Origin of the sequence: Shewanella sp. SM73 (assembly GCF_025653795.1) — a bacterium.
Lineage (GTDB): Bacteria > Pseudomonadota > Gammaproteobacteria > Enterobacterales > Shewanellaceae > Shewanella > Shewanella oncorhynchi.
The window spans coordinates 115,344-576,716 of record NZ_JAKKRY010000001.1 but is presented as its reverse complement, the minus strand read 5'-3'; the positions used below and the strand labels follow the sequence as shown (position 1 = coordinate 576,716).

General features: G+C 45.0%; 388 protein-coding genes, 10 tRNA genes, 4 pseudogenes and 2 riboswitches (2 of these 404 running past the window's edge). Of the genes and pseudogenes, 160 read left to right on the top strand and 242 right to left on the bottom strand.

What is annotated here, in order from left to right; all coding sequences use genetic code 11:
- From L5M51_RS02525 to L5M51_RS02510, 4 genes are all read left to right on the top strand, one after another.
- Positions 1-1,477, top strand: the 3' portion of a protein-coding gene (locus L5M51_RS02525; protein ID WP_263171478.1) for a hypothetical protein. The gene continues 170 nt to the left of window position 1, outside the view; the window shows 1,477 of its 1,647 coding nt (coding positions 171-1,647); its start codon lies off the left edge, out of view; the stop codon is at positions 1,475-1,477.
- Complete coding sequence (locus L5M51_RS02520) at positions 1,474-3,798, top strand: hypothetical protein (protein WP_263171477.1); 2,325 nt, start codon at positions 1,474-1,476, stop codon at positions 3,796-3,798. Before L5M51_RS02525 ends, L5M51_RS02520 begins: the two co-directional genes overlap by 4 nt.
- A gap of 9 nt (positions 3,799-3,807) precedes the next feature.
- Positions 3,808-4,230: a hypothetical protein gene (locus L5M51_RS02515; RefSeq protein ID WP_263171476.1), complete on the top strand. Its 423-nt coding sequence runs from the start codon at positions 3,808-3,810 to the stop codon at positions 4,228-4,230.
- 62 nt (positions 4,231-4,292) lie between these two features.
- Positions 4,293-4,571: a hypothetical protein gene (locus L5M51_RS02510; RefSeq protein ID WP_263171474.1), complete on the top strand. Its 279-nt coding sequence runs from the start codon at positions 4,293-4,295 to the stop codon at positions 4,569-4,571.
- 226 nt (positions 4,572-4,797) lie between these two features.
- Here L5M51_RS02510 and L5M51_RS02505 read toward each other — a convergent pair whose 3' ends face one another.
- Entirely contained in the window at positions 4,798-5,004 is a 207-nt protein-coding gene (locus tag L5M51_RS02505; RefSeq protein WP_263171472.1) for a helix-turn-helix domain-containing protein, read from the bottom strand.
- 131 nt (positions 5,005-5,135) lie between these two features.
- Between L5M51_RS02505 and L5M51_RS02500 the strand changes: the two genes are divergently transcribed.
- Together L5M51_RS02500 and L5M51_RS02495 are read left to right on the top strand one after the other, a co-directional pair.
- A complete protein-coding gene (locus L5M51_RS02500) occupies positions 5,136-5,675 on the top strand; it encodes a response regulator (RefSeq protein ID WP_263171470.1) in 540 nt (179 codons plus the stop codon).
- A 4-nt stretch (positions 5,676-5,679) separates the two neighbouring features.
- The gene (locus L5M51_RS02495) at positions 5,680-7,095 is read left to right on the top strand and encodes a DEAD/DEAH box helicase (RefSeq protein WP_263171467.1); all 1,416 of its coding nucleotides are present in this window, start codon (positions 5,680-5,682) and stop codon (positions 7,093-7,095) included.
- 192 nt (positions 7,096-7,287) lie between these two features.
- Here the strand turns inward: L5M51_RS02495 and L5M51_RS02490 are convergent, their stop codons facing one another.
- Positions 7,288-9,057, bottom strand: a complete 1,770-nt coding sequence (locus L5M51_RS02490; protein ID WP_263171462.1) for a hypothetical protein — start codon at positions 9,055-9,057, stop codon at positions 7,288-7,290.
- 139 nt (positions 9,058-9,196) lie between these two features.
- Between L5M51_RS02490 and L5M51_RS02485 the strand changes: the two genes are divergently transcribed.
- The gene (locus L5M51_RS02485; protein WP_219233620.1) at positions 9,197-10,894 is read left to right on the top strand and encodes a hypothetical protein; all 1,698 of its coding nucleotides are present in this window, start codon (positions 9,197-9,199) and stop codon (positions 10,892-10,894) included.
- Positions 10,895-10,973: 79 nt separating this feature from the next.
- Here the strand turns inward: L5M51_RS02485 and L5M51_RS02480 are convergent, their stop codons facing one another.
- The 11 genes from L5M51_RS02480 to L5M51_RS02430 form a co-directional block, all read right to left on the bottom strand.
- Positions 10,974-11,249: a transcriptional regulator gene (locus L5M51_RS02480; RefSeq protein ID WP_263171461.1), complete on the bottom strand. Its 276-nt coding sequence runs from the start codon at positions 11,247-11,249 to the stop codon at positions 10,974-10,976.
- 125 nt (positions 11,250-11,374) lie between these two features.
- Positions 11,375-12,631, bottom strand: a complete 1,257-nt coding sequence (locus L5M51_RS02475; RefSeq protein WP_263171458.1) for a Y-family DNA polymerase — start codon at positions 12,629-12,631, stop codon at positions 11,375-11,377.
- Positions 12,619-13,047 carry a LexA family protein gene (locus tag L5M51_RS02470; protein WP_219233763.1) on the bottom strand — a complete coding sequence of 143 codons (429 nt, stop codon included), beginning with the start codon at positions 13,045-13,047 and terminating at the stop codon, positions 12,619-12,621. Before L5M51_RS02470 ends, L5M51_RS02475 begins: the two co-directional genes overlap by 13 nt.
- A gap of 118 nt (positions 13,048-13,165) precedes the next feature.
- Positions 13,166-13,546, bottom strand: coding sequence for a hypothetical protein (locus L5M51_RS02465; protein WP_219233623.1), 381 nt, complete (start codon positions 13,544-13,546; stop codon positions 13,166-13,168).
- Positions 13,547-13,648: 102 nt separating this feature from the next.
- Positions 13,649-14,218 carry an SOS response-associated peptidase gene (locus L5M51_RS02460; RefSeq protein WP_263171456.1) on the bottom strand — a complete coding sequence of 190 codons (570 nt, stop codon included), beginning with the start codon at positions 14,216-14,218 and terminating at the stop codon, positions 13,649-13,651.
- Between the two features lie 384 nt (positions 14,219-14,602).
- Positions 14,603-14,833: a hypothetical protein gene (locus L5M51_RS02455; RefSeq protein ID WP_219233624.1), complete on the bottom strand. Its 231-nt coding sequence runs from the start codon at positions 14,831-14,833 to the stop codon at positions 14,603-14,605.
- A gap of 493 nt (positions 14,834-15,326) precedes the next feature.
- Complete coding sequence (locus L5M51_RS02450) at positions 15,327-16,799, bottom strand: caspase domain-containing protein (protein WP_263171453.1); 1,473 nt, start codon at positions 16,797-16,799, stop codon at positions 15,327-15,329.
- Between the two features lie 249 nt (positions 16,800-17,048).
- Positions 17,049-17,549: a hypothetical protein gene (locus L5M51_RS02445; RefSeq protein WP_219233626.1), complete on the bottom strand. Its 501-nt coding sequence runs from the start codon at positions 17,547-17,549 to the stop codon at positions 17,049-17,051.
- 2 nt (positions 17,550-17,551) lie between these two features.
- A complete protein-coding gene (locus L5M51_RS02440; protein WP_263171430.1) occupies positions 17,552-18,607 on the bottom strand; it encodes a hypothetical protein in 1,056 nt (351 codons plus the stop codon).
- 5 nt (positions 18,608-18,612) lie between these two features.
- Entirely contained in the window at positions 18,613-19,566 is a 954-nt protein-coding gene (locus L5M51_RS02435) for a hypothetical protein (protein ID WP_263171428.1), read from the bottom strand.
- A 648-nt stretch (positions 19,567-20,214) separates the two neighbouring features.
- Positions 20,215-22,560 (bottom strand): hypothetical protein, encoded by a 2,346-nt coding sequence (locus L5M51_RS02430; RefSeq protein ID WP_263171427.1) that lies wholly within the window; start codon positions 22,558-22,560, stop codon positions 20,215-20,217.
- A gap of 1,099 nt (positions 22,561-23,659) precedes the next feature.
- On the opposite strand from L5M51_RS02430, the gene gloA reads away from it, so the two are divergent.
- Entirely contained in the window at positions 23,660-24,070 is a 411-nt protein-coding gene (gene gloA / locus L5M51_RS02425; protein ID WP_006087315.1) for a lactoylglutathione lyase, read from the top strand.
- Positions 24,071-24,242: 172 nt separating this feature from the next.
- Here gloA and msrQ read toward each other — a convergent pair whose 3' ends face one another.
- Complete coding sequence (gene msrQ / locus L5M51_RS02420) at positions 24,243-24,905, bottom strand: protein-methionine-sulfoxide reductase heme-binding subunit MsrQ (RefSeq protein ID WP_113939639.1); 663 nt, start codon at positions 24,903-24,905, stop codon at positions 24,243-24,245.
- Positions 24,906-24,951: 46 nt separating this feature from the next.
- Complete coding sequence (gene msrP / locus L5M51_RS02415) at positions 24,952-25,986, bottom strand: protein-methionine-sulfoxide reductase catalytic subunit MsrP (RefSeq protein WP_168825138.1); 1,035 nt, start codon at positions 25,984-25,986, stop codon at positions 24,952-24,954.
- A gap of 253 nt (positions 25,987-26,239) precedes the next feature.
- Here msrP and rmuC point away from each other — a divergent pair, with 253 nt between their 5' ends.
- From rmuC to L5M51_RS02365, 10 genes are all read left to right on the top strand, one after another.
- Entirely contained in the window at positions 26,240-27,814 is a 1,575-nt protein-coding gene (gene rmuC / locus L5M51_RS02410) for a DNA recombination protein RmuC (RefSeq protein ID WP_263171426.1), read from the top strand.
- A gap of 81 nt (positions 27,815-27,895) precedes the next feature.
- Positions 27,896-29,821, top strand: coding sequence for a transglycosylase SLT domain-containing protein (locus tag L5M51_RS02405; protein ID WP_263171425.1), 1,926 nt, complete (start codon positions 27,896-27,898; stop codon positions 29,819-29,821).
- Between the two features lie 239 nt (positions 29,822-30,060).
- Positions 30,061-30,765, top strand: coding sequence for an EAL domain-containing protein (locus L5M51_RS02400; protein ID WP_219250463.1), 705 nt, complete (start codon positions 30,061-30,063; stop codon positions 30,763-30,765).
- A gap of 185 nt (positions 30,766-30,950) precedes the next feature.
- Positions 30,951-31,862, top strand: a complete 912-nt coding sequence (locus L5M51_RS02395; protein WP_263171423.1) for an AAA family ATPase — start codon at positions 30,951-30,953, stop codon at positions 31,860-31,862.
- Between the two features lie 71 nt (positions 31,863-31,933).
- Entirely contained in the window at positions 31,934-33,040 is a 1,107-nt protein-coding gene (locus L5M51_RS02390; protein WP_263171420.1) for a DUF58 domain-containing protein, read from the top strand.
- Positions 33,037-35,196 carry a DUF3488 and DUF4129 domain-containing transglutaminase family protein gene (locus tag L5M51_RS02385; protein WP_263171417.1) on the top strand — a complete coding sequence of 720 codons (2,160 nt, stop codon included), beginning with the start codon at positions 33,037-33,039 and terminating at the stop codon, positions 35,194-35,196. Before L5M51_RS02390 ends, L5M51_RS02385 begins: the two co-directional genes overlap by 4 nt.
- Positions 35,197-35,351: 155 nt before the next feature.
- Positions 35,352-39,146: an exodeoxyribonuclease V subunit gamma gene (gene recC / locus L5M51_RS02380; RefSeq protein ID WP_263171415.1), complete on the top strand. Its 3,795-nt coding sequence runs from the start codon at positions 35,352-35,354 to the stop codon at positions 39,144-39,146.
- Positions 39,143-42,928, top strand: coding sequence for an exodeoxyribonuclease V subunit beta (recB, locus tag L5M51_RS02375; RefSeq protein WP_263161071.1), 3,786 nt, complete (start codon positions 39,143-39,145; stop codon positions 42,926-42,928). The genes recC and recB overlap by 4 nt, the downstream gene beginning before the upstream one ends.
- Entirely contained in the window at positions 42,925-45,138 is a 2,214-nt protein-coding gene (gene recD / locus L5M51_RS02370; protein WP_263141878.1) for an exodeoxyribonuclease V subunit alpha, read from the top strand. Before recB ends, recD begins: the two co-directional genes overlap by 4 nt.
- A 95-nt stretch (positions 45,139-45,233) precedes the next feature.
- Entirely contained in the window at positions 45,234-45,629 is a 396-nt protein-coding gene (locus L5M51_RS02365) for a hypothetical protein (RefSeq protein ID WP_217363085.1), read from the top strand.
- A 168-nt stretch (positions 45,630-45,797) separates the two neighbouring features.
- On the opposite strand, the pseudogene L5M51_RS02360 reads toward L5M51_RS02365, so the two are convergent.
- Positions 45,798-46,268, bottom strand: a pseudogene (locus L5M51_RS02360) (GNAT family N-acetyltransferase).
- Positions 46,269-46,589: 321 nt separating this feature from the next.
- On the opposite strand from L5M51_RS02360, the gene L5M51_RS02355 reads away from it, so the two are divergent.
- Together L5M51_RS02355 and tnpA are read left to right on the top strand one after the other, a co-directional pair.
- Entirely contained in the window at positions 46,590-47,603 is a 1,014-nt protein-coding gene (locus L5M51_RS02355; RefSeq protein WP_263141874.1) for a D-alanine--D-alanine ligase, read from the top strand.
- A 209-nt stretch (positions 47,604-47,812) separates the two neighbouring features.
- Positions 47,813-48,250 carry an IS200/IS605 family transposase gene (tnpA, locus tag L5M51_RS02350; protein WP_263141871.1) on the top strand — a complete coding sequence of 146 codons (438 nt, stop codon included), beginning with the start codon at positions 47,813-47,815 and terminating at the stop codon, positions 48,248-48,250.
- A 191-nt stretch (positions 48,251-48,441) separates the two neighbouring features.
- Here tnpA and L5M51_RS02345 read toward each other — a convergent pair whose 3' ends face one another.
- The 4 genes from L5M51_RS02345 to L5M51_RS02330 form a co-directional block, all read right to left on the bottom strand.
- Positions 48,442-50,706, bottom strand: coding sequence for an EAL domain-containing protein (locus L5M51_RS02345; protein ID WP_263141869.1), 2,265 nt, complete (start codon positions 50,704-50,706; stop codon positions 48,442-48,444).
- A 148-nt stretch (positions 50,707-50,854) separates the two neighbouring features.
- On the bottom strand, positions 50,855-52,069 hold the full coding sequence (locus L5M51_RS02340; protein ID WP_263161069.1) for an RsmB/NOP family class I SAM-dependent RNA methyltransferase: 1,215 nt from the start codon (positions 52,067-52,069) through the stop codon (positions 50,855-50,857).
- A gap of 143 nt (positions 52,070-52,212) precedes the next feature.
- Complete coding sequence (locus L5M51_RS02335; RefSeq protein ID WP_263161068.1) at positions 52,213-53,484, bottom strand: sugar MFS transporter; 1,272 nt, start codon at positions 53,482-53,484, stop codon at positions 52,213-52,215.
- 141 nt (positions 53,485-53,625) lie between these two features.
- Positions 53,626-55,248: an alpha-glucosidase family protein gene (locus tag L5M51_RS02330; RefSeq protein WP_263171413.1), complete on the bottom strand. Its 1,623-nt coding sequence runs from the start codon at positions 55,246-55,248 to the stop codon at positions 53,626-53,628.
- 494 nt (positions 55,249-55,742) lie between these two features.
- Here L5M51_RS02330 and L5M51_RS02325 point away from each other — a divergent pair, with 494 nt between their 5' ends.
- The 5 genes from L5M51_RS02325 to L5M51_RS02305 all read left to right on the top strand — a co-directional run bounded on the left by L5M51_RS02325 (position 55,743) and on the right by L5M51_RS02305 (position 64,016).
- Complete coding sequence (locus tag L5M51_RS02325; protein ID WP_263171412.1) at positions 55,743-58,565, top strand: TonB-dependent receptor; 2,823 nt, start codon at positions 55,743-55,745, stop codon at positions 58,563-58,565.
- A gap of 120 nt (positions 58,566-58,685) precedes the next feature.
- Complete coding sequence (locus L5M51_RS02320; protein ID WP_263171409.1) at positions 58,686-60,926, top strand: glycoside hydrolase family 13 protein; 2,241 nt, start codon at positions 58,686-58,688, stop codon at positions 60,924-60,926.
- Positions 60,923-63,094, top strand: coding sequence for an alpha-amylase family protein (locus L5M51_RS02315; protein WP_263145785.1), 2,172 nt, complete (start codon positions 60,923-60,925; stop codon positions 63,092-63,094). The genes L5M51_RS02320 and L5M51_RS02315 overlap by 4 nt, the downstream gene beginning before the upstream one ends.
- Positions 63,095-63,237: 143 nt before the next feature.
- Positions 63,238-63,621 carry a VOC family protein gene (locus tag L5M51_RS02310; protein ID WP_263145788.1) on the top strand — a complete coding sequence of 128 codons (384 nt, stop codon included), beginning with the start codon at positions 63,238-63,240 and terminating at the stop codon, positions 63,619-63,621.
- A gap of 185 nt (positions 63,622-63,806) precedes the next feature.
- Entirely contained in the window at positions 63,807-64,016 is a 210-nt protein-coding gene (locus L5M51_RS02305; protein WP_113939622.1) for a hypothetical protein, read from the top strand.
- A 91-nt stretch (positions 64,017-64,107) separates the two neighbouring features.
- Here the strand turns inward: L5M51_RS02305 and L5M51_RS02300 are convergent, their stop codons facing one another.
- From L5M51_RS02300 to def, 3 genes are all read right to left on the bottom strand, one after another.
- Positions 64,108-64,734, bottom strand: a complete 627-nt coding sequence (locus tag L5M51_RS02300; protein WP_131525774.1) for a LysE family translocator — start codon at positions 64,732-64,734, stop codon at positions 64,108-64,110.
- Between the two features lie 227 nt (positions 64,735-64,961).
- Positions 64,962-65,807 (bottom strand): rhombotarget lipoprotein, encoded by an 846-nt coding sequence (rhlP, locus tag L5M51_RS02295; protein WP_263145790.1) that lies wholly within the window; start codon positions 65,805-65,807, stop codon positions 64,962-64,964.
- A gap of 230 nt (positions 65,808-66,037) precedes the next feature.
- Positions 66,038-66,529, bottom strand: a complete 492-nt coding sequence (gene def / locus L5M51_RS02290) for a peptide deformylase (protein WP_011789520.1) — start codon at positions 66,527-66,529, stop codon at positions 66,038-66,040.
- Between the two features lie 545 nt (positions 66,530-67,074).
- Here def and L5M51_RS02285 point away from each other — a divergent pair.
- Positions 67,075-67,503 (top strand): MGMT family protein, encoded by a 429-nt coding sequence (locus L5M51_RS02285; protein WP_263171406.1) that lies wholly within the window; start codon positions 67,075-67,077, stop codon positions 67,501-67,503.
- A gap of 215 nt (positions 67,504-67,718) precedes the next feature.
- Positions 67,719-68,510 carry a DUF3108 domain-containing protein gene (locus L5M51_RS02280; protein ID WP_105252420.1) on the top strand — a complete coding sequence of 264 codons (792 nt, stop codon included), beginning with the start codon at positions 67,719-67,721 and terminating at the stop codon, positions 68,508-68,510.
- Between the two features lie 336 nt (positions 68,511-68,846).
- Here L5M51_RS02280 and L5M51_RS02275 read toward each other — a convergent pair whose 3' ends face one another.
- Positions 68,847-69,626: a class II glutamine amidotransferase gene (locus L5M51_RS02275; RefSeq protein WP_212600585.1), complete on the bottom strand. Its 780-nt coding sequence runs from the start codon at positions 69,624-69,626 to the stop codon at positions 68,847-68,849.
- Between the two features lie 243 nt (positions 69,627-69,869).
- On the opposite strand from L5M51_RS02275, the gene fadE reads away from it, so the two are divergent.
- Positions 69,870-72,317 carry an acyl-CoA dehydrogenase FadE gene (fadE, locus tag L5M51_RS02270; RefSeq protein ID WP_028760048.1) on the top strand — a complete coding sequence of 816 codons (2,448 nt, stop codon included), beginning with the start codon at positions 69,870-69,872 and terminating at the stop codon, positions 72,315-72,317.
- A gap of 278 nt (positions 72,318-72,595) precedes the next feature.
- Here the strand turns inward: fadE and L5M51_RS02265 are convergent, their stop codons facing one another.
- Positions 72,596-73,753, bottom strand: coding sequence for a cupin domain-containing protein (locus L5M51_RS02265; RefSeq protein WP_263171405.1), 1,158 nt, complete (start codon positions 73,751-73,753; stop codon positions 72,596-72,598).
- 219 nt (positions 73,754-73,972) lie between these two features.
- Here L5M51_RS02265 and L5M51_RS02260 point away from each other — a divergent pair, with 219 nt between their 5' ends.
- Positions 73,973-74,599, top strand: coding sequence for a PolC-type DNA polymerase III (locus L5M51_RS02260; RefSeq protein WP_263171403.1), 627 nt, complete (start codon positions 73,973-73,975; stop codon positions 74,597-74,599).
- A gap of 117 nt (positions 74,600-74,716) precedes the next feature.
- Here L5M51_RS02260 and L5M51_RS02255 read toward each other — a convergent pair whose 3' ends face one another.
- The gene (locus L5M51_RS02255; protein WP_113939612.1) at positions 74,717-75,763 is read right to left on the bottom strand and encodes a LacI family DNA-binding transcriptional regulator; all 1,047 of its coding nucleotides are present in this window, start codon (positions 75,761-75,763) and stop codon (positions 74,717-74,719) included.
- 104 nt (positions 75,764-75,867) lie between these two features.
- Positions 75,868-76,596: a DUF3334 family protein gene (locus tag L5M51_RS02250; RefSeq protein ID WP_028760052.1), complete on the bottom strand. Its 729-nt coding sequence runs from the start codon at positions 76,594-76,596 to the stop codon at positions 75,868-75,870.
- 357 nt (positions 76,597-76,953) lie between these two features.
- On the opposite strand from L5M51_RS02250, the gene L5M51_RS02245 reads away from it, so the two are divergent.
- From L5M51_RS02245 to L5M51_RS02160, 18 genes are all read left to right on the top strand, one after another.
- Positions 76,954-78,591, top strand: a complete 1,638-nt coding sequence (locus tag L5M51_RS02245; RefSeq protein WP_028760053.1) for a methyl-accepting chemotaxis protein — start codon at positions 76,954-76,956, stop codon at positions 78,589-78,591.
- Positions 78,592-78,799: 208 nt separating this feature from the next.
- Entirely contained in the window at positions 78,800-79,195 is a 396-nt protein-coding gene (locus L5M51_RS02240) for an ACT domain-containing protein (protein WP_198573284.1), read from the top strand.
- 28 nt (positions 79,196-79,223) lie between these two features.
- Positions 79,224-79,481 (top strand): HPr family phosphocarrier protein, encoded by a 258-nt coding sequence (locus L5M51_RS02235; protein WP_028760055.1) that lies wholly within the window; start codon positions 79,224-79,226, stop codon positions 79,479-79,481.
- A 178-nt stretch (positions 79,482-79,659) separates the two neighbouring features.
- Positions 79,660-81,363, top strand: a complete 1,704-nt coding sequence (ptsP, locus tag L5M51_RS02230) for a phosphoenolpyruvate--protein phosphotransferase (RefSeq protein ID WP_168827529.1) — start codon at positions 79,660-79,662, stop codon at positions 81,361-81,363.
- 71 nt (positions 81,364-81,434) lie between these two features.
- Positions 81,435-81,944, top strand: coding sequence for a PTS glucose transporter subunit IIA (gene crr, locus L5M51_RS02225; protein ID WP_006081821.1), 510 nt, complete (start codon positions 81,435-81,437; stop codon positions 81,942-81,944).
- A 446-nt stretch (positions 81,945-82,390) separates the two neighbouring features.
- Complete coding sequence (locus L5M51_RS02220; protein WP_263171400.1) at positions 82,391-84,259, top strand: methyl-accepting chemotaxis protein; 1,869 nt, start codon at positions 82,391-82,393, stop codon at positions 84,257-84,259.
- Between the two features lie 62 nt (positions 84,260-84,321).
- On the top strand, positions 84,322-85,410 hold the full coding sequence (locus L5M51_RS02215; RefSeq protein ID WP_263138727.1) for a porin: 1,089 nt from the start codon (positions 84,322-84,324) through the stop codon (positions 85,408-85,410).
- 279 nt (positions 85,411-85,689) lie between these two features.
- The gene (locus tag L5M51_RS02210) at positions 85,690-86,034 is read left to right on the top strand and encodes an ArsC family reductase (RefSeq protein WP_263138725.1); all 345 of its coding nucleotides are present in this window, start codon (positions 85,690-85,692) and stop codon (positions 86,032-86,034) included.
- Positions 86,034-87,173, top strand: coding sequence for a succinyl-diaminopimelate desuccinylase (gene dapE, locus L5M51_RS02205; RefSeq protein WP_173248640.1), 1,140 nt, complete (start codon positions 86,034-86,036; stop codon positions 87,171-87,173). Before L5M51_RS02210 ends, dapE begins: the two co-directional genes overlap by 1 nt.
- Entirely contained in the window at positions 87,167-87,880 is a 714-nt protein-coding gene (locus tag L5M51_RS02200; protein ID WP_263171398.1) for a M15 family metallopeptidase, read from the top strand. The genes dapE and L5M51_RS02200 overlap by 7 nt, the downstream gene beginning before the upstream one ends.
- A 112-nt stretch (positions 87,881-87,992) precedes the next feature.
- Positions 87,993-88,823 carry an alpha/beta fold hydrolase gene (locus L5M51_RS02195; protein ID WP_263171396.1) on the top strand — a complete coding sequence of 277 codons (831 nt, stop codon included), beginning with the start codon at positions 87,993-87,995 and terminating at the stop codon, positions 88,821-88,823.
- 325 nt (positions 88,824-89,148) lie between these two features.
- Entirely contained in the window at positions 89,149-90,327 is a 1,179-nt protein-coding gene (locus L5M51_RS02190) for a porin (RefSeq protein WP_263171394.1), read from the top strand.
- A 10-nt stretch (positions 90,328-90,337) separates the two neighbouring features.
- Positions 90,338-90,775 carry a phosphate ABC transporter substrate-binding protein gene (locus tag L5M51_RS02185; protein ID WP_263171391.1) on the top strand — a complete coding sequence of 146 codons (438 nt, stop codon included), beginning with the start codon at positions 90,338-90,340 and terminating at the stop codon, positions 90,773-90,775.
- Positions 90,776-91,073: 298 nt separating this feature from the next.
- The gene (gene can / locus L5M51_RS02180) at positions 91,074-91,691 is read left to right on the top strand and encodes a carbonate dehydratase (protein WP_028760064.1); all 618 of its coding nucleotides are present in this window, start codon (positions 91,074-91,076) and stop codon (positions 91,689-91,691) included.
- A 193-nt stretch (positions 91,692-91,884) separates the two neighbouring features.
- Positions 91,885-93,072 (top strand): 8-amino-3,8-dideoxy-alpha-D-manno-octulosonate transaminase KdnA, encoded by a 1,188-nt coding sequence (kdnA, locus tag L5M51_RS02175; RefSeq protein ID WP_028760065.1) that lies wholly within the window; start codon positions 91,885-91,887, stop codon positions 93,070-93,072.
- Between the two features lie 20 nt (positions 93,073-93,092).
- Complete coding sequence (gene kdnB / locus L5M51_RS02170) at positions 93,093-94,163, top strand: 3-deoxy-alpha-D-manno-octulosonate 8-oxidase KdnB (RefSeq protein WP_263171390.1); 1,071 nt, start codon at positions 93,093-93,095, stop codon at positions 94,161-94,163.
- 97 nt (positions 94,164-94,260) lie between these two features.
- A complete protein-coding gene (gene kdsB, locus L5M51_RS02165; RefSeq protein WP_012197229.1) occupies positions 94,261-94,998 on the top strand; it encodes an 8-amino-3,8-dideoxy-manno-octulosonate cytidylyltransferase KdsB in 738 nt (245 codons plus the stop codon).
- A 45-nt stretch (positions 94,999-95,043) separates the two neighbouring features.
- A complete protein-coding gene (locus L5M51_RS02160) occupies positions 95,044-95,277 on the top strand; it encodes a DUF2897 family protein (RefSeq protein ID WP_263171388.1) in 234 nt (77 codons plus the stop codon).
- A 188-nt stretch (positions 95,278-95,465) separates the two neighbouring features.
- Here L5M51_RS02160 and L5M51_RS02155 read toward each other — a convergent pair whose 3' ends face one another.
- Both L5M51_RS02155 and L5M51_RS02150 read right to left on the bottom strand, forming a co-directional pair.
- Positions 95,466-95,933: a hypothetical protein gene (locus tag L5M51_RS02155; RefSeq protein ID WP_263171385.1), complete on the bottom strand. Its 468-nt coding sequence runs from the start codon at positions 95,931-95,933 to the stop codon at positions 95,466-95,468.
- Positions 95,934-96,243: 310 nt separating this feature from the next.
- Positions 96,244-97,248, bottom strand: a complete 1,005-nt coding sequence (locus tag L5M51_RS02150; protein ID WP_263171382.1) for a rhodanese-related sulfurtransferase — start codon at positions 97,246-97,248, stop codon at positions 96,244-96,246.
- 361 nt (positions 97,249-97,609) lie between these two features.
- Between L5M51_RS02150 and L5M51_RS02145 the strand changes: the two genes are divergently transcribed.
- Both L5M51_RS02145 and L5M51_RS02140 read left to right on the top strand, forming a co-directional pair.
- Complete coding sequence (locus L5M51_RS02145; RefSeq protein WP_263171379.1) at positions 97,610-98,266, top strand: glutathione S-transferase; 657 nt, start codon at positions 97,610-97,612, stop codon at positions 98,264-98,266.
- Positions 98,267-98,453: 187 nt separating this feature from the next.
- Positions 98,454-98,651, top strand: a complete 198-nt coding sequence (locus L5M51_RS02140; protein ID WP_028760072.1) for a hypothetical protein — start codon at positions 98,454-98,456, stop codon at positions 98,649-98,651.
- Between the two features lie 134 nt (positions 98,652-98,785).
- On the opposite strand, the gene L5M51_RS02135 is transcribed toward L5M51_RS02140, so the two are convergent.
- Complete coding sequence (locus L5M51_RS02135) at positions 98,786-100,543, bottom strand: SulP family inorganic anion transporter (protein WP_263171377.1); 1,758 nt, start codon at positions 100,541-100,543, stop codon at positions 98,786-98,788.
- Between the two features lie 184 nt (positions 100,544-100,727).
- Entirely contained in the window at positions 100,728-101,354 is a 627-nt protein-coding gene (locus L5M51_RS02130) for a LysE family translocator (RefSeq protein WP_219233654.1), read from the bottom strand.
- 92 nt (positions 101,355-101,446) lie between these two features.
- Here L5M51_RS02130 and L5M51_RS02125 point away from each other — a divergent pair, with 92 nt between their 5' ends.
- A complete protein-coding gene (locus L5M51_RS02125; RefSeq protein WP_263171374.1) occupies positions 101,447-102,805 on the top strand; it encodes a PLP-dependent aminotransferase family protein in 1,359 nt (452 codons plus the stop codon).
- 208 nt (positions 102,806-103,013) lie between these two features.
- On the opposite strand, the gene L5M51_RS02120 is transcribed toward L5M51_RS02125, so the two are convergent.
- The gene (locus tag L5M51_RS02120; RefSeq protein WP_173496653.1) at positions 103,014-104,921 is read right to left on the bottom strand and encodes a cation:proton antiporter; all 1,908 of its coding nucleotides are present in this window, start codon (positions 104,919-104,921) and stop codon (positions 103,014-103,016) included.
- Positions 104,922-105,421: 500 nt separating this feature from the next.
- The gene (locus L5M51_RS02115) at positions 105,422-105,841 is read right to left on the bottom strand and encodes a PRC-barrel domain-containing protein (protein WP_028760076.1); all 420 of its coding nucleotides are present in this window, start codon (positions 105,839-105,841) and stop codon (positions 105,422-105,424) included.
- 284 nt (positions 105,842-106,125) lie between these two features.
- On the opposite strand from L5M51_RS02115, the gene L5M51_RS02110 reads away from it, so the two are divergent.
- From L5M51_RS02110 to L5M51_RS02080, 7 genes are all read left to right on the top strand, one after another.
- Complete coding sequence (locus L5M51_RS02110) at positions 106,126-106,287, top strand: DUF3309 domain-containing protein (RefSeq protein ID WP_263171372.1); 162 nt, start codon at positions 106,126-106,128, stop codon at positions 106,285-106,287.
- A gap of 38 nt (positions 106,288-106,325) precedes the next feature.
- Entirely contained in the window at positions 106,326-106,667 is a 342-nt protein-coding gene (locus L5M51_RS02105) for a BON domain-containing protein (RefSeq protein ID WP_028760077.1), read from the top strand.
- Positions 106,668-106,771: 104 nt separating this feature from the next.
- A complete protein-coding gene (locus tag L5M51_RS02100) occupies positions 106,772-107,470 on the top strand; it encodes a Crp/Fnr family transcriptional regulator (protein WP_263145835.1) in 699 nt (232 codons plus the stop codon).
- A 122-nt stretch (positions 107,471-107,592) separates the two neighbouring features.
- Positions 107,593-108,360 (top strand): Crp/Fnr family transcriptional regulator, encoded by a 768-nt coding sequence (locus L5M51_RS02095; protein WP_263171369.1) that lies wholly within the window; start codon positions 107,593-107,595, stop codon positions 108,358-108,360.
- A gap of 376 nt (positions 108,361-108,736) precedes the next feature.
- The gene (locus L5M51_RS02090; protein WP_258547609.1) at positions 108,737-108,913 is read left to right on the top strand and encodes a hypothetical protein; all 177 of its coding nucleotides are present in this window, start codon (positions 108,737-108,739) and stop codon (positions 108,911-108,913) included.
- Positions 108,914-109,258: 345 nt separating this feature from the next.
- A complete protein-coding gene (locus tag L5M51_RS02085; RefSeq protein ID WP_219254834.1) occupies positions 109,259-109,681 on the top strand; it encodes a DUF4398 domain-containing protein in 423 nt (140 codons plus the stop codon).
- On the top strand, positions 109,681-110,547 hold the full coding sequence (locus tag L5M51_RS02080) for an OmpA family protein (protein ID WP_113939593.1): 867 nt from the start codon (positions 109,681-109,683) through the stop codon (positions 110,545-110,547). Before L5M51_RS02085 ends, L5M51_RS02080 begins: the two co-directional genes overlap by 1 nt.
- Before the next feature lie 134 nt (positions 110,548-110,681).
- Here L5M51_RS02080 and L5M51_RS02075 read toward each other — a convergent pair.
- The 3 genes from L5M51_RS02075 to dnaQ form a co-directional block, all read right to left on the bottom strand.
- Positions 110,682-110,758: transfer RNA gene (locus L5M51_RS02075), tRNA-Asp, on the bottom strand.
- Positions 110,759-111,149: 391 nt separating this feature from the next.
- On the bottom strand, positions 111,150-112,523 hold the full coding sequence (locus L5M51_RS02070) for a TIGR03503 family protein (RefSeq protein WP_263171367.1): 1,374 nt from the start codon (positions 112,521-112,523) through the stop codon (positions 111,150-111,152).
- Between the two features lie 10 nt (positions 112,524-112,533).
- A complete protein-coding gene (gene dnaQ, locus L5M51_RS02065) occupies positions 112,534-113,262 on the bottom strand; it encodes a DNA polymerase III subunit epsilon (protein WP_263171366.1) in 729 nt (242 codons plus the stop codon).
- A 70-nt stretch (positions 113,263-113,332) separates the two neighbouring features.
- Between dnaQ and rnhA the strand changes: the two genes are divergently transcribed.
- Complete coding sequence (rnhA, locus tag L5M51_RS02060; protein WP_006081489.1) at positions 113,333-113,803, top strand: ribonuclease HI; 471 nt, start codon at positions 113,333-113,335, stop codon at positions 113,801-113,803.
- Between the two features lie 166 nt (positions 113,804-113,969).
- Here the strand turns inward: rnhA and L5M51_RS02055 are convergent, their stop codons facing one another.
- Together L5M51_RS02055 and L5M51_RS02050 are read right to left on the bottom strand one after the other, a co-directional pair.
- Positions 113,970-114,878 (bottom strand): LysR substrate-binding domain-containing protein, encoded by a 909-nt coding sequence (locus tag L5M51_RS02055; RefSeq protein WP_105252337.1) that lies wholly within the window; start codon positions 114,876-114,878, stop codon positions 113,970-113,972.
- Between the two features lie 33 nt (positions 114,879-114,911).
- Positions 114,912-115,649, bottom strand: coding sequence for a class I SAM-dependent methyltransferase (locus tag L5M51_RS02050; protein WP_105252336.1), 738 nt, complete (start codon positions 115,647-115,649; stop codon positions 114,912-114,914).
- 154 nt (positions 115,650-115,803) lie between these two features.
- On the opposite strand from L5M51_RS02050, the gene gloB reads away from it, so the two are divergent.
- Positions 115,804-116,595: a hydroxyacylglutathione hydrolase gene (gene gloB / locus L5M51_RS02045; protein WP_263171363.1), complete on the top strand. Its 792-nt coding sequence runs from the start codon at positions 115,804-115,806 to the stop codon at positions 116,593-116,595.
- Between the two features lie 232 nt (positions 116,596-116,827).
- Positions 116,828-118,375, top strand: coding sequence for a LysM peptidoglycan-binding domain-containing protein (locus tag L5M51_RS02040; RefSeq protein WP_028760089.1), 1,548 nt, complete (start codon positions 116,828-116,830; stop codon positions 118,373-118,375).
- Positions 118,376-118,515: 140 nt separating this feature from the next.
- On the opposite strand, the gene L5M51_RS02035 is transcribed toward L5M51_RS02040, so the two are convergent.
- From L5M51_RS02035 to L5M51_RS02025, 3 genes are read right to left on the bottom strand one after another with little or no spacing between them, the layout of a single operon-like run.
- Positions 118,516-119,136, bottom strand: a complete 621-nt coding sequence (locus L5M51_RS02035) for a BsuPI-related putative proteinase inhibitor (protein ID WP_263171361.1) — start codon at positions 119,134-119,136, stop codon at positions 118,516-118,518.
- Positions 119,136-120,962: an AsmA family protein gene (locus tag L5M51_RS02030; RefSeq protein WP_263171359.1), complete on the bottom strand. Its 1,827-nt coding sequence runs from the start codon at positions 120,960-120,962 to the stop codon at positions 119,136-119,138. The genes L5M51_RS02035 and L5M51_RS02030 overlap by 1 nt, the downstream gene beginning before the upstream one ends.
- A 57-nt stretch (positions 120,963-121,019) precedes the next feature.
- Positions 121,020-121,514, bottom strand: a complete 495-nt coding sequence (locus tag L5M51_RS02025; protein ID WP_028760092.1) for a putative 4-hydroxy-4-methyl-2-oxoglutarate aldolase — start codon at positions 121,512-121,514, stop codon at positions 121,020-121,022.
- Positions 121,515-121,734: 220 nt separating this feature from the next.
- Between L5M51_RS02025 and L5M51_RS02020 the strand changes: the two genes are divergently transcribed.
- Positions 121,735-122,055, top strand: a complete 321-nt coding sequence (locus L5M51_RS02020; protein WP_028760093.1) for a hypothetical protein — start codon at positions 121,735-121,737, stop codon at positions 122,053-122,055.
- 251 nt (positions 122,056-122,306) lie between these two features.
- Here the strand turns inward: L5M51_RS02020 and L5M51_RS02015 are convergent, their stop codons facing one another.
- Positions 122,307-124,079, bottom strand: a complete 1,773-nt coding sequence (locus tag L5M51_RS02015) for a DUF885 domain-containing protein (protein ID WP_263171356.1) — start codon at positions 124,077-124,079, stop codon at positions 122,307-122,309.
- Between the two features lie 310 nt (positions 124,080-124,389).
- Here L5M51_RS02015 and L5M51_RS02010 point away from each other — a divergent pair, with 310 nt between their 5' ends.
- From L5M51_RS02010 to L5M51_RS02000, 3 genes are all read left to right on the top strand, one after another.
- Positions 124,390-125,793 (top strand): DEAD/DEAH box helicase, encoded by a 1,404-nt coding sequence (locus L5M51_RS02010; protein ID WP_263171352.1) that lies wholly within the window; start codon positions 124,390-124,392, stop codon positions 125,791-125,793.
- 61 nt (positions 125,794-125,854) lie between these two features.
- Entirely contained in the window at positions 125,855-126,355 is a 501-nt protein-coding gene (locus L5M51_RS02005) for a peptidylprolyl isomerase (RefSeq protein ID WP_105252328.1), read from the top strand.
- A 671-nt stretch (positions 126,356-127,026) separates the two neighbouring features.
- Positions 127,027-127,917, top strand: coding sequence for a DMT family transporter (locus tag L5M51_RS02000; protein WP_242068414.1), 891 nt, complete (start codon positions 127,027-127,029; stop codon positions 127,915-127,917).
- A 632-nt stretch (positions 127,918-128,549) separates the two neighbouring features.
- Here L5M51_RS02000 and L5M51_RS01995 read toward each other — a convergent pair.
- The 24 genes and pseudogenes from L5M51_RS01995 to L5M51_RS01880 form a co-directional block, all read right to left on the bottom strand.
- Complete coding sequence (locus L5M51_RS01995; protein WP_263171349.1) at positions 128,550-129,194, bottom strand: HEPN domain-containing protein; 645 nt, start codon at positions 129,192-129,194, stop codon at positions 128,550-128,552.
- Between the two features lie 110 nt (positions 129,195-129,304).
- Positions 129,305-132,226, bottom strand: a complete 2,922-nt coding sequence (locus L5M51_RS01990) for a hypothetical protein (protein WP_263171345.1) — start codon at positions 132,224-132,226, stop codon at positions 129,305-129,307.
- A 123-nt stretch (positions 132,227-132,349) separates the two neighbouring features.
- The gene (locus tag L5M51_RS01985) at positions 132,350-133,306 is read right to left on the bottom strand and encodes a hypothetical protein (RefSeq protein ID WP_263171343.1); all 957 of its coding nucleotides are present in this window, start codon (positions 133,304-133,306) and stop codon (positions 132,350-132,352) included.
- On the bottom strand, positions 133,299-134,144 hold the full coding sequence (locus L5M51_RS01980; RefSeq protein ID WP_263171340.1) for a hypothetical protein: 846 nt from the start codon (positions 134,142-134,144) through the stop codon (positions 133,299-133,301). The genes L5M51_RS01985 and L5M51_RS01980 overlap by 8 nt, the downstream gene beginning before the upstream one ends.
- Positions 134,145-134,148: 4 nt before the next feature.
- Positions 134,149-134,337, bottom strand: a complete 189-nt coding sequence (locus L5M51_RS01975) for a hypothetical protein (RefSeq protein WP_263171337.1) — start codon at positions 134,335-134,337, stop codon at positions 134,149-134,151.
- A gap of 3 nt (positions 134,338-134,340) precedes the next feature.
- Positions 134,341-135,033: a hypothetical protein gene (locus L5M51_RS01970; RefSeq protein WP_263171335.1), complete on the bottom strand. Its 693-nt coding sequence runs from the start codon at positions 135,031-135,033 to the stop codon at positions 134,341-134,343.
- Positions 135,034-135,050: 17 nt separating this feature from the next.
- Positions 135,051-138,248, bottom strand: coding sequence for an ATP-binding protein (locus tag L5M51_RS01965; RefSeq protein ID WP_263171332.1), 3,198 nt, complete (start codon positions 138,246-138,248; stop codon positions 135,051-135,053).
- Positions 138,249-138,700: 452 nt separating this feature from the next.
- On the bottom strand, positions 138,701-138,859 hold the full coding sequence (locus L5M51_RS01960) for a hypothetical protein (RefSeq protein WP_199908802.1): 159 nt from the start codon (positions 138,857-138,859) through the stop codon (positions 138,701-138,703).
- A 251-nt stretch (positions 138,860-139,110) separates the two neighbouring features.
- Positions 139,111-140,364, bottom strand: a complete 1,254-nt coding sequence (locus tag L5M51_RS01955) for a Y-family DNA polymerase (protein ID WP_263171329.1) — start codon at positions 140,362-140,364, stop codon at positions 139,111-139,113.
- Positions 140,352-140,771, bottom strand: a complete 420-nt coding sequence (locus L5M51_RS01950; RefSeq protein WP_107947314.1) for a LexA family protein — start codon at positions 140,769-140,771, stop codon at positions 140,352-140,354. The genes L5M51_RS01955 and L5M51_RS01950 overlap by 13 nt, the downstream gene beginning before the upstream one ends.
- Before the next feature lie 191 nt (positions 140,772-140,962).
- Positions 140,963-141,361 (bottom strand): hypothetical protein, encoded by a 399-nt coding sequence (locus L5M51_RS01945; protein ID WP_107947312.1) that lies wholly within the window; start codon positions 141,359-141,361, stop codon positions 140,963-140,965.
- 214 nt (positions 141,362-141,575) lie between these two features.
- Positions 141,576-143,654, bottom strand: a complete 2,079-nt coding sequence (gene brxL, locus L5M51_RS01940) for a protease Lon-related BREX system protein BrxL (RefSeq protein ID WP_411569241.1) — start codon at positions 143,652-143,654, stop codon at positions 141,576-141,578.
- A gap of 255 nt (positions 143,655-143,909) precedes the next feature.
- Positions 143,910-146,594, bottom strand: a complete 2,685-nt coding sequence (pglZ, locus tag L5M51_RS01935) for a BREX-1 system phosphatase PglZ type A (protein ID WP_263171318.1) — start codon at positions 146,592-146,594, stop codon at positions 143,910-143,912.
- Between the two features lie 89 nt (positions 146,595-146,683).
- Positions 146,684-148,489 carry a BREX-1 system adenine-specific DNA-methyltransferase PglX gene (gene pglX, locus L5M51_RS01930; RefSeq protein WP_263171316.1) on the bottom strand — a complete coding sequence of 602 codons (1,806 nt, stop codon included), beginning with the start codon at positions 148,487-148,489 and terminating at the stop codon, positions 146,684-146,686.
- Positions 148,486-150,612 carry an ATP-binding protein gene (locus L5M51_RS01925; RefSeq protein ID WP_263171314.1) on the bottom strand — a complete coding sequence of 709 codons (2,127 nt, stop codon included), beginning with the start codon at positions 150,610-150,612 and terminating at the stop codon, positions 148,486-148,488. Before L5M51_RS01925 ends, pglX (L5M51_RS01930) begins: the two co-directional genes overlap by 4 nt.
- The gene (locus tag L5M51_RS01920; RefSeq protein ID WP_263171312.1) at positions 150,609-151,976 is read right to left on the bottom strand and encodes an SIR2 family protein; all 1,368 of its coding nucleotides are present in this window, start codon (positions 151,974-151,976) and stop codon (positions 150,609-150,611) included. Before L5M51_RS01920 ends, L5M51_RS01925 begins: the two co-directional genes overlap by 4 nt.
- On the bottom strand, positions 151,973-153,904 hold the full coding sequence (gene pglX / locus L5M51_RS01915) for a BREX-1 system adenine-specific DNA-methyltransferase PglX (protein ID WP_263171311.1): 1,932 nt from the start codon (positions 153,902-153,904) through the stop codon (positions 151,973-151,975). The genes L5M51_RS01920 and pglX (L5M51_RS01915) overlap by 4 nt, the downstream gene beginning before the upstream one ends.
- Positions 153,905-153,975: 71 nt before the next feature.
- A complete protein-coding gene (locus L5M51_RS01910; protein WP_263171309.1) occupies positions 153,976-154,935 on the bottom strand; it encodes a hypothetical protein in 960 nt (319 codons plus the stop codon).
- Complete coding sequence (locus L5M51_RS01905) at positions 154,935-156,500, bottom strand: hypothetical protein (protein ID WP_263171307.1); 1,566 nt, start codon at positions 156,498-156,500, stop codon at positions 154,935-154,937. The genes L5M51_RS01910 and L5M51_RS01905 overlap by 1 nt, the downstream gene beginning before the upstream one ends.
- A 24-nt stretch (positions 156,501-156,524) precedes the next feature.
- Positions 156,525-160,232, bottom strand: a complete 3,708-nt coding sequence (gene brxC / locus L5M51_RS01900; RefSeq protein WP_263171306.1) for a BREX system P-loop protein BrxC — start codon at positions 160,230-160,232, stop codon at positions 156,525-156,527.
- 89 nt (positions 160,233-160,321) lie between these two features.
- A complete protein-coding gene (locus tag L5M51_RS01895; RefSeq protein ID WP_263171304.1) occupies positions 160,322-160,936 on the bottom strand; it encodes a DUF1788 domain-containing protein in 615 nt (204 codons plus the stop codon).
- Positions 160,933-161,532 carry a DUF1819 family protein gene (locus L5M51_RS01890; RefSeq protein ID WP_263171302.1) on the bottom strand — a complete coding sequence of 200 codons (600 nt, stop codon included), beginning with the start codon at positions 161,530-161,532 and terminating at the stop codon, positions 160,933-160,935. The genes L5M51_RS01895 and L5M51_RS01890 overlap by 4 nt, the downstream gene beginning before the upstream one ends.
- On the bottom strand, positions 161,529-162,443 hold the full coding sequence (locus tag L5M51_RS01885; RefSeq protein WP_263171301.1) for a WYL domain-containing protein: 915 nt from the start codon (positions 162,441-162,443) through the stop codon (positions 161,529-161,531). The genes L5M51_RS01890 and L5M51_RS01885 overlap by 4 nt, the downstream gene beginning before the upstream one ends.
- Positions 162,444-162,641: 198 nt before the next feature.
- A pseudogene (locus L5M51_RS01880) lies at positions 162,642-162,826 on the bottom strand (helix-turn-helix transcriptional regulator).
- A gap of 85 nt (positions 162,827-162,911) precedes the next feature.
- Here L5M51_RS01880 and radC point away from each other — a divergent pair.
- The 9 genes from radC to L5M51_RS01835 all read left to right on the top strand — a co-directional run bounded on the left by radC (position 162,912) and on the right by L5M51_RS01835 (position 167,925).
- Complete coding sequence (gene radC, locus L5M51_RS01875) at positions 162,912-163,418, top strand: RadC family protein (protein ID WP_159075002.1); 507 nt, start codon at positions 162,912-162,914, stop codon at positions 163,416-163,418.
- A 40-nt stretch (positions 163,419-163,458) separates the two neighbouring features.
- A complete protein-coding gene (locus L5M51_RS01870) occupies positions 163,459-163,821 on the top strand; it encodes a hypothetical protein (protein ID WP_076500087.1) in 363 nt (120 codons plus the stop codon).
- 139 nt (positions 163,822-163,960) lie between these two features.
- Positions 163,961-164,317, top strand: a complete 357-nt coding sequence (locus tag L5M51_RS01865; protein WP_263171295.1) for a type IV toxin-antitoxin system YeeU family antitoxin — start codon at positions 163,961-163,963, stop codon at positions 164,315-164,317.
- Between the two features lie 268 nt (positions 164,318-164,585).
- Positions 164,586-164,999 carry a DUF2787 domain-containing protein gene (locus tag L5M51_RS01860; protein ID WP_249553729.1) on the top strand — a complete coding sequence of 138 codons (414 nt, stop codon included), beginning with the start codon at positions 164,586-164,588 and terminating at the stop codon, positions 164,997-164,999.
- Between the two features lie 188 nt (positions 165,000-165,187).
- The gene (locus L5M51_RS01855) at positions 165,188-165,595 is read left to right on the top strand and encodes a DUF2787 domain-containing protein (RefSeq protein ID WP_263171290.1); all 408 of its coding nucleotides are present in this window, start codon (positions 165,188-165,190) and stop codon (positions 165,593-165,595) included.
- 108 nt (positions 165,596-165,703) lie between these two features.
- Entirely contained in the window at positions 165,704-166,270 is a 567-nt protein-coding gene (locus L5M51_RS01850; protein ID WP_263171562.1) for a site-specific integrase, read from the top strand.
- 78 nt (positions 166,271-166,348) lie between these two features.
- Entirely contained in the window at positions 166,349-167,071 is a 723-nt protein-coding gene (locus tag L5M51_RS01845) for a lecithin retinol acyltransferase family protein (RefSeq protein WP_263171287.1), read from the top strand.
- A gap of 288 nt (positions 167,072-167,359) precedes the next feature.
- A complete protein-coding gene (locus tag L5M51_RS01840; RefSeq protein ID WP_011920070.1) occupies positions 167,360-167,644 on the top strand; it encodes a CopG family ribbon-helix-helix protein in 285 nt (94 codons plus the stop codon).
- Positions 167,632-167,925: a type II toxin-antitoxin system RelE/ParE family toxin gene (locus L5M51_RS01835; protein ID WP_076500099.1), complete on the top strand. Its 294-nt coding sequence runs from the start codon at positions 167,632-167,634 to the stop codon at positions 167,923-167,925. The genes L5M51_RS01840 and L5M51_RS01835 overlap by 13 nt, the downstream gene beginning before the upstream one ends.
- 145 nt (positions 167,926-168,070) lie before the next feature.
- On the opposite strand, the gene L5M51_RS01830 is transcribed toward L5M51_RS01835, so the two are convergent.
- The 10 genes and pseudogenes from L5M51_RS01830 to L5M51_RS01785 form a co-directional block, all read right to left on the bottom strand.
- Positions 168,071-168,748, bottom strand: coding sequence for an inovirus Gp2 family protein (locus tag L5M51_RS01830; RefSeq protein WP_173496618.1), 678 nt, complete (start codon positions 168,746-168,748; stop codon positions 168,071-168,073).
- Positions 168,749-168,950: 202 nt separating this feature from the next.
- Positions 168,951-170,051: pseudogene (locus L5M51_RS01825) on the bottom strand (DUF3987 domain-containing protein).
- The gene (locus tag L5M51_RS01820; protein ID WP_115014957.1) at positions 170,038-170,496 is read right to left on the bottom strand and encodes a DUF3987 domain-containing protein; all 459 of its coding nucleotides are present in this window, start codon (positions 170,494-170,496) and stop codon (positions 170,038-170,040) included. The pseudogene L5M51_RS01825 and the gene L5M51_RS01820 overlap by 14 nt, the downstream one beginning before the upstream one ends.
- 57 nt (positions 170,497-170,553) lie before the next feature.
- Positions 170,554-170,766: a helix-turn-helix transcriptional regulator gene (locus L5M51_RS01815; protein ID WP_069454518.1), complete on the bottom strand. Its 213-nt coding sequence runs from the start codon at positions 170,764-170,766 to the stop codon at positions 170,554-170,556.
- Between the two features lie 139 nt (positions 170,767-170,905).
- A complete protein-coding gene (locus L5M51_RS01810) occupies positions 170,906-172,051 on the bottom strand; it encodes a hypothetical protein (RefSeq protein ID WP_263171275.1) in 1,146 nt (381 codons plus the stop codon).
- 393 nt (positions 172,052-172,444) lie between these two features.
- Positions 172,445-173,275 carry a type VII toxin-antitoxin system HepT family RNase toxin gene (gene hepT / locus L5M51_RS01805; RefSeq protein ID WP_263171273.1) on the bottom strand — a complete coding sequence of 277 codons (831 nt, stop codon included), beginning with the start codon at positions 173,273-173,275 and terminating at the stop codon, positions 172,445-172,447.
- A 127-nt stretch (positions 173,276-173,402) separates the two neighbouring features.
- Entirely contained in the window at positions 173,403-174,638 is a 1,236-nt protein-coding gene (locus tag L5M51_RS01800; RefSeq protein WP_263171271.1) for a tyrosine-type recombinase/integrase, read from the bottom strand.
- 357 nt (positions 174,639-174,995) lie between these two features.
- Positions 174,996-175,083 (bottom strand) — tRNA-Ser (locus L5M51_RS01795).
- Positions 175,084-175,296: 213 nt separating this feature from the next.
- The gene (locus tag L5M51_RS01790; protein WP_263171270.1) at positions 175,297-177,291 is read right to left on the bottom strand and encodes a methyl-accepting chemotaxis protein; all 1,995 of its coding nucleotides are present in this window, start codon (positions 177,289-177,291) and stop codon (positions 175,297-175,299) included.
- A gap of 279 nt (positions 177,292-177,570) precedes the next feature.
- Positions 177,571-178,203 (bottom strand): YchE family NAAT transporter, encoded by a 633-nt coding sequence (locus L5M51_RS01785; RefSeq protein WP_006081420.1) that lies wholly within the window; start codon positions 178,201-178,203, stop codon positions 177,571-177,573.
- Between the two features lie 318 nt (positions 178,204-178,521).
- Here L5M51_RS01785 and adhE point away from each other — a divergent pair, with 318 nt between their 5' ends.
- Entirely contained in the window at positions 178,522-181,125 is a 2,604-nt protein-coding gene (adhE, locus tag L5M51_RS01780) for a bifunctional acetaldehyde-CoA/alcohol dehydrogenase (protein ID WP_263144808.1), read from the top strand.
- 199 nt (positions 181,126-181,324) lie between these two features.
- Here the strand turns inward: adhE and L5M51_RS01775 are convergent, their stop codons facing one another.
- The 4 genes from L5M51_RS01775 to L5M51_RS01760 all read right to left on the bottom strand — a co-directional run bounded on the left by L5M51_RS01775 (position 181,325) and on the right by L5M51_RS01760 (position 187,263).
- Complete coding sequence (locus L5M51_RS01775; protein WP_263144806.1) at positions 181,325-182,260, bottom strand: M14 family metallocarboxypeptidase; 936 nt, start codon at positions 182,258-182,260, stop codon at positions 181,325-181,327.
- Positions 182,261-182,406: 146 nt separating this feature from the next.
- A complete protein-coding gene (locus L5M51_RS01770) occupies positions 182,407-182,865 on the bottom strand; it encodes a GNAT family N-acetyltransferase (protein WP_198573319.1) in 459 nt (152 codons plus the stop codon).
- Between the two features lie 487 nt (positions 182,866-183,352).
- A complete protein-coding gene (locus L5M51_RS01765) occupies positions 183,353-185,401 on the bottom strand; it encodes an alpha/beta hydrolase family protein (protein WP_263171267.1) in 2,049 nt (682 codons plus the stop codon).
- A gap of 317 nt (positions 185,402-185,718) precedes the next feature.
- On the bottom strand, positions 185,719-187,263 hold the full coding sequence (locus tag L5M51_RS01760; protein ID WP_131525178.1) for a fumarate hydratase: 1,545 nt from the start codon (positions 187,261-187,263) through the stop codon (positions 185,719-185,721).
- Positions 187,264-187,382: 119 nt separating this feature from the next.
- On the opposite strand from L5M51_RS01760, the gene pabB reads away from it, so the two are divergent.
- Positions 187,383-188,795: an aminodeoxychorismate synthase component I gene (pabB, locus tag L5M51_RS01755; RefSeq protein WP_263171265.1), complete on the top strand. Its 1,413-nt coding sequence runs from the start codon at positions 187,383-187,385 to the stop codon at positions 188,793-188,795.
- Between the two features lie 31 nt (positions 188,796-188,826).
- Entirely contained in the window at positions 188,827-189,414 is a 588-nt protein-coding gene (locus L5M51_RS01750; RefSeq protein WP_263144800.1) for a CoA pyrophosphatase, read from the top strand.
- Positions 189,415-189,478: 64 nt separating this feature from the next.
- On the opposite strand, the gene L5M51_RS01745 is transcribed toward L5M51_RS01750, so the two are convergent.
- Positions 189,479-189,814 (bottom strand): hypothetical protein, encoded by a 336-nt coding sequence (locus L5M51_RS01745; RefSeq protein WP_113939548.1) that lies wholly within the window; start codon positions 189,812-189,814, stop codon positions 189,479-189,481.
- A gap of 150 nt (positions 189,815-189,964) precedes the next feature.
- Here L5M51_RS01745 and asnS point away from each other — a divergent pair, with 150 nt between their 5' ends.
- Positions 189,965-191,365 (top strand): asparagine--tRNA ligase, encoded by a 1,401-nt coding sequence (asnS, locus tag L5M51_RS01740; protein WP_105252305.1) that lies wholly within the window; start codon positions 189,965-189,967, stop codon positions 191,363-191,365.
- A gap of 125 nt (positions 191,366-191,490) precedes the next feature.
- Here the strand turns inward: asnS and L5M51_RS01735 are convergent, their stop codons facing one another.
- The 21 genes from L5M51_RS01735 to L5M51_RS01645 form a co-directional block, all read right to left on the bottom strand.
- Entirely contained in the window at positions 191,491-191,862 is a 372-nt protein-coding gene (locus L5M51_RS01735) for a DUF1801 domain-containing protein (RefSeq protein ID WP_251073338.1), read from the bottom strand.
- A 201-nt stretch (positions 191,863-192,063) separates the two neighbouring features.
- Complete coding sequence (locus L5M51_RS01730) at positions 192,064-192,651, bottom strand: cytochrome c3 family protein (RefSeq protein WP_028760143.1); 588 nt, start codon at positions 192,649-192,651, stop codon at positions 192,064-192,066.
- Between the two features lie 8 nt (positions 192,652-192,659).
- On the bottom strand, positions 192,660-193,145 hold the full coding sequence (locus L5M51_RS01725; RefSeq protein ID WP_028760144.1) for a nitrate reductase cytochrome c-type subunit: 486 nt from the start codon (positions 193,143-193,145) through the stop codon (positions 192,660-192,662).
- A 10-nt stretch (positions 193,146-193,155) separates the two neighbouring features.
- Entirely contained in the window at positions 193,156-195,645 is a 2,490-nt protein-coding gene (gene napA, locus L5M51_RS01720) for a nitrate reductase catalytic subunit NapA (protein WP_028760145.1), read from the bottom strand.
- Positions 195,646-195,647: 2 nt separating this feature from the next.
- Positions 195,648-195,905: a chaperone NapD gene (locus L5M51_RS01715; protein WP_028760146.1), complete on the bottom strand. Its 258-nt coding sequence runs from the start codon at positions 195,903-195,905 to the stop codon at positions 195,648-195,650.
- Between the two features lie 43 nt (positions 195,906-195,948).
- On the bottom strand, positions 195,949-196,107 hold the full coding sequence (locus L5M51_RS01710) for a nitrate reductase (RefSeq protein ID WP_028760147.1): 159 nt from the start codon (positions 196,105-196,107) through the stop codon (positions 195,949-195,951).
- A gap of 605 nt (positions 196,108-196,712) precedes the next feature.
- The gene (gene hrpA, locus L5M51_RS01705) at positions 196,713-200,588 is read right to left on the bottom strand and encodes an ATP-dependent RNA helicase HrpA (RefSeq protein WP_411568927.1); all 3,876 of its coding nucleotides are present in this window, start codon (positions 200,586-200,588) and stop codon (positions 196,713-196,715) included.
- Positions 200,589-200,710: 122 nt separating this feature from the next.
- Positions 200,711-201,127, bottom strand: a complete 417-nt coding sequence (locus tag L5M51_RS01700; protein ID WP_028760149.1) for a CBS domain-containing protein — start codon at positions 201,125-201,127, stop codon at positions 200,711-200,713.
- Positions 201,128-201,422: 295 nt separating this feature from the next.
- The gene (locus L5M51_RS01695) at positions 201,423-202,106 is read right to left on the bottom strand and encodes a response regulator (RefSeq protein WP_028760150.1); all 684 of its coding nucleotides are present in this window, start codon (positions 202,104-202,106) and stop codon (positions 201,423-201,425) included.
- A gap of 49 nt (positions 202,107-202,155) precedes the next feature.
- Positions 202,156-204,816, bottom strand: coding sequence for a sensor histidine kinase (locus L5M51_RS01690; protein WP_263171263.1), 2,661 nt, complete (start codon positions 204,814-204,816; stop codon positions 202,156-202,158).
- A 2-nt stretch (positions 204,817-204,818) separates the two neighbouring features.
- Entirely contained in the window at positions 204,819-205,571 is a 753-nt protein-coding gene (locus L5M51_RS01685) for a TorF family putative porin (protein ID WP_263171261.1), read from the bottom strand.
- 34 nt (positions 205,572-205,605) lie between these two features.
- Entirely contained in the window at positions 205,606-206,205 is a 600-nt protein-coding gene (kdpC, locus tag L5M51_RS01680) for a potassium-transporting ATPase subunit KdpC (RefSeq protein ID WP_263171259.1), read from the bottom strand.
- 9 nt (positions 206,206-206,214) lie between these two features.
- Positions 206,215-208,233, bottom strand: coding sequence for a potassium-transporting ATPase subunit KdpB (kdpB, locus tag L5M51_RS01675; protein ID WP_131525163.1), 2,019 nt, complete (start codon positions 208,231-208,233; stop codon positions 206,215-206,217).
- Between the two features lie 2 nt (positions 208,234-208,235).
- Positions 208,236-209,960, bottom strand: a complete 1,725-nt coding sequence (kdpA, locus tag L5M51_RS01670) for a potassium-transporting ATPase subunit KdpA (RefSeq protein WP_263171257.1) — start codon at positions 209,958-209,960, stop codon at positions 208,236-208,238.
- Positions 209,961-209,968: 8 nt separating this feature from the next.
- On the bottom strand, positions 209,969-210,049 hold the full coding sequence (locus L5M51_RS22815) for a potassium-transporting ATPase subunit F (protein ID WP_105252297.1): 81 nt from the start codon (positions 210,047-210,049) through the stop codon (positions 209,969-209,971).
- A gap of 225 nt (positions 210,050-210,274) precedes the next feature.
- On the bottom strand, positions 210,275-211,273 hold the full coding sequence (locus tag L5M51_RS01665; RefSeq protein WP_263171254.1) for an FAD:protein FMN transferase: 999 nt from the start codon (positions 211,271-211,273) through the stop codon (positions 210,275-210,277).
- Between the two features lie 52 nt (positions 211,274-211,325).
- Positions 211,326-212,807, bottom strand: coding sequence for a TrkH family potassium uptake protein (locus L5M51_RS01660; RefSeq protein WP_049821715.1), 1,482 nt, complete (start codon positions 212,805-212,807; stop codon positions 211,326-211,328).
- A gap of 12 nt (positions 212,808-212,819) precedes the next feature.
- Positions 212,820-213,179 (bottom strand): DUF4118 domain-containing protein, encoded by a 360-nt coding sequence (locus tag L5M51_RS22810; protein WP_411569240.1) that lies wholly within the window; start codon positions 213,177-213,179, stop codon positions 212,820-212,822.
- A 287-nt stretch (positions 213,180-213,466) separates the two neighbouring features.
- Positions 213,467-214,627, bottom strand: a complete 1,161-nt coding sequence (locus L5M51_RS01655) for a trans-sulfuration enzyme family protein (protein WP_263171252.1) — start codon at positions 214,625-214,627, stop codon at positions 213,467-213,469.
- A gap of 18 nt (positions 214,628-214,645) precedes the next feature.
- Positions 214,646-215,650, bottom strand: a complete 1,005-nt coding sequence (locus L5M51_RS01650) for an isopenicillin N synthase family dioxygenase (RefSeq protein WP_263171250.1) — start codon at positions 215,648-215,650, stop codon at positions 214,646-214,648.
- A gap of 422 nt (positions 215,651-216,072) precedes the next feature.
- Entirely contained in the window at positions 216,073-217,104 is a 1,032-nt protein-coding gene (locus L5M51_RS01645) for an isoaspartyl peptidase/L-asparaginase family protein (protein ID WP_263144772.1), read from the bottom strand.
- Positions 217,105-217,224: 120 nt separating this feature from the next.
- On the opposite strand from L5M51_RS01645, the gene L5M51_RS01640 reads away from it, so the two are divergent.
- Both L5M51_RS01640 and L5M51_RS01635 read left to right on the top strand, forming a co-directional pair.
- The gene (locus L5M51_RS01640; RefSeq protein ID WP_263171249.1) at positions 217,225-219,075 is read left to right on the top strand and encodes an autotransporter assembly complex protein TamA; all 1,851 of its coding nucleotides are present in this window, start codon (positions 217,225-217,227) and stop codon (positions 219,073-219,075) included.
- A complete protein-coding gene (locus tag L5M51_RS01635; protein ID WP_263171247.1) occupies positions 219,072-223,052 on the top strand; it encodes a translocation/assembly module TamB domain-containing protein in 3,981 nt (1,326 codons plus the stop codon). Before L5M51_RS01640 ends, L5M51_RS01635 begins: the two co-directional genes overlap by 4 nt.
- Before the next feature lie 191 nt (positions 223,053-223,243).
- Here the strand turns inward: L5M51_RS01635 and rplY are convergent, their stop codons facing one another.
- On the bottom strand, positions 223,244-223,531 hold the full coding sequence (gene rplY, locus L5M51_RS01630; protein ID WP_028760163.1) for a 50S ribosomal protein L25: 288 nt from the start codon (positions 223,529-223,531) through the stop codon (positions 223,244-223,246).
- A gap of 303 nt (positions 223,532-223,834) precedes the next feature.
- Here rplY and L5M51_RS01625 point away from each other — a divergent pair, with 303 nt between their 5' ends.
- Entirely contained in the window at positions 223,835-224,266 is a 432-nt protein-coding gene (locus L5M51_RS01625) for a hypothetical protein (RefSeq protein WP_106650352.1), read from the top strand.
- Here L5M51_RS01625 and L5M51_RS01620 read toward each other — a convergent pair.
- The 10 genes from L5M51_RS01620 to L5M51_RS01575 all read right to left on the bottom strand — a co-directional run bounded on the left by L5M51_RS01620 (position 224,217) and on the right by L5M51_RS01575 (position 236,423).
- Positions 224,217-224,765: a DUF882 domain-containing protein gene (locus L5M51_RS01620; RefSeq protein ID WP_028760165.1), complete on the bottom strand. Its 549-nt coding sequence runs from the start codon at positions 224,763-224,765 to the stop codon at positions 224,217-224,219. The two genes, L5M51_RS01625 and L5M51_RS01620, sit on opposite strands and share 50 nt — an antisense overlap.
- A gap of 154 nt (positions 224,766-224,919) precedes the next feature.
- Positions 224,920-226,398: a L,D-transpeptidase family protein gene (locus L5M51_RS01615; protein ID WP_411568928.1), complete on the bottom strand. Its 1,479-nt coding sequence runs from the start codon at positions 226,396-226,398 to the stop codon at positions 224,920-224,922.
- A 324-nt stretch (positions 226,399-226,722) separates the two neighbouring features.
- Positions 226,723-228,906, bottom strand: coding sequence for a glucans biosynthesis glucosyltransferase MdoH (gene mdoH / locus L5M51_RS01610; RefSeq protein ID WP_105252289.1), 2,184 nt, complete (start codon positions 228,904-228,906; stop codon positions 226,723-226,725).
- A gap of 23 nt (positions 228,907-228,929) precedes the next feature.
- Positions 228,930-230,558 carry a glucan biosynthesis protein G gene (locus L5M51_RS01605; protein WP_263144760.1) on the bottom strand — a complete coding sequence of 543 codons (1,629 nt, stop codon included), beginning with the start codon at positions 230,556-230,558 and terminating at the stop codon, positions 228,930-228,932.
- A gap of 490 nt (positions 230,559-231,048) precedes the next feature.
- The gene (locus tag L5M51_RS01600) at positions 231,049-232,446 is read right to left on the bottom strand and encodes an ATP-binding protein (protein WP_263144757.1); all 1,398 of its coding nucleotides are present in this window, start codon (positions 232,444-232,446) and stop codon (positions 231,049-231,051) included.
- 84 nt (positions 232,447-232,530) lie between these two features.
- Positions 232,531-233,190 carry a response regulator transcription factor gene (locus tag L5M51_RS01595; protein ID WP_028760171.1) on the bottom strand — a complete coding sequence of 220 codons (660 nt, stop codon included), beginning with the start codon at positions 233,188-233,190 and terminating at the stop codon, positions 232,531-232,533.
- 20 nt (positions 233,191-233,210) lie between these two features.
- On the bottom strand, positions 233,211-234,119 hold the full coding sequence (locus L5M51_RS01590; RefSeq protein WP_263171244.1) for an FAD:protein FMN transferase: 909 nt from the start codon (positions 234,117-234,119) through the stop codon (positions 233,211-233,213).
- Positions 234,120-234,249: 130 nt separating this feature from the next.
- Positions 234,250-235,569 carry a DUF3570 domain-containing protein gene (locus L5M51_RS01585; RefSeq protein ID WP_263171242.1) on the bottom strand — a complete coding sequence of 440 codons (1,320 nt, stop codon included), beginning with the start codon at positions 235,567-235,569 and terminating at the stop codon, positions 234,250-234,252.
- Positions 235,570-235,733: 164 nt separating this feature from the next.
- Positions 235,734-235,952 (bottom strand): DUF4266 domain-containing protein, encoded by a 219-nt coding sequence (locus tag L5M51_RS01580; protein WP_028760174.1) that lies wholly within the window; start codon positions 235,950-235,952, stop codon positions 235,734-235,736.
- Between the two features lie 3 nt (positions 235,953-235,955).
- Positions 235,956-236,423: a TlpA disulfide reductase family protein gene (locus L5M51_RS01575; protein WP_028760175.1), complete on the bottom strand. Its 468-nt coding sequence runs from the start codon at positions 236,421-236,423 to the stop codon at positions 235,956-235,958.
- 384 nt (positions 236,424-236,807) lie between these two features.
- Here L5M51_RS01575 and hyaA point away from each other — a divergent pair, with 384 nt between their 5' ends.
- From hyaA to hypA, 11 genes are all read left to right on the top strand, one after another.
- Positions 236,808-237,944, top strand: a complete 1,137-nt coding sequence (gene hyaA / locus L5M51_RS01570; protein ID WP_028760176.1) for a nickel-dependent hydrogenase small subunit — start codon at positions 236,808-236,810, stop codon at positions 237,942-237,944.
- 3 nt (positions 237,945-237,947) lie between these two features.
- Positions 237,948-239,651: a nickel-dependent hydrogenase large subunit gene (gene hyaB / locus L5M51_RS01565; protein ID WP_028760177.1), complete on the top strand. Its 1,704-nt coding sequence runs from the start codon at positions 237,948-237,950 to the stop codon at positions 239,649-239,651.
- Positions 239,652-239,670: 19 nt separating this feature from the next.
- The gene (gene cybH, locus L5M51_RS01560; RefSeq protein WP_263171240.1) at positions 239,671-240,345 is read left to right on the top strand and encodes a Ni/Fe-hydrogenase, b-type cytochrome subunit; all 675 of its coding nucleotides are present in this window, start codon (positions 239,671-239,673) and stop codon (positions 240,343-240,345) included.
- Positions 240,346-240,352: 7 nt separating this feature from the next.
- Complete coding sequence (locus L5M51_RS01555; protein ID WP_105252281.1) at positions 240,353-240,910, top strand: HyaD/HybD family hydrogenase maturation endopeptidase; 558 nt, start codon at positions 240,353-240,355, stop codon at positions 240,908-240,910.
- 3 nt (positions 240,911-240,913) lie between these two features.
- Positions 240,914-242,830: a NiFe hydrogenase gene (locus L5M51_RS01550; RefSeq protein ID WP_263171238.1), complete on the top strand. Its 1,917-nt coding sequence runs from the start codon at positions 240,914-240,916 to the stop codon at positions 242,828-242,830.
- A gap of 94 nt (positions 242,831-242,924) precedes the next feature.
- Positions 242,925-245,342, top strand: coding sequence for a carbamoyltransferase HypF (gene hypF / locus L5M51_RS01545; protein WP_028760181.1), 2,418 nt, complete (start codon positions 242,925-242,927; stop codon positions 245,340-245,342).
- A 187-nt stretch (positions 245,343-245,529) separates the two neighbouring features.
- Positions 245,530-246,327, top strand: a complete 798-nt coding sequence (gene hypB, locus L5M51_RS01540) for a hydrogenase nickel incorporation protein HypB (RefSeq protein ID WP_105252278.1) — start codon at positions 245,530-245,532, stop codon at positions 246,325-246,327.
- On the top strand, positions 246,327-246,572 hold the full coding sequence (locus L5M51_RS01535; RefSeq protein ID WP_028760183.1) for a HypC/HybG/HupF family hydrogenase formation chaperone: 246 nt from the start codon (positions 246,327-246,329) through the stop codon (positions 246,570-246,572). The genes hypB and L5M51_RS01535 overlap by 1 nt, the downstream gene beginning before the upstream one ends.
- 62 nt (positions 246,573-246,634) lie before the next feature.
- A complete protein-coding gene (gene hypD / locus L5M51_RS01530) occupies positions 246,635-247,774 on the top strand; it encodes a hydrogenase formation protein HypD (RefSeq protein WP_028760184.1) in 1,140 nt (379 codons plus the stop codon).
- On the top strand, positions 247,767-248,783 hold the full coding sequence (gene hypE, locus L5M51_RS01525; protein WP_263171235.1) for a hydrogenase expression/formation protein HypE: 1,017 nt from the start codon (positions 247,767-247,769) through the stop codon (positions 248,781-248,783). The genes hypD and hypE overlap by 8 nt, the downstream gene beginning before the upstream one ends.
- Entirely contained in the window at positions 248,783-249,136 is a 354-nt protein-coding gene (gene hypA, locus L5M51_RS01520; RefSeq protein ID WP_263171233.1) for a hydrogenase maturation nickel metallochaperone HypA, read from the top strand. The genes hypE and hypA overlap by 1 nt, the downstream gene beginning before the upstream one ends.
- Before the next feature lie 141 nt (positions 249,137-249,277).
- Here the strand turns inward: hypA and lpxM are convergent, their stop codons facing one another.
- The 4 genes from lpxM to pheS all read right to left on the bottom strand — a co-directional run bounded on the left by lpxM (position 249,278) and on the right by pheS (position 254,007).
- Positions 249,278-250,216: a lauroyl-Kdo(2)-lipid IV(A) myristoyltransferase gene (gene lpxM, locus L5M51_RS01515; protein WP_263171230.1), complete on the bottom strand. Its 939-nt coding sequence runs from the start codon at positions 250,214-250,216 to the stop codon at positions 249,278-249,280.
- A gap of 104 nt (positions 250,217-250,320) precedes the next feature.
- Positions 250,321-250,617, bottom strand: coding sequence for an integration host factor subunit alpha (ihfA, locus tag L5M51_RS01510; RefSeq protein ID WP_006081370.1), 297 nt, complete (start codon positions 250,615-250,617; stop codon positions 250,321-250,323).
- Positions 250,618-250,620: 3 nt separating this feature from the next.
- Positions 250,621-253,008 carry a phenylalanine--tRNA ligase subunit beta gene (pheT, locus tag L5M51_RS01505; RefSeq protein WP_263171227.1) on the bottom strand — a complete coding sequence of 796 codons (2,388 nt, stop codon included), beginning with the start codon at positions 253,006-253,008 and terminating at the stop codon, positions 250,621-250,623.
- 15 nt (positions 253,009-253,023) lie between these two features.
- A complete protein-coding gene (pheS, locus tag L5M51_RS01500) occupies positions 253,024-254,007 on the bottom strand; it encodes a phenylalanine--tRNA ligase subunit alpha (RefSeq protein WP_006081368.1) in 984 nt (327 codons plus the stop codon).
- A gap of 468 nt (positions 254,008-254,475) precedes the next feature.
- Here pheS and L5M51_RS01495 point away from each other — a divergent pair, with 468 nt between their 5' ends.
- Positions 254,476-255,996 carry a methyl-accepting chemotaxis protein gene (locus L5M51_RS01495; protein WP_105253108.1) on the top strand — a complete coding sequence of 507 codons (1,521 nt, stop codon included), beginning with the start codon at positions 254,476-254,478 and terminating at the stop codon, positions 255,994-255,996.
- Between the two features lie 172 nt (positions 255,997-256,168).
- On the opposite strand, the gene L5M51_RS01490 is transcribed toward L5M51_RS01495, so the two are convergent.
- Positions 256,169-256,609: a YcgN family cysteine cluster protein gene (locus L5M51_RS01490; RefSeq protein ID WP_028760190.1), complete on the bottom strand. Its 441-nt coding sequence runs from the start codon at positions 256,607-256,609 to the stop codon at positions 256,169-256,171.
- A 143-nt stretch (positions 256,610-256,752) separates the two neighbouring features.
- Entirely contained in the window at positions 256,753-257,031 is a 279-nt protein-coding gene (locus L5M51_RS01485) for a YcgL domain-containing protein (protein ID WP_028760191.1), read from the bottom strand.
- Positions 257,032-257,153: 122 nt separating this feature from the next.
- On the opposite strand from L5M51_RS01485, the gene minC reads away from it, so the two are divergent.
- The 3 genes from minC to minE are packed head-to-tail and all read left to right on the top strand — an operon-like array spanning position 257,154 to position 258,916.
- Positions 257,154-257,819 (top strand): septum site-determining protein MinC, encoded by a 666-nt coding sequence (gene minC / locus L5M51_RS01480; protein WP_263171225.1) that lies wholly within the window; start codon positions 257,154-257,156, stop codon positions 257,817-257,819.
- A gap of 27 nt (positions 257,820-257,846) precedes the next feature.
- Positions 257,847-258,656: a septum site-determining protein MinD gene (gene minD, locus L5M51_RS01475; protein WP_006086391.1), complete on the top strand. Its 810-nt coding sequence runs from the start codon at positions 257,847-257,849 to the stop codon at positions 258,654-258,656.
- 2 nt (positions 258,657-258,658) lie between these two features.
- Complete coding sequence (gene minE, locus L5M51_RS01470; protein WP_028760193.1) at positions 258,659-258,916, top strand: cell division topological specificity factor MinE; 258 nt, start codon at positions 258,659-258,661, stop codon at positions 258,914-258,916.
- A gap of 92 nt (positions 258,917-259,008) precedes the next feature.
- Here the strand turns inward: minE and rnd are convergent, their stop codons facing one another.
- The 7 genes from rnd to tsaB all read right to left on the bottom strand — a co-directional run bounded on the left by rnd (position 259,009) and on the right by tsaB (position 265,830).
- Positions 259,009-260,118, bottom strand: coding sequence for a ribonuclease D (gene rnd / locus L5M51_RS01465; RefSeq protein WP_263144724.1), 1,110 nt, complete (start codon positions 260,116-260,118; stop codon positions 259,009-259,011).
- Positions 260,119-260,188: 70 nt separating this feature from the next.
- Positions 260,189-261,862, bottom strand: a complete 1,674-nt coding sequence (gene fadD, locus L5M51_RS01460) for a long-chain-fatty-acid--CoA ligase FadD (RefSeq protein WP_028760195.1) — start codon at positions 261,860-261,862, stop codon at positions 260,189-260,191.
- 204 nt (positions 261,863-262,066) lie between these two features.
- Positions 262,067-262,930, bottom strand: a complete 864-nt coding sequence (locus L5M51_RS01455; protein WP_263138284.1) for an alpha/beta fold hydrolase — start codon at positions 262,928-262,930, stop codon at positions 262,067-262,069.
- 21 nt (positions 262,931-262,951) lie between these two features.
- The gene (locus L5M51_RS01450; RefSeq protein ID WP_028760197.1) at positions 262,952-263,764 is read right to left on the bottom strand and encodes a class I SAM-dependent methyltransferase; all 813 of its coding nucleotides are present in this window, start codon (positions 263,762-263,764) and stop codon (positions 262,952-262,954) included.
- A gap of 210 nt (positions 263,765-263,974) precedes the next feature.
- Positions 263,975-264,703: a M50 family metallopeptidase gene (locus L5M51_RS01445; RefSeq protein ID WP_028760198.1), complete on the bottom strand. Its 729-nt coding sequence runs from the start codon at positions 264,701-264,703 to the stop codon at positions 263,975-263,977.
- Positions 264,696-265,010, bottom strand: coding sequence for a hypothetical protein (locus L5M51_RS01440; protein ID WP_263171224.1), 315 nt, complete (start codon positions 265,008-265,010; stop codon positions 264,696-264,698). Before L5M51_RS01440 ends, L5M51_RS01445 begins: the two co-directional genes overlap by 8 nt.
- A 106-nt stretch (positions 265,011-265,116) precedes the next feature.
- Positions 265,117-265,830 (bottom strand): tRNA (adenosine(37)-N6)-threonylcarbamoyltransferase complex dimerization subunit type 1 TsaB, encoded by a 714-nt coding sequence (gene tsaB, locus L5M51_RS01435; RefSeq protein ID WP_263171223.1) that lies wholly within the window; start codon positions 265,828-265,830, stop codon positions 265,117-265,119.
- A 351-nt stretch (positions 265,831-266,181) separates the two neighbouring features.
- Between tsaB and hemB the strand changes: the two genes are divergently transcribed.
- Positions 266,182-267,165 carry a porphobilinogen synthase gene (gene hemB / locus L5M51_RS01430; RefSeq protein WP_263171222.1) on the top strand — a complete coding sequence of 328 codons (984 nt, stop codon included), beginning with the start codon at positions 266,182-266,184 and terminating at the stop codon, positions 267,163-267,165.
- A gap of 156 nt (positions 267,166-267,321) precedes the next feature.
- On the opposite strand, the gene L5M51_RS01425 is transcribed toward hemB, so the two are convergent.
- Positions 267,322-268,227 carry a bifunctional methionine sulfoxide reductase B/A protein gene (locus L5M51_RS01425; RefSeq protein ID WP_263171220.1) on the bottom strand — a complete coding sequence of 302 codons (906 nt, stop codon included), beginning with the start codon at positions 268,225-268,227 and terminating at the stop codon, positions 267,322-267,324.
- A gap of 372 nt (positions 268,228-268,599) precedes the next feature.
- Between L5M51_RS01425 and L5M51_RS01420 the strand changes: the two genes are divergently transcribed.
- The gene (locus L5M51_RS01420) at positions 268,600-269,439 is read left to right on the top strand and encodes an isopenicillin N synthase family dioxygenase (RefSeq protein WP_113939512.1); all 840 of its coding nucleotides are present in this window, start codon (positions 268,600-268,602) and stop codon (positions 269,437-269,439) included.
- Between the two features lie 150 nt (positions 269,440-269,589).
- On the top strand, positions 269,590-270,531 hold the full coding sequence (gene ylqF, locus L5M51_RS01415; RefSeq protein WP_011919190.1) for a ribosome biogenesis GTPase YlqF: 942 nt from the start codon (positions 269,590-269,592) through the stop codon (positions 270,529-270,531).
- A 292-nt stretch (positions 270,532-270,823) separates the two neighbouring features.
- Here ylqF and L5M51_RS01410 read toward each other — a convergent pair whose 3' ends face one another.
- From L5M51_RS01410 to L5M51_RS01375, 8 genes are all read right to left on the bottom strand, one after another.
- On the bottom strand, positions 270,824-271,201 hold the full coding sequence (locus L5M51_RS01410; protein WP_263144707.1) for an SH3 domain-containing protein: 378 nt from the start codon (positions 271,199-271,201) through the stop codon (positions 270,824-270,826).
- Between the two features lie 334 nt (positions 271,202-271,535).
- The gene (locus L5M51_RS01405; RefSeq protein WP_173245285.1) at positions 271,536-273,524 is read right to left on the bottom strand and encodes a GMC family oxidoreductase; all 1,989 of its coding nucleotides are present in this window, start codon (positions 273,522-273,524) and stop codon (positions 271,536-271,538) included.
- On the bottom strand, positions 273,521-274,051 hold the full coding sequence (locus L5M51_RS01400; RefSeq protein ID WP_063884317.1) for a hypothetical protein: 531 nt from the start codon (positions 274,049-274,051) through the stop codon (positions 273,521-273,523). The genes L5M51_RS01405 and L5M51_RS01400 overlap by 4 nt, the downstream gene beginning before the upstream one ends.
- A gap of 19 nt (positions 274,052-274,070) precedes the next feature.
- Positions 274,071-275,387, bottom strand: a complete 1,317-nt coding sequence (locus L5M51_RS01395) for a hypothetical protein (protein ID WP_263171214.1) — start codon at positions 275,385-275,387, stop codon at positions 274,071-274,073.
- Positions 275,388-275,534: 147 nt separating this feature from the next.
- Positions 275,535-275,660, bottom strand: coding sequence for a hypothetical protein (locus L5M51_RS01390; protein WP_263171210.1), 126 nt, complete (start codon positions 275,658-275,660; stop codon positions 275,535-275,537).
- Positions 275,661-276,380: 720 nt separating this feature from the next.
- A complete protein-coding gene (locus L5M51_RS01385) occupies positions 276,381-276,848 on the bottom strand; it encodes a GNAT family N-acetyltransferase (RefSeq protein WP_028760209.1) in 468 nt (155 codons plus the stop codon).
- A 298-nt stretch (positions 276,849-277,146) separates the two neighbouring features.
- Positions 277,147-277,443 (bottom strand): hypothetical protein, encoded by a 297-nt coding sequence (locus L5M51_RS01380; protein WP_263171208.1) that lies wholly within the window; start codon positions 277,441-277,443, stop codon positions 277,147-277,149.
- A 69-nt stretch (positions 277,444-277,512) separates the two neighbouring features.
- Positions 277,513-277,995, bottom strand: coding sequence for a low molecular weight protein-tyrosine-phosphatase (locus L5M51_RS01375; RefSeq protein ID WP_263171206.1), 483 nt, complete (start codon positions 277,993-277,995; stop codon positions 277,513-277,515).
- Positions 277,996-278,426: 431 nt separating this feature from the next.
- Here L5M51_RS01375 and L5M51_RS01370 point away from each other — a divergent pair, with 431 nt between their 5' ends.
- Entirely contained in the window at positions 278,427-279,497 is a 1,071-nt protein-coding gene (locus tag L5M51_RS01370; RefSeq protein ID WP_263171203.1) for a type I restriction endonuclease, read from the top strand.
- 70 nt (positions 279,498-279,567) lie between these two features.
- Here L5M51_RS01370 and L5M51_RS01365 read toward each other — a convergent pair whose 3' ends face one another.
- The gene (locus tag L5M51_RS01365; protein WP_219233725.1) at positions 279,568-280,479 is read right to left on the bottom strand and encodes a DNA ligase; all 912 of its coding nucleotides are present in this window, start codon (positions 280,477-280,479) and stop codon (positions 279,568-279,570) included.
- Positions 280,480-280,758: 279 nt separating this feature from the next.
- Between L5M51_RS01365 and L5M51_RS01360 the strand changes: the two genes are divergently transcribed.
- Entirely contained in the window at positions 280,759-281,130 is a 372-nt protein-coding gene (locus L5M51_RS01360; protein ID WP_028760259.1) for a diacylglycerol kinase, read from the top strand.
- Between the two features lie 10 nt (positions 281,131-281,140).
- Here L5M51_RS01360 and hdfR read toward each other — a convergent pair whose 3' ends face one another.
- The gene (hdfR, locus tag L5M51_RS01355; protein WP_212599819.1) at positions 281,141-282,010 is read right to left on the bottom strand and encodes an HTH-type transcriptional regulator HdfR; all 870 of its coding nucleotides are present in this window, start codon (positions 282,008-282,010) and stop codon (positions 281,141-281,143) included.
- Positions 282,011-282,118: 108 nt separating this feature from the next.
- On the opposite strand from hdfR, the gene L5M51_RS01350 reads away from it, so the two are divergent.
- From L5M51_RS01350 to L5M51_RS01340, 3 genes are all read left to right on the top strand, one after another.
- On the top strand, positions 282,119-282,568 hold the full coding sequence (locus tag L5M51_RS01350) for a DUF413 domain-containing protein (protein ID WP_263171200.1): 450 nt from the start codon (positions 282,119-282,121) through the stop codon (positions 282,566-282,568).
- 20 nt (positions 282,569-282,588) lie between these two features.
- Positions 282,589-283,590, top strand: a complete 1,002-nt coding sequence (locus tag L5M51_RS01345; RefSeq protein ID WP_113941500.1) for a RimK family alpha-L-glutamate ligase — start codon at positions 282,589-282,591, stop codon at positions 283,588-283,590.
- Between the two features lie 373 nt (positions 283,591-283,963).
- A complete protein-coding gene (locus tag L5M51_RS01340; RefSeq protein ID WP_263171199.1) occupies positions 283,964-284,827 on the top strand; it encodes a hypothetical protein in 864 nt (287 codons plus the stop codon).
- A gap of 130 nt (positions 284,828-284,957) precedes the next feature.
- On the opposite strand, the gene L5M51_RS01335 is transcribed toward L5M51_RS01340, so the two are convergent.
- Positions 284,958-286,580, bottom strand: coding sequence for a M28 family metallopeptidase (locus L5M51_RS01335; RefSeq protein ID WP_263171197.1), 1,623 nt, complete (start codon positions 286,578-286,580; stop codon positions 284,958-284,960).
- 210 nt (positions 286,581-286,790) lie between these two features.
- Between L5M51_RS01335 and L5M51_RS01330 the strand changes: the two genes are divergently transcribed.
- Complete coding sequence (locus L5M51_RS01330) at positions 286,791-287,816, top strand: GGDEF domain-containing protein (protein WP_028760265.1); 1,026 nt, start codon at positions 286,791-286,793, stop codon at positions 287,814-287,816.
- A gap of 105 nt (positions 287,817-287,921) precedes the next feature.
- Here L5M51_RS01330 and L5M51_RS01325 read toward each other — a convergent pair whose 3' ends face one another.
- The 3 genes from L5M51_RS01325 to pdsO form a co-directional block, all read right to left on the bottom strand.
- On the bottom strand, positions 287,922-288,629 hold the full coding sequence (locus tag L5M51_RS01325; protein ID WP_263163076.1) for a class GN sortase: 708 nt from the start codon (positions 288,627-288,629) through the stop codon (positions 287,922-287,924).
- Positions 288,630-288,639: 10 nt separating this feature from the next.
- The gene (locus L5M51_RS01320) at positions 288,640-290,958 is read right to left on the bottom strand and encodes a marine proteobacterial sortase target protein (protein WP_263171195.1); all 2,319 of its coding nucleotides are present in this window, start codon (positions 290,956-290,958) and stop codon (positions 288,640-288,642) included.
- A gap of 87 nt (positions 290,959-291,045) precedes the next feature.
- The gene (pdsO, locus tag L5M51_RS01315) at positions 291,046-291,876 is read right to left on the bottom strand and encodes a sortase-associated OmpA-like protein PdsO (RefSeq protein WP_263163079.1); all 831 of its coding nucleotides are present in this window, start codon (positions 291,874-291,876) and stop codon (positions 291,046-291,048) included.
- 258 nt (positions 291,877-292,134) lie between these two features.
- Between pdsO and pdsR the strand changes: the two genes are divergently transcribed.
- The 3 genes from pdsR (at position 292,135) to L5M51_RS01300 (ending at position 296,507) form a co-directional block, all read left to right on the top strand.
- Positions 292,135-292,827, top strand: coding sequence for a proteobacterial dedicated sortase system response regulator (pdsR, locus tag L5M51_RS01310; protein WP_263171194.1), 693 nt, complete (start codon positions 292,135-292,137; stop codon positions 292,825-292,827).
- Between the two features lie 91 nt (positions 292,828-292,918).
- A complete protein-coding gene (gene pdsS / locus L5M51_RS01305) occupies positions 292,919-295,078 on the top strand; it encodes a proteobacterial dedicated sortase system histidine kinase (RefSeq protein ID WP_263171191.1) in 2,160 nt (719 codons plus the stop codon).
- Positions 295,079-295,307: 229 nt separating this feature from the next.
- Complete coding sequence (locus L5M51_RS01300; RefSeq protein ID WP_263171189.1) at positions 295,308-296,507, top strand: cystathionine beta-lyase; 1,200 nt, start codon at positions 295,308-295,310, stop codon at positions 296,505-296,507.
- A gap of 156 nt (positions 296,508-296,663) precedes the next feature.
- Here the strand turns inward: L5M51_RS01300 and L5M51_RS01295 are convergent, their stop codons facing one another.
- On the bottom strand, positions 296,664-297,152 hold the full coding sequence (locus L5M51_RS01295) for a CreA family protein (RefSeq protein ID WP_131525552.1): 489 nt from the start codon (positions 297,150-297,152) through the stop codon (positions 296,664-296,666).
- A 45-nt stretch (positions 297,153-297,197) separates the two neighbouring features.
- Positions 297,198-298,664, bottom strand: coding sequence for a molecular chaperone (gene yegD, locus L5M51_RS01290; protein WP_263144667.1), 1,467 nt, complete (start codon positions 298,662-298,664; stop codon positions 297,198-297,200).
- Between the two features lie 376 nt (positions 298,665-299,040).
- On the opposite strand from yegD, the gene ppk1 reads away from it, so the two are divergent.
- The 6 genes from ppk1 to atcC all read left to right on the top strand — a co-directional run bounded on the left by ppk1 (position 299,041) and on the right by atcC (position 305,698).
- Positions 299,041-301,212 (top strand): polyphosphate kinase 1, encoded by a 2,172-nt coding sequence (ppk1, locus tag L5M51_RS01285; RefSeq protein ID WP_028760273.1) that lies wholly within the window; start codon positions 299,041-299,043, stop codon positions 301,210-301,212.
- A 42-nt stretch (positions 301,213-301,254) separates the two neighbouring features.
- Complete coding sequence (ppx, locus tag L5M51_RS01280; protein ID WP_173496575.1) at positions 301,255-302,799, top strand: exopolyphosphatase; 1,545 nt, start codon at positions 301,255-301,257, stop codon at positions 302,797-302,799.
- Between the two features lie 392 nt (positions 302,800-303,191).
- Positions 303,192-303,476 (top strand): J domain-containing protein, encoded by a 285-nt coding sequence (locus L5M51_RS01275; protein WP_006081330.1) that lies wholly within the window; start codon positions 303,192-303,194, stop codon positions 303,474-303,476.
- Between the two features lie 22 nt (positions 303,477-303,498).
- Positions 303,499-304,032: a cold adaptation protein AtcA gene (atcA, locus tag L5M51_RS01270; RefSeq protein WP_131525555.1), complete on the top strand. Its 534-nt coding sequence runs from the start codon at positions 303,499-303,501 to the stop codon at positions 304,030-304,032.
- Positions 304,032-304,790 carry a cold adaptation protein AtcB gene (atcB, locus tag L5M51_RS01265; RefSeq protein ID WP_006086363.1) on the top strand — a complete coding sequence of 253 codons (759 nt, stop codon included), beginning with the start codon at positions 304,032-304,034 and terminating at the stop codon, positions 304,788-304,790. Before atcA ends, atcB begins: the two co-directional genes overlap by 1 nt.
- 11 nt (positions 304,791-304,801) lie before the next feature.
- Positions 304,802-305,698 (top strand): cold adaptation protein AtcC, encoded by an 897-nt coding sequence (gene atcC, locus L5M51_RS01260; RefSeq protein WP_131525556.1) that lies wholly within the window; start codon positions 304,802-304,804, stop codon positions 305,696-305,698.
- A 196-nt stretch (positions 305,699-305,894) separates the two neighbouring features.
- On the opposite strand, the gene L5M51_RS01255 is transcribed toward atcC, so the two are convergent.
- The 7 genes from L5M51_RS01255 to L5M51_RS01225 all read right to left on the bottom strand — a co-directional run bounded on the left by L5M51_RS01255 (position 305,895) and on the right by L5M51_RS01225 (position 316,653).
- Positions 305,895-306,287 carry a DUF6678 family protein gene (locus tag L5M51_RS01255; protein WP_131525557.1) on the bottom strand — a complete coding sequence of 131 codons (393 nt, stop codon included), beginning with the start codon at positions 306,285-306,287 and terminating at the stop codon, positions 305,895-305,897.
- Between the two features lie 899 nt (positions 306,288-307,186).
- On the bottom strand, positions 307,187-308,947 hold the full coding sequence (locus tag L5M51_RS01250) for an ATP-dependent nuclease (protein WP_263166489.1): 1,761 nt from the start codon (positions 308,945-308,947) through the stop codon (positions 307,187-307,189).
- A 486-nt stretch (positions 308,948-309,433) separates the two neighbouring features.
- Positions 309,434-309,931, bottom strand: a complete 498-nt coding sequence (locus tag L5M51_RS01245; protein WP_263166492.1) for a hypothetical protein — start codon at positions 309,929-309,931, stop codon at positions 309,434-309,436.
- A gap of 832 nt (positions 309,932-310,763) precedes the next feature.
- Positions 310,764-313,598, bottom strand: coding sequence for an ExeM/NucH family extracellular endonuclease (locus tag L5M51_RS01240; protein ID WP_263171187.1), 2,835 nt, complete (start codon positions 313,596-313,598; stop codon positions 310,764-310,766).
- 292 nt (positions 313,599-313,890) lie between these two features.
- On the bottom strand, positions 313,891-314,406 hold the full coding sequence (locus L5M51_RS01235) for a GDYXXLXY domain-containing protein (RefSeq protein WP_105252757.1): 516 nt from the start codon (positions 314,404-314,406) through the stop codon (positions 313,891-313,893).
- Positions 314,406-315,569, bottom strand: coding sequence for a DUF4401 domain-containing protein (locus L5M51_RS01230; RefSeq protein ID WP_263144658.1), 1,164 nt, complete (start codon positions 315,567-315,569; stop codon positions 314,406-314,408). The genes L5M51_RS01235 and L5M51_RS01230 overlap by 1 nt, the downstream gene beginning before the upstream one ends.
- Positions 315,556-316,653, bottom strand: coding sequence for a DUF2157 domain-containing protein (locus tag L5M51_RS01225; RefSeq protein WP_263171186.1), 1,098 nt, complete (start codon positions 316,651-316,653; stop codon positions 315,556-315,558). Before L5M51_RS01225 ends, L5M51_RS01230 begins: the two co-directional genes overlap by 14 nt.
- A 137-nt stretch (positions 316,654-316,790) precedes the next feature.
- Between L5M51_RS01225 and L5M51_RS01220 the strand changes: the two genes are divergently transcribed.
- Positions 316,791-317,606 carry a substrate-binding periplasmic protein gene (locus L5M51_RS01220; RefSeq protein ID WP_028760285.1) on the top strand — a complete coding sequence of 272 codons (816 nt, stop codon included), beginning with the start codon at positions 316,791-316,793 and terminating at the stop codon, positions 317,604-317,606.
- 66 nt (positions 317,607-317,672) lie between these two features.
- Here the strand turns inward: L5M51_RS01220 and L5M51_RS01215 are convergent, their stop codons facing one another.
- From L5M51_RS01215 to L5M51_RS01155, 13 genes are all read right to left on the bottom strand, one after another.
- A complete protein-coding gene (locus L5M51_RS01215) occupies positions 317,673-318,068 on the bottom strand; it encodes a hypothetical protein (RefSeq protein ID WP_113938740.1) in 396 nt (131 codons plus the stop codon).
- Between the two features lie 326 nt (positions 318,069-318,394).
- Positions 318,395-318,799: a hypothetical protein gene (locus tag L5M51_RS01210; protein ID WP_105252762.1), complete on the bottom strand. Its 405-nt coding sequence runs from the start codon at positions 318,797-318,799 to the stop codon at positions 318,395-318,397.
- A 32-nt stretch (positions 318,800-318,831) separates the two neighbouring features.
- Entirely contained in the window at positions 318,832-319,296 is a 465-nt protein-coding gene (locus tag L5M51_RS01205; protein WP_131525841.1) for a GNAT family N-acetyltransferase, read from the bottom strand.
- A 19-nt stretch (positions 319,297-319,315) separates the two neighbouring features.
- Positions 319,316-319,921: a GNAT family N-acetyltransferase gene (locus L5M51_RS01200; RefSeq protein WP_131525840.1), complete on the bottom strand. Its 606-nt coding sequence runs from the start codon at positions 319,919-319,921 to the stop codon at positions 319,316-319,318.
- Positions 319,922-320,332: 411 nt separating this feature from the next.
- On the bottom strand, positions 320,333-320,956 hold the full coding sequence (locus tag L5M51_RS01195; protein ID WP_263171182.1) for a 2OG-Fe(II) oxygenase: 624 nt from the start codon (positions 320,954-320,956) through the stop codon (positions 320,333-320,335).
- 193 nt (positions 320,957-321,149) lie between these two features.
- Complete coding sequence (locus L5M51_RS01190; protein WP_212599804.1) at positions 321,150-321,647, bottom strand: GNAT family N-acetyltransferase; 498 nt, start codon at positions 321,645-321,647, stop codon at positions 321,150-321,152.
- A gap of 30 nt (positions 321,648-321,677) precedes the next feature.
- The gene (locus tag L5M51_RS01185) at positions 321,678-322,226 is read right to left on the bottom strand and encodes an NAD(P)H nitroreductase (RefSeq protein ID WP_263144645.1); all 549 of its coding nucleotides are present in this window, start codon (positions 322,224-322,226) and stop codon (positions 321,678-321,680) included.
- A 186-nt stretch (positions 322,227-322,412) separates the two neighbouring features.
- The gene (locus L5M51_RS01180) at positions 322,413-323,006 is read right to left on the bottom strand and encodes a DoxX family protein (RefSeq protein WP_263144641.1); all 594 of its coding nucleotides are present in this window, start codon (positions 323,004-323,006) and stop codon (positions 322,413-322,415) included.
- Positions 323,007-323,086: 80 nt separating this feature from the next.
- Positions 323,087-323,944 carry a DUF6279 family lipoprotein gene (locus L5M51_RS01175; protein ID WP_113938746.1) on the bottom strand — a complete coding sequence of 286 codons (858 nt, stop codon included), beginning with the start codon at positions 323,942-323,944 and terminating at the stop codon, positions 323,087-323,089.
- Positions 323,945-324,137: 193 nt separating this feature from the next.
- Positions 324,138-325,250: a phosphotransferase gene (locus tag L5M51_RS01170; protein WP_263144638.1), complete on the bottom strand. Its 1,113-nt coding sequence runs from the start codon at positions 325,248-325,250 to the stop codon at positions 324,138-324,140.
- On the bottom strand, positions 325,250-325,903 hold the full coding sequence (gene pnuC / locus L5M51_RS01165; RefSeq protein WP_263144633.1) for a nicotinamide riboside transporter PnuC: 654 nt from the start codon (positions 325,901-325,903) through the stop codon (positions 325,250-325,252). Before pnuC ends, L5M51_RS01170 begins: the two co-directional genes overlap by 1 nt.
- Before the next feature lie 46 nt (positions 325,904-325,949).
- Complete coding sequence (locus L5M51_RS01160; RefSeq protein ID WP_263171179.1) at positions 325,950-326,210, bottom strand: hypothetical protein; 261 nt, start codon at positions 326,208-326,210, stop codon at positions 325,950-325,952.
- 97 nt (positions 326,211-326,307) lie between these two features.
- Complete coding sequence (locus L5M51_RS01155) at positions 326,308-328,527, bottom strand: TonB-dependent receptor (protein ID WP_263144632.1); 2,220 nt, start codon at positions 328,525-328,527, stop codon at positions 326,308-326,310.
- A 54-nt stretch (positions 328,528-328,581) separates the two neighbouring features.
- Positions 328,582-328,720: riboswitch (TPP riboswitch) on the bottom strand.
- A 197-nt stretch (positions 328,721-328,917) separates the two neighbouring features.
- Here L5M51_RS01155 and L5M51_RS01150 point away from each other — a divergent pair.
- Positions 328,918-329,598: a Crp/Fnr family transcriptional regulator gene (locus L5M51_RS01150; protein WP_012196926.1), complete on the top strand. Its 681-nt coding sequence runs from the start codon at positions 328,918-328,920 to the stop codon at positions 329,596-329,598.
- A gap of 67 nt (positions 329,599-329,665) precedes the next feature.
- On the opposite strand, the gene tsgA is transcribed toward L5M51_RS01150, so the two are convergent.
- From tsgA to hinT, 6 genes are all read right to left on the bottom strand, one after another.
- Positions 329,666-330,841, bottom strand: coding sequence for an MFS transporter TsgA (gene tsgA, locus L5M51_RS01145; protein ID WP_263171178.1), 1,176 nt, complete (start codon positions 330,839-330,841; stop codon positions 329,666-329,668).
- 50 nt (positions 330,842-330,891) lie between these two features.
- Positions 330,892-331,596, bottom strand: coding sequence for a purine-nucleoside phosphorylase (gene deoD / locus L5M51_RS01140; protein ID WP_012196924.1), 705 nt, complete (start codon positions 331,594-331,596; stop codon positions 330,892-330,894).
- Positions 331,597-331,896: 300 nt separating this feature from the next.
- Positions 331,897-332,292: a YcfL family protein gene (locus tag L5M51_RS01135; RefSeq protein WP_028760301.1), complete on the bottom strand. Its 396-nt coding sequence runs from the start codon at positions 332,290-332,292 to the stop codon at positions 331,897-331,899.
- A gap of 169 nt (positions 332,293-332,461) precedes the next feature.
- Positions 332,462-332,959, bottom strand: coding sequence for a PaaI family thioesterase (locus tag L5M51_RS01130; protein WP_168823948.1), 498 nt, complete (start codon positions 332,957-332,959; stop codon positions 332,462-332,464).
- Positions 332,946-333,473 carry a PaaI family thioesterase gene (locus tag L5M51_RS01125; RefSeq protein ID WP_028760303.1) on the bottom strand — a complete coding sequence of 176 codons (528 nt, stop codon included), beginning with the start codon at positions 333,471-333,473 and terminating at the stop codon, positions 332,946-332,948. Before L5M51_RS01125 ends, L5M51_RS01130 begins: the two co-directional genes overlap by 14 nt.
- Positions 333,470-333,826 carry a purine nucleoside phosphoramidase gene (gene hinT, locus L5M51_RS01120; RefSeq protein WP_113938752.1) on the bottom strand — a complete coding sequence of 119 codons (357 nt, stop codon included), beginning with the start codon at positions 333,824-333,826 and terminating at the stop codon, positions 333,470-333,472. Before hinT ends, L5M51_RS01125 begins: the two co-directional genes overlap by 4 nt.
- 144 nt (positions 333,827-333,970) lie before the next feature.
- Here hinT and L5M51_RS01115 point away from each other — a divergent pair, with 144 nt between their 5' ends.
- Positions 333,971-335,737, top strand: coding sequence for a M61 family metallopeptidase (locus tag L5M51_RS01115; RefSeq protein ID WP_263171175.1), 1,767 nt, complete (start codon positions 333,971-333,973; stop codon positions 335,735-335,737).
- Positions 335,738-335,854: 117 nt separating this feature from the next.
- On the opposite strand, the gene L5M51_RS01110 is transcribed toward L5M51_RS01115, so the two are convergent.
- Positions 335,855-336,490 carry a LuxR C-terminal-related transcriptional regulator gene (locus L5M51_RS01110; RefSeq protein ID WP_028760305.1) on the bottom strand — a complete coding sequence of 212 codons (636 nt, stop codon included), beginning with the start codon at positions 336,488-336,490 and terminating at the stop codon, positions 335,855-335,857.
- A 297-nt stretch (positions 336,491-336,787) separates the two neighbouring features.
- Here L5M51_RS01110 and L5M51_RS01105 point away from each other — a divergent pair, with 297 nt between their 5' ends.
- Entirely contained in the window at positions 336,788-337,534 is a 747-nt protein-coding gene (locus tag L5M51_RS01105) for a cytochrome b/b6 domain-containing protein (RefSeq protein ID WP_263144624.1), read from the top strand.
- Positions 337,535-337,626: 92 nt separating this feature from the next.
- On the opposite strand, the gene cctA is transcribed toward L5M51_RS01105, so the two are convergent.
- The 3 genes from cctA to L5M51_RS01090 all read right to left on the bottom strand — a co-directional run bounded on the left by cctA (position 337,627) and on the right by L5M51_RS01090 (position 340,028).
- Positions 337,627-337,977: a tetraheme c-type cytochrome CctA gene (cctA, locus tag L5M51_RS01100; RefSeq protein ID WP_105252823.1), complete on the bottom strand. Its 351-nt coding sequence runs from the start codon at positions 337,975-337,977 to the stop codon at positions 337,627-337,629.
- A gap of 510 nt (positions 337,978-338,487) precedes the next feature.
- A complete protein-coding gene (locus L5M51_RS01095; protein ID WP_263144622.1) occupies positions 338,488-339,570 on the bottom strand; it encodes an AI-2E family transporter in 1,083 nt (360 codons plus the stop codon).
- Between the two features lie 224 nt (positions 339,571-339,794).
- Complete coding sequence (locus L5M51_RS01090; protein ID WP_028760309.1) at positions 339,795-340,028, bottom strand: sulfurtransferase TusA family protein; 234 nt, start codon at positions 340,026-340,028, stop codon at positions 339,795-339,797.
- Between the two features lie 111 nt (positions 340,029-340,139).
- On the opposite strand from L5M51_RS01090, the gene L5M51_RS01085 reads away from it, so the two are divergent.
- The 4 genes from L5M51_RS01085 to L5M51_RS01070 all read left to right on the top strand — a co-directional run bounded on the left by L5M51_RS01085 (position 340,140) and on the right by L5M51_RS01070 (position 344,773).
- Entirely contained in the window at positions 340,140-341,609 is a 1,470-nt protein-coding gene (locus tag L5M51_RS01085; RefSeq protein ID WP_263144618.1) for a M48 family metalloprotease, read from the top strand.
- A 128-nt stretch (positions 341,610-341,737) separates the two neighbouring features.
- Complete coding sequence (gene arsC / locus L5M51_RS01080) at positions 341,738-342,088, top strand: arsenate reductase (glutaredoxin) (RefSeq protein ID WP_168823940.1); 351 nt, start codon at positions 341,738-341,740, stop codon at positions 342,086-342,088.
- Positions 342,089-342,140: 52 nt separating this feature from the next.
- Positions 342,141-342,515 (top strand): DUF2069 domain-containing protein, encoded by a 375-nt coding sequence (locus tag L5M51_RS01075; RefSeq protein ID WP_028760312.1) that lies wholly within the window; start codon positions 342,141-342,143, stop codon positions 342,513-342,515.
- A gap of 302 nt (positions 342,516-342,817) precedes the next feature.
- Positions 342,818-344,773, top strand: coding sequence for a hypothetical protein (locus tag L5M51_RS01070; protein WP_263171174.1), 1,956 nt, complete (start codon positions 342,818-342,820; stop codon positions 344,771-344,773).
- Positions 344,774-344,891: 118 nt separating this feature from the next.
- Here the strand turns inward: L5M51_RS01070 and hda are convergent, their stop codons facing one another.
- Positions 344,892-345,602 (bottom strand): DnaA inactivator Hda, encoded by a 711-nt coding sequence (hda, locus tag L5M51_RS01065; protein ID WP_168823935.1) that lies wholly within the window; start codon positions 345,600-345,602, stop codon positions 344,892-344,894.
- Positions 345,603-345,664: 62 nt separating this feature from the next.
- Positions 345,665-346,756 (bottom strand): DUF2066 domain-containing protein, encoded by a 1,092-nt coding sequence (locus tag L5M51_RS01060; protein ID WP_028760315.1) that lies wholly within the window; start codon positions 346,754-346,756, stop codon positions 345,665-345,667.
- 215 nt (positions 346,757-346,971) lie between these two features.
- Here L5M51_RS01060 and L5M51_RS01055 point away from each other — a divergent pair, with 215 nt between their 5' ends.
- Positions 346,972-348,222, top strand: a complete 1,251-nt coding sequence (locus L5M51_RS01055) for a uracil-xanthine permease family protein (protein ID WP_028760316.1) — start codon at positions 346,972-346,974, stop codon at positions 348,220-348,222.
- A gap of 161 nt (positions 348,223-348,383) precedes the next feature.
- Here L5M51_RS01055 and grxD read toward each other — a convergent pair whose 3' ends face one another.
- Positions 348,384-348,716, bottom strand: coding sequence for a Grx4 family monothiol glutaredoxin (gene grxD / locus L5M51_RS01050; protein ID WP_011846572.1), 333 nt, complete (start codon positions 348,714-348,716; stop codon positions 348,384-348,386).
- Between the two features lie 225 nt (positions 348,717-348,941).
- Here grxD and sodB point away from each other — a divergent pair, with 225 nt between their 5' ends.
- The 4 genes from sodB to L5M51_RS01030 all read left to right on the top strand — a co-directional run bounded on the left by sodB (position 348,942) and on the right by L5M51_RS01030 (position 354,618).
- Positions 348,942-349,526 carry a superoxide dismutase [Fe] gene (sodB, locus tag L5M51_RS01045; protein WP_028760317.1) on the top strand — a complete coding sequence of 195 codons (585 nt, stop codon included), beginning with the start codon at positions 348,942-348,944 and terminating at the stop codon, positions 349,524-349,526.
- A 286-nt stretch (positions 349,527-349,812) separates the two neighbouring features.
- Positions 349,813-351,747 (top strand): PrkA family serine protein kinase, encoded by a 1,935-nt coding sequence (locus L5M51_RS01040; RefSeq protein WP_131523897.1) that lies wholly within the window; start codon positions 349,813-349,815, stop codon positions 351,745-351,747.
- Between the two features lie 66 nt (positions 351,748-351,813).
- Positions 351,814-353,082 carry a YeaH/YhbH family protein gene (locus L5M51_RS01035; RefSeq protein WP_263171173.1) on the top strand — a complete coding sequence of 423 codons (1,269 nt, stop codon included), beginning with the start codon at positions 351,814-351,816 and terminating at the stop codon, positions 353,080-353,082.
- Positions 353,083-353,091: 9 nt separating this feature from the next.
- On the top strand, positions 353,092-354,618 hold the full coding sequence (locus tag L5M51_RS01030; RefSeq protein WP_263171172.1) for a SpoVR family protein: 1,527 nt from the start codon (positions 353,092-353,094) through the stop codon (positions 354,616-354,618).
- A gap of 84 nt (positions 354,619-354,702) precedes the next feature.
- Here the strand turns inward: L5M51_RS01030 and fadR are convergent, their stop codons facing one another.
- Complete coding sequence (gene fadR / locus L5M51_RS01025; protein WP_028760321.1) at positions 354,703-355,419, bottom strand: fatty acid metabolism transcriptional regulator FadR; 717 nt, start codon at positions 355,417-355,419, stop codon at positions 354,703-354,705.
- 301 nt (positions 355,420-355,720) lie between these two features.
- On the opposite strand from fadR, the gene nhaB reads away from it, so the two are divergent.
- From nhaB to L5M51_RS01010, 3 genes are all read left to right on the top strand, one after another.
- The gene (gene nhaB, locus L5M51_RS01020; RefSeq protein ID WP_028760322.1) at positions 355,721-357,322 is read left to right on the top strand and encodes a sodium/proton antiporter NhaB; all 1,602 of its coding nucleotides are present in this window, start codon (positions 355,721-355,723) and stop codon (positions 357,320-357,322) included.
- 89 nt (positions 357,323-357,411) lie between these two features.
- Positions 357,412-357,939, top strand: a complete 528-nt coding sequence (dsbB, locus tag L5M51_RS01015) for a disulfide bond formation protein DsbB (protein ID WP_028760323.1) — start codon at positions 357,412-357,414, stop codon at positions 357,937-357,939.
- Between the two features lie 160 nt (positions 357,940-358,099).
- Positions 358,100-360,730: a PAS domain-containing protein gene (locus tag L5M51_RS01010; protein WP_263171171.1), complete on the top strand. Its 2,631-nt coding sequence runs from the start codon at positions 358,100-358,102 to the stop codon at positions 360,728-360,730.
- A gap of 11 nt (positions 360,731-360,741) precedes the next feature.
- On the opposite strand, the gene L5M51_RS01005 is transcribed toward L5M51_RS01010, so the two are convergent.
- From L5M51_RS01005 to L5M51_RS00970, 8 genes are all read right to left on the bottom strand, one after another.
- The gene (locus tag L5M51_RS01005; protein ID WP_028760325.1) at positions 360,742-361,104 is read right to left on the bottom strand and encodes an STAS/SEC14 domain-containing protein; all 363 of its coding nucleotides are present in this window, start codon (positions 361,102-361,104) and stop codon (positions 360,742-360,744) included.
- A 422-nt stretch (positions 361,105-361,526) separates the two neighbouring features.
- Positions 361,527-361,883 (bottom strand): DUF3802 family protein, encoded by a 357-nt coding sequence (locus L5M51_RS01000; protein ID WP_028760326.1) that lies wholly within the window; start codon positions 361,881-361,883, stop codon positions 361,527-361,529.
- A gap of 176 nt (positions 361,884-362,059) precedes the next feature.
- Complete coding sequence (locus tag L5M51_RS00995) at positions 362,060-362,635, bottom strand: YceI family protein (protein ID WP_028760327.1); 576 nt, start codon at positions 362,633-362,635, stop codon at positions 362,060-362,062.
- Between the two features lie 155 nt (positions 362,636-362,790).
- A complete protein-coding gene (locus L5M51_RS00990) occupies positions 362,791-363,243 on the bottom strand; it encodes a YaiI/YqxD family protein (RefSeq protein WP_006081277.1) in 453 nt (150 codons plus the stop codon).
- A 68-nt stretch (positions 363,244-363,311) separates the two neighbouring features.
- Positions 363,312-363,950 (bottom strand): pyridoxamine 5'-phosphate oxidase, encoded by a 639-nt coding sequence (pdxH, locus tag L5M51_RS00985; RefSeq protein WP_131523902.1) that lies wholly within the window; start codon positions 363,948-363,950, stop codon positions 363,312-363,314.
- 28 nt (positions 363,951-363,978) lie between these two features.
- Positions 363,979-364,920, bottom strand: a complete 942-nt coding sequence (locus tag L5M51_RS00980; protein ID WP_263171559.1) for an S-adenosylmethionine decarboxylase proenzyme — start codon at positions 364,918-364,920, stop codon at positions 363,979-363,981.
- A gap of 159 nt (positions 364,921-365,079) precedes the next feature.
- Positions 365,080-366,993 carry a biosynthetic arginine decarboxylase gene (gene speA, locus L5M51_RS00975; RefSeq protein ID WP_028760330.1) on the bottom strand — a complete coding sequence of 638 codons (1,914 nt, stop codon included), beginning with the start codon at positions 366,991-366,993 and terminating at the stop codon, positions 365,080-365,082.
- Positions 366,994-367,480: 487 nt separating this feature from the next.
- Positions 367,481-367,633 (bottom strand): hypothetical protein, encoded by a 153-nt coding sequence (locus L5M51_RS00970; RefSeq protein WP_011846564.1) that lies wholly within the window; start codon positions 367,631-367,633, stop codon positions 367,481-367,483.
- 598 nt (positions 367,634-368,231) lie between these two features.
- Between L5M51_RS00970 and L5M51_RS00965 the strand changes: the two genes are divergently transcribed.
- The 5 genes from L5M51_RS00965 to L5M51_RS00945 all read left to right on the top strand — a co-directional run bounded on the left by L5M51_RS00965 (position 368,232) and on the right by L5M51_RS00945 (position 372,418).
- The gene (locus L5M51_RS00965) at positions 368,232-369,074 is read left to right on the top strand and encodes a S1 RNA-binding domain-containing protein (protein WP_105252833.1); all 843 of its coding nucleotides are present in this window, start codon (positions 368,232-368,234) and stop codon (positions 369,072-369,074) included.
- A gap of 133 nt (positions 369,075-369,207) precedes the next feature.
- On the top strand, positions 369,208-369,879 hold the full coding sequence (locus L5M51_RS00960; RefSeq protein WP_263171164.1) for a YceH family protein: 672 nt from the start codon (positions 369,208-369,210) through the stop codon (positions 369,877-369,879).
- Positions 369,880-370,054: 175 nt separating this feature from the next.
- Complete coding sequence (locus tag L5M51_RS00955) at positions 370,055-370,885, top strand: ABC transporter permease subunit (protein ID WP_113938767.1); 831 nt, start codon at positions 370,055-370,057, stop codon at positions 370,883-370,885.
- Positions 370,882-371,796 (top strand): ABC transporter ATP-binding protein, encoded by a 915-nt coding sequence (locus L5M51_RS00950; protein WP_263171159.1) that lies wholly within the window; start codon positions 370,882-370,884, stop codon positions 371,794-371,796. Before L5M51_RS00955 ends, L5M51_RS00950 begins: the two co-directional genes overlap by 4 nt.
- A gap of 340 nt (positions 371,797-372,136) precedes the next feature.
- On the top strand, positions 372,137-372,418 hold the full coding sequence (locus L5M51_RS00945; protein ID WP_219252776.1) for an HU family DNA-binding protein: 282 nt from the start codon (positions 372,137-372,139) through the stop codon (positions 372,416-372,418).
- 142 nt (positions 372,419-372,560) lie between these two features.
- Here the strand turns inward: L5M51_RS00945 and bioD are convergent, their stop codons facing one another.
- The 4 genes from bioD to bioB all read right to left on the bottom strand — a co-directional run bounded on the left by bioD (position 372,561) and on the right by bioB (position 376,929).
- The gene (bioD, locus tag L5M51_RS00940; protein ID WP_263171156.1) at positions 372,561-373,301 is read right to left on the bottom strand and encodes a dethiobiotin synthase; all 741 of its coding nucleotides are present in this window, start codon (positions 373,299-373,301) and stop codon (positions 372,561-372,563) included.
- A 166-nt stretch (positions 373,302-373,467) separates the two neighbouring features.
- Positions 373,468-374,427 (bottom strand): methyltransferase domain-containing protein, encoded by a 960-nt coding sequence (locus L5M51_RS00935; protein WP_263171153.1) that lies wholly within the window; start codon positions 374,425-374,427, stop codon positions 373,468-373,470.
- Between the two features lie 64 nt (positions 374,428-374,491).
- Complete coding sequence (locus L5M51_RS00930) at positions 374,492-375,724, bottom strand: aminotransferase class I/II-fold pyridoxal phosphate-dependent enzyme (protein WP_263171150.1); 1,233 nt, start codon at positions 375,722-375,724, stop codon at positions 374,492-374,494.
- Positions 375,725-375,876: 152 nt separating this feature from the next.
- Positions 375,877-376,929, bottom strand: a complete 1,053-nt coding sequence (gene bioB, locus L5M51_RS00925; RefSeq protein WP_263171148.1) for a biotin synthase BioB — start codon at positions 376,927-376,929, stop codon at positions 375,877-375,879.
- A gap of 123 nt (positions 376,930-377,052) precedes the next feature.
- Here bioB and bioA point away from each other — a divergent pair, with 123 nt between their 5' ends.
- Complete coding sequence (gene bioA, locus L5M51_RS00920; protein WP_263171146.1) at positions 377,053-378,408, top strand: adenosylmethionine--8-amino-7-oxononanoate transaminase; 1,356 nt, start codon at positions 377,053-377,055, stop codon at positions 378,406-378,408.
- A 381-nt stretch (positions 378,409-378,789) separates the two neighbouring features.
- Positions 378,790-380,391 carry a methyl-accepting chemotaxis protein gene (locus L5M51_RS00915; RefSeq protein ID WP_173496542.1) on the top strand — a complete coding sequence of 534 codons (1,602 nt, stop codon included), beginning with the start codon at positions 378,790-378,792 and terminating at the stop codon, positions 380,389-380,391.
- A 141-nt stretch (positions 380,392-380,532) separates the two neighbouring features.
- Here the strand turns inward: L5M51_RS00915 and L5M51_RS00910 are convergent, their stop codons facing one another.
- Positions 380,533-383,973 (bottom strand): PAS domain-containing hybrid sensor histidine kinase/response regulator, encoded by a 3,441-nt coding sequence (locus tag L5M51_RS00910; protein WP_263144577.1) that lies wholly within the window; start codon positions 383,971-383,973, stop codon positions 380,533-380,535.
- A 174-nt stretch (positions 383,974-384,147) separates the two neighbouring features.
- Here L5M51_RS00910 and acs point away from each other — a divergent pair, with 174 nt between their 5' ends.
- From acs to L5M51_RS00895, 3 genes are all read left to right on the top strand, one after another.
- Positions 384,148-386,100, top strand: coding sequence for an acetate--CoA ligase (gene acs / locus L5M51_RS00905; protein ID WP_263144575.1), 1,953 nt, complete (start codon positions 384,148-384,150; stop codon positions 386,098-386,100).
- 222 nt (positions 386,101-386,322) lie between these two features.
- The gene (locus L5M51_RS00900) at positions 386,323-388,077 is read left to right on the top strand and encodes a DEAD/DEAH box helicase (protein ID WP_263144573.1); all 1,755 of its coding nucleotides are present in this window, start codon (positions 386,323-386,325) and stop codon (positions 388,075-388,077) included.
- Positions 388,078-388,137: 60 nt separating this feature from the next.
- Positions 388,138-388,398, top strand: coding sequence for a GrxA family glutaredoxin (locus tag L5M51_RS00895; RefSeq protein WP_028760344.1), 261 nt, complete (start codon positions 388,138-388,140; stop codon positions 388,396-388,398).
- 380 nt (positions 388,399-388,778) lie between these two features.
- Here L5M51_RS00895 and L5M51_RS00885 read toward each other — a convergent pair.
- The 17 genes from L5M51_RS00885 to motY all read right to left on the bottom strand — a co-directional run bounded on the left by L5M51_RS00885 (position 388,779) and on the right by motY (position 399,288).
- Positions 388,779-388,854: transfer RNA gene (locus L5M51_RS00885), tRNA-Lys, on the bottom strand.
- Positions 388,855-389,053: 199 nt separating this feature from the next.
- A tRNA-Lys gene (locus tag L5M51_RS00880) sits at positions 389,054-389,129 on the bottom strand.
- 37 nt (positions 389,130-389,166) lie between these two features.
- A tRNA-Lys gene (locus L5M51_RS00875) sits at positions 389,167-389,257 on the bottom strand.
- Between the two features lie 37 nt (positions 389,258-389,294).
- A tRNA-Lys gene (locus L5M51_RS00870) sits at positions 389,295-389,370 on the bottom strand.
- Between the two features lie 37 nt (positions 389,371-389,407).
- Positions 389,408-389,483 (bottom strand) — tRNA-Lys (locus tag L5M51_RS00865).
- Positions 389,484-389,542: 59 nt separating this feature from the next.
- Positions 389,543-389,618: transfer RNA gene (locus tag L5M51_RS00860), tRNA-Lys, on the bottom strand.
- Between the two features lie 37 nt (positions 389,619-389,655).
- Positions 389,656-389,745, bottom strand: a tRNA-Lys gene (locus L5M51_RS00855).
- 58 nt (positions 389,746-389,803) lie between these two features.
- A tRNA-Lys gene (locus tag L5M51_RS00850) sits at positions 389,804-389,879 on the bottom strand.
- 142 nt (positions 389,880-390,021) lie between these two features.
- On the bottom strand, positions 390,022-390,768 hold the full coding sequence (gene ybgF / locus L5M51_RS00845) for a tol-pal system protein YbgF (protein ID WP_028760345.1): 747 nt from the start codon (positions 390,766-390,768) through the stop codon (positions 390,022-390,024).
- 24 nt (positions 390,769-390,792) lie between these two features.
- Positions 390,793-391,326, bottom strand: a complete 534-nt coding sequence (gene pal / locus L5M51_RS00840; protein WP_028760346.1) for a peptidoglycan-associated lipoprotein Pal — start codon at positions 391,324-391,326, stop codon at positions 390,793-390,795.
- A gap of 46 nt (positions 391,327-391,372) precedes the next feature.
- Positions 391,373-392,701 (bottom strand): Tol-Pal system beta propeller repeat protein TolB, encoded by a 1,329-nt coding sequence (gene tolB / locus L5M51_RS00835; protein WP_219234548.1) that lies wholly within the window; start codon positions 392,699-392,701, stop codon positions 391,373-391,375.
- Positions 392,702-392,710: 9 nt separating this feature from the next.
- Positions 392,711-393,790: a cell envelope integrity protein TolA gene (tolA, locus tag L5M51_RS00830; protein ID WP_263171144.1), complete on the bottom strand. Its 1,080-nt coding sequence runs from the start codon at positions 393,788-393,790 to the stop codon at positions 392,711-392,713.
- Positions 393,791-394,225, bottom strand: a complete 435-nt coding sequence (tolR, locus tag L5M51_RS00825) for a protein TolR (RefSeq protein ID WP_263171142.1) — start codon at positions 394,223-394,225, stop codon at positions 393,791-393,793.
- Positions 394,225-394,911: a protein TolQ gene (tolQ, locus tag L5M51_RS00820; protein ID WP_028760350.1), complete on the bottom strand. Its 687-nt coding sequence runs from the start codon at positions 394,909-394,911 to the stop codon at positions 394,225-394,227. The genes tolR and tolQ overlap by 1 nt, the downstream gene beginning before the upstream one ends.
- Positions 394,901-395,302, bottom strand: a complete 402-nt coding sequence (gene ybgC / locus L5M51_RS00815) for a tol-pal system-associated acyl-CoA thioesterase (protein WP_006081251.1) — start codon at positions 395,300-395,302, stop codon at positions 394,901-394,903. The genes tolQ and ybgC overlap by 11 nt, the downstream gene beginning before the upstream one ends.
- Before the next feature lie 171 nt (positions 395,303-395,473).
- Positions 395,474-397,657, bottom strand: coding sequence for a prolyl oligopeptidase family serine peptidase (locus tag L5M51_RS00810; RefSeq protein ID WP_263171139.1), 2,184 nt, complete (start codon positions 397,655-397,657; stop codon positions 395,474-395,476).
- Between the two features lie 761 nt (positions 397,658-398,418).
- Positions 398,419-399,288, bottom strand: a complete 870-nt coding sequence (gene motY, locus L5M51_RS00805; RefSeq protein WP_113938782.1) for a flagellar protein MotY — start codon at positions 399,286-399,288, stop codon at positions 398,419-398,421.
- 141 nt (positions 399,289-399,429) lie between these two features.
- Between motY and rnt the strand changes: the two genes are divergently transcribed.
- Positions 399,430-400,110, top strand: a complete 681-nt coding sequence (gene rnt, locus L5M51_RS00800) for a ribonuclease T (RefSeq protein WP_263171137.1) — start codon at positions 399,430-399,432, stop codon at positions 400,108-400,110.
- Between the two features lie 101 nt (positions 400,111-400,211).
- On the opposite strand, the gene L5M51_RS00795 is transcribed toward rnt, so the two are convergent.
- Positions 400,212-400,817, bottom strand: coding sequence for a peroxiredoxin C (locus L5M51_RS00795; RefSeq protein ID WP_006081247.1), 606 nt, complete (start codon positions 400,815-400,817; stop codon positions 400,212-400,214).
- 385 nt (positions 400,818-401,202) lie between these two features.
- On the opposite strand from L5M51_RS00795, the gene L5M51_RS00790 reads away from it, so the two are divergent.
- A complete protein-coding gene (locus L5M51_RS00790; RefSeq protein ID WP_263171135.1) occupies positions 401,203-402,522 on the top strand; it encodes a Na+/H+ antiporter family protein in 1,320 nt (439 codons plus the stop codon).
- A gap of 176 nt (positions 402,523-402,698) precedes the next feature.
- Here the strand turns inward: L5M51_RS00790 and L5M51_RS00785 are convergent, their stop codons facing one another.
- Together L5M51_RS00785 and upp are read right to left on the bottom strand one after the other, a co-directional pair.
- A complete protein-coding gene (locus L5M51_RS00785) occupies positions 402,699-404,105 on the bottom strand; it encodes a GGDEF domain-containing protein (protein ID WP_173496536.1) in 1,407 nt (468 codons plus the stop codon).
- A gap of 253 nt (positions 404,106-404,358) precedes the next feature.
- The gene (gene upp / locus L5M51_RS00780; RefSeq protein ID WP_011789711.1) at positions 404,359-404,985 is read right to left on the bottom strand and encodes a uracil phosphoribosyltransferase; all 627 of its coding nucleotides are present in this window, start codon (positions 404,983-404,985) and stop codon (positions 404,359-404,361) included.
- A gap of 330 nt (positions 404,986-405,315) precedes the next feature.
- On the opposite strand from upp, the gene purM reads away from it, so the two are divergent.
- From purM to asnB, 5 genes are all read left to right on the top strand, one after another.
- Positions 405,316-406,353: a phosphoribosylformylglycinamidine cyclo-ligase gene (gene purM, locus L5M51_RS00775; RefSeq protein ID WP_113938786.1), complete on the top strand. Its 1,038-nt coding sequence runs from the start codon at positions 405,316-405,318 to the stop codon at positions 406,351-406,353.
- Positions 406,353-406,997: a phosphoribosylglycinamide formyltransferase gene (purN, locus tag L5M51_RS00770; RefSeq protein WP_028760357.1), complete on the top strand. Its 645-nt coding sequence runs from the start codon at positions 406,353-406,355 to the stop codon at positions 406,995-406,997. Before purM ends, purN begins: the two co-directional genes overlap by 1 nt.
- A gap of 159 nt (positions 406,998-407,156) precedes the next feature.
- Complete coding sequence (locus tag L5M51_RS00765; protein WP_028760358.1) at positions 407,157-407,903, top strand: HAD-IIA family hydrolase; 747 nt, start codon at positions 407,157-407,159, stop codon at positions 407,901-407,903.
- A 232-nt stretch (positions 407,904-408,135) separates the two neighbouring features.
- The gene (locus L5M51_RS00760) at positions 408,136-409,812 is read left to right on the top strand and encodes a M28 family metallopeptidase (RefSeq protein ID WP_263171133.1); all 1,677 of its coding nucleotides are present in this window, start codon (positions 408,136-408,138) and stop codon (positions 409,810-409,812) included.
- Positions 409,813-410,396: 584 nt separating this feature from the next.
- Positions 410,397-412,061 carry an asparagine synthase B gene (asnB, locus tag L5M51_RS00755; protein WP_263144563.1) on the top strand — a complete coding sequence of 555 codons (1,665 nt, stop codon included), beginning with the start codon at positions 410,397-410,399 and terminating at the stop codon, positions 412,059-412,061.
- A 170-nt stretch (positions 412,062-412,231) separates the two neighbouring features.
- Here asnB and L5M51_RS00750 read toward each other — a convergent pair whose 3' ends face one another.
- The 3 genes from L5M51_RS00750 to L5M51_RS00740 all read right to left on the bottom strand — a co-directional run bounded on the left by L5M51_RS00750 (position 412,232) and on the right by L5M51_RS00740 (position 418,046).
- Entirely contained in the window at positions 412,232-413,371 is a 1,140-nt protein-coding gene (locus L5M51_RS00750; RefSeq protein ID WP_198572251.1) for a patatin family protein, read from the bottom strand.
- A gap of 243 nt (positions 413,372-413,614) precedes the next feature.
- A complete protein-coding gene (locus L5M51_RS00745) occupies positions 413,615-415,861 on the bottom strand; it encodes a TonB-dependent siderophore receptor (RefSeq protein ID WP_263171557.1) in 2,247 nt (748 codons plus the stop codon).
- A 394-nt stretch (positions 415,862-416,255) separates the two neighbouring features.
- Positions 416,256-418,046 carry an acyl-CoA dehydrogenase C-terminal domain-containing protein gene (locus tag L5M51_RS00740; RefSeq protein ID WP_263171555.1) on the bottom strand — a complete coding sequence of 597 codons (1,791 nt, stop codon included), beginning with the start codon at positions 418,044-418,046 and terminating at the stop codon, positions 416,256-416,258.
- 246 nt (positions 418,047-418,292) lie between these two features.
- On the opposite strand from L5M51_RS00740, the gene L5M51_RS00735 reads away from it, so the two are divergent.
- A complete protein-coding gene (locus L5M51_RS00735; protein WP_263171130.1) occupies positions 418,293-419,141 on the top strand; it encodes a D-hexose-6-phosphate mutarotase in 849 nt (282 codons plus the stop codon).
- Positions 419,142-419,323: 182 nt separating this feature from the next.
- On the opposite strand, the gene L5M51_RS00730 is transcribed toward L5M51_RS00735, so the two are convergent.
- The 11 genes from L5M51_RS00730 to yceD all read right to left on the bottom strand — a co-directional run bounded on the left by L5M51_RS00730 (position 419,324) and on the right by yceD (position 427,908).
- Entirely contained in the window at positions 419,324-420,199 is an 876-nt protein-coding gene (locus L5M51_RS00730) for an NAD(P)-dependent oxidoreductase (RefSeq protein ID WP_263171128.1), read from the bottom strand.
- Positions 420,200-420,367: 168 nt separating this feature from the next.
- Positions 420,368-420,847: an acyl-CoA thioesterase gene (locus L5M51_RS00725; RefSeq protein WP_105252855.1), complete on the bottom strand. Its 480-nt coding sequence runs from the start codon at positions 420,845-420,847 to the stop codon at positions 420,368-420,370.
- Between the two features lie 117 nt (positions 420,848-420,964).
- Entirely contained in the window at positions 420,965-421,333 is a 369-nt protein-coding gene (locus L5M51_RS00720) for a hypothetical protein (RefSeq protein WP_168823881.1), read from the bottom strand.
- 232 nt (positions 421,334-421,565) lie between these two features.
- Positions 421,566-422,804 (bottom strand): beta-ketoacyl-ACP synthase II, encoded by a 1,239-nt coding sequence (fabF, locus tag L5M51_RS00715; RefSeq protein ID WP_107947104.1) that lies wholly within the window; start codon positions 422,802-422,804, stop codon positions 421,566-421,568.
- A 236-nt stretch (positions 422,805-423,040) separates the two neighbouring features.
- A complete protein-coding gene (acpP, locus tag L5M51_RS00710) occupies positions 423,041-423,274 on the bottom strand; it encodes an acyl carrier protein (protein ID WP_006081231.1) in 234 nt (77 codons plus the stop codon).
- Positions 423,275-423,438: 164 nt separating this feature from the next.
- Positions 423,439-424,185 carry a 3-oxoacyl-ACP reductase FabG gene (gene fabG, locus L5M51_RS00705; RefSeq protein ID WP_263138219.1) on the bottom strand — a complete coding sequence of 249 codons (747 nt, stop codon included), beginning with the start codon at positions 424,183-424,185 and terminating at the stop codon, positions 423,439-423,441.
- A gap of 9 nt (positions 424,186-424,194) precedes the next feature.
- Positions 424,195-425,121: an ACP S-malonyltransferase gene (fabD, locus tag L5M51_RS00700; RefSeq protein WP_028760368.1), complete on the bottom strand. Its 927-nt coding sequence runs from the start codon at positions 425,119-425,121 to the stop codon at positions 424,195-424,197.
- A 62-nt stretch (positions 425,122-425,183) separates the two neighbouring features.
- Complete coding sequence (locus L5M51_RS00695; protein WP_028760369.1) at positions 425,184-426,143, bottom strand: beta-ketoacyl-ACP synthase III; 960 nt, start codon at positions 426,141-426,143, stop codon at positions 425,184-425,186.
- A 9-nt stretch (positions 426,144-426,152) separates the two neighbouring features.
- On the bottom strand, positions 426,153-427,181 hold the full coding sequence (plsX, locus tag L5M51_RS00690) for a phosphate acyltransferase PlsX (RefSeq protein ID WP_028760370.1): 1,029 nt from the start codon (positions 427,179-427,181) through the stop codon (positions 426,153-426,155).
- Positions 427,182-427,196: 15 nt separating this feature from the next.
- Positions 427,197-427,367 (bottom strand): 50S ribosomal protein L32, encoded by a 171-nt coding sequence (rpmF, locus tag L5M51_RS00685; protein ID WP_006081226.1) that lies wholly within the window; start codon positions 427,365-427,367, stop codon positions 427,197-427,199.
- A 16-nt stretch (positions 427,368-427,383) separates the two neighbouring features.
- Complete coding sequence (gene yceD / locus L5M51_RS00680; RefSeq protein ID WP_028760371.1) at positions 427,384-427,908, bottom strand: 23S rRNA accumulation protein YceD; 525 nt, start codon at positions 427,906-427,908, stop codon at positions 427,384-427,386.
- 262 nt (positions 427,909-428,170) lie between these two features.
- On the opposite strand from yceD, the gene L5M51_RS00675 reads away from it, so the two are divergent.
- Positions 428,171-428,755 carry a Maf family protein gene (locus L5M51_RS00675; RefSeq protein WP_113938796.1) on the top strand — a complete coding sequence of 195 codons (585 nt, stop codon included), beginning with the start codon at positions 428,171-428,173 and terminating at the stop codon, positions 428,753-428,755.
- Positions 428,756-428,927: 172 nt separating this feature from the next.
- Here L5M51_RS00675 and L5M51_RS00670 read toward each other — a convergent pair whose 3' ends face one another.
- Together L5M51_RS00670 and rluC are read right to left on the bottom strand one after the other, a co-directional pair.
- Positions 428,928-429,647, bottom strand: coding sequence for an HAD family hydrolase (locus tag L5M51_RS00670; protein ID WP_263171123.1), 720 nt, complete (start codon positions 429,645-429,647; stop codon positions 428,928-428,930).
- 22 nt (positions 429,648-429,669) lie between these two features.
- On the bottom strand, positions 429,670-430,629 hold the full coding sequence (gene rluC, locus L5M51_RS00665; RefSeq protein ID WP_049821723.1) for a 23S rRNA pseudouridine(955/2504/2580) synthase RluC: 960 nt from the start codon (positions 430,627-430,629) through the stop codon (positions 429,670-429,672).
- Positions 430,630-431,171: 542 nt separating this feature from the next.
- On the opposite strand from rluC, the gene rne reads away from it, so the two are divergent.
- The gene (gene rne / locus L5M51_RS00660; protein ID WP_263171122.1) at positions 431,172-434,612 is read left to right on the top strand and encodes a ribonuclease E; all 3,441 of its coding nucleotides are present in this window, start codon (positions 431,172-431,174) and stop codon (positions 434,610-434,612) included.
- Between the two features lie 1,019 nt (positions 434,613-435,631).
- Here rne and L5M51_RS00655 read toward each other — a convergent pair.
- The 4 genes from L5M51_RS00655 to L5M51_RS00640 all read right to left on the bottom strand — a co-directional run bounded on the left by L5M51_RS00655 (position 435,632) and on the right by L5M51_RS00640 (position 438,549).
- Positions 435,632-435,841, bottom strand: coding sequence for a cold-shock protein (locus tag L5M51_RS00655; RefSeq protein ID WP_263171120.1), 210 nt, complete (start codon positions 435,839-435,841; stop codon positions 435,632-435,634).
- Positions 435,842-436,148: 307 nt separating this feature from the next.
- Positions 436,149-436,964, bottom strand: coding sequence for a 23S rRNA (guanine(745)-N(1))-methyltransferase (gene rlmA / locus L5M51_RS00650; RefSeq protein ID WP_131523929.1), 816 nt, complete (start codon positions 436,962-436,964; stop codon positions 436,149-436,151).
- A 40-nt stretch (positions 436,965-437,004) separates the two neighbouring features.
- Positions 437,005-437,853: a hypothetical protein gene (locus L5M51_RS00645; protein WP_263171118.1), complete on the bottom strand. Its 849-nt coding sequence runs from the start codon at positions 437,851-437,853 to the stop codon at positions 437,005-437,007.
- Positions 437,854-438,141: 288 nt separating this feature from the next.
- Entirely contained in the window at positions 438,142-438,549 is a 408-nt protein-coding gene (locus L5M51_RS00640) for a DUF1398 family protein (RefSeq protein WP_168823739.1), read from the bottom strand.
- A gap of 452 nt (positions 438,550-439,001) precedes the next feature.
- On the opposite strand from L5M51_RS00640, the gene L5M51_RS00635 reads away from it, so the two are divergent.
- A complete protein-coding gene (locus L5M51_RS00635) occupies positions 439,002-439,925 on the top strand; it encodes a hypothetical protein (RefSeq protein WP_263171117.1) in 924 nt (307 codons plus the stop codon).
- 174 nt (positions 439,926-440,099) lie between these two features.
- Here the strand turns inward: L5M51_RS00635 and L5M51_RS00630 are convergent, their stop codons facing one another.
- Positions 440,100-442,346, bottom strand: coding sequence for a TonB-dependent receptor (locus tag L5M51_RS00630; protein WP_263171115.1), 2,247 nt, complete (start codon positions 442,344-442,346; stop codon positions 440,100-440,102).
- A 232-nt stretch (positions 442,347-442,578) separates the two neighbouring features.
- On the opposite strand from L5M51_RS00630, the gene L5M51_RS00625 reads away from it, so the two are divergent.
- A complete protein-coding gene (locus L5M51_RS00625) occupies positions 442,579-443,040 on the top strand; it encodes a Fur family transcriptional regulator (RefSeq protein ID WP_049821724.1) in 462 nt (153 codons plus the stop codon).
- A 335-nt stretch (positions 443,041-443,375) separates the two neighbouring features.
- Here L5M51_RS00625 and L5M51_RS22805 read toward each other — a convergent pair whose 3' ends face one another.
- Entirely contained in the window at positions 443,376-443,594 is a 219-nt protein-coding gene (locus L5M51_RS22805) for an Arm DNA-binding domain-containing protein (protein WP_411568925.1), read from the bottom strand.
- A gap of 955 nt (positions 443,595-444,549) precedes the next feature.
- Positions 444,550-445,290: a carbonic anhydrase gene (locus L5M51_RS00620; protein WP_263144532.1), complete on the bottom strand. Its 741-nt coding sequence runs from the start codon at positions 445,288-445,290 to the stop codon at positions 444,550-444,552.
- A 548-nt stretch (positions 445,291-445,838) separates the two neighbouring features.
- A riboswitch (yybP-ykoY riboswitch) is annotated at positions 445,839-445,950 on the top strand.
- Positions 445,951-446,042: 92 nt separating this feature from the next.
- Here L5M51_RS00620 and L5M51_RS00615 point away from each other — a divergent pair.
- The 3 genes from L5M51_RS00615 (at position 446,043) to L5M51_RS00605 (ending at position 449,494) form a co-directional block, all read left to right on the top strand.
- Positions 446,043-447,044 (top strand): sodium:calcium antiporter, encoded by a 1,002-nt coding sequence (locus tag L5M51_RS00615; protein WP_263144529.1) that lies wholly within the window; start codon positions 446,043-446,045, stop codon positions 447,042-447,044.
- 92 nt (positions 447,045-447,136) lie between these two features.
- A complete protein-coding gene (locus L5M51_RS00610) occupies positions 447,137-447,529 on the top strand; it encodes a GGDEF domain-containing protein (protein WP_263144527.1) in 393 nt (130 codons plus the stop codon).
- Between the two features lie 243 nt (positions 447,530-447,772).
- Positions 447,773-449,494, top strand: coding sequence for a potassium/proton antiporter (locus L5M51_RS00605; RefSeq protein WP_263171113.1), 1,722 nt, complete (start codon positions 447,773-447,775; stop codon positions 449,492-449,494).
- A 230-nt stretch (positions 449,495-449,724) separates the two neighbouring features.
- Here the strand turns inward: L5M51_RS00605 and L5M51_RS00600 are convergent, their stop codons facing one another.
- The 3 genes and pseudogenes from L5M51_RS00600 to L5M51_RS00590 all read right to left on the bottom strand — a co-directional run.
- Positions 449,725-450,021, bottom strand: a complete 297-nt coding sequence (locus L5M51_RS00600; RefSeq protein ID WP_263144522.1) for a hypothetical protein — start codon at positions 450,019-450,021, stop codon at positions 449,725-449,727.
- A gap of 19 nt (positions 450,022-450,040) precedes the next feature.
- Positions 450,041-450,256 carry a helix-turn-helix transcriptional regulator gene (locus L5M51_RS00595; protein WP_168823718.1) on the bottom strand — a complete coding sequence of 72 codons (216 nt, stop codon included), beginning with the start codon at positions 450,254-450,256 and terminating at the stop codon, positions 450,041-450,043.
- A gap of 66 nt (positions 450,257-450,322) precedes the next feature.
- Positions 450,323-450,676, bottom strand: a pseudogene (locus tag L5M51_RS00590) (integrase); the annotation flags it as partial.
- Between the two features lie 191 nt (positions 450,677-450,867).
- Between L5M51_RS00590 and L5M51_RS00585 the strand changes: the two are divergent.
- Together L5M51_RS00585 and L5M51_RS00580 are read left to right on the top strand one after the other, a co-directional pair.
- Positions 450,868-450,993 carry a hypothetical protein gene (locus tag L5M51_RS00585; protein ID WP_263144520.1) on the top strand — a complete coding sequence of 42 codons (126 nt, stop codon included), beginning with the start codon at positions 450,868-450,870 and terminating at the stop codon, positions 450,991-450,993.
- A complete protein-coding gene (locus tag L5M51_RS00580) occupies positions 450,990-451,205 on the top strand; it encodes a helix-turn-helix transcriptional regulator (RefSeq protein WP_105252880.1) in 216 nt (71 codons plus the stop codon). The genes L5M51_RS00585 and L5M51_RS00580 overlap by 4 nt, the downstream gene beginning before the upstream one ends.
- Before the next feature lie 79 nt (positions 451,206-451,284).
- Here the strand turns inward: L5M51_RS00580 and L5M51_RS00575 are convergent, their stop codons facing one another.
- From L5M51_RS00575 to L5M51_RS00565, 3 genes are all read right to left on the bottom strand, one after another.
- Positions 451,285-451,515, bottom strand: a complete 231-nt coding sequence (locus L5M51_RS00575; protein ID WP_263171112.1) for a hypothetical protein — start codon at positions 451,513-451,515, stop codon at positions 451,285-451,287.
- Between the two features lie 197 nt (positions 451,516-451,712).
- The gene (locus L5M51_RS00570; protein WP_263144515.1) at positions 451,713-452,327 is read right to left on the bottom strand and encodes a hypothetical protein; all 615 of its coding nucleotides are present in this window, start codon (positions 452,325-452,327) and stop codon (positions 451,713-451,715) included.
- 240 nt (positions 452,328-452,567) lie between these two features.
- Positions 452,568-453,782 (bottom strand): tyrosine-type recombinase/integrase, encoded by a 1,215-nt coding sequence (locus L5M51_RS00565; protein WP_263144514.1) that lies wholly within the window; start codon positions 453,780-453,782, stop codon positions 452,568-452,570.
- Positions 453,783-453,958: 176 nt separating this feature from the next.
- Between L5M51_RS00565 and sbcB the strand changes: the two genes are divergently transcribed.
- Both sbcB and cdd read left to right on the top strand, forming a co-directional pair.
- A complete protein-coding gene (gene sbcB / locus L5M51_RS00560; RefSeq protein WP_263163192.1) occupies positions 453,959-455,377 on the top strand; it encodes an exodeoxyribonuclease I in 1,419 nt (472 codons plus the stop codon).
- Positions 455,378-455,588: 211 nt separating this feature from the next.
- Positions 455,589-456,479: a cytidine deaminase gene (gene cdd, locus L5M51_RS00555; protein WP_105252885.1), complete on the top strand. Its 891-nt coding sequence runs from the start codon at positions 455,589-455,591 to the stop codon at positions 456,477-456,479.
- Positions 456,480-456,604: 125 nt separating this feature from the next.
- Here the strand turns inward: cdd and L5M51_RS00550 are convergent, their stop codons facing one another.
- From L5M51_RS00550 to L5M51_RS00540, 3 genes are all read right to left on the bottom strand, one after another.
- On the bottom strand, positions 456,605-456,838 hold the full coding sequence (locus L5M51_RS00550; RefSeq protein ID WP_028760391.1) for a DUF1289 domain-containing protein: 234 nt from the start codon (positions 456,836-456,838) through the stop codon (positions 456,605-456,607).
- On the bottom strand, positions 456,813-457,163 hold the full coding sequence (locus L5M51_RS00545) for a VOC family protein (protein WP_263171111.1): 351 nt from the start codon (positions 457,161-457,163) through the stop codon (positions 456,813-456,815). Before L5M51_RS00545 ends, L5M51_RS00550 begins: the two co-directional genes overlap by 26 nt.
- 102 nt (positions 457,164-457,265) lie before the next feature.
- Positions 457,266-457,970, bottom strand: a complete 705-nt coding sequence (locus L5M51_RS00540) for a DUF445 domain-containing protein (RefSeq protein WP_105253144.1) — start codon at positions 457,968-457,970, stop codon at positions 457,266-457,268.
- A gap of 434 nt (positions 457,971-458,404) precedes the next feature.
- Here L5M51_RS00540 and L5M51_RS00535 point away from each other — a divergent pair, with 434 nt between their 5' ends.
- Both L5M51_RS00535 and L5M51_RS00530 read left to right on the top strand, forming a co-directional pair.
- Complete coding sequence (locus L5M51_RS00535) at positions 458,405-458,785, top strand: VOC family protein (RefSeq protein WP_131524339.1); 381 nt, start codon at positions 458,405-458,407, stop codon at positions 458,783-458,785.
- Between the two features lie 255 nt (positions 458,786-459,040).
- On the top strand, positions 459,041-461,373 hold the 5' portion of the coding sequence (locus L5M51_RS00530; protein WP_263171108.1) for a DUF748 domain-containing protein. The gene runs 1,063 nt beyond the window's last position; 2,333 of the gene's 3,396 nt are visible here — the first part of the coding sequence; the start codon lies at positions 459,041-459,043; its stop codon lies off the right edge, out of view.

The following is a 461,373-nucleotide window of genomic DNA, read 5'->3' as shown; positions in this document are numbered from 1 at the left end:
CGACTTGCGATTGGCTATCGCTCACGCAGCTAAACATTATGCTTATACAAGTCTAAATGGTTTTGTCAGCATCTTAAAAACGCTTTGCCAGTATATAGAGCCAGCGACCTTTGAAGCTTGGTGGCTAACACTGACGGACTATAAAAGGAATACAAGAGAAGCGCTATACGCATTTTGTCAGGGAAGCCATGAGTACCGTAGCCCTATCCTGACTCCGCTCTATAACCTCGTTAAGGAAGAAAACCTAGGGAGAACCCATTTTCATAAAGGTATCCTTGATGAAAAAATAGGTGCGTACAGTGAAATCGAGCGTGATAACCTTCTAGAAGCCCTTAGAATCGAAACGCTCCATGCGCTCGATAATGAGTTCATCACCACACACCCTTTTACCCGCCTGAGAAATATTCTGGCTTGTCAGTTGATTGTCGCCATAGTAAGAAGACCTACACAATTAGTTCAACTCAAATGGTGTGACCTCTTGCGAGTGGGTCAGGCGTTTACCTCACACAAGGAGCATAACCGTGATTGGCAGCCTCTGACACAGCATCACTTTTCTGATGTGGAGCAATTGCACTTGCGAAACTTTAAAGGAAAAGACGGAGGATTTAGATACAATGCCGAATCACGCTCACATCGACTCGCTCCAAACCTGTCTGAATTGCTACTCCGATATTACCAAGCGTATGAGAACTATCTATGTACCTGCTTAAGCCAGTGCAACATTACGCTTTCCGAGAGTGACACCAAAGCACTAATGCAACGACTGCCACTGCTTCCAGACCAAAGTTTATTTTCAGCAAAATTCGAGTCGAAAGAGAGCCTCTTTCGTTCAGTTAGCGATACATCCGAGGCGTTTCATCTATCTTCTGTGAATCTTAGAAGTAATATTGATTACCTCTTCGAGCAAAAGCTCGACATTAAAAGTGACCGCATCGCCCATCAGCCCCTTGTCTTTAAAAATAATCGCTGGCGTCACACCCAGTTAACCCTTGCTGCTTGGATGGGATTAAGCCCCGCACAGGTTGCCGCCATTACTGGCGTCACCGTGCAGTCCATCCAATCTTATCTTGATTTAAAAGCACCGGAACGGGTCAAAATTGACCAAGCCTTTGCGGGGAACAGTGTTGTACAGCGCTTTGATAGCATCTCTTCAAAAGAGTTACAGCAACACACTGATTTTGTAGTTAAAAGTCCTTTTGATGAGGAAATGGGGCACAAACTGAACCCCGCCAATTGTGCCAGTTGTCAGTCAAAAGGGGCCGCCCCGATGGGGTGCTATCCCTGTGATAACTTTCGACCTTTAGAAACCGCCAACCATCAGCCGTATTTGGATAAAGCCGAGCGTAAACTGGCGATTAACAATCAATCAGCGCATCCCGCCACGGTCAAACGGCTGCAAACCATCATCACTTATATCCGAGTGACGATTACGCTGTGTGAAGAGCGAAAAAACCTGAAAGTAGGTGCGCAGATATGAGCACGATAAATCGCTACATTGATAATCAACGTGCTTATGCAGCCAAAAAGAAAGCGCAGCCACTAATGGGCTTTACTAACGCTCAGAGGGAGCCTGCTTCATGGTATGACATGGCGGTGACATTCACCGACAGCGGCGGCAGAACCCTCAACATTTTCTTTTGCAATCTGAATAAAAACATACCGAAGAAAGGTACGCGCTTCACAGAAGATGATCGATTAGCGCCTGAAACACACGATTTATTGTTTGCCTATACGCTTGATGTATTAAAGGAAAACGTAGGCACATATAACAAGCAACAAAAAATCACAACTGCAAGACGCTTCCTTTGCCACTTAGGTGAGAATGTTGCTTCAGCCTCCCTTGAAAAGATCCAACACGCCATAGACTCGCTGACATACTCAGCCTACCTAACGGGATTCATCAACTGGCTACACCATCATAAAATGCTCCCCAAAAGCTGCCTGCCCTACATAAACAGCACCCAAGATACAATGAAAATGAAAAGTGGTGATGACGCACTGGCGGCGGAGAAAAGCAAACTGCCTTCGGAAAAAGCGCTGTTGGCGCTCGGCGCTATCTTTCATGATGTCATCCCCCCCTATCTGGATGATGACCAAAATGATATTCATGCTTGGCAACCGCTTATCGCTTCGACTCAATCGCAACGAGACAGCTTTATTTGCACCATGGCAGCGCTAGGCATGGCGTCACCCAATCGGATCGGCGCAGAGCAACCGCTTTTAACCGTGCAGAGAATAAAGCCCCATACAGAAGTTGTCGATGGACAAGAAAAAACGGTGCATTATCTCAACTGGCGGGGCTCAAAGGGGTACAAGGACAATCAAAATCACATCAATGCCGAAATGGTTGAGAGTCTAGACCGAGCCTTGCACTTCACCATCCTAGCGACGGAGCCTGCCAGAGCGCTAGCTCGGTTCTATCGACAGCCAAATCGCCCACTGAAAGAAGTGCTGCGTGACTTTAAGCCTAGCGATGAGAACATCGCCCTGCTTAAGCCATCCATGAACAAACCCACCCAACTGTTACATCTTGGCTTGCTGCTGGGCTTTTTTGACGGCAGTGACAAATGCGTGCGAGTTGCACCCGACACAAAAGGGGCAACCGACAAAACAGGTATACAAAATCCACATCAGCCGAAGTTTACCAAACCCATCGCCCAACTTGAGCCGTTCGACACACTGGTGTTTAAGTCTCAGTGCCCTTACGCTCGGGCGCTGACAGGATCTTGCTTCACAATACAATCTCAATACCAACATTATACCGCAGGTCAACAAACGCTTACCGTGGCAACCTTTCAAAATCACACCATCGAGAAAAATCAATCTCAACTCAACGGCTATAATTATCATCAAACGAAGTCTGTCGATGTTGAACACGCCTTGTTTATGTATACAGAAAAGCAAATGGGCGGCAGGTTAACACACCCTTTTCTTTTGGTGCCGATAGGTGCGCTCACTAAGTTCTTTGCTGATGAATTAATTAAACGCACAAAAAACAGACTGACTATTTTTGAGCGACACGGCTTTACCTCCGACTTCACGCTCAAGCCGCACCAACTGCGCCATTGGCAAAATGATTATCTTGCAAAAAAAGGGTTGCCTCATCACCTCATTACCCTGCTGTCAGGTCGACAGAGCGCAGAGCAGACCCTGACTTATATTCATACCACGGACGCCGAGAACGCCTCGGTGATTGGGGATATCTCATACTCTAATGAGCTAGAAAGCGACGTTAAAGAGAAGGTAAGCCTTCGTATTAGAACCATGAACCAATACAATGAGGCGATCGACAATGAAATGCCAACTTTTGCTCATGAAACAGGGTTTTGCACTCAGAACCTCGCCCTATCACCTTGTACTTACATGTCAGAGTTTGAAACACAATGTGCGCTGTGCTCATCGTCTTGCCATATCGCCCATGATAGTGAGGCAATTGCCCTACTTATGAAGGATTTAAAGGTACAGACGCATAACTTGGAAAAGGTTCAGGAAGCCATCAATTTTGTCACCAGTCAAAGCATGCAGATGTGGTACAAAACCCATTATCGCAACACGTGCATGCTAAAGCACCTCATTGAAGTGCTATCCGATAACACCATCGAAAAAGGCAGTATGGTGCGTTTACTCACTCGTTCAAACAGCATAAGAATCACAAACTTAGAGACAAAAACCGTGGGAGAACACAAGTTGGCGCTACCTGATACCGAGCAAGCCCTTCAAGCCGCGCTTGAGGCAAAAAACGCTAAAAGCCAAGATGAAGCCACGAATAATTTCTTAGGCTTTCTAGGTTCACTCTAGGGAGGTGATATGGCACTTAAATCACTCGAAACTGAACAGCAAATTTCCATACAGGCCCTCATTCGAAGCTGGGAAGGTAAATTAACCTGGGACTTTTTAGTCACAAAAATTGAATCCAGTTTAGGTATTGCCACCACGAGACAAACGCTCGACAAGTACGCTAATATCAAGCACGAATACAAGCAAAAAAAGCAAGTTTTAAGGGGTAAGCCTGTTTCGCCTGATAATAAGGAACTGATTTCTTATTTACAGAAAGACGTGGAATTAGCGCAGAAGGTGATCCAACTCGAAACACAGCTTGCGGTAGCAAGCTCAGAGATTGGCAAACTTCAAGCTTTCATTCAAAAGTTATCCAGCATTGGCAAAACCAACCCAAGTGTCATGGATGTGTTTCAAAAGACCTTACGAGACGTTGAAAGTAGCAATAAGTAAACATCAAACGTAGTATTTAAATGTTTGTACATTTTATTGAATTTTAGTTGGATGAGTTGTCTATGAGTCAATTTGAAATTGATAAAATTAGAAGTTGGACTAACGAAGAGATTAGCTCCCCTTACTTGTTAATTTCCCAGGAAGATTGCACCTTACACTTAGGTTACTATGCTGGTATGGGAACCGCTGATAGCACGCCAATAGAACAATTGCCTCCAATTTATAAGGAAATCATTGGTGCATGGTTAGAATCTGGAGTGTTAAGGCAAGCAGGTGAATCGTTTCCGCTTTACCCAGGAAGTCACTTGTTCAAAAGACTGATCCTAGATTGTTCGTATTGAGTCAATTTTTATCTAAGACCACTGCACACGCCAGATTAAAGGCCGAGGGTGACTAAAGAAAAAAAGAAAAAGCCCCCAAACCTGGGTAATCCTCCCTGAAGCCACACAAGTACAAAAAGCGACTGAAATAAGCAAACAGGACTCGCTCGAAAGTTTACTAGGACCACCAGAGTGCAAGCAGAGCTGAAGCGGCAATTCTCACTTGGCAGGAATCATTTAGATGTGTCTATGGCAAGAGTGCCCTTATGTCACAATCTAAGGCTTCTGCCAACTGATATGCCTTTTCAAGCGTGATGTTTACCTCTCCACGCTCGATTCGACCCATATAACTGCGGTCTATCTCAGTCAATAACGCAACTTTTTCTTGGGAAATACCACGTCGTTTACGCTCTTCCCGTAATTTAGCCCCAAATTGGATTGCTAAGTCTTTCATTTTTCATCTCGTTAAAGAGAAAGACTATCCAAAGTTGCGGCTTATAATGCCACGGATTATAATCCGCATCTTGAAAACAATGCTCTTCTAATGCCTAGTTGGAGCACTAAACAGCCTCTTGCGAGAACGTCATGTCTAAAGTCTCAATCAAAATATGCCCTACTTTGCATACCATTCTCCAGGACGAGAGCTTCAACAATTTTCAAATTAAGAGTTTACGCGATGCTTATCTTGCAGCTTCGACTAGCTGTATAACAGTCAGTAAAACTTACAATTTCATTTATCAACAGGTCCAAAAACTCGTGAAAAAGGGGCTCTTAGATAAAAATGTTGATCCACAGTCGAAGGAAACGACTTATCAAAAGACAACGAACTTTTTCCAAGCGAATTTCATCCTGCAAGGCCCGAAAAAATCTGAATTCGTAGTGGCAACACACGCAACTAAGCAAAAACATAATACTATTATACAATTAGAAGAACGGCTCAAGCAGTCCGAAATCGATTTACTAACAAGCATTGGTGAGTCGGAAGAGTATATGCGCTTATACCAATCCTTCCCTGAAATGAAGGCTCATCTCGAATCACAGTATTTATTGGCTCGCGAAACGAGTTCAAAACTACTTGGTCAAATAAAAGCCATTAAATCAGCTATTACCCATCAGCAAAAGTAACTCAATGCAACTTAGACAATGGCAATCTGAGTGCGTCAAACGCGCTCTAAGGCACTTTTATGGTGCTCACAAACATTTCCTTTGCTTAGCAACACCTGGTGCAGGCAAATCAATTATGGCCGCCGAAGTTGCTGCGAGACTATTTGAGGATGGTCTAATCGATTTTGTGTTGTGCTTCTCTCCATCAGTGAATATCTCTCAAGGGATGAAACAGACATTTTCCAATCGTCTGGAGTGCAGATTTGATGGCGTGATAGGTTCAGTTGGTTGCTCTTATACTTACCAAGGAATGTTGGCTTTTAAAGAGGATTTTTGGCAATTATTGAGAAAAAATCGAGTCCTCGTCATCTTTGATGAGATCCATCATTGTGCAGGGAGCTCTCTTGAAGATGCAAACGTATGGGGGGAAGAAATCCTACTCAACATACAGACCCAAGCGCAGTACACCCTAGCGTTAACGGGCACGCCTTGGCGCTCGGACCAAGCACCGATTGTTTTATCTCGATACACGGATCCAGATAACCTAATTCAATGTGACTATGTTTATGGCCTTAAGGAAGCAGTTGCCGATGGTGTATGCCGCAGCCCTCACATTGTACTAATTGATAACGACAAAATTTTAGTTACAGACGAAGAAAACGAAACAAAGACTTATGGCTCTTTGGATGAGTTATTGAAAAGCTCATCAATCCCTTATCAGTCGATCATCGAGAATCATGAGGCGATTCAACATATCTTAGCGTTAGCAACAAACAAGTTAAGAGCCATAAAACAGTCCAACCCTAATGCCGCCGGACTTATTGTCGCATCATCTGTATCTCACGCTGCGGATATCTTGAAGACACTCAAAACAGAGTTTAATGAAACAGCTCAGATAGTTACCTACAAAGAGGATGATCCATCTGCCAAGATTAATGAATTCAGAAACAGCACAACTAACTGGATCGTGAGTGTAGGCATGATAAGTGAGGGAACTGATATCCCTCGCCTGCAGGTTTGTTGCCACCTTAGTCGAGTAAAAACTGAGCTTTACTTTAGACAGGTTTTAGGTCGTATTTTACGCACTAATGATTCGCTTAATCAGCAAGCTTGGCTATACACCTTTGCTGAACCAAAACTTGTAGAATTTGCCAGTCGTATAGCTGAAGAAATACCGGATATCCCAGTGATATTTAGCGAGCCCATTGAGATTAAGATCAAACAAGAGTTGCCCCAACCATATGATATGACAGTGAAAACGATGCCACCTACTAACAGCAACATTCTCAATATTGGCAGGCTGTCAATCGATACACAGACACCATCGTATTCTATAGAGCTTTCATCGCGGCATATTTTAGGTACACCAACATCATTATCATTTGAACTTTTAGGTGGTTTTAGAGAAAAAGTTGTCTCAACTTTTAACTCACCTTTTTAAAGCCAATCCTCTGAATTGTGGTGCCACCACTTTCCTCAACACTTTGAGCTTTATGGTGGCACCATAAAGTTCAAAGTGATTCACAACTAGAAAGCTTTTGGGCATAAATGAGCTAGAGCTTTTGCTCTATCTCCAATCGATTAGATTAGGAAAAGTATAGTGGTTCAGTTCAGCTTTTAATCCGAGAAGCAATTAATGTCGCTTTAGCAGTTGCTCAATGTGAGTGGCAATACAGCTAATCGATTCACTGACAGCATCTATAACAAAGTCAAAAGCTCTTCCATAGCCGACGCTCAAGCTGGCGGTATCAAACCCAAGATCTTGCAGAGTATCGATACACTTCTTAACTGCATCATGGGCATCAGCGATCCTAAGGTCGTTATTCAAGAACAGCGCCTCTAGTGTGGCATTGCGTTTTTTCCAACCTTCGGGTTCGTTTTCTGATGTAAAGCAATCAATAGTTTCATGCTGTTCGTTCAAAAATTCGAGTATGTTTAAAAGACTTTGAATCAACTTTAAACTTCCTAGATTCTTCACGTCAGCGCTTGGACAACCGGCATGGCGAAGAAGTGACTTGAGAAAACCATTTGGGATTTTTTGGAGAATCTCATGAAGACTCTTACAACGAGCCAAGAATACCTGTTGTGTCATGTCTAGTGGCGCGACCTGAGCTAGTCGTACAAGAGACGGGTAATGCAACCATCCATTCGCATCAACTTCTTGTTGACTAAAACCTGTTAGGTCTTCAGGTGCATAAAGTTGCCCAGTAGCCTCTCCTAGCGCTGACAACCCTTCTCCTAAACGTATAAGGCCTTCTAGAAGTCTTTGTACCTTTATTGCAATATGCTCTTCGTCTAGATTTAATTGTTCAACAACTTCTGGCTTTACCTCATAATTATTCGCGTGAACAATTTCTCTATCAGGCTTGGCTTTATATAGTTCACGAATGGGTACTCGGATTAAGTTTCTCCCAACTCGTTGGCATTCTGTAAAACTCCACTGCCCTTTATATGAAGGTGAACTCCACCATTGTCCATAGATGTTTATGGGTGTGGTGTCATAGAAGTTACTTTGCTCATATTTTTCGAGGAAGCGATCATCCAAGTAGATATTGTAGTTAGCCATAAGTGCATTTGCCCTAGCATGTGTCATAGGCTCTTTGTCATCAGCCCAGAGCAAGGTTTCTGCATCTTGCTCCAAACACAGTTCAGGTAAAACGGCTTCAACCGAAGCCCAGAGCTGAAGGAGAATCCCGCCTTTGTGTTCTCGGAGATCTAACTCATACCATTCAGGGCCTTCATCTGGTTTTAATACAACATGAGAATTACCATTCAATGATTTTCGCAATTCTGGAGTATCTTCTAATTGAGCTTCATAGAAGAAAACCCGCACTCCTTTAGCACCACGAAGCCACAAATAACGGCGGAGATATTCATTGGACATTTTCCAGCATACATTGCGCTTCAAGTGACCTTGATATTCGCTTGATACTTCCCCCTCCGCGACGTCAAATTCTGGTAGGTTTAGGGCGTCATATATGAGTCGCTGTTCATCATTACCGATGCAGCGAGGTGTGAGACCAAGAGTCATCCAAACCTTTTCAGCGAGGCTAAAAGTGTAAAAGGAAGTGTCTCCCCAAGCCGCAACTATGTAATCATATCCAGAGATTGAAGGACTGAATTGAGCAGATACTGCCTTTTTTTCACCAAAGGGGACAGAGAAAGCTACAACGCCGTCACCTGCCTCTTTCAAGACTTCAATTGGGCCATCGTTACCCTCAGGAACAACAGCCATCTGAAGGTGCAAATGTTCTGCATGTTGTCCATAAAGATCAGTCTCCTGCATGCAAGCGACCTCAACACGTAAATCAGGAGATAGGCCTACAGGCTTCAGTAACTCTTTTAGTCTATGTGGCAAAATGGATTCCGACAGAGGGAACGATTCAAGATAATTAAAATTCATGGTTATCAATCCGATTTTGATTACTCATATGTGCACGGCTAGATCTGTAATCAGGACACTAATTGCAACAGCCTCTAAGTATGTGCATAGTGGAATGGTATCTTTTAGGCATCATAAGCCCTGTATGAGGATTGTTTCAATGGATGTTTGTTGTCTTGGTAGTCTTATCAATTTTTTTACAATGCCCTCTAGAACGGAAGACTTTCCAGAGTGGGTATCTCGGAAAGATGTCGTAGACTTTTTAGTTAATGATGCAAGTGACGATGACATCATTCTTCATGCATCAGCCAAGACCATGCTCCTGAATACTGTTCTTGTGCCTAAAAATGAACTGTTTGAAACAGATCCTCATGAGATGACTTCTTGGGATTACAACAATACGGGATGGTCAGTTTGTAGCGGTGGCGGTCGTGAAAAACCGTGGGTCGAACCACCACTAGAAGATTGTAAACCTAATGTTCTGAGCAAAGGTGAGCCTCTCATATTTAAGCGTTCTTTTCACGGTGTAAGAGGGCGCGAGAACTACATAGAGATCTCTGAAAAGTTCTTGCAAGTGATAGATTTGCACTACATGCATGAACTGAATTCTTGGTGCAAACTTGATAAAAATGGTGATATCGACGAAATCATCAAAATTCATGAGTTGGAGCAAGAAGGGGAAGAGTACGGCACTGTAGTTTCGATTAGATTCAGCGCATTAGCAGAGTACTGCTATCTAACCGAAACAGCAGTAGTAAGGTTATTTGATGTTGATAGAATTGACTACGCAAATTTTACTAGTTGGGGCTCGTCACCAGAAGAAGTCGTGGCTGAACAAGGTGTCTTTGGTAAACGCAAAGTCATCTCTAATGCTAGCTATTTCAGAGGCGTTCAAGCATTTGCGCCGAGACATGAAGATAAGGAGGATGACACGCCAGAAGAACAGCTGTATGCCACTTTCATTGCTCAAGATTGGAAGAACAAGCGTGTTGAAGAGATATCGTGTGCGCCATCCGCTATTGATAATTACTTTACAGACTCAGATAAAGCCTTTGAATTAAGTCCGGCATTCTTCAATGCTGAAGTTATTCTCAAATACAAGTCCGACACTGATAAATACACCTTAGAGGAAAGATCAATAACATCTAGAGCTGGTTGGTATTTAAAGAGCTACGACATTAATGAAGCTGGTCAAATCCATACTTATCTAGGCGATCTACAGAAACTGCCATACTCAGAACAATTGCACTGGAAGCAATATAATGAGAAGCCTAAAGCTCCTATTTCAGAGAGATCTTTAGAAACAGACTTTAAGGGAAATTGGTTTAAAGTTTGTAACCCAGTTGAAGATCTCAAACGAAAATTGGATGAGCTTGATTCCAAAGGTACAACTTGGTGGAGAATGAAAAACCGTGTTGTGAAGCAATCACTCCACTCTGTTTATTCAAAGTCTGTCGATGAGTGGAAAGAGGAGATTTTGAGGTTGGATCAGGTATTAGTCGAAGGCCTAGTCAAGAAACAATTGAAAACTAAAGCGAAGACGCTAGGTCAAAATCCACTGGATAAAGATAGAGAATTGAAACTAGTTGAATTGTGTCTCTTGGGGTGTGGTTTTGATGCAGAACATGCACGCAGCGTCCTTACTCCTTGGCATGATGCTCATAATCTGAGAAGCTTCCTCAAAGGACATATTTCAGGACAAACCGCTGAGCAAATCAGACTAGATGCTATCAAGGACTTTGGTTCACTTAGAAACCACTTCAATGACCTCTGCGAAAGATGCCATGAATCACTCTGTGTCATCTTCAATGCTTTAGAAGAGCATCAGCAAGACAAAACAGGTACTCAAAATATTTGAAGGTAGAGCTATTCACATGAGCCTAGCAAATCTAATCCCGAACTTGAGTGGCTGAAACTCATTTAGGGGCAACAGTGAGTTACATTGGGAAGTGTTCATTTTCATATGATTCAACTAATGAAATCCATTTTTCAAGCTCGGAACCTTCAGCGGTATTAGGTATTGCATCAAACAATCCTTCAATTTTCTTTAAAGCTGCACGATACTCATCATCAGAACTCAGAGGCGTCTCTTCGCAATAAGTAATAATCTCATTCCCGACAGAAGGAGAATCAATCCTTGCCGCTAAGTCATCAGATAGTGGTGCGGTAGCGTCACATTTTGAGAGCAATATATTGATTTTAGTATTCTTCATTATCAATTCCTCTATTCGAATAGTCATAGTTACAGTAGCCACTCTGTAGTATGACTAAAAATTGGGTCTAAGCTATACTGACACGCTTTGAGGCATAAACGTGTTACTCCATCTACTGCCGGATATCAGCACTTTATCTCTGGCAGACATTTCCACTTAGTCGTGTATTGCGGTGTGAGTAGATCACGGCGCATGGCCCATTTTTGCTCGATACCTTGGGCGGCAATGAATAAGGTATCTGTGCCATAACGTTGATTGATGCCATCAAGAGTCTTCATTAACGCTGGTTTAGCTTTTGAAACATTGAATAAATCTAACTGGCCATGCTGGGTGCTAACTAAATCAATCAGACCTACACCGACTTTATAATAACGTACGCCTGCACGGAAAAGTTGAGATGCTGCTTGTGTCATGCCTTGAGTAAGTTCAATGCTGCAATCGGTGGCACAAGCAAAGTGCACTAAGGTCTTAAAGCCTGTTGGGCGTTCATCGTAGGGAGAATTGCTGGCAAACAACAACATTGTTTTACAGCTTGAACCTTGCTTGCGCGCTTTCGCTGCGGCAATCGCCACATGTTTACTTAAGGCTTGCAGTAAATCTTCATACTCGGTAATACGCTCGCCCACACTACGAGTTGAGAATATTTGCTTCTTATCTGCCCTCGCCTCGTCCCACACTTTGCACGCTTGCCCATTGAGTTCACGTACAGTGCGTTCTATTTCAATACTAAATTGCTTCCGAGCTAAACCTGCAGGGATTTTTGCTAAGTCATAGGCGGTCTTGACGTTCATCAATTCAAGTTTTTTGCTTATCCTGCGCCCAATACCCCAGACATCATTCACATTCATTGATTGTAAAATTGAAATCCTGTCTTGTTCATTATCAATAACACACACACCATGATAGCCAGGTAACTTCTTTGCCGCGTGATTGGCCGCTTTAGCCAGTGTGAGTGTTGAGCCTATGCCGACACAAACCGGTAAACGTGTTTCTTTCCAAACTGCTTTTCGAATCAACTGGCCTTGGGTTTGTAAGCACTTAATGGCGGGGTAACAATTTTTAAAGGAGAGAAAGCTTTCATCAATCGAATAGACGTGCTGCTCTGGTGCAAATCGGCCAATGATATTCATCATCTTTGCGGATAAATCAGCATAGAGTTCATAGTTACTTGAACAAACAATGACGCCTAATTTCGTACACAGGTCTTTGACCTGAAAGTATGGTGCAAACTTAGGCACACCCCGTTCTTTCGCTTGCTTGTTTGCCGCTACGATGCAGCCGTCATTGTTGCTCAACACAATCATTGGCTTACCACGCCAATCAGGCCTAAATACCTGCTCTGCAGAGCAATAAAATGAGTTAGCATCAACTAAGGCATACATAGTTGTGACACCAATATAGAGCAATGGGTGTGCAGCCTCACAGACCGAGTTACAACCCCTTCTATACGGAAGTCATCGTAATCTTTAACCTCAACGGCTTGCTGTTGTTCATTAGACGATAAAAGCAATTTTCGGGTTTTGTCGTAGATTTTACATACAAACTCACCGTTCAGAGTTGCAACGATAACGTCACCTTGTTGCGCTGTAACATGCCTATCCACAATGAGTACGTCACCATCAAAGATGCCAACCCCTTGCATTGATTCCCCTTGCGCTAAACCTATATAAGTAGCGCTCGGATGTTGCACTAATAGCTCATCGAGACTTAAACCCAGTTGTGTGTATTCGGCTGCTGGGTTTTCAAAGCCGTGAACTCCAGCACGAGCAGGAACAGGTATAAAAGGGTAAACACGCATAGCGCCACCATTACTGTATATAAATACAGTCATTATAGCGCTAGCGAAGTTGTTAGCAAACTTTAGATGATTTACTTATCAGTTATCTGATTTGAACTGATAAAGATTGCAGTGAACCCTAGTCAACCTTTTGGCCTACTACAATCAAACTGTCTGTATATGAGTACCCATAAGCAAATGGGTATGCATTTTTACCTAACAAGGATGAGTAAACCTCGGAGTGGTACTTTCCTGAAGTGATTGGCACTATTTCTTTAAGCATGTATCCAGCATTTGTTAACTCAGTTAGAGCAAGCTCCAAATCACTAGATAAACGTTCACTATCGACTTCACAGTCAGAATATTGAGTGATCTTGGCGAGTTCCGCGACGACTACTTTCTTGTTTGTCCAAGGGTCGTTTATCTGAGCACTTTTATCTAAGTCTTTATAAACAGGATGGTCCCCTTCTGGCCCCATTTTTTTGAAAAATGCTTTTACGTGTAAAACCTTATGCTCCATAGGTACGCCCTTACAATACATCTATTATCGATAAATTTGACCCAGCAAACCTAGTTAACAGCATGCACATAGTCAATAACAATCAAAATTTATTCGCTGGCATTAAGAATGAATTGCTATAGGTAATTGTTCTGGATGGTGTAGCAATGGCTCAAGCTGAATGCTATCGAATTTGTACCAGAAGTCGATATCTGATGGTGCAATCAATAGCGGCATTCGGTTGTGATATTGGCTGCATTGTGCTGTTGACGCAGTGGTGAGGGTAACCAGTTGGGCACCATCATTGGACGGGAATAAGATCCCCGCCATATACAATGGCTGTTCCTCTGCATGACTAAACAAGTATTTTTGCTTTCGCTTACCACCTTCGTCACGCCACTCATACCATCCAGAACATGGAACAACACAGCGATGGTGCGCAAACGCATTAGCGAAGGTTTTCTTTTCTCTTACGGTTTCAACTTGAGCATTGATTAGCAGAGACTTAGACCAATTAGGTTTAATTCCCCAGGTGCAATGGATTGAAGCCAGTTGATCATTGACCAGCCCTACAACAGTGACTTGTTCTGTAGGCCTTAGGTCTAAATTCGTTTGAGGATTGTATGGAATTCCAAATTGTGCAGATACCCGATCAGCCAATACCAAACCATCAATAGTTAAGCGTCCGCACATCAAGTAAGCTCCAAACCCAAATGATTTATTTATTAAATATCAATTCAGGCGGCTTCTTCAAGTGATTCTCAAAACAAGACACCGAACTCATACCACAAGAAATGTCTATTTCAATAGGGACATTTCCGAGTTATGAGTATTGTGCAATACTGAACTTTTCAGATAACTTTTTCTATGCCAAGAGTGCTTTCAAGTGCTGAATCGCCACTATTTCGCTAGACAACTATGAGAATAGCATCATTAAAGATGCCAATATCTTGCATCGAGTCCCCTAGAACATAAGCTATAAACACTCTACACGAGCAGAAATAGGGATAACACATAGCAATAGACTACTGTTGACATATACAGTCATTGTAATCGAAGAATACTAGCTAGTAAGAGCTATTGAACAACCTCTACATAGCACCATTGGTTCTTCTCTTTATCGAAGGCAATATTGAAGTGCATTGGAGCAGTATTGCCCTGACCAGCACTGAGCAACACAAACTCGGAGATTTCAGATAAGTCATCAATACATTGTGGCTGCATTAGGTAGTATAAAAACATGACAGCATAACCAAAAATAGTTAACGCAACTGTCGTGACGAGGACAAATACAGGTCTGAATTTCATCGCTTAGCCTTCCCTAGCCTGCTGAGATAACAACACCATTATCAATATGACGATAGCAAAGTTCTACCTGAGTGCAAGTAAGACTAGTGTAAAAAGCCACTGTTAATTTCTAGAAGGATTACCCTTTATAGTCAACAGCGGCCAGACGGAACAATCTGGGATTTCCGACGAAAATTCCAACATAGTTTTGAATATGTCCTTTGGTGATTTGATTAATCTTAAAAGAAAAAAACGCCCCGAATATCCGGAAAAGTAGCTCTAAAGCTACTTTTAGAGGCTTTGTCGAATCACTCTGTCCTAGAATGATCCATTGGCTCATTTTGGGACAAAACCTTGTTAGATATTTTACTCTAAGCCGTTGGTTTCGGATTAATATTTCTATGGATTAACACCCGCCTAAAGGCTGCACGCATAATACTAAACTCAAACACAACAACCGCGGTTCAATGGGATAGGAAAAGCCAAGCGTTGACAGTCCCTATTGAGCCGTTTGTTAACTGCGTTTTACAGTGTGTCTATATGGAAACTCAATACGTGTGGAGCTATCAATGGCTATGTTTGATTGTATTGCAATGTATCGCTTTGGAATCATCATTTCGATAGATAATTTATTGAGCAACTCTTCATAAGTTAAAGAGTCATGCATCATCTGACCATTGATCAAGTAGCGCTCAAATCCAGTTTCTCCCCGCAGTATGTTCTCACCATCAAAATGCACACTGTTAACGACTACATTCGCAGATCCTGTTGCTAGAACAGCGCCCAATTCAACAGAGGCATCTGTTATAGGTTTTCCTGGTATGACATAAAAACTATTGTGAAATGGTAAAAGCAACTCAGATATAAAATCAAAAGCAGGTTTATAATCAGGGTATTGTTGAAGTTCAAATAGCTGATTGAACATCGCCACTTTAAACGAATCTCTGAAATCTCCTTTAGAATTAAAGAAAACCTCGAATAACATGCCCTCGATTATACAAATTTTCTTATCTAAAGATGCTCGCGAAAGATTGCTACGAAAATCTCGAATAAAACTCACAGCATTACTAGAATCTCCACATGCAGATTGATAAATATTTCGCCCCAAAACAAACAGGGAGCTATCATCTGCAGAATTAACTAACTGCACTGATATTTTAGAAATAGCAGGGTTTTGGCTATACCAGTTATGAACTCTCAACTCACTAATAATTCTGTGACATTGATTGGTCATATCAAGCGTAAAAAGTTCATCGCGTATTGCTAGGTTCGTATATTTGTCGATCCGGTTACCTAAACTTAAGTTAAAGTAAAAATCACCAGTTAAAGATGTGTGCTCCCAAGATGTTTGCTTACCGTCAGTCAGTACAGAAAGGGAGTTCCTCACTTTTTTGAAGACATCTTCAATAGTAATATCTGGCTTGCTGATATGTTTTAATAAAGCGTCAGTGTACGCACCATTATCACCTAATCCATCCGATGCTTTTTCACCTGGGGAGGTAGAATATGCTATTAGAGTACCTTTAGGTGCAAACATCGGTGCTAAATTACTAGCTAAGATTGAGCGACTCCAACTTCTTTCATATGGATTATTTCGACATGCATCCAATATTATGATGTTAGTTTTATTCGAGCACGAGTCCATAGTATCTATGAGTCTGTTTAGCGGATACGAGGTCCATTTCGCAGCCGGTTCATCATCAAATTGGGTATCAATACAAGTGATGTAGTTCTCACCATCAATCTGCATACCATGACCTGCAAAATAGAATAGTCCTACGTCATTCCCATTCAATCCGTCACGAAATGATGAAATTGCTCTGTCTAGCTCAAGGTTAGTGCAATCTGTTTTTTTTATAACTGTAAAACCCAGATCTAATAAAACTTGTGATATATCATTTGCATCATTCACTGCATTTTTTAACTTTGCACCATCATCAGGGTAATTTCCATTACCAACAACGAGTGAAACCATTCTTCTGTTCATATTTTCTCTTTACCCAGAAAAGGAAAAATCCGGCCATCCATTTTAGATCAACAACATAGTGCACTTTCGGTTTATCTAAAGCTTGTCCGAGTTAAAATGGCATAAATAAGAACCATAAACAGTCATAAGAGCTGCATCTGAGGCAATAGTGGCACATGAACCAGACTAGGCAAGTCTGATTCATTGAATCACTCTGGTGCAGAATGATTCACAAGCTCATTTTTGGACATACATTACTTACAAAGATATTTAATTGAGAAAAAGATTGTCAGGATCGCTACCTTCTATTGCTTCAGTCAGTTGAGACGTATCCAGTGCAGTCAGTTCCAGTCCAGCATCAACAGGTTCAATAGACTCAGTAAAAGTAGAAACGTCCATCAAATTCATGTCATCTGTATCGGAGTTTTCAAGTGTTCTTGTGATAATCGTTGCCTCTGTATATAAAGCTAGCTGATCGGTGTCTGATTGTTCTATTATTTTGCTTTCTAAAGTCGACATAAAAATACCTTTAACATTGAATTCTGATGTCACTACGTGTACCGAAGGTAATATGCCTCTATTTTCTGAACCATCTTTCAGAAATAAATCGTTATCCGCTGACTCATGAGTGTTTGTCTGCATTGTAACGTCCCGTAAAGACATCACATCAGTGTCAGTTGACTCAATGCTGAATGTCTTTAATGTTGATTCTGTTGGGATCAACGGTAAAATTTTGACTTGCTCACTGTATTGCATCACATAGGGTTTCATTGTTATTTCTCTTTAGTTATTGCTAATACTATTCTACTTTTAATATCGCAGTTAGACAGCTTCTGAGTTTCAATATGTTTTACATTGAATTCTACAAGTACTTTACTTAATGCTAAAGCATCGGACTCATTGCAAGCTATTAACCTATATTCTTGTCCCTGTTCGTATGCACCAACCAAGCTAGAAAGGTCTTTTGCATCGATAATACCTTGTCTATTCAATAGAATCATATTTTCTGCATAAATACTAGCATTTGATTTTTTCTTTAAGTCTTCTTTTGGTATTAAGGAGATTGCAATTAGTAATATAATGGTTAGTATAAGACTCTTCCAAAAATAATTCTGAATATTAAGAACTATAGTTGTTTGATGCCGACTGTACTCCGCTTTAGATTTTGAAGTTTGGAAAATAATACGGATAAATTTTTTATTTGTAGCACTATTCATAATGTCACTGAAACTGGGAGATATATAGCTCTTTACTGATAGGTAATGTCGAATCAGCATTCCTAGCCCAAATAAGTACATCATCAAAATCCCACTAAACAAGCATATAAATGCAGATAGGATTGTAATAGTGTTGATATCTAAAGTGGTGATTACAGATTTCAAACTAAAAATATAAAAACTAGCTATGATAGACAACACGGTCAGATAAGTGTTCACTTTACTGTTAGATGTATCTATTGAACGTTCACTTTCACTTATTCTGTTCTGAAGAAACTCTTTGTAGATCGAGTTTTTCTCCGAGTTATTTAATTTAAGCCGAAATTCGTCAAATTTATAACCGTCGACATCCCAATTTTTAGTATCGTAATGCTTAATAACGTCCGATAATCTTAATTTTTTGTAAAAAAATAATTTACCATCATAAAACGTAATAAAATACCAATTCTGATCCCCCAAAAGTAAACAAACCAATGAAAATCGCAGCTTCCCATTTTTGTTCATAGTTCCAAAATTGCTATCTACTGAAACATTGAAAATTGGCAATAAGTTAAGTAAGAAGCACAATCCATATACAAAACTATTCCTCTCACGCCAAGTACTTTGAGACATTGTCATTACCTACTTGAAATAATAGCTGTTTGGCTATGACCGGACAAATATTCGACTATCGAGAGTGATATGTCTAGTTGGAGTTCAAACTCCAACCATCCCCATTGGCCATTAGCATTCATTTCTAAAAAATAATACTGTTCATCCTTGACAATAAAATCGAAACATCCAAATTGCATGCCTACGATATTCATAAAATTACGACATTGTGCTGAGATATTTTCTGGTAGAGAGTAAGTTGAATATGTGTTAATTGTATCAGGTTTACGCCAGTCTATGTAATTGTCAGAATCAATTCTAACTGTGAATTCAGTATCACCAACGTACGTTACTCTTAACTCGTAATCTTTATCTTGATAATGTTGTAAATAGACGGGTGAGTATTTTAGGGACTCCGAAGATACGCTACTATCGATCATGTTTGTTTGTACAAATTCTTTGATTTTATTATTATGAATAACTTCGCCGACTGCAACTGGCTTAACTATGGACTTTGTTGTCGCTATGAAATTAGCTAATACGGCTACATCATTAGTTATAGACATCTGAGGCAAGTTAAAGCCTACTCGCTTCGCTAACATAGCCTGAAACGCTTTGTTATTAGCTCTACGCATGATTGACGGTTTAGTTAAGACTCTACCTTCAAATATTTCAGCGATTCCCTCCACAACTGAATAGGATTCTTTGTGGACAAAATCATGATAAGGAACATCAAGTACTGAGGTTAAATCTTCTAGTTGTGGCTTTCTAAAGTAGATGGAAAGGCATGTTTTGCTAGTGATTAAGCTTCCATTACGCTCAATACTGAAGCCATCATTGGTGACAGAAACAGAGTATGATGAAAATTCATCAACATTGAAGCGGAAAAAATGACATTGAGGGAATTTTTTAATGATGTAATCTACAGTTTTATCTATGACGCTAGTGATCACTAGAATTTGATTTTTTTTGATGTCCATAATGTAAAGAATACCTACTTAGCATGCAGTTTTAAAAGCGAAAATAAACAAAGAGATCCATAATTAAAGCAAGAGCTACTTCACCCCATCCTCGACTCTACCACCATAGACTGCGATGCGTAACAGTCTGATTTTATTGAAACAAGAATAACAGTGCCGCATATTTACTACAATCTACAATTGCTATAAATGGATCCCTCATAGGGTTATGGAACTTCGATTTAGCTCTCATTTAAACGAATAAACCATAGAATCAATCGCTAAAGGCTAACAGTACTCTAATTGATGCTTTATCAATAGATTTCTTGTGGCAAATTCCGATGTCACAAAAATAACTGGGCAATTGTACTAACGAGGAATGGGGCAGGAATGAGCCAGCGATGAACCCACCGACTCGAATCTGGACATAAACGAGTCAGTAATTTTGCTAAATTAGCAATTGATTAATTAGCGCGACTTAGGTATTTCAATATAGCTGTAATCGCATTGATGCTAACCTACAGCTGAAGAACCTCTATAAAATCGGGAGTTATTCCATTCGGCTGAAGCTTACTGAAAATCTTATTAGTAAGTGAAGCGAGAATGAGCGAGAGAGCCCATATATGTAATAGCGTCGTCGTTTGAGGGGGGATCACCCAAATTATCTTACTAATAATAAACGTGAGCTCTAGCCTGAATCTCTACTTTTCCATTTTCATCTCTAAAATCGAATTCAAAGGCATTTCTTAAGTGTTCGTGTAATGAGCCCTTACCTTTACTTGTCGGTGAGTATAGTGTGGCTAGGGGCAGGGATGCTTTGGTATCGTAAGTGAAGTAAGAACCCAACGCTGTCCCAGTAAAAACCAAGTATTTGTTTATTCTATTCAGGTCAGTTCTGGTTTTCTCTCTAGCCCACGCTTCCCAGTCCTTATTGGTGATGACCAGTATTTTGTTTTCGTCATAGTCGGATGGTTTTAATGTCTCTAGTGGGCTGCCATTTTTGGTTATTTGCTCGATTGCCATGTCGTTATGAATTCTTTCAATAACACTTCTTGCGTTAAATGAATAGTGAACATCATTATTGTCTAGAAAGACTGATCTTCTTTCAGTAGGCATTGTAAATACGATAGGATCTTGCTTGGATGATGTAAGGGATACGCAATCAAATAAAGGAATTCGTGTTAACGTATTCTCAGGACAAGCTGCAACCGAACCCATATATCTGTTTTTTATGTCATCGCTTAGAGGTTGAGTAGCTATGATATTTTTAAGCTGTATTGCAAGGTATTTTTCGATTTCATCAAAGATAAGTATCGTGGCTTTATGAAAATCTTTCACTTCATGGATAATGTTGAAGTGGCGACAAAGTGTATGAGAGTAATCAAACGATTTGGCAAAATACTGAACGTGGTGCATGGTTGACTGTATTTTTTTAATGTTTTTAATTGTGTGCTCACATAGGCTAAGAGAGGCAATCATTTTGTTCACGCCATCGCGTAACCTTTTCTCTGGATTTTGGATTCTCCAGCAATAAAGAGCATACATGACCAAGATGGGTACAGCTCTTTGGTAAGAGCAGTTAAGCTCTTCAGAATGAATAGAGCTAAATCCATGAGTTTTACCAAGCTGCTCGATGGTTGAGCTTAATGAGCATGGCAATATGTTAAAACCTAGACGACTAGCTTGTGAACTGGCTGGGCTGAAAGTTTCAAAGCATTTAATCATGTGTCCCCACAAACTCTCTTTGGCAAGAGCTCTTATGGCGTATTGAGCCGTGTTTCTAGAAGCGATTGCTCCCTTTGACTTCATTATTTCTGTAATCATCTCTTGTTTGTATTCTAATGCAGCTTTTGTGATTTTTTCATATTGAGCTATTGATGTTGAACTCTTAAGGGCATCATGACTGGATTTATTTACTAGCGAGATGAAATTACCTACATAAGCTTCGGGGTCACTAGTTATTTGTTCTTCATGTTCTTTGATTAAGCTCTTAATTTCTTCGTAGTTATCACCATTATAAGAGCCAAAAAGCGTTAAGAGATTGTGTAAGTCACTACAGAAGCAGCTCTCGAAACCAATAAAATTACGATATCGTTCAATAATTTCAGGAACTAACTCTGGTTTTTCTCTCACAGCAAAATCTATTAGATTGCGGATAATCCTATCAATGAAGTTAATTGTTTGTGGGTTTTGGATGTCCCACAAGTTCACGCTAATAAGAAAATCAGCTCTCATCAACCAATAGTGACCTGAGTCGAGCTCCTTGATGCTTTCTTCATAAAACTCCCCACTATACATTTCGAAGACATCATAATTCTTTATTTTCCTGTCGAAGAACAAAAATAGGTGCTTAGCGTAGTTTCGCTGTAGAGACACGTAAGCTCTTCTGTTAGCGCCTTTTCTTGCCGATGTGAGCGCAACAGCCAAGCCATCGAGTAAGTTTTTTATGGTTTCGTCATTGATGAGGCTTGTTTGGTTCTCGTATGCTTCCTCTATTATCGTAAAAAGTCGATTTTCAATGGACTCATCGGTAAACATTGTTGTGTTCTCGATGTTGTAACAAGTTATCTGGATTAATAATTCTACTTCTTGGGCATGGTTTGAGTTTTTAGAGTCTGATTCTGTTAATTTATTAATTAAATGATTAGTAACCAAGTTGTCTGAGCGAGTTGCTTGAAAGACTGTTTTTATGAACAGGAACTCTTTGACTAGCAATGTGCTGGTTATGAGAGCAAAGAGTAATTCGAAGAATAAAACCCACCCGTTTGATAAAGTCTGTTCGTTTACCGATGAAACAAAAATTGAGAACAGTATTAAAGCTATCAAGGTAGCAATGAGCTCTCTGAATAGATAGTGAACTTTAAAGCCCATTATGTGCTCAATTGAGTCCATGTAGTACGCGGAGCCATAGCGACTCTTCACACGGTTTAATACCTCAAGTGCGATAGGCATAGTAAAAGCAGAAAAAGCGGTGAGAATAGCTATTAGATGCGTCGTTATACTCAGTCTGTCCATTCATTGTCCCGCTAGGGTTATCGGTATTTAACTGTTTGTTATTTTGCTGCTTTTCTTTGATTTAGGGAAGTGTTCGATAAATGTTTTGAGCTCTTCAGCCGCTTCGTTCATTGAGTCGGTTCCTGAATTTAAGTCTGAAGTGTGTAAACAATGGGGGCAGGTCTTGACTCTTGCCTTATAAGTTAGCTTTTCTAATCCAAATCTTGATTATTAGAATATGTATAAATTCTTGCTCTAACACGAAAAGGGGCAGAAGCTTGTTGGAGTAAACCGCCAAGACACCCTAATCTAACTAAAAGGTATCTAGAAAATCAGTGGCTATAGACAGCCAAACCATGCCTTGCTAGTCTTTTAAATTAAAAAGTTAGATTGAGCATTGGGTTCATTTGTTATTGTTTTTTGTAAAGTATATCAGGCTATATTTTCTATGATTTCGAGTCAAAAAAAGACTACCTATACAAAAATTAAAATATTTGTAATGAATTATAAGCATCTGAACTACCTATAGAGCCTGTTATAGCTAGGTACATACTCACTCACCCACCAAAGAGAACGCATTTTTAGTAAATATAAAAGTACTTTAAAGAAAAAATATACCCTGAAGAATAAGCTTCGAATCAACTGAGTGGAGTAAATTGACGTTTCAGTGTTGTTTTCACATTGATTAGACTGGATTTCAAACAAACAAAAAGCCGCAATAGCGGCTTTTTGCTTAACTTGGAACTGGGTTAACTCAAACTTGTATTAGTCGTTAAAACATTGAAACAAAGAACGCACTGAAAAATAAAGCAATAACAACTGTGGTGCCTAAAGCCATTTTAAGTTCGGTGTTCATCATTCACTCTCCTAGTTGGTATGGCTACATTATTATCAACCCAGTGATAAAAACCCATGTTTGTCTCTGTGTTTTGTGAGCGATAGCCAATTTATCGGCAATTTTCTCTTCTAAATCCTGAAAATTCCTCTTACAGACAATCATTTCCCTATCCTAAGCTTTAATCTGGGTCAAGCGCTGTAAAAACAATGGCTGACATTTATCGAGGTCCATCTACGGATTTTTGGTATACTCCACCCCGTAATCTATTTAGAGAGAGGACCTATGTCGCAACTATTACATACTATGATCCGCGTCGGTAACTTAGAACGCAGTATTGCTTTTTATACTGAAGTGCTCGGCATGAAACTACTTCGCACCTCTGAAAATCCAGAGTACAAATATTCTTTAGCTTTCGTGGGTTATGGTGAAGAATCCACAGGCCAAGCCGTGGTTGAACTGACCTATAACTGGGGCACTGACAAATATGATTTAGGCACAGGCTTTGGCCACTTAGCGATTGGCGATGAAGATATCTACGCCCGTTGCGCTGCTATTGCCGCAGCCGGTGGCAAAGTGACTCGTGCTCCAGGTCCTGTCGCAGGTGGTACCACTGAGATTGCGTTTGTTGAAGATCCAGACGGTTATAAAATTGAGTTCATTCAAATGAAATCAGCGACCCAAGGTTTAGGTTAAGTCTTGCCACCTGAGCAAGAAGATTAACTGAGCTAGATTAACTGAGCAGAACAGTTCGCTAAATGAGAAATGCCGAATCTTGATTCGGCATTTTTGTTTTTATAATTTATATCTTGCGTTAGGCACAAAGAAACATAAATCAAGCCAGTGATTTACTGCTCGCGCCATACGTCTAAACCGACTTTATCGAAGCTTTATCTTGTGTCAGCTTTCGCTCGGTTTTGTTCGCCACTTTACGGCTGAAATGACGTTTAAACCAAGGCGTGCGCCACAGCAGCAACACACTAAAACCTACGATATACAGACTCGGCTCGATGATTTCCGATTTTACCGACCAGTAAAAATGGATTGGCGCCAATATCGCGACTAGATACACCCCATAGTGCAAGGTTTGCCAACGACGTCCCATCTTACGCATCAAGGCTTTAAACGAAGTTATCGCCAAAGCGGAAACGATAAGATAAGCCACAGCGCCGACTAAAATATACGGCCGTTTTACCACTTCACTAAACAGTAATTCCCAAGCAAACAACAGATCTAAACTAAAAAAGGCCAAGATATGTAAAGTGGCATAGGCAAACACATATAACCCCACTAAACGGCGGGTCTGCATCAACAGCCCTTGCTTGGTCAACTTGGCAATCGGTGAGATCAGTAAGGTCGCCGCTAGCGCATTTAATGCGCCTATGCCTGTGTAGTGAATAATGTGCTGCACGGGATCGCCACCCGCACGGCCAAGCACCACTGTGAGCACAAGGTAGACGATGGGCACTAAACCCAACAAATGAAATAACGCCTTTAGCCAAAACAAGTGCTTAGCGGTTAATCTCAACATAGTTTGTCCCCGCTTAATAGCGAATCCCCGAACAACAAACCAATCATCAATAGTATTTCCTCAGATCCATGCCGTCATACAGTGAAGCCACAAACTCGCCGTAACCGTTGAACGGCTGGGTATCGATGCGGGTTGCTGAAAACAATCCCCCCTCGCCGATACGACGCTCTGTGGCCTGCGACCAGCGCGGATGATCCACCGCCGGATTAACGTTGGCATAGAATCCATACTCGTGTGAGGCAAGCTGATTCCAGCTGGTCGGCGGTTGTTTATCCATGACGCGAATTCGCACGATTGATTTAATGCTCTTAAAGCCATATTTCCACGGCACCACTAAGCGAATGGGCGCGCCGTTCTGCGGTGGCAGGGTTTTGCCGTACAAACCCACCGACATTAAGGTTAAATCGTTCATTGCTTCGGCTATCGTGAGGCCTTCAACATAAGGATAATGAATACCACCGCCCATTAATCGGCTCTTCTGCCCCGGCATTTGCTCGGGATCAAAAGCGGTTTCGAAGGCGACATACTTGCCCTTACTGGTGACGCCAACCTTTTTTAATAACGCCGCCAGCGGGAACCCCACCCAAGGGATCACCATAGACCAAGCTTCAACGCAGCGCAGGCGATAGTTACGCTCCTCAAGCGGGAAAATTTTAGTCAGATCATTAAAATCTAAGGTCATGGGCCGTTCAACTTCACCTTCGATACGCAGTTGCCAAGGGTCGACTTTAAAGCCTTGGGCATTATTGAAGGGATCTTGCTTATCCGTACCAAATTCGTAGAAATTATTATGCTGCGTCACTTTATCAAACGGGGTTAACACATCGGCGTCACCGTACTGCTTATTGGATTGAAACGTCAGTGGCGTAGTGATAAATGAGGACTTAGGTTGATCGCCAAATAGATCGAATAATCCGGCCTGCACGTAACCTGGCACACTGGCGCCGATAGCACCGAGTCCCATGGCTTTTACAATTTGCCGACGCGAGCGAAATACCGCTTCGGGCGTCACTTGGTTGTCTTGCATGTGCCACTGCGCTTTTTTAAGAATACCTGGGGTAAAACGGGAATGTTTAGCCAATTGACACCTCTACCATCCAATGATTAAAGCTACCGAGTCGCGATAAAAACCTTCTCTGGCGCTCTTCTGTATCGCTCACTCTTATATAGACAGGTAAAAGCCAGAAAAACTTTCCACCCGTGAATAAATTCACCTTAAACGTATAAGACTTGCTCATTCAAGCATTAAGCGCAGATATAGTTGATTAAAGGGCTTGAAGCCTGTTGGGGGGCATGCGAACCTAAGCGCCAAAGCTAAAGGAGTGCTATTGATCATGCCATTTTCTCAATCTTTTTCTGTCGCCGAAATCATCGGCCTTCTCGCCATTGCCTTCTTAGGCCTGTTGATCGGTGCTCTGCTCAATCAAAAACTCACCCGCCAACGCTGGCAACTACACAAAGACCAACTTGAGCAAGAAATGCGTCAAGTAAATGAAGATGCAGAATTATCCTTAGCACAACAGCAAATTTTGGTCGATGACAAAGAAGCGCAATTACGTCAATACCAACAACGCCTTGAGCTCAAAATTGAACAACTGGGCAAAGCCGAAGCCTTAGCCGAACGCGTGCCCACCTTAGAGCAGCAATTAAATGATAGCCAGCGCCGTCAGTTAGAGATCCAATTAGCCCTGTCGAAATCCAATGCCATGCAGCAAACCATTCAAGCCAAGGCCGATGCCCAGCAAGAATCGCTGCAGGATAAAATTGCCAGCTTAGAATCGGCCGAAGTGCGTTTACAAACCCAATTTGAAAACCTCGCAAACCGTATTTTTGAAGAACGTAGCGAAAACTTTAAGCACCAAAATGCCAGCCAACTCGAAGGCGTGCTTGGGCCATTAAAACAACAGCTAGAAGGATTCAGACAGCAAATTCGTGAATCCTACACCCACGAACAATCCGAACGCAGCGCCCTCAAACATCAGCTTGAGCACTTAAGGGAGCTCAATCTGAAGATGAGCCAAGATGCCATCAACCTGACCAAAGCGCTCAAGGGCGATAACAAGCAACAAGGTAATTGGGGTGAAGTGATCCTCGATCGCGTACTGCAGGAAAGCGGCCTACGTGAAGGCCATGAGTACCATACTCAGCAAGATCTCAAGGATGATAGCGGTAAGCGCTTTAAGCCGGATGTGATTGTGCATCTGCCAGAAAATAAAGATGTGGTCATTGATGCTAAGATGTCGTTGGTCAGTTATGAGCGCTACTTCAACAGTGAAGATCCGGCACTGCGCCAACAGGCGATTAACGAGCATGTCATTTCAATTCGCAGTCACATTAAAGGCTTAAGTCAAAAGGATTATCAACATCTGCATGGCCTTAAGAGTCTCGATTATGTATTGATGTTTATTCCTATAGAACCGGCATTTTTACTGGCGTTAGAGCATGATCCTAGCCTAGTCAATTTTGCCCTTGAGCAGAATATCATGCTCGTTAGTCCAACGAATTTGTTGGTGGCCCTGCGCACAATTAACAATATTTGGCGCTACGAATATCAAAATCAACACGCACAAACCATTGCAAAACAAGCGGGTCGAATTTACGACAAGTTATGTGGTTATATTGAAGACATGGAAAAACTCGGCCGCGCCTTAGATAATGCAGAAAAAACCTATCACAGCGCAATGAACAAGCTGTCATCGGGCAAAGGCAACCTAGTGCGTCAAGCCCATTTAATGCAGCAGCTCGGGGTCGATACCAGCAAACAACTGGATAAAATGCTGCTAGAAAAAGCACTCAATGAAGCCCAAGACGATAACGACACTCAGGATGACGACGCTGAACTTAATCTGTCGCATACCCGCGATCCTAAGGACACAGAAATCGAGCCTGTCGAGTGCAATGATAGATAACAAGAATTGAACACCCATTAATTACCTCAAATCGATACGGACATGTCGATTGATACCTTGATGCCCGGAGGCAAACGCTCCATGTGCAAAGCAGTTATAAATGTGGTTATATCCAGTGCAATATTGCTCGCAGGCGCATTGAATGCCCCTGCTGCACTTGCGTTAACGTCAACGCAGAAAACCTTTCTTGAGGCCGAAAAAGCCCTGAAGAAGCAAGATTATGCAACCTATAAACCCCTACGGGCAAAACTAGGTAATTATCCGCTCGCGATTTATTTAGATCATGATATCGACATCGGTGCTCTTAATGCCTTACAGGGTTATGCAGCTAAAGCCTTGATTGAAAAATATGAAACCACACCCATGTACAATAGGTTGCGGTCTAAATATTTAAACAACGCTGGTAGCCAAAAACGCTGGAATGATTATCTTGCGATCACCCCAGAAGCGCCTACCGACATCCGCCTGCAGTGTTATTACTATGAGGCGAAACTCGCCAAGGGCGATCTAAAAACGGCTTATGCGGCCGCACAATCACTTTGGGTATTTGGGGGGGCGCGACCAAAGGAATGTGATCCTCTTTTCAACACATGGACCAAAGCGGGCAAACGCACACAAGATGTCGTATGGGCGCGAATGATGCTGAGTTTCGAGGCTGGCGAAACGAGTTTACTGAGTTATTTATCCCAAAAAATCACCACCCATAGTAACGAAGCTAAGCGTTTAGTCGCCGTCTATAAAGATCCTAATAGCCTGCGCCATACCGAAAAGTTTAAAGATAAAAATCCCATTGTCGGTGACATAGTTGCCGCAGGATTAAAACGTCTTGCCCGTAAGGATCTCGACCAAGCCATTAATTTGTATGAACGGTATCAAAAGGCCCATCGTTTTACCCCAGAACAAGCGCAGCAACTCGATAAATACCTTGTTCGCCGCATTTTAATTGAACAAGATGATAACTATAAAAACTATGTCGACAATGTGCTCACTGAGCTGAAAAATGACGACTTATTTGAACGCCGTTTAAGATGGGCTATCCGCGATCACGACATGCGCAGTATTGCCCGTTACTTGAACCTACTCCAACCAGAAACCTTAGCAAAGGAGCGTTGGCAATACTGGCTTTATCGCACCAATGCCAAAGAAGCGCCTGAAAGCGCCATAAAAGCGCTCGCGACAATCAGTAATGAACGTAATTTTTACGGTTTTGCTGCTGCGCAGTTCTTAAATAAACCGGTATCACTCAATCAAAGCCCTGAGCCTGTTGTCGACGCCAGCAGCCAAAAGTTAACAGATGATCTGGGTTTTGTGCGCGTGCAAGAGCTGATGGCGCTGGACCGTTATTTCGATGCTCGCTATGAATGGATGTCACTACTAAAACGCAGTGACAATACGATGCGAGCACGCTATGGACGCTATGCCCATGAACAGGGCTGGTACGATTTTGGGGTTGAAGCCAGTATTCAAGGTAAGTTGTGGGATGATATTCCTCTACGCTTCCCTATGGCACACCAAGCCGGTTTTGAGCACGCCAGCAAAAAGCATAGGGTTAACATCGATGAGATCCGTGCGATTAGCCGCCGCGAAAGTGCATTTTATCTTTATGCGACCTCGGGCGTAGGTGCCCGTGGCCTAATGCAAATTATGCCTGCCACGGCCAAAGCTACCGCCAAAAAACACGGGGCCAGATATAGCGATCCAAAGGATCTCTACAGCGCAGAGCTTAACCTCAATCTTGGTAGCGCTTACTATGCCCAGCTGTTGAAAGAGTTTAACCAAAACCGCATCCTCGCCACGGCGGCCTATAACGCGGGTCCCTCTCGCGTGCGTCGCTGGTTATCAAACTCAGATGGCAAACTCGATGCCATGGGCTTTATCGAGGCCATTCCCTTTACTGAAACCCGTGAATATGTTCAAGCCGTCCTCAGCTATCGATTGATTTATGAGGCGCAAAAGCAAAAAGCACAGCCATTATTCAGCGAAGCTGAGCTTAAGTTTGCTTACTAACTCGCGACATGAGAAGGAACTCGATACTCAGCTGCATCGAGTTCCTACTTTTCAGCATACCCTAGGGTAACGCTCATGCTTTAACCACCAAAAATTCTAAATGATATTCTCTAAATTCAAATAATTAACAAAGCGAATAATTATTCAGCAATCACGCCGTTTTATCGAAAACTTGTTTGCACTGAAGGGCGTTAAATGCGAATAATTAGTATTAAAGCATTAAGACTCCCATTAGGCCCATGATTAACCTTAGTTCGTTAACCCTTAGCTGCGAATACCAACCCTTTGTCAATCCTCATACTTTAGCCATCGACGGCTATGAAGCCTTAGCACGCTTTTACTTGCCTAATGGTGATGCGGTTGCACCTAATATTGTGTTCGAGCAATTGCATGAATCCACAGAATTACTCGCCGCAGTTGAATATCAAGCCAAGGCATTTCAACTCATCCATGCGCCGAGTCAGCAGCGAATTTTTATCAATGTTGATCCCCACGCCGTCGATGGACCACATACCGCCAAGCTCATTCGTTTACTATCCCACTATGAACGAGTCACGGTCGAGATCATCGAAAACACCTGCATTAACGATGCCCAGCTGGCCAGTCAATTATTCACTCAATTTAAACAAGCTAAGATACATGTGGCGCTGGATGATATTGGTGCGCCCCACTCCATGCTCAGTGTCGATCTGATGATGAACGTGGATTATCTTAAGTTTGACCGCCATTGGTTAACGCACATAACACACCCCGAGGGAGCCCAATTATTAATTGCATTGGTCAACTTTGCCAAAAAGACCCACAAACAGTGCATTTTAGAAGGCATAGAAACTGAAGCTCACTTAGCCTTTGCGCGGGATATCGGTGTCGACTTTGTCCAAGGCTTTTTGTTTAAATCCTGGTTTATTCGCCCCACCAGCAGCCAAGCACTGTGCCTTACGTAAGATCAGGCTAAAACGGTTTACATTCGCGCCACCAGCCCACTCAAGACCAAACCTAATGCTGTCGAGTAATTGATTTAGCACTAGAAATGCCACTGGATATACGGGCGATGATCCGCCATATTGATAACGCACATCAGCTTGCAAATGCACCTTAAGCACACTTCCAAATGTATTAGGAGTCGCCCGTGGCACAATCTGGGATCAGCGAATTACTACAACAACTCGAACAAGTATTGCTGGGCAAGCCTAGGCAAATTCGTCTCGCTCTAGCCTGTATTCTCGCCCGTGGGCACCTGTTGATTGAAGACTTACCCGGCATGGGTAAAACCAGTATTTCCCATGGTATAGCCCAAAGCTTAGGTTTGAGCTATCAGCGGATCCAATTCACCAGTGACATGCTGCCTGCCGACATTCTCGGCGTATCGATTTTTGATAAACATCAAGCACAATTTATCTTTCATCCTGGACCGATTTTCAAACAGATGATTTTGGCAGATGAAATTAATCGCGCCAGCCCTAAGACACAAAGTGCTTTACTCGAAGCGATGGCCGAACAACAAATTTCCGTCGATGGCATCACCCACAGATTGCCCAATCCTTTCTTTGTAATCGCGACTCAAAATCCCACCGATCAATCCGGTACATTTTCGCTACCAGAATCGCAGCTCGACAGGTTTATGATGCGTCTGTCTATTGGTTATCCAAGCCACGATGCTGAACTCGCTATGCTTAAGAGCAATCATAACCACTTAACCTTAGATCAATTGCCCCAATGCCTGACACCGATGGCCTTAATGCAACTGCAAGAGCAGTGCGACAAAGTCAGCGCTTCCGATGCCTTACTCAATTATATTCTGGCCTTAGTGAGTTTTTCCCGTAGCCAAAGTGATAGCGTGGGGTTATCACCGCGTGCCACCAAAGCGCTATTACAAGCGGCTAAGGCATGGGCCTTTTTAGAAGGTCGACATTATTTAGTCCCCGAAGATGTGCAAGCGGTATTTTGCTGCGTGGCTGAGCATAGACTCAGAACCAGTAGCCAATTACAGGGTGAAGCCTTATCCGAGCGAATTCTGACGAGCGTTAACCCTATTATGTAGCAAGATACTGTAATGAGAAGATATCGCTAAAGTATGCATTTAACGCATTAAACCAAGGAAATGACTGAGAAGTGAAACGACTGATACTCCCGACTTTCATTCCGACGTTAGTCCCGATTTGGCAACGTTGGTTAGCAAGACGCTTGCCACCGAGTCCCGAAATAACCTTAAGCCATCGCAGCATTTTTATTCTGCCGAGCGGTTTTGGGTTCGTTTGGCTCGGTCTGGTTTTACTTTTATATCTATTCGGCACTAACTATCAAAATAACTTAGTCATTGGCCTCAGCATCTTACTCCTAAGCCTTTTTAATACCTGCATTCTCTACAGTTACAAAAATCTGGCTGGCTTACATTTACGGGCCACGACGCCGCCCGAAGTCTATGCGGGCGAAACCTTAACCTTTCCCGTCCTCATCAGCACGCACCACAGTGGCCATAACATACAACTTAACTATCCGCATAATCGCACTTATACGATGCAGAATCTTGGCACAGATGAACAACAAGCACTCGTCCCCTTCGAATATCATCAGCGGGGTCAAGTGTCACCAGGTCGGCTCAAAATTGAATCCTTCTATCCCTTAGGGCTTTGCCGCGCATGGTCCCATGTGGATTTGGCCATTAGTCACTTAGTCTTTGCCCAGCCGATTGAAGCGCCGCTGCAGCTTGAGTCTGATCATACTCAGTCTGAGCAAGATCCCCTGCTACTGGCGGGTAAACATGTGTCAGGCATCGATGAGTTTAAAGGACTTAAACCCCATGTGCTCGGCGAGTCCCTCAAACAAGTGGCGTGGAAACAGTGGGCGCAGGGTCGCGGCATGCTGACTAAAGAATTCCAGCAGCCCCAAGGTGATCCCGTCTGGTTAAGGCTCAGACCCGATACCAAACGCCTCGAAACCCAATTGAGTCAGCTAAGCTGGCAAGTCAATAAACTCACGCAACTTGAGCAGTATTTTGGCTTACATCTGCAAAACCCAATGGGAGACGATGTGCTGATCGCGCCCGCGATAGGCAATCACCACAGGATCGCCTGTCAAAAAGCCATTGCCTTATATCCACAATTAGCGCCTTCAGTGGCGAAGCCCCTATATCAGTCATCAGTCGCTAATCAGCCACAAAAAACGAATCGAGCTCCCCGCAAGCAGCATCATATCCCTACTTCGAGGGAGCAAGTATGAAGTTAGCGGCCAATAGCACAACACCGCAAATCGGCGACAATATTAGCCGCCAGACACTTTTTTGGTTATTGATCACCAATATTGCGGTATTAAGCCCACTATTTGATAAAACCACGCCTTGGACTTTGGGCATTTGCGCTATCTGTTTGCTGTGGCGTGTGGGGATTTATGTCGGCAAAGTGGCAAAGCCACCGCGTTTTTTGGTCACCAGTCTTGCAATCGGCGCCGCAACCACACTGGCACTCGTCTCAAAGGAAATCGGCTTACTCAATGCGCTAGTGAATCTGCTGCTGTTAGGTTATGCCTTAAAATACATTGAAATGCGTAATCAAAGGGATGTACGCGTTGTCGTCCTCGCGGGCTATTTTATTATCGCGCTGACCTTTATTGATCATCAATCCTTACTCAATACCGCGCATTTACTCGTGGTGACGTTGATCAACACCTGCGTGCTCGTGACTTTGTATCAAGATAAGCAATCCTTAAAACACACGGCTTGGCAAGGTGGCAAATTTTTACTCCAGAGCCTTCCCCTCGCGCTGCTGTTATTTTTAGTGTTACCGCGTCTTGCACCGCTCTGGTTAGTGCCCAACATGAAAGAAGCGCAAACGGGCTTGTCCGATAGTCTGGCGATTGGTGATATAGGTAAGCTTACCCGTTCGACTGAACTTGCCTTTAGGGCGAGCTTTACCAATGCAACGCCCATTAATGCCGAGTTATATTGGCGCGCCCTCGTGATGGAGAACTATGATGGTGTCACTTGGCGCCAAGAAGCGGGGATTAAACAGTTGCAAAAAGATGCGCTGCTGTTTCCTCCTTCACGGCCCAGCCCAGCATTGATGGTCAATAATCCTGATCCCATGAGTAATAGTCCTGCTCCGATAAGCAGTGAAGATCAAGAGACCGCATTAAGTAAGCAAGATAAGCATAGTATTCGTTATCAAGTGATTGCTGAGCCGAGCCACCAGCCGTGGTTATTTGGTCTCGATGTGGCCTATAGCCAAGATGATAACGTGGTCAATATGCCCGACTATCGACTGTTAGCGCTGCGCAATGTCGATCAGCGAATGAGTTATCAAGTGGAGTCTTGGCCTAAGGCTAAGATGGATCTCAGGCTATCGGCGCGGCAAAGACAGATTAACCTCGAACTGCCGAGCCAAAGTAATCCACGCACTTTAACGTTAGCTGAGCAGTTTAAGACTCAGTATCCCGCGCCTAAGCCACGACTATGGGCCATGATGGGCCACTTTAATAGTGAGCCTTTCTTCTACACACTCACGCCTCCCCCCCTTGGGCCGCAGCAAGTGGATGATTTCTTATTTGAAAACAAAGCCGGTTTTTGCGTGCACTATGCCGCAGCCTTCATTTTTATGGCGCGGGCCACAGGCTTACCCGCGCGTATGGTCACAGGCTATCAGGGCGGTGAATTTAATCCGCAAGCGGGTTACTACAGTGTGTATCAATATATGGCCCACGCATGGGCAGAAGTCTGGCTTGAAGATGAAGGTTGGGTGCGTTTCGACCCCACCGCTATGGTGGCGCCCAATCGTATCGAGCAAGGATTCGACGCCCAGTTTGATCCCGAGCAGAGTTACCTGCAGGAAAGCCCTTTTAGTAGCTTACGATTCAAATCAATGCCTTGGCTCAATGAGTTAAGACAACGTTTTGCCAGCATAGATTATTACTGGAGCGTGTGGGTACTGGGTTTTAACCAAGAGAAGCAGAATCAAGTGCTCAGTGGCATTTTAGGCGATGTGACTCACACTAAAATCGCGGTCTTTATGGGGCTCTGTATCAGCCTTATCGTGCTCTATATTGCCTACAGTGCGGGCTTATTACATTTTAGAGTTCAAGGCGATCCTATTAGCACTCGTTATCAACAGCTCTGTAATCGTCTCGCACACCATGGCATTAAGCGCAAAGACAGTGATGGACCAAATCAATTTGCGCAGCAGATTATTGAGCAATACCAACACAGTGCACCAAAGCTTTGCACGCTGTTCCAAACCTTGACCCAAAGTTATGTAGCGCTGAAGTACCAAGATTTACCGGCTAAAGACTATCAAGCGCATTTAACCGCATTTAAAGCGGCGGCGAAGCAGCTCAACTGGTTATTGCTCAGAGCCAAAGTGAAAGATAAGTTCAATCTAGCCTAGCATTCGTCAACTGAGCTTTAACTGACGATACATCATCGGAGCAAGCACCAATAAACACCTAAAATTGCGGGTTAATTCCACAGAAGCAGCAATAGTGTTGAATCTTATAAATCAAACACATAGAATTGTTTTATTGTCACCATGCCGAGTTGCACATGCTAAAGTTAATCCAGTCCAATCAGATGGAAGTGCTCTGCGCCCATTTAGCTGCTTACCTGACCCAACCCCTTGCTTTCGCACGTCTACTGAGTAACGAGCATATTCTGGTACAGAGTCCCGGCATGTCGACTTGGCTACGCCTCGAAATCGCCAAACAGAATGGGATTGCCGCCGCATTGGAATTCCCGCTGCCATCGAGCTTTACCTGGCAGTTGTGCCATGACTTATTGCCCAATGTGCCTAAGGATAACGCCTTCACTAAGGCGGCAATGACGTGGAAGCTGATGCAACTCTTACCGCGCATGCTACAAAATGACGCCTTTGGGCCGTTGAGACACTATCTAAGTCATCAGCAATCCAGCACAAATGCCACCGACACGAGTGAACATCTCAACGCCAGTAACCTGACGGCTGACGATATTAAGCTGTACCAACTCTGTGGCCGGATTGCCGATATCTTCGACCAATACTTAGTGTATCGCCCCGATTGGATTTTAGCGTGGGAGCAAAACGAGCATCCCGAATCACTCACCAAGCCGCTGAATGAAGACCAACGCTGGCAACCCATTTTATGGCGCGCACTGATTGCCTTTAATCGTGATGAGCTTAATCAAAGCCATTACCACAGGGCCAACCTGCACAGTGACTTAATTGCCGCGCTGAATCATCCCGACACGTCACTCGCCAAATTGCCACAACGCTTATTTGTGTTTGGCATTTCCTCAATGGCGCCGCAAACCCTTGAAGTGCTTTACCATCTAGCAAGTCGTATCGATGTGATCGTGCTTGGCTTAAGCCCCTGTCAGCACTATTGGGGCGACATTGTTGATCCCCGTAATCGGGCTCGCATGGCGGTGCAATATGCGGGTAAACGCCAATTAGCCGAACTGTGGGAAGATAAACTCGAAGTGGGCAATCCGCTGCTTGCCAATAACGGCAAGATGGGCCGTGAATTACTCGATATGCTGCTTGAGCTCCCCGCCGAACACTGCGACTTTGGCGATGATGTGTATTGTGAACCCTGTGACGATCCCAACTCGCCACACAGTCACGCCAGCATGCTACACGGCGTGCAATACGATATTTTAGAGATGCAAACCTTAGACAGAGTGCTAGGGCCAGATGCCGAGCTGTACCAAAATGTCGAGAACAGACGCCGACTAAAGCGCGACGATGAATCCATTCGAGTCAAGAGTTGTCACAGCCCACTGCGGGAAGTCGAAACCCTGCACGATCACTTGCTTGAGTTACTCAGCAATGATATCGACCTGACGCCTAAAGACATAGTGGTGATGATGCCCGATGTCGCCGCCTACGCCCCCTATATCGATGCCGTCTTCTCGGCGAAGCAAGGCCTGCATTACATTCCCTACGCCATTGCCGATCGCGGCGCAGCGCAGGAATCACCGCTCATCAATAGCTTTTTAAATTTACTTGGAATTAATCAAAGTCGTTTTGGTCTGACCGACATTTTGAGCATACTCGAAGTGCCCGCCATTTTGCGCCGTTTCCAGCTCGATGACGATGAATTGCAACTGATCCGCCGCTGGTTAGATGAAGCGGGCGTGCGCTGGGGCCGCAATGAACAAAGCCGCCTTAAACAAGGTGTGCCAGCGTTTGAGCAAAACTCCTGGGCCTTTGGTATTAAAAGGCTGATTTTAGGTTACGCCTTGAGTGACGATGCACAGCTCTACCAAGACCATCTTGTCGTCACTGGCATTGAAGGCCAATCGGCGCAGGCGTTAGGTAAGCTACTCAATTTTATTGAAGTGCTCGATGAAACCGCGCAAATACTCGCCTTACCGCAAGTGGGCGCCCTGCGTTTAGCGGAATTAACTGAGCTACTAGATGCCTTCTACGACACAGATGAAGACGAGCGCGAACAATTACAGGAAATCCGCGATGCCATTGCCGCCCTAGAGCAAGAGTTACTATCGGCGGGCAGGCCCTTTGATACCTCACCGTTAGCTTTTTCTTTAGATATAAGCCCGTTAGCGCCGCTAGCCCAAGAGCGCATAAGCGGGCTTAGCCTCAGTATCGAAGTGCTGCAACAGTGGTTTAATCAACGCTTAACCGAATCTCGGGTCGGCCAGCGTTATCTTGCGGGAAGCGTGAACTTTTGTACCTTAATGCCGATGCGCTCGATTCCTTTTAAGGTCGTGTGTTTACTCGGTATGAATGATGGGGTTTATCCTAGGGTTCAACATCCCGTTGGCTTTGATTTAATGGCACACTTTGGTGCCCGTAAAGGCGATCGCTCCCGACGCCTCGATGACAGATATTTGTTTTTAGAAGCCTTATTGTCGGCGCGGGAACAACTGTATATCAGCTATATTGGCCGCAGCGAACGGGATAACTCTGAACGTATCGCCTCTATGCTCGTCTCTGAGCTGATCGAATATTGTCAGCTGTGCTATTTGCCTGAAGCCCTATTGATTCAATCGCAAAACGCTTCAAGCCCCATAGACCCAGAGGATGCCGAAAAAGCCCTCTATAACGCAATTGTCAGCCACCAGCCGCTGCAACCCTTTGATCCCAAGTTGTATCAAGCCACAGTAAAAAATGATGACAAAGATGGCTCAAACATAAGCCAACATAACTCAGGCATAGGCCAAAGTTACAGCCTGCAATGGTGTCCGCCCAATACGGATGCTGCGGGCACACATGCGGGCTGCTTTATCGGCGCGCAAACTCGCATTATGCTCGACGCGGATGAACAAGACTCAGTGCCAGAGCCAGATTCTGAGCACGAACAGCAGCAAAGTAAGCAAAGCAAGCAAGTGGATGTGTCAGCCCTGATCCGTTTCTTTCGAAATCCGGCGCAGTACTTCTTCAACCGTACGTTAAAAGTCGATCTCAGCCTTAATATTCAGGCTGATGATAATGACGAGCCCTTTAGTCTAAATGCCCTAGAGCGCTATATGTTGCAGGCCCAGTTACTCGACGATGCCATAGGCCAAGGTCTGACTGAGCCCGATATCGAGCTGATTAAACGCCTCAAAGCCAGTGGCACTTTGCCCATGCAGCCCTTCGATGATTTGCTACTGCGCCAATATCAGCATGATATTAAACCTTTGATTGGCAGAACCTTGTTCCTCAAGGGAGAACAAGCCAGCAGCCATGCGGATATTAAACTCGTGTTTGACTTGCCCATCACGGCAGGTAAATCCCAGCAAGTGTTACTGCAAGGTCGTATCGATGACATCAGCCCTAAGGGGTTAGTCAATTACCGCCCTGGTAGCGCACACGGTCGCGATGTGCTGAGGTTGTACCTTCGCCACCTGTGTTTAATGGCAATGGGCCACACACATGCAAGCTATCTACTCGACATGGGGCATTTCCACGCCTTAGCGCCAATCACTGCTGAGCGCGCCCATGTGTTACTGGCCGATTTGCTGGTGCTGTTTTATCAAGGTCAGCAATACCCACTGTGTTTTATGCCGCGCACCTCACTGGCCTACGTCAGCTGCGAGGGTGAGCACGATGAGCGTTTGCAGCAAGCGTTACCTGAATGGCTGGATGAGCAGAGTCAATTAGGCGAAGGGAACGAACCCCATTACCAGCGATTATTCAGTTTCCCGCGAGATTTCTCTGAGGATAGCTTTGGCGCATTAGCCGAGCGTATCTATCGCCCTATGGTGAGTTTATATCTCAAAGACACGCTGGCTCAGCTTGAGGAATTTGCGCTAAACGATGGCATGAGCCAAGGCCCTGCTAATGAACACGCGACTGACACACAAGCTCTCGCACCACATTTGAACCGCAATAGCGCACAGGGAGAGCAAGCATGAGTGAACAAATGCCGTTGAACACGCAAGCCTTACAGTCTGCACCACAAGCGCTTGATCCTCTCACTCTGCCCTTTGGCGGTAGTCGTCTTATTGAGGCCAGCGCTGGCACAGGTAAAACCTACACGATTTCAGGTCTTTACTTACGCTTATTGCTTGGTGATGGCATTCCTGCGCCGCTCACCTGCGAACAAATTCTCGTAGTCACCTTCACCAATGCGGCCACCGAAGAGTTAAGAGATCGTATTCGCCGGCGTATTCAAGTCGCCTTTAAGTGCTTCTTAGGGCTAACGATTGCCGATCCCTTTGTACAGGCGTTGTATGACAACACCCCAGAGAGTGAACGCGCCATTGCCTTGAGACGGTTCGATCTCGCCCTTAAATCCCTCGATGAAGCGGCGATTTTTACCATTCACGGTTTCTGTCAGCGAATTTTATCGGATCTCGCCTTTGAGTCTTCCTTACTGTTCGAATCGGACTTTACCTTGGACGACAGCGAATTTTTGCACCATGCCGTGCGGGATTTTTGGCGTGAGGCCTGTTATCCGCTGCCCGATTACTTAGCGCAAATCATTGCCAAGGAATTTGGCGAGCCCGATGGTTTAGTCAAACAGTTGCGACCGCTCCTTGGCGCCAGTCAAGCAAAGCCTCTGAAACCCGCGCTTAAGTTTGATGCCTTAGCCCTGTCACTACGCCAAAGTTTAGAGCGCTTTAAATTAGCTTGGCCAAGGGGACGCGATGGCTTATTGGCATTGCTACACAGTTTGCCACTCAACGGCACCCGCTTTGGCAAAGCAACGGATAAGTACCCCAAGCTCGCCGCCATGTTCGATGCATTAGATAACTGGCTCGCCTTCGGTCATGGGTTGCCGCCGCTGAAAGAGTTAGAAGCCTTATCGCTGTCTGAGTTAAAACTCAACAAGGGCGGCGTCATCCCAAGTGTGAGCGAAGCACCGCTGATGGATCATATGGAGCAACTCGCCACATTGATTGCCGCCATTAAACCAGCATTTTTATATAGCGCGAAACTCGGCATAAGCGAGCGATTTGCCCAGCAAAAACAACAAAAAAATGTGCTGACCCCAGATGACTTACTCACGACATTAGCGAGCGCGTTAAACGCCAATAATGAAACCTTGCCCAAAGCCGTGGCAACACGTTTCCCCGTCGCACTTATTGATGAATTCCAAGATACCGATCCGCTGCAATTTGCGATCTTCTCTGGCATCTACCAAGACCGTTACTCGTTTGAACAAAGCAAAAACGATACAGAAAATAAGCTTAGCCTGTTGATGATTGGCGATCCTAAGCAAGCCATTTATGCCTTTCGCGGTGCCGATATCCATACCTATATTGAGGCCCGTCATCATACGCAGGCCCACTATCATCTGGATACCAACTACCGCTCAAGCGCAAACATGGTCGCTGGGGTTAATCATCTGTTTAGCCAGCATCACGATCCGTTTATCAGTCAATCGATCCCCTTTGATAGCGTGAAAACGCCCAGCAGTGCTAAAGGGAAAATCCTCACTGAAAAAACCGCCAATCCTGCCGCCTTAAGATTAAGACTCTTAAGCGAAAGCGCAGAAAACGGCCTCAACAAAACCACGGCAAGACACTTGCTCGCAGAAGACGCGGCGGCACAAATTACCCATTTACTGACAGATGCGGCCAATGGCGAATGCCACAGCCCTAAAGGGCCGTTGATCGCTAAAGACATCGCTATCCTAGTGCGGGATCGCAACGAAGCGGCAGTGATGAAAACCGCATTAAGTAAACGCCACATAGGCGCAGTGTTTTTAAGTCGCGACAGTGTGTTCGATACCCTTGAAGCGCGGGAAATGGCGTTAATTTTGCGATCTCTAGCGAACCCAAAAGATGAACGGGCACTGCGCAGCGCCCTAGCCACGGCATTATTAGGTTATAGCGCCGAGCAAATCCATGCCTTTAACCAAGATGAAGAACACAGACAGCTGTTATTAGAGCAATTTTTTAACTTGCACCAAGTGTGGCAAAAACGCGGCATCATGCCCGCGCTACTCAGCCTTGCCAATAGCACTAAACTAATTGACCGTTTACTGCACACCGCCAGTGCAGAGGTAGATGCTCAAGAGCAAGATGCCACAAACGGTGAGCGCCGCCTGACGGATTTTCGCCACCTTGCCGAGCTATTACAACAAAAAGCCACCGAACTTGATGGTATGAGTGCCCTGCTCAATTGGTATGAACAGCAACTGATTGATAACACAGGCACAGATGAACAGCAGCTGCGTCTTGAAAGCGAGCAGAATCTGGTGCAAATTGTGACTATCCATAAGAGTAAGGGCCTTGAGTATCCCGTGTGTTTTGTGCCCTTTGTCAGCCTAGCCCGTGACAATCGCCGCCGCCCGACGCCTATGCTGTACCACAGAACTAACGATGCAGGTGAGCAAGAGCTAGTATGGGATATCGAAGGCACGGATGAGGGTTGGGAGCGCGCAAAACAAGAAACCTTGGCCGAAGACTTGCGCCTTTTGTATGTGGCGCTCACTCGCCCTGTGTATTTGTGTTACTTGTATATCGCCAACCACAGTCGTCAGCTTAAAAATGGTCTTAAAAGTCAGCTGCATGAAACCGCTATCGGCTATCTATTGGGCATAGGCGACTCAGAATGTGACTTTGCCCGTATCTGCAATGCTGCGCAGCAGCTCGCCCAAGATGTGGAAGCCATAAGTATTGATAAGGTGCCCGATGACATAGACGAGCGCCCATTGCCCTCAAGCCAAGACATAGCGCAAATACTGAGCGCGAAAACCTTAACCCGCCAATACCGCACGCCGTGGCGAGTCGGCAGTTATTCAGGTCTCGTTAAAAATACCAGCCATGGTAAAGCCGCGCCGGGCGCCGATGATGAAATATTAGGTACGCTTGAATATACGGCTGCGCAAACACTCTCTATTCCTAATGAGGCAAGCCATGAACTGCAGGATGGCATGCTCAATCGCTTTAACTTTGAGCGCGGCGCCAATGCCGGTAGCTTTATGCATTTAGTGTTAGAAGAGATTGATTTTACGCAGGCAGAAATCGACTTACCGCTGCAATTGCCTAAAGCCATGCTGCAATACGGTATCGCGCCCGAATGGCAAACAGTATTACATACTTGGTATTTGGATGTGCTGCATGCACCGCTCTGCGCGATACCGCACGCCTTAGAGTCGCAGGTCACGGGGCATGTAAGCGCCGTCAAACCTGCTCATCCAGATCTGTGCTTAGCCAAGTTATCGCCGCAGAATACCTTAGTCGAAATGGAGTTTTATTTACCCTTAAGCGAACTTAAAGATACTGAGCTCAATGCGCTACTGCAGCAATTTGGCTATGAGTCGACACTTAAGTTTGATGATCTCAAGGGCATGCTCAAAGGCTTTATCGATTTAACCTTTGAATACCAAGGTCAATATTATATCGCCGACTATAAGTCGAATCATTTAGGCGACAACATCAATGCCTATCATCAGAGCGCGCTGCAAAGCGCAATAACCGATCACAGGTACGATTTGCAGTACATTCTCTATTCATTGGCGCTACACAGGTATTTGAGTTTACGCCTGCCAAGTTATGACTACGACAGCCACGTCGGCGGTTGTTATTACTTGTTCTTACGGGGAATGTCGGCTCAATATCCCGGCTATGGTATTTATTACGACAAGCCGCCGAAGGCACTTATTCTCGCGCTAGATTCACTTTTTAATGACAATTTATTTCACAGCAGATTGGCTGGTGCAATCGATACAGGAGTCACGGCATGATGCGCTCAACCCAAGGGCTAAATGCACATTCACTCACAGCGGCGAAATGGATAGATCATGGCGCAATTCAGCTTGCAGCGCCGCTGCCAGAGCTGTTAAAACAGTGGGAGCAAGAACGACTGCTCACACCGCTCGATCGGCATTTCGCACTCGAAATGAGTCTCTTACATCCAAGCGACAGCCAACAGCCCTTGTTTATTTTACTGTGTGCGCTATTAAGCCAGCAATTATCTTCACAGCACAGCTGCCTAGTGCTCGCCCATATCGTGCCACTAAATCCCATGGCCGAGCAAAATAGCCATTGTAAAATCACCTTAAGCCTCGAAGCGCTCACAGAGACTTTGCAAACCTTTGATGCCGTTGGCCAAGCGGGCAGTAACAAACCGCTTGTTTTTGATAATGGCAGACTCTATTTACAACGTTATCATCAATTTGAAACCTCAGTCGCCACCTCATTAATCCGCTTGTCCGGAAGCATATCTAGGCAATTATCTGAAGAAGCAAACCACCAAGAGCAACCGCAAATCGCTAAGTTGAGGTCACTGCTAGATCAACTGTTCCCTGCCAATGTGCTCGCGCCCCATGCACTCACTACCAATGTACTAACTAACAGTGAAGACACAGCACCCATTGATTGGCAAAAGGTCGCCACGGCCACTGCGCTAGGTAAAAAACTGTCGGTGATCACTGGCGGCCCAGGTACGGGTAAAACCACCACTGTAACTAAACTTTTGTTATTGCTACAAATGGAATCACAGCAGGAAATCCGTTTAGTCGCGCCAACGGGAAAAGCGGCGGCTCGCTTAAGCGAATCAATCAAAGCCTCAAAAGCGCGTCTGGCGAAGGAACTCAGCGCCCATGCTAATGTTATTGATGAAGCTCGCAATAGAAATAGCCAAGACTTTTTAACGGCTCTGGGCCGCATTCCAGAGGAGGCATCAACCTTACACAGACTTCTTGGGGTGATCCCCAATTCGCCGCACTTTCGCCACCACCAAGGTAATCCGCTTAGGCTCGACCTATTGATTGTCGACGAAGCCTCTATGGTCGATTTGCCCATGATGTATAAACTGCTCAGCGCACTGCCTGAGCACGCCAGTTTGATTTTACTCGGCGATCAAGACCAACTCGCCTCGGTTGAGGCTGGCGCTGTGCTCGCCGATATTTGTGCGGGCCTTAAAATACCAATAGATCCCAATAACCTTGCTCAGAACAACATAGCGTCAAGCAGCCCTGCTCTGTGGCAAATGCGCTATTCCAAGGAACAAGCCGAGCGTCTGAGTGCTTTAACGGGTTTTGAGTTAACACCCTATATCAGCAATGCCCCTAAACTTGGCGATAGCTTATGTATGCTAATGCACAGCCACAGATTTAAAGGCGATGCAGGGATTGGACTGCTCGCCAGTGCCGTCAATCGTGCTGATCTTCAAGGTATTTTGCAGGTATGGCAACAGGGACCTGCAGAATTGAGCTGGTTAGAACACAGTATGATCGTAAGCCAAACCCAAGCCAAAGTAAGCGAGCCTGCTAATAATGTGGGACTCAATTTACTGCTGGAGCAAGCCTGCCAGCAATATGGCGCTTATCTCGGTGCCTTGAATAGCCATGCAAGTAACAATGATGCAAGTAATAGTGATGTAGGCACACGTCCAAGCACAGCTGACATCATTGAACGCTTTAACCAGTACCGTATTCTATGTGCTATGCGCTCGGGCGATTATGGGGTTGAAGGCATCAATCAGTATGTGACTCAAGCACTGGCCAATGCCAAGCTGATTAAACCACTACAGGAGTTTTATCTGGGTCGGCCGATTATCATCCAAAGCAATGACTATAACTTAGGCCTGTTTAACGGTGATATCGGATTGATTTTGCAGGATGAAGATAAACCCGAACGTTTAATGGCGCACTTTATCAAGGCCGATGGCAGCCTGTTAAAAGTCTTGCCAGCCCGTTTGCCCAGCCATGAAACCTGTTATGCCATGACAGTACACAAAAGCCAAGGCAGCGAATTTAGCCGTGTGGCCTTAGTATTGCCGCCGAGCCCCAGCCTAGCCCAATGGCAACTGCTGACCAAAGAATTGGTCTACACAGCCATCACCCGCGCTAAAGTCCACTTTACCTGCTTAGGCACCCAGCACGTATTCGAGCGGGCCAGTAGCCAAGCAACCCAACGCGCATCGGGTCTTGCCGACCGCCTTTGGGGGTGAATGAAGCTTTGTGGTCAATGGGAAACACTTTAGGAACTACATTTTAAGATATGACTTTTAGATTTACTCTAACCATGAAACTAAGGATTTAAACATTGATTAAAAAGGACATTATTACACTTAAGGATCTACAAGCCGTTATTGCCTTGTTTGACGCCATAGCACCAGATGCCGCTTTACCTAAGCGTTATTATGAAAAAACCCGCTATATCCAGTGGTCAGAATTTAAAGACATGCAGGTATATGCACTCGACTTTGAGCCCTATTTAACGATTAGCCAGCGTTGTAATATGACGTATTTTGGCATACATCAAAGTACGCGACGTTTATACCTAGCACACTGTAATGATGCTGGCCACGCACCGCGCTGGGAAGCGAGACCAGTGACCTTAGCGCAACTGATGGATGTCGAGTTAATGGTGAATTTACATAAAAACCATGCCTATAACTTAGGGCTAAACATCTGTTTTGATCTGAACTATTTACTCTGATCTTTTGTATTAATGTACAAATTCGGATGACTGAATATCGGTGGTGGGCCAAGCAATATCAATTGCTAAAATCAATCAATTTGAAATTATCAATGTCACCCGCAACGTTTTTCCGGTACCCGAAGGCACAAGGACAACGGATCTGATTATGCTCGCTCGAGCCAAGAATTAGCCGTTTGGTTCGCTCAACACTAAGCTGTAGCGAAAAGATGTTTTGGTAAACCCTATACTTTCATAGTATTGCTGTGTGGCAATGCGCTGCATCGATGTAGTGAGTTCGAGTAACTGGCAATTCTCTTGCTTTCCCCTTTCTTTCGCAAAGGCGATCAACTGAGAGCCAACGCCCTGACCCCGCATGTCGGCATCCACCACAATTGCGGTTATACGACAGATACGACTCAAGGCGGGGAAATAATCAAAGAACATTAAGGCCATCACAGCGACAACTTGTAGGTCACCCTACGCATTATGTTGCTCATACACTAGTAATTCATCACTGCGGCGCAAAGAGTCATGCTGATATTGGCTTAACGTCTGGGCTAAAGCGGCATGGGGCAAAGAATAACCGAGTTGCTCAAGTAATACCTGCACACTATCTGTATCCTGTAAGCGGGCTAACCGAATGTTTTTATTCACCATGAGATACCATGCTGTAATCTGCCTAAAGTCAATGTCACTCGTACTGGGTTGCACAGTTTAGATGACGGTGACGAAGCAATAGTCCAACGACATTGCCATCTCACGCCACAAAAATCAAAATAAACCCGACAAAGGCACAAGCCCATATTTGCAATGCGATGTAATGCGTTAAAATTCACCACTTAATAGCCATCAGTCAGCAAAACCTTGCACTCATAGGGGCAAGAAAACTAAGATGACAGCGGCTGTACTATAGGATGATATTCGTATTGCCACAGGCCGATGTCATCCGATTTTGCTCACTTTGAGGAATCACTCACAATGTCTAAGATCAACCTGCTTTTGCTGTGCGGCGGCGGAAGTGCCGAACACGATATTTCACTCATGTCGGCCAATTATTTTGAAACCTCACTGGCAAAATCCGAGCAGTTTTGTGTATTGCGTGTCGAACTGGATAAATTTGGTCAATACCGCACCGCTGCGGGTGATGATTGTGAACTGACCAATAGCCGCGAAATTCGCTTCCGCGATGAGAGCAAAGCCCCATGGCCGGTCGATTACGTCATTCCCTGCATTCATGGCTATCCCGGCGAAACAGGTGACATTCAATCCTATTTTAACCTGATCCAACTGCCCTATTTCGGCTGTGAATCCGAAGCGAGCAGTAACTGCTTTAATAAGATCACCGCTAAAATGTGGTTCTCGGCCTTAGGTATTCCGAATACCCCGTATATTTTCCTAAACCAATTCGATGATGCAGCAATAGAGCAAACCCAAGCCGCATTAACACTATGGGGATCCATCTTCGTCAAAGCGGCCTCACAGGGTTCCTCAGTTGGTTGTTATAAAGTCGATGACAGCGATAAAGTCGCTGGCGTGCTTAAAGATGCTTTCGGCTATGCGCCCTATGTTATCGTTGAAAAAACCATTAAAGCCCGTGAGCTAGAAGTCGCAGTATACGAGTACAACGGTGAAGTGGTGGCGACAGTACCAGGTGAAATCATCTGTGATACCAACACCTTCTACACCTTCGATGAGAAATACGCCAAAAATAGTAAAGCACGCACCGATGTGGTGGCACAGAATGTGTCAGCTGAGATCAGTGAACAAATCCGCGCCTATGCAATCAAGGCATTTAAAGGTATGAAATTGCGTCACCTGTCGCGCATCGACTTTTTCTTAACCGCGGACAATGAAATTTTACTAAATGAAATCAATACCTTCCCAGGTTCTACGCCGATTTCTATGTTCCCCAAAATGCTGCAAAATCACGGTCATGACTTTACTGAATACTTGAGTCTAGTGATTAACAGCCAGATAACCGCTAAATCTTAGCGCTCGCCACCTGACTCAATGTGAACGCAGAGACTCAGTGCAACACCTGTTTTCAGTAATAAAAAGAGCGCCTCGGCGCTCTTTTTATTTATTGTCATCCCAAAACCACCGCCTCTGGCGGTGGTGATTGTTCCTTGAGGCTATAGCCTGAATTACGCCCATGCTAAAAGAGACTTCTTATTCACCACAAGTAAGAGGAAACGAAAAGCATGGGCGATTATAGAAGTTCATCACATGTTTATTGGCGTTGCAAATATCATATTGTTTGGACTCCGAAGTACCGTTTTAAAATATTAAAAGGAAACCTTGGTAAGGAGTTATACAGGTCAATTTATATCCTTTGCAATATGAAGGGTTGTGAGGTTTTAGAATTAAACGTTCAGATAGACCACGTTCACTTGGTAGTCATAATCCCGCTGAAGCTGTCAGTATCAACGCTGATGGGAGTATTGAAAGGAAGAAGTGCGATAAGGCTATTCAATAAATTCCCTCATGTACGTAAAAAGCTATGGGGCAATAGCTTTTGGGCCAGAGGTTATTTTGTAGATACAGTAGGTGTTAATGAAGAAATCATTAGACGATATGTGCGCCATCAAGATAAACAAGATCAGGAAGATGAGGCTCAATTGTCGTTGCAGATGATGTAGGTTCTTGGAATAGCCCCTTCCAGGGGCAAGTCAAAGCCGCCTTCTAAGAAGGCGGATTCTTTACTATGTTTCAATGTGTTATATCTAAAACTTGAATTATTACCTTACATCTAAACCCAATATTAAAATCAGACTGTCACTGATTAAGCCGCCCTCACATCTAGGTCAAACATCAAGGTCAAACATCAAGGTCAAACGTCAAAACCCTTATGCAGCTCAGCTTGCTTTGCCAACAGGGCAAAGAATGCAGCTTTGGGCATAGGCTTATAAAATAAATAGCCTTGAATTTCTTGAATATGATTCGCCATTACAAATTTAAGCTGGGACTCAGTTTCTACCCCTTCTGCCGTCACAGTTAAATCTAACGCATGGCTTAAACGCACTATGGCCTCCACCAACGCTTCGTGACGTTTGCCTTCATCTAATCTGTCGATAAAGCTCTTATCGATTTTAATTTGATCGATAGGGAAATTAGCTAAATAAGATAGAGATGAGTAACCCGTCCCAAAATCATCTAAGGAAATTTTAATCCCTTTAACTCGCAAACTATTAAGTACATCAATAAGATACGTATGTTGCTTCATCAATAAAGATTCAGTGATCTCAAGGGTTAATCTGTCATAGGGGAAATCTGTCACCTCAAGTTGCTCAGTAATCGCAGCAAAGGACTCCACAAAGGCATCTTGTAGTTCATGGGACCAAAACTCAAAGGTCGAGACATTCACGGATAAATTAATGGGCCAATTTCGCTCCTGCATCTCTAAAATAGTCTGCATAGCACCAAGGCGAACATCTCGACCAATATCAACGATTAAACCACTGTTTTCAGCGATGGGAATAAATTCATCGGGTGGAATAAACGTTCCCTCATGCTGCCAGCGCAGCAGCACTTCAGCACGGACAATCAGGCCAGTGGTCGCATTGACTATAGGTTGGTAATAAAGCTCGAAGGTATGCTGATCTAATGCCTGCTTAAGCTGATTATGAAGGCTAGCAACACGCTCGGCATTTAGCTGCATTTGTTCAGTAAAAAAATGATATCGATTACGACCATTTGCCTTAGAAATATACATGGCCTGATCGGCACAATTTAACAACTGTTCAAGATCGAGGGCATCTTCAGGAAAACGTGCAATCCCTATACTTACCGAGCTATAAACACCTTTTCCATCGGCTAGCACATAATGTTTTGCCACATTTTTGTTAATTGTATCTGCAATTTGTGCCAATTCTTTCTGGTTAACAACCCCAGGTAATAGCAAGGCAAACTCATCCCCTCCTAAGCGTGCAAACACCATAGTGTCATCGACACACTCGCTGATCTGTTTAACCACTTGCACTAACAGTGCATCACCTTTGTCATGGCCATGGGTGTCGTTGACTTGCTTAAAGTTATCTAAATCCATCAACATAAAACTAAAGCCGGGTGTCAAACTATCGGAGGTAATTAACGCCTGGATCTGCTTGAATAACGCATTGCGGTTAGCAAGTCCCGTAAGAGAGTCATTATTGGCCTGATACTTAATCAGCTGCGCCGCTTTCTTACGTTCACTAATGTCTGAAAATAGCCATGCAAAACAGGGTTGCTGACCATTGGACTCTCGGAAGGTCGTGACGATAAGGTCAAGATAAAACTCCTCACCATTTCCCCTAAGACCCACCAACTCACCCTGCCACATTCTGTCCTGAGCTAAATGCTCAAATAACCCCACTAATTCATTAGATTGGGATGATGCTAAAAAAATCTTAGGATGAAAGTTAGCGATATCAGTATCTTGAGGGATAACTATATGTCTGAAAGCAGGATTAGCATAGAGAACTGCATCGTCAGAATTGGAAATAACCAGAGCAAGGGGTAACCGGTCAAAAATTTTCACAGCTAAATGCTGAAATTCCATTGCACGACTGCGTTCAATGGCTAAACTCGCCAGTCTTGCCGCCTCTGAAATGAGTCCTAAATCCTGCTCTGTTGGGGACTTTATCGTATCATAGTACATGGCAAATGTGCCTAGCACTTTACCGTGAGTATTTTTGATAGGTTCTGACCAGCAAGATTTAAGACCTGCACGTAATGGCAGTTCTTTATAATTAACCCAGTAAGGATGTTGGGCGATATCTTCAACGATGACACGCTGCGCATAATAGGCAGCCGTGCCACAAGAACCCACATTGGGGCCAATTTCGACACCATTAATGGCTTGATTGTAACTGTCGGGTAAATTGGGGGCGGCACCTAATAACAGACGTTTACCGTCAGCACTGAGCAGTAACACAGACCCTCTGGTTCCTACTTTTTGAGCTTCGATTTTTAAGACTAAGGCGTGCAAGATTTCATGTAGCGGTGCGCCATTGAGCAGCATAGAAAGAATACTGCTATAACAAGCTATGCTGACATTGTGGGCGAGTTTAACGTCTGCATGATCGAGCAGATCTGGAAGGTTAACGCCGTACGCCATAATTTCCTTAAGAGCAAAGTTGCAATATAAATACTGATTAACAATGTTAAATATTTATAACTTATAAGAAATTCTAGGCACTAATGTTAATTAAGTAAACCCTTTACCTGCGCGGTAAAAGGTTTACTTTAGTCTAAAAAGCAATGCTTTATTCTTGAATACGTTCAAGTTTGGCAAGGTAAAAGCCATCAAAGCCGCTATCGGCTGGGCTGATACTTTCATCCTCAATCAGGCGAAAGTTGGGGTTCTCGGCTAAAAACGCATCCACTTGACCGCGGTTCTCGCAAGGGAAGATAGAGCAAGTCGCATAGACGACTATGCCACCGACTTTGACCATGCGGCTGTAACTGCTCAAAATGTGTTTTTGCAGTTCCATTAACACGGGTAAACGCTCTACGGTATCACGCCATTTTGCATCGGGATTACGCTTTAATACACCCAAACCAGAGCAAGGCACATCAAGCAATACTCTATCGGCACTGAGCTTTAAGCGTTTAATGGTTTTACTGCTGCCGATAACACGGGTTTCGACATTGTGTGCCCCATTACGACGGGCGCGTTCCTTAAGTTTGTCGAGTTTCCATTGCTCCACATCCATGGCCAACAAGCGTCCTTTACCCTGCATTTGCGCAGCTATGTGTAAGGTTTTACCGCCCGCACCCGCGCAAGCATCGATCACTTTCATGCCAGGTTTAGCATCAAGCGCCGCCGCCACGCGCTGAGAGCCCGCATCTTGCTGCTCGAATAAGCCATCTTTAAAGCTTTGGGTACGGAACAAGGCAGAATCGGAGGTCACTTCAAGGGCGGAATCGACCCCATCAACACAGAGCGTGCTCACAAACTCGGCGGCAAGCTTAGCGGCCAGTTCATCACGAGTCACCTTAAGGCCGTTAGCGCGTAAAAAACGTTTCGGCGCTGTACTTAACGCGGCGCGCTCTTTTTCCCAAGACTCACCTAGTTGCTCACGGCCCATAACATCGAGCCACTCAGGGCAACCGTCCCACAACACCGGCTTAGTTTTCGCTTGCTCGGTGCGCTCAGCTAAACGCACCTCATCAACTTGCAGCGAATATTGCATTTTAGGCAATTCAAGCCCATGGAATAAATGCCAAGCATTAAGCAATTTAGAGCCAAAACGCTCCATCTCATCTGGGCTGATTTCCGCCAGATAACAATATAAATTTAAACGACGTAGGATATCACCCGTCGTTAATGCGATACGCGCCTGCTCTGCGGGTACTAATTGCAACCCAGAAAAATGCTGAGAATAGGCCCGATCTAAGGGTTTTCCTTGGCTCAGCACCATAGTTAAGATACTGATCACTAATTCGTTCGAGCTGGCAGAAAGCGGAGAATTCAACATTTAAAAGGTCACCATGAATGATAAAACCGGAGGATCATAGGAGGTCAGGCCCTAATACGCAAGCGCACTGGCGCCGAGTTAAGGTTAAAGCCATAAAAAAAGCGATCCTAAGATCGCTTTTTTGCCACAGTCAGTTTAATCCATTACATTTTTGAGCCTTTAGCCCCGTAGAACAGGATAAACCCATAACAAATCACGGGCAGAATAAAGGCGAGCTGAACGCCAAGATTATCCGCTAACATGCCCTGGAATAAAGGCAAAATCGCGCCGCCCACAATCGCCAAACACAGAATGCCACTGCCCTGTGAAGTGTGTGGACCTAAATCACGAAGTGCTAAGCTGAAGATCGTTGGGAACATAATCGAGTTAAATAACCCCACCCCAAGGATTGCCCACATAGCAATGCTGCCACTGGTTGTCATCGCTGCAACCACAAGTAGTGCCGCCATAAAAGCATTAAATGCAAGCACTGAGCCTGCTGGTACTTTTTGCATCACCACAGAGCCAATGAAACGTCCCACCATAGCGCCACCCCAATAATAGGCGATGTAATGGGCGGCTTCGGCTTCTGGCATACCCGCTATATGGCTTTCACCTAAGAAGCTGACTAAAAAGCTACCGATAGACACTTCTGCGCCGACATACACGAAAATACCTACAGCGCCGAGCACTAAGTGCTTGCTTTTTAAGGCACTGGTTTTACCTAGATGGGTCTGAACTTCACCTTGAACACTTTCATCATGCTCACGGATCACAGGTAAATCTAACTTCGCAAAAATCAGCGCTAAAATTGCCAAGGCGCCAGAAAGTAACAGGTATGGCAGTTTAACCACTTCTGCTTCAGCACTCGCTTGGGCTAAATCGCCTGATACTGAACTGGCAACAGAAAGAATTAACATAGCACCAAAAAACGGCGCGACCGTTGTGCCTAAGGCGTTGAACGCTTGCGTTAAATTCAAACGACTCGACGCAGTTTCGCTACTGCCTAAGGCATTGACATAAGGATTAGCTGCCACTTGCAGGATTGTGATGCCGGATGCCAAAACAAATAATGCACCGAGAAACAAGTTGTAAGTAGCGAGGGCCGCCGCAGGATAAAACAGCGCACAACCAATACTTGCAATCACGAGACCAGTAACAATTCCCTTTTGATAACCCAGCTTTTTCACTAAGTTACCCGCAGGGATTGAGACTAGAAAATAAGCACCGAAGAAACAAAACTGGATCAACATGGCTTGAGTATAATTTAGTGAAAACACCGCTTTAAGATGCGGGATCAGAATATCGTTCAAGCAGGTGATAAAACCCCACATAAAAAACAGTGAAGTCAATGAGATCAAGGCAAAACGATAACTGCCCGACCCATTTTCGCCAGTGCTGCTCGTGTAGCTACCGGTATTAATTGATGACGCCATAGTTATTCTCTCTGTATGTTTTTATTATCAGGAACTAATTAAGGTTACATTCCCCATGGTGCCCGTGGGCGGGTTTATATCAAACTGTGGGCTTGGGATCCCGTATCTATAACACTTCAACCGAATAAAAATGAATCATTTTCACTTTAACACTGCATAAAAGCTGGTAAATGCCGAAAACTTCAGCTGATTGTGTTCTATTTGTGCGGTTTTAAGGCCGTGTCCCGTCAGCGACTCACTGATTTCAAATGCAGAGAAATCAAACTCGACCTCGGTATCACCTAAATTGAATCCCACGAGCACTTTTATATCGCCTAAGGTGCGAACAAAGGCCAAAATGGGCTCCTTTGTATCAACAAATTTAATATCACCTTCAACTAACACTGGGTGTAACTTACGCCAAGCCAGAAAACGTCGATAACCATTGAGCATGGAATCAGCATCCGATTCTTGTACATCCACAGCTAACGCTTGGTGCGCAGGTGGAATTGGCAGCCAAGGAGAAATATCACTAAAGCCACTAAAGTCAGCGCCTTGCTGCCACGGCATTGGCGTACGGCAACCATCACGCCCCTTAAACATAGGCCAAAATGTTTTGCCAAAGGGATCTTGCAGCTCATGGTATTCAATTGGCGCCTCAGTTAGACCGAGTTCTTCACCTTGATAACTACATATACTGCCGCGCAGCGAACTTAGCATGGCATTGAGCATTTTGACCATGTCTGAATTCTGCTTACCTTGCCCCCAACGACTCGCTACGCGCTGCACATCATGATTGCCGATAGCCCAACATGGCCAGCCATCACCTATGCTCGCTTCCAAAGCCTCTACGGTTTGGCGAATATAACTTGCGCTGTAATCATCAGTCAGCAGCTCAAAACTGTAGGCCATATGCAGGCGATCTTCGCCCTTAGTGTAGGCAGCCATTACCGCCAAGGAGTCTTCGGCTGAGACTTCGCCTAAGGTCACCGCTCCTGGATAGCGATTGATGAGCTTTCGTAAATCTTCAATAAAAGCGATGGTTTGCGGACGGTCATTATTGTAGTAATGGTATTGATAGGCGTAAGGGTTATCTTCACTGAAACCACGGCCCTGACGTTTATCCTTAGGCTTTGCCGGATTATCCCTGAGCAGTTCATCGTGATAACAGAAGGTAATGGCATCTAAGCGGAAGCCATCTACCCCCTTTTTAAGCCAAAATTCAACGTTATCCAGCACAGCTTGGCGCACTTCGGGATGATGGAAATTAATATCGGGCTGACTACGTAGGAAGTTATGTAAATAGTATTGCTGTCTGCGCGGTTCCCACTCCCAAGCACAACCGCCAAAAATCGCGAGCCAGTTGTTAGGTGCTGTACCGTCTTCCTTAGGATCGGCCCACACATACCAATCCGCCTTGGGATTCGAACGGTTTTCGCGGCTCTCAATAAACCACGCATGTTGGTCCGAGGTATGACTTAATACTTGATCAATAATGACCTTAATACCTAAACCGTGGGCTTTTTCAATCAATTCATCGAAATCATGCATAGTGCCAAAAAGAGGGTCAACTTCGCGGTAATCACTGATGTCGTAGCCAAAATCTGCCATAGGAGATTTAAAGAAAGGTGAAATCCAGATGGCATCGACATTGAGACTCGCAATGTAATCCAGCTTTATAATAATGCCGCGTAAATCCCCGACGCCGTCACCATTGGTATCTAAAAGGCTACGCGGATAAATTTGGTAAATCACAGCACCACGCCACCACGTTAACTCACTCATTGTTGCCCCTTTATCATTATTCTACAGCGAACTTTCCCTAACACACTCAAGCAAACAGTTATCGTTTTGTTACTGCAGAGTAAAGTCATCGCGGCTTCTTTTGTGTTACCGAGCATACGTGAAGAGGGAAATAAGGTTCAATACACCTGCATACGTATGCAGAAAATGCAGCCAATAGTCACATGGCATCACAATGAAATTTACTTTTTATTAACAGTAACTTGATTACAAAATAAAATCATTTTATTCCCTGAGTTCACCCTCTATCACAGTCTATTCTTAACTCTGCTAGATATTGAATACGTATGCACTCTGTTGTTCAGCTAAGAAACTCGGGAGTAGTATCTTCACCGTTGCATAACAATTTGGTCATAAACGCAGCACTTATGCAGTCAATTAAGCGCCCATATACCAAAAAAGGCCGCAAAAATAACGCGGTGATAACGATAAAACGCTCTACAAAGCGATAAAGCGACTCCAAGGGGAAGAGAGATATGATGCGATTTAAACCCAGTTTGCTAACCTTAGCGCTCATCGCCGCAGGTGCCAGTATGCACTCCTATGCGGCAGATGAAGTGACCACAGATAAGGAAGCAAAAGCAAAAGAAGCTGCTATTGAGGTTATTGAAGTTAAAGGCTTTAGAACCAGTGTCATCAAATCACTAAATGATAAACGCTTTGGAGATACCGTCTCTGAATCGATTTCAGCAGATGATCTTGGCGCCCTCCCCGATCAGTCAATCGCAGATGCACTGACTCGCTTACCAGGCGTGACCGCAGTGCGCACTGGTGGACAAGCAAGCGGCCTCAATATTCGAGGTCTTGATGGTGATTTCGTCTTTGCAACGCTTAATGGACACGAACAAGTGACAACGGGCGGTAAACGCGCGATTGAGTTTGACCAATATCCATCCGAATTAATTAGTCAAGCCGCCGTCTATAAAACACCAAAAGCCTCGCTGATTGAAGGTGGCGTCGCCGGTACGGTAGAATTAAAAACCGCAGATCCCTTAAAAAGCGACAAAGACCAATCATTTAATATCAATGCTCGCGGCAGTTTTAATGACAGAGCGGATGAGATTTCCGATGCCGATCAATATGGCAACCGTCTTAGCTTTGCCTATCAAGGCAAATTCCTTGAAGATACACTCGGTGTGGCGCTAGGCTATGCCCATTTGTACCAACCTTATGTTGCCAGTCAATTCATTGGTTTACGTTTCAACGACGATAAAAAAGATGTCAATGGCGACGGTGCTGCCGAATCAATCAGTGAAGGTTTTGAGTTACAGCAAAAAGGCGGTGATGATACACGTGATGGTTATATGGCTGCTATCCATTGGCAACCAACAGACAATCTCAGTGTAAAAAGTGATTTATTCCATTCAAAATTCACTTCCGAAAACTTTGCCCGAGGCTTTCGCGTTAAGTCATTAAAAAACGGTACTATTAGTGATGCGGTTGTCGAAAATGGTTCTATGACAGGCGGAACGGTATCAACTGATGGTACTGATAACTTTGCCGTTTTTGTGATTAACGATAACGACTCAAAATATTCAGAACTGACATCAGGCTCAGTCAATATTGAGTGGAATAATGGCGGCGCATTAACTGTCGCAGGTGATGTGAGCTATTCAAAAGCCGATGGTGAGTTCGTCAACGGCGGCACTCGTGCCGTTTTATATGATGATATAGGTAATGAAGTACGCTCAGCCGAATCAATTAATTATCAACTACATGGTTTAAGCCCAGCCGATGTCAGCTTTTCAAACGACTATACCAATACCGCGACCTTGGGTTTAAAAGAAGTGGGTATGTGGCCATACGATCAACAAAATGATCTTGTCGCCTACAAGTTAGACTTTAACTATGCATTAGATTCTGGTTTCTTAACTTCAGTTGATTTTGGTCTGCGCTACTCAGAACGTGAGTTTAATGCGCAACGTTCACAAGCCGGTTATGGTTTTGAATTTGGTAAAAACCCAACTAACCAGCTGGTGCTTCAAATGAACACTGACATGACAAATGTCGTCAACTTTGGCGGTGAATTATCAGGCTACCCTAACTTCCTTTCCGTTGATTTCAACAAAGCCATTGAGCTGGTTAACGCGCAGTTAGCGGCAACAGGACAATCCCCTTTCACCCCGACAGCAAATTGGTCTAATAACTGGACCATGATCCAAAGCGGTTCGGTCAATGAAGATGTATTAGCTGGCTATGTCCAAGGTAATCTCGAGTTTGACTTAGGCGATATGAAAGTCACGGGTAACGTGGGCGTGCGTGTTGTTCAAACAGATCAAAGCAGTAAAGGTCTACAACAAGTTGGCTATGGTCTAGGTGAAGCGATTACTGATGAACTTGGCGTGATCAGTACCGATTATATCCGTAACGAGATAGGTAAAACCTATACCGATTATTTACCGTCACTCAACTTAACTTTCCACCTCACTGAAAATGATCAACTGCGCTTTGCTGCAGCCTCTGTGATGTCACGTCCTCCAATCGACAAGCTAAAGTCAGGCATGGGATCTTGGTATGACGATTCTGCTACTCCGGGATACAAAAAGTACAATGCTTGGGGTAACACCAGTCCTCTACTCGATCCGTTCTATGCCGATCAATACGACTTATCTTACGAGCACTATTTTGAAGATTCTGAAGGTGCGGTTGTCGTAGCCTTGTTCTACAAAGATATTAAATCCTTTATCAACAATTTTACAATCCAACCATTTGATTTTGAAGGTAATGGATTTATCGTCCCCGATACTATTATCGATAATGGTGTTGAATTCCCAGTAGTAAAAGATGAAGGTCAATATCAAACTGCAATCAACAACGACAATGGCGGCTACATTCGTGGTGTTGAGTTAGGTTATACCCAAGTCTTTGATTTCCTACCATCGCCACTCAGCGGTCTTGGCTTCACTGGCAGCTACTCGTATTCAGACAGTGAAGTGGAATTTACCACAGATTTAAGTGGTTCAAACTTAACCATTCCATTACCAGGTTTATCAGAAAGCGTACTCAACACCACCTTGTTCTATACTCTGGACGGTTTCGATACTCGCGTCAGCATGAGATATCGTAGCAGCTATGTTTCAGAACAAGTGGCAGTTGAATCACAACTTGCTTTCTTCGATGCCGAAACGATTGTGGATTATCAAGCTTCATACGCTCTGGAAAATGGACTTAAGTTCTTATTCCAAATTAATAACTTAACTGATGAACCGAACAAAACCTATTTTGGTGAAGAACATCAGACAGGAACAATCCAATACTTCGGTAGACAGTACTTCCTAGGGTTAAGTTACTCTTTATAAACTACCCCAAATAAAGCCTGCTTCAATTAAGAAGCAGGCTTTTGCTTATGTAGATTTCAGCATTTCTAACATTCATCATGCCAGCACGTTTTACTTATTTCTCTTTAAAAGGCTTACATTATGATCCGTCAAAACCTAATGATTGCGCTTTATTTATGCTTGGTTTGCTCTTCATTTAATACGGCCTATGCAAACACCTTTGAGCCAGATATATCGACGGACGTTAAGCTTGAACCCGCTTTTTGGTGGGGGGGAATGCAGAATCCTGAGTTACAGCTGATGCTGTATAGCCGCGAACTTCCAAGCTTACCGCAGCAGATTAAGGTTGATATACAAGGAAAAGGCATCACACTTAAAAGCCTTGAGCACACTGATAACCCTCACTATCTGTTTATCAATTTAGATCTGAGCCAAGCTGCGCCGCAAACCTTTGAGCTAATAATTTCCAACACTGACTCGGCTTCAAAAGCCGACACGCCTCTTTATCGCCTGCCCTATACGTTGCAAGGGCGTGCTAAGGGCAGCCGTGAGCGCCAAGGATTTAGCTATAAGGATGTGATTTACCTTATCACGCCGGACCGATTCGCCAATGGCGACACGAGTAATGACAATCAAGCCGACATGTTAGAGCAAGTCGCAGCTAACTCTCCCAGTAATCTCAACTATCCCGATGCTCGCCATGGCGGCGATATAGCAGGGATCAGCCAGCACTTAGCATATCTGGCAAAACTTGGCGTGACTCAGTTATGGATCAATCCGCTGCTTGAGAATAATCAAGCCCAGTATTCATACCACGGTTACTCAATTACCAATTTATACCGCGTCGATCCCCGCTTTGGCAGCAACGAAGATTATAAAGCCTTAGTCGCTAAGGCTAACAAGCTTGGCCTAGGGGTGATTAAAGATGTTGTGGTGAATCATATCGGCTCTAACCATTGGTGGCTCAACGATTTACCTAGCCAAGACTGGCTGAACGATGCCACAAAAACGCAGCTACATAATCGCAAATCCAAGCCTGACTTGATGCAGTCTGCCGATACTAAATCCAGTGCTATTAAATCCAGCGTTACCAGCCCCCGTTTCACCAGCCATAGGCGCACGACAGTGCAAGATCCCTACGCGGCAGCGCAAGATCATATTGATTTTGTCGATGGTTGGTTTACCGACACTATGCCAGATCTAAATCAAAGCAATCCAAAACTGGCAACCTATCTTATCCAAAACAGTATTTGGTGGGTCGAGTACGCAGGACTTTCGGGGATACGTGAAGATACTTATTCCTACGCCGACAAAGGGTTTCTCGCTAAATGGTCTAAGGCCGTAATGGCTGAGTACCCAAATTTTAATATTGTTGGCGAAGAATGGACCGCAAACCCCATCACAGTGTCCTATTGGCAAAAGGGCAAAATCAATGACGATGGTTATACCTCAGATTTACCCAGTTTGATGGACTTCCCGCTATACGAAAAATTGATTGCCAGCCTTAATGAGCCAGAAACCTGGGATACGGGTTTTATTAAGCTTTACGAGATGTTAGCCAACGATGTTGTGTATGCTGATCCCAGTAAGCTAGTGCTATTTGAAGGCAATCACGACACCAATCGTATCTTCAGTTTAGTGAAAGAAAATATAGACTTATACAAGATGGCCCTCACCTATGTGCTGACCGCCAAACGTATTCCGCAGCTGTTCTACGGCACTGAAGTCTTGATGACCAGCCCAACCGAAGGTCGTCACGATGGTGTTGTGCGCAGTGATTTCCCCGGCGGCTTTGCCAACAGTGCCATTAACGCCTTTACGGGCAAAGGACTGAGTGAACCTCAACAACAAGCGCAGCAATTTGTCAGTACGCTACTGAATTACCGTAAACAATCCCTTGCGCTGCAATCGGGTGATTTACTGCACTTTGTGCCGCAGGATGGCATCTATGTACAATTTCGTTGCTTATTGAATGACCCATTATCAGCTGAACAGAAAGCCGAAGCACTTAAGTCACTAACTCAACACAATTCTCAAACCCAACACAATGCCTGTACTCAGCCCTCGGCCGATAAAGTCATGGTGATTTACAATAAAAATGACAAAGCAGTCACGCTAGATGTAAACCGCTTTGCCAGTGTACTTGGCGATAACCGCGCCGCTACAGATATCATCAGTGGCAACACAGTTTCACTCAATCAAGCGCTAGCATTGCCCCATGCAGGGGTCACTATACTTGAGTTTAAAGCAAGACCGCAGCTAAATACTGGCTTACCTAGCCGTCAGACCTCTAATCACATGAGTTACTCAGCTAGCGATTTAACTCAGGCTCAAACAACTCACCCAATCAAAAACTCAACCCTAAAAGGAATTCAGTCTTGAGCTTTTTATCGCCTATCTATTCCCGAGTGACTCAGTGCCCCCAAGCGGCTAAATTTCCCATAGTGGCTTTACTTATAACCCAAGCAGCGAAAGCCCAGCAGCGCCGACAGTCATCACTCAGCTTATGTTTAAACGCTCTATTCAGTGCCTCTTTATTAACTGCCTCGCTTTTTAGCTTATCGGCTGATGTGAATGCATCGGCGCTGACGCTTGATAATGAGTTACTGCCAAAGTCTGAGAGTGAGGTTATGACGCTTAAACCTGTGGTGTATCAAATCTTTACTCGCCTTTATGGCAATAAAAATCCAACCAACAAACCTTGGGGCACGATTGCCGACAATGGCGTCGGCAAATTTAATGATATCGACGATGTTGCACTCAATAGCATCAAGGACCTAGGCGTTACCCATGTGTGGTACACGGGCGTTCCCCACCATGCATTGATTGGTGATTACAGCGCGATTGGCGTGAGTACTGATGATCCCGATGTGGTCAAAGGACGCGCGGGCTCACCCTACGCAGTCAAAGATTACTACAACGTCAACCCAGATCTGGCGGTCAATCCCGCCAACCGTTTAGCCGAGTTCGAAGCGCTCATTGCCCGTACCCATCACCACGGCTTAAAGGTGATTATCGATATAGTGCCAAACCATGTGGCGCGCCATTATCAATCCGTTAGTAAACCCCAAGGCGTGCGTGATTTTGGCGAAGATGATGATACCAGTCTGGAGTACGCCAAAAACAACAACTTCTATTACGTTGTTGATAAAGTTGATGTTAATAATGGCTCGGAGGGGGCAAAGGGAAAAGCGCATGCCTTTGAAGTGCCAAGCTTACCCGCAGGACTTAAACCGCTGGGCGGAGAAGCTCACCCCTTAAGTGACGGCAAATTCAACGAATTTCCCGCAAAATGGACTGGCAATGGCTCACGCTTAGCCAAGCCCGATGCCAATGATTGGTACGAGACCGTTAAAATCAATTACGGCGTACGCCCCGATGGCACCTATGACTTCCCTCGCCTGCCAGCCAATTTCGCCACTTTAACGCAGGCGCAGCATTACGCTTTCTGGCAACAACACTTAGCCGAGCTCCCAAGCTCTTGGATTAAATTCAATCAGATTGCCCAGTATTGGCTAGCGAAAGGGGTCGATGGCTTTCGCTATGATATGGCCGAAATGGTGCCAGTGGAGTTTTGGAGCTATCTCAACAGCCAGATAAAACACACAAATCCCGATGCCTTTATCTTGGCCGAGGTCTATAACCCCAAGCTGTATCGAGATTATATCCAACTTGGCAAAATGGATTATCTGTACGATAAGGTCGATCTTTACGACACCCTAAAAGCCGTAATGGCGGGTAAAACCAGCACAGCTAATATCGCGGCAGATCAGGCAAAAGTGCAGGATATTGAATCTCACATGCTGCACTTTTTAGAAAACCACGACGAGCAACGTATTGGTAATGCGGCATTTTTAGCATCGCTACACACAAATAAGCCCACGGCAACCCAAGCCGTTAATCCACACTATGCCCTACCCGCTATGGTAGTGTCGGCAACGATAGGTACTTCACCGACGTTAGTGTATTTTGGCCAAGAAGTGGGAGAAGCCGCCATCGACAACCCAGGATTTGGTCATGCATCACGCACCAGTATTTTTGACTATGTTGGCGTCCCCGCCCATCAGCGCTGGATGAACAATGGCAAGTTTGATGGTGGACAATCAACCGTAAAGGAAGCCACTTTGCGGGCTTATTATCAAAAATTACTGAACCTAAGCACAGGTAAAAATGTACCGGCGCTTTTAGGAGAATATTACTCGCTCGATGCCGCCAACCGCAGCGCACAAACCGCCACAATGGATACACATGGCAGCGCAACGGGTTATGATGACTGCACTTTTGCCTTTGTGCGCTTTGAGGAAAATACGGCCAATAAAACGGGCCAAAAACTGATTATTGTGAATAACTTTAATCAAACCCAAGCAAAGCCATTATCCCTTAAGCTGCCAAAGCCACTTATCGACCAATGGCAGTTAACGGATGGGACCTATCCACTTAAGGATTTGCTGGAAGACAACAAAGCGCAGTTGGTTGTCAAACAAGGTGAAGGACAAGTTCAGATGCAACTTGCACCGCTGTCTTCAGCCATATTCGAGCTGGAAGATTAAACGAGCAAAAAGCCTAGGTGAGCTAAAAAGTGAAATCGACCGATAGCGTCACGCTAAACTGTGACGCTATCTTTTTTTAACCGTTATACTCTCAAACCTTTCTATCTTATTTGATCACCCTTTAAAAATCACAAAGGAAAGCGATGTTACTCGGCATTCACCATGCAGCGATTATTTGCAGCGACTATCAAAAGTCCAAACACTTTTATGTAACCATTCTTGGCCTTACCGTGCTTGCAGAGCATTTCCGTGAGGCACATAAGTCCTATAAACTTGATTTACAACTGGCCGATAAGAGTCAAATTGAGTTATTTTCATTCGATAATCCACCCAAACGACCAAGCTATCCCGAAGCCTGTGGACTTAGGCATCTCGCCTTTCGCGTAGCATCGATTGAAACCGCCATCGAACATCTTCATAGCCATCACATTACCGTTGAACCCGTCCGCATTGACGAATACACAAGCAGAAAATTCACCTTCTTTAGCGATCCCGACGGCTTACCCTTAAAGTTATATGAGCTATAGCACGAGTGAAATAAGGCAACATCACAGCAATAAGATGAATAAAGCTTAATTACGCTAAGGGATGGTCAGCATTAGACTCAATAAAACGACGCAGCCGTTTAACCAATAGTTTAAGTAATCGATTGACCAATTTGGCGCTGTGATAAGGTCAAAGCCTACCTAGGCTAACCATTGAGGAACTCAAGATGTTTGATAATCCAGCATTATTACTATGGAGTTTAGTCTTTAGCCTCTTTGGTCTTGGCTTTTTCACCTATGGCAAACGCCAAGGTGCACCCATCCCCCTCGTCGTTGGGATAACCCTGATGCTCTACCCTTATTTTGTCAGCAACCTAATCTTACTCGTCTGCATCGGCATAGCACTCATCGCGCTACCGTATTTTGTGAAGTTGTAACAAGCGATCTTTGTCATAGCTAGATTGAAAAGCTCATATCTATCAGAGCAAAGAGGACTTATGTCTTACTCGACAAAATGACCTTATTCCACTATCTATCACTGGTCATGACTTTACTGGCCAAGCCAATAAGCAACACACCTGATATCCCCTCTAAGGCTCTCGAATAACGCAGGGAATTGGGGCGACTAAATACCCAGCTTCCTGCCGACGCATAAAGGACGTTACACAAGGTCGCTAACAAACTGAAAATAAGACCAAGGGTTAACAGCTGAATTGACGTTGAACCCGCTAACGGGTCAATAAACTGCGGCAAAAAAGAGAGGAAAAATAAAGCGACTTTAGGATTAAGTACACTAACGACAATGCCTTGGAAAACTACGTTGCCGTTTGGTTTGCTATTGTTATCAACCACAATTTTATTATTGCCACGCCACATTGATATTAACGCTTGAATGCCTAAATACACTAGATACGCGGCCCCTAACCACTTCACAATACTAAAAGCCAACGCTGAACTGAGAATGATGGCAGATAATCCCAAGCTAGCAGCAAGCGTGTGAACAAAATAACCCACACCTAAACCCATCGCAGCTTTAAGCCCACTGATCATTTTCCCTTTCATTGTGTTAGATACAATGTAGATGACATCAGGTCCAGGGATAAGATTGATAGCAAGGCAAGCAACTGCAAACAGTAATAGTGAATTTAAATCCATTTAATTTTTCTCCTTGTTAAACGCGTAATCTATCGCGCCGCTTAAGTGGTGTCCGACGCAATACCGCAGCCTCTGTAAACCACTTTAAAAAAAAATCAAAACGTTAACTACAAGTAAATTGGTAACCAGAACCTGTGCTCAACTTTATATACTTTTTGCTCACGTCTTGATTCAAAGCAAACTTCAATTTGCTCATCCTTAACGATCTTAATTTGCGCTTAATTTCTTTATTCACGGCAAATCGTTAAACGGCGCATCGCAAAAATGCCCAATAGTGAAAGTATTAATAAAGATAAGCTGCCACCGCCGCTGTAACCTTGTTTATGTTCTATGGTGGCGACGTGCTCTTCCTTAACCCGAGTTTTAAAACGGGCAAGCTCGTCATCTAAATTGACTATCATGTCGTTCACCGCAAGATCAAAGCCCTCGTAAGATTTCTCTCTTAGGGTTGTCGTCACGCCAACAGCGGTTGAACTCTCAGTTAACTGATTAATACCTGGCGCCCTAAATAACATCTTCTGGCTACGCATATCGAAAACGGCTGTATCAACAAAGGTTTGAATCGCATTTTCATTGCCGGGGATTAAATACATGCCCACGATAGTCCAATAAAGAATGGCGGATTTGTTCTCGTGGCTTTGCATCAATTGATCGTAAGAAACCAATGACATCACATCAACATCATGCAGGCGAGCAACCTGCTGCAAGGTTTCAAAACCTTTACCATTTTTAAGATAGGTACTTGGGATCACTTCGATACGATCGATATAGTCATATTTGACAAAGGATTTTTTCACCTTATCAAGTAATGCCATCTGAGTTCGGCTATCAATTGCATCGGCTTGCCAATGGGACGAAGGCAAGAAAGCGATGCCGACGGTAATCGGTAAACGCAGCACAGGTAAGGATGGCTGCTGGGCTTGGCGACTCTTCTCATCGGGGTATAGATATTCAACTAAGCTACTTGATACCGCATTTTTCTCCGTAGTATTACCGTTAAAAAATGCACTACAACCACCCAGTGAAAGCATTGCGAATGAGGCTATACTACAGGCTAATACCTTAAGTTTCATTTGTTTCCCTACCGTATCCATACACTTGCTGTTAATGATGAAAACTGAACCTACAACTAATGTAGATTTTGGGTTACCTTATCCATTCATCAGAGTAAAAACAAGCTGTTATGTTCACATATCACAGCATTAATCTTCCTTGATTAGATTTTAAATACAAAAAAGCCGCACTATAAATGCGGCTAATCAATAGGTACGACCATTCTCTAAAATACAACTTAAGTCAAAAGTTAAGCGTATTTACGCACTTTTTTAAGGGCGATTTGTTGTTTTAGCATGGATAAATGTTCGATAAATACTTTGCCATGCAAATGGTCGATTTCGTGCTGCAACACTATGGCTAAAAACTCATCGGTTTCGATTTCGATAGCTTTTCCAGTTCTGTCTAAGGCTGTCACTTTAACTTTTTCAAAACGTGACACTTTAGCGCGATAACCTGGGATAGACAGACAACCTTCTTCACCGACGAACTCACCTGACTTTTCAACAATCTCAGGATTAATCAGCACTAAAGGCTGGTCGCGACCGTCAGATAAATCGATCACGATAATGGCATCTGTACTGCCGACTTGAGTTGCTGCTAAACCGATACCATCGTCCGTGTGATACATGGTTTCGATTAAATCATCGATAAATCCCTGAACAGCTTCAATATCTTTTACAGGTTGCGCTTTACGTTTAAGGCGCTCATCGGGAATAGTTAGAATATCGAGTACAGCCATGCCAGTTATCTTCTCTCATCGAGTCAAAAAAATTGGCGCTATTATGGACTATTTGACCATTTACACAATATTTAAGCTAAAAACAGTTTAAATATTTTGTTAGTAATCGAGCTAGCCGATAAAAATATCGAGAAGTGCTTAATCCTTTAAACGTCAAATACCCTCTCATCTTCCGCTAAGCCATGCTTTACCGTTACACTAGCGTGAACTCATCAAGCAAAATTTTTTGAGCGTGATTCTTTGTGAGTCATACCAATCGTATTAAATATCTGTTCATTCAGCGGGAATTCAACGCGCTTTAGACAAGGCGAAGGCTTGAAGGCATAGTGGTGCTCTGTCGAAAGCCTTAAACGCAGTATAAAGCATTTTGAAACCCGCCCTTTGGGAGCCTCACAGGTATCCCACTCCGGTGTTGCATTGACTTAAAAGAGAATAACCATTTCTGCGTCAATGCGCCTGGGATTTAAATACCTGTGAGGCTTTGAACTGATTAGATATTTAATGTGATTGGTATCAATACCATTAAGCTGAGGGTTAACAATTCAATGGCATCGTTCCCTAAAGAAAAATCACCACTTTATCAATACCTTGAACAAGATAAACAGAGTGTAGCGAGAAAACAGCCCCAAACGGTGGACTTGTCTCCTATGGCGAAAATCTGGCATATCGTCGCCATGATCCCGCAGGGTAAAGTCAGCAGCTATGGCAAAATTGCCGATTATGCAGGATTACCGAGACGAGCGCGTTATGTGTCAAAAGCGCTGAAAGCAGCTCCCGAACATTTGTCACTCCCTTGGCATAGGGTACTCAATAGTCAAGGCAAAATATCCTTCGAGAAAAATTCAACCTTCTTTCAAGAACAGATGGAATTATTAAGAATTGAAGGGATAACAGTGAACTGCGGCAAAATTAGTTTGTCTGAATACGAGTGGCGCCCGGATCTGGTGACTTTAGTCATGGCAATGCCATTTTAGTTTAATATATTGATCCATAAACTATTTACATCTCTATTTACAGAAACGACGTCCTCGGCTATAACCTGCTTACAGTCGATCCGATAATTGATTTATGCTCAACTGATTGACCCAGAACTGTGTAAGTAAGCATGCTACTCGACACTTTTTTATCAACCACTACCGACAATTCTGTAGTGATACAAGGTGAAAACCTGCGACCCAAGGAGCATTCTTTGCGTACCATTCCCACATTATTAGTGAGTTTTACCGTCCTCACTCAAAGTATGTTTGCCATGGCAGCGCCAACGCCGCTAACACCGCAGACGGCCGAATACCAAGTCAACTATGGAGACATTGAATTAGGAAAAGCCAAATACACGCTACCCAATCCCGAAGATGGCGTGTTTAAGTATCGTTTTGATAGCGATCTCAGCCTGTTATTGTTAACCGATGTGCGTCACATCTTGAGTGAATTTACTCAAAATGATACGCAGCTCAGTCCTTTGCGTTACTTACAACAACGCCAAGGTGTCGGGCCTAATTACACGGAGCAAACCGCATTCGCCAAAGCTCAAGGCTTTATTCATACCCGTTACAAAGATGAAAAAGGCAAGTTTCCCTATGATGATAAAATCTTTGATCCTCTTATGGTGCAGTTGCAATTTAGGCTAGATATGATGGCGGGCAAAGAAGTGCTCGACTATAAGATGGTCAAGGACAACGAAGTCGATGAATACAAGTTTCATGTGATCGGTAAAGAACGAATGAACATCGACAGCGGCAGTTACGACACAGTCAAAATTGAAGTCGTGCGTGACAATAAAAAACGTCAAACCTTCTTCTGGATGGCGCCTGACTTAGCGTATTTGCCCGTGCGTCTAACTCACTTTGAAAAAGGCAGTAAGCAGCTCGATATTAAGTTACTTAAATATCACTTCGATGAAGTGCCGCACCAAGAAACCATACCTGCAGACATTGCAGAGAAACCGCTAGTGCCTAAACTGCTCGGCACGACTGAAGGTTAATCGGTAAGGCATTGAGTTAAGATGTATAAACTTAACCCAATGATACAAAGCCTTAGCTTCACAATACTGAACTAAAGCCAAACTCATATCGAATAAAGCCCAACCGAACTAATATCTAACCGAACTATATTTAACTGAACTATATCTAACTGAACTATATCTAACTGAACTTAGGGCCTACCTCTAAGTTCAGTTAATGTTCATCGCTAATGGTTCATCACTGATTGCTAGAAGGTATGTTAGATACTGACTCGAACTTTTTAATAAAGTGACCTGAACAAAACAAAATCAACCGTAAATCCGCTCGCCCTCATTATTTAGCTCAACGGCATAGCATCAGAGATCGATTAACAGCTCACCCAATCTAAACAGCTTCCAGTTACCCGGCTGCATAACGCGCCACTGTTCATTTTCGGTCAAAGGGCGAGTCGCAATCACAGTCACCACATCATGGGCGGTAGTTTCCTTATCAAAATCAATCACCACATCGGTATCAATAAGTTTCGCTTTACCAAACGGCGCGCGGCGAGTGATGTAACATAAGTTATTACTGCAATAGCTCATTAAATGCTCGCCATCGCTCAATATCATGTTGAACACACCTAAGGCACGGATTTGCTCGGCCAACGTCGCGACAAAATGGAACACAGCCAACATATCTTCAGGTTTAGTACCGCCAAACTTCTGGGCGACTTGTTCCAAAATCCAGCAGAAAGCAAGTTCGCTATCGGTATCGCCTACGGGTTGATAGCGCGAGACATGAAACTTGGGCAGATAGTCCGTCAATTGCCCATTATGGGCATAGGTCCAATAACGTCCCCATAATTCGCGGGTAAAAGGATGAGTATTCTCTAAAGACACACAGCCGCGATTAGCCTGCCGAATATGGCTTATCACCACTTCACTTTTAATCGGGTAGGATTTGATCAATTTTGCAATATGCGATTCGCTACTCGGGCAAGCATCTTTAAAAGTACGGCTACCTTTCCCCTCGTAAAAAGTAATACCCCAGCCGTCCACGTGGGGACCGGTTACACCACCACGTTGTGCTAATCCCGTAAAACTAAACACAATATCGGTCGGCACATTGGCGCTCATCGCCAGTAACTCGCACATATTTCTCGCCTATCATCAATCAAAAAACTACTTATTGGCATTGTAACTAGTTGATGACATTTGTGGAATGATCAAAGCTGACAAATAATTTAAACAATTGTTTGAAAAATACTTGTATTAAAATTCTCTTAGGTTTAACTTTTATGCGACACAGGTCTGACCACAAACTATAATTGTGATCGCAATCAATAAAACACTCTATGACCTGTGGTTGGCACTCGGTCATATTTAAGGAGAATTACAGTGACTACCCTACTTTGGATCATCGCCATGATCTTAGTGCTAGGAGCCCTAGCTTACCTTCGGGTATCTTTGCTCACTGCCACTATTACAGCCGCTGTTGTGATGACAGCTGGATGGACACTCGATGTTGTCGGCCCTATCTCTTGGATCGTTTTCCTCGTGATCGCGCTGCCGTTAAATATCAGTGCATTTAGACAAAATGTGATCAGTCGTCCACTGATGAAGGTATATCGCGGCATAATGCCCGAAATGTCTTCAACAGAGAAAGAAGCGATTGAAGCCGGCACCACTTGGTGGGAAGCGGATCTGTTTGCGGGTAACCCGAACTGGAAAAAACTCCATAACTACCCAGTTGCGCGTTTAAGTGCAGACGAACAGGCCTTCCTCGATGGCCCTGTTGAAGAAGTGTGCCGCATGGTGAATCAACATCAAGTGTCACATCAACTTGCCGATCTGCCTGCCGACGTATGGCAATATCTGAAAGATCATGGTTTCTTCGCCATGATCATTAAGAAAAAATACGGCGGTTTAGAATATTCAGCTTATGCCCAATCTCGCGTGTTACAAAAACTGGCTGGCTTAAGCAGTGAATTGGCTTCAACTGTTGGCGTACCTAACTCTTTAGGCCCTGGAGAGCTGCTGCAACATTACGGCACGCCAGAGCAACAAAACCATTATTTACCGCGTTTAGCCAAAGGGTTAGAAGTCCCTTGTTTCGCTCTGACCAGCCCAGAAGCCGGTAGCGATGCAGGCTCGATTCCTGACTTTGGTATTGTGTGTAAAGGCCAATGGGAAGGTGAAGAAGTTCTGGGGATGAAGCTGACTTGGAACAAGCGTTACATCACTTTAGCCCCTGTCGCGACAGTATTAGGCTTAGCCTTTAAACTGCGCGATCCAGAGCATCTCCTTGGCGATAAAGAAGAACTCGGCATTACTTGTGCTTTGATCCCTACCGATGTGGAAGGAGTAGAAACGGGTCGTCGTCACTTCCCGCTCAACTGCATGTTCCAAAACGGTCCGACTCGCGGCAACGAAGTATTCGTGCCATTAAGCTTCATCATTGGCGGCCCGAAAATGGCTGGTCAAGGCTGGCGCATGCTGGTGGAATGTTTGTCAGTGGGCCGTGGTATCACACTGCCATCAAACTCAGCTGGCGGCGTGAAAACCGCAGCGCTGGCAACAGGGGCTTATGCTCGCATTCGTCGTCAGTTCAAATTGCCTATCGGCAAGCTTGAAGGTATCGAAGAGCCAATGGCACGCATCGGCGGTAACGCTTATCTGATGGATGCGGTAACCACGTTGACCACTACAGGTATCGACTTAGGTGAAAAACCGTCGGTTATCTCTGCGATTGTGAAATATCACCTGACCGACAGAATGCAGAAATGCGTTATCGATGCCATGGATATTCACGGCGGTAAAGGCGTGTGTCTTGGCCCCAATAACTATTTAGGCCGTGGCTACCAAGCTGCGCCTATCGCAATTACTGTTGAAGGTGCAAACATCCTTACCCGTTCTATGATCATCTACGGCCAAGGCGCGATTCGTTGCCATCCGTATGTACTCGCAGAAATGGAGTCAGCGTTTGATACTGAATCGGGTCAAGGTTTAGCTAACTTCGATGCGGCAATCTTTGGTCACATTGGTTTCGCGACCAGTAACTTCATCCGTAGCTTCTGGTTAGGTCTGACATCAAGCCGTTTCTCTAACGCGCCTTATTCAGATAAAACTAAACGTTATTATCAACAGATGAACCGTTTCAGTGCCAACCTTGCCCTGCTTTCTGACTTAGCCATGGCAACTTTGGGCGGTAACCTAAAACGTAAAGAACGTATCTCTGCCCGTTTAGGTGACTTACTGAGCCAACTGTATCTGGCATCAGCCACGCTGAAACGCTATGAAGATGAAGGCCGTCAAACCGACGACTTGCCATTAGTACAATGGGCAGTTGAAGATGCGCTATACAAGCTACAAGCTTCTTTAGACGATTTACTGGATAACTTCCCTATGGGCCTTGGCGGCGCATTACGTGTGGTGATGTTCCCATTCGGTCGTCCACTGAAACGCCCAAGCGATGTGTTAGATCATAAAGTCGCGAAGATCATGCAAACACCGTGTGAAAGCCGTAACCGTTTAGGTAAAGGCCAGTTCTGGACTAACTCTGAGCACAATGCTGTGGGTATCCAAGAACAAACACTACTCGACATCATCGCGTCTGAACCGCTGCATGACAAAGTCTGTAAAGCGAGTGGTAAACGTCTACCATTTATGTGGTTAGATAAAGTTGCCGCAGAAGGTAAAGCCTTAGGTGTGTTAAGCGATGCCGAAGTGCAATTACTGGAAAGAGCGGAAATTGGTCGGATGAAGTCAATCAACGTTGATGACTTTGACCCAGCAGAACTTCGTCCAGAAGTGGTTTCAACCACTTCACAGGAACGTGCTGCGTAATCCACTCAGTAAGATTTAAACCACAAAAAGGAGGCTAATTAGCCTCCTTTTTTATTCCGATGGCAGGGCGTGCCACAACTAAGTGAATTTGGTTGAGTTACGACCTCGACTTTGACTTTGACCAATGCTTTCATTGCTCAGTATGACTGAACAGTACTATGCAAATGACATTACTATCAGTCCATTGATAAAAGAATACCATGTTAGTAAGCCGCTGACATGCCACTTTAAAAACTGTTCAGTTTTTAAACCTGTAGGGCTTTAGAGCTAATTCAGCCTTAACACTCTTCATCACTCAGGTCTTCAAAGTACCAGTAACCGAGGTTCACCCACTCAGTAAGCTGCTTAAGCAAATCGGCATCGGCTAACCAGGGGGCTAAGGCGGTTTTATCTAACTGATTGTTATCACATAGTAGTGGGATCACCTCGGCCAATTCGGCTGAAAGCAGATACTTATCACCATTAAGATACACAACGCCTTGTCCCACATTGATATCAAAATACAAACAACGCAGTCCGCCGAGGCGAATAAGCGGCTGCTCATCGAGCCATGCGAGCACTTCGTCTTGCGTGATGTCCAACGGCTCATCGGGTAAATCGAGGGCGCATTTAGATTGAGTTAAATAGCGGCCCGAAAACTCGCTCACCAGTTCATCGGTTAACATATTAGTCAGTTGCGTGCGTAACCGCGCTAAATCGCGATTATCGACACAACCACTGCGCGTTGTCAGCTCGCGGTCTGGATCTTCAATCTGCTGTGCGCCTAAATCTTGCTCAGACAGATGATCGGCCAAAGCACTTACCATATCTTTGGCGGAAGCTGTGCGATAACCTACTGAAAAACTTAAAGACTGTTCTAAGGTTATACCGTCATGGGGGAATCCTGGGGGAATATAAAGGATGTCGCCGGGCAATAACTCAGTATCGATAATCGGTTCAAAAGCTTCTGTGTGCAGCAAAGCGGGATGGGCGGCAAACTCTTTGTGCGGCCCCAGATCGCCTACGCGCCAGCGGCGACGTCCCGAACCTTGGCAAATAAACACATCATACAGATCGATATGCGGCCCCACGCCACCGCCAGGAGTGGCAAAACTCACCATCACATCATCTAAACGCCAGCGCGGAATAAAATCAAAACATTGGATCAGGGCTTCTGCATCGGGCACCCAGTTGTTCAAGGCTTGCACGATCAAAGTCCAATCCCGTTCACCGAGATGATCGTAGGAATCAAAAGGGCCAAATTCAGCCTGCCATTGCCCTGCCTGTTGGTACACTCGCCGAGATTCCACCAGCTCATCCATGGCTAAGCCGGCTAACTCTTCGGGCGAGATTAAATCTTGAAAATGTTTGAATCCTTGGCGGATAACCAAAGGTTTTTTCTGCCAATATTCTGCTAAAAATTGCGCGGGCGTTAAGCCATTAATATCGAGTTGCATGGGTCGCTCACAAACCAAACTGTTATTCATAGAGGTAAATGCTAACAGGAAGCGAAACCAAGAAAGCTCGACCGGATCAACAAAGCATTAAGTCTTTTATCAGCGTCAATGTGATAGTGAATTTACTAACGTATTGAATTACAATCGGCTTATCTAAAAGCGTTGCACTGTCAAAGACGGCAATGCTGACACATCATTTATAGAGTCCACATAAGATCTATGCCTACATCTGCAGCTAACACTTTGGTCGTGCTCGACTTTGAAACCACAGGGCTATCGCCCAATCAAGGGGACCGCGCGATTGAAATCGGAGCGGTGCTGATTGAAAACGGCGTGATCACCCAAAGATTTTCAGAGTTGATGAACCCAGGATTTAGAATAAGTCGTTTTATTGAGGACTACACAGGGATCAGCAATCAAATGCTCAGGGACGCAGCGCCCTGCAATGAAGTGATGGAGCGTTTTGCCGACTTTATCGCCAATCATAACTTAGTCGCCCACAATGCGGCATTTGATCAGCGCTTTTTAGACGCGGAATTTGCCCAAATTCGCCATCGCTATCGAGGACAATTTGGTTGCTCCTTGCTAGTGGCAAGACGTTTATATCAAGCGGCACCGAATCATCAATTAGGTACTTTAGTGCGCTATAAACAGTTACCAAGCGATGGCACCTTTCACCGCGCCTTAGCCGATGCCGAAATGACTGGCCATTTGTGGCTGGCAATGCTGGCAGACCTTCAGCAAGAGTTCGGTCTCAATGCTCCCACCTTCGAGTTACTACAAAAAATCGCCAAGAAAACCAAAGCAGATGTGCCGAAGTTTTTACGTCAATATGCGGTTAAGTGATCCCAAAAAGCAAAAAGCCGATAAATCCAAGGATTATCGGCGATGTTTCAATAAGCAAATTAAGTGCTCAACGACTTGCCAGCAAAAAACAGCAAGCTCCTAGCAATAACGGCCCATCTATAACGGCTTAAGCGGCGCACTATCAATGCCGCAGGAACTGCGAACCACTAAGGTCGTCGGAATAAGCTGCGCACTCACCTCTTGTCCGCGGATAAGTTTGAGTACACTGTCGACTAAGATTTCACCGGCTAATTGGGTATTCTGCTTAATGGTCGTTAATGGCGGATTGGCAAAACTCGCCACAGGAATATCATCATATCCCACCACTGCAACTTGTTCTGGGACTGAAATGCCCTTCTCTTTCAGCGCACGAATAGCACCAATGGCAATCAGATCGCTAGCAGCAAAAATAGCATCAAACTGTGCGCCTTTGGCCATCAATGCCATAGCCGCATCGTAGCCAGCACTTTCAGTGCTAATTGCCGACACTTGCTTAGTGCGATCGACAGCAATATTCGCCATTTGCAGCGCCTTCACATGGCCTAAATATCTGTCCCTAAACTCAGGGCTGTGGCTTGAGGCATCGCCTAAAAAGGCAAAAGCTTTACGACCAAGGGAAATCAAGTGCTCTGTGGCAATCAAGCCGCCTTGATGATTATCACAACCAATGGAAAGTACTGACTTATTGTTATGCTCAGCGCCCCAGATCACAAAGTGAGTATTCTGCGCGAGCAATCGCTCCAACTTTTGCTCGTAGTCCATGTAGTCACCGTAACCAAGCAGGATAATGCCGTCAGCTTTATTACTGTCTTCATAATCGGCGTGCCAGTCGCTGGACAATTGCTGAAAAGAAACCAATAAATCATAACCTTGCTGCGCCGTTGCTCGGGTAATGGAGCCAAGCATAGACAGGAAAAAAGGATTGATTAACGAGTCATCGTTGGTGGGGTCTTCACACAATAACAGCGCTAAGGTATGGCTATTTTGGGTGCGAAGATTGCTGGCATTTTTATCGACCTTATAATTCAGCTCTTTGGCAATGGTTTGAATACGTTGGCGAGTTTCTAAATTGACTAACGGGCTGTTTCTAAGGGCACGGGAAACCGTTGACTGGGATACGCCAGCACGATAAGCAATATCAATCGAGGTCGCTTTCGATGCCATAAAGAGGATTTAACCTTAGTTATTATTTTGCGTCGATACTAAAACAGTTCCACTCACTTGTATAGACGAATGCGTTAACATCCGTCTTACATTAGAGACTCTGCTTAAATGCCGAGCTGATCGAGCAAATCATCGGCTTCATTATCAATGGCACGAGTCGCAATGGCGGGTTTATCGGCCATCTTAACCCAAGGCGAAACATTCGAATTTGAGTCGTTATTTCCCCCAATCGAACTGTGCTGCTCTAACAGACTATCGGGATCGAATTCTTCATCGTAGACAAATTCATCTAAGCGAATGAATTCGGTTTTGTCCATGGCAAACTCGAGGTAAAAAATATGGTTATTTTCAGTCCTAAACGACACTCTACGGGCAACCGCATCGTCTAAGTTAGCGTCGATTGATATGGTTAGCTCTTTATTAATCGTCAACATTTTTGGCTGACTTTGGCTGATTGACGTTTGCAATTCTTTAGAAATTTTATTAATAAAATCCCCTAGAATTTGGTTCATCAGTTCGCCCATCACATTACTCACTTCATCTGAAGTATGTGAAAACGCGAGCTCAGACTCAGGCATGCCCATGTTCAGCATGTAGCGACGGTAGATTTCAATCGCCGCCGAAGCTGAAAAGTTGATCACCACTAGCCCTGAAAAACCACCGTCGAAAATCGAGAAACAACCGAGATCAGGTTTAAGACGAGTACGCGCAATACTTTGTACCATACCCGCATGGGTAACATTGCTGGCACTGGTGCTAGAAAGGACGTGGGCGACTGAGTGGCATAACTTCAGTAAAATATCATCCGACGTTACGATAGTATTTGTGGTCATAATCGATTCTCAAACTGAATAATGAATTAATCTTGCGCGTAAAAGCGTAAAAAATCAAAATTAAAACAATTGATTAGCCTAATTTAGCAAGATGGTAAAGTTAACATAATGCTAACTTATTGATATTTAATAGAACAGATAAAACCTGCAACATGAAACGACTTATAAAACGGCCTAACTTAATAAGAACATGCCCCATAATGCAACAGATTAAAGTTCCCTATCACTATTCCCTGCTTTAGATCAAAGAAACTCATATTTTTTAACGGCTTTAGCTGAATTTATGTCACAGACGATTCAATTGAGATTGATTCGCAGGTATATTGATGCACAATAATAAGTCCTTAAGGAATCCAAATGATCACGTTTTTGCGCCGGTTTACCATTTTGCAACGCTTAATGATGATGCTCCTTATGGCCGCGATAGGGACTGTGTGTTTTGCCAGTTTTTCAATTAAAGAGCAGTACAGCAATTTAATTGAGCAGAAATGGTTGCAGATAGATGGTCAGCTCGCCAGCATGTTAAGCGTGATAGATGTGCACCGTCAGGATGCGCTCAAAGGTAAGTTTAGCGAAGCAGAAGCTAAACAAATCGCCGCGGATTTAATCAATCAAACTCGCTATTCAGGTTCCGGCTACTTCATTGTTATTGATGATAATAATCAAATCCTCGCCCACGGGGATAGCGCAAATCTTATTGGCACCTCAGCATTAACCTTCAAGTTACCTAATGGCACAAATCCCTTAGCCACTATGCTGCCATTAGCGCGTGCTAAATCGAAAACGACCCTCGAATACCCTATCGCCGATCCTATGACCCGCGCGATAGAAGACAAGCTTGCTGAAGCCCGTTACTACCCACAATGGGGTTGGACAGTCATAACAGGCGCTTATCTTAGCGATGTCAAAGCGAGCTTAAAGTCAGTCATTATCGACTATCTGATTATCATGTTTTTGATTTCAGTGCCGATTTTTGCCTTCTTCCTTGTGCTTAACCATTCCATCACCTCACCATTAAATGATGCTATTGATGCCCTTGAAGATATTGCCCAAGGCGAAGGCGACTTAAGTCAGCGCATTAATGCTCAAGGTAAAGATGAGATTGCCCATCTCGCCCGCGCCTTCAACATGTTCGCCCAAAAAATTGGCGACATGGTCGGCCATTTACAACCTTTAGGCCAAGCATTAGATAAAGATGCAAAACAGCTTTTGATTGCAGTTGAAGAGTCCAATCAGAGTGCTGAACATATCCACAGAGAAACTGGCAGCGTCGCCACAGCCGTCAATCAAATGCTGTCGACCACCCACGAAATGGCGAGCAACACCCAGCAAGCGGCCGATGCGGCGAACAGTGTAAAAGAACAAGCGCAGCAAAGCCAAGTCGTGATCGACAACACCGTCAGCAACACAGAAAAACTGGTGGCAGAATTAAAAGCCTCTGAAGTCATCACCCAAAAGCTGGGCGTCGCCTCACAGCAAATCGGTAGCATTCTCGATGTGATCCGCAGCATTGCCGAGCAGACCAACTTGCTCGCCCTCAATGCCGCCATTGAAGCTGCTCGAGCTGGGACCCACGGCCGTGGTTTTGCCGTAGTTGCCGATGAAGTCCGCGCCCTTGCTACTCGCACCCAAGACTCGACCAATGAGATCCAAAAAATCATTAGCGAGATCCAATCCGGTGTTGGCTCAGTGATGAAGAGCAACAATCAAACTCAACTGCAATCCGATGAGCTGCAGGCCCAAGCCCACGAAGCGGGTAAAGCCATGGCGGCGATTCTGCAATTGATTGCCCATATCAGTGACATGAACACACAATTAGCCAGCGCCACCGAAGAGCAATCACTGGTGACCGAAGAAATTAATCGAAATATTTGTAATATTTCGGAATTAACCGAAGTTTCAGTAAAAGCTAACGAAAGTAATAGCCATGCAGCTCAGTCACTGCAAGACATTAGCCAAGACATGTCCCGCACCTTAGGCCAGTTTAAAATCTAACGAAAGTGTATGAGAACGGCATGACTTGTCGATTGGGGCGCCATAGGGCGCCCTTTTCTTTGGGTAAACCTTCTGGTAACGCTTATTAACCACTAGCTCACCAACAATGAATTTCAACGAAAAAATCCCATTAACCACAAATTCTCTGTCACGCTAACGTTTGATATGCGGTATGCTTTAGCCTTAAAAATCCAACCGAGACACTGCCATGCGAATGACCTTAGCCGTTCACCCTGAACAGTACACAATTCATAGCTTTAGCCCGAATGCCGTATTGCCCAGTGAGGTTTTTGCACAGGACATGTATTTCATTGGTAAGACCCAAGAAGGTTTATCTTTAGTCGTTTCCAGTGAAATGGAACTCGACAGCCTAGAGCAAGAACCGGGCTGGTGTTGCTTTGAAGTACTCGGGCCACTGGGATTTTCGATGACAGGCATTTTATCTAAAGTGTCTGGCACCTTAGCGGACGAACAAATTAGTATTTTTGCGATTTCGACCTTTGATACCGATTACATTTTAGTAAAAAATAATCGCCTCAAAAGTGCCATCGCCGCCTTGAAAAAACAGGGCTATCACATCATAGAATCGAAAGACGAAATGTAATACCCCTTTAAATATGAGTTCATCTACTATGTACGAAAAAACAGTCACCATTACCGCCAAACATGGCATTCACACCCGTCCAGCAGCCTTACTGGTTAAAGAAGCCAAAACCTTTGACTGTGATGTCATGGTCGAGTGTAATGGTAAGCAAGCCAGTGCTAAGAGTCTGTTTAAACTACAAACCTTAGGCTTATATTCTGGCGTCACGGTAAGAGTGTTTGCTGAAGGTGAACAGGCACAGGCCGCGGTTGAGAAAGTCTCTGAGCTGCTCATTACCCTAAGCTAAGCCTTTTCTTACGCTAAAGTGCATTTATCTGCAGGTTTAACCGACACGCAAAAAACTCGTCTCGACCGTCTTGACATGCTAATGCTTTACATACAAACGCTTTACAAGCTTAGCGTCACTCAACTAGACTCGCTATCGCTAACGGACACTCAGTTCAGTGGTTAATTTAGGAAGGGATATGTCAATAACGGGGATTATAGTGTCATCGGGAATTGCCTTTGGACAGGCACTTCACCTGCTCCACACCGAACATCACCTCGATTATCGCCCTATTCCCCTGTCTAAAATCCCTCAACAACAGGGTAAATTTGCCAAAGCCTTGCAAGAACTACAGGCACAACTGACCCACAGCCAAGCTGCACTCGATAGTGACTCCGAAAATTATCAGTTGATCGAAGCCGACTTATTGTTATTAGAAGACGATGAATTAATCGAGCAAGTGAACGATGCTATTCGCACCTTACAATTGTCGGCAAGTGTGGCGGTTGAACGTATTTTTGCCCATCAGGCCAATGAATTACAATCCTTAGATGATCCCTATTTAGCCAATAGAGCCCAAGATGTGCGCTGTTTAGGCCAAAGAGTCGTCGCGGCGATAAACGGCCATTTAGCTCAAGGACTCGAAAAACTCGATAGACCCACTATCTTATTAGCGCAGGATTTGACCCCCGCCGAATTTGCCTTACTGCCGCGGGAAAACCTTTGCGGTATTGTACTGAAAACGGGCGGTTTAACGAGCCATACGGCCATTTTAGCCAGAGCAGCTGGCATTCCAGCCATGTTAAGTTGTCAGTTCGACGCAGACTCTATTCCCAACGGCACGCCCTTAGTGCTCGATGCACTCGCGGGTGAACTTTGTGTCAATCCCAATCCAGACCAACAGGCAAGACTCACAGTCACCTTTCACCATGAACAAGCAAGGCGCGCAGCACTTCAAACTTACAAGGATGTCCCAGCGCAAACCCAAGACGGTCATACTGTGGGACTCATGGCAAACGTGGGTAATCTCAACGACATCACCCATGTCAGCGATGTCGGCGCCGATGGAATAGGTTTGTTTCGCACCGAATTTATGTTGATGAACGTCGCAACCCTGCCCGATGAAAAAGCCCAATACAGCTTATATTGCGATGCATTGCACGCCCTAGGCGGTAAAACCTTTACCATCCGTACCTTAGATATAGGTGCAGACAAAGAACTACCCTGTTTATGCCAAGAAATTGAAGATAATCCCGCCTTGGGTCTTCGCGGCATTCGCTACACCTTGGCGCACCCAGAATTATTTAAAACCCAATTGAGGGCCATTCTGCGTGCCGCTAACCATGGCCCGATCCGTTTGATGTTCCCTATGGTCAATCAAGTCGAAGAATTGGACGAGGTGTTTGCACTCATTGCCCAGTGCCAAGATGCCTTGGAAGAAGAAGAGAAAGGCTATGGCGAACTTAGCTACGGTATCGTTGTCGAAACACCTGCTGCGGTATTCAACCTCAACGCTATGCTGCCAAGACTCGATTTTGTCAGCATTGGCACCAACGATTTAACCCAATATGCAATGGCAGCCGATAGGACAAACCCGCAGCTTACCCGTGACTATCCGTCCCTTTCGCCTGCCATTTTAGCCTTAATTAACATGACAATAACCCAAGCTAAGGCCGCTAATGTTAAAGTTTCTCTGTGCGGTGAACTCGCCAGTTCACCGCAAATTGCGCCGCTGTTAATCGGCATGGGGTTGGACGAACTCAGTGTTAACTTAAGCTCACTCTTAGAAGTGAAAGCGGCCATTTGCCAAGGCAGCATCACACAATTTTCGGCATTAGCTCACACGGCATTACAACAAGATAGAATTGCAAGCTTACAGCAGTGTATAACAAGCTATAAATAGAGACATTTATTCGTTATGCTGCATTACAGAACAAAAACAATGACAAAAACAAGCAAAAGAGGCTCTAGATTATGGGATTTTTAAGCCGAATAAGGCGCTTGGTATCGGGCCAGACTCAATTAGCTGGCGGTATCATGGTATATGCCCCCGTTTCCGGCGATATCGTCGCCATTGAAAAAGTCCCCGACGTGGTTTTTGCTGAAAAGATTGTCGGTGATGGCATCGCTATCGCTCCCAAAGGCGAATTAATTCTGGCGCCTATCGACGGCACCATAGGTAAAATTTTTGAGACAAATCATGCATTCAGTATTGAGTCTCCCCAAGGTTTAGAGCTATTTGTTCACTTTGGTGTAGGTACAGTCGAGCTGAGAGGCAAAGGGTTTAAACGTTTGGCCCAGGAAGGTCAAGAAGTGAAAGTCGGCGATCCGATCCTGTCATTCGATATTGATTACCTTAAAGATCAAGTCGACAGCCTACTCACTCCTGTCGTGCTGGCGAACATGGAAGATGTCAAATACCTCGACAAAGCCCAAGGCAGTGTCACCGCAGGTAAAGACGTGATCTTTACGGTACAGCTCTAATCAAGCTTTACTTTAAGTGTTTGAATTAGCAGTTTGAAAATATCCTTGATTGATATAAAAAGGCTGGCTCCCCCAAAGGCGCCAGCCTTTTATTTATCTCCACTTTCCTCGCGAAGAGGCCTGTCTGATAGCTGAAATATTTTCATCGCAAAACCGACATAATGTTTCAAACTGATTTAAAACAGAATAAACCAAATATCAACCACCCAGATATAGGATTGAATGACAATCGAAAGCACGTTTGCAAGGTGGCGATTTGCAGGCCGAGTAGACTAAGACAACCAGGCCAACAAAACTCCCTATCCTGTATAGCGAGTGCTATTCGAGCATCAGAGTTTCGGCTTACATTGGTCACAAAAAGCAAAAAGATCAATGCACCCGCTGGCTCTCGAACGAAATCATGACTATACATCTAAAGGTGCTTTTAATATTACAGAGGAATAACAATGAAGTTCAGTCATAAGATTGTCGCCGCATCCTCTGCGTTACTGTTAGTGACAGTAACGCTTCTAACGACCAAACAATACTACTCGATTCAGAATGAAATGCAGGCACAGGTGGAAGCCAGTGTCACCGAAATCGTCGATGGGGTTAGAAATACGGTTTCATCGGAAATTGAAGCCCGTAAACAATTGGCAGCTTATACGACCAGCCTACTGGAACAAGATCTCACGCCCGCACACATCAGCGCAGTCATCACTCGCCCCATAGTTAAAAATGCATTTATTCTCGTCGGTTTAGGTTATGAAAAAGATGGCACGAATATCAATAATAATCCTAGCTGGGATCCGGGTGCGGGATGGAACCCAAGAGTAAGGCCTTGGTATCTCGATGCAAAACAAGCCGATAAATTAATCATCACGGCTCCCTATGCGGACTCAGCCTCCGGTGAAATTCTCGTCTCAATTGCGACGCCCGTGAAAGATCAAGGTACATTCATCGGTGCCATTTTCTACGATGTTAGCTTGGTCGGGTTAGCCAAACTCGTCAATGAGATCAAACTCTTCAACGCTGGCCATGTGTTTATTGTTTCTGGGGATGGAACGACCATAGCCCACCCAGAGGAAAAACGAAATGGCACTCTTATGGCCGATTATTTACCCAATGTCAAAGTGATGGAAACGCCACAAAAAGTAACCATAGAGGGAAAAAGCTTCACCTTGGATTTCTCACGCGTTGCGGGAGAGGACTGGTATGTTGGTGTTATCTTGGATGAGGAGATTGCCTATGCTGCAGTGACGGACTTACGCAATAGCTCTATTCTCTATTCCGTTATCGCCTTAATCATCAGTATCACAACCCTACTACTATTGATCACAACCTTAATGCGCCCATTACAAACATTAAACGATGCAATTCAAGATGTTGCTTCTGGCGAAGGTGATTTGACTCAACGCTTAAATACTAAAACAGACACTGAGTTTTCAGCGTTAGCCTTGGGATTCAATACCTTCACGGCAAATCTACAACAGTTGATCATTCAATCTAAATCCATTGGCCAGCTCATCCATAAAAGTTCAGAAATGACATCGCTAGAATTACAGCAATCTACTGATGCCATGAACTCGCAACTGCATGAACTAGAACAACTTGCAACTGCCATGCACGAAATGGCAACCACTTCAACTGACGTAGCCCGTAATGCCCAAGGCGCGGCTTCTGCTGCGAAAGAAGCAGATGAAGCGACAAGTGTAGGTTCTAAAATCGTCAGCGATACAACTGATGCCATTAATGCCCTGTCATCAAAAATCGATATGGCCGTCACTGAAGTCAAAACATTAGAATCTGCAACTGACAACATTGCCACAATATTGAAAGTGATCAATGACATTGCAGATCAAACAAATTTATTAGCCTTAAATGCCGCCATTGAGGCAGCAAGAGCCGGTGATTCTGGTCGTGGTTTTGCTGTGGTAGCAGATGAAGTCAGAACCCTCGCCCAAAGGACTCAACAATCTACAACTCAAATCCGTAACATGATAGAGCAACTTCAAGCAGGAGCAAGTGCTGTTGCAGAGGTAATGAGCCAAAGTAAAGATAATGCAGAAGATGCGGTTACACGCGCCCAAGGTGCTAATACCGCATTAAACAAAATTCGTGAAGCAATATTACAGATAAGTGATATGAACCTACAAATTGCCTCTGCAGCAGAAGAGCAGAGTTTAGTAGCTGAAGAAATTAACAATAATACTATCAGGATCAAAGATTTATCAGTCCAAGTTTCTGACACTGCAGTTCATGCAAATACAGCCATGCATACGCAAACTCAATACATCAAAGAACAAGATGCAATCCTTAATAAATTCATAGTCTAAGCCAGTGAGCCATGATTTTATCCATGGCTCACCATGACATCTACTAACAACAGGACCTCATCATGAGCAAAATAACGTTGTTCGTCATAGTTAGCATGCTTCAGATCCCACTACAGGCTAATGCCCAAACAACCACAGAAGAGTCGGAACGACTGCAACAACTCGAGCAAAGAGTTAAAGAGCTGGAGCAACAAGCCAAAGCGGAGCCTGCCAGTCCCTCATTGCAATCCTCCCTACAAGACAGTCGTTTTATCCTCTACGGTTCACTACGTCCGACCTTAGAATACCAAGACAAAGGTGAGGATGTGTGGGATATCGGCGATGCACTCTCCCGCTTAGGGGTTAAAGCTGAAACCGAGTTCGCCTCTGGTTGGCGTGCCATTGCCCAAGGTGAATGGAAAATCCGTCTCGATGACAATGGCCGATTCGGCGAGGCGAGACTCGCCTTTGCGGGGATAGATTCTCCCTATGGCAAGTTGACTTTTGGGCGCCAAAGGCCGGTGCAGTACACGTTAGTCGCTGAATATGTCGATATCTTTAACAATGCGAATAGCCCCTTTGGTTATAACCAAGAGAGTCCATTTTTTGTTGATAATGCCTTGATCTATGAGCTTAACATTAAGCCAATCACCTTAATGGCTTCAGCCATTTTTGATGGTAACTCAGGTGGCAGTGGTACCGATGTAATTAATGTCGGCGCAGGATTTAACCAGAGTGGATTTCACGTAGGTATCGCCTACTTACAACAAGATACCTATGTGAACGATATTATGACTGGAGAAGAACAACTGGCCGGGGGCGTCATTTCCTATGAATTTAGCAATGGCATATATGCCGCCGTTGGTTATCAGCATAAAGACTACGAATTTGAAACCGCAGTCAATAGAACCGGTAATACATTTGATAGCGCCATCGCGATTCCAGTTGCGAAAGCTTATAAGCTGAAACTAGGATACTTCAGGTTTGAAGATGGGATAGAAGATACCAGCAGCCAAAATTATGATGGATACAATCTCACCTTAGAGTGGCAAGCCGCAACAAATGTCCGCATGCATTTAGAATATTTACAACAAAATAATGATCAACGTGAAGACGACACTATCATAGCCTTAGGCATTCGCTATGATTTTGATTTAAATTGGCAACTTTAGTCAACGCCATCCCATTACCGTTAAGCCCGCAGCGCACTCAATGAAGCGTGCTATACGGCATCAGTAAGCAGCAAGATATGACTAAACGCTCTGAGGGCGTTTGGTTACATAAAGTGACAGACATCACCCGATAATCCCAATACGCTTCAAGCACACTGACATTTTATGCTCACGCTATCTCAGTAACACATCCCACTTGTGACATGCGGCGCACAATGCCACAATGCCAGCAAAATCAATGCTTGCAAGCCAAGCGTCCATCCACACTGGAGCATCATTTTGACCCTCTACGGTATTAAGAATTGCGATACAGTGCGTAAAGCACGTAAATGGATTGAAAATCATCAACTTCCAGTTCATTTCCATGATTTTAGAGATGACGGCCTACGTCAAGAAGACCTCGAATTCTGGTGTAACACCTCAGGCTGGGAAACCGTATTCAATAAGCGCAGCACGAGCTTTCGTGCGCTCAGTGACGCAGATAAAACCGATATCGATCAAGCCAAAGCCATTCAACTTATGCTGGCGCAACCGACACTGATCAAACGCCCCGTCTTAGTCGTCGGTGAACAAGTGCTGATTGGCTTTGATGAAGCCGCCTATAAAAGAGTATTCTCAGTATGATGCCAGCCGACAATTATCCCGTTACAGAACTGACAAAAGCGCTGATCGCCCGCCCTTCGGTGACGCCGCTTGATGAAGGCTGCCAAACCTTAATGGCAGAAAGACTCAGCGCCATCGGCTTTAATATCGAACCTATGGTATTTGAAGACACCACCAATATGTGGGCTCGCCGTGGTAATGAAGGCCCCGTTTTTTGTTTTGCGGGTCACACAGACGTTGTGCCGACAGGCGATGTGAGCCGCTGGCACACGCCGCCTTTTGTGCCCACCATCATTGATGGCTACTTATATGGCCGAGGCGCAGCGGACATGAAAGGCTCACTGGCGGCTATGATCATTGCCACCGAGCGGTTTGTGGCTAAACATCCCGATCATCATGGCTCTATCGCCTTTTTGATCACCAGCGATGAAGAAGGTCCATTCATCAACGGCACGACGCGAGTCATTGATACCTTAGAAGCGCGCAACGAGAAGATCACCTGGGCATTAGTCGGCGAGCCTTCATCGACCCTAAAGCTGGGCGATGTGGTCAAAAATGGTCGCCGCGGCAGCTTAACTGGCAACTTAACCGTGAAAGGCATTCAAGGCCACGTGGCCTATCCACACCTTGCCGATAATCCAATCCACAAAGCCGCGCCTTTCTTGGCCGAGCTAAGTCAAATGCACTGGGATAATGGCAATGAGTTCTTTCCGCCCACCAGCTTCCAAATTGCCAATATTAATGGCGGCACAGGTGCATCAAATGTGATCCCTGGTGCACTGGAAGTAATGTTTAACTTCCGTTACTCCACCGAAGTGACCGCCGAAATCTTGATTGAGCGAGTTGAAACTCTATTGAAAGCCTATGAGCTAGATTACGATATCAGCTGGATTTTCAATGGCCTTCCCTTTTTAACCGGTGATGGCCCGTTATTAGATGCAACTCGTATCGCGATCCGCCAAGTCACAGGTTATGAAACCGATCCGCAAACCACAGGCGGCACATCAGACGGTCGCTTTATCGCGCCAACGGGCGCCAAAGTGTTAGAGCTTGGCCCTGTCAACGCCACCATTCATAAAGTGAATGAATGCGTTAAAGTGGACGACCTTGAGCAGTTAGCCCTGTGTTATGAAGTCATTTTGGAACAATTACTGTGTTAGCACATCTGAAGATCCGTCCCGAAACCGCAAAGCTTTACGGCTTAAGATCCCCTGAATTGGTGGATTATTTAAGCCCGTATCACCTTAGTTATCATAGCTTTGGGTTAGAGGAGAACACAGCTATCGCCTTTAAGTCTATGGCGGCAAAAGCTGAAGATGCGGGCATAAAACTCGCGATTTGCTCGGCTCATCGTCCCTTTGAACGGCAACTGGCAATTTGGAATGCCAAGGCTAGTGGTAAACGCGCGGTATTGGATGCCAATGAGTTACCGGTCAATATTCAGGGCTTAAGTGACGATGCCATAGTTGACTTGATTTTGCTCTGGTCGGCGTTGCCTGGCGCTTCACGCCACCATTGGGGTACCGATCTCGATGTGTTCGATGCGGCTCAAATTGATGTTAAAACCCTGCGCCTTGTTGAAGCTGAATATGTTCAGGATGGTCCCTGCGCTAAATTGCATGCTTGGCTGGTAGAAAATGCCCATGATTTTGGCTTTTACTTCCCGTTTCAGCAGGGACAAAGTGCGGTAAGTCCTGAGCCTTGGCATATCAGCTATTTCCCTGTAGCGCAGTTATTGTTGCCACAATTCGATCGTGCCGAACTGGCAATCCTGTTAGAAAACAGTGATATGTTGCTAAAAGGTGCAGTGCTCGCCCGATTAGACAGTCTAATAGATGAATACGTGCTGCGTATCGCTCAGCCCTAATCACGAAATACTCGCAAAGATCAGTCAACACAGGTTAAGCATAGCGCTATATCGTCAAAATGGGCGCCAAAATGCGGTTTAACACAATGATATATTTGATAAAGTAGGTTTTATGGATTTTTCTTCACACCGTCAGCAGCTTGTTATTGCCGATCGAAAATTAAGTTACCTTGATGTCGGCTCAGGCCCTGTATTGTTGTTTGGGCACAGTTATTTATGGGATAGCGCTATGTGGGCGCCTCAAATTGCCACCTTAAGCGCCCAGTATCGCTGCATAGTGCCTGAACTTTGGGGCCATGGTCAGTCAGATTTACTGCCCAATAACTGCAAAACGCTACTCGATATTGCCGATCAAATGCTTGAGCTAATGGATGCTCTTGAGATAACTCACTTTAGTGTTGTCGGACAATCTGTCGGTGCTATGTGGGGCGCAGAATTGGTACTGAAAGCACCAACAAGAGTTAAAACCCTCGTTATGCTCAACAGTTTTATCGGTTTCGAACCCGAAGTCACCCGTGCGAAATATGATGGCATGCTGGATATGATTACCGCCGCTAAGGCGATCCCTGCGCCGCTGATCAGTGCAATTTCACCTTTATTCTTCGCCAATGATGCCGAGAATAACACGCCCGAACTGGTTACGGGCTTTGAACAGTCCCTTGCCAGTATCACAGCGGAGGAAATCCCCACGATAGTTAAACTTGGACGAATGATTTTTGGTCGTCGCGATACCATGGAATACGCCGAGCAATTGACGCTGCCCTGCCTCATCATGGCTGGCGTGGAAGATAAGGCCCGCAGCGTATTGGAAAGTTACCTGATGAGTGATGCCATTGATGGCAGCCAACTTGTGCATATTCCTGCGGCAGGACACATATCAACTCTCGAACAAGCGGAATTTATTAACCAACATTTAGCCGATTTTCTGGCTAAACATTATTAATCAATCGCTAAATCTACGCTTCAAGGTGCGAAAACTCGCATCTTGAAGATGAGTATTTCTACTTAGCACATGTTACCAAGATGTGCTTATATCAATATTGCTCACCCATACTTAATTCCTATTTTATGGATAAATACATTAGGCTTTACTTTATTAAAGTCTGTTATTGAGCACGCCTCGTTTCATTAAACTCACCTGTGAAACCTCTATTAAGAAGTAAAGACGTTGTTTTTGTTCCAAGCGGCTTAAAAAATGTTGCGCAAAGGTGAAATCTACTAATTATCAACTACCTTTATACTGTATTCCCTCAACAAGGTATTCTGCCATGAGAAAAAGTACAGTTGCCCTCTGCGTATTCAGCACACTTTATATGCCGTCTCTTTATGCCGATGTTCAAATAAATGGATTTGCCTCTATTGTCGCGGGCTCAAGTCTAAGTGACGATAAAAGCTATTATGGTTACGACAAAGAACTCGATTTTAATAATGATTCCAAAGTTGCCTTACAATTTACCGCCGATCTTGGTAGTGGCTTAAGAGCGACTGCACAAGTGCTATCCAGAGGCAGTAACGATTATAGCGCTGAATTCGAATGGGCTTATATATCCTATGACATCAGCGACAAACTTATGCTTATGGCGGGTCGCCAACGTTTTAATCTCTATAAATACTCCGATTATATTGATGTAGGCTATGCCTATCACTGGATCACTCCACCCCGCGGAGTTTATTCACTGCCATTTAATTCAGGTGAAGGTGTAGGCTTAGTTTATGCCGATTTATGGGGCGATACCGAAGTAGGTTTGACCTATAAATACATTACCACTTCAGTTTCTGACTACTCGCCTACAGGTTCATCAACACCTCCTGCGCCCTTCTCCGCCGAGGGCCACATAATGAACTTTAACTTTGTAACCTATGGGTTTGAGTACGGTTTAAATATTGGCATAGTTACCGATTTCTCCTACGAATTACCCGCACTGCTTGGCTTAGGTAATGCAATTTCTCAAACCGGACTCTTTACTCAGCAAGTAGTTGATGATCTTTTACCGATTAATGACAGCGCGTTACTCATTGGCGCTAACGTTAAATATGATGCTGAAAAATGGTTTATTTTGGCCGAATACACGCGAATTGATGTCGATCCCAGTAGCTTTAATATTCAAGATTCAGCCTTTGTTTCCGGCGGGATCCGCTATCACGATTTCACCTTCCACTTGACCTACGGTATTGATAAAGGTGAGCCCCAATACGATGCCTATGACGCTATGTTACCTGTTTACAATGGTCTGCCACCGGCAAACCAAGCTGCACTCGCACCGCTTGTTTTTGGAACACAAGCGGCGCTTGAAGCACAGCAGGAAGACAGCGCCTACTACATCATAGGCACCCGCTGGGATTTCCATCCTTCTGCCGCACTGAAACTAGAGTACACCAACTACAGTAACGACAAACCGTCCTCCGATGAACAGTTGCTGAGTATGGCAATAGACTTAGTTTTTTAAGGAGTTAAGCATGAAACTATTAATAAGTTCTCGGTTGATGATAAAAACCTTAGTCGCCAGTGCGCTTCTATTTGGCAGTGCCTGTGTTCAAGCCGAAATTGCCGTCGTGGTGCACCCTTCTAATACGTCAGAAATTAGCGCTGCGGATATTTCACGGATCTATTTAGGCAAACTCAAGTCTTTCCCCAGTGGTGGCACTGTCGTCGCACTCGATCAACTTGAAGGCACGCCCGTACGTGATGCTTTTGTTAAACAGATCCTTAATAAAACCGAGAGTCAGTTAAAAGCCTATTGGTCAAAACTGGTCTTTTCAGGCCAAGGTCAACCGCCCAAAGTCGTCGACTCCAGCGCTGAAATGCTCGCATTGATTGCCGCCAATCCCAATATGATCGGATTTGTTGACGTCAGCGAAGTAAACGATAGCGTGAAAGTGATCAGTAAGTTCTAACCCATACGGCATCATCCTTGTCCGCCTTAATCTGTGGCGGACAAGGTTTCCACTCAGCATTAGCGCGATATAAACAACAAACACACTATCAAATGGTGCTTGAACCCTCAGAGAGGGCTTATCCATTTGCAGTACTATTAAGAAAAAATAATCTCGATTTTTCAATATCCTGATTCAAACCTTAATTGGATAGACCAGCAGAGCCAAATTTGCTGGTATACTCTTGCTAAAAATGTGCTGCTTGCATGAATTAGAGCATGAGAAGACATTTTATATGTCAATAAAACAATAGGTTAAAATGAAACTACTCAAACCTTTATTCGACAATAACCGCCGCTGGGCCGGACGTATACGCCAAGAAAATCCTGATTTTTTTGAACAATTAGCGAAACAGCAACATCCTGAATACCTGTGGATTGGCTGCTCAGATAGTCGCGTACCCTCAAACCAAATCATTGATCTTATGCCCGGTGAAGTCTTTGTTCACCGTAATATCGCCAACATGGTGATCCATACCGATCTTAACTGCTTATCTGTACTGCAATACGCCGTTGATGTGCTCAAGGTGAAGCATATTATGGTGGTGGGTCACTACGGCTGTGGTGGTGTGCGCGCGGCCATGGGTCAGCAACGCTTAGGACTCATCGATAACTGGCTCGGGCATTTACGTGATATCTATCGTATTTATCAGGAAGAATTACAACAGATGGACGAAGCCAAACGTTTTGATCGCCTGTGCGAACTGAACGTGATTGAGCAGGTTGCTAATGTGACCAGTTCAACCATAGTGCAAGAAGCTTGGGATCGCGGCCAAGAAGTGGCGGTACACGGCTGGATTTACGGCATTGATAACGGTTTACTGACAGATTTAGATGTCACGGTTGACCGTGAACATGGCTTAGCCAATCCACGCTAACGGCCTGAATATAGGCTTTCAACACCCCGCAGAGCATCATCAATGCTCAGATAAAACCTGCCCCTGTGCAGGTTTTTCTTTTTCCATGACAATTTTCAGCAATAAAACATCGCAAGGGTCTATTACGCCAGTTATAATCCGCCAGTTAATTGCAGGCGACCTATGCGCCACAAATTCTAAGGAGATACCTTCCATGCCCGGTTTTGAATTATTTGGTCCTGAAGAGAAGCAGGAAGTCGCTGACGTTATGGAAAACGGTTTTACCTTCCGTTACAACTTCGACCATATGCGTAATGATCGCTGGAAGACGCGCGATATGGAGCAACTACTGTGCGAGAAGATGAACGTGAAGCATGCTCACCTTTTATCAAGCGGTACTGCTGCGCTGCAAACGGCCATGATGGCTGCAGGCATTGGTGCTGGCGATGAAGTTATCGTGCCACCTTTTACCTTTGTAGCCTCAGTTGAAGCGATTTTTATGGCAGGCGCTATTCCGATTTTTGCCGAAATCGATGAGACATTGTGTTTATCTCCAGAAGGTATCGAAGCCGCGATTACCCCACGCACTAAAGCGATTAACTTAGTGCACATGTGCGGTTCTATGGCGAAGATGGACGAGATCAAAGCTGTCTGTAAAAAACATAACTTACTGATTTTAGAAGATGCTTGCCAAGCCATTGGTGGCAGCTACAAGGGCCAAGCGTTAGGTACTATCGGTGATGTGGGTTGTTACTCATTCGATTCAGTCAAAACCATCACCTGTGGTGAAGGTGGCGCTGTGATCACTAACAACACAGAAATCTACAACAATGCGCACATGTTCTCAGATCACGGCCATGACCATATTGGTAAAGACCGCGGCGCAGAGTCACACCCTATCATTGGCTTGAACTTCCGTATTTCGGAAATGAATGCAGCCTTAGGGTTAGCGCAGTTACGTAAACTCGATACCATTATCGATATTCAACGTAAAAACAAAAAGACCATTAAAGATGCAATGGCCGCGATTCCAGAAGTCACCTTCCGCCAGATCCCAGATCCAGAAGGCGACTCGGCTGGCTTCTTAACCTTTATGTTGCCAACCGAAGCGCGCACGCAAGAAATCAGCAAAAAACTGGCTGAAAACGGCGTTGATGGCTGCTTCTACTGGTATGTAAACAACTGGCATTATTTGAAAAACTGGAAACACATTCAGGAGCTTAAGGCATCTGCTGCGTTGCCAATCACATTAATCGCCGACAGACCTGACTATACTCAAGTTTCTGTGCCTAAATCCGATGCCATTATGAGCCGCACGATTTCTATGCTCATCAAGTTGTCTTGGACCGATGCTCAGATCGCCGAGCGTATCGAAAACATCAAGAAAGCATTTGCCCAATAATTCTACGGGAGTTTGTTGCAATGAGTTTTAAGAATTTTAAAGTAGTTGAAAAAATGATCTTCGGCCGTGGCTCATTCGTCCAATTGGATGAAGTGTTAGCTGCTGAACGTAAAACCGCCGACGACTTCGTGGTGTTTTTAGTCGATGACGTGCATCAAGGCAAAGCCCTTGAGGGCCGCATTCCTGCTAAAGCACAAGACATGGTGATTTGGGTTAACGTTGATGAAGAGCCAAGCACAATTCAAATCGATGCCCTGACTGAACAAGTTCAAGCTTTCAATAGCAAACTGCCAGTGAGCGTCATCGGTTTAGGTGGCGGTTCAACCATGGACGTAGCTAAAGCGGTATCGCTGATGCTGACAAACCCAGGTGGCTCTGCTATGTATCAAGGTTGGGACTTAATCAAGAACCCAGCGGTACACCACATTGGTATCCCAACGATTTCTGGTACTGGTGCAGAGGCGTCACGCACCGCCGTATTATGTGGTCCAGTGCGTAAGCTAGGCCTGAACTCAGATTACACAGTATTCGATCAAATCATCATGGATTCTGAGTTAATCGAAGGCGTAGAAACAGACCAATGGTTCTACACAGGTATGGATTGCTATATCCACTGTGTTGAATCGTTACAAGGTACCTTCTTAAACGAGTTCTCTAAATCCTACGCTGAAAAAGCCATGGATTTATGTCGCCAAGTGTACTTAGACGACCACGTAGAAAAAGACGACAAGCTAATGATGGCGTCTTTCATGGGCGGAATGAGCATAGCTTATAGCCAAGTGGGTGCCTGTCATGCGGTTTCTTACGGTCTGTCCTATATCCTGGGTTACCACCACGGTATCGGCAACTGTATCGCCTTTGATGTGTTAGAAGAATTCTATCCAGAAGGCGTTGAAGAGTTCCGTCTGATGATGAAGAAACATAACATCACGCTGCCGAAGAACATCTGTAAAGATCTGCCAGACGAAACCATAGCGAAAATGGTTGCCGTGACTAAGAGCATGGGTCCACTATGGGCTAACGTTTACGGCGCGGGTTGGGAAGAGAAAGTCACAGATGAAATGTTGACTGCCCTGTTCCGTCGCATCTAAGCTCTAACACATGTTAAAAGGGCTCAATTGTGAGCCCTTTTGTCTATATGCATTGTATATCTACACTGTATATCTTTGATAAAAGTAGGATAATTTGATGAATGTGACTCTGTTAATCCCGGCTCGTTACGGTTCAAGCCGCTTCCCGGGCAAACCCTTAGCCCCGATTAACGGCAAGCCAATGATCCAACACGTGTATGAACGCGCGTCGTTAGCCAAAGGCCTCACCAATATTTACGTCGCTACCGATGATGATCGCATTAAAGCGGCCGTTGAAGGTTTTGGCGGCAAAGTAGTCATGACCAGCCCAGATGCAGCCTCGGGTACAGATCGTATCAATGATGCAATAAACCAACTGGGACTAAAAGATGACGACTTAGTGATCAACCTACAGGGCGATCAACCTCTTATTGACCCAACCTCTATCGAGCAAGTCATCAGCCTCTTCGAGCGTCACCCTGGTGAGTTTGAAATGGCAACCTTAGGCTTTGAAATCGTCAATAAAGCCGAGCTTGACGATCCTATGCATGTGAAGATGGTGTTCGATAACAACAACTACGCCTTGTATTTCTCTCGTTCGCGTATTCCTTTTGGCCGCGATACTCAAGATTACCCCGTTTATAAGCACTTAGGTGTGTATGCTTATACACGCAAATTCGTACAGGCCTTCGCCGCCCTACCATTAGGTCGTCTAGAAGATCTGGAAAAACTCGAGCAATTACGTGCATTAGAGTACGGCCATAAAATCAAAATCGCCATTAGCGCCTTTGATTCTATTGAAGTGGATACGCCAGAAGACATTCGTAAATGTGAGCAACGTTTAGCGGTTGATTAATCGCCCGTTAGGTGTGCGCGAGTCAATTCGAAACAGGAGCTGAGTATGTCGACCTTAGAAGTCTGGATCATTATTATTTTGATCGTCGGTGTCATCGCCAGCAATCTTGCTGCGTTGAAGTACAGTGCTAAGTTCAAACTGCCGCAGTTCGGTCAACATGGTAAAGATAAGCAGATAAAGTCAGATACTGCCAAGCCTTCGGCAGAAGACAATGATGCCGATGCGGCTTCAAACAAGCCAAGTTCAGCGGACTCAGAACCCAATAAAGCAGATAAGTAAAACTGAGCCACCTAGGGGCTAAACTCAATGGCGGCTTTTAAAGAGTGAGTCTAAAGATCGCTCTTGAACACGCCTTTTAAAGACTTTGCTATAAACACTGAGCAATGACGCTCGCAAACATAGAAAAGGCGCCACAGGCGCCTTTTTTGTCTCTCAAATAACAAGCTAGCCAATGCCACTCATCAGCCTTAGGCTTTTTTCGCTGATGTGCGACTCAATGGCAGCTCCTCAAGGTGCGCCACTAAAAAGACTAAAAAGCGAAACAGGGATTTAATCTTAAGATCATGATTTTTATTGGACTCAGCCGCGACTAACTTCTGCAGTGATTTAATTCTAGCGTAAGCATTCTCGACTAAAGCGTCGTTCTCTTTACCGACATATTTATTAAATTCGGCAAATTCACCAATAAATTTCAGTGTCACTTTACGGTTATTTAACGCAGTGAGTGCAGCGCCCTCTTTCAGTTTTGCCTCAAAAATACTGCATTCTAAACCGCTGGCGATCGCGCTTTGCGATAAACCGCTGCTTAAGGCATCGGCCAGAAAACCCAAATTGGCTTTTAACTCAAAGGCAATCGCCTGCTTACTGGCGCTTGATTGCTGCCAGCGACTGCGTTCCTTATCGAAAATATCGTATAGCTCTTTCCAAATGCTCATGCGCTTTGCCTACCTTGCACTGAATCGCTCCTTTCGCGTTATAGCACTCGACTTTTTTAAATGCTAGCGTTGTTAATACTAACATTTTTAACACTAGCGACTGAAAGTTATCATAAATTTAAGGTTTTCGGCATAGCGCTATGATAAATAATGAGTTAAATAATGGCCTAAAAGCACATTCACGCTAAAACTAAAATCGGCATAAAAAAATGGCCCGAACGAGTCGGGCCAGAGTGCGAGCTGCCTAAGTACGAAATGAGCTCAGTGCGAACTCATGACTAACTCACTACTCATCTAATGGCATATAAAGTTAAAGCGCTTGCGATTTTTTCGCGTTATTTTTCTCGGCGGCGAGTCGACGCAGCGCTTCTTTTTTCTCGCGGCGCGCTTCAATCACTTGATTTACATCGCTACCGATATGCGCTTCGTTACGGGCTTTTGCCAGATTCACTTGGCGCTCACGCTCAACGAAACGTTTACGCTGCTCGTCAGAAATTTTATCGATACAATGTGGGCAACTGACACCTTGCACATAGGCAGGGCTCTGTTTTTCAGCTTCAGTGATTGGCATACGGCAAGCATTACATTGATCGTATTGGCCTTTCTTCAAGTCATGATTTACCGCAACGCGGTTATCAAATACAAAGCACTCGCCTTCCCACAGGCTTTCTTCCGCTTTGACTTCTTCAAGGTATTTAAGAATACCGCCTTCGAGATGATAGACCTCGTCAAAGCCTTGCTCTTTTAAATAAGCAGTTGATTTCTCACAGCGAATACCGCCAGTACAGAACATGGCGACCTTCTTATGTTTAGCAGGATCAAGATTTTGCTTCACATACTCAGGGAATTCTCTGAAGGTTTCAGTCACAGGATTAATAGCATTTTTGAAAGTGCCGATTTGCACTTCATAGTCGTTACGGGTGTCGACTAAAATCACGTCCGGATCAGAAATCAGCGCATTCCAATCTTGAGGCTTCACATAGGTGCCAACCACTTTAAGTGGGTCAATACCTTCAACGCCCATAGTCACGATTTCGTTTTTCAGTTTGACTTTAGTGCGGTAGAACGGCATTTCATCGTCAAATGATAACTTGTGAACGATATTATCTAGGCCATTTTGGCTATTAAGCCACACTAATAACGCTTCAATCGCTTCTTGAGTGCCAGCAACTGTGCCATTGATCCCTTCACTTGCGAGGAGCAGAGTGCCTTTTATCTCAGCCTGTTCCATCATAGCGAGCAATGGCGCTCGGATAGATTCAAAATGCGGTAACGACACGAATTTATATAACGCACATACGACAACTTTAGCCATAACACCCTCTTTGCTGGCTGGAACTTAATTTCCAGTGCATAAACAAATCAATCATCAGCAGCCTTGCTGCAGATCCCAAAAATAGCGCGGAATTCTACCTGAGTCACAGCAAGATAAACACAGATAAAATACAGGGTCTTTAATTCTTTACGCACAGTGGTGAGAAAATCATTCTATGATGGCAATTTAAGCAGAAATCCCAGTATGAAAGCGTTACCATCTGCGCCCTTTAAACATTGCATGATTGGCACACAACATTTGCATTGGCATACTCGCGTCGTCAATAAGCATGACACGCTGACATCAGCTTTAGTCGCATCAACTTCCATCGCATTAGCGCCGTACAGTAGAGGAAATCCGAATGACTCTTGCCGTCTTATACACCTTCCGCCGTTGCCCCTATGCAATGCGAGCACGTTTAGGACTCTTGTTAGCCCAATGCAATGTTGAAGTCCGTGAAATCGCCCTTAAAGCCAAACCACCACAAATGCTAGCTACCTCACCTAAGGGGACTGTGCCGGTATTAGTGCTAGCAAACGGCGAGGTGATTGCCGAAAGTCTTGAGATCATGCGCTGGGCACTCACGCAAGCCGATCCCTTAGATCTGCTATGTCAGCAAAGCCCTGTAATTGAAGATAAAATGGCACAGCTTATCGCGAAAAATGATCAGCAATTTAAACCATGGCTTGACCGCTATAAATATGCCGACCGTTACCCTGAGCAAACGCAAGCTTATTATTATCAGCAGGCGAGTCATTTCCTCCTACAACTTGAAACATGCTTAGGGCAACACCCCTTTTTAGTCGCCGATACACCTCGCCTTGCCGACTACGCAATCGTACCTTTTGTACGCCAGTTTGCCGCAGTGGATCTTAAACGTGCACTTAGTGATGATTTTCCGCGAGTCGCCGCTTGGCTAAATCGACTTATTTCGAGTGACATATTTATTCGTGCAATGGAAAAATATGTGATCTGGGACGCTAGCCATTATCCAGTTTGCTTGTTAGGTGACGTGTAAGCCAATAAGATTTAAAGATTATTTTTATTTTATGTTATAGCCATCGGTAAAATATTCGAGTAAGGTATTTGCCACTAGGTAACTAATTTAGCTAATCGTAGCTAGACAATCTTCTCAAGAAAAGTAACCACGCCTAAAGACTCAAGGACGTGAATGATAGAATACAAGGATAAGACAGTTGGAAAATATGGATATTAATATCGTTATTATGCTTGGGGGCCTGGTGCTATTGCATTGTCTATTTGCCCTTCGGGCTTTCAAGAGTAAAGTGGATCTCAGCACCAACAAAAAGTGCTTATGGTGCCTACTGAGTCTGATACTCGGCCCTATGGGTTATTATGGTTTTCACGGTTTTATTCCCCTAGATAGAATTCTCAAAGACTAAACGGTAAAACTGAATACCTTCAAAAAGCTAGTCATCCAATTGATTTACTTATCAAATTAAGACAAAAAAATAGCGCAACCTTAAGCTGCGCTATTTATACGACCCAGTTTAATCAAACAAGGCATGACAGTTAACTACAAATGACTGTGCAACAATACCGAGTCATCAGGAACTTTTTGGATCACAGGCGCTTGCCCTTCAGCCAAGGCTTGTTTATAGCTTTGATTCATTTTAAGGGCGAGATACAAATCTGGCCGGATCAAAATACCACCTTCCCCTGTCTGCATGCCCGCTTGCTCAAACCAACTCAGCATCTGTCGTTTACGTCCCGCAAGCACTAAACGAACGCCACGTTTTTTAAGCAATTGATGTAAATCAGCCAACATGGCCATCACGCTTAAATCCAAATGGGTAAAACAAGGCACTGCATCAATAATGATGCAATCGACAGGCTCAGATTCCCGAATAAACTTTTCCAGTAAACGGCGCTTAAAATACGTCGCATTAAAGTAAGTTAACGGCGAATTAAAGCGATATATAAATACTCCTGGAACCGATTTAGCTTTACCCGATTCATCGACACTGCGGATAACGCCCTTATGATCTAAACCAAGCACTTGATCCGTAGGCCGCATCACAGTAGCGAGGAACTGGAATAAACCCAGTAATACAGCCAAGGTTATCCCAGGAATAACCCCAATAAACAACACAGAGAACAAGGTGATACAGGCAAGTAAAAAAGCAGACCTATCCCGCACTCGTAGATTCCACAGTGACTTTAAATCGATAAGCGAGATTGAGGCAATCACCAGCACCACACCTAAGGCGGCACTGGGGATGAACTTCAAAGGCGCAGTGAAAAATAGCGCCACAACACCAATCAATACCGCCGCAATGATAGACACTAACTGGCTCTTACCACCATTGGCATCATTAACCGCAGTGCGGGAATCCGCGCCGCTCACCGCAAAACCTTGAGATATGGCAGACGCTATATTGGCTATTCCTAATGCCCTGAACTCTTTATCGGCATCTATATCGTAACCGTTTTTTGCCGCAAAGCTTCGAGCCGTCAACATCATGCTCACAAAGCTCACCATGGCTAAGTTAAGCGCTGGTACCACAAGCTCACGGGCGATACCTAAATCAAATACAGGCGCTTGAAATGAAGGTAATCCTGAGGTCACTTCTCCGACGACGCTAATATCAAAGCTCGTCAGGTTAAACACCCAAACAAGGAAAGCTGCCATCGCCATTGCGCACATAGAAGCAGGCCATTGGGGACGAAACCGTTTCACTAAGGCATAAGTCACTAGCGTCACAATCCCCATCGTCAATGTCGGCCAATGGGTTTTGGATAAGTAGGAAGGCGCACCGCTGAGGCGTTCGATTAGATAACGCTCATCGAAGGTAAAACCGAAGATTTTTGAAAACTGTCCCACGATAATGGTAATTGCAACGCCATTAAGCAGCCCCATCAAAATCGGTTTTGATAGAAAATCGGCGAGCACCCCCAGCCTAAAACGACTCGCAATCAAGCACCAAAAGCCTGTCATGGCCGTCATGGTCATCACTAACTGCCAGTGCTTCATGCTATCCCCTGCAGCTAGGGGCGTGACAACCGCGGCGATAACAGCACAAGTCGCCGCATCTGGACCCACGATTAATTGTTTTGAGGTGCCAAATAGAGCATATACCAACATAGGCAATACGCAGGAATACAAACCCACGGCAGCATTCACACCTGTGAGCTGGGCATAAGCAATCGCTACGGGTAATGCCACAGCGGCAACGGATAAGCCTGCGCGCACATCATCCCTAAGCCATTGCTTTTCATATTGTAATAATTGCGCCAATCCCGGCATAAACGAAATCAAACTAGGGAACTTCACTCGGCAACCTCCATATACACACTATCAAGATAAGCAACAAGTATAACTGAGACTGAAAATGTTCAGCTAAAAGGTCATTACCTAAAAAGCCATCAATAGTATGTTGGTTATGGCATAAAGCCAATCATTACGCGAGTGTCTTCCTCAGAATATTTATAGGGTTAGGCACTTAATTCAAGCCAAGCTAGCGTAATATCATAGGTAATGACACTAAGAGCAAGCTGCCCATAAACCAATTAAAATGGCGCTTACGTCTATCGGTATTGAGTTTCCTACTGATCGCGGCACCGACAAATACCCAAGTAAATGATGCAGGAAATCCCACTATGTTGAACATTAATACGCCAAGAAACGCACTCAACCAAAAGCCATCGCCACTTAATGTAAAAGCGCTACACAGGGTAATCGTCGACATCCAAGATTTAGGGTTAATCCATTGAAATAATGCAGCTTCAATGAGCGTCATAGGTTTTCGTCCATCATCCAAATGCGTGCTCTGCACTGGCGACGTCACTAATTTGTACGCGAGATACAGCAAATACGCCAAAGCGAAATATTTCAATACTTGGTGCAATACCGGTAATGCTTCAAACAAGGTACCGAGGCCGAATAATACCGCAAGATGTAAAGAGGTCGAACCCAAGCGGATCCCTGCAATATGTGGCACGGTACGCAGCACACCAAAATGCGCTCCAGAGCTAGCTAAGAGAATATTGTTCGGTCCAGGAGTCATTGTCATCGTCGCGCAAAACAGCGCGGTCGAGGCCATTAAAGTCCATAATTGTGGATCATAAAGCAGTGCAGTATTCATATTCGCCTTAAATTGTATGCATACACTTGTTGACATAAAAAGATGCAATAAATAATATACGGAGAATATTAGAGATCAATGGATTTATTGTCATGGGTACAATCTGGACGCCAGACCTAACGACTTTTTCAGGCCCGAAATATCAGCGCTTAGTCAGTGCCATAGAACAAGGCATTTTGCAAAAGGTGTTAACCCAAGGCAGTAAACTGCCACCGCAGCGCCGTTTAGCTGATGCCTTAGGCATCACAATTGGCACTGTGACCCGCGCCTATGCATTGGCGGAACAAAGGGGTTACGTCGAAGCACGAGTGGGAGATGGCACCTATGTCAACGCCTCCCCTGTACCTGAAATGGGTAACGTACAATTGAATATGGCGACCTGTCAGCAGCCACTCACAGATCAAATCAGCACCCTAAGCGATTGCCTCAGCCAATTAGCGAAAGACCCCACTAAGTTGAGTCAGTTACTCGGTTATCGCGCCAGTCCATTAGATCAACACCAACAAGTGTTCCACCAATGGTTAAACCAACGCGGCATACAGCAAACGCCCGAGCAACTGGTCTTTACCCATGGCGGCCAGCAAGCCATTTTTGCCTGTTTGAGCGCATTTTTATCAACAGGCGATGTACTGTTACACGAGCAATACAGTTATCCAGGCGTGAGAATTTGTGCTAAACAGCTTGGCGTCACTAGCGTTGGTGTGCCCCTTACCCACGAAGGATTAGATCTGCCGTGCTTTGAAGCCCTATTACAGATCCACAACCCTAAATTAGTCTATCTCACACTGAATAATCAAAACCCCACTTGCATTCAGTACAGTGAATCACAGCGGCAGAAAATCCTTGAATTATCAGAGCAATATCAATTCTATATCATTGAAGATGACGTGAATTATTGTTTACCTGAAGAATGGCATTCACCCCTGTGGCAATTAGCAAAACAGCTGGCGATACCACGGGTGATTTATATTTCCAGCCTGTCAAAATTGTTTTCTGGCGGCTTAAGGCAAGGTTTTATTCTGGTTCCTGACCCCCTTATCGCCCAAGTGCGACTCGCTATTCATAGCCAATGCTGGATGGTGTCGCCGCTGAATATTGAAATTGCCTGTCAGTTGATAAAGAAAGGTCATATCGCTGCAGAACGAGATACGCTCGTACGTCAACGCCAACGTCACTGTATCGCCATGGGCGAACGGCTGAGATTAACCCAAACTTGGCGAGGGTTAAACGGTTGGATACAACTGCCAGAAGATATCAAAGCCCATCATCTCGTTACCGCACTGGCCGCAAAAGGCATATTAGTCCGTAATGGTGATGACTTTAATTGCCATGATAATTTTATCCGCTTGAGCCTTGGTGGCGCCGAAAACGAGACTCAATTCAATCTCGCGGTTGAATGCATAGAATCGACCATACGTTCCTTAGTGCAAAATGCTTATTCAGTAGTGTAATGACTGCTTGTATAAGAGCTAACTTTCTGCATAAACATGGCTTTCTAGCCAAGTTATTTTTAATACTCTTTTTTGGGCTGTAATCTATAGCTGCAGTAAGATTGGCCATAAAACTCACGCAGCTATGATGCCTTGAATGTGCTATTTGAGAAATATTCTTCAGCTAGTCAAAAAATATTTCGATAATAAATCTTTTGGTAACTTTAACTTATCCAACAGCATCATCACCTTCGCTTTCATGCTCTTCCGCTTTTACCTTTGCTAAAGCAGATTCTGCTGCTTTTTCTTGGGCTTCCCGCTCTGCAATTGCTTGCTGCACTTTGGCTTCTTCTAAGGCTTCAATTGGCAATAGACTGATAAGCTCAATGCCATTCGGAAATACGGTATCATTACCCGAAACAACGACGACCTTACCTTCTTTTGTCAGGTAAACCAGTGGTATTGCCGTCTCACCGTAACGTTTACGAAAATGTTCAAAGCTGAAGTTTTCGGTTAAATTCGTTACTTTAAGTTGAGCGCCTTTCGCCATTAGGCTGGCTATCTTGGCATAAGACACTGCATCACCAAACAAACATAAACGTTGCTTATAACTTTCAGAGAGCTGGTGGCGCGCACTGCCAACTTCGGTATTATTAAGACCAAAAACTTTTTTAGCACCAAAAAAGTCTTGGAAATGAAAGCTCACTAACGGGTTTAACTGTCGGTAAGGTGAAATAATCAACACGCGGCCAATTCCAGTTAAATCCATATAAGTTTCAGCATGTTCCGAAACAGGATTACCAAAATACACTGGAATATTATCCATACGCGCAAGGCGAATGTTATCCCAGTTATTATCAGCCAGTAGCACTTTGACATCTTTGGCTTTTAAAATTTTAGCTAACTCTCTGGAAAATTTAGAGGCACCAAAGATCAATAAACCTTGGGCAGAATCGGCTTTAACCCCAAGAAATCGTGCCCAACGTCCCGCCGTTAAACTTTGGACCACCACAGTGCCGATAATAATTAAGAACACTAAGGGCACAATTGCATCTGCGCCCTGCACATTGTTGGCTTCTAACTTGATTGCAAATAAAGAAGATACCGCCGCGGCCACAATACCTCGAGGGGCAATCCAGCATAAAAACCACTTATCCGCTTTCGACAGAGATGTGCCTATACCAGAAGCCCAAATACTCAGCGGTCGTGCCAATAACATGGTCACAGCTAAAACACCCAGTCCACCCCAGCCTAAGCCGAGCATGGCATTAGAATCTAATCGCGCCGCCAGTAAAATAAACAGTGCAGAAATTAACAGTACGGTTAATGTTTCTTTAAATTCAAGGATTTCAGCAATATCCACACCACGCATATTCGCAAGCCAAATGCCCATAACCGTCACAGTCAATAAACCCGATTCTTCTTGTAATAGGTTCGAGCCGACAAAGATACCCAGCATTAAGGTCAAAACAGCGGTATTACGCAGATAGTGTGGCAATAGGTTGTGTCTTAAGATTTGTCCCGTTAGATAACCCGCTACTGCGCCAAGTCCTAATCCGAGGGACAACATAGAGCCTAAGGCATAGAGCACATGCGTCGTTTGATCGCTGGCAACGGTTATGTATTCAAAGACTAACACTGCGAGCAGCGCGCCTATTGGATCAATCACTATGCCTTCCCAACGCAAAATACTCGCCAGCTGGGATTTAGGACGCACACTTCTGAGCATTGGCACGATAACGGTAGGCCCAGTCACCACCACTAGCGCCCCAAAGAGCAATGCAATTTCCCAACTAAAATCCAGTAAATAAAAGGTGGCCGTACTGATACAGGCCCAAGTGATCACAGTACCGATAGTCACAAGATGCGTCACCATCCGACCATGATCTTTGATTTCTTTGAAGTTAAGAGTCAAAGCACCTTCAAATAAAATCACGGCGACCCCGAGGGAAATAATCGGAAAAAGCAAATCACCAAAAATCGCATCAGGATTGAGGAATCCAAGCCCTGGGCCTAAAGTGAGCCCACATAGCAACAAGGGTAAAATCGCTGGTAACCGCAGTTTCCAGCCAAGCCATTGACAAAATAACGATAGCACTCCAATTAGCGCTAGCATGCCAGTAATGTGTTCAACCATATAAATCCTTTAGATAACTGAGCTAAATACTAATGAGCTTAGCTTTAATGACGCAGATGACAACAGCATGAACAGTAAGCTGAAATTATCTATTCGATATATCCACTGTTAAATATGACTCTTCCCTCATCACCTATGGAGAAAAAATCAAGAAAACGGAGCAATCTAGCGACATCAAGTAAAATAAGCTGTAGTACAAATCCGAAAACATCAGATTTACCTTAAATAGGGATTTAAACTTAAAATAGAAAAAAAGCCTTATCTTTCGACAAGGCTTTAATCATTTGATGAAGCGAAGACATTGATCAGCGATACACGCTAGTGACTTTCGATAATACGCTAGCTCAAACTTTTATCGTTATTAGGTGTCAACCATGGCGATGAGCAAATCCCTAATAACTAAAATGCGTGTGGTACTCACTTGATAGACACAACCACACTTATACATATTTACTGAATCCAAATAATAACGCAGGGGATAAATCCCCTGCTTAACACCATTAATCCCTACGGCTACCGTAGTAATCGTGCAGTTCGTTTTCCCATTCAACATCTTTCATATTGGGCCAATGGCCTTTATCAAACCCCGGCGCCGTTTTGAGTCGCTCTAATGATATGTCCATGACAAAACATTTTTGCTCATGATTAAGTGTCAGCATCTTCCAAGGTACTGCAAACAGCTTTTCTCCAAAACCAAAATAAGTACTGAACGACAGTACCGCATACCCGACGTGGCCCGTTTCCACTTCAAGCATAATTTCTTTGATATCCCCTAAGGTTTCACCAGAATTATTAACAACATTATTGCCGATCAGTGTTTCAGCGCCCATCAGATATGGGCCGGGTCCTTGTGCCAATGATGGAGAAGCGAACTGTGGATTGTTGTAAATGCCGTAAACATCGCGATCATGATAATTCATTTTGTTGACCTCTTTATTAGCGCAGCCCATGAAACTGGACAACGGAATAAGTGAAATACCAAACGTTGGTTTCGAATTGAACATGTCCGTCATTGGACATAAGTAGAGTATGCATCTCTACAATCACTCGCTCTGTTCGGCATACCGCTTATCAGGTAATGCGAATATAAACACATCGACTCGTCAGATCCCTGTAAGTGCGCCAGCGTACCGACATCCCATTTGCTACGGCACAGACTCATGTTACCCAGTGCAAAATTGCCCCGGTATCAGGAAGATTAGCCATGTCAATTGCGACTATTTTATTGATTATTTTAATTTTGTTATTTCTCGGCATGTTCCCCACTTGGCCCCATAGCCGAAACTGGGGTTATCGTCCTGGTGGACTTATAGGCATAGTGCTACTGGTGCTGATTATATTGCTGTTAACGGGACGCGTTAGCTAATGCCCCCATTTTTACTCTTTATCAAAAAGGATAATCTGATGAGAACAATTAAAATGTTAAGTATCTTTCTGCTGGCTCTAGGCTTAGTCGCCGTGGCCAGTTGCAGTTCTGCATACAACAAAGAAGGTACTGGCGAGTATTTAGACGACAGTGTGGTCACCACCAAAGTGAAAGCTGCCATTTTAGGTGATAAAAACTTAAGTGTGGCCGAGATTAATGTTGAAACCTTTAAAGGCGTGGTCCAGCTCAGCGGGTTTGTTAAATCGCGTGAAGATATCAATACTGCGGTAAAACTAACAAGCAAAGTCCCCGGCGTTATTTCAGTCAAAAACGATATGCAACTAAAATCTGGCGCACCTTCACCGCAACTAAAAAACTAGTCATTTAATCTCCATCATTCCGCAGCCCCGTTCTGATGCTGCGGCCCTTCTTTTTGCAGCAGATTTTCTGGTGCCAAGTCAATGCCACCACAGGTTGAACCGCTATGCCCACTCAACACCAAGACACATTAGCCCCACAAATTCAGAACCGATTAATCCGTCATCTGCCAGTGGTGGAACAAGCAGATTTATTATCGCAAGCTGAATTAGTCCAACTTAACTTTGCCGACTTACTGTGCAAGCCTGGCGAGTCATATCAATATGTCTATTTTCCCTTAACGGCTTTTATTTCTTTGATTGCTAAACTCCCCAAACATCCTGCATTGGAAATGGGTTTGATTGGTTACGAAGGTATGCTTGGGGCGACAACCTTGTTGGGCACTCGGCAAGTGCCTTCCGAGGCGATCATCCAAGGTTCAGGTCAAGCTTGGCGGCTCCCCATTGCAACCTTTGAAGGCTTACTCGCTCAAAATACCAATCTGAAGCAAATAGTAGAGACTTATCTATACACCTTGTTATGCCAATTATCACAAAATGCAGTCTGTGCCCATTTTCACTCCATTGAGTCTCGGCTAGCACGTTGGTTGCTAATGAGTCACGACCGAATTCAAACTGATGAGTTATATCTAACCCATCAATTCTTAGCCGACATGCTGGGTGTTAGGCGAAGCAGTATTACCGAAGCCGCAGGCAATTTACAGACCCGAGGTAGCATTTCATATAATCGTGGGCGGTTACATATTCTTGATCGGCAAGCTCTACTTGCCCGTTGCTGCAGTTGCTATCACTCAATGCGCACTTAAGTGCATATTTTCCACTCAACGATTCAAAAAATCTGCCATTATGTTCGCTACCGTACATAGCATAGGTGTTTCTCGCTGTAGCCTGAGTTAGCGACATCATCAAACAAGGACACGCTATCATAATGGACACACTAACACTGAAATCTGTATCAGAGCGCCCGCCACCGGAAACTCACTTACCGCCAGAATCCAATCGGTTGTTATGTGAATTGCCAGAAGAAGTCAAACAACGTATTTTCCCGCATCTGGAACTGGTTCCATTAGAACTCGGACAAGTAGTCTGTGAAGCAGGTTCAAAGCAGCGTTATGTGTATTTCCCGCTGGACTCGATTATTTCGCTGCTGTATGTGATGGAAAATGGGGCATCCGCTGAAATTGCCGTCGTTGGCAATGATGGTATGGTCGGCGTTGCCCTGTTTATGGGAGGAGAAAGCACCACGACTCGCGCTGTAGTGCAAAGTGCTGGCGTTGCCTATCGATTGTTTGGTCAGCGGCTTAAAGACGAATTTAACCGTCATGGCGCCCTGCTCCATCTGTTACTACGTTACAGTCAGGTGCTACTGACCCAAATGGCCAAGACCGCAGTTTGCAATCGCCACCATAGTATTGAACAGCAACTGTGTCGTTGGTTACTGCTTTCGATAGATAGGCTGCCCGATGATCGCGTGCTGATGACACAAGAATTGATTGCCAATATGCTCGGCGTGCGTCGTGAAGGTGTCACCGATGCGGCAGGCAAACTGCAGCGCATGGGAATTATCAATTACAGTCGTGGGAATATTGAAGTGGTCGATCGCGCGTTACTAGAACAAACCTGTTGTGAATGTTACGCAGTCGTTAAGCAGGAATCAGAACGGCTGATGCCACCTCAACAAGCGCAGCAAACATAAACGTACTGTGGATAAAAATACACATAACGGATGGCTAGACCACTCGTACAACAGCCATTCTATCGTTATCCCATATGCCACTTCAGTACTACAACCACACTGGTACTGCAGAGCATAAACAAAACAGGCAGTCATCAACCCTACACGCCAACATGGCGCAAACTGATACTGCCTAATATCCAACACATTATCTTTGTAATCAATGTATTATAATTAATCATATCGACCCACCCAGCAAACAAAAAACGTGCCAAGCGGCCAATATTGCCACCACTAATCCCATGCGCGCTAACGCACAGACGTTCAATATTTAGCAGGTCATGCTGAATGTACGGTTCATGCACTCTTGCACTACACTGGGTTACTTGAGGTTTATATGAAAAAATTCACAGAACAACATAAATCCATCGATAACGATGCACAGAATTCCAACACCAACAAAGCCAATCCTCCCGTCGTAGCCCGCAACCGTCAGATGATCAAAACCACAGTTGCGGATAAAGCTAAACAAGACGTGGATACCAGTAAAAGCACACAAAATAAGCGAGGTTGAAGAACTTAAATCAAACGACAAGGAAGGTAACTGGACTGAAAAAGAGCCAAATCATCACTCGTTAGACTAGGACGTGACGAACAAACAGGGAAAAGTTTCATTGATTAAGTGTAAAAACTAAACCTTGCAGTAACACACTGCGTTTAGCTCAAGCCGATGCAATCCTTACTGTGTCGGCCCTCTTTAACTCAGAGGAGTAGATCATGAATTTCCGTGGCGTCAAATTACTCACTCATACCAACTGACTCAAAAATGGGGCTATTCACCAGCATATTGACTGTGCATGGTGGAATAACAAACCTAAAGACCACACTCGGTGCACTGTTTCCGAGAAAGGAATTTCAAATGAACATCAATAAAAATCAACAACCACAGCAATATCCAATCAGTCTACAGCGAGCCAAGCACTTCTTATTGGCAGGTTGTATTGCAACAGCGCTCGTGGGCTGCAGTTCAACGCCATTGACTAAGACCGCAGAAATGGAACGGGCTGAACACACCATTGCCCGCGCAGAGCAAGCAAGAGTCGGCCAATATGCCTCAAATGAACTGGCACAGGCCAGACTTAAACTTCAATCTGCAAGCAGCGCATTACTCAATATGGACACTGTCAGCGCCGATCGTTACGCCATAGAGGCGAGCCTTGAGGCCGAATTGGCCCAAGCTCGCGCTGAGCTGGCACAAGCCAATAGCGTCAATAATGAAATGAAAAACAATATCAGCATACTGCAGCAAGAAATGTTGCGCCGTTCAGGAGGAATTCAGTAATGAAAAAACCTATCGTTTCATCGGGTCTGCCTTTACGTTTTAGCCGCCATCTACTGGCATATAGCCTAATCCTAAGCACAGTAGCAGCTTGTAGCAGTACGCCTAAAATAGCTGAAGGCATCGGTGATATCCGTACAGAACTTAATAAACTGCAAGCGAATAATGAACTGGCAATTTTAGCCCCTGCTGCCATTAAACAAGCTGAAGAAGCCGTTCGCGCTGCTGAACAACCGGTAAAAGATGAGCAACAATCACAGCACCTCGTGTTTGTTGCTGATAAGAAAGTCAATATTGCCTTAGCTCAAGCGCAGAGCCGCTTTGCCGAGGATCAACACAAAGTCCTCGCTAAAAAACGCGATGACGCCAGATTGGATGCTCGAACCACAGAGGCCAATCAAGCCCATCAAGATGCGCGCCTAGCCCGTGCTGATGCTGCAGATGCGCGTCAGGAAACGACCGAACTGCAAGCCCAGCTCACATTGCTGAATGCCCGTCAGTCAGAACGTGGTTGGGTCGTAACCTTAGGTGATGTTTTATTTGACACTGCCAAAGCGGATCTTAAGTCATCTACCAGTCAACATCTAACCAACCTAGCGAACTTTCTGAACAAGTATCCCGCGCGTGGTGCCATGATTGAAGGGTATACAGATAGCGTAGGCAGTGAGCAATACAATCTGGGTTTATCGCAGCAAAGAGCTGATAGTGTTAGCCATTTTTTACAGGGAAAAGGGATCCAATCCAATCGGCTCAGTAGCCTAGGTAAAGGTGAAAGCTCACCTGTTGCCAATAATGAGTCCGCCAGCGGCCGCCAGCAAAATCGTCGGGTTGAAGTCATCCTCACCGACACAGCACAGGCTCCACAGTAGCTATCACTTAATCATATTAAGATTTCAGCGTGATCCTTGAATCGAGTCTCATCGCTAATAAGATGAACGGCGCAGAAATTAAGGAGATCAGTAAAAAGCAAAAAGCCCCATTTTTCGATGGGGCTTTTGCAATTTGGCGGAGCGGACGGGACTCGAACCCGCGACCCCCGGCGTGACAGGCCGGTATTCTAACCAACTGAACTACCGCTCCAAATTCTTCCATATCCAAATATTTGACAGGTATCTAACCCACTAACCCCAGCGTGACAGGCCGCTGATGTTAAAACGATAGTCTAACCAACTGAACTACCGCTCCAAATTTTTCCATATCCAAGTATCTTACGGGCATCAAACCCGATAACTCCAGCGTGACAGGCAGCTGATATTAAAACAGGACGATAATTCAACATATTTATCAAGGCTCTGCTTAAGATGCGAAGAATAATACGGTTGAGCCCTGCAGGCGTCAACCGTTTTTTTACTTCGATTTATCATTTGATTAAAAAAAAGCCAAATCAATTGCAGACCTTGATTTATATCCCAAATATCGCTGCAACGTTCCAGTTCAAAGTCATAAATCAAACACATTAAGCAACGCTTGGCTAACGGTCTTTATCTGCTTCATCTGGCATAGTGAGATCGATTTCATCTAATGAAGGCGCTGCGGGTGGATTTGCAGATGCTTCATTCAATAAACGTAACTCCGCGGCAGCTAAGGCCTGCGCCAAACTTTGGCGCTTACGCCACACAATTAATCCCACCACGCCTAAGACTAACAAGATAGCGTTGACTGTAATGATCCAGAACATTGCATTTTTCTTCGCAAGCTCTTCTTCCTCTGCCGCTTTTTGTGCAGCAACAGCAGCCAACTCTTCGGCACTTGGTGGTGGTTCTGGTGGTTCAATTAAGTTAAAGAAAAGCTCAGGTAAATCCAGCACGATTTCACGACCAGTGACAGTCGTCGTCGCCACAAAACCTTTAATTCGATAACTACCAAACTCTGTCACTGTAGGTAAATCTAATTCAGAGTCAGGCTCAGTGAGACCATTAACAACCAAAGGCAGTTGCAAGCCAGCAGGGCCGACTAACTCAAAAGAAAAATGCGTCTCAGCCAGCTGCAACACTGTCTTATCCACGTGTAACATGACTTTCCATTGCCCTGTTAGCGGATCGTCAGGGGTAATAACTTCTAGATTAATTGGCCGAGGTGACAATTTAAACGGGAATGAAACCTGCCGTTCAAACACATTATTACGTGCCTGCACGACAAACTCATAATCACCCCAAGGCTGCTTTATATTGATATTGCTGGTAAATACACCATCGTCGGGTTTTTCATCGTAATCTTCACCATTGTCTTTATAGGAACCAACAATAATGTCACCCGCAGCAAAATTTTCATCGCCCGCCTTATGTTTACTCACAAAATGTGCCGTCCATTCGACTAAATAATCTAACCCAGGCATACGCACACGCTGCTCGTCACCCATTAACTGCGCGACAATTTTAACTTGTTCACCTTGGAAGATTGGCTGTGGTAATGGCTGGACTTCGATTTCGAGTTTAGAGAGCTTCTTAAGGGTTGAACCTGAGACAACCTTGCCCACCAACTGCCAAGGTCCGGGCTGTGGTGACTCAATGTAAATAATATCGCCCGTTATACCATCAACCCACTTAACGGTTGCAGGATGACGATTGGCATACCATTTACTGCCATCGGGTAACACTATGACCACGGGCGCAGAGCCATATTCACGCTCCACTAATAAGGTCATATTATCGACCATATGATCAATACGAAAACGGTTTTTAAGCTCGGAAGCCGTCTCCAATCCTACAATCGGCGTAGCCTTGGGCGGCTTGACGACTTTTTTAGCGGGATCTAGGTCAGCGGCCAATACACTCGCCACACTAAATAACAGCGTAGTGGCAAGCATGCAAAAAGCTAAAATGGGTTTATGGCGCGACATAGGCATAGTAATTCTTCTATCCTCTCCAGAGGCATTTACCTGATTTTGCGACTAAATCAAGGCGTTGTTCATGCATTGTCAGTTCATCGGCCGATGCGCCAATCACTTTAAGATTAAGTGATTGCGGATCAAAACGTTGAATCCCCCCCGCTTCCTGCCCCGCTTCTTCATTAGACAAATTAAACTTTGTCTGTCCGCCAGTCATGATCAGATAAACATCTGCGAGGATCTCGGCATCGAGTAATGCGCCGTGGTACTCGCGGCGAGAGGTATCGACGCCGTAACGCTTACAGAGCGCGTCGAGATTGTTTTTCTGGCCGGGATGTAAAAACTTAGCAATCTCTAAGGTATCGAGGATCTCACACATATCAGCGGTTTTCGGACCACGCGGCTGCAGCAGTGAAAACTCATGATCCATGAAGTTCACGTCGAAGTTCGCGTTATGTGCGACGATTTCAGCGCCGTCGATAAAGTTGATAAACTCTTGAGCAACTTGATGAAAACGCGGCTCTTTAGCCACGCGCTCATCGGTAATACCGTGAACAGCGATAGCTTCGGGATCAATTGCTTGACCTGGATTGATATATTGGTGGTAATAACGCCCCGTCAAACGACGGTTCACCACTTCCACACAACCTATCTCGATGATCCGATGGCCTAAATAGATGGCGCCGCTGCCCTGGTTCATACCTGTGGTTTCGGTATCTAAAATAACCTGACGGCTAGCATTAGAGATAATATTCATGTTTTTATGCGCTTCTTATGACAATTTTTAGTTATACTCGGCCGAAATTCCCGGCTATGGTAACAATTTGATGACTGAACTAAAACTGATCCACATCTTCACCGACGGCTCTTGCTTAGGCAATCCCGGTCCTGGCGGCTATGGCATTGTAATGAATTATAAAGGCCATACAAAGGAGATGTCCGACGGTTTTGCGCTCACGACCAATAATCGCATGGAATTGTTAGCCCCAATCATAGCGTTAGAAAGCTTGAAAGAGCCTTGCCAAGTCGTGCTCACCAGCGACAGCCAATATATGCGCCAAGGCATAATGACATGGATCCATGGCTGGAAGAAAAAAGGTTGGATGACATCAAACCGTACCCCAGTCAAAAACGTTGACCTATGGAAACGATTAGATAAAGCCTCACAGATGCACACTATCGACTGGCAATGGGTTAAAGGTCACGCAGGACACGCCGAAAACGAACGTTGCGATGTATTAGCTCGCACCGCGGCAGAATCTAAACCGACCCAACCCGATTTAGGTTATCAGCCTTAACCCAGTGCCACTCAGTGTAAACTCGCTAAGTGCGAAAAAGTAAGTTCGATCCCATCACGCCGAAGTTAAGCACTTGGGCGTGATGATTTATTTCACTATTCATCTCACTGTCAGCCCACCGTTAACATTTATGCACACTATTTATGAGCCATTGCTATCAAACGGTTTATTTCAGTTCCACACCTGCAATATTAAAAAAATTCTCACAAAACAGCACAAAAGCTTGACCTAGGGATGTCGCCTGACGGCTCTTATGGGTAATGCGATAAAACTGCCGCTCGAGTACAAGTCCCTCAATCGTGACTAACGCTAACTCTTTACGGCTGATTTCTTTTTCCAGCGCCAACTCAGATAACACCCCAAGCCCAGCACCTTGTTTCACGGCCAATTTAATCGCATCCGGCGTAGTAAAGCAGAATTTAGCCTCTGGCTGCATATCCAACTCATTGGCGGCATTTACAAAATATTCGCGAGTGCCCGAACCTTCCTCACGTAGCACCCAAGACAGGCCTTTAACCGCTGCAGGTTTAACCACTTTCCCCGCCAGAGGATGCGCCGGATGACAAAACACCAGCAGTCTATCCTTATGCCAAGCTTCGACACTCAAACGATTGTCAGTGCAATGGCCTTCAATAAAACCCATTTCAGAGCGGAACTGAGCAACCGCTTGGATCACATCTTGAGTATTAGTAATCGCCACATCCACATGGGTTTGAGTATGTTGCTGACAAAATGCCACGGCGGCTTTCGCCATTAGATAATTGCCGATTGTCGAACTGGCACTGATGCTTAAACGCCCAACCAGATCACCACCATGATAAGTAAATGCCTGCTCAATTTGTTCAACACGGTGTAATAGATCCGTTGCCAATGGCAGCAGTAAATTACCCTGGGAGTTAAGCTGTAATCGATTGCCAATACGTTCAAATAGGCGGGCATTTAGCTGCTTTTCTAATTCAGCCAAGGCCATAGATGTCGCCGGTGGTGATAAATTCACTTGTTCAGCCGCCTTCGCGACTTGGCCGCTACGTGCCACAGCCTCAAATACTGCCAGTTGTCTTAAGGTTATCCGCATATAAAAACCTGTACTTAAAATGGAAATGGCTTATCAGTTTTCCGAATGCTCTGATAAATGCCCCGAACGACCCGCTGTCGGCGCCGTGGTCCAATTTGTCTGCCGCACCTTACGTTTATCGCGAATAGGTGTGAGTGGCGACTCGAGTTTACGTGCCACAATCAAATACAAACTGCCCGCGCTAGGAAGCCATGACGCTAAACTCTGTTGAAAAAATCTACCTTGGGTAAACTCGCCCATTAATGGGTGATAGACCAAACGCTCATCCCCCACCACTTGATAACCTAATAAACCTAACCAATCTCGCACCCTCGAAGGCATAAAAAAACGGCCATTCCAAGGAAGACAATCCTGATATTTAGGCCATAACTTACCCAAAAATACCGGACTCAAGGGATTAAAACCGACGATAAAAAGATAGCCTCCGGCGATGAGGACCCTATCGGTTTCGCGAAGAATACGGTAAGGATCGGGTTCAAATTCGAGCAATAGACTCATTACCACCGCATCTATCGCCGCATTCTGCAGGGGTAAATGGCAAAAATCGCCTTCAATAGAGGCGCCTTTAGATGGCGAGAGTGAAAAATGATGGGCGACTGGCGATGCCATGCTCGACAATTCGGCACTCAAAGGCCCTAACTTTAATAAATGATAACCAAAGACTCTTGGCCACCAATCTTCAAGCTGTTTAGCGACGGCTTGCTGTAGTGCCTCACCATTGGGTAGGTCACTCCATTGTTCGGGCTTGAGCTCAGTACTAAAATGCGACACAGAGTTCCTCCGTTAGCTGGGTAGACAAGTATCCAATTGGGTCAAAGATGACCAACATTCTGCCACAGGGCAAAAGCGGCAAAGGTCGCCAAGGGCCGTTCACTCATGGATAATACCTTTATCTTCAAATTGAAATACAGACATAGGCAGTTCTATGCTCACTATAACAGCGATCAAAGCCTTTAATGACAATTATATCTGGGTGTTACAACAACAGCCCCATACTCAGGTTTATGTTGTCGATCCCGGCGATGCAAGTGTGGTCATTGACTACCTGCAAGCCAATCAACTCACGCTAGCGGGTATTTTACTGACCCACCACCACAATGACCATACGGGTGGCGTAGCAGCGCTTCAAGCCTATAGTCATAATAGACTCACGGTTTATGGCCCAGATAATGAGAAGATCGAAGGCATAACACATCCACTGCACGCAAAATCCAAGCCCAAATTCACACTGGAGTATCTCAGCGCTGATCTGCAAGTCTTAGATGTACCAGGCCACACAGCAGGACATATAGCCTACGTTGTTGAAGATGCCTTATTTTGCGGTGACACCCTGTTTAGCGGCGGCTGCGGACGCTTATTTGAAGGCACGCCAGCGCAAATGCTCAACTCACTACAGCAACTTGCCCAGCTTCCCGCCGACACTCGGGTTTATTGTGCCCATGAGTACACACTTTCAAACCTCAAATTTGCCCTCGCGGTCAATCCCAACAATCGCGAGCTCCAAGACTATAACGAACGCGCGATGCAGTTACGTCGCCAAGACAAAGCGACAGTTCCCTCCACCATCGCCTTAGAACGCGCCATCAATCCCTTTTTACGCCCAAGCGACACTGAAATTGTCGATAACATAAAACAGCATTTTAGCGATCTAAATCACGCAAATTTAGACGAACTCAGCGGTTTTACCTTACTCAGACAGTGGAAAGATAATTTTTGATCACAAAAGCAATATTATAGATTGAAATTCAAACAGTTTTTCTCATTTTTGATGATGTAAGTCAAAAATGGCCTTACATTATGTACGATAATTAAGGGACAAGATCGAAAAGATCCCATAGAATGGCTCGTTTTGCGTGAAAACTTTGCGCGCTGCGTCGTCTTTATCTTCATATAAAACATACTGTTACTATAAAGAAAAGCGATGCACTAACAGAGGACTACCGTTTTCAATGAGAGTATCACTTTATGTTGTTGTAGGGGGATTTGCCCTACTCACAGGCTGTCAAACATTAGACAACCATGGCGTTAACCAAACAGAAGTTGAAGCCGTCACAACCGAAAATACAGTCCCAGAATATTACCTCGCAACCGAGGCTCCATCGGCGCAAATTACCGATGTGTGGGAGCGAATTCGTCAGGGCATGCAGTTACCGGTTCCAGATCAAAAGTTGGTGAATCAATATCGTGATTGGTACATCAAAAATCCACAGCATCTGGCGATCATCTCGGAACGTGCTGCACCTTATATGTACATGATTGTAGAAGAACTTGAAAAGCGTCATCTTCCTATTGAGATAGCTTTGTTACCCATAATTGAAAGTGCCTTTGATCCTTCCGCATCATCGACTGGCGCGGCATCGGGTCTGTGGCAATTTACCACACCTATGGCCAGTCATTTCGGTTTAGAAATGAACTGGTGGTATGACGGTCGCCGTGATGTCCCCGCATCAACGACTGCGGCGCTCGATATGCTGGAATACCTCTACGATAAAACCAATAACAATTGGCTTTATGCTATTGCTGCCTATAACTCGGGTGAATCACGGGTGCTCAATGCAATCAAACGTAACGAGAAAAAAGGCTTAAAAACGGATTTTTGGTCATTGGATTTGCCCAGAGAGACAGAACGCTATGTGCCGCAACTGCTCGCACTGGCAGAAGTCATTAAACACGCTGATGAATATGGCATATCTTTAGCGCCAATCGACAACAATCCCACTATTGAAGTGGTTGATATTGATAGTCAAATTGATTTAGCCATGGCGGCAGGTTTTGCCAATATGACCACGCTTGAGTTACAAAAACTCAACCCAGGTTATAACCGCTGGGCTACATCGCCACTTGGTCCGCACACCTTAGTGCTACCAATTGATAAATCGGAAGAATTTAAAAAGGCGCTCGCTGAAACAGAAACCGAAGATAGGATCAGCTGGTTACGTTACACGATCAAATCTGGCGATAGCATTGGCAAAATTGCTACGCAGCACCATACTACCGTTGCCGCTATTCGCGCCGCCAACGGCATGAAAAGCAACACGATCGTCGCAGGCAAGCATTTGATTATTCCTGTCGATGCGCAAGACAAGCAGCTTTATGCCCTGTCAACTAAGCAGCAATTGCCGAAAAAATCACATGCTGCAGTTGAATCAACAAAAATTGCTTATCAGGTTAAGTCAGGAGACACACTCTCAGAAATAGCCCAAGCCCATAAAGTGACGGTGAAACAACTCAGCACTTGGAACAAATTGGCTAAGAATAGCAAGCTACAAAACGGTCAGAAGTTAGTGATCTTAGCACCAAAGGAGCTTGAGCAAACCGCGCAAATTCGTACTGTTAGTTACAAGGTAAAATCCGGTGATTCACTTGCCCGTATCGCCAATAAATTTAACGTAACTGTTGCCGAGCTACTCGAGTGGAATAGCCTAGCGCAATCACAGTATTTACAACCAGGCCAAGTGATCAAATTAGTGGTTGATGAAACTAAGTTGAGTGCGTAAGGACTAAACTAGCACATAGTTCGAACGGATTAGTGCTATAAATCCTAAGCAAAATTGAGCCATAGATAACAAAAAGGCAGCAACCTTATCGGATTGCTGCCTTTTTCTATTACGGGCTTTCTCTATTATGAGAGGCGACGTTATTCCATCGTCAGTAATAAGACAACGGGCGCCATAACAACGGCATCAGACTCTAACGCTTTAGCAGCAAAATGCGCTTCTAAGCGAGCACCATTTGCAGGTATTCCTGCAAATGCTTTGGGCGGAATACTAAATGAAGTCGTGATCACTTTCCCTGCCGCCAATTGGCTATCACGTAATGCTTGGGTAAACATCATATCATCCGACCAAGCCCACAGACGTTTGCCCTCTTGCGTTACCAACCACAAATCCGCCGTCATCCCAGAGTTATAACGTAGGCCGACAGCATAGGTTTGTGGATTTGTCACAGTCAATGTCGCCTTAACCGACTGCTTAAAATCGATAAAAGGTTCTAGAGTTAATTCGCCGCGAAGCAGGCCTTGTGTCTTTTCTGCCATCACAGGTTCAGCCTTTAATGTCGGAGTGCTTTTAAGCCCAGAAACATCGAGCGCCAGATCGGCAGCGCGAATAATCTCAGGCTGAACGGCCGCGGCTGTTGTAGTCTCACCCTTGGTTGACTGACTCGTGTCAGCGGCTTCGGGCGCCGAGCACCCAACAAGTTGCCCGCCGACAAAAGCACTCGCGCAAACAAGTAATGCGTAACGCGTTGAAGCAACCATTAAAAACCGCCTAGTTTTTTCAATAAGGAGTCTTTTAATTTTTCCTTAGCTTTGTCGGTTTCTTCCTTTAGCTGATTATTCAGTAAGGCTTTAGTATCCAAAGCATATTCAGGTTTTTGGAAAGTGCCTGTAATCGCCAACGGAATGTCAACTCCAGCCAGCGCATCTTTGTCGCTACCACCCTGACCCTTCAATGAATTCACTAGGCTAGCGGTTAGTCTGTAGTCCAAGGCTTCAGTCAATAAATTCGCAGTGCCTTTACCATCCAAACGCAGTAAAGGCGAAGACAAGGCAAGATCTGGATTCGTGGCAACGCCATTATCCAACGAGAAACTGCCCGTCAGACTCGAGAAGTCAGTTTTGCGCTCCGCCTTCGTTTCTGGCGATAAGTCGCCCTTTAACTTAGCTTGTGCGCTGCGGATCATCTGTGGAATATTTACCCCGTACAGAGCACCGTCATTAATATCAAAATGACCATTCGCTAACAGGTTTTTCTTTAACTGCTCAGGGATCAAACTCTTACCTTTCCCCTTCACATCAAAGTTGGCTGTACCGGCCAATAAATCCACATCCGCCGCATCTTTCAGCAAAGGACGAATTTGTACGCCCGTCACTTTTTTATCAAATTGATAACTCGCCACTGCTTGACGAGCATCAACCTGAGCGCTCACCAGCAACTGACCTTGATATAAATCCGCATTCAGCTTCGTCAGATCTAACACGCCATTTTTAATGCCCACATCCATTAACCAATTTTGAGTCGACAGATTCGCGACCTTAATAGACTTAACAGTCAACTTGAGTTTTACATCAAGCTGCTTAAGGGCAGAGAGATCAGGCTCAACTGCCTGAGAGTTTGCTGCTGGCGCTTGTTCAGCGGTGGCGGTGGCCTCTGTTTTAGGTAACAGTGTATCTAAATCAATATCGCCGACTTGAAAATCAGCATTAATTTGTGGAATTTTCGTACCATAATTCACACCCACTTTACCCGTAGCGGTAATGCTCGCCGCGGTAAGCTGCGCAATATCGACGGACAATTGCTGTTTATCAAGGGCGATTTGAGTTACTAAGCTGACAGATGTTTCGAGTTTCTTGTTCGGAATACTCTCACCTTCCACCACAGTATCAATTTTCAGCCCATTGATAACGAGTTGTTTAAAGTCTCTACTGAGTTTTAGTTCACCTTTAGCTTCGCTACTTACCGTCATATCCGGCATAGTTGCACTGAATTCAAAGGCGATAGGCGCAAATTTATCTAAGGAGAACTCACCTAAGGTGAAGCTACTTAAGGTAAAGACTTGAGTCTGCTTATTAGCTTCGTCAATCATATTAATTTGGGTATTGGTGATAGAAATGCCACCAATATTAATGTCGTTAAGTTTGGCATTCAATGAAGATTCGGCAGCAGCTGGAGACGCTGTTTTTGGGCTATTATCGCCGCTCAACCCATCGAAACTGTTAGTGCCATTTTTACGGGTGACTAAATTGATCGTTGCGCCATCAAGACTCAATTCTGCAATTTCAATTTTCTGACTAAACAACGGCATGAGCGCCACTTCAGCAACGGCTTTTTTGACTTCTAACATAGCCTTAGGCGTAAAACCTTCAGGGTTAGATAAAGACACCCCCCCTAAATTAATACCTATGACAGGGAAAAATGTCCAAGATAAATCGTCAGTAATGACTAATTCACGACCCGTTTGTTTTTTTACGGCATCGACTATTTCAGGTTTAAAATCATTAGGGTCGAAAAAGACAGTGAGATAAACGGTGACTAAAAGAATGAGCGTCACCATTAAGGCTAAGAGCCACTTAATGAATTTCATATAAATATCCTTATCAAAAACAACTTGAATTTATAGCAACTAATGCATTTAGAAATGTTAATTTAAAAATGCAAAGTTCAACATTTCATCACTTACTGCAATACCATTTTCATCGGCATAGAGCATCATACCGGGCTTAACCGTCACGCCCCCCATATCGACAGCCACATTAATTTGGCCTTGACCTAACTTTTCGGTTTTTATCGGCATAGCCCCTAAGGCAAAGACACCTAAGCTGAAAGTATTTAATCTCGCCACATCGCGAACACAACCATTAATCACTATCCCTTGCCAACCATTATCTAAGGCGCTCTGCGCTATGAGGTCACCTAATAGTGCGCGGCGCAGAGAACCGCCGCCATCGACAACGAGCACTTTTCCATGCCCATCCTGTGCAAGTATCTCTTTTACCTTTGAATTATCCTCGAAGCACTTTACTGTGACTATCTCGCCCCAGAAGAGCCGTTTACCACCAAAGGGTTTAAATGCAAGGGGAAGTAACTGTAATTTAGACGGATAGTGGTCGAATAAATCTGGTAGTAGATCAAGCATTTGAATCTCCATGATAGTCTATAACTTTAGACTACTCATAATTGTAGACCCCGACAAGGTCAAAGCAAAAATCAGCGGAATTTTTTATTTCATTTTAACGTGCAAAGGCTTGGTGTATATTGGCATAAGCATTATAATCTGCGATAGTTAACGTCCTATGACACTCTTTAAAGTTTCATAAATTTGTTCCCACACCTCTTTGTTATAAAGCGAAAACCAAATGACAACTGATCTTGATTTACAGAGCGCAATCGCAGCTCTTGATGAGTATGGATATGATAAGAAAGTCTCAACGGATCTTGAGCAAGCACGTAACAAGCAACAAATGGGTAAATATATTAAATCTCTCGACTATAGTTTACGTCGATTATTGATATTACAAGAAACCGTTAATGAGTTAGTGGAAGAAAAGAAACATCAATTAGCTCAGCAAGAGAATATTCAAACCTACAAAACAAAAATCATTAACTTGTCGAGAGAATTTAACATTTCTTACGATGAAGTATTAGCGCTGATGGCATCATCTAAATCTAAGAAGTAAGTTTATCGCCATTGTGCTCTATCACCACGCAGTTAAATTGTTTGATTAACATCTGCATATGCCATATAACGAAATATATACTTTTTCGGTTATATGGCAGAATTTTCGGCTTTTCATTATTCGCACAGTGTTAACGATTTCATTTCATAAGTAACAATGCCAACTTATTTTAAGCTCACACTATACCTGTCTAGCGATTTTGCATAAAAAAGCAGAGCCTGAGCTCTGCTGATTTATATCAATATGCGAACTTATTTGCTCTGCATTAATTGGCGAATATATTTCACTGGTGCACTACCATAACTCAAGAATGTTTCGTGGAAGGTTTTAAGGTCAAAATCTTTACCTTGCGATTTTTTGTATTCTTCACGGAAATCATAGATTTCTCGATAACCTGAATAGTAACTCGTCAGTTGCACTTGACTAAGTGTCGCACGGCGCCACTTACCTTCGGCTTCAGCTTGCTGTTGGAAGGCTTCATTCATCATCAGGGCAATAGCTTGGTCTTCAGTCATGCCTTTCACATGAATGCTGTAATCCAAAATAGTGTTACAGATAACACGTAAATTCCACTTGTAGTACATCAACCACATTTCAGGCTCAAAATTGCCATAGCCTTCTTCTAACATCATACGCTCGGTATAAACCGCCCAACCTTCGACCATCGCGCCATTACCAAATAAACTTTTCACTAAACTCGGAGATTGATTAGAGTAAACGAGTTGAGTGTAGTGCCCTGGGATAGCTTCATGAATATTGAGGATTTGCAGGATCCAGTGATTATATTCACGCAAGTAACTCTCGGCGGACTCATCACTCATGCCATCGAGCGGCGTCACGTTATAATAAGTATTGCCTGACTTCTCATAGGGTCCAGGAGCACTAATTGACGCACCGGCATAACCACGCATATATTCGGGCGTTTCACGGACAACGAGTGGCTTTTTTGGATCTAATGTGACTAGTTTTTTCTTATTTACAAATTCAATCAGCTCTGGAATTTGCTTACGCACTTCATTCACGAATTCATCGCGCTGAACATGCTGAGTCGATAATTTATCGATTAATTGGCGAATGGCGAGCTTACTATCAGCAGGCTTTGGCGTAGTAAAATATTTAGGCCATAACTTATCGGTAATTTTGGCCATTTCTCCTTGAACACGATCTTTATCGGCGACGGCTTTTTGATATAGCTGTTTCGCCGTCATCCCCGCTTGGATATCAAAGGCAAATTTTTGCTCGTATAACGCCTCGCCAATTCTAAAACTACGTGCCCCATCTTTTTTAAGTTGAACCACTAATTTGTCTAACCAAGCGATATGGCCATTAATCGCGGCAGTTGCTGCATCGAAACGCGTTTTAAATAACGCTTTTTCCGCATCAGTCAGACCAGAGTCGGCGACCTGTTTTAATAAGTCATCGGAAAAAACCGAAAATGCACCTTGATTCTGCAGCACTGCTAACTCAGTGTGCTCCAATGTTGGTTTGCTAATGTTCGCCTGCGCAGCAGCATAATAAGCTGGCACATTTTCTAAACGCGCTAATACCGAACGTAATCTGTCATCTAATGGAGCGAAATTTTCATTGATGATTTGGGCAAAACCACCCGATACGTTGTAGCTTGAAGGATCCCACTGCCAAGATTTAAAACTGTCAATTTCCCATGCCATGCTACCGAGTAAATTGTCGATCAGATGGTAATCAATCAGTTCATTCGGCGTCAGCGACTTTTGCTCGAACTGAGTCAATTGCGCTTGTTGAGCTTTCACAAACGCTAAGGTTTTTGCTCGACCTGCTGCATCGGGGATTTCAAGGTAACCATCGTTAACATGCTTGCCACTGTATAAAGCCCAAGTCGGTGACAATTCCCACAATGAATCAATAAAGGATGCTGAAAATTGTTCAAATGACGGGGCTTTAACTTCAGCCGCAACCACAGGCTTAGTTTGACTGGTATGGGATTGACAACCAGCAAGGCTGGCCAGCGATAGCACTATCGCAAGGGAAATAGCATTTTTTTTCATTATTATGGGTCCTTTGTTGAGATTTATCAGGCATACAAAAATTACCTCAGTTAATCATATTGTCCCAATAATTGCAGCTATGTTAGCCATGAATACATGTGTGGTTACAAAATTGTAAGTTCTCAATATTTTGCCGCCTATCATTCGCCTATTCGACGTATAAGCCCCTCTTTACCAAACACACACAAATAATGATAATCGCCTATTCTGTTTCACCTCCTGCTATAATATCGCCCTGCTCCACTGTTCATGCTTTAGCGTAACAGTTTGCTTATACATTATTGACCTGACCCTTTACCTGAGACATTCAATGCCATTTTCCAAACTTGGATTAAGCGATCCGATTTTAAGAGCCATTACTGAGCTCGGCTATTCACAACCTACTCCGATCCAAGAAAAAGCCATTCCGGTGATCTTGAAAGGCAAAAACCTGCTTGCTGGCGCGCAAACAGGTACAGGTAAAACCGCCAGTTTTGTGTTGCCAATACTGCAAATGTTCGCCGACATGCCGAAAATCCGTGCTAAACGCGTTCGTGCATTAATCTTAACGCCAACCCGCGAATTGGCCGTTCAGGTAGAAGATAATATTGCCAAGTACGCAAAATACCTGCCGCTGACGTCTATGGCCATGTATGGTGGCGTGGATGCCGCACCGCAGAAACAACGTCTTATTGAAGGCGTCGATATTCTAGTGGCAACACCCGGTAGATTACTCGATATGTACACCCAAAGAGCGATTCATTTCGATGAAATCTCAGTATTAGTCCTAGATGAAGCCGATAGAATGCTCGATATGGGATTTATCGAAGACATCAATAAGATCATCGAACGTCTGCCAACAGAACGCCAAAATCTGTTGTTTTCTGCAACCTTATCTAAGCAAGTGCGCTTTTTAGCGAAAACAGCGGTTGAAAACCCTGTCGAAATTGAAATTGCCCGCGACAGCGCAAATGCACCGCAAATCGACCAATGGTTGATCACTGTCGATAAAGATAAAAAGTCGGCCCTGTTAAGCAAACTCATCACTGAACAAGCGTGGAAACAGGCACTGATCTTTATCCAGACGAAACAAGGCGCCGCCAAACTGGTTAGCCAACTCGAAAAACGTGGCATTGCCGCCGAAGCCATTCACAGCGGTCGCAGCCAAGCGGTACGCGAGCAATTATTAGTGGATTTCAAATCTGGCAAACTACGCTTTTTAGTCGCGACTGGCGTTGCTTCCCGCGGTATCGATATCGACGCCCTCACCCGTGTGGTCAATTATGATTTGCCCGATGAAGCCGATGATTATATTCACCGTATTGGCCGAACCGGTCGTGCTGGCGCCTGCGGCGAAGCCATCTCCTTTGTTTCTAAAGATGATTTTAGGAATCTATGTGCTATCGAGCGCCGTCTAGGTCACCTCATAGTGCGTAAAGAAATTGAAGGCTTTGTGCCGAACAAAGAAGTGCCTGTGTCTATTCTCGATTTTGTGCCCAAAAATACTACGCCAAAAACCTTTAAAGCCCGGGCACCTGAGGCCAGATACTCGCGCCCCGCGAAAGAAGGCTCCTTTGAAACCGCCCATGCGAAAAAGCATCGCAGCGCGAAATCAAAGCCAGAGGTTAAAGCCAATGTAACACGGCCGCAATCTATTCAGACTGACAATGATAACGATACAACGGGTCGCAGCGCGCCCTTTAATCCGTGGAATAGCGGCCCTAAAACTAAGTAATGACTCAGTACAAGTCGTGACTTATTAGATATAAAAACTCATTAAGATAGAAGATATTAGCATGATTACATTTAGCACCAATCTAGGCGACATCACTATAGAACTCGATTTTGAACATGCGCCTGTCAGTTCAAAAAACTTTGTCCGCTATTGTGAAGAAGGCTTCTTTGAACACACGATTTTTCACCGAGTGATCAAAGGCTTTATGATCCAAGGCGGCGGGTTTACCGCAAAAATGAAGGAAAAACCGACCCACGAGCCTATCGTTAACGAAGCCAACAAAGGCCTAAGTAACACCATAGGCACAATCGCTATGGCTCGCACCGATGCGCCTCACTCGGCCACCGCGCAATTCTTCATCAACACAGCCAATAATGACTTTTTAGACCATACTGCCACCACCAATAACGGTTGGGGCTACGCGGTATTTGGTAAGGTTACGGCGGGAATGGACATTATCCAGCAGATTGAGAAAGTCAAAACCACCACGGTCGCTGGCCACGAAGACGTGCCCCGTGAACCTATCGTCATCGAGAAAGTAACGATTAATATCCAAAGTTAATTTTTAAAACAATAATACTTTTTCGTTAATATGATTAATCGCGCAGTTTTAATTGAGCGATTAATCATTTCCCCAAAGTTATTTAGTTAACTTTCCCGTACTATTCAACGCAAATTCATTTTATATAAACCTAAAAACACTAAATCCCCAATACAAAATCACTTAGTATAAAATCAACTGATGGATTATTTAAGCGTTGCCATTATTGACTTAAGACTACTACATATAAAATTAACCTCACAATATAGACCTCTTTCAAACAATGTTATTCATCATAAAAGCTGAAAAACAGCAGCACATACCTGACATCAATATCTTATACTAGCCGCACAAGTTGATAATATTAAAACAATACACCAACCATAATCCTTATGGTAAAAAGAGGCTTAACTTGCCATCTGATATAGATAAAAAAACCATATCTGTATCTATTATCATTTCTTGCTAATGCTTATTATCCCTATTTATTTTTAAGCCAGAATCATTACTACCTTAAGCAGCGAATCCTATTCAGATAAGCAGAGAAAGCTTGCTATAGTGATCAGAAAATGATGTTTCTATTGGATTCTAATAAGCTATATCGTAACTTCTGTGCCTTTGTTGATGAAACCAGAACTCTCATGACAAAACTTTTGACTAGAGATAGCGTCTAAGCATTTAGGGAATTTATTTTGAATAATAGAAAAGGTAGTCTGTTTATGGTTGCTGCGATGGCAGCATTTTCTATTGAAGACATGCTGATCAAATCCGCAGCAGAAACCACCTCTATCGGCCTCATTTTAGCGCTATTTGGCCTAGGTGGAATGTTGATTTTTATACTGTTAACCTGGCGAAAGGGTGAAACTGTGCTTCATCCTGCAGTCTTGTCTACCCCCATATTAGTACGTGCACTATGTGAAATCGTCGGCCGATTCTGTTTTGCTTTAGCCATCACGTTAACGCCACTCTCAAGTGCATCCGCTATTTTGCAAGCCACACCTTTAATCGCCATGCTTGGCGCGGCATTGTTGTTCGGTGAACAAGTGGGTCATAAGAGATGGCTTGCAGTATTGATTGGTTTTATGGGCGTGCTGATGATCATTCGTCCAGGACTTGATGGTTTTGAGGCCACATCTTTATTCGCCGTTATCGCTACCTTAGGTTTTGCAGGACGCGATTTAGCAACACGCGCAGCTTCTCCCGTGTTATCTAATATGCAGCTTGGAGTGTATGGTTTTTTTGTGTTGATTCCTACAGGCTTAGCGATACTGATTTACCAAAATGAAGCAATACAGTTTAGTGCTACCGCAGCAATACAGATAATTGGAGCAATCGTCTTTGGTGTAATGGCTTATAATGCGCTGACAATCGCTATGCGCACTGGAGATGTATCGGTAGTAAGCCCCTTTCGTTATACACGTTTACTCTTTGCCTTAGCTTTAGGAATATTTATATTTGGAGAATCCCCAGATTTGCTGACTATTCTGGGAAGCCTACTCATAGTATTAAGTGGCGGCTATACCTTAGTTCAAGCGCGTAAAAGAATGACGACGAATAACATACCTAATGCGGCAAAAACCTAAGGACTCACTAAGAATGGCTAATCGTATCTCTGAAATGATGGGTTTTAGTGAGGAGAATAACGGACTAGAACACCCTGAATTGGTCCTAAATAGGTCAAAAAGCAGCAAAGGGAACCAGTAATACACTGATTCCCTTTGCTTTAATTTGGCGAGAGAGGGAGTCGAACTGAATGCGTAAAACATTGAAAAGCATCACTAATAAAGACACACCCCAGGGTTGCATTACTTTTTGCATTACTTCCGATTTTTGATAATTTCTTCAATTAGACCAATGACTTACCCTGGAAATCCGACTCCTCAATTTCAGGTTAAAATAACGACATAAGCAATTGTATTTAATGGTTTTTATCTTTATTCCGAAAAGTCAACAGAAATTCACCACAAATAACGTTAGTCGTCATTTTTAAACAATATTCGCACATCTGTGACTTATTTTGATAGCTTCAATGCCTAGATAAGACATCGTTTCAGTAACGACTTTATCACTAACAGGCAAGCGTTAAGCTTAAGAAACAATCCCAAACGGAAAAATTAAGCAGCCTCTGGACGGCCTAAACCTGACACAGAATTATGAACAGCCTCTCTTTATTTGACCCAATACACTTAAGCCACTATACCTGTTCGCCTAGCTGTTATACCACAGGATAGCATGCATCTCCCCAAAGTGTTTCAGGATGAGTCATCATGATTTCTATAATCAATGGAACAAGCTTGCTGAGTAAACTAGCGGAATCTTTAAGTTGCTTGCGATTAACAGAGCTATTCCATGTTGCGCCACCATGGATTAATTGGTTGCGCATGGTATAAAGACGATTAAAAATCACACCGAGCAAGATAGGAGTATTACCACTCGACAAGGCGTGACTCGCCATCTTTTTACCTTGTTGAAGCCGCTCTTTCCATTTGTCTTCAGTTATTTTACCGCTATGAAAATCCCAAAAACTTTGTAGCACAAACGGGGTATCAAGTAAGATACGGATACTGCCTGAAAATTCCCGCCAAACTAACTGATCTATCTGTTTTTGTTTATCTAACTCGCACAGCTTCTCTAAAAAACCTTTAAAAGATTCTTGTTCTGACAACTTAAATCGTTCATCAATCTCAGTGGCATAAGCCGCGTTAAATGCTATCCAGAGAAAGATAAAATGGCCATCGTCATCATCCGCCATTTCAGCTCGTTGCAACCAGCTTAACGCTCGATGAACTCGCAAGTTGAGATTGGTCGGTGACTGTTCACGTAATATCCTTTGTTGATTTTTTAGCTGTGCGAAATCCATTGCTATTGATCCTTAACGATCTTTGCCTCATTGGTAGGCTTATTTATGATCCAATTTGGTCATAAATAAGCCGTAACATGTCGAATTAACGATTTTAACTAAACACACCTTTACGAGGTTATCAATCCCGTTTCAAGATCCAGTTTCTTACGACTAATAATGTCTGATTCAAGCTCAGCCTCTTCGTTTACAGCTGCTAACTCCACAATACAGGGATGAATTGCACGGACAAAAAGTTTCGTACCAGGCGGCGCAGCTGGGAAATCAACTCTGTGGATCAATAACTCAGGATCCCCTTCTTGCATACCCACTTTAGCTTTCGGACTCACGCTGTAACACAGCTTAAAAACCTGTTGAGGCATACTCCCCAGCAATTGCCACTGTTGATAATCGCTAGTGGGTGCTAATTGCGGCGTAAATTGTCCACGACGAATACCACCCAAATAATAGCGAAATGGCGCTTCATCATGGCTTTCTGTTCTAATCTTATTGATAAGTTTTACTTTCTCACCAGGGCAAAGTCGCAGCAAACCGAGTGCAACCCCTGTTTTAGCCGTTGGTGCATGCAAATTATCTTGGTTTACCGCCAAAGGAGGATGGATAACTAATGTTGGAGTTCTGTCTTGAAACACCTCTGTAAGCAATGCGTTCCATTCATCACTTTCATTCTCAACCAACGCGGTAATATGCCTTGATCGGCTACCATTCCCCGCCAACAGTAAATGTATAGGTCGTGAACCGAATTGTTCAACCACATGCTCCAATTCTACTAAAAAAGCGCGTAAGCCTTCTTTGATTCGATTAAATAACAAGGCATCTAGCTTTTGAGCATCAAAACTAATCTCACTCTTAACTTTCTGCCCATCCATATTAAGCAAATCTATGGAAGCTTGAGACTCAAGTTGGCTATCAGCATTCTCCATAAATGGACGTAATTTTGTTCCGAGTAATACAGAGTTAGTTTGCGCCGCTTGAGTTTGTTGAACAAAAACTTCATCACCGCTAAAGGATTTGCCATCAAGGGGCCGAGTAAAGGGGATCTTATGTTCACGACAAATGTCTAAATTGTCTTTAAAGGTCTCATATACAAGATGTTCAAGTAAGTTTTCGCCACCTAAAAAATTATCCCCAGATGAATGAAGCGATTCAAATACTTGCTCATAGCCTTCGTCTTCCTCGGCAACTGTTGCCCAGCGCCAGAGGCCAAAGTCAAAATCAGTGGTGCCACCGCCAAAATCAAATACCGCATAAGCAACCCCCTCATCGGTTAACTTAGGCTTGATGCTAGGGTTGTCGCGATAAACCTCGGCACTCGTATCTACTGCGTCATGAGAGGCTAAATGGTGTAACGCCGCAGCGGCATAAGCTGCCGGCTCTGATGCCAGTTCTTTAACCTCAAAGTCCCGAAAAACCTCAGTTTGGGCAACTAACGTACTTGGCAAGCTACGCTGTAAGCCTCGGCGGAAACTGGCAAGGATTTTATCTTTAGTGGCGCGCTCATATTTTGCTGGAAAAGTCAGGTGGTATTTAAGATACAAGCCACGCTCACGCCAGTTGATGGTCATCCCTAAATACCAAGCATATAGCTCGACCGGATCAAAGGGATCTGTTGTGCTGACCTCCATCGCCTGACCACGCACAGGGTTTCGTTCAGTTAATGACGCGAGGGTCAATTCATAGCCTTGGTAGTCAGTTAACCGCAGTTGCTGCTTATCTGAACGCATAGCCCACTGCTTAATCCGCGGTAAAATTCTGGCAAGTACGCCAGTATCGCCAGGGTTATTTCTAAAGCTTTCCTGTGCCTCGTGGGAGGTATGTAACCAGTTCCAATCAAGCTCTGGCCGGTAAGTTTGGCGTTGCCAGATTGCCCTGAAGCGCTCAAAATCCAATAGTTCTAATACTGTGGGGTTTTCATAGTGACTGGCTTCAGGTTGCTGATAAAAATCACGCACGCCAATGCGCAGTAACTGCCTGGCACCATGTTGGTCGCAATAGGCAACCACAGTGCTGCTAGTACCAAAATCGATGGCCACATTGTGCAATTTAACATCCTGCTTGGGATTACGAGCCACCAACTTAAGCTTAGCCAGTGCCTCGGGGTCACAGTCCCACAATTCCCATAAGCCTTTATTAAGGTCGGCTAACCTCGCCTTTTCTAATTGAGGTAAACGGCAAGGTCGCCAATCTAAGCCATTCAGTTTATTAATCGGGCTCGCTAAACATTGATTTTGATTAACGCCGCGTAAATCAACCCCCTGTTCATTGAGGGTGATAAGTAATTGTTCGGGGTTTAGCTCTTCCCAACTGTTGTCAACCGAAGACAGTACCGTCTTCTGTTTATCGGCAGATAGTAATTGGCATTGATGTTCAATGATAAACATGACTATTTGAACAAAACTAAGGGATTTCCAGGCGGAATTGCACGCATATAAATTCCGATTAGGGTTCTCCAGTACTGTATTATTCCAATTCTCAAGGTTAATTGCTCGCTCTTGAGTATGCCAGCAAAGTGAATTCAACAACTTAACTCCAGATAAGTTTGGGTTAGCCTTATTCTGAGCAAAAAATTTAAAGACATTTATTCCAGGTACATTCCAACCATCTATCCCAAGAATACTCAATTTTGTCGCTTCTATCTTAAGAAAAGTTAAGCTTCCATTTATACAATCATCAGAGGGTCCCGTTGACCACAATAGCCGTTGCTGGACATCAAAGGTCGCGTTATGACCTTGTCTGTCCTTTATCAGAACAAAAGCATTAGCAGCAAAAAACTGTTGATAAGCAACAATTGGCGGATGTTTTAGGCCCGTCTGGGTATCGAATAGTCCACAAGGTTCGTTACTGCCAAGGGGGCAAATATGCCAAAACCGCTCGGTTGCTAAAGATTCAGTGAAATCGGCCAGCTCATCGTTAAAATGTTGAATAAAATTTGTGGCTGTTTTAGGGCTCGATTTACCACACACACCACCGCTGGAATGATTCGAGTTAGTTTCTTGCTGCTGTGAATGCTGTTTAGGTTGGTGTTGAGTCATATTGCTATTATCCGTATTAGAATCTAGCAGTTAACGCTCTTAAGAGACTGTAGCATTGCATTAAATAAAGCGAATGTTTCGGCCAAATGCAGTTATGAGCGTCTGTCTGCTATATCAAAATCGCTAGGGTGTGGTGATAACTAAGGCTTTTTTAAGTAATCGCCCCGCATGATCTCTTATCCCAGGAAGTACCACCGCCTTTATTGTTTCTCCCATGGGTGGGCTGAATGCTGCGCGCTGCTGCTGGTTAAAATCAAAACTCTGTCCCGTTTTTGACTCAAAGAGCTGAAAGGGCTTTTGCTGCCAGTTGTAGTTATGCCAGCCAAGTGCAGTCGCAAGCAATTGGACCTCGCCTTGGCTGGCGGATCTATTTTGCTGTTCGCAGCGATCTTTCAGTAAGTCCCATAAGCGTTTTACACTATCGAGTTGGGACATTACCGCAACTGTGCGGATAAAATCTGTACTTGAAGGCTCGCCGCCGGTTGCATTAAGACCCAAATCGGCACTTAAGCTTAAATCTTGCCTGAGTATATTTTGCACCGGATGAATTAATGCTTGGGAGGCAGCCGTTAACGCTTGTTGGGCTTGTTGATATTGAGTTTCTAACTGCTTTAGTTTTGCTGTAGCCGACGTTAACGCATTTTCTAGTGTGAGATTTTTATTCTGCTGCTCGTTAAGCACCGACTGCAGTTGTTGCAACTGCTGCTCGAGTTGGCTATTTGCCCCGCACGCCTGAGATAACTGATGCTCAAGGGCATGCAGATCCATCAAGGCAGTTGACACACTGTGCACCACTGTTAAGGAGGTATCTGCGACTACAGTGCTATTAGCAGTAAAGCTGCTGCCAGCATCAATATTAGCGGATGTGTTGCTATGTGTCTGGTGGGCAAGCTGCTGAATAAGACTTTTTAGGGGCGCAAAATGCAACAGCAGCATTTTTAAATCAAACACGCTTAACTTCGTGCTGCCTGAGAATAAGCTTTTGTCCTCTTTAGCCCAGTTGTGACTGAGTTCATCTAATCGCTTTTGCTCATCGGAGGTTAAGTAAGTTGATGTGTTTTCTGCTTGGTGATTAGGCATGCTTTTTCGCCTCTAGTTGCTCTATCTGACTACGCATTTCAGGGCGCGGCGTTAATTGCTGCCGCTGCGGTAATTCTGAAACAAAACCGACAATTTGGCGCTGATTGTCTATTGGCAGTTTTTTAAATTGTCGCTGCAGCTGGTAGAGAGTTTCTGGACTCGGTTCAGGGTAAGGGTTTGCTATTGTAAAGGGCTCTATCCGTCCGGCTAATAAAGCAAGCTCTGTCCCGCCGATGACGGTAAATACCCGTGGAAATAATGCAGGCAGATAACTCATCAACTGCTCTGTATCTACACGACGTAGTATTGCATTTTGAGCCACTAACCGTTCATTCTCCCTTATGATTTGCTCTCTCTCCAGCTGAAGTTGCTGTGTTAGTAGTGCTTCATGCTCGCGATGAGTCGCCGCCTGTAGCCGTTGCCGCTCAGTGGTGTCAGCAGCAAGCAACATGGGCAGGAGCGACTCAGCGACCAAGCCTCTTTTTGGTAGCTCGGCATTAACAGTGAAAGCACAACGTTTGGCTAACTGCTCATAGGACAAAATCTGCCAACCACGCTTAGACAATTGAACTAGCAACTTAGGTAGTGCAGCCTCGAGGATCGACTGACTTTTTGCATCGTAAATCAGATGCAACGGATAATGTTTCCAAAGAAGTAAATCTATTTCGGCAAGCGCTTCGGATAGCTTCTCCCTTTTAGTGCAAGCTATCCATTGCTTTTCATCCTCGATTGGGAGTTCAACTGGAACTTGATTAGCGCTGAGCGCCCAAGCGGCAAGGTGGTCTTGTACCAAAACAATGACCACTGATGTTATCTGGCTGAATTGATTAGATGTCATAGGCTTATTTTTTTATTCTTGATTGTGGAGCTGGTGAGCTGGAGTTAACATTGCCTTTGTCATCAGAGGCTTCAAGGTCAAATTGCTGAAGCTTAGCAACGGTTTCATCAAAATCAGTAAAGAATTCTTCTGCTTGAGTTTCAGGTTTGTCAGATGTATGTAACTGACTAGTCGCTGAGCTAAAAAATCCCATGTTTTATTCCTTGTCGATATTGTCAACACTGTCATTTATGCTGTGCCAGTTATCTTTGGCCTGTTCGAGGGCTGTAAATAGCTCTTGCTTGCTCTCAATACCGCTCGTGCTGGCCAATGTTTCTGCCATGCTGTCAGCCATGCGATAAGCATCGCCCGCACTGAGTTTACGTTCAAGATAGCCAAAAATATCACCGCTTAACTTGCCTTGCTGAAGTAGCGAATCCATTCGACTTACCGTAAAAAATTCGGGGTTTGCCACCGGTAAAAGCCAGATAGCAGACAATGAGCCAGGTGCTGCCTCAAACTTTTGTTCTAATCCAAAGGAGCCTACGCCAAGCCCTACAACGAGCCTTTCGACATCATTGCGATTTTTGGCTTTATCAGGATCAATTTCAAAGTTACGCAGTGTTTCAACGTAATCGTCAAAATCATCAAACTTTTCAGGTGTGATCCCCTCCTGTGCGGCTTGCAGCGCGCGCTCCCCCAGCTGCTTAACGTCTTCGTCTGGCTTTAAAATCCCTACTGCTTGTAAAAAGTTGTTCGCAAACTGTCCGAGTGCCTCGCCAAGTTTGGGTAAATGAGTCGCGATAGTGCTTAGCACAGGACCTAAACCACTGGCAAACGAACTCAACGCACTGCCAATACTGCTGCAGACAGAACTAATGGCTGTGCTACAAAAGCTTAAAAATCCCATAATGACGCTCCTATTAATTAAAATTTTTGATATTGAGATAATTGGTCATAAACACTACCAATATGAGAACAGCTAAATCTTGCCTTGTTGAGTTGATTTACCACCTCGGTAGCTGTACTGCTCGTTAATGTTTTCAGCATGGTTGACAGGCCCACACTCCAGGATGCTAAGTCAGTCGCAGGCAAAGGCCACATCGCACTTGTTGTCGATTTGGTTCGCAGGGTGGGATGACAATCTTGCATCAATGCCAGTAGCTGCGCCGCTAAAGGCTCAGCGGGCAATGGGAAATGTGCCACTTCGCTCCAGCGCGCTTGATTGAAAGGATTTTGCACGGCAATGGGCTGCCATTTCACTAGCCAAAGTATCAAGGCCTCAGAAAGTTTCAGTTGCTTTAACTCGGTTATATTCGACGTCCTCAAATCTGATGGGATTATTTCTAATAATATATTCAATGCCTTGCGGCCAGTGCGCACGAAATCAGCAAAAGATAATTTATGTTCTTCTTGGGTAAGCCAGCCAAGGTGAGTAAGAGTAGGATAATATCTGGATCTCTCTTGCCAGAGCTGATTGACTGCCAGTTGGTCGATATCTTCCTCGGATAATGGATCACCATCGGTTTGCGCGAGATCTGCGCGAATAGCCCCATGGGCTGGTCCATGCCATCCGCCACAAAAAATAACCGCCTCACCTGTAGCTAAATTAGGTAAATAATCGCGCTGTGCTTCATCCATCATCATGGCTTCGCCCATAGCGCGCCTATCGTCCTCAGCAAATAAACGATGCACAATTTTGATATGGGTATTCTTAATCACATCCGCCACTAACTTGGCTGGAATTTGATCTGCAATGATCAATCCTTCACCGTATTTGCGCACCTCTGCAAGTAAGTCAGCAAAAGCGTCAACGGCCATTGCGCGAGCTTTATCGCCTGGCTCTGGTTTCGCCAACAAACGATGAGCTTCTTCTATCAATGTTAAATGGCGAAATGAACTGTCTTTTCCATGTCGATAGCGTATGGCTTCACTCACCGCGCCCAACAACAGCGCCATCATTAGCGCCTTACCTTCGCCATCTTTAATTTCTTCTAATTCAATAACTACCTTGTTATCGAGTAGCGCATCAACATCCAGCGATTGTGGAACATTGAGAATATCCCCGAGTACACCATGAGTAAGACTGGTCAAACGTGATACCAGAGAGCCGCGATATTTTTCTTCGAACTCTTTACCCATCCCTTGCTCAGGGATTAACTTATCAAGCTGACGGATCATATCTCCCATGGTTGGCCAAACCCGCGCCTCAGGGGCAAAAGGATCATCACAGCAAAAACACGTGTTATCCGTTAAGTCCCAGCCCTTTTCCTCGTAGGCACACACAATCGCTTGCTCAACCAAAAAGGGCATAGAGGCTTCCATCGGAAAAATCGCAGCAAAAACATTACGTAAAAATGATGCGTGACTGCGAATATGTTGCTTCGAATGCACCAATGCGAATGGATTGAGCCGTAAACTACGGTGTTGATCACCATTAGGACGATAATACGCCACCTGATTAGGCATATGTTGATGTAAGGCTCGGTACTCGGTTTTGGCGGGTTCAATCACTAAAAAGGGTAATGCCGATTCGATTAGCAAATTAAGGCAAGTGGTGGTTTTACCCGCTCCAGTGACCCCAGTGACAAAGGTATGTTTATTAAAATCAGCCTTGTTGAGGTTGATTAAATTAGTGTGTTGCTTACGGCCTCTATCTATTACCGTTCCCAAATTGAGTGCTGTTGCATCCGTAACTTTGGGTAAATCAACAATGAACTCTACTGTTTTACGTCGGCGCAATCCCGGTAATTCATGCCGTGGTAATCCTGCAACCATCGCTAATTCATCACAGGTCAATAATGTGGCGAACTGTGATTCATGACTGCTAGTGATACTGTGAAACAATGAGTTTCTATAGTTAAGTGATTGCTTTAATGTTGGTAACTGTAATAGTTGTGCGGCAGAGGTTTCATTCAGATCAACGACTTCGAGTGGGCTGACAGTGATTTCTCCCCCTTGATAGGTGGAACAAACTGTATTTTTTAAACGGCGATAACTGGATCGCGTATCCGCCGCAAGGTAAATGGCTGTGCCAAATAAGCCTTTAGTTACGCCCTTTTGCAACCTAGGGATAAGGGATTTTTCAATATGATCGAGCAGATGCTGGGCGCGCTTATCGGTCACTTCTTTAGTTAAACCAATATTGCTCCCAGCAGAGCGATTTAGATTATAGGTCTCGTTAACACTCGTTGAGTGGCTAGCTCCTTTGGTATCAGCAACACTGGTATTGGTTCCCCAATTTTTGCCTTGAGTATCGCCACTAGAGGTTCCTGACGAGTGATTGGATGATGAATTGTCATTGGAGCTCTTTCCAATATTTTTACTCTGCGAAACACCGTCATTTTTACCGCGAGTATCGGTGCGCCCAGTATTGGTACTATCCGATGTCCCCTCGCTGAAACTATTGCCTTTTTGCTCATTGTTATTACTACCCGCTTGAACACTGGTTTTCACCTGAATGGATAGTTCGCTTGCCAGTTCATAGGCATCATCTAGATAAACTCTTGCATCTTTACGAGTTAAAGGTTGCGTCACCACAACCATTTGCCAATTAGCAGAATTGATACTGTCTGAATCACTGCCGCTGCCTGAAAGTAGAGTTCTAACAAGCCTTTCAATACCTTGATAGTCTTCTTCGTTACTGTCTTGATCTTGACTCTTTCCTGTTGGAATACCAAGTACAACACCTTTATGCTTACTTGCTTGCAGACGCGCCATCAAGGGCTCAATGCCTTCTAGCTTAGAAAGATTAATCCCTGGCAATTGGCCCTCAAGCGCCCCGCGTAAATTTTTAAGTGACTCATGCCCAGGTCCATCTATTGCAGAGGTTAGCTGATTAACCCCAAAATAAAGGGCAACCCCTTCCAAACTAACATCAAGCAAATAGATAAACTGAATTTGCTCTTCATGCTCCAATGCTGCATAAACATTAGCCAAAGCCAGCCTATATGCGCTTGGATTTTCATCATTAATTTCTTCTACACGTAACAGTTTTAACGATGAACTGGGTAAGGATAATGGCAGTTGGGCAAAATGAGGGGTGGGCATGCAGGCTATGTGCTGCAAAATATTGCTGCGACCCACAACAGAATCAGAAAATTTGGTGATGATTTCTTGGGACATGCAACAATCCTTATCACAGAGCCAGAAATATAGACTGCGTCAATCCCTGACAAAAATTAAAAGTAATGATTACCTTACGAAGAGATTGGTCAATTTCGATAAACCAGCCTCAACCACAGTTGCAGGGCGTTTTTCAAGCGCCCCACCACACTTAGGACATACATCAAACAAGTTGTGGCCAAGCGTAATGGCATCACTTTTGAACACCATAGTTTTTTGCCAGTGGCAATTCGAACAAATAAATGTGGTGCAAGGGGGTGGAACAGGCATGGTAATCCTTACGCAAGCTTGAATGTGACACATGCTACACGATAAGACTCAACCTTTTCTACTCACTAAGATCATATTTTTAATAAATATTTGCACTATAAATTAAAACGTTTCCATCTTTGCTGCATATACATTTTTCAGCACTACACTGTAACCACATTGAGGTAACACAAACACATTACCTAACCATCGATCTCATTCGCTTTGGCTATCACCTCTTTTTGCTTTTGGATCGCCTCTTCGATAACTTTTTCAAAAAAATCACTTTTCTCCCTAGATGATGCGTTACGCACAAAATCAGAGAAAGCGGTCGATTTGACCTTGCGACGCTTGATAATCATTAATACCTCCCAAAATCTGCAACAACTTAGATAACTGTTATGACATGAAAAAATTTCAACAGTTAAACACTTGTAATTATGCAATAATTTTAATAATTATATCTTAAACCCATAATTTATTCATTATTTTTCACGAATAACTGCTTTGTGCATCAGCCAGTATCAAAGGTGTCTTTTAGCGGTAATTAAAGCCGATAGTGTTGTAATTCAAGACTCGTGTTACTTTCCTTGAAGGTAACCTCAGCCTGACTCTAGCACTTAATCTGTGGCAAACATCCCCAGTCTGTTGTGTACTGCGGGGTAAGTAGTTCGCGGCGCATGGCCCATTTTTGCTCAATGCCTTGGGCGGCGAGGAATAAGGTATCGCTACCATAGCGGTGGTTAACACTATCGAGGGTGCGCATTAGCTGAGGATTAGCGGAGGGTGCATTGAATAGGTCAAACTGGCGGTGTTTCTCGCTGACTAAATCTAACAAGCCAACACCGATTTTATAGTAGCGCACGCCTTGTCGAAATAACTTAGGGGCGGCGACACTCATAGCACGGGTCAGCTCAGCACTGCAATTTGTGGCACATGGAAAGTTAACTAATGTTTTAGCGCCTGTTGGCTGCTCATCATAGGGAGAATTATTGGCGAACAGCAGCATGGTTTTACATAACGAACCTTGCCTTCTGGCTTTGGCGGCAGCAATGCCAATATGCTTACTTAAGGCTTGGTGGAGTTGTTGGTAATCGGTGATGCGTTCACCCACACTGCGAGTCGAGAAGATTTGCTTTTTATCTGCCCTTGCCTCATCCCATTGTTTACATGCTTGGCCGTTGAGTTCTCTTACGGTGCGTTCAATCTCGATATTAAATTGTTTGCGGGCGAGTCCTGCCGGCATTCTTGCCAGATCATAAGCAGTATTAATTTCCATTAGTGCCAGCTTTTTACTGATGCGGCGACCAATCCCCCATACCTCGCCCACGTCTACCGACTTTAAAATAGCGAGTCGGTCTGGCTCATTATTTATTACGCAAACACCGTTATAACCGGGTAATTTTTTGGCGGCGTGATTTGCCAGCTTGGCCAGCGTTAAGGTAGCACCTATACCAACACATACGGGTAAGCGGGCTTCTTTCCACACTGCACGGCGAATTAACTGCCCTTGTTCAAATAACGACTTGATTGCGGGGCAATGCTTAAAAGATAAAAAACTCTCGTCAATGGAATACACATGCTGCTCTGGAGCAAAGCGGCCGATAATACTCATCATCTTGGTGGATAGATCGGCATAGAGTTCATAATTGCTTGAGCAGGCAATTACCCCTAATTTTTGGCACTGGTCCTTAAATTCAAAGTAAGGTGCAAACTTGGGGATCCCCAACTCCTTAGCCTGACGATTAGCCGCCACAATACAACCGTCATTATTGCTAAGGATAATGATAGGTTTGCCGCGCCAGTCAGGGCGAAACACCTGCTCGGCGCTGCAATAAAAGCTGTTGGCATCGACTAAAGCAAACATTTTAGATTAGCGAGTGTTGGATTTTGTCGATGAAAACGAATTGAACTCACGACTACGCCTTCGATGTTAAAGGTATCGTAATCATGGATTGGTTTAGGTTGAAACTGCTCATTTGCGGATAGCAGTAAGCGGCGAGTTTTATCGATAATTTTACACACAAACTCGCCGTTATAATTGGCAACAATCACATCACCATCACGGGCCGTTTCATGGCGATCCACTATCAACAAGTCACCAAAATAAATGCCAACGCCCTGCATTGAATCCCCCCGAGCAAACCCCATAAAGGTCGCGTTTGGATGAATAATCAGGAGTTGATCTAAACTCAGGCCAAGCTGGCGATACTCTTCTGCAGGGCTTTCAAACCCTGTGAGCCCTGCACTTGCATAGATTGGTATGATACGCATAACTAACACCACTGGTTAAATATACAGTTATTTTAGCAGTAATCATGCGGCTGGCAAGTTTAACTCTACTGATTTAGAGATTAGCTTACTCCTTAGCGAGTTAACCTTAAACCTGAAGTGAATTGCTGGTGGTATGAATTGCACATGACTCAACTCGATCTATGTGCTGAGTCCCACTGCATGTGATTTAGTTAACGACTTCCGATATGATTAGACCTAGTTCTTAATGCCCCAAGCAAGTATTCCTCTATTGCTGGAGCTTCAAATGCAAACTCTCTGGGTAGAGGAATCGTCGTGATATACACACAACCTTCAGACTCAGATTTTTTGGGGACCCAGGTTGTGTAAAATCTTGAATTTAATCTAGCACCAATGCAGTTACCAAACGAAGCCTTACCAATATAAGTGAGCTTTTTCTCTCTATTCAAAAAAATATACACTCCAGGGCTTTCGTTACTAGGCCAAGTTGCATTCTTTTCGACAGATATATCCAAGAGATCGGTCAATTCAACTTTACCATGTGGTCTAGGATAGTCATTATTAAAATGATCAAGCGCAACTTGTAAATCAGAAAAGGTCGATAATTCCATTAATACTCCTTTTGAAACTTTTAACGTTCTATTCAACCAACCAGATTTGCCAACATCGCAGGACCATTAGCCTAAACTGAGCTCTCTTGTTAACGCGATAGACGAAGCCAATGAAGATCTTTTAAACATGACAGACCCCAGGCCTAGTTTGACAATCTGAGGTATAAGAACCTAAAGATTATCTGTCTTATCTGGTCGGCATCACCTCAAATGGCTAATTCACTCCCAGTGCTTTATATACCGCATCTACAGGATCGGCATAAAAGCTGATTTGAAACTTGGAGAAGATCTCCGCCGGTACGGTTGGAATATCCGAGGCAGACGCCATGGGCAGTAATACTCGCTTGCCGCCGCTGTCCATGGCTAACTGTAAACTGCCTGCCAGATCTTCTACCGGATTGACCACACCACCGAGCGTCATGTCCCCAAGAACCACCATTTGCTCCTGCACAGGTTTGCTCATCAAGATGGAACAAAATGCCACCAGCGCAGCCAGGCTAGTTTTAGTACTTGGGCCTGAGTTGTGAAGCTCTACGACATGAAGATGGTATTCATGTTCTGAAAACTTGGCGGTAGCGCTGATCCGATTCAGGTTACCTTTAAAGTAATCAAACCCTACCCGAATGGCTTCCTTTGCAGGCGTATTTGAGCCAAGGCCTGAGGTTGAGTGCCTGCCATTACCTGGCGTCATTTGAGTTTCAAAACGATAAAGCCCCAGTTGACCCGTGCCCCCTTTCGTCACCATATGCACTACACCAGGTTTACCCAACCCTTCGGGGATCAACTGGCTGCCGCCCTGCTCCGGTACATTGACAAAAAACTCTTCGAGAGTCTGATTATCAAGGTAACTAAAATGCACATCAAAAAACTCCATCCCGCCGAGTTTCTTGAGCTGCTCCTTGATACGCCGACGTAGCTCCAGTGCGTAGGTCAAACAACGGCGCACATCTTCTTTATCAAATACACCATGGGGATGCAGCAGCTTCAATAATCCAGACACAGTACGACGCACGGCAATCACATCGCGCTGGTTCAAGTTATTACCTAACTTAAAATAGCGATCAATGGCATCAGAAAAACTACGTTTACGCATCTCGCGCATATATTCAGCAAGGTAATCGGTGATCAGGCCATAGCTGTTAGTGAAAAATTCCGGCCGCATCTTGGGAATATCCCAGCCAGGGATATAGGCATGAAAACGGTCAAAGAAGGCGGTATCGATCATCGCCTCGGGGAACGGTGCCAGTAGATGGCTGGTCTTGACCAGAGTTTCGACGCTCTGATTGATGTTACCAACAAACACCATCGACGCTTTCGCTTCAATCGAATCACGTCCCCGAGAAAACGATCCCGACGCCATGTAATCCTTCATGATTTGCACGCCGTCTTTATCTTTAAAAGTGATACCCGCCACCTCGTCAAAGGCCACCACATCCCACATGCCCACTAAGCCGACTTGTCGAGAACTCATGTTATAAAACAAATTGGCAACCGTGGTTTGCCCGCCGGAAACTAACAGGGAGTTGGGCGAGCACTCCTTATACACATGGCTTTTACCTGTACCACGGGGGCCGAGCTCACACACGTTATAGTTGTTTTCAACAAAGGGGATCATCCGCGTGAGCAAATGCCACTTAACCCGTTGCTTTAAGTTGGTCGGTTCCATACCTATGGAGCGAATGAGCACATCTAGCCACTGATCGGTTGAAAATTGTGCGCGAGCAGCAAACAGCTCTTCCATATCCATGGACGGCATTTGAATGGGCTTGAGCATAGCCACTGAAAACGGTGAGGTTTTTTGGCCTTCTTCATAAAAATAATTGAGGGTGATGATGCACCAGATCCCACCCGTCAGCAGCTTCTCATTCTGCTTAACAATGTTCGATGGGATCACCGCATCTTTAATGCCTAGGTTGGATAACTGCGCCTCGTAGACATCCTTTTTCTGGTTGAGTTTTACCCCCACCTTATCAATCACCTTAAAGCTACCACGCTCGCGGATCAGCGATTTAATCTTTTCAGCCTCGTCGGGACGCACGTAGTTTTCCGCCAAGATCTTCTTAACGTTTTCCAGTCCCTCGCGCACCACCTCATCATCGTCAGAGGCGCAGTACATCCCAAGCAAGTACTCCAACACATACACTGGCACGTTAGCGCCCTCTTTTAATTGCTTGGTTAGGTCTTTACGAACCACTTTACCCTTAAAAAAACGATTAAGGCGAGTATCGAGATCCGCCGAATTCAGTTCAGCAATTTCATCGGCTGCCGATTTCGGCGCCCCAATACTGGGCATTGCCTCTGGATCAGATGTATGTTGCCCATCGAGCGCACTGCCGCTCTGATACACATCCATTTGCTGGATCACCACATTATTGGTTACATGGGTCACAGATACAGGCTCTGCCTGTTCTGCCTTACTTAAAAACTCGCCGTCAGGACTGTGATTTTCGAGTGTCGACATGCCGTTCACCTTGCGGGCACTAACTGCCCTGTTGTTAATTTTTATATATCAATAAGATATTAGTGATTGATTGGTTTTTAATTGACCTTACAAACCAAAATCATTACTAAAAGCCAAGTCAATGGTCACAGGGTAACGGGCAAGTTCAATGCCCTCATCATCATCGGTGATCACTAACTGATAATGCACCTTACGGTCATACTGCTGGCCAGTTAACTTAAGTCTCACGTCCTGCACCCGCTCATCGAGGCTTGAAGATGTAGACTCAAACATCATCCGTTCGATAGCCGACACGTTTAAACCTGTGTCATCCACAATACCAAAGCGCACATTGCGTGGTATAAACTTTTCACCCACGGCATCTGTTTGTAAAAAGCGAACTTTATCAATGGCATTCACCAACTTAATGGGTTGATGCGCAGGCACAACACCCACTTTTTGCTTTTCATTTTGCTGTAACTTTTTACCACGCAGCTCCTGCACCTCAACAATAGGCACACAAATTTCTTGTAACATAGCGCCACCGTGGACAAAACGCGCCCCACCGACAAAATGGAATCGGCTTACGCCGCGCGGTAGATAACATTCCATATTAGTGGTGCCACCAATAATCTGTGCCAACCGGCCATGCCAAACCTCATCGTTTTGTGGCAAATTGCGCCCCAGTAAATAGCGTTTTTTGGCTTCAACCGTGCCAGCGGGCTCATGCAGTAAGCCTGACTTAACTGCAGCTTCTGGGCTTGCCTGCTGGAACAAAAAGCCATGATCGGCAGTCACCAGCACTCGGGTCACCCCTAAACCATTAATCACTTTTGTCACCAGCGCTTGCAGTTCCTCAATCGCTTTACGCACTGCGCTAAAGGTTTGGTGTTCAGTTGCCGCTTTATCGCCAATGGCATCAATCACATCGTGATAAATGTAAATCACACTGGCCTCACCCACGGCTTCAACGGCCTGAGCACGGGTCCAACCAAGCAGATCCTTAGCCGAAATAGCCAGCCCGCCAACGCTGGCCAAAATACTGCCGCGATTAGCCAGCCCAGCACTGCTTTTACCATCCACCAGTACCGTAGTACCGTCGCTTGCATAGTCTAATTGCTTATGGGGTAACAACGCTGCCATCCCAAGCTGAGTGTAACTGGGCAGTACCCCCAGCTGGCTTTTAAGTTGCGCCGTAAAGCGTTTGGCTTGATTAATCTCGCTCTGCAGCTCATGGGCCACTTCGTAGCGCAGCGCATCACTGATAATCACAAACTGGCGGCGAACCCCTGGTTGCGCCAAACGGGTGCGGACCGAGGTTTCAAAAAAGTGCTGCTGCGAGGGAATACCCAACTGCCAGTGATCGAGGCGCTGCTCTTTGGCAAGTAGCCCATCCCAGCACAGTCCCAGCTGGTACAAATACCAATTCACATACAGGTCTTCAATCGCGGCATCGAGGCTGGCAAGGATCTCCACCGCCTGTCCCTGCAACTCATCTACCGCCTCGTTAAATAATCGATAGGAGGCATCAAACTGAAACAGTTCTTTCTCGTAGGCCAAATACATGGCCTGAGCGCTAGGGTAATGAAAGCCATCAACAAAGCGCCGTCTTAACTCAAACAGCTGCTCTGCATGGCTAAGTGCTTGGTATAAATAGCGGTATTTAGGCGTGCTTCGCGCCCAGTACATTTGGCGACGGCGCGACAGTAACATGGCAAAATCGGCACGGGAAAACGCCAATCCCCCCGCCTGCAAATCCTCCACTAACGCCCGAATAAGCCATTGTTCGACCGCTTCAAAGGTTTCTACCGCCAGCAACTGCGAGGTGTCTAAGGTCGTTAAACGGCTACTCAGCTCTAACTGCTTAGCGATCATCGCCGACAATTGGCGGTAATCCTCACTATAGCGGCTCGAATCTCGCCATAAGCCTAGCAAAGTCATGGCATTGGCGCGTCCCGATGGGTTAGCCAGCAGTTGCCCTTTCATCCATTGTGGCCGTGCGCCGTCCATCAGCTCATAACACTCGCTCACCAGCATTCGGCGCAGTAAGTCATTCAGGCTTGGCGTTGCCGTGTCATTCGTCACGCCAAGGTAATCAAAATGCTCCGCCATCAGTGCCCAAAAGCTTATCAGCACACAATGCTTTTCAAGCAGAGCCAACTCTTTCTCAATGGCCGATGAATATTCATCCACCATCAGGCTGCCCAGCGTCATCAGCATATCTGGGTAATTGGGCTTACACCCCAGCAGCACGCTGATGATTTTCATGTCCAGCGATAATGGCGTTTCTTGGCCGCTACGGCCATCCACTCTGGCCTTTAAGGTTTTAAGCCGCTCTTGGCTGGCAAAAAAACTCTGCCGCGCCGCAATGTGCTCCCGCAGTGACATATCATGCAGCCCAAGCTCATTTAAAATGATCGACGCCGCATCGGCATAAAAGGTCTCGCTGTAGCAGCGCATATCCAGCAGCCAATCCTCGGCCGCAACAGGCTCAGCACTCGGCCAATACAGCAAAAACGCCTGTGGCTGTGCTTGTGCCTGTGAAAATGAAGACGGCTGTTGGTGCAAATCCTGCGAATTCTGTAACGCCGATACATTCGGCAAATCAATCCGGCAGCGCACCGCCAGCTGTGACTCCTCGGCCATATTCAGCACACACACAGGTGCATCTTGATGCCACAGCGACAGCTCGTTAAGCACCGCGGTAAAGCTCTGGTCAGGATCGTGCCAAAACACAATCCGGCTGCCTTCGAATTTTTTGTTTAAACCCGTTTGTAACTGGGTAATATCCATTTTAAATCCAATAGTTTACTGTAAAACTGCTAACGCGTTAAAGACCTGAATCATCGACTTGTATGATTTCTGTATCACTGGCGTCAATCTCACTCGCCCTTATCGCCGGTGATGGCTTTGACATCACTGAGCAGGGTGCCGAATTTGCCGTAGTTGACCTTGACCCCGTCATCCAAATCAAGGGTGATGCGCATATCGGCGTGATGTTTAAGCTGGTCGTCAAAGGCGCGCAGTTCACTGAGCTGCTTGGTGAGGCTGTCGATCTCTTTGCCAATGCGCTTGGCTTCCGCGGTGCTGGCCTCGGTTTGCTCCATGCGCTTACGCTCAATACGACTGGCGATTTGGCCGAGCAGCGGGGTCACGTACTCGGTGCGCATCCGTGGCAGGGTCGATTCGCTGTAGCGGTGCAGATACACCAAACACTCAAAAGCCTTCTCTTTGCCGGAGCTGAACAGCCAGTAAATCGGCCGCTTTTTGTAGGTCTTGAGGTGGTCTTTATAGAACTGGCTCGAGAGATAACGACGCAGGGTTTCACGGGATGTTTCGCCGCCCTTTTTCACCGGCTTGATGGCATTGAGGCATAGACTATCGGCGATAAAGGCAAGGTTCTCTTCCAGAGTCTCGGCGCCCCAGACGGTGCGGACAAACGCCTCAATGCGCGCGGCCACATCATCCTCAAACCAGGCCTCGCTGGTCAGCGGCAGGATGCCGTCGCCATCGGCGGCAAAGGTGTTATAGGCCCCCTCCTCCACCAGCGCCTTGAAGCCTTCATTGCCTGCATGGGCGTAGACCAGCCCGTCGCGATCCAGCGAATAGCGGCCCATCATGCAGCCGATGGCGTAGGAAATAAGCTCGGCGATGGTATCGGATTTCAGCCGCCCCTCGCGCTCTTCATCCGTTAAATTGCCACCATAGCGATAGTGCGGATTGCAGGTGAGGGTAATTTCACTAAGCAACACCTCCGGCGTCAGCTCATCCTGCAGACTATAGGCGTCGATTAAGATCCGGTTATTTTCCTCTTCCAGGCGATGCATTTCGAGGGTGGTTTCGTGCCAGTTAGCGCGGAGGTCTTGGTAGACAATTCCCAGTGTGGGGCGGTCATTGTCGGAATATAGCATCGGCATGCTGGTAAAATCCCAAGAGACCTCATATCCATCCCAGTCTCGTTTTGAATACATAACCAACCTTTCAACTAAAGCAACAACTTGCTCCTCGGTATGCTCCTCCGGAAGAACAGGAATCTTGCAGAGATGTTCTGCTTCGAAGTTTAGTGTTGGCGAAAGAGCACCAAGAACATACTTAACGAAAGTCGAGTTGAGTACCCCATTGAAGTACAAGTTGGACTTATTCGTGTCAAAAAAAATCGCAGACCCTGCAACATCAAAAATGAACCCTTGAGGGAAATATCTGACAGCAAATGATCCACTTGAAATTTTTGACCAGCTTATACATGGTTTGAAATAACAATCTTGATTTTTCAAGCGACCACCTGGGCTAGTTTTATTCAGCTCTTCATGAAACTCCTTAATCTCTCGCCCATCACTCTCATAGTTAATAACGAACTCTTGGTTTCCATACCAACGACGGAAATCTCCACCTTTATTGTAAGGAAACCACTTATTGCTACTTTCGGATGCCGATTGTAATGATTGAAAATTAATCCCGAACTTGTTTTGGGAAATTTCATGCCAAAGTCGTAAGAATCTTCCATTGTTTGATGTGGTAGCTCCTTGCTTTGGTTTAGAAATATCTTCTAGTTTTTTTTTGTTAGCAAAGTGTTCTAGCACTGCACGGCTAACCCAATATGCCACCGGACTCCCCGGGATTTTGGCAAAATCTGCAGTTGAAGCACGGTAAAAGTGTTTGGCCATTTTATGATTGTCTTGCTGGCTCATTGGGCCACCTCTTCATTTAAATTAGGTTGTTCGTTTTCGCCGCTGTGCTGCTGCCAGTCATCCGCAACTGTTTTCCAATTCACGGTGCGCTCTTGCGGCTCACCCTGCTCGTTGGCAGCAAGCCCTTCGCCCGACCACACAGCCCAAAAATCAGGATCATCCGATTTGGGCCTATGGTTTTCAGGCAGTGCATTCATCTGGACCAAGACCGGCAGTTCGGATGCCCAGCCGAGCAGAATGGCATGACGGGAAGGTAGTGAGGGGAGATCTCGCAGCAGGCCACGCAGGTTGTCGGGCACCAGTTTGTGCACCAATTCCTGATCGCGGTCGTTGCTGATACGGTGCAGCAAATAGCTGTTGCATTGGGAGAGCACGGTTGGCGAGAGCTCACTGGGGCGCTGCGAGGAGAGCACCAAGCCGAGCCCAAACTTGCGGCCTTCACGAGCGATCTTCTCGAATACCTGACAGCATATGACGGCCGAGTTCTGGTTTTCTGCGTCGTCGTGATAGCGCTTAATAAAGGTGTGCGCCTCTTCCATCACCAGCACGGTGGGCAACGTTTTACCGTGGTTTAGTTTTCGATAGCGCTGCAAAGATTCGAGCGTCATCCGCGCAATCACGGCGGTGATGATGTGCACCACTTCGGCAGGCACCAGCGAAAGGTCGATCACTGTCACCGAGCCATTGGAGGCTTGATTTTCACCGATATGATTTTCAAGCCAGTCAACCAAGGACATATCGTCCATGCCTGTCACAATCTTTTTTATTCTCGCATCCGATAGCATTGTGCGAATGCGCATAATCAAGAAATCAAAATATTGTGAATTTGTTTCCTGACTAGCCAATGTTTCCAGATGGTCGGCAAATTGGGCACCATCGAAGGATAGCGGCGCGTCCTCGTTAGGCCCATCTTGGTAAACCAGCCCACCGATTTCATCCAAGAAAGCGGCTAATTGGTTAGAAAGAGGTTCAATTAAAGTTGCAGGAAAATCAGAGTATCGGACACTCCCATCCTGACGATTATTCATCTGACCCGGCCGGAGAAGAGTCTGGTGAAAAGCCTGCCAGAGTTGATTGATTTGAGCTGTATATTGAGAATATATTCGACCGTACGCCTCTAAGTCGGTTGTATATGCTGCAAGCTTTGGCCCGAATTTCCAACCTTCATAAGTTTCACCATTTCTTACCTGTGCCTTTAAACTGATTAGCATTGAGCTAATTCGCCGCCTGAGCGCAAATACACCATCATCCGAATCATCACGGCCACTGCGCATTTCTCGCAATGCTCTACGCAGCAACGGGCGTTGTGCTTTTTCACTTGCTTGAGTAAACGCACTCCACTCAGCACTATTCCAAAACCATAAAGGGACTTGCAGCTGTTCAATGCCTTCACTGGGCTCAACCGCATACACACGCACGTCTCCCAGATCTTGAAAGGTTTTTGCATATTCACCATTTGGGTCAAGAACAATAAAGCGTGCGTTTGGTTTCGCGCCTCGTTTTTTCTCCGCCGCCTCCAGAGACCAACGGATCAGGCCCGCTACCGAGCAGGATTTTCCGCTGCCTGTGTTACCCAATACGGCCAAATGGCGGCCAAACAGACGATCTGGGTCAATTCTCACCTCGGCATTAGCTGCGAGTGGGCTGGTGCCTATCTTGATACGACGGTTGTCACCCGACTCGACGATGGCCCGCAGCTGGCTTGGGGTCGGTAACAACACCGCTTCACCGACCGTAGGATAGCTCTCTACGCCACGCCGGAAGCGATAAGAGTCTTCATCGTTCTTATCCCTCCCCTCGTAAGCCAATACGCCCAGCGGGTTCAAGCTCATCTTGCGTAGGGGATAGGGCAAATCTACCAGACCAAAATCCTGCATCCCTTTACGTTTGGGGTACTGGGAACGCTCGATGGTGATCCATTCCACTTGTGCTACCAGATATCCCTCATCGCTGGGGATCAGTACATAGCCGTTGATGCGCGGGAACGGGCGTGGTGTACCGGTATTGAGCGCCACACCATCGGGGGCTTCGATATCGATCAGCACCTTGATTTCGTCTGGCGAGACGAAGTCGATGGTGCCAATACGCAAAGAGTCGGCATACGCCAATGGGGAGAGGCTCATTCCGGTAGCCCTCCAGCTGATAGCGTCACACTCTCCGGTGGTTTTTTATCTTCGATCTGTGATGTGCCCCAACGCTGTTTGAGCAATTCGCTCATGCGGAAGGTGGTCTTATCGATGGCGGCTTTGGGCAGGTAGCTTTCGGTCAGTATCGCCAGATCAGCCAATGCCGGGCCAATCAACAGGCTGATTTGCGAGGGTCTACCCATCTCGTAATAGGTTTTCATGATGCGCCCAAGCGGATCGTCGTAAGAAATAACGACAAGATGGGTTGAGGGAATGGTCAGCATGTCGCGGATCACGCGGTTGATATGCTCATCGCCAAAGCTGTAGCCATAGGTCACCAAGGTACTGTTAGGACGACACACGGCAGCAGCCAGATCGCGAAACAGCTCTACATAGGGGTAATCGGCGGTTTCACGGTCTTTGGCTGCATTCGGATAAATCATCAACTTATTGGCAGTTACTCCATCAAGGCCCGGAGCCTGTAGGTAAGGAGTAACCTTCTCGGCGCCAAACGGCAAACCGATTCGACGGATATCCTGGCCCGTTTGTACCCAGTCTACAGAGCCATGCAACTTGGTATAGCGTGCTACCCCCTCAAGATAACGCGGCTCTCCTCGAATGCCGGGCGGGTTGTAGTGCATATCCAGATCGAGCCGAGAAGAGCGGAAGATCGGCATCAGGTTGCCTAAGAACCGGTCGAGCAAATGCAGCCCAGCAAGTTCGGCGCCCGCCTCGATTAAGCGGTCATAGTTGGTCGTAAAAATATTAAGGCGGTCGCGTACCCCGGTGCGGCTGGCAAAGCTCATCAGAAATGTTACCAAGGTATTGAATGCATGTTCGCGCTTGGCTTCTTTTGCTGTAGCAATGCCAGATTCGCTCTGCAGAATCGACAATGCGAAGGATTTCATACCTTCTTCAAGTTCTTTGCGCAAGGCATCAGCCTTGCTGTCCTGCATGATCTCCAGGCCACGCAACAATTCGTTGGCGACACGCAGTTGATCTTCAAGATTACCCGTCTTTCGCCCTGCAGCAACAGCAGCCTTCTCTGCGGCTTGAGTGATAGCGGTCTGATGATTGCTCAATGTCAGCGCCCCCATACCGGCAGCGCCCTTTTCTGCAGCCAGATAATGCACGGCATGCGTCAACCCAGAACCCGCCAACAGCGAAAGGTGTTCTGATTGGAACAGTGATGTCAGCCAAGGCTCGACACGGGAACGAAGCTCCTTCTGGGTAAAAGTGTCATTGCTTACCCAAGATGTCTCCTGCCCCTCACTCAGTTTGAATCCGTTTTCGTCGGTTACAAACTCTATCGGTCGCTTATCATCGCGAACTTTGATGTAATTTTTAGGTGTCCCGCTCATGCCAACGCCTCTTTAAACATCGCCGCTTTTTCGGCCTCCGAGTTGCCATCCACCAGCCGGAAATAAGCCCCCTGATAGGTGGGTAGATGAGGCCGGGCCAGCACAAAGGCGGTGGTCGATACCACCTCGCCGCCAATACTGTCAAAGCCGCGCGCCCCCAAGTGAGCCATCCCAAGAATGGTATGCTGCCCCAAAATACGGGCTCGCAATGCCTCAAACGAGGAGAGGAACATCCAGCTTTGCATAGTGATCATGGCAACCATGCCTGCAGTTGTGGTCAAGTCGAGATTGCGCTCGATAAAGATGGCGAACAGATCCGATTTACTGTCGGGGAACTGCTTTTTAGCAAACTCTTTTAAATCGGCATTCATGCCCTTGCCGCCCATATAGGGCGGGTTGGCAATCACGGCATCATAGCGTTTGGCCAATACGCTGGCCTGCAACAGCAGTGGTAGCAACGCCTTAGCCGCCGGTTTTTGCATGGCATCGCCGCGTTCGCTTAAGCCCTTGAGGGTGGTGAGCAGCTCGGCGATGGCCTCGGCTTTATCGGCTGGCACCGCAATCAAGGAGCCTAAGGTTTTTGCGTCACTAAAGCGCTGCTGCAAATCCTCAAGCAGCGTTAGCCGTGCATCGCTGCTTGCAAGGGTTGTCGGGGCACTGGCAAACAGATCCTGCACCTGCCCTCTGTCCCAGTCGGCGTTCAGGTTAAGCGCCTGCCACAGCTTAGGGATATTGAGCGCTCGGCTCTCCTGCAGAGCATAAATATTGAGCTGGATTTCACGAGAAAAGAGCCGGCGATCATCCTGACGGGCCCGCATCATTAGCGCAAAGCCTGCGAGCTGGGCGGCGCGGTCGTCAATATCGAGGCCATAGAGGTTGTGGGTAAGGATAAGCTCGGGGATCTCGCGGCTGCGGTAACTGCGCTCTTCGTAAATGCGATAAAGGATGTTATAGGCCTCAACCAGAATATGGCCGGAGCCGCAGGCTGGGTCCAGCACTGTGATGGATTCGGGCTCAATGCTGGTGGGCGTTAACTTGGCAAGCTCGCTAAGCACCTCGTCTGGCTGCTCGCCCGGCGCCACATAGTAGGGCATATCGCCAGCCAAGGGCGAGCCTGGGTAGGTTTGCAGCCAGTAGCGACCCAAGGAGTTTTGCACCAGATATTGCACAATCCAGTTGGGGGTAAACAGCTGGGTGGCGGCGGGAATATCGGCGGATTTAACGACTTTGCCGATGACCTCATCTTTTTTATCGCTGATATAAAACTGATACAGCCAGCCGATAACCTCCACCTGCTGCCAATCGGCCTCGGGGATGGCGTCTATCAATTCGCGCCAAAAGGCATCAGTACGGGTGAGGCCAAGTGGCAACAGCAGCTCGGTTTCATCGTCGATGGCCTCAAACAAAAACGGCATGGCGCCATGTAAGCGGTGGCACTGGCCGAGCAGCAGTTCACGGAACAGGGCTTCTTGCTCGTTACCGGCCAGCATCAAGTCGAGCAGTGCCGGCTTATCGAGGGCAACGCCTTCGCTGATTAACGAGTCGATCACCTCGGTGGCACGATCCAGCACTTCAAAGCCTTGCATCTGGCTAGGGTGCGATAAGATACGCACGCCGTGCTCAAGATAGCCCTCTTCGCTTTTGAGCTCCATAAAACGGATGGCGCAAAAACGGTTAAACCAGGTGTAAGCCATCTGCTCGATCACGGCGCTAAAGCCCTCATCGGCAATGCGCTGGCTCAAGCGCTTGAGCGGCGCACTGACCCTTGCAGGGTGGGTGTATGGCCCGACCTGTAGCACATCGCCACTGATGCTGGGCGCTGTGATGCCCTTGGCGGTTAAGCCAAACTCCCCGGCCCGCGCCACGATGGCCTTGATAAACGCAGTGCGGGCCCGAGGCGCGACTTTTTTAAGGTTATTAGTGTTCATATTTTATCCGGAAAATGCTTAATTATTTTTAGCAATCCTGCACTCATCTGATGACAAAATCAGAATAACGCCTACTGTAGGTGTAACTGATATGCAAGATATACTAATGCAGAGATAAAGAGTGCATTTGTTGCAACCGTGGATATCAACCAACGGCGGGCACTTTGCCGCCAGCACACATCTTGATGTGCAATGTCGCTACGCAGTTTAGCCAGCTCTGCTGCTTGTGTTTGCAATAATGTCTTATGACTCTCGATAGTCTGAGCCTGCAACTGGTGATGTTTCCCGGTTGATGCGGCAAGCTCGTTCAAAGCCTTTTGCTGGACATCCAATGCATGGGTCCAAGCCATTCGCTGCTGAGTCATTTCCGCTTGCCTGCGTGTGTCATGTTCTGCTAACGCTTGCTCAAGTAGATGTTCTACCTGATTGATCAACTTAGATTGCTCTTGCTGTAACAATTGATGTGATTGACGTATCTCAGAGATTTGCTGATCAACGGATTCAATCAGTTGATCTTTGGTATGTTTAATCTCGTTAGCGATTTTGATCAGCTGAATGGCTCCTTCCTGCGTCAGCCCCTTCAGCTCAAAATATTCAGTAACCAGTTTCTCCAGCCTGAGATTTTGTTCTGATAATACCTGTTGTTGCTGCTGGATCTTTTCATCACTGGCTGCAAGATGCAGTGTTTGTTCTTGGATAATTTCTTGCTGTATTGCCAATTCTTCCTGCTGGTTTACCAATTGCTTAGACTGGGCAACACTCAACACCATTAATTGACCAATTTTCTTGGAAAAACTTGCCTGCAACTCTGCTGCATCCAGTGTTGCATCTTCAAGCTCGCTCTTGTTCCACCATCGACTGAGAAAGTTTCGTTCCTCGTGCTCCTTTCTAGCTGACTTAAGATTGTCCATTTTTTTATAGTCGGCAGAGAAGCCTTGCAGAAGACTTTTCATATCGACAGCACGCAGAAAGTCATCAGGTATATCTGAATGTGCGACAGACTGAATCAGGCTGGTTGATTGATTGTCCATTACGCCCCCCATCCCTTGATATTAAGGCCGGTCATTAGCGCATCCAGCTCTTGTTGATTGTCCTGATATTGCTGCTTCTTAACACTAAGCTCATTGAGTAACTGTTCTTTGGCAAGTCTGTCTTTGTCACAGGATTCATAAGTCGCGGTAGACGCTTCACAAGCTGTCTCGAGCGCAAGCCCTATTTGCAGATAGGTTTTTGCAATATCTTGATACATTGCTGAGTTTTTGAACTGCGCCTCAAGCAAGTCAGCCATGTGTAACAAATTACTTTGTAGTTCATCAAGATTGGCTTCTTTAGCATGCAACAGATCAGTGCCTTTTTCTGCAAGCTTGTCAAACAGACTATCCAGACCATAGATAACCAGTGCTGAAATTATCCCAGTAAGTAACCCCGTAATAACTTGCGAGACAGCCCCAGCATAAGGCATGCCTGTTGATACAAGAAATGCATTTACGGACTCTTCGAATAGCATGCCGAGTGACATGGTGACCACCCCCGCGATGATTTTGGTTACCTGACGGAACACCTCATCTGAGCTCATATGCTCAGGTGGTTTGGCTATCATTTTGACAGCCTCCCACAGCCCCTTCATGCCTTCGCGGATGATGGTGACCACCTTGGCAGAAGTTGTAACCACGGAATTGATGATAAACGTCAGCAGGTTACTGACAAAGCCCTGAACCCCGCCCTGAATCGCAGCATCCAGAGCACTACCCAGTTTATTGATGACTCTGTTGGCAACCCGTTTAAAGGCCGCTATCAGCCTGTCGATAAAACCAGGAGTTTTAAATGAGGACTTTAACGACCACATTTCGATAAATGAGCCGTTGATAAACTCGAAGAGTAAGATCCCCAGCGCCTGCCTTAATGCGTTCTTTCCGGCTTCTTTAGCACTGGTCATGGCCAACGCTTTTCCGTGATACTGTAAGCGTTCCATTTCGGTGGGTAGATGGTTATCAACCGCCTTTCTTGCCTTGTCAATTAGGGGCTTGGTCACAGATGGATCAAAGCCATTTTCCTCAGATAAAAACTCTTCTGCAGATTTCCCACCTTTTTTTCGATTGTTCTCCATTGTTGTGAAATGAAGATTATCTTTTTCAGATGCAAGCGCCTGCCTCTCGGTTTTACCAAGCATCCATGCACCTTCTCTGTGGGCTTCAGCAAGCGGAACAGTATGATCCAGCTCCGCGTTCATTTTATGATGACCAGATTCGGTTATTCTTCTAGTTGATGCTTCTTTGCCCGTATATTTATCTACGAAAGTCTGATCATTCATAGTACGGTCTGCATGGGACTGCTTAAGAAGATTTTTCTTTGCCTTAGAAAAGCCATAATCCGATGTTCGGTTATACTTTTCAGATTCTTTGGCATAGATACCTTGATCGGCATTATGCTGGGTAGTGACATTACCACCTGTTTTGTCATCGAACATGGCCGGAGTTAACCCAAAAGGGCCAATCACACTCTGAAACATCTGTTCTCGCAAACTGATCTTCAGCTCATTAAATCGCTGCTCCTTCAACGACTCTTTGGTTTTGCTAAGTTGTTGATTCCGTTTCATCTGTAGTTCCCCGAATCCCTTATCCTACTTAATCCGTACCCGCTTGCCAGCATTAATGGCATCGCTTAAGCGGCTGCGCAGCTTGTCGAGATAGGCTTCGATATCATCTCGAGTTTCAATAAACATATGACTGGCACCTAACAGCTCGGTGGGCGAGACTATTTCAATCGGCTTGGCGACAGGGGCCGGTGGTGTAACTGGATCTGGTTTAACCGACGGCGGTGTCAGGGTTGAACCCGACGGAGCCATTGCTACTGTGCCAGTGGTTGCAGTGCCTGTTGCTGCGGCCTTTGCGCATGGCTCAGTGACCGTTGAGCCTTGCTGCGCTTGCGCCTGCTTTAACTGTGCTTGCTGCGCAGCGCTGTACTTGTTGATGATCTCAATGACATCATCTTCGAGTTCATCGGCTTGCTTCTCAAAACTCAACATCTCATGCAGCGAATGGCTTTGGGCGACCTTTTGTTTAAGGTCTTCAAAGGGATGCAGTGCTCGGTTACAGAGCTCATCCGGTAAGCCTGCCAGTAAACTGACACAGCTTTGCTTAACGGTATCAATGCTAACAACCGCGGCGTAACGGCGAGTCTCGATCAAGCGCTGATTGACGCGTTTTAGGGTATCAATGTGAGTTGCGACCGTACGCAGCTTAGCGTAAGGCGCGGCCGCCTTGACGATAAGCTCAAGCTCATTGAAGGCATTGGCGGCCTCAATATCTTGCTCCAAGGCATGGCGGTTAGCGGCAAATTGCTCGCCTATCGCGCGCTTGATCTGTTGCCAAGTCTCAAATTGGCGGGTAAAGAACTCTTCGACTTCTTCAAATTCCTCGGCAAAGTCTTGTAAATCTTTGCTGTCGCTTTGTAATTGTTCGATTAAGCTAAAGCTGTTGTTTTGCTGCTCCAGCAAGGTAGCCACTAAGCGGGTGCCCTGCTCTAATACCGTTTTGCCGGGGCAATCGGATAAATTGGCTTTTTGGGTGAAGTCTCTGAGCAGCGCCTGCCAGCTGTTAAGTTCTTCCAACAGCTTTTTGGCTAGTTCTTTTTCGCTCACCTCAAAGGGCTTGTTAAAAATCTCTTTGGCAAGCTTTGCCGCTTTGCTGATTTGCAGCTCGGAGTGTTGCCTCACGCGCCGTAGACGCAAGGTGGCAAAACTGCGAACTGAGGTAAATTGCTCATAACTGCGTTTAAGGGGTAAATCCCCCGCAGGCGTTGACAGCGCCACCTTACCTTGCAGTACTAGGTACGCAAGTTGCAGTATCACTTCGTCACGGTTCCAGCCAAAAGGACGGCCAGTAAATCGCTCCAGCATATCCTTTAAATACACTGGCTTATTGGCTGAATCTGCCACATCCAAGAAAAGCGCAATTTCTTGCTTAGCGCCCGCATTAGGATCTTGCTCACCAAGGCCGAGATTGAGCTGAGCCAGATCATCGGCGGTGACGACGGCCTTAAGCTCTTGCAATGGTGCGTTGCCTGAATTTTTAAGCAAGTTAAGTTTTTGGAATGAGTTTTCAATTACATAGGCAAAACACTCGTCAATAATGCTCACCACATTGGCGGCTTTAACATTGAGTTCGCTGCCAAGGGCATAGCAAGGCGCTTGCTTAACCAGATCTTCAAAGGCCAAGCTTAAGCGTTTGCGACGACTGGTGTTTTCCATTGCTTTTTCGGCGAGCAATTTTTCTTGCTCTGGGCGCTGACCGCGGATCCCTGAGAGGAATTTTTCAGTTTTAAGCCAAGTGTCAAACTCATCCCAAAGGCGCTTATCGCTGGGTAATCGTAATAGCACACAACCCTGCCCTTCACTACTCATGGCTTTGCAGGCTTGCTCATGGTAAGTGTCATAATTGGCATCCAAGGGGGAAATCACTTTGAGCACTAAATCAGTTTGCAAACTGCCATCAATTGGGTGGCCATTACAGAACCGGCTTAAGGGATAATCTTGTTTATTGACCGGATAACGATACTGACGCTTGCCGCCGAGGACCTCGTCGAATACCAGTTTCGCTAGTTGGCGGTTTTCTTCAGTAGACTCTACTTGGGTGTGCTTGATTTCCTGTTCGATGGCTTTCTCATCATCGGTGAGGAACACATATTCATCACCATTACGGGTGATCAGTAACTGATTTTCCAAACGGTTAAGGCTGGCTTCAATCCGACTTTTTAGGGCTACTTTATCGGTGTCGATTTCTTCAATAGACAGCGTCACCAAATTATCTAAGGTCGATTTAAGAATATCGACATAGCGAATTAAAAACAGCGTTTTTAGAATGCATACATCGTAAGGTTCTAGGGTCTTTTTCTCGGCAGCCTGCTCGAAAATACGTTTGACGTTGGTATCTAGAAACGACTCGATAGCGGGATAAAAGGCATGAAACGGAATGAGCACACCTACGGATTCTTGCATAAATTGCCGCGCAGCATTTTGAAACGCATCTAGCAATGAACGCTCACCGCGGGAGAGGTGCTTACCTGTGGCGCCGACTTTACGGATAGCCTCAAACACCTTCTGCACTAATAAATATTGATAAGGTACAAAAGGATAATGGTCGATAAATTGGACATTGTCCTCAAAGCTATTGAGCTCTACCGTGGTATTGCTGTCAAAGGCGAGCTGGTTTTTGAGGATATCGCCCTTTCTTGCATACAAGGCTGCGAGTTCATCTTTGGCTGTTGGACTCTTTTCGAGCAACCTCGCTTGGATCACTTCACTGGTATTGGATGATGAGAGAGAAATCCGTGTATGGAAACGACCTTGAATTTTTGAAAAATCTTGGCCCTTTTTAGCACTGAGATCACCAAGGACAGCATCAATATCTTCCTGCGAGGTAACAATAACCCATGCCCGGCCACCACAGGCGGTGCCAAGATTTTCGGTGATGGTTTGCAGTTTGAGCATCATCTGTGTGTTGCTGCCAATAAACTGGCCTACTTCATCGACTAAAAACAGAATGCGCTTATCGCCACAGCGATCTAAATACTCCCTCACCCATTTAGCAAAGTTGGCGATGTCGAGGGTAAACATCGACTCGAGGTTTTCCATACTCTGTATCGAGGATGCCTCAGACTGCCCTGTGGCATGGGACCAAGCTATGGCCATTTCGTCACGGCAGAAACCATAAGCATCACGCTCATCTTCCCAGTGATCGCCCTTGACCTCAAAAAACTTGTCTTTAAATGCTTGATATTGACCGCGTTCATCGAGCTCGCGCTCAAGGTGCGCAATATGGGGGTGATCGGCGCTGTACCCTAAGCGCTCGTTAAACACTCGCAGAAAGACTTTGAGAATGGCATCTTCTTTATCTTCGGTATCTGCACGACTATCGATGTTGAATAAGATCACATCGGTGTCGCGATTCACTGCGGCGTGGATATCGCTAAACAGCAGGCTGTCGGTGATTTTTGATTTGAAGAACTCTATCGCAGCGCGGGTTTCACCCTTGTTAACGGCCTTTTGATTGCCCAGCAAATAAGACAAAATTTTAATAAAATGCGATTTACCCGAACCAAAGTAACCCGATACCCATATACCTATTTTACCGGCAACAGCAGGATCATCGGGATTGGCTATACCAGGCAGGTAGGACTCAAAAAAACGGCGCAAGTGACGGTCAAGCTCTCGGGTGACTACATATTCATCCAGTTCGCTCCAAACAATTTGTTCATCGAGCTGATCGGCTTTAACAACGCCATTGATTGGACGGTCGAGCTCTTTGTTGAATAAGTCTTTTAATTGCATAATGTCTTCCCGAAAATGACGGCTCAGATTTTTATCTGGCATTCCGTTGCTGGTTTTTATGGTTTAGTCTGTTTACTTACATTCATTGGTTAATAGTGCTTTGCTCTAGGCACCAACGGAAATGCCCGATAGTAGTTTGCCTGTGAGATCTCAGCAGAATCAAAATCGAACGGGTAAAGTTCAAGCCCCGTATAACGCCCGGGGTACATCAGCACCAAAGGTATGTGTGCCATTTTGGCGTGCAGTGCATTTAATAGGCTGTGACCTCTAAGTAATGGCCAACATTGCCCAAGGCCTGATAGCACCACAAACTGAGGCTGCAGGGCTTGAATTTTTTCGGATAATTGACTCGCGACCTTGCCTTGCTCCAGTGGGCCCTTGAGGGCTTTTGCCAGTGCTTCGGTGCCCTTTTGTATTTCCATTTCAAAGGCTTTATCTAGAAGTTTTCGGCTTCGGAGCATTTCGATGATTTCTTCAAACAGGTTCAGATGTAGTAATCGATAACTCTGACGCTCAAGCTTGCCTAAAGTGCTTGCAAGGTGATCCCTTATCATTAACTCGTACTGGGGTGGGTAATCGAAAATATAAAAACCAATCTCACCACCCAGTTCTTGGTTGTTTAAAAAGCTGTCACTTTTGAGGCGCTCTTCTATCGCATCTAATCGCGTTATCAGCGAGGTTTTGCTTTCCTGTTGCAAGTTCATCGTGCACTTTCCATGGCATTAAGAATATGGGTGCAATCAAACTGATTACACCAATCAGTAAGCTCGGGTTGCAGATAAACATTTTTGAGTTTTTTACTGCGGCCAGACTCGAGAAAGCCTGCATCCGCAAGGATTTTGAATATATTCGAGCCAATTTTTTGGATCGAGGCAGTTGAGTACTTTTCAAGCCCCTCGATTACCCTAAATCTTGAGTCAATAAATTCCTGCCAATCATCTAATCTGAGCACTTCGCGGTACATGCGACGCGCGTCAGAAACGGTTGTCATCATAAAATCTGATAGCACTGGTGATTGTTTCATCACTGAAAATAACAGGAGCTGATTCGCTAGCTCATCTTGAGCGACCTCGAGGTCCGCCCAAAACGCTTCCCCTAAGGGTTCAATACGTTTTCGGACTGTGCTTGCCATCCGTCTTGCGCTGTGAACTGAAGGTTTTTGTAATATATTTTCATCAACAATGGCCTGTAGCCATTGCTGATCATCTGGGTGCGACTTAAGTAGCTTGGCGATAACCCTGCTTTCACGAAGCATGATGCTGCCACCGATAATGTCGCCTAAGTATGCTTTTGCATTCATAAAATTGGACTTCCAGAATGGGAGTTCATCCCAGGTGCTAAGACGAGGTTTTCAACGCCGTAGAGCGCCTGATGATTTTTGAGCGCCAGATGTAGCTCTGGCCCTTTAAGGGTATGATCTTGGCTACAATCAACATTCCATAATCTGAGTAAGTAACCTGCCAAGGCGGCTCTGATATCAATTTTTAACCCGCCCTGTTCCATTTGATAATCACGCTCAATCGCTTCCTTATGACTAATGTAGGGATGAGGGATCAGTTCCAATTCCACGATGCGGTTCCACTGTTTGTCCTTGGCTTGCAGCTCATGGTCCACTGGCTCATCACCATGGGGCATAGCCGCCTCAATACGACTGAGTACAAAATCACGAAATTCATTGCTCGTTCTGTCATATGCACGAACATGCCAGCGAAGGCCCGTATCGACCAGTGTATGGGGAACTATCTCACGCACCGATTTACCCGATGATAAGGAGTGATAAGTGATTTTTAGCGAAGAAGCTTTGTAAATGCCCTCACTAATTGCCGCGACAATTTGGATAGCAGGACGATTAAGACGATATGGACTTTCGCAGGTAATAGTCGGAAAGCCTTGCCGTAAAAAACCATCTCCAAACCCTTGGCTTAAGGTAGCTAGAGTTCTGATCACGTCAAAATCGAAAAGGGATATAAAGGACGCAGCCTTGAGATGTTGCTTACGCTTTTCATCATAAACCACATTTTGCGGCGCAATTTCTTTGTAACGGGCAAAGTCTTGGGTCGCAACGGAAGGGGCAATATTGAAGCGCTCGATAAGATCTCTTCGGCGGGCTTCACCTTTGAACATTAACACAAAATCAATGTGAGCCAGTCGCTCGCGCTGTGCAAGCGTTAAACTGTCCAATGTAAGCGGAATCGAAGGCAGTTGAGTCAAAAGCTATCCTTAGTTTACTCATGCTGACGGTACAACAAACTGAGATTTGTTACACTGCCTACTGAATTAAAGTAGGTTGATATTAACAAGAAGTTTATTGTTCTGCTACTGCTATCGAATGTTAGATTGTGATTTGAAGCAGAAATTTTGTATTCTTTGATGAGTTGAAATTTCAGTGGTGTATTCATAGCTTTAGCGCTATTCCCTCTGACCTCTCTGCACGATCCTTTCCAATATCCACTCTTTTACTTCACTTTCTACCCATGCAACAGCTCTACTGCCCAGTTTCACTGCTTTGGGAAAATACCTTTATCAAGGTACTTGTAAATGGTTGAACGGGCTAAGCCAGTTGTGTCAATCACGTCTTTTATTCGAATAGCTATGCCAGTAACTTTCAACTTTTCCAAATCTTTTCAGATATATATCACTCCTGTGCATAAGCCCATTAACGCTTTCAAGGAGCCAGAAATGTCAACAAAAGCGATACCCACCAAAGCTGAACCTAACGACTCGATAAATCAGCCGATCAATCAGTGGCCGCAGACTGCCGAAGCGATCCTTGCCTCTGCCGCCAATATCATTGCCGAGCGCTATGTAAAGAAAGACGCCTATACCAACCCTCAAGCCACTAAGGATTTTTTAACTTACAAACTCGGTGGTTATGAGCGGGAGGTGTTTGCGGTGATGCTGCTCGATAATCAGCATCAATTACTCGAGTTTAAAGAGTTGTTCTTTGGCACTTTAGATGCCGCCAGTGTTTATCCACGGGAGGTGGTTAAGGCTGTATTGGCCGCCAATGCCGCTGCGGTGATTTTTGCCCATAACCACCCGTCTGGCGAGTCTGAACCTTCGGCTGCAGATAAGAACATCACTCAACGGTTAACCGATGCATTAGCACTTATCGATGTGCGCGTGCTTGACCATATCGTGGTTGGCCGCACGCCAGTGTCCTTTGCTGAGCGCGGCTTACTCTAGCCAGCGTATAAACCTACCACGCCAAATCAAGGAGTCCATCATGATCGAATTTACCGATAGCTTTTCACAGGCCTGTGTCGCCGAGGCCTGTGCCGCGTTTCCTGAACTGCGTAACCGTTTAGCGGTTGAACTCATTTTGCCGATGTTTGTGAGACCACTTAATGCCATGGGCCAAGTGATTGGCAAGCCGATTGTGGCACCAAATCCAAAGCTGCATAAAACCGTATTGAGTGTGTTTCACCGTGATGTGGTTGAGCACTTACCCAAGGAGATCAGCTTCTGCCGCTATGTTTGCCCCTGTGACAGTTATGGTGTGCCTACAGGTGAATGGCAGCGTGTGATCAACGGTGTGTACTTCAACCATGGCAGCAACGAGCAACCTAATTGGAGCGTACACACCTAAAGACCGTTTCATGTCATCACCCACTCCACTAGTCGGCTGTATTAACCGCTCTAACTAGCACAGGTATTTATCACTGCTCTCGCTAGTCAGCTAATGAGCCCCCTACTCCCTAAAGTTCTTTTCAACCATTGAGGTCACTATGACAACGCTAAAACTTTTCGATATTGAGCACGCCTGGGGCTTGCCCCGTAAAGTGTCTCCCCGCTTTGGTGCAAGGCTGATTTTACGTGGTCTGCACTTGGATTATCTCAATGACCGTTCAAGCTTTGTCGGTGAATTTCCACCAGCAATTAAACAACAATTTATCGAGGCCTTTCCCGCCATGGTTAAACAGCTTGAACGGCTGGTGGCCACCGGCGATATTGATGCCACTGAGCAGCACTGCGTCACCATTGAGCACGTTGGCTTTACCTGTGAGGCCGACACATTAGGCAGCCATGGCTATTTGTATATTGCGATTTATCAAACCGAAACTAAACCAAAGCTAAGCCACTGAGCCACTGAGCCACTGAGCCACTGACCACCAGCAACTTCGTCCTGCCTCGATAACCCATTCATTATCGTAAGCCAGTACTAATCCGTTAAACATAACCACCAAACTTTAATCTCCCTGCTCAAAAGCCTTAGCAAGTAGCCCTTAGCGACTCACATTAAACCGCTTAGCAAACACCCGTTTTATTAACCAAACCACATAGACAGCAAAAGCCAAGGCGTGACTGCGCCTTGGCTTTTGCGTATGCCCGTTTTTAAATAAGGAATATTCCATGACATTAACTATCAAGCGTAATCAACTGCCAGCGATGCCTGATCGTTTTTACCAAGTGATCGAAAAGGAACTGGCTGAAGTCACACCAAAAGACGCCAACGCCATCACCCTTAATTTTCGAGATCCAGATTACAGCGCCGAAGATGGTGGCTTTCATCCCGTCGAAGTACGACTTGAGAAACAGCAAGATCACTGGCGTTTCGTCTACGTCACCGACTTTGCGTTTCGTGGCCATCCCTTCCCTGAACTGGTTAAAGACATCGATATCTGCTTTAACAGCAAGCAGGTCTATAGCCTGTTTAGTGGCTGGATTACTGAGCGGGAATCACAGGGGCTGATTAAGTTGTTTAGCGATAACTTTGTCAGTTACTACCAGATGGAAGCCTATCAAGTGCAGGTGAGCTTGGATTAACTCGCCTCGCCGTCATTTCGCGCGAACATCCTATCCTATCTACCGGTTTCAGTTCTATCGCCAGCAACAGGCCAAGCGCATCACACCCGCGCTAATCAGTCTAATTCATTGCGTCAAACCCATATCGTTAACAACCAACCTCGCCCGCAACGTCCGTCGTTAGCGGGCTTTTTGTTTTGGAGTCCACCATGAAAATACACCGCGAAACCATCCTGCCACTGCCAGAGCACTTTTATGAAGTGTTAGAACGACAACTGGCAGCACTCAATAACCCTAACCTAAACAGCGTCACTTTTAACTACCGCGATCCCGACTACAACGCAGAGAGCGGCGGTTATCACCCAGTGGAGTTCAACCTCTACCGCCAAGATGATTGCTGGTATCTCAATTACTTTACCGACTTTGCTTACTGCGGCGACCCCTTTCCTGAGCTTGAGAAAGAAATGGAAGTGCTGTTTCAGGAGAAGCAGGTCTACAACAGCTTCTTTGGCCGCTGTTACCTAGAGCATGCCGACAGCCAGGTACGGCTGCTGCTGGAGAACTTTTGCAACTACCTCGAGATGGAGGTTTACCAGGTTCAGGTTAGCGCCGACTGAACTTGGTGCCCACAAAGGTATTTTGGGCACCAAGCAACGCAGGCCCCATGCGGGTTTGCAATGTACTGGTGCCCACATTGATGACATAGCCAATTGAGGGAACCAAGCATGAACGAAGTCGAGGCGGTCAAGAACCGCGACACCATCAAGCTTATCAGTTACCTGCTCGAACGTCACTTTGGTCAGCAGATGGCCGATGTCTGGAATATCGGCCTTAATCTGGCCCTTAGGATCTCTGACTTACTGGCCATCAAGTTCAGCGATATCGACGGCGATCGCTTAAGCATCATCGAGCAGAAGACCGGTAAACGCGCCAGCATCAAGCTCAACCCGAAGACGCTGGCATTGATTGAGGCGATCCACCAACGTCACCCTGAGCATATCTACCTGTTCCAATCCCACCGTTCGAGCCAAGCCAGAGACCGGCAGGCCCCCGCGAAACCACTGACACGACGCGCCGTCGCCAAAGCATTTGCCTTTGTCGGTGACGATATCAAGTTAGCCCTAGGGACCCACTCGATGCGTAAAACCCGCGGTTATCACCTATATCAAGCCTGCAAAGACATTGGCCGGGTGATGCGCATGCTGCGGCATCAATCGGAAGCGGTCACCCTGCGTTATATCGGCATTACTCAGCAGCAAATCGATAAGGACTTTGTCGAGCTGGAAATCTGAGTCAATCAACACACCCTATTCAACCCATTGGCAGATGCGACCTAGAAGTATCTGCGTTGCTTTCTTGGAGTACATACCATGTATACATTTCATCCAGGTGATCATCTGGTCACCAATATCGATCCGCTTGGCTTAACCGAACACCATGGCCTGTATGTTGGCCATGGCAATGTGATTCACTTATCTAAACAGGGCATCATCGAAGAAATCGACCTGCAGCAATTTGCGGGTGGCCATAAGATCAGAGTGAAAAAGTCCACGCTGTTTCCTCATCAAGCCATTGAGCTTGCGCGCAATCAGCTGGGTCATAGTCCATACGGCGTAGCTACCAATAATTGCGAGCACTTCGTCAATGAATGCTTAGCGGGAAGTAGCACCTCCAATCAAGTCAGTAATCTCACCCACATTGCGCTGCAAGGCTCAGCCAGAGCAGGCTTGCTGGGAAGTACTGCGTCAAAGCTTGCCACGGGGACTGTCGCAAACGTCGTATTAGCCTCTACCGCCATCAAAATGACCGGCGAATACCTAGGACTACCCGACAACGTCAACACACTACTAGGGACACCTGGGGATCTTATTGCTAAGCCTGCAGAATGCTTACTAAAAGGCACCACCCAAACCCTGGGTGAGAGTTATGCTTGCTTAAGCCAAGGTGAAATAACTGATGCAGGGATCAAACTCGTCACCGGCAGTGTAGAAACTGGCTTAAACACCATGTTGACGACAGCAGAAGTGGGCATCAATGGCGTAAAAGCTGGTGCTGGGCTGATAGCCGATGCATGGCATTGGTTAAGGTCATGATGCTTCACCTGCAATATTGAGAGTACTCAGTCACCCATTAGCCAACCCCTCTAAACGAAGCGGCATCACTTGCCGCTATCGTTTTTATCCCTCTTGCGATTACGTTGAAGATTAGCGTGATGACGGCGTAACAGGTTTGCCCAGTTAAGTGATACAAACTATCTTCTATCATCCTTGAGCTTATGGCGTTGCTCATGCAGGCAAGTAAACGTGTAATCATTATTTTTTTGTACTACGTTATGCTAAGGTATTACCTAGTAGTACTAAGCATGACCTTTGGAGTAACAGATGAGCACAATCAAACCCGTGTCGGTTAAATTAGATGCCGATATTAAAGCCAGAGTCGAGCATTTAGCCGAAACGCGTAAACGTTCATCACACTGGATGATGCGTGAAGCGATCCGTGAATACGTTGAGAGAGAAGAGAAGCGCGAGGCGCTGCAGCAAGAAGCGTTACGCGCATGGGAAGAGCACCAGACATCAGGCTTGCATGTCACCGGTGACGAAGTGGTGAGTTGGCTGGAGTCCTGGGGAAGTGAAAATGAAAAGGCTGCCCCTACATGCCACAAATAATCTTCACCGCCACTGCATTACGTGATTTAGAGCGCTTACGTGAGTTTCTTCGCACTAAAAATCCCCCCGCCGCACAACGCGCTGCCAGCGCCATAATCAATACCATTAGAAAACTGGAAAGCTATCCAGACATTGGCCGGCCTATCGATGACAATGACTTTAGCTTTAGGGAACTGCTGATTGACTTTGGTGATACGGGTTATCTGGCAATGTACCAGTATGATGGCGGTGAACGATTGACCGTATTGTGTATCCGCCACCAAAAAGAAGCCGGATATTGATAGAGATGCATCAGCAAAGATGTCTTCTTATGGATGATGTAATTATGAATATACTGCTGCTCTCTATAAAGACAAAAGCAAGGGATTTGAGCCCTTGCCCTCAACTTCCGTATTTGTACTCGCTGCAGCAACCGTACTAAGAAAACTAATCACCAACTTGTAGCCTACCCAATAATCGACTACAGCCATAATGACGACGTCCATCACCATAGGTCTTACTGTCAACTTTGGCAAAGTAACTTAACCGCAGAAACAACTCACGTAAAGTATTAGTCTGGTGAATCCGACCACGCTCTAATAGATAGCAAGGCGCTTTGGGAAAGTGAACTAAGCCTTGTGCTGCAACAACATCCAACGCTAGCGCACTCGCCCAAGCTTTAACGATTCGGTTATACAAATTAGGTCTACCAAGTTCAAATACACCTAAACTTCTATAAGCGTTACCATTAAAAAACAAACAAAGATGGTAGTGTGGTCGGTTAAGTTCACCGGTTTCCTGCACCCAGATATACAGTACTTCACTTTGATGCACAAATCCTTCAGTGTTCTTACACTTTGCAATATAGTCTGCGGTAATTTTCGCTTTTAGAGATTCAATAAACCGCGTAACATAACGGTTATCATCGGCGTCATAATATTCAGGAAATCTCAAGTCAACTCTCACAGCGAAAACCTTTGAGTACCTTTTTAATGCGTGATAAATAACGTTAAAGTTATTGTGCAAATACTCCCCATAGACTCCATTTTTAAATTGAAGAATTGGCAGTCCACTAAACTCTTTGGCATTTAATACGGTTAAGTTTCTATTGTTATACTGAGACACACCATACCAACCTTAAAGTTATAAAAATAACAACCCTAGATTATCAATATAATATTAACAACCTAGGAGTCGCAGCAATTGAAAACAAACGAGCCCCTCACAGAACAAACAGTCTGAAATAAAATATGCTCGTCAAGAAGCAGATGTCAAAACTATACAATATAAAAACCAACTCTGATTTTATATGCAGAAAACAATCAAGCTACACAGGACCATTTTGATTGATATTAAACAGGTTCATATCACGTTCAAAGATAATTCTGTCATAAGGAGCTCCAGGATACAAATCAATAACAACCGTGGTATTATAATCAAAAACATCAATAAGTCTATTCGATAAAAGTTCGTTCAACGCATCATTTAAATTCTTGCTTTTCCTTAACATAGGAGGGCCAAGTTGTAAGACCTTATTCTTTTTAATATACCGATACCCTCGATCACGATATGAATTTAACCATAGAGCTAGCTTTTGCCCCAGAATGACCTCCATAGGTGGTGGGCAAAAATTATTTAAAAAGTGAAAAGAGTAATAGCTCACCAAGTCAATTGCTGTTCTTAATGACTCAACTGATATTTTAGAGTCAAAATTATGTTCAAAATAGTGAATATTTGCTGCAGCTCTAGCAATCATTTCTGCTAGTTTTGAACCATGATCTCTGGCATTTTCGTAAATTCCCCCAGGAGCCATTTTAAATTCAATATCGTTAGATATATTTAGCAATAAATCTATCGCGTCATCTGAAAATTTTACTATTCTACGTTCCATTTATTTACCCTCTAGTAATTCTTCTATTCTTTGATTGAATTGATTGATAAATTCTTTCTCATACCTGATCCCATTGGTTTTCCGACCACCGCTAAGAGGCATTGGGAAGCACACTAAAAAGCGAGAAAGATAACCATTGCCTCTTACAACATCCTGTGATTTATCCATAAATCGTTTCAATGCTTGAGGCTGGATCATGATATGTGTAGTTAACCTAACACCTGAAAGCGTATAAGAATCTGTTGTTTTTCTTGCAACAGTGACATCATCTCCACTCCAAATGGCATTAAGCACAGGTGTGTTTGACATTAAGGCACTATTCATTAGAACACCGCCCTCACTTGACCCAAGATACGCATGTGGTGAGTCATTCTTGAGTCCAAACGTAAGCGCCGCTATCGTACTATCCTCATACATAATTCTGAAAGCCTTTGGCCGTTGTGGTTGTTTTGCTTCATGCTCGATCAACTCTTGTAAAGGATCATTTATTTCATTTACTTCACTTACTTCATTTTCTGTGTTCCTAGATTCCTGCATTTCTGAGCAATCTTTTTTTAAGCGACTTGGATTTAGCATCATGTACCTCTCTCAAAATCTCATACTTAATTAACTGTTCTTTACAAGATAATTCACGCTTTTTTTGGTAATTTTTAATCCCTGCCATTAATAAATTTTCAACCGTAGATTTTCGCTCACCTGAATCAGCACAAGTTAATAAGTTAAGCGAGATTGGACAAATCTTCCCTGTTGGTAGTTCAACATCTATATGCACCTGTAAGGCGGTAGAAATAGCAGCAAGTGCTGTACTGGCAATTAAGGGATATGCTGCTTTAGTAATTAAATGAGTTTCAAGTATCGTATTACCTAACAGAGTACCTTCTCCTATTCGAGGAAAAACTCCATTAGATACTGGAAATGTAATATATATATTTTTATTATACCGCCGCGGAGGTAAGTTTTTATTTTCAAAACGTTCAGACATATCAGTTTTCCTTTGATAATAAGTAATATTGTCAGTGATCAGAAAATCTTTAATCCATTACTGAACTCTTATTGATTTAAGCCATGCTTCAACCTCACCAAAATACCAGCCTACCGCTCTGGCACCAAGTGTCACCTTTTTAGGGAAAGTCGGATCGTATCGCGGAGATCGCGAGTTTTGTTTATCATAGATGGTCGAACGTGAAAGCCCTGTTAACTGGGTTAATGTCTTCAATCGAATGATTGAATTATTAGTGATGATCAGTTCCATATGCGCCTCTTTGTTGTGTAAGAAGCTGCAATGATAAGCGCCTGCCTTTAACGTTTTCCAGGGAGAAAATCGAGACCATTTTCTCCCAAACCTACGGAAGCACAGGATTTTAAAGAATAATTATCTCCCGAATTTATTTTTAAATTTCTCTAAGAGTTTCTGCACTTTTCATACTCTTGTAAACGTTTGGCCTTAAAATTTGTTCTGCGTAATTGGCATTCTCCTCTGAAAAATGCTTGCTCACTAAAAATTTGAATACATCGCAAATCACAGCATTAACTTGAGAGATCAATTTATGGTCACGTTCTGGATCTAGCTTCTTTTTGTCGTTAGGTTCTGGAAATTCTCCTTGCCAAAATGTACTAAGTGCTTCAGTTAAAAACTTAAATTTGCAAATTTGTGAACTTTCTTTACTAGCATCATTATTTGCCCTTGTTTTTGGACGAAGACAGAAAGCAGCAGTCTTTGCTTTCTTTACAGGATAACCCTGTTCTTTCTCCATCCACGATTCCAATTCAATAGTTGCAATATCAGATTTATTTTGCATTTCAAACAAACAAAATCCTTTAACGGCCAACTTATCAAGATCAGATTGATTTCGGATAGATTTATCAACGTAATAGGGGCTAGATATAGGAATCAAGTCAACATCATCAACCATAAAACCTTGAATATCACTTTCAAACACATATATTGAATCAACACCAACTTTTATGCTTGTCAATTTATTTAAAGTACTATTATCAGGCAACCACACATTAACTATTTTATCAGTGAAAACAAAATCAACTTCACCATTTAGTTTAACGAAATTATTAATCATATACTGTGGTGAATATTTGACCACCTTTTCGTACTTACCTAATTTCAAAAAATCCTCACGCTTTCCAACACAGTTAATTTTATTTATTTCACCATCTGAATCTAACCAGAAAATGGCATCTGATGTATTTATTTCAAAATGTCCATGCCGAGCAATAGCATTAACACTGGCCCCTGATAATTTTAAAAAGTTAATATCCTTAATCAATTCCACATCACAAACCACTTCATTTTTATAAACTTCTGTTTTATCTTTACCATTTGCATCTTTAATAGATATAAATTCCTTAAAACCAACTGAAGAGTTCTTACTTATTTTATGAAGAGCCCAAACATTTACATTTGGATGAAAACTAGCCAATACCGGTTTATTATCTTCACTCAGGTATTTGAGTATCTCAGATAAAGAAATTTTTAATTTATTCCCTGCGTCTAAAAGTGATAGATTTACGATGTTGTCCATTGGTACTCCACTCAAATAAACTGCTATTTCTGCTACTAATAGCAGGAATAGCACCAAAAATCACTTCTAATTCTAAAAAATGAGACAAATTTCTATACCTGTTCATTGGAAAATCATGATTAGACAACAATAAAAACCAGCATTGCATCACAAATTCCATGAGTTACCCGATGGACATTTTAAAAGGTATTGGGACGAACCCAGCATAATGATGAGTTGGAGATCATGGCAAGTATTAGGCATTCTGTATGAATTGACTTCAGTGAATAGGCGAAAATGTACAAAAGCATTAGAGCAGAGCAAGCATAAGACAAATTTTGCGAAAATATATTGAAAAGCTCCTACTTGGCAAGAGAGTTTTTCACGGCACATATAAAGGTAAGGAGGCCCATTTTAGTCACTCTTCAGTGATAAGCACTCTAACCCCTGCTCTGCAAAGACAAATAAACTATCGCTATAACCTTGAAAGATCACACTGCGGATTATCTCATGGTCAATATTCAGATAATCATGTACCAGTGCATTACGCAGGCCTATCACTTTACGCCTGCCGTTTAATTCATCGGCTGGTTGTGCACCTCGTTGACACAGGATCTCAAATGCTTGGTAAGCATCCTGCGGACTATATCCAGCCAGTGCTTTAGCCCAATGTTTTGCAATGCCAATGCAAGCTTCAATAAAGACCTGTAGTATTCGCTCTGCTGCTCGATATTCGAGATTAGATAGGGAACGCTGACTAAGTAATTGACGTAACTCTCCAAGTTCGGCTTGATATCGGCTAAGGCTTAAACGCAATGACGTGATATAGACACTATCCCAAATAATGAAGTGGCTTTGTGCTGAATAATCGAGTTCCATTTGCGACATTATGCGAGACTCTTCTTGCATTCTTCGGCCTTCATCTCGACTAAAGATAAGTTTGTTAGCATTAATGATACTGAAGGCCAGAGGGATTGGTGCTAGATTGATATCGACAACGGAAAGCTTCCCTTCGGCTAGCCCCAATGCTCTTTGCCAATCCATAGCAAGCAGTTCAGCTCTAATACGAGTATCAAGCACACTGTCCGCCTTTACCGGGTCGAATGCGACGCCTAAATCCCAATCGCTATGCTCGCTAGCATTTCCTTTCGCCTGCGAACCATAAAGCCATAATGCTGCCACCTCAGAATGGCTTGCAGCTAAAGCGTTTAGTTGGTGCAAATGCTGGCTCTGCTCAATAGTCATAGGTTTGGCTTTAGGTTAGTCATGAAGTAAGAATAACAACCCTGAGTCGGACTTAACAGGTTAGATTCGTTTGTCACGTCCCCTAACTTTTTGACTCAGGAACATAATCTCTATTCGGCCTTACAGGTCATGCCCCTAATTTTCTTGAACACGCTGTTACTGACAAAGACCCGACAGCCGCATTGGCAATATGGTTGCTCCACCACTCCATTAACTTGGTACGTCGCTCTAAGTAGGTCGTGCGATTATAGGCACTGCGGATTTGGTTTTTATCAACATGGGCTAACGCTGCCTCAATAACATCACCATCAAAGCCTTGCTCGTTTAAGGTAGTGCTTGCCAGCGAGCGTAAACCATGACCCGTTGTTCTTCCCTTTAATCCCATGCGCCCTAATGCTTTGTTAATGGTTTCAGGATCTGTGTGCTTTTGAGGATCTTTAGATGACGGGAAAACGAATTGGCTGTGTTCACTAATCGGCTTAACAGTTTCGAGTATCGCGAGGGTATGCTCTGTAAGCGGGATAATATGCTCACGATTCATTTTCATGCGTGATTCAGGAATAGTCCAAAGTTTGGCATCAAAATCGATTTCTTCCCAACGGGCTCCGGCCGCTTCATTTGGCCTGGTCATTGTGTGCAATTGCCATTCAATCAAACACCGAGTCGTTAATAATAAATTGGCGTTTGCGACGGTCTGCAGTAATTCAGCTAGCTCTGCTGGTTTTAATGCCTTCAGATGCTCCACTTTGCTTTTTCTAAAAACTTCTCGAATACCTGACAACGGATTGGCATGAATGTAACCAGAGTTAACCGAATAGTTCATGATTTCATTCAGCAACTGAGCGGTACGTTTAACCGTTTCAAGATGTCCCTTCTGTTCAAGGGGCTTGAGCGCGGCAATGGCTATAGGAGCCGTGAGTCTGCTAATCGCAATACTCCCCAGCTTAGGGAAGGCATACAGCTCAAGCTTGCGCCAATTGCCTTCGATGGTTTTAGCCTTAATGCTTCCCTGCTTTGAGTCCATCCACATTTGCGCAATATGCTTCAGAGTTTGAGCGTTCTCTGTTGCCGCTTTTAATTTGTTTTCAACTTTAAGTAATTGAGGGTCGATGCCTTCGGCCAAGTTTTTTCGCGCTGCTAGTGCTTTATCTCGCGCCTCAGCTAAGGATACGTCAGGGTATGAGCCTAAACCAAAATAGGTAGGTTTGCTGGTGGAGGGACGTATGTATCTAAATTCCCATGTTTTCCCTGCTGTGCGCACATAGAGATAGAGATTGCCACCATCTGACAATCTATAGGGCTTTGCTTCCGCTTTAGCATTGAGCACCGCTTTTGCAGTCAGCTTATTTGTACTTCTTCCCATACCGTTCTCCTCCCTCAAATTAAGCCCCAAAGTAATGCTTGATTTTGACATTATTTTGCACTCTAAAATCAAGCATTACTTATCACTGGATAAATTCAGATAAATCAGGATATTGCCAAGTTAAATCTGGGCTATAAAATCGAGAAAATCAAGTAAAAAAACGGCATAAAAAATGGGTATTTTTTGATGTGAAAAGTAATGCCAAATTATGCCAAATTTCCTTGGCATTACTTTTGGCATTACTAAAGATTTCGGATACAGTAGGATGGCATTAAACAATATCGGATTGTAAGTTGTTGATTTTTATGAAAAGCAGATAAGAAAAAAGACGCCCTAGGACGTCTTTAAACTTGAATTTGGCGGTGAGAGAGGGAGTCGAACCCTCGATACGTTACCGTATACACACTTTCCAGGCGTGCTCCTTCGGCCACTCGGACACCTCACCATATGTCGATTTATGTTAGCGTGGTTAATCTTTCACGTTTAAGAATCACTAACGATTTCGTATAGCCTTGCCGAGAGGCTTTCATCGTTAACGGAGCGGTACTGTACGCAAAAGCCTAAAGGGGGTCAAGTAAAAAAGACTCAGTTTCAGGCGGTTGCACAATTGCTAAACAAACCGCCGTGATTTCTTGAATCTTTTCACCGTTTTATACCGTTAATTGACGGTAAATTTGTGCACTTCTTTTGACATTGAATTCGCGTCAAACGTCAGAGCTTTGGTCAGCTCCCTAAGCTCATCGGAGATCCTTTGAGTATTAAGGTAAATCTCACTGATCTTCAGTGCATTACGATTTACGTCTTCGGATACCGCCGATTGCTCATGGGTTGCTGTAGCAATTTGCTCGTTCATGCGGTCAATAATGTCTACTTGCTCCACAATACGTTTCAATTCGATACCTGCCTGTTCAGCTTCATGGACACTGCTATTAGCCTGAGCTAATCCTCTGTCCATGGCTTTTACTGCAATGCTCGCTCCCGCCTTCAATCTATCTGTCATATTTTTAATGTCAGAGGTCGAGGTTTGTGAGCGCTGCGCTAAACTTCGGACTTCGTCTGCAACTACAGCAAAACCGCGGCCCATTTCCCCTGCGCGGGCAGCTTCAATGGCGGCATTAAGCGCGAGTAAATTAGTTTGCTCAGCAATACTGCTGATCACTTCAAGCACTACCACTATGCCGTGAATTTCACGGTCTAAATCGTTAATGGCTTTAGAAGCTCCACTAATATCGTCGGCTAACGCTTTGATCGCTTTGCTGGTTCGGCCGACTTCGAGGTTGCCTTCTTTAGCCTCTATATTGGCAGCGGAAGACGCTTCGGATGCCTGCACTGCATTGCTGGCAATCTCGGCCACTGTTGCGCTCATTTCTGTCATAGCGGAGGCCACTTGTTCTGCCTCACTGTGGCCCGCCATCACATCTTGCTCCATGGCATGGGTACAGAGATCCATTTGCGCCACAGCTTGTTGCAATTTAGCGCCACTGGAACGTACATGTAGGATCACTTTTTCAAAATCACTCATCATGTCGTTAAAGGCGATGGCGAGTTCACCGAATTCATCCGAGCTAGAGTGAGTCAGACGCACACTTAAGTCGTAATGTTTACGGGCTTGCGTGATGGTCGAATATAAGTGATGCACACTGTCATGCAAATAACGGATAACAGATAGACTCAATATCAAGACTATCGCCAATACTGAGATTAAGGTCGCGAGCACTAAGAACATTTTCTCATTCGCTAAGGTTAATCTTTCATGGGTGGTCTTGAGTAAATCTGCCGAGACTTGCTGTTCAAACTCACGTAATAGCTCAATCCGGGCGGTCGATTTACTGAACCACTCTTCGGGACTTTGTTGCAGGATTTTTTGATTATCTTGCTCGAATGCGATTTGACGTAACAACTCAACGTCATGCATTGCAGCTGAACTCTGTAAACGGTTAAACGAGGATAATAAATCAGAATTTGCTAGCGCTAAAAAACGCTCTTGATAGGTATTTTGCTCCGAAACCAAAGTGATAAATTTGGCATAAACCTTAGGCTTAAATCCAGCTTGGCCAAAGGTTGAGCTGAGTACCGCCCTTTCAATCCCCGCCCTTTCCTTTAATTGCAAAAAAGCACTAAAAGCCGTCGCTTTAATGGCGATTTCTTGATTAGCACCCGTTTTTGCGGTTTCATCGACTATTGTCAGTAATAACTTATTTAACTCAGTGTAATAGGCAACTTCATCGGCGACACTGATACTTAAACTATCCACCTGCGAGCGGATTGCATTTAAACGCCCGAGTTGAGCGTTTAGTTCTCTAAGTTTTGGGGCAAATATCTCCGGCAGATGATTCTCAGTGATAAAACGCTGATAGAGGCCGAGCTGCGTATCCGTTAATTGTCTTTGATCAGGTATTTTACCCGCAAACGCTTTTCCTGCTGAGCCAATAAATCCAGCACTCATGCCGCGCTCTTTTTGTAACTCATGCACTAAATTACTGTTGGTGACGGCTAGCTCGCTTAATTGCACCACTAAGGTTAAATCTTTTCTATATTCATATTTTTCAATGAGGTAAAGCGTGCCACATAAAAAACAGGCTAACAGTGGAGGCAAGACAACCATTAATAATTTTTGTTTTAGACTGAGATTACCAATCCATTGCCATTTCATACAAATATCCTTTTAAACTTAGTTTTAGATCCAAATACCGAACACTAGGTATAGCATAATATCAACCGTAGGACGACTAAGGTTTATTGAAATTGCACAAGCTAATATCCTGATAAACGAGGATTTCCCCCATATTCCATCAATTGTTTAGATTTTGCTAATCGCAGAGCAAACTTGAGAAACGTCAAACAAGGATAAGATAGAAATAAAAAACGCATTGAAAATTCCAATGCGTTTTTCTAGAGAAAGGAACACTTAATACTGTGACTGAAGATGACTCTAACTGAAAAGCTGTGGAAATAACCCCTTCACACCAGCCGCAATGACTTCGATACCAATAGATAACATCAAGAGTCCCATGAGACGGGTAATCACGTTAATACCCGTTTTGCCGAGGATCTTATAAATGATAGATGCCATTCTAAACAGGCCAAAACTCACTAAACCAAACACTATCACAGTAATGAACATCGCAATAATGTTCGACAATGAATTATGCTCAGCAGCAAAGACAATCACCGAACTGATAGCACCAGGTCCCGCCATCAGTGGCAAAGCCAAAGGCACAACCGCCACAGATTCCATCGCCGAGGATTCACGGTCTTCTTCTTGGTTACGCTTCACTTCGCCTAACTTACCTTGCAACATTGACATCGCAATAATGGCAATCAGGCTGCCACCAGCAATTCTAAAGGCAGATAACGAAATGCTGAACATATTCAGAATGTGCTGCCCCGCCACAATCGTGACTAAGAGGATCACCACAACCGCAAAGTTCGCTACTTTACCCGTGTGATTCCGCTCAGCCTCCGTTTGATGGCTGGTTAAGCTCACAAACACAGGCAACAAGCCAACCGGATTAATGATGGCAACGAGGCCAAGAAAAAATTTAACGTAAAGAGTTAACTCCAAGGGACTATCCTTATGTGCGTGTCACGCCGTCTTCATCAAAATAAGCTTGAGGGCAAGTATAGTATCTCAAGCGCTATTGACTGAAAAATGAGATTTTTGAGGTTAAATCACAACTTCGAATAATATTTAGTTATCGAAGCCGATGCATTTTCAGCGCAACTTTAAACAAACAAGTTACCCTAAGTGTAGTTTTATTACATAAAAGCACGATATTGTCGTTGATATCACACTTTCAACGCGGCTTTAGGTGTAATTTTCTACCATAAAGAGGATTTAGTGAATGCCTTGATTCACTAAATCTTTTTAGGAGTATTAATCATGACAGTGACCAATGCACAAGAACTGGATCTCATGGTCGAGCGAGTGGCGAAAGCACAAGCCGAGTATGCGACATTCAGCCAAGCGCAAGTCGATAAAATTTTCCGTGCAGCCGCCCTTGCAGCTGCCGATGCGCGTATCTCGCTGGCGAAAATGGCCGCCGCAGAAACCCGCATGGGTGTGGTTGAAGACAAAGTAATTAAAAACCACTTTGCCTCCGAATACATTTATAACAAATATAAAGATGAAAAAACCTGCGGAATTTTATCTGAAGATGTCACCTTCGGTACTATTACCATTGCTGAACCCGTAGGCATCATCTGTGGCATAGTCCCCACCACGAACCCCACATCGACTGCCATTTTTAAAGCCTTAATCAGCCTTAAAACCCGTAACGCAATCATCTTCTCGCCCCATCCTAGGGCCAAAATATCTACCACAACTGCAGCAAAATTAGTGCTTGATGCTGCTATAGCCGCGGGCGCACCCAAAGACATTATTGGTTGGATTGATGAGCCCAGTGTCGCACTATCAAATCAATTAATGACTCACCCTAAGGTGAATTTAATCCTCGCAACGGGAGGCCCTGGCATGGTGAAAGCCGCCTACTCTTCCGGTAAACCGGCTATTGGCGTAGGTGCGGGTAACACACCTATTGTTATCGATGAAACCGCCGACATCAAACGCGCGGTCAGTTCGATTCTCATGTCGAAAACCTTCGATAACGGCGTCGTTTGTGCGTCAGAACAAGCGGTAATTGTGGTCGACAGTATTTATGAACAGGTTAAAGAGCGTTTCGCAACCCACGGTGGCTATATGCTATCGAAGGATGAAGCCGCGGCGATGCAGCAGGTCATTTTAAAAAATGGTGGCTTAAATGCCGATATCGTTGGCCAAAGCGCCGCCAGTATCGCGCAAATGGCGGGCTTTGAAGTGCCGCACTGGACCAAAGTGTTGATCGGTGAAGTCACCGACATTTGCGACAGCGAAGCCTTCGCCCATGAAAAATTATCGCCATTACTTGGTATGTACCGCGCCATCGACTTTAACGATGCCATGGATAAAGCTGAAGCTTTAGTCGCACTCGGCGGCATTGGCCACACATCAGGGCTTTATACCGACCAAGATACCCAAACCGAACGTGTACATGCCTTTGGTTTTAGAATGAAAACGGCGCGTATCTTGATCAACACCCCAGCTTCACAGGGCGGTATTGGCGATCTGTACAACTTCAAACTGGCACCTTCGCTCACTTTAGGCTGTGGTTCTTGGGGCGGCAACTCGATTTCAGAAAACGTTGGCCCGAGTCATCTAATCAATAAAAAAACCGTCGCTAAGAGGGCCGAAAACATGTTGTGGCATAAGCTTCCTGCATCTATCTATTTCCGCCGCGGTAGTTTGCCCATCGCGCTCGAAGAACTGAGCGATAAAAAACGCGCCTTAATCATCACAGACAGATTTTTGTTCAATCACGGTTATTGCGATGAAACCATGCGGATTTTAAAGGCACAAGGCCTTGAAACCGAAATTTTTTACGATGTTGAAGCCGACCCCACATTAGCCATAGTCCGTCAAGGCGCTAAGGTCGCTCAAAGCTTTAAACCCGATGTGATAATTGCGCTCGGCGGCGGCTCACCAATGGATGCGGCTAAGATTATTTGGGTAATGTACGAGCATCCAGATGTGGATTTTGCCGATCTAGCATTGCGCTTTATGGACATTCGTAAACGTATCTACAAATTCCCCAAAATGGGCACCAAAGCCATGATGGTGGCAATTCCGACGACTTCAGGCACTGGCTCAGAAGTCACACCTTTTGCGGTAGTGACAGACGAAATTACCGGTAAAAAATACCCGATTGCCGACTATCAACTCACGCCCAATATGGCGATTGTTGATCCAAATCTTGTGATGGACATGCCTAAATCCCTCACCGCCTTTGGTGGCATAGATGCGGTGACCCATGCATTAGAAGCCTATGTCAGCGTGATGGCGAATGAGTACAGCGATGGCCAAGCGCTACAAGCCCTCGACTTACTGTGCAAATATTTACCCGATGCCTACAACTTGGGTTCACAATCACCTGTCGCCCGTGAAAAGGTCCACAATGGCGCCACTATTGCGGGTATCGCCTTTGCTAACGCTTTCCTTGGGATTTGCCACTCAATGGCACACAAACTGGGCGCCGAGTTCCATCTCGCCCATGGCCTAGCCAATGCGCTGCTGATCAACAACGTAATACGCTTTAACGCAACGGATCTGCCCACTAAGCAAGCGGCCTTTAGCCAATACGACAGGCCAAAAGCCCTGTGCCGTTATGCTGCCATCGCAGATCACTTGAAACTAGGCGGAAAGACGGATGAAGAAAAAGTCGAAAAATTGCTTGAGAAAATCACACACCTCAAGAAGACGATTGGCATTCCTGCTTCTATCCAAGAAGCCGGTGTCAACGAAGCCGACTTCCTCGCCAAGTTAGATGAATTAGCCGAAGATGCGTTCGATGATCAATGTACCGGTGCCAACCCACGCTACCCATTGATTAACGAGCTGAAACAACTGTTCCTCGATAGCTATTATGGCCGAGCCTATAGCGACAACAACTAGGTGTCGCCTGCCAATGCTAGGCACGAGCTTAATAAAAGCCGCACGACATAAATGAAGAAGCCCTCGAATGAGGGCTTTTTATTGCATGATTTATTACCGTGTTTTACCGTGATGTAAACCGTGGATATGAAACGTAAAATTGCTTCACTAACCGTGAATTCGACTGACCCTCACTAAACAGCTCATCACTAAAAAGCGACTAACGCTGCGCCAGCACATAATCGATGGCACTAGTGATTGCCGCAACCTGCGCCAAATTACACTCCGCTGGCGTGGCCGTTGGGCTATCTGGGTACACTTCTGTCGTTGTGTTATAGATACAACCAGTGACACTGCTGCAAAGCCCTAATGACTTAAGCGGATAGTTAATCACCCCGTGCTGCACCACAGTCGAGCCAATGATCTCGCCTTTCTCATCGGCAGGAGCAATGTGCGTCACTTTACTCACACCATCAATAATGGCTTTCTGAAAGGCATCCATTGAGTTTTCGGTATCACCCACAGCATAAAAACCATCTGGGATAGTTCCTTTGACGTACTCTTTTCCATCACGGGCGCAAAGTGCTGGACGAAATTCTAATTCATCGGAATCCGTGGTTTCATGTAAGTCCACATGCACATCAAAACCTTGCTCAACTGAAGCAACTAGAGCCATCAAGGCCGCCGATTCTTCTGCAGGGCTGTTGGCATAAAATGAACGATTAGGATCGATAGCCTTAGGGTTCCAACGGTTGATGGTTTCGTAACCCCAAGGACTCACGCACACGGCGATCACAAGATTGACGCGATCAACATAATGAGCCGCCTTATCCGCTAAAAATGCCAAGGCACCATGAACACCGCTGGTTTCGTAACCGTGCACGCCACCAGTCACGAGCACGGTTGGCTTTTGTGGATCAAACTGCTGGCTTTTTACCGCAAATAATGGGTAACACTCCGCATTTATCGACAAGGCGCCATATTGCACAACGGTAAGCCCAAGTGCTAAGAGTGCTGCTTCCATCGCCTTGAGTGGCGTCACGACATCGTCCTGATACGAACGCTTGATTTTGGCGCTTGCAAGCCATGCAGCTTTTTCAGCCTCGCCCCATTTTTCGCCTACGGTGCCGATGGGATAAAATGTTAAATTTGCCATAATTCCTCTATTTTTAGTTCTATTCGGTAAAGTTCTTTTTATTCAAGTTCTTTGCACCCTAGTGCTTTCGTTCAAGCTTTTTCGTTGAGTTACTATTCAGTCGAGTGATAGTGCTCGTGTTCGGATGATAAATGAGTACAGTCAACCTAAAGCAATAGCTGCATGGGAATATCACGGATCCCGCCGCGTTCTCGCTCGGGTCCAAGAGGCACAAAGCCAAAGCCTAAGTACACAGCCTGCGCATTCAGCGCCGAGTTCACGGTAAACACCCCCGGATTGCCTTGGGCTAAACATTGAGCTTTGGCATGTTCCCACAGCATTCTCGCCACGCCTTGCCCCTGTGCATGGGAGGCGACAAAAAGATGGTACAAGTGGCTATTCGCCTTCATCCCCACTACGCCAGCGAGTTGGCCCGAGTCAGTTATGGCAACATGGTACTGATAACCCATAGCAAAGTAGCTACCAATCGCTTCTATCGACATGGCATTAACTAAGATTGCAGCGCCCTCTGCAGTGCAAGTTGGGGCAATAAATTCTTGGGTTAATTGAGTGAGCAATACGCTTATTTCAGGGATATCAGTTAAGGTTGCGGCTCGAATTTTCATCTTAACTCCTTGATTAAAAACATTTCATGACATAATAAAAAGCCAGAACAGAGTCTGGCTTTTTAAGATACTGAATCAAAAGGCACTTAATCAAAATACACTTGGTCAGAAGACGCTTAGTTTAAATACAGACTAAAAATACTTTGATTGTCAGTTGAGCATTAAATGACTCGCCGATGATAATCCTATCAGGGCGAGCCTTGCTTCTATGGGCTTTCGTCGGTGCAAACCCCATAGACGTACAGGCTGTTATTATTTAACCTGAACTCGGGATAACAAGTGTCGAAAAATCTAAATTTAACAAATAAAATCAATGGCATAAAATTATTCGTTTAAAGCGAAAAATCTATTTGCTGACTGAATGCGCAGATTTTTGCGCATATCAAGGCGCTCTGTCGTACGCCATAGCGGGCTATGGTTAGACAGAGCAACGCAGAGAGGCCCGAAAAGATGCCTATTCAGCGGCTCTGCTTATCCCGAGCTCAGGTTATTTCGTCCAGCGGTCCATCCAACCGAAGACATTAGCATACCATTGCTCTAAGTTTTCAGGTTTTAAGATCCAATGGTTTTCATCAGGGAAAATCAATAACTCTGATGGGATCCCTTTACGCTGCATAAAACTGAATGCCGCTAAACCTTGACCATAAGGGACGCGGAAGTCCTTCTCACCGTGGATAACCAGCATGGGTGTTTTCCAGTTTTCAACATAATTCACGGGGTTAAACTTCTCATATAACGCTTTGTTATCTGAATAAGTGCCGCCAAACTCATGCTCTGCGAACCACACTTCTTCAGTCACGTAATACATAGAACGCATATCGAACAGACCCGCGTGGTTAACTAAGCACTTGAAACCGTCGTTCCAGTTACCTTGGATCCAGTTCATCATGTAGCCGCCGTAAGAACCACCGAGCGCACAGGTGTTTTGCGGATCGAGCCATTTTTGTTGCTGGCTCACCGCTGCTAGGCCTTTTTGCAGATCTTCTAATGGCTTACCCCCCCAATCTTGGCTGATTGAATCCGTAAAGGCTTGGCCGTAACCGGTAGAGCCGTGGAAATCCACCATGACGACGCCATAACCCGCACCCGCCCATAATTGGGCATTCCAACGACCACTGAAGGCATTACCAAATGAACCTTGCGGCCCACCGTGAACGAGATAGGCAATTGGGTATTTTTTCCCTTCTTGGAAGTTCGCCGGTTTGATCCAGTAACCGTAAACGTCTTCGTTATTCCAACCTTTAAAGCTGAACTGTTCAAACTTACCAAACTTGATCTCGGCCAATTTGTCTTTATTCACTTCGGTCAGACGTTTAAGCCCTTCACCTTCAGTCGTAATGCTATAGAGATCGCCCGGTTCAACTAAGGTTTTGCTATCGAAAATCAGTTGTTCGTTAGTGACCGCAATTAAACTGTTCGTGCCATCACTGTAGACAGAACGCACATCGCCAAATTGGGTATTCACTTGGAAAATAGAGACTTGACCTAGGTCTTGTGCCGTCACATACAAGGTACGATTGTCAGGAGCAAACATCAGTGAGTTTGGGCTGCGATCCCATAATGGCGCCACTTCTTTGGTTTGGCCTGTGCTAGTATCGCGCAACATAGTGCCGTAGCGATCTGCTTCAAAACCCGGTTTTTTCATTGCTAAATAGGCCATGTAACGACCATCGCTCGAAAATGTTGGCTGCGCATCCCATGCAAGATTGTCTTTGGTTAAGTTGGTTGCGGTGCCGCCTGTCACTGGCACTTGCCACAAATCATAGTTAGTGGTCCAAGCTTGATCTTTGCTAGGGGCTTTCGCGCTATAAACCACAAACTTACCGTCTGGGGTGAAAGTTACTTCTTCCATACCCGAGAAAGGTTTTGGCGGCGTTTCAGTATCTAAACCTTGAGTCACATCCACTACTTTAGTGAGTTTCTCACCGTTTACAGCGCCAACAAATAAGTGGTTACGGGCGTGGTCTTCCCACGTATCCCAATGGCGAACCATTAACTGCTTGTATTCACGGCCAGTCGATTTACGCTCAGCTTCAGCGGTAAATTTATCCTTTGAACAGGCTAAGTCCTTACACTCGGGGAATACCCGCATGCTAAGTACAACTTGTTTACCGTCGTTTGATAATTTGTAGCCATCAATATCCAAAGGTAAATCAGAAACTTGTACCGCTTCACCGCCCGTTAATGGCAGTTGAAATAACTGGCTTGAACCACTGCGACTAGCAAGGAAATAAATCGACTTGTCGTCATTGGCGAAGCTCACATCGTGCTCAGTGCCCGTGGCAGAGGTCAATTGTAGTGGTTTCGCCTTCGTGTCTATCAAATCTAATAGATACAGATCCGAGCTGGCCTCTCCCTTATCGTTTACCGTTTTAAGACCATAAACTAATTTAGTGCCATCATGGGACACAGTCGCAGAGTGCATCTTATTGAGTTTAATGAGTTGTTGCACAGTAAAAGGCGTTGGATCGGCCGCTTGGGCTGATAACGCCAGTCCCGCAGCGCCGAGCGCCAATAGGAGAGGAGCTATTTTCATTGTTATGTCCGTCTTTGGTTAAACTGGTTCGATAGTTGCGCCAATCATTGCAAGGGTTCTATTGAAATTGCAATAGTTCTACTGAGTTGCAACCGCACGAATGTTAAAAAACGATCTGAGATCGTATCTTTCGAAGATAAGCTTGCCACACTATCGAAACAAAAACGCTCAGGCAAGCCAAATGGCGAACCTGAGCGTATTTTTTTGTGACAAAATGTCAGTGGCGCAGTGTTTTACCTCAAGAACAGATATCAGAGCTCAAACTTAAGCTATTTTGCTTAAAAAGCCATCAAGTTCAATCCGCTGCATCCTCACCTTTACGCTTTCGCGTTGGCGATATTCACTTTCCAAATTGCAGGGCCAGTTTCATGGGCGTTCACACCATGCGAATCCACAGCCACAGTCACTGGCATATCTTGCACATCAAACTCGTAAATCGCTTCCATGCCCAAATCAGCAAAGGCCACGACACGAGAATGTTTAATCGCTTTAGACACTAAATACGCAGCGCCGCCAACGGCCATCAGATATACCGCTTTGTGTTTTTTGATTGATTCAACTGTCGCAGGGCCGCGCTCAGCTTTACCTATCATGCCCATCAAGCCAGTTTTCTCTAACATTAAGTCAGTGAATTTATCCATACGGGTTGCTGTGGTTGGGCCCGCAGGACCGACAACTTCAGCACCTACTGGATCAACTGGGCCAACGTAGTAAATAAACTTACCGGTAAAGTCCACGCCTTCAGGCAGACCTTCACCGCTTTCAATCAGGCTTTGAATGCGCTTATGGGCAGCATCGCGACCTGTGAGCATTTTACCGCTCAGCAGAATGGTTTCACCGCTCTGCCACTGCTCGATATCCGCTTGAGTCACAGTATCTAAGTTAACGCGGCGCACATCATCACCCACTTCACGGGTGATTTCTGGCCAATCGGCCAATGATGGCGGCGTTAATTCCGCAGGACCTGAGCCGTCTAAATGGAAATGTACGTGGCGAGTAGCAGCGCAATTTGGGATCATCACCACAGGCTTTGATGCCGCGTGGGTGGGCGCCGATTTGATTTTAACGTCTAACACTGTGGTTAAACCGCCAAGACCTTGGGCACCTATGCCTAAGTTGTTCGCGCGCTCAAAAATGTCTAACCGCAGCTTTTCTTCGGTCGTTTGCGCGCCACGGGCCATCAACTCATGGATATCTACACTTTCCATCAGCGCTTCTTTGGCTAATACGGCCGCTTTTTCCGCCGTGCCGCCGATGCCTATACCCAACATACCCGGTGGACACCAGCCCGCACCCATAGTCGGTAGCGTTTTTTCTACCCAAGCGGCGATATCATCAGATGGGTTTAACATCACCATCTTAGCTTTGTTTTCACTGCCGCCGCCTTTAGCCGCAATCGCCACTTCGATATGGTTGCCTGGCACCATGTCGATATGCACCACAGATGGGGTGTTATCTTTGGTATTTTTACGGCTGCCAGCAGGATCTGACACTATTGATGCGCGCAGTGGGTTATCAGGATTGGTATAGGCACGACGAACACCTTCGTCGACCATTTCCTGAATCGTCATATCGGTTTTGTCCCATTGGACACCCATACCCACTTTCACGAAAGTGGTCACAATCCCAGTATCTTGACACAGAGGACGCTTACCTTCGGCCGACATACGCGAGTTAATTAAGATCTGGGCAATCGCATCCTTCGCCGCCGCACTTTGTTCACGCTCATAAGCTTGGCTCATGGCATCAACAAAATCCTTCGGGTGGTAATAAGAAATATATTGCAAAGCATCCGCCACACTTTCAATAAAGTCGGCTTGTTTAATCACAGAAGTTTCAGACATTTTATGGTGAGATGACATAGTAGGAGCGCTCCAGCAGCCTTTGCGGCCTAACTTGTTTTTGTTTAATTCTTTCTGGGCCAATATGATACTCTTTCACATCTTTTTGGGCTACATCACATTTTGAATAGGGTTAATCGATGGCAATTAGGGCGTCAAAACAGCTTGCATCGCGCCAACTTGACTGGACATTAAGTACCGCAGCACTGTTCGAACACTTTGCAAATGACACTTGGGCAATTCTGTTAGATTCGGCGAACGCGCCGCATCAAGACGCCAGATTCGACATCATTTGCGCCAATCCTATCGCAACGTTAGTGACTCAGGGCGAGCGTAGCGATATAAAGCTCATCAATACGAGCTTGAGCTTACCCGAGGCAATAGACCCAAACCGTGATCCCTTCGAGTTACTCAACACTTTATTAACCCATTGGTATTCAAAATCTTTTGATTGCGACTTGCCCTTTAGTGGTGGCGCAATGGGCAGTTTTAGCTACGATTTAGGCCGCAGAATTGAATCCCTGCCGATAACGGCCAAGCAAGATATTCAACTGCCAGAGATGAACATCGGCTTTTACGACTGGGCGTTAGTTTTTGATTACCAAGCCCAGTGTTGGCATTTACTGCATTATTTAGGTGAAGCAGCCCTCGACATTGAGTTGAATAAAATTCAAGCGAAAATGGCGCACAAGCCAAATACCACCAGATTCATGCTCACAGGCCCATGGAAAGCACAAATCGATAAGGCCCAATACACGGCAAAATTTGCAGCAGTTCAAGCCTATTTACACAGCGGTGATTGCTATCAAATAAATTTAACCCAAAGATTCGAAGCCCATTATCAAGGCGATGAGTGGTCGGCCTATAGCCAACTGCGCAATGCCAATAAAGCGCCCTTCTCGGCCTTTATGCGTCTGCCGCAAAACACGATTTTGTCGATTTCACCCGAGCGCTTTATTCAGCTTCGCGGTGACGATATTCAAACCAAACCCATCAAAGGCACACTGCCGCGTCATACCGATCCCGCACTGGATGTGAAAGCCGCCAATACACTGGCAAACTCACCAAAAGATCGCGCCGAAAATGTCATGATTGTCGATTTACTGCGTAATGATATCGGCAAAGTGGCGGCGGCAGGCTCAGTACGTGTACCGCATCTGTTTGAGATTGAAAGCTTTCCTGCCGTGCATCACTTAGTCAGTACGGTGACGGCCAAGCTTGATAGCCGATTCACGGCGAGTGATTTACTGCGCGCGGCGTTCCCCGGCGGCTCGATTACCGGCGCACCGAAAATTCGTGCCATGGAAATTATCGAAGAGCTCGAACCTTCACGGCGCAGCCTTTATTGTGGTTCTATGGGTTATATCAGCCAAGACGGCCAAATGGATACCAGCATCACCATTCGCACTATTGTGGCCGAACAGGGCAAACTCTATTGCTGGGCTGGCGGCGGCATAGTGGCGGATTCTGAAGTGGATGCCGAGTACCAAGAAACCTTTGATAAGATCAGCCGTATTTTACCTTTGCTTGGCGCTGCGTCACAAAAGCCGTAAGCTTTAATACTAAACAGTAACGAGAACGTCGATGGATCAAGCGGAATTTAGACTCAGATTTAATCTGCACCCGTTAACGCGGCAAGATCCGGCGGCCTTCCCTCACCTTGGACTGCGCAAAGCCGCAGTGTTGATCCCACTGTTGGAGATTAACGGTGAGCTGAATCTAATTTTGACCCAAAGACCTATGCATCTGCGCGCCCATCCGGGGCAGATCAGTTTCCCAGGCGGTAAAATTGAGCCCTATGATATTGATGCGATTGCGGCCGCGTTAAGGGAAGCAGAAGAGGAAATTGGACTCTCAAGGCATAACGTCGAGGTGGTGGGCACGTTTCCTGCCCATAATACCTTCACAGGGTTTGAAATCACTCCTGTGATAGGCATTATCAAGCAGGCATTTGATTTAAAACTCGATCCCGGTGAGGTAGCCGATTGCTTTACCGTGCCATTAAGCTTTTTTATTGAACCGAATAATCGCCACCAAAAACGCTTTTTACGCCAAGGGCGCTATTACAGCGTGCATTTTATTCCCTATCAACAACGGTTTATCTGGGGTGCGACTGCCGCGATTATCGACCATCTGTGCCGCCAATTAAGCATTCCTGCCGATATCCTCTGACTTCATTTGCCATTGCTAAACCGTTAAAAAGCCAAACTGTTAAATTAGCCAAACAATGGCTAGCTTAAACCACCAAATGGATATACAAACCGGCGACAATAGAGGTTAACAGCAACATGGGAATATTAAACCAATAACCCATACGACTGTGGTGGGCGACATAATAGTTAAACGCTAAACTGACCAAACTAATACCGCCACAAACCCAAATCAAATACTGCAATAATTGGGTTTCATGTGGATCCCAATGGACTCTAAATGTCGCGCCACGGGTCAAATAGGCCCCAACTTCACGGTCTGGCCTTGCATCACTAAACACTAATAGCGCATAGACGGCTATTGCCCAGCCTAAAATGGATAAGGTCGCAAGGATAATTTGAAATATTCTAGTCTTGCTCATACCGCCTCCCGCCGTTTAACTCACTATATCGCTCAATATCGATATTATTAACCTCAGGATACCTTTTTCAGCTTGAGAAAAGCCACCAGCAAGGTAATATAAACCTCCAAAATTTTCATATAAAACGTTTCGTTGGAGAATTAAGCAACAATGAGCATTGCATCTGTCGCATCTGTATTTAAAGGTGAGCACGCCGTCGGTTCTAAAGTCACAGTGCGTGGCTGGGTCAGAACCCGTCGTGACTCTAAAGCCGGCATCTCTTTTTTAGCTGTTTACGACGGCTCTTGCTTTAATCCTATCCAAGGTGTCGTGCCCAATAGCTTAGATAATTACGACAACGAAGTGTTAAAGCTGACTGCGGGTTGTTCTGTTGTGATGACAGGCGACGTGGTGGAATCTCCTGGTGCAGGCCAAGCATTTGAGCTGCAAGTGACTGAACTTGAAGTCGCTGGCTGGGTTGATGATCCAGACACTTACCCAATGGCCGCGAAGCGTCACTCAATTGAACATTTACGCGAATTAGCGCACTTACGCCCACGTACTAACATTATTGGTGCCGTTGCTCGCGTACGTAACTGTCTATCCCAAGCGATTCACCGCTTCTACCACGAAGAAGGCTTTATTTGGGTATCGACCCCACTTATCACAGCATCAGATTGCGAAGGCGCCGGTGAGATGTTCCGCGTATCGACCTTAGATATGGAAAACCTGCCGCGTACTGAAGCGGGTAAAGTCGATTACGATAAAGATTTCTTCGGTAAAGAAGCTTTCCTGACCGTATCAGGCCAGTTGAATGCTGAAACCTACGCCTGTGCACTGTCAAAAGTGTATACCTTTGGCCCGACTTTCCGTGCTGAAAACTCAAACACCAGCCGCCACTTAGCGGAATTCTGGATGGTTGAGCCTGAAGTCGCCTTCGCTAACTTAAACGACATCGCAGGCCTTGCCGAAGCTATGTTGAAATACGCGTTCAATGCCGTCTTAACTGAGCGTATGGACGATTTAACCTTCTTCGCCCAACACGTTGATAAGACTGTGATCGACCGTCTGCAATCTTTCGTTTCAAGCGATTTTGCTCAAGTGGATTACACGGATGCGGTTGAAATTCTGCAAAACTGTGGCAGAACCTTCGAGTTCCCTGTGTCTTGGGGTATCGATTTATCTTCTGAGCATGAGCGTTACTTAGCCGAAGAACACTTCAAAGCCCCTGTGGTAGTGAAGAACTATCCAAAAGATATCAAGGCCTTCTACATGCGCTTAAACGATGACGGTAAAACCGTTGCCGCAATGGACGTGTTAGCCCCAGGTATCGGTGAGATCATCGGTGGCTCTCAACGTGAAGAGCGTTTAGACGTGCTAGATATGCGTCTAGCCGAAATGGATCTGAACCAAGAAGATTACTGGTGGTACCGTGATATGCGCCGTTATGGCACAGTGCCACATGCAGGTTTTGGTCTAGGGTTTGAGCGTTTAGTGTCTTACGTGACGGGCGTGAACAACATTCGTGATGTTATCCCTTTCCCACGTGCACCGCGCACTGCGAACTTCTAATCTCCCTTAACTTGGGACTGCATCGCTAAGACATCTCTATTATGCCTTAGCAAAACGAAAGGAGCTGAATATTCAGCTCCTTTTTTGTTCGTCCATTTTAGTCACATCATGCGGCTAAACAACCATTAATCCGCCAGACTCAACGCCTGCGCAATATATTCCGCGACTCGCTTGGCAGCAATATCATCGATTGACACCAACTTAATATGGCGACGAAATTTGCCACTGCCTTCAAGTACCTGATGTGGATCGCTAAGATTCGCGCCTAAGCTAAACTCCAATGAAACATGCTGTTTATAGGCAAACACACCACAAAAACTGGCTTTGGTGCTAAAGAGTATACCGCCGTATTTAACGGCTTCAGTAATGGCCCGCGACGATGTGGTAGCGGCAGTTTTAACCTCCTGTCGCACCCCCTGCACTATTTCAAACAGACTCGGGCTGGTACATAAAATATCTTCTAACAGTTTTTCAAGTTGCGGCTGATCTTCCATCATGATCTCTTTACCTCTCATACAAGCAAGACTATCTCAGTCAGATTGTAGCGCGCTAATCGGACTGAATAACACCCTATTGAAGCATCCCTAAAAAATAGTGACGTGCAAATAAAAAGGCCAAGCGTGGAGTACGCTTGGCCTTTTGCTGGAGTTGTCCAACTTAGCAAGGCTAAGTCACACGGATAAACACTGCGCCCTAGATTAAAACCCCTTCACACCGGCCATGTCAGGGAGATGATGAGCAATCCCCTTGTGGCAGTCGATACAGGTCTTTTCGCCGCTTGCCAGTGACGTTGAGTGCATCTGCGCCGCTCTGGGTGATTGGCGAGTAAAGTCCATGTAAGTGAAGTTATGGCAGTTACGACACTCGAGCGAATCATTGGCCTTTAACCTTGCCCACTCATGTTCTGCCAGTTCACGACGCTTATCTTCAAACTTCTCACGGGTATTAATCGTCCCAAAAACCTTACCCCACACTTCCTTAGATGCCTGCATCTTACGGGCAATTTTATCGGTCCAGTTATGCGGTACGTGGCAATCGGGACACGTCGCCCGCACGCCACTGCGGTTAGTAAAATGAATCGTCGTCTGTAGCTCTTGATAGACGTTATTTTCCATCTCATGGCAACCAATACAGAAAGCTTCTTGGTTGGTCACTTCTAGGGCAGTGTTAAATCCGCCCCAGAAAATCACGCCAGCCACAAAACCACCTAAGGTCAAAAAACCTAAACTGTAATGCACACTCGGACGATTGAGTACCTGCCAGATTTTTTTCAGTTTATCTAACATGCTAACTCCTAGTGTTTTTTCTGCTCAGTGTTGGCTTTGATCAGATGTTCCATATCCACAAAGTCGTTTTCGACCAGTAACTTGGCATCTAACTGCGGCACATGACACTGAGTGCAGAAATAGCGGCGCGGCGATAACTCGGCTAAGAAGTTATTGTCCCTGTCCATAAAATGCGTGACGCTGACCATAGGTGCTTGCGAGTCCCCAATGCGGCTACGAGCATGGCAAGCCATACACTTATTCACTTTAAGATCAAGCTGATAGCCGTCGATCTTGTGTGGGATCACCGGTGGTTGCATGGGATAGCTGCGCACTTCCTTCACATCGGTATTACGCACACTTTGCATCGCAGGTGGCGTAGGCTCGACATTGATAGGCGCTTGGCGCAGGGTATCAATTTTATCTTCGGGAATACTGGCGGCAGACACACTTGTCATGATGAATGAGCCAAATACCAATAAACCGATCGCTGAGACTAATTTTAGGGTTTTCATCGTGTTCTCCTTAAACCTTGACGATCTTCACCGCACACTTTTTAAAGTCAGTTTGTTTTGACAAGGGATCTGTCGCATCTAAAGTGACTTTATTAATGAGCTGGCTAGCATCAAACCAAGGCACGAACACTAAACCCACGGGCGGTTTATTGCGGCCACGGGTTTCAACTCGGGTCTTAATTTCACCGCGACGGGACACAACGCGAATTTCATCGCCACGGCGCAGACCGCGTTTTTTCGCATCTTCAGGGTGCATAAAACATACGGCATCGGGGAAGGCACGATATAGCTCAGGCACACGTTGGGTCATAGAACCCGAATGCCAGTGTTCCAGCACTCGCCCCGTCGACAACCAGATATCATATTCTTCATCGGGCGCTTCTGCGGCAGGTTCATAGGGCAAAGCGAAAATCACCGCACGACCATCGGGATGACCGTAAAACTCAAAGCCCTTACCTGCTTTAACATAAGGATCTGTGCCTTCACGGAAGCGCCACTTGGTTTCTTTACCATCGACCACAGGCCAACGCAGACCATGAGCCTCATGGTAAACATCAAATGGGGCGAGATCGTGGCCATGGCCGCGGCCAAAGGTCGCATATTCCTCGAATAAGCCTTTTTGGACATAGAAGCCAAAATGTTTAGCCTCATCGTTCAAATACTTAGGATCGGCATCCGCAAGCGGGAACTTATCAACATTACCGTTCTGATACAGGACTTCGAATAGGGTTTTCCCTTTGAACTCAGGGTTCGCCGCTAATACATCCTTAGGCCAGACTTCGTCTGTGGTGAAACGCTTCGCAAACTCCATCAATTGCCACAGATCCGAATGGGACTCACCCGGTGCCTGCACCATTTGATGCCAAAACTGAGTACGGCGCTCGGCGTTACCGTAGGCGCCCTCTTTTTCCACCCACATAGCGGTGGGCAAAATCAAATCGGCAGCTTGAGTCGTCACCGTCGGATAGGCATCGGACACCACGATAAAGTTGGCTGGGTTACGGTAACCCGGTAAACCTTCTTCATTGATGTTTGGGCCCGCCTGCATATTGTTGTTCACTTGCACCCAGTAACAATTTAAGTCGCCATCTTTTAGACGACGGTTTTGCTCGACGGCGTGATAACCGGGTTTAGGTGGAATAATGCCGCTTGGGATCTTCCAAATATCTTCGGCATGCTTTCTGTGTTCAGGATTGGTCACGACCATATCAGCAGGTAAACGATGGGAAAACGTCCCCACTTCACGGGCCGTGCCACAGGCTGATGGTTGACCCGTCAAAGAGAATGGACTGTTACCTGGGGTTGAAATTTTACCCATCAAGAGATGAATGTTATAAATCAGGTTGTTACACCACACACCTCGGGTATGTTGGTTAAAACCCATGGTCCAAAATGAGGTCACTTTGATGTCGGGATCGGCATACAGCTTGGCCAGCGCAATCAGTTTATCCTCAGGCACGCCCGACAACTTACTGACTTTTTCGACGCTATAATCCGCCACGAAGGCTTTAAAGGTCTCAAAATCAATTGGGGTTGAATCCCCCGCCGTTTTAACATTTTTCGCTTTTTTCTCAAGGGGATGTGTCGGGCGTAAACCATAACCAATATCTGTTGTGCCCTGACGGAAGTTAACGTGTTTCTTCACGAAGTCCCAGTTCACTTTATCATTCTGAATGATGTAGTTAGCTATGTAGTTCAAAATGGCTAAATCGGTTTGCGGGGTGAACACGATCGGCAAGTCGGCCAAATCGAAGGATCTGTGTTCAAACGTCGACAACACGGCCACTTTTACATGGCTGGCACTGAGACGTCGGTCTGTCACTCGACTCCAGAGGATCGGGTGCATCTCCGCCATATTCGAGCCCCAAAGGACAAAGGCATCGGCGGCTTCCATATCGTCATAGCAACCCATAGGTTCGTCGATACCGAAGGTGCGCATAAACCCGACCACGGCTGACGCCATGCAGTGACGCGCATTCGGATCGATATTATTCGATCCAAAACCCGCTTTCATCAACTTAACGGCAGCATAACCTTCCCACACAGTCCATTGGCCCGAGCCAAACATGCCCACAGCAGTTGGCCCTTTGGCTTTAATGGTTTCTTTCCATTTTTGCGCCATGATGTCGAAAGCACTGTCCCAACTGATGGGCGAAAACTCACCGTGCTTGTCGTATTTGCCATCTGTCATCCGCAGCATAGGCGTGGTTAAGCGATCGCTGCCATACATGATTTTCGATAGGAAATAGCCCTTGATACAGTTAAGCCCACGGTTCACTTCACTGTTGGCATCGCCATGGGTGGCAACCACTTTGCCGTCGCGAGTTGCGACAATCACAGAGCAGCCCGTGCCGCAAAAACGGCATGGGGCTTTATTCCACTCTAATTTGGTTTGTTCTGAGCTGGTAATTAAGTTGCTTGCGCCTGCGGGCAAGGCTAAACCAGCGGCGCCTGCAGCGGCAATCACCGCATTGGCCTTGATAAAGTCACGTCTGTTCATATTCATTCTTCACCCTCTTCGAGCACTTCACTCTGGTGGTAAACCATAGTGGCTGATAACACGCCCGGAATGGCATTGATCGCTTCGATACTGTCCATCAAGGCGCGTTGCGTCTCGCCTTCGATCACGACGACCAATTTCACTTCGTTGTTGACGGAAAGTTCGGCATTTTCAATGGTCATTATTTGTTGTCTAACATCTGCCATTTTCTGCGGTAAGACCTGCACCACTAAACTGGTGATATGGAGTTCTTTGCTCATCCGACATTCCACTCTTATTTTTAACTATTTGATGATGTTACGTTTAACCAGCGCCCGGTGGACCCGTCAAAATTTGGCTGAACCAAATAGCAAAGCCCAGACCACTGACCAGTAGTACGGACAATAACGGTGCGAGAAACACGGTTAAAAAGATAAAGATTTTCAGTTCTAAGGATTTTTCTTCTGCGGTGCTAGCACTCATGCATCCTCCAAGAGGTGTGTTCCTGCCACTTTGAATGCGCTGCAAAAAATCGCCAGCGGCAGGCTTTATGTATATCTATTGCATCTTTGGATCACGAAGCGATCATACCTTTTAGTTGTTAACAAAATGTATACCTCCAAATTGGTAAAGCGGATGATGCTTGATCCAGATCATCAATTTGATGTGAGTATTCGTCAGATCTCAGTTTTTAAACGTTTTTTGCAATTACAAATTAGATGATTGAATTGATTTTATGATTAATAAGCGACTGAAATGGATAAATCACTGCAAGAAAACAACAGAAAAACCTCAAAAAAAACCTGAGTATTCATAAAGGAGTAGGCAGTAGAAAGGTGTAAAAACATGCGAGATAACGACTTGATCCCAAAAGAAAGATATTCGGCATAAAAGCATCGCTGCCACCCAGAAAAAGCGCTCATTTCATGGCGCATCACTGGAGGTATATCGCGTGAGCAGAGTAAGCATAGGGAAAATAAAAAACCGAGAAAATAGTTAGTTTTCTCGGTTTATTTAGTCATTTTTTGATCGCGTTATTGTTACATCAATCGGACAAAGACGCTCAGCTCGACCTTTAAATCAGTCTATTAAACCTGTTGAATATGATTCAAAATGCGCTTTTCAGATATCGGATAAGCCGTGCCTAACACCTGTGCAAAACAAGAGACACGGTACTCTTCAATCATCCAGCGCGCCTCGATTAACGCAGATGGTGTCGGCATAGCACGTGGCACTTTCGCCAGTTGTGCGATTAAAGCTTCTTGAACCTTGTTGATGCTCTGCATATGCAAACGGTCACGGGTCGGATCAACGGGCAACTTCTCGACACGGATTTCAATCGCTTTTAAGTAACGCGCCACATCAGCTAAACGATTCCAACCACAGGATTCGACAAACCCTTTAAACACTAATTTGTCCAATTGGCTTTGAATATCACTCATAGCAAAGGCAATATCTAAGCTAATTTTGCCCTTGAGACGCTTTTTAATGCTCTGGTATAAGGTCAAAATCTGCTCGACCTTCAAGGCGATTTGCTCGGCGGTCGGGTTGAGTTCTTGGCGAACCCAATCCTTTGCCTGCTCAAATTGGGCTTGATTACGCACATCGAGGGCTTTTTCATCCAACAATTGCTGCACAGCGGCGGCAATAATGTCATCAATCAAGATTTGCACTTGACCGAAGGGATTGAAATACATCGCCAATTTCGCCTTATTCGGCAAAGCTTGCTGTAAGTGTTTCACCGGTGATGGAATGTTTAGCAGCAATAACCGTCGCAGACCTTGGCGATGGGCATCTAAGGCCTCAAATTCATCATCAAATAATTTGATCGCAACACTGTCTTTTTTATCGATCAGCGCCGGAAACGCCCGCACTTGGTAATTGCCTTTTTGCTGCTGATATTGCTGCGGCAAATCGCCAAAGGACCACTCAGTTAACGCTTCTTGCTCTATACCTTTATCCGCGACCTGACGAATGGCCTTCGCCACCACGCCCTGCAACTCGGCTTTTAAGGTATCGAGCACACGACCTTCGGCCACTAAGTTGTTTTTATCGTCTTCGATTTTAAAGTTCATCTGCAAATGCGCGGGCAGTTGCGTTAAATCAAAATCTTCCGGCGATATACGCGTGCCACTCATGCGCAATAATTGCTTGCACATGGTCTCAAGCAAACTGGCACTAAAAGGCACCATGGCCTGCACACAAGCGCGGGCATAGTCAGGCGCGGGCACAAAGTTACGTCGTAAACTCTTAGGCAAAGATTTGATCAGCGCGATGCACTTTTCTTCCCTTAGCCCTGCCACTAGCCAATCAAAATCGCTATCGTCGATTTGATTAAGCAGCGCCACCGGAATGTGAACCGACACACCATCATCCGCCGCCGCGGGTTCAAAGTGATAACTTAGCTGCAGGCGTAAATTGCCCTTGTGCCACGTATCGGGAAAATCCAAGGTCGAGATATGGTCGGCATTGCGCTGCATTAACAGCGCTTTGCTGAAATCGAGTAAATCCGGTTGCTCGCGCTTGGCCTTCTTCCACCAGCCAAAAAACAGCTGCGCGTTGTAAATCCCTTCAGGGATCCGCGGCTCGTAAAAATCCACCAACACTTGCTCGTCCACCAAAATATCGCGGCGACGGGATTTATGCTCGAGGGATTCAATGTCTTCGAGCAGCTTTTGGTTAGCGACAAAAAACGCTTCTTGGGTCTGTAACTGCCCTTCAGCCAAGGCGCTGCGGATAAAAATCTCACGCGCTTCAACGGGATCGATGGGGCCGTATTGCACTTTGCGGCGGTGCACAACCGTCAAGCCGTAGAGCACTTGATTCTCAAGGGCGATAACGCTGCCAGGTTTTGCCTCAAAATGGGGCTCAACATAGCTTTTCTTGATCAAATGCGCCGCTAAGGGCTCTAGCCATTCGGGTTCGATTTTGGCGCAGCAGCGAGCGAATAGGCGCGATGTTTCGGTAAGCTCAGCCGCCATGATCCACTTAGGGCCTTTTTTGGCCAACGGCGAACCGGGAAACACAAAGAATTTACGATTACGGGCACCTAAGTACTCGTTATTGTTATCTTTAAAACCCACATGACTCAATAAGCCCGATAAGAGCGCACGGTGCAAGCTGTCGTAATTGGCTGGTGTATCGTTTAGGCGCCACTTTAAATCGTGTACGGCTTGCTTAAGCTGGGCGTATAAATCCTGCCACTCGCGAACGCGCAAATAGGCCAAATATTCATCGCGGCACTTTTTACGGAACTGGCTAGCAGATAACTCTTTTTGTTGATCTTTTAAATGCTGCCACAGGTTTATCCAGCTGACGAAATCGGAACTGGGATCGGCAAAACGGCGATGGGCTTCATCACTGGCTTGCTTCTTCTCCATCGGACGCTCGCGGGGATCTTGAATCGATAAGCCCGCAGCAATCACTAGCACTTCGTTCAAACAACCTAACTGCTGACTCTCGACCACCATACGCGCCAAACGCGGGTCCACAGGAATTTGCGCCAAATTACGCCCAAGTGGCGTCAATACTAGCTTGCCGTGTTTACTCTCAACCGCCTGTAATTCTTCGAGCAACAGGAAACCATCGCGGATATGGCGTGGATCCGGTGGCTCGATAAAGGGGAAACCGGCGATATCACCTAGGCCGATGGCCAGCATCTGCAAAATGACCGAAGCCAAGTTAGTGCGCAAGATTTCAGGATCGGTAAACGCCGGACGATTATTAAAATCCGCCTCATCGTACAAACGAATACAAATACCCGGCCCAACACGACCACAACGGCCTTGGCGCTGATTGGCGCTCGCTTGCGAGATAGGTTCAATCGGTAAGCGTTGCACCTTAGTGCGATAGCTATAGCGGCTAATGCGCGCCGTACCTGGATCAATAACGTAGCGAATGCCCGGCACAGTCAGCGAGGTTTCCGCCACGTTGGTCGCTAATACAATCCGCCGACCTCTGTGACTACTGAAAACTTTAGACTGCTCACCGTAAGATAAACGCGCGTATAACGGCAAAATTTCGGTATCGCGGTAATTACGCCGACTCAATTGCTCGGCCGTATCGCGAATTTCCCGCTCGCCGTTCATAAAGATCAGAATGTCGCCCAGCCCTTCGGCCACCAACTCATCGACAGCGGCAAAAATGCCTTCGATTTGATCTAAATCGGCATCGCTATCTTGCACTAAGGGTCGGTAACGGGTTTCGACCGGAAAGGTACGGCCCGACACTTCGATAATAGGCGCATTGTTGAAATGCTTAGAAAAACGCTCAACGTCTATGGTCGCCGACGTGATAATAACTTTGAGATCAGGGCGTCTTTTGAGAATTTGTTTGAGGTAGCCCAGAATAAAATCGATGTTGAGGCTGCGCTCGTGGGCCTCATCTATGATGATGGTATCGTATTGATCGAGATTGCGATCAGAGGTCAATTCTGCCAGTAAAATACCGTCGGTCATTAACTTGATATAAGAGTCACTCTTAAGCGCATCCGCAAAACGCACTTTAAAGCCAACCACTTCACCGAGCGGACTTTGTAATTCTTCTGCGACTCGGCTCGCCACGCTACGGGCAGCCAAACGTCTTGGCTGGGTGTGGCCTATCATGCCACGGCAACCTAAGCCTAATTCCAAACAGATTTTAGGGAGCTGAGTGGTTTTACCCGAGCCCGTTTCACCGGCGATGATCACCACTTGATTGCCCGCAATCGCGCGCGCAATATCGTCGCGCATCAAGGAAACAGGCAGGTTTTCAGGATAGTGGATTTTAGGCCGAGCGTTACGGCGCTGCTCAACCTTCTCAAACGCCGCCTGCGCTTGCTCGCTCAGCTGAGCTAAGACTTGGGTCTTTTTATCTGAGTCGGCTTCTTTATTGAGCTTAAATAAACGACGACGGATCCGCGACGCGTCGCTCTGATAACAAAGATTAAGAAAGGCGTTCGATAGCGGATGTTTGTCTGAGTTCAAATCCAAATTCCATTGCTAGCATCAAAAACGGCGATCCTAGCAAGGAAAGTGGCGTAATGGTATTGCTAATTTACTCTGCACTCAGTATATGGCGTGTCAGTTTCGCACTAGCTCGACTTAGATTAAACCGGTGACAGATAACATTGTTGCATATAGATATTCATGGCTTTGAGCACATTGGTGCGATTAATCGTGCCAATTACTTTGCCATGTTCAACCACTGGATACACTTTAGGTTTAGGCCCTAGCATTTGTTCGGCGAGCTGCAAAATACTGTCATCTGGCCCAACGAACAGCACTTCAGTGCGCATGCAATCCTTCACCACTGAGGTCATATCACAGTGATAGCTACTTTTAATCATCACAGCCAAACAATCCTGCTGGGATAAAAAGCCCACCAAATCGCCCGTATCATCAACCACTGCTGCGCCCATTTTATTATTATCTAACAACTTTTCGACCGCAGTTGCGAGCGACATATTAGCGCGCAGCAACACGGGCTGACGATCCATATGGTCGCGGATTTTAATTAAGTCCATAGTCTTTCCCTCGAATTAACCCTACGTTTGTAGTCTAGTCAAAATATCGACAAGAATGTGCGATTTATATCGATTGGGCTTATCTAGTGCATAAACCCAACAAGAGCTAACAGGACAAAAATAGCATCAACATAGGCAGCCAGAAATAGCGACTTAGAGTTAACTGAAGCGAACGCTACAAACTGAAATCAGGCAAGTATCCGATTGAGCTTCAATGATGGCAGGTAATGCCATCCGTCTTCGGTGATCATTTTACTTGTCATTCCAACGCGTTTTAATTCGCTATTGATACAAGTTATAAGTCGATATAAAAGCGATAGCCTACACCGGGCTCAGTCCGCACATACTGAGGTTCACTCGGGGAGTCGCCTAATTTTTGCCTTAAGTGACTGACCACAATTCGTAGATAATGTGTGTCTTCTGTATGAGCGGGTCCCCAAATTTCTTTGAGCAACTGAGTCTGAGTGACAACGCAGTTAGGTGACGACGCCAATTTAGACAATACTGCGTATTCCTTGGGTGTGAGTTCGACAATTTGATGATCAACTTTAACCAGCCTGCGACTTAAATCAATCTGTAACTTGCCGTCATCTAATATGGGTAATTTTTCAGGTTTGATATGGTCCCTTAAAATCGCCCGCACCCTTGCCAGTAACTCTTCCACACTAAAGGGTTTGGTCACATAATCCTGCGCGCCAGCATCTAATGCTGCGACTTTTTCTTTATCTTGATTGCGAACCGACAATACAATCACAGCAACATCGGACCATCCCCGTAACTCCTGTAGCACTTGATGGCCTTCCATATCCGGCAAGCCTAAATCCAAAATAACTAATTCAGGTTGCTGGCGTGCGACAGCCGCGAGTCCTTGCTGACCATTTTCAGCTTCGGTAACGTCATAGCCCTCACTGGTGAGTGCAATCCGCAGCATGCGGCGTATTTGGGTCTCATCATCGATAACCACGATTTTTATTGCCACGTCTCTAGTCCATTCTGTGGTTTATTAAGAATATTTTGGCTAAAAATGATTAGCCAGGAACGGGATAGTCTAACGGCAATTCAACTTCAAAACGAGTGCCTTGCCCCTGTAGGCAATCGGTAACGCGAACACTACCGCCGTGTGCAGCTATCATGCCTTTACAAATAGCCAGCCCCATACCTGTATTCTGTTTTTTCTTATCGCCATCGGCAACCACATAAAACATATCGAAAATTTGATCCCTATGACTGGCGGGAATCCCCGGCCCTCTGTCTTCAATGGCAATACAGCAACGGTGATTAGAAATGGTCAATTCAATACAAATAGGCTCTTCTGGTGGTGAAAATCGAACGGCATTCTCTAGAATGTTAAATAATCCTTGTTCAATCAGCGCCGCATGCACAAATAGGAGTGGGGGCTCTTTTTCTCTGTGATATTCAACGATTGCGTTAGGGAAATAACGTTTAAGCCTGCCAAGTACGCTGCCAATAATGTCATCTGCCGAAACCCAATCACGCTCTATGCTCAAAGTGCCATGACCCAGGCGTGTCATATCGAGTAGATTTTGGATATAGCTGTCCAAGCGACGGCTTTCTTGCAAAATAGTATCAAGTAGCTCGTTACGGTCGGCCTCTAGCAATTGTTTGTTCAATAGTTTTAAGCTCTCCGCCGCCCCCATCATGGCTGAGAGTGGTGATTTTAGATCGTGAGACACTGACGATAATAATGCGGAACGTAACTGCTCAATTTCTGTTTTCACCCGTGCTGATTCAAGATCTGACACTAACTGAATACGCCGCCATGTATTAGCGCCTTGCTGTAACATGGCCAGAATAAGCTCTCTATCAAACGGACTGAGTTCGTTGACCGTAGGTTGCCAATCTAAAATCGCCGCGCCAATCGTCGTACCTTCAAGTTCAATGGGGAACACACTCACACCCGATGCGCTCAAGGTATCGCTCAAACGCCCCGCCGCTTGCCCATGGCGCAAGGTCCAATCGATTGCGGCTAAATCAAGGTCGTTAAATGGCGTATTCAGCAGCGGTAAATAGGATCGCTGACCATCTTTACGCTGCAAAACAATATAACAATCGGCATTCACTGAACCAGCAATCTTGCGCCCTATCGTTTGCCAAAGGGCTTTTTCATCATCGGCGACCGATAATTCTTGGGCAACATCTTTTAAGGTTTCAGCATAACGATTTGACTCACGCAGCAAAATAAACTGATTTCTGATCCGAGATGCCGCCGGTCCACTGATAAGCCCTATACACATCAAAAAAATTAAAGTGGCAATATCATCCTGACTATTTACATTCATAGTAAATTTGGGATCAGTAAGAAAGAAATTAAAGCTGAAAAAAGACCACACCGCAGTTGCCATGGCAGGCCTAGCGCCATAGGTTAAGCCAATGCTGACAATCAAGAAAACATATAACAACACCAGATTGCCATTACTGAGCCAAGTATCTAAAAATGCCACCAGCGGAAAAATAACCACCACGCCAATCAGCCCAAGAATATGGCCTCGAAGATCACCAAAACTGGCTTTAGGCGTAATAGGATCTCGTACTTGCATTTGGTTTTCGGGTGCGTGATAGACACTCACCTCAACAGGTAAACCAGACTCAATCAAGCGTTGATACAGCCTTTTACGCCACCAAGGATAGGTGCGTTTCACACCCGCGCCGACTAATACTGTGTTAATTCGATGCAGGGCTATGTAAGGTAAAATGGCCTGATAACTGCTCGTGTCGCGTAATACTTCGGTCTGCGCGCCAAGTTCCTTCGCTAAGGCAAAGGCCTCATTTAGCCTTTTCCGCTGATAAAGGCCCAGCGCTTTGCCGGTATCGACCCAAAGCACTAACCAAGGAATTTGCCGCCGCTCGGCAATCTGCCGACCTATGCGGATCAAATACTGATGATCACTGCTGTTACTCACTAAAACCAACAATCTGTCTTTGAGAACAAAATCTGTTCCCTGTGCTTTGGCATCGAGTTCACAAATCAGTTTTGCATCGACTCGCTCTATGACTTTTTTCATTGCCAATTCGCGCAGTGCCGTCAAGTTCGAGACCGAAAAAAAAGCATCTAAAGCCGAACGAGCATACTCTGGCAGATAAACTTTGCCTTGCTGTAAGCGTTCGATGAGTGTTGATGGCGGTAAATCGACAAATATAATTTCATGGGCTTCATCAAGGAAGCGATCGGGGACGGTTTCCCGTACCCGCACTTGAGTAATTTGCAACACTAGATCATTCAAACTGACCAAATGTTGGATATTGACTGTGGTATAGACATCAATGCCCGCAGCCAATAATTCTGCGACGTCTTGATAGCGCCGTTTATGGCGACTACCGGGGACATTCGTGTGGGCCAACTCATCGACTAAGATAAGCTTAGGCCGACGAAGCAGCGCCGCATCCAAATCGAATTCCGTTAAACGATTATGATGATAATCAATGGGTTTACGTGCCAATACCTCAAAACCCGCTACCATGGCCTCGGTATCGGCACGCCCATGGGTTTCCACCAGTCCAACCAGCAAATCGACACCTTGCTGGGCCATTTCCCTTGCCGCACTGAGCATTGCATAGGTCTTGCCCACGCCAGGTGCCGCCCCAAGAAAAACCGTCAGTTTACCTTTATCATTTTGCTGTATCTGACTTAAGAGCGCATTGGCTTGCTGTGTTTGACTGATTGGTACCACGATTAGAAACTCCTTGAAAGACTCACTATCCAGCGCGCATCACACAGGGACTGGCACTGACTCTGCGATAAATCCGTATCGACATAACCGACACTCAACACATCCTGCTCAGTCATATTGAGGTTCAGCCCAACTCGCCAATCTAAATAGTGGCTATTGCTTGCGGCCATAGAACCTAAAAACAGTGCCATATCTTGCTGAGAAGCAAAAAAATTGCTCCCAAGATGCAGTACTAGACTTACATTAGAGAACAGCTGCGGCTCATAACTGGCATAAACATACTGAAAATCGTCCACATTCTCGCCAAAATAATCAGGAGAATAAACCAGCCCTAACTTAGCATCGGCGTAGCTTACCACAGCATAAATTTCGTTATAACTCAGGTCGGTATCGTCCTGCGAGTATTGGTAACGTATCACGCCTAGGTCCGTTGTTAAGCCATTATCCCAATCCTTGGCCCAGCCAGCGGACAAGTCGAGTTCTAAACTTCCATCCCCAAATTCGATGTTACTGCCCCAAAGCGAGCCATACCAGCCAGAATCATGGCTTAAGGTATACCCTGCTTGAACCGCAGGTCCTTCATCAGTTTGAGAAATACCGCGAAACGCATAATCACTGATGAGCATCACACTCCCTTGACTCTGCCAAGAGGCATTGCCCCCATGAGTCTCAGTGCTGGCAAGCGCGCCCATAGAGAGTGAAGATAATGCCATTATCACACCCGTACAGAGGCGTAAACAATTAATATGTAACATAAAAATTTATCCTTAAATTCAGTAGAATATTGTTTTATTGAGCGTGTTTAGCAATCTGGTCAAGAGCGAGGTTGAGCTTGAGCACATTGACGCGCGCTTGCCCAAAAATGCCCCACTGCGGTGGTTCAATAAATTGCGCCACTAAGGTCAACACTTGTGGTTCGGCTAACTGTCGAGCCTGAGCCACGCGCGCAACTTGCAGTTTGGCCGCTGCGGGTGAAATATGAGGATCCAGTCCCGCGCCCGATGTGGCGAGTAAATCCACTGGAATATCAACGGCCTGAACGGATTCCCTGGCTTGAATTTCTTGGCTTGTTGCCATCACACGTTCACGTAACGCCGGGTTACTCGGCGCAAGGTTACTACCACCTGTCGCCATAGGATCGTAACCGACAGCGCTCGGCCGACTATAAAAATAGGCGGGATTAACAAAGGGCTGAGCGATGAACTCAGAACCCATAGCAACATTATCCCTGTGGATCACACTGCCCTTAGCTTGTACGGGAAATAAAGCGCCACCGAGCTGAGTCACAGTGCCGGTATAGACAACACCACACACAAATAACAGGGCGAGACTGGCTCTCAATCCCATAACGGCATGCTGAGTTTTAGTGGTATATACGATTGAATTCATTACTGTCTCCTAGAGCATAAGTGCAATGATTGAGTCGAGCGCTTTAATGCCGACAAAGGGTAAAATCACCCCACCTAAGCCATAAATCAGCATGTTATTTCGCAGTAATTTTTCTGCACTTATGGGTCTGAGCTTGATGCCTTTTAATGCCAATGGAATTAAGGCCGGAATGATAAGAGCGTTAAATACGAGCGCTGCGAGTACGGCTGAGGTTGGGCTGTGAAGCTGCATCAGATCCAGTGCACCAATCGCAGGCAAAGCCCCCGCAAATACCGCTGGAATAATGGCAAAATACTTAGCCACATCATTGGAGAGGGAGAATGTAGTCAAGGCGCCGCGGGTGATCAGCAATTGTTTTCCGACTTCAACGATAGCCAGTAATTTAGTGGGATCTGAATCCAAGTCCACCATATTGCCAGCTTCTTTAGCGGCTTGGGTACCTGAGTTCATCGCAAGACCTACATCGGCCTGCGCTAATGCCGGCGCATCGTTAGTACCATCCCCCACCATAGCCACTAATCGACCTTTGGCCTGCTCTGCGCGAATAAGGGCAAGTTTATCCTCAGGTTTAGCTTCAGCGACAAAATCATCAACCCCAGCTTCGGCGGCAATCACGCCAGCCGTTAGCGGATTATCCCCTGTCACCATGATGGTCCGTACACCGAGTGCCCTTAAACGGGCAAACCGCTCCGCAACGCCTGGCTTAATCACGTCACTTAAGGCTATAACCCCTAAAATGTGCGTGCCACTGGCGACGACTAAGGGAGTCCCCCCCTGCAAAGCCACTTTGCGGATAAGCGCGTTAACAGATTCAGGCCAGTGAATTTGATGCTGCTGCGCCCAAAACTGCATCGCATCGCCCGCGCCTTTAATGCCTTGAATACCATCGGTTAAAATCACCCCAGAAACCCGAGTCTCCGGCGTAAAAGGGATAAAAGTCGCATCCGTAGGTTTGACGGGTAATACCGCGCCCAAATCTATGGCTAATTTGAGTACAGATTTCCCTTCAGGGGTGGGGTCATCTAGAGAAGACAGTACCGCCGCATCACGCAACATCTCTGCAGCAATGCCTTTCACGGGTAAAAATGCGGTCGCTTGACGATCACCGAAAGTGATAGTGCCAGTTTTATCCAGCAGTAATGTATCGATATCCCCCGCAACTTCCACGGCTTTACCCGATTTAGCGACCACATTGGCGGCTAAGGCGCGGTTCATGCCTGCAATACCAATGGCAGGTAACAAGCCACCAATCGTCGTTGGGATCAAACACACTAACAGCGCAATTAACATAGTGTAATCAAGGCTTGCACCGACGAAACCCGCCATGGGTGGCAAAGTCACCACCACGATGAGGAAAACCGCAGTCAATGATGCAAGTAGCACAGTCAACGCCGTTTCGTTCGGTGTTTTCTGACGCTTCGCCCCTTCGACCAGCCCTATCATACGATCTAAAAAGCTATTCCCAGGATCGTTGGCAACCAGCACGGTAATTTCACCCGTAAGTACCTTAGTGCCGCCAATCACACCGGAATGATCTGTACCCGCTTCACGCAGTACTGCCGCAGATTCACCGGTAATCGCCGATTCATTGATAGTGGCTATCCCTTCGATGATTTCACCATCGGCAGGAATATAATCACCCTGTAAAACCTTCACCTTATCGCCTTTGACAAGCAAAGTTGCGGATACGGATTCCAACTCACCGTGGCGTATGCGCCGAGCCTGCAGTGCCTCTTTCGCTGACTTTAAGCTAGCCGCTTGTCCGCGCCCCCTTGCCTCTGCCACGGATTCCGCAAAGTTAGAAAACCACACGGTAAGCAAAAGAATAAGGGTCGTGGCTAGCTCAAAACCAACAGTCTCGCCATTGAAGAACTTTTGTCCTGTGATCAAAGCGGCGAGTAAAGCGCCCACCATCACCACGAACATCACAGGGTTGCCAGCCATACTCACTAAGGACATTTTCTTTACAGCACCGAAGGCAGCTTGCTTCACGCCGGCGCTATCTAATATTTGAGCAGGTTTATGCATGACTATTTCTCCAGACTCATAGTGGCAAGTTCTAAAGCTTCGCCAATAGGCCCTAATACCGCCGCAGATAAGAAAGACAGGAAGTTAATGATTAAAATCACAGCAATAAGGGTGAAACAAAAGGTGGGACTCTCGAGCTTCAAGCTCGCGTTACTGTCGGGGCTCACTCTTTTACTCGACATCATCCCCGCAATCGCCAGCGGTAAAAACAGTGGCAAGTATCGACCAAGCAGTAAGGCGATAACGCAGCTGATATTCCACCAAGGCGTGTTATCACCTAAACCTTCAAAACCCGAACCGTTATTAGCAAAAGCGGAGGTATATTCGTAAAAGACTTGCGAAATTCCATGAAAGCCGGGGTTGCTGTTGCCCGTAATACTCGGGATAGCCACAGTGATCGCCGTCAAACCTAAGACGCACAAGGTAGGTAAAACTAATAGACTTCCCAAAAGGGTGATTTCACGGGTTTCGAGCTTACGACCAAATATCTCTGGCGTACGGCCAATCATCAATCCCGATAAGAAAACAGCAATCCACACATAAACGATAAAGTTAACAAAACCGCAGCCAATACCGCCCCATATCGCATTAAGTAACATGCCTGATCGCGTCATCAATCCCCCGATTGGATTGAAGGAATCGTGCATGGCATTGACCGAACCGTTAGAGGTTTGTGTGGTAAAAGAAGCCCATAGCGCCGAAAGCTCAGGTCCAAAGCGAACTTCTTTACCCTCCATATTCGGCCCTTGGGCGCTTAATCCCGCAAAGGCAGCGTTGGGTTGCAACTCGCTGTACACAGTTGCCCCCAGAAAACTGACGCTCAATAAACCCATAGCAACCAGAGCCATCAAGGTAAATTTTTTGCGTCTTAGCATTCCGCCAGCCATAAAGACGACGGCCATAGGGATCAGCACTAAGGCAATGGTCTCGATTGCATTACTGACTGGCGTTGGGTTTTCAAGCGGGTTACTGCTGTTGGGGCCGTACCAGCCCCCGCCATTAGTACCTAACTGCTTGATGGCCACCATAGATGCTACGGGGCCAATCGGAACGACCTGCTCAGTGATAGGTGATGCAGAATCTAAGGTGTTTACTTTTTGCGCACCGTCAAAACTACTCGGTACACCTTGCCAAGTCAGTAACAGCGCCACAATAGCCGCTAATGGCAGCATAAGTCTGAGTACACCGCGCACTAGGTCAACATAATAGTTACCCAGATTTCGAGCCTCGCCCTCTTTGGCGCTGTCATTATTCAACCCGCCTAACATTCCCCGCAAAATCGCCACACAAACCGCCAGCGCCATGGCTGGAGTGACAAATTGCAGTGTGACAATGACAAATCCTTGGGATAGATAACTGAGCTGAGCCTGCCCAGAATAGTGCTGTTGATTGGTATTGGTGAGGAATGACACCGCAGTGTGCAAAGCCAGATCCCAAGATAATGGTCCTATGCCATCGGGGTTAAGCGGTAACACATGTTGGAATTTAAGGATAAGAAACGCCAAAATGCCAAGTACCAAGTTGCTGATAAGAAACGCCGCACCATAGGATTTCCATGTCATCCCCGAATGGGCATTTACGCCTATAGCCCGATAAATCCACTTTTCAATGGGATTAAATAAACGATCTGAAAAATGGGACTGACCAGAGAAAACCCCTGTCATATAGGATCCCAACAGCCATGCGAGCCCAAGTGCAGTAGTAAAAATAAGGGTAATTTCAAACATAACGACTCCTAAAACTTATTAGGGGCAAACATTGCCACTGCTAAGTAGATGAAAAGTGCTATGGAAAGTATTAGAAATATCCAGTCCATATAATTTGTCCTTAAGAAAGTGAGTAACAGGACAAATATATGAATTAACCGCGTAAAGTCTCTAGAGTTCAAATGACTAATCCCGTAAAGAATACGTAAAAGTCATCATAATCAGTGGTAAATAAGGCCACAATAAACCATGGCATTAGCTATAAAAGTAAAATAAAAATGCCAGCTAGAAATACTAACTGGCATTAACACATGACCTAGCGATGATATTGTAGATTAATTAAGCTCTATATTTTTCATTTTATTATAGCTATCAGTCTTAATCTCTTTAAGTACACCTTTATTGTCATCAATAAATAATGCTTTTATATCATTCTGATTAGCGACGACTAATCCTTCTTGACTTCCTAAACATAATAGCGCTGTAGACCAAGCATCTGCTCTAGCCGGATCCGTTGCCAATACAGTTACAGATACTGTGTTATGGGTTACGGGTTTACCGGTTCGCGCATCAATAATATGTGAATAGCGCTGCCCTAAATGATCAAAATAATGACGATATGTACCCGATGTCATGATCGCTTGAGGGAAATTAATAAGCAGAACCTTTTGCATTATTCGCTGTTCTGGCAGCGGTTTTTCAATCGCGATTTTCCAAGCAGAACCGTCGAGCTTACTGCCGTGTACGACCATTTCGCCGCCAATCTCTACCAAATAATTATCGATATTGTATCGCTTTAGCACATCTGCAACTTTGCCTACGCTATATCCCTGTCCAATCGAAGATAAATCAAGATGTACCTCTGGCAAATCTTTAGTTAACATTTGATTATCAATACTTAAATGATGTAAGCCAACATAGGTTAATGTCTGTTGAAGTGCACTTTCTGTAGGAATAGTTAATTGATTATGGGTAAATCCCCACAAATCGAATAATGGTTTAATGGTCAAATCATAACAACCCTCCGTTTTTGAAGTGACCTCCTTGGCTATCCCTAAAAGCCCTAAAATATCATCCCCGACCGCCATAGCGGAGTGCATACTGTTAAAACGAGAAATCACTGAATCTGAAAGATAAGTAGACATATGAAGATCTATTTCTGCCAATTGCCGCTCAATCTCGCGATTTATCTCTGTACTATTTATCTTGTCTTTACTCCAAAATGTCACATGCCAACTCGTCCCCTGCGCAAGGCCTTCTAACTTGGTATAAACTGGCGATTTCTGACACCCTACTAGCATAATGAGTAATATACATCTCAATAACCATTTCATTTACTGCCCCTCCCAGTCAATTCGACAAATCAACCATAAAATACATTTAAAATTAAAATCGCCAGAATGCCCGTGAGAAAATGATGAGTACAGGAAATATTTCTAATCGCCCAAAAAGCATAGCGACACACATCAGCCATTTAGCCGCATCTTTTAACGTGCCAAATCCAGATGCAGTGTCACCATAACCAATCCCCATATTATTAATGCACGCGGCGACGGTTCCAAAGGCGGTGGCAAAATCATGTCCAATGGCGACCAATCCCCATACAAAAACGCAAGTAAAAAATATGTACAGGAAAAATAATCCCCATACTGAACGAATGACTCTGTCTGAAACAACTTGGCCACTGATCTTTGTCGTTAAAATGGCATTAGGATGAACCAATTGATGAATTTCTCGGATCCCTTGACGGTACAAAAGTAAAAATCTGACAGCTTTAATACCGCCACAAGTAGAACCAAAGCATCCACCAAAAAAGCTCGCGCCTAATAATAAAAGCACAATATGACTGGGCCAATTAGGATAACCTGCAGAGCCTAATCCATTGTCCGTCATAACTGAAACTGTTTGAAAAAATCCATGTACCAATGAATCTTTAATATCAAAAGTTTGAGTACGATTCAGCTCTAAACAAGCGATCCCAACAACGATAGATAATATGAGAATAAAAAATCGAACCTCCGCATTATACCAAATAGGCTTGAAGCTTCGTCGAACTAACACTATGTAGTATAAGGCGAAATTGATTGCTGCCAGTATTGAAAACACACCACCCACAAGCTCAATTGCAGCACTGTTATAATATCCTAAGCTGTCACTATGTGTAGAAAACCCACCCAATGAAACGGTAGATAGACTATGACATATGGCATTAAACCAATTCATTCCTGCAAGTTTATAAGCAACTGCACAACCTAAGGCAAGTACGCTATAAAGTCCCCATAAATTTCGAGCCGTATCCGCAAGGCGAGGCGTCATCTTTTCCTCTTTCATGGGACCTGGCATCTCAGATTGATATAATTTTGCGCCACCAATACCAAGAAATGGCATAATTGCAACAGCCAAAACAATTATCCCTAACCCACCAAGGAAATTAAGCTGTGCTCGATAAAATAAAATCGATTTGGGTAGTTCATCAATATCTGAAAAAATCGAGGCTCCAGTCGTCGTAATGCCAGACACACCTTCAAACATGGCATCGGTTAAACTCAAGTCCAATCGTCTATCAAGAAGAAAAGGTAATGCACTCATTAAGGAAAATATCAGCCAAAATAAACAAGCGACCATGAAGCCATCACGTTTTTGCAGATTTTTATTTTCCTCACTTGTCATCTTCCAACCGACCACACCAATAAAAAGGGAGAGGAGGAATGTGATTAAAAATGGAGTGATATATCCATCTTTATAAAATAATGCAACAGCGATAGGCATCAACATGGTGAAGCTATATATGACAATCAAAAAGCTACATAGATGAATTATGGTATGAAATCGAGAGCTAGATTTCTGTATTCCACTGACTGCAATCATTCCAACTCACCTTTAGATATTTATCGAGAAAGACTTAATGAATAATTTATTAGGTATCATAAAATACGAGCGCTCATGTCCTGTTCTAAAATCATATGCAATCGATAACAGAGTTAGGTTAGGAAATAGATCGTCCCCTAATACTCTTTGTTGTCGTCTAAGGTGGATTGCAAGTTGACTTATCGTCACGACAATGGCTATGACAATAAAAGCGATTAGATTGATAAAAACAGCCACATCTATCATTGGGAGGGAATAATAAGGAGCGTTAAATAAAAAATGAACACGAATAGCTTCAAAAAATGCAGCCATATACGCATATTGAAAACAACATTGAAGTGTAATCATAACGACAACGAGTTGGAGTACAATAATAATGCTTTAGATGACACCCTCCAAGAGGGTAAATACAAGCAAATAGCGAGTAAGCACTCAGAAATAAAGCTCAACCTAACAGAGAATTTAAAAACACTTAGTTTGTCCATCAAAATGTAAGTCGTTATGCCATACAGATTTTCACTTTAACAGACGAAAACAATTCTGACGCGTAAAAAAAACGTAAAAAATTGCGGGAATTAACTTTATATAGACGAAATTAATAACATTATACTTTTGAAATCCCCAATCAATTTAACTGGGGATGGCTAGTATCAATATGCTTAAATGGCTAAGGCTTGCTCAAGATCGGCAATCAAATCTTTAGGATCTTCGACGCCAATGCTCAATCTAATCAGGTTGTCATTCACCCCTGAAGCTAGCCGACTCGTGGCATCCATAGCGGCATGGGTGGTACTAGCGGGGTGGCAAGCAAGGCTCTCTAAGTCGCCTAAACTGACCGCTTGGGTAAACAAATTCAAATGATCTAAAAACTGCGCCGCTCGATTAAAGCCCCCTTCGAGCTCAATACTCACCATACCGCCAAAGGCGTTGATGGTTTCACTCAGAACTTGATGACCTTGATCCTCTGCGAGCCCTGGGTAATAGACTTTTGCAACGCTCGGATGGGTTGCAAGAAAAATAGCGACCTTAGCCGCGCCCGCAAGATGGGCATCCATTCTAAGTGCTAAGGTACGTAAGCCTCGCTGTAATAAATAGGCTTCCTGTGGCCCAATCGCGGCGCCGATATGTTTAAGCGCTATAGTGCGAATAGGTTGCATTAATGCCTTAGGTCCAGCGACAACACCTGCGATTAAATCGCCATGGCCACTTAAATACTTAGTGGCACTGTGCATCACAATATCAATGCCATGTTCCAGCGGTTTGAATAAATACGGGGTTAAAAACGTATTATCACAAATGGTTATAGCGCCCACTTTTTCGGCGGCACGCTTAACCTTACGGTAGTCACTGACTTTTAAGGTCGGATTGGTGATGGGCTCAAATAAAATAATTTTTGTTTCGGCGGTAATCTCTGCCAATAAATGATCATCGTCTTGATAACGGCGCACAGTAATACCCGCGCGGGTTAACGTTTGGATTAAAAATGCCGCAGTGCCACCGTATACGGGGTCGATAAATGCGATTTCATCACCTTGACTGGCTAAGGCATAGAAAATACTGCTGATTGCCGCCATCCCACTCGCAACAACGAGTGCTTCATCAGCCCCTTCCAGTTGTGCTAATTGATATTCAAGCGCCTGCACTGTCGGATTCGCCATGCGACTGTAGATAAAGCCCGGTTGCTCACCAGCAAAACGGGCTCGACCATCCTTGGCACTACCGTAGGCGAAGGTGCTACTTTGATAGATAGGAGTTGTAAGAGCGCCCGTCGAGTTATCAGCGGCATAATGGGTGTGAAGTAATTTAGTTTTAAATTGCATAATAGATCCTAATAACCATTAAATGGCATGAGCGAATGAGGCGTAATGCGCTTGAGCAACGTCGGGATGAGAGCGTAAACGCCCTTTTAATACGTTCTGGCCCACTTGGTGGAAAAGTGGATTTAATGGATCGCTTGCCGGTCCTTGAGCTTGGTTCGCCAGATGCTTTGACAAAGGTAACAAAGGGACTGTCGCATTCAACTGCGCCGCCATAAAAAAGGCACACGAGTAGCGCTCGACCCCAGCAGGCGGGCTTGTCACCCTATGGTTGGTTGCCTTTAAATACCCATTAGAAGCCAACTCAAGTAATTCACCTATATTCACCACAAAGGCGTCTTCTAATGGCGGTATGCTTAACCAACCGTTGTCAGTCTGAACCTCTAAACCGGATTGTTTATCTTGCAGCACTAAGGTCAAATAGCCAGGATCTTTGTGTGCCCCTACGCCTTGGCCTGAAGTCTGTCCATCCGTGCTGGGATAGCGAATAAGCTTCATATGCTGATAAGGACCCGCTTCAATCGTGGCATCAAAGGCGCTTTCTGGCTGCTCTAGCGCAACAGCTAAAGCTCTCAATAGTGTGACACTGGTATCGGCTAAATCCTGTTGCCATGCCAATAAAGTCGATTTCATCTGTGGTAATTGTGACGGCCATTGATTAGGCCCCTGTAGCTGCCACCATATAGGCACATCAGACTGCTGAGGGTTAGCCACTTCTTCTTGCATGATATCAAACTGTTCCCGCAAGTCCGGTTTCCCTAAGGTCAATTCACCTTGCAAACGGGTATAACCGCGAAAATGCGGTGTATTAGCCATTTTCACCGCAAGTTTATCTACGACGGGCAGCGCAAAGAAATCTGCCGCTAACTGAAGTACTTGCTGCTGTCTAGCAAGCTCAATGCCGTGGCCTGTGAGATAGAAAAACCCTATTCTTCTGGCAGCATCGGCAAGCTTAGTAATAAAAGCGTTACGACGTTGTCCACCGGCATGCCAATCACTTAAATTCAATATCGGTAATTGTTCCATCAATGACTCCCATTTAATGCATTGTCTGAGCCGGATTCTATGCCTTTATGGGTCGATGGATAATGAATTAATAACTATTTGATATATTAAACAGTAATAATAGATCATTTAGATATATAGACATCTAGGCTTCTATACTGCTAGATTTGAATTTTAAAGGTTAAACAGCGGTAATTATTAGGCCAACTCAAACCGCACCACTCAGATAAACATCATAAGCCATACTGCTTAATGATCTTTATCTTGTTATTTTTCAATATATTAGTACAATTAAGATATAAAAATAAAAGCGAGCCCACTTTTGCGGCACTCGCTTTTTAAGGTTTTTAAGTTTTTTAAGTTTTTTAAGTTTTTTAAGTTTTTTAAGTTTTAACGTTTCTAAGTCATGTTAGTTATAAACCTAGATGCTTCTACAAATGACATTATTGATCATGCCAAATTAGCACTTGGGCTGGCTCACCATTACTACGGGTGGCGCGGTACATACCTTCGGTATTAAATGGCGTAGCAATATTGCCACGCTGATCGACTGCAATCACACCACCCGAACCGCCAGCAGTGATAAGACGTTGATTAATAACTTCATCTGCTGCCTGAATGATAGATTTTTGCTGATATTTCACCTTGGCACAAATATCCCCCGCGACGAGGTAACGGATAAAGAATTCACCATGACCCGTTGCCGATACGGCACAAACACCGTTTTCAGCATAAGTGCCAGCACCGATGACAGGAGAGTCACCGATACGACCAAAGCGTTTTGCCGTCATACCACCGGTCGATGTACCTGCAGCTAAGTTACCCTTTTTATCTAAGGCGACAGCACCAACGGTACCAAATTTGTAATCGAGGTCCTTCATCTCAACATTAGCAACTTGTTCAGATTTAGCCGCAACTTGCAGTTTTTGCCGTGCATCGAGTAATTGCTGATAACGCTCGTCAGTATCAAAATGATGATTTGGCACTAAAGTAAAGCCTTGAGTCAGGGCAAATTCTTCTGCTCCTGCCCCCGAGAGCATCACGTGCTCAGATTTATTCATCACGGCCAAGGCTAAGTCAATTGGATTGGCAATATGACGCACTCCAGCAACAGCACCGGCATTCATGGTTTTGCCATCCATAATGGAGGCATCTAATTCATGTCCGCCGTCATAGGTGTAAACCGCGCCTATACCAGCATTAAACAGAGCGCTATTTTCAAGGATATTAATTGCGGTTTGTACTGCCACTAAGCTGTCACCGCCCTCCTCTAAGACTTTTGAGCCTTTATCGACCGCTTCCTTTAACTTATCTTTGTAGGCTTGGCGTTGTTCAGGGGTGAGATTAGCTTTAGAAATCGTCCCCGCGCCGCCGTGGATCGCAATGGCGAACGGTTTATCATTAGCAAAGGTGTTATGTGACATAAAAAGTAGGCCCGAAATAATTAAACTAAAGGTGGCTAATTTTGTTTTCATTCTTTACATCCCCTTAAAAAGTAGCGTCCTTTGTAACCATTTCATCGTGTAATTTCAATCATCTCCTTGCCTGTTGGTTTTATTCTGGCGACAATGATGCCAAATCACAGGGACTATAAAGTGCAGCCATTTTTGCAAATCACCTCACATTACATTCGTCTTTGCTTGTTTCTGAGTCTGATTTCAGTCACATCAGTCGCGGCAGCAGATGATTTTATCAAATTATCTGTTACAGGCGTGAATGAAGCGCTTCGAAGCAACATAGTTGCTCACTTAGGCGCTTTACCTGAATCAGAGGTACAGCGCCGTGCCTTTTTGTTTAATGTCGATGACAATATCAGCACCGCCTTAGAATCCATGGGCTACTATCACGGTGAAGTAGAAGAAAAGCTGATTGAGCATGACAAGGGACCGTGGGAATTAAAACTTGAAATCAGCCCCGGCGAGCCAACCATTGTTCAGTGGGTCGATATTAATTTTAGTGGTGAAATGCTTGATGACCGAGCCTTCGATCAATGGCTCGCAAAGGTCAACATTAAACCCGGCGATGTGTTAAATCACGGTGTTTACAGCGACGTAAAATCGCAACTGGTCACCTTAGCCTTGGCACGAGGTTACTTCGATGGCGAATTTACTGAATCACAAATTAAAGTTAACCGCGATATTAATACCGCACAGGTAAGTTTGCATTTTGATTCAGGCAAACGTTACCGATTTGGCCAAGTCAGTTTCGATGGCCATAGCTTAGAACCCGATATATTAGAGGATCTTATCCCCTTTAAAGAAGGTGCTTCATACTCAACTCGCCGTGTAAGCGCCTTGAATCGTCAGTTATTAGATACTGGTTATTTCGCCAATATCAAAGTGATCCCGCAAATCGATAACGTCGAAGATAACCATATTCCAATGCGAGTCGAATTATCGCCTAAGGCAAGTCACGCAATTGAACTCGGTTTTGGTGGTGATATTGGCAAAACAGATCAAGCCTTTGATCCGAGGGTACGCGTGACTTGGCGTACACCACAAATCAATAAATACGGGCATTCCCAAGAAACCAGTCTCGAATGGTCGCCCGATAGACCAAAGTTATTAACCACTTATACGATTCCGCTCACACATCCCTTAGACGATCAATTAAAGATCCGCCTCGGTTTGCTGCGGGACAAATACGGTGTGACTCAAGTATATGATGCCGAGAATCGTGATTTTAGTAACACAGGACAGCTCGAGTCGACTAAGTACCTTCTGGGACTATTACGTCAACAAAGACTAGAAAATCAATGGCTAATGAGTTATTCGTTGGAGGCCATACGCGAAGAATATACTCAGTCTGATGTCGATTATATGCCGTCATTTTATCTGGCAGGAATTAACTTTTCTCGGACTAGCCGGGGGGATAACTCACTGGATCCTAAATTCGGATTTAGACAAATTTACAGCCTAGACTATGCCGATCCCTATTTAGGATCAGAAACCCGCCTAGCCCGCTTGCAAGCTAAATTTAAATGGATTGATACCTTCTTCGATAACCACAGAATCGTCGCTCGTATTGATTTAGCTGCCAACTTAGCTAACGAGAATGATCTTGCCTCTATCCCACCATCACTACGCTATTTTGCCGGTGGCGATCAGAGTGTCCGAGGTTATGGTTATCAAGAACTCGGCCCCTATTTAGACTATGTTGCTGACGATGGAAAAACCAATCGCGAGGTTATCGGTGGCCGCTATTTAATGGTTGGTAGTTTGGAATATCAATATTATGTGACCCCCACTTGGCGGGTCGGCACATTTATCGATGCGGGTAACGCCTTCGATAATAATCAATTTGAACCTGTCGTCTCTGTCGGTGGCGGTATCCATTGGATCTCCCCGATTGGTCCAATCAAATTAGATTTAGGGGTCGGATTGAAAGAAACTGAAACCATTGAAAGATCATGGCGAATTCACCTAACCATGGGGACAGATCTATGAGCCAGCCCCCAGAGCATAATAAGCCAAGCGAACAAGATATCGTTGATAATCCCATCACTGAAGCCGAAGCCACTGAAACCATAGTGACCTCTGTCACCCCATCGGTGTCATTCATTCAAAGACTGTGGCGGCAGTTCAAACTCTGGACTCGGATTATTATCTATGTGCCATTAGGGCTTTTAGTGTTAATCGCCCTATTACTCGGCACTGAATTTGGCTCGCGCATTACCGTGGGTTTAGCCGATCAATTTGTACCCGATCTTGAACTGACTTATACCTCTGGTTCCATTAACAAAGACTTAGCCCTATCACACGCGGCTTGGTCTATGGCCGGAATAAACGTGCAACTTGAGGATCTGCATTTACTGTGGCAACCCGCCTGTTTGCTACAAAAACGCTTATGCATGAATAGCTTATCTGCTGCTAAAGTCGATGTCACTATTGATACCCTAGCGCTTTCTGCAGACTCAAACGAAGCACCAGTCGCGCCACTTGATGAAGAACCCAGCGAGCTCCTATTACCCTTTGATATTGTTTTAGATTCTGCTGAACTCAATGGTGTTAATATCCAAGTGGATGATATGCAATTTACCGCTAATCGTCTTAACGCAGAAGCACAATGGTTTACCGAAGGTTTGTCGGTTAAACAGCTATCCAGCGAAGGATTATTCATACTGATCCCTGCATCAACCGATGTAGCAACGCAAGCCAGCACGCCAGCGGTAACGAATGCAGCAGATCCCAGCACTGCTACGAATACAACACCGACACCGTCGGCCAGTCCGTCGCTAACAAAAGAGGCTGAATGGGCTTTAGCACAATTGCCACAAGTATTTATGCCTTTCCCTGTGACAGTCAATGCCCTAACGCTAGACAACACCACGCTGCAAATCGGCGATCGTAAAGATGTTTTTAGCCATGCAGAACTACAAGGCAGTTTCCGTGAATACCAATTGACCTTAGACCATCTCGCCATCAGCCACACCGATGGCAGCGTCGATATCACAGGCAGCCTAACACTTGATAAAGATTATCCACTCGATTTAGAGGCAAATCTCACCCTTAACCAACTAGTCGAATTGCCAGATCTCACTCATCAAGTATTAACGTTAAAGCTGAGCCAAAGTTTAGGGCAACTTCAGGTGAATGCCGTCGCCAAGGGCGATGCCGACTTTACGCTAGATGGCCAAATAACACTGCAAGACCCTAACCTGCCCTACAAGGTGAAACTTGAACAGACACGGCTTCAGTGGCCACTGAAGAACCCTGAATACTCGGTAAGCAATGCCACGCTCGATAGCCAAGGCGACCTCGTTCGGCAAGAGGCGAGTCTTACTGGCCAACTGATCACACCCTTTCACAAAGTGCTCGACATAGACACTGACATCCATCATCAAGATGCTAAGTTAACTATCAATAATCTTGATGTAATGGGCGCGATTGGTAAGGTCAAACTCACGGGCGAACTCGATTATCAAAAAGCCATTAGCTGGAACGCCAATCTCTGGATCAATGACATCAAATTACAAGAAATACAGCTGCCACAAACGGATACAGCGCAAAGTACAACGGATTTACCGGACAGTTTGATTTCAGGAAAATTACGCACTAAAGGCTCATTTGCAGACCCCCGTTGGCAAGTATCCCTGAGCGATACTGAGCTCACTGGCACTTTGCAAGGTTATCCCTTCGATATTACAGGGGATATCAGTGTGAATGATTCCCTGTATGTCAGTGCTAAGGGGCTGAACGCCAAAGTACTAGGTTCAACTCTGGCACTCAAAGGCGAAGCCAATGCCAATTGGGATCTCCAAGGTGAATTACAAGTGCCCGACTTTGGCCTATGGTTACCTAAGGCCAGCGGCCAACTACAGGCGCAGATCAATGTCACTGGTGACGAGAAACATCCTCAGGTCGAGCTTACAGCGCAGCTGGCAGAACTTTACTATCAAAACATTAAACTGCAGGAATCTAATTTAAAGGCCTATTACAAGCCGCTAGATCAACATGAGTTTGCTATCTCGCTAAAATCAAAAACCTTGCAGATTGCAGAACAAAATTTAGATACAGTGACACTCGGGGCGAAAGGTACCATTAACGCTCAAAAACTCACTCTCAACGCCACGGGCGATCTTGGGCTCGATGCAACGATGAGCAGCCAATACGATGTGAAGAAGTCACGACTACAGCTCGATGTTGATCGTTTAAATCTCAACACGCCCGTAGGCCTATGGCAGCTCGATAACACCATTAATCTGGCTTGGGACCAAATCAAGAATCAAGGCAGCATTACGCCCTTTTGCCTCATGAATCCCAATAGCCGTATCTGCCTAAACAGTAATACACCAATAGGTAAAAAAGGCAGCGCACAGGTGAGCTACTCAGGTAATCCAGGGCAATTACTTATCCCAATATTACCAACGAATATGCGTTGGAACGGCCCTGCATCGCTATTAGCCAATGTTGCATGGGCTGCTGGCCGTAAGCCTACTGCCGATGTGAACTTTGATTTTGCTCCCGGCAGCATTATGCTCAAACGGGATAAAAATCGTGAAGTCACCATTAATTACCAAAACCTATCATTAAAAGCGACCTTAGATGCAAAACGGCTGGCGACGGTTTTAGATTTTGAATCAGAAGGCGTGGCCAGTTGGCAGAGTGAGATTAACGTCAATGTCACACCCGATCGCACCCTGTCAGGTTATGCCAATATCAAGCAAATCAACTTGCAGCCACTTGGAGAGTTTTTCCCTCAATTAAATACAGTGCAAGGTTTGCTGACGAGTCAACTTAACTTTGCGGGTAGTCTAGATGCGCCCGAAGTATCGGGGAGCATGGCCTTAACTGAGGGCGCCTTAGCCCTAACCGCAAACCCAACATTAATCGACAAAATTGACATGTCGATGTCATTTGCGGGTCAACAAGCGCAGCTTAAGGGACGCTGGATGATGGGCAATGGTTTAGGCAGAGTGAATGGTCAACTGCAATGGCCCCAAGGTCAATTTAGTGGCGAGTTAGCCCTCGAAGGCGATAAGCTCGCCGTGATCCAACCGCCACTGGCTATTCTCGATGTCTCCCCCGAGATCAACTTAACCTTCAACAGTAAGCAACTGGCAGTAAAAGGAAAAATAGCAGTACCTTCTGGCAACATTAAAATTGTGCCATTAGCGGAAGGCGGTGTCGCAGCCTCCGAAGACGTGGTATTTGACGACTCCATTGCCGCTACTCAGCCTAAAACTAGCCCCTACGCCATCGTTGCAGATCTGAATATCAGTGTGGGGAACGAACTCAGAATTGATGGTATGGGCCTCAAAGGTAAACTCCAAGGGACCTTAAAGCTACAGCAGCAAGCTTTCCGTCCTCCTTTGCTCTTCGGTAATATCAAAGTCAATCAAGGTAGCTACAAGTTTATGGGCCAAACCCTAAAAATCCGCACTGGTGAAGTGCAATTTGTGGGGCCAACGTCATTACCAAACCTGAATATTGAAGCAATACGGGAAATTAAGACTGAAGACTTAGTGGCAGGTGTACGCGTCACAGGCACGCCATCACGCCCGGTGGTGACCTTATTCTCCAATCCCGCCAAAGAGCAGGCCGAAATCTTGTCTTACATTATCAAAGGCAGTGGCTTTAACAGCGCCAACAATGAGCAAAATAACTCGCTGATGATGGGCGCGGCACTCGGTTTAGGTTCACAAGTGGGCGGCGGCGCAATTAACAACCTAGGGAATACTGCGACAGGACTCATTGAAGAGTTTGGTTTCTCTAACGTGCAACTCGACACTAATGATGAAGGGCGTGTGGCGATCAGTGGCTTTATCGGCGATAACTTAATGGTGAAATACGGAGTAGGTGTATTTAACCCTGGTTACGAAATGACAGTCAGGTATTACTTGCTCTCACAACTCTATCTAGAAACCGTGTCAGGCACTTTAGGCCAATCACTTGATATCTATTACAACTTCAATATCAAGTAACCATATGAATACCAAGATATTGACACTACAAAATTAGCATCCAATCACTCTAACCAAACAATCTCAAAATACGGGTTACAGTATGTTGAGGTTGTTTGGGTAAAGCCTAAGTGTCTACCCATAAATACAAACAACTAAAAATTAGCCACAAAAAAAGCGCCCTTAGGCGCTTTTTGCTTCAGTTACAACAATTAAGCGTAAACGAAGTCAACATGTTCAATGATTGGCTTGAACACGTGGCGTTGCATAGCTTGTGCACGAACACCCACTTCTTTACCATCAACAACGATAGTCAGAGTAGAAGTGTAGAAGTCAGCATTAGCTTGAATGTTAATGATATCTTTGTGATCAAAAACAATAGAAACTGGCTCTTTGCCTTGGCCATAAATAACAGCAGGTACTTTACCAGCATGGCGTAGGCGGCGGCTCGAACCTTTCCCTATTTCAGTGCGGGTTTGTGCTTGGATAGTGTAAGACATGTGTTTCTCACTTAAATTTAGAGTAAAAAGTTGCCGGCATTTTCGACCAATGACGGCTCATATAAAGCGCGCGAATACTAACATAGATACCCAAAGCGCACAAGAATACCGCAAGCCCTCTATTTATCGGCGTCAGCGTTAGCAAAACAGACCGCTATTTATAAAATTGAGGAACTTGTATCTTGGCTGTTACGGCAGAGAAAAGGCTTTGATCTCAAACAAAAAACACGAGATCTAGATCACACTGGGAAATTGAGAAGCCTGTTAAGCTCGGGCAAATTTCGATAACTGCTGTGTCAAAAAATGCGTCATGCGCTATACCAGTTACAACAAGAAAATAGACTTTCATGCCAACTGGCCCGTGAACTCGTCTCTCTTATCGAAACCGTTCCTTATCAGCAAAATACCCTCGAATTAAAATTCTTAGAATTGCTTGCCTGCACCCAACAAAAAAACCGCAGCTTGATCTTACTTATGCAAATTATTGAGTCTGTCGATATTGAGTCGCAGAGGCAAAGACAATATCAATTTTCACAACGTCTCAGCCTATTGATCTGTGATTGGCAACAACATAGAGAAATGAACAAACTCAATCAACAATTTATCCCGCTGCTCAGACATTACTTGATCGAATCGCAAGCCTTGGAACAAGATTTTTATCAGCAGATCCAACAACAGATCATTGCTACCAGTGCCTTACCGGACCACAATCGACGTGCACAAAGCCAGAATTAGGATAATAACCCACACCACCGAGTTTCAGGGATAAAGCCGCCTCTCTGAGGGTTTTTAGTTTAACGCTAGGGATCGCTATGTCCATCGCCATGCCGCGCATGTGATAACTCTTCTTAGCAACTCCGCCACTGTGGCTCACGAGCATGGCATTGGTTTTTGGTGAACGGTAACCAGAAATTACATGGATTTCATCGTTGGTATTCAAGGTTGTTTTGAGCGAGTGGAGTAAATCAAATAAGCGCTTATCCATAGGCGCTGCCACATTCTGACGATGATCCCGCAGCAAATGATTAAAATTGTCTAACACCTTGCTCTGATAATGACCATCTACCCAGTAACTACCATCATCGCGCTCGCCAGTATGACGATTAAACAAACTTAACTCGCGGATCCCTTTGGTTGAACGGCTGGCAACTGCTTTTGAGGGAATAAAGGAACATAATGCCACACCACTAAGGCCTAACAATAACTGCCTACGGGCAGGACATATTAAAGTCACATGATCACCTTTTGTATGCTTTTTGGTCACTAGTAAGGCAAATTATACTGAATAAGCCCTAAGATCAAGTTTTGCCAACCCCATTCTGAGTAGGATTTCAAAATGCCAAGCGAGTTCAGATGCTTATCTTGCTCAGCTTTACAGCACAAAAACGTTAATGTTGTTCCAAAACCGTGGCAGGCACAGCATTCGTCAGCTCAGGTTCCAAATGATAAATATCGCGACGGTATTGCTCCTGCCCACTATCGTCTAACCATGCAGTCCAGTAAACTAGATGCACGGGCAACTTTTCGGAAAGTGAAAACCACTGGGGTTCAGTAATACCAGGGGCTAACTTGTCCCATAAACGTTTGTCTTTTACTAAATGCTCTTTAAACCACTGGGCTAATTCAGTGGCTTTTTCAATACGAATACAGCCAGATGATAGTGCCCTATCGTCCTTTTTAAAGAGACTTGGCTCAGAAGTTCCATGTAAATAGACACTGAAACTGTTATCAAAGTGAAACTTATATTTACCTAATGCATTCTTCGCCCCAGGGCGTTGTACAAGCTGATAGGGAAACGAAGCGCTGGCTAAGGCCTGCCATTCCTCTGGCATGCGTTGCACCCGTTGACCGTTATAATCGTACACATCAAATTGACGTTCATTAAGATAATGACCATTTCGCTGAATTTGCGGCAGAATGTCCCGCCGTAAAATGCTGCTAGGCACTCGCCAACTAGGGTTAAGCACCACGCTAGAAATCTGACTGTCCAAAATCGGTGTTTGCCGAGAAGATTTACCCACAATAACCTTGGAACTTAACACTGGCGTACCATTATCGACCAACGTCATCTCAAAAGCGGGCACATTAATCAGCAAATAACTCGGCTCTAATTTACGTTCAAACACTCTTTGTCGAATAGTGTTTTTAGCTAATAGTACCGCCCTCGCCCTTGGCGATTGGTTCACCCAAAATAAGGTCTGCTTACCTATCACCCCGTCCTGTTTTAGCCCATGCTTTTGCTGAAAGCGCTTAATGCCAATCATAAGTTCTTCGGTATAAACTTGATTCACTCTAAGCTCAGTGGCTAAGTCTCCCAATATCCACACACGCTTTGCTATGGTATCAACGATCTGATGACTCATTCCTAAGGTTAGCTTTTCATCTAGCACTAAAGTTTCCCATGGTTCAATTGTGTCCAATTGCACTAAATGGGCGATTTGCTTAAGCACCCTTTGATATTGGGGATCCTCTGGAATAACGGATGAAACCGTCTCTGGGGCTCCAGCGTTGTTACATTCTGCGGATGTCATCACATAATGCCAGTAACCGGTAACATCAGCTTGGATTCGTACTAAATCAGCAGTAGATAAGGTATTAGGAGAAAGTGTTAAGTCACGATAATGCTGGCCAAATACTGGATTAACGCCTGCGAGATCCAATAGCAACACCTGTGGCACTAAGGCCGCAAGCGGCAGCACAGCAGTAAGATCTTCAGCTTTACCCTTAAGATTTGGCTGCGCAGCAATACTCGAATTTGATGTTAAGGATTGAGCGCCATCAGCTGCACTTACCTTTGGCACTAAAATTATTGGAATACAGAAAAAAAGGCTGAGTAATAGCTGCGCTAGATTACGCCTCGTCGGCATAGGGTTAATCTGCAATGCTTTCAAGTTCGCGATGTTGAACTCCTGCTCTATCAATTTGAGTTCTCTCACGTTTAGCGTTACACGCATGGATGGGGGCAAATAGCGAATGATCTTTTTCAATATCATAAATACTCCCTTAGCTATTTTTAAGGTCACCTGAGAGCCAGCGGTAATATCAGTCAACAACACTATGATATGACTATTCCATGGAGATCAATTAATTACTAGGGGTTAACTCAAGATAACAAAAAGAAAAATGCCACTGAGGTCGTCAGTGGCATTGATATCAAACAAACTCGCATAAATATGCTGAGCAAGTGCTCGTTAGCAAAAAGACACGAGATCTTCTTCGACAAATTGCTCTGGTAATTTCTGTAGGCTACGTAACATCAAAGGATTTGCCAACACCATCGCCATTTCTTGACGATTGAGTAAAGCTAATGCGCTCTGTTGACAACGAGCTTCATGCACCTTCACATGCACTATGGCTTCCATCGCTTCAATTGGTGTACCCGCAGCACGCAAAGGCTGTTTATCCACCATTGCTAAATGCAATTCCATCAACGCAGGGTCTTTAAGTACCTGTGCTAACGTCCAAGGCTCAGCAATGTGTCTTTGGTAAGCGGCGCGCGCTTCTTGCGCTTGCAGACAAATTTGCGCAGGGTTACGTTCTTCTGGTGTTGCAAGAATACCAGCACGCTTGAACACTTCGCCAATTTTGACTGAACCTGTCCATGCCGAAATTGGCACAGCAATCCACAGACCGATCAACGCCGGACTCATCCAAGCTAACAAAGTCAAAGAATCCAAAATAGCCGCATAACCTAACATCACACCTGCCAGCATATGCCAGCGGTGACGATAAATTAACGTCATCCAAGGCATACTGCCGTCATCACGACGTTGCGGCGACCAACCACTGTCACGGCCCATCAGAATTGACATCACAGCACCACAATGGATAAACATCATGATAGGTGCAATCAGCGCTGAAAGTATGACCTCAAAGATCACACTGAATATCGCTTTAATTCGACCACCAACACTGCGAGCAAACTCACCGTCTTTAAGCAGCAACAAGACACCAAATACTTTAGGGCCAAACAAAACCCCCATAGTAATGTAGAACAATCTTAATGCCCTATCCGAGTCCATGATGGGCCAAGTCGGGAACAGTGAAAATTGATCGGTGAAATATTCAGGTCGAATAAAGTGTGCCTGCAGGGCTAACATCAAACCAGTCAAAATCAACATCAACCAGAAAGGAGATGACAAATAAGCCATGATACCCGTCAGTAAATGTAAACGGCTTACCCAGTGCAAACCTTTAGTCGGCAAAATACGCGAATGCTGCAAGTTACCTTGGCACCAGCGACGATCACGCACGGCTAAGTCGATAATCGACGGTGGACATTCTTCGTATGAACCCGGTAAGTCATAGGCAATAACCACACTCCAGCCCGCACGGCGGATCAGCGCAGCTTCAACAAAGTCATGGCTCATGATATGACCACCAAAAGGTGGCTTACCCTTAAGGTTGGGTAATCCCGCCGCGGTCATAAAGGCTTCGGTGCGGATAATGGCGTTGTGGCCCCAGAAGTTACCTTCTTTTTGTACCCACCAGCCTAAACCGGTACCAATTACGGGACCATAAATACGCGCCGCAAATTGCTGTAAACGGGCCATTAAAGTGGTGCCATTGATCAACGACGGAATCGTTTGGATCAAACCCGCATCAGGATCGGCCTGCATGCGCTGAGCTAAGCCAGTGATGGTTGAAGACTCCATCAAACTGTCGGCATCAAGCACTAACAAGTGATCATAGCGCGACCCCCAACGACGGCAAAAATCGGCTACGTTACCCGCTTTACGGGCAACGTTTTTACGACGGCGACGGTAATACACCCGCGAATGCTTATGGGTTTCTTGACGTAACACCAGAAACGCCTGCTCTTCGAGCAAAGCAATATCGGGATCGGTAGTATCACTTAAGATAAACCAATCAAAAGCATGACCATGACCCGTTTGCGACAAGGTTTCAGCCATCACTGAAACCGCCGAAAATACCCTATCAGGAGATTCGTTATAGGTCGGCATCAAAATCGCGGTTCGCGTATGCAGTTCAGTCACTTGCAAATCTTTTGCCCGTGGTTTTCGCAGTAAAATTAAAAAACCTGCAATACCGCTACAAAACGCCAAAGCAATCCAGCAGAAGTTAACCGCAAACAGCACTAGCACTAAATATTCCAGAGGAGTAATTCCGCCAATGCTAAATACCGCCCCCATTTCATAGATAGCAAACAAAGATAATAATAAAGCCCCACCCACCACAAACACACGACGGTAGGTACGCGAGCGTACCCCATCAGCCACAGTGCTACGGCGAGGGAATCCCTCTGGCATCTTACTTAAATTTTGGGGTTCCATAGCGCCAGGCCGTTCATTTGGCATAGCACTACCACCCACGAGGACTTCCGTCTCGAGTACCGAGTTATCGGATACAGTCATATCATGTTGCTCCGTCATGAACCTTACAGCGTCCAGCGATAGAGCCAGGTTTCAACCTGACGAGGAGTTGGGAACTTAAGTTCAGCGCGCAGTTCGATAAGATCTTTATCTTCTGGCTCTAATTCAAAAGCTAAGCGATAGCCATTTTTAGCGGCATTACGGGCAATCACCACGTTCGTGACCACACCACCAGAAGCTTCAACTTTAGCGACTGGCATTTCATCTGTCATCGGACCTTCAACTTGATAGTCGACCACAAATAAACGTCTTGGAGTCGCCTTAGCAATATCGGCACGACCACTGGCAGAGCGAGAAATATGTACGGCACCGACTTTCGCAGCAGGTTCTTCACCCCAACTCATGCGATAGGCAAAATGAAATTCACCGCCAGCAGGAATAGGCTGACGTGGTTTCCAATAACTAACAATGTTGTCATGAATTTCAGACTCTGTCGGAATTTCAGTCAACACCACTGAACCTTGCCCCCAATTACCCACAGGCTCAATCCATAGGCTTGGGCGACGTTCGTAATGGGCTTCTAAATCTTGATATGACGCATAGTCACGCTCACGTTGGATCAGACCAAATCCCTGAGGCGAGTTGTCAGAAAACGCACTGACTTGTAACTGACGTGGATTAGCCAATGGGCGCCATAAATGCTCACCACGACCATTTAACATCAATAAACCATCAGAATCATGTACTTCAGGTCTAAAATCATCGGTGTCGTGACGACCATTGAGTGAATGTAAGAACATGCTAGTGCTTGGTGCTAAACCGACTTTGCTCAGCTCAACACGAGGAAACAGTGTCGCTTCTACATCAATCAAGGTGTTATCACCGGGACGGACAGAGAAAGTATAGGCACCTGCTACGCTTGGGCTATCTAACAAGGCATGCACAACAATCAAGTTGCTGTCATTGTGTGGACGCTCAACCCAGAAGGCGCGAAATATCGGGAATTCTTCCCCTTCAGCGTCAGCCGTTTTTAACGCCAAACCACGGGAAGATAAGCCATAGGCGTTACCTTTACCTAAAGCACGGAAATAACTCGCACCTTGGAATACCATAAGCTCGTCAAATACACCGTTCGTATTCAATTGGTTATGAATACGGAATCCTGAGTAGCCAATGTCATCATTTGGTAGCGCTTGAGTAATCACTTCACCCGCGGTGAAATATTTAGGCTCATAGGCTAAGTGCGTTGCATTCTGACCTTCTACAATCGCAATCTCGATCAGATCCTGAAAATAGAAACCACGGTGGAACATTTGCATTTGAAATGGCACGCCCTGATCACGCCAAATAGACGCATTCGGGTTAAAACGAATATCTCTGTATTCATCGTATGACAGTTTAGCAAGGCCAGCTGGCAAAGGATCTTTGAGGGTCACATAAGGTTTCGCTGCCAAACGTTTTGCAATCTTCACGACAGTTTCGCTATCAAAAGCGCCTGTCTTAGTGAATCTGATTTGATTTTTTGTACTGGGCTGAGAAATCACTTTCGGTGGAGTAACCACAGGAACTGCCTCGGCGGGTTTTGTCTCTTCAGCGTACGCGACACCAGACAGGGCGACTACAGCGCCTAGCGTCAGTGAACATATGAGTGACGAATAAGGTTTGGACGATGGGCAACGCAACAAGCTAACCATAGATAGGTAACCTAAAAAATAAACTAAGAAATCAATGTTTTTTATGTATACAGTGAATTTTTTTCACTCTGATTTAGGGATGAAAAAAAACAGTTGCTTACATATCGCGAAAGATATCAGAAGGAGAAAAAAACTCATAAATAAAGATGCAGTTAACCCCTTCCACACAATACTATTTGAGAATAAGCTTATACCAAAAATGAATATTAAAATAACATTTTCATGCTTATTTCTGTTTTCAAAGTTACAAAAACAAATTAAGTGATCCAAATGCTACATTATTGAAAGTAAAATGAGCCTTTTTACACCTCAACTAAGTGTTGATGATCATAGATGAAATATCACAATAAGCGAATCAATCCGTTGGTAAGCCTAAGGATTAACACTAAGACAGCAGGAAAATTCAAAATTTTACCCGCTTAAATGTATCAAAACAACTGAGCTGATGTCACTGAAACTGCGGATCTATTTTAACATTTCATTGCCTGAACTATTTTGGCAGAAAAAGTGTCACAGATAATCCACCTTGATCCCTAGGCGCAATCACTAAACGACCTTGGTGCAATTCTATGATGTGATAGCAGATAGACAAACCTAATCCCGCACCTATGCCTTCATTTTCATTCACACGATAAAAACGTTCTGTCGCATTGGCAATCTGCGGCTCTGTCATGCCTTGGCCTCGATCCGCGACACAAATACAGATTTCATCATCCAAAGCATGGGCCGACACTGAAATCTCCGATTCCTGTGGACTGTATTTACAGGCATTTTCGATAATATTCTTCAGTACAAGTAGCAAATAAAAACGATCACAGGTCACCGTTAGATTGGATCCGATATCGATATTCCATTCATAATCTGTGATTTGTGGCATTAATTGATTAAGCGCATCTTCGACCATAGGCAAAATGGCGTGGGATGACACATTAAGCTCATTAATCGAGTCCACCCTTGCTAATACGAGTAATTGTTCAACGGTATGACTCATGTGCACTACGCCAGCATCTATCGCAGCTAAATGGAATTTCTGCTGCGGATCATCATCAATCAGACTCTCTAAGCCATGTTGATGTAATTTAATCACAGATAATGGCGTTTTAAGCTCATGGGCCGCATCGGCGCTAAAACGACGCTCACGGGCGATAAATCGCGCGATACTATTGATATATAAGTTCAATGCGCGCCGAACAGGGACTAATTCTTTAGGCAATGACATAGTCAACGGGGTCAAATCGTTGGGCGCCCGTCCAATTAATTCTCTTTCAAAGGTTTTTAATGGCCGAAACAAGAGATAAAACAAGAAGCTAACAATAATTAATGTTAAAGGCACTACCATTAAAGGCACGATAACGGCGTTATGCATGATTTGCGATACGAGCTCTTGGCGTACTTCATCCTGTTGAGCAGTGACAATCCAAACATGATTTTTAACCGAAAAAAAACTGAACACATGCCAGAGTTCTCCTTCGAACACTTTCTTATGATAACCCTGTACGAATCGACTGATAGGTTGATGACCAATATTATCCGATAAAACTAAGGCTTCACCCGCCTCACTCCAGATTTGAAACGCCAATTTATGCTCATAGGCCAGTTTCAGCGCATCGGCCTTTTCGGCAAAGGAACTGATCTGGCTATCGGGAACGTGGAGCACTTGGGGTATGACGAGATCCTGAGCTGGTGCATCGGGCTCAGTATGATAGAACAACTCCAACATTTTAGCGGTTTGGAGCATTTGCGCATCGAAGAGTTCTTCGATTTGATGCTTAGAATCCCGAGTACTCAACCAGCTAGACACAGCGACGGATACTGAAATACCTGACAAAATTAATAATGTCAGTACCAAACGCAGTGAATACACATCTAGCCCCTTTAATCGAATCACTTCTTTTTCCTAACGACTATGCTTCAAGTCATCACTGCGTTATCAGTACCCACAAACGTGGAGCTTGTCACTTAACTCTTCAAATTAATTTATTTCAATCAAGGTATAGCCTATTCCACGCACGGTTTTGATTAATTCATTGGCAAGTTTTTTGCGCAGATGGTGGATATGCACTTCTATTGAATTACTGCCGACTTCATCCCAGCCATAGGTTAACTGTTCTAACTGGCTGCGGGTCAATACACGCCCTGCCGACTGAGCGAGTTCGAGCAGTAATTGAAATTCACGCCGTGAAAGCAGCACATTTTGATCGCGAAAGGTCACTTCACGGGTATTTAAATCAATGCAAAGCGCACCAATAATCAAACTGTTGTGATCGAGCCCATACTGACGTCTGACGATGGCACGAATGCGCGCGGCTAGTTCACGCACATCAAAAGGTTTACCGAGATAATCATCGGCGCCCATGTCTAAACATTCGAGCTTAGTGTCAAAATCCGTATTAGCGGTCAGGACTATTGTGGGAATTGACACTCCCTGCTGGCGCCAAGCTTTAAGCAACTCTTTACCATTACCGTCAGGCAATCCCAGATCGAGTACTATGGCACTGAAGCTTTCATTTTTAACCCCCAGCAAAGCTTGCTGATAACTATTAAGGTGATCAACTTGCATACCCAGCTTTGCCAAACTCAAGCAAATCCCTTGGGCTAATAACTCATTGTCTTCAACCAACATAATACGCATTCAATGTCCTTAACTGAGCCCTAACGGAAAATACTGAACTTAACATCTTGTTGCTGTAAAAAATCTTCCGCGTCTCGCCCCTGCAGCATAGCCATAGTGGCGAGCATACCTGCAGTCACGCAGTTTGGCCCTAACACAGTCACAGAGCGCGGCGCATGGATAACGGGATAGCCAGTGCGTGGGTCAACAATATGGCCGTAACGCTTTCCATCGACTTCAAAAAAGCGCCGCGTATCGCCACTGGTCGCTAATGCACCCTGACTAATCGACAGTACACTCGCAGCGTGGTCAAGGTGTCGTGGGTCTTCAATTCCCACTTGCCATGGCGTCACTTTGGACACGGGACAAGCGATATCACCGCCAAAATTCACTAACACTGGAATGTCTGGATAACATTCGGCTAACTCATAGGCGACTCTGTCGACCGCATATTCTTTTGCGATACCACCAAAATCCAATTTCATTCCTGTTGGCATCTCAATATGGCGCGAATCAAACTCGATGCGTTCAAATCCCACTAAAGCTTTCGCGGCAAGTATGCGGCCATGTTCGGGCAATTGGGCTTTGGGATCAAAGCGCCACAGTTCCATTAACGGCCCAGCAGAAATATCAAAGAGTCCATCACTGAGCTGAAAACATTGTTTAGCAAAAGCCAATAACTGCCAGGTTTCTTCATCGATAAGCTGCTTATGACCATTGGCATGGTTTAATTGCCACAGACAATTCTGCGCGATAAAGCGACTGTACTTATGTTCAATACGCAGCGCCTCAGTGACAGCCATATCCAACATATCGTCTGCAATATCAAATTGATCGCACCCAATGAGTATTTCACAGGGACTCGCCATGGCCCTAAATTCACCCACATAACCCCAATCACGGCGCTGCAACGAATAAGGTGCGGTCTTTAGGGACGATGTCGACATCATAAATCACCTCTTCACATGGCATCCCACTGGGATTGCAATTGAATAAGTTCAGGCACAAATTGAGTATGGGTAGCTAAGCTACCCATACAGTTTAACGCCTTGCTATCTGAGCCAGTAGCATTATTTCGTATTAAAAAGAATAACTAAACTGTGCTGTAATTGCCTTCTGAGTCGGAAACAGATCGAAGTTTTGCAGCTCTCCAGGAATCGTAGCGCCGTTATTTTTCGGATCCTGTTGGTAATACTCTAAGCGATACGACATTTCATGACCGCCCGATAATCTATGGCCAAATTTAACCCCAATCGTATAAGCCGACATATCACCGATACGATAATCGGCACTGGCAAACTCTGGCAGTGGCGTATCAGCCATCAAGAAAGGTTGATAGAAGTTAGCCGCCGTTTGTTGGTAATAACGTAGATGCAATTGACCGTAAAAATTGCCCGTAAAGTAATACCGATAATGGGTTTCTAAGGTATGCGATGTGAGATCCCAATCATCAGTATTATAACGGTAGGAAAAATCCACCACGCCCGCATCTAATGCGCCTTTGGTCATCACGTAAAAACTGTGCTTCAAGCGCGAATCGGGGCGGCTCTCATACAATAAATCCTGAGTAATGCCGTTGTTATCCACCACACTGAGCACCTTGTAGGGATCCGTTAAATAGCCATTGACACTCGACAAGCCGTAATTGGCTTGCAACAACCAGCGCTGACTAAGCACTTGGGTGATACCTAACATCACATCCGCGGTCTGCTTATTATCACTGCCACCTTGACGGGTCGCATCGAATGCGCTGCGATAAGCTTCCTCACTGGTGAAGTTATCGCGAATGACCATCGAAGATAAATCCACCGGACGACCGCCAACGGGGTCAACCACATCGAAACTATAAGCCGTACCTAAAAATAAAGTGGTGTTGTCTTTATTAAACCCTCGCTTAATTCCGGCATTGATGCCCATTGACATATAATCAAACTCTTTCGAGCCATATGCGCCAACATTGAGTTTCCAATCTGGTGTTAGCACTTCACTCCAACCGACATTGGCTTGTACGCGAGTATCGTGAAAGGTGTCATCTAACGGCGTTTCTCCCGCTGAAACATGATATTGACCATTACCAGATGGTCGAGTAAACGTTTGGCTGGTACTTTGGGCCACGGCGCCCGATGCTGAAGGCCCCGTTAGACTGTCAACCACGAGTTTGAGATCCAGCACACTGTCATCGCCAAAGGCTTTTTGCGCTGTGCCTATGGCTTCGATGGCTTGTACTCTATCTTGCTCACCGTAATACATTAACGCAGCATCGATCTTCCAGTCGTCAGCTTTTTTAGATAATTCAGTCGCATGGCCACTTGTTGCAAACAGTCCACAACTGGCTAATGCGAGAGCACCCGCTATCTGCTTCGATTGTTTTGTATTTATTTGGTTCTTTTTTTGAGTCATAGCTGACAACACCTGTAGGTCACTTCCATCTATTCAATACCGCGGGATTTCGCCCCAGATTTTAGAACATCTGCTCGTCACATTTGTTTTAGTAGGTCTGTTCATTACGTCTGTGCGTTACATTTATTCGTTACATCTAAGGGCAAATAACACCAACGGAGAGTTTAGTTACAGCCACATCCGCCACCGGCAAATGCACGTCCGCCGCTACTGCCTTCTTTACTAAAATAAATATGATCATCGAGTGCTAGATCGAGCTTTTCACTGTCGAGCGCCATATCGCTGCGGGCCAACTGGCCTTTCTCCCACGGCTGCACTCCTAAACTTGAACATCCACTCAAACCTATGATGAGCGTTACTGCGACTAATGCGGGTTTAAGCATAAATTACTCCTTCAGTAAATTGACGAGTTCTTGCTCGTATTCAGCGGTTTTATCGGCATAAAAGCCAACATGATGCTGTACTAACTGACCTTGACGATTGAACATAAAACTGCTCGGCATGCCCAGCAAATCGAAACTGCGCGCGACATCACCTTCTGGATTGAAACGCACTGAAAAATTGGCAGGGACTTGTTTTAAGAATTCTTGAGCTAACTCGTTATCTGTATCTAGATTGATTGCCACGACGGCCAAACCTTGATCTTGATACTTTTTTTGGATCTCATTCATCCAAGGAAACGATTTACGGCAAGGGCCACACCAGGATGCCCAAAAATCGACATAGACGACTTTGCCTTTAAACTCACTCAGGGAAACAGCTTGGTTTTGCGCATTAAACACTTGATAGTCCAGCGATGGCGCGGCTTGTACGCCTGCGGCCAATAAACTGAGTAACAATAATATTTTCTTCATAGCATATTCCGCGTTAACGATTACGTTCGAATCTATTAACTGAATCTTAAGGTTTTCTTAAACAAGCTTATATAAGTTTAATTAACCTGCTCGCCCAGACTCACCACGCGAATGAACCATAGTCATCTGCATGGCCTTAATCACATGAGTGCTGATTAAGTGACCGATTTCATCCAAAATGGCAAATGTGAGACATTTTGTCCCATTAGAAAAAGTGAAATTAGATCTGTGTCATGTTAATTAAATGTCAAAATCAGTTCGGTCACATCTCTTAAAAATTCTTGATATACATCAATAATCTTTACACTCCAACGGCCTAAACTGACACTGTCAATTATGTAAACCCTTACCAATTTACATTTAAATAACAAAAAAGGTTGACCCATGGACACACATGCAGCCCTATATGAACAGGGAAAGGCGCGCTTAGATGCGTTACGCCAATTCGCTCCCCGTCAACAACAATCGCTGATTGAGAAAATGCAACAGCACGGCATTAGTCGCCGTGATTTTATGAAGTGGAGTGCCATGGTGACGAGCATGCTCGCATTACCCCTCCCCTTTAGTAACTTAGTGGCCGAAGCTGCCGAATTAGCCGATCGTGTACCCTTAATCTGGTTACATATGGCCGAATGTACTGGCTGCTCCGAATCTTTAATTCGTACCGATACCCCCAATCTAGACTCACTGATTTTCGATCATATTTCCTTGGAATATCACGAAACCTTAATGGCTGCAGCGGGTTGGCAAGCTGAAGAGAACCTCGAACATGCACTCGAAACTTACAAGGGCCGCTATTTACTGGCCGTTGAAGGGGCGATTCCGACTGCAAATAACGGCAGTTTCTTAACTGTGGGTTGTAAAGGCCACACGGGTTTAGAAATCATCAAGCATGCTGCTGAAGGCGCCGCCGCGATTATCTCTGTCGGCACTTGTGCGGCGTTTGGTGGGGTGCAAGCCGCTTATCCAAACCCAACGGGGGCGAAAGGCGTGCATGAAGTGGTCAGTAAACCCGTGATTAACTTAGGCGGTTGCCCACCGAGTGAAAAGAACATAGTCGGCACTTTGATGTACTTCATCATGTTCGGAAAATTACCTGCGCTGGATATGTTTAATAGACCTAAATGGGCTTACGGCGCACGGGTACACGATAACTGTGAACGCCGCGGCCGCTTCGATGCTGGTGAATTCGTTGAAGAATTTGGCGATCACGGTGCGAAAGAAGGCTACTGCCTTTATAAAGTCGGTTGTAAAGGTCCTTACACCTACAACAACTGCCCAACCGAGCGCTTTAACCATCACACTAGCTGGCCAGTACTCGCTGGACACGGTTGTATGGGTTGCTCAGAACCTAACTTCTGGGACGATATGGCTGACTTTGAAAAACCCCTTGGCCGTCAACTCCTCCATGGATTGGATGCGACCGCAGATACTATTGGTGCGGTGATTTTAGGCGCGACTGTGGTGGGCATTGGAGCCCATGCCGTTGCCAGTATTTTTGCCAAACCGCTGGAGGAATAACCCATGAGCAAGCGCGTTGTTATCGACCCTATCACACGTATCGAGGGTCACTTACGTATCGAAGTCGAAGTTGATGAAAATAACGTCATCAACAAGGCTTGGTCATCCTCCACACTTTGGCGCGGTATTGAAGTCATTCTCAAAGGCCGCACGCCTATGGATGTTGGCCTTATTGTGCAACGTATCTGTGGCGTATGTACCTATTCCCACTACCGCTGCGGTACTGAAGCGGTTGAAAATGCGCTAGGAATTCAAATTCCATTGAACGCGAGATACTTACGTTCATTAATGCAAACCTCTTTATACATGCATGACCATATTGTGCATTTCTACCATCTACACGGCTTAGATTGGGTTGATGTGGTTTCTGCACTGAGCGCCGATCCTGCTAAAGCGGCACAAGTTGCCCTGAAATACACAGACCATCCCATAGCGGCGGGTGAAGGTGATTTAAAAGCGGTACAAGAAAGAGTTAAAGGCTTTGTCGAAACGGGAAAATTAGGTCCATTTGCCAACGCTTATTGGGGCAACGGCACCTATAAATTTACCCCAGAGCAAAACCTTATCGCGCTATCTCATTACCTTAAAGCGCTTGAAGTACAACGTGTTGCGGCAGAAATGCTAGCCATTTTTGGTGGCAAATCACCACATCCACAATCCGTTGTTGTCGGTGGTGTGACTTCGGTGCGCGACATGCTCAGCCCTGCTCGCCTGCAGGAATGGAAGCAAAAACATGCGACAGTAACTGACTTTATTCTGCGTGCCTATCAAGCAGATATCGTGATGGCGGCCGAAGCCTTTGGTACTGAACCTAGCGTGTTGGGCGGCGTAAACGTGAAAAACTTCATGGCGACCGATGACTTTGTGTTAGCCAATGGCGAATACATGTTTAATCAAGGCGTGATCATGAATGGCGACCTTGCTGGTGTCAGTGATGTGAATCCAGATCTGATTGCCGAAGACGTCAGCCACGCTTGGTATAGCGCCGATGCGCCGCAGCATCCCTATGACGGTACAACGATTCCTAATTATACTGGTTTTGTTGAACGCGACACTGTCTACGGCAAATTGCCAACACTGGATGGTGATGGCAAATACTCATGGGTGAAATCTCCCCGTTATCAAGGTGAGCCCGTCGAAGTGGGTCCACTCGCCTGCCTATTGGTGAGTTATGCCCGCGGTAACAAGGTGGTCGTGGATTCGGTTAATGGCCTGCTCGCTCGCACAGGTCTACCCGTAGCGGCTCTATTTACCACTTTAGGTCGCACTGCAGCCCGTATGTTGCAGACAGTCATCGTCGCCCAAGAAGGGTTAAAAACCTTTGATGCGCTGCTGACGAATATCCAGTCCGATGAATCTACCTATGTAAAACCCAATATTGATCCAAATAAAGAGTATGTAGGTCACGCCATGATCGAGGCGCCACGCGGCATGTTAAGCCACTGGATCCGCATTAAAAATGGAGTGATTGAGAACTATCAAGCCGTGGTACCGACGACCTGGAACGCAGGTCCTGTGGATGCCAACGGTAAAATGGGTCCCTATGAAGCCTCTTTAATTGGCTTGAAACTGGAAGATCCTACGAAGCCCCTTGAGGTGATACGTATTATTCACTCATTTGACCCTTGCATGGCGTGTTCTGTACACGTAATGGATTTCAAAGGCCAAGCATTGAGCGAGTTCCGTGTCAGTCCCAATGGTCAATAATCGAGGGAGGGAACGCAAAATGAACCATTCTGCAACCCGCATTCGGACACTGATTTTTAGTCCGGCAATACGGATTTTTCACTGGCTCAGGGCACTATCAATTCTGGTGCTAGTGATCACCGGATTCTATATTGCTTGGCCGTTTCTTGTGGCGCCTGAAAGTACGGACGTACTCGTACAAGGCTGGATCCGCTTCGCTCATCTGATTTGCGGTTTTGTACTAACCGCAATCACTTTAGTGCGCTTCTACCTGTATTTTTTCAGCCGAAGCGACATTGAGCGGCGCTCATTTCGCGATGTCATGAGCGTAAAAAGCTGGATCACTCAGCTGAAATCTTACTTATGGATGGGGCACTTACATAAAGCCGGTGTCTATGGACCGCTGCAATTTGTGACTTATGTAGCAATCTCACTGGTCGCTCTTGTGATATGTATAACGGGTCTGGTGTTGTATGCCAATGTGTATCACCAAGGTTTAGGTGGCATGCTTTGGGGCAGCGCCGCTTGGATCACGGCACAAATGGGTGGGCTAGCACAAGTTAGGATTTGGCATCACTACCTCACTTGGGCATTTGTTATCTTTGTGGTTATCCACGTCTATATGGCGATTTGGTCAGGGATACGCTTCAAACATAACTCAGTTGACTCGATTGTCTCTGGCTATGACTACCCAAAGCCAGACTCACACCACTAGGAGTCCAATGAAGATATTGCTACTCGGTATTGGCAATGTCCTGTACGCCGATGAAGGCATCGGCGTACATTTTGTCAATTATATAGCTGATAATTATCAGTTTACCCATGAGTCCCACCAGCTAACGCTGCTCGATGGCGGCACCTTGGCTCAGGGACTTATCCCTATTATTTGCCAATACGATTATTTAATCGTGGTCGATACAGTTAATGCCAATGGCGTAGAAGCGGGCGAAGTCTATTTCTTCGATTTTGATAAAGCGCCGAAGGAAATCGACTGGCAAGGCAGCGCCCATGAAGTCGAAATGCTGCAAACCCTCAATATGATGGAAATGGTTGGCGACAGGCCTAAAACCTTCGTGCTTGGCGTCACCCCAACCGTGCTCGAACCTATGGTGCTAGGCTTGACCCCTAAAGTCGCCGCCGCGGTACCTTTAATGGAATCAAGCTTGTTATCCCACTTAGCCTCCCTTGGGTTCACTGCGACGCGTGTTGCCGAGCATAGTATTGACTCGCTGATCCCTGACTCTTATAAACGTGGCGTTACTACTGGTGAAAGTATATAGAAGATGAAAAACATCAGATTTGATTTTACCTGCTCACGTCAGGTGCCTTTGTATGCGTATTTATGTAATCAATATCTAAATTACGATGAGCTAAATATCAGCATAGGCTGTAATGGTCAACATAGCTCAGGTCAATATAGTGCTGGCCAACATGACTTTGGCCCTCAAAGCTATTTTATTGAAGCTCAAGGCGAGCAAAACCAACTAGAACAATTGGCCGATGCCATTGCCGCGGACTTTTTGATTTCCGCTTGGTTGATTGACTCTAGTATTAAAGTCATCGACGAGCCCCAGGGCAGTAAAACCTTACTGCCCTTTCCACAGTCTGGATCAAGCCCTGCCATAGTGCCTTTTTGCCAGCATTGTTATCCGTTGATTGGCGATAATCAGTCGGCTAAGTTTGGCACACTCGATTTAATTTGCCCTTTCTGCAAGGGCGAAACACAATTAACGTCCGCACAAAAAGCGTTAACCTTGTCAGATATTAAAGCCATGGCACAGGGACTGCTGACACAAGGTCCACTGACATTAGCGGCCGCCGATAATCTGCAAATCAGCCTGACACCGTTTGAGCAGCCCTTAAGCGAGCGGCCACAACTGTTAATTTGTAATCCCAATACGCTGAACGCCCATTTTTGTCTGAACGATGCGCAGGTGCTCGCGCTTTCGAGTATTGAAAAGCCACTTATCTGCGCGAGACCCACGCAAGAACACGACAAACTCAGTGCGCCGCTGTACGACATTTGCTTTGCCTACAGCCGAGTGATCTTAGTGCTCGGGGAAGTATTACGACAAAAAGGGGTCGATTGGGTTTACATTAAAGGGCCGCATAATAGGCCGAAGCTAGCTTGGGTCGATGGTGCTTGGGCACAAATCGCCAGTCACGATTTAAGCTCAACACAGGTTCAAACCAAGCACTTTATCGCTCCAGAACCCTTAAGGGAAAAAGTCAGTCTTCACGGTTATCAAGCCCAATGGCAGGCGGCGAAACGTTCACGATCGCACCAAGGCGAACTGAGTGTGGCAGTATTGACTCAAGTACCGTCAAGTGAAGACAGTGATATTCATTGCACTAGTATGCTAAGCGATAATAATCAAAATACAGTCAACACAGAAAATCACACCCTTGCAGACGCAGCGCTATTCAGTGCGCTGCTCAACGGTAAGTTTACCAGTCATAAACAGGCAAAAAATGCCGCGGTCATTTACTTAAGCCATACCCACGCCAGTCAAATTGTCACCTGCGATAATAAGGGCGACACTGAACTCTTCTTTGCCCTGCCCGAGCTGCCCGATAACGGTTACGAAATCTTCCATCAACTGGACAGCAGTCCGCAAAAAGCCGTAGCGCAAAAATTTAAGAGCCTGTTCCCCGAAGATTACCTAAAACTTTTAAGCCTGAAGCTTCACGGCAGACGGGACAACTTACAAAGCCTGTGGGCGATTGCTGCCATATTAATTGGCCTTAATACACAAGAAGAGACTCAAAGCCAAGCAAGGCTCAGCGATGCACTCATGGCCGCCGCCATGCGCTACTACGGTGCTAATGCACCGCGTATCGATTATCCGCTGACCAAAGGTGAAGCCCACCGCAGCCTAAATTGGTGTAAAACCTTAGGCACTGTCTTAAGTTTTCGTATTGCGGGTAATGACGATCCGAGTCAGCTCGCCTTTGCGATGCAAGACTCGCTGGCGGACTATTTATCTAACTGGATCGAGCATATCGACTTAAATATCGGCGTGCACAATATAGCCTTAGCGGGCAATGAATTAATCAATGAAACCCTGTGCAAACGCATCAGCTTACGCTTAGGCAAAAACTTCCCCTTAGTGGTCAATCGCAGCCTAGATTTAGACGGCGATAACTTAGCCGTTGGGGCACTTTACGTTAAGCAGCGCCAACTGAATGCCCATGATTAGGAGGCCAAAAGTTAAGTCACAACGTATGAAGCCACATAGGCACAATAGTCGCCACAAAAAGCACAGTGACCTGCAGATAAAACGAAGGCTCGCGTTGGAATACCTTGTCCACAAGGGAGCCACGTTAAAGCGTTGTCAGCTGCACGTCACTGGCATAGTACAAGGGGTGGGATTTCGCCCCTTTGTCTATCGTTATGCCCTTGAGTTTCAACTGACGGGCACTGTGCTCAACAATGCCAAGGGCGTGACCATTGAGCTGCAAGGTAATGATGAAAACCTCACTCGCTTTATCACTGTACTCAATACCACTCCACCGCCACTCGCCCGTATCGACAATATCAGCCAAATACCACTGCCGATTTTATTAAGCGAAACCACGTTTGAGATTATAAAAAGCGACAGCCATGAGGACGATGACCCAAGTTCACCGATAGGTGCGCAGGTGGCGGTATCGGCAGATAAAAGTACCTGCCAAGACTGCATGAACGACATGCATAATCCTGATGACCGCCACTTTGGCTATGCCTTTACCAACTGCACTAACTGTGGCCCTCGATACACGATTATCAATGCTTTACCCTATGATAGGCACAACACCGCTATGGCCGATTTTGACATGTGTCCCGAGTGCGCCAAAGAATATCAAAACCCACTCGACCGCCGCTACCATGCCCAGCCCATAAGTTGCCCCGCCTGTGGCCCCAGACTCAGTTTAAAAACACCGCAAGGGGAATACATCCTTCCCAGTGCCTCAAATGTCAGCGCACCTGAATTGAGTACGGACCTTGCGGTACTGACAGCTGCGGCTGATAGATTACGCCAAGGGCAGATTCTGGCAATTAAAGGATTGGGTGGATTTCACTTAATCTGTGATGCCCGAAGTGACAATGCCGTCAACGCACTCAGGCTGCGAAAACAGCGCCAGGCCAAGCCGCTAGCGGTGATGATGGCGGATATCACCATGGCGCAGCACTATGTCACAGGGCCGGATGCCGAGTGGCGAGTGCTGAGTTCGCAGGAAAGGCCCATAGTGCTGATGAGCAGCCGAGCCGAACATGATCTCAGCTTAGCTGTCGCCCCCAATCTGAATAAACTCGGGGTATTTCTGCCCTACACACCGCTGCATCATTTGCTATTGAGTCTCTTCAAAGGGCCATTAGTTGCGACCAGCGCCAATGTTTCAGGCGAGCCTATCATCACAGATTGTGACGAGCTTATTAGCCACTTAAGCCATGTGGTGGATGCGATAGTCGATCATAATCGGCCGATTATTAATGGCTGTGATGACAGTGTGGTGCAAGTGATCCAGCCGCAACTGGATTCCTCCGCAGAGGTGCAAGTATTGCGCCTCGCCCGCGGCTATGCACCGTTAAGTTTCCCCTTAGAGATACCGCTGACCCAATCGATTTTGGCCGTGGGCGCACAACAAAAAAATGCCATCGCCTTAGGCTTTGGCAATAATGTGTTTTTAAGTCCCCATATTGGCGACCTGTTCAGCGTCAGCGCCGAGCAATATTTTGAGCGCACCTTAGCCACTTTTGCTCGGTTGTATCACTTTACGCCAAATCTTATTATTTGCGATAAACACCCAGATTATGCCCCTTCACGCTGGGCTGAAATGCACTCAAACTCGAGTGTAAAACTCAGCGATACCCGTCAAAATCAATGTTTATCGGTGCAACACCACCATGCCCATGTGCTCAGCGTAATGGCAGTTAACCAATATCGAGATCCCGTATTGGGCTTTAGTTTTGACGGTACTGGGCTTGGCGACGATGGCAGTTTATGGGGTGGTGAAGTGCTATTAACTACGCTCGATAAAGCGCAGCGACTGGCCCATTTTGAGCCCATAGCCCTGCTAGGCGGCGAGCAAGCCATTAAGCAACCCGTGAGGTTATTACTGGCATTATTGTTCGAACAAATGAGCCTCGATACTGTGCTCGCATTACAATTACCTATATTAAACAACATGCGCCCAAACACTCTGACTAACTTACATAAGATCTGGCAGAACGGCAGCGCGATAAAAACCTCCTCTGTCGGGCGACTGTTCGATGCCCTCGCCTGCGCCTTAGGCTTAATAGAAACCACACTGTTTGAAGGTCAAGCGGGCATGGCGATAGAAGCCGCGGCCAATCGCGCCGATGCATTAGCCCTTGAAGTCATTTCGCTTAACTTACCTCTTGACATCGACCAGTGGCGAAGCAGTGAGATGTTCAAGCAAATTGTTGAATTGATTACAGCACAACCGCTAACAGACAATAGATGCTATGCCATCGCCCGCGCCTTTTTACACACATTAGGTGATGCTATCTGTGATTATGCTGCCCAGTATCAACACCTCCCAACTGTGCTCTGCGGTGGCGTATTTCAAAATAAATATCTATTGGAATACTGCCTGAACAAGCTCTGCGCCCAAGGAAATAAAATGTTATCCAGTAAACAGATACCCATCAATGATGGCGGCATCGCCCTAGGCCAACTTTGGTATGGCATTCATCAGAGTCAATAACCTTACTTATTTGATAACCCCTGATGTTCGCTCGCCATTTTTATCCCCATAAACCTGACGAACATCAAAGATCCGTAGCGCAATTTGTATCACACTCAACATTAGCGTAACCAAATTAACGATTCGTACATCAATCATTATTTGTCAGGCAAAGTCCTCGTACTCTGCCGATACAAGGAGAGGTAAAATGTGTAAAGACTGCGGCTGCTCCCTTACCCGCCACGACCATGATCATCTAGGCGCGCATGCCCATAGCCATGAGCATAATCATGACCATTCACATACTCATGAGCATAGCCATCAAGAGTTACACACAAATCCTCAGTTAAACGATAAAAAAACCTTGTCAGTCATCCACAAAATTTTAGATAAAAATGATGTCGAAGCAGGTCATAACCGCGCCCACTTTGAGGCACATAACATTACTGCCTTCAACATCATGAGTAGCCCGGGCAGTGGCAAAACCACCCTATTAGAAAATCTCAAAGAATACACGCAGCTCAACTATGCGGTGATCGAGGGCGACTTAGAAACCTCACGCGATGCCGACCGCCTCATCGCTAAAGGCATTAAGGCCTATCAAATTCAAACGGGCAGCGCCTGTCACCTCGACGCCTTTATGGTGCACGGTGCCCTACATCATCTGCCGCTTGAAGGACTCGATATTTGCTTTGTCGAAAACGTCGGTAATCTCGTCTGCCCAGCCAGTTATGATGTGGGCACTCACAAAAATATCGTGCTGCTATCAGTGCCAGAAGGTGATGATAAGATTGAAAAATATCCTGTGATGTTCCGCCGCGCCGATGTAGTTTTTATCACAAAGTGCGATCTACTGCCCTATTTTGATTTCAAGATGGACGAAGCCAGAGCGCAGCTTAAAAAACTCAATCCAGCAACTCAAATTATTGAAGTCTCAATTAAAGATGGCGACTCCATGCAGGCTGTAGCCGCTTGGCTTAAAGACAATATTCGAGGTGCACAATAATGTGCTTGTCCATACCTTCCCAAGTGGTGGCGGTCGATATTGAGCGCCAGAGTGTCACCGTCGATACCTTAGGCGTGCGCCGCGATGTCAGCAGTCATTTAATGAATGAGCCACTGGAAATTGGCGACTATGTGTTGATCCATATTGGTTTTGTGATGAACAAAATTGATAAGGAAGATGCGCAGCAAAGCATTGATCTATACAAAGAAATCGTCACTAAGCTTGAAAATGAAGCCATACACTGACCATCAGCAGTGCAGGATTAAGTCGCAAGGCGCACCCCTATCGAGTGCACCGAGGAAAAAGCATGCTTGAACTAAGACACCTCTATCAAGGCTTTCGCGATCCCCAAACGATTGCCAATTTAGCACGGGATATTCAGTTAACCGCTAAATTGGTTAAGCAACAAATCAATATCATGGAAGTCTGTGGTGGCCATACTCATACGATTATGAAATACGGCTTGCTAGATTTACTGCCAGATAATATTGAATTTATCCATGGTCCTGGCTGCCCAGTGTGCATTATGCCTAAAGAGCGCATCGACCAAGCCGCGGCGCTTGCCTCCCAAGAAAATGTTATTCTTGTGACCCTGGGCGATATGATCCGCGTGCCCGGTTCTCAAGGCTCTTTAGCCAGTTTTAGGGCCAAGGGCTGCGATATTCGCCCAATTTACGATCCCTTAGATACGCTCAAAATTGCCCGCGAGAATCCCGATAAAACCGTAGTGTTCTTCGCCATTGGCTTTGAAACCTCAACCCCAATGACAGCAATTTTGTTACAACTGGCCGAACAAGAAAAACTCGAAAATCTACTGTTTCATATCAATCATGTATTAGTGCCACCCGCAATTGATGCCGTGATGCACGACCCAAAAGCGAGGGTCAACGCCTTTATCGGCCCAGCCCATGTAAGCGTGATCAGTGGCGCAAAAATCTATCGCAGCACAGTCGAAAACTATGGCACACCCGTAGTGGTGGCAGGATTTGAGCCCGTCGATGTGATGGAGTCGATTTTACGGATTGTGCGCCAAAAAGCCGCGGGTAAAGCGGAGCTCGATATCCAATACAGCCGCGCGGTATCGGAAAACGGCAACCTCACGGCGCAGGCCAAAGTAAATCAATTCTTCAATGTCAGACCGCAATTTCGCTGGCGTGGACTAGGCCCAATCCCCAATTCAGCGCTGCAGCTTAAACCCGAATATGCCCACAGAGACGCCGAACTGCGCTTTAAAGACCGCCTACCCGTGAAGGAAATTGACGATCATAAAGCCTGCCAGTGCGGCGATATACTTCGTGGGCTTGCTAAACCAAAGGACTGCAAAGTTTTTGGCCGCGGCTGCAATCCCGAAACGCCCTTAGGCAGTTGCATGGTCAGCTCCGAAGGTGCCTGCAATGCCTATTACCGCTATCAAGGTATCGATATCAAGGAGCCACATCATGGCTGATACACTTAAAGATAAATCCATTCAACTCAGCCACGGCGGTGGCGGCAAAGAAATGAATAAACTGATCCGTGATCTGTTTTTTGCCGAGTTTGATAACCCAATCCTTCGCAGCGAAGAAGACGCTGCTAAACTCGATTTGCACGGTGCCAACGCCTTTACCACAGACTCTTTCACCGTATCCCCTTTATTTTTTGCCGGCGGTGATATCGGCAAGCTCGCCATCGCAGGCACAGTAAACGATCTCGCTATGATGGGCGCAGAACCTCAGTATTTGAGTTGTAGTGTGATCATCGAAGAAGGCTTTTCTATCAAGGATTTAACGACGATTGTCCGCAGTATGGCGAAAGAATTAAAACACAGTGGTGCACGGATTGTCTGCGGCGACACTAAAGTCGTACCCAAGGGGTGCGCCGATGGTTTATTTATTAATACCTCAGGCATTGGTCGCATCTTGCGTCCCAATATTTCCGCGGCGAATGTCACCGTGGGCGATGCCATTATTGTCTCCCGTGATATTGGCTGCCACGGTGCAGCGATTTTAATGGCGCGTGAAGGACTCACGCTCGAATCAGCATTACAAAGTGACTGCGCGACGCTCTGGCCCATAGTCGAGCAATTGATCGCCGCCAATATTCCCATTCATGCGATGCGCGATGCGACTCGCGGCGGCTTATCGGCGGTGCTCAACGAATGGGCTGTCGCCTCCAATGTTGGCATCACAGTAAATGAAGCCAGTATTCCCGTCAGCGATGAAGTCAAAGGTCTGTGCGAACTCTATGGTTTCGAAGCCATGGATCTTGCCAACGAAGGCACTTTCATCCTCGCCGTTCCCAACGACATCGCCTTAGGCGCGCTCGAGATCATGCAACGCTTTGGGCGCTGTGAGCATGCAGCGATAATCGGCACTGTGAGTGATGAACTGGCAGGAAAAGTCGTGCTAAGAACGCCTTGGAATACTAAGCGTTATCTCGATCTTCCCCAAGGTGAACTGCTGCCAAGGATTTGCTGATGCACGAATATTCGATTGTGAGTGCCCTGATTGAGCAATGCGAACAGCACGCGCTGGCCAATCATGCCGATAAAATCACCCGAGTGGATATCAAACTGGGAGTCATGAGCGGGGTTGAACCTAGCCTGCTACAAACGGCCTTCGATACGTTCAAGCTCGATGGGATTTGCAAAGAAGCCCTACTCAATATGCAAATTCAGCCGCTAGTGATACTTTGCCAAGACTGCCAGACTGAATCCGTACTGAGTGAGCGCACGGTCATCTGCCCTGCATGTCAAAGCTTTCGTACTCGCGTACTCGATGGCGAAGATATGTTACTGATGCAACTTGAGATGGAGCAGAACGAGGATTAATCATCCACGATACGCATTGTTAACGACAACGCTCTATAAATAAAGAATGCTATCAATAAAGAACGCTCTTCAACACAAAAATGGCTTCGAGCACACAGCGCTCAAAGCCATTTTAAACCACACTATTTCAGTCACGCTACATCAGCTGTAGATAGAAGCTTCACCCTCTGGGCGCGTCTTGAGCACCCGCAGGAACCACATATACTGCTCTGGATAAGCTAAGATAACTTGCTCGACCACTTTGTTCAGTGCCAACGCCTCATTTTCTTTGCCCACCATGTCTTCAGGCGCAACGGCCGTCATCACAGTGAGATCAAATTGGCGTGAGGTTTGATTGTAGCCAATCTTTACTGGCAACACTTGGGCATTACCCGCCTGCGCTAAACGCCCAACTACAGGTAGCGTTGCCTTCACAGTGCCTAAAAAAGGCGCAAACACACTTTGTTCTGGACCTAAGTCTTCATCGGGAAGATAAAAGAAACTGTTACCGCGCTTAAGCTCAGCCAATAACGCCCGAATGCCCGCCTCGCGCATATACACATGGCCACCACAACTGCTGCGTACACGATTACTAAACCAATTGAATAAGCCGTTTTTATGGGCTTTGGCCATAGTCACCATAGGCAACTCAAGGTTAAGGCGTAAACCAGCATAATCAATTGGCCACACATGGGGCATGATAAAAATGATCGGTTGCCCTGCAGCCTGCGCTTTAGTCACATGCTCAAAGCCGATTAAATTGACTCGACGACGTAAATGCGCTTTTGAGCGCACCAGCAATTCGCCCTGTGCTAACAATACCAAAACGAAGTTTTGCACGTTCTCACGGATTAACACTTCAATCTCGGCGGTGGATTGCTCAGGAAAGCACGCCCTTAAGTTGACTCTGGCAACGCTAATGGGTTTTTTGGCAATTGGCATCACTATTTTTGCCAATAATCTTGCTATGGGATCACGCAGCCATGCGGGCATGAGTCCGAAAATCACTAATAGACCAATCACTAACCAAGTGGCCCAGTATCTAGGGTGTAATAAGGCGAGTTTAAAACGACGGTCAAAATGTTTGGGCTGTCTTGACAAAGAATTCACCTCAGACAGTGGATAAAAACAATGGAGATATTGCATGAAAAAATAAACAGGAAAGCCACTCTCTAAGGAGTGGCTTTCCCATCAAACAAACGAAATTACTTACCCGTGTTTGCTGCTTCTACACGAGTTTTCAGCTTTTGGCCGGGACGGAAAGTCACGACACGACGAGCAGAAATTGGGATATCTTCGCCTGTTTTTGGGTTCCTTCCCGGTCTTTGATTCTTGTCCCTAAGGTCAAAGTTGCCAAAGCCAGATAACTTGACCTGCTCACCACTTTCAAGTGCGCCCCGAATCTCTTCAAAGAACGACTCAACCATCTCTTTGGCGACACGTTTGTTCATTCCGAGTGTTTCAAAAAGATGTTCTGCCATTTCGGCTTTGGTAAGTGCCATACTTTAATCCCTCAACGATGCGTTGAACTCGGACTTAAGGGCAGAAACGACTGAACCAACGGTCTCAGCAATCTCTTTTTCCTCAAGCGTACGAGTAGTGTCTTGTAATGTAAGTGCTATCGCCAGGCTCTTCTTGCCAGGTTCAACACCTTTACCTAAGTATACATCGAACAAGTTTATGCCAACCAACTGATTTTCGCCAACTTTTCTTATCAATTTCATTACATCACCTGCAGATACACTCTCATCTACTACGACTGCGATGTCACGACGATTAGCTGGAAACTTAGATACAGCTTGGGCTAGCGGCAAACTGGTATGCAATAAAGCATCCAATTCCAACTCAAAAACGATGGTTTTACCATTGAGTCCAAAAGGCTTCTCCAAACTAGGATGGATTGCACCTATATGACCGATCACTCGATCATTTCTCAATATTTCAGCACATTGCCCCGGATGGAGAGCAGAATGCGTCGCTCCTCTAAAGCTAAATTCTGATGCGGAAACTGTCAAGCCGATAATTGCTTCTAAATCACCTTTAAGGTCGAAAAAATCAACAGTTTTCGATTCCATAGCCCAATGTTCATCATTTTGGAGCCCAGTAATGACACAAGCGAGCATTGCTTGCTGTCTTACACCGGATTCTGCATTGATATCAGGAACAAAGCGCAGGCCAGTTTCAAAAAGTCTCACGCGACTCTGTTGACGACTTTGGTTGTAGCCAACGGCAGCCAATAAACCGGTGAACATTGACAGGCGCATGGCCGACATTTCACTGGAAATTGGGTTTGGTAACACCATAGCGTCTAAACCAGGATGAACCAGATTTTGCAGTTTTGGATCGACAAAGCTGTAGGTTACCGCTTCTTGGAAACCACGAGCGACCAATAAGGCACGCACGCGTTTTAGGCTTAAGTCAGATTCTTTGTGATCGGACATCCGCAGCGCAGCAACCGGCGCCGTATTCGGGATATTGTTATAACCGTAAATACGCGCCACTTCTTCGATTAAGTCTTCTTCAATCGCCATATCGAAGCGGTACGTTGCGGTGGTCACCTGCCAGTTCCCCTCACCTGCAACTACGCTAAAACCTAGACGTTCGAGGATTTCAGCCACATCGCTATCGGGTACATGGTGACCAAGGATTTTATCTAACTTGCTGCGACGTAAAACAATTTGTGCAGGTTTTGGTAAATCGGCCTCTGATTTAGCTTCCACCACAGGGCCCGCTTCGCCGCCACAGATATCGAGCACTAAGCGAGTCGCACGGTCCATAACCTTATGTTGCATCTCAGGGTCAACACCACGCTCAAAGCGGTGTGATGAATCCGTGTGCAAACCTAAACGGCGTGACTTACCCATAATGGCAAGCGGCGCGAAGAAGGCACATTCAAGCAGTATGTCTTGGGTGGTATCGCTCACGCCTGAGTACTCACCGCCAAATACGCCAGCAAGGGCTAATGGACGCGCATCGTCGGCAATCACTAGCGTATCGCTTGGAATGGTCACTTCGCTGCCATCGAGCAGGGTGATTTTCTCTTCGCCATTGCCTAAACGCACTTGGATATCGCCAGATAATTTGGCTAAGTCAAAGGCGTGCATCGGCTGACCGAATTCAATCAACACGAAGTTAGTGATATCAACGATAGGATCGATAGAGCGGATACCGCTACGACGCAGTTTTTCTTGCATCCATAAAGGCGTTGGCGCTTTCACATTGACGTTTTTAACCACACGGCCTAAGTAACGTGGACACGCCGCTGGCGCCTTAACGTTAATCGTGACCTGTGCATCTGTCGTTGGCGTAACGGCTTGCCACTGTGGCTCAACCACTGTTTGGCGGTTTAACACGCCCACTTCACGGGCAAGACCTGCCATACCTAAGCAATCGGCACGGTTAGCCGTTAAATCCACATCGATAACGGCATCATTAAGTTGCAGATAGTCGCGGATGTCAGTGCCTAATGGCGCGTCCAATGGCAATTCGATAATGCCATCGCTTTCGACGTTAATGCCAAGCTCGCTGTACGAGCACAACATGCCTTCTGATGGCATGCCACGCAGCTTGGCTTTCTTGATTTTGAAATCGCCAGGTAATACGGCGCCAACCATAGCCACGGCCACTTTAAGACCCTGACGGCAGTTTGGTGCACCGCAGACGATATCGATAAGTTCACTACCACCAACGTTGATTTTGGTCACGCGCAGTTTATCGGCATCGGGATGCTGACCACACTCAACCACTTCACCAATCACTACACCGCTAAAATCGGCAGCTACGGCTTCAACGTCATCGACTTCGAGACCGGCCATAGTGATCTGGTGGGATAATGCTTCACGGCTGACTGAAGGGTTTACCCATTCACGAAGCCAAGATTCGTTAAATTTCATGCTATTACAGCTCCGTTATTTAAATTGCTTCAGGAAACGTAGGTCGTTTTCGAAAAACGCACGTAAATCGTTTACGCCGTAACGCAACATAGTTAAGCGCTCGACACCCATACCAAAAGCAAAACCAGAGTATTTTTCTGGATCTATGCCAACGCTGCGCAGCACATTCGGATGTACCATACCGCAGCCAAGCACTTCTAGCCATTTACCATTTTTGCCCATCACGTCCACTTCCGCTGAAGGTTCAGTGAATGGGAAGTAAGATGGACGGAAACGCACTTGCAGATCTTCTTCGAAGAAATTACGCAGGAAGTCATGCAAAATGCCTTTCAATTCAGCAAAGTTAACATGCTCATCAACCAACAACCCTTCCACTTGGTGGAACATAGGCGTGTGAGTTTGGTCGTAATCGTTACGATAAACACGACCAGGAGAAATAATGCGTAATGGTGGCTTTTCAGTTTCCATAGTACGGATTTGCACGCCCGAAGTTTGGGTACGCAGCATCAGTTTAGGATTGAAATAAAAGGTATCATGATCAGCACGCGCAGGATGGTGCTCAGAGATATTCAGTGCGTCGAAATTGTGGAAATCATCTTCAATTTCAGGGCCCTGCTTTACCGAGAACCCTAATTCCCCGAAAAAGGTTTCGATGCGCTCAATGGTTCGAGTCACAGGATGTAACCCACCGATCTCTTGGGTGCGGCCTGGCAAAGTCACATCAATCTTTTCAGCGATTAATTTGGCTTCAAGCTCCGAACTCTTCAGACCATCGATGCGTTCAGTTAATTTTTGTTGAATCGCCTGTTTAGCATCATTGACCGCTTGGCCAAAGGCGGGCTTTTCTTCAGGGCTTAAGCTACCCATCATTTTCATCATGTCGGTGATCTTACCCTTCTTACCAAGGTAATCGACACGGATATCATCCAGTGCTTTTAGATCACTGGCCTGGTCAATAATGACTAAGGCTTGTTCTACGATCTCAGTTAACTGCTGCATTTTCTCTTCCACTGCATAGTCGCGCTTGATAAACAAGTGCTATGGGCGCCAAACTTTCAGGCTATTTGGGTGCTCAGGTTATCGGGCGTTAATGCCAGACGCTTTGCTAGCTATAACGAAATAAAAGGATAGAAATTTTACGCGAGCGAGCGGCATATTACTAGGGCTTATTGGGAGTTTTTATCATGCAAATTCATGTGTTACCCCAGTTTGGAGCCTGAGTTTTGCTCAAGGGAAACCCAAACCTCGATTCTGACGTAAACAACTTCCGCTTTCAGCCACTAGCAGCATTTGTAACTAAACTGTAAACTCACGCCTGTACCTTGCCAAAATTGCAGCAAACAACACAATAACGACTGCAATTAGACTACATTAACTATATAAATCATTACAAAACAGAAAACTATAAAGTCTATGGCAAACTGACCGATATAAATTCGGTTTATGGCCCATTTTATCGAGGCACTCATGAAAGAAGTAAAATTTCGCTGGATAGATCAATATCTTATCCATATGACCTTAAAAACTAAATTCGCTATTCTCTCTATCGTTCCCATGTTGATGATTGTTGGACTGGCGCTTTTCCTAGATAACCAATCCCAGCAAACCTTAATTCAAGGACAGCTCAACAGTCTGCAAAATGCTTCACAACAAATCAACCAAGTCACTGGCAGCTTATATAACAAACTACCAGAGCAAGAACGCCAAACTATCCTTAATCAACTTAGTCGCGAAATTGAAGGTAATGTCAGCATTGTTTCGGTAAATGAAGCCGACAGTAAAGCGCAATCCATCGCTCGCAGTGGCGGTGGTATCGATGATAGCGGTAAGCAACCTAGAGCTGTGAGTCGGGTTAACGATCAAAACCTGATCACGATTATTCCCCTAGACAGCAAAGAAATTGATGCCTTGCTCGCCAACGATAACCTGCTGGTTTATGGCCTAATGGCGGCACTCTTGTTTGTGCTATTTTTGTTCAGCTATTACATTTCAACCTTCGTAGGCGGCGCACTTTATACGACGGTGATGGCATTAAAACGGGCCGCATCGGGTGATTTAACGGGGCGTTTAAACTTCTTCGAAGTGAAGGACGAGTTCAGTATCTTAGCCATCAGCATAGATACCTTAGTAGAACGTCAACATACCTTAGTAAAGCAAATCGCAGAATCGACCGCTAAAATACGCGAAGTTGTATCATCGTTTCGTAGCACAGCGCAGCAAGGCCAATCCTTGGCGGTAAACCAGAGACAACATCTGGACTCCTTAGCGACGGCAATGGAAGAAATGACTGCCGCAGTGAAAGAAGTTGCCCGCAATGCCGAACAATCCTCAGCCGAAACCCAAGAAGCCAATCAACAGGTTAGCGCGGGCGGGAAAGATATTGAAACCACAGTTAAGGCCATCGATGTGTTATCGGATGAAATCTCCGCGGCCTCAAATGCGGTAGGTGTACTCAATGACAACGCCAGTAAAATTGATGAAGTGGTGTCAACCATTAATGCGATTTCCCAGCAAACCAACCTACTGGCCCTCAACGCAGCGATTGAAGCGGCGCGCGCCGGTGAACAAGGTCGTGGCTTTGCCGTGGTAGCAGATGAGGTACGTACTTTAGCGGGGAGAACTCAGGCCGCAACAGTTGAAATCAAAACCATGATCGAATCACTTCAATCGGGTACTCGCAATCTGACACAAGTGATGTCACGTACTGTGAATCAAGCCAATGAAGGAAAACAACACGTACTGCAAACGGGTAAAGACTTAGAGTTTATCGCCCACCACAGCAACAAAGTGTTTGAAATGAGTGTGCTAATTGCGACCTCGGCCGAAGAGCAATCGGCAGTGGCCAACGAGATTGCAACTAACTTAATGGAAATTCGCAACCAATCACACGATGTGGAGCAATCGGCCAACCAGTCAGTTTCAGGTTGCGATGAACTGCAAGCGACTGCGGGGCAACTGGATCAGTTGATGGTGGGATTAAAAATCTAGTCGAGCATTATTTGATGGAATTTAAATTCACTTAACACCCAAAATGCACAAGGGAGCGAATCGCTCCCTTTTTGTTTTCATTCTGACGGTCACGTTCCAATCAACAAGTGTCGTTTCAATTAATAAGTTAATTTTCAATCGATAACGCTACAGCAAAATGAATTCACGTCTGTTAATCCACGTCTTTAAGTGGCCATAGCACGATATGATCTTCAATATCCTTCACGCGTCTTTCATCCACCACCTTGCCTTGGATCGACATACCCGCTAAATGCATCGCTTCTTTGGAGCCTGTGAGCAGCGGATGCCAGCTCGGTAGCTCACGCCCTGCCGCTAGACGGCGATAGGCACAACTGTCGGGCAACCAAGTTAGCTCATGGATATTATCAATCGTGATCACAGTACATTGGGGGACATAGGTGAAACGGTCACTGTAATGCTGACAGCCTGCCGTTTGATGATCGAGCAAAAGGCAAGCTGCATTGGTGTAATACAAGTCTTCGGTTTCATCATCTATCAACTTGTTTAAACAACATTTACCACAACCGTCACACAGGGATTCCCACTCGGTTGTGCTCATCTGCGCTAATGTTTTACTCTGCCAAAATGCCATGATTAACTGTATCTTCTTAATAAAAAACCCGCTCAATGCGGGCTATTTTACACTAATTTGTCGTCAGATACGCAATGCCACTGAGATTAACGAGTGTGGTTTCACGCGCCTGAGCTCATTAGCAGCATCTTGATGCTACCCAGTTAATCTTTGATCCCAAGGCTCAGCTTATGCTCAGCCAATAAATTCACCTGAGGTGGTGGAATTTGTAAATAAAAGCCATTTTCTGCCATTGCTGCTCTGACTTTATGTATATCTGCCATACCTAACGCATCGCGTTTAGCGATAGGAAACACCATCACCAACTTTGGCACGCCAAACATTTCCATCAAAGGCACTGGAACATCGTCAAAACAATCTCTTTTCTTCACAAATAAATAAGTATCAGCCTTTCGGCTACTTTTATAAACGGCACATAGCATAAGAATCAAATATCCAATAGTTCAAACTTGCCAGTCAATGGGGCACACTATAACATGGTCGCCTAGTAATTTAATTGTAAAATCAGCGAACCGACTGATGATTTCTGGAGAATAGTGCCGGGATGTCAAAACCTAGCTTAGAGTTAAAAGGCGCTTCTTTTACTCTTTCAGTGCTTCATATTAATAGCAGCGATTTACAAGCTGTCATGACTGAATTAGACCATAAATTGGCACAGGCTCCTCAGTTTTTTCTGGGTGCTCCTTTAGTCGTCAATCTGAGTGCCATTCAGCACGACAGCTTGAATTTAAGTGCGTTAAAGGATCTGCTGATCTCACGTCAATTAGTGATTGTTGGCATAACGGGCGCGACAACCGTACTCAGTAAACAAGCAAAAGACTTAGGCCTTGCCATAGTCAAAGCGGGAAAACAGAGCAGTACCCCGCCGCCGGCCCCGCGCCAAACTAAAATAGTGAAGCAAAATATTCGTTCAGGCCAACAAGTCTACGCAAAAAATGGTGATTTAATCATATTTGGTGCGGTAGGCAATGGCGCAGAAGTCATCGCAGATGGTAGCATTCATATCTATGGCGCATTACGAGGGAAAGCCATGGCAGGCGCCGCGGGCGATACCAACGCCGTTATCATTGCCCACTCTCTGGAGGCCGAACTCGTTTCAATAGCAGGGCAATATTGGCTCGCTGAAAATCTACAACAACATAGCTCAGATAAAAGCGGCTGCATTCGCCTAAACGGTGAGTCGCTTATGGTTGAATCATTGCCCCTCTAAATGGCAGAACAAAGGATAGAGAGAAACATGGCACAAATTATTGTTGTCACTTCAGGTAAAGGCGGCGTAGGTAAAACCACATCGAGTGCTGCAATTGCGACCGGTCTTGCCATGCAAGGACACAAGACAGTCGTTATTGATTTCGATATAGGTTTACGAAACTTAGACTTGATCATGGGTTGCGAGCGTCGTGTTGTTTATGACTTCGTTAATGTGATCAATGGTGAAGCCAATTTAAATCAAGCGCTGATCAAAGATAAACGCTGCGATAAGTTATTCGTTTTACCCGCTTCACAGACCCGTGATAAAGATGCACTGACCAAAGAAGGCGTCGGCCGTGTTCTAGACGATTTGGCCAAAGACTTTGAGTTTATTCTGTGTGACTCTCCCGCTGGGATTGAGCAAGGCGCTATGATGGCATTGTATTTTGCCGATATCGCCATTGTGACCACGAACCCAGAAGTCAGTTCAGTGCGCGACTCAGACCGTATTTTAGGTATGCTGCAAAGCAAATCACGCCGCGCAGAACTGAATCTAGAGCCGATAAAAGAATATTTACTCTTGACTCGTTATTCACCGAGCCGTGTAAAATCGGGCGAAATGTTGAGTGTTGACGATGTTCAAGAAATTCTGGCCATTGAGTTACTCGGCGTTATTCCTGAGTCACAATCTGTACTGAAAGCCTCTAACTCAGGCGTACCTGTGATTATCGACCAAGAAAGTGATGCGGGTTTAGCCTACAGTGATACAGTCGCACGCTTACTGGGTGAAGATGTACCAGTACGCTTTATTACGGAAGAAAAGAAAGGTTTCTTACAACGGATATTTGGTAGCTAATTATGTCTTTACTCGACTATTTCAAAAGCAAGAAAAAGCCTAGCACTGCGGTAATGGCAAAAGAGCGCCTACAGATCATCGTGGCTCATCAACGTGGACAAAGGGACACTCCCGATTATTTCCCACAGATGAAACAAGAGATCATTGCCGTTATTCGCAAATATGTGCCGATTTCTGATGATCAAGTTTCTGTGCAGTTAGATCAAAACGACGCCAACCTGTCGGTACTCGAGCTTAACGTCACTTTGCCTGACAGATAAGTAGATGATACAAAAAATGTCATCTTCAATTGAAGATGACATTTTGGTGTGGATGTTTTTCAGCAATTGATTCAAGTACGAAATATTAAGCACTAGACCTGAAGCTTTGCTAAAGCCTCAGTTGCTAATTCCCCTCGCCAACCGCATAACACTGCCGGTAAATCCCCTTGTTGCTTATCCCAACGCCATTGCAAAAACTCATGGATATGACGTTTAGAACCGAGCATTTCCTGCGGCACATCATGCTTTTCGCATAATTCGACCAAACAGCTTTTAATCGCTTTAAAGGCCGATTTGTAGCCTGATTTTAACGCCAATACATCCACTAACTCGGGTAAATTAACCAAATCCGCAGTTTGTAGCACACGTAATAAATCTTTGCCGTGAATGCGTTTTTCCTGTTCGGTCAAGTCATTGAGCTTAAACAAATCAGCCGAAGTTTTAGGTTGCTTCTTCGCTAATGCAATAAGACCATGATCTTTGATCACAAAACCTAAGGCTAAATCACGGACTAAGGCTTTTTCAAGGCGCCATTTGGCGAGCACTTTAAGGTAAGCCAATTGAATTTCAGTGAGTTGAAAAGCATTTTTCACTTTCAAATAGGCTGTATCAAGATCAGGATCGGCAAGCCTGCCCTGAGTCATCCTTTCCCCTTCCTCGTATAACCAAGCTAAACGCCCTTGGGCGCAGAGTTTCGCTTCCAGTTGAGGATAGAGCTGATACAAATACAGGACGTCATTGGCGGCGTAGCTTAACTGGGCTTCCGTTAAAGGACGACGGATCCAATCTGTACGCGACTCACCTTTATCGATCACTTCACCAAGGCAAGTTTCAACTAACTTGGCATAACCCACACCGTGGCCCATACCACACAAAGAGGCGGCAATTTGGCTATCAAACAAAGGCGTAGGTTGACATTTGCCGTAGTGGGCAAAAACTTCTAAGTCTTCACTGCAGGAATGCACTAGCTTAACGATATTCGGGTCCGATAACAGCGCCCAAAATTGGGCTAAATCAGGTAAAGCGACCGGATCAATCAAAGCTAAGGTTTTACCATCATAGGCTTGGATCAAACCTAACTTGGCATAATAAGTACGAGTACGAACAAACTCGGTATCTAACACGAGTATCTTACTCTGTTTATATTGGGCAACGAGGGCATTAAGGCTTGCTTCATCACTCACATATTGAAACGCTGACAAATTCTTCTCCAGATCCTGTGGGTCAATCACAGTCCATAAAAACAAAAGCCGGCAAATGCCGGCTTCAATCTTACGCGCGCTTAGCTTCGTCTCTAAGCTCTCGTCGCAAGATTTTACCCACGTTGGTTTTAGGTAACTCGTCCCTAAATTCTACCAGCTTCGGCACTTTATATCCCGTTAAATGAATACGGCAGTGCTTAATGATGTCTTCAGCGGTTAAAGATTTATCTTTTGCCACCACAAATACCTTCACTAACTCACCACTGGCGTCGTTTGGCACACCAACGGCAGCCACTTCAATCACTTTTGGATGAAGTGCAACCACTTCTTCGACTTCGTTAGGGAATACGTTAAAGCCTGATACTAAGATCATGTCTTTCTTACGGTCGACAATATAGAAGAAACCTTTCTCATCCATGTAACCAATATCGCCCGTGGCTAACCAGCCGTCAGTGTCGATCACTTTGGCGGTTTCTTCAGGACGTTGCCAATAGCCTTTCATCACCTGAGGACCTTTACCAAAAAGCTCGCCGGTTTCGCCTTGGGCTAATACCTTGCCGTCATCATTACGGATTTGGATCAGTGTCGAAGGGGCAGGAAAACCAATTGAACCGTTATAACCGTCTAAGTTATATGGACAACAGGTTAATAAGGGTGAGGCTTCCGTCAGACCATAACCTTCAAGTAAACGGGTTTTAGTAATGGTTTGCCATTTATCCGCCACGGCTTTTTGTACCGCCATGCCGCCACCGATAGAGAGTTTTAAGCGTGAGAAATCCAACTGGGAAAAATCATCACTGTTCACTAAAGCGTTAAATAAGGTATTTACCCCAGTTAATGCGGTGAAAGGATACTTTTTCAACTCAGCCACAAATCCTGGGATATCACGAGGATTGGTGATGAGTAAATTCTGACTACCTTTGTGCAAAAACAGCAGGCAATTCACGGTCAAGGCGAAGATGTGATACAGCGGCAAGGCCGTTACGACAAACTCACTGCCATCGTTTAAAGCGGGAGAATATGCACCATCGGCCTGCAATACGTTTGCGACAATATTGCCATGGGTCAACATAGCGCCTTTAGAAACCCCAGTGGTGCCACCTGTGTATTGTAAAAACGCTAAATCATCGTTAGTGACTTCAGGTTTGATGTATTGCATGCGACGACCCGTTGATAAGGTATCGCGCATTGATAAGGCATGGGGTAAATCGTATTTTGGCACTAACTTCTTGATGTACTTCACCACAAAGTTCACTAAGGTACGTTTTGGTGCACTTAATTGATCACCTAAACTGGTGATAATCACGCTTTCAACGGGAGTTTGATCGACCACTTCTTCTAAAGTGCGGGCGAAGTTTGACACCACCACAATGGCTTTAGCGCCAGAGTCAATCAACTGATGTTTAAGTTCGCGCGGTGTATAAAGTGGGTTAACGTTAACAACCACCATACCTGCACGCAAAACACCAAACAGTGCAATGGGATACTGCAACAGGTTTGGCATCATCAAGGCGACACGGTCGCCCTTTTCAAGCTTTAATTCATTTTGTAAATACGCAGCGAATGCTCGGCTGCGTTCTTCCAATTTACGATAGGTTAGCGTGGCACCCATGTTGATAAATGCAGGTTGATCTTCATACTTAGCCACCGCTGTCTCGAACATATCGACAAGCGATGAGTATTGTTCCACATTAATTTCAGCAGGCACATCTTCTGGCAAATGATTAATCCAAGGCTGATCCACTACTCTCTCCTAAATCCCCACAACTGCGGAAACAATATCCATACAAGCGTCAAGACTCGATAAATACCGAGTTAAAATACCGGCTTACATTTTATAGTTATTAATTTACTCGTCATAAATCATACGAGCGTTTTAATTTTGATCATCATCACATAAAAAAAACAAAAAACCTAGCGTCTTTTTTATACCCATATAAGCAACCTATTAAACGAATTTGCGGATCAAACGTGCAACGCCTTCGGCATTGTCCATATGCACATGATGATCGCCCTCAATTATGTGCTCAGACAAATGCTTGAACCACGTTCTGGCCTTAGGTATCGCGCTCTGCAACTGGCTAAATCCCTGTTTGCCACAAATTAATAAGGTTTCGACATTGATATCCTGCATCAAGGCATCAACTTGGGCGAAGGTTAATCGTTGGGGTGAATCTAATCTTAATCGAGGATCACTACGCCAACCTATGCCATCACCTTCGGGCTGCATATTACGATCGAGCAACAAACGACACCAAGGTTCGGCAAGTCCTGTTAAATGTGCCCTCGCCCGCACCGCAGTATCTATACTGTCGTAAATCTTTGCCTGCCCATGCTTCTGAGTTAAATACTTCTCATGCTGATAGAAGCTTTTTTTCAATCGCGCCTTAGCTTGCGTTGGCAACTCAGACAAGGGGCTTAACGCTTCAATCAATACCAGCTTGTTAACCTTTTCGGGAAATGTCGCCGTGTAAGCTGAGGCGATTATACCGCCAAGCGAATGCCCAATCATTGCCGCTGGCTTTTGCGGTAATGCCGTTAACAACGCGTCTAAATCATACAAATAATCAATCCAATGCAGCGGATAGTGTCCCGGCCTATGTGCAGAAAAGCCGTGTCCTGGCCAATCAATGGCGAGCACTTGATAATCGAGTAAATGCGCTGCTAAGGGTTCAAAACTGTTGGCGTTATCTAACCAACCATGTAAGGCAAGCAATAAAGGTTTATCCTTCGCCCCCCATAATCGGCCCGCGACCGTAATATGAGGTAATACAAATTCGATTTGATTTTTGGGGGCGAAAGATTGCCACATAATGCCTCTGATGTCAGGTAATTAAGATGATTTTTTGACAAATTTAAGTGTCATACGGTCACTTTCACCGATCGCTTGGTATTTTTCTTTATCGGTATCACCCAAGGCAAAAGAGGGCGGTAGCGTCCAAACACCTTTGGCGTAATCTTTCGTATCTTTGGGGTTCGCATTGATTTCTGCACTTTCAACTAAGGTAAAACCTGCTTTTTTGGCTAAAGCAACCATAGCGGCTTGATCCATATAGCCAGTGCTGAAGTTCATTCCTTCGTTGGCTCTATGCTCTACCACGCCAAAGATACCGCCGTCCTTCAACACTTTATAAGACGCGGCAAACACGTTTTCCAATTGATCTGTTGATGCCCAGTTATGTAGATTTCGGAAGGTTAATACCAGATCAGCACTACCATCAGCGCCTAAATCCATCTTATGTGGAGGATCGAAGGTAACAATCTTAGCATTGCCCATGACGTCTTTATTGGCCGTCATCCACGCAGCATACTTAGTACCCGCGTTCGCGCGATAACGATTTCCGGGAGTATCTGTCGCAGGAGCCGTTTCGAAACTGGCTGCGATATATTGGCCCTCTTTAGCAAGATAAGGCCCTAATATTTCACTGTACCAGCCATTACCCGGCCAGAGTTCAATCACAGTCTGTTTTGGGGTAATGCCAAAAAAAGTTAAGGTTTCAGCGGGATGACGATAAACGTCACGGCTGGCATTTTTGGCCTGACGAAAATCGCTTTTTAAGACTTTATCTAAGCTTTCATCGGCATAGGTAACACTCGAACATAAACCAGCAAGCAGCAGACTGGCAACTAAGGTGACTTTTTTCATTGTAATTCTCCATGGATACCGAAGGCTTAACCTAGCAGCCAATGGCCAAAAATCCAAGGAATAGAAGTCGGAAAACTAAGCTTTAAGCGACATAAGTGGTTATAGCTCAAAGTGATGAGCAAAATCACCTTTACCTAAATCAACAAAGTTCAAAGCAGAAACACGATGGGGAAAACACTAGACGACTGAGGCATTAAACAAGCTTGAGAACTAACGACTTGCGGCATTATCTACGCGGCGCCACGCAAAATACAAAGCGCAGGCACTGGTTAATAACCATAATCCCACCCAAATCCACGCGGGGATCCAAGAACGCTCGGCCAACATCACTGCATCACCTTGACCATCAAGCCCGAGCAACACAGTCGGACTCGCAAGTGCATTAAGCATGATCATCAAGCCAATAATACGCAAAAACTGGGTCAACATTTTGTTTTGACTGAGTTTAAGCGGTAACAACAAAATAATAGTCAGCACAGCTAAAATCGCTAACGTGAGAATATCCCTGCCCCAAAGCAAGCCGCTTAGCACAACTAAGGCACCTAGCAAGGCAAAACTCACGCGGATCCCCTTTGGCCAAGTTGCTAATAAATAGATTAAATATCCCCAACAGGCCGCACCAAAATACCCTGCAAAGCCAATAAACATCGGCGAGCCGCCTTGGCTAAAACAAAATCCTGCTCCATTCGGAAACAACTGAATATGGCTGACCACGCCCGAGCTTAAAATCGTTGCAATGCCATGGGACAGTTCATGAAAATAGCTTTCAAGCCATTTAAACGGCACGCTCAAATAGGGAATTCTAGTTATCAATAAAGCTAAAACTAGCTCGATAATAAACAAACCACGGCTTGGCACACCACTTGTGGCTAAGCCTGTCAGTTTAGAAGAGGAAAATCGCGAGGTTGAACGGGAAGACGTTTTTTGATGCTCAAGCATACAAGTCCACACCCACCATTTGCTGAATTTCATCGCGTTTGGCGGCATGTTGGGTTTGTAAATATTGGGCAATCGCTCCCTGATGGCCACGCGTATCTTGCTCATACTCGAGGTGCGCACCAAGCCTTGACTGTAAATTTCCCGCTGCGTTTTTACTTTTAGGCTGAGTTTCTAAACTAAGGGCTTCAACGGCATCTTGCTCAATCACTGGGCGTGACGATTCAGGCGCAGTCAGCCCCTGAACGATAGCGGGTCTATTACTCGCTACAGCATTCGTCAAACTCATTTGATTCACATTAACTTGCATCAAGAAGCCTTAAGTTTGCACTATTCATCGTTAAGCCATTCATAGTTAAGAATGCTTAGCAGTAATTGCCTGAGATTCTATCGCAGATACTCAGGCAAAGAACAGCTTATTCACGGCCGGGTAACTTTTTCCATGTGACTGTATCACGTAAGTACACAGGTTCAAGCTCATCGACCGAGGTTATCAGTCCTGCTTTGATGCCTGCTTCAGCCAATATCAGCATAGCCTTTGCATCGGGATATTTCACGGCCTCGAGAGCTAAAATCCCCTTGCCGAGTGCCAGCAAATCGGGATAAGCATCAAAACCTGTGCCGCAGCCCACAATTGGCGCTTGAGTATCGAGCTGAAGTAGTACGTCCGCAGGCGCACTGACCACTTCTTTACCGACAAGCGTTGCAATACCATCAACGGCCACAAACTGGCCCCAATACACTTCACCCATGTGCGCATCAATGGTGCACAAAACTTGCTCGGCTTGATACTGGCTAATCGCCATTTGTGCCATTGCCGCTAGGGTTGAAATACCAATCACAGGCAAATCTAACCCCAGTGCCAGACCTTGCGTCATGCTAGTGCAGATACGGATCCCCGTAAAACTGCCAGGGCCTCGTCCGTAAGCAATCGCAGTCACTTTATCTAAGCGAATGCCCGCTTGCTTGAGCACTGAATCGACCATAGGCAGCAGACGTTGACTGTGTTCACGCGGCGCATCGGCAAGTTCAGCATAAATCTGACCTTGGTATTGCAGCGCAGCTGAGCAGGCTTCGGTACAAGTGTCTAAGGCAAGAATACAAGCAGAGTGTTCATGTGTTATTGTCATTTCAAAACCGGATTAGCGGGCAAGATTTCGCATCAAATTTACATAATCTGTATTGCGCGAATATGCCATGAGAAAACTGGCGCAAATAATAACATCAAATGCCCGAAAACAAAGGGCTAAGCAAGCAACTCAGCTAAAATAGCGCCCGCATGATATTCAGTCGCAAATCTGGACGAGATGGATTTATGTGATCTAAGTCAATGATCAGTAAACTCATTAATGAATATAGCTCGCTTGGGGAAACTTTTTCAACTTTGATTGTCAGAGCACAAAAGTAAGGGACGAATTTATCCGTTGCTATTCCCTTAGTATTGTACGATTGCTTTAACCCGCCTTCGATAAGGACATTTCATGTTAAACACGCCTCCATTGCGTCGCCTAAGACGCTTACGTAATTCAGAAGCAATGCGCGATCTGCTGCGCGAAACCCATATTTCGCTGAGCGATCTTATCCATCCCCTGTTCATTGAAGAGCACATCACCCATGCCGTGCCCATCTCCACACTACCTGGCATCAGCCGCTTACCTGAGAGCGCACTGGCGGATGAAGTTCGCGAGCTTTACGCCCTTGGGATCCGCTATGTGATGCCCTTTGGGATTTCCCACACTAAGGATGATAAGGGCAGCGATACATGGGACGACAATGGTTTACTCGCCCGTATGGTACGCACCATTAAAGCTACCGTGCCTGAGATGATGGTAATCCCCGACATTTGTTTTTGTGAATACACAGATCACGGCCATTGCGGCGTCGTACACAATAATGAAGTCTGCAACGACCTCACAGTCGAAAATTTAGTCATGCAATCGATAACGGCCGCCAAAGCGGGCGCCGATATGTTAGCGCCATCGGCCATGATGGACGGTCAAGTGAAAGCCATTCGCCAAGGGCTCGATGCCGCAGGTTTTGAACATGTGGCGATTCTGGCCCACTCAGCAAAATTCGCCTCTTCTTTTTACGGTCCTTTTAGAGCCGCGGTCGATTGTGAACTCAGTGGAAATCGCAAGGGATATCAACTGGATTATGCTAATGGTCGTCAAGCCCTGTTAGAAGCCTCATTAGATGAAGCCGAAGGCGCCGATATCCTGATGGTTAAACCCGGCACACCCTACTTAGATGTGCTCAGCCGTTTAAGACAAGAAACCCACTTGCCACTCGCCGCCTATCAAGTCGGCGGTGAATATGCGGGCATTAAATTTGCCGCCCTTGCTGGCGCGTTGGATGAGCGTGCTGTGGTGACTGAAACGTTTATCGGCTTAAAGCGGGCGGGTGCAGATTTGATTGTCAGCTATTACACCAAACAATACGCCCAATGGTTAACTGAAAGCCGATAGTTGCGTCGGTAGCGAATCAAAAGGTTACGCTAATCGTTAAACCCATAGCTATGCTGCTTGTTAAGAGAACAACTAGGTTTTGCACTTTAGAAACCCCATAAAAAACGCCACCTTTATCGGTGGCGTTTTTGTATTTAACACACTGTGCTAAATCGCTTAAGCCTTCTGCAATCTTGCAAACAAGGCTTTTACTTTTTCGACTTTAGGACGCACGACCATCTGACAATAGGGCTGCTCACCGTGTAAAGCGAAGTAGTCATTGTGATAATTTTCAGCGGGATAAAAAGTATCAAACGCTGAAACTTGGGTCACTATCGGCGCATCAAAAACCTTGGCTGCTGCTAACTGAGTCAGCATAGCGGTAGTTTGCTCTATCTGCTCAGCATTATGAGTAAACACCACGGAGCGATATTGTGGCCCCTTATCATTACCTTGACGATTAAGCGTGGTCGGATCATGGCTCTCAAAAAAGACCTGTAATAGCGTCGTAAAATCAATTTCCTCAGGGTTGAACTCGATATGCACAACCTCAGCATGGCCGGTTTGGCCCGAGCAAACAGATTTATAATCGGCATCATGGGCTTCGCCGCCGACATAACCAGAAGTAACATTCACCACGCCCTTTAGGCTTTTAAAAATCGCTTCGACGCACCAAAAACACCCAGCACCAAAAGTTGCAAAGTGATTCGGTGCTTGTTCAACAGCGTTATCCATCCCTTTGAAAACCATAGAAACTGAGTTAACACAGTGACGGATATTGTTAGGTGTTAACATTTCACCTTCAAAGACATGCCCCAAGTGACCGCCGCACTGGCTACAAACAATTTCAGTTCTGCGGCCGTCGGCGTCTATGTGGCGGGTTACAGCGCCGGCAATTTCATCATCGAAGGCTGGCCAGCCACAATGGGCATTAAATTTATGCTCAGAACGATACAAGGGGGCATGGCATTTTTTGCATAAATACAAACCCTTAGCATCGTGTTCATAATACTCACCACTAAAGGGGCGTTCAGTGCCTTTCTCTTCGATAACATAGCGTTCAAAATCGGTCAGTTTATTCATATTAATGCCCTTTCGACTCACGTCGTTGTGTATTTCGATATTCTTTGATTAAGAAGCTGATTTATAAGGAAGCCAACATAAGACCCACTCCAAGCAAGATTTCTTGCACTCGGCTTCAAAATGCGGCTGACATCAATCCAATCACAACAAATCTAATGCCCATACTAACGGATTTAGTGACTAAAATCTTACCACTCAAGTAACTACTAATATAAGTGCTCATATTAAGTACTCATATAAGCGACTGCATAAATGACGGAAAATACGGCAGTTGATCCAGATCACAGTCGCTGAGTATTTGCACCCACATCAGCGCACGGCTACACTTGCAGCGGGTCAAATTACAACTAAATATAACAAGTAGAAACCAAAATGAAATTAGAAACCATTGATTACCGCGCTGAAAACAGTGCCCAGCAATTCGTTGAATCACTTCGGGAAACTGGCTTTGGTGTTTTATCTAATCATCCGATTGATAAGCGCTTAGTTGAAGACATCTACACCGAGTGGCAAGCCTTTTTTAATTCAGAAGCCAAAAACGACTATATGTTTAAAAAAGAAACCCACGACGGTTTCTTCCCTGCGTCGATTTCTGAAACCGCCAAAGGCAACACAGTCAAAGACATTAAAGAGTACTACCACGTGTACCCTTGGGGCCGTATCCCCGATTCACTGCGTGCCAATATTCTCGCCTATTACGATAAAGCCAACGCACTGGCTGCAGAACTATTAGAGTGGATCGAAACATACTCACCAGAAGACGTAAAAGCCAAGTTTTCGATGCCATTGCCAGAAATGATCGCCAACAGCCAAAAAACCTTGCTGCGCATTCTGCATTACCCGCCGATGACGGGCAGTGAAGAAATGGGCGCCATTCGCGCCGCGGCACATGAAGATATCAACCTTATCACAGTATTACCTGCTGCCAATGAGCCTGGATTGCAAGTGAAAGCCAAAGATGGCACTTGGTTAGATGTTCCAAGCGATTTTGGCAACATTATTATCAATATCGGTGACATGTTACAGGAAGCCTCTGGCGGCTATTTCCCATCAACGTCACACCGCGTCATCAATCCTGAAGGTACGGATAAAACCAAGTCACGGATCTCTTTGCCGTTATTTTTACATCCAAACCCTGCTGTAGTGCTATCGGATCGTTATACCGCCGACAGTTATCTGATGGAAAGATTGCGCGAACTCGGGGTAATCTAAGCCTTAATTCAGCCTATTAATCCAAGTAACAATCGCAAGAGACAGTTAAGGATTAAGCGATTAAAGCGCCTTAGGGCGCTTTTTTTATGACATTCGCCACCTTCAAGGTAGAATAGCCGTTCTTTAAGTTATTTAGGACAAGGCGTTATCATGGCAATTCAGTGGTATCCGGGGCATATGCACAAGGCACGCAAGGAGATTGAAGAGGCAATGCCTCAGGTCGATCTTGTTATCGAAGTGCTGGACGCGCGTATTCCCTACAGTAGCGAAAACCCCATGGTGGCTCAGCTTCGAGGCGACAAACCTTGTATCAAACTGCTCAATAAATCTGATCTGGCCGATCCAGAGATCACCGCACAATGGATTGAATACTTAGAGCGTGAGCAAGGCGTCAAAGCCACGGCGATCACAACGCTGCAAGCGGCAATGGTGAAAAAAATCCCTGATCTCTGCCGTAAGCTAGTGCCAAGTCGCGATAAAACCGAAAAAGACATTCGCACTATGATCATGGGAATACCCAACGTTGGGAAATCTACCATCATCAATACCTTAGCTGGCCGTGTTATCGCCAAAACCGGTAACGAACCTGCGGTAACCAAAACCCAGCAACGGATCAATTTACGTAACGGTATCGTGCTGTCGGATACCCCAGGTATTTTATGGCCCAAAGTGGATAACGAAGCGAGCAGCTATCGCCTTGCCGTCACTGGTGCCATTAAAGATACGGCGATGGAATATGAAGATGTGGCCCTGTTCGCCGCCAAGTATTTCTTAACCGCTTATCCAAAAGAGATTTGTGAGCGCTATAACTTAAGTGAATTACCAAAGGATGATGTCGCACTTCTCGAGGAAATCGGTCGTAAACGTGGTGCGCTGCGTCCCGGTGGTCGCATCGATATGCACAAGGCATCAGAGTTATTACTGCATGAATATCGCTCGGGGAAAATAGGCTTACTCTCGCTAGAAACACCTGCGATGGCAGAGCTTGAAAAGATTGAAGTCGCCCGTATCATGGCCGAAAAAGAAGCCGAGAAAGAAGCCAAACTGGCAGCAGAGAGACTTAAACGTTCAGGCAAACGTCATAACGACTAGTCAGCCCGCCACTCTGCATTTGGAATATAAGGCGCAGAGTTTGTTAAAGACAAGACGCTGATGACTTTTATATTCCAGCTTATGGCGCTCATTCATCAAGTTTAAAGTTAAAGCCAGTATATTGAATATACTGGCTTTTTTATTATCAGAAACGGAACTTTCGCGTTAAAAAACACTTTACGCCAATGACTTCTGCGTGCCTGATATAAGCTCTCAATATCCGCCAGTCATCATCCTCTTGGCACAATACACCAAGGAGCCATCTTGGATTTGACTGCACAGCAAAGGTGCTTTAGTCGCGGGATAGATCTACCACTTCTTTCAAGTTTTCTAATGGTACCCACCCTGATTCTTCACTGACAGCTTTTATACACCATACCCAGCCATTCAACATTCGTGTGCCAATGAGTTGTCCCCCTTCATGCACATTAAGTTCTCTTGCCGTATAGTCCTCAAGCGCCAGCCCGTTGGAATTTTTTAGGCGCTGAATCACTTGACCAGGAACCCAACCAGCATCTTGCCCTGGCGTAGTGCAAAGGAACCAGAGATCCCAGCCTTCAGGACCTGCATATTTTTCTCCAACGGTAAGAGGATCACCTTTTTTGAACGTAATGGGGTTAGGAAACTCACTTTCATGTGGATTGACAACGATATATTTCTTAGTAGTCATGTATTCAGTTAACCTTTTGATAAATATTAGTAAAAAATTAACTTTATTGGCTTATTAAAGCACGCCTAATTAACGCTCGGTTTGAGTGAAACTTATCAGTTTTCTATCAGACATACTATCCGACAACACACGCATGCACAGTTTTCAAACTAATTATCAGCATAAAAAAACTGTAATATTTTGATTTTAAATACGATGACAATAAACTGCATTATGAGTAGGAAAATGCCCGTTAGCGTAATATGAAGGTATATTCAGTTAGCCAAAAACCGCGCCAATTTGCACGCGGTTTTCAATGGGAATTAACAGCAAGCTAATGAATAATTACAACTTTTTAACTTATTTTAAGGTCTTCCAAAACATGATCTGCTGCCTGGAATGCCAACGCTGCCAAAGTGAGGGTTGGATTACCCGTTGCAACCGTTGGAAACACTCCGCTACCGACTAAAAACAGATTGCTATGATCCCAAGATTGCTGACGAGGATTCACCACCGACGTATCTCTGCAGTCCCCCATTCGATACGTCCCCACAATGTGTCCAGCACCGTAAAACGTAAAATTATGGCCCTGATATTCAAAATTATTCGACGTTACTTGACTCTTATCACCATAAAATACCGGCGCAGGCGGAGCCTTGGTATATTCCCGCGCATCAAGGGCGTCAAAGAGTTTTGTCGAAATATCTTTAGCCGACACGAACGCATTGCGCACATAATCCTCGCGTACACGATAGGTTAATTTGGGGCGAGGCAAACCTAAGTTATCTTTCAGCGTCTCCGACAACTCGACACGGTTTTCCGGATCAGGTAATTGTTCAATTAAATAGCCCATACGAATTTGCCGTGTGTAAATACCATTCAAGGTATTCACCAGTGAGGCACCAAATAAAGCGCTATTCGCAGACATGGCGGGATCAAACCGTAATGGAATCCCCTGCTGATTGACAGAATCCCCATTTAATTGCGAATTATTTTGCCCAAATACAAAATCAGCTAAGGTCGTGAATGGATCGTTCGCAGCCCACTGCCAACCTTCATTACCGATTTCAATACGATAGGCGGCACGGTCTTTACGAAAGGCGCCATCGCGTAAACTTTCGATACCCGCAGTAGATAAAGGCCCTCGAAAACCATAGACAGGATCTTTCGCCAGACCCCAGGCCAAATACATAATGTGATCCATCAAATTACGCCCCACTTGATCGCTATGGTTGGCGACGCCGTTCGGACAGGCTTTATTACGTTTAGACATGAGCAATAATTTTGGCGTCTCAATCGCGTGAGCTGCAATCACATATTTTTTACCCGTAACGGTACCGCCGCCCGTCGCTATCCCCCCGTGAGTTTGATAGGTCACATAATCAATACCAACAACATCCTTTGTGTTTTCATCCACTTGAACATTTGTCGCGACGTGCCGATAAAACACATCAACATTACCGGTTTGCAATGCTCGCCCGAGCGTCACAGTAGCATCGTATTTGGCTTGGATTGGGCAAATAGGAATACAATTTGTATTCCCCGCACATTGACGGCGTTCACCCGGTAATGAATTGCGCCCCTGAGGAGTTGGCGTAACCGACAATTGAATATTGTCATACACCATATCGCTCACCGCTTGTTCATATTGTAGATCGACTAAAGATGAAACAATGCCAGGCATGGGATAATCGTAATTCGCGCCATAAACGCCATCCGGTGAAACATTAAATCCGCGATAGAGCTGATCCATCGCCTCTTTGTCACCGGCGACGCCAATCTCATTGGTCGCCTGTTCATAGTAAGGAACCAGCGCTTGGTAAAATTGTTTTCCACCGGGCCAATCCACGCCCTGCTTATACTGGGTTTGCAACTCAAAATCATTGGGCAATAAATGCAAACTGGTTCCTAGCCAATGCCAAGTTGTGCCGCCGCCAATACGCTCATAGGAACTAGCAAAAGCAAACTTTGCTTCAGGGCTGTCAGGTTTCAAATGTTCAGGCTGCGGCGTGTAGTCGAAATAACATTGCTTTGGATTACGCCATGCGCCAATTTGCAACACGGTATAACGCGGCACATTTTCCTTCGCAGGATCAGGCAGTCCGAGTGGATTATCCGCCGTCGATGCAGCTGGATTTTGCGTAGTAGGAGGATAAGGTGATTCAGGTGTTTTGGCATTGGCTTTAAAAAAGGTTTCCATGTAACCACTGCGGTCAACCGGCACTTCCTGCCCTGCTTCGAGGATTAATACTTTTTTCCCCGCCATCCCCAATTGATAAGCCATGATAGAGCCGGCAATACCTGATCCCACAATAATGACATCGTAATTGGTTTGAGTGCTCATACTGCACCTCCTTGATGACCCGTATATGCCGACAGTACAGCGGGTGGTTTCGCCCAATAGCCATAGCGATAATTTGAATCCCCCATCGGATGAGCCTGCATAACTTGCCAGACTAAACCTGTGGTATAGCTTTTTGCCGAAATCATATCGCTAACCGTGGTCTCCGGATCTTTATCCGTCGCGGGAATAATGGTTGGCCATGCACCTGAGTACCACATAAAAATCAATTTACGACAGGCCAACACAAAATTAGCCCCGTTGTCTGGTGCCAGCATTTGCGTGCCAATTTGTTGATCTGATAATTGCTGCGCTTTTAACGCCGCAAATTTTTGCAGAATAGTTGTAACTAAAGTTGGGTCCTTCGATTCTTCGGTTATTTTTTGCGTAAACACGGCTAAGTATTCGGATTTAATATCCACGGGATCCAATGTCGGGGCAATAATACTGGTAGCAAAGCCGGTTAATACCGCGCTCAAACCAATAAAATTATTCATAGTATCGGCAGTCGCGCCTGTAATATCAGTCATGATGAGTTCCTTTTGTAAATTATTGCGCGCGTTGCAGCAAATAAGTGAAATCAGCAAAATTACCGTTAGTGGTTGCCGCATTATTGTGACAAGCCATACAGCTGCTTGATGTTTGCTTTACCGAACCTTGGATATAAGTTTCGAGCGTGGTGTTAGCTAAAAATGAGGGAGCAGGCACGCCCGTTGGATCGGTGGGATTTTTGGCATCGGTAGGCCATTGCGTACTGATCAATTCGTAGTTCTTCCATACCGATCCCGGCACTACAGCGTCGAGTGCTGCGTGATAACTGGCATTTAAGGCTTTAGCGTCGGCAGTGATAGGAATAACGCGTTCCACTTGAGTTGGTTTAGTGTGCGGGTTTGCCGGATCCCACGGGCGTGCTGGTGGTTCATTCACTTTGCAGTCAGTACATTTAGCATCGTAAAAATTATATGCCGACAATGATGCTGACTCACCTTGTGTTGGCGCATTAGCGACATGCTCAAAGGTAGACCAAATCCATTGTGGTTCGTCTGCGGTTTTGTGGGCAATGTGAAAACCCACTAGACCGACTTGTTCAAGCGCACACGCGGGCTTGACCCCGTGTTGCTCTTCCGGATTGTTATAAACTAGCGCATAAGTCGTATAGTAATTCGTCGCATCAAACTTGCCGCCCATTTTTATCCATGAGGCCTTAAGCATGATAGAACCTACCTGCCCGGTTTTACTGTCGCTCGCGGTAAAATCGACATCGGCATTAAACTGTTTCTGTCCTTTTTTACTGTAAAGGTTATTGTCCAAAATAAAATTGAACATGGTTTCATTGGTTAATATTTCATAACGGGTATAAAGCCCGTTTTGATCAATCAATGGACCCGTTGTAAAAGGCTCACCACTTTCATCCAACACATTCGGGGTCTTCCCTACTTGTGTTAAATAAATAGTCCCTTGAGGAATGGACTTGGGATCAATACTTTTGCAAACATCCGGCACATTATTGGACTGATCCCACCCAGGTGGTTTTACGCCATCGGGTAAAAAAATATCTCGGCTTTCCTTCCAATGCAGCCACACGACTGGCTGGTTAGTTTTTTGACCAATGGTGGACATGGTATTGGGTGTACCATCGGCATTTGCTGGCCAGTTAAGTGCAATAAACGATTGCCAAGAAAAATCATCAAAATCATGTTGCAGGCTTTCGAGTGAGAACGGGGGTTTTGCTGTGATTTCCAGCGGCATAACAGGGCTTAACGTGGGTAGCGTTATAGCTGCTTTTGTCTCTACTGGTGCTTCTGCATGTACAGCAGCACTCATACACAAAAAAAGCGCACTATAGCGAAAAGATTTGATAGACATGAAATTAACTCTCCTTGTTATTGGGACTTATTCAATGCTTAAAACGTTTACAACTCCACTTTCTTTAACTACTTAAAATCAGGGCTTTCACAACACCCGCCACTGCAGGCGTGATGGCACGATACAAATAGCGTACAAGACTTGACCTCAACCAAATCCCAATAAATGGGTTTCGATATTAAAATTGAAGTTTGCTGTTTTGATCGCAGTCTCTGGCTTACTGAGCCAGTCTGAACAGATTGATTGATACGGATAAATATTAACGTCTTTCATTGAAATTCCTTTTCATGATTGCGTTTTATCACGATACCTTGAGCCTAGATAATCCATTGAGGATCACCTCACATGAAACCTAGTTATCTCAGTGGAAGGGTTAAGCACTCCTGTGTTCCCGTAGTGAAAATAATTCTATGCTGCAGAAAGAAAAGTAACCTTCTGAAAATATTCCATGTTAAAAGATTGTTTACGTTTCACTTATTGTCAAGCGTGAGGCAGGAGGTTTATTTTATTTGCAAAAAAGCCCGCCGCACGACGATAACAGCAGTAAAAGCATAATGTGATATCAAGAGTTCAACATTGATCTGAAGTCTGCGAGGGCCAAGCGTGGGCAGTGCTCCAACACTGACTAAGCGATCGTAAAATCGGTCGCAACTACGCGTGGCCTAATTCTTATTTGGTAGCCATTGATTCAACAATAACTGTCAAAGTTTGGAAGATTTCGACTCATTTTCATCATTAGATTCTGTAAAGAGTCACTCAGCATCTGATTATATGGCCTTGCTAATGACTTTATAAACACTTTGACTGAAACAGAACACAACTTGTTCTTACTGTTGAAACAGGAAATCTATTTTCTTGTACTGACGAAAACTCTAAGATTAAAAATGATGCCATTTGGGGATGCTTTGACCGACTTAGGTAGCCCTGTGAAATATGACCATGTCGTTCCACTTGCTTCCCTCAATTGAGCCGCAGAGTACCTTCACAAACTTGTTATTCACCGATGTTTGTGCCCATAACCAATACATTTATACCTTTATAATTCACTTGTTCTATAGGCTTAAACCCATGATGTAAGTACAAACCTCCAGTTAAATCTTCTGTTTGAAGATATAATTTTTTCACACCTATTTTATGTGCTAGCGATATTATCTCTTTCACAAGTTTTGAGGCGACCCCCTGTCCCCTAGCCTGCTGAGTGACGTAAACACCACCAAGCCAAAATTCAAATTCTGGGTATATGTCCATTTCTCGAATTTTTAGCTCTGCTGAACCAGCAAGAACACCATTTACTTTTCCAATGATCAGAATAGGCGCGGTATCTCGATTTATTGATGCAGAGACTTTTTCAACGACTTCCTCCTTGGTATAGCTACCATTGTCTTGGCACCATTCGTTGAAATACCAACTAGCTACCGTGTCTATCGCAGAGGGATTATCGGCAAGTAATGAAATTTCCATATATGTCCTTAGATGTACAACGATTTGATTTTCTTTATGAACAACATCTTACCAACTTAACCTTGTAAGGCAAGCAGCCCACAACCATTGATGTTTGTAGTCAAACTATACTGATATCTATTAATGACTTTATGATGATGTTTACTTTGCTGTGGCTTTATTGAAAGTTCGGACTGGCATGACTTCTAGGTTGAAAGTAACCTCATCACATTAGCTTTTTTATAGCCACAACTTTATTCGCCCTACTTGCATTTTAAACTTTGAAACAAGCTTTGGGGCATTTTAGAGTTAACCGATTTTAAGCACGCCACGCTTTAATCGCTTCTGTTGCTAAACCAGCTAGCTGTTTTGAAACTTCACGACCTTTGTAAATTGACGTTGTGTCTTTTGCGATTGGAACAGAATAATGAATATCGTGAGCAAGATTATTTAGATACTCGCGGCCACCACCTTCATAATTTTGCAGTTCCTGACCATTGAGCTGGATCATATCGCTATAGCCAAATGCACTCATGTTGCAATTTGCATTCAAGTACAAGCGACCTTCATGCTCCAAAAAGAACCATACTCGGTTTTCAGAATCCATTACTTTCATCGTCATCTCGCATAAGGGGATTTACCCGAACTTATCATAAAACCCAAACCGTAAATGGAAATACGCATCTCAACGGAACTTTTCGGTCAATTGATCTAATAAAGCTTCCATACTCTGCTCGAGGAGATCGAGCACTAGTTCAAAACCCTGTGCGCCGCCATAGTAAGGATCTGGTACTTCCGTTATTTGCGTATCAGCATAGGACAACATTAACTGTAACTTGTGTTGATACTCAACCGGACAACGGCTAAGCAGATCCGCCAAATTGGTATTATCCGCAGCTAGAATTAAATCAAAATGCTCAAAATCAGCATTCACCACCTGCCGCGCCCGCATGCCCTCGAAACTAAAACCCCGCTTTTTACCAGCCTCAATAGCGCGGCTATCGGGCTTATCCCCTTGGTGATAACCAATAGTACCCGCCGAATCCACCTCAATATTAAGCCTGCGCTCAGCAATCTTAAAACGACAAACCGCCTCTGCCGTCGGTGAGCGACAAATATTACCCATACAAACCATCAATATTCGCCGTACACTTTGATTTTTTAACATGAATACCTCATAGCTTAGTATTATCAATAATTTATCTAATGTGCTTAAACCTAGATGTAAACTTAATATGATAAGCAGCTTAATACATTAATTATTTACCTATAAATACAAAATGTTAAACCTAGAAATACAAAATATTCTTACGCCAAACCATTATCAAAAATAAAATGCGCGCTACGATCCGAAAGTTAAGGGTGTCACCTCAGCTAAAATATTCCCCTTGAGCCATATACATACCAAGCACGCACAAAATTTAACCTAACCCGTAAAATATACGATAAACAGCACAGAAATAAATTAGCCTCCTTGCTAAGGATTTTTTATCGACTAGGTTTATATGTCGGAGTACGGTTTAAAATAAAACTGAATGTTCACCGCATACTCGCTCAAATAAAAAATACACCACAAAGTACAAGAAGAGGAAAAGTAAAATGGATTTTATTGAACGAATCGATGTTCTATCAAAACGCATCCCTCAAATTGCTAATAGCCTTCAAACTGAGGAAGCGACTAAGAATGCCTTATTTATGCCATTTTTGCATACAGTTCTAGGATATGATGTTTTTAATCCTAGCGAAGTTGTCCCAGAATTTACGGCAGATACTATAGGTAAAAAAGGTGAGAAAGTTGACTACGCATTAATTAAGGAAGGTGAAGTGCAAATCCTTATTGAATGCAAAAAGTACAATGAAAAGCTGTCCATAAAGCATGCGTCACAACTATTTCGTTATTTTTCTGTCACAAACGCACGCTTAGCTATTCTTACAAACGGTACTGAATATCAATTTTATACCGATCTTGATGCTCCTAACAAAATGGATGAAAAACCATTTCTGATCTTAGATCTTGAAAATATTGATGAACACTTAATTCCTGAAGTTAAAAAGCTGACTAAAAACTCGTTCGACGTTAACTCAATAGTCAGCGCGGCAGGAGAACTAAAATACTTGAGTCAGATAAAACGTATTATTAGTGAGCAATTTAAAGAACCTGAAGAAGAGTTTATTCGCTTTTTTGCCTCAAGGGCTTATGATGGGGTTCTTACACCTAAAGTAAAACATCAATTTGCTGAAATTACTCATAAAGCACTAAGACAATTTCTCAACGACAGCATTAATGAACGTTTAAAATCCGCTATTGGCAATGATAAACCAACTGATGAAAACAAAAATTTAATCGATACCCCAATCCCATCCAATGATGAAAAAATTAAAGTAGTTACTACTGAAGAAGAAATTGACGGTTTCAATGTGATAAAAGCTATATTGAGGCAAAAAATAGAAGTTAATCGAATCATCGCAAGGGATACCCAAAGTTACTTTGGCATACTATTGGATGATAATAACCGAAAACCCTTATGCCGCTTACACTTCAATGCTAAACAAAAGTATCTCGGATTAGTGGATGAAAATAAAAATGAAACTCGTCATCCTATTAACTCTGTAGATGATATTTTTAATTTCAGTGAACAACTATTATCGACAGTCGCCTATTACGAATAACACTATCAAAATATCAATTGCGCATTACTCAGCGTAAAGACTAATGCGCAATTTGATTTACTAGGTACGGCTACTCAGTTTCAACATCGGTTCTTACCCGTAAAAAACTGGCAAACCGCGGTAAACCGTTAACGGTAAGACCAAGATATTTATAGGTAATGATAGTGCCCACTGCGGGGGGATGTTGGCGCTCTGCGAGACTAAAACCTGTGCCAATACTAAAAATTCGGCCGTCTGGCGTTTGCACTTTTAATGCGCCCATCTGCCCTGCAAATTGACCTTTACCAGGGATATAAGCGATAACAGTAGCTTCAGCATCATAATAGGGTTTTAGCTTCATCAAATGAGGATTGCGGCCACTGATATAAGTCGCAGAACTGCGATGCAGCATCAAGCCTTCGGCGCCTTTTGCAACTAAGGCATCGAGTTTTTGATACAGGGCTTCAAGGCTTTCTACTTGGAACTGCACTATGACTTCAAGATAATTCGATTTGCCACTCAGTTCAGTCAGCGCAAATTGATAGCGATGCTGAAAGTCGCCACTCGCCTTGGGGACATCGAACACCATAAATCGCACTTTGCGCCAATCATCATCCTTAGCTGAGGTTTGTCGAACTAAACTCGACATCGCTTCAAACTGACCTCGCCCAAGCCATAATTCACCATCGAGGGGATAATTCGGAAAATTCGCAGTAAACCAAATGGGTGTGGCGATGGCATTTCCCTGCCGAGTGAATAATTCCTTGCCATTCCAGTAACCTCGAACCCCGTCGAGTTTCTCACTAATCAAAAAATTTTGAATATTAATATCTTGCGAAGTTCGAGTCGCATCAAACTCGGTAGCAAGTTGTATAGCAGGTGGTGAGGTTTGTGCGTTAACCGAAAGAGTTAAACCGCAAAGTATGAGCAAGCTGAGCTTAAAAACACTAAAACGGATGAACTGATTAAATGTTAAATTTCGTAACGGGTTAGTATGAGTCATTCCCTTGCCCACGCTGCAATATATCCTTCATCAAGCTTAGGCCGCACGGCTAAAGTTGCACTAAAATAACCGCAAAAGTCACTAACTCCCTAAGTTAACAACGAATGTTGATGATCAAATTTGCTCAGTTAATTGTTTATGCACTTTTCATCTCAGGCTATACTGCGGCCAAATTTATGACTCAGTCAAATGTTAACAAAGACAACAGTAGGATTTATCCACCCTGTTTTGAATGAGCAGAACCTCAGCGCTTTGTCGCTAACGTCAATTGGAAACACTATGAAACCAGCCAATAATCACGGTATTAAGCGCATATTCAGAGCGACGGGATTTTCGATGAAGGGCCTAAAGGCCGCTTGGATCCACGAAGCCGCCTTCAGACAGGAATTAATCTTGACGATAGTCATGTTACCCGTAGCCTTATGGGTTGATATCAGCACTATTGAACGCCTTATGCTGATTTTCACGTTGTTTATCGTGTTGATTGTTGAGCTATTAAACTCGGCGATTGAAGCTGTGGTTGACCGTGTCGGCAGTGAAATACACCCGTTAAGTGGCCAAGCCAAGGACATTGCCTCGGCTGCCGTCTTTATGAGTCTTGCACTTTGTGGATTAACTTGGCTGGTTGTATTAACGCCGCTAGTGCTTTAATTCTTAGTTTCTAAACCGTCGCATGAACAACCATTGAGCCATCGTCCCTTAAAAAGTCGATGGCTTGTTTGATCTGGGCTAAGCGGTCATTCTCAGCCCAATACGCAAGATACACATTTCGTGAAATGGCATTCGCGCCGCTGACGAGATGCAATTCGCCGCCGCGCAATGCATGTTGCACTAGATGCTCAGGTAAAAATGCGCAGCCGCCATTATTCAAGATGAAATCTAACGCAATACGTGCTGAACTCGTGTGCAGCGTTGGCACTGGCAGCGAGGCATATTCCTGCGCGTGAACAATATTGAACGCCGTACCCCAATCGACTTTTACATATTGCCCCGGCACAACCGCTTTTACCGTTTGACCTTTTAAGCTCGACACCAACAACAAATTAATTTGCCCCAGTTGCACTATCTCAAATTGATCAAGCTTTGGCGGATCGAATGAAATCGCAATATCTAAGGTGCGGTCCATTAGCTGACGCGTCATTGCATTCGCGGGTAGCACTTCGGTGCGCAACGCCACGCCAGGTAAACCGACATGCAGTCCCTGTAAATAACCTTGCAAGTAAGCGTCCCAAATATTCGGCCCTGCACCGATGGCAAGCTGCGTTGTCTGTAACTGGCTGAGGGAAACATCTTGCTTAGCCCGCTCCCATGCTGTTAACACCGCTTCGGCATGACCAAGCATACGTTCGCCTGCTGGCGTGGGCTGAATATTATTACGTTGCCGTTCAAATAAGGCTACACCCAAAATGCTCTCAAGCTGTTTCACCCTAAAGCTCACAGCGCTTCGGGTGAGATAAAGATTCTCAGCCGCTTTACCAAAATGGCGAGTACGGGAGACTTCGAGAAAGGTTTTTAGTAAATCGGTATCCATAAAAATTCTTGACCAACATAGGCAAATTTTTTTGATTTATAAATCAATAATACTAGCCAATACTCCAGTTGCAAATCTTTGTATATCAAAAACTAGAGGGTATCTGCCATGTCTGAACAGTCTTTTTTTAACGCTAACAAGGGTTCTGAGACGTTTAACGGCTCAGTTGCTACCAGTTTTGTCTCTCAAAAACGTTTCTACGACGACGCTAATTTCCCCAAAGGCTTTAAACGAAGCGGCGATTTTACCAATAAAGAAGCTGAACTCCTTGAATTGCATGGTCATGCGATGAAGAATTTAGCGGAAGGGAAAACGCTGCCTTGCACCTCTGATGAAGCCCAATTTGTGGAAGTCGCCAAAGGAAATATCGCCCCCAGTAGCTTGTTAGAGCAGATCTGGGTAAAGTATCGCAGGCTCGCCATGGGGAAACCCTTTTATGCCGTGGTTGGTACAGTGCATTTGCCTGCAACCAAGCCCGAGATAGAAATAGAGGCTGAGGCTGTATTTGATATTGAAGATGATGTTCAGGATGAACCTGAACCCGAGGATAAAGAATGAAGATTAAGGTTTGCTACTAAATGCGTGGTTGGATTTTATATAAAGAAACCGCGACTCAGCTAAAACCTGAATGGTATGAAATTGAGCGTCTACTGGCGGCAGCAAAAGCCGATAACATAGAGTTGGAAGTTTACGCACCTGATGAATTTGATCTGACTGTCACCAGAGAAGATAACAAGAGTATTTTATTGAATGGGCAAGCCGTCGAGCTGCCCGATTTTATCATTCCGCGAATGGGCTCAGGCACGACCTACTTTGCTTTAGCCATTATTCGTCACTTAGAAAGATTAGGGGTATATTGCCTCAATCCATCTAAAGCCATTGAAATCGTTAAAGACAAGTTATTCTCCCAACAATTGTTGGCCGAGAAGAATCTGCCTACGCCTAAAACCATGTTGGTTAAATTCCCCGTCGATATCGCCCTCGTAGAACGCCATCTCGGTTTTCCTGTGGTGATAAAAACACTTTCAGGCTCACAAGGCAGTGGTGTGTTTTTATCCCATAAGGCGCGTGAATTTGACGATTTAATGCAGCTGATTGAAGCGACCAATAAAAACGCTAACATCATTCTTCAAGAGTTTATCGCTAACAGTCATGGGCGCGATCTACGCGTATTCACTATTGGTGGTCGTGTGGCGGGTTGCTATGAAAGGCGTGGTCAAGAAGACAGTTTCAAAGCCAATGTCAGTGCCGGTGGTTCAGCGCGTCCATTTCAGATCACTCCTGAAATTGAATGGCTTGCCACCCAAACAGCCAATATTCTCGATCTTGATGTTGCAGGTATCGATTTATTGTTTGATAACGGCCATTACAAAATTTGTGAGGCTAACTCATCTCCAGGGTTTGAGGGCTTAGAGTCCTGCTTGAATGTGGATATTGCCGCGCAAATTTTGCATTTTATTCGCATCCGTTTAGGCATGTTTAATAAAGATGAACCAAGTAGCCCAAAAATCGTAGCTGATAGCGTAGAGGCTGAGACTTCTACCCCGTCACCTCTATCGTCCTCTATCGAGACGAAATAGAAGTACTAGGACATACCAATATCTAGCGGGATCGTACCGCTAGATATTCTCAATATCGATGATTCTCCACCATGTTTGTGTCTATATCCATTTGTATCTCGCCCCATCCAACACAACAATCCTAAAGCCGTTCAGGAAGCACTTGCCCTTAGTCTTTCAATCCACAATTGATGTGATCGCTCACTCAAATTTCATTCAACCTCACGAGAACCAGCTCTACTTTTGTTTTGAATCACAATTTTTTGCATTTTTTAAAACATTTTGTTCACATTAAAAAATTTGCTGTTAAACTCCAAATGTTGTTTTTTTATGGCACTAAATTCTGACCTTATCGCTAAACATAATAAGAATAATGCAGGAGTCACTCCTTAACATGTCGATCCGCCTATTACCCCTAATCATAGCGTCACTACTCAGCACTCAAGTGCAAGCCGATGATTTTACTATTCAGTTAGGCGGCTTTTATTCGCAATCAGACACCAATATGGAAGTCACTAACCCTATTTCGGGTAATAATTTCACCTTAGATTATGAGTCCGATCTACAACTTGCAGAAAACGAATTTTTACCCTTTATCGAGTTAAATTATCACTTTAACGAACGGCACAATATCTACCTAGACTGGAAACAGCTTCATCGTAACGCCGAAACCCAAGCCTTAACCAAACCCTTCCAGCTCGAGATTAACGACACCATTTACGATATCAAAGCAGGCGGTAATCTAAATTCAACCTTAAACATTGATGTACTGCGCTTCGGCTATGGCTATGATGTATTTCAAGGCAGTAACTATGATGTCGGTCTATCACTTGGTTTACATACTATGTTTATCAAGACAGGTTTTGAAGGGGTGATTGGTGTTTGCGCTTCATCGGAATTACTCAATAATGTCTGCGGTAGCCAAGCAATTCCGCGCATTGTTGACGAAAATGTCACTGCGCCACTGCCCGACATTGGCATATATGGTCAGTATGAATTTGTTCCCGGTTGGCAAATCACCAGCCATGCACAGTATTTCTATATCAAACTCAATGATGTCAAAGGCGAACTGGTTGATATTAAAGTGGGGGTTAATGCACAAATCACCCCAAACTGGCGTATGAGCGTGGCCTATAACTACTATAAAGTTGACGTTAATATCGCCCAAAATTCGCCGAATAAAGATACTCAAATAGCCGATTACAACATCTATTACAATTTTATTGGCCCTATGCTTTCTATCAGCTATTCCTTTTAATTCTATAAAATCTCTTCCCATATTGTATTAAACACCCCTTCTCGCTCAAACAGTTGCCCGAACCCTAGCCCAAATTAGTGCTAAAAATAAGGGCGCCTACTGGACGCCCTCATAATTCAACCCATTAAACCTATTTACGACCATCCTGCTCACGTTTGGCTTTAAAGTCTGATGATTCAAGCCAATGGGGCCAATCTGAACCATTCGCTAAGGTGGTTATCATACTGGCGATCAAATCTAGGTCTTGACTCACCCCCTCCAACGTCCAATTTGGATCATAATCATCGGCTCCTTGGTGATATTTATGCGCAATATAGTCAGGATCTGTATCCCCAAGACTCATAAATAACAATCCTGGTACACCTTGCTGGGCCAGCGCAAAATGGTCTGATCTAAACATCAATCCATTCTGTGGTCTTGGATCCGCTTTAACCGAACGGTCTTGGGCTTTGGCGGCTTTATCTAAGTATTGCTCCAACTCAGATACCCCTTCCCCATAGCGCAAAATGTAATCCACGCCTTTATTTACATTCATGCCATCGATATTTAAAAAGGCGACGATATTTTTGGTTGGCACACTGGGATGCTGAGCAAAATGCTGTGCACCAATCAGACCCGTTTCTTCTGCAGTAAAGGCACTGAAGAGCACCGAGCGATCCAGTGGCGCCGTGCTAGCCTGCTGTTTGAAGTAACGCGCTAACGCTAAAACCCCCGCCACACCGCTGGCATTATCGACCGCACCGTTTAAAATCTCTGACTTACCGTCTTCAATCACAGTACCGAGGTGATCCCAATGGGCATGCATCATCACCACTTCGTCGGGGCGCATTTTACCGGGTAGTAAGGCCGCGACGTTATGGGACTCGGCGCGTTCAATTTTATTGTTTAAGGTGAGCTGCGCACTCAGCTTAAGTGGGATAGCCTTAAAGTTTGGCTTGGCTGCTTGCCGTTTTAAGGTATCAAAATCCAATCCCGCTTTGGCAAAGATTTTTTGTGCGGTTTCGTGCTGAACCCAGCCCATCACGCCCACTTGACCTTGGTTATTATTGGCATCGACCAGAGTAAACTTAGTCCCTGTGTTGGAATTTTGCACCACACCCCAGCCATAGGCGGCAGGCGCTGTTTCGTGAACAATAAACACGGCCTCAGCGCCTTGACGCGCCGCTTCCTCATATTTATAAGTCCAGCGACCATAATAGGTCATAGCATTGCCTTTAAATATTGTTGGATCTTGGGTCGCAAAGCCGGGGTCATTCACGAGTACGATGACCGTTTTGCCTTTTACATCTAACCCTTGATAATCATTCCAGCCATATTCGGGTGCATTGATACCATAGCCAACAAATACCACATCACTTTTATTCAAGCTGACTTTTTCGGCGATTCTTTGGGTTCTCGCGGTAAATTCACTGCCATTGGCAAATTTAAGTCCGCCAATATCAAGCTGCATGTTTTGATCGGCACTAATTTGCGCCAAAGGAACCGCCTGTAAATAGCTATCGCCAAATCCGGGTTTGAGACCCATATCTTTAAATGCTGTCACTAAATAGTCTAAAGTTAAGGTCTCTCCTTCAGATAAGGGCGCGCGTCCCCCAAAAGCATCGCTCGCTAAGGTTTTCACATCGGTTCGGTATTGCACGAGATCGAGACTTTTCACAAATGCCGTTTCAGCAAAGACAGGTAATGAGATAGTGGCCAACAGACTTGTGGTTATGATTAAATTTTTCACAACTTTCTCCCAAGTTATTATCATTATTTGGTTTTAAGGATAGACTTTACCATATCATCTTTAATTTATGATGGAAGTCTTAGCGCAAACGGAGTCGCTGCATCCAAGAGTAAACGGTAATCATGTCTCCATCTGACCGATATTCTTGTCGTTGACCTAAATCTGACTGCAACAGAATAAAAAATAGCAAAAATTTTAATATATCCGTGTATTTTCATTGAGTAAGGTAACAATATGTCGCTAGAGTTATTACAAGCCGCTGCACTGAACCTCAAAAAAGCAGTGCCTCTGATGCTCAAACATAAAATTCCGACTACACCCGTTAACTATGCGCTTTGGTACACTTATGTTGGTGAACAAAATCCCGAATTAAATCAACAACTCGATACTGTAATTGCCCAATACAACACTTGCCCTCCTGTCAGTAGCGAAATCTTGTATCGCCAATATGTTGCCGACCCAGTTGAACTCGATGTCAGAGAAATGCGCCAAAATCTGGATGCTATGGTGACTGAGCTTTCCCAATCACTCAAAGATACCAATCTAGATGCCAATGACTTCCAGTCGCGTATCGAAAGTAATTTTGAAAAGCTCAACCGCATCGAAGACGAAGGCTTTAGCGTCGAACAAGTACTCGATCTGGTCCGCAGCTTAGTGAAAGAGTCGGACAATATTCGCTCGAGCACAGAGTTCTTTACCGGTCAGCTGCAGAAGGCTCAAACCGAAATAGACGCACTAAAGAAAAAACTTGAACAAACAGAAAAAGACGTTCTCTACGATGCACTGACGGGCTGCTTTAATCGCCGCGCCTTTGACACTGATTTTGCAGGAATGATAGCCCAAGCCCCCTTAGGCACTTGTGTGATCTTGGCCGATATCGACCATTTTAAAGTGTTTAACGACACCTATGGCCACCAGCTCGGCGACCAAGTGTTACGCGCCGTGGCGAAACGACTACAGGAATCCTGCCGCGATGGCACGAAACTGTATCGTTTTGGCGGTGAAGAATTTGCGATTATTGTCCCTAAAAGTCAGCTACGTATCGCAAGGCAACTGGCCGAAGCTATGCGCCGTGGACTCGAAAAACTCAGTTTAAAAGACAGACGCAAAGACGAACGCATCAATAATATCAGTGCTTCCTTTGGCGTCGCCCAATGGCAAGAAAAACAAACGGGTATGCAATTGATTGAAGCGGCAGACAAATTACTTTATGAAGCCAAACGCTTAGGACGAAATCGTGTGCTGCCTATCAGTAACTGATGGTTATAACTTAGCCTGAAGCCGATAATTCAGCTTCAGGCTAAGATGATTAACAAAAGAGCATTTTTTTGAAAGCTATATGAAGGATTTAAATTAGATTTCAGATTAATGTTTGAAACTGCGAGAAACAGTTCCAATATTTCCTTGCACGCCACTCCCTATTGAAACGGATGCATTCGTACCGTGTGTTTCCATCGACTCATTTTCGACGGGGATCGCCTGCACCACAAACCGCAGTTCAGCACCGCCTTGAAGTGAATCGAAGGGATAACACGTAATTAACGTTAAGCGATTATCATCGGATGGCGCCATAAAGTGAGTTTCTGTTTCATGTACGACCTGAGTCGCCACCACTTCATAAATAATGTGATTGCCTTTAAGCGTTTGTAACGATAATCGACGCCCCACGGCCATGCCATTGAGTATCGCAAAATGCGTATCCCTGTGGCCGGCAATCACAGTATTGCCTTTTTGCCCCGCTGGCGCACTGGACAACACCAGACTCGGACCAAAGGCCAAATTTCGCCCAGAAGCCCCCGCAAGAACATATAAACTGTCATTAAGCTCTGCTTCAATATTGTTGTTCGCCGCCACTTGCTCACGATGAATAGACAGCTTTGCCACGGGATAGGTATCCGCCCATGACCAAGGTTTATGGGATTGGCCATCAACCAAGGTTTTAGTCCACGCCTGTTCAATCAAATACTGGGCAAAGTGTGCTTTAGCTTGCATATAGAGTCCCTTTCCTAACAATGTTGCGCCAATTAAAAATAATCCCACCACTAAAAATCGCTGTGTTCTGCTTTTGCTCATCGCGCTTAACTCATCGTTCACTGGTAAGTGCCACCAAGGCCGCCTTCTCTTCCCGTCTTTGTCGAACAATCGATCCAGTAAGAATCAAGGCGAGTAGCAAGGTCAGCGCACCTAATAACATATCCAAACGGCTTGACGTCGCGGTTTGCGGCAAGGCGCCAAAAGGTTGCCAACCTAAGGGCAAGTGCTGACGAACCACGGCATCACGGCTCATTGCAGTTGAATCAATTGGGGTTAAGTCCACCGCCACTAAGCTGGTATAGGCGCTGACTAAGTGATAATTCATTGATAAGGCCGTCACTTGCTGTTTGACCTTGTCATCATTCGCGCCATTTTTACTCAACTCCAATGCACCAATCTGTTTACGCGCCCACAGCAAATCTAAACCCGCACCTTGATGGGTCATCAATCCTGCGGAGTTGTCCTGCAGCGAGAGTGACTGTTGCCAGTTTTGATGCCCTTGGCGTCCTGAAATCACTAACTCCTGTGGCTCACGGGCGCTGCGCTTTAGACTCACGAGCACTGGCTCACCGCGGTACAGATCGGCAATCGGTGATGGCCAGTAATCGGGCACACTGCCATCATCAAAACGCACTTGAATATCGGTTAACACCGGATATTGAATTTTGCTCAGTAAGGCGCTGATCTTCTCATCGACTTCATCCACTTTGCCAATATAGGTAAAAGTGCCACGACCGAGTTCAGCCGCCCTTTGCATAAAGTGAGAATTAGGCGCCGAACCTATGCCGACAGTAAATAGGCGACTCTCACCTATTTGATAACGGATCAAATCAAATAACGCTTGTTCATTGCCCACAGAGCCGTCGGTCATAAAGATCACTTGGCGCAAAGGCTGCGTTGCATCAAGCGATACACTGCCCAAAGATTTTGGCAAGGCAGCGTCCAGTGCTAACGCCATTTCAGTGCCACCATCGGCCTGTAAACGGCTCACAAATTGACGGGCCCGTGACAAATTCGACGAGGTCGCCGGTAATGACACTGTTGAGAACTGAGACAAACTGGAGTTAAATTCGATAATGTTAAAACTGTCCTCCGGCTTCAGTCCTTTTAACGCGTATAACAGTGCATTTTTAGCTTGAACGATAGAATCCCCCGCCATAGAGCCCGAAGTATCAATCACTAAAATTAATTCACGGGGCAAACTCGGCTGAGTACTCTTTTCAACCTTAGGAGGCAACACCATGACGAGACTGTAATTATCATCATTTACGCCGCTGGTTTTACTTGTCTCAAGTGTATCCTGAGACAGATTTTCGCCATCGAGCTTATGGGTTTTACCTTGCTGATTAAACACCCAAGCCATTGGGCTCGTGCCCTGCTGTACTCGCCATTGCAGTACAAAATCACGATTAGCGGGCACACGTTGCGCCAGCGATACATCGACCGCGCCGCTGTTGTCTTGCTTGAGTTTGATGTCATGGTAAGGACTCTCAATGGACGCTTTATCAACCCCCTTTGAGAGTAAAACTTGAATGTCTGCCTTCAGCACAGGATCGCGTCCACTGGCCGTATGCCGCACTGGTGCCACAATCCGGTCAGCATCAAACACCTGCGAGCTTGTCACTCGGCTTGATTGGCGCACCTGTGCCATAGGATCATGTGAGTCGCTAGCACTTGAATCCGATGTTAATCCCGGAATATAACGGGGCGCGACCACCAGCGGAAAACGTAAACTAAACAAACCATCTTCATATTTAATGGTCTCCTGATAGCTGATTTCTACAATCAGCTCCTCTTGAGGTGCTAGGTTTGCGACTTCGGTCGTGAACATATTAGGCCGCTCTTGGCTCACTAAGCTGGCACGTTTGCCTTCAGCTTTCGCTTGCTCAAAAATCTGCTTGGCATCAGCCTTAGGATGAATTTGCCCTTCGATCACTCTCTGGCCTATATGTAATCGCAACGAATCCACCGCAGCCTCATTGGGCAACGGGAACAAATATTGCCCATTCAACACAAATTCAGTATTGTTGCGAAAAACCTGTTTCACGCTCACGCGATTACTTAAGCCAGAGACTTGCATCGACACTTGTGTATCGAGCGGCAAAGATGGCACCCAAGCACCGCTCGGCTGGCGATAAAGCAACAGCCCCTGCGTAATATCATCGTAATTAATGATGTGTGACTCTGCCGTTCTGTGAGCACTATTTTGCCCGACCAATGCCGAAGCCATATTCTGTGGCACAGATAATGTGCCGGTACTATTAGGCGAAGCCAATGCCACAAAGGGCAAACCCCAACACACGGCGGCACTGATCAGCAATACCGCTACCGCTTCACTCACTTCTTTTACCCTTTTCCCTGTGATCATCACAAAGGCTTCCTTTATTAACAAATATGAACTGATGTTGGTTGTCGTTAATATGAACGACGTAAAATGGACTACTTAAATTGACCACTAGTCAGCAGCATGCCTGGCCGTCAAGGCCAAATGAGGCTGTAGTGTTAATGTCACGCGGCGGTCGAACACATCCGATTCTCTGTCTTGGTCGGCTTGCAAAGGCGATAAAGCGCCAAAGGCTTGAGTGGTCATACGCTCGGCAGTGACGCCTTGCTTAATCAGGTAGCCACGCACCTCCAGTAGACGCTGCTCAGAAAGGGCTTGGTTGTAACTCTCATCACCACGGCGGTCGGCATAGCCCTTCAGCTCAAGATTGAGTTCTGGTGACAAATTCATCACCTCAGCCACATCATCTAATTGAGGCAAAAAATGCGATTCAACCTCAGAGGAACCGGTACGAAACTGTACGCTAAGCCCCAAGGCAAGTTCACTGAGCAATTGACGTTGCGCTGACAGCAACTCATCAAGCTCTTGCTGCGCCTTGGTATATTCGCTCGCTCGTTTTTCGGCGGCTTGCTGTTTTACACTCCACTCGGATAACTGGGACTCTTGCAAATGGATCTGTCTTTGCTGAACGTGCAGTGTGTCTGTATCGCTGACTGATTTGCCAATTAAGGTGCCAGTGAACGCACCAATAATAGCCCCCACTGGACCACCGACTAACGCCCCCACTAAGGCTCCACCACCGAGGCCAATGAGGGCTTCCGGTTGTTCGTCCTCGCTTGCGTATTCGTCATCCATCGCTATACCGCTAGCATAGGCATCATTTTCTAGGGTGAGGTCTTGTCCTATCACTTGGTTTTGAAGTGAAACCCGCGCCGACACACTGGCTACAGGTGCGCTTAATAAACTCAAAACCAATAGATTAATTAGTGTCTTTTTCATCATCTCATTCCTTTTTGATTATTAGCTGAGCTTGGACTCGTACCTGAAGCAATCCACTCAACACCACATCAGGTCAAACGGGTACAAAACTGAATGGGGCTATTAAACACAAGTGGAATGGCATGAGCAGGGATGGAAAATGGCAATGCAACTATCAATTGTGGCAACAAAATGGCAATTGCATTTGTGGCCTTTTTTCTCGGGTAAAATCCTGTATAGTCACGAAAACTTACTCCCCCAAGTCAATAGGAATACGGCTCTATGAAGCGTATCGCCATAGTGGAAGATGAAGCGGCCATTCGCGAGAATTACAAGGACGTGCTGCAACAACACGGTTACAGCGTGCAAACCTACGCCGACAGACCATCGGCCATGCTAGCCTTTAATACCCGTTTACCGGATTTAGCCATTATCGACATAGGCTTAGGTAATGAAATTGACGGCGGCTTTATGCTATGTCAGTCATTGCGCGCCATGTCGAGCACGCTGCCGATCATCTTTTTAACCGCCCGTGACAGTGACTTTGATACTGTGTGTGGCCTGCGTTTAGGCGCCGATGATTACTTGAGCAAAGAAGTGAGTTTCCCCCATTTAACCGCACGCTTAGCCGCATTATTTCGACGCTCTGAACTTGCGACCAGCCAAACAGCGCAGGAAAACCTGCTCGAACGTGGCCCACTGACCATTGATGCCAATCGCATGCAAGTCTATTGGAACCAGTTACCAATCGAACTTACCGTGACCGAATTTTGGATGGTGCATGCGTTAGCCAAACATCCAGGCCATGTACGCAGTCGCCATGAATTAATGCAAGAGGCTAAAATCTTTGTCGATGACAGCACTATCACCTCCCATGTGAAACGCATTCGCAAAAAGTTTATCGCTACCGCGCCAGAGTTTGATTGTATTGATACTGTCTATGGTATGGGTTATCGCTGGGACAGCTTGGCCTGATCTATGGCTTAACCAACCTTTAAGCGCGGCGTTGAACCAGATAACCTTGGATGAATGAACTTTTAAACCCATTAATGCTGATCCCTAACTTATGACACGTTTCCCCTTTGGTCTACGCACTAAAGTCATCGGCCTTAGCCTGTTCTTGCTCTGCCTACCTTGGTTGGGGTACCAATATGTGTGGGAAATGGAAAAGTATCTTCGCCACGGCCAAGAACGCACCTTAGAAGGCACCACTCAAGCACTGGCCACCGCGCTGCACGAGCGGCCAAAATTGTTCGATGGGCAAGCGAGTTTTTTAAAGCAAGTAGAAAAAAGCCGCGATCTATACGCCTATCCACTGGCGGGGGCGATTCTACTCGACGGCAAACTCAACGAATGGCAGGAATATCAGCACAGATTTATCCAATACGGTGAGGCGCACCAAATTATGCGTGCCGATCCGAACGCTCCCCTGACCTTAAGCTTTACCCACATGGTCGGCCAATACGATGGTTATCTGTATGCTTTTTTTCAAGTCATTGATCCAACAGTGGTACTGCGGGGTAAAAATGCCCTAAGTGTCGATAGAAACGATCATCTCTCGATTGCAACACTCGCGCCCGACAATAAATTCAAACGCTATATCGTTGCCACGACTCAACCCGGCTGGATCAGCGCCTTCGAATTACCCGCTAATCCTAAGCAAACTGTGCCCGTCACACCTGAGGTGCGCATCCAAGGACAATGGGCGACGACCGATGTGGGCTACAATGTCGAGCTGCGTATTCCCTTAGACATGGTCGGCAGCAAACTCGGATTTGCCATTGCCGATGTCAACGACAGCAAATACCGTGATGTCGCTGCAGTTGTCGGCACCTCGGCTTTAGATACGGTCGACAATCTCGGCACAGTGCTGGTACCATCACCGGAAATTGAAAGTATTATCAAAGGCATGAGCCACTATAGCTCACGTATTTGGGTGGTCGATAAACACGGTCGCGTACTGGCAAAATCCGGCGACATTCGCGCGAATGACAGTGTATGGACCCGCACCTTAGAAGATGAAAAGAGCACCGCGCTGTGGGATACCTTCAAGCGTGATTATCTGCATCCGCTGTACTATAAAATTCTCACAAAACCGCCCAAAGACTTTATTGATTCCTTACAAGATTCCACCGAGCTTGACGGCAGTCATATCCAAAAAGCCCTCGGGGGTCAGCAAAGTTCGACTTGGCGGTTAACCCCAGACAACAAAGCTGTGGTACTCGCCGCCGCGAGCCCCATTTGGATTGATAATAATGTGATGGGTGCCGTCGTCGCCGAAGAAACCACCCACGGTATTCGAACTCTACGTAACCGAGCGCTAGAAAAGCTCTTTAACGTGATTTTGACCATAATGAGTATGGGCACCTTGGCGCTGTTCTTCTTCGCCTCGAGTATTTCTAACCGCATTCGTAAATTGCGCGATGAAGCCGAAAATGCCATCGACAGCCAAGGCCGTGTGCGTAATCACCTCAAACCGTCGAAAGCTCGGGATGAAATTGGCGATCTGTCCCGTAGCTTCTCTAGCATTGTGGGACGACTGGGGCAGTACACTCACTATCTAGAAAACATGTCGTCGCGCCTGTCCCATGAATTACGTACGCCCGTGGCTGTGGTGCGTTCATCCCTTGAGCATTTAAACCTGCAAACCTTAGATAAAGACACGCAAAAATATGTCGACCGCGCCCAAGAAGGTGTCAGCCGCTTAAGTATGATTTTAAATAACATGAGCGAGGCAACACGCTTAGAGCAGAGTTTAACGCAGGCCGATATCACTAAGTTCCCACTCTCTCAAGTGGTCAGCGGTTGTATGCAAGGTTATCAAATGACCTATCCAGAACAAGGCTTTAGTGTGAAAGTGCCCGAGCAACCACTGATGATGCAAGGGGTGCCAGAATATATCGCCCAGTTAATGGACAAACTTATCGCCAACGCCATTGAGTTTTGCCATAAAGACAGTGCTATCGAAGTCACACTCACCCAAGTGGGTAAGCAAGCAACTCTGCTTATCAGCAACTTAGGACCTGAACTGCCCATTGATATGTCGGAGCAGATTTTCGATTCCATGGTGTCGGTGCGGATTAATCAAGCCCAAGATAAACCCCACCTAGGCTTAGGTCTGTATATCGCGCGATTGGTCGCCGAGTTCCACCAAGGACAAATCCTTGCCCGTAATCGCAGCGAACATAATGGTGTGGATATCCTTGTTACCTTACCTTTAAATTAAGAACATGCGGGCTTTAAGTTAAGCGTGTTACAGCTTTTAAGCCCTGCGTCATAATCTCAACAGCTAAAATACAGGAGGCCAATAACATGAGCCAAACTCATCACGCGCCTCCTGTCATTTATGCGGGCAGATGCTAAGATGACCGCCATAACAATCGATTAGAAACGCCAATTATTCTCCCAAATTGTTCAACCTCTTCGTTCAACCTAAATGCCAAGGTAATGATCCAATGACAGATAAACATCATCAAGCCACTCAAATCGTCAGCTTAGGTCGAGACAAAAAATGGACCAAAGGCGTGATCAATCCGCCCGTCTTTCGCGCTTCGACTATCGTCTTCGAAACCATGGATGAAATGCGCCACGCCGCGAAAAATAAAACCAATGGCGAGATGTTTTATGGCCGCCGTGGCACCCCAACCCATTTTGCCTTTCAGGCCGCGATTGCCGAACTAGAAGGCGGCGTCGGTACGGCGCTGTATCCTTCTGGCGCTGCGGCGATCAGTGCGGCGCTACTGTCATTTTTAAAAACGGGCGATCATCTGTTAATGGTTGATAGCGTGTATGAGCCAACGCGGGATCTGTGCACCCATATTCTCGGCGGTTTTGGTATCGAAACCACTTACTACGATCCGCTGATTGGCGCAGGCATTCGCGACCTCATTCGCCCCAATACTAAGGTACTGTTTTTAGAGTCTCCGGGCTCCATCACCATGGAAGTACAAGATGTACCGACCTTGTGCCGCATCGCCCACGAACATGGGCTGATCACTATGCTGGACAACACTTGGGCCTCGCCCATCAATAGCAAACCCTTTGAAATGGGTGTAGATATCTCAATTCAAGCGGCGACCAAATACATCGTCGGTCACTCGGATGTGATGATAGGCACGGCCACGGCCAACGAAAAATACTGGCCACAATTACGTGAACACAGTTATTTAATGGGACAAACCACATCGCCAGACGATGTGTACCTTGCTGCCCGCGGCCTACGTACCTTAGGCGTGCGTATGGCGCAGCATGAAAAAAATGCACTGCAAGTAGCCAACTGGTTGAAAACCCGGCCAGAAGTCGATCATCTGCGTCACCCCGCGTTCGAGACATGCCCTGGGCACGAATTCTTTAAACGCGACTTTAGTGCCTCCAACGGCTTGTTCTCCTTTATCTTAAAACAGTGCGATGGCGATGCGGTCACCGCACTGGTTGAAAATATGAGTCACTTTAAGATGGGCTTTTCTTGGGGCGGCTACGAGAGTTTAATCCTCGGCATTTTCGGCATTGAAAAAATCCGCTCGGCGACTCAATGGGATGCGAGCAAACCTTTGATCCGTTTACATATTGGTTTAGAAGATCCCGCTGATTTAATCGCCGATCTCAGTGCTGGGTTTGAACGCTTTAACGCAGTATTGGCGGCCAAAGCTAAGTAACGATATTTAATGTACTAAGTGCTAGCAGAATATAAAAAAGGGGCGGAATAAATATTCCGCCCCTTCTCTTATCGATACTGACACAAATACGAATTTTTATTGCAATATCATTATGCTTATCGCAAATAAACCGCTAAATCATAAACTCTACGGTGATTAATTCGCTTTCGTTCCAATACTTAATGCAGGATCGACCCAAGCCGCAGAGCCATAAAGCGGCACTGTTGAGAGCGCATGTTTATGGCTGCCATTGGTCTCTTTCGTCGAATAGGACAAATACAACAGAGTCTGATTTTGCGCATCGTAAATTCTACGCACTTTTAATGACTTAAATAAAATACTCAGGGATTCAGTGAAAATCACTTCGCCGTGTTTCCCCATGTCTATCTTCGCCAGATCGGCCGCAGTAATTGGCCCAGTTTGACGGCAACTGATCCCCATATCGGACGGATCAGCAAAATCTAAATTGGCTTCGATACGACTGATATGGCAAGTCACCCCAGGTATTTTAGGATCGTTTTTAGCATCAATAATCACATCTTTAGTGGTAAAAAGCCCTAAGCTCACCTTACCCACATCGTCACCACAACCCGCAAGCAATAAACCTACAGAGGCCGCAAACGCACACTTCAACAGAGTTTTCATTCATACATCCTTTTACATTAGTGCTTATATGCTAGCGCTTATATATTAATACGTAGCGAATAATTTTTGTGCCCAGCGGGTTAACCCGGCTGTCACAGAGCCAAAGTGATCGCCGACCACGACCGGAATATCGGGATAAATACCAGCGATTTTCGCATAAATCGCAGGGCTTCGTGCCGTACCACCCGTCACGTAAATCACATCGGGTCTGCACTCTGCTTCAGCGGATAAATCCTCTGTTGCTGAGCGGTTTACCGCGACATTTGTTGCAGCCAAAGTTTTTGCAGCTTGCGTGAGCGCTTGGTGCATCAGGGCTTCCACTTTCGTCAGCGACGGCTCAATGGCATTTTCAAACAATTCACAACTCACACCTGCGTGCAGCGCCGCTTCGATAAAATCCAGATTAACATCAGTATTATCGGTATCTGACAGTGCAATTTTCGCACGCTCGGCTTGGCGAACCAGTTGATAGCTTAACTGCTGCTGTTGCACCTTTAACAATCGCTTCAGTAACTGTGGCTGCTCGGCTTCTTTAACCAATTCATCAATCAATTTACGGCTACTTAAGGTACTGAATTCTCGCTGGGCGCTAATATCATTCACTGCAACCGCATTCCAAAAGGTTTTACTGGGCATAGGTTTGCCATTGATCATCAAGGAACCTAAACCAAAGTGCGGCATAAAGGCATTCATTGCAAGGGCGATATCGAGATCGTTACCGCCGATCCGCTGGCCGCTGTGACCGAGGAAATCTTCACTGCGATCCGCTTTTTGTTTATGGGCGGGTCCCATTTTTACCACAGAGCAGTCCGTTGTACCGCCGCCTACGTCGACGACCAATACCGTTTTGTTGTCGGTCAAGGTCGCTTCATAATCCATCCCCGCCGCTAACGGCTCGAACAGAAAATCAACGTCGATGAAACCCGCGCGTTTTGCCGCTAAGGTCAAAATAGCTTCGGCCTGACGGTTACTCTCTTCACCGCCTATGCCTTGAAAGTTCACCGGACGACCAATAATCGCATGGGTGATCATCGCAGTGCTACCCTGTTTCACAAGGTCTTTTTCAACTAACACAGATTCAGCGCGCACTTTAATATGCTGCATCATCAAGGTAACAATATCTTCAAACAGGGCCACTTGTTCGGGTCTAAGCCCTGTCGCGCCTAAAAAGGATTTTGGCGAACGGACATAGAATCCCTCCTCCGGCATCTCTAAATACGCGCTCACCGCCTGCTCGCCAACAAATACAGCCTGAACATCGGCATCGAGATCTAACTCATGGCGCACCATACGGGCGCGACTCAATTGCGCGGCGCGCTTTTTGGCGTAATCGGCTTTTAATTCAGTGGGAAGGCCACGATAAACCGCCTCGGCGATCAGTTCCCTGTCCATCGCGTATAAGGTCGAAGGCAAATAAGCTGATTGCTCTGATAACGCCAATAACTGCACACCATCATCCAGCATGATCCCTACGGCGCAGTTAGCACTACCATAATCAAATCCAACAAACATACCTTTTACTCCCGCGATAAAAAAGCCGAGCAAGATAACATAGTTTGCGATAATGCCCAAGGAGTTAACACTGACGGATTTATTCTCCAGTAAGCCACGCTTGCACAGTTTCTCAAGGCTTAAATCGCAGTGACGCGAACAGAATTTAAGCTCAATCCAAGATGATCATCATAAGGTCATATTTCTGTCACACTCGTCATCAAGTTGACATATTTCCCTCGTATCTTTATCCCAGATAAATCCCAGACTGATTTTGGCGTGTACGCAATATTTATCATTGAAATTCCTTCACTTGTCGGCAGTAAATCTGATTGCACAACGGCGGATGAATGCTATTGTATATTGCGCCATGACGCTTGCTTAAAGGAGCTGTGCAGTGTCCCCGAATACCGATAAACTTTCGATTGATAAAGAACTCTCTTGGTTGTCTTTTAATGAGCGGGTATTGCAAGAAGCCTGCGATCACAATGTTCCCTTAGTGGAGCGAGTGCGCTTTTTAGGGATATTTTCCAATAACATGGATGAGTTTTTTAGGGTGCGTGTGGCTGCGGTCAGACGCTCCATTTTGCTGTCATCCCTGCAGGAAGGTCGCAGTAATAGCCGCCATTTAATGGCCAAGATCCAATCGAAAGTCATGGCATTGCAAGAAAGGTTCGATGGCATATACACGGATTTAATGCGCGAACTTGTGCGCCGTAATATTTTGTTAATCAATGAGAAACAATTAAGCGAGTTCCACAGCGACTGGCTGAAAAAGCATTTTAGAGACCATTTCAAACGCCATATAGCGCCGCTTATGGTCAATAATAATCGCGATCTGATCAAGCAAATCAACGACGACGCCACCTATTTGTGTGTGTGTTTGTTCACTAAAGCTCGCCGCCAATACGCCTTAGTCGAAGTGCCGACTAAAAATGTACCGCGATTTATCGAACTCCCAGCCGAAAAGAGTAAAGCGAAAAAATATCTGATTTTATTAGATAACATTATTCGCCACTGCGTGGATGAACTCTTTGGTCCCTTCTTCGAGTACGATGCTATCGAAGTGTATTCGATGAAGTTAACCCGCGATGCCGATTTTGATATCACTGACGAGCTTGAACAAACCCAGCTGGAGAAAATGACCAAGGGATTGAAAAAACGTCTTACCGCCGAGCCTGTGCGCTTAGTGTATGACAAAGAAATGCCCGAACACATGTTGGTGATGCTCAAAGAAAACCTGAACATCAGCTCGACCGAATGTTTGATCCCAGGCGGGCGTTACCATAGCTTTAAAGACTTTATCGCCTTCCCCAACCCGAGCCGCGACTACCTCGAAAACGAAAAACTACCGGCGCTCAATAGTGCAGGTTTTGGCCGCAGTGCCAACAGTTTCGATGCGATTCGGATGGGCGATATCATGCTCAATTATCCGTACCATAAGTTTTCCCACTTTACCGAAATGGTGCGCCAAGCGGCCTACGATCCGGCGGTGCGCTTTATTCGAATTAATTTATATCGAGTGGCGAAAAAATCCCATGTGATGCAATCGCTTATCGATGCAGTGAAGAACGGCAAACAAGTCACCGCCGTAATTGAACTCAGGGCCAGATTCGATGAGCAATCCAACATCGAATGGACCCGCATCTTGGCCGAAGCGGGCGTCAAAGTTCACCACGGTATCACCAGCTTAAAAGTGCATTCCAAGTTGTGTTTAATTGGCCGCGAAGAACAAGGGGAAATCAAACTTTATTGTCACGTCGGCTCAGGCAACTTTAACGAAGGCACGGCGCGGGTCTACACTGACTTGTCGCTGTTCACCGCCAATCAAGAAATTGCCCGTGAAGTGGAGCAAGTGTTTGACTTAATTGAGCATCCGTATCGCCGCGATAACTTCCAGCATTTAATCGTGTCGCCCTACGATGCCAGACAAAAACTGAGTCACTTGATTGATAATGAAATCGTCAATGCCCAAAGCCATATGAAGGCGGCGATTACCTTAAAACTAAATAACTTACTCGATGAATCCTTAGTACAAAAGCTCTATGAAGCCTCGGCGGCTGGGGTCAAAATCAAGTTACTTATTCGCGGCATGTGTTCGCTTATCCCGCAAATTCCGGGGATCAGCGACAACATCGAAGTCTATAGTATCGTCGACCGATTCCTCGAACACTCGCGGGTGATGCTGTTCCACGCGGGTGGAGAGAACAAACTCTTTATCTGCTCCGCCGACTGGATGAGCCGCAACATAGATAATCGCGTCGAAGTGAGTGTGCCGATTTATGATCTGCGCCTAAAACAGATGATAATGGATATTTTATCCTTACAGTTCAATGACAACACTAAAGCACGTGTCATCAACAAGGAACAAAGTAATCCTTATCGGAATCGCGGTAACAAACGAAAAGTGCGTTCTCAAATTGCCATTTATCAATATCTGATTAATTATGAGAAGCGCCAACTGCAAGAATTTAATGCCTTACGTATGTCCACCCATGAGGGTGACGCTGAGCGAGAAGTGAAAACTCAGCCTGACATAACACCTGAGTTACGGGCCAAAGCCAGCTAATCGCTGGCTTTATATCGCTTTGATTGCCTAAGGATAATCCGATTGGTAACCACATATTCGCACACACAGTCACACGCTACGCCCAGCAATGTACTCGCAAACTCTAAATCGCGCCACTTTGTCGCCATCGATATGGGGTCGAACAGTTTTCATCTGGTCATTGCCCGCGAGCAAGATGGCAGTTTGCAGATTTTACATAAAGAAAAACAACAGGTTCAGCTCGCCACTGGGCTCAATGCGCAAAATATTCTCGACAATGATGCCATAGAACGTGGACTCAATTGCCTACGGGATTTTAACCAACGATTTTCCAATCTCGACCAAGCGCAAGTAAGATTAGTCGCCACCCACACTCTGAGAATCGCCAAAAACCGCGATCAGTTTATCGAGGCTGCACTCGCCATCATGCCCTATCCGGTGGAGGTCATTTCGGGCCATGAAGAAGCGCGTTTGATTTATAACGGTATTGCCCAAAGCCAAGTGCTAGGGAAAAGTAATTTAGTCATCGACATCGGTGGCGGATCTACCGAAGTGGTGATCGGCCAGAAAAATACCCCAACTCAGTTATCTAGCCTGCGCTGCGGTTGTGTGAGTTTTAATGAGCGTTTCTTTATTGATGGGCTCATCACCCCAGCCTCATTTCGCGATGCCCAAAGTGCGGCCGATAAGCAGTTCGCGTCGCTCTCAAAGGAATATTTCGCGGGTGGCTGGGAACTCACCTTGGGTAGCTCAGGCACAGTAAAAGCCATCTGCGAAGCAATTCAAGAAGAGCACGGCGATGAAACCATCACGCTGCCACGACTCAAACAGCTCAAAATCAAGTTAATCAAATGTGGCCATATTAGCCAAATCCAATTTGCCAACGTCGATGATAAACGCATTCCCTTAGTGCCCGCCGGACTTGCCATTTTGATCAGCTTTTTTAGGCGCTTACCGATTCAAAAACTTGAGTTTAGCCCAGGAGCACTGCGTGAAGGCGTACTCTATGAACTGGCAAAGATTGGTCAATATCAGGATATTCGCCACCGCACCGTCGACAGTATTGCCCAGCTTTATCATATCGATATGGCCCACGCGGCTAAGGTACGCGACACTGCTATGGCCTTGTTTGAACAGGTCGCCGATGAATGGCAATTAAGGCCCCATGCGCGCTTGCTTGCCTATAGCGCGACTTTACATGAAATCGGATTACACATTAATTCAAAATCCCTGCACAAACACGGCGGTTACATTATCAGTAACAGTGACTTACCTGGGTTTAGCGAAGCATTACAGCTGGATTTAGCGCGACTTATCACCAACCACAGAAAAAAGCCTAACGAATTAATGCTCGCTGAACTCGATCCCAACCATAAGCTCACGCTCAATCGCCTACTCAGCCTGCTTAGGCTCGCTGTCTTGCTCAATCTTGGCCGTATCGCTAAGACGCTGACCTTAGATCATATTAAAGTGATCCCCGATGGACTCATGCTAGTACTACCAAGCCATAAGCGGAAAATCAGCTTGTTTATGAAAGATTTACAGCGAGAACAAAAACAAATGCTCACCCTTGGAATGAACCTGCGTTTAGTGTCTAGTCTGACTTAGCTGTTACGGCGTTAGCTCAGCCTAACGTGGCCGAGGCGAGTGTGGGTTAACTCTGTGTGAATACGTTTAGCGAAGAATTCAGCACTGAAATATGCCCTTAATCGAGGGCCATTATCTCGCCTAAAACAAGGTTAAGTTAGCTGTCAATCTGGCTAGGTAACCGGATTTCAACAGCATAGCGGTAGACTTAATCCATGCGCCACAACAGATTAAAGTTTAAAGGATTTTTAACCCTTCACTAAAGCACAAATTCCTGCTCGCGCGTTTGCCGCTGAGTGGGAATTTCTGCTATCATCCACGGCTGACTAATCATAATTCCACGAATTTAAAGATAATCAGAGTCAAACCCTTTTTATCTCGCGATATCAGCCCCATCGCCTGCAGGTACAAGTATGATTAACCACTTTAGTGTGCTTGGTATAAAACCCAGTGCCAAAGAAGACGACATTAAAAAAGCCTATCGACGGCTGTCAAACAAATATCATCCCGACAAGTTGTTAGGCGCCTCGGAAGAGGAAAAGCAGCAAGCCGCCGTACAACTTGAACGCGTTAAAAATGCTTATGATGTGTTGTCCGATCCTAAGCGACGTAACGCGTTTATCAAAGATTTCAATAACGTCATAGTGACCGATCCCGCGAGCGCCATGCGCGAGCTGTGGGATCAATTTTATCCTTGAGCGTTTTCTAGAGTAGTGTCAAATGGTCAAAAAACTGAATATCTCACGCATTAATGAGCTAAAAAATAATGCCTACGACAATATCGAGTCCTACGACGATCCCGATACACCTAAAGCGCTAGAGCAATTTACTAGCCAAATCAAAAAGGTGTTAGAAGCCGATCCTAAGATGCTCGATACTGTGCCTGAGTACCTGCCTGTCGCGCTTTACGGTCGAATTAAGTTTCCCGCCGAAGCCAAACTCAAGTGGGCACATTGGATAAACACGGCAACTCAACCCGAGTGGGATGAGTTTAAAGTCACGATTGGCTTTAACAATGCTGATTTACCTTTAGTGTTAGCCGTGCGTGGTTACTCGGAAACCTTACTGATTGAAAGCTGCGCCGTGCTGTATTTACTTGAAAATCAAGGTAAAACAACGCCAGCAGCAAAACATCACGACGATGACGATGAAGATGATGACAACGATTATGTTGGCACCTCAGATAACGACGACGATGATGAAGGCGAAGAGGAAGATGGCTACTACGATCACTACGATGATGAGGACCGCTAATGAACACTAGTCTCATTGAGATTACCGTCGCCGAAATTAAAGAGTTGGCGGACGTAGAGCCAAAACAAGCGAGCAAACGCTTTGAAATCATTGCAAATACCATGAGCGACGAGCAATTAGTCGAAGTTATCGAACACATGGATATCGTCACGCTGACCCAAATCAACAGTCATCATGATATCTCTTGCCCTTCGATCATGTCTGAACTCATGACCCCAGAACAAATTCGCGACATCGTCTGTCAGCAACCTTTGTACTGGGAAGAAAAAATCAAAAACAATGCCGAAGAGCTTATTCAGCATACCTTTGATTTTTTGACCTATTTAATTCGCATCCAAGATAGCGAAGAAAAGCAAACTGCGATTCTAGAATGTATAGCCGAAGATCCAGCGGGCCTCTTCTACCTGTCGATCCCTTTCATCGAAATGATGTTAGGCGAAAAACATGAAGATGAAGACGGCTACACAGATCTCTACGATGACGAAGAAGACACTGAAACCATCGGCTACGACAGCCGCGTCGCCAGTGAAGATGCACACAGCCTCAGCATAGACGACCCACGCAGCCTAATGGCCTTGATCCACGAACTCGCGCCCGATGTTGAAAAAGCCATTAAGAGTCTGCTACGAAACGAAAGCTCAGGTTGGGAAATGATCATCAGCAAGTTTGTCAACGAGCTGGTTATTCAAGCCAAAGAGAAAAACCAAGTGACGGATGAATACGCTGAAGTCGATGATATGTTTAGCTTTTTGGATTAAGGAATTATTTGATGCAACTGGTACTGCGTGATGTAGATCAAGGACCCTACCTGAGCAAGGTATTGATCCAAGGCCAAGCAGACGAAACGCTGAGCGGTGAACAGCTGTCACAAATCAAATCCAAAGCCATTTTGATGAGCCTCAAACTGGCCGATAAGTTTTACAACAAGTACAAAATGCACCTGCTCGAACAAGCGGCGCACGATGTCATTGGTGTGGTGAGTCTTGGTTTGATGGAATTATCAAACCAAAACCCACAGCAGGCGATACGCCTGTTGATCACCGCCGATGGCGTAGTCAAATGCTTTCAAAAAGGCTGGAGCATGCTCAGCACTGTCAGCAAGCATAAACTCATCAACGGCAAGTCACTGTACGGTGATGTCGACAAGTTCTTGCTCGAACAAGTGTCCAGCCCGCCCGATGCGGAAGAATGGTTAGGCTATGAAGCCTATCAAGATGCCCTGCTTGAACATCAACGCCAACAGTCGATAGCGGCCCTATTGGCACAGTTTTACGCGCAATCGAGCTATGATCCGCTAGATTTTCTCAATCTAGAGAGTGTATTAGCCGAAGCGGTACTGTATCGATTGTTGTTTGATGGCGCCAAAGTCAGACAGGATTTGAAAAAGCGTATCGGCAAAATCACCTTAAAAGAGGAATGGTTTACCCGTGAGCATATCGAATTGGAAACCCAGAAAGCGTTAGCAGAATTACCCGCAGAACTCGCTGAAACCATCAGTAAAGATCTCGGTAAAAACTTTGTCCCCGCCCTACTGCGTACCCTGCACTTTGCGAAAAGCTACCGCGAACTCTTACTCAGCGACGCTTCACCCGAGCGCTTAGAAAGATTCGAACATAAAGAAGGTCTCGTCGGCCTCCTTGGCTGGCCACTCTACATAGTACTTTGATCGGTCCTTTAATCAGTAGTGTGTTCAGTACGTTAACGAGTACTTAAGTCGTTTTAAAATGAGTGCTTTATTGAAAAATAAAGCACTTTTTAATGTCTTGTTTCTCTATGTCCAATCCCATCAATCAGTATTTAGGTCTCAGCTTTGAGTGTTTTTAGCTTTAAAATAAGTAACTTACAGAGATATAACTCTTCAGTTAGATAAATTCTGGAGATTCATCCCTCCTCAGATAACCCCAAATCCGAAACATACCATTTTCTATTGAATAAGGAATTGAATATTGGGCTAATTGTGCGCTTACAACATCAGAAAAGTCCGTCACTCGATCCGCCACTAATCTGCCTAGCCATTCTCTTTTGAATGGATCAACTTCTAACCACTCAATGGTTTCTGCTATTTCAAGCAACTCGTGCCACCACACAGCAGTAAAACCTGCATTAGGGTTTTCATCATAAATCAATTTGTATCGCACATGGGGAGTAAAGTCTTCAGACTCATTTAATGCCTTTTCAAGCTCGCACCACTTTGTTTTATTCATTACAGACGAAAGCTGATGCTCGTTTACATACTTCAAAACTTCAGAATTCATTTTTTAGTGTCTCAAGCGACTAAGTGAAAAACTTAATGATATAGCTTTAATAGATATATATTGCCAATAAAAACTAATTAAAATGACAGATAAAATGATGGGTAATAAATTAGGCCAGCCATTTTTAACCGTGGAGCGCTTATTGGTTTGACCTACTCATATTGGCTTGCCATCGTATTTGCTCGTCGACAGGGTGAATAGAAGCCTAGGGATTCTAAGTTTATGAACGAGAGCCATGGAGGGCGAACTGGCAGTTAAGCATGGATGTTGTTCAAGTCCGCCAATCATCATGGATCACCTTTCGTGCATTCGCGTAATCTGTAGATTTAAAGACATACGCAACATACTTTGGGACAGAAATGTGTTGAAAAGTAGTGTTTGGGGAGCAGTAATTTCAGTTGTTAGAAGTTTAGCGTTTACGGGTATCCACTCGCACAGGCTTGCCATGGCATTCGCTCGTCGACTCGCAGCCAGTCCATCCTTGGATGCTCGACCGCCCCGTCCATGGGGCGGACGGTCGTCTCACAAATCACCATGGCTCACCTTTCGTGCATTCGCGTAATCTGTAGGTTTTAAAGGCATAGGTAGTACACTTTGGGACAGAAATGATTTAGAGCTTAAGCATTAAAGCTCATGCTTCACATTATAATTATTAATGCAAAGCTTCAAGTAAGAGTTAAGAAAGCGGGTTTATGTTCACTGAGAGATGGATGGATTGCAGTTCACTCTCGAAACAAGAAGCTAACCAGAAAGCCTAGGTTAGACGTTCTAAATGAACCGCCCTCGACTTTGGCATCCAGCTTCGCCCTACTTCCTAAATCCATTTAGTCGTGTGCAGAGCCGAATACAGGGTGGTTTGGGGGCTGGAGGTTAGATACCTCCGGCTACCCGATTAAGTGTCAATTACGTAGCCATTCAACAAGATCTATTATACTTTGGTGATCATTGCATGCTTGGGCTAACCCATGAATTGATACATTATTTTTAAATTGCGCCCAAGCGCTTTCATCTTTACTTGTTGTTCCAATATGAGCCTCAATAGCACCTTTTTTCCAAACCCAAATGCTTTGTGCTTTCATTTTATTATGTAAAGAATTTATTAATGGAATTGCGGCTTGCTGACTAGCTAAAGCTTCAAAAGCTTTCGCCGCACTTATTGCATTGGTGTTTTTAGGTAAACCATTCCCATTTAACATCACACCATGGGATTGAACTAAATTAGGAAGCATAGCCTTCAACGCAACTAAATCTTGATCAGTAGATAAAATAAAGTTATCCCTTACTGCACCCGTAAAACAATAATCTAGATCACATATTGCTTTTGAGGGTAAATCCATTGCACCAAGTATTTCTAATGATTTTTTTGTATCGTTAACACCACTTTGCGCGACAAGAGCATGTTTTTCCTGTCCCATAGTTAAATTAGCAACTGATTTGAATAAAAAAGGAAGTAAACGTAACTCCGTTTTCCCCTCAGTTAAGATGACATTTTCAGCAAATAAAACTTGATTAGAGTGTGATAAATTAAACAACTGCTCCATCTGATGCATAGAATTAGGCACAACTCTTTGAATAGCATCTGTCAATCTAAGTCTTGAATGAGTGCCATGAGAATCATTTTTTCTAATTAATAATGTTTTTTCAGCTAATTCTGGAGTAATCATTTGAGCTGAGTGAGTAGTAATTAGTACTTGATATCCATTTTCTGATAATGCTACTAAAGCCTCTCTGATTTGCTCAATAGCAAAAGGATGTAAATATAATTCAGGCTCATCGATTAACAATAATGTAGTTGAGCTTGAATTGTTGTTAACTCTTTTAATTTCCGCTAAATATTGAACTAAAGCCATCTGGATAGAACGTTGAGCACCATGACCATACGAAGAAAAGTCTCTACCATTTCCAGTTCCTTCAAAAACTTTTATTGTACCTGCTTTGATCAAATCATCTATTGAAGGCGTGTCAAAGTGAAGTTTTACACTCATGCCTGGAAACAAGTCATTTACTTTAGAGTTAACGTTTTGATCGATTGTTGAAAGTTCCCCAAATCGCATATCTCCGTCAGATGAAATTCGTCTTCCTACCTCATTGAGGTGAAGGTTTAACTCTGTTTCATGCGCCGCTTTTACTGGAGTCAGAAATTCTGCGAGTAACTTCCCAATTGTTGTGGAGGTTTTGGCTTTTGAAGCATCTTCAGCTGCATTTTCCATAGCACCAATTCTGATAGGCTCAGGAAGTAGTACACTAATAGCATTATCAAGACCTGTTGGGTTTACAGCCCACTCAGCTTCTACTTCATCCCATACTGAAATTTTAATATCTGCTGTTTTTTCACTAGGAATTGCTTGAAATCGTCGTATTTTTAACGTTTCATTTTGAATATATTTTCCGATAGAGCTTTTTTGCCTTGGTGGCATTGAATCGAGAAGAGCTTGAGTAACACCTTCTATAGTTGCGATTACTTCAATTGGCTGAGTAGCATCGAAAAAGTCTTTTTCTGGTAAACTAGATTTTTTAAGTAACCATTGAATAGCAGACAAGCAATTCGATTTACCTGCATTATTATAACCAACTAAAGGAGTAAAACTTGACAGTTTAAACTCTGCATCAATGACAGATTTGAAGTTTTTTATTACTACATTCGATATTTTGTGGGACATAATTCCTCCATGATGTGCCAGCCTATCCTTTGACACTTAGCGTATGTATAGTGCGCATGCACAGTTAACTATCAGTGTGCAAAGAACTTATCAGCTTTTTATCAAATACACCATCCGGAAAAACGCGCATGCGCATTTTCTAAATCTATTATCTAACCGACATAAAACTTAAGAATTTAATTTTTAATAGTTTTATCTTTACAGTATTGGGATAACGCGCATGTAATTTAAGTAAAAGCACTCAATACTAGGCATTTATGAACACAACTGTATAGCATTTCAATTTTGATCAGTCATGATGAAGAGCTAAAAGTCGGGTTAAAAAGCAGAACTAATAGATAAGGATTTGTAGGGCAAGTAGTTCGTCAATTTTCGATTCACTAAACGAGTGCTAGCAAACTTTGGGGCAAAAGGATAAATGACGGTGGAACAACTTGTTCAATATTTGGGATAAGGTCGCCGCTTCGCGCAGCCTAACCTTATTTGTTAGACTTTGAAAACATTTGGATAATTAAGAACCTCATAAGTATTCTTACATGCATTGATAATTTTGGTTTTTCTTTGCTCTTTTGACCATCCATTAATGTATTCACAGTACCATTCGTCCTCGAGAACTGTAAAATCGCCAAATGAACTAGGATAGTCAAGTTTTACGTTTGCATTATATATCATTGAAACACCAACTTCTGGGGTTAAAGATCCGTCAACCACCTCTTTCATTAAAACTTTGGCATAACCTTCAATTGCTTCTTCATCGTTTGGTCGTTCAATATCTAGTTCTGATAAAACTCTATTGAAGTAATCATCGGCTTCGAATTCATTTATAGGCTTTATGAGTGTAGCTAAAATAGCAATATATGGCGTATCTACACCTTGTTCAAGCAAGCTCATAGCCCATGCACACTTATACTCACTGCCACCGCAGACCATAGCGATTTGCCCCATAGCTTTGTATGTTTCAATTTTCTGCGATTCAGAGAACATTTCTTCAATAGTTCCTAACGCTTTTCTTAATTTGCACCAAAAACTGATTCACGATTTGCATCGAAAAATGATCCACCGAAGTAAGTTTGTAAATGGAGGCGAACAGTTCCTGATGACTACATTGTCTCATTACTAAAATTTGGTCAATCTAAAAGCACCAAGTCGTACATATTAAGTCATTGCTTAATTGGAATGGGGCAATAGCTTTTTAGCTAAACAAACAGCAGAAGTGTCAGTTAAGTTGGCATTGTTGTACCAGTGACCGTTGGCGGCATGGATGCTGCCGTCGAGCCTATAGGGATATATTTACGGCGAGTCACTGGGGAAGCAATGACAATTCATGCTGCACAACTGACAACAAAGTTATCTTGCTTTAGGGCAATATCTTTTAGCTAAACGAGCAGCTAGAGGGTTAGTTAAGATTGGTATTGTTGCACCAGTGACCTTCTAAAACAGGATGTTTTAGCTGAGCCCTCAGGGAGGCTTATTTTGAAAGAAATAGACGAGTCACAGGGGAAACAATGACAATGAATACAGCACAACTGACGACAAAGTTATCTTGCTTTGTGCATTAGCTTTTTAGCTAAACAAACAGCGAAAGGGTTAGTTAAAATTGGCATTGTTGCACCTGTAACCTTCTAAAACAGGGATATTTTATTAGAGCCCTCAGGGAGGCTTCTTGTTAAATAAAGAGGTGATGAGTCACTGGGGAAACAATGAAAATTGATGCGTCACAACTGACAACAACTTTATTTTGCTTTTGGGCAAAAAGAAAAGCCCGCGGCTGCGGGCTTGGCGTCACTTTAAATATCAGCGGAATAAAAGGACTGGCTTAACGGTAAGTCAGCGTTGTGGTATCCGTTAACTTGTCGTTATCTTTAACGGTCAGTTCAACAGTGTGTTGTCCACGGCGGGCAAGGCGCAATACCACTTGACCGTTAGCACGGGTGCCATTGTCGAACGTCCACTTATGTTGTTTGATCACACCATCGGCATCATAGCTAGTCGAGATAAACATATCGACTAGCCATAAATTAATACGCTGAATTTGCGCAACGGGTGGTTGTTTAACATTGCCAGCAACCACTGTCAGCATTTGCGACGTGCTATGGGTTAGGCCGTCGTTATCAGTCACAGTTAGCGTGACCAAATACTCGCCGCTTTGGCTGTAACTGTGGGTCACAACCTCACCCACTGCCACAGTGTTATCACCAAAGCTCCACTCGGCTGATACGATTTGTCCATCACTGTCGGTTGAAGTGGATGTCAGTTGCACCGCTGCACCATTCACCACTTGAGTGAAACTGGCCACTGGCGCGACTTTTTCCGCTTCGAGCAAGAGTGAAATCACCACAGGATCGTGATCCGATGAGCGGTAAGCATCACTTGCGAATAAGTCTTGGATTTGAGCGGGCGTCTTAAACTCTTCGTTGTAATCCAATACACGTGGTTCGTCGGTATTGATATGCCACTGCGTCACATCCACCACTTTATCCAGCAGGGCTGCGTTCGCTAAAGCATGGTCCAACTGACCCGATTCAGCCGAGAATACATAGGAATAAGGGTTCGGTTTTTCAAGTTTGGCAAACAGCTCACTAAAGCCTGCATTACCTAAGGCCGTTAATGGATCTTCCTTCGCATAGGCGTTCAAATCACCAATCAGCAGTACGCCTTGATCTGGATATTGCTCGCTAATCCATTGACCTGCAGCCGTCGCCGCACGGGTACGAGTGATATTACAGTTGCCTTGACCGTCGTTAAGATCAGGTTCGCCCGCACATTCACTGCCCTTAGATTTAAGGTGATTAACCGCAACAACCACGCCTTCTTCACTGCCGTTCACACTAAAGGCTTGCGTCAGCATTGGACGGTTTTTGCTATCGTCAAACAAGGGCTGTTGATCGCTATCTAATGGCGAATTTGCACTAGATAGAATACGTGCAGCGCCCTGCGGCGTGACTTTATCACTGCGATAAATCAAGCCAACTGTGATGGCATCGGTGCCAATCGCATTCATGCCTGTTGGCGCGATATAAGCGTAACGCGCTTCACCTACAGCAGCATTCAAACCTGCGACTAAATCGGCAATGGCTGAATTAGCGCCAAAGCCATCGTTTTCAATTTCCATCAAACCAAATACATCGGCACTAATGCCCACCATGGCACTGACAATCTTCGCCTTTTGACGCTCAAACTCGCTTAAGGTATTGGCACCACGCGCGGTTGGGAAACCTGCACCTTGGCCGTCGCCATTGAAGTAGTTAAGCACGTTAAAGCTAGCGACTTTTAAATTACCACCTTCATTCAATGTGGGCGCAACAGGGCGTGGGTTTTCCGCCACAAAGTTCACCGTTTCGATTGGCATAATGCGATACAGATTAAAGCCATAGTGCATTACACCCGTAAGCGATGTGGCTTTATCGCCTACACGCACTGTGTTTGATGCGCTCAAACCAGGAGCGGGGAATTGCACAGGATCAGGATTCTGCGCCGTTAAACCGTCATCCAATAAAATACTGTCACGTTGGTTGGCTGCGCTCACCGCCAGCGCATCCGCGCCCGGCGCAGCCACCTGCGTACCAATAAAGTGGCGCTGACTGCCTAATGAAATCTCGCCATAACGGCCTAGGTTATAGACTTCATTCACCACTAAATCTTGGCTGAAACGAACCCGCATGCCCTCAAAGGGCTCAAAATCATCACTGCTGTTAACAGGTAAGGTCACTAGCGCGGCCGTTGGTAACGTTTGTCCTGTGGCACACAACTTGTGATCAGATAAAGTCGTTAGTTCAGTTAAGCCTTGATATTCAGTGACTTTGGCTTTTAAACGAATACGATCGCCTGCCACATAAGCTGTGGGTGCAGTGCCGGTATACACAAACACACCTTCCGAGGTTTGGGGATCGCTATCGACTTCGTTATCGGCCATTTGTACAAAAATGCCCTTAAGACCGGCTTCTTGATTACTGACGACAACCGCCTCAACCACTAAAGTTTGACCATTGAGAGGGCTAGCAGCGCCCGCGCCTTGAAGCGCATGAATTGCTGTGGCTTCTTCGCCGCACACTAAAGAGCTTGGTGGAGGGTCGACTGGATCGGTTGGCGTACCCGCACTGAATTTACCAAGATCAGAAACATCATCCTTCGCAAAACCTAGCCAAGTGCTAAAGCTTACTGCATCAGTACTGATAGGATCGGCAATCAGCAGATCAGGATTACGGCGCAGGGTATTATCTTGAGTAGAGAGATCACCACTGCCCCACTCGGCGCCGGGATCAACACCGACTTGGCCTAAACTATCAATGACTTGATTTTGATAGGTTAGTTCAATCGCATCGTCGCCGTTAAAGAAGCTGGCGCTACTCTGTTGATTTGTGACCGCAAGGATATCGGCAGAAGAGTCATTATCGGCAACCACATAAGTCGCCCCCGCCGCTAAGGAGCCAGTGAGCGCAATGGTCGTGCCGACGTTTGTGCTGCCATTAAAATAGAAGCGCAATTGGTATTGGCTTAAATCAATAGCGCCCGCGGTTGGGTTATACAGTTCGATAGCTTTATTATTACTGCTGCCTTCGACATATTCAGAAATGATCAAATTATCCGCGCCATGGGCAAGCCCACAAACGCTGCTGATGGCTAACGCCAGCACAGTTTTAGTGTTAAACATTGAGACCCCTAAATGTATTGTTTTAATATTTGGTATTTAATTGATGCGCTTAGATGCTTCAAGGTGATGTCACCTCGAAGACTGACGATACTATAGGCGGTCAAGGTTACAAATTGGTTGCATCAAAGTTGCAACTTAAGGTGGATATTATTCGTGCGATTTAGCGATCAGAACTAGGAAGAAAGCAGTACGGGAGATGCTGGCCGCACTACACAGTGCGGCCAGAGATAAATCGAGGTTAATCAAGTAAGCAGAACAAATGGATGGCAATCCTGACAATCCTGACACAGGGTTATAAGGGCTGAAGCTTTTCATCGAGTAAACTGACGAGCAGTAACTCACCTTGCAAATTCACTCTAAACTCACCGTATTTTGCTGCACTAAAATGATCGGCTTGTCCTTCTTCAAAGAAAAAGCTGTTCGATGCGAGTTTAATTTGATTACCACGGACACGAAACTGCACTCGTAGTTGATCTTTACCGAGTGCTTGGTCGGTATAAAAGTCGACAAAACGCGCCACTTTTTGCCCATCGACAGCCAGCAATAACTGCCCCTGCATTTGTTGCGGCGCTAAGGCGCTACGCACATCGCGTGCAATTGCATATTCAAGCGCCATGTAATCACCCTGCATTAATGAGCGCGGATCGACCGGTGCTAATGCAAAACGCACCACTTGGCCGTGATTAAGGAGTTGTTCGAATTTGAAAATGCGCCAATTCACGCCAGCGAGAATCGCCACTGTTGTGAATAATACGAGCCCAAGCGCCCATTTATGTGAAGCCGACAGTTTTCCCATCACATTGCCCATCACACAGTCTCCTTGGCATTTTCATTGGCAGGAAATAACCGCCACATCACTAACCTTGTCACCAACAGCAAGGCGCCTAAGCCCATCAAATAACCAGATTTAAGTAACAGAGTCGTTTCTAGGGAATAATAATACCCGCTGACAAATAACAGCGCCGACACCATTCCCATACCTTTCAACCAAGACTCGTTGCAATAATGGCCAAGCAAGATCAATAGAATAGCTGTTGATAAACCCTGCATAGGTAAGGATAAACCGCTAACGATGACTAAACCGATAACACACCCTAGCGCCGCTGGTGAGCTTAGTGATTGATGGCGCTCGCGCAAGATTGTCACCAATAAAAATCCGCAAATAGCGAAAATAATCAACAGATGAGTCAGTGTCAGCCACAGGCTTTGCTGCCAAGGGCTAAATAAGGCTTCAAAAATACTGTCCATACTAAAAGCGTGCATCAACTGCAACGAAAGCAACGCGAGTGCGAAACCATAGATGAGCATCCGAGCCCTGCGATAATGACGCCCGAACTGATTGATATTTAATAACACTAGACTAATGACTACGGTAAAAAGGCTTGGGCTAAAATTGAGCAGTTCAAATTTTGCCATCAGGCCAATCACGCACCAACTTAAGCAAAAAGCGAATACAAACTGGGCTAGCCCGTGGGCAATCAAGCCCCACAGTACCAATGTAATACCCGCCATACAGAGATACCATGTGAGGCTAAAATCATTGTTAATTAAATCAAATAATCCCCATGCCACACTGATCAAACCACTCAAACAGGCGGCAAAAGCAAATTGTTCAATAAAAATCTGTTGCCGCGGTAAAAAATACAGCCCAATCCCCAAGGCTAAATAGGTTAAGCCGATAAATAAAATGACATCTTCTTCAACATGCTCAAAAATGGCACCAAACACTGCCATCATGAAGCTCAATAAAAACAACGCCGCTATCCAAGCAGCAAACGCCTGCATAGTGGCAATATACCAAGGGATATCATGGTCTTCTGGCATTTGAGCTGCACTAACATTGCCTTCGGCATACAAAGCTTGCCAGTGTTTGATTAGACTTAATTCACTCGAAGCGTCGATTGACGTAACACTATCAGTGCAGGGTCGAGTGATCATTTCGCTATCCTGTAAACCATTATTGTTGCTCATGAACATCTCCCACGCCCACGCTCCCTTGGGTGGCGATTCCTGCAAACTGAGGTTTAAGTTTCCGGCTTAGCTCCCTCAACCAAATACTCAAACCTATGCTTGCCAAAATGATATAAAGCCCAATAAACAAAAATCCACCTATGGGGTCATTATCCTCAAACATCAGCTTTATCAGTAACGCGGCGCCTACGGCAATCAGGCTAAAACCGCCCAAGGCCAAGGGATATATGCGTGGTAATCTATAACGAAAAATAACGAATCCGAATATCAGATGGGCAAAATAACCACAGAAGATCCCAGTGCTGAAGCTATCACGTTCAAGGAAATCGTCGAAAATAAGCCAAGTGATTAACCAAGTAAAACAACCCATAGCAAACAATGAACAGGCATATTCAAGGATTGGCGCATGCCAGCGCCCCGCGACTTTGTGGTCTAAAAGTACAAAAGCATAATAGATAACTAAATTCAAACAGATAAAGATCAGCAATTGTCCTTGAGCGCCCCAAAATAATCCCCAGAAATGGGAAAAGGAATCCAGAAATATCCCTATGCTGAGGTTTAGCAATCCCACCAGCAACAGCCACAAACCATCAAATCCCGCCACCCAAGCAAAGGGTAAGATAACAAATGCCCATAGCGCGAATAACTGCCAAGGATCGGCGCCCGTTTGATAGGTTTGCCCAACTAACGCTAATAAGCCACCGACTAACACACTTGCGGCCAGTAGCACGCCATTGGCGGTCGTCGCACCAAAAGTGCTGTCTTTACGATAAGGGCTAACGGGGGAATAAATGTTGGCACGATAATAGAGCCAAGCAAATGCGCTGATAGCAAGTATTATAGCCACTTCAATCAGTCCAAATTTGGCAAATCGCCCCAAAGATTGCCAATTATAAGCAAAGAAAAAAATCACCCCACAGGCAAAACTTAACGCACCGAACCAGAGTAATAAATGAGCGATTAAGCGACGCCAACTAGACCCATCCGGCAAGACTGTCACCTGTCGATAAAGCTTATTTGCCTGCTCTTGCGTGATATGTCCCTGTTCAACCCAACCACACACTTGAGATTTTATCTTGCTCAATGTGAAATCTCCCTCATCCTGTTTGCGCTAGCTTACTATGACAGATTTAAAATTCGCACTTTATCGACAGCATTGAACAAATTAAATTGTGTATACTTGTAAAAAATCATTCATGCTAAAAATAACAAGGGGTGACTATGATATTGAGCCAGTTGTGTCGTCTACTCTTTTGTTTAGCCTTAAGCATTAGCGCATTTACTGCGGCTATCGCCCAAGATAAAGTTCAGTCGCCAGCGATTCCCGAGTCAATTCCGACAATTCATGTCGGTGGTTATCAATTTGCTCCCTATGTCCATCAACAACAAGACGGCCGTTACACAGGTCTCACACTCGATATCATTAATGCATTAAATCAAGTACAACAAGAAGTGGTCTTTAAATTTGCCGTCACCAGTATTGAGCACAGATATAAAGCCTATTCCTTAGGTCGCTTCGACATGATGCTCTTTGAGAATCCCGCTTGGGGATGGCAAAAAATAGCGACTCAGTTTATTCCGCTACATATGATAGATGGTGAAGTCTTTATTGCACTTAAAACTAAAGCTCATAACCAAAGCTATTTCAAAAACTTAACCAACAAGTCAATTGCGTTCATCAAAGGATATCACTACCAGTTTGCCCACTTTGAAACCGATGCGAATACGCTGGCAAAGCAATTTCGTCCCTTGTTCGTCAGTCACAATAACGCCTCTATCGAAAGCATTCTGCGTGAACGCGCCGACCTAGCGCCCGTGACTAACTCTTACTTACAGTATTATTTAAAGGTTCATCCAGAAGAGAGAAAATTACTTTTAATATCAGATGAATGGGACCAAAAATACGCCAATGGCATTTTACTCAACCCCAGTTCACAGCTCGATAGCAAAAGGCTCTCACACTGGATTGAACTGCTCATCAATAATGGCAAACTCGCTGAACTCGCCGCCCAATACGGTATTCAATTAACCCCATAATTCGCTGTTTGTTTTTCAAACTCTGACGCTTCAATCGCGATGATTTATCAAGTTCTCATGAGCAATTTACGCGGCAGACAAGAGTGGCCCTAGCATAGCCAAAATACCAATGAGCAAGAAAATCAGCGCTTGCACTATGATCATCTGTCCACTATTTGGTGGACTCAGAGTGGCAATGTAAAACTGCCAAATCGCAAAGATCCCGTAGTTCATCCCGAGGAATAACAACAGGCTAAAGGCATACATCCCAGGGATCACCTTAAGTGCACAGGCTAAAAGTGCAACCGTTGAAACCACAAAAAATACCGATTGGCAGTGAAATAAGCACAGTAGCATTTGCTTGCTTTGCTGTGACACATTCGCCTTCAAGAGCGGCGCCAATAAAACCCGCTTACCATAGATTAAATGGTAGCCACAGACTCCAGCACTCAAAACAGTCGCTGCCATTATTGTTAATACCATAGTGCTCCTATTTAGTACTCATATTTGATTATCTTTGAATATCGTAAACTGAACTAAGAATTTAAAACTGAGGAGAATTTAAACCCAAGGCTTAAATACTTGACCATGTAACTAAGACCCTAAAAACTGCGGTTGAGTTTCAGCCGAGCGAAAATAAGCAACTTGGTTCTAAGCCCCTAAACCAAACAGGGCTAAAATCTATGGGAAAACCGACTCAATATGAATGACCCCATCAGCTCCTTAGTGCTTGTGCTTTAAGCAAAAAGGAGCCATCAGGCTCCTTTTCTTCACAATCCGTAAACGATTACCCTGACTAAAACCTACGATTACATAGTCGCCATAGTCCAATAATTTAAACGCTTTTGTGGATCGGCTAACAGGTTTTTACATTCTTCTTTATATTTACCCATTAACGCACCTAAGTTACTTGACCCCCCTAAGCTTTCGATTTGACGGGCTTTAGCATCGGCAACCGCTTGAGTGACCTCAGCTTCAGAGCTGTATTTCTTAGCTAAATTCTCAGACTCAATTTTAGAACTTTTTAAACGCTCACCCACGGCCTGCATTTGCGGTGCATTCATCGCCCCAATGGCTTCTGAGCTAATTTGATAGTAAGCGGCACATTCAATGGCTTCTTTACTAAACGCTTTTTCTGCTTCATCAGCCCAAACTGCAGTACTGGCACTTAAGACTAAACCACCTAATACTAACGTTTTTACCTGAGTTAACATGTTACTTTTCCTTTTAATCGCCATAAATAAACCTACTCAAGCCCTCGGTGGAGCTCAAGTTCGTAGATATAAAAATCTTGGTTACGCACAAAGCCTAAACCTTCATACAAGCCCTGCGCGCGCTGGTTTTTTTGCTGTGTTTCTAACATCAAATAACTCATATTATGCGCTTTGGCATAACTGGCGGCCTGTAGCACTAACGCCCGCCCAATACCGACACATCGGGCATGTTGAGTCACATACACATCATTGAGGATCAACATAGGGGCCAAACGTAACGATGAAAAACTGGGATACATTTGAACAAAACCTAATCCAAGCCCTTGATTATCTTTAGCTATAAATATCACCGATGAGCCATCTGACACTCTTGAATAAATAAACTGCTCCGCAGCCGCGAGATCATCCCTACGCCCATAAAACTGGCGGTACTCATTGAATAACACTGCAACCTCATGGACATGAGTCACATCTACTCGAGTTATAATGCTTGCCATGGGCCTTTCCTATTTATCATTAGAGTGTTGGCGGTCGTTGTCGCAATCGAAATTGCAGACTGTTTTTCACCGTTGGCCACTCGGTATCAATAATGGAATACACCACGGTATCGCGGATCGTACCGTCCTTAAGAATCTTATGATTTCGCAATACACCATCTTGCTTAGCGCCTAGTCTTGCAATGGCTTGTCTCGAAGCTTGATTATGCCAGTGAGTACGGAACTCAACGGCAATGGCATCTAAGGTTTCAAAAGCAAAGGTCAATAACAGCAGTTTAGCTTCAGTATTAATCCCAGTGCGCTGGGCACGTTTAGCATACCAAGTGTATCCAATCTCAAGACGGCGATTATCAGACTCCCAGTTGCAAATTCGCGTGCATCCGACGATTTCCCCTGACACTCTATCCCGCACCGCAAAGGGAAAACTCAGGCCCCGCGCTTTTTCTTCGAGCGCTTTAGCCACATAGAGCTTCATCTCAGTTGGCTCGGGGACACTGGTAAACCATAAACGCCAAAGTTGACCATCTGTGACGGCGAGACTCAATGCCGCCACATGGGACAAAGATAAGGGCTCAAGTACAATATGCTCACCACTTAAACAACCTAAGTTATCTTCACAGCCCACAGTATCGCCTCCGTTAGATGATAGAAAAGTGTGTTGTAGCGCACGTTTTTATCTAGCCTAACATTAAACGAGAATAAAAAAACACCCTATTTTCAGCATGATTGGACAAATTCATTCCATTGTCGGCGGTTTAGATTACCTAAAGCATAAGAGTGTAAAAAAATTTGAAAAAATGAGTACAAGGCAGTTAAAACAGATTGGAATAAATACTGCTGCGGAAGAACAAGCCGTGATGGCCAATCAATATCCGAGAAATAGCCAATGACATTGCGCAGTCGCGATAAGTGATTGGTGATTGGTGATTGGTGATTGGTGATTGATGATGACCAAAAGCGGCAATCGAGAGCAAAAACACCTAAACCTGTGGGCAGCATTTAGGCGTTTGTTATCTGGTGAAGTTAAAAGCTAAAGTTAAAAACCATGCACGCTGTTACTGACCCTAAACCAGCCCGCAATGCTATTACGCTGTGCCAAGGTTTTGGTCACTTCATGGGGAAAACGCTCACTGAGGAAAATCACAAAATGGCCCATTTTAGGCGCGATGCGCTCAATCTCAATATCGGCTTCATCATAGATAATCAACTCACCACAATCTGCCGCTTTCCAGTCAGGATTTAAGAAAAACACTGTGGTTAAAATACGATTTTGGCTGTCCTTAAGTGCATCAACATGTTTTTTATAAAAGGCCCCAGGCTGATATACCGCATAGTGGCTTTCATAATCGAATAAGCCCATAAACAAGCGACGATTCAAGCCATTTTTGAGTTGTGTCATCAACTCAAGATACTGGGCATCGGGCTCATTTTGCTCTTCTAGCCACTGTATTCTGTCACGGCGAATGTCTGGATTTAAGTGCTGTTCAGAACCTCGACCAATAGAGGCAGCTTTTAATTCATATATTTCAGTTGATTGAATTTTTTCCAATAGTACTTGGCTAATATAGAGAGGAACTAAGTCAGATAAAAAGATATAGCCTTTGTCTACCAAGGCATCAGCGATCACGTCCAGCATTGCTTCACTTAATTGCGAAACCATTATGCTACATCCAAAAAAGGGCTACGCTTTTGCTGTACTCAAGGGCTCAAGGAGGGATTAAGTGAGCCTGATTTTCGAGGGGCGTCGATAAGAGATATGATTGCCATATCTCAACGATAAATTTTGCGAAATTCTAGAATAAAGAAGACGGAATTACAACAAAATAAAAACCTATATAAACAACACATTAACGTTAACCAAACAGTTCAACAGGCGCATCATGATCACTAAGCTGCAAACAACGCTCAAAGTGTAATCCAAGTTTGTTCAGCAAAGCTTTTGAAGCACTATTATGGGCGCTCACAATCGCGACAATACGCTCAATACCTAAACTTTTACCTAAGTCAAAAGCGGCTTTAGCCGCTTCGAATGCATAGCCCTTGCCCCAATATTGCGGCAAAAAAGCATAACCTATATCGACATTGTCCAGTGTCGGCCGTTTGATTAAACCGCAGATGCCAATGGTGAATCCATTCTCGGCGAGCACTACAGCATAAAAACCAAAACCGCACTCGGCATAACTTTTCATCGGTCCATTGACGATATAATCCTTAGCCTGCACAAGTGTGCGTACTCCTCTATCCCCGATATTCTCTACAAAGCCTTGGCTATTGAGCAAGACTAACATAAAAGAAGCGTCGGCTGGGGTTAACTGCCGCAGGATGAGTCTAGGAGTACGCGCAACTTGCATAGAATTTCTCCACTAAAAATAGAGGCGGATTTATAAATAACGGACGTACTGACTGCCGTCCTTTTGCGGTTTCTTAGGAGCGGTAACGGCTGGCGTCCCCACATACAAAAAGCCGACAATTTGATCGTGTGGCTCAAGACCTAAAGCAACATTCACATTCGCATCAAAGGCAAAATCCCCTGTACGCCACACTGCCCCTAAACCTAAGGCAAAGGCAGTCTGCTGCATTGCCATCGTCGCGCAGCCCGCTGCAATGAGCTGTTCAAGCACGGGGACTTTAGGATGTTGCTGCGTTTTCGCCACGACAGTAATCACCATAGGCGCACGCATTGGCATACCCTTAGCTTTATTGACAAAATCCTCATCGGCGCCGCTCGCTTTCGCTGCCTCAACAAAGATATCAGCCAAGGTATCTAACCCTTTTCCTACGGCAATAATAAATTCCCATGGCGCTAAGGCGCCATGATCTGGCACACGAATGGCAGCATCTAAGATGATTTTTAATTGACTCGCATCTGGAGCAGGAGCAGTTAATCGTGGGGTTGATTGGCGAGTGAGTAAAAGTTCAATAGCGTCCAAGTTCTTATCCTAGTTCGATATAAATTGCGCTCAAGCATAGCAAATTGCTGACAAAGAGGCATAAAAAAATCCCACCGCTTGAGTGGGATTTAACTTGTTGAGTGCACTTAACAATCGAGTGTGCTTAAAAATTAAATGCGCTTGAAAATCCGATGCAGTTAACAATTGAGCCCGCTTGAGAAAGACTTACTTAATCCCACAGCGCTTAGCGATGAAATAATCTAGGCTAGTGTAACGACCACCGCCTAAGGTAAAAAGCGCCAGCAACATAATAAAATAGGTGATCGCAAACTCAATACCATTATTAAGCACAGCAAAATTACCTGAACTGGTCAGCCAGTCATAGTTACCGTGCTCCTGCAATAACTCTTTGGCTTTTATCAGTTTATCCCCTGCCTCAAGCACTCTGTCATTCGTAAGCCAAGAACTACCATCGGCAATCGCTAACCAACCATTTGGCCAATGCACAGTCAATGCGGCGACCAACATAGTGACCATTAAAGGGATTGAAATCAGTCGCGTCGCGAGCCCAAGCAGTAACAAGATAGCGCCAAAGAACTCAGTTCCCGCCGCCAGTCCTGCCATTAACGCTGGCATTGGCAGACCTAAACCCCAATCGGGATTGGCAAACCAAGCAACCGTATCTTCAAAGTGAGCGAGCTTGTTATAGCCTGCTTGCATTAACACAGGTGCAAGGTAAATCCTAAGGGCTAATGGCGCTAAGCCTTCGAAATAGCGGCTCATATTGAGCAGTTTCTGATAAAGGGATACGAGTAGCATAAGGTCTCTATTAGTAGTTAGTAGGCTGATTTATTGGCTTGCAGGAATAGACCCTAGCAAGGCAATAAATCTTTCATGGCCTAGGCTTCTTTTTCAATCGCTTCCTGATTCAGCTCCTTGAGATCTTGAATGAGTCCACCTAACTTTTTATAAAAATGCTTAGACTGCTGCTCCGATAAGCTCGCATTCATCGCCAACAGCAAAGTCCCAAATGCCTCAGTATTTTTACGTAAAAACACTTTATGTTGCTCTGACTTAAGCTCATCGGGCTGCGTCATCAGCAAGGTCAAACGCTCGGTTAATAATGCTTTATCAGCGCGCTGACCCAGTGCAACCTCAAACTGGCGTAACCATTCGTGTCTGTACTCAAGCCACATATCTAAGGTGGATAAACGCTGTTGATTATATTGGTGAATAAGCACTTTTTGCTCCGCAGTTACACTTCCAAGCCAATCATCAAATTGGGTTTGAAGGTTTTCATCGGCATCTTTTTGTAACTGTTCAGGGGTTTTACCCGCAAATTCTTTAACAAGCTCCTGCTCTTCCTCCCGTAATTTTGTGAGGATCTGCTTCACCTGTTCATCGGACAAAGACATTATGATAGGTAGAAGCTCGGGCAAGGCGAACTCAAACAATCGAAACCAATGCCGCTTAGCAATATTCACATGATCTGCCCATAGCACTGGCGTTAACGTATTGGTTTTTATGAGGCCTTCGACTTCGGTCAATTGCACCACATAATGAGCTAACTCTTTGGATTGGTGCCAAATGACAAATTTTTCAATGAGGGCATCGAATGCCTTTTGCTGAGATTTATCTAAGGTAACATAATCCTCTTGCTCCCAGCCGATGGCCCAGTCAAGGAAATGGTAACTGAATTTAGTGGAGCAGGCGCTTAAGCCTAAGAGACACACAAGTAGCATCACGCCTTTTTTCATACTGAATAATCCATCCTAGAATTGTTGCTAATAAGACGCTTGAGACTATATAAAGTTGCTTTTTATATCAAACAAGTTTGTCTAATAAAGGTTTTCAGTATGTTCTACCCGCATGTCCCACCAATCGCGCGGTCAATGCCATAAGGGAATGAGCCATTATCATCAGATGGAAACTAAGCACACGCAATAATGGCTATTTGGGGGTGATCAGCGGCCAGAAGCAATCAAACCAAGCAAGGTAGTCGGCGCTACAACTGGGTTCTGTTTGCGCTGCCATCAATAATGCCCAGTAGCAAGCAAATACCCAATACATGTCAATAGCGGCAGGTACTGCCGTTACGGCTTGTGCAGTAACATAAGGATGTCCACTCAGATACTGTTTCACCAACAGACTTTGCTGATAGGCCGTTAACCCATGGGTCGCTAACACTACAGCTAACTCACACAGTGGATGCGACGCCGTCGCATACTCAAAATCGATACAACACAAGCGGTTATTTTTGAGTAACAAATTATGGGGATTAAGATCACGATGGCAAAACTGCGGCTTGATTATGCAAGCTGCTAACTCATCACACCAATGTTTGATTTCAATTTGAATTGCAAGCAGCTTAGCCACCCGCTCATTCCAATCACGAGTATTGCTATCACCAATATCACTACCCTGCTTCAATGGCACAGCACGCCTTAATACTGGCTCACTAAATGTTGCAGAAGTCTGATAGGCAAGCATTTGCTGGTGATATTCCTGCCACTGCTCAGTGATACTAATAGCATAAGGCCCTGTAGGCAGATCGCGTAATTGCAGCAATAACGCCAATAGCAAACAATGGGCTTGGTTAGGATGCGTTGCTTGTTCTGCTGCCGGAAACTGTGAATAGTTAAACGTCGATTGCCCCAGCACAAAATCAGCAGCACTCGTTTGGCGCTCTAACGCTGGCCAGTGGATTAAGACCTCGTTTTCAATATCGTCACTTTCAATATAATCACTTTCAATAAAATCACTGAGGTAATAACGCTCATCTTCGCTCACCCACAACAGTTCAGGAGCAAGTTTAGCTTGAGCCAATTGCTGCCAGTAAAAACGCTCCTGCTGGCGGTTGCAAAAACTGTCCGCCGCATCCGCATTCACCCGCAGCACATAACTGCCTGCGGGCGTAGTGATTTTATAGTTGTGATTACTTAAGCCGCCCGCAAGCTCATGAATACTTAACACGTTAACTAGCCCAGCACTTTTGAGTATGGGGTAAAGTGCTTTGAATGGCTCGCCTGCTGAGCGTTGCATCGAGGCGTTTATATCGAGCATTAACTGAGTAACTTCAAGGTATTAGCTTCACGGGCGTCGACTAACGCGGTTCGCCACAGGAAATATCCCACGACCGCCAGCCCCACATAAAGCACGAATAACAAGGATGTCAGCATCAAGCCTTTGCTGAGGTAAAGGTAAATCGACACTATGTCAATAACCACCCAATAAAGCCAATTCTCAAGTACCTTTTTTGCCACTAAATAAGTCGTCATCACGGCGAAACAGGTTGTCGCCGCATCTAGATACGGGAATGCGGCTTGGGTATACGTCGCCATACCGTGACCAACCAAAAGCGAAATCACGCCCGTCGCTGCGATCAACTTTAAATGGGTTTTCAATGGCCAAGTGGTCACTTTTACGCCTTGATGCTTATCACCACCTTGGGTCCAGAGCCAATATCCATAGAGCGCCATCGCCATGTAATAGACGTTAAGCACAGACTCCATCAGTAGCGACACCTTCCAAAACAACACAGTGTAAATGGCGGTACTGGCAAAGGCCGCCGCCCAGCACCACACACTGGCCTTCATCGCCAGCAGTAAATATGCCATCGCCAGCAATACCGCGAGTGCTTCCCATACGGTCATCACATGGACTTCACCAAAGGCCGTATTAACGCTATCGACCAAGGTTAACCATAAATCTGTCATAGTGTTGTTCTCATTGCCTATTTGTCGCTTACATGGCGGTCAATCATTATTCGCTGTGAGCTAAATTCAGCTCACCACCGATAAACTTACACACAAATACCACCTTGCCCCACTTCTCATGGGCCGCTTGCATCTCGGTCGCCAGCATAGTCATCACATCTAAATAATCGCCGCACACTTGAGTTGCCATCGCATTAGTCACGCGCTCGATATTGGGATAGCTATCCACGCGGCCAATAAACCACTTGATAGGATCGAGGTAATTTTCATTAAAGGGATACATGCTAATTTCTGCGGTCAGTTTCATTTTAATTCCTTGATATTCTGAAGTAAGGTTGTAGCCCAAATACTGGGCTACAGTTCAGTTAACACTTAAATGATTATGCTCACTTTAAAATGAGCTATTACATAAACTTAACGTTAAAGGTTACGCCAATCTGACGCGGATCGCCGTAACGAATATATTGTTTTTCCGCCCAACCGTTATCTGGCTCATTGCCAAAATAGAAGCCACGCACACCGTATTCTTCATTAAACAGATTGCGTCCCCATAAATATGCCGACCAGGCGCTCGCCTCATAACCTATACGGGCATTGACGATAGTGTAGGGTTCAGAGCGGGATTCATTGCTGTCTGAATAATAGAATTCACTCTTACCGCTAAGATTCAGGTTAGCAAACCAACCCGAATTGGCACGATAAGTCCCACCAAGGCTGTAGGTAAGATGTGGAGAATGGGCTAGATCGCGGCCAGTTAAATCCACCTCAGTGCCATATTTGTCCTGATACTGGTAGTCACCGTAGGCCGTTTCTAACCAACCTAAGCTTGAGTAAACTTGCAGATTATCCGTGGCATACCAGGTTGCATCTAACTCAGCGCCATAGTTATTCGAACTGCCTGCATTTTCAGTGAACAAGATAAAACGCTGTGGTTTATCGGGATCTTGCTGTGATGCAGCCACCTGTTGATCTTGCCTGTCCATATAGAACAGCGCCAAATTAGTATCGATAAGTCCCGCTAACCAATGGGATTTAAGGCCGATTTCATAGTTATAGAGCGTCTCAGTACTAAACTCTTTTTTATCGTTCAATTCGACGGGTAAAGTCATGTTGAAACCGCCCGCCTTGTAACCGCGTGCGACTCGGACATAAGCATTGTGCGAGTCGTTCAGCACTTTACTCACAGCAATATGACCGCCCCACATGGTTTCGCTCGGGTCGAAATTATCGTTATTCGTATCAGAGTAATGGCTGTTGCGGCGCTCTAAACGTAGCCCCACAGATAAAGCATAATTTGAGCCCAAATCCGTATCGAGCTGACCAAACAGTGCATAGTTTGTCGCCTCATACTCTGAGTCTAAGACTTCATCCGGCGAAGCATTGTATTCAGAATACAATTGGTTATCTTCTTTCAGATTCATGGCATACACACCAAGCAACCAATCAGTACTCTCTGCAAAAATACGGCCCTGCTCGGTAGAACTTAGGCGAAACTCTTGCGACGCGGTTTTACGCTGACCCGTTTTATCCCAAAAATAATCGTATTGACACGGCGCCAGATTGCCATTGTCATCATTGCATTGCTTAGAGGCCCAATATTCTGAGTTAGCCCAATCGCCATCGTAACTGTAATGGTGATCGGTATTGGCAAAAGAGGTTAACGAAGTTAATTCGAAGTTTTCTGCGCCAGAATAGGTCGCTTTAAAACCCGCGCCTGTGGTGCGTTGGCTATCAACACCCGGTTGATCCGATGTTGTCTGGGTTGGTGAATTGGTTAAACTCCACACATCATAGCCATTATCGAAATCGGCATGCAGCACAGTTAAATCAAACTGCAAATCATCAGTCGCATACCAGCGCAGCTTAGCGCGGCCGCTGAATTCATCGCGACCATTGGTATCATCACGGTCTAAATACAGATTATCGTGGTAACCATTTTGCTGATGTTGCTGCATTGACACACGATAAAGCAGCTTGCCAGAATCCGTTAATGGGCCAGAACTGAAACCGCTAAAAGTGCGCAAATCATCATCGCCTAACGACACTTCGCCGCCATGCTCAAACACATCAGTTGGATCGTTACTCTTCAGATAAATCAATCCCGCTAAGGCATTCGCGCCGTAACGCGTCCCCTGCGGTCCACGAAGCACTTCGACCTGCTGTAAATCGTACATGCTCGACACCATACCAATACCGGATAAATCGATATCATCTATGATGTAACCCACGGAAGAATTAGGTGCGCCTTGGTATTGTTCCTGCTCTCCTACACCGCGAATTTGAAAATATTTCGGCCGCGAGCTTCCACCTGACCAGTTAAAATTGGCGATAGAATTAAGCAGATCTTCAAAGTGTTGCGCACTTTCATCTTGAATTTTTTGACTGTCGATAACGGTAATGCTGGAGGGCATTTTTTCTAAGCTTGAACTGCGAAAATCCGCCGTCACCACTATGACTTCCATCTCAGTGCTGGGATCGGGTCTGTCAATAGCGTCGGTTTGTGCAAAAACAGGGGTGCTCAGCGCTGCGGCGATGGCTAACGCCAGCGGCGCTCGGGCTAAAAATAAGCTTGGCGATACGGTTGAAAATGGAGATTGATGGTTTGACGTTTTACGGTTTGACATAGGACCTCAAATATAATGTTTGAGATCCGGCAACGAATAAGCGATTCAGAAGTGTGCTGTTGATTGGCCCATTCCTACGCCGGTATTAGCCGGATCAGGTTCTAAGGGTTCGTCAGATGACATCTCAGTTTGCAGCCGTCAACGTTAAAATCAGAGTAACATTAATGCACAACAAACACCCCTTGGCGGCGCCTAGTATACATGACGGAAATAAAAAGTGGGCACTCTTATCTCTGCGATTCAATTAAATGTCGCGAAAACCACTGCCCTTCACTTCGTATGATGAAAATGTCTTTAGTATCAGCCTAAATCCTTTCGTCCATTTGACCGCCTATCATGATAATGCTATAGAAGGTCGCAATTTCGAACACAGTAAGAGGATCATAGTCGATGCAGCTAAAACCTTTATCGAAAGGACGTTATAGCCAGCGATGGGAGCAAGACTATCCACTTATTGAAGCGGTTGTACTTAGCTGTATCAGCGAAATAAAAATGCTCAAAAAAGGCGCTCACCTCATGACGCAGGGGGAAGCGATGGCATCACTTGTATTGGTGAAGCAAGGTCGAGTATCGCTCGGCCATACCGCGAGAAATGGTCGGTGTTTTCAATTAGGTACTATTGATTGTGATTCACAACTGTTTGGCGAAATGGAGTTCTTCACCCAGTACCACTGTCAACTAGACATTATTGCCAGTGAACCCTTAGAAATCATGTTGATTAGCGCTGAAAAACTGCAACATTGCCTCGGTCAACACCCTCAACTCGCGCTATTTTTCGCTAGTGCAATTGCGATTGACTACCAAGACACAGTGGATATTTTTACTCGGCGACTGCTCTATCCCATCAGTTATAACGTGGCATTTGATATTTACCATGAATACTTAAATGACTTGCCCGTAGATGGCTTTAGTAAACGTTATTTAGAGGCTGAACGATTTGGCACTACCGACCGAGTCTACCGTCGGGCACTACAAAATCTTGAGGAACGAGGCTTAATTGAGCGGAAAAAAGATGGCATTCGGATTTGTGATCTCAACGCACTCAAGAAATTTGTTGAAGCAGGTATATAACCGCTTTCAACATAACCCACACTCGACTTAATTTAACAACCGAGTGTGGGATGGATGCACAGGTAAATTAACTTACCGATGGCGAGTGTTGTTCCATAACCGGTTTCATCCGACTTGAAACGATCAATAGCATAAATATCGCTGCGTAAAGCAGAGGAATCACGTACATCACTGTTTGTAATCCGGTAATACGTTCAAAGAAAGAACTGATGGCTGGGCTAAACATCGCCCCTGCACTTCCACTAATAAAAATATATGACACATTTTTGCTACTGGCTTTTTTTACAAAAGACACGCCATAAGCAATAAATGCATTATAAAGAGCAGCACACACAAAACCGTAACCATAGGTTAAATAAGCTATCCAATTAAGATTATTGGTACTGACAATGGCTGCGGTGATCACCATAGCTAAAGCAATAATACCAACTAAGAAATGGTGAATTTTTACACGCGTCACAATCACAGTCGAAATTAATGCACCAATTAGCGCAGCGGACCAATACTGGGTAATAATATTACCGGCATCTTCAAACGGAATATCAAATTTTTGTTTTACAAATAAAGGTGCCCAAGTTAAAAAAGTATATAAAGCCAGCATTCCTAAAAATAAACCAATACCTCCACTAATAATACCGAGATTCCATTCAGACTGTTGTTTCTCTTGTGTTGTAGAAGATTGCTCGCAAATAGAGAAATGAGTGAACAAGGTAATAATGACTGTACCGAACGCCACTAAACCTACGGCTAAATAGCTATAACTCCATGATAATGAACTTGTTAATGCATAAGTCGTTATTAATGGAAAAATAACGCCTGCAATATTAAACGTTGCATCTTGCACCACTAACATTGTGCTTTGTAATTTCTCTTGCCACACAGACACCACAATCGTACCAGCAATACATAGACCGATACCGCCACAAAAACCAATTAAGGTCATTGCTACCATCACAACTTGTAGGGAACTGGTTAGATGTAAAGCCAGAGCAGAAAGAGCAACCAGACTGTAACTTATCAAGGTCATCCTTTTGATACCCATTTTTTCAATAAAGAAAAATGCTGCAATCGTCCCCGCGAGTGCACCACCATTGAGCAATGAAAAGATTGATGCAACTTCGTTAACATTAGCGGCAAATTTCTCAGCTATGGGTTCAATCAACATCCCAAATTGGGTCGCAAAGCCCGCCATAATAAAATTGGCGAGAAAACTGATGGCTGTTAAAGTAATTTTATTATTCATTATGTCATTCCATAAGTGAAATGCTAAGGGTTCAAAGGATGGCTTTAAACCTAATTGAGGGCGGTTTCTAACGCGAGCTCGATCATATTATTAAAAGAGAGTTGGCGTTCTTCGGCCGTTGTTTCTTCACCGGTTAAACAATGATCAGATACCGTTAAAATGGCTAATGATTCGATACCTTGTTGGTGTGACAATCCATAAAGCCCCGCCACTTCCATATCAATACCTAATACCCCGAAACGCTCAAGTGCGGGGATCATATCTTCGTCAGGATCATAATAAAGGTCACCACTAAAGATATTGCCAACTTTTACACTAATGCCTTTCTCATTCGCTGTTGTATAGGCTTTATGCAATAAAGAAAAGGTCGCAGAAGTTGCCATTTGGTAGCCGCTACTACGCTTAGCGTTAGTAGGTGAATCCGTGCCTGCGGCTTGGGCTAAAATGACATCTCGCATTTGTACATGTTTTTGTGTTGCACCTAAACTGCCAATACGAATAATGCGTTTCACGCCAAAATAATTAATCAGCTCATGGCCATAGAGCACCATAGATGAAATCCCCATACCATGACCCATAACGGAAATGCGCTGTCCTTGGTAAAAGCCCGTGTAACCAAGCATATTGCGAACATTCGTGACTTCTACGGCATCGGTGAGATAGGTTTCAGCGATATATTTAGCACGTAGTGGATCACCCGGCATAATAACAGTTTCAGCAAAATCAGTAGGTTGAGCATTAATATGAGCAGTCATCTTTCTATCCTCATGTGGTAATATGCTGATAGTAGTGCTCAATCACTGAATGTATTTAGGACTAAAGTCCGGATTTCACCTTGCCGTAAACCTTTTTGCTTAAAAATGGGTAATTTATCGCAACTTTCAAGGTCAAAAAGACGAAAGCTAATAACATTTGAGTGACCTTAAGGTCATTGAACGTTGATGTAAAACGAATAAAAAGGCTTACTCCTTAAAAGAAGTAAGCCATTTTAGAACGGGTTTAATATCAAAAAATCAATTAAACACGGAATAAACTAAACAGAAGCAAACTCAAGCTTAGTTTGAAAAGGTTTCACGCACGTATACATCAAATTTAACCACTTGGGCATTAGGTGCAACAGCGCCGACTTGCAATTGCTGTTTACCGTGTAATTTCACTGATTTCCAGCTGGTCGCTTCATCTTCGATAGTAAAGCCGCTGGCATCGTACCAAGTGAATTTATATTGCACACGCATATCGGAAGAGGATTTGCTAACAATCAACGCTGAGCCCTGCACTAAATCACCGACTCGGCGTGCATCCACACTCTGTACCGCAATATCTCGAGCAAAGCTGGAATTATCGACGCGGGTTTCACCCAGTGAACTCACTGAAATCCCTGCGGTATGTGAGGCACAAGCACCTAAGGTAAGCGCTGCGGCCAGTAATAACCCTGTATAAACTTGTTTCATATATTTCTCCTAGTCACGCCACAAAATACGCAGCTAGCGCATCATTTCCCATTAAACGACAAACTAATCGAACAGTGCTGAACTCATGCTTAATAACATAGGCTAAATAAAGCATTCTCAATCTAAAATAGTGAATGAGTCATGCTTCATCAATCTAAACTTAATCAGATTAATCAATCAAAAAATGTGCCCGTGCCGTAGCAATAAGCTGCTTACGATTGGTTTGCCAACAATCAATATTCACGTTGGCGACTCGTCGACCCTGACGGGTAATACGACACTCTGCAAAACTATCCTTGTGCAGACCTGCACGTAAATAGTCGATTGAAAAATCAACGACTTTAGGCACCTTTGCTGTTTGCATAAATACCATTAACTGCACTATCGCTGACATTTCCATAAAGCCCGCAATCACGCCGCCATGAATAGCGGGCAACACAGGATTACCGATATTGTCGTCTTTAGCGGGCAATTTAAAAATCAGTTCATCACCAAAACGCTCCACCTTCATGCCAATAAATTTGGCATAGGGAACGTGCTCAAGTAAATGGCCAAAATCATTAAGTTCAGTGGCGCGTTTAACTATGCCTTGCACATCAATAGGCGCTTTAACCTGTGCGTTTTGAGTTGTACTGGCTGCATCTAGTATCGAATTATTTGCGCTCATCACTCTCTCCTATCGCAGGCACGGCTTCACCCATTAACGCTTGCCTAAAGGCATCACCAACCATTTCAGGGCTTATCCGCATAAAAGAGCCGACGGCATGGGCGATGGGATCGTCAATACTGTCTTGGTAAGCAATTGCACGGGTAAAGGCAATATTAGAAGACAACTTGTAGCATTCTGCAAAACCAAATACAGGCTTATGGGGCTGAGCGGGCTTCATGTAGTCCACCCGTAAATCGAGCGTAGGTGATATTTCTAATAATTTGAATTTATGGAAAATAGCGCTCACGACTGCACTGCCACACGCGGTATCCATTAAAGTAGTGATCACCCCACCATGGATAACGCCCGTATCGGGATAACCAATTAATTCAGTGCTGTAGGGCAACTCAATCAACACATGGTGCTCACTCGCCTCCAGTACAGTTAAACCGAGGCGACGACACTGAGCTAATTGATCCACAAACCGCTGCGCCATTTGGGTCAGCGGGAAAAAATCCGAATTGACCTTCATTTGCCTTGGCTCAACATGGGCCCCAGAGGCTCCCCGCCCACAAGGTGGAAATGAATATGATAGACTTCTTGTCCACCATGTTGATTGCAGTTCATGATCAGTCGGTAGCCATCTTTAGCGATACCCGCTTCCGCCGCCAATTTAGCCGCAACCGTCATCATACGGCCAAGCACAGGCTCATCAGAGGCTTTCATCTCATTAGCCGTTGGGATCAAGTGATTCGGCACAATCAAAATATGCGTTGGCGCCTTAGGGGAAATGTCTCTAAAGGCAGTCACAAGTTCATCTTGATACAGAATATCCGCGGGAATTTCGCGACGAATAATTTTGCTGAAAATCGTTTCTTCGGCCATGGGGCGTCCTCCTTGGGTTAGTTGGCATAGTATACTAGCAATTCAATACTTTGTGTCTGCAGATATTTTGCTTTTCATTTGCCAGTTGCAGGCATTTTTGGCAGCATGGCCACCATTAAAATACTCAGGTTTTGCAGGATAAATATGATCCATTACCAGATAATCCCCGTCGATCCGAAAGCCCATTTATTCGCTGTCACTATGACATTATCACAACCCAAGCCAGTGCAAGTCTTTAGCCTACCCGCTTGGCTGCCCGGCAGTTATATGGTGCGCGACTTTGCCAAAAACATCATTGAACTCAAGGCACAAGATGCACAAGGCCAAACGCTTAAGCTCACCCAACTAGATAAGCAAACTTGGTCGGTTGACAATAATAGCAGCGAAATTATTCTGACTTATCAAGTGTATGCTTGGGATCTGTCGGTGCGCACCGCGCATTTGGACACGACCCACGGCTTCTTTAACGGCAGTAGCGTGTTTTTATCCGCCCATGGTTTTGAAGACACTTTACATACAGTCTCTATAGAGCCACCAACAGAGTCAACATTAAGTGACTGGCGCCTTGCTACCAGCATGACCCGCACCAGTGGTGACGATTTTGCCTTCGGCCAATTTTCAGCTAAAAGCTATGACGAGCTCATCGATCATCCGGTGGAAATGGGCTTATTCACCTTAGGGGGGTTTGATGCCTGTGGCGTGCGGCATGATATCGTACTCAATGGTCGCCACCGTGCTTGTATGCCAAGGCTCTGCCAAGATTTAAAGGCCATTTGTGAGTATCAGATTAACTTCTTTGGTACGCCTGCACCGTTTAAACGTTATTTGTTTATGACCTCAGTATTAGACAATGGCTTTGGCGGTTTAGAGCACAGAGCTTCTACTGCATTAATGTGTTCACGCAAAGACTTACCACTGTCGCTCGATGCGCCAGTCAATAACGACTATCGCACTTATTTATCCCTGTGCAGCCACGAGTATTTCCACAACTGGAACGTTAAGCGCATTAAGCCTGAATGCTTTTTACCCTATAAACTTGATGCAGAAACCTATACGCCACAATTATGGGCCTATGAAGGCATCACCTCCTATTACGATGACTTTCTTACCTATCGTGCAGGTCTGGTGGATGAACAAAGCTATTTAGATATGCTGAGTGAGACCTTCACCCGTGTCTATCGCAGCCAGGGACGCTTTAAACAAAGTGTTAAGGACTCAAGCTTTAATGCTTGGACTAAGTTCTACAAGCAGGATGAAAACGCACAAAATGCCATCATCAGTTATTACACTAAAGGGGCTCTGTTTGCGCTGTATTTAGATTTAACCCTGCGCAGCGAAACCCAGGGCAAATACAATCTCGACCATGTTATGCAGATTTTATGGCAGGAATATGCTCTGCAAGATAAAGGCACCACAGATACTTGCCATCAAGCCATCGTGGAACGACTCCTTGGTCGTGATTGCCAAGATCTGTTTGCCTACTTAGATAGCACTGACGATATTCCGTTAGCGGCTTTACTCGCCGAATTTGGGGTCAACTTGAGTCTTCGATCCAGTCAAGGTGCGCAAGATGTGGGCGGCGGGCAAGCGAAAGGTTATGAGATTGCATTCGGCGCGAAAACCCAAGCAGCACCTATAGGATTAAAAATCGTGACTGTCACCCAAGGTAGCCCTGCACACCTTGCAGGGTTAAGTGCAGGTGATGTGTTAATTGCCGCGGATAACCTACAAGTCACAGGACAATTTGAGGCGCAGCTACAGCAATATCCGCTGGGTGAATCCTTGAATCTACATTGGTTTAGACGGGATGAATTGATGACGGGTGAGTTAACTGTTGCTGCCGCGCCTAAGGATACTGTCGCCCTATCCATTCGTGACAAAAGCAAAATAGTGGCTTGGCTTGGACGTTAATAGACTTTCGGCTTAAGAACTCTTTTGAGAAATAATAAAAGGGGCTTTAGCCCCTTTTATCTGAGATAAGACTTAACTTAAACGTATATACGTTTGTATATCAATACTGATATCGACTTAAACCACCACATCGTGCAAATAGGTTTGTGCCCACGCAATCGCTTGACCACGGCTAGACACTCCAATTTTACGGAATACTCGGTACAAATGGGTTTTTATCGTGCTTTCACTGACAAACAACTGATTGGCGATATCTAAATTAGTACTTCCCGTCAACAATGCTTGTAATACTTCACGCTCACGGATAGTTAACGGTTCAGTGTCTTCGAACAATCCAAAATCATCATTTACCCCATTAATGAGCTGAATTGGGATGACCCTATGACCTCGTAAAATATTCGAGAGTCCTAGGCTTATTTCAGTTAAACCTGCATCAAGATAAAACACCCCTGCAGTTGTGGCAGCTTGCATTAAAAAACGTGCATCCACTTGTTTAGGGAACTGTAAATAGACAACTCGCACACTCGGTTGCTCACGGGCAAGTAAACGTTGAAATTGATGGGCTTTTTGAAGATCAACAGTCGCTAAATCGATCACGACCATGGAGGCATTATTATCTTTGATTTTCTCACACATCTCATCAGGGCTGACTTGGGTCAACTTAACGAGAAACTCCTGCGGCCAACGTCCTGCGAGCAATTCCATCAATACTTGCGATCGTGACACTACAATCCAATGTAATATTTTGAACATCCTGCTCACTCCCTGTCTGGTTAACGATTATTCACTTTAAGGATCTAAGATCCTCCAAATACGACTTCAACATCCGTTCAATAGACTTCCAAGTCTACCGTGGTCACGATATTAGCATTAGATAAAACAGATTAAAAAGACTTACGTAAAAAATATTTACCGTACGCAAATCAAAAACTTCTAACACTTTCGTTGACTACACTATCAATCAGAAGTCTTAATTGAAACTGAAAAAAGTTACTGAAATTTTAGGATAAAAGCGTAAGATCATACCAACACAAAAAATAAGGAAATTCCATGTCCAGCAGTAACCCCACCGCTTTTGAAATAAAATCCTATCCTGTGTGGGACAAACCGACGCGATTATTTCATTGGATTAATGTCATTCTTGTGCTCGCACTCATCTTAGTCGGTGGCATCATGATGTATCGCACTGAGCTAGGCATATCTGAGTTAACAGGTAAAATTGGCTTGAAAACTTTACACGTGTGCATAGGATATGCGTTTGCAATAAACCTCATCGTCCGCTTTGTGTGGGGTTTTATCGGTAACAAATATGCGCGTTTCAGCCACATGTTTCCCAATGCTAATAGCAAAAGCGAATTAATAGCTTATAAGACTGAATTAGCCGCGGGGAAAAATCCGCAGTATTTAGGTCATAACCCTAAAGGTAAATTTGCCGTGCTGGCCATCATGTTGCTATTAGTGACCATAATGATCACTGGACTTTTCCGTGCAGGTACAGATATTTATTATCCGCCGCTAGGTAGTGCTGTACAAAGTTATCTTGCTGATACCAATGTCGAACCAACAAGCTTAAAACCCTATGATGCAACGGGTGTGAACGCAGAAAAAGCGGATGCACTTAAACCAATGAAAGGATTGGCAGGTCAAGTGCACGTCTATGCGGTTTATCTGTTGTTACTGCTGATGTTATTACATGTATTCGCGGTGATTTATACTGAAGTAAAACGTCAACCAGGGATTATTTCAGCCATGTTTTCGGGTAAAAAAATCATCCAAGGCCAACCCAAAGATGAGTAATGAGTGACTTTAGTCATAAAAATAACGCCAGCATTTGCTGGCGTTATTTATTTAGATTTGAAGGCTCACGCCAACGTTTCTAATATGTTTGATTATTTTTTCAGAACAGTTGCTGGGGTACGACCATCATCATGGCAGCTTTCACAGGTAGGTTTTTGACCGACATTCATATCATGTACCGCATGACAATCTGCACAGACTAAATTACCGTCATGTGGTTTATGCACAGCGTCCATTTCAGCATAGGTACCATGACAACTTTGGCACTGTGCAAATTCAAAGGCACCATCCGCAGAAGGCGTACCATCTTTATGACAGCTTTCGCATCCACCTGACTCAGCATGGAAATCAGACAATTTTTGATCTGCAGCAAATGCGGTTGGCGACAGCGCTAACGCTGCAAGACTTGCCCCGAAAAGCGCACTTAATAGTTTTTTGCTCACAATAGTATCCTCCAATGGCGATTGTCAGTGGAAATTCTTGTCAGGGTGACTTCCATCTCTCAACCAAAATAAATAGCACGACTCGATATAACTTAGCTAAGGATGAACGAATAAGCAAACCCAAACTAAGCGACACAACTTTATCAACATACTCAAGGGTAAAATGTGCGCTGCATCATGTAACCACATGCTTATATAAGAGTTTTACATCTACCTAACCTAGAGGCTACATAATGTAAATCCCTAAACTGGCAAGCGACAGAATAAATCCCCCTTAATCTAAAACTAAAAGCTCGATTCATGGTGATACTTAAGACAAAGTGATAATAAAAAGGAATGACAATAAGTGAATGGGTACAGAGTACTAGACGAGGATGCTTTAAATTGTGAAGGCACAACATTCAACCCAAACGCCTCTGGCACTTAATTCAAATGCCAGAAGGAACTAGCGATAACGGTTAACTCGCCCACTATAACCAATAATACAAATGGCGGTTAGACAGGTAAGCATCAACTCGCATCAAGTTTATTGTCAGCCTCAAGCTCTGTTTTAGGCCAAGCGTTAATCACGGCTTTGACCAACGATGCCAATGGAATGGCAAAGAATACTCCCCATACACCCCATAAACCGCCAAAGACTAAAACGGCCGCTATGATGATCACCGGATGCAAATCCACCGCATCGGAGAATAAAATAGGCACGAGTAAATTACCGTCGAGCGCCTGAATAATACCGTAACCCAACATTAAATAGCCAAATTCAGAACTAAAACCCCACTGAAAAAATGCCACTAGGGTGATAGGTAATGTAACTAAGGTTGCACCGACATAAGGGATCAATACCGATAACCCAGTTAACACACCGAGCAACACCGAATATCGCAGTCCCATCAAGGCAAACAAAATATAAGTTGCGACACCAACAACCACGATTTCGATCACTTTGCCACGAATGTAATTAAAAATCTGTTGGTGCATTTCAAACCACACTTTACGCGCTAGCTGGCGATTTGTGGGAAAAAATCGCTTACTGCCGCTAATCAGTTGATCTTTATCTTTTAAAAAGAAAAACACCAGTAAGGGCACTAAAATCGCGTACACCATCAAGACGAGTAAAGAAGCTGAATAACCGATTAATTGCTTAGCAATATCCAACACATGTTGAGTATCGAGCAGTTTTTTAAGCTCACCAACCATCAGATCTAACTGCTCTGGATTGATAAATCGTGGATATTGATTGATCAGTGTTTGTATTGTCAGCAAGCCTTTATCTATCATGCTAGGCAAGTCGGCAATTAAGCTAACACCTTGACGCCACACACTCGGAATTAAGCCAAATGTCAGTAAAACCACGATTCCCAAAAACAACACAATAACCAAGGACGCACCAGCGGTGCGATTAATCCCCAATTTAAGCATTTGCGCCACAGGCCATTCCAATAGAAATGCCAACACAAGAGCGACCAACAGCGGAGCAAGTAGACCTGCCGCAAAATAAATCACTAGCGCAAGCCCGACAAGAATAGCCATTAAGGTCACAGCTTGTGGATCACTAAAGCGCTCTTGATACCAACGAGAAAAAACAGTAAACATGGATCATTCCAATAGTGATGGTTGGCAAGGCTTCCCAAACGCTCAGGAAAGTTTATTTATCATGATGTTATTCGAGACTTTACTCAGTTAGACTTTCGCTTCTACATGTCAGCTAAATCAAAAAAATACTGACAAGAGTAAATAACCTAGCCTGAGCGGCACTCTGGCTCAGAATTAGGCGCTTGATGTTAGTCTAAGAGGATTTAAACATAAAAATCCTCAATTTATCCCTGAGATAGATCAACTTTGGTGACCATCAAGGCTAACAGACTTGCATCATTACGCAACTCTTGCACGACATGCCCTTGTTTTTTTAAATATTGGGGAACATCTCGCCGCGAACCAGAGTCTGAGAGTAAGATATGCAACTGCTCACCCTCTCGCATTGGCTTCAATGCAAGCTTCACTTTCACTAAGGGTACTGGACAACGAAAGAGCGTTAAATCAATAAAAATCATAATGAACTTGCTATAGACGAACTTGGGCCATTATCCTAAGTTGCACCTCAAACTACAAGCTAAGTGCAGTATCTGCCTTTAGTTGAGATAATTAGAAATAAAAGGATCCGCTTGCGTAACTTGACTTTTTTGACTCGATTAAAACCTTTTGTTGCAGGCGCACTCTCCTTGATGCTGCTAACCTTCGCCGCCAAAAGCTTTGCCAACAATGACTTACCGGATTTAGGTACGGCCGCAGTTAACACCTTCAGCCTTGAAAAAGAAATGGTTTACGGTGATGCTTATATGCGTATCATTCGCTCATCGGCACCTATGCTAAATGACCCCGTGTTGAGTCAATATCTTACCGAGCTTGGCAATAAACTGGTCGCCCATGCCACAGGCGTAAAAACGCCGTTTTATTTTTTCCTATTACAAAATGATGAAATCAACGCCTTCGCCTTCTTTGGCGGCCATGTTGCCGTACACACAGGCTTATTTCTCAATGCCGACAATGAAAGCGAACTGGCTTCAGTATTAGGCCACGAAGTGACTCACGTTACTCAACGTCACCTTGCCCGATCCCTTGAAGCACAGCAAAAAAGTAATCCTGCAACAATTGCCGGTTTACTCGGCGCCATTTTGTTAACGATTGCAGTACCACAAGCAGGTATGGCGGCGCTTGCGACAACCCAAGCCATGGCGACACAATCGAAAATCAACTACACCCGTTTGCATGAAAAGGAAGCCGATCGCATCGGAATGCAAATTCTAGTGGATGCAGGCTTTAATCCTAATGCTGCAGCGGATTTCTTTGGTAAATTAGCCAGTCGTTATCGCTTTACCACCACACCACCACAAATGTTATTAACTCACCCATTGCCTGAATCGCGGATCACTGAAGCCCGTAACCGTGCCGAGCAATACCCTAAACGTTATATCCCTGATAATCTTAATTTTCAGCTAGCAAAAGCTCGTATTCAAGTCCGTTTTTCCAGCTATAGCGACGAAGCAGTATTAAGCATGTTTGATCGGCAGCTCAACAAACAGACCTATACCTTCAAAGAGGCAGCACTTTATGGCAAAGCGCTGGCTTTATATAGATTGAAGAAGTTTAATGAATCAGAAAAAATCGTCGATGAGCTGTTAAAAATCGATGATAACAACCTGTTTTATATAGACACTAAATCTGATTTACTGATCGAACGTAAGGACTATGCAAAAGCGATTACTATGCTCGAAGCCCAGCGTAAAATGAAACCAACGTCTCAAGTGATCAATGCCAACTTAGCCAATATATATATCGAAGCCGATCAAGCCCCCAAAGCAATCCCTTTGCTGGAAGATATGATTTTCCTCGATAAACAAAATGAACTGCCTTATCAATTGTTGACTATGGTGTATAAAAAAACCGGCAATCAAGCATTGGAATATTTTTCCACCGCAGAGCTGATGGCCTTAGGTGCTAATTATAAGGGCGCAATCGATCAACTTAACTTTGCCTACCGTGCATCCGAAAATAATCCATTACAGCTTGCACGTATTGAAGCACGTATTCGCCAGTTTAAAATGGCTGATAAAGAGATGGATGCGCTTAAGTAATAAGTTGTTTTACAAATAGATTAAAGACAATTACCCATTTATGCGCCCCGAACACACTGACGGGGCGCGGTTTTTTCTGTTATTATCCGCGCCATTGTTATTTCAGCCCGTATTGAGCCTCTAGTACTATGACCCAAGCGACGATTTACCATAACCCACGTTGTTCAAAAAGCCGTGAAACCTTAGCTTTACTCGAGCAACAAGGCTGCGACATTACCTTAGTGGAATACTTAAAAAATCCCCCTACGGCTAAAGATATCGGCGACATTCTGGTTAAATTAGGCATCAGTGCTCGCGAATTAATGCGCACCAAGGAAGCAGAATATCAAGCCTTGGGACTTGCAGACTCATCACTAACAGAATTGCAGTTGATTGAGGCTATGGTCAACACACCTAAACTCATCGAACGGCCAATTGTGCTCGCCAATCAAAGCGCAGCCATCGGCCGTCCTCCTGAGAATGTACTTACTATTCTTTAACCCATAATTTTTAAACCAAAATGGCTTTTATTTTCAACCCTTAGGTAGACTTATGACGTCCAACACCTTATTTATCCTTAGCCGTTTAGGCTACTTTGCGCTAGTGCTGCTGTTAGGCGGTTGGTTTGTTGGCCAAGGGATTAGCGGTGAATACACCCTGCTATTTAGCCTCTTATGGATAGTGCCGTTATTACTACCCGCAAAGGGAGTTTTCCAAGGTAATCCATACACTTACGCTTGGGCAAGTTTTATTCTGTGCTTATATATGTTACATGGGCTCACCCTGCTTTATGTCACCAATGATGCCTTCGCTTTTGCCTTAATCGAAGTATTATTGATTGGCGTACTGCTAATCGCTTTCCCATTTTATGCCCGCATACGTGGTCGTGAACTGGGATTAGGCCTGAAGAAAAAATCTAAAGAATAGTCCGTTCAATGTATTTTCAGTGCCGTCTCACCTTGCTAGGTATGGCGGCATTTTTTATATTAGAAGGCCAAACCTTGGCTCAAATATCCCTTATGATCTCAGTCTGAATACCCATTTTAACCTTAGTTCTAACCTCCGTTCCGACGTCAATTCCCATCACGACAAAATTAACACTTATTATACTTACACTGACTTTTTGCAACTAAGTGCCCGTGTTATAGTCAGTTTCTCACAGTATAAGCGTCCCATGACGCCACAAAAGTCTAAATAGCACAGCAGAGTTAACAAGGGAGAATGGTGTAATGGGAATGTCGATACCACTGAAATTTTTCGGATTTATGGCCTGCTCGGGCCTACTTGCGGCATGCGGAGGCGATGGTGATAGTCAACCAGATGATAGTGTAGTCACGCCCCCCTCCACTTCACTAGCACGCTGCACAGATAGCATTTCGCCACTCATTACCACCACGTCATCCTCAATTCGCTTTCAAACCGAGCAAAATTATGTGGCGGGTCAATCTAGTATTATCATTGCCAATATCCTAAATCGTGACAGCCAAGACTTAACCTTCCGTTGGCAGCAAATCGATGGCCCTAACATAGCACTCGTCAGTCAAAACAGCCCTGTATTAGCCTTTGATACTCCCACCGCAGGCGGCTACCGTTTTAGCTTGCATGTGACGGGCAGTAATCTAGATGCCACCGGAGAAATTGGCATTAATGTCGATCCCGCATCGACGGGTGTGCTAAACGTCCGTCAAGATCACCAAGTGGTTGAAGGCAATAATGTGAGCTTAAGACTCGGACAACAATCGGAATTAAGCGCAGCAAATATCTCTTGGTGTGTAGCATCTGGCCCAGATTTAATGGTCGATGTGAGCGATCCGTTTAGACCCTTGTTTACCGCGCCAACGGTCACCCAGGATACAATCACTCGGCTCAAAGTGAATGCCAACGTCAATGGCAATCAGCTTAGCGATGATGTCTTTGTGCTAACAACCTCGGTGCCAGCGATAAGCTCACCATACTTCGATACCCCAGTTGCGCGCACCCATGCCTATCGTCCGACTTCACCTTACGCCAATGTGCTAGCAAACTGTGTTTACTCCAATCAGCTTAATGATAGCTGCACTATCAATACCTTACCTTTGATAGGTCAAACCTCAAGCGATCTCAATCACGAGACGATTCTAAATCGAGTACTGGTTTCCCACGATTGGATGGGTGATAACTTTGCCGCCTTCTTAGCCCAGATGGACCCTAATAGCGATTTTGCCCGCCTGTTACAATCCGTCACGGCCGTGGTGATTAGCTATGATGTACGCCCTTCTTTTTATTGGGTAGTCACAGGGGCGATTTATCTCGATCCCAATGATTTATGGCTTACGCCAAGCCAGCGCGACACTATTAATGAGGCGCCGGATTACCGCAGTAATTTCGGAAATGATCTTAACTTTGTGATGCCTTGGCGTTATGTAAAAGATAACCAATATGCCTCCCTTGGCGTGCCTATCACCGTCAGAGCAAACCGCACATTAGCGCAAATCAATCCCGATCTGGCCTCCTTGTTGTATCACGAGCTCGCCCATGCCAATGACTTTTTTCCACGCAGCGTGCATGCCACACTCACAGGGCCAAGACTGTTAGATGACTACAGCCGCCGCAATGCCAGCAAGAGTCTAATTTCAGATCAAGTCAGCAAAACCTACCCATTAACGAGCACTGAAATGATGGGACTTGCCAATGTTAGTTTCCTCGGCGCAGCGGCGAGTAATGTGCAAAAGGCCTATCAAGCATCGGATGTCAGTACTTTCTTTTCTGCCGATATCGCCAGCGACTTCTATGCCTATTCCAGTACCCGTGAAGACACGGCCATGTTATTTGAGGAAGCCATGATGAGTTATCGCTATCAAATATTGCGTGATGTCGCCGTCACCAATAAACCTGCGATTTTAACTGCGGATTCGCTGATTATTGACTGGGGACAAAGGGGACGAATTGCAAAAGACAGTCTAGAAAATCGCGCTGCGTTGGTGATTGATGAAATGCTGCCGGAGCTTAATGGGATCAGTCTGGTCGAAAGCCTACCCGAACCAATTAATATGGTGCAAGGTCAAAGCTGGCGTCAAACATTGGCAATATCGCCTGCGAATACGCAGCTCAAAGGCCAAAGCAATGCAGCTGCAATTAATGCCGAGTCTCGTTTTGAAGCCGAACTTCGCTTAAGTGGTGACCGTCACCAGCATCCACAACAATAGCGTTTTAAATTTTAGATAAACAAAAGCCCGTATGTATTCAACATGACGGGCTTTACTCTTTTTGGCTTTAATGCCAGTAGGTTTTGTATCTTCAGAACGAACACAAACCATGCTGTATCTAAAGGTGTAGCATCTCTTTGGCAAACGGAATCGTGAGCTTACGCTGATGCACTAATGAAGCTTTATCTAACTTATCCAATACATCAAACAAGGTACGCAAATCCCGCGCCATACGGTTTAGTAAAAAACGCCCTACATCTTCCGGTAATTGCAGGCCACGCATAGCGGCGCGGCGTTGCAGTGCGGCAAGTTTTTCATCATCTGCCATAGGTTGCAGCTGGTAATTCAACCCCCATTGCATACGTGAAACAAGATCTGGCAAGAGGAAACCGGCATCCGCAGGAGACGAACTGCCGCTGACCACTAAGGCGCAATTCTTATTTTCAGCAACGCGATTGTAGAGATCAAAAATCGCCTCTTCCCATACTGGGTGCCCGGCGATTGCATCGACATCATCGATACAAACCAAATCCAACTGTTCTAGGCCTTCAAGCAATGCGGTCGAAATACTCGCATGTATGCCTAAGGGAATATAAAAGCTGCGACGCTCCACTTCATTAGCGTGGGCGCAAGCAGCATGCATTAAATGGGTTCGACCTGATTTAACTGGGCCCCACAAATAGATGGCGGCTTCACCATGCCCTTCGGCATTCGCTCTCAATTTTTGAATAAGTTCATCATTACCCGCGGCGGGGTAATAACTATTAAAGGTTTCGTCGTCTGGCAAATGCACAGGTAACGAGAGTTGCAGAGGTGAGTTTAAGGGCACTCGGTCTTCTCAATATTAAATAAAAACAATGCCGTGCTTAACTAAGCACGGCCGATAACATCTTAATGTAAACGCCATTCATACACAGGTTTGCCAGTTTGATTAGAGACAGGGCTAAATTCACCTGCACTCACAGGTGCGACCACAGAAATACGCGGCTCTAAGCTTAATAAGCGTTGTAAATCCGTCTCTGAGCCAAATAAATCTAACGAGAAAGTCACAGTATTACCTTGAATATGCGTTAACGTGGCATTTTTAATCGCGCTGAGTTGCTTCAAATATTTTTCAACTTCAACTAATTGCGCCATTTTTTGGATATTAACGAAGGTAACACTCGCACCAAGCTGAGTACCAGTATCGGCAATCGCATACTTAGTAAAATAATATTCACCTAACGCCGCCATCATAGCGGTAATCGCTTGGGCCGAATTTTCAGCACTGCCGTTGTAACTGAATAACGGTGGCGTCAAAGAGTCAATGGTAGCCTTAGTATAAAGATTTAAACGATAACGAACCTGATTGCCGGCGGCATCAATTGCCACTAGCGCCAAAAAGTCAGCTTGATAGCGGCCAGATACACTAGCTACTATGTCGGCAAACATCCCTTTAATATCGTTAGGATTAATACCCATCAACTCATCAAGATCTAAGATAGGCAAGAGTACAGGTATACCGCGGGCATAGGAAAAATCGCTAAAAATCTTACGTTCGGCTAACGCAGATGAGTCACCCAATATCATAGTGTCGCCATCACCAGGCATAGCGACCCAAAATAAGGTCAGCGGGCGTTGAGTTCCCCAAACAGGCAATTGTGCCTGACGCAGTAACGCCACTATGCGGCGGTGCTCAAAACTCGCGGTCAACAGCAATTGGCCATTTTGCTCGATATAACCATACTGGCTCAGCAAGGTATCAGGATTACTGAGCTGAGATTGGATTAGGCTGTTATCGAGGGATCGCGCAGTCCCAGTGTTCTTGATAATGACTTGCTCAAGTGCACTTTTTAAGGCTTTGTCGCGTTCAGCAACTGCGCGCGAAGACACAGGCACATTGGCCTCATCTAATTTACTCACCTCAACAGCATTGACGCTATTAATCGTGAACAGACAATATAGAAATGCAATTAAGCTCGGCTTCAATAGGAATTTCAGCATCTTTGAGTAGTTGAAGTAGCGTCAGATGAGGCAAATTGTACCATAGTTAGCGCCTTAAGCGAGTCTTGCCAAAATTTAGCCCCATTTCCGTGCCTGCCATAGCACAGAAAACCCAAACAGTGATCAACGTCGGCAAAACAGGCGATTTTCTCCTGCTCAAAATCCAACAAACTGTTATCATTTGGCGGTTTACCCTAAATTAACGAGAATAATAAATGAGACGACTCGCTATCCCCCTACAGGGCGCGCAAATGCTATTTGTGGCCTTCGGCGCCCTAGTACTAATGCCGCTACTTACAGGGCTCGACACCAGTGTGGCATTGTTTACCGCAGGTATCGGTACCCTACTCTTCCAATTGATTACTAAACGCCAAGTGCCTATCTTCCTCGCATCTTCCTTCGCCTTTATTGCCCCCATACTTTATGGCGTGCAGACTTGGGGAATTCCATCCACAATGGGCGGCATTATGGCCGCGGGCGTGGTCTACGTCATGCTCGGCGCCTTGGTTAAAGTGCGCGGTACTGACTTTATTCACAGACTATTGCCCCCTGTCGTAGTGGGACCCGTAATCATTATTATCGGCCTTGGCTTAGCCCCCGTGGCGGTGAATATGGCATTAGGCAAGAGTGGTGATGGTAGCTTGACTTTAGTCGCTACAAATACGGCGTTATTTATTTCGCTCGCATCGCTTGGTACCACTATCGCGGTGGCCATTTTCGCAAAGGGCCTCCTCAAAGTGATGCCTATTTTAGCAGGTATTATAGTAGGTTACAGTTTAAGCCTAGCCTTTGGTATTGTTGATTTTGCAGTCGTGACCGCTGCAAGTTGGATTGCTATTCCTAAATTTGTCGCGCCAGAATTAAACTGGTATGCCATCGCATTTATGATCCCAGTGGCAATCGCCCCTGCGGTAGAACATATAGGTGATATTCTGGCGATATCCAACGTCACGGGTAAAGATTTTATGAAAAAACCCGGCCTGCATCGCACGCTAACGGGTGACGGGATTGCCACAATTGCAGCCGCAGCCTTTGGTGGTCCACCGAACACAACTTACTCAGAAGTGACAGGTGCAGTAACTTTAACCCGAAATTTTGATCCTAAGATCATGACTTGGACTGCCATTACCGCCATCACTTTAGCCTTCGTTGGCAAACTCGGTGCGCTGATGCAAACTATCCCCGTCCCAGTGATGGGCGGTATCATGTGTTTGCTATTTGGTTCCATTGCCGCAGTTGGCCTCAACACCCTTATTCGTAATCATGTGGATTTATCAGAGCCACGTAATTTAAGTATTGTCGGTGTTACCTTAGTCTTTGGTATCGGCGGCATGGCATTTGGCATAGGTTCATTCAGTCTGACTGGTATTAGCTTGTGCGGTATTGTCGCTATTACCATGAACTTACTATTACCCGCGACTAAGCCACACAATAAACACCACGAGTCTGATGTGACGCCTCATTAATCACGGCTTGAAGACACGATCAATTTCGAAGTAGGTCGTTGAAAAATGACCACTTTATAAAATTGATCGTTTCTTAAGAAACCACAATAAAAAAGCCGCCGTGATATCAATCACGGCGGCTTTTTTATGAAGCAATATTTTTATGAAGTAAGAATTAACTCTTACTCCTCAGTCTTGATCTTAGCGGCAGCCGCTTTGATCAAAGGTTGTAATTCGCCTTTTTGGAACATGTCCACTACGATATCACAGCCACCAATCAACTCACCTTCAATCCACAATTGTGGGAAAGTCGGCCAGTTAGCAAACTTAGGTAATTCTGCGCGAATGTCTGGATGCTGAAGAATATCCACGAATGCAAACTGCTCGCCGCAGTTAATCATGATCTGAGCGACCTGTGACGAGAAGCCACAGCTTGGTAACTTAGGAGAGCCTTTCATATAAACAATGATAGGGTTTTCCGTGATCTGCTGCTTAATTTTCTCTACTGTTTCCATTTTGATTCCTAAGTAGGATGACGTTGACTCAATGCGACTATTGTACGTCAGCTAGACGCAGAACAAAATCCCACAGTTTGTAAGGTTATGTCGACATTTGATTTTTCGATGGCGTCTATCTAGTCAATTAGCTAAACAATGATTCACATCACAAATTTTATCGGTACAATAGTCCTAAGTGAGCACGTTTAAGAAACGATAACCTAAGACCATGGAGAGATACTAATGGCTTTCGAATTACCCGCATTACCATATGCAAAGAACGCACTAGAACCACACATTTCTCAAGAAACCATAGAATACCACTACGGCAAGCACCACAACACTTATGTTGTGAAGCTAAACGGCTTAATCGAAGGAACTGATTTCGCTGGTAAATCTTTAGAAGATATCATCAAAACTTCTACGGGTGGCGTGTTTAACAACGCAGCTCAAGTGTGGAACCACACTTTCTACTGGAACTGCTTAGCCCCTAATGCTGGCGGCGAACCAACAGGCCCAGTTGCTGATGCAATCAATGCCGCTTTCGGTTCATTCGACGCATTCAAAGCGCAATTTACTGATTCAGCAGTAAACAACTTCGGTAGCGCTTGGACATGGTTAGTGAAAAAAGCCGATGGCACTCTTGCTATCGTTAACACTAGCAATGCAGCGACGCCACTGACTGACAGCACAGTAACGCCAATCATGACAGTTGACGTGTGGGAACACGCTTACTACATCGATTACCGTAACGTGCGTCCTGACTATCTTGCCCACTTCTGGCAATTAGTTAACTGGGACTTCGTTAACCAAAACTTCGCAGGTTAATTCATTTAACCTAACGTTGTTTACTGCCGAATGAGCAGTGGGTTAATCCCAGTAAAAAGAGCCCTAGTGGCTCTTTTTTTATGCCCCTCGTTTGCCGCCCATCCCTTATCCTACCGATTTATCCTCCGCTAACTACAAGTGCAATAATTGCGTTTGCAACTATTTGTTATTGTTTTTATTTGATATTTTTTTGACACAGATAGTGAGTTTGTGTCTAAGATTAGAGTAGGAGGCTGGCTAGCCAGTTATCCGTTCCATGACATCACTGGCGTTTCAGGGGGTTTATATGGGCATTTTCGAGCATTACCAAAAGCGCTACGAACAAAAACTCGATGAAGAATATTCTTTGCAGGAGTTTCTGGACATCTGCAAGGGAGATCGCAGCGCTTACATGTCAGCATCAGAGCGACTACTGCTTGCAATTGGTGAAGCAGAAGTCATTGATACCGCAAAAAATCCAACACTTAGCCGTATTTTTTCGAATCGACTTATTTCACGCTATCCCGCATTTAAAGATTTCTTCGGCATGGAAGACGCCATAGAGCAAATTGTGGCTTACCTAAAGCACTCGGCTCAAGGATTAGAAGAATCCAAACAAATTCTATACCTACTGGGCCCAGTGGGCGGCGGTAAGTCATCACTCGCCGAAAAACTCAAAGCCCTAATGCAAAAAGTGCCCATTTACATTCTGAGCGCGAATGGAGTCCGCAGCCCAGTCAACGATCACCCCTTCTGCCTGTTTGATGTGGAAGAAGATGGACAGCTGTTAAAAGATGAATTCAACATTCCCAACCGTTATCTGAAAACTATCATGTCGCCTTGGGCGGTAAAACGTCTGCATGAGTTTGGTGGCGATATCTCCAAATTTCGCGTGGTAAAAGTCTTTCCATCCATTCTGGACCAAGTGGCAATAGCGAAAACTGAACCTGGTGATGAAAACAACCAAGATATTTCGTCCCTTGTCGGTAAAGTCGATATTCGGCAACTCGAACATTTCTCCCAAGATGATCCCGATGCTTACGCCTATTCAGGCGCATTGTGCCGTGCAAACCAAGGGGTGATGGAATTCGTCGAGATGTTTAAGGCACCAATTAAAGTGCTGCATCCACTACTGACTGCGACGCAAGAAGGTAACTATAACGGCACAGAAGGCTTATCGGCCTTGCCCTATAGCGGGATTATTCTGGCTCACTCAAACGAGTCCGAGTGGTCAACCTTCAAAAACAACAAAAACAACGAAGCCTTCCTCGACCGTGTTTACATAGTCAAAGTGCCCTACTGTTTACGGGTCTCAGAAGAGCTGCAAATCTATCAAAAACTGCTAATCAACTCTGAGTTATCGAAAGCGCCCTGCGCTCCCGGCACCTTAGAAACCTTAGCGCAATTTAGTGTGTTGTCACGCATCAAGCCGCCTGAAAACTCCTCCATCTACTCTAAGATGCGGGTATATGACGGTGAAAGCCTGAAAGATACCGATCCTAAGGCTAAGTCTTACCAAGAATACCGTGATTACGCAGGTGTCGATGAAGGCATGAATGGACTATCCACCCGTTTTGCCTTTAAGATTTTGTCGCGGGTATTTAACTTCGACCATTCAGAGATCGCCGCCAACCCAGTACATTTATTCTATGTCCTCGAACGACAAATTGAACAAGAACAGTTCCCCGGTGATACCGCCGAACGTTATCTTGAATTCCTAAAAGGTTATTTGATCCCTAAATATGTGGAGTTTATCGGTAAAGAAATTCAAACCGCTTACTTAGAGTCTTACTCTGAATACGGCCAAAATATCTTCGACCGCTATGTCACTTACGCCGATTTTTGGATCCAAGATCAAGAATACCGCGACCCAGAAACAGGTCAGCTATTCGACCGCGCCGCCCTCAATGCTGAACTTGAAAAGATTGAGAAGCCCGCGGGGATCAGCAATCCTAAAGATTTCCGTAATGAAATCGTCAACTTTGTGCTGCGCGCCCGAGCGAACCATGAGGGTAACAATCCACTCTGGACCAGCTACGAGAAACTTCGCACTGTGATCGAGAAGAAAATGTTCTCCAACACAGAAGATTTACTGCCTGTTATTTCCTTTAACGCCAAAACGTCGAACGACGATCAACGCAAACACGATGATTTCGTCAATCGCATGATGGAGAAAGGCTATACCAAAAAACAAGTCCGACTCTTGTCTGAGTGGTATTTACGAGTTCGTAAATCTTCTTAAACTTGCGCTAACTAAGTACAGGGCTTTGGTGTTGCCAAAGCCTTCGCTGGGTTTTGGGAGGTGCGTATGGCGAACTTTATCGATAGACGGTTGAATGCGAAAGGAAAAAGCACAGTCAACCGCCAACGCTTTATCAATAGATATAAGCAACAAATTAAAAAAGCCGTCAGCGATGCAGTGACTCGTCGCAGCGTAACGGATGTAGATAAAGGCGAAAAAATCAGTATCCCAACACGGGATATCAGTGAACCTATGTTTCACCAAGGCAAAGGCGGTGTCAGGGATAGAGTGCATCCCGGTAATGACCAATTTACCCGTGGCGATAAAATTGACCGACCACCTGGTGGTTCAGGCGGCGGTTCGGGCAAAGGTGAGGCCTCAAACTCGGGTGAAGGCGACGATGACTTTGTGTTCGAAATCTCTAAAGACGAGTATCTAGAGTTATTGTTTGAGGACTTAGAACTCCCCAATCTACAAAAAAATCGCCTCAATAAACTGGTGGAATACCAAATCTACCGTGCTGGGTTCACCAATGATGGCGTCCCCGCTAACATCAATATTGTCCGTTCATTACGTTCATCCCTTGCTCGTCGCATTGCGATGTCGGCCAGTAAAAAGAAACTATTAAAAGAGTTAGAACAAGACCTTGCTGAACTGGAAAATATTCCAGGCACTAAGGCCGAGTTGATTTTGGATTTAAAAGCCCAAATTGAGGAGTTAAAACAAAAGATTGCCAGAGTGCCGTTTATCGATACCTTCGATCTACGCTTTAATAACTATTCCAAAAGGGAAATCCCTTCTAGTCAAGCTGTGATGTTCTGTTTAATGGATGTGTCTGGTTCTATGGATCAGGCAACTAAAGATATGGCAAAACGCTTCTATATCTTGCTGTATTTGTTCCTCACTCGTACCTATAAAAATTTAGAAGTGGTTTACATTCGCCACCATACCCAAGCCAAAGAAGTCGATGAACACGAGTTCTTTTACTCCCAAGAAACGGGCGGCACAATAGTGTCCAGTGCATTGAAATTAATGCATGAAATTCAACAAGCCCGCTACCCCGCCGATGAGTGGAATATTTACGCAGCCCAAGCATCCGACGGTGATAACTGGGCTGACGATTCACCTACCTGTAGGCAATTGTTAGAACAAAAAATATTGCCACTCGTGCGCTACTACAGCTATATCGAAATCACCAATCGCGCCCATCAAACCCTGTGGCGCGAATATGAATCCCTGCAACAGCATTACGACAACATCGCCGTGCAGCATATACGTCAAGCCGAAGATATTTACCCTGTCTTTAGGGAGCTATTCAAGAAACAAGCGGTTTAAGGGGGCACTATGGGGATAACTAAATCAACACCTTGGACACCACTGAGCGATGGTCCCGACTGGAGCTTCGAGCTACTTCAGGACTACCTCAAGGAAATTGAGCGGGTGGCAGCGCTCTATAAACTCAGCACTTACCCGAATCAAATCGAAGTCATCACTGCTGAACAGATGATGGATGCTTATGCGGGCATTGGTATGCCCATTGGTTACACCCATTGGTCTTTTGGCAAACGTTTTATCGAAACCGAGCAAGGTTACAAACGTGGCCAAATGGGGCTCGCCTATGAAATTGTGATTAACTCTAACCCCTGTATCGCTTACTTAATGGAAGAGAACACCATCACAATGCAGGCACTGGTGATAGCTCACGCCTGTTTCGGACATAACAGCTTTTTTAAAAACAATTACTTATTTAAGACATGGACAGATGCGAGCTCGATTATTGACTACCTTGTCTTTGCTAAAAACTACATAAGTGACTGCGAGCAAAAATACGGTGTAGAACAAGTCGAAAGCGTCATAGACTCCTGTCATGCGCTAATGAACTATGGTGTAGATCGTTATAAACGTCCCTCTGAAATCTCATTCAGGGAAGAACAAGCAAGACAAAAGGATCGCGAGGCTTACCTTCAAAGCCAAGTAAATGATTTATGGCGCACGATTCCGACCCATCAACATGAGCAGTCTCAATCTAAAAAACGTCGTTTCCCCGCCGAACCGCAGGAAAATATTTTATATTTCATCGAGAAAAACGCTCCTTTGCTTGAACCATGGCAAAGGGAAATAATCCGTATTGTGCGTAAAATGGCGCAATATTTTTATCCGCAAAAACAAACTCAAGTCATGAATGAAGGCTGGGCAACCTTCTGGCATTACACTATCTTGAATCACTTGTACGACGATGGCGTGGTCACTGATCGCTTCATGATCGAGTTTTTGCAAAGCCATACAGGCGTTGTGGCCCAACCCGATTACAACAGTCGTTATTACAGCGGCATCAACCCATACGCTTTAGGCTTTGCCATGTTCACCGATATTCGGCGTATTTGTGAAAATCCAACCGATGAAGATAAAGCTTGGTTTCCCGACATTGCTGGCAGTAATTGGATAGAAACGTTGCATTTTGCAATGCAAAACTTTAAAGACGAAAGCTTTATTAGCCAATATCTTTCACCTAAAGTTATCCGCCAATTTAAATTGTTTGGTATCCATGATGATGAGAAACGCAATTATCTTTCGGTATCTGCAATCCACGATGAACAGGGCTATCAAGATATTCGCCAGTTACTATCACAACAATATAACCTGTCTAATATTGAGCCGAATATCCAAGTACATAATGTAGAAATCAACGGTGATCGATCCTTAACCTTACATTATGTGCCAAATAACGATATTCCCTTAGCCAACAGCCATAAAGAAGTATTAAAGCATTTACATCGATTATGGGGTTTCACTGTCACCTTAGAGCAAAAAAATGCAGATGCGAGTATTAGCGTCTTAGCATCCTGCCCTGAAGCCAATAAACCAGAATAATAAGCACAATAAAAAGGCCGTTTCCAATTGAAACGGCCTTTTTGTTTATTTAGCGCTATCTTAACGCGATATCACTCACAGAGTTTAATGATCTTGAGCAATAGAAGCCGGCATATCTTCGCGTAATTGTAACCACATCTTACCGCTATTCATGCCATAGGTACGCATTAGCGCAGAGACATCGAGGTAATTTTTAGCCTGAGCCAACAGTTCTAATTCTTTGTAAAAGTTCAATGCTAATAAACGCGCATCTGAGCTGGTAAAGTAATAACGACCAACTCGACTATACAAACCTTTAAATCCGTTTAATATCAAAACGTAAAGTGGATTTCCGGACGAAAAAGCTAAGGTGTGATGCAGTAAGTAGTCAAATTCAGCATAGGATTCAGCCGTATCTTCAAGCTGGTGAATCTTTGCAAGTACCTCCACAGCGGTATCCGGGTTATAACGCAAAGCACCGCGAAAATAGATAGCACTGACGTTCGTTCTAGCTGACAAGAGTTGGTCAACCAATACCGGAAAACCCTCGGGATTCAAATCAGCAATAGTCTCAAGGATGTTTAAGCCTGAGGTTTCCCAAAAGTTGTTAACCCGTGTTGGTTTGCCATGCTGAATTTTCAGCCAACCGTCACGCGCCAAGCGCTGAAGCACCTCACGCAGAGTGGTGCGAGTCACACCAATCAATTCTGAAAGCTCACGTTCAGCCGGTAAAATGGACCCTGGAGGAAATTTGTTTTCCCAAATTGATCTCACAATATACTTCTCTGCAAAACTTGCAGGTCCTTTGGCATTGATAATCATCAGCCCACTTATCCAGTTGTTGTGCGTCGTAATGGTCACTGATCATACCAGAGCGGTAAAAAATGGAAACCATTCACTTAAAATCACTGTGTTATCGCCGTGTAAATGTCACAGAATCGTTCAAAAAAACGACCAAGGTCAATACAGGATGGGCCAATTTTGCCGCTTAGCTCCGCTTTTTGAAATGTCGGTATCAGTAACTCATTACATTAGCTTTCTCTTTAGGCTAGACTCATTTAACTAACGCAGGTATTGATAATAATCACGTGCAATTTTTAACATAATTAGAAGAGAGGCTGCCATGCCGGCGACAATGAGTCAGGCGTTTATTGGGAACTTCTTAGGAAATTCTCCTAAGTGGTACAAAACCGCAATACTGTCATTTTTAATTATCAATCCAATACTCTTTTTCTATGTCGACCCCTTTGTGGCTGGTTGGGTATTGGTGCTTGAATTTATTTTTACCTTAGCAATGGCATTAAAATGCTATCCATTACAGCCTGGCGGATTATTGGCAATTGAAGCCGTCGCGATCGGAATGACATCGGCAAGCCAAGTCTTACATGAAATAGAAGCCAACCTCGAAGTATTATTACTCTTGGTGTTTATGGTCGCTGGTATATATTTCATGAAGCAATTGCTGCTATTTGGCTTCACGAAAATCATTACTAAAGTGCGCTCTAAAATTTTAGTGTCATTAATGTTTTGTTTGGCTTCAGCCTTTTTATCAGCCTTCTTAGATGCGTTAACGGTTATTGCCGTCATTATCGCGGTCGCTGTGGGTTTCTATTCTATTTACCACAAGGTCGCTTCTGGAAAAGATTTCGGCGCCGATCACGATCATACCTCTGAAGGTAAAAATGATGATGGTGAAGATCAGTTAAACGAAGAAGAACTCAGTGCATTCCGTGGTTTCCTACGTAATCTGTTAATGCATGCGGGTGTGGGTACTGCGCTGGGCGGCGTGTGTACTATGGTCGGTGAACCACAAAACCTTATTATCGCCGCGCAAGCAAATTGGCAATTTGGTGAATTCGCAGTGCGTATGTCACCCGTTACTGTTCCTGTATTAATCTCGGGTATTTTAACTTGTTACTTAGTTGAAAAATTTGGCATTTTTGGTTATGGCGCTAAGTTGCCAACGGCCGTTCATCGGATCTTATGTGAATATGCCGCCCATGAAGATGCGCGCCGTACCAATAAAGACAACATGAAGTTAATCGTCCAAGCCTTAGTGGGTGTCTGGTTGATCGCAGGACTTGCATTACACTTGGCTTCTGTGGGCCTAATTGGTCTTTCTGTGATTATTTTAACCACAGCCTTTAACGGCGTTACCGATGAGCATGCCCTCGGTAAAGCTTTCGAAGAAGCACTGCCTTTTACCGCGTTATTAGCTGTCTTCTTTGCGGTTGTTGGCGTGATTATCGACCAGCACTTATTCGCACCAGTGATCCAATGGGCACTGAGTTATCAAGGCAATACTCAGTTGGTGATTTTCTATATCGCCAACGGATTGCTGTCTATGGTGAGTGATAACGTGTTCGTCGGCACTGTGTACATTAACGAAGTGAAAGCGGCATTGATTAACGGTCAAATCAGCCGTGATCAATTCGACTTGCTGGCCGTTGCGATTAATACTGGAACTAACTTACCTTCGGTTGCCACACCCAATGGTCAAGCGGCGTTCTTGTTCCTACTAACCTCTGCCCTAGCACCACTTATCCGCTTATCCTATGGCAGAATGGTATGGATGGCATTGCCTTACACTATCGTGCTGTCTATTGTAGGTGTCATGGCGATTCAAACGGGTTTCTTAGAACAAGCCACCCAATATTTCTATGATTCCCAGATAATCATCCATCACAGCGCTAGTGAAGTTTTAGAGCCGATGACTGGACATTAATCTTCTTTATTGACTGAACTTTATTTAATAAGTAGAGTCCAAAAAACGCCCCATGTCTGAGGGCGTTTTTTGTTGATATGGAGCTCACTTTGACTGTAATGACTCGCTTTGCCCATTCCCGTTCATCTTGGTTTATTCTCGCAGGCACAGCCCTTGGGTTAGAAGCAGCCGCCCTGTATTTTCAATATGTTATGAAACTGGAACCCTGTGTCATGTGTATTTACCAAAGACTCGCTATTTTTGGTTTATTGGCAGCAGGTCTCATTGGCATGACAGCACCCAAATATCGAATCGTCAGGATCTTAGCTGCCGTGCTCTGGGCCATCAGTGCAACTTGGGGATTAAAACTAGCCTTATCGCTCGTAGATATGCAAGCCAACCCATCCCCTTTTTCAACCTGTTCATTCTTACCTGAATTTCCAGCTTGGATGCCATTACACGAATGGTTCCCTGCCGTTATGATGCCTACTGGCATGTGTACTGATGTACCTTGGGTCTTTATGGGTGTAACGATGCCCGAATGGATGGTCGTGGCCTTCAGTGGCTTCTTAGTCGCTTGGTTACTCTTTATTGTGCCTGTCCTAAGTGGTTCAAATAAACCATCTCTTTATAAATAACGAGTTTGAGATAAGGCAGGCATAAAACCTGCCTTTTTATTGACGATTATATTCCACTTATCCTATTCAATCCTCGCAACTTAAACATATGCCAATAGCAAAACAGTGAGAAAGCGCTACACTGGCTCAATGAAAAGTGGTGATTTGGAAACTGGGGATTATGGGAAAAAGTTCGACATCTGAGCCACACACGCCATTAACCCAATGGCAAAACAGTTTGCCATTCAAATTTAGCCTTATTCAGCTCGTCATTGCCGCTATTTTGATTTGTAGTACAGCTTGGGTGATGCTGAGCATTCAACGCCAACAAGTTCTTGATCAGCAAGCCGTGTTAAACCAAAACTATGGCCAGTTGATTATCGCCAAACTGCAAGAAATGATTTCACAGGTTGAAACCGTAGTCGACTCTATTTCCAGTATTGCCAAACTTTACCGCTATGATCATGAGCAACTGGTGAAAACCATTCCCACGTTGCTGAAACTCGATAGTCAACAACGCATCATTTCTGGCGGTGGCGTCTGGCCGGAACCCGGCGCGTTTAATCAGCAAAAATTTCGAGATAGCCTGTTTTGGGCACACAATGTAAACGATGAATTAGTCGCCATTGATTCCTATAACAAAGACACGTTCCCAAGCTACCACACCGAAGAATGGTATCGCCCGACGCGCTATTTTCCTGCTGGTAAAATTTTCTGGTCAAAATCTTATTTCGATCCGACAACCCATGAGTCAATGATCACAGCCTCAGGCGCTATGTGGATGGACCATCAGTTTATTGGTGCCGCCACTGTGGATATCAGTTTAGAAAAGCTCAATGTGCTGTTACGCAATGCTATGATTAATGTCAGAGGCTATGTCATAGCCTTAGATCATCAAAACCAAGTACTCGCCTATCCAGATGCCAATAACGATCTTAAGCATCAAACCAATACCAATCATTCTTTCGTCACCTTCAATCATCTCGCCAGCCAACAGCCAGATTTCAGCCCCGTCGAAGTCGCATTACAGAGTGCAGATAAAGCCTTTATAGAAGCGGCGATTGCCGAGCGCGTTTTTACCCAAGAACAGATGCAGCATCTAACGAGACTAAGTCATCAAAATGAGCGTGACATGTTAGCGGCCATCGTAAATAACAATGCCTTAAATCATTTTACTGCCCCGAAATTACTGACGTCGGTAACTTTGACCCATGATCCAATCCTTAAAACGGCATCTCTCGTTTCGGTATTTCTCATGCCAAATACCTATTGGAAGGTACTTGTCGTCACCCCAATTTCACCGCTGCAGGATACCGCTAAACATTTAATCGAAAAGGTCGGCGTTTATTTAGTCTGTATTCAACTATTAGGCTTAATTCTATTATTCTTACTCCAGCACCGACTATTTATTACCCCCATTATTGAAATCGTCCAAGCCTTAAAACGTAATGATTCCGCCTCTATCGAACTCAAAGCCAATAACAGCCATGACGAAATTGGCTTATTGGCAAAAACATTCCTGTCGCGTACTCGACAGCTTGAAGTGGCAATGGCGAGCTTAGATGCGAGTAATCTGGCACTAGAACAGCAATTGCAGAGCCAAAACCTGTTTCAACTGGAGTTAAAGCGCCATAAAGAACAATTGAGGGCTTTACTTAAATTTTCTCAAAATCTCATCTATATCAAAGATCTTCACGGTAAATATATTCTCGTCAATGACAAATATTGTGAAATCTTAGGTATAGAACGCAGACGCATTATTGGTACCTCTGATTTTGAGATATTTCCCAGCCAATTTGCCCACGAGTATCAACAAAATGATCGACGTGTTCTGCATAATCATGAAGCCATAAACTTCGAAGAAGCTATTCCATCGCCCCTAGGCAATCTTATTTATATCGTGACTAAATTTAAGATCAAAGATGATGACGATACCGTTATTGCAGTCGGTGCTATCGCCTTTGATATCACCTTACAAAAAATTAAAGAGCAAGAACAAGAAAAGTTACTTTTAGGGCAAGTCGAGGCGCTTAATCACCAACAAGAACAAGTTCGCCTCAGTAATCAACATAACCATGAACTCTATCTGCTCCAAGACAAATCAACCCAATTACTTGAGAAACATCATCAACTCAATCTCAGTCGTGAACAAAGCCAACAGCTAATGCAAAATTTTCTAGCTGAAATGATGACGCAAATTATGCATGAACAAGATCAGCTACTCGCCAAAGTGTGCCAACTTCAGCCAATAGATAATGCTAACGATCAAAATCAGATTACCGAAATCATGGTGACTCAGGCAGATAAACTGCGACATATTGCCCAGTTATTAACGAATCATCAAAATGACATTCGGCCACTGCATCTCGCACAATTTATGCGCCATCTCTTAGGGTTGCTAAAGGTACAATTAGCTAAAACAAATGTGGAAATAGCGTTAAATTGTGAAGAAAATATCATCATTGATGGCCCTTCATGGCAATATTTGCAGCTGTTTTATCGTCTAATCACCAACACGTTGAATCATGCATTTAAAGCTCACAATGAACAGCGTGAAATAACCATTAATATCGACAAGTCGAGCGAAGAGTTACACATCAGTATTATCGATAATGGGATAGGTATGACAGAGCCGCAACTCGCACAGTTACGGCAAGAACTAACGCAAGAACTCTGCCTTGGAACGCTGACCTGTATAAATCTGTGGCTTAAAAATGATCTCAATGGCAGCCTTAGCATCAGTAGCCACTTGAACCAAGGCACACACATTCAATGTCGTTGGCCACTGAGTACAGATTTAGAACCGCAATAAACAAAGGTGCGTTATTGATCTAACCATGCCTTGGCTTGGCTATGTTCATCGGCGGTAAATACCTTTACCGGACATGGCAGCATGCAGGCTAGCGCATTAACCATAGCATTTGTTTGAGTGGCATTAGCAATCATCACGACCCTTGAAAAATCACTTAAATGAAATAAACCTAATACCGCATCATCCCACAAGGCCCCAACGGATATACCTTCAAATTCAGGGGAAAACTCGTACCAAAGACGAATACTGGCGTGGTCTTGCAGCTTGGCTTCTATGGCGGGAACCAAATAGCCTTCAACATCCCCATGGTTAACACGGCCAGATGCGACCACAGCCAATATATCATCAGCATGACCCGAAGAAATCGTTAGCATTAAACACTCCTTATCAATACATGAAGGGAAAAATAGTTAAAGCTCATACACTAAAGATACACAGACAATGACATAAATGCGGGAAAGATGGGCTTTTATTTTAAGCTAACACCATTTTATACATACACATCAGTGATGCAAATGACGCCAAAAGGAGCGAATCCACAGCGATAACTCGCATAACCCAGCAACAAAACTTAGTCGCAGAACTCGATGAAAAATGGTGACCATACGAAATAACATGAAGTGAAGCAAAGAGCAGATATTTACCTCACACTCAAGGCTACGACTGCTCGAGCTTAACAATAAGAGTGAGGAAACACATGGTACTCAAACGATGGTGATTTACGCTGCTAAAAAATAGTATTAGTCATGACTTACCTAAAATCATGCATTAATAAATAATCTAATTGCTATTCTGACTAAGCACTCACTTGAAGTTTAGCGATTTCTTGATCGAACAAATTCTTAATCAAACTAGAAAACTCAGTAATAAATAAAGTCTGTGCGGGAGTCGCTTTATGGTTGGCAACTGAAGCTAAAATCTCTTCTAAATCATACACAATTGCATCCACTTCACGGATAATCACATTACGTTGCGTAAAAGACAACGATGGGTTTTGGCCACACACCATAATGATCTGTGCCGACAATTGCTCTTCAAATAATTCCATCACAGTATCGTCTGAAACTACCTCTGAACCTGGTGTTTCAAATAAGCCAAGATGTTCAGTTAAATACTGGACCAAATGCATGTAACCATCTTTATCTGTGACCATTTTTTACCCTTTAAACTCATTAACTTAATATCTATTGTGATGCTATTAATAGCACATCAGAAAATATCAAAGAAGCCAAAGGCTCGGCTTCTTATCAAGATCTAGCATACGCCACTTATTTAACTCTAGCCTATCTTCGATAACAGACGTATTGATCTATACCAATCTTATTGAAGTTACTGAGTTAAGGTTAGTACAAATGACACAGGAACAGCTTGACTAATGCTCGATAAACCCGCAATTTCACGTAATTTATCAATCCCAGCCACAAGATCAAACTCATTGGCATTAACAATTACCGGTTGAAAACTGTTCACTAAAAGTTTGTTATCAGAAACTTTAGTGATAATCACCGAAAAAGCCTTAGTTTGCGATTTGCCGTGTAACGCAATTTTTCCATCAATATCAAAAACTTTACTCTCACCGACGCCAAGATTTTTTAGTATCTTAGGGTCTACTTGTGATGACAGTTTCAGCTCTGGATACAAAGACACTTCAAATAACAAATTTTGCATCCGCTCATCGCGGACATCAATACCCGTTGCCACACCGATTAGTGGAATTGTTAATTCAAATTGACCGTTATCTTTTAGCGTACCTTTGAGTTGTTTAAAGTGATGGACTTCACCTATATCACCTTTCTTTACCGAAATAAAACTGACTCGCGAATCTTGTTCCATCACTTGCCATTGCGCGGCACAGCTAAAACTGGCCATAGCAGATAAGGCGACAATTCCCATCCATTTTTTCATCGTATCCGTCCTTAAAGAGTGAGTTTAAAAGCCATGCCGTAAAGAAAATCGACATCCGCAACAGGCTAAAATCCTGCCCAGTTAAACGTGATCAACATCACCTAACTTAAGCTAAAGATACTCTGTTTATCCATTAGCGACCAGTAAACTATGATTCATACGCGCACTAACCATTTATCTAAGCTATTGGCAAAAGCCTGTTTATCAGCTTGAGAAAACGAATCAGGCCCGCCGGTGTGCACGCCAGAACCGCGCAAATCCTCCATAAAATCGCGCATCGTCAGCTTTTGTTTTATGTTATCGACGGTATAAAGCTCGCCACGGGGATTGAGCGCCAAGGCGCCCTTTTCAATGATTAAAGCCGCTAAGGGGATATCCGCAGTGATCACTAAATGCGTCGGTTCAACATGATCGACAATATATTGATCGGCCACATCAAATCCCGCACCGACTCGAATTTGGCTGATATAGGGAGATGGCGGTACGCGGATCATTTGATTAGCCACCAGCACCAGCGGCAGGGCTTTGCGCTCCGCCGCCCGGAACAGGATTTCTTTGATAGGATTAGGGCATGCATCCGCATCAACCCAAATTTTATAATCACTCAATGTCTTTTAACTCTGTTGTTAGGTTCACGAGCTCAGTTTTATGCCGAGCTATCGAACTATGCACCGTACTAAGGCGCTAAACGATCGATTTCCCACTCTGCATCATGGCGAGAATAAATAAAACGATCATGTAGCCTGTGTTCTCCACCCTGCCAAAATTCAATACTCGAAGGTCTCACTAAGTAACCGCCCCAAAAACTGGGTAAAGGCACATCGCCCTTGGCGAACTTAGCTTTCATTTCGAAGAATTTGCCTTCAAGTACTTGTCTAGCGCTGAGTTTACTCGACTGCTGCGATACCCAAGCCGCAATTTGGCTGTCCTTAGGACGGGTCATAAAGTATTTAAGCACTTCAGCGGTGGACAGTGCCTGCGCTTCACCAAGCACAGATACTTGACGCTCTAGAGGATGCCAAGGGAAATGCAAACTGACTTTATTATTAGCAGCAATTTGCTGTGCTTTGCGGCTGCCAAGGTTAGTAAAAAATACGAAACCTGTGTCATCAAAACGCTTAAGTAATACTATTCGTTGAAAAGGTTGGCCGTGCTCATCCACAGTCGCCACACACATGGCGGTGGGATCGCTAAGCTCTGCATCCCTCGCCTGCGTCATCCACAATTCAAACAAGTCCATCGGGTTTTGCGGTAAGTCGGCACGTCTTAAGCCGCCTTTGGCATACTCGCGGCGGATATCACTGAGATCTGTCATAGGGTTTCCTTAAGCAAACGCCAAAAATTCACATGAGTTCAGGGATCAGCACTTCAGCCTGAAGCTGCTGATAGTGGCTAAAACCAATGTTATAACCTTGCTCGGTCGTTAATGAACACCGCCCTAAGCATAAATGGGCAGGAAATCCCTGCGTTGAGTCGTCGGTATTAAAGCGGATTGTGTCCCAACTGACAGGAGCAAACAAGGTTAATAGACGCCCCAATAGATCTTGCGGATACTGCGCTAAATCCAGATTCGTTTCAAAGCTCACATAGGAGCTAGCGCACGCATTCTCGCTTTGAGGCGTAATATGCAAAGTAACATAATATTTGCCCCAAATACCGTTCATCGAAAAGCCTGATGGATCAAATAAATGGGCGTCAATCTCAAATTCAGGGAGTAAATCGTTAAGTTCGAGTGCAGTGCAAATCTCATCTTTACTCTGCGAGCCGCCATTAAGATAGTCGGCAAATTCGCCACGAATGTGATACATCAACAGCTCACTAGTTTGATCATCCTTTGGTGCTCGATAATCACTGTCAGAGCAGAAAAAATAGTGATGATGGCTGTCAAGATGGCCCACTCGAAAGGCTTTACCGGCGATACGTTGGCGCAGTTTGCCAATATCCTCGGCAAAACTCGTGGTTTGCAGATGGGCTTGGTATTCGTTTTTACGCTGATAACTCACCAAGGCCATGGCAGGCACGCCAAGCGCGTCGATAAAATAACAAGCGGCGTCCACTAAGGTACTGTTACCACAGGTGAGCATGACAAATCTGTCGTGCCATACAAACAAGCTGGATTCACTCAACAGATAAGCATCACAGTCCGCATTACTTAACTGCGACAGTATCTCGGCGTGGGCACAGTTGACTAAGGCAGACCAAAAACTCACATCGAGTTCGCGTAAATTCGGCGCAGACGCCGTCACGATAATCTCGAGTTTTTTTTCTGAACCTTCGAAAAACATCAACCCTTTGACCTCATGATCGTCACTCATCCTTTACTTGATCCTAGAACAACGCGATTTTACACGACTAAAACGGCAATAAAAGCGAAAAATCTGTCCTTATAAAAACAAAAATCAGCCGAGGTTACCCAAGGCTGATTTATTTTAACACGCTAGAAATTAAGAAAAATCTTCTAAATAGGTATAGCCTTTCAGCCCTAGTTGCAATTCTTCTAAAATTTGTGCGCGTTCACCTTCGGCGATATGCAGATTCACTAACTCTTCATAAGTGCGCATAAAGGCCACCGCATCTAAGTTAACGTAACGCAATACGTCAGCAACCGTGTCACCCGCCAATACAGATTCGATGTTAGTCACACCATTATCTTCGATGCGAACCACTGCTGAGTTTGTATCACCAAACAGGTTATGCATATCACCCAAGATTTCTTGGTATGCACCCACAAGGAAGAAACCAATTAGGTACGGGCTATCCGCACTCCATGCTGGCACTGGCAGCGTGGTTTCAATCCCTTGACCATCAACGTATTGATCGACAATACCGTCAGAGTCACAGGTGATATCGAGCATGACAGCACGGCGTTCAGGGGCTTTATCTAGGCCCGATAACGGCAATACTGGGAACACTTGGTCAATACCCCAAGCATCCGGTAATGACTGGAATAATGAGAAGTTAACAAAGAACTTATCGGCTAACTTTTCATTGAGTTCATCAATGATAGGTCTGTGATAACGGTTTTTCGCACTCAATAGCCCTTGCACTTCATGACACACGCGCAGGTTAGCTTGCTCAGCCCACGCACGCTCCGCTAAGGTCAATTGACCTAAAGCAAATAGCGAATGCGCTTCTTGTAAGTCACTTTGGCTATCGTGGTAAATCTCAATCAAAGCACGTTGATCGGCGCGGCCGCTGATCTCAGACCATGAATGCCACATGTTATGCAATAACTGTGGTGAATCTTCCGCAGGCGGTTGAATATCTTCAGGCTGATAAGCTTCAGTACCGATAACATCGGTGATAAGCACTGCATGGTGCGCCGTTAAGTAACGACCCGATTCTGAAATAATACGTGGCATAGGTTGCTCGTATTCATTACAGATGTCAGTCAATACGTTAACTATGTTGTTGGCGTATTCGGTCAGGCCATAGTTCATCGAGTTATTACTTTGGCTACGAGTGCCATCGTAATCCACCGCTAAACCACCACCGACGTCGAAGCAGTTAACGCTTGCGCCTAATTCACGTAATTCACAGTAGAAACGACCCGCTTCACTCACACCTTGGCGAATATCACGGATATTAGCGATTTGCGAACCTAAGTGGAAATGCAGCAATTGCAGCGAATCCAGCATATCGTGTTGCTTAAGTTGCTCTACAACCAGCAAAATTTGCGCAGCAGATAAACCGAACTTAGATTTTTCACCGCCGCTCGCCTGCCACTTGCCTTTGCCTTGGAACGCTAAACGTGCACGTAGACCTAAACGCGGTGTCACACCCAGACGTTTAGATTCAGCTAACACCATTTTCAGTTCAGACAGTTTTTCTAAAACGATGTAAACCTTGTGGCCTAACTTTTCACCAATCAGTGCTAAACGGATATATTCATTATCTTTATAACCATTACATACAATGACTGAACTGGCTTTTTGCGCCATGGCTAACACAGCCATCAGCTCAGGCTTACTGCCCGCTTCTAAACCCAGTTGTGGTACTTCTTTTGATGCCTGACTCGCCAGGATCTCTTCCACCACAGTTTGCTGTTGGTTTACTTTAATCGGGTAAACCAGCAAATAGTCCGCCTGATACTCGTACTTCTGTATCGCTTGGTCGAATGCTTGGCACAAACTGTTCACTCTGTGGTGCAGGATCTGCGGAAAACGAACTAGTACAGGTAAAGCGACTCCCGCCTTAACCATGTCTTTGGCTAGCTCATTTAAGCCAATCTTGTAATCAGGATTTTTGGGGTCCGGTGACACAGTCACCTCACCTTGATCGCTAATCCCATAAAAACCTTGGCTCCAGTGAGTAACATTGTACCCAGCACGAGCATCATCAATAGACCAATCATTCATTATTATTTAGCCCGTCTATTAAAAAATGGGTTAAACGGTTATGGCTTAATAGCACAACCGCCCGTTCGACAAACCCAGGCAAAGGGACACCTTACCTGACATACACGAAGGTAGATTTTACCTTCTCCTTAATGCCGCAACGTCACGCTAGTGTAAGTGACATTGCTGCGATTTTCATTAATAGCGCAAGAGACAACTCATCTTAGCGCAATACATCGTATCATATTGAAGGGAAAGCTTATTCCCTTACCTCAGTAAAGCTATCTTTACTTGCCTCACTTGCATTTATCCTCAGGCTAGAGAGCGTAAATACCGCCAAAAAGCCAAATAAGATCCTGAGTCGCATCCTTAAAACATCAAGCTAATAAGTAGCTTAAAGACGTTCAAAAGAGATTAAGACCTTCAGAAACCGATAACACAAGTAGAAAACGAAAACCGATAACACTGAACTAGCGAAAACGCCAAACCAGCTTATCGCTAGGCAAGATTATTTTAACAGGGGACTATTGGCTTCTTCGCGGCCAGAATTGATGCGGATCAACGTGAGATGCTTAAGGCCAGTATCATCGTATGGTACGACAATCGACCGTTGGCATTGTGACACTTTTAGGCAAAGTGCAAAAAATGGATGCTTGTGCATTAGCTAATAAAAACCCTCTTAACCCCATGTAACCACATCTACTGTTAATTACACGGTTAATGACTGGTGAACCATAAAACCTTTATTACTCACGTAATATTTGTAATGTCTGCAACGAGCAAAGTCGTTGAACGGCGCAATTAAACCGCGCAATGTCACAGAATGCAAGCAAGAATCTCATTTAATCTTTTACATTAAAATATAATAAACACCTGCTTAACAATCACCCGCCACCCATTGATTTTAAATAGAGTAATATTAGTTAGTTAACCCATAAACGTCGTACAAGTCTGTTCAATATTTTTTATATCACCTTTGTCACTTTTATTGACATTTACCCCTGCAAATATCCCTGATTTTTGTGTGTCACTCAAGTGATGCACATTTGCCAATATTAAGCGAAGCCAAACAACCAATATCACGGCGCCAAACCCCGCCACAAATCAGTGGTTCCTCCGAGACACAATGCGTGGTCAAGCCTGCGCTAAGTGACGACTCACACACGCTAAGATAAAGCTCAAAGACAATAATGCTGCAGTTTCAGCACCGAAGTGTATAATCGCAACCGAATCACATTTAATTATGCACAGAGAGATCCATGGTACAGATAGGTAAAACCTGCAAACTTGAGGTTGTAAAACAAGTCAGCTTTGGCGTGTATTTAAACGCCCACGAATTAGGGCAAGTACTGCTGCCAAACAAAGTCACCCCAAAAGACTGCCAAGTCGGTGATCTGCTTGACGTGTTTCTGTATCTAGATTCTGAAGATATCGTGATTGCTACCACTCGCCGTCCATTGGCACAGGTAGGCGAATTTGCCTATTTAAAAGCAGTTGCAACCGGCCCTTATGGCGCCTTTTTAGACTGGGGCTTAGATAAAGATTTATTACTGCCCTTCGGTGAGCAACATAAGCCTATCGAAGAAGGCCGTTCATATCTGGTCTATGTACACGCTAACCGCGCCGATGAACGCATCATGGCCTCATCAAAAATCGATAAGTTCCTCGATAAGACAGAGCCGGACTACACAGTCGGTGAGCAGGTCGATTTATATATCGGTGGCACCACAGATTTAGGCTACAAAGCCATTATTAATCATGCCCATTGGGGCGTGATTTACGAAAACGAAGTGTTCCAAAAACTGCGTTTCGGCCAAAGACTCAAAGGTTTCATCAAACAAGTGCGCCGCGACGGCAAAATCGATCTTGTGCTGCAACAAGGCAGTAAACAAGAGTTAGATAAGCACGCCCACATCATTCTGATCAAACTCAAACAGGCTGGCGGCTTCTTAGCCCTGACCGATAAAACCGATGCTGAAATCATTTACGATCAGCTTGGTATGAGTAAAAAAGCCTTCAAAAAAGCCATAGGTGGCTTATTTAAGAATGGCCAACTGAGCATAGATAATGATGGTCTGCGTTTAACTGAAACAGCAGAATAATCAACTCTATTCAGGACTTAGCGTTAAAATTGTACAGTTTACCGCCACTAAGACAGAGTTTGACTGACAACTCCTAGGATATTAAGCATGGCTCTGTTATAAACAAAGCCATGCTTTTTTCTTTGGAGCTTATATGGAACTCACGTTACACGAAGCCAGAGTCATCGGATGTCTGCTTGAGAAAGAAATCACCACCCCTGAGCAATATCCACTCTCGCTAAACTCATTGACCTTAGCCTGCAATCAAAAAACCAGCCGCGAGCCGGTACTCGAACTCAGCGAAACCCAAGTGCAAATCGCCGTTGATTCCCTAAATCGGAAACGTTTGATCAGCGAACAGTCGGGATTCGGCAGCCGCGTCGTTAAATACAAACACAGGTTCTGCAATACCGAATTCAGCGAACTTCAACTGTCCCCCGCCGCACTCGCCATCGTCTGTTTGTTGCTATTACGTGGCCCACAAACACCGGGAGAACTACGGACCCGCAGCAATCGCCTACACGAATTTAAAGACGTGATCGACGTTGAAGATTGCATCCGTCAATTAATAAGCTGTGAAAAGCCCTTCTTAAAACAATTACCCAGAGAAGCTGGTCGCCGTGAATCCCGTTATGTGGAATTATTCTCTGCGGCGTCATCGCACGAAAGTGCTAGTCAATCCCATAACACAAGTCATACCTTAGCCCATGTCGCTGCGTCTGTAGACGCAGAGCCGCTTGAATTAGTGAACAGAGTGACAGAGCTTGAACAACAAGTCGCCGAACTGAAGCAAAAGCTCGATGAATTAATCGCCTCATTGAGCTAATTAGCGATAGATAATGACTGATAAATACCGATGGATAATAAGTGCTATGTGAGCAACATGGCACTTATGGACCAATCCACTGTCTACCCAAGGGTGAGAAACTGAACCGCACCAACATAGTCGCGCCAAGCACCATAGCCCCTGAACCTAGCGCAAAAAAGAATAGAGACAGCACATGACCAATAATCCACCCAGCAGTTTCAACAACATGTTTATTATCGCCATGTTTGAACTGCGCAAATTTTTATTTAATACCCGCGGGATCATCGCCTTGGTCGCCTTTGGTTTAGTTTGGGGTGTACTTCTGCTTTACCCCATTCAAAGTGCATCGGCCATGTTATTGCAGCCCAATGTAAAAGATATCATCGACAGCTTATTTGGTGCCAATACCCTCAATGTGCTCTTTGAGTGGCCCGTGGCCGAAATGGCGGTGTTTTGGTGCTTTGCGCTGTATTTGTTTCCACTGTTCAGTATTCTTATCGCCGCCGATCAGTTCTCATCGGATAAAACCCGCGGCACGCTGCGCTTTTTAACCATACGCACTAGCCGTGACAGCTTATTGTTCGGCCGTTTTCTCGGCCAAATTCTGATCCAAGGTTTACTGATCCTATTAACGATTATCGCCACTGTCGCCCTCGCGCTCAGCCGCGACAGCCAACTGTTTTTATCTGCGTTAACATCTGGCGCCTTGGTGGGTCTTAACCTCATCATAGTGATCTTGCCCTACACGGCTGTGATGACTTTATTGTCCCTGTATGCGCGCACGGCACGCCAAGCTATGGTGTTTGCCACCATTTTATGGACAGTGATTTCCATCACTATCGTGGTGTTAGCGAATCAATCTAGCCTACTCGCACAACTCCAGTGGGTATTACCCGGTGCTCAACTGTCGGACATGCTCAATACCAATGGACTCAATAGCTTAGTCTATGCCCCTATTCCACTGTTACAAACCGCTGTGGCCCTCTTGCTCGGCAGAATTTATATGCAAAGGAGCTCGCTATGAGTCTGATCCAATGCCAAGGGCTATCGAAGTTTTACGGCAGCAAAAAGGCGCTGAATGATGTGAGTTTCAGTCTTGAAGCGGGTGCCCCCATCGCCCTTGTCGGTCCCAATGGCGCGGGTAAAACCACGCTTTTTAGCCTGTTATGCGGCTATTTATCACCCAGTTCTGGGACCATAACCCTACTCGGTGAAGCCCCCAATAGCCCTAAGCTCTTAGGCAAGATTGCCGCTTTGCCCCAGGATGCAGTACTCGATCCCAACTTGACGATTGTCAGCCAGTTAATATTTTTCGCTCGCCTGCAGGGCATGAACGTGGAGCAAGCAAAGCAAGAGGCACTGCGCGTGTTGGCCTTGGTCGATCTAATTGATGTTGCAGAGCAAAAACCGCCTAGTCTTAGCCACGGTATGAGTAAACGTGTATCGATTGCGCAGGCGCTGATCGGCTCGCCAGAATTAGTATTATTAGATGAACCGACGGCGGGACTCGACCCTGCCAATGCAAAAAAAGTCCGTGAACTGGTCAAAGCCTTATCACCCACCACGACCTTTATGATCAGCTCGCATAATCTCGATGAGCTCGAAAAGCTGTGCGATCAAGTGTTGTATTTAGATAAAGGCCAACTGAGTCAAGCTGTGTCAATGCATGCGTCGACTGACAGCGATTACCTGACGTTAACCATGCAAAACTGTGACAGCGATGCACTGCAAGCGGAAGTGGCAAAACTGGCGGGAGTGGTGAACATTAGCTCAAAACAAAGCAATGTGTTTATTATCCAGCTAGACGACACAAATACAGAAAAAGCGCACAACAATGATATTGAGATGCGCCTATTCGCCCTCTTCAATCAGCATCAATGGCAATACAAGATGCTGCTGAAAGGTCGCACTCTGGAAGAAACACTCTTTTCATAGGCAAGCGTTAAAAGGGATTTCTCATCACCCAACGGTTGAATAGTGTTCAATCCATAGCCTAAGCGCAATACGCCTTGCGCTTAGGCCTTTTAACTAAGGTTTTAAACTAAGGCTTTCAATAAGCCTTTAAATTAAGTCAGTCACTTCGCCCAGTAAAATCAGCCCACCACTCAATCCGACAAACTTGTACTTACTTTAGCAACACACAATCACCAAAAGCTTCACAAGCCTGTCAATAAAACACCAATCAACCGCGCAGAGCTTGCTATGGCTTTCAATCTCGGGACTAGCTTGTTATAACTCCCCTTCGATTGAACCTAAGCTGACTTCAGAGGTTTCTATGAACAAAGCACAACTTATCCAACGTATTGCCACCGAGCTCAATGCATCGCAAGCGAGCACTAAACCTGTGGTTGAGCAGATACTGCAACAGATCCACGTCGCCTTGAGCGAAGGCGAGAAAATTTTCCTGCCACAATTTGGCACCTTTGAACTCAGATACCATGTCGCTAAAACAGGGCGTAATCCACAAACGGGCGAAGCCATAGAAATCGACGGTTACAATCAGCCCAGCTTTAAAGCCTCAACCGCATTGAAGCAGCAAATCAATAGCGGCGCTTAGCTTCAATGTGCAGGCACTATTTTGCGAACATTAGTCAGCAGCCTTGATAGAAATGAGCCTCAACATAATTTGAGGCTCATTTTTTATCAAAAGAAAAATAACCGTTCCGCTTAGGGGAAAGTCTTAAACAATTAAGTAGTCGCTAAGTATTGCTCTCCTCACCTTGATAAAGTGGCGCAATATCGACATAGTCAGCAGCGTTTTCAGCACTTGGATCCTCGAGAAATGGCACACAACCGAGGAAAGGTGCCGTCATCATCTCTTTAAGGCTCGTCAGATTCTCCTCAAACATACTCATATTCGGGTTGACACGATTAGCAACCCAGCCTGCAATCTTAAGCCCATCGGCCAATATCGCCTCTTGAGTCAGCAATGCATGATTTAAGCAGCCGAGTTTCATGCCAACCACGAGTATCACTGGCAGTTCTAATCTCTGTACGACTTCCGAAAGATACCTGCCATCACCTAAGGGTAAACGCCAGCCTCCCGCGCCCTCAATCAAGCAAAAATCCGCTTGAGCAAATGCCACTAAATCTAAACTTTCAATGATAGCTTCAGGTGCTAAACTCACGCCCACTTGGGCGGCGGCAATGTGCGGTGCAATCGCAGGTTCGAAGGAAAAAGGATTGATGAGTGGATAAGCCAATTTTAACGATGATGACGTCATCAACTGTAACGCATCGGCATTACGCAATCCTTCAGAGGTTTGCGCGCAGCCCGAGGCGATGGGCTTAACACCTAAAGTCAACATAGTGTTAGCCGCAAGAATACTCACAGCAGAGTCAGCATTGGCTATGAGCCCTAAACGATTCACAGCGGTTAATAATGCCGCCGAAACCAAAGTCTTACCGCTATCGGTATCTGTACCTGTTACAAAATACATATTAGATCCTTATCTGTTGCTATGAGTTGTGCTTTGTTAAGCCCACTCTCCATAAGCTAAATGTCCATATAGCTAACGATCTCTATACGTAATGTTAAAAATCCAACGTTTTCTAGATATTAGTGCTAATTGATAATGCCATGACTAAAGGCATAATATGTAAACTTTAAAATCTGCGCCGAGCCCGTATTTGAACTATCTGGTAAGTTAAAGGCAAACCTTGGGGTAAACGTAGCGATTCGGCTTTGGCCTGCATGGCCTGCCAATCTTGACGACCACGCAGCCGTGGAGTGAATTCTGAAGCACTCATTGTTGAACCTGAAACCCGAGTTGTTGAACTGGCGACATGTACAGAAGCCCCCACACCTTTAATTGAATAGAGTAGTGCCTTAAGAGTGTCAAAATACACTGTCATAGGGACGAGTTGCACTTCAAGTAATTCCCATGTATCGAGTTTAAATGCAGCCTTGAGTGCTTGCATCGTCAAAAAGTCATTCACTCTTAACCCTAATTCAGCTAATTGATTCAAACTCCCCTGCGCTACTAGGCTCAAATGACACTCGCCGTTAGGCTTAAGTACCCGCGCTATTTCGGCTACCGCAGCGGGAAAATCAGCACACCATTGCAGGGCTAGATTAGAGTAAATAACATCCATGCAGCCATTGGTAAAAGGTAAACACTGCGCATCGGCACATACGCCGTGATAATCGGGATAAGACTGTTTTAGCTTTTGTAGCATGCCAAGGGCAATATCCACGGCAAATACTGTTGTGGATGAATTTTGCGTTGAGAGATCCGCTGGTTGAGACACACTGTGGTACGCAGAAAAATCCGTGCCTGGGCCTGCCCCTATGTCTAACAGATAACCTGCTGCCGAAAACTCACTGAGTAAACTGGCAGCGCTCAGGCGTTGTAATTGATTATGATCTTGGTAACTATGGGCCGCTGCGGAAAAACGTTCAGCAATTTGAGTCCCGTGCACATTGGACACAGTCCCCGCGAGAACGCCCCCATAAGAAACGCCCGCATTAAGCTCACTCAACTTAAGATCGCAAGAAATAAACTTGTTTGACTCATGAGCAAACTCACTACAGCTTGGATCACTAGACTTTATCAGGCTTGGCATTTTAACTAACACTCAACCATAAAAACTTAACATTCAATAAAATAACGCGATCTATAGGGTACATTTATCTGTACTCATAGGCAGATTCTCGTTCACTGAAAAGCGGAATACCAACACGACTGAGCACTTGGGCTAATTGCTCAACACAAGCAGCAATATCTTCAGGGCTATGGGTCGCCGTTAAGGTAATGCGTAACCGCGCCGACCCTACAGGCACCGTCGGCGGGCGAATCGCCCCAACCCAAATGCCCGCGGCTCTTAACGCTTCGGCGACTTGCAGGGTTTGCTGCGCATCGCCAATGATCAACGGCTGAATTGCGGTATCCGAACCTAAAAGGGGCACGGCAGCATCGAGGCATAACTGTTTGAATAGCGAAATATTCTCAAGCAGCTTTTGCTGTAACTCAGGATGTGCAGTGCAGTACCGAGTCGCGGCTAACGCTAATGCGGCATTGGCGGGCGATAAGGCGGTCGAATAAATATATTCGCGGGCATTACTGACCAAAAAGTCGATCAGCGCCTGACTCCCCAAAACCGCTGCGCCTTGGCAACCTAATGCCTTACCAAAGGTCACCACTTGCACATCGATAAGCTTGGCGGCTTTATCTCTTGCATCACTATCTTGATAGCCATCGAGCACCGCAAAACCATGAGCATCATCAACAATCAACCAAGTATTCTGTTGACGACAAAGCGCCGATAACTGCGTGATCGGCGCACAATCCCCGTCCATGCTAAACACGCTTTCTGTGATTAACGCCGATGCGTGATTTCGAGTCAGAAGCCGCTCAGCGCTCTCAAGCGAATTATGTAAAAAACGTTTTAACTGCGCACCGCTGTCCTGCAAACCATCGATAATTGAGGCATGCACAAGTTTATCGGCAATCACAGTATCTTGCTGATCAAACAAGGTTTTCATTAACGCCGTATTAGCACTAAAGCCCGAGCAGAATAGTAATCCCGCTTCATGCCCCGTTAAGGCGCAGAGTTCACGTTCAAGTGTGACATGCGCATCACTGTACCCTGTCACTAAGGGCGATGCGCCGCTACCCACACCGTAGGTCTGCGCACCAAGGTGCAGCGCTTCAACCAACTCAGGAACGCGGGATAAGCCTAAATAATCATTACTGCTAAAATTAACATAGGATCGACCTTCGAACACAAAGCGCGGGCTCGAAGTGGGTGCGTTAACATCAAAGCTGTGATCAACACTCAGCATTTTACGTTGCCGTAATAAACCTTGCTCACGTAAGGCTTGCTGACGGGCGGCAATTTTCATCTCGAGCAGAGAACTCATCGATTTAGCCTCAAGAATGATTGTCTTAAAAATGCTTGCTTGAAAAATGGAGTGCGGCCAATAAAGCTATCGGCCGCAATCAAAATAGGCTGCAGCCAACAAGGTTTACAGGCTATTCGACCTGTTTGTCGGACAACATGCGCTCAGCAGTATTACAAAGCAGCCGCGTCATAGAATTGTGCCGATGACTTATCTTGATAGGCCGCCGCTTTTGCTAAAACAGCACTTTCTTCTTCCAGTTTTGCCGCGGCGCCCTGCTCGGGACGTAAGCCTAAACGTCGAAATAGCCCCATATCATCGCTTTCTTCTGGGTTTGGTGTGGTCAGCAATTTACAACCATAGAAAATCGAGTTAGCGCCAGCAAAGAAACACATGGCCTGCAACTCATCACTCATATTTTCGCGGCCAGCCGATAACCGCACGCGGGAAAGCGGCATTAAGATACGCGCTACGGCGATAGTACGCACAAATTCGAGTGGGTCGAGGTCGTCAAGCTTCTCAAACGGCGTGCCCGCCACTTTAACTAACATATTGATCGGCACTGAATCAGGATGATGCGGTAAATTAGCCAGCTGTTGTAGTAAGCCTGCACGATCCGTCGCCTTTTCACCCATGCCGACAATCCCGCCCGAGCACACTTTCATGCCAGAAGCACGCACATGTGTCAGTGTATCTAAACGATTTTGATAGGTACGTGTCGTGATCACATCGCCGTAATATTCAGGCGAAGTATCTAAATTATGGTTGTAATAATCTAAGCCAGCACTGGCTAAATCATTCGCTTGATCTTCAGAAAGCATGCCAAGCGTCATGCAGGTTTCCATACCTAAGGCTTTAACTTCTTGCACCATTTGTTTAAGGTACGGCATGTCTTTTTCTTTTGGATTACGCCAAGCAGCGCCCATGCAGAAACGAGAGGCACCCGCGGCTTTAGCACTGCGTGCCTCGGTCAGCACAGTTTCCATTGCCAGCAAACGCTCTTTCTCTAGACCTGTGTCATAGCGAGCACTCTGCGGGCAATATTTACAATCCTCAGGGCAAGCACCGGTTTTAATCGATAATAAACGGCTAATTTGCACTTCATTAGGATCGTATACCTCACGGTGAATACTGTGTGCTTTAAATAATAAGTCATTCATCGGCAGCGCAAATAAGGCTTCGATTTCTTCCCGCTTCCAATCATGACGAACTTGCAACTGCGACATTGAACACCCTTTTTATTCTGTTTTTTATCTTGGCTAGGATAACCTCAGCCCTTAAACTGTCAACGCCAACCAGTGAACCCAGTTTACTAATGGCTACTTTATCACCAAAAAAAGTGAGCATTTATGCGCAATTTACTCGATTTTGACTTTGATAGCGCCCATATTTGGCATCCTTACACCTCAATGACCCGATCTCTTCCTATTTTTGGTGTACATAGTGCAAAGGGCTGCGAGCTTGAACTCGTCGATGGCCGCAAGCTGGTCGATGGCACTAGCTCGTGGTGGGCCTGTGTGCACGGCTATGCACATCCCGAGATATTAACCGCGATGGAAAAACAGTTGCATCAACTGAGCCATGTGATGTTTGGCGGTATCACCCATGAACCCGCCATTGAACTGTGTAAAAAACTTATCGCTATGACCTGCGAACCGCTAACAAAGGTCTTTTTGTGCGACTCTGGATCTATCTCAGTCGAAGTGGCAATTAAAATGGCGCTGCAATATTGGCAAGGTCAGAGTTGGCAAGGGCGAAGTGTACATGGAGAAGAGCGACCGCTAAAACAACGCATTCTTACCGTTAAGAAGGGTTACCACGGCGATACCTTTGCCGCGATGAGCGTATGCGATCCAGAAGGCGGCATGCACACTATGTTTGGCGATGCAGTAACCAAGCAATCATTTGTGCCCGCGCCACAAACCGCCTTTGGCGAAGCCTTACAAGCCGATGATTTAACCGCAATGCGCGACATATTAAGCATTAATCACCATGATATTGCCGCAGTGATTATAGAGCCGATAATGCAAGGCGCTGGCGGTATGCGTTTCTACAGCGCAGATTATTTAACAGGTCTTCGTGCCCTATGTGATGAATTTGATGTCCTACTGATCTTAGATGAAATCGCCACTGGCTTTGGTCGAACAGGCAAGCTTTTTGCCCATGAACACGCCAATATTACCCCTGATATCTTATGTTTAGGCAAAGCGCTGACGGGCGGTTATATCAGCCTAGCGGCAACGCTATGTACCGATAAAGTTGCCCAAGGAATCAGCCAATCTCCCGCTGGCGTGTTTATGCATGGTCCGACATTTATGGGCAACCCGCTGGCCTGCGCGGCGGCGTGTGCGAGCTTAGACTTAATCAATCGCAATGAATGGCAAGCGCAAGTGGCCGCTATCGAGCAGCAAATGCGCTTAGAACTTAACGATGCGATTGATTTGCCGAGCGTAAAAGATGTGCGAGTGCTCGGCGCAGTGGGCGTGTTAGAGATGCTCGAACCCGTCAATACCGCTGAGTTACAGCAGCAATTTGTCGATTTAGGCGTCTGGGTGCGCCCCTTCGCCAACCTTATCTATATCATGCCGCCCTATATCATTAGCTCAGCACAATTAAGCCAACTCACCAGCGCGATGAAGCAAGTCGCAGCAGGCATTAAAGTATCATCAAGCAGTGCCGAGCCGCAGCTTATCAGCCACGGTTGATACTTTAACGCTTGGCCATCTTTTAGCTTAACGCTCTTTCAACTCAATAAGCCTTTAATGTCGAATAAACGAACCCCTGCGCACTGTGCGCTAGGGGTTCGAACTGCCAGGCTTATATCAGTACTCAGCAGCCCCTTCCCTTGTTCGAATCTCGCATCCTCTTGATAGATAAACGCGCTAAGGTTGCAATTGCAATATTGCTCACAATTTCCATTAATACTCTGTAATTTAGTGCATTTATTTAATTCGCCAACTGGAAATTTTATCAAAGCCAACGATGCTTATATCACTCACTTTACACAACATATCTTTCGCCAAAAGCTGACAACAACTTGAGCAGAGGGAATGGCTTAAATCGCTACACAAAGAAAAGGAGATCATATGTTCAAACTCGCTGACATCCCCGTTAATCGAAAACTCGCACTACAGCTCATTATCGCCCTCGCAGGTGCCTTAATTTTACTCACTATTTCCGTAACGGCCCTAAAGCACAACCTGATGGCAGAGCGTGAAGCACGACTTAATGCCGTATTGTCCCTCGCCAGCAGCCGTATCCAAGCGTTGTCGCAATCACTGCCCCTAGAGCAAGCACAGCAAGCCGCTAAAGACATGTTGAACGACATGCGTTTTGATGGTGATAACTACTTGTTTGTGATTGATGAATCGAGGCACGTTATCGTTCATCCCATCAAAAAAGAACTGGTTGGCCAACAAATGGGTAATCGAGGCGAAGAGAATTATTGGTTCGAAATGGTCGAACTCGGCCGTGATGGCAAACAAGGATTAGTCGAATACCGCTGGACGACAGCGAATGGCAAATCAGCGCAAAAAATCTCACTTGTCATGGGATTTAAACCTTGGGGCTGGATCTTAGGCTCAGGTATGTTACTCCAAGATATCGAAGCCACCATTTGGAATGAATACCTCACCATGGGAGGCATTACATTTGTCATTATTGTGCTTATGGCTTGGCTAGGTTATGCCATTAGCCGCTCTATTACTCAGCCATTGGATGATGTGAATCTGGCTATGCTCGCCATCACAAAAGGTGATTTAACGACTCAGCTAAAAATCTATGGTAAAGATGAACTTGGCATCTTAGCCCACAATATAAACCAAAGCATAGACTCCATTCGTAGCACTTTACTTCAAGCGAGTCATAGCGCTGACAATGTTGCACAGGCCTCGGCTCGGATCGCCTCAACTGCAGAGGAAACTAATCAAGCGGTAAATAATCAGCGGGATCAACTCGCCCAACTTGCCACCGCCATGAATGAAATGAGCGCCACTATCGCCGATGTCGCGAATAATGCGGAGAGCACAGCCAAAGATACCAAAGAAGCCACTTGGGAAGCTGGCCTTGGCGACCAAGATGTTCACGCCAGCGTAGATGGTATTCATGCTCTTGCCAAAGAAGTGGAGCAAGCGACGGATCAAGTGAATATGCTTAAAGAGGAAGTCATGCAGATCAGCGAGGTCACCTCTGTGATCAGCGCGATTTCAGACCAAACCAACTTGCTGGCACTGAATGCCGCCATTGAAGCCGCCCGCGCTGGCGAACAAGGGCGAGGGTTCGCTGTAGTCGCCGATGAAGTGAGGCAACTCGCCAGTCGCACTAGGCAATCGACCGAAGAAATTCAAAACACGATTTCATTATTGCAACAACGGGCCGTGAGCGCCGCTAAGGCAATGGATGCAAGCCGTGCACTGGCAGAAAACAGTGTGAGTCAATCAGCAAAAGCGGGTAAGGATTTATCGCTTATCGTTGCTCATATAAAACATGTGAGTGACATGGCAACCCATATCGCCACCGCCGCAGAAGAACAAAGTGTGGTCGCAGAAGACATGAACAGAAACGTGTGCGGGATTAATAACTCAGCGCTCGAAGTCTCTGAATCGGCAACTTATTTGGCTCAAGAAAGTGAAAGTTTGGCCGAATTATCACTGAATTTAAACAATAAACTGGCCGTATTCAAACTCTAGTCATGTATTTAGTTACACCCACAAACCTGTGCCAAACCGTTTAGCCAAGATAAGCCGCATAAAAAACTGCGCGATTATCTTGGCATTTCGTTAAACGTGCCGACGTCACTAAACTCATGTTACCGAACACGTATACCAAGCTTATTTTACCAAGCTAGAAATCAAGGCACGTAGCGCGGCAGGTTTTATCATTTTCGCCATATAGTGATAGCCGCGGCGTTGCACATCTTCCACCAGTTCTTTGCGAGTATTGGCGGTAATCAAAATGCCGGGTAAGTCTTTGCCATATAGGGCACGAATACCATCCATCGCATCGACGCCATTTTGGCCATCATCTAAATGGTAATCCGCGAGCACAATATCAGGCGCGACGCCTTTCAGTCCTAGTTTAATGCGTGCATCAGATAAATCTTTTGCACAGATAACCTCACACTGCCAGCGGCTTAATAAGCTTTCTAATCCAGCTAAAATGGCCTCTTCGTTGTCGATACACAACACTTTGATACCCGATAACGGCTGCAGCAGCGACGGCAACGCTTTCACTTGTGGTTGACGCACAGTTTCTCCAAGCGGAACACAAATGGAGAAGACCGAGCCGCGCCCTAAATGGGACGAAACCTGAATACCGTGTTCTAACACTTTACTGATGCGATCAGCAATCGCCAGACCTAAGCCCAAGCCGCTAACATTGTTGCTCTTAGGATTATTCAACCGCTTAAATTCTTTGAAAATTTCTTGGGTTTCTTTTTCATCAATACCACAACCCGTGTCTAACACTTGGATTTCAAGGTAATGACCTCGATGACGGCAACCAAATAACACTCTGCCACCGCGAGCATAACGGTAGGCATTGGTTAAAAAATTTTGCAGGACACGCCGTAACAGCGAAGGATCAGAATTAACGGTTGCGCTGCATGGGACCATCTTAAAACGAATTTGGTTGTCCGCTGCCATCGCTTCAAATTCCACCGATAACCCATTGATCAGTTCTGAAATCGCAAAGTCACGGCGATTAACATCCACCATACCTGAGTCGAGTTTAGAAATATCCAATAGGTCGGTGAGCAATTCGCCGGCAATTTTTAGCGAGCTATTCACATGGGATAAGGTGGTTCTGGCCTCACGATCTAGATTGGGATACTGAGATAACGACGCAGTGAACAGTCGCGCAGCATTAAGTGGCTGCATTAAATCATGGCCGACGGCGGCCAAGAAGCGACTCTTAGAAGCGTTGGCAATTTCTTCCTGCGCTTTAGCCTCCAGTAACTCACTGTTCAACATGGCTAATTCATAGGTACGTTCGTTAACGCGACTTTCTAAGGTTTCATTGGCCTCGAGCAGCGCGCGCTCCTGTTCGCGATACTGAGTAATGTCGGTAAAGGTCATCACAAAGCCGCCATCTGGCATAGGATTTCCCTGAATTTTTATCACTTTACCGTCCCTGCGATGGCGCTCAGAAGTGTGCGGCGTGCCATTACGCATATGCTGCACCCGCTGCTCAACCTGCTGTTCTATTTCCCCTTCACCACAATAACCCCGCGCCGCATTAAAGCGGATCACTTCACTGATGGGCATGCCCTGCTGCAAAAATCCCTCGGGATATTGATACAGCTCCACATATTTGTAATTCCATGCCACAAGATTGAGATCGTTATCGATAACACTCATGCCTTCATAGGCGTGTTCAATCGCGCCGCGCAACATGTCTTGGCTGAGCATGATTTTCGATGAAGCTTCATCGACCAGACTAAAGACTTCATCCAGCGCTAAATCGCGCCCTTGCAGCACAGAATCCATCACTAGCGCTGCGCTTGAAGCGCCAAGCACCCCCGCCAATAAACGTTCAGTGTGGGAAATCAACTCCGGCGGCGCCGCTTTATGCCAACTATCACTTTTTACCGCATCAATCGAGAAACGGCTAAAACTCTCATAGGCGCGCGTTGGGCTAACGAAGCGACTCGCCAGTATCAGTAAATCTTGCTGTGAAATCGGACCATTTTTCTTATTGGCGCTGTTTTTCAATTTGCCAGGACTCACAAAAGCACTGGCCTGAATACGCTCAGCCACACCTGCTCTAAACCAAATAGAACCCAATATATAACAGGCGATATTGGCAAAAAGAGCCGTCAGCGCATCACGCACATTGGGCGTTATCGCATCTAGTAGGCCTTTCTCGCTCGCAACGCCAGACAAGAACACCGATGAGCTTTGCACATCTGTCATGCCCTGCAACATGATGTAGAACCACAACGTAAAGCCCACGCCGAGCCCTAAAAATACCCCAGCACGATTGCCGTGTTTCCAATAGAGTCCACCGACTAAAGCTGGCGCAAGTTGGGCAAAAGCCCCAAAAGACAACATACCTAAATGGGACAAGGAATCACTGTCTGATAATGCCAAATAGCTGCCATAGCCTAAGCCCAGAATAATCACGATGGCTAAGCGACGGGCATTAAGTAACAGGTGCGAGAACTGACTGAAGTTTTTCTCGCGGATATGACCCGTGCGCAGCATCACTGGCACCAGCCATTCATTACTTACCATCACACTGATAGTCACTACAGCAACAATGACCATACCCGTTGCCGCAGATAAGGTGCCCAGCAAAGCAATAACAGCCAACAAGGGTTGATCTAACGCCAGCGGTAAATTAATCACATAGGTATCGGCCGACACTGAATCGCCGAGGATGATCTTCCCCGCCAAGGCAAGCGGTCCAACGAATAAACCGAAAAGCGCTAAATAGATGGGAAACAGCCAACGCCCCTTTGACAACACGGACTCATCGGCGCATTCCACCACCATTACATGGAACTGCCTTGGCATACATAAAAAGGCCGCCATTCCGACGAGTAACTCAGGCATTAAAGCTTCAATACGTGGATTGGGATAATTAATTAGTGACTGCGCATTGGCCTGCTGCCAAATATCCCCAAAACCATCGAACACTCCGAAACTGATGACGATGCCGACCAACAAAAATGCGGCAAGTTTCACCAGAGACTCAAAGGCAATCGCGAGCATCATGCCGGGATTATGCTCAGTCGCATCGAGTTTACGAGTACCAAATAAAATGGCAAATATGGCTAACAGCGAAGTGATCAGTAACGGAATTGTCACGCCATCGAGGGGATCGTCAGCGGGTTGAAACAAATTAAGACTGAACACCATCGCCTTAAGCTGCAGGGCGATATAGGGCATGATGCCAAACAAGGCAATTAAGGTGACTAAGGCGGCTAAGGTTTGAGATTTGCCATAACGGGCGGCAATAAAGTCGGCCACGGAAGTGATATTTTGCGCCTTAGACACTAATACCATCTTGCGTAACATGCCAAAACCTAAAGTAAAAATCAGAATAGGGCCGATAAAAATCGGTAAGAAAGACCAAAAATCCTTAGCCGATTGCCCAACTGTGCCTAAAAAACTCCACGAGGAGCAATAAACCGCTAAGCTCAGACCATAGATAACGACCTGAAGCTTTTTAGTGATCTGAGTAAACCAACGCTCCGCCCCCCAAGCCAATAGGAATAAAAGCGAGACATAACAGACGGCAATAACAGCAACGACTAAGGTTAAATTCATACTTTGCTCTTTTTTCTGATTATTGTGCGATAAAACCTGCCTAAAATCTAGCCGGATTTTTAATGCAACAGACTAAATATAAAGGAAAATTTAACACTAGACCAAGGTCTAATGGAGTTGCCGCCCCCTTGCATACCATACTCAGTCCACGCAATTTTTCAAAAGGGAAGCCCTATGAGCTCGCAGTCTCTCTACAAAGTCTCCGGCAATATCGCTGCCAATGCACTTGTAAACAACGATAAATATAAAACAATGTACCAAGAGTCGATTGTCAATCCTGAAGGTTTCTGGAGAGAACACGGCAAGCGTATTGATTGGATTAAACCCTATACCAAAATTAAAAAAACCTCTTTTGATGACCATAACTTATCGATCAATTGGTTTTACGATGGCACCCTGAATGCTTCAGCCAACTGTTTAGACCGTCACTTAGCCGAGCACAGTGATCGCGTGGCGATTATTTGGGAAGGCGATAACGCCAGCGAACAACGCAAAATCACCTACGGTGAATTACATGCAGATGTGTGTAAGTTTGCCAACGCACTGCGCAGCCAAGGCGTGCGCCGCGGGGATATAGTCACAATTTACATGCCTATGGTGCCAGAAGCCGCAGTCGCTATGCTTGCCTGTGCCCGTATCGGCGCTGTGCACTCTGTGGTCTTCGGTGGTTTCTCACCGGATTCAATCGCCTCTCGCGTCATTGACGGAAAATCCAAAGTCATTATTACCTCAGATGAAGGTATGCGCGGTGGCCGTGCAATTCCATTAAAGCGCAACATCGATGATGCCTTAAAGCACCCTGATGTCACTACCGTTGAGAAAGTCATCGTACTTAAACGCACGGGCGGCAAAGTGGATTGGGTAGAAAGCCGTGATGTGTGGTGGCACTCACTGATGGAAACCGCATCTGAGTACTGTCAACCAGAGGAAATGGACGCCGAAGCGCCATTATTCCTGCTGTATACCTCAGGTTCAACCGGTAATCCCAAGGGCGTATTGCACACCACTGGCGGCTACATGGTTTATGCATCTATGACCCATGAATATGTGTTCGACTACAAAGCGGGTGAAGTGTACTGGTGTACCGCGGATGTGGGTTGGATCACTGGCCACTCTTACATGGTTTACGGCCCGCTCGCCAATGGTGCGACTGTGCTTATCCATGAAGGTGTACCAAATCATCCAAGCCCTGCCCGTTTAGGCGAAATGATTGACCGCCATAAAGTGAACATTCTATATACAGCGCCAACCTTAATTCGCGCGCTGATGGCCGAAGGTAAACAACACTTCGATAAGTTCGATGGTAGTAGCTTGAGGATCATGGGCTCGGTAGGTGAACCTATCAACCCAGAAGCGTGGCGTTGGTACCATGAGGTCATAGGTCATGAGCATTGCCCTATCGTCGATACTTGGTGGCAAACTGAAACGGGCGGTATTTTGATCACCCCACTGCCAGGCGCGACCGATACTAAACCCGGCTCAGCTACCCGCCCGTTCTTTGGCGTTCAACCCGCCTTAGTGGATAACATGGGGAATATTTTAGAAGGTGAGAACGAAGGTAACTTAGTGTTACTCGATTCTTGGCCGGGCCAAATGCGTACTGTGTATGGCGACCATGAACGATTTGTACTGACCTACTTTAAAACCTTCCGTGGCATGTATTTTACCGGTGACGGCGCACGCCGCGATGAAGATGGCTACTACTGGATCACTGGCCGCGTCGATGACGTGATCAACGTGTCCGGCCACAGATTAGGTACAGCAGAGGTTGAAAGTGCGCTGGTATCACATGAACTGGTTGCAGAAGCTGCAGTAGTTGGCTACCCACATGATATTAAAGGCCAAGGTATTTATGCGTACGTCACGCTAACCCGTGGTACTGAAGAAACCGAAGAGCTACGTCAAGAGCTGCGTCAATGGGTTCGTAAAGAAATTGGTGCGCTAGCCACCCCAGATCTCATCCAATGGGCGACGGGCTTACCTAAGACACGTTCGGGCAAGATTATGCGCCGCTTCCTGCGTAAGATTGCCGCTAACGAAGTGACCAACTTAGGGGATGCATCAACCTTGGCCGATCCAGCTGTGATCGAGACCTTGATTGAATCACGCTTAAATCGTACTGAGTAATATCCGAGTTAAGAATAACGTCCACAACGCTTAGTCTATGCCCAATAGGCTAAGCGTAACCTGAACCTCCCTTTTTAAACCTCAGGTTAAAAGTGAACCCTGTTGAGAGAGTGTGTGTGATTGCTCCTTTCTCTAGCTTGCCCCTCCAACCAGGGGCATTTTTTTTGCCTGTTATGTTAAGCTTGCAGCCTCACTTTTATTCAGCATAGATTTTTTATCAGCGTGTCAGTCAAACTCAGAGACTATCAACAGCAAGCGGTTAATGCCGCCATCGCCCATTTTAGGCAAAGCCAAGCTTCCGCCGTACTCGTATTACCCACAGGCGCCGGCAAAAGCATAGTGATCGCCGAACTGGCACGCATCGCCAAAGGCAGAGTATTAGTGCTCACCCATGTGAAAGAATTAGTTGCACAAAATGCCGAGAAAGTCGGCCTCCTCACCGCACAAGCCAGTATCTATGCGGCGGGGCTTAATCAAAAAGCCACAGAGGGGAAAACCGTCGTTGCCAGTATTCAATCGGCGGCGCGGGGGTTAACCCAGTTCGATCAGCCGTTCTCGTTAGTCATTATTGATGAATGCCACAGAGTCAGCCTAGAAAAAACCAGCCAATATCAGCAAGTACTCAACCATTTACGTACGAAAAATCCCCAATTAAGATTGCTCGGTCTCACCGCCACGCCCTATCGCCTTGGCACTGGCTGGATTTATCAGCAACACTATCACGGCAAAGTAGGGTCTCCCGAACATGCCGTGTTCGAACATTGTGTGTTCGAGCTGCCCATAAGGCCGCTCATTAAGCAAGGTTACCTCACAGCGCCAACCCTGTTTGATGGCCTAAGTGCCCAGTACGACTTCAGCCAACTTAAAGCAAACGAGAATGGCGAATATGCCGAAGCCGAGGTTAACGATTTACTGGGACATTACGGCCGCGCGACCACTGCGATTGTGAAACAACTCATTGAACTGAGCCAACATAGAAAAGGTATTATCATTTTTGCGGCAACGGTACGTCACGCCAATGAGATTTTTAACATACTCAACCAAGCTCACGCTGCGCAGAGCGCCATTATCACGGCACAAACGCACGACAATGAACGTGACGCGACGATTGAACGCTTTAAAGCCCAAGAGCTTAAGTTTTTAGTCAACGTGGCTGTGTTGACGACAGGCTTCGACGCGCCCCATGTGGATTTGATTGCTATTTTGCGCCCTACCGCTTCAGTCAGTCTGTTTCAACAAATGATCGGCCGTGGATTGCGAATCGCTGAAGGCAAAAAAGATTGTCTTATCATCGACTATGCTGCCAATGGTTATGACTTGTATTTTCCCGAGGTCGGCCAAGCTAAACCCAACAGTAAATCGGTACCTGTGCAAGTGCATTGCCCAGTATGCGATTTTGCCAATATATTCTGGGGACTCACAGACGACGATGGCGACATTATCGAACACTTTGGTCGCCGCTGTCAGGGCATAGTCGAACAGCAAGGTAAAAAGCTGCAGTGTAACTTTCGATTTAGATCTAAATCTTGCCCTGATTGCGGCAAAGAGAATGATATCGCGGCGCGCATTTGCCAGCACTGCCAATCGACCCTCATCGATCCCGATAAACGCCTACGCCAAGTGCTCAGCCAGCAGCACCATCATTTATTCCGCTGCCAGCATATGAGCCTCATCGACGATGACGGCAATCTGAAAGTGCAGTACCTTGATATCGACGGTAATGAATTCAATCGCCGCTTTAAATTACAAACGCCGGCCCAGTGGCGAGCCCTATATGCCTTATTCATCTTTCCCCATAGCCGTACACCGGGATTAAAACCGAAAAAGTACACTAAGGTGACAGAGTTAATCAGCGATGCGGATAAATTCCGCATGCCCGATCTCTTGCTGCTGAAGAAACATAAAAAAGGCTGGGATCTGCTCGAAAGCTATTTTGATTATCAAGGTCGCTATCAAACTGAAAATAAACGCGGCTGACATTATCAATTCACTTAGGCCTATGGTATAAAACGACTAAAGTAATCCTAAGGAGCTATTATGTTCGTTGTTATTTTTGGCCGTCCAGGCTGTCCTTATTGCGTTCGTGCTGTGCAATTATCTGAGCAACTCGTTGAAAAACGTGATGACTTTAAGTTCAGATATGTCGATATCCATGCAGAAGGCATCTCTAAAGCAGATTTAGAAAAAACTGTCGGTAAGCCAGTTGAAACAGTACCGCAGATTTTTGTCGATGAGAAGCACATCGGTGGGTGCACAGATTTCGAGCAATATGTTCGTGAAAACAATCTGTTAGATTAAGCGCTATAGATATGTGATCCGCTTAATGCAAAAGGAGACCTAAGGTCTCCTTTTTAGTCTTTATCACAACCCAGTGGGATTAGAGCTTTCCATAAGATAGTGCTCGGTACATAAAACTGCCTAGAAAGCCCCCCTGAATCCAGCGCACCGTTGTCATCATCACTGCACATAATGTCAGCTTTAATATAATCACCAAACTCAAGATACGTTTCTTTTTAAAGATGCCGCATTAGTCGAACTTGCTAATGCCAATAATTATGTTAGAAAATATTTTGCAGTGGAATAAGTAAAACGAAGGTATTTAATTCGGTACTCAGTATTGGAGTTTAACGAGGGACATTCAGGGGGAAATTTGAGAGAGATACAGCTGAAAAAATAAGTGGTGGGTCGTGAAGGATTCGAACCTTCGACCAATTGGTTAAAAGCCAACTGCTCTACCGACTGAGCTAACGACCCATCTGATGTCTATTAAAACTGTTACTCTGATTTATACACTTTCAGTAAAGTGGTGTGTCATGAAGGATTTGAACCATTAGACTGATTGGTTAAAAGCCAACTGCCCTCACCTTATAAAAAATCGACTGAGCTAACGACCCATCTAAGTATTGCGATAAAACGATTCACTTATTGTAACATTTATAATGCAGATAATAAGTGGTGGGTCGTGAAGGATTCGAACCTTCGACCAATTGGTTAAAAGCCAACTGCTCTACCGACTGAGCTAACGACCCATCTGATGTTGCGCTGATTTATGCACTTTCAGTAAAGTGGTGTGTCATTAAGGATTAGAACCATTCGACTGATTGGTTAAAAGCCAACTGCCCTCGCTTTATAAAAAAAGCGACTGAGCTAACGACCCATCTGGTGTTGCACTTATTTATACACTTTCAGTAAAGTGGTGGGTCGTGAAGGATTCGAACCTTCGACCAATTGGTTAAAAGCCAACTGCTCTACCGACTGAGCTAACGACCCATCTGGTGTTGMRCTKATTTATACACTTTCAGTAAAGTGGTGGGTCGTGAAGGATTCGAACCTTCGACCAATTGGTTAAAAGCCAACTGCTCTACCGACTGAGCTAACGACCCATCGAGGTATAACGATAAAAATGTTCACTTATTTTGGCATCAACAATGCAAATAATAAGTGGTGGGTCGTGAAGGATTCGAACCTTCGACCAATTGGTTAAAAGCCAACTGCTCTACCGACTGAGCTAACGACCCATCTGGTGTTACGCTGATTTATGCACTTTCAGTAAAGTGGTGCGTCATTAAGGATTAGAACCATTCGACTGATTGGTTAAAAGCCAACTGCCCTAGCTTTATAAAAAAGCGACTGAGCTAACGACCCATTGTACTACTGACTATCTCATTAAATACCACTAACTTATTCTATTCATTAGAGTAAGTGGTGGGTCGTGAAGGATTCGAACCTTCGACCAATTGGTTAAAAGCCAACTGCTCTACCGACTGAGCTAACGACCCATTTACTGGTATTTCACGCCCCGAACGACCTCGCCGCTCTGAGGGCGCCTATAATACCTTTTTCATCTTCTCATGCAAGCGCAAATTCCCAATTTTTTGTCGTTTGCATGAAAAACAGACTAAGAGTATGTTTTTTAGTTAATTACGCTTTAATTGCAGCCAGTTGCTGCTGTGCAATGCGTGCTGCGGCGCTGTTTGCGTAATCTTTGACAACTTGTTGGTAGTATTGCATCGCACCAGCTTTATCACCGGTTTTCTCGGCGATCATGCCAAGCTTCACTAAACTATCTCCACGTTTATTAGAATCACTAAAACGATCAACCACAGTTTTGAAGGCTTGTTTGGCTTCTGCAAATTCGCTCTTATTAAATAATAGCTGTCCTAACCAATAGTTCGCATTCGCGGCATACACAGAGTCTGGGTATTGTTTGATAAAAGCACGGAAGGCAGGAATGGCATCGTCATACTTACGCTCTTTTAAGACTAAGTTAACGGCATTTTCATAACTTGCAGTTTCACTTAAACTACTTGCGGCAGCATTGGTCGATACCACAGAGGGGATTGATGTCGCTGCAGCTGCAGGTGCGGCAGATGCCTTTGAGGATAAATTAGCAAGCTCATCATATAACTGACGCTGACGCTCTTGCATCTGCTCAATCTGATAATTCTGTTGTTCGGTTAAACCGCGTAAATCGAGAACTTCCTGCTGCAGTGTATCAAGACGACGTTGCATCTCGAGCTCACTTTGTTGTCTCGATTTTACAATACGTTCGATACGAGCAAGTCTGTCATCACCCGAACCACCAGCAATATCCTCCACAGGAGCAGGCGCTGCAACTGCAGCGCCCGCACCAAGGAACATTGCCGTAATTAAGACGGCACGTTTCATTGTGTTACTCTCCGAGATTCAATCTTAGTAAACTAAAACTGCACGACGGTTTTTGCCAAAACCTTCATCAGTGCGAGAAAAATCAAGTGGTTTTTCTTCGCCATAGCTGACTACGCTCATTTGGCTTGGCTGTACGCCCATACCTTGTAGGTATTTAGCAACGGCTTTAGCACGACGTTCGCCCAGAGCAATGTTGTACTCAGGAGTGCCACGCTCGTCCGCATGACCTTCAATCAGTACGCGCACACTTGGGTGCTCAACTAAGTAAGTACCATGAGCTTCTAATACAGCGGCGAATTCAGTTTGAACTTCACTGCGGTCGAAATCGAAGTAAATGATGTGTTCTTTTCTCAACTCTTCTAACTGCTGACGTTGCTGCTCTTCAGATGACAACATAGCACCCACACCACCAGTTTGAATGCCACCATTCAGTTCGCTACCTGAACCGTTTGTTGAGCCCATTGCATCAGTTTCTGATTCTGAAGTTGAGCTACATGCACTAATAGCCATAATTGGAAGTGCTACCAACATAGCTTTTAACAACTTATTCAGATCCATTACGTGTTCCTTATAAAATTAAATGTGATTAAATCAAGGTATAACATTAGAGAAACGGAGACCAAGAAGGTGATTTCACCTCGCCTTGACCCACGGGTAATCTCGCTTTAAAGCGTCCATCCGTAGAAACAGCTGCTAATACTTGCTTACCTTGGTGTGTAGTGCCATATATGACCATAGTACCATTAGGCGCCACACTTGGGGATTCATCCAAGCGTGTAGAAGTTAGCACCTGCATAAAACGCGTATTTAAATCCATACGCGCAATATTAAACTTACCGTTAGTACGGTTAACAAAAATCATACTACGTCCATCTGGCGTAATTGAACCACCAAGGTTCCATTCACCTTCAAATGTTTCACGACTCACTTTACCTGAACTTAACTCTACGCGATAAATTTGCGGTCTACCACCACGTTCAGAGGTGAAAATCAACGACTTCCCATCAGGATACCATGATGGTTCAGTATCGATAGCATAGTGATTGGTAATACGCTTAATCGCTTTTGTCGCAATATCGATAACATAGATCTCAGGCTGACCATCCTTAGACAGCGTCACAGCCAAAGATTTGCCATCAGGAGAGAAAGCCGGCGCACCGTTAATACCAGGGAAAGAGCTCACTTTAGTGCGCACTTGGGTATAAAGGTCTTGTACGAAAATCTCTGCTTTTTTATTTTCAAAGCTAACATACGCCAAACGACGCCCATCAGGCGACCAAGTGGGTGACATTAATGGCTCAGGTGAGCGCAGTAACATTTGCTCGTTAAAACCATCATAGTCAGCAACCATCAACTGATAAGGTGCTTTTTGAGTATGATTAACCACGACGTAGGAGATCCGCGTTAAGAATGCACCGCGAATACCGGTTAACTTTTCATAGACGATATCGCTAATTCTATGACCATATTGACGAAATTGCGCTGCTGAAATCACAGTTTGGCGACTGTCCATCAAAAATTCTGTAGCGCTGACTGAGCCTTTCAATGCTTGGTTTTGTGCTTTAACTAAATCGATTAAATCAAAGCTCACCAAATACTGATCGGTTCCGTAAGGTTTCACAGTACCTAACACCACAGCTTCTGCGCCAACGCTAGACCATGAACTAGGTTGAAACTGAGCCAAAGCACCAATATTGCGCTGAGGTAGTCCGAGCTCGTCTAAAGGTTTAAAGGTACCGCTACGAGCTAAGTCAGACATCACCACATCAGCAATCGCTTGTGGCGGTGCGCCAGGACCTTGCCATACAAAAGGCATCACAGCGATGGGACGCGCTGCGTCAACACCTTCTGTGATCACAATATCCAATGCCGCTTTCGCGGGGGTGGTGCACAGCATAACTGCCAGTGCTAACCATTTTGCCAATATTTTCATGGTGCTCCTTTAATTAAACGTTGGTTCAACGATTAAGTTAATTTCTTTCATCAAGTTATAAACCGCAGGATCCGGAGACACAGGCAGTTTGCCCGCTTTCAAAATCGCCGCTTTTGCTGCACGACAAACGTTGGGATCACCACCTTTTGTTTGGCTGCTGATCACAAACCCATCATTCGCTAAACGCACAGAGACAGTACAAGTCTTTCCACGCATAGATTCATCCACTACCAAATTACGTTGAATAGTTGATTTTATCATTGCCTGATACTTACCGACTTCACTCTGCATCTGCTTATTCATGGTTTGCGACAGCGCCGCTTGCTCAGCCGCTAATGCATCAGCCATTTCCTGCTCTTGATCGGCAAGGGCTTTAGCATCTGCTTTAGCTTTAGCATCTGCTTTAGCTTTAGCATCTGCTTTAGCTTTAGCATCTGCTTTAGCTTTAGCATCCGCTTTAGCTTTGGCATCCGCTTTAGCTTTGGCATCCGCTTTAGCTTTGGCATCTGCTTTAGCTTTAGCATCTGCCTCCGCTTTAGCTTCCGCATCTGCTTTTTGCTTACGGTCAGTTTCAGCTTTCACTGCAGCAGCTTCTTCAACCTTGCGTTTTTCAGCGGCTTTTTGTGCGGCGTCTTCAGCAACCTTACGCTCCTGCTCTTTCAGCTTACGGTCGGCTTCGGCTTTGACCGCCTTTTCCTTTTCCTGCTGCTGTTTCACCAGGGCTAATTTGGTCGCTTCATTGGCTTTTTGAATCTCAATTTCCTGCTGCTTACGTTCTTGCTCTAGCTGTTTAATCTGAGCTTGTTCGCGCTCGCGTGCCTGTTTCGCTTCTTGAGCTTTGCGTTCAAGCTCGGCTTGACGTTCTTGCTCACGGCGTTCGGCATCACGCTTTTCTTGCTTAAGTTTCTCAACTTGATTAGCCACTTTTTGCTGATCAACCATAACCGCTTTGATTGCTGGTGCGCTAACTTGTTGCATAGGCTCAGGTTTGTGAGAAAAATCTATTCCTAACGCCAGAATAATTATCACGCCAATATGAATACCCGCTGAAATTGACAGAGGTAATGTTACATCTGACTTATCTGCCACCTATTTCTCCTTGGGTGAATCCGTCATCAAACCGACTGATGGCACGCCAGCTTGCTGCAGTGTCACCATCAACTGAATCACTTTATCGTAAGGAATATTTCTATCGGCCTTAACCACTACCGGACGCTCTGGCTCTGTCACCATAAGCGCAGCGACCTCAGTCGCAAGCTCTTCCAATTCCATAGGGACGTTGGTCGAACCGCCTTTATTGAGATAATAATCGCCATCACCATCAATCGAGGCAACCACTGGCGGTTTACTGTCCGAGGGTAACACTTCTGCCGCCCCTTGAGGCAGCTCAACTTTGACCCCTTGGGTCACTATGGGTGCTGTTACCATAAAAATAATTAACAGCACGAGCATGACGTCGATATAAGGCACCACGTTGATTTCAGCAACGGGGCGACGACGTTTGCGCTGATAAGCTGGTTGCATTATGCCCCTTCCTTCTCACTGTATGCTTGGCGATGCAAAATGCTGGAGAACTCTTCCATAAAGTTTGCGTAAGCCATTTCTAATTTATCGACTTGAGTCGAGAAACGGTTGTACGCAATTACCGCTGGAATTGCAGCAAATAAACCCATAGCCGTTGCAATCAAAGCTTCAGCAATACCGGGGGCAACCATAGCTAAGGTGGCGTTTTCCATCGAACCAATAGCGATAAAAGAATTCATGATCCCCCATACCGTACCAAATAAACCGATATAAGGGCTAGTCGAACCAATCGTTGCTAATAACGGTAAGTTAGCTTCTAACTTTTCCATTTCGCGAGACAAGGTCACACGCATAGCTCGCGATGTACCATCCATGACGGCATCGGGCACTTTGCTATTTAATTTATTCAGGCGTGAATATTCCTTAAAGCCAGTCACAAATAATGACTCTAAACCGCTATTATCTGGACGAGATGATAATTCTTTATACAAACGGTTTAAATCAACACCTGACCAAAATTTATCTTCAAACTTCGCCGATTTACTTTTTGCGGATGTCAGTAAGCTACGGCGTTGTAAAATCACCGTCCAAGACATCACCGACAAGCAAAGTAAAGTGAACATAACAAATTTCACTAATAAACTGGCTTGTAAAAATAACCCAACAATCGACATATCAGCTTGCACTGTCAAACTCCTGCACAATATTTAAGGGAATAGCTCGGGGACGCATACGTGATAGCGCAACACAAACAACCAGCACTGTGCCTTCACAATAACAGTCTCCCTGTTTATCGACCAAACGTTGATGAAAGATCAACGAGGCCTTTTTCAACTCTATGACCTTAGTTTCAACAATAAGGTTCTGTTCAAAACGTGCTGCTTTGCGAAAATCGAGTTCCGCACGCTTTACGACAAAAGCGGTGTCGTCGGCTAATAACGCAGTCTGACTCACGCCAAGGGCTTTTAGCCACTCGGTTCGCGCGCGCTCAAAAAAGTTGAGGTAGTTCGAATGATAGACAACGCCACCAGCGTCGGTGTCTTCGTAATAGACTGAAATTGGCCAATGAAACATCATTTGAAAATAAGCAAATTTTGGTTGAAAAATTGACGCTTACTATACCTAGGGAAACAAGACTTGTGAATGACCCGATGAAGATATAGATAGGAATAGCGCGGGTTTCAGATGAATAGGGGCAATTGTAAAAGAGAATGGGGTCAAACGACCCCATTTTATTAACATAGTTAGTTATTTTGCGATAGCTTGTGGCAAGGTTAAGCCAAAACTCTGCCACAAGAAACTGTAGATGTCGGCAAATTCGTCGATCTTCATCGCCGTGGGCTTACCCGCTCCATGACCAGCATTTGACTCGATACGCATAATGACTGGTTTATTGCCCTGCTGTTTCTCCTGCAGCATGGCCGCAAACTTGAAACTGTGTAATGGCACAACACGATCATCATGATCCGCAGTCATTACCATAGTCGCAGGATAAGCTTGTGCTTTTACATTATGATAGGGCGAATAAGCCAATAGCGCAGGGAATTGCTCTGCTTTATCGGCACTGCCGTATTCACTCGTCCAAGCCCAACCAATAGTGAACTTGTGGAAACGCAGCATATCCAAGACGCCCACCGCAGGTAATACGGCAGCAAAAAGTTCAGGACGTTGAGTCACAGCAGCGCCCATCAACAGACCACCATTACTGCGGCCATAGGCACCTAACTTAGAGCTGTTGGTGTATTTTTCGTTTACCAGATATTCAGCAGCAGCAAAATAGTCATCAAACACATTTTGCTTTTTGTCGAACATCCCCGCTTGATGCCAGCTTTCGCCATACTCAGCGCCGCCACGTAAACTCGGCACGGCATAAATGCCACCCATGTCTAACCAAGCGATATTAGCAGGGCTAAAACGTGGTGTCATCGAAATGGCAAAACCACCATAGGCATAAAGTAATGTCGGATTTTGACCGTTTTTCACTAAGCCCTTTTTATAGGAGAGCATCATAGGCACACGCGTACCGTCTTTGCTGCTATAGAAAACCTGTTCAGAAACATAGTCATCGGGATTAAACGAGACTTTGGGTTTAGCAATGACGGTTGAACCGCCAGTTTTAAAATCAAACTTATAGGTGGTTTCAGGCTGAATATAACTATTAAACACATAATAGAAATAATCTTTGCTGGCTTTACCAAAAGGCCCTGCCACATTGCCAAGACCAGGCAATGCCACATCTTGACGCTTCTGACCACCCATACTGTAAATCGATAATTGACCTAACACATCATGTAAATAACTCACCACTAAATGGTCATTAATAATGGCGACATTATTAATCGGATCTTTAGACTCAGGAATAATCGTTTGCCATTGCGATTTATCACTATTGCGGGTGTCAATCGCAATCACTTTACCATTAGGCGCCTCTAAGTCGGTTTTGAAATAAAACACTGAACCATCATTACCGAGAAACTCATATTCAGCTTCTAATTTGAGGATCAATTCCACCACTTGGGATTTAGGCTCAAATAACGATTTATAGAAGAAACGATTACGCTTATCCGTACCTTGAGAAATCGACAGTAATAAGTATTCACCTTTCTCAGAGACATCAATGCCAAAGCCCCAATCTTTATTCTGTGGACGCTCATAAATCAATAGATCTTGATGTTGGTCTGTGCCTAATTTGTGGTAATACACTTTTTGGTTAAAATTAACGTCAGCTAAGACATCACCCCCTGCTGGGGCATCATAACGGGCGTAGAACACACCTTGGTTTTCTTTATCCCACACTGCGCTAGAAAATTTAATCCATTTCAGTTCATCGGCCAGTTTCTTACCGGTTGCAATATCAACGAACTGCCATTGTTGCCAATCTGAGCCAGAATTTGAAACGCCATAGGCTAAAATTTTACCGTCATTACTCACTGCCACGCCGGATAAGGCAACAGTACCATCCGCAGACAGTTTATTTGGGTCAAGAACAGGCTTTTCAACACCATCTAAACCTTTAACGTACAAAACCGATTGCGCCTGTAGGCCATCATTACGGTAGTAAAATTGATTGTCGCCGTTTTCAAACGGAGCAGAGACTTTTTCGTAATTCCAAAGTTCTGTAATACGTTCGACCACAGCTTGTTTATTGGGGATCTTAGCGAGGTAGGCTTGACCAAAGTCTTGTTGTTCTTTTACCCACTCTTCAGTTTCAGGCGTATTGGCCTCCAGATGACGATAAGGGTCGGCCACTGCGACACCATGAATGGTTTCGACGAGGTCATCTTTTTCAGTAACAGGGTAAACGAGTTTAGTTGCGCTTGCCTGCTCAGTCGAATTTTGCTCAGGTGCATTGCCACTTTGGCAGGCACCGAGTGCCATCCCCAATGTGGCCACTAACAAACCTTGCTTTGCAAGGCGAAATCTTAATGCCATCGTGTTGTCGTCCTTCTTATGGTTTCGGGCTTAAGGCCTTTTCAGCAAGTACTATACAAGCAAAAAAAATCATGGCAATGGCGTAACTTAATATGAAGTTTTTTAAGCTGTATCGTGAATTTAACAAAATAGCAGCAAGGATAAGCTTATTGAAGTGTATTATTATGCATTAATAGTGAGTTATAAGTTATTAATCAAGGTAAATAGTGACTTAAGTGATATAAATCACCTTTATAGCCATTAGAATTACTAATGTTTATGGGCAATTTTTCTCGTTTGTTTTACAACAGGTTTCCCAATAGAATGTGCTTGTTTTCAGGAGATAACTGCTTGCAGATATCGAAAACAAAGAACTTTTAAACTGGTGTGTTCCCAACACTTCAGTTTCTTTTCTGGTTCTTATGCTTGACTTCCTTCCTTCAATTTGTTGATTGCAAATGCATTATTTTTGCGGCCCGCTTAGTTTAAGCGGGCTTTTTTTTTAGCATTTCAAACACTATCCTGATTATTGCAACGGCCAAGTTTTATACTTCATCTATATTACTCGTACTTATCCCACTCTCGCTTTCTGCAGTACTTGTTGAGGTGGATATGTCATATCTACAAATTAAAAAATCTCATTATTTTTACCCATACGCGCAAATTGAGCGAATCATTCGATTAAAGTGGCATAATGCCTGAACTCTCCTTCTTTTAAAAACGACAATGCCAAGTCATAAACTTGGCATTGAAAAATACTTAAAACCTAGGTAAAACAAACACTACAAAGGTTTACTGATCCGTATAACAACACGACGGTTACGCGCCCTTTCATCCATATCATCATTGGAGGCCACGTGACGACGCTCACCATGCCCGAATGTGACAATACGATCTTGAGGAATACCACTGGCAACAAAGAACTCTTTTACCGACGCAGCTCGTGTATCCGACACTTTCTGGTTTACTGAACGGCCACCATAACTGTCGGTATACGCATCCACCAGCACTAACTCTACCAAGGGATCATAGGCTAAATATTCTTGCACCCGAGACAGTTGTTGCTGGGAGAAACGAGTTAAATCGGTACCGCCTTCATCGTAATTTAATACAGTAAAAGCAATATCTTCAAAGCTATAGGGCAATAAATGCGCTAGACAAGCTTTAAACTCAGTATATTTACGGCCAAAATTAGCTGAAGACAAACCCACAGCTATCTTATTCGACTCATTATACCAATCAGCATAGTAGAACGTTGGTTCCATACCGCGACTCAACTCTGCTAACATAGACCAAGCTGCGCGCTTAGGCACTTCCCCGTTAAAGTACTTTTGATAATGTAATGAAGTGATCTCTTTCGATACCACACCAGGACGCCACTGTGGCGCACGGCTAATTAATTTCGCCTGCGTCACTTGATCAGGTTTTACCCACATATCTAAGGTAAAAGTCATATTCTGCTGTTTACCCGCTTCACTGGTAAAAATTGCTTTACCGTAAGAAGGAATATCATGCTCAAGGCGACAGACGATGGGAGTATTTTCACTCACTCGCCACTGAGAATCACTTAAAGAGGCGACATAATGGCGCAACTCTGCCATTGCAGTTGCTGGAACGCATAAAATTGATACTAATATCAGTTTTCGCCACATAGCCTTTACTCATGTTTAATCGGTTACATGGCTTTATCGGCAAACTATTTAGTTCCTTTAGCTCATAAAACCACCAATCAAGCATGACACACCCCAACACATTTAGCATAATAGCGCCCTGTGAATTTTCTTGAGTACTTTATGAGTGACATTTGCGACGCGAACAAATTGAAATACCGATTTCGAGGCTACTTTCCCGTAGTCATTGATGTCGAAACTGCGGGCTTCAACTCTCAAACCGATGCGTTGCTAGAAATTGCCGTCACCCTACTAAAAATGGACAATGAAGGTGTGATAGGAATCGATAAAACCCTACACTTCCACATTGAGCCCTTTGAAGGTGCAAATTTAGAACCCGAAGCGTTAGCATTCAACGGTATTGATCCCACTAATCCGTTACGGGGAGCGGTGAGCGAGAAAGAAGCCTTTTTAGAAATCTTTAAAGCCGTGAAGAAAGCCCAAAAAGCCTCCGACTGCCATCGCAGTATCATAGTGGCGCACAATGCGGCATTCGATCATGGTTTTGTGAGTAAGGCGATAGAACGTTGCGACTTAAAACGCTCGCCGTTTCATCCTTTTGCCACCTTTGACACAGCTACGCTTGCCGGACTCGCCATTGGTCATACCGTACTTGCCAAGGCATGCATTATGGCGGGTATTCCCTTCGATAATAAAGAAGCCCATTCGGCGCTATATGATACCGAACGTACCGCGGAGCTTTTTTGTCACATAGTGAATCGTTGGAAATCATTAGGTGGCTGGCCGTTACTGGCCGTGGATGCGCAGGATGCGCAGGATGCAGAAAGCGGTACTGTGGAATAAATTGAACAGTTAACAATAGATCTTCAGCAATGAAAAAACAAAAAAGCTGCCATTGGCAGCTTTTTTCATTTAACAGGCGACTGTGATTAGAAAAGTACTAATTACAGTGAGCTTGCGTTTTCAGACAGGTAAGCAGCAACACCTTCAGTGCTTGCATTCATACCTTTATCGCCTTTTTCCCAGCCAGCAGGACAAACATCACCGTGCTCTTCATGGAATTGCAGTGCATCGATCATACGTAGCATTTCATCAACGTTACGGCCTAATGGCAGATCGTTAACAACTTGGTGACGAACCATGCCTTCTTTGTCGATCAAGAATGAACCACGGAAAGCCACACCCGCTTCTGGATGCTCAACATCGTATGCTTTGCAGATTTCATGTTTAACATCAGCCACTAGCGTGTATTTAACTTGGCCAATACCGCCTTTTTCAACTGGGGTGTTACGCCATGCATTGTGGGTAAACTGAGAATCGATAGACACACCAATCACTTCTACGCCACGCTTAGTGAACTCTTCCATACGGTGATCAAAAGCGATCAACTCTGATGGGCAAACGAAAGTGAAGTCAAGTGGATAGAAGAATACGACGGCTGGTTTGCCTTTGATGGCTGCAGTCAAGTTAAAGCTATCAACGATTTCGCCAGAACCTAATACAGCTGCAGCAGTAAAATCAGGAGCCTGACGGCCTACTAATACGCTCATTTTATATCTCCATCTATGAGTTGAACTAAGTGTAAGGCAAGATGCCTTCTAGCCAGTATGTTCTCAACCTAGGTCAAGTTAAATCCTTACTGATTAAAAGGTGTTCTTACCAATCAAATCCTTAGGCATTATAAGTCGTGTGCTGTGCCTTACAACCTATTTAAGACCAATATCACATTTTTCAAGGGTATTTCCGTTTTGCCTGACTAAGGATAGAGCAATCTGCGTATCCTGTGTGCGGAGCAATCCACATTCGGCTAACAGACAAAACCCAGCATGATCACATTTTCAGATATTTTTCAGATAAGCCCTCGGCAAACTGGACATCCACTGCCTTTGCAGTCGAAAATAGCTCCTTTGGCTTAAAGAATTAAGAAAATTGATAATGAATGCAGTCGTAATTGCAGTGTGCTTAATGTTAGCACTCAGTTTAGCTAGGGTGAATGTGGTTATTGCCCTGACCGTGAGCGCCCTCGTGGCGGGATTGGTAGGCGGAATGGATCTGCACCAAACTATAGATGCCTTTAATACAGGCTTAGGTGGCGGTGCACAAATTGCGCTCAGTTATGCATTATTAGGTGCTTTCGCTGTCGCACTATCGCATTCAGGCTTAACGACGCTGATTTCCAGAAGCATCATTAGTAGCCTTGGACAAGATCCTAATCCCACAAACACTAACTGGATACGCTGGTTACTGCTGTTATCGCTACTCGTCATGTCGATGGCTTCACAGAATATTTTACCGATCCATATCGCCTTCATTCCGATTTTAGTGCCACCACTATTACATGTGATGACCAAACTGAACATCGACCGCCGCCTTGTGGCTTGTGTTCTAACCTTCGGCCTAGTCACCACCTATATGATTTTACCGATTGGTTTTGGTGGCATTTTCTTAAATGATATTCTGCTTTCCAACTTAACCAGCAATGGCTTAGCCGCTGCTCGCGAGCAAATTCCGCCAGCCATGTTAATTCCAGCGGCGGGTATGGTCGTAGGGTTACTCACAGCAGTATTCATCAGTTACCGTAAACCTCGGACTTACGACGAGGCAAAAGTGTTAGTCGCTGAACCTGAAGAAAATCTCAACAAACGCAATATCATCATTGCTGCACTGGCGATATTAGCCACTCTCGTCGTACAACTTGAAACTGACTCTATGATTTTTGGTGCATTAGTCGGCTTCATGATTTTCAGTTTTTCGGGTGCCTTGAAGCATGTCGCCGACCAAGATATCTTCAACCAAGGTGTGCGAATGATGGCCAATATCGGCTTTATCATGATTTCAGCAGCTGGCTTTGCCGCTGTAGTGAAAGAAACCGGTGAAGTGGGTACGCTTGTGGCCTCGCTTAGCGACATCATTGGGGATAATAAAGCCCTCGCAGCCTTCTTGATGTTACTGGTTGGTCTACTGATCACTATGGGAATTGGGTCGTCTTTCTCCACCATTCCAATTATCGCGACGATATATGTACCATTGGCATTAAGTTTTGGTTTTTCAGTAGCGGCCACAATCGCGTTAGTTGGCACTGCCGCCGCGCTGGGTGATGCGGGCTCGCCAGCATCAGATTCCACCTTAGGTCCCACTGCAGGTTTGAATGCCGATGGTCAACACGATCACATTCGTGACAGCGTGATACCAACATTTATCCACTACAATATTCCACTATTAGTGTTTGGTTGGATTGCAGCCATGGTGTTGTAAGTGTTATCGCAGATGTTTACATTACCGTATTAGAAAGTAACAACAGCGCGGCATTCTCCGCGCTGTTTTTTATCTCGGGTATTCACTTTATTGCGGGCAGCTGGTTAACTCACTGATTCACTCGATAACTCACGTAATAACTCACGTAATAACTCACGTAATAATGAACGTGATAATTAAGGTGTCGGGTCAAGTTTGCGACTTCCTTGCTTATTCTTTTTATCCTCATATAACGCTTTATCCGCCGCTTGTAGCACTGCCTCAAAGGAAGCATAATCTTGCGAATCAGCCACACCGCAGGAGACTGTCAGCACATTTAAAAACTGCCGCTCTGCGACCGCCTGACGTAAATGTTCAGCCAACAATAAGGCCCGTTCAAAAGTACAATTAGCCAAGATGACGACAAACTCATCACCGCCGGTTCTGATTAACAAATCATTTTCTCGAAATACACTGCGCATCGCATCAACAATTTGCATGATCGCCATATCCCCGAGTTTATGCCCATAGGTATCATTAATGGTTTTGATTTTGTCGCCATCCACGCAGATCACCGCATAATGCCCCTTAGTCGCGACATCAAACAGTGTGGTCTCATAGACTTTCTTATTATAGGTTCGAGTAAAAGCATCCAATAACATCGCTTCACTAAACCGTTGGCGCTCAGTATGAAGTTTCCTAAAACGATTGATATTAATTTGAACAAAGAAGATCACGATAGATAACAAAAACCACAGGGGTAAATTCCACACAATGAAACGAAATATACTGATTTTATATGTCAGTGAAGTCATGTTATCTAAATGATTTGTCATCGAATAAAACAAGAACTCCGGCGTCAGTTCAGCCCAAAGGCTATCTGTCGTGATCACCAACTCAGTACCATAATCCGTTTTCTGCAATTCAACATGTTTATTACGCATAAAAACCGACGTCATTAGGGCCGTGTCAGCAATAACATCACCGATGAAATGATTAGGATCATTAGATGATGAAATCGGTGATGCCATCGATAAAATGACTTTCCCACTAACTTCATCTTGATAAGGAATGGATAATACGATTCCATCGGCTAAGGACTCTGGGGTCGCGTCTTTCGCGCAATAGTGCAGACTCTGACAAAACTCATTCGTTGAAGTACGGTCTTTAATCAGCCGCGCTTTTACGTCCTCAGGAATTGGGGTGGCAAAATACATGGCATCACTGCGATAAAGTCCCACATACAGGAATATATCTTCGGCATTGGTCTTTTTACTGGAATAGAGATAATCAAAGTAGCGTAAGACTTGTTCTTCTTCTGCGGAAAGCACTCCCCCTTGCGGCAGCATTAATCTGGAAGGGTCAAGTTGAAAAAGCGCTAAAGAGGATTTATTGAAATCAATAATATCGTGCAGAGATAAGCTTTTACCGAGCAGTTCAATATAACTCGGTGTAAGTTGCTCATTTTTTACAAAAGACACAAAGGATTTATGCTCTCTATCGATTTTAATCGGTAATAGAATAAGTAGGAGTACGACAAACAAGAGGGTCGCAAATTCAAATGATCGACGCAATAATAACCAGTTGAGAGCCGAATTTCCCATAATTCCTCTTAATCCCTGTTCTACCGACAATGTACCTTGCACAAAACGTAAACTGCGATCAATAACATTGCAAAATAAGCCAATAAAAACAACTTCAATAGATAATTATTATTTAGCTTATTCTAAACTTTAGCAGCTTAAGATAAAGTTGTTATTTCTGTATTGAACAAAAACAAAAAGGGAGCCTAGGCTCCCTTACTGACCACATCCGCTCAATTGAGCATCAGCAACTCAGATTATTTAGCAACTTTGGCTATTTAGTACCAAAGATTTTATCGCCCGCATCACCAAGACCAGGCAGGATATAACCTTTCTCGTTTAAGCATCTATCGATAGCGGCAGTATATAATTCGATATCCGGATGCGCCGCTTCTAAGGCTTTAATGCCTTCAGGCGCAGCCACTAGCACTAAGGCCTTAATTGAAGTACAACCGCGCTTTTTCAATAAATCGACGGTCGCAATCATAGAACCACCTGTCGCCAACATAGGGTCGACAACTAAAGCGATACGCTCGTTCATGTCGCTGGCCAGCTTCTCAAAATAAGGCACTGGCTCAAGGGTCTCTTCATCACGGTAAATACCGACAACTGAGATACGCGCACTTGGAATGTGCTCGAGTACGCCGTCCATCATACCCAAACCCGCACGTAAAATTGGCACGACAGTGACTTTTTTACCTTTGATTTGATCGACCTCAACCGGACCATTCCAGCCTTCAATCGTCACCGTTTCAGTTTCGAAATCTGCGGTAGCTTCATAGGTTAATAAACTACCCACTTCGGCGGCTAGTTCACGGAAACGTTTAGTGCTAATGTCACCTTCGCGCATTAAACCGATTTTGTGACGCACTAAAGGATGTTTAACCTCGACAACTTTCATTTTTCTCTCCTGCTTATTTTTCGGCGTATTATTTTAGGCAAATTTTTCAGATTCTAGTTGATTTGTTTACTAGGTAAAACAGAAAGTTTTGCCATTCGGTCTAATCGTGAGCTATCTCCCAAGAATAATCCCCAATCGTCTAAGATACCTACTGTGATTTACTATTTTGTGATCAAACTTAAGACCTCTAAAAATAGAATATCTCGCATTCAGACCAAAAAAACTCCGCCGAGGGGCATAAATCCAAATCATGACTTTCGACCCCTAGCACAAGCTGGTAGAATACCGCCGCATAAAATCCAATAACGATGTACCCGAGAGGATCCCTCCGTGAGCACACCTACCCCACTGAGCTATAAAGATGCCGGCGTTGATATTGATGCAGGTAATGCACTGGTAAGTAACATTAAAGCAGCCGTTAAACGTACCCGTCGTCCAGAAGTTATGGGCAACTTAGGTGGTTTTGGCGCCCTGTGTGAAATCCCCACTAAATACAAACAACCGGTTTTAGTCTCTGGCACCGATGGTGTTGGGACTAAATTACGTTTAGCTATCGACTATAAAAAACATGACACTGTCGGCATAGACTTAGTCGCCATGTGTGTGAACGATCTGATCGTCCAAGGCGCTGAGCCACTGTTTTTCCTCGATTACTACGCAACAGGCAAACTCGATGTTGAAACGGCAACGTCCGTCGTCAATGGCATCGGCGAAGGTTGTTTCCAATCTGGTTGTGCGTTAATTGGCGGTGAAACCGCTGAAATGCCAGGCATGTATGAAGGTGAAGATTACGACCTAGCGGGTTTCTGCGTGGGTGTAGTTGAAAAAGCCGACATTATTGACGGTAGCAAAGTGGCAGCGGGTGATGCACTTATTGCATTAGCCTCAAGCGGCCCTCATTCAAATGGTTACTCTTTAGTACGTAAAGTATTAGAAGTGAGCCAAGCAGACCCTCAACAAGATCTCAACGGCAAACCGCTGATTGAACATCTACTTGAGCCAACCAAAATTTACGTAAAATCATTGCTCAAACTGATTGAAGCATCTGATGTCCATGCGATGGCGCACATTACTGGCGGCGGCTTCTGGGAAAACATCCCGCGCGTACTGCCAGATAATTTAAAAGCGGTTATCCAAGGCGATTCATGGCAATGGCCCGCTGTTTTCAGTTGGTTAATGGAAAATGGCAACATTGCAGAATACGAAATGTATCGCACCTTCAACTGTGGCGTCGGCATGTTAGTCGCGCTGCCAGCCGATAAAGTGGATGCAGCACTTGCATTACTGGCTGCAGAAGGCGAACAAGCATGGCTTATCGGTGCTATCGCACATCGTGAAGGCAATGAAGAGCAAGTGGAGATCCTGTAATGCCCCAGAGCTGTCGTGTAGTTGTATTAATTTCCGGAAATGGCAGTAACCTGCAAGCGGTTATCGACGGTTGCGATGATAATCTGCAGGCCGAAGTTGTCGGAGTCATCAGTAATAAACCCGATGCCTATGGCCTAGTGCGCGCCCATCATGGCGAAATTGATACCAGCTGCGTGATAGCTCACCAAGGTGAATCTCGCTCTGAATACGATGCACGTTTAATGACAGTGATTGAAAAGTATCAGCCCGATTTAATCGTGTTGGCGGGATTTATGCGGATCTTAACTGATGATTTCGTGAATCATTACCTAGGTCGCATGATCAATATTCATCCTTCGCTGCTACCTAAATATACTGGCTTAAACACCCATCAACGTGCCATAGACGCGAACGATAGCGAACATGGTGCTAGCGTGCATTTTGTCACGCCTGAGCTGGATGCAGGCCCAGTGATATTACAGGCCAAAGTGCCTGTTTATGAAGACGATACCGCTGATATGCTCGCCGCCCGCGTGCATGAGCAAGAACATGCCATTTATCCGCTCGTGGTGAAATGGTTTAGTCAACAACGTCTTAACATGCAAAATGGCCAAGCCTATCTCGATGGCAACCTTATCGGCCCAAGCGGTTACGCGCCCGATTAGTTCCACTTGACCGTAAGTTGTACCAATCAAAAAAATAGAGACCTTCGGGTCTCTATTTTTTTAACTATTTTCAACAAAAGCATTGTTTTCTGAGGAAATGTGGCATTAGATAACTTAACGAAAAAGTGATTTTTGATCGGCATGACAAGAGACTATTAGATGAAAAATATTATCTGCGATATCGATGGTGTACTACTGCACGACAATAAACTGATCCCCGGCAGCGACAAATTTATCCAGCGCATTTTAGAGCAAGGCAATCCGTTAGTGATATTGACTAACTATCCCGTACAAACGGGTAAGGATCTTCAAAACCGTTTAAGTGCCGCCGGTATTGATATTCCTGAAGAATGCTTTTACACCTCTGCCATGGCCACCGCCGACTTTTTAAAACACCAAGAAGGCAGCAAGGCCTATGTCATTGGCGAAGGCGCCCTCACCCACGAACTCTACAAAGCAGGCTTTACCATTACCGATATTAACCCCGATTTTGTGATTGTCGGTGAAACCCGCTCCTACAACTGGGAGATGATCCATAAAGCGGCAGGCTTCATCGCACGCGGCGCGCGCTTTATTGCCACTAACCCCGATACTCACGGTCCAGCCTACAGCCCTGCTTGTGGTGCACTCTGCTCACCCATCGAACGTATTACCGGTAAGAAACCTTTCTACGTGGGCAAACCGAGTGCTTGGATTATTCGCTCTGCACTTAATCATATCGATGGGCACTCGGAAGACACTGTCATCATAGGCGACAATATGCGTACCGATATTTTGGCGGGCTTCCAAGCAGGGCTTGAAACCATTCTGGTCACCAGTGGCGTGAGTAAGCTTGAAGATATCGACAAAGAACCCTTCCGCCCGAACCATGTGTTTGCCTGCGCTGGCGATATAGACGTTGTTTAAACAGATGTCTAATCCTACGTCTAGCAATTCATCCTTCCCAGTCGTTTAAACATTACCCATGCAACACGCCAAGCCCAAAGGCGTATTGCATAGGGTAAAGCAACATTAAGTAACACATTCACCTGCCGCTCAGCCTTGTGGCTCACCGCGGCTTGCTTCATGATAAGTCTCGCTTCTGATTGATTAACATAAATCTAAAATACCTTAATTAAAACAACAGTAGGATTAACCTATGCGACGTCTGTATCCACTCTGTGCGCTGGCCATGCTCAGTGCCTGTAGTCCTAATGCACCAGAGCCTGATGGCAACAGCACTTTGGCTGAACTCAAACCAGTACAGTTTAATGAAGCGCGCTTTAGAAATGATATTAAAGCCCTGTCATCCGATGAATTTGAAGGCCGCGCGCCCACCACTCACGGTGAAAAACTCACCTTGGATTATTTGACCAAAGCCTTTACAGAGATGGGACTCAAGGGCGCATACAAAGGCAGCTTTTTACAACCAGTGCCTATGGTGAGCTATACAGCAGATGAAGCGCAGCAAGTTACGCTGGCAGGATTACCCTTTAAATACCGAAAAGATCTAGTGCTCAGCAGTCGCCACGATAACGGTGGTATTAGTATTGAGAACGCACCATTAGTCTTCGTCGGCTATGGGGTGAACGCCCCTGAATATGGTTGGAATGATTACCAAGATCTCGACATGAAAGGCAAAATCGCGGTGATCTTAGTGAACGATCCCGGCTTTGCTCGCCCTGACTCGGGTAAATTCAACGGCAAAGCCATGACCTATTACGGCCGTTGGAGCTACAAATTTGAAGAGGCCAGTCGACAAGGCGCACTCGGCGCACTGATTATCCATGATACCGAGCCAGCTTCTTACCCTTGGTCCGTGATAGAAAATAGTTGGACTGGACCACAGCAAGATCTGGTCCTCAGTAAAGCAGAACAAGATAGCCGTATCCAAGTCGAAGGCTGGCTTACATTGGACGCGGCTACACAACTGTTCGATAAAGCCGGTTTATCACTGCCTAATTTAATGGCGCGCGCCGCCGACAGCTCAATCAATTTATCCCTTGAACAAACGGCCAACATCGCCTTTAAAAATAAAGCCGAATACGCAAATAGCTACAATGTGGTCGCCACACTCCCCGGCAGCACACAAGCCGACGAGCAAATCTTGTTTACCGCCCATTGGGATCACATAGGTAAAGACGAGACGAAAACAGGCGATAAAATTTATAACGGCGCCATGGATAATGCCTCGGGCACTGCCGGCATTCTCGAAATCGCCAGACAATTAGCCGACAATGCCAAACAAGGCCATGGTTTAGCGCGCTCGGTCACCTTTATTGCCACCACAGGTGAAGAACAGGGCTTACTCGGTTCGCGCTATTACGCCGCCAATCCACTTTACCCTATCGACAAAACCGTGGCAGTGTTAAACCTCGACAGCACGAATATCTACGGTAAAACCAATGACTTTACCATCGTTGGCAAAGGTAAATCTGAGTTAGAAACCTACCTTATCGATGCGGCGAAACAACAAAACCGCATCGCCATGGGTGAGAAAAATTCCGCTTCGGGCGGTTTCTTCCGCTCAGATCATTTCAGCTTTGCCAAACTTGGCGTGCCAGCGGTATTTGCTGGCGGCGGTAGCAACCCCGTTGACGAAGCCACGGCTGCTTATAAAACCCAGATGCAAGCCACAATGAAGGGCTGTTATCACAATGTCTGCGATGAATATCGTGAAGATTGGGATTTAAGCGGCGCGCTGCAAGACTTGCAAATCTACTACCAAGTCACACGCACATTGGGCAACAGTAAAGATTGGCCGGGATACTATCAAGGCACAGAATTCAATAGCCTGCGCCCAGCCAAAACGACGCTTGTAACGGACGCAAAATAACAGGCTGAGTCAGTGGCTTCTTACGAGAGACAGCTTAGTTAGTCGTCTCTTACTTGGCGCCTGCTAGTCGCACCGGTGAAATAAAGCGCCTCCTCCGCCAGCCAAAGCGCCAAACAAGACCTACAAGCACGTGAACCATTCACGTGCTTTTTTGTTTTCAGCCCACAAAAAATGCCGTTATCGCGAAATATCCATCCTGCCACACAATTCTGAATAGTCTTATGCCATTGGTTGATGTCAAACTCGGCGCATTAATTGATTAAAAATAAAACACTTAAACGGGGCAACTCATTGTTTAAGGTCTTTTTTAGCGGTTTTTCTATCATCGATACTTTTTTAAAACACATTGTGAATTCCCCAAAACCCCTCATGCCAAATCAGATAATAAAAACAAATCATCAAAAATAATGCAAATTAAATGAATTATTCTCAAATAAAATTATTAAACATAAACATCTAAATCAACAAAAACACCAATAAACAGATAAAACGTCAAAAATAGTGTTTGGCAAATACCTAAATTGCTGGCACATTAAACCTCAATTGAGACATCCTCAAATGACAGACAGTGTGGGAGTTGTACTATGTGTTCAATCTTTTCGATTTTAGATATCCAATCTGATGCCAAAGAACTGCGCCAAGTCGCGCTAGAAATGTCTAAGCTAATGCGCCACCGTGGCCCTGACTGGTCAGGTATTTATGCCAGTGATAAGGCAATTCTTGCCCACGAACGTTTAGCGATTGTTGACATTGAACACGGTGCTCAGCCGCTGCTGACTGAAGATGGCAGTTTGATCCTTGCGGTCAACGGCGAAATCTATAACCACAAAGAATTGAAAGCCCAGCTAGGCGATAAGTACAGCTATCAAACCAACTCTGACTGCGAAGTAATCTTGGCGCTGTATCAAGAATACGGCACTGAATTTCTTGATAAATTAAACGGTATCTTCGCCTTTGTGTTATATGACAAAGCCCAAGACAGATACCTTATCGGCCGCGATCACATGGGTATCATCCCGCTATACACAGGTCGTGACGCTGCGGGTAACTTCTATGTTGCCTCCGAAATGAAAGCCTTGATGCCAGTGTGTAAAACGGTAGAAGAATTCTTACCGGGCCAGTATCTGTATTCAAAAGATGGTGAAGCCGTTAAATACTATAGCCGCGATTGGCAAAGCTATGATGCGGTTAAAGATAACCCAGCCAGCCAAGAAGAATTACGTGATGCATTAGAAGCAGCGGTCAAACGCCAATTAATGTCAGACGTGCCCTATGGTGTGTTGCTATCAGGTGGCTTAGATTCATCGATCATTTCTGCCGTGACGCAAACCTTTGCTAAACGCCGCATTGAAGACGATGGCGAAACCAACGCTTGGTGGCCACAGTTGCATTCCTTTGCCGTCGGCCTTGAAGGTGCGCCAGATTTAATCGCCGCCAAAAAGGTCGCCGAAGCGATTGGTACGATTCACCATGAGATCCATTTCACCTTCCAAGAAGGCTTAGATGCGATTAAAGAAGTGATCTATCACTTAGAAACCTACGATGTCACCACCATACGTGCTGCCACGCCAATGTATTTAATGGCACGTAAAATCAAAGCGATGGGCATTAAGATGGTGTTATCGGGTGAAGGTGCTGACGAGCTATTTGGCGGCTATTTATACTTCCATAAAGCGCCAAACGCACAGGCATTCCACGAGGAGTTAGTCCGCAAACTCGATAAGCTGCATCTGTTCGATTGTCTGCGAGCCAACAAAGCCATGGCCGCTTGGGGATTAGAAGCTCGCGTGCCCTTCCTCGATAAAGAGTTTATGGATGTGGCGATGCGCATCAACCCTGAAGCGAAAATGTCTAAGGATGGCCGTATTGAGAAACATATTCTGCGTAAAGCCTTTGAGCACAAATTGCCAAAAGAAGTAGCGTGGCGTCAGAAGGAACAATTCAGTGACGGCGTTGGCTACTCTTGGATTGACGGTTTGAAAGAACAAGCTGCAGCGCGTGTGGATGATTTACAATTGGCGAACGCGAAATTCCGTTTCCCATACAACACGCCAGAAACCAAAGAAGCTTATTTCTATCGCTGCTTCTTTGAGGAACATTATCCACTGAGCGGCGCTGCAGAAACGGTTCCAGGCGGTAAATCCGTCGCCTGTTCAACGCCAGAAGCATTGGCTTGGGACGAAAGCTTACGCGGCATTATCGACCCATCAGGCCGAGCAGTACGCTCTGTACACACCTCAAGTTATTAATAGCCTAACGTTGAAGGACTAAGTTCATAAATTAGGTTAATGAGCTAGATTGATGAACTGGTTAATACAGCCAACCACAAGCGCCACCCTAGGGTGGCGCTTGTATTTTGATGCTTTTTACTTTTATTGCTTACTCACGTACAAAATGGTGACTTAGCTAAAATACCAAACTAGGCCGACAGCGCACTGAATGGCTGGATTTGAGCCTGAGTATGAGCGTTAGTATGAATTTGAGTCTTGTCGTTGATTTGCACTTGAGTTTGAAAATGAACATTCATCTGCGTCAACGCCATCGGATCTAAGCTTAAAAACTGCTTTCCGGCACTCAGCCCCGCATGATAATCATGGCGTAAATCCGCATCGGTACTGCCCAGCAATTTACTTTGCAAATTTTCAGCAGCAAAAATCTGCACTATCTCCACATCCTCTGGCGGATTAGCGATGAAATCCAATTCATCCTGATAGGCTTGTTCGTGCTGCACTAAGTAATCTATGGTTTTCGGACAAAAGCCAGAAACACAAATCCAAGATTTTAATTTGTGAACCCAAGCCGATTGCGCCTGAAAATCCTCGCTCACAGTACGGATCACCACAATTTTGCGGGCACCACGACGATAGGCCTCACGCACAGGTAAAGGCGCAGCTAAACCGCCGTCGAGATAAAAATCACTATCAATACCTTCGCTTAATGCAGTGCCATGATCAGAGGCGCTGTTATCAGAAGCGTTATGATTAGCCGCGCCGTTATTAGAAGCCTTGTCGCTATTACAGGCGCGGTCACTCAGCCAAGGCGTGAGTTTCACCCCTTGTTTATACAAAAATGGTAATGCGCTAGAAGCTTTTAGCAATTCGCGCCACTGGCTTTTACTGCTTGGACTTAAAAAATAACCTTTGCGATCACTGGCATTCGTAGTTGTGATCAGTAACTGCCGATGACCGAGTGAGGCTGCCGCCGCGTTAAGATCTAATTTAAACATCCCTTGTCGAGTCTGCTCAAAATACCAATCTAAATCGACTACATTGCCGCCGACTAACCCGCGACCAAGTCGATAGAAACGTTTATGGCGCGATAAACCGCGGATTAAGCGTTTGGCATACCCCTTTTGGCGGGCCAAAAAACTGCTGAGATTCTGTGAGCCTGCTGAGGTACCGATAAACAAATCAAAGGGATCGAATCCGCCATCAAGCCAAGCATCGAGCACGCCTGCGGTGAATATACCGCGCTGACCACCACCTTCTGCAATCAGGGCCACCTGTGGGCTAGCGTTAGATTGAGGGTCTTTGGAGGCTAAGTGGCTGACGGCGTGCATAGGAAAACCTTATCGAATAATTCATATAAGGCGAGTCTAAACAAGCTGAATCAGAAATGATAACGGATAGAAACTATCATCTTAATAGATAAAAACTATTAAGATGATAAGTCACACAAGGTTAATCCATGCTCAAGGCACGAATACAGACAGAGAGCTACGGCGGTTATTCGCGCAAGATTAACCCATTCGCTCCAGCTTGCTCATCATCCTTAACGAACAAGCTATTTTTACATCAATGCATTAAAACTTATGACTCAGTTCAAGCGTGATATTACGCGGCTCACCGGGGAAATGGCCATTACGCTCGCTAAAACCACTGACGGCATATTCTTTATCGAAGATATTTTTAAGATTTAAGCGAACTTGAGTTTGATCCCACTGGGTCGTCCAGCTCATGTCAAAAATCGTATGGGGCTTCACCGTTTGGCCATCGAGGCTGAACTGTTCACCCACGTAATCCATGCCAAAGGCAATCGCCGAATCGAGTGCATTAATATCGTAACGGGTCCATATCCCTGCTTGATGGCGTGGCGCATTGGCAAAGTGCTTACTATCAAACGTATTGGTTAAACTGTCGTTCGTTACCCCTTTAACCACTTCGGTCTCGTTATAGGCATAGTTTGCCGTGACGGTCAGGTTATCGGTTAAATCCCCCACCAGCGTCCATTCAAGGCCTTGACTGTGTACTTCACCCAAATTAAGTAAAGCGGGAATACCATCGTCATCGCCAGTATCTAAAGGGTTAGCTTGGGCGACATTTTGTTTTTCAATACGATACACAGCAAGCGTGGTCATAAACTGGCCATCAAGCCATTCATTTTTCATCCCAAGTTCAATTTGATTGCCCGTTTCTGGATCGAGGAAACCGTCACCAATATCTTCAGCTTGATTGGTTAAAGATGCTGGATTGAAGCTCTCTGAGTAATTCAAATAAAAGGACATTGAATCGATTGGACGATAATTAAGCCCTGCTCTTGGCGTTATCGCGTTATCGCTGAAAGAGAACCCGGTATTTTTATCATAATCATCAAACTGGCTAAAACGCAAACCAGCAATCAATGACCACTGTTCATTAAAGTGCAGATGTTCCTGTACATAAATGCCGTAACGGTTAGCGCGGGTACCATCGGTATTTTTATCCTTCAAGTTGTAACTATTAGGGTTGGTTTCACCATAGTTAAGGTCAAAAATATTCAGGTTACCAACACCATCTTTATCAGTCGCCAATTTGTACTGATATTCGGTTTCGACATAGTGATAGTCGCCGCCGAACAGGAATTCATGTTCAAAACCTAAAGCATCGAATGCATAGACAAAATCATTGGTTAAACTGATTTCATCATTAGCCCGTACTTGAACTCGGTATTCACGCTTAATGGTGCCATCACCCATAATGGGCTTTTTATTGGCATCTAAGGTCGCCCAACCTCTCGATTCATGATATTGCTGCGTGGAATCATTATTCAGATAACGGATCTGAGTCTTGACCGAGAAATTATCGGTAAATTGATGATCGAGAATCGATTGCAGCACCAGTGCATCCATCTTCTGGAAGTCACTCTTCTCATTGGCATTATAGGATGGCGCAACCAGGAAGTTACCGTCATTATCGACAGGAACGCCGCGCAGTCGATTGCCACCTAAATCCTGCTTAATAATATCGAAAGTGGTAGTGAGCTTAGTATCATCACTGATTTCGTAGAGTAACCCACCCGCCACTTCGGCATTTTGGCTATCGGCATTATTTCGAAAGCTATCTTCCTGCTGATAATAGGCGCCAAAGCGATAGGCAAGATTTTGGGTTAAGCCACCGGTGAAATCCAGCGAGCCGCCCATCATATCCTCGCTGCCCGTACTTAAGGTCAGCTCTTTACTCTCGACAAAGGTTGGTTTTTTAGTGACATAGTTGATCATGCCGCCGGGTTCACCGCCGCCATAAAGTGCGGATGCAGGGCCTTTTAACACTTCAACCCGCTGCACATTAAACAGTTGCGGCACAGAAAATCCCGAATAGGGATCGCCCCTTACCCCATCATAAAAGACGTTGGCATCGTCACGGAAACCGCGAAAGGTCACGCCAGAATAACTGAACTCACTTACGCCAGCGATTGAGCGGTATAAATCGGTAATATTGCGCGCTGCTTGGTCAACGATTAACTGCTCGGTCAGCACTTGCACCGACTGCGGCAATTCCATCACATTAATCGCCGTCTTAGTGCCAACCGTTGTTTCTTTATCGACGTACATTTGCATCGCGCGGCCATGAACGGCAATTCGCTCAGGTGCAGCCAATTTAACTTGCTCATAGGCTGCAGGCTCAGTCGATGCAGGACTTGCAACGGGTGAGCTTGTAGACAAGGTCTGCTGTGGAGCCTCTTTATCGAGTACGGTTTCAGCGGCAAATGCCGACTGATGTTGAGCGAGTGCAAGTGCGATTAATGAGTAGGCGAAACGAGTCTTCACAGAATGTCCCCAGCGCGAGCGCATAAAAATGGCATAAACCAAAGGGTTTACAAATGTATTCAAACGAATTGGCCGTCATTATAAAGAATGATTTGCGAATAACAATAATTATCATTTGAATTTACACAATTGTGAAACGCGTTTAATAAATCATCGACATCAACCCACATAATCCTTTTGATGTTTGGTTATGACTCAAACAAAGAGAGCGCCAGTAACACAAACCTTCGATGGAAGTTTTAATGTGGAATGAGACAGAGACTCACAGCATCAAGCTGATTACTTGTGTACAACCTAAGAAAACAATAAGTTAAAGATTTAAACGATATAAAAATAAAAACCAGCGACAAGACGCTGGTTTTGACTGTTGTTGAGCTGCTTTTAAGCAAGGGCTTAACTCAGCCTATAAGGTGAATGCTTAAAAGATAGCTTCATCCAATTGAGTTAGCATTTCACTCGCCTGCTCAATTTGCTTACGCAGACTGCGACCTTGCACCGCCCAGTAAGCCATGTAGAAATCGGCAGTTTTCAATTTAGCTTGGTAAAATGCGGTTTCTTCGGTGCCCTGCTCCAACGCCGCTAATGCCACCGCGGCACTTCTGGCCCACATCCATGCCAGTGCAGTCACCCCAAATAACTCCAGATAAGCCATAGAGGCTGCGCCGATAATGTCAGGATTGGTCGCAGCTTGTGCAGCTAAATAACCACTAGCCTTTTGCAAATCACCCGCACAATCCATTAAACCACTCACGTAAGGTTGCATCGCCGCATTCGTGCTATGTGACTTAATAAACTCTGTCACTAACGCCGACCATTGCTGCATCGCCGCGCCGCGGTCGCTAAGTAACTTACGCCCCACTAAATCCAGCGCCTGAATGCCGTTAGTGCCTTCATAAATCAGCGCAATACGGCTATCACGCACAAATTGCTCCATGCCCCACTCATGGATATAACCATGTCCACCAAACACTTGCTGCGCATCGACACAGGCATTAAAACCACGGTTAGTGATAAAACCTTTCACAACGGGCGTGAACAGGGCCGCTAACTGGGATGCCGCTTTCGCTTTGGCGGGATCGGTATGGCGCTCAGCTTCATCGAGCCACAAAGCTTGTTGTCCAACTAAGGCTCTTGCGCCTTCATTAAAGGCTTTTTGCGACAGCAACATACGGCGCACATCGCCGTGAACCAAAATCGGATCGGCGGCTTTTTCGGGTGCTTTGGCACCGCTTAAGGCGCGGCTCTGTAATCTATCTTTGGCATAGGCCAGCGCATTTTGATAGGCAATCTCAGAGACGCCCAGCCCTTGCACGCCCACACCTAAACGCGCTTGGTTCATCATAGTAAACATGGCTCGCAGTCCTTGGTGTGGCTCGCCGACAAGCTCACCCAATGCACCTTCAAATACCATTACACAAGTTGAGTTACCGTGAATGCCCATCTTATGTTCAAGGCCACTGGCATATAAAGTGTTCGGTGCGCCTAAACTACCATCGTTATTCACTAATACTTTAGGCACTGCGAACAAAGATATGCCCTTCACGCCTTCAGGCGCATCCGGCAAACGAGCTAATACGAGGTGCACTATGTTGTCGGTGAGTTGATGATCGCCTGAGGAGATAAAAATCTTCTCGCCAGTAATGGCAAAAACGCCTTCGGATACTGGCACGGCTTTGGTGCGTAATAAGGCTAAGTCAGTACCGGCGTGGGACTCAGTCAAGTTCATGGTTCCCGTCCATTCACCGCTGACTAATTTGCTTAAATATTTTTGCTTGAGCGCATCACTGCCGTGGGCATGGATGGCGGCATAGGCGCCATGGGTCAAACCGGGATACATGGCAAAGGCCATATTGGTTGCCGTTTGTATCTCAGTGGCAAAAATCCCCACCACTTCGGGTAAGCCTTGGCCGCCATATTCAGGATCGCAGGTCAGCGTCGGCCAGCCATTATCAACAAACTGCCGATAGGCATTATCAAATCCTTCCGGTGTAATCACCTTACCATCGACCAACTTACAGCCTTGCAGATCGCCGACACTATTGAGCGGTAACATCACTTCAGTACTAAAGTCGGCCATACCTTGCAGGATCGCATCGACAAGATCTGGATCGATTTCATCGAACCCCTTGAGTGCATCTTGCTGATAAATATGTAACATTTCATCGAGGATAAATTGATAGTCGCGCAGCGGCGCTTGATAGACTGGCATAATCGCTTCCCTTTTCTTGTTAGACTGCAACTCAACTAAGTGATCTGACCACTTTGGTGCTCTGACCACTTTAGCTAAATCTGCCGAAAAAGAAAGCACCTCAGTATCCGCCACAGACTTTTGTTTACACAAACGAACAGCGAAACCGTAAATTGATCGCAACAAAGCCTTATGTTATCGCGGAAAACTTTGTAAGCTAACTGCCTGTTTTTCTGATATGTCAGCAGAGTTAAGGATATTGTTACTATGGGTTCTGTCACTACTAAAAAGCACGCCAACGGGCTCGATTATGTCGAAGTGAATACGGCGTTATGTCAGGCAAGAATTTTTTTGCAGGGCGCGCAAATAGACTATTTTCAACCCGTAGGCAAACCACCTTTGCTGTGGGTTTCATCGGCTGACGATTATCAACCCGGTAATGGGATCCGTGGTGGTGTACCCGTATGCTGGCCTTGGTTTGGCATGAGTAGTGAAGCGAACTTTCCCCAACACGGTTTCGCCCGTACCCGTATTTGGGCGCTGGAATCGGTAGAAATGCGTAATCAGTTAGTGGATTTACGTTTTAGCTTAAAAGTCAGTGAGCAAGATAAAATCTATTGGCCGCATAACACTGAGGTCTGCGTGTTATTTACCCTAGGCGACACCCTGAGCATTAGCCTTGTGAATACCAACTTAGGCGATGAAACAGTCACGCTTACCCAAGCCCTGCACAGCTATTTCCCGATTGAGGATATCCACCAACTCAAAGCCAGCGGTTTTAGTGGGTCAAAATACATCGAATTTACACAAGGGCCTTATCCGCAAACCACGGATGAAGTGCTGTTTGATCGCGAGACAGATCGTGTCTATACCGATCTCGGCCCAGTGCAGTTATTGCATACGCCGCAGGGCACAATCGAAGTCAGCAGTGAAAACAGCCAATCCGCCGTATTATGGAACCCATGGATTGAAAAGTCACAACGCCTGGGCCGATTTAATCCGGAGGATTATCTGACCATGGTCTGCCTAGAAGCGGCCAATGTATTAGAAGATAAAGTCGTGCTTGCACCAGGTGAAACCCACAGTTTAGTGACCCATATTCGCTGGAAAGACTAACGATTAAATATCCTAGCTCTTAATGTCCTAGTCAAAAAACGATACACACAAAAATGCCCAGTCCTATTTGCCAACGCAATCGAGACTGGGCATTTTTATCATTGCAAAACCTATCACTGCGAAACCAGAGTTTTATCACTACGAAACCTAAGTTTTTATAACGATAAAACTTAAGGTAAAGCTTATTTCGCCGTTTTTTCTAAGCGCGCCAACAAGCTAGACGTATCCCAACGGTTACCGCCCATGCCCTGCACTTCTGAATAGAATTGATCCACCAAAGCGGTCAATGGCAAGTGTGAACCATTGCGGCGGGCTTCTTCTAAGGCGATGCCTAAGTCTTTACGCATCCAATCGACGGCAAAACCAAAATCATAGCTTTGGCCCCACATAGTCTTGTAGCGATTTTCCATCTGCCAGCTTTGCGCCGCGCCTTTGCTAATCACTTCAATGACTTTCTCGCCATCGAGTCCCGCTTTACGGGCAAATTGCAGCGCTTCTGCCAAACCTTGCACCACACCCGCGATACAAATTTGGTTCACCATCTTAGTTAACTGACCTGCACCAACCTCACCTAAACGTTCGGCGCAGCGGGCAAAGGCTTCAATCACGGGTTTAACACGCTCAAATACCGCTTCATCGCCGCCGACCATCACAGTCAAGGCGCCATTTTCAGCGCCCGCTTGACCGCCAGACACGGGCGCATCGAGGAAATCAATGCCCTTTTCCGCTAACACTTGATGAAGCTCACGAGCGACATCGGCCGAAGCCGTAGTATGGTCAACCAGCACAGTGCCCTTTTCCATACCGTGAATAGCGCCATCATGCCCTAATACCACTTCACGCAGATCGTTATCATTGCCCACGCAAGTAAACACTATATCTTGACCCTCTGCCGCTTCCTTTGGTGTTGGACAGCAGCGACCACCATAGGTGTCGACCCAAGTTTGCGCCTTGGTAAAAGTACGATTATAAACAGTGACCTCATGGCCTTTGTTCAGTAAATGCCTCGCCATGGGATATCCCATTACGCCTAAACCAATAAATGCGACTTTTGCCATGAGCTGATCCTTAAATAGATAAACAAAGTGAATCGATTCAAAATAGTGGCCGCAGTTTAACATTCATCAACGGTAACGTCAGAGTGAAATCGAAGCGAGTGATAAACGCACTTTTCGCTAGAAACAACAAAGGCGCCTTAAGCGCCTTTGTTGTTTTAATTTATGGGGCTATTTCACCACATGGGCTTCCATTTCGGCGCCAATCTTTTTACGCATTTCCATCAAACGCAGTGCAGAATCACGCAAATGAATATCATGTTCCGTCTGTGGTATCCACTCAGGCACAGGCGTAGGTAGGCCATCTTCATCAACTGCTACCATGATCACAATACAATGGGTGGTGAGATGACGCTCAGAAACTTTAGGATCGCCCGCTCGCACATCGATACCGATATGCATAGAAGTTTTACCCGTATAAATCACTTTTGCGCTGACTTCAACGATATTGCCCACCAAAATGGGTTGCACAAAACGAATACCGCCCGCATAAGCAGTAATACAATATTTACCGCTCCAGCCCGCTGCACAGGCATAGGCCGCGAGATCGATCCACTTCATCACAGCGCCGCCGTGAACTTTACCACCAAAATTCACATCCGCAGGCTCTGACAAAAATCTCAGGGTACTTTGTCTATCTATACCAGCCATATAACCTCAACTTATTCAGCCACTGTGGCTCAATGTTTCGTGCAATAAGCTGAGTTTACGATAGAAAGCGCCATTAGCGTAAAAATAATTACGATTGACCTCGTCAAAAAATTCGATTTAACCAAAGTGGCTAATAAGCACGCAGCAAAGCAATAAACTCGGCAACGCTAAACGATAAATCCATAGTTGAAGTTCACTACTGACGAAACGCGTACCCTTCGCAAAAGTGTAAACGCCTAAGCCAAACATAAAGAAACCCAGCACTTCGAGGCCAGAGGACATATTGCTGTCGCCACCGACATTAATCGCCGTCACCAATAAGGCAAACCAAACCACCACGTAAGCAGCGATTGCTAAGGTAAAAGTCTTGATCCCAATGTCCATGTTTGGATGCCACACTTTAAACTCACCACGGATCAATTCGGTCAGATTGGCAGTTAATGCGCCAATGAGGGGAACAAGCGGGATCACCGCGGGATTTAACATGACACACTCCATTAAGATTGAATATGTCTGTCATTATCTGTGGTCACTAGAATTAAACAAGCTTGATGAACAAATGTTAACATTATGGATATCATACAGTTAGAAAGTGACATCTATCACAATAAAGCCATAAGATAACGGAATTCAACTCACATGAGCAATGAATTTGACCCATAAAAAATGCGCCCTCAGGCGCATTTTTTCACTATTTTTTACACCACAAATACGTGTTTTACACTTTCTTGAACAGTAATGAACCGTTAGTCCCACCAAAACCGAAGGAATTACACAGAGCATAATCCATCTTCACGTCACGGGCTGTGTGGGCGACAAAGTCTAAGTCACAACCTTCATCTGGATTATCCAAGTTGATGGTTGGCGGTACGGCTTGGTCGCGCAGTGCTAGCAAAGTGAAAATCGCTTCAACCGCACCCGCAGCACCTAACAGGTGACCCGTCATCGATTTAGTCGAGCTAACCAGTACTTTATAAGCGTGGTCGCCAAATACTGACTTAACCGCTGCCGCTTCCGCTTTATCACCAGCTGGCGTCGAAGTACCGTGGGCATTGATATAACCAATTTGCTCCAGTGATAACTTAGCGTCATTAATGGCATTGACCATAGCAGCCGCAGCGCCTGCTCCGTCACTTGGAGGCGATGTCATATGGAACGCATCACCGCTCATACCAAAACCGACTAATTCGCCGTAAATGGTCGCACCGCGCGCTTTTGCGTGTTCGTACTCTTCCATCACCATCACACCAGCGCCATCACCGATCACAAAACCATCACGGTCTTTATCCCATGGACGGCTCGCCGCAGTCGGATCGTCATTGCGTGTCGATAACGCTTTCGCTGCACCAAAACCTGCCACGCCTAAAGGAGAAGTGACATCCTCAGCACCGCCTGCAACCATCACGTCTGCATCGCCATAGGCAATGGTACGCGCCGCGAAACCGATATTATGCACGCCCGTAGTACAAGCGGTCGTCACGGCGAAATTTGGCCCTTTCATGCCAAACATGATCGACAAGTGGCCCGAAATCATATTGATGATGGTACTAGGTACGAAAAAAGGAGAAACCTTACGCGGGCCACCATTCATCAATGCGCTGTGACCTTGTTCAATCAACCACATACCGCCCATACCCGCACCAATAGCAGTACCGACACGACCAGGGTTTTCTTTACTCATGTCCAGACCTGAGTCTTGGATAGCTTGGATGCCAGCCGCCATACCGTATTGAATAAAGAGGTCCATCTTACGGGCGTCTTTTTTCGTTACGTATTGCTCAACATCGAAATTTTTTACTGAACCACTGAAACGAGTGGTAAATTCACTGGCATCAAATTTGGTTATCGGTGCAATACCACTCTTACCCGAAAGCAAAGCCTTCCAAGTAGTATCGACAGTATTGCCCACTGGAGTTACTAACCCCAAACCGGTTACCACTACACGACGTTTAGACACGGCAGTCACCTTTAAATGCTAATTTGTTAATTCAGATAGAGGACACAGGGTTTTCTATCATTAGACAATTTCTTAAATAATTTTTATTTAGAAAAATTCGCCAATCTGCGGCGAGCATCTCGTGGATAACAATTAAAACAGGATCCAGAGACGATTGAATGGCACGGAGGCAGAATTTGACGGGGGTAAAACAAAAACAGGCGGCAAAAATGCCGCCTGTCTTCAAGAATTCAGAATTACTGATTCTTAGAAACGTAGTCGATCGCTGCTTGAACAGTAGTGATCTTTTCAGCTTCTTCATCAGGGATCTCGGTATCAAACTCTTCTTCCAGAGCCATAACCAACTCAACAGTGTCCAGAGAATCTGCACCCAGATCGTCAACGAAAGATGCCGCTGGCTTAACGTCTTCTTCTTTAACGCCCAGTTGCTCTACAATGATTTTCTTTACACGTTCTTCGATGTTGCTCATTAGTTTTCTTTCCTATTCAAATTACGCACTTGCGTAAGATTGCGAGTAGTTTATTAGATTTGGCTGACAATGCAAGCTTAGTTTTCGTGGTCTAACCACGAAATTTCACTATCAATTGATACAGATCACTACTCAGTTGCGACAGAAATCCCTGCCATTCGCCCTTAAACCATGTACATGCCGCCATTCACATGCAAAGTTTCGCCTGTGATGTAAGCGGCTGAGTCCGAGGCCAAAAAGAGCACTGCATTGGCAATTTCTTGCGCTTGCCCTAATCGTTCCATCGGAACCTGTGACATGATAGCTTTTTGCTGCTCTTCGGTCAGCTCATCTGTCATATCGGTCTGGATAAATCCAGGAGCGATAGCATTAACTGTAATTTGACGAGATGCAACCTCTCTTGCAAGAGATTTTGTAAATCCAATCAAACCCGCCTTTGCTGCCGAGTAGTTAACTTGACCTGCATTGCCCATGGTGCCTACCACTGAACCGATATTGATGATTCGGCCAAAGCGCTTTTTCATCATGGTACGCATCACAGGTTTTGATAGTCTAAATAACGATGTCAGGTTGGTGTCGATAATATCCTGCCATTCATCATCTTTCATCCGCATCAGCAGATTATCACGGGTTATACCCGCGTTGTTGACTAGAATATCAACATCACCCGCTTTTTCTTTGATCGAGGCGAATAAATCTGTAACAGATTCACTATCTGTGACATTAAGCACTAAACCAAAACCTTTGTCACCCAGATATTCTTGGATCGCCGCAGCGCCCTTCTCACTGGTTGCGGTTCCAATAACCACTGCACCCGCCTCGACCAGTGTCTCAGCGATCGCACGGCCAATACCGCGGCTCGCACCTGTCACCAAAGCCACTTTGCCTGTTAAATTCAGGTTGAAACTCATATAAACTCCTTACTCAGTTAATGCTGCTAATGAAGCAACATCATTAACCGCTTGGGCTGATAGTGATTTATTAATTCGTTTTGCTAATCCTGTCAATACTTTACCAGGACCACATTCCACCAGTTGGGTAATGCCTTTTTGGGCCATTAGCTCAACAGTTTCGCTCCAGCGGACAGGACAATATAACTGACGCACTAACGCATCTTTAATGTCATCAGCAGAGGTGGGTGATGCCACATCAACGTTATTAATCACTGTAATTGTTGGGGTATTAAACTGTACATCGTTTAATGCCACGGCCAGTTTATCCGCCGCAGGTTTCATTAATGCGCAGTGTGATGGCACACTGACAGGTAAAGCCACCGCCATTTTAGCGCCCGCTGCTTTACAAGCTGCTGCAGCGCGCTCAACTGCGTCTTTTTGACCTGCAATGACCACTTGACCAGGACTGTTAAAGTTAACTGGACTCACCACGTCACCTTGAGCCGCTTCGGCGCAGGCATTAGCGATACTCTCGTTGTCCAAACCGATAATCGCATACATAGCACCCGTGCCAGCTGGAACCGCTTGCTGCATCAGTTGACCACGTAATTCCACCAACTTAATCGCGTCTTTAAAATCCATCACACCGGCGCAAACTAAAGCAGAATACTCGCCTAAGCTGTGACCCGCGAGTATAGCAGGCATAGGTTTGCCTGAAGCCACGTAGGTACGCCAAATAGCCACGCTCGCCGCTAATAGGGCTGGTTGAGTTTTATCGGTTTCATTTAAGCTTTCAACAGGACCTTGCTGAACCAATGCCCACAGATCATAACCTAAGACGTCACTCGCCTCAGCAAAGGTTTGTCCAACAACAGCATGAGATTCGGCAAGCTCGGCTAACATGCCTAGGGCTTGTGAACCTTGGCCCGGAAATACAAAAGCAACATTTTCCATATTCAAATTACCTATGGCTAACTTAATTTATTGAAAAATCATGTGGAACACACATGTAGAACTTAGAAACGAATGAGCGCACTGCCCCACGCAAATCCAGCACCAAAGGCCTCAAGCAGCAGTAGTTGTCCGCGCTGAATACGGCCATCACGTACGGCTTCATCCAATGCAATGGGCACAGACGCGGCAGAAGTATTACCGTGTTTAGCTAAGGTCAATACGACTTTATCAAGGCTCATATCGAGCTTTTTAGCGGTAGCATTGATAATTCGGAAGTTGGCTTGATGTGGCACTAACCAGTCAATTTCTGACTTATCGATATTGTTAATGCGTAACGTCTCAGTCACCACATGGGACAATTGAGTCACAGCCACTTTAAAGACATCGTTACCTTTCATGGTCATAAAACCGACCGCTTCAGAGGTTTCGCCTTTTCGTGGTGGGAAAGCACATTTCAATAAGTCACCTTGGCGACCGTCGGCATAAATGTGGGTCGAAATGATCCCTGGCGTTTCGGATGCGCCTATCACAACCGCGCCCGCACCATCACCAAATAAAATAATCGTTGAACGATCTTCTGGCTCACATAAGCGAGACAGTACATCGGCACCAATCACTAATACTTTTTTAGCCGCGCCCGTTTTTACAAATTGATCGGCAACAGATAAAGCATAAACAAAGCCTGAACACGCCGCTGCGATATCAAAAGCTGGAATGGTATGCACGCCAAGCATGGCTTGAATTTCACAAGCTGCAGCCGGAAAAGCATTGGGAGCACTGGTGGTGCCGCAAACGATCATGTCTAAATCTGATGCTTCTATGCCAGCCATTTCTAGCGCTTTTAATGCCGCTTGGTAGCCCATAGTTGAAACGGTTTCATCGAAAGCCGCAATGCGACGTTCTGATATACCTGTACGTTCAACAATCCATTGGTCAGTGGTTTCCACCATTTTTTCCAAATCTTGATTGCTACGCACCTGCACCGGTAGATAGCTACCAGTTCCGAGAATTTTTGTATGCATAAGGAGGGATCAGTTATTTATATCTAAAAGAATCGACTCCAAACGATCTTTTATCATTTCAGGGAGTCGACGTTGAGCTTCCGTTACTGCCAAACTAATTGCTTGTAAATAGGCAGTTTCATCCGCGTTTCCATGGCTTTTTACAACTATTCCGCGCAATCCTATCAGACTTGCACCGTTATAGTGGTCGGGGTTCATCTGACTAAGGACCGCCTGGATACGAGGGGCGATAAGTTTAGCCAGAAAACGAACGAATAAACCTTGGGTTAGTCCCCGTTTTAACTGATGTACTAATAACTTGGCAATACCTTCTGAGGTCTTGAGCGTGATGTTACCCACAAACCCATCACAAACAATCACATCCACATTACCAGAATAGATTTCATCCCCTTCGATAAAACCTGTGTAATTGATTTGTTCTGTGTGTTGCAGCAACTGCGCGGCTTGCTGAACTTGGTCATTACCTTTAATTTCTTCAACGCCCACATTGAGCAAGGCGACTTTTGGCCGAGATTTCTTATCTACCGCTTCGCACAGGACTGAGCCCATCACGGCAAATTGAAATAAGGTTTCCGAGTCACAGGAAATATTCGCACCCAAATCCAACAAATAAACTGGTTTTTGAGTCACCGCAGGTAAACAACTGACTAATGCAGGTCGATCAACACCAGGCAAGGTCTTCAGCAATACTTTCGCCATTGCCATCAGCGCCCCTGTGTTACCGGCACTTACACATGCTTGTGCGCGGTCGTCACGCACTAACTCAATAGCCAATCGCATGGAACTGTTTTTACGTGTACGCAAGGCATGCACAGGCCTATCGGACATACTAACGACTTCATCGGTATGAATGATTTCTATGCGCGAAAGTAAACTCGCTTCGGCTTGACGTAGATAGACATCAATTTCAGTCTTGTCACCGACTAAAATGATTTTAAGAAAAGAATGTAATTGTAGTGCCCGCAAGGCTGCAGGCACCGTGACGTGGGGGCCATGATCACCACCCATTGCATCTAACGCAAGCGTCAGATTCGTCATTAGGAAACCAACAAATTACTTGTTGATTACCTTTTTACCGCGATAGAAGCCATCTGCAGTCACATTGTGACGCATATGGATTTCACCGCTGGTAGCGTCTACAGACAGCTGAGCAGTGCTCAGTGCGTCATGTGAACGGCGCATTCCGCGCTTTGAACGTGATTTTTTGTTCTGTTGTACAGCCATTGGCCTGTCTCCTCGATTACTTGCTCTTCAGTTTTTCTAACACTGCAAACGGATTTGGACGCTCCTCTTGAGCGGGTTCTATCTCGCCTACAACCATGTCTTTAGATCCTGCACTGCAATCAATTTCTTGATGCATTGGGATTATCGGCATAGCGACTATCAATTCATCTTCGATCAATTGATGTAGACGCACTTCGCCAATTTCATTGCACTCAATTGGGTCATACGCATCCGGGAGCTCATCGATTTCTGCCTTAGTCCGACATGGACCAAAACAAAACTCGACCGTAACCTCAGTGGTAAATAGTGTCATGCAACGTTGACATATCAGAGTGAGCTCCGTCACAGCCTTCCCTTTCAGGTAGACTATCCCCTGTAAATCTACGCCACATTCAAGCGACACTGCCACATCGGAACAGTCGCCGGCACATAACTCAGTTAATCTTTTCAGTTGCACACCAGGAACAACGCCCTGATAAACTAGGCGACTCGAGGCGGCGCGAAATGGATCAATTGAAACCGGTATCTTTACTGTTTGCATAAGGCGCGCATATTATAGTTTGAAAACGCTAGAGTCAAAGAAAAAATACTAACTTAAGTCCCAGTTTGCGACTTAAGCCTTTCCCCTGCCCCAACATTGAAATTGACGGAAGCGAAATAGTACCCAAGCATGGGGCCGCATACAAGCGCAAGCCGCCTAAAATAGTCACATTCATTGAAAAGAAACCGTAAAAGACGAAACTCTTGTACTCTCCCGCATTGATTGGTCACAATATGAGTCACTCTTTTGCGGATATCCTATTATGCCAACCTCATTAATCTTAGCTTCGACCTCTGTATACCGACAATCTTTACTGCAAAAACTCGGTCTTCCCTTCGAATGCTGCAATCCTAATATTGACGAAACGGCGTATCTCGAGGAATCGGCCCATGCTTTAGTGCTGCGATTAGCCAAAGCAAAAGCCGTCGCGGGAGCAGAACAATTCCCCGATGGTCTGATTATTGGCTCCGATCAAGTTGCCGTCATTGATGGCAAGATTATCGGTAAACCCCATCATTTTAATAATGCCGTCGCGCAGCTCACTCAAGCCTCAGGCAAGGCCATCACCTTTTATACTGGTCTTGCACTCTATAATGCCAAAACTGGCGCTATGGCCGCCGAGGTTGAACCCTTTACGGTTCATTTTAGGCACCTTAGCCATGCGCAGATTGTGGCTTACATTGAAAAAGAAGAGCCTTATTATTGCGCGGGGAGTTTTAAGAGCGAAGGTTTAGGTATCGCGTTATTTACAGAGCTCGAAGGTCGCGATCCCAATACCTTAGTTGGCTTACCACTGATATTACTGACGGAAATGCTGTTAGCCCAAGGTGTAGACGTTCTCGCTTAAACGTTTGCCAAGGCTTTGCTCTATTTGCTCAGTTTATTGAATCGATGACGCGCATCAAAAATACCGAGCTACTGAGTCGTTTCATCGACGAGAAGATGAGACGTAAATAAAAGTGATAAGGAAGTCTCATGCGCAGCGGCATGTATTGCCGCTCCAGCATTAAATAGCAGTGTTAGAGGTATTGCAGTAATTGCTTTGGTGAATCTATCAAGGCGATAGGTTTTGCCCGCAGCAACTTTTCAGCACTGTGGGCGCCATAGGTCACGCCAACGCTATCAATCCCGGCATTGGCCGCCATGGTCAAATCCAGCAGAGAATCACCCACCATTAAGGCTCGGTTCGGGGCAATATTCAATTCTTTCAGCAAACTTGAGATCATTTCAGGATGGGGTTTGCTGTGCACTTCATCGGCGCAGCGTGATGCAACAAAGTATCGACCTAAGCCTGTTTGTTCAAAGACGCGGTCAAGTCCCGCACGGGCTTTACCAGTTGCGACGGCTAACTTATAGCCTTGGCTATGCAAGTCATCAATTAACGCTGGAGTTTGCACAAACAAGGGCGTTGGCGTGGTGTCTAAATGCAAATATTGTGCTTTAAACTCAGCGCGCATTTGCTGATATTGATCATTTTCGCCTTGGCTGAATGCATTATTAGAATGCTGCTGATGCTGAGAATATACAGAAGAAGCGCTGCAATTAAGCCCCTGTGGGTACAGGACTCGCAGCGCTTCTGTCATAGAAAGACCAATAATATCGCGAATGTCACTTTCAGTTGGGATAGGTAACTGCAATGCCTTAGCCATATTTTCAATACAAGTGATAATTTTACCGATGGAATCCATCAGAGTGCCATCCCAATCGAAAATTACTAAATCGTATTGCTTTATCTTCATCCTTGAAACCTATCCCCGTCGATTACGCACGCTTTAACTTATCGAGTAATTGCGATAAATTTTCATCTAAAGGCGCTGAAACCCGCATCACTTCATCATTTTCTGGATGAATGAACATCAATTCAGCGGCATGTAAAAAGAGTCGAGTTAAGCCTAAAGACCGCATGCTATCGTCAAACCCTTGCTCGCTGTACTTATCATCACAGGCGATAGGATGACCGGCAAATTGGCAATGCACCCGAATTTGATGAGTACGTCCAGTGACAGGGCTTGCCTTCACTAAAGTACAACCTTGGTAACGCTGCATAATTTTAAAGCGCGTTTCTGAAGGTTTACCTTCCGCATTAACACGCACAATGCGCTCACCGGATTTGAGGGTAATTTTCAATAAAGGCTGTTTAACGGCTTTATCTTGAGCAGACCATTCACCTTTAACTAAGGCCAAATAGTCTTTCTGCATCTTTTTATACCGAAGCTGATCATGCAGATGTTTAAGCGCGCTACGCTTTTTCGCCACCAACAACACGCCCGAAGTATCTTTATCGAGACGATGTACTAGCTCTAAAAACTTTTGTTGAGGACGCAGTGAACGCAATGCTTCAATCACACCGTAATCGACTCCACTACCACCATGCACGGCAATGCCAGCAGGTTTATTCAGCACGATCAAATGATTGTCTTCATGCAAAATACGATCTTCGAGTTGCGAGACTTTACTTAAGTTCGCCGATGGTGCGGTACGGTTATCCGGCTCTGCCACGCGGACTGGCGGAATACGTACTATGTCGCCAATCTGCAACTTGTACTCGGGTTTGATGCGTTTCTTATTCACTCGAACCTCGCCCTTGCGGACAATGCGATAGATCATGCTTTTCGGCACGCCCTTCAGCTTGGTCATTAAGTAGTTATCGATACGCTGTTCGAAGTGATCTTCATCAATCGTGATCAACTGAACCTGTTGTGGGGTGGATTCTATATTCATGATGCGCCATCTAATTATAACGGTCGCCATTGTACAACAACTGAGAAGAATTGTGCCTTTCCATTGCTGAATTTTTTGATTATTGCTATATTTCACCAGCGATTAGGGATAAGCCGTGAATAAAGTGTTCACAACGCCCTGATCCCAAGCGGAAAATTTAACGGATAAAAAAAGATTTTCTTGATAGCAAATCATTGATTTGCAAATCGTATATAGAGTAAAAATACCACAAATGCGTTTTTTACGATTAAATCGAGAAAGTCACCTTACTTTAATAAGGTTTACCCTAGGTTTTCCTCCCCGATTTCGAAGGATATTTTAACTTGTCGTCAGACAAACCGATTCGACTTGGGCATTACCGGAACGAAACTAAAGAATTTATGGGGTTGGTTGATGTTTTACAACGAATTCCTTGTTTTTGTAATCATTAAAAAATAAGCCATAAATAGGATGCGACACGCAGCGACTGCGTCTAACAGTAATGCGCACCTCTTGCCTAGCCACCAGCCGTGAGGCTCAGTTGACCTACTGCTAGGCCCGTAATGCAGCGAAGCGCGATGTTTGATGACCTCTATTTAAAGAAGAATGACGTCATCATGAAACGTATGTTAATCAATGCAACTCAATCAGAAGAGTTGCGTGTTGCCCTTGTTGATGGGCAACAACTGTATGATCTAGACATTGAAAGCCCAGGTCATGAGCAAAAAAAATCAAACATTTACAAAGGTAAAATTACCCGAGTAGAACCGTCTTTAGAAGCCGCTTTCGTCGACTACGGTGCCGATCGTCACGGCTTTTTGCCACTGAAAGAAATCGCTAGAGAATATTTCCCGAAGGGGTATTCGTTCCAAGGTCGCCCAAACATCAAAGAAGTGGTCAGTGAAGGACAGGAAGTTATTGTCCAAATTGACAAAGAAGAACGCGGCAATAAAGGTGCAGCCTTAACGACCTTCATCAGCCTTGCAGGCTCTTACTTAGTATTAATGCCAAACAACCCACGTGCTGGCGGGATTTCTCGTCGTATCGAAGGTGATGAACGCACTGAGCTAAAAGAAGCGATGGCTGACTTAGAAGTGCCTGCGGGCATGGGTCTTATCGTGCGTACTGCGGGTGTAGGCAAAGAATCTGCCGAGTTAAAGTGGGACTTAAAAGTTCTACAACACCACTGGGCGGCGATCACCGAAGCTTCACAAGTTAAAGGCGCACCTTTCTTAATTCACCAAGAAAGCAATGTGATAGTTCGCGCTATTCGTGACTATTTACGCCGTGACGTGGGCGAAATCCTCATCGATCATCCACGTATTTTTGAAGAAGCGAAGCAACATATCGCCTTAGTTCGCCCTGATTTCGTTGAGCGCGTAAAACTGTACGAAGCTGAAGTGCCATTATTCACTCACTTCCAAATCGAATCACAAATTGAATCCGCCTTCCAACGCGAAGTACGTCTGCCATCTGGCGGTTCGATTGTTATCGACCCAACTGAAGCGTTAACCTCAATCGATATCAACTCTGCCCGTGCCACTAAAGGCGGCGATATTGAAGAAACAGCACTTAACACTAACCTCGAAGCCGCCGATGAAATTGCCCGTCAATTGCGTCTCCGCGACTTAGGTGGCTTAGTGGTTATCGACTTTATCGATATGACGCCAGTGCGTCATCAGCGTGAAGTTGAAAACCGTTTACGTGATGCTGTGCACCACGATCGTGCTCGCGTGCAGTTAGGTCGCATTTCTCGTTTCGGTTTGATGGAAATGTCGCGTCAACGTCTGCGTCCCTCTTTAGAAGAATCTGCAGCGCATATCTGCCCTCGCTGTCATGGCCAAGGCACGATTCGCAGTACCGAGTCTTTAGCACTGTCAATTTTACGTTTGATGGAAGAAGAAGCCATCAAAGAAAACACCTCACAAATCGAAGCGATTGTGCCTGTGGATGTTGCAGCTTTCTTGTTAAACGAGAAACGCAAAGCCATTCGCATCACAGAACAGCGTCACGATGTCGAAGTGTATGTGATACCTGACGCACACATGATGACGCCTGATTACCGAGTGATCCGTCACCGTAGTGATGATGAAATCAGTGAATCAAGCTATAAGCGTATAGAGCATCCTGAAGCCAAATTGTATGAGCCACGCAAACTGGAACGTACTGCGGCGCCTATTCCGGCATTAAAAGGTTTTGCAGCGCCACAAAAAGTAGAACAAGCCCCATCACCAACGGTGAAAGTTGAAGCGCCACAACCAGGCATCTTCAGCAAGCTTGTGAGTGCAATCAGTGCCATGTTTGCGCCAAGTGAAAAAGCTGAACCCGTAAAAGTTGTTGAAACTAAAGCAACTGATACCAGTGCGGCTAACGCAAATCGCCGTAACCGTCGTAATGACACTCGCCGCCCACGCAATGCCCAAGATGCCGACAAAGCAAAAGAAGGCACTCGTGAGCCGCGTAGCCGCAATCCAAAAAAGCCGACTGATGCAGTAGTCAGCACACAAGAACGTCCAGTACGCGAAAAAGAAGAAGCGGCTAAACGTCCAGCTAAAGCTGAACCGAAGCCACGCGTACAAGCGCCAAAAGATGTTGTTGCCGACATTGAAGCAGATGATGCTCCTAAGCAAGAAGTCGCCCGCGAGCGTCGTCAGCGCCGTAACATGCGTCGTAAGGTGCGTATCGATAATGGCCATAATACGCCAGATAATGCGATCCCAATTGCACCTGAAGATGCCGCAGAAGTGTTAGCGGAAATTGCAGCCCTTAACGCCGCAGCGGCAAGCACTATCAGTGTTAATGCCAAAGCTGAAGTCATTGCCCAAACGCCAGTAGAAACTAAAGCGCCAAGAACACGTCGCCAGCCTCGTAAGGAAGCTCCACCTGCTCAAGAAGCGCAAGAAAATATTGTGCTAGAAGAGACAACTGTAATTTCTACTGTAGTAGAAACACCTGCTGTTGATGCTGTTAACATAGCTGAAAACACCTTGGTTGACACAACAGCTCATACTGTAGCAGCGAATGCTGTATCGCAAGATAGCGAAGTTGATGCAGACAACGAAAATGCGAATGCTGATGATCAATCAAAACGCGAGCAAAGAGATGGTCAACGTCGTAGCCGTCGTAGCCCTCGCCACCTTCGTGCAGCGGGTCAACGTCGTCGTCGCGACGAAGATGACCAAGGTACATCAACGCCAGCGCAATTCGTTCCTAATGACGAATTAGGTGCTGACCAAGAGTACCCAAGCGAAATCATCAGTGTTCGAGTGGAAACTCCTGTTGTTGCAACTCAAACAACAGCGGTAACTGAAGCGGCCGTAAAAACTGCTGACGTCGAAATAGCTGAAACCAGTTCAACTCCAGCTGTTGAAGCTCCTGCTGTTGTTAAAGTAGAAGCAAAAGTTGAGCCTCAGCCTCAAGCAAATGACGTTGCAGCAGTTGAAACTCAGCAAGTTGAAACTAAACCTGTTGTGACTAAAACCACTGAAACGAAAGCGGAAGAGCCAAAGGCTGCTGACGTAAAAGTTGACCTTGCGTCAATCGTTGAAACTCAGGTGACCAGCGTTACTGCTGAAGCCGTAGTCGTTGTAGTCCCATCAGTTGAAAGCTCAGTGACTAAATCAGTAGCAGTACCCAAAGCTGAAGCAGCTAAAACCGAAACACTTGTCGAGCCAAGTGTTGCACCGAGCGCTGAAGTAAAAGAAGCCGTGAAAGCAACAGCCTCTGCGCCAATGGCCAGACCGGCAGCTATCGTTAAGCCTCAAGCCACAGTACAAACAGCTCCAACAACACCGCAAATCACGGATGCAGTTGTTGTCAGCAAGCCGAAAGCCGCTAGCCGCTTTGGCTCTATGGTGTCTTCGGATATGACCAAGCCTGTCGTTGAAGTGAGAGAACAAGTGGCAGTCCCTAAAGGACGAGAGTATGAGAATACTGCGAACGAAGAGTCTACAGCCAAAATCAAACTCGCTAATGGTGCAGAGTCGGATATGGCGCGTCCATAATCACTTAAGCTAAACCAGAAAAGCCATGCAATTGCATGGCTTTTTTATTTACACTGTAATACTCCACAATATTTAAATTTAGCTCTATCCATTTTTCGGCTTAATCGTAGTCCCTTGAATAACATAACCCATCAAAAGTTCCTCGGTATATAGTTCTCAACTTTAAGTATTCTTGTGTTGTCACTAACGTCACATTAGAAGCAATAAACATGCTAACAAAATATCAGGCCAATACCCGCCAGTAGAAAGGGCTCTTAATCCATTTAGTGCTAACTGTAGACCCCTCCTTTATAAGTTAGGAAAACTAGTCGAGGGAAAGCATTATTCCGCTATAAAGTAGCCGATAATTAAGTTGGATTAGCAGCCTAAAGCTTCTGTCGGAAATACTTAAATGTACGAAATGCAAGGCATCTCAATAGCCATATTCGTTTTTTGGTCGGCTCCAAACTACATCATAAATAAGCTAGTGTTCTTTAATATCAAGCACTAAATGCTTTGCCAGCCTCAACTCTTTACTACAAGGCTTTCAGCCTTAGGTGCAGCTTAGTATATGTAGGATAACTAAGTGCAAGAAATGCAAGTGCACCAATCATATTCGGCAATATCTGAAGTCACTGATTTACAACAAATGAATGATTAGACACATTCGCGTTCGACATTGAATATAAGATTACGCAAAAAATAAACTCGATAAGAGTAAGCGTTAAGAGTTAAGAGTTAAGAGTTAACATATAATGGAATTGAATGTTACAGGGGTAAAAATAAGGAGAGTGTATCAAATGGTTTTATTGAAAATCTTGGAGATATCAGAATTGGATTCTAACAGAGAAAGATTAGAGGATTAACTTCAGATTTAAGCATTAAATTAATGCGACATGTTAAGTGGATCTCGTCGCTTATACTGGATTCAACAATCTAAACTAAATGAAATCTTATTTTCGCACAAATAAAAAGAGCCACGGAATTAACCATAGCCCTTTAATCCATTGCTATCAGCTCTAGGCTAACAGCACTGAAAATTAACCAATGATAGTTACGTTTTCAGCTTGTGGACCTTTTTGACCTTGAGTCACAGTGAAAGACACTTTTTGGCCTTCATCAAGAGTTTTGAAACCGTCAGAGTTAATCGCACGGAAGTGTACGAATACATCTGGACCAGATTCTTGCTCAATGAATCCGAAACCTTTGTCAGAGTTGAACCACTTAACAACACCAATAACTTGAGACATAATATAAATCCTGTAAATAAAAAATTAAAGCCTTAACGGCGGGTGGAGCTGGAAAATGCCGGTATTACTTATGTTTACAGGACGAACTGGTCGTATTGAACACATAAATATAAGCCCAACCTTCAAGCTGATAAGACTATAAACCATTCTAAAGATAAGTCAACACACTGCGACACTTTGGATTATTTATTTTGCCTAAATCTACTTTACGGTTTTGCAACCGGCTAGCAGAACACTAGGTTCATGCTGTTTAGCAAGTACAGTTAAGCATTTTAAATAATTTATTTCAATAGCTTAATCTTATTGCTTACTTTGAAATCCGATGCACTTCAATTTGGAAATCCAATTCACAGTTCAGTCCTTGCAATGCAAATGCTTGCTTTTGGGCATGAGTAAACTTCCAAGCATAGGGCGTCATTTCTAAAAAATGAGCAATATGTTCACTGTTTGCCAGTTCTAACTGGGAGATTAAGCGCTCCTGATGAAGACACACAAATCCAGCAATATGCGCTGTGGAAACGGGATGTAATCTTGGCTCAGCATAAATTTGTTGTTTCAACGCAAAATGGTGTAAAGGTCCCGGAGAAACCGTTATCAGTAAGCCTCCATCAGCCATAATCCGTTGTAACTCTTCTACTTTTGAAGGGGCATAAATACGAATGGCAAGATCGACACTTTGGGATGCGATTGGCATTTCATAGGCACTTGCGACACAAAATTGCAAATTAGGGTAACGTTTAGCTGCATATTTAATTGCAGACTTAGAAATATCTATACCTTGTAAATTGCAATCATGGTGCTGGCTCAACACATGGAATAAACGTTGACTGTAGTATCCTTCCCCACAGCCTATATCGAGGATTTGTTTTGCTTCGGCACCAAACTCAAGTGCGAGCTCATTCACTCTATCACTCAAACCTTGATAGTAACCCGCGTTTAAAAATTCACGCCGAGCAAACATCATCTGTTTATTATCACCAGGATCTTTTGAGTTTTTCTTCTGTACAGGTAATAAGTTGACATAGCCTTCTTTGGCCATATCAAACTTATGTTGCTGTGAACAACCCCAAGTTCGCTCCGTTAACGTCAGTGGGGCGGCACACAGGGGACATAAATAATGCATAATGGACTCTTATCATTTAGCTAAATTTGGGTAAAAAAGTTTACGTTTCGTCTTCCATCAATCGGTCTACCATCAGGATCAATTCCGGTGAAGCGAGTAATTCATAACACTCTAATTTTCTTAATAGCTTATCAGTGTTATCGACATCATTAGCAGCGCGGCTGTAGTTTGGTCGCTCAAACATATGGGTATAGGTTCTAAATAACCATTGTTGTTTCTGCAGTAGCAAGGGATCGATCCTTAATACTTCATCAGCAAGGCTGGCGTGACATTGACCAAGCTCCCCGCGCATAAACGCCTGCAATTCTAATCTAACCTGCTCGATTTCAGTCATGTAAATTGCAAGAGATTCAGATGATGCGGCATAGTCGTAGTGCCTTGCTAACAGTGCTTTAGCAACCATTAACGCTTTGGGCTCATGCAAAACCCGCAAATCCGCTTCTAAGGGTACTAACTCAAACTTTGAATTGGCTTGTAAGGCAAAAGTTAAGTAACTATTTGCACCTATTAAGTCATTATCTGCACCTAAATGACGAGTCGTATCTAAGGTAAAAGATACACCTCGCCTCAATTCAGCCGCACAAAATTTCGCAGCAGTTCCCATCCGTGTATAAAGCCTAAAACCTTGCCCAAGGCTGCGGGTTATTGGTGTATTGAAAGCCTGAGGGCTTTGCGGTAACGATTCGACCTTAAGACCCATAAACGGCTGGAAGCGGATGACTATATTTTGCTGAATTCCGGCTTCAGCTATGACGATAATCTCTAGTAAAGGGGCATTGATCGCCTGCGACACAATAAAATCACTCACATCGTCGGGTAGCCGTAATGTGAGTATTGATGCCTTTGCAACATCAAGCACCATAGGTTCATTTAGAAATTGATGGTACATAAGACATTATTCTCCTATTTAACCGCAATTGTACCGTCCAATACCAATTAAAATCACCCCGTAAACCATTACCATCGCAAGATATGACTTAATCTTCATGATGCCGTAAATCGGCATTCGAGAAATAGTAGTGACATTGCGTGGTAGCATATTTATGCCTCCAGTGATCTATAACGTTAAGCACAGGAAGATGTAAGTGACGTATACAATGAACTTCACGTAACCATTCACCCAATGTAAAACTCACGATGCACCCTGCCCAGAAAGTGGCGAGCCTAGTCAGCATTGTTAGACATCGCTCGGCTTAGCGCCAGAAAACCATTCGGTATGCTGGTCACCTTGACGGCCAAAATAGGTTACACGTTTACCTCGCAAAAACACGAAATAACCTTGAACTCCTGCATTCATAGCGCGCTGGCAGAAAAGCCGAAAATTTTGCCCATGCTGCTGACTATCCAAGATGGCAGCTCTGAGTTCAATCACATTAAAATTTTCAGCAATTAATGGAAGTCCCTCAAATGATAAAGGTGATTGCACTGTAGAACCTACTGCGCTATAGAAAGTAAATGACTTCAAGGCATAGTCTACATAGTAATACTCGACACCTTCAGCAATAAGATTGCCGACAATTTGAGGAAATGGTATTAATCCAGACAAGGTTGCTTGTGCAGATTCTAAAATTTTATCCGAGTTCATTGATGTCCTCTCTGGGTCTTGAGTGGTCAATTTATATGTTCAACATCAGCAGTAGAGCCAAAGTGATAGCACTGTAAAAACGTGGAGCATACGCCAGCGCTGGTTAAACGCTCAAAGCACGTTCTCATAAATGATTAACGCAATAAACACGACCTTCAAACTTCCCCCAAAATCGTTGCCAGACTACAAACACGTTTATGCATATATAACGTAAAGCCATATTAAAAACACTATGGCTAAAGAACATAAGGACTTTAAAATATTCTGCGAGCCACTCGCACCCAGTGCCAACACCGTTGGGGTGTCTAAATTGATTTACAACTCACATAAACCCAAACTAAAAAAATGTATCATTTACACTTATCATCTGTTTCTTTATCCCGCAAACCATCTAGGCTACTGCTAAAATAAGCACACCGAATCAATTTCAACCTCTAGCAATGAGTTTATTGATGGATAATTTACAGCGACTGGGCATTATTTTTTGTATTCTTTCCCTGTGGGTCTTGGCAAACATACCCGTCACTTATGCTAATGATCAATTCATTATCAATCAGTCAGAATCCAAGCTTGATCACAGATATCAGTATACTTATGACCTTTTACAATTAGTTATTGATGCAACCAAAGCCGATTTTGGTGAAGCATCACTGCAAGTCTCAGATCTAATAATGAGTCGAAATCGTATCTTCAGAGCATTACAAGAGGGTGAAACCATCAATGTTATTGCAGAAGCCTCTAACCTACAGTGGAATAAACAGCTTATTCCAATAAAAATTCCCATTAGAAAAGGCATTCAGGGATTTAGAATTTTTATTATTAAAAAGGAAAATGTATCTAGGTTAGCCCAAATCACCTCGCTAGCGCAGTTAACTGCTCTTGATACTGGTTCAGGTAGCCAATGGTCGACTAAAGTTGCCATGCAACAAGCAGGATTTAAAATTATAGAAAGCAATCAATATGACAGTTTATTTAATATGCTATCAAAAGGACGGTTTATAACATTTGGCCGCGGAGTGAATGAAGTATTTCAAGAGGTTGAGCAGTTTAATCAACAATATCCAGATCTCGTTGTTGATGAAAGCATCATGCTACATATTCCACTAGCGACATATTATTATGTTTCGCTTAACAAACCTCGCTTAGCTCAGCGAATACAAATTGGCCTCCAGAGAATTATCGATAATGGTCAATTTGACCAGTTATTTTATCAACGCCATTGCGATTTTTTGATAAAAAGTAAATTGAATCAACGATTAGTTTTTAAAATTGACAATCCTTTTATATCTGAATCAGAAATGACTTCCATTGTCGGTAAAGATTTCTTACTCAATCCAATGGATGACTTTTCCATATTATGTAAGAAATATCATTGAATAGGCTTCATCAGATAAACGCTTAGGGTCCGTCATGACTTAAAAATATCTCTCGGAAAATGGGATAAAAAACAGCAAATCGCGGCTTGAATTGAAGGAGGTTAGATTTTTGGCCTTGGGTATCTAGAAATCAAACGAAAACCTTCAAGGCCATTAGCCTTGAAGGAAACTTTTTTAGAATTGCACTCTGACACCAATAGCCGCTGTGCGACCTGGCATAGGGGATAAATGCCTTAGGAAACTGTTATGTGGGCGCGCATCTACATCGGTAAGATTATCTAAGCTTAGGTAGAATTGAGTCGGCACTTTCGAAATGACTTGATCTAAAGTGATATTGGCTCCGAGCAAAGCATAAGATTCAGAGGGCCTCTCAAATTTGTTAACGTCACCTTGTGAATGATAGCGAACATAATCGATGGACACAGTAAGCGCATCATACTGCCAATTTAGTGCAGTGCCTGTTTTGGATTGTGGTGTTCGAGGCATTGAAGTGCCTTCTAACCTGCGGCGAAAGTATTCGTCCCGCTCACCTGCGAGAGGTGGGCGAGTACTAAAGATGTCGTAACTACCATCGTATTGATATCTAGGAGTATTTCTCACTCTGTCAGTAAATGCGCTAAGCTCAAAAACTCCCCACCTTTGCCACGGGAAGGTATAGATAGCTTGTACCTCTAACCCTTGATTGTTTGTATCTGCTTGGCGCCATTCACGAACATAAGCACCATTACGCTCAAGGCCTGTACTACCAAGATAAATAAAATCATTGAATTGATTTTGATACCAACTTGCCATTAGCTGTAAATCGGCGATTTTAGCGGTGGTATTTATTTCAAAGGAGTGATTAATTTCCTTTTTAAGATTTGAGCTGCCCTGTTCTTCAATTAACAGAGCATAGTGTGGGTTACTGGCGTAAAGCTCATTCATTTCAGGAGCACGCTCGGCATGAACGTAATTGACTCGTGTTGACCAATTTTGCAATATGTCCCATTGCAGTGATCCTGAGTAGCTTTGGAGATAAAAATTTCTATCTTTAACATTCGCTCCTGAGCCTCGACCTACCTTGTAACCCTCTGCGTTTACTTGGTGCTTAATCGCATCATAACGACCTCCAAACTCAAAAGTAACCGGACCAAAGTGCAGGGTTTGTAGCGTATAGGCCGCATAGTTTTGACTATCGACATCAGGCATGTAATTGTCATAGCCCTCCCCTTTGTAGGCTTTAGTGTCGTACTGCAATCCTAAGACACCATCAAAGTTTGATGTCCAACTATGATAGAGCTTAGGGCTAATGACCCAAGAGGTAAGTTCGAATTGGTTAACAGATACCTCAGCCATATGCTCATCATCGACTTGATTCGAATAGGCGCCATCGAGGCTAAATGAGTTTATCCAATTGTCATCCCAGTTTTCGACATACTTCATATCTACGCGATCACCACGGGAGAAAATTCGAATATTACCCCGTTGATCAAAATCCACTGGTGCGCTGCTGCCACGACGCATAAATCCCGGAATACCGCGATGAGTGTCCGTATAACCATAAGCCAAACCCAAAAGACGTTGTTGGCCAGTGTAGCTTCCGCCTGCCGAGAATGATGATGTGTGGTGGCTGCTGTTAAGCACAGTGCCATTACTGTCTATTGAGTAGTCGGTGATAATTTGTTGTTCTAAAGGTGTAGCATCTTCATAGCGTTTTAATTGATTGTTCATCTGCCACACAGGTTGCGCATATTTGATTTGGCATAGATCGGCAAACTGTGCGGCACCTACGACTTTTGACCACGTTTTACAATCGCTGTCTTTAGAATATCCAGGAATATCGTAGTCACCACGGTCTTTGTTGATCATATTCAGCGCAAAGTTAAAAGATTCATTCCCTGCGGTAAGTTTTGCCAGTGCGGTACTTGTACTATTGAAGCCAACTTTCACTTCAGCGCGGCTGTTAAACCCATTGATTGGGCCCAATGGAATACGACCATCTTGGAGATCAACAATGCCTGCCATCGCTTGCCCACCATAGGCAATAACAGCTGTAGGACCTTTAATGACCAAGATACTGTCAGCAAGAAAGGGCTCGATGGGGATGTATTGATCCTCACTCACCGACGACATATCCTCAACTTGAGTTCCATTGAGCAACATTTTAACCCTGTTTCCACCAAATCCACGGATTTGTGGCCTACCCGATGAGCTACCAAAAAAACCACTGTCTACCCCCGGTAATTGGCTTAAAGTTTCTCCTAAGGTATCGGCTTTACGATTATTAAGTTCATCGCCGCTGAGTTCGATTTTACTGGCTTGTATTCTTTGACTTAGTGGTTTTTCTAAAGCATGCCCAGTGACATTGATACGTTCAATAGGTTCTGCTGAAACAGCTAAAGTGCCAACACCTAATAACAGAAGGTATTTGTGGAAGTTCATTTTGTGGGTCGTCTCCATATGATTACTGTCGAAACAAATGATATGTTACAACGTATCATTATGTATCAATCGGGTTCAATATAAATGAAAGTAAATTAAGTTACTGATTGTAAATGGCAATCAGAACAACACTCGGTATGGTGACTGATGATTGCTAACAAAGATTGTCATTAGAAGGGGTGGATCAGGTAAACTGTGCAAGTATGATCATTTCAAAAAAATTGGCAGTTCTATGACGGGAAAAAATCTTGATTTACTGCGTGAAGTAGTGAAAAAGTGTGAAGAAAAAGGCATCAATCTTACCAGTAAGCGCAAAAAAGTACTTATCGTATTACAGGAACATGATGTTCCTTTGTCTGCCTATGAAATTGCCGATGTGTTAAAACAAAGTTTGGGCGAGAGTTTACCCATAATGTCTATCTATCGCATGTTGGATTTCTTAGTACAGGAACAATTAGTGCATAAGTTATTAACAGTGAATAAGTATATTGCCTGCCATCATGTATGCGATCATCACATTCACAATCAATTTTTAATTTGTAATACTTGTCAAAAAGTCACGGAGATAGCATTGCCCACTGCTCTTGTTGAACAGTTACAGTTGAATGTTAGCCAAGCGGAATTTACCTTATCGAGCCCACAGCTTGAATTAGCGGGTTGGTGTCATGAATGTCAGCAGCAACATAATAGTTAAGTTATGTACATTAACTAATTTGGAACGCTATTTATCATGGTTGCTGAACTTATCCCATACTCACAGTAACGCTATAAATCCCCCAGCCTCCGACATTCTGGTCGATAATGTCCGTCTAAAATCGTGGATATGCCAGTCTTGATGTCATATCGCGGACCAGCTCATTAATAGAAGCAACATTACCCGGTCGCTTGCCGTGGGAAAGCGCCATGGCGAGTGATATAAGTTCCACTGTTCTTATAATATCTCGAGTAAAGCGGAACTGATCGGCCTTCGAATGTGTTAAGCGGTTTCCAAAACGCATAGGGATCTATAATATTTACCCATGAATTTAGTCACGCAGGGACCAGCTTACATGCGTCAGCAAGTCCTAAATCCGGGTAGAGACCAAATGTTAAGCACCCTGATGGATTATCAATCCTAAATCGATACTGACATGTTATAGTCCCTGCAGGGGTAATACGAACGCTTAAGCCGTTGCGGTCTGCAAGCTCTGGTTTCCCTAAATATGGCTTGCCGTTTATTGCACGTAACCAATTGTCAGATAAAGACATTTTTATTACCCTGTGTACATGTGATTTTAGCTAATCTGACGCAGAACCCAATATATACAGATATGTACTCACATCTAAGTTGTAGCAAACTAAATTGATGTGAATGACAACGAATCCCAATAAAGCTATTTAACTTTCAATAACATCATGTTAAATGCTTTAGAGAACGAAAATAAATGAAGATGAAAAATGATAAAGCTGGGTCAATATTTTAGCACGACTACGGAAACATGTAATATTAACCATTGATTTATAATAAATATATGTACAAACTTCGTTTAAGAACCTTCCAATATCACAGCTGCTAAACAACAAAATCACTTCTAAATTCGATACTATTTTTAATTGCAAAAAAATGTTGTCTAATTATGTTTATCTATTAAAAAGTGGTGTGCATGACAAGTGCTTAAGAACTTCCGGCTCCATACTTCTGATTACTTTAGCAGAGTGTTCTAATTCTAAATTAAGCTCAGACCAACCATCAGTGCTCATAAACTCTGCCAGTAGATAACAAATCCTAGGTATAACGGCTCACAATCGAAATTCCTTGTGCTCGCAATTAGCGCAATCTTCGGCTCAGATTAAGTGACAATAAAATCTTACTGAGCTCACATTAAGTGATAGACAGATGACGGTCAGCTTTATTGGTAGTGCTTAATTTCAATGCAGTGTTCAGTTTACAATAGTGTTCTGTCGCGCAGAGTTTGCGTCAGCAAGGCGAGCTCCTGATCTTTGCTTCAAACCCGAGCATAACCGTAAAAGGCCATTGTTATTAAAAATGTCTCGTTAGGCTTTAGATGAGGAAAACATAACATCCAAATGAGACAGAAAAACCGTCTCATTTGGATGTATGCTTTAGGTATACTCAAAACATACATTAGCATCAGAGATAAAATTTAATAATCTCTTAGTAGAGTGCGAGGCTGACTTTTTGGGCTACGGACTTCTGTTGCAGTTATACCTCGAAAAACTCAATCTTACCGCCAGTAAGGTGATACATACTACCAACGATTTTAATTTTATTCTGGTCTTCCAGCTGTTTCAGTACCGGGCTGTTTTTGCGGATATTCTCGATAGTCAGTTCAACATTTTTCCTTGCCACAGCATCGACAAAATCGTAATTACTCCCTTTACGCTCTCCGGTGTACTCTGTTTTTTCAATAGCAGGTTTAATTTCATTCAGCAGGCCCGTCAGGTTGCCTAGTTCTGCATTATCAATAGCGCCACGTATCGCACCACAGCGGGTATGCCCCATAACCAGCACCAATTTCGCACCAGCAAGAGCACAGGCGAATTCCATACTGCCCAATATATCGCGATTACTGATATTACCCGCAACACGGGAATTGAACGTTTCGCCGATCCCCGCATCCAGCACAATTTCCGCTGGCGCACGTGAGTCAATGCAGCTAAGGATCACTGCAGCAGGATACTGACCCGTGATACTGTTGCGTTTCTGCGCCAAATAATCATGTTTCGCCGTGCGATTCTCCCGGAAGCGCAGATTGCCCTGCTTAAAATGTTCAATCACAGCCTCAGGTGTCATGCCATCACGTTCATCTTTACTGAGGGATGCCGCAAAAGAGATAGAGGGCACCGATAAGGCCGCCAGCCCAGTTACCGAAAGGGCCGAGACAGCAAGTGTTTGTTTCAGGATTGTCCGGCGTGAGGGTTGAGCCAGTTGGTTATTTTTCATAATGTTCTGCAGTCCAGTTTGTTGAGTTAACAAAGGTTGTTGCGATAGTACTGTTAAACAAATCACAGCTTCAACCTAATGATAGTGGAGACCCAGTCAACGCGATTAAATACGGGCGGCAGGGTTACAGGTATGGCGTTTTTCATTTGCAGTTATTGTGAGCCATAAGCAATGGATAGCTAGCCCGAGGGATTTCGATTGCGAGCCGCCACATCTAGGTTCTTCCACTGATGCCTGTAACATTCCTGATAAACGAAATATTCCAAAATTTGTATGCATACGATTATCGAAAATTTCTTCATATGCTGCCTATAATTTCGCAGCTCAACTACCATAAGTCTAACAAAGCTAAGAGAAAGGGCGCATAAAGCAAAGATCAAAAGATCACAAAATAGATCTGTCAAAGTTGTTGTTTCCCGCATACCTACTATTTTCAACTTCTGAGAAGAAAAAAATAACAACGCAAAATCAATACCATGCACAGAGTTTGAAATTATGAGCACACTAAAACCTAATGGCGACATTTACCTGCAAGAACGGTAAAATGCCCCATTGTCATTGGGGAGTAGTCATCCTTAGCCTCCCACTAAGGAGTCCACGTCAACAAAATTGAGGTCTAACACCTCATGGCGTGGTCAGCCTCTGCGAATGCGGAGAGCCAGGCGAGACCTTTGGTCGCAATACGCTTTCCCAGCCGGGCGAGCAGTGTTGTCGTGCCATTGGATTATTGCTCGCCCGGCCGGATTGCTCACATGATCCTTACTCTTACTCTGTTTTTCCTCTCGGCAGGTACCATTTATTTGGCCTGCGAATACTTCGTCAACGGCATCGAATGGTTCGGCCGCCGTTTGAATCTTGGCGCGACTGCAGTGGGTTCAGTACTTGCTGCCTTCGGTACAGCACTACCTGAAACAGCGGTGACCTTCATTGCCGTTGTCTTCGGCAAAACACCAGAGCAAAAGGACATTGGCGTCGGCGCAGCCATGGGCGGTCCGCTCGTTCTCGCTACTTTAGCCTATGCAGTGGTCGGCTTGGCACTGATTTACCACCATCGCCGCCTTCAACGGGAAACGTATCATGTACGTGCCGATCACGCCCGTATGAGTCACGACCAGCTCGCCTTTCTCGCAGTGTTTGTAGTGAAAGTGGCACTTGGCCTAATCGCCTTTGCCATCAAGCCGTGGCTGGGTGTCTTGTTTCTCGCCGCCTACGCAATCTATGTCTGGCGCGAAATTCAGGAGAGCGACACAGCGCCTGAAGAAGAGATTGAACCTCTCAAAATTCAACCTTCCGTGACGGAGCCATCGTTAAAATGGGCGGCGCTGCAAGCCGTGTTGTCCCTGATAGTCATAGGCATTGCATCCCATATATTCGTAGGTCAACTTGAGGCCATTGGTACAGCGCTACAATGGTCACCACACTTGGTAGCATTGCTGCTGAGTCCGGTGGCGACGGAGCTGCCCGAGATGATGAACACACTCATATGGATACGGCAAGGAAAGGAACGCTTGGCATTGGCCAATATTTCTGGTGCCATGATGATTCAGGCAACGATTCCCAGTGCGTTGGGTATCTTCTTTACGCCATGGCTTTTTGATGGCCCACTGATGGCGGCAGGAGTCATTACTGCTTTGGCTATTATTTTTCTGTGGCAGCTATTTCGGCGAGGCGTTGTCGATGCGCGTGCATTGGTCGCAGTAAGCTCATTGTACGGCATATTTGCCTTGCTGATTGCGTTCTACTTCCCTCCCTAAGGAGCAAAGTGTCAGAGAACGCCGTGTGGTACGGCGTTCCTATTTGGCTAAATTTGCCCAACGCGCCAAGAGTGTAATGTTAAATTTTGTAAATGTTGCAAAAAATTGATTTAAATGAATTAAACTTTTCAGCGATCATAGTGACCATCAGTAGTGATGATCAATGTATATATCTCGTCACAAAAGCACAACGCACAGCGATACACCGCCCGAACGATTTGGTTGCGCACTATGGTGGTGAGAAATTTATTTGTCTATTACCGGATACTCAGCATTTAGGCGCGATGAACATAACTCATCGTCAACGCAGTGCTCGCTTTACATTTACTCTAGTTTCCAAGCGGTCACCATTAACTGGCGTTGCGTGTATTCAACCTCATCGGCATTTGAAATGGCAAACGCTTATCGAATCCGCAGATAAGCAATCATACTTAGCTAAAAAGCATGAATGTAATCAAGTCAGCAGGGCCAGCTTGCTACGGTAAACAGCATTATTGAGTGCCAATCGTAAATTTTGATTTTTTTGAAATTATCAAAGTTGAAATGTGAAGTTGGTCACGTAGCATTTGGATAAATGGAATCATTGACTACAAGACCAAAATGCATCATGCATTTGACGATTTCTAACTGATAATTAGGCTTAGTGAAGTATCTTTTCAGAGCTGGCGCAGTCATTGAAAGCTCTGTAATGGTTTAATTTCCCTACATTAATTAAAGAGAAACTATTTATGTTTGTGATCGATCAAATTATTCTCCTCGCCGCGATTTTGATTATTCTTGGTATTTTATCCAGTAAATTGTCTGCGAGATTGGGTTTACCCGTACTGGTGCTCTTTCTCATGGTGGGCATGTTAGCTGGTGAGGATGGCCCTGGAGGTATTGTTTTTGATAATGCACAAATTGCTCACGCGCTTGGGTCTTTAGCTTTAGCCATTATTTTGTTTGATGGTGGTTTGCAAACACCCATCGCGTCGATTAAGCAAGTGTGGAAGCCTGCTTCTGTATTGGCGACTTTAGGCGTATTGGTGACTGCCATGATCACTGGTGCTGCAGCTGCTTATATTCTAGATGTTTCCTTACTTTACGGTTTACTGATTGGTGCCATTGTTGGTTCAACCGATGCCGCCGCTGTTTTCTCATTACTGCGTAATGCAGGTATTCATATCAACCCACGCCTTAAAGCCACATTAGAAATTGAAAGTGCGACTAACGATCCTATGGCAATTTTTTTAACAGTTGGCTTATTGGAGGTCATGGTCAAAGGGCTTGAACCAGAGACTGGATTATTGATGCTGTTTATCCAGCAAATGGGTATCGGCTCCGCAATGGGTTTAGCGGCAGGCTGGTTATCAGTACGTATTATTAATCGTATCCATCTGACGACCTCTGGATTATATCCTGTGATGGTCGCGGCATTTGGTTTACTGTCCTTTGGCGTAGCAGCTAATCTTGGCGGCAGCGGCTTTTTAGCTATTTTTATCGCTGGTGTGGTGATAGGGAATAGTCGTTTTGTTTTTCAGCGCAGTACCTTTTTATTTCACGATGGTTTGGCATGGTTAGGCCAGATTGTTATGTTTGTTTTTTTAGGCTTGCTGATTAATCCTTCGTCTTTGCTGGATGTCTGGCAGGAAGGACTGATGATTGCAATCGTCCTGACCTTAATCGCGCGACCCTTGTCGGTAATCCCTGTACTGAAGATTTTTGGCTTTAATGCGCGTGAAATTACCCTAGTATCCTGGGTTGGGTTACGTGGTTCGGTGCCTATTATTCTAGCTATATATCCGCTGATTTATGGCCTGCCTGGTGCCAGTCTTATTTTTAGCGTAGTGTTTTTCGTCGTGTTAATTTCAGCGACAATACAGGGGTCAACATTACCCTGGGTTGCACGCGCTTTAGGACTTACGGAACCGCCTCCTGCGACACCTGCAGCGACACTGGAAATTACTGCTTTAGGCGATGTGGATGCTGACATTGTCGAGTATCAATTGGGCGATACCTCACGCGCTTCTGGTCGCCGTTTATCCCAAATGGCTTTACCTGACGGTACAGTAGTGGCGATGATAACCAGAGGAAACAATGTAATTCCACCTAGGGGATCAACCTTCCTGTATGCTGGCGATCATTTATTTATTGTGATGAAACCCGATGTGCGTGAGTTTGTTGATCTGGTTTGCTCTGGTGTTGCAGAAGCCAATCATTATGAATTACCTACGAGTGAATTGAAGTTGAAAGGCTACACCAAAGTAGCAGATTTAAAGCACTCCTACGGTATTGAACTCTCTGCTAATGATAATTTGTCATTAGATGAAGTGCTACGTCAGAGCTTGACTGACGAGCCGACCTTAGGTGCAAGTAAAGATTTTGGTGAAGTAATATTGCATGTTCGTGAGATGGTGGGTTCGAGGATTGCGACAGTGGGTATCGTACCGAACTCAGCCAATGAAAACTGATACCAAAACAATAATTTGTAAAATCATAGTTTCATTGTGGTCAATTTAGAGATCACACCTAAGCTCAGTGCATCATTTAATCGCGAATGAGTTTGCATAGGTATCTGTCCGAACTTTTGATAAAATCCAGTCAACGGGTTAGCAGTCTTGGTGGACAACCGTCTAACCCGCCAGCCCTCGCAAGAGGGCGTTCCTTCTAATTCATCCTATCCAGCAGTGCCATTTCGGCTTTATCTTAGCCAGAAGATATAAGACTTTTTGCGGTCAAATCCCATTAAAGCCCACTGCTCTTTACACAAGTAATGGGCGCGAATAGCGCGTTTGCAGTTAATCGATAACTGTTCAACGAGTTGGTCAAAATGGGCGACGTGGGCAGGCACGTTGAGTTCATGCTTTAAGTTGCCACCGCCCAAGGCTTCGCCTAAACGGTCGCAGGCGTAGCGGTTTGAAAAACCCTTGCCCAATTCTTGGTACACCCAATAACAGCCCCAGCGATATAACCCTAACCGTAACGCCTTAATGTTCATCCTCTACTCGGGGTCATCGCTAAAGGCCATTAGCTACCTCATTTATCTTCTTAACCGAAAGCTTAAACACATCAATGCATATCGATGTCACATCGTCATAGGGCGCATTAGTGCGGCCATTTTCCCAACGTTGATAAGTGCTGCGACTGATGCCGTAAATCTCAGCCACTTCGTCTTGGGTCATACCCCGTAAACGGCGCCCTACTTTCAGTAAATCCGCGGCGCGACTAGCCATAAATCCTCCTGCGTGAAGTCCATAACCCAGTTGTGCTATTTGTGATTGTTTTTGTTATTGTCATCGTCATAACCACCCCACTAACATTGGCTCGTCTGGCTCACTCGGCTCAGTGGTCGATTGGCGCATTATCTCGGGCGCCACATCATCAAACCCCAGCGTGATTAAGTGTGCATGGTAGGCATCCAGCGCCATCAACATGCCCTTATCTAAGGTGCTGTTGACGTAAGTGCGTAGCAACAATGGCAAGGTGTGATTCAAAATCCGCTCACCCACCATGATATCTACGCCCATGTCGGCAATAATGGTGCGGCATAGTTTTCTTAGTGCATGGGAGGTAAATGCCTTAAACCGAATCGTTTCACTCCAATATTGCGCAGTGCGAATGCTCACCGGCCCTACATCGTAAGGGAACAAAACGCTCATACGACGGACATTGAAGCGGTGATCTGCATCGGCGAGGCGTTTTATTGCAACGCGGCGGGCCATTCACAAAAGTAAGCTGACATTGCGCAGCACAATGCTAAGGCCGAAGCCTTTAAACAGCGACTGTTATCACTGCGCCCTGCTCTCACCTTCACGGCGTTTAACAGCACCAAGGAGAAATCGGCATGAAGCAATCTGCAGTCATCAAAGACGCTTTACGCCAGTGGTACACCCTGCCCCGCAAACAAGTCGGCAGCTGCCAACAATTTTTAAAACGACTCGCCGAGGAATTGGCAAAGGAAGGTAAATGATGATTTCGACCCAATCGACCGTGGATCAGCAAATGCAAGTGCCGCTCTTTCTTACCACTAAGGAAGTCATGACACGCTACCGGATTAGCTCATCAGCAACGCTTTGGAAGTGGCGGAGAAACGACGGTTTCCCTGCTCCTATCCATAATGGCCGCCATTACTTAAAAGCGTCGCTCGATAAGTGGGATGAAAAACAGCAAGTCGCGGCTTGAATTGATTTATTAAGCCTTAAGATAAAGCCCCATTTTTGGGGCTTTATTTTTAGACCTTTATCGATGGACTGTTAGGCCATTAACTCATCGCCTTCGACATTACAGCCTTTACTACCGCAGTTAGTGCTACTGCTACAGCATCAGTGATGATAGCGGCGAGTCCTGTGCCAACCAGTACTATTTGGGTAATTAACAAGACACCATCGGTTGATATCCATGCGACCACTGTCGCGATAAATGATACAGCAGCGACTATGGCTCCAAACCAGCTTAGGCCATTGACGTTTCTAACAAAGCTATACATCGTCATTGATAACATAGCGTTTTAATGAGCTGAAAAACTGCATCTAGCAGCCCCTAAAAGAAGGCTGTAGCGATCAGTTCATCATTTTTAAGGTTAGTTCAAATGTGACTTTTAACAAAGGCTCGCTTCGCTGGATGTTCAACAACAATCGCGTTAGTGGCAATAGTGAACTGATTGAATCATTCATGCGATATTTTGATGTTTTACCGTCCCATTTTATCGGGCTGCAGCCGAGACGTTATGTACTCTAAACCTGCTTGATAGCCTGCGGTTTCTGTTGTGTCACCGTTTTTGGCTATTAAATAAGTGGCTTTAAACATCATCAGGTTACAGATGGTAAGATAATAAAAATCATCGTCTTGCTTGAAAGCACAAAACTTTTTCCACGGTATGGTGATGGATTTACCGCTAGGGGGCACAAACGTTAGCGTCGAGGCTGTGGCGGTCACTGTATGGCTACCTTCTAGGCTCGCAAGGCTCTGTAAGGTTGTATTTTCAATCGTTCGATCCAGAGTAGTTATCTTGCCTGCAAATTTGTTAGCTTGATTTTCGGCGATGTTTTTGAATACAAATCTCCACACAAGAAGGTAAGTGATAGCGCAAATTGCGATTGCGATATATGTCTCTGGAGAGTGAATTTCTACGAAAAAATAAAACAGTAGTAACGGGGATAATAACGGGATCCATAGGAGTAATGCACGAACGATAAGGGCATACAACCACTTAGCTAAACGAGTATTCTTTGCAATGCTTGCTGAATTTATTCTTTCCGCGATTGTGATTAACTGTTCCCGCGTGATTAAAAATTTTAGTTCCATGACGTCCTTGCTTAACGTTAATCCGAACACTGTGCCAAGTGTATGATTAATTGAGTTGAAATGACTAAACCATAAATAAAGCTGATATTGAACAGATAACAGTTTACCTTGTGCCGAATTGAGCTCCAATGCACCTAATTACAAAGAGGTGTTTCTGCTGCACTGCAACGCAACTGATTTACATACTGAATAAGCTCACCATTTTCTGCTGTCAGCGACAAACATGCCTACCCCTTCTTTCTAACACGACAATTTTTCTAACACGACTATTTTGCTATCACCTAGAGCGGCCAATTTCAGCTTATTTGTCCATTGTTCATAGGCCACAGCTTGATCATCTAACCAATCATGTTTGTTGTACACCGCCATCACCCCGCCTAATAGATGGCCTAACATCTTCTCTGTCACATGGGGCAACACCCCCGCTTCTGACATTCTGGTCGATAATGTGCGTCTAAAATCCTGAATACGCCAGTCAGGGATTTCGAGTCTTGGTTTGATCTCGCGGACCAGCTTATTTTCTGAAGCGATGTTGCCTGGGCGCTTAAGATCGTTTGCTGCGGGAAAACTCCATAGTGAGTTATAGAGGTTCCACTGTTCTTGCAATATGTCGAATAAGGCGGGACTGATTGGCCTCCGGATTGGCAAATTAGTTTTGCTATTATTTATCGGGAAGGTCCAGACCATCGACTCAAGATCAAAATCAGCCCGTTTGGATTTTAATATTTCTGATATCCGCGCCCCTGTTAGTAAACATGCCTTGATGGCATTGGTTACGGCTTTGGTCGCGCGGCATTTATCAAGCTCACGGATGATTTTGCCACACTCTAGAATGGTGAGTACTCGCGAACCGACTTCGGGCGCAGAACCCACATCACTGACTCGTAATTGAAGGACATCAACAAGCGATATCATTTGCCGGCGAACGGACCAGCTAAGTACCGTCTTTAACTGTTTGAGTATCGCGCCTGCGGTGACTCGACTATGAATTGCCTTTTTATCGAAAAAATCTATCCACTCGCCGAGTGTGATACTTTCGACTTTACGATCAGCAAAGGCATCATAGAGATGTGCTCTAAAGCAGGATTGGTACGTAGCAACAGTGCCCGGCTTAAGTGCTGCACTTCGCGCCGATAAAAACTGTTCACAGCAATCCCTCAGTGTTGTCTGGCCCGCAAATGTGTTGCGCTGTTTCCAAAACACACGTGGATCTATATTATTTGCCACTGAGTTCCGTAACTCAGGGATCAGTTTCCTTGCGTCAGCTAGTTTCAAATCAGGATAACGACCAAGGGTTAAGCGCCCAGGTTGATTATCAATCCTAAATCGATACTGCCATGTTATAGTCCCTGCAGGGGTAATACGAACGCTTAAGCCGTCGCGGTCTGCAAGCTCTGGTTTCTCTAAATATGGATTACCGTTTATTGCACGTAACCAATTGTCAGATAAAGACATTTTAATTACCCTGTGTACATGTGATTTTAGCTAATCTGACGCAGAACCCAATATATACAGATTATGTACTCACATCGAAGAGCTGCATACTAAATTGATGTGAATGACAACGAATCCAATTAAAGCAATTTAACTACTGATAACATGAAGTTACATGCTTTAGAGAACGAAAATAAATGAAGATGAAAGACGATAAAGCAGGGTCGATTTTTTGGCACGACTACGAAACATTTGGAGCGAACCCAGCGAAAGACAGACCCTCGCAATTTGCGGGTATTCGCACGGATTTAGATCTCAATATCATCGGCGAGCCTGAGACATTCTATTGTAAGCAAGCCACTGATTATTTGCCGTCTCCGGAAGCAATATTAATCACAGGGATCACTCCACAGTTAGCTAATTTAAAAGGCATCCCTGAAACTGAGTTTATGGGACGAATTCAAGCGCTATTTAGCCAACCAAACACTTGTGTTGCAGGTTATAACTCACTGCGTTTTGACGATGAAGTGACCCGTTATGGCTTTTATCGGAACTTTATCGATCCCTATGCCCGTGAATGGCAAAATGGCAACTCTCGTTGGGATATCATTGATTTAGTGCGCGCTTGTTATGCATTTAGGCCCGAAGGTATTAACTGGCCGACAAAGGAAGATGGCTCTCCGAGTTTTAAGCTAGAACATCTGACCCAAGCGAATGGTTTAAGCCATGAGAAAGCCCATGATGCTATGTCTGATGTGTATGCGACCATCGCTATGGCAAAACTCATTCGCGAGAAACAGCCTAAGTTATATCAGTACTATTTTGACCTGCGCCGTAAGCAAGCGGTTAGCGATCAAATCGATGTGCTCAATATGCAGCCTTTGGTTCACGTGAGCTCTAAAATTAGTGCGCGCAATGGTTGTGCAACGTTGATCTCACCCGTAGCGCACCATCCTACTAACAAAAATGCCGTTATTTGCGTTAATTTAGCCATGGATTTAACGCCGCTATTCGAGCTAGATGTCGAGCAAATTAAAACGCGCATGTATACGTCAAGGGCTGATCTTGCCGAAGATGAATTACCTATCGCAGTAAAACAAATTCATCTTAATAAGTGCCCTTTTATCACCTCGGCAAAAATCCTCAGTGATGAGCATGCCGCTCGTTTAGGCATAGATAAAGAATTTGCCAGAGAGCAGTATAAACGCCTAAAACGTCACCCAGAATTACGCGAAAAACTGGCGCTATTATTTGAGCACGATGACAGCAGAGTAACCACAGATCCCGATTTGATGCTGTATTCTGGTGGGTTCTTTAGCCAAGCTGATAAAGCGAAAATGGAAATCATCCGTCATACCCTACCGCAAAATCTAGCGGCGTTAGATTTGCAGTTTGATGATCCACGTATTCCTGAGATGTTGTTTCGTTACCGCGCCCGTAATTACCCTGAACTACTCGATGATACAGAGTCGCAGCGCTGGCGTGAATTCTGTCGAAGTCGCTTAGCCGATCAAGACTACGTACTTAAATTAGAAAATTTGCTACAAGAAACACAAGCGGATGAGACTAAGCAAAAGCTACTTGCTGCCCTTTGTCATTATTTGCGTGAACTTTAAGTTGTGTAAATTCAAGCTTAAGTCTTTTGTTTTATAGTCTTAAGCTTATTTGTGTGCACCAATAGACTCACTCTATACGTGAGTAACATAAGTTTATCACTCTCGATAGCACTGACATTGACAGCGTATAAACGCGAGCTAACTCGCATTTATGCTGTAACAAAATTACTAGAATGTTCTTCCATGAACTTAACAAATAAGGAATAGGGAAATGCAAGATAGATTCATTCGTAGCATAACCCAACTGCCAACGCCGTTAGCCGATGCACTTATCCCAATGTTGCACCAGAATTTTGCTGGACACATTGATGCGCAGCAACTTGCTACGCTAACAAGTGCAAGCAAAATGACCGAAGCAGAAGTGTTATTAGCATTACTGCCGATAGCAGCGGCATTGGCCAAACCGCCTATCAGTGAGTTTTATGTCGGCGCGATAGCCAAAGGTAAAAGTGGCGATATCTACATGGGTGCCAACTTAGAATTACCCGGTGAAGCGTTATTTCATTCTGTCCATGCAGAACAAAGCGCTATCAGCCACGCATGGCTCAGTGGTGAAAGCCAAATTGTTGATATCATAGTTAATGCCAGTCCTTGCGGTCATTGTCGTCAGTTTATGAATGAACTGGTTGAAGGGAGCAAGATCTGCATTCATCTACCCGCACAGGAAAGCCATCCTCTGGCCTATTATTTACCCTATGCTTTTGGGCCAAAAGACTTAAATGTCACTTCGCCCTTAATGGCCAAGCAACAAACTGAATTTGCACTAGACAGTGCCGATCCTATGATCATAGAAGGCTTAGATCATGCAGGTTTAAGCTATGCACCTTACACCCAAAGTTTTGCCGCTGTGGTATTAGAAACCCATGATGGCGCAACCTATTGTGGTCGCTACGCAGAAAATGCGGCATTCAATCCTTCTATGCTGCCCATGCAGATGGCATTATCAAATCTGGCGCGCCACAATCGTGAATTTAGCGATATCAGCCGTGCGGTTTTAATTGAGTCATCTCAAGGAAAAATCAGCTTAGTTGGCGCGACTATGGATGCGCTCCATACCGTTGCCGCCATCGAACTTGAGCACATAGTGGTAGATCCAGTGTAACGTCTGCTTCAAGATGCCAAGGTGCTTCAAAATGCCAACGGCGAAATACGTTAATGCGTATTTCGCCGTTCGATTATCCACTTAAAGCTTAAAAATCAATTATCGTAAGCAATTCTGACGGCTAATCATACTCCATCCTGTCTTCTACTAACCACGTCATTGAACTTAGCCAGATACTCCCCCTTACGCTCCTCCATCCTAATAAAACAAGCTTGCCGCTCCACTTCCGACATAACGCGCCACGCTAAAATTTCATCAAGATGCCTGAAACAACCTAAACAAATATCTTGCTGATCTAAACAACAATTTCGAATACAAGGAGTGACATTAGGATCATTCTGACCAGACGGCATATTCATTGCCACAAGGTTCAACAAAATGGAATCGACGGCCTCCTGGAAAAATAAAGATGTCAGCTGTGATAATGCCACCAGCAGTTACGACAGCCGTCAGAGTCAATTCTAAGTTCTGGCTGTAGATCACAATCAGCGGGCAACCTTTTGCAAGGGTGAAATTCACATCGGCTTGATAGAATCCCCCAGTAATGCCGACATCCATAAAGCAACTGTATTCAGGGCCATAATCGACATAGGTCCATCCAAAAACCTGGCTAAAAAAGGCCTTAGAGCTCGCAATGTCGCGACTTGGGATTTCCAAATAATTGATACTGTGGTGACGGTTCATAGACTTCCTTGCTATTTAATCAGGACACAAAATGATGAACATAAAATGCGTAAGTAAAAATGGGAGCCAAAGCTCCCATTCTATTCGCGGCTTTAACTCAGGTTAACCTTGGATTAAGGCTGCGGCAAGTCCAATCAGACCGCCAAACACGCCACCCCAAATCACTAACCAACCTAAGTGCGTTTGGATCATGTCCTGAACGATTTGTTTCACCATTTGTGGTGTTAACTCGTTTAATCTTTGTTCCACTATGTTAGCAATTTTAGTTTGCAGATCGGCCATCACATTCGGCTGTTCAATTTCTTGTTTCAGTAACTCGTGAAATGCATCGCTTTGTGCCATTTCAACTAAAGAAGCTTTCATCTTCACAATAAACGGCTCTTTTAACGGCAATAAGGCATCTGTGCCACCAAACATAGACAACATGCCACCAAAGGAAGATTGGGCGACTGTGCTAATTAACGCATCAAAAGAAGGCGCTAAATCAACCTTTTCAATCACTGGCGCCAAGTCTATTTTACTCAGCCCTTCTTTTTCAGACAGGAATCGGTCGATATTTTCAGTGGTAAAAAACTGTTTCATCATCAAATGAGCAATACCCGCCTTAAACTCTTCAAAACGAGAAGGCACGACTCCCGAACCGTAGAGTCCGGGGACTTTCTCAAACAACATATAAACTGCAACCCAGTTGGTAATCGCCCCCGATAAAGCAAACAATCCGACATTCAGGACAATTGCCGAATTCATCAGGTAACCCACAACGACCAAAGCAGCCGCCAATAAATTCGTCACTAAACTCTTATTCAATCTCATATCCCCTAAGGTGGCATCGATAAGATGCAAAACTCGCCTATATTAACAAGTTAACGGGAGTCAGGTCTAACACTCAAACCACAGTAAACAAACCCGTTTTAAAATCTGTTTTCAGTGCTAAGTCTTGGCGCGAGGGGCAAGATGAAGCCCATCAACTAAGCCGCAGCGTCATTGAGCCACAAGAAGCTGATTAGCCAGCACCGAATAAAGTGAATCTCCTTGTATAACATTAAGTTAATTTAATGTTTGCCGACCTAAAAAACGCAAAATTTTAATTTACCGTCTGTGAATTATCAACTTGCCTCAACTACACTCAATCAAGATAACGCACAAAAAATATGGCTCAGAATACAGCTGGCACTGAACACTGACAGTTAACCTCGGCTCAATACACAAAATTTACCCAAAATAGAATAAAGGATGCGCTTATGGAATCGGCTTTTAACACAGCAGGGGCGTTAAGTTGGCATGAATTGACAACCCATAATACCGAAGAAGCTATGCACTTCTATGCTGAGATTTTTGGTTGGCACTTTAAAACAGTCAAAATGCCCCACGGTAATTATCATATTATTGAAAATCAGGGCGTCAGTATTGGGGGGATCACCGATAGTTTGCTCCCAACGCTTCCCTCACATTGGACCGGCTACATTACCGTTAACGATGTCGATCAAGTCGCTATCAGCGCAAAAAAACTTGGCGGGGATATTCTGTTTGGTCCTGAAGATATACCCGAAGTAGGCCGTTTTTGTTGGATAAAAGATCCACAAGGCGCCATTATTGCAGCGATTAGTTATTTAAATCGCTGATCAAAAATAGCTTCCAACATGGTGAGTATTGACGACTCAAATCATTAGCCATAGGCTGAAACACATGTAGTTATCAATGTAGATGATAGGTTACCACTCAGGAACGCCTTAGATCAGAAGACGTTATTGTTTGTGTAATACCAAGATTTCATTGGTAAAAATATAAATAACTTCTGGAAACATTAGCATTATTCGCTAGAATGTCCGTACATATGGAAGTTTTTCCCTGTCTTATGCATTGGAGCCTTGATATTAATGCTGACCCAGTTATCGCAATTCAGACACTCTTTTTTTGCCCTCCCAAGATACCTGCGAGTGATTATTTACCTCACAGCAGTCTACCTTAGCTATGTCTGCACATTAGGTTTAATCCTCCCCTATGCGATAACCACGCTGGCACCAGAAAAACTCTCAACTCTGCTCGGTCGTCCCGTCACCCTCGGTGATATACGCATTAACCCTTTTAATTTCAAAGTCGAAATCGACCAACTGGCCATTAAAGAAAAAGACGACAAACCTTTTGCTGGCATTGCACAAGTCCAATTCGAAATACACTTTTGGCGATCTGTTTTTAATCACGCCGCCGTTATCGAAAACATACACATACAAGCGCCCTACGCACATATCATTCGCGTGGAGAAAAAAGGGAAAGCTGGATTCAACTTCGACGATATTCTGCAGACCTTGAACGAGCATTCATCCACGAGCACAGAAACAGCCCCCACAGAAGCCAGCTCACCCGTTCGTGTCCTGCTCAGCCAATTTGTGTTGGATGCGGGACTATTTAACTTCGATGACAAAATTACCCATGCTCAAGTGAACTACCCCAATATCAATCTAAAACTCAGTTCCCTTGATACTGAATATTTGATGGCGGCATCATCGGCATCGATAACACCAGCCATAAAAGTAAACAAAGTTGATAATACGACACCAAACGCCCAATCAACGTCTGACTCACCCATTGTGCCTATCAAGCACAATCACTATGCGATACAACTCAGTGATGATCATGCTGGTGAAATCAGTTTGCAGGGGCAATTCCAATTGTTCCCGCTAAAAGTTGCGGGTGACATCCAAGTCGCCAAACTGAAACTGACACCACTATGGCGATTTATCGACGATCAATTTAATCCCGTCCTCACGGATGGCGAGCTCAGTATTAAAACTCAGTATCAAGTGGATCTTGCCGAGAATGGTGAGTTACAAGTCATCAGCAACAATGGCCAGTTTATTGTTGAAAAACTTAACCTTAACGACAAAGATCGCTCAGTGGTCAAGCTCCCCATGTTTGCCCTCGACGGCATTTCAGCCAACTTGAAGCAGCAGAAAGTGCATATCAACAAACTCCACAGCGATGGCCTAACAATGAGTGCCATTTTGAACCAAGACGGGCTCGATCTTGTTGGCTTATTCATGCCTAAATCGTTAAGCGCCTCCACAACGACTACGCAGCCAGTTGCTAAACCAATCGATGCTAAGCCTGCAGATGCTAAATCGCTAGAGCGCGTACAAGTTGCGCAAGTGGAAGAAAAACGCCAAATAGCAGAGACTGTCACAGATACAAGCGATAGCGCAGACAAAGCAACGGAAAGTGAATTAGCCGCAACTAACGAGAGTGATAAAACAGAACAAAAGACAGAAGCGACCGTAAATGTCACCACTGATGCTGCTAAAGAAACCGCTGCAAACATCGCTTCAGAGGCAAATCCTCAACAGCCAGTCAAGCAAGCGCCTAAGACGCCTTCAAAAGACACTTGGTTAGTGCAACTCGATGCGCTCAATATTGAAAACTATGACCTTAATCTATCGGAACAAAAGCTAACGGCAACGCCGCAGCAATGGCGAGTGTATCCGCTTAATTTTTCAACTAAGGTCATAACGAGTACCTTAACCGCTCCGATTGAATATGAGCTACAACTCAGCCTCAATGGTCAAGGTACTTTGTGCTCTCAAGGCCAAGTCGATGTGACGGGCGAAACCATAGATGCCAATATCCAACTCGATAAGCTGGCGTTAACCCAATTTCAGCCCTATTTAGCGCCCTACGTGAATATCCAGCTCAAGAGCGGTCTATTCAGCTCAGCAGGCAAGCTGACCGCCGATGCTAAAGGCAAAGCCATTTACGGTGGCAGTGTTGAGCTCGATGATTTAGCTATTCATGACAAATTGCGTAATGCTCCACTGGTCAAATGGCAAAAGATGAATATCAATCAACTGGATTTTGACCAACAGAAAAATCAAATCAAAATTGATCACTTAGCCTTTAATCAACCCTACGCCAAAGTGGTGATAGCCAAAGATAGAACCACTAATATCAGCGATCTTATCGTTGAGGCTCCGGCTGCAAATAGCAAGACAACTAAAAACACAACCACAGCCAGTGCTAAGCAAACCGAGCTGCAAACGGCAAGCAAGACAACGCCTGAGTTAAACCTCGATATTCAAAAAATTAGCTTTAGCCAAGGCTCAGCTTACTTTGCCGATAACTCACTGACACCAAACTTTGCCTCAGGGATTGAGTTACTTGAAGGTAATATCACTCACTTGTCGTCAACGCCAGGGACTAAGGCCTCGGTCGATATCAA

Coding starts and splice junctions, on each gene's coding strand:
- L5M51_RS02520 (WP_263171477.1), top strand. CDS start 1,474: ATGAGCACGATAAATCGCTACATTGATAATCAACGTGCTTATGCAGCC.
- L5M51_RS02515 (WP_263171476.1), top strand. CDS start 3,808: ATGGCACTTAAATCACTCGAAACTGAACAGCAAATTTCCATACAGGCC.
- L5M51_RS02510 (WP_263171474.1), top strand. CDS start 4,293: ATGAGTCAATTTGAAATTGATAAAATTAGAAGTTGGACTAACGAAGAG.
- L5M51_RS02505 (WP_263171472.1), bottom strand. CDS start 5,004: ATGAAAGACTTAGCAATCCAATTTGGGGCTAAATTACGGGAAGAGCGT.
- L5M51_RS02500 (WP_263171470.1), top strand. CDS start 5,136: ATGTCTAAAGTCTCAATCAAAATATGCCCTACTTTGCATACCATTCTC.
- L5M51_RS02495 (WP_263171467.1), top strand. CDS start 5,680: ATGCAACTTAGACAATGGCAATCTGAGTGCGTCAAACGCGCTCTAAGG.
- L5M51_RS02490 (WP_263171462.1), bottom strand. CDS start 9,057: ATGAATTTTAATTATCTTGAATCGTTCCCTCTGTCGGAATCCATTTTG.
- L5M51_RS02485 (WP_219233620.1), top strand. CDS start 9,197: ATGGATGTTTGTTGTCTTGGTAGTCTTATCAATTTTTTTACAATGCCC.
- L5M51_RS02480 (WP_263171461.1), bottom strand. CDS start 11,249: ATGAAGAATACTAAAATCAATATATTGCTCTCAAAATGTGACGCTACC.
- L5M51_RS02475 (WP_263171458.1), bottom strand. CDS start 12,631: ATGTATGCCTTAGTTGATGCTAACTCATTTTATTGCTCTGCAGAGCAG.
- L5M51_RS02470 (WP_219233763.1), bottom strand. CDS start 13,047: ATGCGTGTTTACCCTTTTATACCTGTTCCTGCTCGTGCTGGAGTTCAC.
- L5M51_RS02465 (WP_219233623.1), bottom strand. CDS start 13,546: ATGGAGCATAAGGTTTTACACGTAAAAGCATTTTTCAAAAAAATGGGG.
- L5M51_RS02460 (WP_263171456.1), bottom strand. CDS start 14,218: ATGTGCGGACGCTTAACTATTGATGGTTTGGTATTGGCTGATCGGGTA.
- L5M51_RS02455 (WP_219233624.1), bottom strand. CDS start 14,833: ATGAAATTCAGACCTGTATTTGTCCTCGTCACGACAGTTGCGTTAACT.
- L5M51_RS02450 (WP_263171453.1), bottom strand. CDS start 16,799: ATGAACAGAAGAATGGTTTCACTCGTTGTTGGTAATGGAAATTACCCT.
- L5M51_RS02445 (WP_219233626.1), bottom strand. CDS start 17,549: ATGAAACCCTATGTGATGCAATACAGTGAGCAAGTCAAAATTTTACCG.
- L5M51_RS02440 (WP_263171430.1), bottom strand. CDS start 18,607: ATGTCTCAAAGTACTTGGCGTGAGAGGAATAGTTTTGTATATGGATTG.
- L5M51_RS02435 (WP_263171428.1), bottom strand. CDS start 19,566: ATGGACATCAAAAAAAATCAAATTCTAGTGATCACTAGCGTCATAGAT.
- L5M51_RS02430 (WP_263171427.1), bottom strand. CDS start 22,560: ATGGACAGACTGAGTATAACGACGCATCTAATAGCTATTCTCACCGCT.
- gloA (WP_006087315.1), top strand. CDS start 23,660: ATGTCGCAACTATTACATACTATGATCCGCGTCGGTAACTTAGAACGC.
- msrQ (WP_113939639.1), bottom strand. CDS start 24,905: ATGTTGAGATTAACCGCTAAGCACTTGTTTTGGCTAAAGGCGTTATTT.
- rmuC (WP_263171426.1), top strand. CDS start 26,240: ATGCCATTTTCTCAATCTTTTTCTGTCGCCGAAATCATCGGCCTTCTC.
- L5M51_RS02405 (WP_263171425.1), top strand. CDS start 27,896: ATGTGCAAAGCAGTTATAAATGTGGTTATATCCAGTGCAATATTGCTC.
- L5M51_RS02400 (WP_219250463.1), top strand. CDS start 30,061: ATGATTAACCTTAGTTCGTTAACCCTTAGCTGCGAATACCAACCCTTT.
- L5M51_RS02385 (WP_263171417.1), top strand. CDS start 33,037: ATGAAGTTAGCGGCCAATAGCACAACACCGCAAATCGGCGACAATATT.
- recC (WP_263171415.1), top strand. CDS start 35,352: ATGCTAAAGTTAATCCAGTCCAATCAGATGGAAGTGCTCTGCGCCCAT.
- recB (WP_263161071.1), top strand. CDS start 39,143: ATGAGTGAACAAATGCCGTTGAACACGCAAGCCTTACAGTCTGCACCA.
- recD (WP_263141878.1), top strand. CDS start 42,925: ATGATGCGCTCAACCCAAGGGCTAAATGCACATTCACTCACAGCGGCG.
- L5M51_RS02355 (WP_263141874.1), top strand. CDS start 46,590: ATGTCTAAGATCAACCTGCTTTTGCTGTGCGGCGGCGGAAGTGCCGAA.
- tnpA (WP_263141871.1), top strand. CDS start 47,813: ATGGGCGATTATAGAAGTTCATCACATGTTTATTGGCGTTGCAAATAT.
- L5M51_RS02345 (WP_263141869.1), bottom strand. CDS start 50,706: ATGGCGTACGGCGTTAACCTTCCAGATCTGCTCGATCATGCAGACGTT.
- L5M51_RS02340 (WP_263161069.1), bottom strand. CDS start 52,069: ATGTTGAATTCTCCGCTTTCTGCCAGCTCGAACGAATTAGTGATCAGT.
- L5M51_RS02335 (WP_263161068.1), bottom strand. CDS start 53,484: ATGGCGTCATCAATTAATACCGGTAGCTACACGAGCAGCACTGGCGAA.
- L5M51_RS02330 (WP_263171413.1), bottom strand. CDS start 55,248: ATGAGTGAGTTAACGTGGTGGCGTGGTGCTGTGATTTACCAAATTTAT.
- L5M51_RS02325 (WP_263171412.1), top strand. CDS start 55,743: ATGATGCGATTTAAACCCAGTTTGCTAACCTTAGCGCTCATCGCCGCA.
- L5M51_RS02320 (WP_263171409.1), top strand. CDS start 58,686: ATGATCCGTCAAAACCTAATGATTGCGCTTTATTTATGCTTGGTTTGC.
- L5M51_RS02310 (WP_263145788.1), top strand. CDS start 63,238: ATGTTACTCGGCATTCACCATGCAGCGATTATTTGCAGCGACTATCAA.
- L5M51_RS02305 (WP_113939622.1), top strand. CDS start 63,807: ATGTTTGATAATCCAGCATTATTACTATGGAGTTTAGTCTTTAGCCTC.
- L5M51_RS02300 (WP_131525774.1), bottom strand. CDS start 64,734: ATGGATTTAAATTCACTATTACTGTTTGCAGTTGCTTGCCTTGCTATC.
- rhlP (WP_263145790.1), bottom strand. CDS start 65,807: ATGAAACTTAAGGTATTAGCCTGTAGTATAGCCTCATTCGCAATGCTT.
- def (WP_011789520.1), bottom strand. CDS start 66,529: ATGGCTGTACTCGATATTCTAACTATTCCCGATGAGCGCCTTAAACGT.
- L5M51_RS02285 (WP_263171406.1), top strand. CDS start 67,075: ATGGCATCGTTCCCTAAAGAAAAATCACCACTTTATCAATACCTTGAA.
- L5M51_RS02275 (WP_212600585.1), bottom strand. CDS start 69,626: ATGTGCGAGTTACTGGCGATGAGCGCCAATGTGCCGACCGATATTGTG.
- L5M51_RS02265 (WP_263171405.1), bottom strand. CDS start 73,753: ATGCAACTCGATATTAATGGCTTAACGCCCGCGCAATTTTTAGCAGAA.
- L5M51_RS02260 (WP_263171403.1), top strand. CDS start 73,973: ATGCCTACATCTGCAGCTAACACTTTGGTCGTGCTCGACTTTGAAACC.
- L5M51_RS02255 (WP_113939612.1), bottom strand. CDS start 75,763: ATGGCATCGAAAGCGACCTCGATTGATATTGCTTATCGTGCTGGCGTA.
- L5M51_RS02250 (WP_028760052.1), bottom strand. CDS start 76,596: ATGACCACAAATACTATCGTAACGTCGGATGATATTTTACTGAAGTTA.
- L5M51_RS02245 (WP_028760053.1), top strand. CDS start 76,954: ATGATCACGTTTTTGCGCCGGTTTACCATTTTGCAACGCTTAATGATG.
- L5M51_RS02240 (WP_198573284.1), top strand. CDS start 78,800: ATGCGAATGACCTTAGCCGTTCACCCTGAACAGTACACAATTCATAGC.
- L5M51_RS02235 (WP_028760055.1), top strand. CDS start 79,224: ATGTACGAAAAAACAGTCACCATTACCGCCAAACATGGCATTCACACC.
- ptsP (WP_168827529.1), top strand. CDS start 79,660: ATGTCAATAACGGGGATTATAGTGTCATCGGGAATTGCCTTTGGACAG.
- crr (WP_006081821.1), top strand. CDS start 81,435: ATGGGATTTTTAAGCCGAATAAGGCGCTTGGTATCGGGCCAGACTCAA.
- L5M51_RS02220 (WP_263171400.1), top strand. CDS start 82,391: ATGAAGTTCAGTCATAAGATTGTCGCCGCATCCTCTGCGTTACTGTTA.
- L5M51_RS02215 (WP_263138727.1), top strand. CDS start 84,322: ATGAGCAAAATAACGTTGTTCGTCATAGTTAGCATGCTTCAGATCCCA.
- dapE (WP_173248640.1), top strand. CDS start 86,034: ATGCCAGCCGACAATTATCCCGTTACAGAACTGACAAAAGCGCTGATC.
- L5M51_RS02195 (WP_263171396.1), top strand. CDS start 87,993: ATGGATTTTTCTTCACACCGTCAGCAGCTTGTTATTGCCGATCGAAAA.
- L5M51_RS02190 (WP_263171394.1), top strand. CDS start 89,149: ATGAGAAAAAGTACAGTTGCCCTCTGCGTATTCAGCACACTTTATATG.
- L5M51_RS02185 (WP_263171391.1), top strand. CDS start 90,338: ATGAAACTATTAATAAGTTCTCGGTTGATGATAAAAACCTTAGTCGCC.
- can (WP_028760064.1), top strand. CDS start 91,074: ATGAAACTACTCAAACCTTTATTCGACAATAACCGCCGCTGGGCCGGA.
- kdnA (WP_028760065.1), top strand. CDS start 91,885: ATGCCCGGTTTTGAATTATTTGGTCCTGAAGAGAAGCAGGAAGTCGCT.
- kdnB (WP_263171390.1), top strand. CDS start 93,093: ATGAGTTTTAAGAATTTTAAAGTAGTTGAAAAAATGATCTTCGGCCGT.
- kdsB (WP_012197229.1), top strand. CDS start 94,261: ATGAATGTGACTCTGTTAATCCCGGCTCGTTACGGTTCAAGCCGCTTC.
- L5M51_RS02160 (WP_263171388.1), top strand. CDS start 95,044: ATGTCGACCTTAGAAGTCTGGATCATTATTATTTTGATCGTCGGTGTC.
- L5M51_RS02155 (WP_263171385.1), bottom strand. CDS start 95,933: ATGAGCATTTGGAAAGAGCTATACGATATTTTCGATAAGGAACGCAGT.
- L5M51_RS02150 (WP_263171382.1), bottom strand. CDS start 97,248: ATGGCTAAAGTTGTCGTATGTGCGTTATATAAATTCGTGTCGTTACCG.
- L5M51_RS02145 (WP_263171379.1), top strand. CDS start 97,610: ATGACTCTTGCCGTCTTATACACCTTCCGCCGTTGCCCCTATGCAATG.
- L5M51_RS02140 (WP_028760072.1), top strand. CDS start 98,454: ATGGATATTAATATCGTTATTATGCTTGGGGGCCTGGTGCTATTGCAT.
- L5M51_RS02130 (WP_219233654.1), bottom strand. CDS start 101,354: ATGAATACTGCACTGCTTTATGATCCACAATTATGGACTTTAATGGCC.
- L5M51_RS02125 (WP_263171374.1), top strand. CDS start 101,447: ATGGGTACAATCTGGACGCCAGACCTAACGACTTTTTCAGGCCCGAAA.
- L5M51_RS02120 (WP_173496653.1), bottom strand. CDS start 104,921: ATGGTTGAACACATTACTGGCATGCTAGCGCTAATTGGAGTGCTATCG.
- L5M51_RS02115 (WP_028760076.1), bottom strand. CDS start 105,841: ATGAATTATCATGATCGCGATGTTTACGGCATTTACAACAATCCACAG.
- L5M51_RS02110 (WP_263171372.1), top strand. CDS start 106,126: ATGTCAATTGCGACTATTTTATTGATTATTTTAATTTTGTTATTTCTC.
- L5M51_RS02105 (WP_028760077.1), top strand. CDS start 106,326: ATGAGAACAATTAAAATGTTAAGTATCTTTCTGCTGGCTCTAGGCTTA.
- L5M51_RS02100 (WP_263145835.1), top strand. CDS start 106,772: ATGCCCACTCAACACCAAGACACATTAGCCCCACAAATTCAGAACCGA.
- L5M51_RS02095 (WP_263171369.1), top strand. CDS start 107,593: ATGGACACACTAACACTGAAATCTGTATCAGAGCGCCCGCCACCGGAA.
- L5M51_RS02090 (WP_258547609.1), top strand. CDS start 108,737: ATGAAAAAATTCACAGAACAACATAAATCCATCGATAACGATGCACAG.
- L5M51_RS02085 (WP_219254834.1), top strand. CDS start 109,259: ATGAACATCAATAAAAATCAACAACCACAGCAATATCCAATCAGTCTA.
- L5M51_RS02080 (WP_113939593.1), top strand. CDS start 109,681: ATGAAAAAACCTATCGTTTCATCGGGTCTGCCTTTACGTTTTAGCCGC.
- L5M51_RS02070 (WP_263171367.1), bottom strand. CDS start 112,523: ATGCCTATGTCGCGCCATAAACCCATTTTAGCTTTTTGCATGCTTGCC.
- dnaQ (WP_263171366.1), bottom strand. CDS start 113,262: ATGAATATTATCTCTAATGCTAGCCGTCAGGTTATTTTAGATACCGAA.
- rnhA (WP_006081489.1), top strand. CDS start 113,333: ATGACTGAACTAAAACTGATCCACATCTTCACCGACGGCTCTTGCTTA.
- L5M51_RS02055 (WP_105252337.1), bottom strand. CDS start 114,878: ATGCGGATAACCTTAAGACAACTGGCAGTATTTGAGGCTGTGGCACGT.
- gloB (WP_263171363.1), top strand. CDS start 115,804: ATGCTCACTATAACAGCGATCAAAGCCTTTAATGACAATTATATCTGG.
- L5M51_RS02040 (WP_028760089.1), top strand. CDS start 116,828: ATGAGAGTATCACTTTATGTTGTTGTAGGGGGATTTGCCCTACTCACA.
- L5M51_RS02035 (WP_263171361.1), bottom strand. CDS start 119,136: ATGGTTGCTTCAACGCGTTACGCATTACTTGTTTGCGCGAGTGCTTTT.
- L5M51_RS02030 (WP_263171359.1), bottom strand. CDS start 120,962: ATGAAATTCATTAAGTGGCTCTTAGCCTTAATGGTGACGCTCATTCTT.
- L5M51_RS02025 (WP_028760092.1), bottom strand. CDS start 121,514: ATGCTTGATCTACTACCAGATTTATTCGACCACTATCCGTCTAAATTA.
- L5M51_RS02020 (WP_028760093.1), top strand. CDS start 121,735: ATGACAACTGATCTTGATTTACAGAGCGCAATCGCAGCTCTTGATGAG.
- L5M51_RS02015 (WP_263171356.1), bottom strand. CDS start 124,079: ATGAAAAAAAATGCTATTTCCCTTGCGATAGTGCTATCGCTGGCCAGC.
- L5M51_RS02010 (WP_263171352.1), top strand. CDS start 124,390: ATGCCATTTTCCAAACTTGGATTAAGCGATCCGATTTTAAGAGCCATT.
- L5M51_RS02005 (WP_105252328.1), top strand. CDS start 125,855: ATGATTACATTTAGCACCAATCTAGGCGACATCACTATAGAACTCGAT.
- L5M51_RS01995 (WP_263171349.1), bottom strand. CDS start 129,194: ATGGATTTCGCACAGCTAAAAAATCAACAAAGGATATTACGTGAACAG.
- L5M51_RS01990 (WP_263171345.1), bottom strand. CDS start 132,226: ATGACTCAACACCAACCTAAACAGCATTCACAGCAGCAAGAAACTAAC.
- L5M51_RS01985 (WP_263171343.1), bottom strand. CDS start 133,306: ATGCCTAATCACCAAGCAGAAAACACATCAACTTACTTAACCTCCGAT.
- L5M51_RS01980 (WP_263171340.1), bottom strand. CDS start 134,144: ATGACATCTAATCAATTCAGCCAGATAACATCAGTGGTCATTGTTTTG.
- L5M51_RS01975 (WP_263171337.1), bottom strand. CDS start 134,337: ATGGGATTTTTTAGCTCAGCGACTAGTCAGTTACATACATCTGACAAA.
- L5M51_RS01970 (WP_263171335.1), bottom strand. CDS start 135,033: ATGGGATTTTTAAGCTTTTGTAGCACAGCCATTAGTTCTGTCTGCAGC.
- L5M51_RS01965 (WP_263171332.1), bottom strand. CDS start 138,248: ATGTCCCAAGAAATCATCACCAAATTTTCTGATTCTGTTGTGGGTCGC.
- L5M51_RS01960 (WP_199908802.1), bottom strand. CDS start 138,859: ATGATTATCAAGCGTCGCAAGGTCAAATCGACCGCTTTCTCTGATTTT.
- L5M51_RS01955 (WP_263171329.1), bottom strand. CDS start 140,364: ATGTTTGCTTTAGTCGATGCCAACAGCTTTTATTGCAGCGCCGAGCAG.
- L5M51_RS01950 (WP_107947314.1), bottom strand. CDS start 140,771: ATGCGTATCATACCAATCTATGCAAGTGCAGGGCTCACAGGGTTTGAA.
- L5M51_RS01945 (WP_107947312.1), bottom strand. CDS start 141,361: ATGGAATTATCGACCTTTTCTGATTTACAAGTTGCGCTTGATCATTTT.
- brxL (WP_411569241.1), bottom strand. CDS start 143,654: ATGCCCAGTATTGGGGCGCCGAAATCGGCAGCCGATGAAATTGCTGAA.
- pglZ (WP_263171318.1), bottom strand. CDS start 146,594: ATGGATATTACCCAGTTACAAACGGGTTTAAACAAAAAATTCGAAGGC.
- pglX (WP_263171316.1), bottom strand. CDS start 148,489: ATGAGCCAGCAAGACAATCATAAAATGGCCAAACACTTTTACCGTGCT.
- L5M51_RS01925 (WP_263171314.1), bottom strand. CDS start 150,612: ATGAGCCTCTCCCCATTGGCGTATGCCGACTCTTTGCGTATTGGCACC.
- L5M51_RS01920 (WP_263171312.1), bottom strand. CDS start 151,976: ATGAGCGGGACACCTAAAAATTACATCAAAGTTCGCGATGATAAGCGA.
- pglX (WP_263171311.1), bottom strand. CDS start 153,904: ATGAACACTAATAACCTTAAAAAAGTCGCGCCTCGGGCCCGCACTGCG.
- L5M51_RS01910 (WP_263171309.1), bottom strand. CDS start 154,935: ATGGACAATCAATCAACCAGCCTGATTCAGTCTGTCGCACATTCAGAT.
- L5M51_RS01905 (WP_263171307.1), bottom strand. CDS start 156,500: ATGAAACGGAATCAACAACTTAGCAAAACCAAAGAGTCGTTGAAGGAG.
- brxC (WP_263171306.1), bottom strand. CDS start 160,232: ATGCAATTAAAAGACTTATTCAACAAAGAGCTCGACCGTCCAATCAAT.
- L5M51_RS01895 (WP_263171304.1), bottom strand. CDS start 160,936: ATGAACTTGCAACAGGAAAGCAAAACCTCGCTGATAACGCGATTAGAT.
- L5M51_RS01890 (WP_263171302.1), bottom strand. CDS start 161,532: ATGAATGCAAAAGCATACTTAGGCGACATTATCGGTGGCAGCATCATG.
- radC (WP_159075002.1), top strand. CDS start 162,912: ATGTCAACAAAAGCGATACCCACCAAAGCTGAACCTAACGACTCGATA.
- L5M51_RS01870 (WP_076500087.1), top strand. CDS start 163,459: ATGATCGAATTTACCGATAGCTTTTCACAGGCCTGTGTCGCCGAGGCC.
- L5M51_RS01865 (WP_263171295.1), top strand. CDS start 163,961: ATGACAACGCTAAAACTTTTCGATATTGAGCACGCCTGGGGCTTGCCC.
- L5M51_RS01860 (WP_249553729.1), top strand. CDS start 164,586: ATGACATTAACTATCAAGCGTAATCAACTGCCAGCGATGCCTGATCGT.
- L5M51_RS01855 (WP_263171290.1), top strand. CDS start 165,188: ATGAAAATACACCGCGAAACCATCCTGCCACTGCCAGAGCACTTTTAT.
- L5M51_RS01850 (WP_263171562.1), top strand. CDS start 165,704: ATGAACGAAGTCGAGGCGGTCAAGAACCGCGACACCATCAAGCTTATC.
- L5M51_RS01845 (WP_263171287.1), top strand. CDS start 166,349: ATGTATACATTTCATCCAGGTGATCATCTGGTCACCAATATCGATCCG.
- L5M51_RS01840 (WP_011920070.1), top strand. CDS start 167,360: ATGAGCACAATCAAACCCGTGTCGGTTAAATTAGATGCCGATATTAAA.
- L5M51_RS01835 (WP_076500099.1), top strand. CDS start 167,632: ATGCCACAAATAATCTTCACCGCCACTGCATTACGTGATTTAGAGCGC.
- L5M51_RS01820 (WP_115014957.1), bottom strand. CDS start 170,496: ATGTCTGAACGTTTTGAAAATAAAAACTTACCTCCGCGGCGGTATAAT.
- L5M51_RS01815 (WP_069454518.1), bottom strand. CDS start 170,766: ATGGAACTGATCATCACTAATAATTCAATCATTCGATTGAAGACATTA.
- L5M51_RS01810 (WP_263171275.1), bottom strand. CDS start 172,051: ATGGACAACATCGTAAATCTATCACTTTTAGACGCAGGGAATAAATTA.
- hepT (WP_263171273.1), bottom strand. CDS start 173,275: ATGACTATTGAGCAGAGCCAGCATTTGCACCAACTAAACGCTTTAGCT.
- L5M51_RS01800 (WP_263171271.1), bottom strand. CDS start 174,638: ATGGGAAGAAGTACAAATAAGCTGACTGCAAAAGCGGTGCTCAATGCT.
- L5M51_RS01790 (WP_263171270.1), bottom strand. CDS start 177,291: ATGAAATGGCAATGGATTGGTAATCTCAGTCTAAAACAAAAATTATTA.
- adhE (WP_263144808.1), top strand. CDS start 178,522: ATGACAGTGACCAATGCACAAGAACTGGATCTCATGGTCGAGCGAGTG.
- L5M51_RS01775 (WP_263144806.1), bottom strand. CDS start 182,260: ATGGCAAATTTAACATTTTATCCCATCGGCACCGTAGGCGAAAAATGG.
- L5M51_RS01770 (WP_198573319.1), bottom strand. CDS start 182,865: ATGAAAATTCGAGCCGCAACCTTAACTGATATCCCTGAAATAAGCGTA.
- L5M51_RS01765 (WP_263171267.1), bottom strand. CDS start 185,401: ATGAAAATAGCTCCTCTCCTATTGGCGCTCGGCGCTGCGGGACTGGCG.
- L5M51_RS01760 (WP_131525178.1), bottom strand. CDS start 187,263: ATGTCATCTCACCATAAAATGTCTGAAACTTCTGTGATTAAACAAGCC.
- pabB (WP_263171265.1), top strand. CDS start 187,383: ATGGCAATTAGGGCGTCAAAACAGCTTGCATCGCGCCAACTTGACTGG.
- L5M51_RS01750 (WP_263144800.1), top strand. CDS start 188,827: ATGGATCAAGCGGAATTTAGACTCAGATTTAATCTGCACCCGTTAACG.
- L5M51_RS01745 (WP_113939548.1), bottom strand. CDS start 189,814: ATGAGCAAGACTAGAATATTTCAAATTATCCTTGCGACCTTATCCATT.
- asnS (WP_105252305.1), top strand. CDS start 189,965: ATGAGCATTGCATCTGTCGCATCTGTATTTAAAGGTGAGCACGCCGTC.
- L5M51_RS01735 (WP_251073338.1), bottom strand. CDS start 191,862: ATGATGGAAGATCAGCCGCAACTTGAAAAACTGTTAGAAGATATTTTA.
- L5M51_RS01730 (WP_028760143.1), bottom strand. CDS start 192,651: ATGTTAGATAAACTGAAAAAAATCTGGCAGGTACTCAATCGTCCGAGT.
- L5M51_RS01725 (WP_028760144.1), bottom strand. CDS start 193,145: ATGAAAACCCTAAAATTAGTCTCAGCGATCGGTTTATTGGTATTTGGC.
- napA (WP_028760145.1), bottom strand. CDS start 195,645: ATGAACAGACGTGACTTTATCAAGGCCAATGCGGTGATTGCCGCTGCA.
- L5M51_RS01715 (WP_028760146.1), bottom strand. CDS start 195,905: ATGAGCAAAGAACTCCATATCACCAGTTTAGTGGTGCAGGTCTTACCG.
- L5M51_RS01710 (WP_028760147.1), bottom strand. CDS start 196,107: ATGAGTGCTAGCACCGCAGAAGAAAAATCCTTAGAACTGAAAATCTTT.
- L5M51_RS01700 (WP_028760149.1), bottom strand. CDS start 201,127: ATGGACTTAATTAAAATCCGCGACCATATGGATCGTCAGCCCGTGTTG.
- L5M51_RS01685 (WP_263171261.1), bottom strand. CDS start 205,571: ATGTTACATATTAATTGTTTACGCCTCTGTACGGGTGTGATAATGGCA.
- kdpC (WP_263171259.1), bottom strand. CDS start 206,205: ATGAATTCAATCGTATATACCACTAAAACTCAGCATGCCGTTATGGGA.
- kdpB (WP_131525163.1), bottom strand. CDS start 208,233: ATGCATAAACCTGCTCAAATATTAGATAGCGCCGGCGTGAAGCAAGCT.
- kdpA (WP_263171257.1), bottom strand. CDS start 209,960: ATGTTTGAAATTACCCTTATTTTTACTACTGCACTTGGGCTCGCATGG.
- L5M51_RS22815 (WP_105252297.1), bottom strand. CDS start 210,049: ATGGACTGGATATTTCTAATACTTTCCATAGCACTTTTCATCTACTTA.
- L5M51_RS01665 (WP_263171254.1), bottom strand. CDS start 211,273: ATGAAATGGTTATTGAGATGTATATTACTCATTATGCTAGTAGGGTGT.
- L5M51_RS01660 (WP_049821715.1), bottom strand. CDS start 212,807: ATGATTGCAGTCAGTGGAATACAGAAATCTAGCTCTCGATTTCATACC.
- L5M51_RS01655 (WP_263171252.1), bottom strand. CDS start 214,627: ATGCAATTTAAAACTAAATTACTTCACACCCATTATGCCGCTGATAAC.
- L5M51_RS01650 (WP_263171250.1), bottom strand. CDS start 215,650: ATGGAACAATTACCGATATTGAATTTAAGTGATTGGCATGCCGGTGGA.
- L5M51_RS01645 (WP_263144772.1), bottom strand. CDS start 217,104: ATGAAAACAAAATTAGCCACCTTTAGTTTAATTATTTCGGGCCTACTT.
- L5M51_RS01635 (WP_263171247.1), top strand. CDS start 219,072: ATGAGCCAGCCCCCAGAGCATAATAAGCCAAGCGAACAAGATATCGTT.
- rplY (WP_028760163.1), bottom strand. CDS start 223,531: ATGTCTTACACTATCCAAGCACAAACCCGCACTGAAATAGGGAAAGGT.
- L5M51_RS01625 (WP_106650352.1), top strand. CDS start 223,835: ATGCGTCATGCGCTATACCAGTTACAACAAGAAAATAGACTTTCATGC.
- L5M51_RS01615 (WP_411568928.1), bottom strand. CDS start 226,398: ATGCCGACGAGGCGTAATCTAGCGCAGCTATTACTCAGCCTTTTTTTC.
- mdoH (WP_105252289.1), bottom strand. CDS start 228,906: ATGACTGTATCCGATAACTCGGTACTCGAGACGGAAGTCCTCGTGGGT.
- L5M51_RS01605 (WP_263144760.1), bottom strand. CDS start 230,558: ATGGTTAGCTTGTTGCGTTGCCCATCGTCCAAACCTTATTCGTCACTC.
- L5M51_RS01595 (WP_028760171.1), bottom strand. CDS start 233,190: ATGCGTATTATGTTGGTTGAAGACAATGAGTTATTAGCCCAAGGGATT.
- L5M51_RS01590 (WP_263171244.1), bottom strand. CDS start 234,119: ATGATGTCGACATCGTCCCTAAAGACCGCACCTTATTCGTTGCAGCGC.
- L5M51_RS01585 (WP_263171242.1), bottom strand. CDS start 235,569: ATGACTCAAAAAAAGAACCAAATAAATACAAAACAATCGAAGCAGATA.
- L5M51_RS01580 (WP_028760174.1), bottom strand. CDS start 235,952: ATGCTTAAACCCGCATTAGTCGCAGTAACGCTCATCATAGGTTTGAGT.
- L5M51_RS01575 (WP_028760175.1), bottom strand. CDS start 236,423: ATGAAGAAAATATTATTGTTACTCAGTTTATTGGCCGCAGGCGTACAA.
- hyaA (WP_028760176.1), top strand. CDS start 236,808: ATGGACACACATGCAGCCCTATATGAACAGGGAAAGGCGCGCTTAGAT.
- hyaB (WP_028760177.1), top strand. CDS start 237,948: ATGAGCAAGCGCGTTGTTATCGACCCTATCACACGTATCGAGGGTCAC.
- cybH (WP_263171240.1), top strand. CDS start 239,671: ATGAACCATTCTGCAACCCGCATTCGGACACTGATTTTTAGTCCGGCA.
- L5M51_RS01555 (WP_105252281.1), top strand. CDS start 240,353: ATGAAGATATTGCTACTCGGTATTGGCAATGTCCTGTACGCCGATGAA.
- L5M51_RS01550 (WP_263171238.1), top strand. CDS start 240,914: ATGAAAAACATCAGATTTGATTTTACCTGCTCACGTCAGGTGCCTTTG.
- hypB (WP_105252278.1), top strand. CDS start 245,530: ATGTGTAAAGACTGCGGCTGCTCCCTTACCCGCCACGACCATGATCAT.
- L5M51_RS01535 (WP_028760183.1), top strand. CDS start 246,327: ATGTGCTTGTCCATACCTTCCCAAGTGGTGGCGGTCGATATTGAGCGC.
- hypD (WP_028760184.1), top strand. CDS start 246,635: ATGCTTGAACTAAGACACCTCTATCAAGGCTTTCGCGATCCCCAAACG.
- hypE (WP_263171235.1), top strand. CDS start 247,767: ATGGCTGATACACTTAAAGATAAATCCATTCAACTCAGCCACGGCGGT.
- hypA (WP_263171233.1), top strand. CDS start 248,783: ATGCACGAATATTCGATTGTGAGTGCCCTGATTGAGCAATGCGAACAG.
- ihfA (WP_006081370.1), bottom strand. CDS start 250,617: ATGGCACTTACCAAAGCCGAAATGGCAGAACATCTTTTTGAAACACTC.
- pheT (WP_263171227.1), bottom strand. CDS start 253,008: ATGAAATTTAACGAATCTTGGCTTCGTGAATGGGTAAACCCTTCAGTC.
- pheS (WP_006081368.1), bottom strand. CDS start 254,007: ATGCAGCAGTTAACTGAGATCGTAGAACAAGCCTTAGTCATTATTGAC.
- L5M51_RS01495 (WP_105253108.1), top strand. CDS start 254,476: ATGAAAGAAGTAAAATTTCGCTGGATAGATCAATATCTTATCCATATG.
- L5M51_RS01490 (WP_028760190.1), bottom strand. CDS start 256,609: ATGGCATTTTGGCAGAGTAAAACATTAGCGCAGATGAGCACAACCGAG.
- L5M51_RS01485 (WP_028760191.1), bottom strand. CDS start 257,031: ATGCTATGTGCCGTTTATAAAAGTAGCCGAAAGGCTGATACTTATTTA.
- minC (WP_263171225.1), top strand. CDS start 257,154: ATGTCAAAACCTAGCTTAGAGTTAAAAGGCGCTTCTTTTACTCTTTCA.
- minD (WP_006086391.1), top strand. CDS start 257,847: ATGGCACAAATTATTGTTGTCACTTCAGGTAAAGGCGGCGTAGGTAAA.
- minE (WP_028760193.1), top strand. CDS start 258,659: ATGTCTTTACTCGACTATTTCAAAAGCAAGAAAAAGCCTAGCACTGCG.
- L5M51_RS01455 (WP_263138284.1), bottom strand. CDS start 262,930: ATGTGGCAATCTTTCGCCCCCAAAAATCAAATCGAATTTGTATTACCT.
- L5M51_RS01450 (WP_028760197.1), bottom strand. CDS start 263,764: ATGAAAAAAGTCACCTTAGTTGCCAGTCTGCTGCTTGCTGGTTTATGT.
- L5M51_RS01445 (WP_028760198.1), bottom strand. CDS start 264,703: ATGCTTGAGCATCAAAAAACGTCTTCCCGTTCAACCTCGCGATTTTCC.
- L5M51_RS01440 (WP_263171224.1), bottom strand. CDS start 265,010: ATGCAAGTTAATGTGAATCAAATGAGTTTGACGAATGCTGTAGCGAGT.
- tsaB (WP_263171223.1), bottom strand. CDS start 265,830: ATGACAATAACACATGAACACTCTGCTTGTATTCTTGCCTTAGACACT.
- hemB (WP_263171222.1), top strand. CDS start 266,182: ATGTTAAACACGCCTCCATTGCGTCGCCTAAGACGCTTACGTAATTCA.
- L5M51_RS01425 (WP_263171220.1), bottom strand. CDS start 268,227: ATGAATAAACTGACCGATTTTGAACGCTATGTTATCGAAGAGAAAGGC.
- L5M51_RS01420 (WP_113939512.1), top strand. CDS start 268,600: ATGAAATTAGAAACCATTGATTACCGCGCTGAAAACAGTGCCCAGCAA.
- ylqF (WP_011919190.1), top strand. CDS start 269,590: ATGGCAATTCAGTGGTATCCGGGGCATATGCACAAGGCACGCAAGGAG.
- L5M51_RS01410 (WP_263144707.1), bottom strand. CDS start 271,201: ATGACTACTAAGAAATATATCGTTGTCAATCCACATGAAAGTGAGTTT.
- L5M51_RS01405 (WP_173245285.1), bottom strand. CDS start 273,524: ATGAGCACTCAAACCAATTACGATGTCATTATTGTGGGATCAGGTATT.
- L5M51_RS01400 (WP_063884317.1), bottom strand. CDS start 274,051: ATGACTGATATTACAGGCGCGACTGCCGATACTATGAATAATTTTATT.
- L5M51_RS01395 (WP_263171214.1), bottom strand. CDS start 275,387: ATGTCTATCAAATCTTTTCGCTATAGTGCGCTTTTTTTGTGTATGAGT.
- L5M51_RS01390 (WP_263171210.1), bottom strand. CDS start 275,660: ATGAAAGACGTTAATATTTATCCGTATCAATCAATCTGTTCAGACTGG.
- L5M51_RS01385 (WP_028760209.1), bottom strand. CDS start 276,848: ATGGAAATTTCATTACTTGCCGATAATCCCTCTGCGATAGACACGGTA.
- L5M51_RS01380 (WP_263171208.1), bottom strand. CDS start 277,443: ATGAAAGTAATGGATTCTGAAAACCGAGTATGGTTCTTTTTGGAGCAT.
- L5M51_RS01375 (WP_263171206.1), bottom strand. CDS start 277,995: ATGTTAAAAAATCAAAGTGTACGGCGAATATTGATGGTTTGTATGGGT.
- L5M51_RS01370 (WP_263171203.1), top strand. CDS start 278,427: ATGGATTTTATTGAACGAATCGATGTTCTATCAAAACGCATCCCTCAA.
- L5M51_RS01365 (WP_219233725.1), bottom strand. CDS start 280,479: ATGACTCATACTAACCCGTTACGAAATTTAACATTTAATCAGTTCATC.
- L5M51_RS01360 (WP_028760259.1), top strand. CDS start 280,759: ATGAAACCAGCCAATAATCACGGTATTAAGCGCATATTCAGAGCGACG.
- hdfR (WP_212599819.1), bottom strand. CDS start 282,010: ATGGATACCGATTTACTAAAAACCTTTCTCGAAGTCTCCCGTACTCGC.
- L5M51_RS01350 (WP_263171200.1), top strand. CDS start 282,119: ATGTCTGAACAGTCTTTTTTTAACGCTAACAAGGGTTCTGAGACGTTT.
- L5M51_RS01345 (WP_113941500.1), top strand. CDS start 282,589: ATGCGTGGTTGGATTTTATATAAAGAAACCGCGACTCAGCTAAAACCT.
- L5M51_RS01340 (WP_263171199.1), top strand. CDS start 283,964: ATGTCGATCCGCCTATTACCCCTAATCATAGCGTCACTACTCAGCACT.
- L5M51_RS01335 (WP_263171197.1), bottom strand. CDS start 286,580: ATGATAATAACTTGGGAGAAAGTTGTGAAAAATTTAATCATAACCACA.
- L5M51_RS01330 (WP_028760265.1), top strand. CDS start 286,791: ATGTCGCTAGAGTTATTACAAGCCGCTGCACTGAACCTCAAAAAAGCA.
- L5M51_RS01325 (WP_263163076.1), bottom strand. CDS start 288,629: ATGAGCAAAAGCAGAACACAGCGATTTTTAGTGGTGGGATTATTTTTA.
- L5M51_RS01320 (WP_263171195.1), bottom strand. CDS start 290,958: ATGATCACAGGGAAAAGGGTAAAAGAAGTGAGTGAAGCGGTAGCGGTA.
- pdsO (WP_263163079.1), bottom strand. CDS start 291,876: ATGATGAAAAAGACACTAATTAATCTATTGGTTTTGAGTTTATTAAGC.
- pdsR (WP_263171194.1), top strand. CDS start 292,135: ATGAAGCGTATCGCCATAGTGGAAGATGAAGCGGCCATTCGCGAGAAT.
- pdsS (WP_263171191.1), top strand. CDS start 292,919: ATGACACGTTTCCCCTTTGGTCTACGCACTAAAGTCATCGGCCTTAGC.
- L5M51_RS01300 (WP_263171189.1), top strand. CDS start 295,308: ATGACAGATAAACATCATCAAGCCACTCAAATCGTCAGCTTAGGTCGA.
- L5M51_RS01295 (WP_131525552.1), bottom strand. CDS start 297,152: ATGAAAACTCTGTTGAAGTGTGCGTTTGCGGCCTCTGTAGGTTTATTG.
- yegD (WP_263144667.1), bottom strand. CDS start 298,664: ATGTTTGTTGGATTTGATTATGGTAGTGCTAACTGCGCCGTAGGGATC.
- L5M51_RS01275 (WP_006081330.1), top strand. CDS start 303,192: ATGATTAACCACTTTAGTGTGCTTGGTATAAAACCCAGTGCCAAAGAA.
- atcA (WP_131525555.1), top strand. CDS start 303,499: ATGGTCAAAAAACTGAATATCTCACGCATTAATGAGCTAAAAAATAAT.
- atcB (WP_006086363.1), top strand. CDS start 304,032: ATGAACACTAGTCTCATTGAGATTACCGTCGCCGAAATTAAAGAGTTG.
- atcC (WP_131525556.1), top strand. CDS start 304,802: ATGCAACTGGTACTGCGTGATGTAGATCAAGGACCCTACCTGAGCAAG.
- L5M51_RS01255 (WP_131525557.1), bottom strand. CDS start 306,287: ATGAATTCTGAAGTTTTGAAGTATGTAAACGAGCATCAGCTTTCGTCT.
- L5M51_RS01250 (WP_263166489.1), bottom strand. CDS start 308,947: ATGTCCCACAAAATATCGAATGTAGTAATAAAAAACTTCAAATCTGTC.
- L5M51_RS01245 (WP_263166492.1), bottom strand. CDS start 309,931: ATGTTCTCTGAATCGCAGAAAATTGAAACATACAAAGCTATGGGGCAA.
- L5M51_RS01240 (WP_263171187.1), bottom strand. CDS start 313,598: ATGTTTAACACTAAAACTGTGCTGGCGTTAGCCATCAGCAGCGTTTGT.
- L5M51_RS01235 (WP_105252757.1), bottom strand. CDS start 314,406: ATGGGCAATGTGATGGGAAAACTGTCGGCTTCACATAAATGGGCGCTT.
- L5M51_RS01230 (WP_263144658.1), bottom strand. CDS start 315,569: ATGAGCAACAATAATGGTTTACAGGATAGCGAAATGATCACTCGACCC.
- L5M51_RS01220 (WP_028760285.1), top strand. CDS start 316,791: ATGATATTGAGCCAGTTGTGTCGTCTACTCTTTTGTTTAGCCTTAAGC.
- L5M51_RS01215 (WP_113938740.1), bottom strand. CDS start 318,068: ATGGTATTAACAATAATGGCAGCGACTGTTTTGAGTGCTGGAGTCTGT.
- L5M51_RS01210 (WP_105252762.1), bottom strand. CDS start 318,799: ATGTTAACTCAGGTAAAAACGTTAGTATTAGGTGGTTTAGTCTTAAGT.
- L5M51_RS01205 (WP_131525841.1), bottom strand. CDS start 319,296: ATGGCAAGCATTATAACTCGAGTAGATGTGACTCATGTCCATGAGGTT.
- L5M51_RS01195 (WP_263171182.1), bottom strand. CDS start 320,956: ATGGTTTCGCAATTAAGTGAAGCAATGCTGGACGTGATCGCTGATGCC.
- L5M51_RS01190 (WP_212599804.1), bottom strand. CDS start 321,647: ATGCAAGTTGCGCGTACTCCTAGACTCATCCTGCGGCAGTTAACCCCA.
- L5M51_RS01180 (WP_263144641.1), bottom strand. CDS start 323,006: ATGCTACTCGTATCCCTTTATCAGAAACTGCTCAATATGAGCCGCTAT.
- L5M51_RS01175 (WP_113938746.1), bottom strand. CDS start 323,944: ATGAAAAAAGGCGTGATGCTACTTGTGTGTCTCTTAGGCTTAAGCGCC.
- L5M51_RS01170 (WP_263144638.1), bottom strand. CDS start 325,250: ATGCTCGATATAAACGCCTCGATGCAACGCTCAGCAGGCGAGCCATTC.
- pnuC (WP_263144633.1), bottom strand. CDS start 325,903: ATGACAGATTTATGGTTAACCTTGGTCGATAGCGTTAATACGGCCTTT.
- L5M51_RS01160 (WP_263171179.1), bottom strand. CDS start 326,210: ATGAAACTGACCGCAGAAATTAGCATGTATCCCTTTAATGAAAATTAC.
- L5M51_RS01155 (WP_263144632.1), bottom strand. CDS start 328,527: ATGTCAAACCGTAAAACGTCAAACCATCAATCTCCATTTTCAACCGTA.
- L5M51_RS01150 (WP_012196926.1), top strand. CDS start 328,918: ATGCAGCTAAAACCTTTATCGAAAGGACGTTATAGCCAGCGATGGGAG.
- tsgA (WP_263171178.1), bottom strand. CDS start 330,841: ATGAATAATAAAATTACTTTAACAGCCATCAGTTTTCTCGCCAATTTT.
- deoD (WP_012196924.1), bottom strand. CDS start 331,596: ATGACTGCTCATATTAATGCTCAACCTACTGATTTTGCTGAAACTGTT.
- L5M51_RS01135 (WP_028760301.1), bottom strand. CDS start 332,292: ATGAAACAAGTTTATACAGGGTTATTACTGGCCGCAGCGCTTACCTTA.
- L5M51_RS01130 (WP_168823948.1), bottom strand. CDS start 332,959: ATGAGCGCAAATAATTCGATACTAGATGCAGCCAGTACAACTCAAAAC.
- L5M51_RS01125 (WP_028760303.1), bottom strand. CDS start 333,473: ATGAAGGTCAATTCGGATTTTTTCCCGCTGACCCAAATGGCGCAGCGG.
- hinT (WP_113938752.1), bottom strand. CDS start 333,826: ATGGCCGAAGAAACGATTTTCAGCAAAATTATTCGTCGCGAAATTCCC.
- L5M51_RS01115 (WP_263171175.1), top strand. CDS start 333,971: ATGATCCATTACCAGATAATCCCCGTCGATCCGAAAGCCCATTTATTC.
- L5M51_RS01110 (WP_028760305.1), bottom strand. CDS start 336,490: ATGTTCAAAATATTACATTGGATTGTAGTGTCACGATCGCAAGTATTG.
- L5M51_RS01105 (WP_263144624.1), top strand. CDS start 336,788: ATGTCCAGCAGTAACCCCACCGCTTTTGAAATAAAATCCTATCCTGTG.
- L5M51_RS01095 (WP_263144622.1), bottom strand. CDS start 339,570: ATGTTTACTGTTTTTTCTCGTTGGTATCAAGAGCGCTTTAGTGATCCA.
- L5M51_RS01090 (WP_028760309.1), bottom strand. CDS start 340,028: ATGATTTTTATTGATTTAACGCTCTTTCGTTGTCCAGTACCCTTAGTG.
- arsC (WP_168823940.1), top strand. CDS start 341,738: ATGACCCAAGCGACGATTTACCATAACCCACGTTGTTCAAAAAGCCGT.
- L5M51_RS01075 (WP_028760312.1), top strand. CDS start 342,141: ATGACGTCCAACACCTTATTTATCCTTAGCCGTTTAGGCTACTTTGCG.
- L5M51_RS01070 (WP_263171174.1), top strand. CDS start 342,818: ATGGGAATGTCGATACCACTGAAATTTTTCGGATTTATGGCCTGCTCG.
- L5M51_RS01060 (WP_028760315.1), bottom strand. CDS start 346,756: ATGCTGAAATTCCTATTGAAGCCGAGCTTAATTGCATTTCTATATTGT.
- L5M51_RS01055 (WP_028760316.1), top strand. CDS start 346,972: ATGAGACGACTCGCTATCCCCCTACAGGGCGCGCAAATGCTATTTGTG.
- grxD (WP_011846572.1), bottom strand. CDS start 348,716: ATGGAAACAGTAGAGAAAATTAAGCAGCAGATCACGGAAAACCCTATC.
- sodB (WP_028760317.1), top strand. CDS start 348,942: ATGGCTTTCGAATTACCCGCATTACCATATGCAAAGAACGCACTAGAA.
- L5M51_RS01040 (WP_131523897.1), top strand. CDS start 349,813: ATGGGCATTTTCGAGCATTACCAAAAGCGCTACGAACAAAAACTCGAT.
- L5M51_RS01035 (WP_263171173.1), top strand. CDS start 351,814: ATGGCGAACTTTATCGATAGACGGTTGAATGCGAAAGGAAAAAGCACA.
- L5M51_RS01030 (WP_263171172.1), top strand. CDS start 353,092: ATGGGGATAACTAAATCAACACCTTGGACACCACTGAGCGATGGTCCC.
- fadR (WP_028760321.1), bottom strand. CDS start 355,419: ATGATTATCAATGCCAAAGGACCTGCAAGTTTTGCAGAGAAGTATATT.
- nhaB (WP_028760322.1), top strand. CDS start 355,721: ATGCCGGCGACAATGAGTCAGGCGTTTATTGGGAACTTCTTAGGAAAT.
- L5M51_RS01010 (WP_263171171.1), top strand. CDS start 358,100: ATGGGAAAAAGTTCGACATCTGAGCCACACACGCCATTAACCCAATGG.
- L5M51_RS01005 (WP_028760325.1), bottom strand. CDS start 361,104: ATGCTAACGATTTCTTCGGGTCATGCTGATGATATATTGGCTGTGGTC.
- L5M51_RS01000 (WP_028760326.1), bottom strand. CDS start 361,883: ATGGTCACAGATAAAGATGGTTACATGCATTTGGTCCAGTATTTAACT.
- L5M51_RS00995 (WP_028760327.1), bottom strand. CDS start 362,635: ATGAAAAAATGGATGGGAATTGTCGCCTTATCTGCTATGGCCAGTTTT.
- pdxH (WP_131523902.1), bottom strand. CDS start 363,950: ATGACAGATCTCAGTGATATCCGCCGCGAGTATGCCAAAGGCGGCTTA.
- L5M51_RS00980 (WP_263171559.1), bottom strand. CDS start 364,920: ATGTTTTTCGAAGGTTCAGAAAAAAAACTCGAGATTATCGTGACGGCG.
- speA (WP_028760330.1), bottom strand. CDS start 366,993: ATGAATGATTGGTCTATTGATGATGCTCGTGCTGGGTACAATGTTACT.
- L5M51_RS00970 (WP_011846564.1), bottom strand. CDS start 367,633: ATGCACAAGCATCCATTTTTTGCACTTTGCCTAAAAGTGTCACAATGC.
- L5M51_RS00965 (WP_105252833.1), top strand. CDS start 368,232: ATGGTACAGATAGGTAAAACCTGCAAACTTGAGGTTGTAAAACAAGTC.
- L5M51_RS00960 (WP_263171164.1), top strand. CDS start 369,208: ATGGAACTCACGTTACACGAAGCCAGAGTCATCGGATGTCTGCTTGAG.
- L5M51_RS00955 (WP_113938767.1), top strand. CDS start 370,055: ATGACCAATAATCCACCCAGCAGTTTCAACAACATGTTTATTATCGCC.
- L5M51_RS00950 (WP_263171159.1), top strand. CDS start 370,882: ATGAGTCTGATCCAATGCCAAGGGCTATCGAAGTTTTACGGCAGCAAA.
- L5M51_RS00945 (WP_219252776.1), top strand. CDS start 372,137: ATGAACAAAGCACAACTTATCCAACGTATTGCCACCGAGCTCAATGCA.
- bioD (WP_263171156.1), bottom strand. CDS start 373,301: ATGTATTTTGTAACAGGTACAGATACCGATAGCGGTAAGACTTTGGTT.
- L5M51_RS00935 (WP_263171153.1), bottom strand. CDS start 374,427: ATGCCAAGCCTGATAAAGTCTAGTGATCCAAGCTGTAGTGAGTTTGCT.
- L5M51_RS00930 (WP_263171150.1), bottom strand. CDS start 375,724: ATGAGTTCTCTGCTCGAGATGAAAATTGCCGCCCGTCAGCAAGCCTTA.
- bioB (WP_263171148.1), bottom strand. CDS start 376,929: ATGTCGCAGTTGCAAGTTCGTCATGATTGGAAGCGGGAAGAAATCGAA.
- bioA (WP_263171146.1), top strand. CDS start 377,053: ATGCGCAATTTACTCGATTTTGACTTTGATAGCGCCCATATTTGGCAT.
- L5M51_RS00915 (WP_173496542.1), top strand. CDS start 378,790: ATGTTCAAACTCGCTGACATCCCCGTTAATCGAAAACTCGCACTACAG.
- L5M51_RS00910 (WP_263144577.1), bottom strand. CDS start 383,973: ATGAATTTAACCTTAGTCGTTGCTGTTATTGCCGTCTGTTATGTCTCG.
- acs (WP_263144575.1), top strand. CDS start 384,148: ATGAGCTCGCAGTCTCTCTACAAAGTCTCCGGCAATATCGCTGCCAAT.
- L5M51_RS00895 (WP_028760344.1), top strand. CDS start 388,138: ATGTTCGTTGTTATTTTTGGCCGTCCAGGCTGTCCTTATTGCGTTCGT.
- ybgF (WP_028760345.1), bottom strand. CDS start 390,768: ATGAAACGTGCCGTCTTAATTACGGCAATGTTCCTTGGTGCGGGCGCT.
- pal (WP_028760346.1), bottom strand. CDS start 391,326: ATGGATCTGAATAAGTTGTTAAAAGCTATGTTGGTAGCACTTCCAATT.
- tolB (WP_219234548.1), bottom strand. CDS start 392,701: ATGAAAATATTGGCAAAATGGTTAGCACTGGCAGTTATGCTGTGCACC.
- tolR (WP_263171142.1), bottom strand. CDS start 394,225: ATGCAACCAGCTTATCAGCGCAAACGTCGTCGCCCCGTTGCTGAAATC.
- ybgC (WP_006081251.1), bottom strand. CDS start 395,302: ATGATGTTTCATTGGCCAATTTCAGTCTATTACGAAGACACCGACGCT.
- L5M51_RS00810 (WP_263171139.1), bottom strand. CDS start 397,657: ATGGCATTAAGATTTCGCCTTGCAAAGCAAGGTTTGTTAGTGGCCACA.
- motY (WP_113938782.1), bottom strand. CDS start 399,288: ATGTGGCGAAAACTGATATTAGTATCAATTTTATGCGTTCCAGCAACT.
- rnt (WP_263171137.1), top strand. CDS start 399,430: ATGAGTGACATTTGCGACGCGAACAAATTGAAATACCGATTTCGAGGC.
- L5M51_RS00795 (WP_006081247.1), bottom strand. CDS start 400,817: ATGAGCGTATTAGTAGGCCGTCAGGCTCCTGATTTTACTGCTGCAGCT.
- L5M51_RS00790 (WP_263171135.1), top strand. CDS start 401,203: ATGAATGCAGTCGTAATTGCAGTGTGCTTAATGTTAGCACTCAGTTTA.
- L5M51_RS00785 (WP_173496536.1), bottom strand. CDS start 404,105: ATGGGAAATTCGGCTCTCAACTGGTTATTATTGCGTCGATCATTTGAA.
- upp (WP_011789711.1), bottom strand. CDS start 404,985: ATGAAAGTTGTCGAGGTTAAACATCCTTTAGTGCGTCACAAAATCGGT.
- purN (WP_028760357.1), top strand. CDS start 406,353: ATGCCCCAGAGCTGTCGTGTAGTTGTATTAATTTCCGGAAATGGCAGT.
- L5M51_RS00765 (WP_028760358.1), top strand. CDS start 407,157: ATGAAAAATATTATCTGCGATATCGATGGTGTACTACTGCACGACAAT.
- L5M51_RS00760 (WP_263171133.1), top strand. CDS start 408,136: ATGCGACGTCTGTATCCACTCTGTGCGCTGGCCATGCTCAGTGCCTGT.
- asnB (WP_263144563.1), top strand. CDS start 410,397: ATGTGTTCAATCTTTTCGATTTTAGATATCCAATCTGATGCCAAAGAA.
- L5M51_RS00750 (WP_198572251.1), bottom strand. CDS start 413,371: ATGCACGCCGTCAGCCACTTAGCCTCCAAAGACCCTCAATCTAACGCT.
- L5M51_RS00745 (WP_263171557.1), bottom strand. CDS start 415,861: ATGCGCTCGCGCTGGGGACATTCTGTGAAGACTCGTTTCGCCTACTCA.
- L5M51_RS00740 (WP_263171555.1), bottom strand. CDS start 418,046: ATGCCAGTCTATCAAGCGCCGCTGCGCGACTATCAATTTATCCTCGAT.
- L5M51_RS00735 (WP_263171130.1), top strand. CDS start 418,293: ATGGGTTCTGTCACTACTAAAAAGCACGCCAACGGGCTCGATTATGTC.
- L5M51_RS00730 (WP_263171128.1), bottom strand. CDS start 420,199: ATGGCAAAAGTCGCATTTATTGGTTTAGGCGTAATGGGATATCCCATG.
- L5M51_RS00725 (WP_105252855.1), bottom strand. CDS start 420,847: ATGGCTGGTATAGATAGACAAAGTACCCTGAGATTTTTGTCAGAGCCT.
- L5M51_RS00720 (WP_168823881.1), bottom strand. CDS start 421,333: ATGTTAAATCCCGCGGTGATCCCGCTTGTTCCCCTCATTGGCGCATTA.
- acpP (WP_006081231.1), bottom strand. CDS start 423,274: ATGAGCAACATCGAAGAACGTGTAAAGAAAATCATTGTAGAGCAACTG.
- fabG (WP_263138219.1), bottom strand. CDS start 424,185: ATGAGTTTCAACCTGAATTTAACAGGCAAAGTGGCTTTGGTGACAGGT.
- fabD (WP_028760368.1), bottom strand. CDS start 425,121: ATGGAAAATGTTGCTTTTGTATTTCCGGGCCAAGGTTCACAAGCCCTA.
- L5M51_RS00695 (WP_028760369.1), bottom strand. CDS start 426,143: ATGCATACAAAAATTCTCGGAACTGGTAGCTATCTACCGGTGCAGGTG.
- plsX (WP_028760370.1), bottom strand. CDS start 427,181: ATGACGAATCTGACGCTTGCGTTAGATGCAATGGGTGGTGATCATGGC.
- rpmF (WP_006081226.1), bottom strand. CDS start 427,367: ATGGCTGTACAACAGAACAAAAAATCACGTTCAAAGCGCGGAATGCGC.
- yceD (WP_028760371.1), bottom strand. CDS start 427,908: ATGCAAACAGTAAAGATACCGGTTTCAATTGATCCATTTCGCGCCGCC.
- L5M51_RS00675 (WP_113938796.1), top strand. CDS start 428,171: ATGCCAACCTCATTAATCTTAGCTTCGACCTCTGTATACCGACAATCT.
- L5M51_RS00670 (WP_263171123.1), bottom strand. CDS start 429,647: ATGAAGATAAAGCAATACGATTTAGTAATTTTCGATTGGGATGGCACT.
- rluC (WP_049821723.1), bottom strand. CDS start 430,629: ATGAATATAGAATCCACCCCACAACAGGTTCAGTTGATCACGATTGAT.
- rne (WP_263171122.1), top strand. CDS start 431,172: ATGCAGCGAAGCGCGATGTTTGATGACCTCTATTTAAAGAAGAATGAC.
- L5M51_RS00655 (WP_263171120.1), bottom strand. CDS start 435,841: ATGTCTCAAGTTATTGGTGTTGTTAAGTGGTTCAACTCTGACAAAGGT.
- rlmA (WP_131523929.1), bottom strand. CDS start 436,964: ATGCATTATTTATGTCCCCTGTGTGCCGCCCCACTGACGTTAACGGAG.
- L5M51_RS00645 (WP_263171118.1), bottom strand. CDS start 437,853: ATGTACCATCAATTTCTAAATGAACCTATGGTGCTTGATGTTGCAAAG.
- L5M51_RS00640 (WP_168823739.1), bottom strand. CDS start 438,549: ATGAACTCGGATAAAATTTTAGAATCTGCACAAGCAACCTTGTCTGGA.
- L5M51_RS00635 (WP_263171117.1), top strand. CDS start 439,002: ATGGATAATTTACAGCGACTGGGCATTATTTTTTGTATTCTTTCCCTG.
- L5M51_RS00630 (WP_263171115.1), bottom strand. CDS start 442,346: ATGAACTTCCACAAATACCTTCTGTTATTAGGTGTTGGCACTTTAGCT.
- L5M51_RS00625 (WP_049821724.1), top strand. CDS start 442,579: ATGACGGGAAAAAATCTTGATTTACTGCGTGAAGTAGTGAAAAAGTGT.
- L5M51_RS22805 (WP_411568925.1), bottom strand. CDS start 443,594: ATGTCTTTATCTGACAATTGGTTACGTGCAATAAACGGCAAGCCATAT.
- L5M51_RS00620 (WP_263144532.1), bottom strand. CDS start 445,290: ATGAAAAATAACCAACTGGCTCAACCCTCACGCCGGACAATCCTGAAA.
- L5M51_RS00615 (WP_263144529.1), top strand. CDS start 446,043: ATGATCCTTACTCTTACTCTGTTTTTCCTCTCGGCAGGTACCATTTAT.
- L5M51_RS00610 (WP_263144527.1), top strand. CDS start 447,137: ATGTTGCAAAAAATTGATTTAAATGAATTAAACTTTTCAGCGATCATA.
- L5M51_RS00605 (WP_263171113.1), top strand. CDS start 447,773: ATGTTTGTGATCGATCAAATTATTCTCCTCGCCGCGATTTTGATTATT.
- L5M51_RS00600 (WP_263144522.1), bottom strand. CDS start 450,021: ATGAACATTAAGGCGTTACGGTTAGGGTTATATCGCTGGGGCTGTTAT.
- L5M51_RS00595 (WP_168823718.1), bottom strand. CDS start 450,256: ATGGCTAGTCGCGCCGCGGATTTACTGAAAGTAGGGCGCCGTTTACGG.
- L5M51_RS00585 (WP_263144520.1), top strand. CDS start 450,868: ATGAAGCAATCTGCAGTCATCAAAGACGCTTTACGCCAGTGGTACACC.
- L5M51_RS00580 (WP_105252880.1), top strand. CDS start 450,990: ATGATGATTTCGACCCAATCGACCGTGGATCAGCAAATGCAAGTGCCG.
- L5M51_RS00575 (WP_263171112.1), bottom strand. CDS start 451,515: ATGACGATGTATAGCTTTGTTAGAAACGTCAATGGCCTAAGCTGGTTT.
- L5M51_RS00570 (WP_263144515.1), bottom strand. CDS start 452,327: ATGGAACTAAAATTTTTAATCACGCGGGAACAGTTAATCACAATCGCG.
- L5M51_RS00565 (WP_263144514.1), bottom strand. CDS start 453,782: ATGTCTTTATCTGACAATTGGTTACGTGCAATAAACGGTAATCCATAT.
- sbcB (WP_263163192.1), top strand. CDS start 453,959: ATGAAGATGAAAGACGATAAAGCAGGGTCGATTTTTTGGCACGACTAC.
- cdd (WP_105252885.1), top strand. CDS start 455,589: ATGCAAGATAGATTCATTCGTAGCATAACCCAACTGCCAACGCCGTTA.
- L5M51_RS00550 (WP_028760391.1), bottom strand. CDS start 456,838: ATGAATATGCCGTCTGGTCAGAATGATCCTAATGTCACTCCTTGTATT.
- L5M51_RS00545 (WP_263171111.1), bottom strand. CDS start 457,163: ATGAACCGTCACCACAGTATCAATTATTTGGAAATCCCAAGTCGCGAC.
- L5M51_RS00535 (WP_131524339.1), top strand. CDS start 458,405: ATGGAATCGGCTTTTAACACAGCAGGGGCGTTAAGTTGGCATGAATTG.